Annotated in this window: 268 protein-coding genes and 3 pseudogenes; 139 read left to right on the top strand and 132 right to left on the bottom strand. The window is 73.6% G+C overall.

Annotated elements, in window-relative coordinates:
* Positions 1–446: 446 nt before the first annotated feature.
* A complete protein-coding gene (locus ACZ47G_RS16495) occupies positions 447–929 on the bottom strand; it encodes a protein-tyrosine phosphatase family protein (protein WP_465743154.1) in 483 nt (160 codons plus the stop codon).
* A 1,203-nt stretch (positions 930–2,132) separates the two neighbouring features.
* Between ACZ47G_RS16495 and ACZ47G_RS16490 the strand changes: the two genes are divergently transcribed.
* Positions 2,133–3,179 carry a GNAT family N-acetyltransferase gene (locus ACZ47G_RS16490; protein WP_465743152.1) on the top strand — a complete coding sequence of 349 codons (1,047 nt, stop codon included), beginning with the start codon at positions 2,133–2,135 and terminating at the stop codon, positions 3,177–3,179.
* A gap of 48 nt (positions 3,180–3,227) precedes the next feature.
* Positions 3,228–3,728: a thiol peroxidase gene (gene tpx, locus ACZ47G_RS16485; RefSeq protein WP_465743150.1), complete on the top strand. Its 501-nt coding sequence runs from the start codon at positions 3,228–3,230 to the stop codon at positions 3,726–3,728.
* Positions 3,729–3,974: 246 nt separating this feature from the next.
* On the opposite strand, the gene ACZ47G_RS16480 is transcribed toward tpx, so the two are convergent.
* Complete coding sequence (locus tag ACZ47G_RS16480; RefSeq protein ID WP_465743148.1) at positions 3,975–5,000, bottom strand: ArsR/SmtB family transcription factor; 1,026 nt, start codon at positions 4,998–5,000, stop codon at positions 3,975–3,977.
* Positions 5,001–5,218: 218 nt separating this feature from the next.
* On the opposite strand from ACZ47G_RS16480, the gene ACZ47G_RS16475 reads away from it, so the two are divergent.
* Positions 5,219–5,602 (top strand): peptidoglycan-binding domain-containing protein, encoded by a 384-nt coding sequence (locus ACZ47G_RS16475; RefSeq protein ID WP_465743146.1) that lies wholly within the window; start codon positions 5,219–5,221, stop codon positions 5,600–5,602.
* A 184-nt stretch (positions 5,603–5,786) separates the two neighbouring features.
* Here the strand turns inward: ACZ47G_RS16475 and ACZ47G_RS16470 are convergent, their stop codons facing one another.
* Positions 5,787–6,713 carry an NmrA family NAD(P)-binding protein gene (locus ACZ47G_RS16470; protein WP_465743144.1) on the bottom strand — a complete coding sequence of 309 codons (927 nt, stop codon included), beginning with the start codon at positions 6,711–6,713 and terminating at the stop codon, positions 5,787–5,789.
* Positions 6,710–7,549, bottom strand: a complete 840-nt coding sequence (locus tag ACZ47G_RS16465; RefSeq protein ID WP_465743142.1) for a polysaccharide deacetylase family protein — start codon at positions 7,547–7,549, stop codon at positions 6,710–6,712. The genes ACZ47G_RS16470 and ACZ47G_RS16465 overlap by 4 nt, the downstream gene beginning before the upstream one ends.
* A gap of 89 nt (positions 7,550–7,638) precedes the next feature.
* Between ACZ47G_RS16465 and ACZ47G_RS16460 the strand changes: the two genes are divergently transcribed.
* Entirely contained in the window at positions 7,639–7,992 is a 354-nt protein-coding gene (locus tag ACZ47G_RS16460; protein ID WP_465743140.1) for a winged helix-turn-helix transcriptional regulator, read from the top strand.
* Here ACZ47G_RS16460 and ACZ47G_RS16455 read toward each other — a convergent pair.
* Positions 7,938–8,327: a hypothetical protein gene (locus tag ACZ47G_RS16455; RefSeq protein WP_465743138.1), complete on the bottom strand. Its 390-nt coding sequence runs from the start codon at positions 8,325–8,327 to the stop codon at positions 7,938–7,940. The genes ACZ47G_RS16460 and ACZ47G_RS16455 overlap by 55 nt on opposite strands.
* A 955-nt stretch (positions 8,328–9,282) precedes the next feature.
* Entirely contained in the window at positions 9,283–10,539 is a 1,257-nt protein-coding gene (locus tag ACZ47G_RS16450; RefSeq protein WP_465743136.1) for a HEAT repeat domain-containing protein, read from the bottom strand.
* 299 nt (positions 10,540–10,838) lie between these two features.
* Here ACZ47G_RS16450 and ACZ47G_RS16445 point away from each other — a divergent pair, with 299 nt between their 5' ends.
* Positions 10,839–11,903, top strand: a complete 1,065-nt coding sequence (locus ACZ47G_RS16445; RefSeq protein WP_465743134.1) for a hypothetical protein — start codon at positions 10,839–10,841, stop codon at positions 11,901–11,903.
* 202 nt (positions 11,904–12,105) lie between these two features.
* Here ACZ47G_RS16445 and ACZ47G_RS16440 read toward each other — a convergent pair whose 3' ends face one another.
* A complete protein-coding gene (locus ACZ47G_RS16440; protein ID WP_465743132.1) occupies positions 12,106–12,471 on the bottom strand; it encodes a hypothetical protein in 366 nt (121 codons plus the stop codon).
* A gap of 311 nt (positions 12,472–12,782) precedes the next feature.
* Between ACZ47G_RS16440 and ACZ47G_RS16435 the strand changes: the two genes are divergently transcribed.
* Positions 12,783–14,576, top strand: a complete 1,794-nt coding sequence (locus tag ACZ47G_RS16435) for a hydroxysqualene dehydroxylase (protein WP_465743130.1) — start codon at positions 12,783–12,785, stop codon at positions 14,574–14,576.
* 68 nt (positions 14,577–14,644) lie between these two features.
* On the opposite strand, the gene ACZ47G_RS16430 is transcribed toward ACZ47G_RS16435, so the two are convergent.
* Both ACZ47G_RS16430 and ACZ47G_RS16425 read right to left on the bottom strand, forming a co-directional pair.
* Positions 14,645–16,873, bottom strand: a complete 2,229-nt coding sequence (locus tag ACZ47G_RS16430; RefSeq protein WP_465743128.1) for an ArnT family glycosyltransferase — start codon at positions 16,871–16,873, stop codon at positions 14,645–14,647.
* Positions 16,874–17,083: 210 nt separating this feature from the next.
* Positions 17,084–17,341 carry a hypothetical protein gene (locus ACZ47G_RS16425; protein ID WP_465743126.1) on the bottom strand — a complete coding sequence of 86 codons (258 nt, stop codon included), beginning with the start codon at positions 17,339–17,341 and terminating at the stop codon, positions 17,084–17,086.
* Between the two features lie 108 nt (positions 17,342–17,449).
* Between ACZ47G_RS16425 and ACZ47G_RS16420 the strand changes: the two genes are divergently transcribed.
* Entirely contained in the window at positions 17,450–17,923 is a 474-nt protein-coding gene (locus ACZ47G_RS16420; protein ID WP_465743124.1) for a DIP1984 family protein, read from the top strand.
* A 337-nt stretch (positions 17,924–18,260) separates the two neighbouring features.
* On the opposite strand, the gene ACZ47G_RS16415 is transcribed toward ACZ47G_RS16420, so the two are convergent.
* The 5 genes from ACZ47G_RS16415 to ACZ47G_RS16395 are packed head-to-tail and all read right to left on the bottom strand — an operon-like array spanning position 18,261 to position 24,112.
* Complete coding sequence (locus ACZ47G_RS16415; protein WP_229928387.1) at positions 18,261–19,037, bottom strand: 3-oxoacyl-ACP reductase; 777 nt, start codon at positions 19,035–19,037, stop codon at positions 18,261–18,263.
* Positions 19,034–20,407: an aldehyde dehydrogenase family protein gene (locus ACZ47G_RS16410; protein ID WP_465743121.1), complete on the bottom strand. Its 1,374-nt coding sequence runs from the start codon at positions 20,405–20,407 to the stop codon at positions 19,034–19,036. The genes ACZ47G_RS16415 and ACZ47G_RS16410 overlap by 4 nt, the downstream gene beginning before the upstream one ends.
* A complete protein-coding gene (locus tag ACZ47G_RS16405; RefSeq protein ID WP_465743119.1) occupies positions 20,404–21,195 on the bottom strand; it encodes a gamma-glutamyl-gamma-aminobutyrate hydrolase family protein in 792 nt (263 codons plus the stop codon). The genes ACZ47G_RS16410 and ACZ47G_RS16405 overlap by 4 nt, the downstream gene beginning before the upstream one ends.
* Positions 21,192–22,550, bottom strand: a complete 1,359-nt coding sequence (locus tag ACZ47G_RS16400) for a glutamine synthetase family protein (protein ID WP_465743117.1) — start codon at positions 22,548–22,550, stop codon at positions 21,192–21,194. Before ACZ47G_RS16400 ends, ACZ47G_RS16405 begins: the two co-directional genes overlap by 4 nt.
* A complete protein-coding gene (locus tag ACZ47G_RS16395) occupies positions 22,547–24,112 on the bottom strand; it encodes an amino acid permease (protein WP_465743176.1) in 1,566 nt (521 codons plus the stop codon). Before ACZ47G_RS16395 ends, ACZ47G_RS16400 begins: the two co-directional genes overlap by 4 nt.
* 361 nt (positions 24,113–24,473) lie before the next feature.
* Between ACZ47G_RS16395 and ACZ47G_RS16390 the strand changes: the two genes are divergently transcribed.
* Positions 24,474–25,229: a FadR/GntR family transcriptional regulator gene (locus tag ACZ47G_RS16390; protein ID WP_465743115.1), complete on the top strand. Its 756-nt coding sequence runs from the start codon at positions 24,474–24,476 to the stop codon at positions 25,227–25,229.
* Positions 25,230–25,245: 16 nt separating this feature from the next.
* On the opposite strand, the gene ACZ47G_RS16385 is transcribed toward ACZ47G_RS16390, so the two are convergent.
* Positions 25,246–26,805 carry an alpha/beta hydrolase gene (locus tag ACZ47G_RS16385; protein ID WP_465743113.1) on the bottom strand — a complete coding sequence of 520 codons (1,560 nt, stop codon included), beginning with the start codon at positions 26,803–26,805 and terminating at the stop codon, positions 25,246–25,248.
* A 635-nt stretch (positions 26,806–27,440) separates the two neighbouring features.
* Positions 27,441–28,583 (bottom strand): GDSL-type esterase/lipase family protein, encoded by a 1,143-nt coding sequence (locus ACZ47G_RS16380; protein ID WP_465743111.1) that lies wholly within the window; start codon positions 28,581–28,583, stop codon positions 27,441–27,443.
* 273 nt (positions 28,584–28,856) lie between these two features.
* Between ACZ47G_RS16380 and ACZ47G_RS16375 the strand changes: the two genes are divergently transcribed.
* From ACZ47G_RS16375 to ACZ47G_RS16365, 3 genes are all read left to right on the top strand, one after another.
* Entirely contained in the window at positions 28,857–30,296 is a 1,440-nt protein-coding gene (locus ACZ47G_RS16375; RefSeq protein ID WP_465743109.1) for a hypothetical protein, read from the top strand.
* A 78-nt stretch (positions 30,297–30,374) separates the two neighbouring features.
* On the top strand, positions 30,375–31,667 hold the full coding sequence (locus ACZ47G_RS16370) for an AAA family ATPase (protein WP_465743174.1): 1,293 nt from the start codon (positions 30,375–30,377) through the stop codon (positions 31,665–31,667).
* Positions 31,664–33,013: a vWA domain-containing protein gene (locus ACZ47G_RS16365; RefSeq protein WP_465743107.1), complete on the top strand. Its 1,350-nt coding sequence runs from the start codon at positions 31,664–31,666 to the stop codon at positions 33,011–33,013. The genes ACZ47G_RS16370 and ACZ47G_RS16365 overlap by 4 nt, the downstream gene beginning before the upstream one ends.
* A 194-nt stretch (positions 33,014–33,207) precedes the next feature.
* Here the strand turns inward: ACZ47G_RS16365 and ACZ47G_RS16360 are convergent, their stop codons facing one another.
* The 8 genes from ACZ47G_RS16360 to ACZ47G_RS16325 form a co-directional block, all read right to left on the bottom strand.
* Positions 33,208–36,045, bottom strand: coding sequence for a condensation domain-containing protein (locus ACZ47G_RS16360; protein WP_465743105.1), 2,838 nt, complete (start codon positions 36,043–36,045; stop codon positions 33,208–33,210).
* The gene (locus tag ACZ47G_RS16355; RefSeq protein WP_465743103.1) at positions 36,042–37,826 is read right to left on the bottom strand and encodes a non-ribosomal peptide synthetase; all 1,785 of its coding nucleotides are present in this window, start codon (positions 37,824–37,826) and stop codon (positions 36,042–36,044) included. Before ACZ47G_RS16355 ends, ACZ47G_RS16360 begins: the two co-directional genes overlap by 4 nt.
* A gap of 208 nt (positions 37,827–38,034) precedes the next feature.
* Positions 38,035–39,843, bottom strand: a complete 1,809-nt coding sequence (locus ACZ47G_RS16350; RefSeq protein WP_465743101.1) for a non-ribosomal peptide synthetase — start codon at positions 39,841–39,843, stop codon at positions 38,035–38,037.
* Between the two features lie 29 nt (positions 39,844–39,872).
* On the bottom strand, positions 39,873–41,048 hold the full coding sequence (locus ACZ47G_RS16345) for an acyl-CoA dehydrogenase family protein (RefSeq protein WP_465743099.1): 1,176 nt from the start codon (positions 41,046–41,048) through the stop codon (positions 39,873–39,875).
* Between the two features lie 73 nt (positions 41,049–41,121).
* On the bottom strand, positions 41,122–44,208 hold the full coding sequence (locus ACZ47G_RS16340; RefSeq protein ID WP_465743097.1) for a non-ribosomal peptide synthetase: 3,087 nt from the start codon (positions 44,206–44,208) through the stop codon (positions 41,122–41,124).
* A gap of 261 nt (positions 44,209–44,469) precedes the next feature.
* Positions 44,470–45,729 (bottom strand): condensation domain-containing protein, encoded by a 1,260-nt coding sequence (locus ACZ47G_RS16335; protein ID WP_465743095.1) that lies wholly within the window; start codon positions 45,727–45,729, stop codon positions 44,470–44,472.
* Between the two features lie 41 nt (positions 45,730–45,770).
* Positions 45,771–47,174, bottom strand: a complete 1,404-nt coding sequence (locus ACZ47G_RS16330; RefSeq protein ID WP_465743093.1) for an MFS transporter — start codon at positions 47,172–47,174, stop codon at positions 45,771–45,773.
* Positions 47,175–47,649: 475 nt separating this feature from the next.
* Positions 47,650–48,750, bottom strand: coding sequence for a PP2C family protein-serine/threonine phosphatase (locus ACZ47G_RS16325; protein ID WP_465743091.1), 1,101 nt, complete (start codon positions 48,748–48,750; stop codon positions 47,650–47,652).
* Positions 48,751–49,068: 318 nt separating this feature from the next.
* Between ACZ47G_RS16325 and ACZ47G_RS16320 the strand changes: the two genes are divergently transcribed.
* Positions 49,069–49,191, top strand: a complete 123-nt coding sequence (locus ACZ47G_RS16320; protein WP_465743089.1) for a hypothetical protein — start codon at positions 49,069–49,071, stop codon at positions 49,189–49,191.
* A gap of 266 nt (positions 49,192–49,457) precedes the next feature.
* Here the strand turns inward: ACZ47G_RS16320 and ACZ47G_RS16315 are convergent, their stop codons facing one another.
* Positions 49,458–50,633, bottom strand: coding sequence for an erythromycin esterase family protein (locus ACZ47G_RS16315; RefSeq protein ID WP_465743087.1), 1,176 nt, complete (start codon positions 50,631–50,633; stop codon positions 49,458–49,460).
* 93 nt (positions 50,634–50,726) lie between these two features.
* Here ACZ47G_RS16315 and ACZ47G_RS16310 point away from each other — a divergent pair, with 93 nt between their 5' ends.
* Positions 50,727–51,452, top strand: a complete 726-nt coding sequence (locus ACZ47G_RS16310) for a TioE family transcriptional regulator (RefSeq protein WP_465743085.1) — start codon at positions 50,727–50,729, stop codon at positions 51,450–51,452.
* A 383-nt stretch (positions 51,453–51,835) separates the two neighbouring features.
* A complete protein-coding gene (locus ACZ47G_RS16305) occupies positions 51,836–52,480 on the top strand; it encodes a putative adhesin (protein ID WP_465743172.1) in 645 nt (214 codons plus the stop codon).
* A 157-nt stretch (positions 52,481–52,637) separates the two neighbouring features.
* Here the strand turns inward: ACZ47G_RS16305 and ACZ47G_RS16300 are convergent, their stop codons facing one another.
* The 8 genes from ACZ47G_RS16300 to ACZ47G_RS16265 all read right to left on the bottom strand — a co-directional run bounded on the left by ACZ47G_RS16300 (position 52,638) and on the right by ACZ47G_RS16265 (position 61,881).
* Entirely contained in the window at positions 52,638–55,247 is a 2,610-nt protein-coding gene (locus ACZ47G_RS16300) for a glycoside hydrolase family 95 protein (RefSeq protein ID WP_465743083.1), read from the bottom strand.
* Between the two features lies 1 nt (position 55,248).
* A complete protein-coding gene (gene larE / locus ACZ47G_RS16295) occupies positions 55,249–56,112 on the bottom strand; it encodes an ATP-dependent sacrificial sulfur transferase LarE (protein WP_465743081.1) in 864 nt (287 codons plus the stop codon).
* Complete coding sequence (larC, locus tag ACZ47G_RS16290) at positions 56,109–57,299, bottom strand: nickel pincer cofactor biosynthesis protein LarC (protein WP_465743079.1); 1,191 nt, start codon at positions 57,297–57,299, stop codon at positions 56,109–56,111. Before larC ends, larE begins: the two co-directional genes overlap by 4 nt.
* The gene (gene larB / locus ACZ47G_RS16285; RefSeq protein ID WP_465743077.1) at positions 57,296–57,976 is read right to left on the bottom strand and encodes a nickel pincer cofactor biosynthesis protein LarB; all 681 of its coding nucleotides are present in this window, start codon (positions 57,974–57,976) and stop codon (positions 57,296–57,298) included. Before larB ends, larC begins: the two co-directional genes overlap by 4 nt.
* A gap of 61 nt (positions 57,977–58,037) precedes the next feature.
* Positions 58,038–59,327 carry a nickel-dependent lactate racemase gene (gene larA, locus ACZ47G_RS16280; RefSeq protein ID WP_465743075.1) on the bottom strand — a complete coding sequence of 430 codons (1,290 nt, stop codon included), beginning with the start codon at positions 59,325–59,327 and terminating at the stop codon, positions 58,038–58,040.
* Complete coding sequence (locus ACZ47G_RS16275; RefSeq protein WP_465743073.1) at positions 59,324–60,202, bottom strand: amidohydrolase family protein; 879 nt, start codon at positions 60,200–60,202, stop codon at positions 59,324–59,326. Before ACZ47G_RS16275 ends, larA begins: the two co-directional genes overlap by 4 nt.
* Before the next feature lie 35 nt (positions 60,203–60,237).
* Entirely contained in the window at positions 60,238–60,972 is a 735-nt protein-coding gene (locus tag ACZ47G_RS16270; RefSeq protein ID WP_465743071.1) for a FadR/GntR family transcriptional regulator, read from the bottom strand.
* 348 nt (positions 60,973–61,320) lie between these two features.
* The gene (locus ACZ47G_RS16265) at positions 61,321–61,881 is read right to left on the bottom strand and encodes a hypothetical protein (RefSeq protein ID WP_465743069.1); all 561 of its coding nucleotides are present in this window, start codon (positions 61,879–61,881) and stop codon (positions 61,321–61,323) included.
* Positions 61,882–62,130: 249 nt separating this feature from the next.
* Here ACZ47G_RS16265 and ACZ47G_RS16260 point away from each other — a divergent pair, with 249 nt between their 5' ends.
* Positions 62,131–63,084 (top strand): extracellular catalytic domain type 1 short-chain-length polyhydroxyalkanoate depolymerase, encoded by a 954-nt coding sequence (locus ACZ47G_RS16260; RefSeq protein WP_465743067.1) that lies wholly within the window; start codon positions 62,131–62,133, stop codon positions 63,082–63,084.
* Between the two features lie 67 nt (positions 63,085–63,151).
* Here the strand turns inward: ACZ47G_RS16260 and ACZ47G_RS16255 are convergent, their stop codons facing one another.
* From ACZ47G_RS16255 to ACZ47G_RS16240, 4 genes are read right to left on the bottom strand one after another with little or no spacing between them, the layout of a single operon-like run.
* Positions 63,152–65,626, bottom strand: a complete 2,475-nt coding sequence (locus ACZ47G_RS16255) for a beta-xylosidase/alpha-l-arabinosidase (protein WP_465743065.1) — start codon at positions 65,624–65,626, stop codon at positions 63,152–63,154.
* A complete protein-coding gene (locus tag ACZ47G_RS16250; protein ID WP_465743063.1) occupies positions 65,623–66,441 on the bottom strand; it encodes a carbohydrate ABC transporter permease in 819 nt (272 codons plus the stop codon). The genes ACZ47G_RS16255 and ACZ47G_RS16250 overlap by 4 nt, the downstream gene beginning before the upstream one ends.
* Entirely contained in the window at positions 66,441–67,337 is an 897-nt protein-coding gene (locus ACZ47G_RS16245; RefSeq protein ID WP_465743061.1) for a carbohydrate ABC transporter permease, read from the bottom strand. The genes ACZ47G_RS16250 and ACZ47G_RS16245 overlap by 1 nt, the downstream gene beginning before the upstream one ends.
* 32 nt (positions 67,338–67,369) lie before the next feature.
* A complete protein-coding gene (locus ACZ47G_RS16240) occupies positions 67,370–68,659 on the bottom strand; it encodes an ABC transporter substrate-binding protein (protein WP_465743059.1) in 1,290 nt (429 codons plus the stop codon).
* Between the two features lie 192 nt (positions 68,660–68,851).
* Between ACZ47G_RS16240 and ACZ47G_RS16235 the strand changes: the two genes are divergently transcribed.
* Complete coding sequence (locus ACZ47G_RS16235; RefSeq protein WP_465743057.1) at positions 68,852–69,898, top strand: LacI family DNA-binding transcriptional regulator; 1,047 nt, start codon at positions 68,852–68,854, stop codon at positions 69,896–69,898.
* An 81-nt stretch (positions 69,899–69,979) separates the two neighbouring features.
* On the opposite strand, the gene ACZ47G_RS16230 is transcribed toward ACZ47G_RS16235, so the two are convergent.
* Positions 69,980–71,461, bottom strand: a complete 1,482-nt coding sequence (locus ACZ47G_RS16230) for an endo-1,4-beta-xylanase (RefSeq protein ID WP_465743055.1) — start codon at positions 71,459–71,461, stop codon at positions 69,980–69,982.
* 444 nt (positions 71,462–71,905) lie between these two features.
* Between ACZ47G_RS16230 and ACZ47G_RS16225 the strand changes: the two genes are divergently transcribed.
* The 7 genes from ACZ47G_RS16225 (at position 71,906) to ACZ47G_RS16195 (ending at position 84,300) form a co-directional block, all read left to right on the top strand.
* On the top strand, positions 71,906–73,048 hold the full coding sequence (locus ACZ47G_RS16225; RefSeq protein ID WP_465743053.1) for a radical SAM protein: 1,143 nt from the start codon (positions 71,906–71,908) through the stop codon (positions 73,046–73,048).
* Between the two features lie 49 nt (positions 73,049–73,097).
* Entirely contained in the window at positions 73,098–74,759 is a 1,662-nt protein-coding gene (locus tag ACZ47G_RS16220) for an NAD(P)-binding domain-containing protein (RefSeq protein WP_465743051.1), read from the top strand.
* On the top strand, positions 74,756–76,033 hold the full coding sequence (locus ACZ47G_RS16215; protein ID WP_465743049.1) for a sugar efflux transporter: 1,278 nt from the start codon (positions 74,756–74,758) through the stop codon (positions 76,031–76,033). The genes ACZ47G_RS16220 and ACZ47G_RS16215 overlap by 4 nt, the downstream gene beginning before the upstream one ends.
* Positions 76,030–77,838 carry a PIG-L family deacetylase gene (locus ACZ47G_RS16210; protein ID WP_465743047.1) on the top strand — a complete coding sequence of 603 codons (1,809 nt, stop codon included), beginning with the start codon at positions 76,030–76,032 and terminating at the stop codon, positions 77,836–77,838. Before ACZ47G_RS16215 ends, ACZ47G_RS16210 begins: the two co-directional genes overlap by 4 nt.
* A 4-nt stretch (positions 77,839–77,842) precedes the next feature.
* Positions 77,843–80,443 carry a glycoside hydrolase family 3 protein gene (locus tag ACZ47G_RS16205; RefSeq protein WP_465743045.1) on the top strand — a complete coding sequence of 867 codons (2,601 nt, stop codon included), beginning with the start codon at positions 77,843–77,845 and terminating at the stop codon, positions 80,441–80,443.
* A gap of 240 nt (positions 80,444–80,683) precedes the next feature.
* Entirely contained in the window at positions 80,684–82,699 is a 2,016-nt protein-coding gene (locus tag ACZ47G_RS16200; protein WP_465743043.1) for a glycoside hydrolase family 6 protein, read from the top strand.
* Positions 82,700–82,758: 59 nt separating this feature from the next.
* Positions 82,759–84,300, top strand: coding sequence for a cellulase family glycosylhydrolase (locus tag ACZ47G_RS16195; protein ID WP_465743041.1), 1,542 nt, complete (start codon positions 82,759–82,761; stop codon positions 84,298–84,300).
* 43 nt (positions 84,301–84,343) lie between these two features.
* Here ACZ47G_RS16195 and ACZ47G_RS16190 read toward each other — a convergent pair whose 3' ends face one another.
* Positions 84,344–85,378, bottom strand: coding sequence for a LacI family DNA-binding transcriptional regulator (locus ACZ47G_RS16190; protein ID WP_465743039.1), 1,035 nt, complete (start codon positions 85,376–85,378; stop codon positions 84,344–84,346).
* Between the two features lie 242 nt (positions 85,379–85,620).
* On the opposite strand from ACZ47G_RS16190, the gene ACZ47G_RS16185 reads away from it, so the two are divergent.
* The 8 genes and pseudogenes from ACZ47G_RS16185 (at position 85,621) to ACZ47G_RS16150 (ending at position 94,617) form a co-directional block, all read left to right on the top strand.
* Positions 85,621–86,982, top strand: a complete 1,362-nt coding sequence (locus ACZ47G_RS16185; RefSeq protein WP_465743037.1) for an ABC transporter substrate-binding protein — start codon at positions 85,621–85,623, stop codon at positions 86,980–86,982.
* Positions 86,983–87,015: 33 nt separating this feature from the next.
* Positions 87,016–87,999, top strand: coding sequence for a carbohydrate ABC transporter permease (locus tag ACZ47G_RS16180; RefSeq protein WP_465743035.1), 984 nt, complete (start codon positions 87,016–87,018; stop codon positions 87,997–87,999).
* Positions 88,000–88,005: 6 nt separating this feature from the next.
* On the top strand, positions 88,006–88,863 hold the full coding sequence (locus ACZ47G_RS16175; RefSeq protein ID WP_465743033.1) for a carbohydrate ABC transporter permease: 858 nt from the start codon (positions 88,006–88,008) through the stop codon (positions 88,861–88,863).
* Between the two features lie 40 nt (positions 88,864–88,903).
* Positions 88,904–90,367: a glycoside hydrolase family 1 protein gene (locus tag ACZ47G_RS16170; RefSeq protein WP_465743031.1), complete on the top strand. Its 1,464-nt coding sequence runs from the start codon at positions 88,904–88,906 to the stop codon at positions 90,365–90,367.
* A 120-nt stretch (positions 90,368–90,487) separates the two neighbouring features.
* On the top strand, positions 90,488–91,492 hold the full coding sequence (locus ACZ47G_RS16165; protein ID WP_465743029.1) for a LacI family DNA-binding transcriptional regulator: 1,005 nt from the start codon (positions 90,488–90,490) through the stop codon (positions 91,490–91,492).
* 108 nt (positions 91,493–91,600) lie between these two features.
* A pseudogene (locus ACZ47G_RS16160) lies at positions 91,601–91,867 on the top strand (MFS transporter); the annotation flags it as partial.
* 467 nt (positions 91,868–92,334) lie between these two features.
* Positions 92,335–93,045: pseudogene (locus tag ACZ47G_RS16155) on the top strand (glycoside hydrolase family 11 protein); the annotation flags it as partial.
* A 129-nt stretch (positions 93,046–93,174) separates the two neighbouring features.
* Entirely contained in the window at positions 93,175–94,617 is a 1,443-nt protein-coding gene (locus ACZ47G_RS16150) for a non-reducing end alpha-L-arabinofuranosidase family hydrolase (RefSeq protein WP_465743027.1), read from the top strand.
* Positions 94,618–94,703: 86 nt separating this feature from the next.
* Here ACZ47G_RS16150 and ACZ47G_RS16145 read toward each other — a convergent pair whose 3' ends face one another.
* The 5 genes from ACZ47G_RS16145 to ACZ47G_RS16125 all read right to left on the bottom strand — a co-directional run bounded on the left by ACZ47G_RS16145 (position 94,704) and on the right by ACZ47G_RS16125 (position 101,032).
* Positions 94,704–94,919, bottom strand: a complete 216-nt coding sequence (locus tag ACZ47G_RS16145; protein ID WP_465743025.1) for a hypothetical protein — start codon at positions 94,917–94,919, stop codon at positions 94,704–94,706.
* Positions 94,920–95,021: 102 nt separating this feature from the next.
* A complete protein-coding gene (locus ACZ47G_RS16140; protein WP_465743023.1) occupies positions 95,022–96,950 on the bottom strand; it encodes a phosphatase PAP2 family protein in 1,929 nt (642 codons plus the stop codon).
* 179 nt (positions 96,951–97,129) lie between these two features.
* The gene (locus ACZ47G_RS16135) at positions 97,130–98,545 is read right to left on the bottom strand and encodes a jacalin-like lectin (RefSeq protein WP_465743021.1); all 1,416 of its coding nucleotides are present in this window, start codon (positions 98,543–98,545) and stop codon (positions 97,130–97,132) included.
* A gap of 203 nt (positions 98,546–98,748) precedes the next feature.
* On the bottom strand, positions 98,749–100,032 hold the full coding sequence (locus ACZ47G_RS16130; RefSeq protein ID WP_465743019.1) for a glycoside hydrolase family 6 protein: 1,284 nt from the start codon (positions 100,030–100,032) through the stop codon (positions 98,749–98,751).
* Between the two features lie 28 nt (positions 100,033–100,060).
* Positions 100,061–101,032 carry a glycoside hydrolase family 6 protein gene (locus ACZ47G_RS16125; protein ID WP_465743017.1) on the bottom strand — a complete coding sequence of 324 codons (972 nt, stop codon included), beginning with the start codon at positions 101,030–101,032 and terminating at the stop codon, positions 100,061–100,063.
* Positions 101,033–101,339: 307 nt separating this feature from the next.
* On the opposite strand from ACZ47G_RS16125, the gene ACZ47G_RS16120 reads away from it, so the two are divergent.
* The 14 genes from ACZ47G_RS16120 to ACZ47G_RS16055 all read left to right on the top strand — a co-directional run bounded on the left by ACZ47G_RS16120 (position 101,340) and on the right by ACZ47G_RS16055 (position 117,434).
* A complete protein-coding gene (locus ACZ47G_RS16120) occupies positions 101,340–102,356 on the top strand; it encodes a LacI family DNA-binding transcriptional regulator (protein WP_465743015.1) in 1,017 nt (338 codons plus the stop codon).
* 432 nt (positions 102,357–102,788) lie between these two features.
* Positions 102,789–104,090 (top strand): ABC transporter substrate-binding protein, encoded by a 1,302-nt coding sequence (locus ACZ47G_RS16115; RefSeq protein WP_380453578.1) that lies wholly within the window; start codon positions 102,789–102,791, stop codon positions 104,088–104,090.
* A gap of 143 nt (positions 104,091–104,233) precedes the next feature.
* The gene (locus tag ACZ47G_RS16110) at positions 104,234–105,238 is read left to right on the top strand and encodes a carbohydrate ABC transporter permease (protein ID WP_465743012.1); all 1,005 of its coding nucleotides are present in this window, start codon (positions 104,234–104,236) and stop codon (positions 105,236–105,238) included.
* 17 nt (positions 105,239–105,255) lie between these two features.
* The gene (locus tag ACZ47G_RS16105) at positions 105,256–106,167 is read left to right on the top strand and encodes a carbohydrate ABC transporter permease (protein ID WP_465743010.1); all 912 of its coding nucleotides are present in this window, start codon (positions 105,256–105,258) and stop codon (positions 106,165–106,167) included.
* 59 nt (positions 106,168–106,226) lie between these two features.
* Entirely contained in the window at positions 106,227–107,678 is a 1,452-nt protein-coding gene (locus tag ACZ47G_RS16100) for a GH1 family beta-glucosidase (RefSeq protein ID WP_465743008.1), read from the top strand.
* Positions 107,679–108,094: 416 nt separating this feature from the next.
* Positions 108,095–109,015, top strand: a complete 921-nt coding sequence (locus ACZ47G_RS16095) for an NADP-dependent oxidoreductase (RefSeq protein ID WP_465743006.1) — start codon at positions 108,095–108,097, stop codon at positions 109,013–109,015.
* 108 nt (positions 109,016–109,123) lie between these two features.
* Positions 109,124–111,571, top strand: coding sequence for a SpoIIE family protein phosphatase (locus ACZ47G_RS16090; RefSeq protein ID WP_465743004.1), 2,448 nt, complete (start codon positions 109,124–109,126; stop codon positions 111,569–111,571).
* 218 nt (positions 111,572–111,789) lie between these two features.
* Positions 111,790–112,185: a serine hydrolase gene (locus ACZ47G_RS16085; RefSeq protein ID WP_465743002.1), complete on the top strand. Its 396-nt coding sequence runs from the start codon at positions 111,790–111,792 to the stop codon at positions 112,183–112,185.
* Positions 112,186–112,362: 177 nt separating this feature from the next.
* On the top strand, positions 112,363–113,214 hold the full coding sequence (locus tag ACZ47G_RS16080) for a fumarylacetoacetate hydrolase family protein (protein WP_465743000.1): 852 nt from the start codon (positions 112,363–112,365) through the stop codon (positions 113,212–113,214).
* 11 nt (positions 113,215–113,225) lie between these two features.
* Positions 113,226–114,563 (top strand): L-fuconate dehydratase, encoded by a 1,338-nt coding sequence (locus ACZ47G_RS16075; protein WP_465742998.1) that lies wholly within the window; start codon positions 113,226–113,228, stop codon positions 114,561–114,563.
* Positions 114,560–115,324 (top strand): SDR family NAD(P)-dependent oxidoreductase, encoded by a 765-nt coding sequence (locus ACZ47G_RS16070; protein ID WP_465742996.1) that lies wholly within the window; start codon positions 114,560–114,562, stop codon positions 115,322–115,324. Before ACZ47G_RS16075 ends, ACZ47G_RS16070 begins: the two co-directional genes overlap by 4 nt.
* Positions 115,321–116,328 carry an aldo/keto reductase gene (locus ACZ47G_RS16065; protein WP_465742994.1) on the top strand — a complete coding sequence of 336 codons (1,008 nt, stop codon included), beginning with the start codon at positions 115,321–115,323 and terminating at the stop codon, positions 116,326–116,328. Before ACZ47G_RS16070 ends, ACZ47G_RS16065 begins: the two co-directional genes overlap by 4 nt.
* Complete coding sequence (locus ACZ47G_RS16060; RefSeq protein WP_465742992.1) at positions 116,325–116,636, top strand: L-rhamnose mutarotase; 312 nt, start codon at positions 116,325–116,327, stop codon at positions 116,634–116,636. Before ACZ47G_RS16065 ends, ACZ47G_RS16060 begins: the two co-directional genes overlap by 4 nt.
* Positions 116,637–116,738: 102 nt before the next feature.
* Positions 116,739–117,434, top strand: a complete 696-nt coding sequence (locus ACZ47G_RS16055) for a FadR/GntR family transcriptional regulator (protein ID WP_465742990.1) — start codon at positions 116,739–116,741, stop codon at positions 117,432–117,434.
* A gap of 120 nt (positions 117,435–117,554) precedes the next feature.
* On the opposite strand, the gene ACZ47G_RS16050 is transcribed toward ACZ47G_RS16055, so the two are convergent.
* A complete protein-coding gene (locus tag ACZ47G_RS16050) occupies positions 117,555–119,531 on the bottom strand; it encodes an alpha-L-fucosidase (RefSeq protein ID WP_465742988.1) in 1,977 nt (658 codons plus the stop codon).
* 388 nt (positions 119,532–119,919) lie between these two features.
* Between ACZ47G_RS16050 and ACZ47G_RS16045 the strand changes: the two genes are divergently transcribed.
* Positions 119,920–121,923, top strand: a complete 2,004-nt coding sequence (locus tag ACZ47G_RS16045) for an alpha-amylase family protein (RefSeq protein ID WP_465742986.1) — start codon at positions 119,920–119,922, stop codon at positions 121,921–121,923.
* A gap of 33 nt (positions 121,924–121,956) precedes the next feature.
* Here ACZ47G_RS16045 and ACZ47G_RS16040 read toward each other — a convergent pair whose 3' ends face one another.
* Positions 121,957–123,114, bottom strand: coding sequence for an ROK family transcriptional regulator (locus tag ACZ47G_RS16040; RefSeq protein ID WP_465742984.1), 1,158 nt, complete (start codon positions 123,112–123,114; stop codon positions 121,957–121,959).
* 72 nt (positions 123,115–123,186) lie between these two features.
* Positions 123,187–124,617: a xylulokinase gene (gene xylB / locus ACZ47G_RS16035; protein WP_465742982.1), complete on the bottom strand. Its 1,431-nt coding sequence runs from the start codon at positions 124,615–124,617 to the stop codon at positions 123,187–123,189.
* A 94-nt stretch (positions 124,618–124,711) separates the two neighbouring features.
* Between xylB and xylA the strand changes: the two genes are divergently transcribed.
* Complete coding sequence (xylA, locus tag ACZ47G_RS16030) at positions 124,712–125,884, top strand: xylose isomerase (RefSeq protein WP_465742980.1); 1,173 nt, start codon at positions 124,712–124,714, stop codon at positions 125,882–125,884.
* 93 nt (positions 125,885–125,977) lie between these two features.
* On the opposite strand, the gene ACZ47G_RS16025 is transcribed toward xylA, so the two are convergent.
* From ACZ47G_RS16025 to ACZ47G_RS16000, 6 genes are all read right to left on the bottom strand, one after another.
* The gene (locus ACZ47G_RS16025; protein WP_465742978.1) at positions 125,978–128,116 is read right to left on the bottom strand and encodes an alpha-galactosidase; all 2,139 of its coding nucleotides are present in this window, start codon (positions 128,114–128,116) and stop codon (positions 125,978–125,980) included.
* Positions 128,117–128,292: 176 nt separating this feature from the next.
* Positions 128,293–130,275: a glycoside hydrolase family 31 protein gene (locus tag ACZ47G_RS16020; protein WP_465742976.1), complete on the bottom strand. Its 1,983-nt coding sequence runs from the start codon at positions 130,273–130,275 to the stop codon at positions 128,293–128,295.
* 126 nt (positions 130,276–130,401) lie between these two features.
* On the bottom strand, positions 130,402–132,690 hold the full coding sequence (gene yicI / locus ACZ47G_RS16015) for an alpha-xylosidase (protein WP_465742974.1): 2,289 nt from the start codon (positions 132,688–132,690) through the stop codon (positions 130,402–130,404).
* On the bottom strand, positions 132,687–134,087 hold the full coding sequence (locus tag ACZ47G_RS16010; RefSeq protein WP_465742972.1) for a GH1 family beta-glucosidase: 1,401 nt from the start codon (positions 134,085–134,087) through the stop codon (positions 132,687–132,689). The genes yicI and ACZ47G_RS16010 overlap by 4 nt, the downstream gene beginning before the upstream one ends.
* 43 nt (positions 134,088–134,130) lie before the next feature.
* Positions 134,131–135,114: an acetylxylan esterase gene (locus ACZ47G_RS16005; protein ID WP_465742970.1), complete on the bottom strand. Its 984-nt coding sequence runs from the start codon at positions 135,112–135,114 to the stop codon at positions 134,131–134,133.
* A 171-nt stretch (positions 135,115–135,285) separates the two neighbouring features.
* Positions 135,286–138,150 carry a glycoside hydrolase family 3 C-terminal domain-containing protein gene (locus ACZ47G_RS16000; RefSeq protein WP_465742968.1) on the bottom strand — a complete coding sequence of 955 codons (2,865 nt, stop codon included), beginning with the start codon at positions 138,148–138,150 and terminating at the stop codon, positions 135,286–135,288.
* A gap of 242 nt (positions 138,151–138,392) precedes the next feature.
* Here ACZ47G_RS16000 and ACZ47G_RS15995 point away from each other — a divergent pair, with 242 nt between their 5' ends.
* The 11 genes from ACZ47G_RS15995 to ACZ47G_RS15945 all read left to right on the top strand — a co-directional run bounded on the left by ACZ47G_RS15995 (position 138,393) and on the right by ACZ47G_RS15945 (position 156,667).
* The gene (locus ACZ47G_RS15995; RefSeq protein WP_465742966.1) at positions 138,393–140,063 is read left to right on the top strand and encodes an ABC transporter substrate-binding protein; all 1,671 of its coding nucleotides are present in this window, start codon (positions 138,393–138,395) and stop codon (positions 140,061–140,063) included.
* On the top strand, positions 140,018–141,007 hold the full coding sequence (locus ACZ47G_RS15990; protein WP_465742964.1) for an ABC transporter permease: 990 nt from the start codon (positions 140,018–140,020) through the stop codon (positions 141,005–141,007). Before ACZ47G_RS15995 ends, ACZ47G_RS15990 begins: the two co-directional genes overlap by 46 nt.
* Entirely contained in the window at positions 141,004–141,981 is a 978-nt protein-coding gene (locus ACZ47G_RS15985; RefSeq protein WP_465742962.1) for a carbohydrate ABC transporter permease, read from the top strand. Before ACZ47G_RS15990 ends, ACZ47G_RS15985 begins: the two co-directional genes overlap by 4 nt.
* Before the next feature lie 102 nt (positions 141,982–142,083).
* Complete coding sequence (locus ACZ47G_RS15980; RefSeq protein ID WP_465742960.1) at positions 142,084–143,112, top strand: LacI family DNA-binding transcriptional regulator; 1,029 nt, start codon at positions 142,084–142,086, stop codon at positions 143,110–143,112.
* A 27-nt stretch (positions 143,113–143,139) separates the two neighbouring features.
* Complete coding sequence (locus ACZ47G_RS15975) at positions 143,140–145,134, top strand: beta-galactosidase (RefSeq protein ID WP_465742958.1); 1,995 nt, start codon at positions 143,140–143,142, stop codon at positions 145,132–145,134.
* A 50-nt stretch (positions 145,135–145,184) separates the two neighbouring features.
* A complete protein-coding gene (locus ACZ47G_RS15970; RefSeq protein ID WP_465742956.1) occupies positions 145,185–147,326 on the top strand; it encodes a glycoside hydrolase family 36 protein in 2,142 nt (713 codons plus the stop codon).
* 212 nt (positions 147,327–147,538) lie between these two features.
* The gene (locus tag ACZ47G_RS15965; RefSeq protein WP_465742954.1) at positions 147,539–149,260 is read left to right on the top strand and encodes a cellulose binding domain-containing protein; all 1,722 of its coding nucleotides are present in this window, start codon (positions 147,539–147,541) and stop codon (positions 149,258–149,260) included.
* 61 nt (positions 149,261–149,321) lie between these two features.
* Entirely contained in the window at positions 149,322–150,860 is a 1,539-nt protein-coding gene (locus ACZ47G_RS15960; RefSeq protein ID WP_465742952.1) for a glycoside hydrolase family 43 protein, read from the top strand.
* Between the two features lie 41 nt (positions 150,861–150,901).
* On the top strand, positions 150,902–152,650 hold the full coding sequence (locus ACZ47G_RS15955) for a cellulase family glycosylhydrolase (RefSeq protein ID WP_465742950.1): 1,749 nt from the start codon (positions 150,902–150,904) through the stop codon (positions 152,648–152,650).
* 81 nt (positions 152,651–152,731) lie between these two features.
* On the top strand, positions 152,732–154,483 hold the full coding sequence (locus ACZ47G_RS15950) for a cellulase family glycosylhydrolase (protein WP_465742948.1): 1,752 nt from the start codon (positions 152,732–152,734) through the stop codon (positions 154,481–154,483).
* 66 nt (positions 154,484–154,549) lie between these two features.
* The gene (locus ACZ47G_RS15945; RefSeq protein WP_465742946.1) at positions 154,550–156,667 is read left to right on the top strand and encodes a beta-galactosidase; all 2,118 of its coding nucleotides are present in this window, start codon (positions 154,550–154,552) and stop codon (positions 156,665–156,667) included.
* Positions 156,668–156,751: 84 nt separating this feature from the next.
* Here ACZ47G_RS15945 and ACZ47G_RS15940 read toward each other — a convergent pair whose 3' ends face one another.
* The 6 genes from ACZ47G_RS15940 to ACZ47G_RS15915 all read right to left on the bottom strand — a co-directional run bounded on the left by ACZ47G_RS15940 (position 156,752) and on the right by ACZ47G_RS15915 (position 166,805).
* On the bottom strand, positions 156,752–157,840 hold the full coding sequence (locus ACZ47G_RS15940) for an aldose epimerase family protein (protein WP_465742944.1): 1,089 nt from the start codon (positions 157,838–157,840) through the stop codon (positions 156,752–156,754).
* A 171-nt stretch (positions 157,841–158,011) separates the two neighbouring features.
* The gene (araA, locus tag ACZ47G_RS15935) at positions 158,012–159,520 is read right to left on the bottom strand and encodes an L-arabinose isomerase (protein ID WP_465742942.1); all 1,509 of its coding nucleotides are present in this window, start codon (positions 159,518–159,520) and stop codon (positions 158,012–158,014) included.
* 11 nt (positions 159,521–159,531) lie between these two features.
* On the bottom strand, positions 159,532–160,200 hold the full coding sequence (locus ACZ47G_RS15930; RefSeq protein WP_465742940.1) for an L-ribulose-5-phosphate 4-epimerase: 669 nt from the start codon (positions 160,198–160,200) through the stop codon (positions 159,532–159,534).
* Positions 160,197–161,900: a ribulokinase gene (locus ACZ47G_RS15925; protein ID WP_465743170.1), complete on the bottom strand. Its 1,704-nt coding sequence runs from the start codon at positions 161,898–161,900 to the stop codon at positions 160,197–160,199. The genes ACZ47G_RS15930 and ACZ47G_RS15925 overlap by 4 nt, the downstream gene beginning before the upstream one ends.
* Positions 161,901–162,297: 397 nt before the next feature.
* Positions 162,298–163,329, bottom strand: coding sequence for a LacI family DNA-binding transcriptional regulator (locus ACZ47G_RS15920; protein WP_465742938.1), 1,032 nt, complete (start codon positions 163,327–163,329; stop codon positions 162,298–162,300).
* A 446-nt stretch (positions 163,330–163,775) separates the two neighbouring features.
* Complete coding sequence (locus tag ACZ47G_RS15915; protein ID WP_465742936.1) at positions 163,776–166,805, bottom strand: glycoside hydrolase family 2 TIM barrel-domain containing protein; 3,030 nt, start codon at positions 166,803–166,805, stop codon at positions 163,776–163,778.
* A gap of 68 nt (positions 166,806–166,873) precedes the next feature.
* On the opposite strand from ACZ47G_RS15915, the pseudogene ACZ47G_RS15910 reads away from it, so the two are divergent.
* Positions 166,874–166,987: pseudogene (locus ACZ47G_RS15910) on the top strand (LLM class F420-dependent oxidoreductase); the annotation flags it as partial.
* An 82-nt stretch (positions 166,988–167,069) separates the two neighbouring features.
* Here the strand turns inward: ACZ47G_RS15910 and ACZ47G_RS15905 are convergent.
* Positions 167,070–168,554, bottom strand: a complete 1,485-nt coding sequence (locus ACZ47G_RS15905; protein WP_465742935.1) for an arabinofuranosidase catalytic domain-containing protein — start codon at positions 168,552–168,554, stop codon at positions 167,070–167,072.
* A 346-nt stretch (positions 168,555–168,900) separates the two neighbouring features.
* On the opposite strand from ACZ47G_RS15905, the gene ACZ47G_RS15900 reads away from it, so the two are divergent.
* The 6 genes from ACZ47G_RS15900 (at position 168,901) to mmsB (ending at position 177,165) form a co-directional block, all read left to right on the top strand.
* Complete coding sequence (locus ACZ47G_RS15900; protein WP_465742933.1) at positions 168,901–170,043, top strand: substrate-binding domain-containing protein; 1,143 nt, start codon at positions 168,901–168,903, stop codon at positions 170,041–170,043.
* On the top strand, positions 170,040–171,644 hold the full coding sequence (locus tag ACZ47G_RS15895; RefSeq protein ID WP_465742931.1) for a sugar ABC transporter ATP-binding protein: 1,605 nt from the start codon (positions 170,040–170,042) through the stop codon (positions 171,642–171,644). Before ACZ47G_RS15900 ends, ACZ47G_RS15895 begins: the two co-directional genes overlap by 4 nt.
* Entirely contained in the window at positions 171,641–172,684 is a 1,044-nt protein-coding gene (locus ACZ47G_RS15890; protein WP_465742929.1) for an ABC transporter permease, read from the top strand. The genes ACZ47G_RS15895 and ACZ47G_RS15890 overlap by 4 nt, the downstream gene beginning before the upstream one ends.
* A gap of 463 nt (positions 172,685–173,147) precedes the next feature.
* Positions 173,148–174,242 carry a multiple monosaccharide ABC transporter substrate-binding protein gene (chvE, locus tag ACZ47G_RS15885; RefSeq protein WP_465742927.1) on the top strand — a complete coding sequence of 365 codons (1,095 nt, stop codon included), beginning with the start codon at positions 173,148–173,150 and terminating at the stop codon, positions 174,240–174,242.
* A gap of 118 nt (positions 174,243–174,360) precedes the next feature.
* The gene (gene mmsA / locus ACZ47G_RS15880) at positions 174,361–175,926 is read left to right on the top strand and encodes a multiple monosaccharide ABC transporter ATP-binding protein (protein ID WP_465742925.1); all 1,566 of its coding nucleotides are present in this window, start codon (positions 174,361–174,363) and stop codon (positions 175,924–175,926) included.
* 3 nt (positions 175,927–175,929) lie between these two features.
* Positions 175,930–177,165, top strand: a complete 1,236-nt coding sequence (gene mmsB / locus ACZ47G_RS15875) for a multiple monosaccharide ABC transporter permease (RefSeq protein WP_465742923.1) — start codon at positions 175,930–175,932, stop codon at positions 177,163–177,165.
* Between the two features lie 172 nt (positions 177,166–177,337).
* Here the strand turns inward: mmsB and ACZ47G_RS15870 are convergent, their stop codons facing one another.
* Entirely contained in the window at positions 177,338–177,700 is a 363-nt protein-coding gene (locus ACZ47G_RS15870; protein ID WP_465742921.1) for a DUF1304 domain-containing protein, read from the bottom strand.
* Between the two features lie 286 nt (positions 177,701–177,986).
* Between ACZ47G_RS15870 and ACZ47G_RS15865 the strand changes: the two genes are divergently transcribed.
* The 3 genes from ACZ47G_RS15865 (at position 177,987) to ACZ47G_RS15855 (ending at position 182,105) form a co-directional block, all read left to right on the top strand.
* Complete coding sequence (locus ACZ47G_RS15865; protein ID WP_465742919.1) at positions 177,987–180,638, top strand: RICIN domain-containing protein; 2,652 nt, start codon at positions 177,987–177,989, stop codon at positions 180,636–180,638.
* A gap of 160 nt (positions 180,639–180,798) precedes the next feature.
* Positions 180,799–181,329 carry a SigE family RNA polymerase sigma factor gene (locus ACZ47G_RS15860; protein ID WP_465742917.1) on the top strand — a complete coding sequence of 177 codons (531 nt, stop codon included), beginning with the start codon at positions 180,799–180,801 and terminating at the stop codon, positions 181,327–181,329.
* Complete coding sequence (locus ACZ47G_RS15855; RefSeq protein ID WP_465742915.1) at positions 181,326–182,105, top strand: hypothetical protein; 780 nt, start codon at positions 181,326–181,328, stop codon at positions 182,103–182,105. The genes ACZ47G_RS15860 and ACZ47G_RS15855 overlap by 4 nt, the downstream gene beginning before the upstream one ends.
* Before the next feature lie 166 nt (positions 182,106–182,271).
* On the opposite strand, the gene ACZ47G_RS15850 is transcribed toward ACZ47G_RS15855, so the two are convergent.
* The 3 genes from ACZ47G_RS15850 to ACZ47G_RS15840 form a co-directional block, all read right to left on the bottom strand.
* Entirely contained in the window at positions 182,272–184,395 is a 2,124-nt protein-coding gene (locus ACZ47G_RS15850; protein WP_465742913.1) for a PTS fructose transporter subunit IIABC, read from the bottom strand.
* Between the two features lie 105 nt (positions 184,396–184,500).
* Positions 184,501–185,460: a 1-phosphofructokinase gene (pfkB, locus tag ACZ47G_RS15845; protein WP_465742911.1), complete on the bottom strand. Its 960-nt coding sequence runs from the start codon at positions 185,458–185,460 to the stop codon at positions 184,501–184,503.
* Positions 185,457–186,218, bottom strand: a complete 762-nt coding sequence (locus ACZ47G_RS15840; RefSeq protein WP_465742909.1) for a DeoR/GlpR family DNA-binding transcription regulator — start codon at positions 186,216–186,218, stop codon at positions 185,457–185,459. Before ACZ47G_RS15840 ends, pfkB begins: the two co-directional genes overlap by 4 nt.
* 360 nt (positions 186,219–186,578) lie before the next feature.
* Here ACZ47G_RS15840 and ACZ47G_RS15835 point away from each other — a divergent pair, with 360 nt between their 5' ends.
* From ACZ47G_RS15835 to ACZ47G_RS15820, 4 genes are all read left to right on the top strand, one after another.
* On the top strand, positions 186,579–186,851 hold the full coding sequence (locus ACZ47G_RS15835) for an HPr family phosphocarrier protein (protein WP_465742907.1): 273 nt from the start codon (positions 186,579–186,581) through the stop codon (positions 186,849–186,851).
* A 461-nt stretch (positions 186,852–187,312) separates the two neighbouring features.
* Positions 187,313–187,660, top strand: a complete 348-nt coding sequence (locus ACZ47G_RS15830; RefSeq protein WP_465742905.1) for a hypothetical protein — start codon at positions 187,313–187,315, stop codon at positions 187,658–187,660.
* Positions 187,661–187,872: 212 nt separating this feature from the next.
* Positions 187,873–188,463: a carbonic anhydrase gene (locus ACZ47G_RS15825; protein ID WP_465742903.1), complete on the top strand. Its 591-nt coding sequence runs from the start codon at positions 187,873–187,875 to the stop codon at positions 188,461–188,463.
* A gap of 44 nt (positions 188,464–188,507) precedes the next feature.
* Positions 188,508–189,986, top strand: a complete 1,479-nt coding sequence (locus ACZ47G_RS15820; protein ID WP_465742901.1) for a SulP family inorganic anion transporter — start codon at positions 188,508–188,510, stop codon at positions 189,984–189,986.
* A 143-nt stretch (positions 189,987–190,129) separates the two neighbouring features.
* Here the strand turns inward: ACZ47G_RS15820 and ACZ47G_RS15815 are convergent, their stop codons facing one another.
* From ACZ47G_RS15815 to ACZ47G_RS15795, 5 genes are all read right to left on the bottom strand, one after another.
* Positions 190,130–191,146 carry an asparaginase gene (locus tag ACZ47G_RS15815; RefSeq protein ID WP_465742899.1) on the bottom strand — a complete coding sequence of 339 codons (1,017 nt, stop codon included), beginning with the start codon at positions 191,144–191,146 and terminating at the stop codon, positions 190,130–190,132.
* A gap of 88 nt (positions 191,147–191,234) precedes the next feature.
* A complete protein-coding gene (locus tag ACZ47G_RS15810; RefSeq protein ID WP_465743168.1) occupies positions 191,235–192,704 on the bottom strand; it encodes an amino acid permease in 1,470 nt (489 codons plus the stop codon).
* A 59-nt stretch (positions 192,705–192,763) separates the two neighbouring features.
* Positions 192,764–193,441, bottom strand: a complete 678-nt coding sequence (locus ACZ47G_RS15805) for a FadR/GntR family transcriptional regulator (RefSeq protein WP_465743166.1) — start codon at positions 193,439–193,441, stop codon at positions 192,764–192,766.
* A gap of 203 nt (positions 193,442–193,644) precedes the next feature.
* Complete coding sequence (locus tag ACZ47G_RS15800; RefSeq protein ID WP_465742898.1) at positions 193,645–194,727, bottom strand: lactonase family protein; 1,083 nt, start codon at positions 194,725–194,727, stop codon at positions 193,645–193,647.
* 376 nt (positions 194,728–195,103) lie between these two features.
* Positions 195,104–196,021 (bottom strand): S41 family peptidase, encoded by a 918-nt coding sequence (locus ACZ47G_RS15795; RefSeq protein WP_465742896.1) that lies wholly within the window; start codon positions 196,019–196,021, stop codon positions 195,104–195,106.
* Positions 196,022–196,078: 57 nt separating this feature from the next.
* On the opposite strand from ACZ47G_RS15795, the gene ACZ47G_RS15790 reads away from it, so the two are divergent.
* On the top strand, positions 196,079–196,585 hold the full coding sequence (locus tag ACZ47G_RS15790; protein WP_465742894.1) for an ArsR/SmtB family transcription factor: 507 nt from the start codon (positions 196,079–196,081) through the stop codon (positions 196,583–196,585).
* 372 nt (positions 196,586–196,957) lie between these two features.
* Here ACZ47G_RS15790 and ACZ47G_RS15785 read toward each other — a convergent pair whose 3' ends face one another.
* Positions 196,958–198,373 (bottom strand): MFS transporter, encoded by a 1,416-nt coding sequence (locus tag ACZ47G_RS15785; protein ID WP_465742892.1) that lies wholly within the window; start codon positions 198,371–198,373, stop codon positions 196,958–196,960.
* Positions 198,374–198,447: 74 nt separating this feature from the next.
* Entirely contained in the window at positions 198,448–198,990 is a 543-nt protein-coding gene (locus tag ACZ47G_RS15780) for a MarR family winged helix-turn-helix transcriptional regulator (RefSeq protein ID WP_465742890.1), read from the bottom strand.
* 82 nt (positions 198,991–199,072) lie between these two features.
* Between ACZ47G_RS15780 and ACZ47G_RS15775 the strand changes: the two genes are divergently transcribed.
* Positions 199,073–199,738 (top strand): response regulator, encoded by a 666-nt coding sequence (locus ACZ47G_RS15775; protein WP_465742888.1) that lies wholly within the window; start codon positions 199,073–199,075, stop codon positions 199,736–199,738.
* A gap of 132 nt (positions 199,739–199,870) precedes the next feature.
* On the opposite strand, the gene ACZ47G_RS15770 is transcribed toward ACZ47G_RS15775, so the two are convergent.
* From ACZ47G_RS15770 to ACZ47G_RS15755, 4 genes are all read right to left on the bottom strand, one after another.
* Positions 199,871–201,115 carry a sensor histidine kinase gene (locus ACZ47G_RS15770; RefSeq protein ID WP_465742886.1) on the bottom strand — a complete coding sequence of 415 codons (1,245 nt, stop codon included), beginning with the start codon at positions 201,113–201,115 and terminating at the stop codon, positions 199,871–199,873.
* 210 nt (positions 201,116–201,325) lie between these two features.
* Entirely contained in the window at positions 201,326–202,717 is a 1,392-nt protein-coding gene (locus ACZ47G_RS15765; protein ID WP_465742884.1) for an FtsX-like permease family protein, read from the bottom strand.
* Between the two features lie 5 nt (positions 202,718–202,722).
* Positions 202,723–203,496 carry an ABC transporter ATP-binding protein gene (locus tag ACZ47G_RS15760; RefSeq protein ID WP_465742882.1) on the bottom strand — a complete coding sequence of 258 codons (774 nt, stop codon included), beginning with the start codon at positions 203,494–203,496 and terminating at the stop codon, positions 202,723–202,725.
* A gap of 111 nt (positions 203,497–203,607) precedes the next feature.
* A complete protein-coding gene (locus ACZ47G_RS15755; RefSeq protein ID WP_465742880.1) occupies positions 203,608–204,318 on the bottom strand; it encodes a HEAT repeat domain-containing protein in 711 nt (236 codons plus the stop codon).
* A 566-nt stretch (positions 204,319–204,884) separates the two neighbouring features.
* Here ACZ47G_RS15755 and ACZ47G_RS15750 point away from each other — a divergent pair.
* From ACZ47G_RS15750 to ACZ47G_RS15735, 4 genes are all read left to right on the top strand, one after another.
* Positions 204,885–205,403 carry a hypothetical protein gene (locus ACZ47G_RS15750; protein ID WP_465742878.1) on the top strand — a complete coding sequence of 173 codons (519 nt, stop codon included), beginning with the start codon at positions 204,885–204,887 and terminating at the stop codon, positions 205,401–205,403.
* 26 nt (positions 205,404–205,429) lie between these two features.
* On the top strand, positions 205,430–206,176 hold the full coding sequence (locus ACZ47G_RS15745; protein WP_465742876.1) for a hypothetical protein: 747 nt from the start codon (positions 205,430–205,432) through the stop codon (positions 206,174–206,176).
* Positions 206,177–206,286: 110 nt separating this feature from the next.
* Positions 206,287–207,159: a ketopantoate reductase family protein gene (locus tag ACZ47G_RS15740; RefSeq protein ID WP_465742874.1), complete on the top strand. Its 873-nt coding sequence runs from the start codon at positions 206,287–206,289 to the stop codon at positions 207,157–207,159.
* Between the two features lie 885 nt (positions 207,160–208,044).
* The gene (locus ACZ47G_RS15735; protein WP_465742872.1) at positions 208,045–208,410 is read left to right on the top strand and encodes a hypothetical protein; all 366 of its coding nucleotides are present in this window, start codon (positions 208,045–208,047) and stop codon (positions 208,408–208,410) included.
* Here ACZ47G_RS15735 and ACZ47G_RS15730 read toward each other — a convergent pair.
* Positions 208,402–209,331: an NAD(P)H-binding protein gene (locus tag ACZ47G_RS15730; RefSeq protein ID WP_465742870.1), complete on the bottom strand. Its 930-nt coding sequence runs from the start codon at positions 209,329–209,331 to the stop codon at positions 208,402–208,404. The genes ACZ47G_RS15735 and ACZ47G_RS15730 overlap by 9 nt on opposite strands.
* A gap of 301 nt (positions 209,332–209,632) precedes the next feature.
* Between ACZ47G_RS15730 and ACZ47G_RS15725 the strand changes: the two genes are divergently transcribed.
* The 3 genes from ACZ47G_RS15725 (at position 209,633) to ACZ47G_RS15715 (ending at position 211,553) form a co-directional block, all read left to right on the top strand.
* Positions 209,633–210,205 carry a DUF6817 domain-containing protein gene (locus ACZ47G_RS15725; protein ID WP_465742868.1) on the top strand — a complete coding sequence of 191 codons (573 nt, stop codon included), beginning with the start codon at positions 209,633–209,635 and terminating at the stop codon, positions 210,203–210,205.
* Between the two features lie 138 nt (positions 210,206–210,343).
* Entirely contained in the window at positions 210,344–210,742 is a 399-nt protein-coding gene (locus ACZ47G_RS15720; protein ID WP_465742866.1) for a hypothetical protein, read from the top strand.
* Positions 210,743–210,905: 163 nt separating this feature from the next.
* A complete protein-coding gene (locus tag ACZ47G_RS15715) occupies positions 210,906–211,553 on the top strand; it encodes a thiaminase II/PqqC family protein (protein ID WP_465742864.1) in 648 nt (215 codons plus the stop codon).
* 8 nt (positions 211,554–211,561) lie between these two features.
* Here ACZ47G_RS15715 and ACZ47G_RS15710 read toward each other — a convergent pair whose 3' ends face one another.
* On the bottom strand, positions 211,562–212,104 hold the full coding sequence (locus tag ACZ47G_RS15710; protein WP_465742862.1) for a hypothetical protein: 543 nt from the start codon (positions 212,102–212,104) through the stop codon (positions 211,562–211,564).
* 321 nt (positions 212,105–212,425) lie between these two features.
* On the opposite strand from ACZ47G_RS15710, the gene ACZ47G_RS15705 reads away from it, so the two are divergent.
* Complete coding sequence (locus ACZ47G_RS15705; RefSeq protein WP_465742860.1) at positions 212,426–213,616, top strand: S1 family peptidase; 1,191 nt, start codon at positions 212,426–212,428, stop codon at positions 213,614–213,616.
* Between the two features lie 190 nt (positions 213,617–213,806).
* On the opposite strand, the gene ACZ47G_RS15700 is transcribed toward ACZ47G_RS15705, so the two are convergent.
* Both ACZ47G_RS15700 and ACZ47G_RS15695 read right to left on the bottom strand, forming a co-directional pair.
* The gene (locus ACZ47G_RS15700) at positions 213,807–215,027 is read right to left on the bottom strand and encodes an ROK family protein (protein ID WP_465742858.1); all 1,221 of its coding nucleotides are present in this window, start codon (positions 215,025–215,027) and stop codon (positions 213,807–213,809) included.
* 300 nt (positions 215,028–215,327) lie between these two features.
* The gene (locus tag ACZ47G_RS15695; protein ID WP_465742856.1) at positions 215,328–216,200 is read right to left on the bottom strand and encodes an SDR family NAD(P)-dependent oxidoreductase; all 873 of its coding nucleotides are present in this window, start codon (positions 216,198–216,200) and stop codon (positions 215,328–215,330) included.
* Positions 216,201–216,383: 183 nt separating this feature from the next.
* Between ACZ47G_RS15695 and ACZ47G_RS15690 the strand changes: the two genes are divergently transcribed.
* On the top strand, positions 216,384–218,210 hold the full coding sequence (locus ACZ47G_RS15690) for a PP2C family protein-serine/threonine phosphatase (protein ID WP_465742854.1): 1,827 nt from the start codon (positions 216,384–216,386) through the stop codon (positions 218,208–218,210).
* A gap of 28 nt (positions 218,211–218,238) precedes the next feature.
* On the opposite strand, the gene ACZ47G_RS15685 is transcribed toward ACZ47G_RS15690, so the two are convergent.
* The 3 genes from ACZ47G_RS15685 to ACZ47G_RS15675 form a co-directional block, all read right to left on the bottom strand.
* Positions 218,239–218,868 (bottom strand): hypothetical protein, encoded by a 630-nt coding sequence (locus ACZ47G_RS15685; RefSeq protein WP_465742852.1) that lies wholly within the window; start codon positions 218,866–218,868, stop codon positions 218,239–218,241.
* A gap of 71 nt (positions 218,869–218,939) precedes the next feature.
* Positions 218,940–220,142 carry a trans-sulfuration enzyme family protein gene (locus tag ACZ47G_RS15680; RefSeq protein ID WP_465742850.1) on the bottom strand — a complete coding sequence of 401 codons (1,203 nt, stop codon included), beginning with the start codon at positions 220,140–220,142 and terminating at the stop codon, positions 218,940–218,942.
* A gap of 194 nt (positions 220,143–220,336) precedes the next feature.
* Positions 220,337–220,723 carry a hypothetical protein gene (locus tag ACZ47G_RS15675; RefSeq protein WP_465742848.1) on the bottom strand — a complete coding sequence of 129 codons (387 nt, stop codon included), beginning with the start codon at positions 220,721–220,723 and terminating at the stop codon, positions 220,337–220,339.
* Between the two features lie 220 nt (positions 220,724–220,943).
* On the opposite strand from ACZ47G_RS15675, the gene ACZ47G_RS15670 reads away from it, so the two are divergent.
* A complete protein-coding gene (locus ACZ47G_RS15670; RefSeq protein WP_465742846.1) occupies positions 220,944–222,593 on the top strand; it encodes an LCP family protein in 1,650 nt (549 codons plus the stop codon).
* 115 nt (positions 222,594–222,708) lie between these two features.
* Here ACZ47G_RS15670 and ACZ47G_RS15665 read toward each other — a convergent pair whose 3' ends face one another.
* The 6 genes from ACZ47G_RS15665 to ACZ47G_RS15640 all read right to left on the bottom strand — a co-directional run bounded on the left by ACZ47G_RS15665 (position 222,709) and on the right by ACZ47G_RS15640 (position 228,777).
* Complete coding sequence (locus tag ACZ47G_RS15665; RefSeq protein ID WP_465742844.1) at positions 222,709–223,368, bottom strand: double zinc ribbon domain-containing protein; 660 nt, start codon at positions 223,366–223,368, stop codon at positions 222,709–222,711.
* A gap of 97 nt (positions 223,369–223,465) precedes the next feature.
* Positions 223,466–223,708 (bottom strand): hypothetical protein, encoded by a 243-nt coding sequence (locus ACZ47G_RS15660; protein WP_465742842.1) that lies wholly within the window; start codon positions 223,706–223,708, stop codon positions 223,466–223,468.
* Positions 223,709–223,934: 226 nt separating this feature from the next.
* The gene (lepB, locus tag ACZ47G_RS15655; RefSeq protein ID WP_465742840.1) at positions 223,935–224,834 is read right to left on the bottom strand and encodes a signal peptidase I; all 900 of its coding nucleotides are present in this window, start codon (positions 224,832–224,834) and stop codon (positions 223,935–223,937) included.
* A gap of 66 nt (positions 224,835–224,900) precedes the next feature.
* Positions 224,901–225,497, bottom strand: a complete 597-nt coding sequence (locus ACZ47G_RS15650; protein WP_380463949.1) for a helix-turn-helix domain-containing protein — start codon at positions 225,495–225,497, stop codon at positions 224,901–224,903.
* A gap of 308 nt (positions 225,498–225,805) precedes the next feature.
* Positions 225,806–227,353 carry a hypothetical protein gene (locus ACZ47G_RS15645; RefSeq protein WP_465742837.1) on the bottom strand — a complete coding sequence of 516 codons (1,548 nt, stop codon included), beginning with the start codon at positions 227,351–227,353 and terminating at the stop codon, positions 225,806–225,808.
* Between the two features lie 254 nt (positions 227,354–227,607).
* The gene (locus tag ACZ47G_RS15640; RefSeq protein ID WP_465742835.1) at positions 227,608–228,777 is read right to left on the bottom strand and encodes a magnesium and cobalt transport protein CorA; all 1,170 of its coding nucleotides are present in this window, start codon (positions 228,775–228,777) and stop codon (positions 227,608–227,610) included.
* A 500-nt stretch (positions 228,778–229,277) separates the two neighbouring features.
* Between ACZ47G_RS15640 and ACZ47G_RS15635 the strand changes: the two genes are divergently transcribed.
* Together ACZ47G_RS15635 and ACZ47G_RS15630 are read left to right on the top strand one after the other, a co-directional pair.
* The gene (locus tag ACZ47G_RS15635; protein WP_465742833.1) at positions 229,278–230,696 is read left to right on the top strand and encodes an NAD(P)/FAD-dependent oxidoreductase; all 1,419 of its coding nucleotides are present in this window, start codon (positions 229,278–229,280) and stop codon (positions 230,694–230,696) included.
* A gap of 270 nt (positions 230,697–230,966) precedes the next feature.
* The gene (locus tag ACZ47G_RS15630; protein ID WP_465742831.1) at positions 230,967–232,568 is read left to right on the top strand and encodes an ABC-F family ATP-binding cassette domain-containing protein; all 1,602 of its coding nucleotides are present in this window, start codon (positions 230,967–230,969) and stop codon (positions 232,566–232,568) included.
* A 128-nt stretch (positions 232,569–232,696) separates the two neighbouring features.
* Here the strand turns inward: ACZ47G_RS15630 and ACZ47G_RS15625 are convergent, their stop codons facing one another.
* The 3 genes from ACZ47G_RS15625 to ACZ47G_RS15615 are packed head-to-tail and all read right to left on the bottom strand — an operon-like array spanning position 232,697 to position 234,574.
* Positions 232,697–233,458, bottom strand: a complete 762-nt coding sequence (locus ACZ47G_RS15625) for a class I SAM-dependent methyltransferase (protein ID WP_465742829.1) — start codon at positions 233,456–233,458, stop codon at positions 232,697–232,699.
* Positions 233,459–233,465: 7 nt separating this feature from the next.
* On the bottom strand, positions 233,466–233,846 hold the full coding sequence (locus tag ACZ47G_RS15620) for a hypothetical protein (RefSeq protein ID WP_465742827.1): 381 nt from the start codon (positions 233,844–233,846) through the stop codon (positions 233,466–233,468).
* Entirely contained in the window at positions 233,843–234,574 is a 732-nt protein-coding gene (locus ACZ47G_RS15615) for a hypothetical protein (protein WP_465742825.1), read from the bottom strand. The genes ACZ47G_RS15620 and ACZ47G_RS15615 overlap by 4 nt, the downstream gene beginning before the upstream one ends.
* Positions 234,575–234,657: 83 nt before the next feature.
* Between ACZ47G_RS15615 and ACZ47G_RS15610 the strand changes: the two genes are divergently transcribed.
* The 4 genes from ACZ47G_RS15610 to ACZ47G_RS15595 all read left to right on the top strand — a co-directional run bounded on the left by ACZ47G_RS15610 (position 234,658) and on the right by ACZ47G_RS15595 (position 237,290).
* Positions 234,658–235,203: a hypothetical protein gene (locus ACZ47G_RS15610; RefSeq protein WP_465742823.1), complete on the top strand. Its 546-nt coding sequence runs from the start codon at positions 234,658–234,660 to the stop codon at positions 235,201–235,203.
* Positions 235,204–235,243: 40 nt separating this feature from the next.
* Positions 235,244–236,026, top strand: coding sequence for a class I SAM-dependent methyltransferase (locus ACZ47G_RS15605; protein ID WP_465742821.1), 783 nt, complete (start codon positions 235,244–235,246; stop codon positions 236,024–236,026).
* A 278-nt stretch (positions 236,027–236,304) separates the two neighbouring features.
* Positions 236,305–236,655: a TetR family transcriptional regulator C-terminal domain-containing protein gene (locus ACZ47G_RS15600; RefSeq protein ID WP_465742819.1), complete on the top strand. Its 351-nt coding sequence runs from the start codon at positions 236,305–236,307 to the stop codon at positions 236,653–236,655.
* Positions 236,652–237,290: a VC0807 family protein gene (locus ACZ47G_RS15595; protein WP_465742817.1), complete on the top strand. Its 639-nt coding sequence runs from the start codon at positions 236,652–236,654 to the stop codon at positions 237,288–237,290. The genes ACZ47G_RS15600 and ACZ47G_RS15595 overlap by 4 nt, the downstream gene beginning before the upstream one ends.
* Before the next feature lie 221 nt (positions 237,291–237,511).
* On the opposite strand, the gene ACZ47G_RS15590 is transcribed toward ACZ47G_RS15595, so the two are convergent.
* The 4 genes from ACZ47G_RS15590 to ACZ47G_RS15575 form a co-directional block, all read right to left on the bottom strand.
* Complete coding sequence (locus tag ACZ47G_RS15590) at positions 237,512–238,759, bottom strand: glycosyltransferase (protein WP_465742815.1); 1,248 nt, start codon at positions 238,757–238,759, stop codon at positions 237,512–237,514.
* The gene (locus tag ACZ47G_RS15585; RefSeq protein WP_465742813.1) at positions 238,756–239,553 is read right to left on the bottom strand and encodes a MerR family transcriptional regulator; all 798 of its coding nucleotides are present in this window, start codon (positions 239,551–239,553) and stop codon (positions 238,756–238,758) included. The genes ACZ47G_RS15590 and ACZ47G_RS15585 overlap by 4 nt, the downstream gene beginning before the upstream one ends.
* Positions 239,554–239,704: 151 nt before the next feature.
* On the bottom strand, positions 239,705–240,814 hold the full coding sequence (locus ACZ47G_RS15580; protein WP_465742811.1) for a DUF6745 domain-containing protein: 1,110 nt from the start codon (positions 240,812–240,814) through the stop codon (positions 239,705–239,707).
* Positions 240,815–240,959: 145 nt separating this feature from the next.
* Entirely contained in the window at positions 240,960–241,286 is a 327-nt protein-coding gene (locus ACZ47G_RS15575) for a hypothetical protein (protein ID WP_465743164.1), read from the bottom strand.
* Positions 241,287–241,487: 201 nt separating this feature from the next.
* On the opposite strand from ACZ47G_RS15575, the gene ACZ47G_RS15570 reads away from it, so the two are divergent.
* The 7 genes from ACZ47G_RS15570 (at position 241,488) to ACZ47G_RS15540 (ending at position 248,475) form a co-directional block, all read left to right on the top strand.
* Entirely contained in the window at positions 241,488–242,453 is a 966-nt protein-coding gene (locus ACZ47G_RS15570) for an STM4015 family protein (protein ID WP_465742810.1), read from the top strand.
* A 50-nt stretch (positions 242,454–242,503) separates the two neighbouring features.
* The gene (locus ACZ47G_RS15565; RefSeq protein WP_465742808.1) at positions 242,504–243,436 is read left to right on the top strand and encodes an STM4015 family protein; all 933 of its coding nucleotides are present in this window, start codon (positions 242,504–242,506) and stop codon (positions 243,434–243,436) included.
* 14 nt (positions 243,437–243,450) lie between these two features.
* Positions 243,451–244,593, top strand: coding sequence for an STM4014 family protein (locus ACZ47G_RS15560; protein WP_465742806.1), 1,143 nt, complete (start codon positions 243,451–243,453; stop codon positions 244,591–244,593).
* A 53-nt stretch (positions 244,594–244,646) separates the two neighbouring features.
* Entirely contained in the window at positions 244,647–245,537 is an 891-nt protein-coding gene (locus tag ACZ47G_RS15555; RefSeq protein WP_465743162.1) for an STM4013/SEN3800 family hydrolase, read from the top strand.
* The gene (locus ACZ47G_RS15550; RefSeq protein ID WP_465742804.1) at positions 245,534–246,865 is read left to right on the top strand and encodes an STM4012 family radical SAM protein; all 1,332 of its coding nucleotides are present in this window, start codon (positions 245,534–245,536) and stop codon (positions 246,863–246,865) included. The genes ACZ47G_RS15555 and ACZ47G_RS15550 overlap by 4 nt, the downstream gene beginning before the upstream one ends.
* 11 nt (positions 246,866–246,876) lie before the next feature.
* Entirely contained in the window at positions 246,877–247,800 is a 924-nt protein-coding gene (locus tag ACZ47G_RS15545) for an STM4011 family radical SAM protein (RefSeq protein WP_465743160.1), read from the top strand.
* A 294-nt stretch (positions 247,801–248,094) separates the two neighbouring features.
* On the top strand, positions 248,095–248,475 hold the full coding sequence (locus tag ACZ47G_RS15540; protein ID WP_465742802.1) for a VOC family protein: 381 nt from the start codon (positions 248,095–248,097) through the stop codon (positions 248,473–248,475).
* A 160-nt stretch (positions 248,476–248,635) separates the two neighbouring features.
* On the opposite strand, the gene ACZ47G_RS15535 is transcribed toward ACZ47G_RS15540, so the two are convergent.
* Together ACZ47G_RS15535 and ACZ47G_RS15530 are read right to left on the bottom strand one after the other, a co-directional pair.
* On the bottom strand, positions 248,636–251,383 hold the full coding sequence (locus tag ACZ47G_RS15535; protein WP_465742800.1) for a glycosyl hydrolase: 2,748 nt from the start codon (positions 251,381–251,383) through the stop codon (positions 248,636–248,638).
* A gap of 243 nt (positions 251,384–251,626) precedes the next feature.
* Positions 251,627–252,349, bottom strand: coding sequence for a rhomboid-like protein (locus tag ACZ47G_RS15530; RefSeq protein ID WP_465742798.1), 723 nt, complete (start codon positions 252,347–252,349; stop codon positions 251,627–251,629).
* A gap of 328 nt (positions 252,350–252,677) precedes the next feature.
* Here ACZ47G_RS15530 and ACZ47G_RS15525 point away from each other — a divergent pair, with 328 nt between their 5' ends.
* From ACZ47G_RS15525 to ACZ47G_RS15510, 4 genes are all read left to right on the top strand, one after another.
* Positions 252,678–253,397, top strand: coding sequence for a rhomboid-like protein (locus ACZ47G_RS15525; protein WP_465742796.1), 720 nt, complete (start codon positions 252,678–252,680; stop codon positions 253,395–253,397).
* A 97-nt stretch (positions 253,398–253,494) separates the two neighbouring features.
* A complete protein-coding gene (locus ACZ47G_RS15520) occupies positions 253,495–254,328 on the top strand; it encodes an SAM-dependent methyltransferase (protein ID WP_465742794.1) in 834 nt (277 codons plus the stop codon).
* Between the two features lie 365 nt (positions 254,329–254,693).
* On the top strand, positions 254,694–256,106 hold the full coding sequence (argG, locus tag ACZ47G_RS15515) for an argininosuccinate synthase (protein WP_465742792.1): 1,413 nt from the start codon (positions 254,694–254,696) through the stop codon (positions 256,104–256,106).
* 266 nt (positions 256,107–256,372) lie between these two features.
* Positions 256,373–257,041 carry a GAP family protein gene (locus ACZ47G_RS15510; protein ID WP_465742790.1) on the top strand — a complete coding sequence of 223 codons (669 nt, stop codon included), beginning with the start codon at positions 256,373–256,375 and terminating at the stop codon, positions 257,039–257,041.
* A 143-nt stretch (positions 257,042–257,184) separates the two neighbouring features.
* Here the strand turns inward: ACZ47G_RS15510 and ACZ47G_RS15505 are convergent, their stop codons facing one another.
* From ACZ47G_RS15505 to ACZ47G_RS15495, 3 genes are all read right to left on the bottom strand, one after another.
* Positions 257,185–257,880, bottom strand: a complete 696-nt coding sequence (locus tag ACZ47G_RS15505; protein ID WP_465742788.1) for a hypothetical protein — start codon at positions 257,878–257,880, stop codon at positions 257,185–257,187.
* Positions 257,877–258,446: an RNA polymerase sigma factor gene (locus tag ACZ47G_RS15500; protein ID WP_465742786.1), complete on the bottom strand. Its 570-nt coding sequence runs from the start codon at positions 258,444–258,446 to the stop codon at positions 257,877–257,879. The genes ACZ47G_RS15505 and ACZ47G_RS15500 overlap by 4 nt, the downstream gene beginning before the upstream one ends.
* A gap of 317 nt (positions 258,447–258,763) precedes the next feature.
* Complete coding sequence (locus ACZ47G_RS15495; protein ID WP_465742784.1) at positions 258,764–259,237, bottom strand: MarR family winged helix-turn-helix transcriptional regulator; 474 nt, start codon at positions 259,235–259,237, stop codon at positions 258,764–258,766.
* 186 nt (positions 259,238–259,423) lie between these two features.
* On the opposite strand from ACZ47G_RS15495, the gene ACZ47G_RS15490 reads away from it, so the two are divergent.
* A complete protein-coding gene (locus ACZ47G_RS15490) occupies positions 259,424–259,834 on the top strand; it encodes an organic hydroperoxide resistance protein (RefSeq protein ID WP_380452391.1) in 411 nt (136 codons plus the stop codon).
* Between the two features lie 145 nt (positions 259,835–259,979).
* Here ACZ47G_RS15490 and ACZ47G_RS15485 read toward each other — a convergent pair whose 3' ends face one another.
* Positions 259,980–260,357, bottom strand: coding sequence for an SHOCT domain-containing protein (locus tag ACZ47G_RS15485; protein WP_465742782.1), 378 nt, complete (start codon positions 260,355–260,357; stop codon positions 259,980–259,982).
* Between the two features lie 210 nt (positions 260,358–260,567).
* On the opposite strand from ACZ47G_RS15485, the gene ACZ47G_RS15480 reads away from it, so the two are divergent.
* Positions 260,568–260,939 (top strand): hypothetical protein, encoded by a 372-nt coding sequence (locus ACZ47G_RS15480; protein ID WP_465742780.1) that lies wholly within the window; start codon positions 260,568–260,570, stop codon positions 260,937–260,939.
* Positions 260,940–261,189: 250 nt separating this feature from the next.
* On the opposite strand, the gene ACZ47G_RS15475 is transcribed toward ACZ47G_RS15480, so the two are convergent.
* Positions 261,190–261,840: a LamG domain-containing protein gene (locus ACZ47G_RS15475; RefSeq protein ID WP_465742778.1), complete on the bottom strand. Its 651-nt coding sequence runs from the start codon at positions 261,838–261,840 to the stop codon at positions 261,190–261,192.
* Between the two features lie 240 nt (positions 261,841–262,080).
* The gene (locus ACZ47G_RS15470; protein ID WP_380452381.1) at positions 262,081–262,710 is read right to left on the bottom strand and encodes a CBS domain-containing protein; all 630 of its coding nucleotides are present in this window, start codon (positions 262,708–262,710) and stop codon (positions 262,081–262,083) included.
* A 421-nt stretch (positions 262,711–263,131) separates the two neighbouring features.
* Here ACZ47G_RS15470 and ACZ47G_RS15465 point away from each other — a divergent pair, with 421 nt between their 5' ends.
* A complete protein-coding gene (locus tag ACZ47G_RS15465; protein ID WP_465742776.1) occupies positions 263,132–264,991 on the top strand; it encodes a hypothetical protein in 1,860 nt (619 codons plus the stop codon).
* On the opposite strand, the gene ACZ47G_RS15460 is transcribed toward ACZ47G_RS15465, so the two are convergent.
* Positions 264,975–266,195, bottom strand: a complete 1,221-nt coding sequence (locus tag ACZ47G_RS15460; protein WP_465742774.1) for an FAD-dependent monooxygenase — start codon at positions 266,193–266,195, stop codon at positions 264,975–264,977. The genes ACZ47G_RS15465 and ACZ47G_RS15460 overlap by 17 nt on opposite strands.
* 111 nt (positions 266,196–266,306) lie before the next feature.
* Here ACZ47G_RS15460 and ACZ47G_RS15455 point away from each other — a divergent pair, with 111 nt between their 5' ends.
* From ACZ47G_RS15455 to ACZ47G_RS15445, 3 genes are all read left to right on the top strand, one after another.
* Positions 266,307–267,026 carry a TetR/AcrR family transcriptional regulator gene (locus ACZ47G_RS15455; protein ID WP_465742772.1) on the top strand — a complete coding sequence of 240 codons (720 nt, stop codon included), beginning with the start codon at positions 266,307–266,309 and terminating at the stop codon, positions 267,024–267,026.
* A 125-nt stretch (positions 267,027–267,151) separates the two neighbouring features.
* Complete coding sequence (locus ACZ47G_RS15450; RefSeq protein WP_465742770.1) at positions 267,152–267,952, top strand: HEAT repeat domain-containing protein; 801 nt, start codon at positions 267,152–267,154, stop codon at positions 267,950–267,952.
* 192 nt (positions 267,953–268,144) lie between these two features.
* Complete coding sequence (locus ACZ47G_RS15445) at positions 268,145–268,414, top strand: GlsB/YeaQ/YmgE family stress response membrane protein (protein ID WP_465742768.1); 270 nt, start codon at positions 268,145–268,147, stop codon at positions 268,412–268,414.
* Positions 268,415–268,473: 59 nt separating this feature from the next.
* On the opposite strand, the gene ACZ47G_RS15440 is transcribed toward ACZ47G_RS15445, so the two are convergent.
* Positions 268,474–270,354 carry an APC family permease gene (locus ACZ47G_RS15440; protein WP_465742766.1) on the bottom strand — a complete coding sequence of 627 codons (1,881 nt, stop codon included), beginning with the start codon at positions 270,352–270,354 and terminating at the stop codon, positions 268,474–268,476.
* Positions 270,355–270,752: 398 nt separating this feature from the next.
* Between ACZ47G_RS15440 and ACZ47G_RS15435 the strand changes: the two genes are divergently transcribed.
* The 3 genes from ACZ47G_RS15435 (at position 270,753) to ACZ47G_RS15425 (ending at position 274,596) form a co-directional block, all read left to right on the top strand.
* Positions 270,753–272,330, top strand: a complete 1,578-nt coding sequence (locus ACZ47G_RS15435) for a N,N-dimethylformamidase beta subunit family domain-containing protein (RefSeq protein ID WP_465742764.1) — start codon at positions 270,753–270,755, stop codon at positions 272,328–272,330.
* Between the two features lie 203 nt (positions 272,331–272,533).
* Positions 272,534–273,268 (top strand): polyprenol monophosphomannose synthase, encoded by a 735-nt coding sequence (locus ACZ47G_RS15430; protein ID WP_465742762.1) that lies wholly within the window; start codon positions 272,534–272,536, stop codon positions 273,266–273,268.
* An 80-nt stretch (positions 273,269–273,348) separates the two neighbouring features.
* Positions 273,349–274,596, top strand: coding sequence for an FUSC family protein (locus ACZ47G_RS15425; protein ID WP_465742760.1), 1,248 nt, complete (start codon positions 273,349–273,351; stop codon positions 274,594–274,596).
* A gap of 17 nt (positions 274,597–274,613) precedes the next feature.
* Here the strand turns inward: ACZ47G_RS15425 and ACZ47G_RS15420 are convergent, their stop codons facing one another.
* The 6 genes from ACZ47G_RS15420 to ACZ47G_RS15395 all read right to left on the bottom strand — a co-directional run bounded on the left by ACZ47G_RS15420 (position 274,614) and on the right by ACZ47G_RS15395 (position 280,164).
* Positions 274,614–275,063 (bottom strand): SRPBCC family protein, encoded by a 450-nt coding sequence (locus ACZ47G_RS15420; RefSeq protein WP_465742758.1) that lies wholly within the window; start codon positions 275,061–275,063, stop codon positions 274,614–274,616.
* 4 nt (positions 275,064–275,067) lie between these two features.
* Entirely contained in the window at positions 275,068–275,541 is a 474-nt protein-coding gene (locus ACZ47G_RS15415; RefSeq protein ID WP_380452361.1) for a VOC family protein, read from the bottom strand.
* Between the two features lie 90 nt (positions 275,542–275,631).
* Positions 275,632–277,623: a phosphocholine-specific phospholipase C gene (locus tag ACZ47G_RS15410; RefSeq protein WP_465742755.1), complete on the bottom strand. Its 1,992-nt coding sequence runs from the start codon at positions 277,621–277,623 to the stop codon at positions 275,632–275,634.
* Between the two features lie 14 nt (positions 277,624–277,637).
* The gene (locus ACZ47G_RS15405; RefSeq protein WP_465742753.1) at positions 277,638–279,074 is read right to left on the bottom strand and encodes an endonuclease/exonuclease/phosphatase family protein; all 1,437 of its coding nucleotides are present in this window, start codon (positions 279,072–279,074) and stop codon (positions 277,638–277,640) included.
* 299 nt (positions 279,075–279,373) lie between these two features.
* Positions 279,374–279,640, bottom strand: a complete 267-nt coding sequence (locus ACZ47G_RS15400; RefSeq protein ID WP_380452355.1) for a metal-sensitive transcriptional regulator — start codon at positions 279,638–279,640, stop codon at positions 279,374–279,376.
* 176 nt (positions 279,641–279,816) lie between these two features.
* Positions 279,817–280,164 (bottom strand): PRC-barrel domain-containing protein, encoded by a 348-nt coding sequence (locus ACZ47G_RS15395; RefSeq protein WP_465742751.1) that lies wholly within the window; start codon positions 280,162–280,164, stop codon positions 279,817–279,819.
* A gap of 259 nt (positions 280,165–280,423) precedes the next feature.
* On the opposite strand from ACZ47G_RS15395, the gene ACZ47G_RS15390 reads away from it, so the two are divergent.
* Both ACZ47G_RS15390 and ACZ47G_RS15385 read left to right on the top strand, forming a co-directional pair.
* Positions 280,424–281,239, top strand: coding sequence for an SAM-dependent methyltransferase (locus ACZ47G_RS15390; protein WP_465743158.1), 816 nt, complete (start codon positions 280,424–280,426; stop codon positions 281,237–281,239).
* A 258-nt stretch (positions 281,240–281,497) separates the two neighbouring features.
* On the top strand, positions 281,498–282,268 hold the full coding sequence (locus ACZ47G_RS15385; protein WP_465742749.1) for a DUF4097 family beta strand repeat-containing protein: 771 nt from the start codon (positions 281,498–281,500) through the stop codon (positions 282,266–282,268).
* 167 nt (positions 282,269–282,435) lie between these two features.
* Here ACZ47G_RS15385 and ACZ47G_RS15380 read toward each other — a convergent pair whose 3' ends face one another.
* From ACZ47G_RS15380 to ACZ47G_RS15365, 4 genes are all read right to left on the bottom strand, one after another.
* The gene (locus ACZ47G_RS15380) at positions 282,436–283,089 is read right to left on the bottom strand and encodes a hypothetical protein (protein WP_465742747.1); all 654 of its coding nucleotides are present in this window, start codon (positions 283,087–283,089) and stop codon (positions 282,436–282,438) included.
* 185 nt (positions 283,090–283,274) lie between these two features.
* On the bottom strand, positions 283,275–283,949 hold the full coding sequence (locus tag ACZ47G_RS15375; RefSeq protein WP_380452347.1) for a response regulator transcription factor: 675 nt from the start codon (positions 283,947–283,949) through the stop codon (positions 283,275–283,277).
* The gene (locus ACZ47G_RS15370; protein WP_465742745.1) at positions 283,946–285,463 is read right to left on the bottom strand and encodes a sensor histidine kinase; all 1,518 of its coding nucleotides are present in this window, start codon (positions 285,461–285,463) and stop codon (positions 283,946–283,948) included. Before ACZ47G_RS15370 ends, ACZ47G_RS15375 begins: the two co-directional genes overlap by 4 nt.
* Positions 285,464–285,783: 320 nt before the next feature.
* Positions 285,784–287,988: an MMPL family transporter gene (locus ACZ47G_RS15365; RefSeq protein ID WP_465742743.1), complete on the bottom strand. Its 2,205-nt coding sequence runs from the start codon at positions 287,986–287,988 to the stop codon at positions 285,784–285,786.
* Positions 287,989–288,377: 389 nt separating this feature from the next.
* Between ACZ47G_RS15365 and ACZ47G_RS15360 the strand changes: the two genes are divergently transcribed.
* The 3 genes from ACZ47G_RS15360 to ACZ47G_RS15350 are packed head-to-tail and all read left to right on the top strand — an operon-like array spanning position 288,378 to position 291,576.
* Positions 288,378–289,502 carry a DegT/DnrJ/EryC1/StrS family aminotransferase gene (locus ACZ47G_RS15360; RefSeq protein WP_465742741.1) on the top strand — a complete coding sequence of 375 codons (1,125 nt, stop codon included), beginning with the start codon at positions 288,378–288,380 and terminating at the stop codon, positions 289,500–289,502.
* Positions 289,503–289,542: 40 nt separating this feature from the next.
* Entirely contained in the window at positions 289,543–290,484 is a 942-nt protein-coding gene (locus ACZ47G_RS15355) for an NAD-dependent epimerase/dehydratase family protein (RefSeq protein ID WP_465742739.1), read from the top strand.
* A gap of 12 nt (positions 290,485–290,496) precedes the next feature.
* A complete protein-coding gene (locus ACZ47G_RS15350) occupies positions 290,497–291,576 on the top strand; it encodes an MGDG synthase family glycosyltransferase (protein WP_465742737.1) in 1,080 nt (359 codons plus the stop codon).
* A 179-nt stretch (positions 291,577–291,755) separates the two neighbouring features.
* On the opposite strand, the gene ACZ47G_RS15345 is transcribed toward ACZ47G_RS15350, so the two are convergent.
* The 5 genes from ACZ47G_RS15345 to ACZ47G_RS15325 all read right to left on the bottom strand — a co-directional run bounded on the left by ACZ47G_RS15345 (position 291,756) and on the right by ACZ47G_RS15325 (position 295,960).
* A complete protein-coding gene (locus ACZ47G_RS15345) occupies positions 291,756–292,496 on the bottom strand; it encodes a polysaccharide deacetylase family protein (RefSeq protein ID WP_465742735.1) in 741 nt (246 codons plus the stop codon).
* Positions 292,493–293,401, bottom strand: coding sequence for an SDR family NAD(P)-dependent oxidoreductase (locus ACZ47G_RS15340; protein ID WP_465742733.1), 909 nt, complete (start codon positions 293,399–293,401; stop codon positions 292,493–292,495). Before ACZ47G_RS15340 ends, ACZ47G_RS15345 begins: the two co-directional genes overlap by 4 nt.
* The gene (locus ACZ47G_RS15335) at positions 293,394–294,365 is read right to left on the bottom strand and encodes a hypothetical protein (RefSeq protein ID WP_465742731.1); all 972 of its coding nucleotides are present in this window, start codon (positions 294,363–294,365) and stop codon (positions 293,394–293,396) included. The genes ACZ47G_RS15340 and ACZ47G_RS15335 overlap by 8 nt, the downstream gene beginning before the upstream one ends.
* Before the next feature lie 128 nt (positions 294,366–294,493).
* Entirely contained in the window at positions 294,494–294,919 is a 426-nt protein-coding gene (locus ACZ47G_RS15330; protein WP_465742729.1) for a DUF2690 domain-containing protein, read from the bottom strand.
* Between the two features lie 237 nt (positions 294,920–295,156).
* Positions 295,157–295,960, bottom strand: a complete 804-nt coding sequence (locus ACZ47G_RS15325) for an SAM-dependent methyltransferase (protein ID WP_465742727.1) — start codon at positions 295,958–295,960, stop codon at positions 295,157–295,159.
* Between the two features lie 224 nt (positions 295,961–296,184).
* Between ACZ47G_RS15325 and ACZ47G_RS15320 the strand changes: the two genes are divergently transcribed.
* Positions 296,185–296,823, top strand: a complete 639-nt coding sequence (locus ACZ47G_RS15320) for an RNA polymerase sigma factor (protein ID WP_465742725.1) — start codon at positions 296,185–296,187, stop codon at positions 296,821–296,823.
* Positions 296,824–296,963: 140 nt separating this feature from the next.
* Positions 296,964–297,641, top strand: coding sequence for a hypothetical protein (locus ACZ47G_RS15315; RefSeq protein ID WP_465742723.1), 678 nt, complete (start codon positions 296,964–296,966; stop codon positions 297,639–297,641).
* A gap of 30 nt (positions 297,642–297,671) precedes the next feature.
* On the opposite strand, the gene ACZ47G_RS15310 is transcribed toward ACZ47G_RS15315, so the two are convergent.
* The 5 genes from ACZ47G_RS15310 to ACZ47G_RS15290 form a co-directional block, all read right to left on the bottom strand.
* The gene (locus tag ACZ47G_RS15310) at positions 297,672–299,528 is read right to left on the bottom strand and encodes a condensation domain-containing protein (protein ID WP_465742721.1); all 1,857 of its coding nucleotides are present in this window, start codon (positions 299,526–299,528) and stop codon (positions 297,672–297,674) included.
* Between the two features lie 100 nt (positions 299,529–299,628).
* Positions 299,629–300,306 carry a 4'-phosphopantetheinyl transferase family protein gene (locus ACZ47G_RS15305; protein WP_465742719.1) on the bottom strand — a complete coding sequence of 226 codons (678 nt, stop codon included), beginning with the start codon at positions 300,304–300,306 and terminating at the stop codon, positions 299,629–299,631.
* Positions 300,303–301,091 (bottom strand): hypothetical protein, encoded by a 789-nt coding sequence (locus tag ACZ47G_RS15300; RefSeq protein WP_465742717.1) that lies wholly within the window; start codon positions 301,089–301,091, stop codon positions 300,303–300,305. The genes ACZ47G_RS15305 and ACZ47G_RS15300 overlap by 4 nt, the downstream gene beginning before the upstream one ends.
* Positions 301,092–301,095: 4 nt before the next feature.
* Complete coding sequence (locus ACZ47G_RS15295) at positions 301,096–301,386, bottom strand: phosphopantetheine-binding protein (protein WP_465742715.1); 291 nt, start codon at positions 301,384–301,386, stop codon at positions 301,096–301,098.
* 92 nt (positions 301,387–301,478) lie between these two features.
* Positions 301,479–302,411, bottom strand: a complete 933-nt coding sequence (locus ACZ47G_RS15290; RefSeq protein WP_465742713.1) for a 3-oxoacyl-[acyl-carrier-protein] synthase III C-terminal domain-containing protein — start codon at positions 302,409–302,411, stop codon at positions 301,479–301,481.
* 220 nt (positions 302,412–302,631) lie between these two features.
* On the opposite strand from ACZ47G_RS15290, the gene ACZ47G_RS15285 reads away from it, so the two are divergent.
* The 4 genes from ACZ47G_RS15285 to ACZ47G_RS15270 all read left to right on the top strand — a co-directional run bounded on the left by ACZ47G_RS15285 (position 302,632) and on the right by ACZ47G_RS15270 (position 305,997).
* Positions 302,632–302,895: a hypothetical protein gene (locus tag ACZ47G_RS15285; protein WP_465742711.1), complete on the top strand. Its 264-nt coding sequence runs from the start codon at positions 302,632–302,634 to the stop codon at positions 302,893–302,895.
* Positions 302,892–304,040 carry a glycosyltransferase gene (locus ACZ47G_RS15280; protein ID WP_465742709.1) on the top strand — a complete coding sequence of 383 codons (1,149 nt, stop codon included), beginning with the start codon at positions 302,892–302,894 and terminating at the stop codon, positions 304,038–304,040. The genes ACZ47G_RS15285 and ACZ47G_RS15280 overlap by 4 nt, the downstream gene beginning before the upstream one ends.
* A gap of 175 nt (positions 304,041–304,215) precedes the next feature.
* Positions 304,216–305,190: an ATP-binding cassette domain-containing protein gene (locus tag ACZ47G_RS15275; protein ID WP_465742707.1), complete on the top strand. Its 975-nt coding sequence runs from the start codon at positions 304,216–304,218 to the stop codon at positions 305,188–305,190.
* Positions 305,191–305,232: 42 nt separating this feature from the next.
* A complete protein-coding gene (locus ACZ47G_RS15270) occupies positions 305,233–305,997 on the top strand; it encodes an ABC transporter permease (RefSeq protein ID WP_465742705.1) in 765 nt (254 codons plus the stop codon).
* A gap of 84 nt (positions 305,998–306,081) precedes the next feature.
* Here ACZ47G_RS15270 and ACZ47G_RS15265 read toward each other — a convergent pair whose 3' ends face one another.
* From ACZ47G_RS15265 to ACZ47G_RS15250, 4 genes are all read right to left on the bottom strand, one after another.
* The gene (locus ACZ47G_RS15265) at positions 306,082–307,368 is read right to left on the bottom strand and encodes an aminotransferase-like domain-containing protein (RefSeq protein ID WP_465742703.1); all 1,287 of its coding nucleotides are present in this window, start codon (positions 307,366–307,368) and stop codon (positions 306,082–306,084) included.
* On the bottom strand, positions 307,365–308,300 hold the full coding sequence (locus ACZ47G_RS15260) for an alpha/beta hydrolase (RefSeq protein WP_465742701.1): 936 nt from the start codon (positions 308,298–308,300) through the stop codon (positions 307,365–307,367). The genes ACZ47G_RS15265 and ACZ47G_RS15260 overlap by 4 nt, the downstream gene beginning before the upstream one ends.
* 103 nt (positions 308,301–308,403) lie before the next feature.
* Positions 308,404–309,198, bottom strand: a complete 795-nt coding sequence (locus ACZ47G_RS15255; protein WP_465742700.1) for a class I SAM-dependent methyltransferase — start codon at positions 309,196–309,198, stop codon at positions 308,404–308,406.
* 42 nt (positions 309,199–309,240) lie between these two features.
* On the bottom strand, positions 309,241–310,341 hold the full coding sequence (locus ACZ47G_RS15250; RefSeq protein WP_465742699.1) for an alpha-hydroxy acid oxidase: 1,101 nt from the start codon (positions 310,339–310,341) through the stop codon (positions 309,241–309,243).
* A gap of 185 nt (positions 310,342–310,526) precedes the next feature.
* Between ACZ47G_RS15250 and ACZ47G_RS15245 the strand changes: the two genes are divergently transcribed.
* From ACZ47G_RS15245 to ACZ47G_RS15190, 12 genes are all read left to right on the top strand, one after another.
* Entirely contained in the window at positions 310,527–311,963 is a 1,437-nt protein-coding gene (locus ACZ47G_RS15245; protein ID WP_465742698.1) for a class I adenylate-forming enzyme family protein, read from the top strand.
* 118 nt (positions 311,964–312,081) lie between these two features.
* Positions 312,082–312,357, top strand: coding sequence for an acyl carrier protein (locus ACZ47G_RS15240; protein WP_360243150.1), 276 nt, complete (start codon positions 312,082–312,084; stop codon positions 312,355–312,357).
* Complete coding sequence (locus tag ACZ47G_RS15235; RefSeq protein WP_465742697.1) at positions 312,354–312,635, top strand: acyl carrier protein; 282 nt, start codon at positions 312,354–312,356, stop codon at positions 312,633–312,635. The genes ACZ47G_RS15240 and ACZ47G_RS15235 overlap by 4 nt, the downstream gene beginning before the upstream one ends.
* Entirely contained in the window at positions 312,632–313,828 is a 1,197-nt protein-coding gene (locus ACZ47G_RS15230) for a beta-ketoacyl synthase N-terminal-like domain-containing protein (protein WP_465742696.1), read from the top strand. Before ACZ47G_RS15235 ends, ACZ47G_RS15230 begins: the two co-directional genes overlap by 4 nt.
* A gap of 16 nt (positions 313,829–313,844) precedes the next feature.
* Positions 313,845–314,438: a beta-ketoacyl synthase N-terminal-like domain-containing protein gene (locus tag ACZ47G_RS15225; RefSeq protein WP_465742694.1), complete on the top strand. Its 594-nt coding sequence runs from the start codon at positions 313,845–313,847 to the stop codon at positions 314,436–314,438.
* Positions 314,439–314,640: 202 nt separating this feature from the next.
* The gene (locus ACZ47G_RS15220) at positions 314,641–316,272 is read left to right on the top strand and encodes a class I adenylate-forming enzyme family protein (RefSeq protein ID WP_465742692.1); all 1,632 of its coding nucleotides are present in this window, start codon (positions 314,641–314,643) and stop codon (positions 316,270–316,272) included.
* Positions 316,269–317,603 carry a beta-ketoacyl-[acyl-carrier-protein] synthase family protein gene (locus ACZ47G_RS15215; RefSeq protein ID WP_465742690.1) on the top strand — a complete coding sequence of 445 codons (1,335 nt, stop codon included), beginning with the start codon at positions 316,269–316,271 and terminating at the stop codon, positions 317,601–317,603. The genes ACZ47G_RS15220 and ACZ47G_RS15215 overlap by 4 nt, the downstream gene beginning before the upstream one ends.
* Before the next feature lie 110 nt (positions 317,604–317,713).
* A complete protein-coding gene (gene hppD, locus ACZ47G_RS15210) occupies positions 317,714–318,733 on the top strand; it encodes a 4-hydroxyphenylpyruvate dioxygenase (protein WP_465742688.1) in 1,020 nt (339 codons plus the stop codon).
* Positions 318,734–318,758: 25 nt separating this feature from the next.
* A complete protein-coding gene (locus ACZ47G_RS15205; protein WP_465742686.1) occupies positions 318,759–319,673 on the top strand; it encodes a phytanoyl-CoA dioxygenase family protein in 915 nt (304 codons plus the stop codon).
* Positions 319,670–320,692 (top strand): thiamine pyrophosphate-dependent dehydrogenase E1 component subunit alpha, encoded by a 1,023-nt coding sequence (locus ACZ47G_RS15200; RefSeq protein WP_465742684.1) that lies wholly within the window; start codon positions 319,670–319,672, stop codon positions 320,690–320,692. Before ACZ47G_RS15205 ends, ACZ47G_RS15200 begins: the two co-directional genes overlap by 4 nt.
* On the top strand, positions 320,689–321,657 hold the full coding sequence (locus ACZ47G_RS15195; protein WP_465742682.1) for an alpha-ketoacid dehydrogenase subunit beta: 969 nt from the start codon (positions 320,689–320,691) through the stop codon (positions 321,655–321,657). The genes ACZ47G_RS15200 and ACZ47G_RS15195 overlap by 4 nt, the downstream gene beginning before the upstream one ends.
* A gap of 31 nt (positions 321,658–321,688) precedes the next feature.
* Entirely contained in the window at positions 321,689–322,474 is a 786-nt protein-coding gene (locus ACZ47G_RS15190; protein ID WP_465742680.1) for a DUF3050 domain-containing protein, read from the top strand.
* 23 nt (positions 322,475–322,497) lie between these two features.
* On the opposite strand, the gene ACZ47G_RS15185 is transcribed toward ACZ47G_RS15190, so the two are convergent.
* Entirely contained in the window at positions 322,498–323,847 is a 1,350-nt protein-coding gene (locus ACZ47G_RS15185; protein WP_465742678.1) for an acyltransferase, read from the bottom strand.
* A 124-nt stretch (positions 323,848–323,971) separates the two neighbouring features.
* On the opposite strand from ACZ47G_RS15185, the gene ACZ47G_RS15180 reads away from it, so the two are divergent.
* The 4 genes from ACZ47G_RS15180 (at position 323,972) to ACZ47G_RS15165 (ending at position 328,550) form a co-directional block, all read left to right on the top strand.
* On the top strand, positions 323,972–326,350 hold the full coding sequence (locus ACZ47G_RS15180) for an ABC transporter ATP-binding protein/permease (RefSeq protein WP_465742676.1): 2,379 nt from the start codon (positions 323,972–323,974) through the stop codon (positions 326,348–326,350).
* A 106-nt stretch (positions 326,351–326,456) separates the two neighbouring features.
* Entirely contained in the window at positions 326,457–327,128 is a 672-nt protein-coding gene (locus ACZ47G_RS15175; RefSeq protein WP_465742674.1) for a hypothetical protein, read from the top strand.
* Positions 327,128–328,162 (top strand): serine/threonine-protein kinase, encoded by a 1,035-nt coding sequence (locus tag ACZ47G_RS15170; protein WP_465743156.1) that lies wholly within the window; start codon positions 327,128–327,130, stop codon positions 328,160–328,162. The genes ACZ47G_RS15175 and ACZ47G_RS15170 overlap by 1 nt, the downstream gene beginning before the upstream one ends.
* A 13-nt stretch (positions 328,163–328,175) precedes the next feature.
* Positions 328,176–328,550 carry a DUF1304 domain-containing protein gene (locus tag ACZ47G_RS15165; RefSeq protein ID WP_465742672.1) on the top strand — a complete coding sequence of 125 codons (375 nt, stop codon included), beginning with the start codon at positions 328,176–328,178 and terminating at the stop codon, positions 328,548–328,550.
* Between the two features lie 91 nt (positions 328,551–328,641).
* Here the strand turns inward: ACZ47G_RS15165 and ACZ47G_RS15160 are convergent, their stop codons facing one another.
* Complete coding sequence (locus tag ACZ47G_RS15160; protein WP_465742670.1) at positions 328,642–330,024, bottom strand: streptophobe family protein; 1,383 nt, start codon at positions 330,022–330,024, stop codon at positions 328,642–328,644.
* A 415-nt stretch (positions 330,025–330,439) separates the two neighbouring features.
* Between ACZ47G_RS15160 and ACZ47G_RS15155 the strand changes: the two genes are divergently transcribed.
* Positions 330,440–331,687 (top strand): DUF6777 domain-containing protein, encoded by a 1,248-nt coding sequence (locus tag ACZ47G_RS15155; protein WP_465742668.1) that lies wholly within the window; start codon positions 330,440–330,442, stop codon positions 331,685–331,687.
* 70 nt (positions 331,688–331,757) lie between these two features.
* On the opposite strand, the gene ACZ47G_RS15150 is transcribed toward ACZ47G_RS15155, so the two are convergent.
* Positions 331,758–332,201, bottom strand: coding sequence for a winged helix-turn-helix transcriptional regulator (locus ACZ47G_RS15150; protein WP_465742666.1), 444 nt, complete (start codon positions 332,199–332,201; stop codon positions 331,758–331,760).
* Between the two features lie 129 nt (positions 332,202–332,330).
* Between ACZ47G_RS15150 and ACZ47G_RS15145 the strand changes: the two genes are divergently transcribed.
* On the top strand, positions 332,331–333,542 hold the full coding sequence (locus ACZ47G_RS15145; protein WP_465742664.1) for an MFS transporter: 1,212 nt from the start codon (positions 332,331–332,333) through the stop codon (positions 333,540–333,542).
* Positions 333,543–333,742: the final 200 nt, after the last annotated feature.

Below are 333,742 nucleotides of genomic sequence, written 5' to 3'. Positions count from 1 at the left end.
CCAACCACCACCAACCACCACCACCCGCCACCACCCGCCACCCGCCACCACCACCGGCGGCACACAGAACCGGACCCGCCGACTACCCACACCCCACCAGGCCCCACCACACACACCCTGCAGAGAGGAACGCAACGGGCAGGGACAGGAACGCGGCGGGCCGCCAGCGCACGGAAGCCGCCGCTACCGCGTCCCGCCCGGGCCTTCGACGCGCTCATCCACGAGCACCACGGCGAAGACCCCGACAGCTGGACCGAGCACATCAGACAGCACGATCCGCCCACCCCGCGGCAGTTCACCGACGGACTCCTCCACGACCGGGACACGATCGTCGCCGCCCGTCGAACCCCGATGAACTCCAGTCCGGCCGAAGGCCGGGCGACCAGGCGACCTGGCGACCTGGCGACCTGGGTCATGCTGTGGAATCTGATTTGTCAACATCATGCCTATTTGCGCAGTCCCATCGTCCATTCTCGCTGCTCGACGGTGTCTGGGACGGCGAGCCCGCGAGCTCGTTCGATCTGGTTCCAGGCGGCGTCGGGATCGACGCCGTTGAGGATGAGGAGTGCGGCCGCGAGCAGGGATGAGCGTCCGATCCCGGCTCGACAGTGGGCGACGACGTGTGCGCCGTCGCGTAGCTGTTCGGCAAGTCTGTGCAGGGTGGGCAGGATCGTGGTGAGGTCGGGGACGGTACGGTCGGGGATGGGTATGGCGACGAACCGCAGCCCGGCCGTGACGGCTGTCCGGGGTTCGTCTGCGAGGCCGAGTTCGTCGAGTTCGGGGCCGGTGAGCGCGCAGACCAGGACGTCGACGCCGCAGTTCTTCAGCGCGGCCATCTCGTCTTCGAGCCAGTCATTGCCACGGGGTCTGGCCATGGTGCTCAGTCGTCCCGGGCCGGGGAAGTCGATGGTGAAGAGGTCGGGTCGCATGTCAGCAGCGCTTTCGGTCGATGGAGTCAGGTGGTGATCGGACGGTCAGTGGCAGGGGCCGGCCCGGTTCGGCGCGGAGCTCGTTCGGGGTCGGGCCGGCTGGGGTGGCCACCTCGGCGAGGCGCTGGAGAAGGCGGTCGAGGGCGGCGTTCTGGCCGTCGTCGAGGCGGCGCGTTCCTCTTCGGTGAGCGGAATGCTCACGAGCGTGCGCTGCAAGTCGGCCTTGGCTTCGACGAGTTGGGCTTTCGTCGATTCCTTGGGCGCGTAGAAGTCACAGCGGGCGCAGGCCATCCGGCGCTGGCACTGTTCGAAGAACGAGGAGGAGCACAGCCCGTGACCGAGATCGTAGTACGGCCAGGTTCACCGGTGGCCGCGGCCCCGGAGGTGATGGCGTCGCCGTCGAGCAGGACCTCGACCGTGCGGACGTTGCGGCAGCGAAATCAACTCCCTTGCACAGAGGGCCATACGCGCGGTTCGCGGTGACCGGGTCGACGCTCTCCCCTTCGCGCACCAGCAGGTACGCGGCCGGCCCGCGGACACGGGCATCGGTCGTTCGGGGCGCACACCCGAGATCCGTCCAGATCGCCGCCGGGCCGCCGCCCGCTCGTGCCGGCCGAGCACCGGCCACATCCCCACCAGCACCGTCATACCGCTCAACACATCTCCCACATCCGTGGCTGCGCCACAGAGACATGATCACCCCGGCAGATCCCACATAACCTTCAAGCTCCACAAACGCGCCGGCCACGGCAGGGCCGAACGCGACCTCCTCCGCACCCGCCTCCTTCCCAGGCCCGAGGAATACCCACCCACGAGCCCACACCTCCGGCCCCAGCCCCGCCTCCGGCCCCAGCCCCGCCTCCGGCCCCGGCCCCGGCTCCGGCTCCGGCTCCGGCTCCGGCTCCGATCCCGAGCCGAACAGAATCAGCTGGCCGCAGACCGACGGCGAACGGGAAACCGCCGCCATGCGCTTTCCTCGTTCCTCGGACCCCGACCTGCTCGACGTCATCCGTGCCCGGTGCCGGAGCGGGGCCCGAGGCCAGGTCAGCGAGTGGACCGAGGCAGCGGCCCCGGACGGCCTCCAGGACACCCCCGGGGCCGAGCGGGCGGAAAAGCGCGTGCGGCCTCCGGGACACCCCCGGGCCCGGGCGGGCGGGAAAACGGGGTGCGGGGCGGGCATCGCGGGTGCTACGACAGCACGTCATGGACGACCTGGCCACCCGACGCCTCATCCTCCACCCGCTGACCCCGCCCCAGGCCCGGCGCCTCCAGCAGGCCGCGCCCCACCACGCCGGACACCCGACCCCCGGCCACCCCGACGACCGCGACCGTGCCAGCCACTGGGCCCCCGGCTACCCCGACGACCGCGCCCGCGACCGTGCCAGCCACTGGGCCCCCGGCTACCCCGACGACCGCGCCCGCGACCGTGCCAGCCGCTACCTGCGGGTGTACGAGAACGACGGCGACCCCCAACCCTTCGGCGCCTACGAGATCCGCCTGCGCGAAGACGGGCGCGCGATCGGCGGCGCCGGCTTCCACGCCGCCCCCGACCCCCACGGCACCGTCACCATCGGCTACGGACTGATCCCCACCGCCCGCGGCCACGGCTACGCCTCCGAAGCCCTACGCGCCCTGCTCACCCACGCCCACACCCACGGCACGGCGCGCGTGATCGGCGACACCCACCTCCACAACACCACCTCCCAACACGCCATGACCACCGCCGGCATGCACCCCACCCACCACGACACCCACCACGCCCACTACGAAAGCACCTCCCCTCCCACCCCCACCCCACCCACCACGACACCCACCACGCCCACTACGAAAGCACCTCCCCTCCCACCCCCACCCCACCCACCACCCCCACCAGCTAGCACCCCACCGGCACCACGGCCCCTGACCCACCGACACAGCACCCACCCGGCCAAGGACCCGCCGAACCAGGCCCGGACCTCAGAACAACGACACCACGCCAGCACCGGGACCGGGGGCCGGGACCGGGAAACCGGGGCCGGGAGACCGGGGCCGGGAAGCCGGGGCCGGGAAGCCGGGAGGCCGGGAAGCCGGGAGACCGGGGCCGGGAGGCCGGGACCGGGAAGCCGGGACCGGGGAAGCCGGGAGGCCGGGAGGCCGGGAGGCCGGGAGGCCGGGAGGCCGGGAGGCCGGGAGGCCGGGAGGCCGGGGGGCCGGGGCCGGGGGTGTCCGCTCCTCGGTCACCGGCAGTGCGTCGCAGTGGGCGGGCAGTAGGATCAGCGGCGTTGTCACCCGTCGTACACCGCTGGTAGGAGGCTTTACATGACCCAGGTCACGCTGAAGGGAAACCCGGTCGAGATCGGCGGCACACTGCCCGCCACCGGCAGCCAGGCCCCGGCGTTCACACTGGTCGGCGAGGGCCTCACGGACACCTCCCTCAAGGACTTCACCGGACAGCGCAAGGTCCTCAACATCTTCCCGAGCATCGACACCCCCACCTGCGCCACCTCGGTACGCACCTTCAACACGAAGGCCAGCACCCTGGAGAACACCGTGGTGCTGTGCATCTCCGCCGACCTGCCCTTCGCACAAGCACGGTTCTGCGGCGCCGAAGGCCTGGACAACGTCAAAACCCTCTCCACCCTACGCGGACGCGACTTCCACGACACCTACGGCGTATCGATCACCAACGGCCCCCTCGCCGGACTGACCGCCCGCGCCGTGATCGTCCTCGACGAGAACGACACCGTCCTACACACCGAACTCGTCACCGAAATCGCCGACGAACCGAACTACGAAACCGCCCTCGCCTCCCTGAACTAACCCACCCCGAACCCCACACCATCCTCCCCGTAGCCCCACACCGACCCGCCCCGCCCCCGACAGCCCCGACAGGACAGGCGGGGCGGGCAGCGCCGCCAAGGGCGGAGGCGAGCGCGGCAGGACGACGCCGCAGGCACGACACCGGAACCCCGCCACCCGTGCGGCGCCCCTGGAACATGCCCGGCGCCCACTCGGGCCGGCGGGCGGACGACGGTAGCCGGCGGGCTGGCGGGCGCCGTTGGAGTGTCAGGGCGTCCTGCGCGGCGGCCGGATGTCGGGCCCCGCGCCGCGGGGTGGTGCAGGTGGGGGGTCGGCGCAGGTGAGCAGCTGCAGCCCCAGGCTGCTGCAGGTGTGGAACACCGCCTTGCCCGCCCTGCGGGAGGTGATCAGCCGTGCGTGCCGCAGTGCTCTGGCGTGTTCGGAAGCGGAGGCCTTGCTGATGGCGAGGGCGCGGGCGATCTCCGTGGTGGTCCGGTGAGCGGTCAGCAGTTGCAGGACCGCGGAGCGCGTGCTGCCGAGCAGCGTCCCCAACGGGTCGTCGGGCTGGTCCTCCTCGGTGAACGGCAGGGGCGCCGCCGTCATCGGATAGATCAGAACGCTGGGCTCGTCGCCGTGGTGGGCGATCACCGGCCGGCCCCGCCAGAGAGCCGATGGCAGCAGGCGCAATCCGTGGCCGGCCAGCAGGACGTCGAGGTCGCCCACGCGATCGTACACCAGAGTCGTGTTGCTCTCCCAACGGCCGCCGGGCACGAGCCCGGCGAGGGTGGCGTACAGGCCCTGCTGCGCCAGGATGCGTGTGCGCCAGGCGAGTTCCGCATCGTGGGCGGCCTCGATCCGCGGCCACTGATGGGCGAGCAGGGCCGTCCAGGTCGTGCGCAGGGCGTTCTCCAGCAGGTGCAGACCCTCACTGTCGCGGCGGACCAGGGCGCGGGTGAAGGGCGTCACCGGGCGGGACGCGGGACACACGGGGTTCAGGTCGGTTCGGATCGTGGCGGCCGGTGTGTGCAGGACCAGGTCGAGCCCGGAGTCGAAGTCGTAGCTGACCGGGTCGAGGAACATCGGTCCTTTGCCGGAGGGGGGCACCAGATCCAGCAGGGGCCGCCCTGCCGAGGGGAAGGCCCGACGTGTCGCCTTCTGCCACCGCCCCGCGTCGGACGGGTGCGGCGGTTGCTGCAACTGTGCTACCGCCAGCGCGAGTTCCATCATCGGCGCGGGAGCGGGAACGAAGGTGACCCGGAGGAGATCGTCGGCGGAGAAGTGTAATCGCAGCATGGCGGTCCTTTCCCGGTGACGTGGATCGGCCGCGTCGTTCGGCCCAGGCCGAACGGATGGCCGATCGCGGATGCCTGTCACGAGTATGGCAACGCCGACGACGCCAGGACACGGGTGGTCAGGACAAACACCGTAGGCGAAGGCCGGCAGCGAGCAGGGGTGGCGTCCACTCGACACCGCTGAGGCATCTGTCCGAACACTGCGATGGAGGAACTCTCATGGGACTCGACCGTATCGGCAAGCGCGCGGCCGCACTGGTGGTCACGGGGTTGCTGGCCGCGGGGGTGTGCGCCGCGCCGGCGCAGGCGTCCCCGAGCGCGGGATACATCGGGAACGGCTACGGCAACAACACCCACGGCGTGTGGTGCGTGCAGCACCTGGTCAACGATGTGGCTGCCGCTCACGGCAAGAAGCGGCCGCTCGCGGAGGACGGTCTGTGGGGGCCCGCCACCAGGAGCTGGGTCCAGTGGTACCAGGGCGTCGACGGAAGGAGTCAGGACGGCATCGTCGGCAAGGACACCGGCGGCGACCTCCTCCTCGACGGCGACCAGTACTACGGGGGTAGGAACTACTGCTACACGTACGTACCCTCGCACTTCTGACCCGGCACTGTGGTGGGGCTCGGCCGGCGCCGGCCGAGCCCCACCGGCCGAGCCCCACCACCCGCGGCGCGTACGCCGAGTCCCGCACGACCCGCCCGCCGGCCGCCCCACGGCGTCCGCGCCCCCGCGTTCGGACGTGACGTCGGTGGGTGGTCACCCGTGGTCACCCGTGGTCACCCCGTGGTCACCCCGTCCATCCGGTGTGCCGCAGCCAGTCCTCGAAGGTCATCAACTCGGGGTGCAGGCCGCGCAGGAGGTTGATGTCCCGGTCCCGGGTGTAGAGGTCGCGGTCGGCGAAGAACCGGAACATCGCCGCGTAGTCGTGGCTGAAGTCGGGGACGGCAGCGTGCAGTTCGGCGTGCGGCATCGGCACGTAGGTGCTGGGAACGCCGGTGACCCGCGCGAAGGTGGCGGCGATCTCGGCGCCGGTGAGGCTGTCGCCGATCACCGCGAGGTCGCGGGCGCCCCAGGACTGCCAGTCGTCGAACACGTGGCAGGCGAACCAGGCGATGTCGTCGAGGGCGACGAGCGGGTAGCGGGCGGCGCCGAGCGGGAGCCGGAAGGTCAGGCCGCCCCGGCCGTCCGGTCGGGGGGTGAGCCGGTCCCGCAGGTTCTCGAAGTACGGCGCCGTGGTCAGCACCGAGACGTGGTCCGTGTACCAGCCGCCGGTCTCCTTGCGGAGCATCTCCTCCGACCGCAGCAGACCGATGTGGGCGGTGACCGCGGCCTTGCTGTCGAAGTGCGGGACGGGGTGGCCGGTCAGGGACACCGCGCTGTCCAACGAGGACCAGATGAAACGTTCCACGCCGGCTCGCTGCGCGGCGGCCAGCAGGTGCAGCCCCTGCCGGTACTCGCCCACGGCACTGCCCGTCGCGAAGAAGTCGGTGTTGGCGAACACCCGGTCGACCTCCCCGATCACGGCCTCCAGGGTCGCCCGGTCGGAGCGGACCAGTCGCACGCGGCCGGGCGCGGTGGCGGCGAGCGCGGTGGCGTGGGCGGACTCCGGGTGGCGGGTGGGGACGGTGACGGTGGCGTCGGTGGTGGCCAACAGGCGGTGGATCACGCGACGGCCCATGGCCCCGGTGCCGCCGACGACGAGGACGTGGGTCATGGCGTTCCCCCCTGGTGCGTCAGGACGTGTTCGGCCAGCTGGGCGTGGGTGGCGACCCAGACGTCGCCGGACTCACGGAGGTGGTCGAGGATCCGGCCGACCATGCCGGCCAGGAGCGGCCGGCCTCCGACGTGGGCGTGGACGGTCATGCGGAAGACGCCCGGGCCGGGGGCGGCGAGCAGCTGGTCCAGCAGCTCACGGTGCAGGTCGCGGTAGGCGTACGGGCCGCCCGCGGCGTCGCGGACGTCTGAGTGGTCGCTGTGCATGAGGGAGACCAGCGGACCGTGGGCGGTGGACCGGACCTGCGGGAGGTCGTGGTCGCCGTGGTCGCCGGTCCAGCGGTAGCCGGCCTCGGCGAGCAGGTCGTCCGTGTGCCGGGAACCGGTCGCCCGTGGGCTCATCCACCCCGTCGGGCGAACGCCGGTGACCCGGCGGAGGGCGTCGGTGCAGCGACGGATGTTGGCCCGCTCGGCATCGATGTCGAGCAGCGCGGGCACCACGTCCTGGGCCCAGGAGTGTGCGGCGATCTCGTGGCCCGCCTCGTGCACGGCCATGACGGTCTCGGGGTGCCGCTCGGCCACCAGCCCGTTGACGCCGACGGTGGCGGGCAGGTCACCGAGCACGTCGAGCAGCCGCCAGATGCCGGTGGTCACGCCGTACTCCGCCCAGGAGGTGCTGTGCGTGTCGTCGACGCCGGCCGCCAGCGGCCACGCCGCTGCCATCGGCGCGTACGCGGGCCAGTGCCCCGGTGACCACAGCTCCAACGCGACGGTGACCAGCGCGGCGACCTTCCGCCCGCCCGGCCAGTGGGTCTCGCCCTTCGTGCCGTCCTTCATGCCGTCCCCCTTTCCCGGTAGCTTCCGCCGTCGACGCTAGTGAGGCGGTAGGTACCTCCGGGTTCCTGACCGTGGGCTACCGTCGGGGCATGCGTGAGTACCCCGGCAGCGTCCTCCTCGCCGACTGCCCGGCTCGGCTGGCGATCGAGATCATCGCCGACAAGTGGGCGGTGGTCGTGCTGTTCGCCCTGAGCCGGAAGCCGTGCAGGCACGGCGAGTTGGTCGACCTGATCGGCGGAGTCTCGCGGAAGGTCCTGACCCAGACGCTGCGACGGTTGCAGGGGTACGGCCTGGTCGACCGCCACGCCGGGGCCGGGAGGGTCGAGTACACGCTGACGGACCTCGGCCGGACGCTGGTGAAGCCGATCGCCGTGCTGACCGAGTGGGCTCACGAGCACGGCGCGGCCGTGGTGGAGTTCCAAGAGCCCGGAGCGGACTGCTGAACTCGGACTCGTGAGTTCAGCCTGGCGGAGCCGGAGCGGTGGGGCCCAGCTCCGGCGGCGGCGACGTCCTCGACGGCCGCCGTACGTGCCGTCGGGCCGACCGTGTAGAGCACCAGGAACGGAAGGCGTGTGTTCAGCACCGTGTTCTGCAGGACGTTCAGCTCGACCGGCTCACCGACCTCGTTGGTGTAGGTCGCAATCGTGTCGCGCGGTCGCAGCACGGCCAGGTCCAGTGCGAGGTTCGCGCCGAGCGCCACCTCGGCGATGACGTCGACGCCGTCCGGGGCGATCTCGCGGATCTCGGTGACCGGGTCGCCTTCGCGGTCGTCGATCACGCCAGCCAAAGCGGCCGGGACGACGCCGCGCAGGACGGGCAACCGAGCCGGACCCCGCGTCAGGGGCCGGACCAGCGAAGCCGGGACGACACCGGCCCGGGCGCCCACGGCCCCGGCCCCCACCCGCCACGCAGCGGGCAGGCGCAGCGAACCCTCACCGCCACCACCCCACCCGGCCACCATCCGCAAAGCCACGGACAGGAAGGGCGGTGAGTTCCACCTTGACGGCCGACATTGTCACGGACCTCGGCGCGGGACGGGGTGGTGCGGCCGGTGCCGGTGACGGGGGGACGCCCGAAGGCTGAGTGACCGTCGGGGTCCGAGCCACAAGGCGTTCCGGGCCGCTTCCGCCGGGCGGTGTGTCCGAACGGGCGGTCATTCTGACGCCGTGCCAACCGCCGAGAACCCCCACCAACCCCCTTCCCACGAGCCGGAGCCAACGGCGCCGGGCCCGACACCCGACCCCGTTCGGGGGACTCGTCCTGGACGCAGGACGGCAACCTCGTCGCCTACTTCCTGGAGGCGTTCACCCACGCGCTGCAGTCGATCATCAAGGCCATCCCGAGCGTCCAGTGGAAGACCCGCACAGGACACCAGCGCCTCCTCCCGCACAATTGCGTCGTGTCGGGAGGCCGGGTCATCCCCTGTAACTGACCGGCCCGCGCACGATCCGGAAGAGTCCGTCCGGTCCGTGCGGCACCGGAGGCCGTCGTCCCACACCGGGGATGCTGTTGATTGATCCGGGCCCAGTTGCTTCGCCCCGTCGCAATGCGGCGGGGCGAAGTGCTGCCAGAGGGTCGGTTCGGGTTCGCCCATGTCACACTCGCCGCCGGCGGAGCGTCCCCAGCTCCTCGTCGGACTCCGTCATCAGCACCTGTTGAACAAGTTCTTTGCCTTCTCGAGGACTTCCTCGTAGCCGTAGCCGTAGCCCTGTTCAGTGACTGCGGATTCCAACTCACTTTCCTCCGCCTTCGACAGCTGCCGACCGAGTCGCCTCTGGATCTCCTGCACAGCGCGCCTGGACCCCTTGTCCGGCTTCACACGGTTTGCGGGCACGGAGCTGGTAGTGGAGGTCGTCGAGGCGGCCCGCGCCGCGGCTGCTGCGGTTCTTGATGCCGCGGCGGATCTCGTCGAGGACCGGCGTGCCGCGTTCGTCGCCGCGCAGGGCCAGGGCGGCGGCGGCTTCGAGGCGGGCGTCGAAGTGGGGGTCGGTGAGGTGGGCCGCCAACACGCCGCGCAGAGCAGGGGTGTCGACGGGGGAACGGGTGAGGGCGTGGAGCGCGCTGGTCCGGGTCACGGGAGCGGGGTCGTCAGCCAGGCGCAGGAGGGCGGCGAGGGCGTCGGGGCGGTCGGCCAGGAGGCCGGGGAAGGCCAGGGCGACGACGTGGCGGACGCCCGGATCGGGGTGGTCGGCGTGGGCCAGGACGGCCGGGAGCTCCTCGCGGGAGCAGTAGCCGGTGAAGGCCGCGACGACGGTGCGCAGGGCGTACGGGTCCTGCTCGGAGTCCAGCCGGGGCCGGAGGAACTCGGCGGCTTCCCGGGTGAACGGCGGCTCGTCGTCGCCGTTGTCGGGGTTGAGGCCGAAGCCGAGGAAGTTGATCGCGTCGAACGCGAAGCGCTGACGGTCGAGCGAGCCGGCCTCCCCGGTGCCTTCGACCACCGCACGCGCCCAGTCGAACCTCTCCTGGCTCTCCGGCTCGGCGATCCGGAACAGCGACGCGAACCAGTCGTCGTGCTCGGGGTCGGCATGGACCAGGGCGCGGGCCATCAGCTCGTCCGGCGTGCGGTGGACGCCGAGCTCCGCCTCCAGGTCGGTGATGACCGCCCGGTGGGCCGGTGGCGGCCCGGACCCGGACCCGGCACCGGCCCCGGGCTCCAGGGCTGCCCGGGCCACCCGCAGCGCGCGGCGGTGCGGGCTGTCGGCGCGCAGCGGGTCACGGTCGGGGGACAGCAGCGCGTTCAGAACCCGGTAGGCACCGTTCTCGGCGGCCCAGGTGACCGGGTCGACGCCGCCGGCCCAGGGGCTGATCGGGTCGACGTCCCACACGACCAGGCGGTCGACGACTTCGTGGCGCCCGGCGTACGCGGCGGCGGCCAGCAGGGCGATGCCGTCGTCACCGGTGAGTTCGTCGTTCGCCACCTCCTCCAGGAACTCGAAGGCCGTGGTGTCGTCGCCGCGCTCGATGGCGGCCAGCAGGGGAGACAGATCCACCGACCGATCATGCCCGCCACCCGGACGCCGGGGCGAACGGTTTTCCGCCCACCCCACAACCTCAAGGCCCCTGACCCCCACATCCTCGCGTTCCGACCGGGTCCGTCCGGCCGGGGCCGGGTTGAGCGAGGAGCAGTCGGCTGGGTCCGCCCGTTTCGTCGCCCTGATCCGCTGTCGGCCTACCGCCTGCGACCGTGTCCGCGCGGTCTGGTATGACTTCGCCTGGGCAATCGATGCCCCACGAGACCAGGGGGGAACCTGTGCAGAGAAGCAGGCGTACATTCCGTGCCGTATCAGCGATGGCCACGTCCGCCGCGATTGCCGTGCTGGCCACCGCGCTGACCGTCGCACCGGCGGGCGCGGCCGAATCATCTACGGCCACCACCGCCCAGACCACGGATTCGGTGTCCGGGCTCAACCTGCTCCTACGAGCGGACCCCTGGAAGACCGTCCAGACCCGGCGGGCGCCGGACGGGTCCTGGGACCGGGCCCAGGAAATCCCCCAGTTCGCCGGCCTCTGGTACTGGAGCCTGGCCGTCGACGGTGGTCGGCTCCGGATGTTCGGGGCCCAGATGGCCGGGCAGGGGTTCCACTACGTCCAGTCGGCCCAGAACCCCGACGGCACGTGGGCCCCGCTCTCCGAGATGACGGGCCTCACCGACCTTCCGCACGACCCGCAGTACGGCTGGATGGGCCGGATCACCGCGACCGAGGTCGCCGGCCGGCTTCAGGTCGCGGCGGTCGACGGCACCGGCCGGGTCGTCCACACCATGGAGCACCCGGACGGCACCTGGCAGCCGTGGGGGACGGTGAGCGCGTCCTCGGGCCTGGGCTCGGGCCAGTTCTCCAGCCTGTCCACGGCGGAGGTGAACGGTGAACTCCAGATGGTCGGCACCACGTCGGCGGGCGAAGTGCTGCACACCATCCGCCATGCCGACGGCACCTGGAGCAACTGGGGCAATGTGATGGGCGCGACCGGTACGCCCTCGCCGTGGGGCCTGCCGACGGACGTCGTCGCGGCGAGCTTCAACGGCGCCCTGCAGGTCGTGGTCACGGACAACAGCCAGGCCGGCTTCTACCACACGATCCGCAACGCCGACGGCACCTGGAACCGATGGGGGGACATCGGCTCCCAGGTCCACTTCGATCGGGCCGGCTTCCGCGGCTTCATGATGGGCAGTGTCGAAGGCGCGAATGTGGGCGGTGAGCTGCAGTTGGTCTTCGAGTCCTCCGACAACTCCGGCTCGCTCTACCACACGATCCGTCACGCCGACGGAAGTTGGGCGCAGGCCGGACTGGTCCAGCAGGCCGTTGACCTCTCGGCCTGGCGTCCGGTCCACACCGGGGCAGCCGCCGCGGGGTGACCCCGCCCCGCACCCACACCCCACCCGAATCACAGCCGCATCACAGTCGCGAACGCGACGGCACCCCGGCCCCGTCCAGGGCCGGGGTGCCGCCCGGGGGGCGGGGCGCGCACGGCAGCCGCCTCCGCCGGGAGCCGTGCCCGGCACCGGTCCCGCTGTGGTCCCCCTGCGGGCCGGACCAGGGCGGGACCGGCCGCGTCCGTCAGTACGAGGCGCTGGTGGCGCAGCGGCCGGTGTCGCCGTTGCACACGACGACGAAGGAGGTGATTCCGGCGTCCAGGAGGGTGTCGGTCCAGGCCGTGTCGCGGGGAATGTTGGTCCAGTTGCTGGAGCTCCCGCCGTTCGACTGATGGAGGACCACACTGCAGGCGGCGCCGCCGGGGGAGGTCGCGTAGCCCTGCACGTGGTCGTGCCCGCTGTAGTACGTGACCACCATGCCGCCGGCACAACCGGGGACGTTGGCCGGGTAGGTGGCGTCGGCCGAGGCCAGGCCGGTGCTGAGGCCCAGGCCGAGGGTGGTGACGGCGGCGAGGGCGCCGAGGCGGACGGCGGTGCGCTTCCTGATCATCGGATTCTCCTGGTGTTCGGTGGCTGACGATGTTCGGTGGCTGACGGTCTTCGGTGGCTGATCGGTGCGACCCATTGCCCTCGGGTCCCGTGGGGCCCGCTTCCGGGGGCGGACACCTACTCGTGGGCTACTCCGGGAAAGGGCCGCTCCCCCTCGTTCGCCCGCACAACAGGGTGCCGGTGGGCCGGCACGTTGGAGAAGGACGTTCGCCGGACGCTTCCCTGACACTTCGCCCGGCTGCGGACGCGCCCCGGGTGCCGGCTCCCCGGCCCCGGCCGTGCCCACCGCCCGCGCGGGCTCGTTGACGGAGCATGCGAACGATCACATCGGCCGCCCCCACCCGGCGCGGCCTGCTCACCACGGCGGCCGGGGCCGCCACCGGCCTCGCGCTCACCGCGACCGGACCGGCGCGGGCGGTGGAACGGCCCGACGGGCGGCCGGGACGGCGGGTCGCTGTGCTCGGCGGCGGGGTCGCCGGCCTGAGTGCGGCGCAGGAACTGGCCGAGCGCGGCTACCTGGTGACGGTCTACGAGCGCAACGAGGTGCTGGGCGGCAAGGCCCGCAGCATGGACGTGCCCGGCACCGCCCGGGGCGGCCGGCGACCGCTGCCCGGGGAACACGGCTTCCGCTTCTTCCCCGGCTTCTACCGCAACCTGCCCGACACCCTGCGCCGGATCCCCCTGCCCGCCGGTCCGGTGGGCCGCACCGTCCACGACAACCTGGTGAACGCCACCGAGGAGCTCTTCCCCCGGACCGCCGGACGACCGGCGCTGCGGCTGCCGTTCCGTACCGTGACCACTCCCCCGCTGCTCGGCGAGCTGCTGCCCGACGCGCTGCTCCAGACGCTGACGGGCCTGCTGGACACCGCCCTGCACCTGCCGGCCGGCGAGGTGGCGTACTTCGCCAACCGGCTGCTGGTCCACTTCACCAGTTGCGAACGGCGCCGCTACGAGCAATGGGAGCGCGTCCCGTGGTGGCGGTTCATCCGGGCCGGCGAGATGTCGTACGACTACCAGCGGCTGCTCGGCGTCGGCATCACCCGCAACATCGTCGCGACCAAGGCCGAGGAGGCCAGCACCCGCACCGTCGCCCGGGTCCTCCAGGCGTTCGTCTACAACGTCCTGGGTCAGGGCAGCGACGGCGAGCCGGACCGCGTCCTCAACGCCCCGACCAGCGAGGCCTGGATCGGCCCCTGGGAGGCCCGACTGCGCTCCCTCGGCGTACGGTTCGAACTCGGGGCCGAGGTCGAGGAGTTGCTGTACCGGGACGGCCGGATCACCGGCGTGCGACTGCGGCACGCGGACGCCCCCGTCGTCGCCGACCACTACCTCAGCGCGATGCCGGTCGAACACGCCCGCGCCACCTGGGGCCCCGGGCTGCGCGCCGCCGACCCGCAACTCGCGCGCTGCGACCGGCTGCGGACCGACTGGATGGTCGGCGTGCAGTTCTACCTGCGCCGTCGCACCCCGATCGTGCACGGCCACGTCGACCTGGTCGACTCGCCCTGGTCCGTCACCTGCGTCGGCCAGGCCCAGTTCTGGCCCGGCCGGGACTTCCGCCGGGACTACGGCGACGGGCAGGTGGCCGACTGCCTCTCGGCGATCGTCTCGCAGTGGGACGCCCCGGGGATCGTCTACGGCAAGCCCGCGCTCAAGTGCTCCCGCGAGGAGGTGGTGCGCGAGACCTGGGCCCAGCTCAAGGACTCCCTCAACAGCGGCGGCCGGCGCGTGCTGGACGACGCGGACCTGGTCACCTGGTTCATCGACCCGGCCGTCACCGGTCTCGGCGGTCCGGCCCCGGCCAATCGCGAGCAGTTGCTGGTCCACCCGGCGGGCACGCTGTACAACCGTCCGTCCGCCGCGACCGCCGTGCCCAATCTCTTCCTGGCCGGCGACTACGTCGCCACCGACATCGACCTGGCCACCATGGAGGGCGCCAACGAATCCGCCCGCCGAGCGGTCAACTCCCTGCTCGACGCCGACGGTTCACCGGCCCCGCGCTGCACGGTGTGGCCGCTGTACCGGCCGCCGGAGCTGGCCGCCCTCCAGCAGCAGGACGAGGACCGCTACCGCCGGGGCCTGCCGAACGCCCTCGACCTGGGCTGACGGGGCCTCGGACGCGTCCGACGCGTCCGACGCCCCGTGCACGGCCGGCCGCCCGGGCGACAGGTTTCTCAGCCCGCGTGCGTGCAGAGGTAGAGCTGTTGGCCGTCCGTCGGCACCATGCCGGGCACGTCGGTGGTCGGCACCTGGGCGCAGGCGCTCCGCACCCAGGACTGGACCTGCGCCGTCGTCGTCGCTCCCGTCGTCGCTCCCGTCGTCGTCACTCCCGCTGTCGTCGCTCCCGCCGGCTCGCCGCCACCGCCGCGCCGGTCGGCCCCGAACAGGACGTAGCGCAACTCGCCCTTGCCGACGAGCTGTTGGAACTCGGCCAGGCTCGGCGAGGGCGCCGAGCCGGTGAAGCCGCCCATCGGCAGGACCTCCTCGCCCGTCGCCAGGATGAACGGTGAGGCGACGCTCCAGCTGGAGGCGGCGAACAGGTACCGGGCGCCGTCCCGGTGGGCCTGGAGGTAGTCGAACAGGGCCTGCGCGGGCGCCGTCAGGTGCTCCGAGGAGCCGCCGAACCCGCCACCGCCACCGCCACCGCCACCGCCACCGCCACCGCCACCGCCACCGCCACCGCGGAACTGTGCGCGCAGCGCGGCCGTCGCGGCGGTGGCCCCCTTCGGCGCCGCGTGCCGTCCGCCTCCGGAGGGGCCTACGGTGCCCATGCCCGAGTTGCCGTACGCCGGGCTCAGCACCGACGTCGCCCAGGCGCCCGGCGCGAGCAGCATCGCCGCGACGCCGGCCAGCAGCGCTGCCAGTGCGAACCCCCGCCCGGTGGCACGCTGGAGCGCGACCGCCGCGAGCAGCGCCAGCGCGACGACGCCCAGACCGATCACGGTCGGCGCCAGCCACGGCAGGAAGGTCGGGAACTCCCGGGCCAGATAGGCCGACCAGGCGACCGTCCCGGCGATCGCGGCGGGAAGCGCCCACGCCCGGGCACCGCCCTCGCGGAAGCCCCGCCACAACAGGACCGTCCCCGCGCCGCCCAGGACCGCGAGGGGAGCGGCGATCACCCCCATGTAGTAGCTGTGGCCGCCGACACTGCCCGCGCTGAAGGCCAGGAAGAACGCGCCCAGCCAGGCGCCCCACAGGAGGTAGCCGGCCCGCAGCACGTCGGTGCGCGGCTCGCGCCGCCGCCAGGCCAGCCCGCACACCAGCGCGACGGCGGCGAGCGGGTAGAGCCAGCCGGTCTGCGGGGCGAACTGCGGGCCGAACATCTTCATCCAGCCGCCGTCGTTCGCGCCGCCGCCCTGACCGCCCCGACCGCCGGACCCCTGGCCCTGTCCCTGGCCCTGGGACGGACCCTGCGTGGGCGAACCCTGAGAAGTCTGATCAGCTGATGATCCCTTACCGGTCCCGGCCCCGGCCCCCGCCCCCGCACCCGCACCGGCGCCCCGGACCGCCTGCACGCTGCCCGTCTGCGCCGCGCTCATCCCCAGCGAGGCGAACCGGTTCAGGAAGTTGTAGCCGACCACCATGCTGAACGCCGAGTTGTCCGTCGTGCCGTCCACGTACGGGCGGTCCTGCGCCGGGGTCACCGTGACCGCCAGCATCCACGAGGCCGACACCGCCACCGTCACCAGCCCGGCCAGCGCGACGTGCCCGACCCGCCGCCGCAGACCGGTCGGCGCCGCGAGCAGGTACACCGCGGCGAGCGCGGGCAGCACCGTCCACGCCTCCAGCATCTTGGTCTGGAAGGCCAGCCCCACCCACACCCCGGCCAGCAGCAGCGGTCGCAGCCGCGCCGTGTGGGCGGCCCGCTGCGTCGCGTCCGCCGCGAGCAGGAGCAGCAGGGTGAAGGCGGCGTCCTCGACGGCGGTGCGGAACAGCCCCGCGGCCACCGGTGTCAGGGTGAAGGCCGCGGCCGCGAGGAGTCCCGCGTCGGCGCCCGCCCACCGCCGCACCACCCGGTACAGCACCAGGACGGACAGCACACCCTCGACCACCTGCGGCAGGGCCAGCGCCCACGGGTGGAACCCGAAGACGCGCGCCGACAGCGCCTGCGGCCACAGGAAGCCGGGCAGCTTGTCCAGCGTGATCGTGCCCGCCGGATCGAACGACCCGAACACGAACGCCTTCCAACTCTCCGTCATGCTGCGCACGGCGTCGGCGTAGAAGGTGTGGTACTGGCTGTGGTTGATGTTCCACGCGTACAGCACAGCGGCGACGGCCGCGATGGCGAGCAGCGCGGGCCGCGCGTAACCCGGCTGTCCGTCGGGCGACGTCCACGGGGTTCGGCGGCCGCGCGGCGGGGAGGACGGGGTCTCCCCGGGGGCGGTGAGGACATTGATGACCATGGTCGGCACCTTCGGACGCGACCATGAGAGATTCCTCGGGAAGCGCCCCGATTTGGGCATTTCTATACCCACGGCACACCGATCGGCCCACCCCGTCCCCTATCGTCGCCTCTCGTCCTCCCGGGGCGCACGGCGATGTCGGTGTCCGGCTCGGTCGAGTCGATGCCGGAGGGGGCGGTGGCGGCGAACCGGACGGAGACGGTGTGTTCGTCAGCTCTTGTCGGCCGTTGCGGCCTTCCGGGCCTGGGACCTGGCCACCGCGATGTAGGCCACGGCGGCGGCGACCGCCACCGGCAGGGCTGCCGTACCGATCCACGGCTTGTGGAGCAGGAGCGCCGCGTAGCCGGCGACCGCGATCGCGGTACTGCACAGATGCCGAGCGGCTTCGAGCCAGCACCGTTTGCCGGCCTGGTACGCGGTCAGGCCCAGACCGAGGATCAGAAAGCCGATCATCAACCCTATGAGCATGACCGGATCATAGGCCCGGATCCCGGCCGGCCCCACCCCCCACCGTGTTGTCGGGCACCGACGTGCATACTTACCGGACGATCAGTAGGACATAGAGGTGATGACGCGGTGAAACTGGCTGAAGCGCTCGCCCAGCGCGCGGCTGCGACGCGGCGGGTGGAGCAGTTGCGGGCGCGCGTCGTCGGCAGCGCCCGCTACCAGGAGGGCGAGGAACCGGCCGAGAACGCGGCGGAGGTCCTGGCCCAGGCCGGAGAGGTGCTGGACGAGCTGGAGCGGCTGATCCGTCGGATCAACCGGACCAACTCGACCGCCGTCATCGAGGGTGGCGGCACCCTGACCGACGCCCTCGCCCGTCGCGACGTCCTGCGGCTGCGCCACTCGGTGACCACCGCGGCGGCCGACGCCGCCTCCGGACGCGACCAGCGCGGAGCCGTACGGCAGCTGCGGTCCGAACTCAGGATCCTCTCCGCCCTGCCGGTCGCCGAGCTCCACGCCCAGGCGGACGCCCTGGCCAAGGAGATCCGCGAGGTGGACACCCTGATCCAGCGCACCAACTGGGAGATCGACCTGATCGAGGACTGACCCCACAGGCTGGGTGTGGGAAGCAGGTAGTCGCCACGGAGGCGTGCACACACCGCGGGCCGGCGGTTTATCCGGTCCTTGGTGCGCGAAGAGCAGCGCAGGGGTTCGATTCCTCACCGACACTGCAGCTCAGCACCGCGTACAAGTGACGGTGCACACCGCACAGTTCATCACCATGTGCAGATCCGGGCGGCGAGGGCGGGAACGGGGCGCCCCGCACCCGGAGCGAGGGCCGTGCACACCAGCACGGCCCTCGCTCCTTCTCCCCCGGGAGGCCCCGGGAGCCTCCGGGAGCCCCGGGAGCGCCCGGAGCGCCCGGAGGCCGCGGCTACGGGTGCTACTGCGGGGTCACGTAGGCGCCGGAGATGCCGCCGTCGACGAGGAAGGTGTTGGCGGTCATGAAGGAGGAGTCGTCGGAGGCGAGGAAGGCCACCGCGGCGGCGATCTCCTCGGGCTCGGCGAAGCGGCCCAGCGGGATGTGGACCAGGCGGCGGGCGGCCCGCTCCGGGTCCTTGGCGAAGAGCTCCTGGAGCAGCGGGGTGTTCACCGGGCCGGGGCAGAGGGCGTTGACGCGGATGCCCTCGCGGGCGAACTGCACGCCCAGTTCGCGGGACATCGCCAGCACGCCGCCCTTGGAGGCGCTGTAGGAGATCTGCGAGGTGGCCGCGCCCATCACGGCGACGAACGACGCGGTGTTGATGATCGAGCCCTTGCCCTGGCGCTGCATGTGCGGGATCGCGTACTTGCAGCACAGGTAGACGCTGGTGAGGTTGACCTCCTGGACGCGCTTCCAGGCGTCCAGGCCGGTGGTGAGGATGGAGTCGTCGTCCGGCGGGGAGATGCCCGCGTTGTTGAAGGTGATGTCGAGGCGGCCGTACTCGTCGACGGCGCGCTGGAAGAGGTCGCGCACCGCGGCCTCGTCGGTGACGTCGGCCTGGATGAACAGGCCGCCGACCTCGTTCGCGGCCTTGGCGCCGGTCTCCGGGTCGAGGTCGACGCAGACCACCTTCGCGCCCTCGGCGGCGAAGCGGCGGGCGGTCGCCAGGCCGATGCCGCTGCCGGCGCCGGTGATGACGGCCACGCGGCCGTCGAGTCGCTGGGTCATGCTGATCATTCCTCCGTGGAGATGAAGACGTTCTTGGTCTGGGTGAAGGCGTCGAGGGCGTCCGGGCCGAGCTCGCGGCCGAGTCCGGACTGCTTGAAGCCGCCGAACGGCGTGGTGTAGCGCACCGAGGAGTGCGAGTTGACGGAGAGGTTGCCGGCCTCGACGCCGCGCGAGACCCGCAGCGCGCGGCCGAGGTCCCTGGTCCAGATGGAGCCGGACAGGCCGTACTCGGTGGCGTTGGCGATGCGCACGGCGTCGTCCTCGTCGCGGAACGGGACGACGGCGACGACCGGGCCGAAGATCTCCTCGGTGTAGGCGCGGTCGTCGTGGCGCACCGGTGCGAGGACGGTCGGCGGGTACCAGAAGCCGGGCCCGTCCGGGGCGCTGCCGCGGAAGGCCGCGGCCGAGGCGTCCGGGACGTACGAGGAGACCCGCGCGCGGTGGGCGGCCGAGATCAGCGGGCCCATCTCGGTCTTCTCGTCGGCCGGGTCGCCGACCCGCACGCCGCGCACGGCCGGCTCCAGGAGCGCCATGAAGTCGTCGAACACGGAGGCCTCGACGAGGATCCGGGAGCGGGCGCAGCAGTCCTGGCCGGCGTTGTCGAAGACGGCGTAGGGCGCGGTCGCGGCGGCCTTGGCGAGGTCGGCGTCGGCGAAGACGATGTTGGCGCTCTTGCCGCCGAGTTCGAGGGTGACCGGCTTCACCTGGGCGGCGCAGCCCGCCATGATCTCCTTGCCGACCCGGGTCGAGCCGGTGAAGACCACCTTGCGCACGTCGGGGTGGGTGACGAAGCGCTGTCCGACGACCGGGCCGCGGCCGGGCAGGACCTGGAGCACGCCCTCGGGAATCCCGGCCGCCAGGGCGAGTTCGGCCAGGCGCAGCGCGGTGAGCGGGGTGAGTTCGGCCGGTTTGACGATGACGGTGTTGCCGGCGGCGAGCGCCGGGGCGAGGGCCCAGGCGGCGATCGGCATGGGGAAGTTCCAGGGCACGATGACCCCGACGACGCCGATCGGTTCCTGGAAGGTGACGTCGATGCCGCCGGCGACGGGGATCTGGCGGCCGAACAGGCGCTCGGGGGCGGCGGCGTAGTACTCGATGACGTCCCGCGCGTTGCCCGCCTCCCAGCGGGCGTTGCCGATGGTGTGCCCGGCGTTGGCGACCTCCAGGGCGGCGAGGTGCTCGCGGTCGGCGTCGACGGCGGCGGCGAAGGCGCGCAGCAGCCGGGCACGGTCGGCGGGGGCCACCCGGCGCCAGGTGTCGAAGGCGGCGCGGGCCCGGGCGACGGCGGCGTCGGTCTCGGCGAGGCCGGCCAGTTCGACGGTGGTGATCACCTCCTCGGTGGCGGGGTTGACGACCTCGAAGAGGTCCGGTTCGGTCATCGGGCGGTCTCCCTCTGGCTGACGTACTGGTCGGCGGACTGGCTGACGGAGTGGCTGACGTACTGGCTGGCGGTGACGGACTGGTCGGCGGTGATGAGCGCGGCGGCGATGAGCGCGTGGAACAGGCGCAGGTCGTCGGGGTCGGTCTCCGGGTGCCACTGGACGCCCAGGGCGAAGCGGTGGCCGGCCAGTTCGAGCGCCTCGACGGTGCCGTCGGCGCTGTGCGCGGTGGCCCGCAGGCCGGTGCCGATCCGGTCGACGGCCTGGTGGTGGTAGCAGGAGACCTCGGTGGCGGGCCCCAGGACGGCGGCGAGCCGGCTGCCGTCCGCCACGGCGACCCGGTGTCGGACGTAGCGGGCGGGGGCGATCTGGTGGCTGTCGTCGGGCAGGTGCTGGAGGAGGGTCCCGCCGAGTTCGACGTTGAGCAGCTGCATACCGCGGCAGACGCCGAGCAGCGGGAGGTCCCGGGCGAGGGCGGCGCCGAGCAGCCGGCTCTCCCAGTCGTCGCGGGCGTGGTGGGGCGGGCCGGTGCGCGGGTGGGGGGCCGCCGCGTAGCGGGCCGGGTCGACGTCCGGTCCGCCGGCGAGGACGAGACCGTCCAGGGCGTCGAGCAGGTGGCCGGCCGCGCCGGGCTGGGGCGGCAGCAGCACCGGGGTGCCGCCCGCGCGGACGACGGCGTCGACGTACGTCTGGGGCACGAGGGAGGCGCGCTGGTTCCAGACGGACCAGGCGGCGTCGTCCTGGTAGCTGCTGATGCCGATCAGCGGTCGGCGATCCTCGCGGGTCACAGCCGCTCGAATCCGCGGCGCCGCTCCCAGTCGGTCACCGCCCTTTGGTAGGAGGCGAGTTCGGTGCGTCCGGCGTGGGTGTAGTGCCGGACGACGTCCTTGCCGAAGGCCTCGGTGGCGACGGCGCTGCGTTCGAAGGCGTCGACCGCGTCGCGCAGGGTGGCGGGCACCCGGGGCGCGTCGGAGGCGTAGGCGTTGCCGGTGAACTCCGGCTGGAGTTCGAGCTGTTGCTCGACGCCGTGCAGTCCGGCGGCGATCAGGGCGGCGACCGCGAGGTAGGGGTTGACGTCGCCACCGGGGACGCGGTTCTCGAAGCGCAGCGACGGGCCGTGGCCGACCACGCGCAGGGCGCAGGTGCGGTTGTCGCGGCCCCAGGCGATGGCGGTGGGAGCGAAGCTGCCGGGGACGTAGCGCTTGTAGGAGTTGACGGTAGGGGCGAACAGCAGGGCGAAGTCGGCGAGGCAGGCGAGCTGGCCGGCGAGGAAGTGCTCCATGGTGCGGGAGAAGCCGTGCGGGCGGTCGCCGGCGAACACCGGGGCGCCCTGTTCGTCGCGCAGGCTCAGGTGGATGTGGCAGGAGTTGCCCTCGCGTTCGTCGTACTTCGCCATGAACGTGAGGCTGCAGCCCTCCTGGACGGCGATCTCCTTGGCGCCGGTCTTGTAGACGGCGTGGTTGTCGCAGGTGGTGAGGGCGTCGGCGTACTTGAAGGCGATCTCGTGCTGGCCGAGGTTGCACTCGCCCTTGGCGGACTCCACGGTCAGGCCGGCGCCGGCCATGCCGTTGCGCAGGCGGCGCAGCAGCGGCTCGATGCGCCCGGTGCCGAGGATGGAGTAGTCGACGTTGTACTGGTTGGCCGGGGTGAGCCGGGCGTAGTCCTTGTCCCAGGCCTGTTCGTAGCTGTCCCGGAAGACGATGAACTCCAGCTCGGTGGCGGCCTGGGCCTGCCACCCGTAGCCGGCCAGACGGTCGAGCTGGCGCTGGAGGACCTGGCGCGGGGAGACGGCGACCGGGGTGCCGTCGTGGTGGACGACGTCGCACTGGACCATGACGGTGGCGGGGTGCCAGGGGATGGACCGCAGGGTGGCGAGGTCGGGGCGCAGCGTCAGGTCGCCGTAGCCGTTCTCCCAGGAGGAGACCTCGTACCCGTCGACGGTGTTCATGTCGACGTCGACGGCCAGCAGGTAGCCGCAGCCCTCGGCGGCGCCGGGCACGACGTCGTCGAGGAAGTACTCGGCGGCGACGCGTTTGCCCTGGAGGCGCCCCTGCATGTCGGTCATGGCGAGCACGACGGTGTCGACGGACCCGTCGGCGACGCGGGTGCGCAGTTCGTCGAGGGTGAGCCGGGGGGTGGTCATCGGGTCTCCGGTTCGGTGTCTGGCGCGGACGGTACGGGCGGTACGGGCGTCGCGGGCGACGCGGGCGACGCGGGCGGTACGAGCAGTACGGGGGGTACGGGCGGTACGGACGGCGCGGACAGCTCGGCGCCGAGGTGGGGCTCGGCGCCGAGGTGGGACTCGCCGCCGAGGTGCGGCCCCGTGAACCAGTGCCGGGCGGAGGCCAGCCACCACACGCCGGCGAAGCCGACGACCACGGCCACGGCGACCGGGGTGTAGTTGAAGCTCTCGGCGGTGATCGGGCTGGCGGTGGGCAGCATGAACAGAACGGTGATCACCGCCGTCCAGCCGACGGCGACGACGCCGATCGGCCGGCTCCAGCGGCCCAGGTGCCAGGGGCCGCGCGGGAAGTCCTCGCCCTGGCGCAGCCGCAGGTACACCGGGATGACGTAGGAGATGTAGAGGCCGATGACGGAGATCGAGGTCACGGCCGTGTAGGCGGTGTTGTTCCAGAGCGCGGGCAGTCCGAGCAGCAGGGCGCCACCGGTGGCCAGCCAGACCGCGTTGGTCGGCGTCCGGGTGCGCGGGGAGATGCGGTGCCAGAGGCGGGAGCCGGGCAGCGCGCCGTCGCGGGAGAAGGCGTAGATCATGCGCGAGTTGGCGGTGACGGAGGCCATGCCGCAGAAGAACTGGGCGCCGATGACGATGAGCAGCAGGAACTGGGCGCCGCCGGAGCCGATCGCGTCGATGAAGATCTGCGCGGGCGGGACCTGGGTGTCGCTGTTGAGCGCGCCGTCGTAGTCGCGGATCGCGAAGGTGATGCCGAGCAGCAGGATCCAGCCCGCCACCAGGGAGACGGTGATGGCGTTGACGATGCCGCGCGGACCGGAGCGGGCGGCGTCCTGGGTCTCCTCGGTCATGTGCGCGGAGGCGTCGTAGCCGGTGAGGGTGTACTGGGCCATCAGCAGGCCGAGCATCGCGACGTAGAACTGGCTGTGGAAGCCCGTCCGGTTGACGAACTCGGTGAGGACGAAGGAGACGGAGGCGTGCCGCTCGGGGAGCAGCGCGAGCGCGCCGACGATGATCGCGACGCCGATCAGGTGCCACCACACGGACACGCTGTTGAGGACGGCGACCAGCCGCACCCCGAAGGTGTTGAGCAGGCCGTGCACCAGCAGGATGGCCGCGAAGATCTCCATGGTGTGCGCGGGGGTGGCCGCGACGCCGAAGCGCAGCTCCAGGAACGCGTTGGTGAAGAAGGCGGCGCCGTAGTCGACGCTGGCGGTCACCGCGACCTGGCCCAGGAAGTTGAACCAGCCGGTGAACCAGCTCCAGGCCGGGCCGCGGCTACGACTGCGGGTGAGCTTGGCGGACCAGTAGTAGAGCCCGCCGGCCGTCGGGTAGCTGGAGCAGATCTCGGCCATCGCGAGGCCGACGCAGAGCGTCAGCAGGCCCACCACCGGCCAGCCCCAGATGATCAGGGCCGGGCCGCCGGTCTTCATCCCCGTCCCGTAGAGGGTCAGGCAGCCGGACAGGATCGAGACGATGGAGAACGAGACGGCGAAGTTGGAGAAGCCCGACATCGAGCGGGCCAGCTCCTGGGTGTAGCCCAGCTCGCGGAGGCGTTGTTCGTCGGCGGAAACCGGGGAGGAGTCCACCGGAAACACGACGGAGCCAGGGTGGTCGGGTGAGCGTGCGTCGGTCATGGGCACCCCTGGGGGTTGAGGGTGTGCCGGGGTGCGCGCGGTCACGGCGGCGTGGCGCACCCGCCCCGGCGGGTTCGACGGTCGAACGGCTCTTCGGAACAGCTCTTCGGACAGCTCTTCAATGGTCTAAAGTCAGACCATTGGGTGGGTGAGCAGCATCGTTCCGGCTGGACGGTGGCCACGTCAAGGGCAGGACGGGAATGAGTGCGGGATATCCGTTCACAGGTACGATTCCGGCGTGGACGTGGACGTGGACGTAGCACGTGAGCAGGCACGGCTCGACTGGGAGGCCGGGGCGATCTTCCGCCCGATCCGGACCGGCAACGCCTTCGAGGAGACCGTCGAGCGGCTGCTCCAGGCGATCAAGCTCGGCGTCTTCGGCCCCGGCGACCGGCTGCCCGCCGAACGCGACCTCGCCGCCCGGCTCGGCGTCAGCCGCGAGACCCTGCGCGAGGCGCTCCGAACCCTCCAGCAGGCCGACTGCGTCGAGCCCCGCCGCGGCCGCTACGGCGGCACCTTCGTCACCTACCGGATGCCCGAACCGGACGTCGCCGATCTTCGCCGCGCCGCCCGCGACCTCGGCGGCGCACTGGAGGACGCGCTGACCTACCGGCAGGTCCTGGAGGTCGGCGCCGCCGAGGCCGCCGCCCGACGCCCCCTCTCCCCCGAACAGCGCGCCCACCTGCAGGACCGGCTGACCGAACTGGACGGGGCCCCGGCGGAGCAGTACCGCCAACTGGACTCGCGCTTCCACCTCGCCATCGGCGAACTCACCGGCTCCCCCGCCCTCGCCGCGGCCATCGCCGAGGCCAGGATGCGCCTCAACGACCTGCTGAACGCGATCCCCATGCTGGACCGCAACATCGAGCACGCCGCCGAACAGCACCGCGCCATGGTCCGGGCGATCCTCGCCCGCGACGGCGACGCCGCCCGCCGCGCCACCGAGGAACACCTCGCCGCCACGGCCTCCCTACTGCGCGGCTTCCTGGCCTGACACCCCCAGAAGCGCGTTACTGGCCGCAGGTCAGGTCCCTGGCGGGCAGTCGGCCCGTGGTCAGGTACCGCGTGACGGCCGCGTCCGCGCAGGACGGGCCGTTCACCACCACGCCGTGGCCCTCACCGCCGGCCACCGTGACCATCCGCGAACCGTGCAGCGCCCGGCGCATGCCCTGCGCCATGGCCAGTGGCGTCCGCGGGTCCCACTGGTTCTGCACGATCAGCGCGTCGACGTCGTTGTTCACCACGGTGGCCGGTTCGCCGGCCGACGACTTCCAGAACGCGCACGGCTGGACGTTGGCCCCCAGGTCGCCGGCCAGCGGGTACGTGGCCCGGTCCCGGATCGCGTCCCGGCGGTACTGCTCGGGATCGCGCGGCCAGCTGCGGGCGTCGCCGCAGGAGACGGCCCACGCGACGGCGACCGGATTGTCCGCCGGAACGTCCGCGGTGAACGCCCCGGCCGCCGTGCCGGCGCCGGACACCGCGGGTCCGGCCGATCCGGCCGTCCCGGGCGCTGACGGTGCCGATGTCGCAGCGGTCGCCGTGGCCGGGGCGGGCGCTCCGCCCGCGGCCGCCGCCTTCAGCGCGACGATCCACGGGGTCACGGTCTCGACGTGGACGAACTCGGCGTACTCGGAACGGATCGCGCCGCCGTCGAGCGCCCCGCCCTCCACCGGGACGGGAGTGCGGTCCGCGCGGGCGATGAGCTCCCAGTACGTCCTGCGGACCTGCGCCGGAGTCGGGCCCAGCCCGTACGTGGCGTCGCGCGCGGCGGCCCACTCGGTCCACCGGGTGAAGGCGAGTTCGGCCCCCACCGCCCACCCCCGGAAGGATCCTCGCCACGCGAGCGCGGGGTCGAGCGCGCTGTCGAGCACGAACCGGTCCGAGCGCTGGGGGAACATCTGCGTGTAGACGGCGCCCAGATAGGTGCCGTACGAGTGCCCGAAGTAGGAGATCCTCCGCTCCCCGAGTGCCGCCCGCAGGACGTCCATGTCCCGTGCCGTGTTGCGGGTGGTGATGTGCGGCAGCAGGTCCCCCGCCTTGGCCCAGCACTTGTCGGCCACCGACCGGGCCCGGGCCACGTCCTTCGCGAAGGTCCGCGCGCTGTAGGGGTGGAGGACGGTCTGCTCGTCGCCCGTCAGGTCGCAGCCGATCGGCGAGCTCTGCCCGACTCCGCGCGGGTCGAAGCCGATCAGGTCGAATCGTTCGCGCACCTGCGCCGGGAGCAGCGGCTCCATCTCCACGGGCATGGTCAGTCCCGGACCGCCCGGCCCCCCGGGGTTCATCAGCAGCACGCCGTGCCGCTCCTTCGGGTTGCTCGCCGCGACCCGCGACACCGCGAGGTCGATCGTGCGGCCCCCGGGGTCGCCGTAGTCCAGCGGCACCTTGACCTTCGCGCACTCGAACGCGGCCGGCCGGCCCGCGTCGCAGCGCTCCCAGCGGAGTTCCTGCTGCGCGTACCGCTGGAGCGGATCCCCCGCCGCGAACGCCGTCGCGGGGGTGAGCGCCGCCATCACGCTGGTCAGCGCGCCGACCGTCAGCGCGGAGATCGTTCGTCCGTCTCGCAGAACCATGCCAGTCCTCTGTGCATCAAGGGTCTCGGATTGCCTCCAGTCTCCGTATCGCCACCTCCGTCCCTCGTCCGACGCCGGGATGGGCTCCCGGTCCGACCGGAGGTTGAGGCCGACGCGCCGACCTGCGACCTGACTCCTATGCCCGGCCGTTCACCGCTCAGGGTCGACGACCGATCAGCTGACCGCCGACGACCGCGTCGTGGGCACCCCGACCTGCGGCGCGGCAACGGCGCGCACCGCGCGGGCCCGTCGGAGCACTCGGCTCGGCGCCCCCGCTCTCCCGGGTTCACCGGACGGACGGGCGACTTCCCCGACCCCTAGGGGTCGGGGGGCGAAACCCGGTGATCGCCCTGAGCCGCGTCGGGCGCGCGGGCAGCGAGATCGCCCGCCCCGCACACCGGAGCGCCGGGCCGTCCACGCGGCATGGGCCTTTCGGTGCGCGGTCATACACGCGGTGATGCCTGCACCCCGGGGGGGCCGTGCGGGTCAGCACCGTCTCCGGCGTGCGGTGCGTCGGCCCGCCGGGATGCCGGGCCGGCACGCGGGCGGCTGGTCCGGGCATGCCGACGGGTTCGGGACCGCCGGCCTTCTCTGGCACCGCAGTTGACGGGACGGGCAGCCTGCGGCCGCTGCCGTCAGAGCGCCAGGGGGCCGTCCGGGCCGAGGGCGAGGTGGGTGAAGCGGGTGGCGATGAGGCGGTGGGCTTCCGGGGAGGGGTGGAGGGCGTCGGGGAGGGGGTGGGTGTCGTGGTCGGTCTCGCCGTAGAGGGTGAGGCCGTCGAGGTAGTGGAGGTTGGGGTCGCCGTCGGCGGTGCGGGCTTCGACGATGCGGGCGAGTTCGGCGCGGATCACCGTGAGGGTGAGGCGGCCGGGGGCGGGGTCGCCGGTGGCTCGGAAGCGGAGGGTGCCGCTGGTGAAGTCGGGGGCGAGGGGGCCGGGGGTGTGTTCCTGGATGGGGCAGAGGAGGGGGGAGACGACCAGAAGCGGGGTGGTGGGGTGGCCGTCGCGGATGGTGTCGAGGAAGCCGTGGACGGCCGGGGTGAAGGCGCGCAGGCGCATCAGGTCGGCGTTGACGAGGTTGATGCCGAGCTTGAGGCTGATCAGGTCGGCGGGGGTGTCGCGGATGGCGCGGGCGGTGAAGGGGTCGAGCAGGGCGCCGCCGCCGAAGCCGAGGTTGGTGAGGTCGAGGCCGGCGGCGAGGGCCGCGAGGGCGGGCCAGGTGCCGGTGGGGTGGGTGGCGTTGGAGCCGTGGCTGATCGAACTGCCGTGGTGCAGCCAGCGGTTGCGGGTGGCGGCGGGTACGGGGGTGAGGGGCGCGTCGGAGTCGACGGCGATGAGTTGGGTCGTCTCGGTGTGCGGGAGCCAGATCTCGACGGTCTTGTCGTGCGCGGGCAGGCCGGTGAAGTGGGCGGTGCCGGGCGGGCCTTCGGTGAGGGTGGTGCGGCCGGTGGTGAGGTCGACGGTACGCAGGTTGCCGCCGGGGACGGTGGCCTGGGCCTGCGGTCGGCCGTCGACGAGGAGGTCGTAGACGCCGTCGGGCAGGCTGGGCACGCCCGGATAGGCGCGCTTGGTGGGGACGGTGTGGAGGGCCAGCGTGGTGGCGCGGGTGCGGAAGGCCAGGCGGACGCCGGAGGGCTGCGACTGGGCCATCGCCAGCTGTTCGTCGGGGATCTGGCGGCGGGCGCGGGCGGGCAGCCGGTGCGGGAGCAGGCCGCGGCCGGTGTGCTCGACGTCCAGGTGGCCGTGCAGGAGGGACTCGGTGACGGGCGTGGTGATCACGGTGCCTCTTCGTTCGGTGGTACGGAGGCGCGAAGCGCAGAGGTGGGGAGTGCGGAGGCATGGAATGGCCACCTCCTCCCTTTTTCCTAGTATAACTATGAGGTTGCCTAGATACTTTAGGCAAATAGTTGAGATGCATAGGGAGCGCTCAGGCCGCCAGGCAGGTCGGCGAAAGGGTGTGGCGCGGCGGCGACGGCAGGCGCTATGCTCCCCGGCGATGAAGACTTTCGCTGCTCTCGGATCGGAGGTCCCGTTCGCCCAAGGTGAGTGCTGATGCTCACTCACACCGCGAACGAGGACGACTCCCGCTTCTCCTTCTGGCGGCGCGTACGCGAGTACGCCGTGCCGCCCTCCATGATCGAAACCGCCACCGCGCGCCGACTGGCCGGCGACTGGGCCGGGGCCTGCGCCGCCGCCAACGTCGAGGTGGACTTCCGGCTGCGGGACGTCTCGCGCACCCATGGCCGGCAACTGGCCGACCGGGTACGCGAGGACCTGCGCCGCCTGGCACCGGACCTGCTGCGCTGGCACCTGCCCAGAACCGCACCCGACGGACTGCTGCGCGCCGGGCTGACCGTGCCGCTGGCCCGCTACCCGGGCGAGCGACCGGTGCACCTGGTGGTCCGCACGCCGCCCGCCTGGGCGGAGTACGGACAGCGGATCAGCCTGGCACTGTGGGACGGCTCGGACCCGAGCTCCGACCCGAACTCCGGGCCTGGCCCCGGTTCCGGCCCCGGCCTCGGCTCCGCCCCGCACCCCCATCCGCGCCCCAGCCGCCGCTACCGGCTCGACCTGCACCGGCACCTGTGGGACGCGGATCGCAGCGGTGAGTTGGCACCGCGGTCCACGGCCGATCCGCTGACCGGCCTGCCGGACTCCGCAGCCGATCCGCCAACCGGCCTGCCGGTCACGGGAGTCGGCCCACGCGGCCTGCGCCCCGCCGTCGACCGCTGGGCCGCCGAGGCCGAACTGCTGCTGCACGCCGAGGGACTCCCCCCGGGGCCCGTCGCGGTACGGCTCGGGCGGCACCGACGGCTGGTGCTCGGGCCCGGCACCGGCGTCGAGGACGCCACCGGGGACGTCCGGGCGCTGCCGCTGCTGCCGGACGCCGCGACCTGGGTGCCGCCCGACGTCGACCTGCTGCGCAGCGGGGCGATCACGCCGGACCGGCTGCATCCGCTGGTCGCGGCCGCGCTGGCGCCCGGGCACCGGGCCGAACCACAGCCCCAACCACCGCCCGGGCACCGGATGGTGGAGTGTCGCGGCGCCCGGCACCGGATCGCGGTGATCGACGGGGTGCTCACCGCGATCGACCACGACCCGGCCCAACTGCGCCGCGAGGAGCTGCTGGTCGCGCTGTCCGGCACCCCGTTGCCCTGTCTGCGCGCGATCGACCAGGCGCACCGCGAGCCGGCCGAACTGGCCGGTGTGCGGGAGCGGTTGAACCACGGCGACACCGCCGGGGCGCTGGCCGTGCTGGAGGGCCTGCTCGGCCCGCGTGCGGCGCTGCGCGACGGCCCGCTGCGGGACGAGCTCGCGGCGGCGGCGGAACGCCGGGTCGCCTACGGCCTCTACCGGTCCGGCCTGACCCTCGACCGGCGGGCCAAGGCCGTGGAGGCCATGACCTCCTACGAGCTCTACCGGTTCGGCCGGTCCCGGTACCAGCGCCGCGGCTACCCGTTCCCGCGGCCGCCCCGCACCGCCACCCGCTGAAGCGCGCGAAGACCCGCGCGGAACCCACTGACTTCCTCCGACCTCCCAAGGTGATCACCCATGCCCACGACCATGCCCATGCTCACGTCCGCACCCACGTCCGCACCCACGTCCGCCCCCACATCGGCACCCACGTCCGCACCGATGCCCACGCCCACCCACGCCCGGCTCGACGTCGCCCGCCAACTGCTCGACCTGCTCGGCGACACCCGCACCGAGCCCCGCGCCGACGACCAACTGGAGGCGCTCACCCTCGCCGTGGCCGCCGACCTGCCGGTGCTGCTCTGGGGCGAGCCCGGCATCGGCAAGACCGCCGCCCTCAACCAGCTCGCCGAGGCCCTGGAGCTGCCGTTGACCACCGTCATCGCCAGCGTCCACGAGCCCTCGGACTTCTCCGGCCTGCCCATCGTCGGCGACGACCCGGCGCAGCAGGGCGTCCCGCTGGCCCCGCCGGACTGGGCGGTGCGGCTGGTCCGGGCCGGCCGCGGGCTGCTGTTCCTGGACGAGTTGTCCACCGCGCCGCCCGCCGTCCAGGCCGCGCTGCTCCGGCTGGTCCTGGAGCGGCGCATCGGCGCGCTCCAACTGCCGCCGGGCGTACGGATCGTGGCCGCGGCGAACCCGCGCTCCTCGGCGGCCGACGGGTGGGAGCTGAGCCCGCCGCTGGCGAACCGGTTCGTCCATCTGCAGTGGGTGCACGACCACGAGGTGGTGGTGCGCGGGCTCGGCGGGGTGTGGCCGGTCGCCACCCTGCCGCGGCTCGATCCGGCGGAGCTGACCGCCGCGGTCGCGCTCGCCCGCCGGGCGGTCTGCGAACTGCTGACCGTTCGACCGGAGTTGGTGCACCGGATGCCCACCACCGAGACCAAGCGGGGCGGGGCCTGGCCGTCTCCGCGCAGCTGGGACATGACGCTGCGGCTGATCGCCTTCGCCACCGCGGCCGGCTCCTCCCGGGAGGTGCTGTCGCTGCTGGTCCGGGGCACGGTCGGGGACGGTCCCGGGCTGGAGCTGATGGCGAGCATGGACCGGATGGACCTGCCGGACCCAGAGCAGCTGCTCGCCGACCCTGCGGACGCGGTGCTGCCCGAGCGCGGGGACCTGCGCCAGGTGGTGCTGGACGGGGTGGTGGCCGCGGTGCGCAACCGGCCGGAGCGGGCGCGCTGGGACGCGGCCTGGGCGCTGCTGGTGCGGGCGATGGCGACCGGCGCACCGGATGTGCTGGTCGTCCCGGCCACCACGCTGGCCTCGCTGCGCCGGGAGGACTGGGAGGTCCCGGCGGCGATCGAGCACCTGGCCTCGACGGTGGCGCTGTCCCGGCGGGCCGACCGCGCCGCGGTGCGCGTCGCCGCCCGGACCGACGTGACGGTCCGATGAGCGCGGGCAGCACGCCGCCGGACACCGGCTGGAGCGCCCGGCCCGCCCCCACCCCGCTGGACGTCGGCAGGCGTGGCAGAGCACTCACCGCCAGCCGACCGGCCGAACCGACCGCCGCCCCACCGGACGCCCGCCCACTGGACCTCGGCAAGCTGTACGCCGCCCGGCTGCAGGCCGTCCGGGCCCGCCCCTACCTGGCGACGGCCCTGTTCGCGCTGCACCTGGTGGAGTCCCGGCAGGTGCCGACGATGGCCGTGGACCGCCACTGGCGCTGCTACGCCTCGCCCGGCTTCGTCGAGCGCACCCCGGTGGAGGACCTCGCCTCGGTCTGGGTGCACGAGGTCTCGCACCTGCTGCGCGACCACCACGGCCGCAGCGACCGGCTGGCCCGCGAACTCGGGCTGACGGGCTCCGCGGACCGGCTGCGGATGAACATCGCCGCCGACTGCGAGATCAACGACGACGCCTTCGGGGACGGCCTGGTCACGCCGGCCGGCGCGCTGACGCCGGCGCTCCTCGACCTGCCGGCGGGCGAGCTGATGGAGGACTACGTCCGCGGTTTCGGCTTCGACCTGCGCCGCCTGAACCTGGCCTGGCTGGACTGCGGCAGCGGCGCCGACGGCGTGGACCGCCCCTGGGAGCTGGGCCCGGACGGCGCCCACGGGCTGACCGCCCAGGAGCAGGACGCCGTGCGCTTCCGGGTCGCCGAGGGCATCCGGGGCCGCCCGGGGAACGCCCCGGCGGGCTGGCGGCGCTGGGCCGAGGAGGTGTTCCACCCGCCGCAGCCGTGGCGGCAGTTGCTGGGTGCGGCGATGCGCTCGGCGGTGTCCGGGCCGGGCGCGGGCGGCGACTACAGCTACGGCCGCCCGGCCCGCCGCTCGGTCGGGCTCCCCGGTGTGGTGCTGCCGAGCCTGCGGCGGCGTCCGCCCCGGGTCTCGGTGGTGATCGACACCTCGGGGTCCGTCTCCGACCAGGAGCTGGGCAGCGCGCTGCTGGAGGTCGCGGCGATCGGGCGGGCGGTCGGCGGGCGGCACGACCTGGTCACCGTGCTGTCCTGCGACGCGGCCCTCCAGACGGCCACCGCGCTCTGCCGGGCGGCCGGCATCCCGCTGGTCGGCGGCGGGGGCACCGACCTGCGGACGGGCTTCGCGGCGGCGCTGCGGACCAGGCCGCAGCCGGACGTCGTGGTGGTGCTGACCGACGGGCAGACGCCATGGCCGGCCGTCCCGCCGTCCTGCCGCACGGTGGTGGGGCTGTTCCGACGGCCGGCCCGGTACAACGAGAACAACGGCGAGTACCGGCCCGACACGCCGCCGGACTGGGCCCGGGTGGTCCACCTCGGCTGAGGCCGGGGACCGCGCCCGGAGGCCTGCGCCTGGACCTGGGCGCGCCGGCCGCGCGCGGGCGGCTCGTGGAACAACCGCCGGACGCACCCGGGCCGACTCTCCCGGCGGGACCGGGCGGAGGAGCACCGAGCACCTCCGCCCGTCGTCAGGAGCCGTCAGCCGTCCAGCCGTCCAGCCGTCCAGCCGTCCAGCCGTCAGCCCACCATGGCCGCCAGCACGCTGCGCCAGTCCTCCCCCGGCTCCGGCCGCAGCGCGGCGGCCAGGGTCTCGGCCCGGTAGTGCCACGGGCGCCGCAGCTCCGGGTCGGCGTCGGGGCGCTGCTCCACCGTGCCGGCCGTGCCGAGCAGCCGGATCAACTCGGTGCCGAACTCCGCCCAGGAGACGTGCCCGGTGATCGCGTTGACGATCCGGCCGGCGGCGGGGCCGTCGGGCAGGGCGCAGGCGGCGAGGGCGCGGGCCAGGGCGGCCGAGTGCACCCAGGCGGCGCCGTTCCACTCGCCCTGGTCGCCGGCGGGCAGGACGATCGGCCGGCCGGCCAGCGCGGCCTGGTAGAGGTCGCCGGTGGAGCCCCAGCGCAGCTGGTCGCGCAGGCGGTGGTGCGGTCCCCAGACGATCGGGGCGCGCACCACGGTGGCCGGGCCGTGGCCGGTGGCTTCGGCGGTCTCGAACAGCATCCGCTCGCAGTCGAGCTTGGCCTGCCCGTACGGGGAGACCGGTGCGCCGCTGGGGCCGCCCTCGGCGACCTCGGTGCCGGGCGGGCGCCCGTAGGCGTCGATGCTGCTGACGAAGACGAACGGGCCGCCGGACCAGCCGTCCAGCAGGGCGCGCATCGCGGCGACGTCGGTCTCGTGCTCGGTGAAGGTGCAGGCGGCGTGGATGACGGCGTCCACGCCCTTGACGGCGCGCTGGAGGCTGTCCAGGTCGCCGAGGTCGCCCTCGGCGATCTCGGCGCCGTGCAGGGCCGGCAGGTGGGCCGACTCCGGGCGGACCAGGACGCGCACCGGCCGGCCCTGGGCCATCAGCTCCTGCAGGACGGCGGCGCCGACGCCGCCGGTGGCGCCGGTGAGCAGCACGGTGCCGGTGCGGGGCTCGCCGCTCGGCCGGGCGCCGGTGCGGGTGAGGGCGGCGCGGCGCTCCTCCTCGCGGGCGCCGAGCAGGGCGGCGAGGGCGCGCGGCGTGCGGTGTTCCAGGACGTCGAGGCCGGTGAGCGGCACTCCGACCCGGGTGCGCAGGCGTTCGGCGAGCTGGACGGCCACCAGCGAGTGGCCGCCGAGGGCGAAGAAGTCGCCGTCGGCGGGCGGGACGCTGCCGAGCAGGTCGCCGAAGGTGGCGCGGACCAGTTCGAGCGGGCCGGGCCGGTCGTCGGTGGTGGTGGGCGCCGGGGCGGGAGCGGCTCCGGGCAGCCGGTCGCGGTCGACGGCGCCGTCCGCGCCGCGCGGGATCCGGTCCAACAGGGTGACGGCCAGCGGCAGTTCGGCTGCCGAGACGGAGCGCCGGAGCAGCGAGCGCAGGTCGGTGCCGCTGGGGGCGACCGGGCCGCGCACCACCGCGTAGGCGAGCGGCGGGCCGTCGGCGGTCTCGACCACGGCCGCGTCGGCCACACCGGGGGCGGCCGACAGCGCCGCCAGCACCGGGTGCCGGACGGCGGAGACCAGGAGGTCGCCGGGCAGTTCGGCGAGCGGGCGGTCCTCGCCCTCGCCCTCGGCCACGGCCCGGAGCACGGCGGCGAAGGCCTCGGCCAGCCGGGCGGCGGTGGCCTCGTCCAGTGCCGCCTGGTCGTGCTGGATCAGGCAGCGCGGCCGCGGGCCCTCCTCCAGCACCAGGGTGAGGTCGAACTTGGCGAGTTCCAGGTCGAGTTCGACGTTCTCGGCGTCGAGGCCGGGCAGCGTCAGCGGGGCGGCGGGCTGGACCAGGTCGCAGCTGACCGAGAGCAGCGGGGTGCCGTCGGCGCCGCGGGCCGCCGCGCCGAGCCGCTCGACCACCAGGTCGAAGGGCACCTGGTGGTGCTGCTGGGCCTCCAGCAGGGCGCCGCGCACCTGGGCGAGCGCCTCGGCGAAGGACTCCTCCCCGGCCAGTTCGGCCCGCACCGCGAGGGTGTTGACGCCCAGGCCGACGGTGCGGCGCAGCTCGGGCCGGGCGCGGTGGCCGCTGGCGCAGCCGAGGGTGAGGTCGTCCTGCCCGGCGGCGGTGCGCAGGGTGGCGAAGGCGGCGGCGAGGACGACGGCGAACAGGGTGGCGCCGTGCCGGGCGCCGAGCTGCCGCAGGCCTTCGACGGTGGCGGCGTCGAGCGGTACGGCGTGCAGCCCGGCGCGGCGGTCGCGGGCGCCGGGGGCGACGGGCCGCAGCAGCGGCAGCGGCCGGGCGCCGGCCAGCTGGGCGGCGAGGGCGTCGGCGGCGGCGGTGAGTTCGGCCCCCCGGGCGCGCTCCTGGCGGGCGTACTCGGCGTACGGCAGGCCGGGCTGCGGCAGTCGGGGCTCGACGCCGTCGCGGGCGGCGGCGTACAGCTCGGCGAGGTCGGCGGCGAGGACGGGCAACGAGCCGCCGTCGACGGCGATGTGATGGATCGTCAGCAGCAGGGTGTGGTCCTCGGGCGCGTGCCGCAGCAGCAGGGCGCGCAGCACCGGCCCTTCGGTGAGGTCGAAGGGGCGGGCGGCCTCGGCCGCCAGCTGCTCCGTGCCGTCGGCGGAGGCGTCCACGACGGCCAGCGGCACCGGTCCGGCCGGCTCGATGTGCTGGTAGGGCTGCTCGCCCCGGCGCGGGTAGCGGGTGCGCAGCACGGCGTGCCGCTCGGTGAGGCCGGTGAGCGCGGTGGCCAGGGCCTCCCGGTCGAGCGCTCCGCGCAGCCGGGTGGCGATCGGGACGTTGTAGAGGGCGCCGCCCTGGCCGAGGTGGTCCATCAGCCACATCCGCTGCTGGGCGTGGGAGAGCGGGGCCGGGCCGGTGTCGGCGGCCGTCGGGCGCTCCGGTGTGGCGGCGGTGGTGGTGCGGCGGTTGCGGGCGCGGCGGAGCAGGTCGTTCTGGTCGCTGGTCATCGCTGGGGTGCTCCCGGGGTGTCGTCGGCGGCCCGCAGGGCGCGCTCTAGCAGTTCGGCCTGGCCGGCCACGGTGGGGTGGCCGAGGAAGTCGGCCAGGGACAGATCGATGCCGAACTCCCCGGCCAGGTCGTCGACGACCCACATGGCGAGCAGCGAGTGGCCGCCCTCGGCGAGGAAGTCGGCGGCCGGGTCGGTGATCGGGCGTTCCAGGGCGCGGCTCCAGGCCTCGGCGACGACCTTCTGGATCGGGGTGAGTTCGGCCTCGGTCGTCGCGCGGTCCGCCGTGGGGTCCGGGGCGGTGGCGAGCGCCCGCCGGTCGACCTTGCCGCTGCCGGTGAGCGGCAGCTCGGCGAGGACGGCCCAGGCGGTGGGCACCAGGTGGGCGGGCAGCCGTTCGCCGAGTCGGGTGCGCAGGGTCTCGACGGCCACCCCGGCGCCCTCGGCGAGGACGACGCAGGCGGTGAGCGCGGCGTCGGGCTGTCCGGCCCGGCGGACCACCACGGCCGCCTCGGCGACCTCGGCGAACCGCAGCAGTGCCTGCTCGACCTCGCCGGGCTCGATCCGGAAGCCCCGGACCTTGACCTGGTCGTCGGTGCGGCCGTGGAACTCCAGTGCGCCGTCGGCGCGTTGGCGCACCAGGTCGCCGCTGCGGTAGGCGCGGCCGCTGCCCGGGAGGTCGCGGAAGCGCTCGGCGGTCAGCTCGGGCCGGTTCAGGTAGCCCTGGGCGAGCCGCCCGCCGCCGATCCAGAGTTCGCCGACGGTGCCGGGCTCGACCGGCGCGAGCCGCTCGTCCAGGACGAGGGCGCGGGCGCCGCCGAAGGGCCGCCCGATCGGGACGGGGCCGCCCTCGCAGTCGGCCGGGGCGATCCGGTGCGCGGTGGTGAAGGTGGTGGCCTCGGTGGGCCCGTAGACGTTGTACAGCTCCAGCCAGGGGAAGGCCCGCAGCACCGCCCCGGCGTACTCGGGGGCGAGCGCCTCGCCGCCGACGGCCAGGGTGCGCAGCACGCCGAAGATCCGGGACTGCTTGGCGGCCAGGTGGTGGAAGAGCGCGGTGGTGATGAAGGCGGTGGTGGCGCCGAACCGCTCGATGTCGCGGACGAGTTCCTCGGCGCTGGGCCGCTCGGCCGGGGAGACGGCGGCGGCCGCGCCGCGGGCGAGCGGGGCCCAGAGTTCGAAGGTGGCGGCGTCGAAGGAGGGGGTGGAGTGGAAGAGCACCCGGTCGCGCGGGCCGAGGGTGAGGCCGTCGGTGGCGGTGACCAGTTCGGCGACGGCGCGGTGCGGGACGAGCACGCCCTTGGGGCGGCCGGTGGAGCCGGAGGTGTAGTAGAGCAGCGCGGGCGCGTCCGGCTCGGCGGCGTCGGGCGCCGCCGCCCCGGTCTCCTCGGTGCCGCGCTCGGTGAGCACCAGGGTGCGTTCGGCGGGCAGTCCGGCGTCGGCGAGCAGCGCCTTGTCGCCGAGGACGAGCCGTACGTCCGCGTCCTCGGTCATCTCGGCGATGCGCGGGCGCGGGTAGGCCGGGTCGAGCGGGACGACGAGGGCGCCGGCCCGCCAGACGGCGAGTTGGGCCACGGCGAACCTGGCGGAGCGGGCGCACAGCAGGCCGACGGCGCTGCCGGGGCCGATCCCGCGGGCGGCCAGGACGGCGGCCAACCGGCCGGAGGCGTCGAGGAGTTCGCGGTAGGTGAGGTAGGTGTCGCCGTCGGTCAGGGCGAGCGCGGTCGGGTGCTGCTCGGCCTGCCGGGCGACCAGGGCGGGGAGGGTGGGGCGGGCGGGCGTCATGACGGGTTCCCTTCCGGGCGCCCCGGCGGTGAGGCCGGGGCGCCGCTGTTCAGGACAGGAGGTTCGGCGGGGGCGGGGCCGGGCGGGTCGACGGAGCCCTCTGCTGCGGTGCACGGCGGCATCGCCCGGGCCCCGCCGGGGGCGGCCCGTACCGGGGGTGCGGGCCGTACCCGGGGTGCGGGCCGCCCCGCACACGGAGTACGAGCCGCTACGCGAGGGACGCGCTGGGCATCCGCTCCTCCACCAGCCGCGCGACCGCCCGCAGGTCGGGCTGGCGCAGCAGCAGGGGGGCGCGCAGCCGCACGCCGTACTCCCCCTCCAGGGACTCCAGCAGTCGGGCGGCGGCGAGCGAGTTGCCGCCCGCGGCGAGGAAGTTGTCGCCCGGGCCGAGGTCGGCGCGGCCGATCAGCTCCCGGCAGAGCTTCAGCACGGTGCGCTCGACCGGGGTCTCACCCTCCTCGCCGACGGCGACCGGGGCGGGCGGCTCGGCGGCGAGCAGCGCCGCGCGGTCCACCTTGCCGTTGGCGTCCAGCGGGAAGGTGTCGACCAGCCGGACCGCCGAGGGCACGGCCTGCTCGGGCAGCCAGGGCCGGACGGCCTCCAGCAGGCTGCCGGGCTCGGTGTCCGTCCCGGTCTGCACGAAGGCGAGCAGCCGGACGCCGGTCTCCGCCGTCTCGGCGGCGACCACGGCGCGGCGCACCCGGGGGTCGCGCTCGAAGGCGGCCTCGACCTCGGCGGGTTCGATCCGCACCCCGCTGACCTTGACCTGGTCGTCCAGGCGCCCGTGGAACTCCAGCACGCCGTCGGCGCGCATCACCACCCGGTCGCCGGTGCGGTAGACCCGGTCGGTGCCGTCCACGCCGGGCGGCACCTCGACGAACCGGCGGGCGGTCAGCTCGGGGTCGAGGTACCCGGCGGCCAGGCCCCGGCCGCCGATCCGCAGCTCGCCGGCCGTGCCTCTGGGCACCGGGCGGCCCTGCTCGTCGGTGACCAGCAGGACGGCGCCGGGGATCGGCAGGCCGATCGGCGGCGCGCCGGCGCCGTGGTCGCCGCCGGGCGCCATGGTGTGCACGGTGGTGGCGACGGTGGCCTCGGCGGGACCGTAGGCGTTGTGGACGGTCGCGGTGACCTCCGGTCCGGGGGCACGGCGCAGCCGGTCGCCGCCGATCACCACGTGGCGCAGGGCCGCCAGCCCGGCCGGCCAGGGCCGGTTGAGGATCGGCTCGGCCAGCGGGGTGGGCAGCAGGGTGGCGGTGATGCCGGCCTCGCCCAGCCAGTCGGTGAGCGCGCCGGAGTCCCAGCGGACGGCCTCGGGGGCGATCACCAGCGCGGCGCCGGAGGTCAGGGTGGCCCACAGCTCCATGACGTGCGGGTCGAAGGCCACCCCGATCAGCAGGCTGTGCCGCTCGCCGGGGCCGAGGCCGGTCAGCTCCCGGTACCAGTGCAGCAGCGCGCCGAGGGCCGGCTCGGTGACGGCGACGGCCTTGGGGGTGCCGGTGGAGCCGGAGGTGAGGACGGCGTAGTGGGTGCCGACGGGCACGCTGACCTGCCCGCCGGGCGTCAGGGCGGCGACCACGCCGGCGCCGGGCTGGTCCCCGGTGGGCTGGTCAGCGGTGGGCAGGTCCAGGGCCAGCCGCTCGCCGCCGGGCGGCAGCACGGCGGCCTCGCCGACCAGGCAGACCGGGCGCAGCTGCTCGGCGACGGCCTGCAGGCGCTTCTCGCCGGGGCGCGGGCCGAGCGGCAGGTGGACGGCGCCCAGCTTGGCTATGCCGAGGGTGACGGCGACCAGCGCCGCCGAGTGGCCCAGGCAGACGCCGACCAGGTCGCCGGGGCCGACCTTGCCGCGCAGCGCGGCGGCCACGGTGTCGGCGAGGCGGTCGAGTCCGGCGTAGTCGTAGGTGTGCGCGCCGTCGATCAGGGCGGGCGCCTGCGGGGTGCGGTGCGCCTGGCCGGTGAACAGGTCGAGGACCGCGCCGTCCTGGTGGGGACGGCCGTAGCCGATGCTCAGGGATTCCATCATCGTCTCCAAGTACGTACGAGAAACCGTCAGTTCAGGCCCATGGAACGGGCGATGATCACCTTCTGGACCTCGGAGGTCCCCTCGATGATCGTGGTCATCCGGACGTAGCGGTACAGGAATTCCAGCGGGTGGCCGCGCACCCAGCCGGTGGCGCCGTGGACCTGGAGCGAGCGGTCCACCGCGCGCACGGCGGTCTCGGAGGCGGTCAGCTTGGCGAGCGCCGCGTTCTCGGGCGACTCGGTGCCCTCGTCGACCAGCCGGGCGCAGGCGAGGGTGAGCAGCTTGGAGCACTCCACCTCGGCGCGGGTGGCCACCAGGTGCTCCTGGATGTGCTGGTACTCGCCGATGACCTTGCCGAAGGCGCGCCGCTCCCGGGCGTACTCCACGCCGGCCCGCAGCGCGTACTCGGCGATGCCGTTGCACATCGCGGCGACCACCAGGCGGCCGCGGGAGAGGCTGTCCATGGCCAGGGCGGTGGCCGCGGCGATGCCCTCCTCGCCGCCGATGACGGCCTCCGGGCCGACGGTGACCTGGTCGAGCAGCAGCTCGAACAGCGGCTCGCCGGACATCCCCTCGTAGCGCTGGCCGATCCGCAGACCGGGCTGGTCCATCGGCAGCACGAAGGCGGTGGCCCCGGCGCTCGGGCCCTTGCCGTCACCGAGGTCGGTGGCGGCGACCACCAGGGCGATCCCGGCGTGTTCGGCGTTGCTGACGAAGGTCTTGCGCCCGTTCAGCACCCAGCCGTCGCCGGTGCGCACGGCGGTGGTGGTGAGGTGGAAGGCGTCCGAGCCGGCCTGCGGCTCGGTGAGCGCCAGGCAGCGGGTCTGCTCGCCGCGCACCAACGGGACGAGGTGCCGCTCGACCTGCTCGGGCGTGCCGTGCCGCAGCAGCGGGCTGGGCCCGTCGGAGCCGGCCAGCGCGTACGGGGCGAGCACGCAGCCGCTGCGCCCGGCGGCGTGGTGCAGCAGCACGACGGCGGTGAACGGCATGTCGGAGCCGCCGAGTTCCTCCGGGTAGTCGCCGGCGTAGAAGCCGAGCGCGGCGGAGCGCTTGCGGACGTAGGCCCGCAGGTCGGTCGGGACCTGGTCGGCGGTCTCGGGCAACTCGGCGGCGAGCGGCACGAGTTCGCGGCGGATGAAGCTCTCGAAGGCCTCGACGATCTCCCGGTGGCCGTCCTCCAGGACGGCGGAGGGGGCACTCATGCGCCCACCTCGCTGCGCTCGGCAGGGGCACTCGCCCACGCACGCCTCTTCATGGTTCGCTCGCTGCGCTCGCTCACTTCGCCTCACCCGTGAGGACGCGGGCCTGGTCGGCCAGCACCGCGTGGCGGAACAGGGTGCGCAGCGGCGGGCGGCTGCCCAGGTGCGGCTCCAGGAAGGCGGCCAGCTGGGCGGCGAGCAGCGAGTGGCCGCCGACCTCGAAGAAGTGCGAGTCCGCGCCGAAGCGGTCGTGGCCGAGGACTTCGCGCCAGGCGGCGGCGATCAGCTCCTGGCCGGGGTCGTCGAAGGTGCTGGGCGCGCTCTCCGGCTCCTCCGGGGCCTCCTGGACCAGCCGGGCCAGGGCGGCGCGGTCGGGCTTGCCGCCGGGCAGGGTGGGCATCGCCTCGACGGCCGTCCAACTCGCCGGGACGAGTCCGCCGGGCAGCCGGCGGGCGAGCGCGGCGTGCAGCGCGGTCTGGTCGGGGCGCTCGGCGCCCTCCAGGAAGCCGACCAGGCGGGGGCCGGTCTGCGGGTCGGTGTGCAGCACCACCGCGCAGGAGCGGCCGCCGAGTTCGGCGGAGGCGGCGGCCTCGATCTCCTCCAGCTCGATCCGGTGGCCGCGCAGCTTGACCTGGTTGTCGGCCCGGCCGAGGAAGCACAGCCTGCCCTCGGTGTCGCGGTAGCCGCGGTCGCCGGTGCGGTAGACCCGGGCGCCGCCGAGCGCGGGGACGGTGACGAACCGGGCCGCGGTGGGCTCCGGCAGGCCGATGTAACCCTCCGCCAACAGGCCGCCGCTGACGGCGAGTTCGCCGACGCAGCCGTACGGGAGCGGGCGCAGGGTCTCGTCCAGCACGTGCAGGCGCACGCCGTCGAGTTCGGCGCCGAGCGGGATCTCGCCGTCCGCGGCGACATCGGCCTCGGTGACCTGGTGGACGGTGGAGGTGACGGTGGCCTCGGTGACGCCGTAGGCGTTGAGCACCGTGGTGGCCTCGGTCAGTCCGGCCAGCGCCCGGGCGGGCAGCCGCTCGCCGCCGAGGACGAGCAGTCGCGGCGACCAGCGGCCGTCGCGCAGCGCCTCGCGCAGGTCCTCGCGGACGGCGAGCAGGTAGCTGGTGGGCAGGTTGGCGACGGTGACGCCGCGGGCGGCGAGCACGGCGACCAGCTCGGGCCCGGTGGGCACCTCGCGTTGCGGCACCACCAGCGCGGCGCCGACCGCGAGGGCGGGCAGCACCTCCTCCAGCGACACGTCGAAGGACGGCCGGGCGAACAGCAGCACCCGGTCGGCGGCGGTGAGTTCGTAGCGGGCGGCGATCGCGGCGACGTACCCGGCGAGCGCCTCGCGGCCGACCAGGACGGGCTTGGGCACACCGGTGGAGCCGGAGGTGTGGATGATGTACGCACCGCCCTCCAGGGCGGCGGCGGGCTCGGCCTTCGGGAAGGCGGGGCCGTCCAGCAGCGCCGGGGTGACGCCCTCGGCGGGCAGCGCGAGCGCGCTCTGCCGGGTGGCGAGGACGAGCGCCGGGGCGAGCCGCTCCAGCAGCAGGCCGAGCCGGGCGGCCGGGTCCTCGGTGGACAGCGGCGCGTGCACGGCGCCGAGGCGCAGGCAGGCCAGCAGGGCGACCACGCTGTCGGTGCCGCGCGGCAGCACGGCGGCCACCGGCTGACCGGCGGTGACCCCGGCGGCGCGCATCCGGTCGACCAACTCGCCGACGCGCCGGTCGAGTTCGCCGTAGGTGATGCGTTCGGTGCCGGCCAGCAGGGCGAGCGCGGTCGGGTCGTGGGCGGCGGCCGGGTCGAGCCCGACCGGGGCGATGGGGGCGGCCGGCTCGGCCTCCGGCGCGGGGGCCAGCTCGGCGAGCACCGTCCCGGGGCTGTCCAGGTAGCGGCGCAGCAGCTCCAGCAGGCGCTCGGAGAGCAGCACCGCCCTGGTCTCGCCGAACAGGTCGGCGTCGTAGTCCCAGATCAGGGTCATCCCGGCGGCGCCGTGCTTCTCGCCGACCACCCGGCGGTCGTCCGGCAGCAGCACCAGGTCGAGGTCGAAGCGGGTGGTGCCGGTGTTGAAGCCCTCGTACAGCGAGACGTCGAGGCCGGGCGCCTGGACGTCGGGCAGCGCGGCGTCGTGGGCGCTGAACATCACGTTGAACAGCGGGTTGTCGGCGCCGCCGGTGTGCAGCCCGAGGCGGCGGGTGAGCTCCTGGACCGGCAGGTCCTGGTACGGCAGGGCGCGCATCAGGACGTCGGTCACCTCGTCCACCGCGTCGGTGCCGGAGGCGGACGGGTCCAGCCGCAGGCGCAGCGGCACGGTGTTGACGAACATGCCGACGGTGCCCTCGAAGCCCTCCGGGCGGTTGCCGACGGCGGTGCCGACGGTCACCTCGTGGTGGCCGCTGTGCCGGCGCAGCAGTTCGGCGAACAGGGCGAGCAGGGTGCTGAACGGGGTGTGGCCGTCGGCCTTGCTGCGCTCGCGCAGCCGCTCGGCGAGGTCGGCGCCGATCGCCTGGCGCAGCTGTCCGCCGCGGTGGCGGCGCTCGACGCCCGGCCGGGCCAGTCCGGGCAGGGTGACCTCGCGCGGGGCGTCGGCCAGCTCCTTGGTCCAGAAGGCGAGGGCGCGCTCGCGGGCCTGCGGGTCGGCCTCGGTGCGGGCGTGCTGCTCGTACGAGGGGGCGGTGCCCAGCTCGTAGGGCTGGTCGAGGACGTGGGCGCGGTAGACGGTGAACAGGTCGCGCAGGAAGATCGCGAAGGAGTGGCCGTCGTGGACGAGGTGGTGCTCGACGTGGATCAGCCGGTGGTGGTCGTCGGCGAGCTTGACCAGGTGCCAGCGCAGCAGCGGCGCCCGCTCGGTGTCCAGCGGCTCCTCGGCCTCGGCGGCGAGCAGCGTGCGGAACGCGGCCTCCGGGTCGGCCTCGGCGGAGTAGTCGCTGTGCCGCAGCTCCGGCGGGCAGTCCTCGGCGACCCGCTGGCCGGGCAGGCCCTCCGGTCGGGGCACCAACTCCAGCCGCAGGCCCGGGTGCTGGGCCAGGGTGGCGGCGAGCCCGGCGTGCAGGGCGTCCCGGTCCAGGGTGCCCCACAGGTCGAGGACGCCGGTGAAGTTGTAGGCGCGGCTGCCCGGCTGCATCTGCTCGTGCAGCCAGACGATCTCCTGCGACGGAGAGAGTGCGAACATGGATGATTCCCTTGTGTGGTGGGCGTGTCGGCACTTCGGTGGCCGGTTGCGGGCGTGGGGTGGTCCCGGGTGCGGCCGGTGGGGGCGGGCGGCACCGGGGTGAGGGTGCGGCCCGGGGCTTCGGGGAGCGGAACCGTCGGGGGACGGTGGTCTCGGGCGGCCGGAGCCGGAGCGGGGCCGGAGGCCGCGGGGCTTGGAGGACACGGGCCTGGAGGACGCGGGCTTGGAGGACGCGGGCTTGGAGGACTGGGAGGATCGGGCCTAAAAGAGGTGGCGGCGCAGGACGGCGAGCAGGTCGGCGAAGGAGGCCTCGGCGTCGGCGGCCGGGAAGCGCTCGCTGTCCCAGGCCAGGCGCACCGTCAGCTCGTCGCCGTGGGAGGCGGAGACGGCCATCGGCGCGGCGAGCGGGCGTCCGGCGAGGTGGACCTCCCGGCCGGGCACCCCGCCGAGCACCAGCGCCGGGCGGCGCTGGAGGTCCTCGAAGGTGAGCATCGCGTCCAGCGCGCCCGACCAGGGGGACCCTGCGATGCGGGCGGCCCGGACCACCTCGTCGAACGGCGTGCCGGCGTGGTCCAGGTCGTCCCACCAGTCGTCGCAGAGCGCCTCCAGGTCGGTGGCGGGCTGCGTCGGCACGGCGTGCACCAGGGTGTTGAGGAAGCATCCGAGCACGGCGGGCGCCCCGGGCGGGCGGCCGCCCCACGGGTAGCCGAGCGCGAGCGGGCCGTCCGCGCGGTGCAGCCGACGGGCGGCGGCGCCGACGGCGTCCAGCAGGGCGGGGAAGACGGCGCTGCGGGCGGCCGCCTCGACGGCGGGCAGCCGCTCGGTGAGCATGCCGGTGACCGTCGCGGCGCCGCCGCCCGCCCCGACCATGCCGCCGAGCCGGCGCCCCCAGTGGGCCTGGGCGGCGGGCCCGGCGGCGGACTCCTCGGCGGCCAGCTGGAGCTCCACGGCCTCCCGGAAGTCGGCGACGGCCTGCGCGGCGGGACCGGGCGCGGGCTCCTCGTCGCGCCGGTACGCCTCGGTGAGCTCGCCGACCAGCACCCCGAGCGACTGCTCGTCGCAGGCCGCGTGATCCAGCGCGAGGGCGAGCAACTCCTCGCCGCCGTCCGGCTCCCGGGCCACCAGCAGGCGCAGCGCGGGCCCGTCGACGGGCCAGTCCAGCAGCGCCTCGCGCAGCGCCGTGTGGGTGCTGCCGCCGGGGGCGACGGGGATCCGGGCGACCTCGACCGAGGGGCCACCGGTGCGCAGGACGGGCGTGCCGCGCACGATCGCGAAGGCGCCGCACAGCGCCGGGTGACCGGCCGCGACGGAGGCGGCGGCCCGGCCCAGCCGAGCCAGGTCGAGGGTGCCGCCCGGGTAGGCGAAGAACAGTGGGGCGACGTCGGAGCGGGTCAGCGGCGCGAGTCGGCGGGTGATCAGGAACCGCCGCTGGGCGCCGGTCAGCGGGAGCAGCTCCACCGGGGAGTCGGCGGCGGCGGAGCGGTACCGGGCGAGGTAGGCGGCGGTGATGCTGGCGTGCACGGAACGGTCTCCGGTTTCCGGTGTCGGCGCGGGTCGGGGGGTCAGGGGGCGGTGGGGCTCGCGGCGGGGTGCCGGGCGGCTTCCTCGTCCTGGGCGTCGTGGGTGTCCTGGGCGTCGCGGGTGTCCTGGGCGTCCTGGGAGTCCTCGGCGCCGGCGGCGTCCTGGGTGTCCTCGCCGTCCACGGCCCGGGGTTCGGCCGGCGCCGTGGGCAGGTCGCGCATCCGGCGCAGCGGCGAGAGCAGCAGCGGCACCGGCACCAGCAGGAAGCCCACCGCGCACAGCCACAGCGCGGCGCGCGGGCCGGCCCAGTCGGCGACGAGCCCGCCGCCGAGGGCGCCGATCGGCATCGTGCCCCACACCAGGAAGCGCATGGTGGCGTTCATCCGCCCGAGCAGTTCGGGCGGGCACACGCTCTGCCGGAAGCTCACCTGGGCGACGTTGTAGGCCACCGCGCCGAACAGCACCACGCCGGAGGCGAGGCCGAACAGCAGGGCGCCCGAGCCGCCGGCGGCGAGCGGCCACAGCAGCGCGAACGGTGCGCTCACCACGGTGGCCAGCCAGATCAGCCGGGCCTGCCCGACCCAGCGGGACAGCTGCCCGGCGCACAGCGCACCGGCCAGCCCGCCGACGGCGGAGGCCGACAGCAGCGCGCCGATGGCCCCGGGCGACAGGTCGAGCACCCGCACCCAGAACACCGTCTGGACGGCCATCAGCACGGCGGCGAACAGGTTGGACGTCGCGGTGGCGGCGGCGATCGCCCGCAGCAGCGGGTGTCCGAGTACGAAGCGCACGCCTTCGGCCACCTCGGCGCGCAGCGAACGCCCGGGCTCCGGCTCGGGCCGGGGCTCCTCGACCTTGATCCGGGCGAGCAGCAGGGCGGAGGCGAGGTAGCCGCAGGCGTCGGCCACGATGGCCAGCGGCGCGCCGAGCAGCTGGACCAGCCCGCCGCCCAGGCCCGGCCCGGCGATCTGCGCCGAGGACCGTACGGTCTCCAGCGCACCGTTGCCGGCCACCAGTCGCTCACGCGGCAGGACGGCGGGCAGGAAGGACTGGTGGGCCACGTCGAAGAACACCGTGGCCACCCCGGTGATCAGCGCGACCAGGTAGAGCTGCGGCATGGTCAGCACGCCGAACGCCGCCGCCGGCGGGATCGAGCCCACCGCGAGGCAGCGCACCACGTCCGCGCGGATCAGCACCGGGAGCTTGCGCATCCGGTCCAGCCAGGCACCGGCCGGCAGGCCGACCAGCAGGAAGGCGGCGGTCTCGGCCGCGGTCAGCAGGCCGACCTCGAACGGGGTGGCGTCGAGCACCACCACCGCCACCAGCGGCAGGGCTACCAGCGTGACCTGACTGCCCGTCTGGGCCGCCGCGGCTCCGGTCAGCAGGAGCCGAAAGTCGCGGTGGCCGAACAGACGGGCCTGGCGGGGGTGAGGCTTCTCGTTCATCGATGCGACTCTCGGTCACACATTCGACACAGGGCAAGCACCTGGTCCGTTTCCGGACGAACCTGGGGTCGGCCGGATCCCGCCACGGCCGGAACGGCCCCTTGCACCTCGCTTACGGGCCCTTATGCCCCGGCGTCGATCCGGCCCGCGCCCGCCCCGGCCCGTCCGCCAAGGCATCACGGCCCACCGGGACGTCCGGCCGGGCCCATGACCAGGGAGTCCATTTCACCGTCCGCTATCCGGACGCCCGTTTTCCGGCCACCGGAGCCGACCGCTCAACTTGGCCGGAATCCATGAGGTACCTGCCTTCCGTAACCCCATCGTGATATCGGCGTGACCGTTCGGAGCCGCTAACGGGCCCTGCGGGCTGCTTCTCGGTGGCCGGTCGACCACTCACCGCAACCGGCCCGGCGGGGGTTCCTCACGCCCCTCGTCGCTCCCGCACGCCCGGTCCGGGGTCGCCCTCACGCCCCCCTCACGCCCCCTCGTCGCCCCCGCGCCGGGTCACCGCGAGCACCGCCATGTCGTCGTCCCGTGGGCCGCCCGTCCACCGGGCCACGTCCGCCACCAGCGCCTCCACCGCCGCCCGCGCCCCGGCGAACGGCCCGAGCGGGGCCAGCCCGCGCACCGGGTCGTAGAACTCCCCCGCGGCGTCCCGCGCCTCCGTCACCCCGTCGGTCACCAGCAGCAGCGTGCACCCCGGCGGGAACGGCCTGGTCTCCACCGCCGGGCGCGGCATCCCCAGCCCGCCCATCCCCAGCGGCAGCCCCGGATCGGCCGCGTCCCACCGGCACACCGCCGGCCCGCCGTCGCCCAGCAGGTACGGCCCGGGGTGACCGCAGTCCAGGGTCCGGGCCACCGCCTCCCCCGGCGGGAACTCCACCAGCAGCGCCGTGATGAACCCCTCCAGCCGCAGTTCCTCGCTCAGCTGCGCGCTCTCCCGGGCCAGCGTGCGCTCCAACGCGTCCGCCAGCGCACCGAGGTCCGGCTCCCGGTGCGCGTCCTCCCGGAACGCCCCCAGCAGCACCGACACCGCCCCCACCGCGTGCAGCCCCTTGCCCCGCACGTCCGCGATCAGCACCCGCACCCCGTACCGCGTGGCCTGCAGCGCGTACGCGTCACCGCCGATCAGCGCCTCGTCCTGGGCCGCCCGGTAGCAGGCCGCCACCTCCAGCCCGGCCACCAGCCCCGGCGGCTCCGGCAGCACCGCCCGCTGCGCCGCCTCCGCCACCGACCGCACCCGCGCCAGCCGCCGCCCCTGCCGGGCCACCACCCGGTTCACCCCGATCCCGAGCAGGGCGGCGAAGGCGGTGTTCACCAGCTCCAGGTAGCCGTCCTGGGTCCCGATCGACCCGTCCCGCACCGAGAGCACCAGGATCCCGGTCACGTTCGCCAGCGCCACCGCCACGGTGTCCCGCAACGTCAGCAGCGCACCCGACAGCACGGCGGCCGCCGCCAGCATCGGATCGCCCCAGTAGTCGGTCGGATCCAGCGAGTTCCACACCAGCCCGCCGACGATCAGCAACCACGGCGCGACCCGCACGTACGGCGGCCACTGCACGGACCTCGGGGCCATCGGCTACCTGGCTTCCGTCTCGCCCCCGCTCTCTCCCCCCGCTCTGCACCGATCGTAGGCACGGGCGGCAGCGGGGCGCGCGAGATGGCGGGAACGGCGGTCCCGCCGGGCGGCCAGGGATGCACCGCGGCCACCGGGGGACGGCTCGTCCGGCACGGCGCGGGCGGCGGCCCGGCCCCGAAGCCCCGGCGATCGGCCGGCGGAGCCGAGGCCCCGGCCGTCCGCGTCGTTCGATCCGTACGCACCCGCCGCCGCCCGCATGGTTATCATGTCCATGCGGATCAACCCGCGACGCGGGTACCGCAGAAGGGGGCACTCATGCGACCGAACGCACTCGTGAAGACGCACGCCACCGCCAGGGCCGTGGTCGGACTCGCCGTCGGAGGCCTGGCCGGCGCCGCGACCGAGGCCGCGTTCGCGCGGTACTGCGACCCCCTCTGACCACCGGCCACCGACCTTCGACTCCCCACCCCCGGCCCCTCACCTCCGGTCTCCGGCCGCGCACCGGGATCGGACGGGCACCCCTGACGGCGCCGAGGGCGCGGGAGTCGAGGACCCGGGACCGGATCGGCCGGCGCCAACGGCCGGTCCGGTCCCGCGCCGCTCCCACCGCCGATCGTCGCTCCCCGGTCCCCCTACCGCCGCCGGAACCGCCGCCCTGGTCGCCCACCTGCGGGCCGCCTACCCGGGGCCGTGACGGACAGGCCCTACACCACGGCCGCGCCGTCGGCGATGTGCAGCACTGCGGCCGCTCCGTCGGCGATGTGCAGCACTGCGGCCGCGCCGTCGAGGGTCTCCGGGTCGAGCGGGAAGTAGCCCTGGCGCGGGGTGGTGTCGGTGCGGGTCTCGGCTGTGCCCGAGACCGGTGGGGTCGTCAACCGCCAGTCGCAGGAAGGGGATTGCAGCGGTGCCTCGTACGTTCCCGGGGCCGGCTCGCCCAGCCCGAGCGCCGTGCTGCGCCCGAGGCTCCCGGCGATGAACACGTAGCGCTCCGCCAGCAGCGAGCCGGCGATGTGGCCGGCGCCGTTCCAGCCGCAGTCCAGCTCCCCCTGCGACCAGGCGCTCGGGTTCCGCTGGAGGTGCCGGTTGTGGGCGAACACCAGGGTCGGGCCGCGCCGGGCCTCCATCTCGCGGATGTCGAGCAGGTTCTGCGCCATCAGGGCGTCCCGCATCCTGATCAGGCCGGAGATCCGGGCGCTCGTCCCGAGGCCCTGGACCGCCGACTGCGCGTGGTAGCGCAGCAGTCCGAGTCCGGCCTGCAGCCGGGTCCGGGCCCGGAGCCACTCGGTGTGCGAGCCGGCCGCGATCAAGTCCGGTGCCCGGACGTAGAGTTGGTTGAGAAGGTCGTCGGCGGTGCGGCGCAGCCGTTCGGCCTCCGGGGTGGCCCCGGGTGAGGCGGCGGCGTCCAGGATCGCCTCCTCGCGCTCCCAGCGCTCGTCCTCCCCCGTCAACGCGGCGATGTCGAGGTCGAGTCGCAGGTAGTCACGGGCGTGTTCGAGGTAGCGGCGCGGGCTGGGGGCCGTGGTGTTCTCGGTCGGGATGTCGAAGCCGTGGAAGGCGAGTTGCTCACCGGCTTCCCGGTCGCGGTTGAACTCCCGCATCCAGGTGAGGAGTCGGCGGTTTCCCGGTTGGGCGCCGAATCCGTGGGTGAAGCCTTCGGCCAGTGCCGCGTCGAGGGTGCCCGCGCCGTGCCGGACGTAGTCGTCCACGGCGAGCGCGGCCACCCGGTCGGTCTCCAGGGCGATCGAGCGGAAGCCCTGTGCCACGAGTTGGGCGAACAGCCGGTTGCGGACCAGCCCGAAGGCCGGTTCCTGGTGCGTCGGCTCGCCGAGCGCCAGCAGTTCGCAGGAGGGGGTGTGGAAGTCTCGGATGTCCTGACTCATGGACCTCAAGCGTATCCTTGAAAGAACGGTTGAGACTTTCGGCGTCTCAGCCCGGCGATTCCGCCGAGAAGTCTCAAACCGGAGGTCACCGCCGTGCGCCCCGCCGACCTCGCCCGCGAGCACGGGATCTCGACCCAGGCCGTACGCAACTACGAGCGCGACGGCTTCCTCCCGCCCGCCGAGCGCACCCCCAGCGGGTACCGGGTCTACACCGAGCGGCACGCCGCCGCCCTGCGCGCCTTCCTCGCCCTCGTCCCGGCCTTCGGACACCCGACCGCGGGCCTGGTGATGGCCGCCGTGCACGCCGACCGGCCGGACGAGGCGCTGACCGCCGTCGACCGGGGCCACGCCCAGCTGCTGCGCGACCGGGAGACGCTCGCCGCCGTCCACCGGGCCGTCGACCACCTCACGGCCGAGCGGCGACCGGCCGCGCCCACCGCGCCCGACCCGCTCAGCATCGGCGAACTCGCCCACCGGCTCGGCCTCACCCCCGCCACCCTGCGCAGCTGGGAGGCCGCCGGCGTCCTCGCCCCGGCCCGCGACCGCGCCACCGGCCACCGCTCCTACCGCCCGGACGACACCCGCGACGCCGAACTCGCCCACCTGCTGCGGCGCGGCGGCTACCCGCTGGCCCACATCGCCACCGTGGTCCGGCAGGTCCGCACGGCGGGCGGCACGGACTCGCTCGCCGAGGCCCTCGACGGCTGGCAGCGGCACCTCACCGCCCGGGGCCGGGCCATGCTCACCGCGGCCGCCCGGCTCGACGCCTACCTGTCGGTCCACTGCGGTCCACGCAACGGCGGCCAGTCGCAGCTCTGACGGACGGCGGAGCCCCACGCGGTCCCACCCGCTGCGCGGGAGGTCGGCGGTCCGACGTCCCGCCCGAACACTGCCCGGTCGGTCGCCCCGGTCGCCCCGGTCGCCCCGGCGGCCGGGGCGACCGGGGCTCCGGGGGCAGACCCGCTTGTCCCCGGTTATGGCCGCCGCGCCCTGTCCATCGCCGCGCTCGGGGCCTATCGTCGCCCCCTGACCGTGTCCCGAGTGCATCCCGGACCGAGGAGAGCGACCCCATGCACGCGCAGCAAGGCCGTCCGAGCCGTAGAACGCCGCGGCCCGCGACATCCCCGGCATCCGCGGCACCGTCGCGGTCCACTCCCCTGTCGATCCTTCAGGGGTCGATCGGGAACGCCGCCGTGGGCCGGATGCTCGCCACCCGGGCGCCGGCCGTCCAGCGGATGCCCGGCACGGACGAACAGCAGGGGCAGGCCTCGACCGTGATCAGTGGACACGGGCGGTTCGGCGACAACCAGCGCCTGCCCAAGAACCCCGACAACCCGCGCAGCCGGGCGCTCAAGGCCACCTTCACGGTGCCTGCGGGCGTCGAACTCGTCGTCTACGCCCCGCCCGGCGCGTGGCTGGAGAACGAGGTGGCCAATCTCGTCGAGTCCGGCACCCCGCCGACCACGGACGACCTCGAACTGGTCGGGAACAACAACAAGCGCAAGCCCATGCCGCCCGACTACCCCAAGACCTTCCGCGCGGGCGAGGAGGTCATCAACTACAAACTGATGCCCCTCGACGCCAAGCACCTGGCCGATGGCGCGGTCTCGGTCGATGCCGGCACGCTGCGGGACAAGGTGCAGGAACTCCTCGAAGCCCGCGAGGACCAGAGCGAGGACGCCCCGCCGCTGACGATCCACTACGCCTGCTGCGGTGTGGGCTCCTCCAGCGTCTCGGAGATCGACCGGCTCTTCGTCCACCGCAACTACACGGTGATGATGCGCACCACACCCAGGACCCCGAGCCCGGAACCGGAGGAACCGCCCAAACGCCGCAGGAAGAAGTAGCGACCGCGCGGCAGCAGGTCAGGCCCGCGGGGACGGCGCGGCGGCGACCGGCGTGACGGCCTCCGCCCCCACCGCACCACTAGGTCCTGTCCAGCCGATCTTGGCGGATCAGCGCGGGCCCGGCAAGATCGGCCGGACAGGGCCTGGCACCGGGCGGTCAGTGCCCGACGTCCGGCCCCGGGTAGGAGAGCCGGTGGCAGCCGCCCGCCGGGAGGCGCAGCCGCAGCCGCCGGGTGTCCCCCGGGACCGCGGCCGCCTCGGCCAGGTTGCCCGCCTCGTCGGTGAGGACGGGGATGCCCCCGCGCTCGGGCAGGTGGAGGTCGAACGTCACGTCCCGGGTGGCGCGCAGCTCGGCTCCGGTCAGCAGACCGTGGCGCCAGCTCAGGCCGACGGTGAGCCCGCCCCGCGCGCGCAGCCCGCGGACGTCGCCGTCCGGCCAGGACGGCGGCAGGGCGGGCAGCAGCCGCAGGACGCCGTTGTGGCTCTGCAGCAGCGTCTCGGCGATGGCGGCGGTGATGCCGAGGTTGCCGTCGATCTGGAACAGCCGGGGCGGGTGCAGGTCGAGGAGGTTGGGCGCGATCGAGGTGGCGAGCAGACGCTCGACGGCGTGCCCGGCGAGGGCACCGTCGCCCAGGCGGGCGGCGAGCGCGGCAACCCAGGCGAGGCTCCAGCCGGTCCCGCCCCCGCCGTGTTCCAGCCGGCGGTGCAGGGCGCGGCGGGCCGGGTCGAGCAGGGTGTCGTCGCCTAGGCCGAGCGGGTCGACGGCGGTGCCCGGGTAGAGGCCGTAGAGGTGGGACAGGTGGCGGTGGCCCGGGTCCTCCTCGGGGAGGTCGTCCCGCCACTCCAGCAGCCGCCCGTCGGCGGCGAGGGCGGGGGGCCGCAGCCGGGCCCGGACGGCGGCCAGTTCCTCCGCCAGGCCGTGGTCGACGCCCAGTTCGCGGGCGGCCGTGACGGTGTTGTCGAGCAGTTCGGCGGCCAGCCAGTGGTCCATGGCGCAGCCGGCGTCGACGGCCGCCAGGGTGCCGTCGGGGAGCCGGAAGTGGTGCTCGGGCGAGGTGGACGGGCAGGTCACCAGCGTGCCGTCGGCGTCCTCGACCAGCAGGTGGGTGAGGAAGCGGGCCGCCTCGCGCAGCACCGGGTAGGCGCGGTCGGCGAGGAAGGCCCGGTCCCCGTGGAAGAGGTGGTGGTCCCACAGGTGGGCGGCCAGCCACGGGCCCGCCATCGGCCAGTGGGCCCAGACCGGGTCCCCCGACACGGGGTTGGTGGCACGCCAGAGGTCGACGTTGTGGTGGCAGCACCAGCCCGGCGCGCCGTAGTAGGCCCGCGCGGTGGAGCGCCCGGCTTCGGCGAGGTCGGCGACGAGGTCGAACAGCGGCTCGTGGCACTCGGCGAGGCCGGTGGTCTCGGCGGGCCAGTAGTTCATCTGGAGGTTGATGTTCGACGTCCAGGCGGAGTTCCAGGGCGGGGTGAGGTGCTCGTTCCAGATGCCCTGGAGGTTGGCGGGCTGGGTGCCGGGCCGCGAGGAGGCGATCAGCAGGTAGCGGCCGTAGGCGAACAGCAGGGCCGCGAGTCCTGGGTCCGCGGCGCCGGCGTTCGCGGCGGCGAGGCGTTCGTCGGTCGGCCGTGCCGCCGCCTCCGCGTCCGGGTCCGTGTCCGCGTCAGCCGTCGCGTTCGCCCGGTCGTGGAGCCGGAGTGCGGCCGCGTCGTAGAGCCGCCGGTGGTCGGCCGCGTGGTCGGCGCGCAGCCGGTCGTAGTGCTGTCCGTCGGTGAGGTCGAGGCGGCGGCGTGCCTCGGCGAGCGCGGTCCCGGGGCCGTCGGGGCGCCGCCGCCAGTCGCGGTACCCGGTGCCGACGGCGACCAGGAGCACCGCCTCGTCGGCGGCGGTCACGTCGATCGTGCCCTCGCCGGTGCTCACCTGCCCGGTCGCCGTGCGCACCCGTACCGCGGCGGCGAAGCCCGTGCCCTCGTCCGCCCGGTACTCGGCGGGTTCGTCCTGACCGGGCGTGAGGCGCACCGGGGCGCGCCCGTGGACCGACAGGGTGGCGGTGCCGGGTTCGACGGCCGGGCCGGGGGCAGGGTGGGGCGTGGCCAGGCCCACCCGGAACGAGAGGGCGCCGGGGGTGTCCGTGCTGAGGCGGACGACCAGCACGCCCGCCGGGGCGGAGACGAAGCCCTCCCGCCGGTAGCGGACGCCTCCGGCGGTGAACGACACCGTGTGCACGGCCTCGGCGAGGTCCAGCTCCCGCCGGTAGTCGGCGGGGTCGCCCTGGCCGTCCTGGCCGTCCTGGCCGTTCTGGCCGGAGGAGGGGAAGCCCAGCAGCAGGGTGGCCAGCGGCTGGTACGCCTCGGTGTCCGGCCCGGTGAAGTGGGTGGCGGCGATCGCGTGGGCGCCCGCGAGGTCGCGGTCGCGCAGCACCGCCGCCCGCAGCGCGGGGAGGAGCTCGGCGGCGCCCGCCCGGTCGCGCGGGCCCGGTCCGCCGGACCACAGGGTGTCCGCGTTGAGCTCGATCCGCTCGGTGCGCACGCCTCCGTACGTCATGGCGCCGAGCCGGCCGTTGCCGAGCGGCAGCGCCGTCAGGAAGTCGTCGGCGGGGCGCCGGTACCAGAGGGTTTCCGCGGTGGGCTGCTGGTCGTCCGTCAACACGGGGTCCATCCGATCGTCGGCCTGGCGGGACTCGTCGTGGGGGTGGTCGGGCCGGAAGAAGGGGGTCAGCGGGCGGTAGCGGCGCTGTCGCGGCGGTCGCCGCCCGGAAGGGTGGGTTCGCACGTCAGGGCTCCTCGGTCGCGGGAGGCCGCTCGTGGTTGAGCCGGCCGGAGACGAAGCCGTCGATGACGGCGGGCGTCGCGCCGAAGCCCGCCTCGGCCACGGCCTCCGGGATCGAGGCCAGTTCCGCGGCCGCGGCGGCCACCTCGGTGGTGAGTTCGACGCGGACCGTGTCGCCGAGGTCGCGCACCCGCAGCTGCTCGGATCGCAGCCCGGCCCGGTGGAGTGCCCGGCGCACCGCCGCCTCGGCGCGGTCGACGCGGGCCAGCCGGTGCCGGGTGACGGGGATGCCGTAGCGGATGCGGCTGGCCAGGCAGGGCGTGGCGGGTTTGTCCCAGGTCGGCAGGGACCACAGCCGGCTGACGGCCCGTACGTCCGCCTTGGTCAGGCCCGCGTCCAGCAGCGGGGTGCGGATGCCGCGCTCGTGGCCGGCCCGGATGCCCGGTCGGAAGGGGTCGGCCGCGTCGTCGGCGTTGGTCCCGGTGGCGACCGTGCCGAAGCCGTGCTCCCCAGCCACGGCCGCGATGGTGTCGAGGACCTCGGACTTGCAGAAGTAGCAGCGGTCCGGGCCGTTGGCCCGGTACCCGGGGCGGTTCAACTCCCCGGTGCGGGGCGTCAGGTGGGCCACGCCGAGGTCCCCGGCCAGGGCGCGGGCGGCGCCGAGTTCGCCGGCGGCCAGGCTCTCCGAGACGGCCGTCACGGCGAGCACGCCGTCCGGTCCCAGCGCCCGTACGCCGGCCGCGAGCACGAGGGCGGAGTCGGCGCCGCCGGAGTAGGCGACGGCCAGCGGACCGATCGCGCAGACGGTCGACAGGAGGGCGGCGGCCTTCTCCCCCGCCGTGCCGTCGTATCCCGATTCGCCCTTCACGGCGTTCCGCCCTTCTCCGTCGAACCGTCGGGGTGCTCCTGCTCGGCCAGCCGACGGGCCCGGTCGGCGACGACGCGCAGTGGCAGGCCGGTGCGCCGGGCCGCGGCCGCCGCGTCGTCGTGCTCCGCCTTGGAGCCGAAGGGGCCCTGCTTGACCCGTACCGGCACGCCGTCGATCTCGACGCCGCGCGTCGTTCGGTGCACCGCGACGCGGGTCTGGACGGTCTGCCGCACGCCGAGCGTGCCGGTCTCGGCGAGCACCACCTCGCGGAGCCGCTCGGCGCTCTCCGGTCGGACGAGGAGGTGCAGCACCTGGGCGGGCCGGCCCTTCTTCATCACGGCCGGGGTCGTCCAGGCGTCGAGCGCGCCTTCGTCCAGGGCTCGCGCGATGGTGTGGGCGAGGGTCTCGCCGGTGACGTCGTCGAGGTTGGTCTCCAGGGTGACCACGGCCTCGACTCCCGAGCCCCCGACCGTCGGGGGAAGGCGGCCCAGGGTGACGGCCACCACGTTCGGGCGGTCGGCCAGGACGCGCGTGCCGGCGCCGTAGCCGGTCGTCACCGGCGTCATCGTCGGCGGCGGGCCGTAGCGGGCGCCGGTGGCGCGCAGCAGCGCGGCACCGGTCGGGGTGACGGTCTCCCCGCACAGGTCGGTGCCGGTCACCGTGGCCCCGGACAGCAGTTCCAGGGTGGCGGGCGCCGGGCAGGGCAGCAGCCCGTGTGCGGCGCGGACCCGGCCGGTGCCGAGCGGCAGTGGCGCGCAGACCACCTCGGTGACACCGAGGGCGTGCAGCGCGGCGGCGACGCCGACGATGTCCACCAGGGCGTCGTGGCCGCCGAGTTCGTGCAGGTGGACCTCGGCGGGGTCGACGCCGTGCAGTCGGCCCTCGGCGCGGGCGATCGCGGTGAGCGCCGCGGTGCTCAGCGCGGCCACCGGCGCGGGGCGGGCCGCGGCGGCCAGCTCCATTAGCTCGGCGGCCCGCCGCTCGGTGGCGGTGTCGGTCACCCGGACCCGGGCGCTGGTCGCGGTGAGGCCGTGGACGGTCACCCGCTCGGCGTCGAGCTCCCATCCGGTGAGGCCGGTCGTGCCGATCGAGGCCCGGACCTGTTCCAGCGGGGCGCCGGCGTCGAGCAGCGCGCCGAGGAGCATGTCGCCGGCGAGGCCGGTGAACGGGTTGATCCAGCAGATCACGAGCGCCGGCTCCTCGCCCAGGCGAGCCGGTGCGCGGCCATCGCCGCGCCGAAGCCCGAGTCGATGTTGACCACCGTGAGCCCGGCCGCGCAGGAGGCGTGCATGGCCAGCAGCGCGGTGACCCCCTCCAGGGAGGCGCCGTACCCGGTCGAGACCGGCACGGCGATCACCGGGCAGCCGACCAGCCCGCCGACGACGCTGGCCAGGGCGCCCTCCATCCCGGCCACGACGACGACGGCGTCGCTCTCGCGCAGCTGCTCCTGGACCCGGAGCACGCGCTGCAGGCCGGCCACGCCCACGTCGTGCACGGTGCTGACGGCCAGTCCCACGGCCTCGGCCACGGCGGCCGCCTCGATGGCCACCGGCCAGTCGGAGGTGCCGCCGGAGACCACGGTCAGGGTGAAGCCGTTCGGCGCGGCCGGGCGCCACACCAGCAGGCCCGCCAGGAGGTCGTAGGAGCCTCCTGGCACGTGGCCGAGGACGTCGGCGGCGGTCTCGGCGTCCACCCGCGTGACCAGGACCGGCCCGGTGTTGCCGCGCAGCAGTGCGGTGACGATGGCGCAGATCTGGGCGGGTGTCTTGCCCGGCCCGTAGACGACCTCGGGCAGTCCCTGGCGCTGCTCGCGGCCGAGGTCCACCTGGGCGAAGTCGAGGTCGTGGACGCGGGTGGGGTGCATGGGGCGCTGCTCCTCGCGGGGCTGTGGTTCGGGGACGGCGGGGCGGGCTCGGGCGCGCGCGTCAGGGCGTCGCCGCTGCGGCCGGTCGCAGGTACGGGATCGTCATCGGCCCTTCCGGCAGGACGCACACCCGGGCGTCCGGGCCGGCGGCGGCGAGCGCCTCGGCCACGGTCGCCGAGATGTCGGCGGTCTGCTCCAGGTGGGCGGTCGCCAGCTCGGCGTCGCTGAGGTGGGAGGTGTGCATCACCACCCGGCAGGAGGACTGGATCCGGGCCTGGACCTGCACCTGCCACTGGTCGGGCACGGTCCGCGGCCTGGCCTCGATCTCCGCGAGCAGGGCCTGCGGGGAGGGCGCGGAGGCCAGCACCTCGCGGTAGGAGCCGTGGTCGGGGAAGCCGTCGCGGCACTCGGCCGCGCAGACGATCAGCCCGCCGGGCCGGACCACCGTGTGGGCGGCCGACATGCCCTTGACCGACTGGTACAGGTTCTGGTCGAGCGGGTGGCCCGCGTTGGTGGCGACCACCACGTCGAAGCGTCGCTCGACCGGGCGCATCGCGATCCGGCGGGCGGCGGCGGTGGCCGCGGCGTGCATGGGCAGCAGGTCGCCGCCGAAGGCCTCGACGATGCGGTGGTCCCGGTTGAGGACTACGTCGAGGGCGAAGTCGACTCCGGTGCCCGCCGCGATGGCGCGGACGTCGTCGTGGACGGGGTTGCCGTGCGTGGTGCCCCAGGTCGCGCGGGGGTCGCCGATCCGCTTGGCGTCGTGCAGGACGAGCACGGTCTCCAGGGCGGCCAGCCCGGGGGCCACCAGTTTGGGGCCGCCGGAGAAGCCGGCGAAGAAGTGCGGTTCGACGAAGCCGGTGGTGATCCGGACGTCCGCCTCCACCCACTCCCGGTTGAGCCGGACCGGGACGTCGTCGCCCCAACGGCCCACCCAGGCCAGCTGGTCGTCGTCGCGGGCGTCATGGTTGACGATCCGGATCCGGTCGACCACCTCGTCACCGAACATCCGCCGCAGTTCGTGCGGGTCGTTGCCCCGGTGGGTGCCGGTGGCCACCAGGATCACCACGTCCTCCGGCCGGACGATCCCCTCCAGCTCGGCCAGGACGGCCGGGATCATCAGGTGGCGCGGCTGGGGCCGGGTGCCGTCGCAGGCGGAGATGGCCACCGTCTGGCCCGGCTCGACCCGTTCCCGCAGCGGCGGACCGGCCACCGGCCGGCGCAGTGCCTCCCGGAGCGCGGCCGTCCCGTCGGGGGCGCCCGGGTGGTGCAGCGGCTCCACGACGGTGGTGACGGCCGGGTCGACGTCGATGTCGAGCCCGGTCTCCCCGTAGGCGAGTCGCACCCTCATATCGGTTCCTTCCCGGCACCGGGCGACGTCGGCTCGCGCAGCCCGTAGGCGCGCACCGCGGTGCCACCGAAGACCTCGGCGCGCTCGTGCGACCGCAGTCCGTTCGTCAACTCGGCGGCAGCGTCGACGACTTGTTCGTAGGAAGCGGCCAGCAGGCAGACCGGCCAGTCGGAGCCGAACATGACCCGGTCGGGCCCGAAGGCCTCCAGGGCGGTCTCGGCGTAGGGGCGGAGACCGGCGACGCTCCAGGCATCCCGGCGGGCTTCCGTCACCAGGCCGGAGAGCTTGCAGAAGACGTTGGGCTCACCGGCCAGTTCGCGCAGTCGGCCCGCCCACGGCTCCCGCTCGCCGCGCGCGATCGGCGGCTTGGCGAGGTGGTCGAGGACGAACGGCTGGTCCGGGAGGGCGCGCACGGCCTCGATGGCGCACGGGAGTTGGTGGGGCAGGACGAGCAGGTCGTAGCAGAGGCCGGCGGCGCCGACGGCGCGCAGTCCGCGCCGGACGTCCGGGCGGCCGAGCCAGCCCGGGTCGGCCTCGCCCTGGACGAGGTGCCGGATGCCGACCAGGTGCTCGCCTCCCGGCCCCTGCCGCAGGTCGGCCAGGGTGTCGGCGAGGTCGGGCGCGGTGAGGTCCGCCCAGCCGACGACGCCGGCGACCAACGGCTCGACGGCGGCCAGGGCGAGGAACTCCCGGGTCTCCGCCAGGTCCGGCAGGACCTGCACCAGAACGGTGCGTTCGATGTCGGCCGCCCGGACGTGGGGGGCGAGGTCGGCCATCCCGAAATCACGCCGGATGGCCGCCGACCCCGGTTCGTCGAGCCAGGTCTGCGGGCGCCGGCCCAGGTCCCAGACGTGGTGGTGCGCGTCGACTCTCACCCGCGATCGCTCCTCGGTCAGTGGTGGACGACTGGTCAGGTGGAGCGCGGGTGATCCGACCGCGGGCGCGGGGCGGCGGGGACCGGCTCCCCCTCGGCCAGGTGGTCGCGCAGCCAGCGTTCGGTGGTGTTGACGTGCATCAGGGCGGCGGCCCGGGCGAGGTCCGGGTCTCGGGCGACGAGGGCCCGGTGGATCGCCTCGTGCTCGGCGATGGTCCGCCCGGCCGCGTCCGCGTCGGCCAGCCCCCGCCACGCCCGGGCGCTGAGGGTTCGTCCGGAGATGTGCTCCAGCAGCGTGGCCAGGGTCTCGTTGCGGGTGGCGCGGATCACCGCCCGGTGGAACGCCGCGTCGTGCCGGAGCAGGAGTTCCGTGTCGTCCCGGGCGTCCCGCATGGCCGACAGGTGCCGTTCCACCTCGGCGAGGTCCTCGTCGGTGATGCGGGTGGCGGCCAGCGCGGTGGCGACCGGCTCGAAGAGCCTGCGCACCTCGGTGAGCTCCAGGACGGTGTCCCCCTGGAGCAGTTCGACCGCGCCGCCGAGTCCTTCCAGCAGCAGGGCGGGCGCCAGGCTGGTCACGTAGGTGCCGTCGCCGCGCCGGATCTCCAGGACCCGGGCGACGACGAGCGACTTCACCGCCTCGCGCATCAGGTTCCGGGACAGGCCGAGCTCGGCCGCGAGCTGCTGCTCCGGGGGCAGCTTCGACCCCGGGGGCAGCTCGCCGTCGCGGATCATCCGGCGGATGCGGGCGATGGCTTTGTCGGTCAGGGACACGGCGCCAACCTAGCAGGTGATCCCATGTCTTGGAAGGGATCCGATCACCGTCTCCAGTCAATTGACGCATGACACCGCGGATTTCTGCACTCCTCGATCTCACGTCATGAGGTGAGAGCTGGGGACGCCCGCTGATACATCCTATGTATCGAGTCGGAGGACGGCCGCGGGACGCGGCTCAGGACTCGGCGTAGGCCGTCGCTCCGGGTGGTCGAGCCCGCGTACACGAACCACACGTGATCTCCGCAGAAGCCCCGCACCGGGCGGCTGTCGCGGGCGGAGCGGATCCGCGTACGATCCGCAGACCACCCGCCGCGGCATGCGGGCACCCATGGAAGATCGAATGAGTTACTGCACGCTCTGCCAACGGCATCTCAACGGCGCACTCTCCTGCCCGGGCTGCGGGCGGCCGGGAGAGGCGCTCCCGGCACAGGAGCCCGAACGCCCGGTCGTGGACCCACCCACCGCGATCCCGGCGCCCCGGGGGGCCCGTCGGCGACCGCGCCGGCGGCGCGGCGCCGCGCTCACCCTTGCCGCTCTCGGCGTGGTGGCGGGCGGGCTGGCCACCGCGGTGGTGGCCTTCGGCCAGGACGACGGCGCGGCGGCCCCGCTCCCGTCGGACAGTGCGACGGCGGCCACGTCGGCCGCCGCACCGTCCGCCCCGCGCTCCGCGAGCGTTCCCGCGACGGCGACGGCCGCACCGGGCACCGCGAGCCCCCTGGCCCAGCCGTCGGCCACCGGCGCCCGCCCCAGTGCGTCGAGGACGACCGCCGCCCCATCCCGCCCGGCCGCCCCGACCGCGTCGTCCGCTCCCCCGCCCACGACGTCCACCACGGCGCCGCCCGCGCAGCACTCGCCCAGCCCGGCCACCCCCACGGCAACGGCGACGCCGACCTGCAAGCCGTTCATCTTCTGGTGCGCCTGACCCCGTGCGACCGGTGGCCGCACCGGGCCTGCCGAGGGCATGAAACTTTCACCCCGGGGATCGCCCCGATCGGCCGTATCACTGGGATGTCCGGGAGGAGTCCAGCCCCTCCTTGACAGCTTGCGGTCACTGATGCAGCGTCAGCAGTCCGTAACGGGTCCGAAACCAGAGCGGGCGCAGACCGGAGGCGCGGGTCGCCGATGTGAGCGCTCACATCTCAGGAAAGAGGTTCCATGCCGCGCTCCCGGTACCTGAAGTCCCGCCTGCTCGCCGTAGCCCTGGCCGTCGGCGCCGTGCTGGGCGCGAGCCTGACCGTCGCGCCCCAGGCCGGCGCCGCCTCGTTGACCCGGATCACGGACTTCGGCGACAACCCGACCGGCCTGCAGATGTACGTGTACGTGCCGAACGGCGTCAAGGCCGCCCCGCCCGTCCTGCTGGCGCTGCACGGCTGCCAGGGCTCGGGGCCCTACCTGTACTCCAGCACCGATTTCGCGGCGCTGGCCGACCGGTACGGGTTCGTCGTCATCTACCCCTCGACCAGCCCGGCCGGCAGTTGCTGGGACGTCTCGTCCGACCAGGCGCTGCGGCGGGGCGGCGGCAGCGACCCGGTCGGGCTGATGTCGATGGTCACCTACGCCGAACGCCGCTACGGCGCGAACCGCGACGCCGTGTACGTCACCGGCGAGTCGTCGGGCGGGATGATGACGAACGTCATGCTCGCCGACTACCCGGACGTGTTCAAGGCGGGTTCGGCGTTCATGGGCGTGCCCTACCACTGCTTCTACACGGGCACCGTGCGCGGCTGGAACGGCCCCTGCGCCGGGGGCCAGGTCTCCCTGACCGCGCAGCAGTGGGGCGACCTGGTGCGCCGTGCCGATCCCGGCTACACCGGGCCGCGCCCCCGGGTGCAGCTGTGGCACGGCACCGCCGACCCCATCCTGAACCACCGGGATCTCGGCGAGGAGACCAAGCAGTGGACGAACGTCCTCGGGGTGAGCCAGACCCCGTCGTCCGGTGACACCCCCGCGGCCGACTGGAACCGGGCCCGGTACGCCAACGGCTCCGGCAGGACGCAGGTCGAGACGTACAGCATCGCCGGCGCCGGGCACCAACTGCCGGTCAAGGGGACGCAGATGGCCGCCTACGCCATTCACTTCATGGGGCTGGACGGCAGCCCGCGCGGCTGAGCGGGCCTTCGGGGCCGGTCCCGCGACTGCGGCGGAGACCGGCCCCGTCACCGACGGTGGCGTCGGTTCAGCCGTTAGGCCCTGTCGGGCCCGGTGGCAGGCCGTGCACGGTGATGGTCGGGTGCAGCCGGCGGGTGTGGTCGAGCGGGCGGGCCGAGCCGGTGAGGCGCAGCGGCACGGTGAGGCGGGCGTCGGTGCTGGAGGCGGAGATCCGCAGCTCCAGGGCTCCGGGTTCGACGATCCGCCGGCCGTCGCGGCCGGTGAAGGAGGCCAGGTCGGCGGGGAGGGTCAGCTCCACCCGGCAGTCCGCTCCGGCCTCCAGCGGGATCCGGCGGTAGCCGATCAGCCGCTGCACCGGTTGGACGACGGAAGCCACCGGGTCGTGGAGGTACAGCTGCACGACCTCGGTGCCCGCCCGGGCGCCGGAGTTGCGGAGCCGGAAGGCGAGCCGGAACGCGCCGTCGGTGCCGGTCTCGGCCGTCCCCACCTCCAGGCCGGACCAGCTGAACTCGCTGTAGCCGAGCCCGTGTCCGAAGCCGAAGGCGGGCGTCGGGTCGGTGCTGGAGACCTCGCCGGCCTGGGCGAGCCGCGCGGCCAGGTAGCTGGAGGGCTGGATCCCGGGGTGGGCGGGGACGGAGACCGGCAGCCGCCCGGACGGGTTGACCCGCCCGCTGAGCACGCCCGCGAGCGCCGGTGTCCCGGCCTCGCCGGGGAAGAAGCACTGGACGATCGCGGCCGCCTCGGTGACGGCCCGCCCGAGCGCGTACGGCCGCCCGGCCAGCAGGGTCACCACCACGGGCGTCCCGGTGTCGAGCATCGCCTCCAGCAACTGGCGCTGTCTGCCGGGCAGTTCGAGCGAGGTGGCATCGCAGCCCTCCCCGCTGGTGCCGCGCCCGAACAGCCCGGCCCGGTCGCCGAGGGCCAGCACCACCACCTCGGCCCACCGGGCGGCCCGCACGGCCTCGGCGATACCGGCGGCGTCCTCGGCAGCGGTGCCCTCGCCGTCGACCGTCACGCCGCGCACCGTGCGCAGCTCGCTGCCGGCCAGCTCGGCACTGGTCAGCTCGGCCGCCAACGCCTCGCGCAGGGTGGGGAGTTCGATGCCGAGCGGGACCTCGGGGTGCTGTCCGCCGACGTGCACCGGGAAGGAGTAGCAGCCGAGCACCGCGGTGGGTTCGTCGGCGTTCGGTCCGATCAGCGCGATCCGGGCCGACTCGCGCAGCGGCAGCAGGCCGTCGTTGCGCAGCAGCACCACGGCCTGCTCGGCGAGGGCGGCGGCGAGCGCGCGGTTGGCGGGCCGGTCCAGGTCGACCAGGCCGCGCAGCGCCGCCGGCTCGCTCGGGTCGGCGTCGGCGAGGGCGGCCGGGACCGGGCTCCAGTCGGGGTCCAGCAGCCCGAGTTCGGCCTTCTGGACCAGCACGCGGCGCAGCGCCCGGTCGATCAGCCACTCCGGGACGGCACCCGTGACGACCGCGTCGAACAGTGGCTGTCCGAAGGCGTTCACGGTCGGCAGCTCGACGTCGACCCCGGCGGTCAGGGCCAGCGCGGCGGCGGCGGACCGGTCCTCGGCCACGCCGTGCAGGCTCTCCAGGAAGGCGATGCCGAAGTAGTCGGCGACGACCGTGCCGGTGAACCCCCAGGTGTCCCGCAGCAGTTCGGTGAGCAGGGCCTGGTCGGCGGCGGAGGGGAGGCCGTCCGTGTCGGTGTAGGCGGGCATGACCGAGCGGGGCCGGCCTTCCCGAACGGCCATCTCGAAGGGCGGCAGGATGACGTCGGCGCGCTCGCGCGGGCCCATCGAGACGGGGGCGAGGTTGCGTCCGGCGCGGGAGGCGGAGTACCCGGCGAAGTGCTTGAGGGTGGCCACGATCCCGGCCGACTCCAGGCCCTGGACGTAGGCGGTGGCGATGGTGCCGACCAGGTACGGGTCCTCGCCGATGGTCTCCTCGACCCGCCCCCAGCGGGCGTCGCGGACCACGTCGAGCACCGGCGCCAGCCCCTGGTGCACCCCGACGGACCGCAGGTCGCGGCCGATGGCCGCGGCCATCGCCTTGACCAGCTCCGGGTCGAAGGCGGCGCCCCAGGACAGCGGGACGGGGTACGCGGTGGCGCCCCAGGCGGCGAAGCCGGCCAGGCACTCCTCGTGGGCGAGGGCCGGGATGCCGAAGCGGTTGGCGGCGGCGATCCGCTGCTGGGTGCGCAGCAGGGAGAGCGCGCCGAGCGCCGGGTCGACCGGGGCGGTGCCGAACGGCCGGGTCAGCTGGCCGAGCCCGTACGGCAGCAGGGTGTCGAGGTCGGGTGGCGGCTCCATCTCGTGCTGGTGCGGGGCGACTTCGGCACCGTCGGCGTCGGCGCCGACCCAGACGCCGACCAGTTGGGCGGTCTTCTCCCGCACGGTCATCGCGGCGATCAGGGCGTCGGCCCTGGCCTCCGGGGTGAGCGTGGTGTCCCGCCACGCGGGAGCGGTCTCGGGCACGGGTGCGGGTGCGGGCTCGGGCACGCGCTCGGGCTCGGGCTCGGGTTCGAGGGTCCGGTGGCGGTTCATTTTCCTCCCATCCCCGTCAGGCCCTGGACCAGGGCGCGGCGGGCGAACAGGTAGACGACGAAGACGGGGAGCATGGACAGCACCACGGCGCTGAGCAGTCCGGGCACGTCCACGCCGTGCTCGGTCTGGAACTCGTACAGGCCGAGGGTGATGACCTTGGTGGAGTCGGACTGGGTGAGGATCAGCGGGAAGAGGAAGCCGTTCCAGGCCTGGAGGGCGGCGAAGACCGTGATCGAGGACAGTCCGCCCTTGGCCAGCGGGAGCACCAGCTGCCGGAACACCCGGGCCGGGGAGGCGCCGTCCATCGCCATCGCCTCGTACAGCTCGGGGCTGATGTCGCGCATCGCACCGGTCAGCACCAGGGTGCAGACCGGCAGGCAGAAGGCGGCGGTCGGGAGGATGACGCCGATCAGGTGGTCGTACAGGCCGGTCTTGCTGATGACGTAGAACATCGGCACGATCACCGCCTGGGCGGGGATCGCCAGCCCGAGTAGGAACAGCCGGAACACCCAGCCGGTCGCCCGGCCGCGGGCGCGCACGATGGCGTAGGCGAGCGGCGGGACGACCAGCAGCACGATGGCGACCACACCGGCGGTGACGGTCAGGGTGTTGAGGAAGTCCCGGCCGAAGCCGGTCGAGAGGTCGGTCAGGTAGTTCTGCAGGGTCCACTGCGCGGGCGGCGTCAGCGGGCCCTCGGTGGAGTAGTCGGCGCGGGTGCGGAAGGTGGCGATCAGCAGCACGTACAGCGGCAGTCCGACCAGCACCAGCCATACCAGGGAGCCGAAGCCGGCCAGGACGTTGGGGCGTCGGCGCATCACAGGCCCTCCGTCGTGCCGCGCATCCGGTCGTAGCCGGATATCCGGACCACCGCGAGCGAGATCAGGGTGGCGACCACCACGAGGACCAGCGCGATCGCCGACCCGGCGCCGAAGTCGAAGCCCTTGAAGGCCTTCTGGTACATGTAGTAGGCGGTGACGGTGGTGTCGGTGCCGGGGCCGCCCTGGGTGAGGATCAGCACCGTGTCGAAGGTGGTCAGGCCGCCGACCACCATCAGGATCACCGAGGTGATGACGGTGTTGCGCAGCTGCGGCAGGGTGATGTGGAAGAACTGCCGCACCCTGCCCGCCCCGTCGACGGCCGCGGCCTGGTAGAGCACCTGGGGGATGGCCCGGGCGCCGCCCTGGTAGATCAGCGCGTGCAGCGGGGTGAACTGCCAGACGCCGACGAAGGTCAGCACCCCGATCGCACCGGTCCTGGTGCCGAGCAGGTTGCCGTCGCCGAACAGCCGGGTGAGCTGGGCCGGTACGCCGAAGTTGGGGTCGAGGACGGCCCGCCACACCACCGAGACGGCGGTCGCCGAGAGCAGCAGCGGCACGAAGTAGATCGCCGAGAGCACGGCCCGGTTGCGCTGCTGCCCGGCTGCCCAGACGCCGAGCAGGATGCTGATCGGCGTCTGGGTCACCACACCGAGGGCGGTGAGCAGCAGGGTGGTCCAGACGGACTGGAGCATCACCGGGTCGCGGAGCAGGGCGCTCCAGTTGTCCAGGCCGTTGAAGCGCGGTGCGCCGATGCCGTCCCAGCTGGTGAAGGAGAGCACGACGACCAGCAGCAGCGGTGTGAGCGCGAACAACAGGAAGAACACCGCCGCGGGGAGGGCCCAGACGAACCCCGGGCGAGTCGCCTCCGCGCCGGGCCGCGCACGCCGGGTCATGAGGCCGGTCATCCGGCCGGTCATCCGGCCGGTCATGAGGCGGGCAAGGCCTGCATGGCCTTGATGAAGCCGTCTGCGTCGATCCTGCCGTCGAGGAACTGCTGGACGGCGGTGTGCATCGGGGTCATGGCGCTCGGCGGGTAGGCCTGGTCCCAGGAGAGCTGGAACGAGGGGGCCGCCTTGACCAGCTGGTACTGGTCCTTGGAGTAGGCGGGGCTGGCGGAGAGGTCGAGGAGGTTCGCGGTGCCGGTGGTGGTCGGCAGGTTGCCGATGGCCAGCTGCGCCTTCACGAACTCGTCGGAGTACATCAGCTTGAGGAAGGCCGCGGCGGCCTCCGGGTGCTTGGTCTTCTTCAGCACGGAGTAGAAGTTGTTGGTGTTGCCGACGACGTCGGCCGGGTCGCCCTTGCCACCGCTCAGGGCCGGGAAGCCGGCGTAGCCGAGGCCGGACTTGGCGAAGTCCGGGTTGGCGTCCTGCTGGGTGGCGTAGTACCAGGAGCCCATCAGCTCGAAGGCGGCCTTGCCCTTGGCGACCAGGGCCGGGGAGCCGCCGTCGGTGAACTTGACGGAGTCGAAGTTGCTCCCGAAGGCCCCCGCGTCGACCAGTTGCTTGAGGGCGGCCAGTGCCTTGCGGCTGTCCTCGCTCGCCCAGGCCTCCTTGTCGCCGCCGATCGCCCGCTGGAACAGGCCGGGGCCGGCGATCCGGTCGTAGAGGTACTCGAACCACATCAGGGTGGGCCACTGGTCGCCGCCGCCGAGCGCGATCGGGGTGATGCCCTTGTCCTTCAGGGTTTTGACGGCGGCGAGGAGGTCGTCCCAGGTCTTCGGCGGGGTGAGCCCGGCGTCCGCCAGCACCTTCTTGTTGTGGAACAGCAGCACCGGCTGGGTGCCGCGCATCGGCACGCCGTACGGCTTGCCGTCGATCACCGCCGAGTTGAAGACCGAGGGCAGGAAGTTGTCCTTCAGGCCCGGGTCCTTGGCGATGAAGTCGTCCAGTGGCAGCAGCAGGCCCGCCTTGACGAACGGCTGGATGGAGCCGCCGCCCCAGTTGAAGAAGACGTCGGGGGCCCGTGGGGTGTTGATCACGGTCTGCAGCTTCTGCTGGTAGTCCGCGCCGGGGACGGTGTCGAGCACCGCCTTGACCTTGGAGGTCCGGTTGAAGGTGTCGATGATCTGCTTCTCGACCTTGTTGCCGGAGTCTCCGTAGACCAGTACGTGGATCGTCCCGTCTCCGCCGTCGGAGGAGGCGCCGGAGCCGCAGGCGGCGGACGTGCCCAGGACGAGTGCGGTGACCGCGGTGATCGCGGCGATTCTCGATCGCATACCCTGCCCTCTGTTCGAATGTTTCGATCAAGTTGCCGAATGTTGTGGGAAACCTAGAACCGACCTGACCGCCCGTCAAGGGTGCGGACGGGATCGGCCCCGGTCCGTCGGGCGGGCTAGCATCCGTGCGGTACGGACCGCCCGCGGCCGTGCCCGACACCCACCCACGACGGAGTTCGCCCAGCAGGGGCAGTGCAGGAGGAACCCGTGAACAGAGCGGCCACGCTCGCCGAGATCGCGCAGGAGGCCGGAGTCTCCGCGCCGACTGTTTCGAAAGTCCTGAACGGGCGCGCCGACGTCGCCCCCGCCACCCGGGAGCGGGTGGAGGAACTGCTCCAACGGCACGGCTACCGGCGGCGCCGCGGCAACCGGCAGACCAGCCCGCTGCTGGAGCTGGTCTTCCACGAGCTGGAGAGCGCCTGGGCGGTGGAGGTGATCCGCGGCGTCGAGAACGTGGTCCGCGCGGAGGGCCTGAGCATCGTGCTCTCCGAGTCCGCCGAACGGCACGGTCCCACCCAGTCCTGGGTGGACGGGGTGCTCGCCCGCCGGCCCACCGGCGTGGTGCTGGTGCTGTCCGACCTGGACCGCGCGCTGCGCGAGCAACTGGCCCGCCGGGACATCCCCTTCGTGGTGATGGACCCGGCCGGCGACCCCGGCCAGGAGGTGCCCGCCGTCGGCACCACCAACTGGGACGGCGGCCTCGCCGCCACCCGGCACCTGCTCGACCTCGGCCACCGCCGGATCGGCCTGATCGGCGGCCCGGCCCGGATGATGTGCAGCCGGGCCCGGGCCGACGGCTACCGGGCCGCGCTCGACATGGCGGGCATCCCGTACGACCCGGCCCTGGTCCGGGAGGGCGACTTCCACCACGAGTCCGGACGCCGGCTCGGCCTGGAACTCATCCGCCTGCCGGACCGGCCCACCGCCGTGTTCGCCGGGAACGACCTCCAGGCGCTCGGACTGTACGAGGCCGCCCGCGAGGTGGGGCTGCGCATCCCGGAGGACCTCAGCGTGGTCGGCTTCGACGACCTGCCGCTGGCCCGCTGGGTGGGCCCGCCGCTGACCACCGTGCGCCAGCCGCTGACCGAGATGGCCGAGACGGCCGCCCACCTGGTGATCGACCTGGCCCGTGGCACGCGGCCCGGCACCCTGCGGGTGGACCTGGCCACCAGCCTGGTCGAACGCAGCAGCACCGCCCCGCCGCGCACGGCCGACCCCGGTCCGACCGAAGGGAACTGACGGGACGTCAGGTCACCACAACGCGGTGTGGCCGGATGGTGCCGGGGCCCCGGCACCATCCGGCCACACCGTCGCGTGCTGTCAGCCGAGGGTCCACTTCTGGTTGCCGCCGCCGCTGCAGGTCCAGAGTTGGGCCAGGGCGCCGTCGGCGGTGGAGGCGCCGGAGACGTCCAGGCACAGACCGGACTGGACGCCGGTGACGGTGCCGTCGGCATTGAGGTGCCACTGCTGGTTGGCCTGGCCGTTGCACGGCCAGACGTCCACCTTGGTGCCCGGGACGGTGCCCTGGCCGGAGGCGTCCAGGCACAGCCGGCTGCTGTCGCCGTAGACGGTCAGCTGGTCGCCCTCGGTGTGGGTCCAGACCTGGTTGGCGCCGCCCCAGCAGCTGTAGATCTGCACCTGGGTGCCCGCCGTGGTCGAGGCGTTCGGCACGTCCAGGCACTTGCCGGCCCCGACCGCGTGCAACGCGCCCGTCGTCCCGCCGCCGCCACCACCGCCGGAGCTCGAACCGCCGAAGGCGGAGAGCGCCGCGTAGTAGGCGGGCTTGGGCTGGTCGTTGCCGTCGTACATGGTGGCGGCGCCGGTTCCGGGGAAGGTGCCGGGGATCCAGGAGTGCGCGTCGTCCACGCCCCACTGGCTCACGCCCACGCAGCGGGAGACGGCCCGGCAGTCCCGCACCACGGCGGCGTAGTCGGCGGCCTGTTGCTGGAGCGCGGAGCCGGAGGCGGGCAGTTGGATCCGGTCGTCCAGTTCGGTGACGGCCACGTCCAGCCCCAGGTCCGCGAACCGCTGGAGGTTGGCCTTCATGTCGGCGGGGACCTGGCCGAGGATGAAGTGGCTCTCGAACCCGATGCCGCCCAGCGGCACCCCCTGGGCGAGCAGCGACCGGGCCAGGCTGTAGAGCGCATCGCTCTTGGCGTTCCCGCCCTCGATGCCGTAGTCGTTGATGTAGAGCCTGGCACCCGGGTCGGCGGCGTGCGCGGTGCGCAGCGCGTCGGCGAAGTAGTCGGCCCCCATCGCCCGGTAGAAGACGTCCGGGACGAAGGAACCGTCGCCGTTGAAGGGCTCGTTGATCACGTCCCAGGCGTAGACCTGGCCCTTGTAGTGGGTGGTCTCGGCGGTGATGTGCGACTCCATCGCGGAGCGCACCTGGTTCAGCGGCAGGTTCGCCGCCCAGGAGGGGAGCTGGTTCTGCCACACCAGGTTGTGACCGCGCACCCGCATGCCGTGCGACCGGGCGAACTGGACGAGTTGGTCGCCCGGCCCGAAGTTGAACGAGCCGCGGGAGGGCTCGATCGTGTCCCACTTCATCTCGTTGGCCGGGGTCAGCATGTCGAACTGCGCCCCGGCGACGGCGGTTTCACCGCCGACGCCGAGGTCGCCGCGCTCCAGCGCGGTGCCGAAGTAGCGGCCGTCCGCTTCCGCCGCCGCCCGCAGCGTGCTGCCGGCCGCCGCGGCCGGGGCCGTCGCGGCCAGCGCGCCGGTCGCGGTCACCAGGGCCAGGACCATCGTGGCGGCCCAGGCGTGGTGAAGTCTGGTCAGGGTCTTTCCGAGAGGCGTCAAGGTCTTTCCGAGAGGCATGGTCGCCCTCCAGGGTCGCTCCAGGGGGAGGTGCACACCCGCGCGGGGTCGGCGGGATCGTGGCGCACGAGCGATGACGGCGGTGGCGCCGTCGGGTTCGGGGGAACGGGAGCACGGCGGCGGCCGTCCGGTGGACGGTGCCCGAGGGGTGGGGTCGTGCTCCCTGCGGCTAGGAAACTCGGGGTGTACGGGACCCGTCAATACGCGGTTAAATGTTTCGGCGAAGTTTCGGAAATCTCCCGAAACCGAATCGCATCCGCATCCGGCGGAGCCGAGCGGAACGCCGCTGGCCGAAATTCGTTGACGGCGCGCCGCAGGCCGGGCTAGCTTCATGGAACCGCTTCCACTTTCTTCACAGGCCCTTTTCACGGGCCTGAATGGGAGCGCTCCCACCTCTACGGCTCCGGACAGGAGATCGAAGTCCCCATGGATGAGCCACGTACTCAGCTGGGTGACACCGTCGGCACCCGTTTCGTCGGGCGCAGCCTCGACCTCGTCGGCAAGCTCTACCAGCGTTCCGTCCATCCCGCCGCCCTCGACGTCGCGCGAGGGCACCGGCTGGCCTCCCCACTCGTGGTCGACCTCGACCCGACCACCGTCTGCGACCTGGCCTGCCCGGAATGCATCTCCTCCCAGGTGCTGCACCACGGGCAGATCGGCCAGGACCGCATCCTCCGCCTCGCCCACGAACTCGCGGACTCCAAGGTCCTCGCCGTGATCCTGATCGGCGGGGGCGAGCCGCTGATGCACCGCTCCGTGGGCCGGATCATCGAGGTGCTCCACGAGGCGGGAATCAAGCTCGGCCTGGTGACCAACGGCACCCAGATCCACCGCTACCTCGACCAGCTCGCCGGCATGCTCTCCTGGGTGCGGGTGTCGATCGACGCCGGCACCGCCGACACCTACGCCTCGTTCCGCCCCAGCCGGGGCAAGCGCAGCGCGTTCCCGCAGGTCATCGAGAACATGCGGACGCTGGCCGGCCGGAAGACCGGCCGGCTCGGCTACTCGTTCCTGCTGATGCAGCGCTTCGACGCGGACGGCCGGGTCACCGACTCCAACTACGCCGAGGTGTACCAGGCCGGCGTCCTCGCCAAGGAGATCGGCTGCGACTACTTCGAGGTCAAGGCCATGCTCGACGAGGACCACTACACGGTCAACCAGAGCCCCGAGGACATCACGGCCGTCGAGGAGCAGATCGCCCGGCTGCGGGAGCTGGAGGACGACGGCTTCCGCATCCTGTACTCCTCCAACTGGCAGGCCGTGCGCAGCGGATCCGACACCGTCCAGGAGAAGGACTACCACCGGTGCGCCGTCGCCGAACTGCGCACCACCGTCACCCCGACCGGCGTCTACATCTGCCCCTACCACCGGGGCAACCCCAAGGGCCGGATCGGCGACATCGGGCAGTCGACCTTCGCCGAGATGTGGGCGGCCGCCGACACCGGCGTCATCGACCCCAGCGAGGACTGCCGGTTCGTCTGTGCGCGCCACCCCTCGAACCAGGAGATCGCCACCCTGACCACCGGACCGGAGGCGCAGCTGTGCGACGACTTCGACCCCTTCATATGACGAAGCGTCAGCTCTGCTTCCGGAGTGCGCCCATGAGACCGGAGGCGCCATGCGAACAGTCGTGATCGGAGCCGGCCCGGCAGGGCTCACCTGCGTACGGCAGGCCCGCTCCGCCGGCCTCGACGTCGTCTGCCACGAGAAGCGCGAGGACCTCGGCGGCATCTGGAACCCGTCGGGCGGCGGCGCCTACGCGGGTGTGCGGATGCAGAGCTCGCGCATGAGCATGCCGTTCAGCGACCACCCGCCCGCCTTCACCACCGACTTCCCCACCCAGCACGAGGTCCAGGAGTACCTCCGCTCGTACGCCACCCGGTTCGGGCTCCTCGACGCCGTCTCCTTCGGCAGCGAGGTCGTCCGGGTCGCGAAGGCGGACGGCGCCTGGCAGGTCACCACCCGCACGGCGGACGGCCGGGAGCGCACCGAGCGGGCCGACGCCGTCCTGGTCGCCAACGGCGAACTCTGGCAGCCCCGGCTGCCCGACCCCCTGCCGGCCCCCGCGGCGCCCGTACGCGTCCTGACCGCACCCGAGTACCGCGGGCCGGAGGGCTTCGCCGGCCAACGGGTGCTGGTGGTCGGCGGCGGCGTGAGCGGCGCGGACATCGCCGCCGACCTCGGCGCCACCGCCGCGCGCGTCGACTGGTCGGTGCGCCGCCACCAGCTCTTCCTCCCGCGCCTGATCGGGAGCGCCTACAACGACGCGCTCTTCTCGTACGCGGGACGCGTCGCCGTCGAGGAGGTGCCGTACCCGGTCTACCTCGACTGGATGGCCGAGCACCTTCCCGCGTACATGACGATGTACCGGGCCACCGGCCTGCTACCGGAGGCGGGCTTCCACGGCGCGGTCCACGTCAACGACCGGATCGTCCCGGCGGTCTACGCCGGGGACGTCCACCCGGTGCCGGCCTTCGCGCGGTTCGCCGAGGACGGCACGGTGGAGTTCGCGGACGGCTCCCGCCGCTCGTACGACGCCGTGGTGCTGTGCCTGGGCTACCAGATGCCCGACTACGGCTTCATCGAGGGCCTGCGCCGCGAGGACCTGTACGAGCACCACTTCTGGCGCCACGACCCGACCCTGGCCGTGGTCAACACCCCGGTGGACACCGAGGCGTTCGGCACGGCGTGCCCGTACTTCGAGGCGGTGGCCGGCTGGGTGACCGCCGTCCTGACCGGCAAGGCGACGCTGCCCGACGCCCGCGCCCGCGCCGACTGGTGCGAGCGCCACATGGGCGCGCTGCAGGACCGCCGCTACCTCGACTGCTGGCTGGAGACCGTCCGCCTGGGCCTGCTCAGCGGGAACCTGCCGGACCCGGCCGTCGACTTCGCCGCGTACTGGACGGTGGTCTCCAGCCAAGTCGCCCCCGGCAACCTGCAGCCCGGACGGGCGACGGCGATCCCGGCCGTCCTCGACGGGCGACTGGGCCTCGCCGACGTGCGGCACCGCGTGCTGGCCGCCCTGCCGGCGCACACCCGCACCCGCCTGCTCGCCGAGGGGCAGGTCGACGCGGACGACCTGGCCGCCGCCGAGCGCGTCCCGGCCGGCCGTGAGCTGGCCCCCTGGCTGCCGTACCGGCAGCGGGAGAACGAGCCACGGGAGCACGAGTCGTGCGAGAACGAGTCGTGGGAGAACGAGCCGTGCGAGAACGAGCCGTGCGAGAACGAGCCGTGCGAGAACGAGCCGTGCGAGAACGAGCCTCGGGAGGCGACGCCATGACCGCGGAACCCGTCGAGGGCCCCGCGCCCGTCGCCCCGGCCCACGGCGGCGGCCGGTGGCGCCTGCTCACCGACCGGGCCGTCCAGAGCCTGATCGCCGCCAACGGCGTGGTCGGGCTGGCCGGCGCCTTCGTGGTCCCGACCGTCAGCCTCTTCCTGGCGGACGCCGTCCAGACCACCCCGCTGATGATCGGCCTGTTCTTCGCCGTCCGGGCGATCGGGGAGATCGGCACCGACCTGGCCATGGGCGTCGTCTCCGACCGGCTGCGCGACCGCCGTACGGTGCTGGTGCTGACCGCGCTGTGCAACGCGGCCGGGGCGCTGTGCTACTCCGTCCTGCGGGACTACTACCTGCTGCTGCCGGCCGGCCTGGTCTGCTTCGGCCTCGGCGGCGCCTGCTTCGGGCAACTCTTCGCCTACACCAGGGAGTTGGCCGAGGAGAGAAAGGTCGACGCGCCGTTCTTCAACGGCTTCCAGCGCTCGGTCACCTCACTCGCCTGGGTGGTCGGCCCGCCCGTCGCCTTCTGGCTGGTCGCCCAGTGGTCCTTCACGGTCCTGTACGCGGCCGCGGCCGGCCTGTCGCTGCTCGCCGCCGCGATCTGCCGCTGGGGCCTGCCCGCGATCCCGCGCCCGGCGCAGGACGAGCGCTCCGGCGACGCCGCTCCCGGACTGCGCGGGCTGCTCGCCGGACTCGGCCGGCGCACCGGGCTGCTGCTGGTGGCGATCGTGCTGCTGCTGAGCGCCAACATGATGTACCAGATCGACCTCTCCCTGCGGGTCACCACCGAACTCCACCTGAGCACCGCCTTCGCCGGTCTGCTGCTCGGGCTGAGCGCGGTGCTGGAGATCCCGCTGATGATCGGGGTCGGCGTCTGGGCCGACCGGATCGGCAAGGCCAGGCTGCTGCTGATGGCCACCGTCTGCGCCACGCTGTTCTTCGCGGCCCTGCCGCTGGTCCACAGCCGTACGCTCCTGCTGCTGCTCCAACTGCCCAACGCCTTCTGGACCTCGGTGGTGATGAGCATCCCCGTCGTGATGCTCCAGGACTCCCTGCCCGGGCGCCCCGGCACCGCCTCCTCGCTCTACGCCAGTGCGTTCAAGACCGGCATGTTCCTCGGCGGCCTGGTGGTCGGAACGGTCGCGACCTGGACGGGCTACGGGCAGGTCTTCTGGGTGTGTGCCGGCCTCACCGCCCTCGCCGGGCTGCTCGTCGTCCTGCCCGGGATCCCGGGCGCCTCCGAATCCACCAGCGCCCCGGAAGGAAGTGCCGCATGACCGCGCCGCCCGACTGCACGGTGATCGTGCCCACCTACAACCGCTCCCGGCTGCTGCGGCACACACTCGACTCACTGGCCCGCCAACGCCTCGCCCCGGGCGAGACGTTCGAGGTGATCGTCGTCGACGACGGCTCCACCGACGACACCGCCGAGGTCGTGGCCGGCTACCGCGACCGGCTCGACCTGCGCTACTCCTTCCAGGAGGACCAGGGCTACCGGGTGGCCGCGGCCCGCAACGTCGGCATCACCGGCGCACGCGGCGGGATCTGCGCCTTCGTGGACTCCGGCGTCGTCCTGCACTCCGGTGCGCTCGCCGCGCACCTCGCCGCCCACCGCGAGGCCGAGGGCCCGGTCGCCGTCCTGGGCTACGTCCACTGCTTCAACGAGGACGACGAGGACGGCGAGCAGATCCTCCGGGAGATCGACTTCGCCGACCCGGACGCCTCCCTCCACCGGTTCACCGAGTCGCGGCGCTGGCCGGACCTGCGGGAGAGCTACTACGACCGCTACGGCGAGGACCTCGGCGCGCTCACCGCGCCCTGGCTCATGTGGTGGACGTGCCATGTGAGCGCCGACACGGCCCAGCTGCGGCTGGTCGGCGGGTTCGACGAGGCGTACCGCTCCTGGGGAGCCGAGGACGTCGATCTCGGCTACCGGCTGCACCAGGCCGGCGCCCGGTTCGTCCTGCGGCGCGACGCCGCTTCGCTGCACGTGCCCCACCCCAAGAGCTACCGGGACAACATGGCCGCGGCCGCCGCGAACTACCGCTACTTCGCCGGGAAGTTCGACACTCCGGTGGCCCGGCTCGTCCCTGACCACCACTTCGAGGAGATCGAGGACATCCTGCGCTCCCGCGGGCTCGCCCCGGGGGCCGTGACCGACCGCTTCGGAACGGTCACCCGCACGGTCGACCAGACCACCGATCAGACCGCCGACGGGACCGCCGACCAGACCGTCGACCAGACCACCGACCGGACCACCGACCGGACCGTCTCCGAGGGGGAACAGCCGATGGCTCCGCCACTGCTCGGCACCTGGACCGAGTGGCACCTGCGCGCCCGGCGTTCCGAGCGCCCCGTGCTGGTCTTCGCGCCGCACCCCGACGACGAGGTGATCGCCTGCGGCGGCACCATCGCCCGGATGGTGTCCGAGGGCATCCGCGTGCACGTGGTCTTCGCCACCGACGGCGCCATGTCGCACTCCGCGGTGCTCGGCATCCACACCGATCCCGCCCCCGCCGAACTGCGGCTGATCCGCCGCGGGGAGGCGCTGGCGGCCGCGCGGGCCCTGGGACTGCCGGACGGCGCCGTGCGGTTCCTCGACTTCCCGGACACCCGGCTCGCCGACCACCTGGCGGCGTTCCGCGCCAGGGTCCTGGAGGTGCTCGCCGCCCATCCGGCGGTGGCCGGGGTCTACCTGCCGCACGACGTACGGGAACTCAACGCCGACCACCGGCTGACCGGCGAGACGGTGCTCGCCTGTCTGGCGGAACGGGGGCTCTCTCCGACCGTCTACCGCTACGTGGTCTGGGACGAGCGGACGGAGCGGGAGTTCGCCTTCGTCAACCGCAACCCGCCCGCCGGCCGCAGCGGTGCGGCCGAGCGGCTGATCACCGTCGACATCAGCGAGCAGCTGGCGCGCAAGCAGGCCGCGCTGCGCGCACACCGCACCCAGGTCGAGCTGTTCGCCCCGGGTCAGACCCGGCCGGTCGTACCGGTGCCGTTCCAGGAGCGCGTGCTGGCCGCCCGGGTCGAGGAGTTCTGGATCAGCGAGCCGGCGCCCGCCCGGCCGGAAACGGAGTGACACCGTGCCAGACACCGCACCGCAGGCGGCGCCGCCCACCGGGCGCATTCCCCTGCCCGCGCTCTCACCGCTGACGGCCTGGCCCCGGCTGACGTCCGCGATCGCCCCCGACCCGCTGATCGAGCTCCAGGTCGTCTCGATGGTCGCGCAGATGACGCTGGAGGAGAAGATCGGGCAGCTGGTCCAGCCCGAGCTCGCCGAGCTCACCGCCGAGGACATCCGCGAGTACCGGATCGGATCGGCCCTCAACGGAGCCGGGATCTGGCCGCACGGCCGCCGGCACGCCACCGTCCGGGACTGGGTCGACCTGGTCGACCACTTCTGGACCGAAGCCGAACGGACCTGGCAGGACCGGCCGTTCCGGATCCCGTTCATGTGGGCCACCGACGCCGTCCACGGGCACAACAACGTCCACGGCGCCACCGTCTTCCCGCACAACATCGGCCTCGGCGCGGCGGGCGACCCGGACCTGGTCCGCCGGATCGGCACCGCCACGGCCCGCGAGGTCGCCGCCACCGGGATGGACTGGATCTTCGCCCCCACCGTGACCAATCCGCGCGACCGCCGCTGGGGCCGCTACTACGAGGGCTACGGCGAGGATCCGGCGCTCGGCCACGCGTACGGCCGGGCCATGGTCGAGGGTCTCCAGGGTGATGTGGCCGCGCTGCGCACCGACCACCGGGTGCTGGCGACGCTCAAGCACTGGATCGCCGACGGCGGCACGGCGGACGGCCGCGACCGGGGCACGGCGCGCTGCTCGGAGCAGGTCCTGCGCGACATCCACGCCCAGGGGTTCGTGGGCGGCATCCGGGCCGGGGCGCAGAGCGTGATGGTCTCCTTCAGCAGCTGGGAGGACCCGGCCAACTACGACCACGCACCGGGCGGCGGTGAGCCCTACAACCACAAGGTGCACGGCAGCCGGTACCTGATCACCGACGTGCTCAAGGACGCCCTGGGCTTCGACGGCATCGTGATCAGCGACTGGGACGCGCACGCCGAGGTCGCGCGCTGCTCGGCCGGGGACGCCGGGTACGCGATCAACGCCGGCCTGGACGTCCTCATGGTGGCCGGCCGTGAGGCCTGGCAGAGCGTCCACCGCACGGCCGTGGCCCAGGTCCGGGCCGGCGTCATCCCGCAGGAGCGGATCGACGACGCCGTCTCCCGCGTCCTGCGGGTCAAACTACGCGCCGGCCTGTGGGACAAGCCCCGGCCCGCCGAACGGTCGCTGACCCGCCCGGGCGCCCCGGCGGTGATCGGCTCACCGGACCACCGTGCGCTGGCCCGCGAGGCGGCCCGGAAGTCCCTGGTGCTGCTCAAGCACACCCCGGGGCTGCTGCCCCTGCCCCGGACCGGCCGGGTGCTCGTCACCGGCAGTGCGGCCGACGACCTGAGCAAACAGTGCGGCGGCTGGACCCTCACCTGGCAGGGCGACGACCTGGACCGCACCGACCTGCCCGGCAGCGCCACCATGGCCGACGCCGTCCGCTCGGTCGTCGGCGCGGACGCCTGCACGGTGGATCCGACGCCCGACCTGACCGGGCCCCGGCCGTACGACGTCGCGATCGTCTGCATCGGCGAGGACGCCTACGCGGAGATGCGCGGCACCGTCCGGCCCTGGCGCTCACTCGGGTACGCCGACCTCAAGCAGAGCTACGCGCGGGACCTGGAGCTGCTGCGCCGCCTCCGCGCGGCCGGTACGCCCACCGTCACCGTCCTGTTCACCGGCCGGCCGCTCTACTGCACGGAGGAGATCAACCTCTCGGACGCCTTCGTGGTCGCCTGGCTGCCGGGCCCGTACGCCCAGGGGGTGACGGACGTGCTGTTCGCGGCGGAAGGCGGTGCGCCCGCCCACGACTTCCAGGGCCGGCTGCCCTCCTCCTGGCCGAGGACGCGCGACTCCGCCGCCGTCAACGCCGTCCCCGCGCACCTGCCGGACTACCGGGTGCCGGCCGAGGAGAGCGCGCCGGAGGGTGACCGCACCCCGCTGTTCCCGTTGGGCTACGGCCTGTCGGCGCACGACCCGGCGCCGCCCGGCGGGCCGCTCCCCCTGCACACTCCGGCGCCCGCTCCCCCGGCTCCGGGGGTGGACGGCCCGCTGCGCGTCCTCGACGCACGGGGAACCGCCTACCGCCTGCGGGTCGGCGGGCACAACACCTGGTCCCGGGAGTCCATCGGCCTCGACGAGCCGATGGAGTGCCTGATCGTCCGGGCGACGCCGTTCCCCACTCCGGACGGGACGGCGCTGCGGCTGCGGTTCAAGGGCAACCCGGCCTTCGTGTACGCCGAATCCCCGTCCGGGCTCCCCGCCGACCTGCGCGGGTACCTGGCGGCCGGGGCGCAGGTGCGGTTCGCCGTGCGCGTGCTCCAGCAGCCCTCCGCCCCGCTCTACCTGGCCTGCCACGACGACTTCCCGGCCCAGCCCGGCGTCGACCTGGCGGAGCGGCTGCGCTCGGTCGGTCCGACGGAGTGGACCACCGTCTCCGTCCCGGTCGCCGAGCTGGCGGCGGTCGGGACGGACCTGCTCCACGTCGACGTGCCGTTCATGCTCTACACGGACGGCACCGCGGAGCTGGAGATCGCCGACATCTCCTGGTGCCTGCCCTAGCGAACGTGCGACGGCCCCGGTCCCGCGGAAGCGGGGCCGGGGCCGTCGCCGTGGGGCGGGCCGCCCGGCTCGGCGGCGTGTAAGTTACAGCGGCCAATGGGAGCGCTCCCGCGCCTATTGACGGGGTTTCTCATGCCCTGGCTTGATGTATTGAGGATCGCCGCAGCCCCAAGTGGGCGCGTTCCCACCCGAGTTCTGCGATCCCGTCAGGATCTCCCACCCATCCGAAAGGACCCGGACGTGTCCCGAACCGTCCTGCGTCGCCTGCGCACGGCAGCGGCCGCCACGCTGCTCGGCGCCACCGGCCTGCTGCCGAACATCGGAGCCGCCACCCCCGCGCACGCCACGCCCGCGCCCGCCCCCGCGGCCGCCGTCCACGTCGCCAACCCGTTCGCCGGCGCGACCGGCTACCTCAACCCCGACTTCACGGCCGAGGTCAAGGCCCAGGCGTCCGCCGACGGCGGCGCCCTGGGCGCACTCGAAACCCAGGTCGCCGCCAACCCCACCGCCGTCTGGATGGACCACATCGGTGCGATCGCCGGGGACGGCGGCCGCCTCGGCCTCCAGGCCCACCTGGACCACGCGCTCGCCCAGCAGCAGCAGAGCGGCACGCCGGTCGTCTTCCAGGTCGTCGTCTACGACCTGCCGGGCCGGGACTGCGCCGCCATCGCCTCCAACGGCGAACTCCCTGCCACGGCGGCGGGATTGACCACGTACGAGACCCAGTACATCGACCCGATCACGGCCGTCCTCGCCAACCCGAAGTACGCCGGGCTGCGGATCGCGGCCATCATCGAGCCGGACTCCCTGCCCAACGCGGTGACCAACCAGTCCAAGCCGGCCTGCGCCACCGCCACGCCGTACTACGAGTCGGGCATCGCGTACGCGCTCGACAAGCTGCACGCGATCCCCAACGTGTACGACTACCTGGACATCGGCCACGCGGGGTGGCTCGGCTGGTCCAACAACATGGTCCCGGCGGGCAAGGAGTACGCCAAGGTCGCCCAGGCCACCACCGCCGGGTTCGCGAGCGTCGACGGCTTCGTCAGCGACACCGCCAACACCACGCCGGTGAGCGAGCCGTTCCTCACCGACCCGGACCTCACCGTCGGCGGCCAGCCGCTCAAGTCGGCCAACTTCTACCAGTACAACCCGGCGTTCGACGAGTACCACTACAACACCGCGATGTACTCGACGCTGGTGTCCAACGGGTTCCCGAGCAGCATCGGCATGCTGATCGACACCTCGCGCAACGGCTGGGGCGGGCCCGCCCGGCCCACCGCGCTCAACACCGGCCCCACCACGGTGGACGCGTACGTCACCGCCAACCGGATCGACCGCAAGCCGTTCCGCGGCGACTGGTGCAACATCAACGGTGCGGGCATCGGCGCCCGTCCGCAGACCCTGCCGTACGGCGCCGGCAGCCCGATCATCGCGTTCCTGTGGGTCAAGCCGCCGGGCGAGTCCGACGGCGACTACCCCTCCGCGACCCACCCCCACGGCGACCCGCACTGCGACCCGAACGGCACCCAGACCGACGGGAACGGCAACACCTACCCCACCGACTCCATGCCCGACGCCAACGTTCCGGCGGGCCAGTGGTACGCGGCCCAGTTCCGGCAGCTGGTGCAGAACGCCTACCCGGCGTTCGGCAGCACCGGCGGCAGCACCGGCCCCACCGCGCCGGGCACGCCGACCGTCACCGGCACCACCAGCGGCAGCGTGTCGCTCAGCTGGACGGCGGCCACCGACCCGGCCGGCGTCACCGGCTACGCGGTGTACCGGAACGGGACCAAGGTCGCGACCGTGACCGGCACGAGCTACACCGACACCGGGCTCTCCCCCGCCACCGCCTACCAGTACACCGTCACCGCGCAGGACGCGGCCGGGAACGTCTCCCCCGCCTCCGCCGCGGTGACCGCCACCACGGCGACGGCCCCGGGCGGCGGCAGCAGCGGCTGCTCCGCCACCTACACCGTCGGCAATGACTGGGGCAGCGGCTTCACGGCCGGTGTCACGGTCGCCAACACCGGCAGCACGGCGACCAAGTCCTGGACGGTCACCTGGAGTTGGGGCGGCAACCAGCAGCTCACCAACAGCTGGAACGCCACCGCGGCCCAGAGCGGCAGCACGGTGACGGTCGCCAGCCAGTCCTACAACGGCGCGCTGGCGCCGAACGCCACCACCAGCTTCGGCTTCCAGGCGACCTACTCGGGCGGCAACACCGCTCCGTCGCTGACCTGCACCGCGAGCTGACCTCACCCCGGCCGGGGCCGCACCGGCGGCCCCGGCCCCCAGCCCCCGAGGAGCTCGGCATGCCCCGCACCGGCCCCGCCCGCAGCATCTCCGCCCGCACCGCCCGCACCCGCGCCCGCACCGCCGCGCTCGCGGCCGCCACCGCCGCGTGCGCCGCCCTGGCGGTGCTCCCCCTCACCGCCTCGGCGGCGCCCAGCGCCGGCCCGTCCTGCGACGTGAGTTACGCCGTCAACGACTGGGGCGGCGGCTTCACCGCCAACCTCACCATCACCGACACCGGCACCACCCCCATCAACGGCTGGACCCTCGGCTACAGCTACCCCGGCAGCCAGACCCTCCAGAACGGCTGGAACGGCACCTGGACCCAGACCGGACACACCCTCACCGTCACCAACCCCGGCTACGCCCCCACCATCAACCCCGGGGCCACCTACACCACCAGCGCCAACTTCTCCTACACCGGCACCAACACCGCCCCCACCACCTTCACCCTCAACGGCACCCCCTGCGGTCCGCAGCCGAGCCCGTCGCCGAGCCCCACCCCCTCCGGCACCCCCACTCCCTCCACCACCCCCACGCCGCCGCCGAGCGGACCGGCCCCGGCCGTGCACGTCGCGGGCAGCACGCTGGCGAAGGCCGACGGCACCCCGATCACCCTGCACGGGGTCAACCGCTCCGGGGCCGAGTTCATGTGCGTCCAGGGCCACGGCATCTTCGACGGCCCGGCCGACCAGGCCTCCGTCACCGCGATGAAGGCCTGGCGCGTCAACGCCGTCCGCGTGCCGCTCAACGAGGACTGCTGGCTCGGCCACTCCAACGTCGACCCCGCCTACGCCGGTGCGGCCTACATCGACGCGGTGCGCGGCTACGTCGACCTGCTGCACCGCAACGGCCTGGTGGCGATCCTGGACCTGCACTGGACCGACGGGGCCTACACCGGCCCGTCCGCCGGCTGCGCGGACGCCTACGCCACCTGCCAGAAGCCCATGCCGGACGCCGCCGGCGCGCTCCCGTTCTGGACTTCGGTGGCACGGACCTTCAAGGGCGACGACGCGACCGTCTTCGACCTGTTCAACGAGCCGTACCCGTCCCGCGCCACCGGGAGCGAGGCCAGTGGCTGGGCCTGCTGGCGGGACGGCGGCAACTGTCCGGGAATCGGTTTCCCGGTCGCCGGCATGCAGGCGATGGTCGACGCGGTGCGCTCCACCGGCGCGGACAACGTACTGATGCTGGGCGGCCAGGAGTACGCCAACGACCTCACCCAGTGGGCCGCGTACCAACCGGCCGATCCCCTGCACAACCTGGCCGCGTCCTGGCACTCGTACAACTTCAACGCGTGCGCCACCGCCTCCTGCTGGGACGCGCAGCTCGGACCGCTGGCCGCCCGGGTGCCCGTGGTGACCGGGGAACTGGGCGAGAACGACTGCGCGCACGGCTACCTGGACACCCTGCTGCCCTGGCTGGACCAGCACGGCGTCTCCTACCTCGCCTGGGCCTGGAACACCTGGGACTGCGGCAGCGGACCGGCCCTGATCAGCTCCTACGACGGCACGCCGACGGCCTTCGGCGCCGGCTACCGCGCCCACCTGGCCGGCAGTTAGGGTCTGCCGGACCGGCCTCGGTCCGGCTTCGGCCCGGCCTCCGTCAGGCCGACTCCCGCACCACCAGTTCCGTCGGCAGCACCGTCTGCCGGCGGAACCGGCCCGGTTCGGCGATCTCCTGGAGCAGTAGCTGGACCATCAACCTCCCCATCTCCTCGGTGGGTTGACGCACGCTGGTGAGCGGCGGCTCGGTGTGCCGGGCCACCACGGAGTCGTCGAAGCCGATCACCGCGACGTCCTGCGGCACCCGCCGGCCCGCCTCGCGCAGCGCCTGCAGCGCTCCGGCCGCCGTGAGGTCCGAGGCGCAGAACACCGCGTCCAGGCCTGGCCGGCGGGCGAGCAGCTCCCGCATGCCCTCGCGTCCGCCGCGCTCGGTGAAGTCCCCGTGGGCGACGAGCCCTTCGTCGGCCGGCACCGCGGCCTCGGCGAGCGCCCGCCGGTAACCGGCCAGGCGGGCCGCGGCGCCCTCCATGTCGAGCGGCCCGGTGACGGTCCCGATGACCGTCCGGCCCCGGGCGAGCAGGTGCCGGACGGCCGCCCGGGCGCCGCCGGCGTTGTCGGCGTGCACATAGCTCAGCGGCTCCTGCGCCGAGCGGCGACCGCCCAGCACGGCGGGCAGTTCCAGCCGCTCCAGCAACTCGGGGAGCGGATCGTCCTCGTGCACCGAGACCAGCAGGACGCCGTCCACCCGGCGGGCCGTGAGGTAGCGGGTCAGCCGTTCCCGCTCGCGTTCGTCGCGCACCAGCACCAGCAGCAACTGGAGGTCGCACTCGGCGAGTTCGGCCGACACCCCGGTGATGATGTCGGAGAAGTAGGGCTCGGAGCTCAACTTCGCGACGCTCTCCGGGATGACCAGCGCGACCGCGTCGGTCCGGGAGGTGACCAGGGAGCGGGCCGCCTGGTTGGGGACGTAGCCGAGTTCCGCGATGGCCTGCTCGACCGCCGCGCGGGCCTTGGCGCTCACCTTGGGCGAGCCGTTGACGACCCTGGACACGGTGCCCCGGCCCACTCCCGCCCGCGCTGCCACGGCCTCCAAGGTGGGGCGGGCAGCGGGCGGCTGCTGCGCGGCTCGGCTCATGATCGTTCTCCCGATGGACGGCGGACGGCGGTGGCTGCGGCGGCCGCGCCGAGGTGGGTCCGACGAAACGGTCCGGTAACGGAGCCGGTGCACGCCCTTGACACGCCTCGCGCGGCGAAGCAATCTTCCCACATCGCAGTGGGAGCGCTCCCACTCACGCTCCACCCAGTTCCGAGCACCCGTCGGCCGCCCTTCGCGCGCCGCCGCACCCACGGACCAGTCTGGACAAGGAGATTTCGGCCATGCGGAACCCCGGTACCACCCACGGCGGCAGAGCCGCCGCCGCCCTTCCCGTACGCCACCCGCGCAGGCCCCGCAGGCCGCTGCCGATCATCGCCACCGCGGGCCTGTGCGCCCTGCTGGTGGCCGGCTGCGACAGCGCCGGCTCGACCACCGGCGCGGCCCCCGACGGCAAGATCACCCTGACCGTCGGCGACTACGGCACCTTCGGCTTCAAACAGGCCGGCCTCTACGACGCGTACATGCGCGAGCACCCCGGCATCACCATCGTGGAACACAGCGTCGAGCAGGAGACCGACTACTACCCGGCCCTGCAGACCCACCTCGCCTCCGGCAGCGGTCTGGACGACGTCCAGGCGGTCGAGGTGGGCCGGATCGCCCAGGTGGTGAAGAAGCAGGCGGACAAGTTCGTCGACCTCGGCAAGGCCGAAGGAGTCGACAAGAACGCCTTCCTGCCCTGGAAGTCCCAGCAGGCCACCACCTCGGACGGCCGCGTCGTCGGCCTGGGCACCGACATCGGCCCGATGGCGATCTGCTACCGCAAGGACCTGTTCCAGCAGGCCGGGCTGCCCACCGACCGGGCCGAGGTGGCCAAGCTCTGGCAGGGCGACTGGGCGAAGTTCGTCGAGACCGGCAAGCAGTACCAGGCCAAGGCACCCGCCGGCACCTTCTTCACCGACTCCGCCGGCGGCCTGTTCAACGCCGTGGTGTCCTCCAGCACCACGCAGTACGACAACAGCGGCGGCCAGCTGGACTACAAGAACAGCCCCAGCGTCAAGAGCGCCTGGGACCTCTCCACCGGCGCGATCCAGGCCGGGATCAGCGCCGGCCTCAAGCAGTTCGACACCCCCTGGTACCAGGCGTTCGCCAACTCCCGGTTCGCCACCGTCGCCTGCCCGTCCTGGATGACGGCCATCGTCGCCGACAAGTCCGGGAGCGCCAACAAGGGCGAGTGGGACATCGCCACCGCCCCGGCCGCCGGCAACTGGGGCGGCTCCTTCCTCGCCGTGCCGAAGGCCGGCAAGCACCAGAAGGAGGCCGCGGCGCTCGTCGCCTGGCTCACCGCGCCCGAGCAACAGGCCAAGGTCTTCACCACGGTCGGCAACCTGCCCTCCAACCTCACGGCGCTGAGCCGGCCCGAGGTGCAGAACGCCAAGCTCGACTTCTTCGGCGACACGCCCACCGGCCAGATCTACGCCGCCACCGCGCAGTCCATCCGGCCGACCGTGATCGGCGAGTGGGACGGCCTGGTCAAGGACACCCTCACCAACGGCGCCCTGCTCAGCATCGAGCAGCACCAGAGCGATCCCGCCAAGGCCTGGAGCAACGCGGTCAAGGAGATCGACGACAACGTCAGCGACTGACGACCGGTCCCGTTCTCCAGAGAGGCCACCACCATGCTCGACGAGGCCGTCCCGGCCACCGCCCCAGGCCCACCCCGGGCCGCTCCCCCGTCTCCCCTCCCCTGGCGCACCCGGCTCTACCGGTGGGACCTCAAGGCCTCGCCGTACCTGTACGTCGCACCGTTCTTCGTCTGCTTCCTGGCGTTCGGCCTGTTCCCGCTGCTCTACACCGGCTGGGTGTCCCTGCACAGCGTCGACCTCCAGACGCCCGACCAGATGCAGTGGCGCGGGCTCGACAACTACACCCGGCTGCTGCACGACGACCTCTTCCTCAACGCCCTGCGCAACACCGTCCTCATCGGCCTGTTGTCCACCGTGCCCCAGCTGCTGATGGCCCTCGGTCTGGCCCACCTGCTCAACTACCGCCTGCGCGGCCGGGGCTTCTTCCGGATCGCGATGCTCGCCCCCTACGCGACCTCGATCGCGGCGGCGACCCTGGTGTTCACGCTGCTGTTCGGGCGGGACTACGGGATGGTCAACTGGCTGCTCGGCCAGCTGGGCCTGGGCCACGTCGACTGGGAGGGCGGCACCTGGAGCTCCCGGATCGCCGTCTCCACGATCGTCACCTGGCGCTGGACCGGCTACAACGCCCTGATCTACCTCGCCGCCATGCAGGCCGTCCCGCACGACCTGTACGAGGCGGCGGCGCTGGACGGCGCCAACCGGTGGCGGCAGTTCCGGCACGTCACCGTGCCGTCCATCCGGCCCACCATCCTGTTCACCGTCGTGGTCTCCAGCATCGGAGCCACCCAGCTCTTCGGCGAGCCGCTGCTGTTCGGCGGCGGAGCGACCGGCCACAGCGGCGGCTCGGCCCACCAGTACCAGACCCTCGGGCTGTACCTGTACGACCAGGGCTGGTACGCCTTCCACCTCGGCCGGGCCGCCGCCGTGGCCTGGACGATGCTGCTGATCCTGCTGGCCATCGGCGCGCTCAACCTCGCCCTGGTCCGCATCCGCCGCGCCCGGAACGGGGGTTGAGCACCGATGGCCGTCAAACCGGGACGACGTGCGGGAGCACGCGGCCTCACCGGGGCCGGACCGTTCACCTACGCGGTACTGGTCGTCGTCGCCGTCCTGTCCCTCTTCCCGCTGTACTGGACCCTGGTCGGCGCGTCGACCTCCGGCAGCCGGATCGCGCGGACCCCGCCTCCGCTGCTGCCCGGCGGGAGCCTGTGGCACAACCTCGACATCGCCTGGAACCAGGTCCACATGGGCCGGGCGCTGCTCAACTCGGTGGTGGTGGCGGGCTGCGTCACCGCCAGCACGGTGCTGTTCGCGACCCTGGCCGGCTTCGCCTTCGCCAAACTGCGGTTCCGGGGCCGCAACGCCCTGCTGAGCCTGGTGGTGGCGACCATGACGGTGCCCGCCCAGCTGAGCGTCATCCCGCTCTACCAGATCATGGCGCAGCTGCACTGGACCGACCGGCTGCAGTCGGTGATCCTGCCCAATCTGGTGGCCGCGTTCGGGGTGTTCTTCATGCGGCAGTACCTGTCCGAGGCGCTGCCGATCGAGCTGGTCGAGGCGGCCCGGATGGACGGCGCCGGCAGCCTGCGGATCCTGTGGAACGTGGTGCTGCCGATCGCCCGGCCCGGGATGGCCGTGCTCGGCATGCTGGTGTTCGTACAGTCCTGGAACGACTTCTTCTGGCCGCTGATCGCGCTGAGCCAGAGCAATCCCACCGTCCAGGTCGCGTTGGCCGGCCTCGGCGGCGGCTCCTACGACTCCGACCAGGCCGTCATCCTGACCGGCGCACTGCTCGGGACCGCACCGCTGCTGCTGGTGTTCGCCCTGCTGGGCCGGCAGGTCGTCGGCGGCATCACGGCCGGTGCCGTCAAGAGCTGACGACGCGTCAATTCGACCACTGGAAGAGGAGAAGACAGCCATGACGTCCACACGGCCCGGGTCGAGCCCGGCCGACACCTCCGCACCCCACTTCCCGCCCGACTTCCTCTGGGGAGCCGCGACGGCCGCCTACCAGGTCGAGGGGGCCGTCGACGCGGACGGCCGGACGCCCTCGATCTGGGACACCTTCAGCCGGACCCCGGGGCGTACGGCCGGCGGCGACACCGGCGACCACGCCACCGAGCACTACCGGCGCTACCGGCAGGACGTCCGGCTGATGAGCGAACTGGGCCTGGGCGCCTACCGGTTCTCGGTCTCCTGGCCCCGGGTGCAGCCGACCGGACGCGGGCCGGCCGTCGAACGGGGCCTGGACTTCTACCGGCGCCTGGTGGACGAGTTGCTGGAACGCGGCATCGAGCCCGCGGTGACGCTCTACCACTGGGACCTGCCACAGGAGTTGGAGGACTTCGGCGGCTGGCCGACCCGCTCCACGGCCGAGCGGTTCGCGGACTACGCCACGCTGGTGGCGGACGCGCTCGGCGACCGGGTGGGCATCTGGACCACGCTCAACGAGCCCTGGTGCTCGGCCTTCCTCGGCTACGGCTCCGGGGTGCACGCCCCGGGCCGGGCCGACTGGACGGCCGCCCTGCGCGCGGCCCACCACCTCAACCTCGGCCACGGCCTCGCCGTCGAGGCGCTGCGCGCGGCACTGCCCCGGGAGGCGCGGATCGCCGTGTCGCTCAACCTGCACGAGGTGCGGCCGCTCACCGGGTCCGCCGAGGACCGCGAGGCCGCCCGCCGGATCGACGCGGTGGGCAACCGGGTCTTCACCGGCCCGATGCTGGACGGGAGTTACCCCAAGGACCTGCTCGCCGACACGGAACACCTGGTCGACTGGCCGGAGTTGATCCACGACGGCGACCTGGCCGCGATCGCCCGGCCGATCGACCTGCTGGGCGTCAACTACTACAACCCCACCGTGGTGTCGGCCCTGCCGGAGGGAACGGACCCGGGCTCCGCCACCGCCACCGACGCCGGCCACGGCGACGGCGCCCAGTCCCCCTTCCCCGGCTGTGCCGACGTGCTCTTCCACCGGGCGCCCGGCCGGCGCACCGCGATGGGCTGGCCGATCGACCCGACCGGCCTGACCGACCTGCTGCTGCGCCTCCACCGCGACCACCCCGGGCTGCCGTTGATGGTCACCGAGAACGGCGCCGCCTTCGACGACCGGCTGACCCCGGAGGGCGCGGTGCACGATCCGCAGCGGATCGACTACCTGCATGGACACCTCGCCGCCGTGCGGCGGGCGATCGCCGCCGGCGTGGACGTGCGGGGCTACTTCCTCTGGTCGCTGATGGACAACTTCGAGTGGGCGTACGGCTACGGCAAACGGTTCGGCCTGTACTACGTGGACTACGCCACCCAGGCCCGGATCGCCAAGGACAGCGCCCGCTGGTACGCGGAGGTGATCCGCCGCGGCGCGCTGCCTGACCTGGCCGGCTGAGCGCGTCGACTCCCTTGACGCCGACCGTTCGACCGATGAAGCTGGCAGCGGTGGGTGGGCCGCCGCGCGATGGGTTCGGGGTGCGGTTCCCGTGTCGAGGATCGATCCAGGACGGCCCCCATGTCCCTGCCCTTCCCCAGCACCGACCCCGCTCCGACCCTGGCCGAGGTCGCCCGTCGGGCCGGTGTTTCCATCGCGACCGCCTCCCGCGTGCTGAACCGTTCCGCCCGGGTCTCCGCCGAGGTGGCGGCCCGGGTGGAACGGGCGGCCCGCGAGTTGGCGTACGTCCGCCGCCGGGCGCCCAGCGCCCGGGAGACCGGCGTGGTGGCCGTCGTGGTCTTCGCCGATCCGCTGCAGTACCACGCCGACGCCTTCCCGGTGCGGCTGCTGGCCGGGCTGCGGCGCTCCCTGCCGGGCGCGGAGCGGGAGTTGGCCGTCTTCACGGTGCCCCGGCGCTCCCGACGGCCGCCCCTGGTGCGCTACCTGTGCGGCGGCCACGTCGACGGCGTGCTGCTGGTCGGCCCCTGGGGCGACACCGCGCTCATCCGGCTGCTGCACGCGGCCAGGGTCCCCGTGGTGTCGCTGGGCCGGCCGCCGGAGCCGGGCACGGTGGCGTTCGTGGACGCGGACAACCTGGCCGGCGCCAGGGCGGCGGTGCGGCGGCTGTGCGCGTCCGGGCGCCGCTCGGTGGCCACCATCGCCGGGCCACCGGACACCGCCGCCGGCGCGGACCGACTGGCCGGCTACCACCAGGCGATGGCCGCGGTGCTCGCCTGCCGCCCCGCCGTGGCGTACGGCGACTTCAGCAGCGCCTCCGGTGAGCACGCGATGCAGTGGCTGCTGGACCAGCGCCCCGAGCTGAACGCGGTGTTCGCCGCCTCCGACCAGATGGCCGCGGGAGCCCTCCGGGCCCTGCGGCGGCGCGGCCTGCGGGTGCCCGAGGACGTGGCCCTGATCGGCTTCGACGACGCCCCCGTCGCGGCGCGGTGCCGCCCGGGGCTGACCACGGTCCGCCAACCGGTGGAGGAACTCGGCTCCCGTGCCCTGGAGTTGCTGCTGCGCAACCCGGCGCACGGCGAATCGGTGGTGCTCCCCACCCGGTTGGTCGTCCGGGCCTCGGGCTGACCGCGCCACCGCCCGTCCCGCCCCGCTCGCGCCGTTCGTACCCCCTTCGTTATTCCCTTGCCTCACCGGCGACGACGATGAGAGCGTCAACAGGCCCGCTGAGGGCACGCCATCCTCGGCCCCGCGCTCGTGGGCGCGGTCGGCGCCGAGCACTACCCCGCGCTCTTCCTGGTCCTCGCGGCGGCCGACCTGCCGCTGCTGCTGTGCCTGCGCGGCGTGCGGGACGGGGCCGGCCCGCCGGCCCCCGGCGGCAGCGGCCCGGCCGAGGCCACCGGGAGCGCCCTCGGCCGGAGCCTGGGGACGGTGCTGGCCGTCTTCGTCGCCCTGTACGTCCTGCGCGTCGGCATCGAGGCGGGGGTCGGCGGCTGGGAGCCCATGTAGCCCGAGCACCTCCGCTCCCGCCGCCGGGCGACCGGGCCAGCGAGGGTCGATGACGGTCCGAAACTTTCGAAGTGCCTGTGAAAGTTACAGCCCCATCCCGAGGAGGATTCGGCGGGGATCCGCAGCCGCATCCGCAGCCAGGCGCTTGACCAGGTACTTCCTGAGGGCTGGTGAAGCCGGGGACGGCCGACACTTTCGCTCACCCTGTCGAAAGCATTGACAGCTTGTCGAGTGCAGACCAACACTGTCGCCGTCGACAAGTCCGACGGCCTCGGATCCGGACCCGGATCCCGGGTCGCGCGTCACGCACCGCCGACTCGCCCCGGGCGGAGCGACGGTGACGACGCGCCGTTCCCTGCGCCGCCGTGCGGCGTCGTCCCGGCCCACCCATCCGTTCGTGGCCACCGGTGGCGCAGGGTCGCACCCCGTCCCCCACTCATCAGCAGAACGGATCACCCCCCGTGAACCCTCCCCCCAAGAGCCGCAAGACCGGCCGCCTCCGGCGGTTCGCCGGCAAGGCACCCGTCCTCGTTCCGGCCCTCGCGACCGTCCTGCTCCTGCCCGGCACCGCCGACGCCGCCACCGTGACCACCAACCAGACCGGCACCGACGGCGGGTACTTCTACTCGTTCTGGACCGAGGGCACCGGCGCGGTCTCGATGTCGCTGAACGGCGGCGGTCACTACGGCACCTCCTGGAACAACGCCGGCAACTTCGTCGCGGGCAAGGGCTGGGGCACCGGCTCGCGCAACCCGGTGACGTACTCGGGCACGTGGAGCACCAACGGCAACGCCTATCTGTCGCTCTACGGCTGGAGCACCAACCCGCTCGTCGAGTACTACATCGTCGACAACTACGGCTCCTACAAGCCCACCGGCGCGTACAAGGGCACCGTCACCAGTGACGGCGGCACCTACGACATCTACGAGACGACGCGCTACAACGCCCCCTCGATCGAGGGCATCAGGACCTTCAACCAGTACTGGAGCGTCCGTCGGGACCGGCGCACCGGTGGGACCATCACCGTCGGGAACCACTTCGACGCGTGGGCCAGGAGCGGCATGAACCTCGGCACCATGAACTACGAGATCCTGGCCACCGAGGGCTACCGGAGCAGCGGCAGCTCCGACCTCACCGTGGGCTCCTCCCCCCGCGGAGGCAGCGGCGGCGGCGCCAACCAGCACCGGAAGCTCGGTTGAGCCGGACGGCGGGGCACCCGGCACTTTCGCGCGGGTCCCTTGTGAGCGCTCACAACGCCGTCTTGACGGCTCCCCCCGGTCTCTGCTCCGAAGGAGTTCCCCATGCGTGACCGAACGTCCGGCCGCAAGCGGCTGTCCACGGCGCTCACCGCCCTGGTCGCAACCGTGGCGGCCCTGGCGGCCATGCTCGGCGCCACCACGGCTCAGGCCGCCGACCCGGCCCTGACGGCCACCAGCGGCGCCCTGCGCGGTGTGGGTTCCGGCCGCTGCCTCGATGTCCAGAACGCCGACCAGGCCGACGGAACGCCCCTCCAGATCTACGACTGCTCGAACGGGACCAACCAGCTCTGGACGTCGACGGACGCCAACCAGCTGACGGTGTACGGCGACAAGTGCCTGGACGTCCCGGGCCACGCCACCACGGCCGGCACCCGGGTGCAGATCTGGAGCTGCAGCGGCGGCGCGAACCAGCAGTGGCGGGTGAACTCCGACGGCACGGTGGTCGGCGTGGAATCCGGGATGTGCCTGGACGTCACGGGCGCCGCCACCGCCAACGGCACGGCGGTGGAGATCTGGCCGTGCACCGGCGGCAGCAATCAGAACTGGACCGGGCTGTCGGCGTCGGCCCCGCCGAGCGGCGGCGGCTGCGCCCTGCCGTCGACGTACCGGTGGTCCTCGACGGGCGCGCTGGCGCAGCCGGCGAACGGCTGGACCGCGCTGAAGGACTTCACCGACGTGGTGTACAACGGCAAGCACCTGGTCTACGCGTCGAACGTGTCGGGCTCGTCCTACGGCTCGATGATGTTCAGCCCCTTCACGAACTGGTCCGACATGGCCTCGACCGGCCAGATCGGCATGGGCCAGGCCGCGGTGGCGCCCACCCTGTTCTACTTCGCGCCCAAGAACATCTGGGTGCTGGCGTACCAGTGGGGTCAATGGCCGTTCATCTACCGCACGTCCAGCGACCCGACCAACCCCAACGGCTGGTCCGCGCCGCAGCCGCTGTTCACCGGCTCCATCCCCGGCGCCGCGCCGATCGACCAGACCCTGATCGCCGACGACCGGAACATGTACCTGTTCTTCGCCGGTGACAACGGCAGCATCTACCGGGCGAGCATGCCGATGGGGAACTTCCCCGGCAACTTCGGCTCCTCCTACACCACCGTCATGACCGACACGGTGAAGAACCTCTTCGAGGCCCCGCAGGTCTACAAGGTCCAGGGCCAGAACCAGTACCTCATGATCGTCGAGGCCCGCGGTGCCAACGAGCAGCGCTACTTCCGCTCCTTCACCGCCACCAGCCTGAACGGCTCCTGGACCCCGCAGGCCACCAGCGAGAACAGCCCCTTCGCGGGCAAGGCCAACAGCGGCGCCGGCTGGACCGACGACATCAGCCACGGCGACCTGGTCCGCGACAACCCCGACCAGACCATGACCATCGACCCCTGCCACCTGCGACTCCTCTACCAGGGCAAGTCCCCCAACGCGAGCGGCCCGTACGACCAACTGCCCTGGCGCCCGGGCCTGCTGACCCTCCAGCGCTGACCGGCGCCGCCCCCGGGGCGGGTCCGACCCACCCCGGGGAACCCCGGCCGACTCCTCGGCCGGGGTTCCCCGCCGCTGCGGGCCGATCAGCGGCCGGCGCGGTGGGCCCGCAGGGCGGCGGAGAGTGCCGGGCCGATCGGGACGAGCAGATCGACGTTCCGGTCCCGGACGGTGCCCGCCGAGTCCGCACCGCCGACCCGGGTCGGCTCGTTGGCGCTCAGCTCCCGGTGGGCGGCGGCCAGGTCCCACAGGCCGAGGCCGGGGCTGATGTTCCCGGCCCAGTTGGTCGCGGCCACGGTCATGGGGTGTCCCCTCCTCGGGTCTGGCGTCGAACCCACTCCGCCCGCCCGCACCGAGGGCGGGGGTCCGGTGACGGCCCCCGCCTCGTCGGCGCGGCGGCGCGGTCAGCAGCGGGTCAGCCGCACGGCCACGCCGTCCTGGGTGTGGAGCGGGGTGGCCCGGTACCCGGCCGCGTCCACCGTGACGCTGTCGAAGCCGCCCTGCGGCGTGCGCCCACCGATCACCGGCAGCACCACGTCGTCGCCCAGTGCGCTGGTGTCCGGCACCCGCAGGGCGAGTCGGCTGCCGCGGCCGAGCGTGATCCGGCCCGCGACCGTCAGGGCCGGGGCGTGGCAGTGGTGGAGCGTCAGTTCCAGGAGCGTTCCGGCCGACTGGAGGTAGTCGCCGTGCAGCCGGACGGCTCCCCGCTCGGCGTCCACCCGCAGGGTGCCGCCGCGGACCTGGAGGTCGCCGCGGCCGAGCGCGTCGCGGGCGGCGGCCACCAGGACCCCGTCCGCCACCACGGTGGCGCCCGTGTAGCGGTTGGTGCCGGTCAGGGTCAGCGTCCCGGTGCCGCGCTTGGTGAGGCCGCCCGGGCCGGCGATGTCGTTGCGCCAGGCGTCGGCCGCGTGGAACCCGCCGTCGGCGGCGTTCAGCTCCACCGTCACGTCCCGCTCGAACGAGCCGTAGCCGTCGGCCGCGGCGAACAGGTTGAGCCGGCCCCACATCTCCGGGCCGTCCAGCAGGACGTAGCCGGCGGGCAGCGCGGTGGTGCGCAGCACCTCGCGGCGCTGGGCGGCGTCGAGGTAGGGCAGCCGGGTCTCCAGCAGGACCTCGGCGCTCTTGGGCACGGTCATCGGAACATCCCGGCCGCTGCGGCGCAGGACGTACGTCAGCCGCGGCGTGACCTGCGCCGCGTTGGCCGCGCGGTCGGCGTACGGGTCCTCGGTCGGCGTGGCCCGGTGGGCGAAGGCGTACAGGCTGTCGGCCGTACTGCCGGTCCTGGAGCGGAAGTAGGCGGCCGCCTGGTTCCGGGCGGCCGCCTTGAGGGCGGCGTTGCGCGGATCGGCGAGGGTGGCGGCGGCGAGCGCGGTGGCGAGCGTGCGGCCGCCGATGACGTCGAGCGGGGAGTGCATGCCCGAGGTGATCCGGGTGTGGCTGAGCTCGAAGGCCCGGGCGATCAGCTCCTGGAACCGCTCGGGCACCGCGTAGGCGAGGGCCAGCGCGGACAGGTGGAAGGCGTTGGTGTGACCGCTCACGAAGCCGCCGTCGTCGGCCGGGGAGGTGCTGCGCTGGCGCAGCAGCTGCGGGGCGACGACGACGTCCGAGGCGTAGACCGGGTAGCCGAGGGCGTCGGTGGCGCCGGTGGCGACCACCGCGCTGTCCTCGGTCAGCCGCCAGGGGCGCGGGTAGCGGTAGGCGTACTTGGCCGGGTTGCCCGAGGCGTACGGTCCGCGCAGCGTGTTGACCAGGGTGACCACCTGCCCCAGCTCCGAGTCGACGGCCCCGGGGCCGATCACGGAGCCGGCGGGCGCGTCGGCCGGGACGGCGTCGTCGACCTTCGCGGGCGGGGTGGAGTCGGGTGCGGTGGTGATCGAGGTGACGGCCCGGGCGCCCGTCCGGTACAGGCCGGCGAGCGGGCCGAGACCGGCGATGACGGCGTAACCCTGGTGCTGGCGGTCGTAGACGAAGGCCTCCCGGGCCTGCGCCGCGGTGCGCCGGGTGGTGACCTCCACGCAGTAGCGCACGTTGGCGCGCAGCACGTCGGCCCGCAGCGGCGAGCCGTTGTCCCAGTCCGTGCCGGTGTGCCAGATCCGGCTCATCCCGCTGAGGATGCGCACGGCCGCGTTGCCCTCCGGGGTGAGGTCGGCCATCGTGTTGGTCGCGTAGGAGTCCACGAAGGCGGCGCCCCGGACGGGCCCGGCGGGCGCCGCGGCGGCTCGCTGCGGGGCGGCCAGCAGGCCCAGGGCCGTGGGCCCGGCGAGGATGGCGACCGAGGTGGCTGCGGAGTGGCGCAGCAAGCGGCGGCGGGTCAGGGCGGGCTGGTCGTTCATGGTGGTCTTCCTGCGGTGGTGCGCCTGGGGAGGGCGGAGCGGGTGCGGGAGGGCGGAGCGGGGAGCGAGCAGCGGAGCGGGGTGGCAAGGGGAATCCCCGGCCCGGGTGGCGGCCCGGGTCGGGGAGGTGCGGGAAGGCCGGCGGCGAGGGCTCGGCGGCGCGGCTCGGCGGCGGGGGCTCAGCGGCGGGTGAACAGGAAGCCGAGCTTGTCGACCTCGTCGCCGGCGCGTCCCTGGAAGCCGGCGATCTGCCAGCCGTCGGGCGCGGTGCGGGTCACGCAGTCGGCGGTGGTGGTGCCGCCGGCCAGGGTGCGGCCCAGGTTGGTGCCGAACGAGGTGTAGAAGATGCGGGTGTGCCCGTTGAACGAACCCTGGCAGAGGGTGGCCGAGTTGACGTACTCGCCGCTGCCCAGGATGAGCGAGGAGGCGGTGCCGCCGGTGCCGCCGTGGGTGAGGGAGGTGCCGTCGGCGAGGGTCAGTCCGACCTGGTCGACCCGGCTGCCGGCCCGCAGGCTGACCGTGGTGGCCCGGGCACCGGCCGCGACCCGGTCGATGTCGTCGTAGAAGTCGCCGTGCGGGCCGCCGAACTGCTCGCTCGCCAGGTAGGCCTGGTTCCGGCTCCAGCTGAAGCCCACGGCGACCGGGTCGTGGTCGGAGAGCATCTTGCCGGAGCCGTCCAGGAAGTCGGCGTGCTTGTTGGCGTACGAGGTCGCGGTCAGCGACACCAGCGCGCTGCTGCGGTACAGGACCTTGTCGACGATCTCGCAGGTGTCGGTGGGCGCGTTCTGGTCGCACAGCAGCGGGTCCGCGCCGCGGGTCGGCGCCACGCCGCCGCGCTCCAGCTGCACCCAGGCGTCGGTCAGCTTGTTGTCGGCGGCGAAGGCGCCGATGGTGTCGTCGGCGCGGGTGTAGCGGGTGTTGGTGTCCCCCATCACCACGACGGCGTTCCCGGCCGAGTGGGTCTTGATGTAGCCGGTGAGCTGGGCCAGGTTGGCGGCGCGGGCGGTCTCGTCGCCGGGGTTGGTGCCCGCGTTCGCGTGGAGGTTGTAGAAGTCGACGTACACGCCCTCGGCGAGCCTGGTCCGCATGAAGGTGAAGCCCTTGGGGGTGAGGCAGTCACCGGAGTCCAGCTGGCAGTCGTTCCACTTGACCCGCTCGAAGTCGTCGCCGTCGTAGCCGAGACCGGACAGGGTGTTGAGGCCGCTGCCGATGCCCGCCCCGCCGCTGGTCGCGGTGCGGAACGGGTGGGAGTCGGCGGCGTACAGGAAGGCGTGGTAGTTGAAGTCCTCCTGGACGTGCACGATGTCGTACGGCGCGAGCCGGCCGCCGATGGCGGTGGTGCTGCTCTGCCGCTCGGTGGAGGAGCTGTTCACCACCTGCGGCAGGCCGGCGACGTTGTAGGTCAGCGCGGAGAAGGTCCCGCCCCCGACGGCGGATGGCGCGGACGGCCCGGACGGCGCAACCGGCGCAACCGGCGCGCCGGCCGAGGCCTGCGCGGACGGCGCGCCGAGCAGGCCGCCCAGCGCGGTGGCCGCCGTGAGCGCGCCCACCAGGGTGGCACGGGCGAAGGGCTGTCGGGGGCGGGGCTTGGACATCAGTGCTCCGATCGGAGTACGGCCACGGGATCCGGTGCCCGGAGCGTATGGGCGAACCATGAGCGCGTCAACACCGCTGATGGGCTCTCACATGGCCTCTGAGCTGCGTCTTTATGAGGCCATGCCAGATTCTCCGCAAAGGTTTTGTTAGCGTTAACAGATTGTTCTCCCAGCACCTCCCCGAGGCGGAGCGAGTCGCGAGGTCAGCCCCAGCCGTTGAAGGTCAGCGCCGGCTCGGCGTTCCGCACCAGGGTGCGGGCCTGCTCGGGCCACCAGGTGCCGGCCGGTGGATCGACGGAGCCGTACTCCGGGTCCGCCGTTCCACCGGGAATGCCACGGTTGCACTGTCCGTCGGACTGGCCGACCGTCTTGATCCACAGGTAGGCGTCCGCGAGCGGGGTGCCGGTGTCGGCCGTGGGGCGGTTGCCGATGCCGCGCCCGGGCGGGTTGCACCAGACCTGCGGGTCACCGGCGTACTTGCCCGCCGGCGGCGTCCAGTCGCCCTTCCCGTTGCGGCTGGTGTCGACGACGAAGTGGGTGAGCTCATCCGCGGGCCGCGAGCCGACGTTCTGCTGGAACCACAGGTCGGTCCAGTGCCAGGTGGCGGGGTCCTCCACGTTGACGGAGTCGCCCGCCCCGCCGTCGTTGGGAGCGGCCGGGGAGTAGAACTGGCTCGCGCACTGCTCGGCGTGCCCCCGGGCCGCCGCCGGGCCCTTGGTGGCGTACCAGAGGCAGTCGGACACCCACGTGCCGTAGCGGTCGGACCGGTCGGTGGAGAAGAAGTTGGAGACGTTCAGGGAGAATCCCTGGGCGCGCTCGACCCCCGCGTCCATCAGGCGCTGCGTCATCGCGCCCACGCTCTGCCAGTGGCTGTTGCCCGCGTCCAGGTAGACGGTGGTGTTGGGCTGCTTCTCCAGGACGTCGATCGCGTACCGGAGATCGGCGATGCGGCCCGCGGTGAGGGCACCCGTCGGGTCGGTGGTCGGGGAACAGTCCCGGGGCAGGTTGGCCAGGGCGTCGGGTTCGAGGACGATCACCGCCTTGTCGCGCCCGATGCCCTTGGCCAGCCCGGCGATCCAGGCCCGGTAGTCCGCGTCCGACTGGGCGCCGCCGCTGGAGTACTGGGAGCAGTCCCGCCCCGGGACGTTGTAGGCGACCAGGACCGGGACGGTTCCGGTGCGGGCCGCCCGGCGGACCAGGGTGTGCGTCTGGCGCCGCACCTCGTCCGGGGTGCCGTCGGTGTACCAGTGGGCTCCGGGCCAACTGGCGAGCTTCGCCATGGCGGTGGCGCCGGCGAGGTCGCCGTTCAGCAGGTCGGTGGCGACCTGCTGCTCGGCGTCGCGGTCCGGTTCCACGTAGAAGCGGGTGTCGGCCGCCAGCGCGTGGCCCGTGGCCTGGTGGCCCTGGGCTTGAGCCGGAGCGGCGATCCCCGTCAGCAGCGCGGCCACGCCGACGGGGATCAGCGCACGGGGAATGCGTGGTCTCACAGGTGGGTCCTCCGGTCGGGTTCTCGGCTCAGTAGCCGAAGATCATGTTGTAGGCGACCTGCGGCAGGAACTGCCCCGCCGTCGATCCGGCGCCCACACCGCAGTTGCCGTCGGACTCGCCGGGCGCCTTGATCCACAGCAGCATCTCGGCGCCGCCGCCGTACTGCGTGGGGGTGCCGATCCTGCGCCCGGACGCGTTGCACCAGGCGCCGTTCGATCCGTTGCCGTTGCGGCTGCTGTCGACGACGTACGGCTTGGTGAAGCCGTTGGACGACTGAAGGGCGGCGTTGACGGCGTTGCCGTAGGCCGTGTTCTGCCCGGTGTCGATGTAGTTCGACACGTTCAGCGAGAACCCGTGCGCGCCGCTCACCCCGGCCGCGGCCAGGTGCTGGGCCATGGTCTGGGCGCTCATCCAGGCGGGGTTCCCGGCGTCCAGGTAGAGGTTGGTGTTGGGAGCCTTGGCGTTGAACTGCGCGATGGCGTTGCGCAGCATCGCGTTGCGTTCGGTGATCTGACTCGTGCTCATGCAGCTCTGGTCGCCGAGCGCGTCGGGTTCGAGGATGACGACCGCCGGCCGGTTGCCGATGCCACTGGCGAAGGCGGCGATCCAGGTGGCGTACTCGGCGGCCGACCCGGCGCCGCCACCGGACTGGCCGGCGCAGATGTCCCGGTTGGGGATGTTGTAGGCGACCAGGATCGGCAGCCGGCCCTGGGCGGCGGCGGCGCCGACGTAGGCGCCGGTCGCCGTCCCGATGGTGCCGCTCCAGTTGCCGAACCAGCGCGCCGTCGGCACGGCGGCGATCGACGACCGGATGGCGGCGGCGCGGCCGTCGCCGGGGTTGGCGTTGAGCCACTGCTGGGCGCTGGAGTCGGGGTCGACGTAGAAGCCGCTGGTCAGGGTGGTGGGGGTGGCGTGGGCGGCTCCGGGGTCGACCGCGACCAGCAGCGCGGTCAGGGCGGGGGCCAGGAGCAGGGACAGCCTGCGAAGCGAGCGGCGCATGGGCTTCCTCCACTGGGTGGGGGTGGGTGGAAGTGAGATCTGGAAGCGCTTCCAGATGCGAGGATGATTGGGCCCGGCCGAACCCGGTGTCAAGACGTCTGCGGCAAGTTCGTTCAATTCTCAATATCCAGCGGGAACCGCCGGAGTCGCCGCTCTCCCAGCACAACCGACCCGCCTGGCCGTAGAGTGTGGAAGCGCTTCCGACCAGCGGAGGCATTGCGTTGGTCGGTCGCCCTGGCGGCACGGGATGTCCGTGGAACCATGGTCCGGACAACGTCCGTCGGCAACAGGAGGATCAACGATCGCGATGGAGACGTCTCCACGACGCCAGCCGACGCTGGACGAGGTCGCCGCCCGGGCGGGCGTCTCACGCACGGCGGCTTCCCGCGTCATCAACAACGTGCCGCACGTGAGCGCGGCCAAGCGCGCCGCGGTGGAACGGGCGGTCCGCGAGCTCGGCTACGTGCCGAACCCGACCGCGCGAGCACTGGCGACGCGGCGCGCGGGCACGGTCGTACTGGCGGTGTCCAGCGACGAACCCGGCCTGTTCGCCGACCCGTTCTTCGCCGAGGTGACGGTGGGCGTCAGCTCCTTCCTCGACCAGACGGATCTCGAGCTGGTCCTGCTGCTGGCCAACACGCCCCGCGGCAAGGAGCGCCTGCGGCGCATCCTGAGCTCCCAGCGGGCGGACGGCGTGATGCTGATGGCGGTGCGCGGCGACGACCCCCTGGGCCGGCTGGCCGAGCGGACGGACCTGCCCGTGGTCTTCGGCGGCCTGCCGCTCACCGGCACCCCGCCCCGGTGGTACGTGGACCCGGACAACCGGGGCGGCGCGCGCCTGGCCGTCGAGCACCTGATCGGCAGCGGACGCCGGAACATCGCGATGATCACCGGGCAGGTCGACCTCCAGGCCGCCGTCGCCCGTGAACAGGGCTTCCGCGAGGCACTCGTCCTGGCCGGCCTGTCCCCCGCCGGCCTGGTCCCGGGCGACTTCACCCAGGCCGGCGGCGAGGCCGCGATGGAGCGGCTGCTCGCGGACCGCCCGGACCTCGACGCGGTGTTCGCGGCCAATGACGGCATGGCCCTGGGAGCGCTGCGCGCCCTGCGCCGACACGGCCGACGCGTCCCCGGGGACGTCGCGGTCGTCGGCTTCGACGACCTCGCCGGCGCCCTGTACGCCGACCCGCCGCTGACGACCGTGCACCAGCCGGTGCGCGCGCTCGGGCTGGAGATGGCCCGGATGCTCGTGGCGGCCGTCGAGGGCCAGGACCCGGGCCCGCTCGTCCTGCCGACCCGCCTGACGATCCGGGAATCCGCCCCCTGACGAGCGGCTGACTCCCCGGCACACCGGGGCCGCCCTGGACGCGCTTCCGAGCCCCAGGGCGGCCCCAAAGGTGCTTCCGGGCCGCCCTGCCCCGCTCCCCGCCCGCCGGGCCGCCTCACCTCCGACCTGCCGACGACCTGCCGATGACCTGCCGACGACCGGACACTGACCGGCCACCGACCGGCGAACCGGCTCGAACGGCCGCCGGCGGAACACCTCTTGACATCTTCCCGTCCGAGGCAGCAGGGTTTGCTGAACTGGAAGCGCTTCCAGTCCACGGAGGCGCTCCTGGGGCCGAACCCGCCCCGCCCCTCCCACACCGCGTCCCACGCCCTCGTCGCGACCGCCCCGGCCCCGTCCCCGGCACCGCGAGAGCGCCGCGCCCGCGCGCGTCCACCCGCGCACCCCGCTACCGCCTCCCTGGAGAACCTCATGTTCCTGCGCCGTCGTTCCCGCAGAGCCGCCGCCCTCCTGTCGGCCGCCGTCGCCACCGCGACCCTGGCCACCGGATGCGCCTCGGGAGGGGCCGGCTCGGACGACCCGAACGCGAAGATCACGCTGACCGTCGGCGACTTCGGCACCTTCGGCTACAAGGAGGCCGGGCTCTTCGACGAGTACACGAAGGCGCACCCGAACATCACGATCAAGGAGAACACCACCACCCAGGAGGGCGACTACTGGACCGCGCTGCAGACCCGGCTCTCGGGCGGCGGGCTCGACGACGTCCAGGCGCTGGAGGTCAGCCGGATCGCGCTGGCCACCTCCGACCAGCTCAGCGGCGCCTTCACCGACCTGTCGAAGGTCCAGGGCGTCGACAAGGACGCCTACCTGCCCTGGAAGTGGAAGCAGGCGACCAACGCCCAGGGCAAGACCGTCGGCCTCGGCACCGACGTCGGCCCGATGGCGATCTGCTACCGCCAGGACCTCTTCCAGGCCGCCGGCCTGCCCGGCGACCCCGCCGCCGTCAGTGCCCTGTGGGCGGGTGACTGGGCGAAGTACGTCGAGGTCGGCCGCCAGTACCAGGCCAAGGCCCCCAAGGGCACCTTCTTCATGGACACCGCCACCGGCCTCTACAACGGCGTGGTCTCCTCCAACGCCGAGCAGTACTACAAAAACGGCAAGATGAACTACCAGGACTCCGCGGGCGTGAAGAACGGCTGGAAGCTGGCCTCCGACGCGGTCCAGGGCGGCATGACCCAGGGACTCAAGGAGTTCGACACCCCCTGGCAGACGGCCTTCTCCAACTCCACGTTCGCCACCACCGTCTGCCCGTCCTGGCAGCAGGCCAACATCGAGAAGTTCTCCGGCCCGGACAACGCCGGCAAGTGGAACGTCGCGCAGGCCCCCACCGCGGGCAACTGGGGCGGCTCGTTCCTGGCCGTACCGGCCTCCGGCAAGCACGTGGCCGCGGCCCAGGCGCTGGTCGTCTGGCTCACCGCCCCCGAACAGCAGGCCAAGGTCTTCCAGAAGGTCGGCACCATCCCGGCCAACCAGAAGGCGTACGCGCTCCCGGGCGTCATGGACTTCAAGAACCCGTACATCGGCCCGAACGCCCCCACCGGGCAGATCTTCTCCACCGCGGCCAAGGCCATCCAGCCAGCCGAGACCGGCCCGCACCACGGTGACCTGCACGGGGCGTTCAGCAACGGCGTGCTGCTGATGGAGCAGAACCACGAGAGCTCCGAGGCCGCCTGGGCCGACACCACCAAGCAGATCGCGAGCACCATCCAGTAGCCGCGGGCCACGCCGTACGGACCGCGCGGCAGCTCCTTCCCCCGCGCGGTCCGTACCGGCGTCCGGCAGCCGAGACCGAACCCAAGTCCAGTCCAGAGCGACCCGACGGCCCGCCCGGCCGTCGCCCCGGCACGGAGGAACCTGTGGCCACCTCGACCCGCACCCACCGAAGCGACCCGGCCGAACCGCCACCCGGCGCGAGCCCGCCGAAGCGCGCCGGAGAGCCGACGGGCCCGCGCAGCCGACTGCACCGCTGGGACCACAAGGTCTCGCCCTACGTGTTCGTCTCGCCCTTCTTCCTCGTGTTCGCGGTCTTCGGGCTCTTCCCGCTGGTCTACACGGGCTGGCTGTCCCTGCACCAGGTCAGCCTCTACAACGTGGACCAGGCGGACTGGGTCGGTCTCCAGAACTACGCCGACCTGCTGTTCGGGCCGCCGAGCGAACTCTTCTGGCACGCCCTGCGCAACACGATCACCCTCGGGCTGCTGTCCACCGTCCCGCAGCTGCTGATCGCGCTCGGCCTCGCCCACCTGCTCAACTACCGCCTCCCGGCCCGCGGTTTCTTCCGCACCGCGCTGCTGGCGCCGTACGCGACCTCGGTGGCGGCCGCCACGCTCGTCTTCGCCCTGATCTTCAGCCCCGAGGGCGGCATGGCCAACTGGCTGCTGGGGCTGGTGGGCATCGGGCCGGTCAGCTGGGAATCCGGCACCTGGAGCTCCCAGCTCGCCATCTCGGTGATCGTTATCTGGCGCTGGACCGGTTACAACGCGCTGATCTACCTCGCCGCGATGCAGGCCATCCCCCGCGAGCTGTACGAGGCCGCCGCGATCGACGGCGCCAACCGCTGGCAGCAGTTCCGCAACGTCACGATCCCCGAACTGCGGCCCACCATCCTGTTCACCGTCGTCGTCTCGTTCATCGGAGCGACCCAACTCTTCGGCGAGCCCTACCTGTTCGGAGGTCAGAGCGGCCACCAGGGCGGTACCCAGCACCAGTACGAGACGCTCGGGGTCTTCATGTACGACCAGGGCTTCCACTACAGCATGCTCGGCCGCGCCTCAGCCGTCGCCTGGCTGATGTTCGTCCTGCTCCTGCTGGTCGGCCTGGCCAACACGCTGATCGCCCGCCGCCTGCGTTCCGCCAAGTGACCGAGAAGGACGACGACATGACCACCATCCCCGCCCCCGACTCCCCCGCCCCGCGCGCCATCGCGCGCCGGAGCCGGCTGCGCTCCCCGGGCGCGGGCGACCAGCACCGGGCCGGGCCGCTCGCGCTGACGACGCTGACCCTGGTCGCCCTCGCCTCGCTGTTCCCGCTGTACTGGACCCTCGTGGCGGCGTCCACCGACGGCCACCGGGTGGTCGCCACACCCCCGCCGCTGGTGCCCGGGTCGAACCTGTTCCACAACATCGGCTACGCGTGGGACAACGCCGGGGCACGCGGCATGGGCGTCGCGCTGCTCAACTCGACCCTGGTCGCCGGCGCCGTCGCGGTCAGCACGGTGGCGTTCGCCGTCCTGGCCGGCTTCGCGTTCGCCAAGCTGCGCTTCCGCGGCCGGGGCGCCATGCTCGCCCTCGTCGTCGCCACCATGGCCGTGCCCGCCCAGGTCAGCGTGGTGCCGCTGTTCATCCTGATGCGGCACCTGGGACTCGGCAACCAGCTCGGCGCCCTCATCCTGCCCTCCCTGGTGACGGCCTTCGGCGTCTTCTTCATGCGCCAGTACCTCACCCAGGCCCTGCCCACCGAACTCCTGGAGGCGGCCAGGGTCGACGGCGCCAACTCGCTGCGCGTCATCTGGCACGTCGTCCTGCCGATCGCCCGGCCCGCGATGGCCGTCCTGGGCATGCTCACCTTCGTCCAGTCGTGGAACGACTTCCTGTGGCCCGTCATCGCGATGAACGGCGCCATCAACCCCACGGTCCAGGTCGCCCTCGCCGGACTCGGCACCGGCTGGTCGACCGACTGGTCCGTCATCACCGCCGGCGCGCTCATCGGCACCGTACCGCTGCTCCTGGTCTTCACCGTCTTCGGACGGCAGATCGTCGGCGGCATCACCCAGGGCGCGCTGAAGGGTTGACGGCACCTCAGGCCGTCGCCCGTTGTTCACCACACCCCATTCATTGGAGCACTGCTGTCATGACCGTGGTCTCACCGGACAACCACCGCACCCGACGCGCGTTCCCGCCGGGCTTCGCCTGGGGCACCGCCACCGCCGCCTACCAGATCGAGGGCGCCGTCGCGGAGGACGGTCGCGCCCCCTCGATCTGGGACACCTTCAGCCACACCCCCGGCAAGGTCGCCAACGGCGACACCGGCGACACCGCGCTGGACCACTACCACCGCTTCCGCGAGGACGTCCGGATCATGGCCGACCTCGGCCTCACCTCCTACCGCTTCTCCGTCTCCTGGCCCCGCGTCCAGCCCGGCGGCCGCGGCCCGGCGAACCAGCGCGGCCTGGACTTCTACCGGCAGCTGGTCGACGAGCTGCTCACCCACGGCATCACCCCCGTGGCCACGCTCTACCACTGGGACCTCCCGCAGGCGTTGGAGACCCCGTCGACCAACGGCTCCGCCGCGGGCGGCGGCTGGCCCGCCCGGGAGACCGCGTACCGGTTCGCCGAGTACACGGGACTCGTCGCCGAGGCGCTCGGCGACCGGGTGTCCACCTGGACCACCCTCAACGAGCCCTGGTGCAGCGCCTTCCTCGGCTACGGCGCCGGCGTCCACGCCCCCGGCCGCACCGACCCGGCCGACGCGCTGCGCGCCGCCCACCACCTCAACCTCGGCCACGGCCTGGCCGTCGGCGCCCTGCGCGCCGCGCTGCCCGCCCCCGCCCAGATCGCCGTCTCGCTCAACCTGCACGCCGTGCGACCGCTCAGCGACCGCCCGGAGGACCAGGAGGCCGCCCGCCGGATCGACGCCGTCGGCAACCGGATCTGGACCAGCCCGATGTTCCGGGGCCGCTACGACGAGGACCTCCTCGAGGACACCGCGCACGTGGTCGACTGGGACACCCTGGTCCACGACGGCGACCTCGCCGAGATCTCCCGCCCCATCGACCTGCTCGGCCTCAACTACTACAACCCGACCGTCGTCTCCGCCCCCGCCGACGGCACCCGCCGGCCGCGCGACGACGGGCACGGCGGCGGCTCGTCCTCGCCCTGGCCGGGCGCCGAGGGCGTCGCCTTCCACCTCGCGAACGACGACGTCACCGCCATGGGCTGGCCGATCGACCCGAGCGGCCTGTCCGACACCCTGCTCGCCCTGCACCGCGAGTTCGGCCTGCCGCTGCTCGTCACCGAGAACGGCGCCGCCTTCGAGGACACGGTCGCCCCCGACGGCACCGTCCACGACCCCGAGCGGACCGCCTACCTGCGCGGCCACCTCGACGCCGTCGCCGACGCGATCGCCGCCGGCGCGGATGTGCGCGGCTACTTCCTCTGGTCGCTGATGGACAACTTCGAGTGGGCGTACGGCTACGACAAGCGCTTCGGCATCGTCCACGTCGACTACGACACCATGGTCCGCACCCCGAAGAGCAGCGCCCACTGGTACGCCGAGGTGATCCGCCGCGGCGGTCTGGACTGACCCGTCCGGCTCGCCGGCGCCACCGCCGGCCGAGGCGTGCGGCTGCTCGAAAAAACATCGGCGACGGCGGCGACCCTTTCGAGGGCGGCCACCAACGGGTGCAACGACACCAGCGGGAGCCGCGGCGAGCGGCACCCGCCCCCCGCATCCGCGCATTCCGATGGGAAGCCCACGTGCCTTCTGACGACCCGGTCACCACCGAGCAGCCGACGCCCCGGGGCCGTACGCAGCACCGGGGCCGAGGGTCCGCCGACTCCCCGGCGGGCTCCCCGGCCTCCGTGCCGGCCCGGCCCCGGCCCCTCCTACGGCGGTGCGGGGGTGCCGGGCGACCACCCCCGGCATAGCCTGGCCGACGACGCCCGCCCTCCCGGTGGCGGTGCGCGAAGCGGCAACACCCTTTCCTCGGAGGACAGTTCATGCGCGCTGTGACCTACGATTCGTACGCCCCGGACAACTCCCGACTGAAGTACGGCGAGGTGCCCGACCCGAAGGTCGGCCCCGGCCAGGTGCTGATCGAGGTCCGGGCGGCCTCCGTCAACCCGGTCGACTGGAAGGTCATGGCGGGCGGGCTGGACGGCATGATGGACACCGTCTTCCCGGTCGTCCCCGGTTGGGACGTGGCCGGCGTGGTCACCCGTACCGGCCCCGACACGCCCGAGTTCTCCCCCGGTGACGAGGTGATGGCCTACGCCCGCAAGGACGTGGTGCAGGCCGGCACGTTCGCCGAGTACGTCGCGGTCGCCGCACCGGCGGTGGCACGCAAGCCCACCGCCCTCGACTGGGCGCAGGCGGCCGGGCTGCCGCTGGCCGGACTCACCGCGCAGCGCAGCCTCGACCGGCTCGACGTCGGCCCCGACGACGTGCTCCTGGTGCACGGCGCCGCCGGTGGCGTGGGCAGCCTCGCGGTTCAGCTCGGCCGCGACCGCGGGGCCCGGGTGATCGGCACCGCCTCGGAGCGCAACCACGACTTCGTCCGCGAGCTCGGCGCCGAGCCGGTGACGTACGGGGACGGCCTGGCCGAGCGGGTGCGGGCGCTGGCGCCCGGCGGCGTGTCGGCCGTGGCGGACTTCGTCGGCGGTCAGCTGGAGACGACGCTGGCCGTGCTCGCCGACGGCGGGCGGCACGTCTCCGTCGCCGACCCGGAGGTGTCGCAGCACGGCGGCCACTGGATCTGGGTCCGCCCGGACGGCGCAAAGCTCGCCGAACTGGCAGCCGCCGTCGACCGCGGCGCACTGACCGTGGAGGTCGCCCGGACCTTCCCCCTGGACCGGACGGGCGAGGCCTTCGACGCCAGCCGCACCGGCCACACCCGCGGAAAGCTGGTCGTCCTGCCGTGACCTCCCCCGTCCTCCGCCCGCAGGCGGGAGTTCGAAGACACGTCCTAGGCTGGAGCCAGGCGCCGGAACCACCCTCCGGCGTGCACGGCTGCCCGGACGGAGGCGCGTGTGGAGACGACCGGCGAACAGGACGCGCCCACCGCCGTTGTCACGGTCGGCCCGGACGGGGTCGTGACCGGCTGGAGCGAGGACGGACCGCTCCTGCTGGGCTGGACCGCGGCGGAGACCGTCGGCCGACCGATGACCGACCTGCTGGTCGATCCCCCGCCCGCCTTCCTCGGGGATGACAGCCGCGGGGCTGACAGCCCCGGGGAGGACGGCCCCGGGCCCGCGGGCCTGATCACCCTGCGCCACCGGAACGGCTCCACCGTGGACGCCGTGGTGACGGCCCAGGCCCTGCGCGACGCCGACGGCAGGGCCCTGGGCCGGGTGGTGACGCTCCAGCGCTGGGACCGCCGTCCGGTGATCGCCGACCGGGCCTTCGAGCAGTGCCCCTTCGCCCTCGGCGTCTACGACCCCGATCTGCGCTTCCTGTGGGTGAACGCCGCCGCGTGCCGGGTGATGGCGCACTCGGAGGAGCAGGTCCTCGGCGAGAAGTACCGCGAGCTGTTCCCCGAACTGGACGACGCGGCGTACACCAACAAGCTGTCCGAGGTGGGCAGGACGGGCGAGCCCGCGCGTCTGATCACGATCTTCCGCCCGCTGGGCAGCGCCTACGCCAACGCCTGGGCGACCAGCATGTGGCCGGTCCGGGACGCCGGGGGCACCGTGCGCGCCGTCGCCAACTGGGGCTTCGACATGAGCGCCGAGTACTGGGCCCGCCAGCGCCTGCTCCTGCTCAACGAGGCCACCAAGGGCATCGGCCGGACCCTGGACGTGATCAGCACCGCCCGGGAGCTGGCCGAGACCTCGGTGCCGGCCTTCGCCGACCTCGTCACCGTCGACCTCTTCGACGAGGTGCTGCGTGGAGAGGAACCGCCCGCCTTCGCCGCCGTCACCACCAGCGGCACCATCACGCTCGGCCGCGCGGCCCGGCACAGCGCGAAGGAGGCCCCCGACCCGCCGGCCGGCGCGGCGGCGTCGGTCGGCTACGCGCCCGGTTCGGTCGCCGCCCGCTGCATGTCCACCGGCAGGTCCATGGTGCAGCTCGCCGCCGAGCCCAACCAGGGCGGCGAGTGGGCCTTCGGCCCCGGTCTCGCCGCCGACCCCGCCCACTGGCCGCCGGGCACCCCGCTGATCGACCAGACCCTCGCCGCTCAGGGGTTGACCGGCCGGATCACCGTGCCGCTGCTGGCCCGCGGCGCCGTGCTCGGCGTCGTCGCCTTCGCCCGCCGCGACCGGCCGGAGGCCTTCACCGCCGACGACCTGATCCTCGCCGAGGAACTGGCCGCCAAGGCCGCCGTCGCCATCGACAACGCCCGCCGGTACACCCGCGAGCACGCCCTCGCGCTGACCCTGCAACGCAGTCTGCTGCCGCAGCGGCTGCCCGAGCACGGGGCGATCGAGGTGGCCTCCGGCTACCTTCCCGCCGGGGCGGGCGCCGGCGTGGGCGGTGACTGGTTCGACGTCATCGCGCTGTCCGGCGCGCGGGTCGCCCTGGTCGTCGGCGACGTCGTCGGCCACGGCGTGCACGCCTCGGCCAGCATGGGCCGGCTCCGCACGGCGGTCCGCACCCTGGCCGACGTGGACCTTCCGCCGGACGAGTTGCTCACCCACCTGGACGACCTGGTCCTCCACCTCCCCGACGACGACCGGCCCGAAGGCGGTTTCGAGCCGACCGGCGAGACCGGCGCCACCTGCCTGTACGCCGTGTACGACCCGGTCTCCCGGCGCTGCGCCCTGGCGAGCGCGGGCCATCCGCTGCCGCTGGTCATCTCGCCCGACGGCACCGGCACCCCGATCGAAGCGCAGCCGGGTCCGCCGCTCGGCGTCGGCGGGCTGCCGTTCGAGGTGACCGAGATCGAGGTGCCCGAAGGCAGTCTGCTCGCGCTCTACACCGACGGACTGGTGCAGAACCGCGAGCGCGACGGCGGGCAGGGGGCCGGCGACCTGCTCCGGGTCCTGAGCGAGCCGGCCGCCTCGCTGGAGGCGCTCTGCGACACGGCGATGAAGGCCATGCTGCCGGAGCACCGCACCGACGACGCGGCCCTGCTGCTCGCCCGCACCCGCGCGCTGGACCCCGACCACGTCGCCGACTGGGACATCGAGCCCGACCCCACGCAGGTGGCGCGCGCCCGGCGGCTGGCCGCCGACCAACTGGCCGCCTGGGGCCTGGAGGAGACGGCGTTCGTCACCGAACTGGTCGTCAGCGAGCTGGTCACCAACGCGATCAAGTACGGTCAACCACCCATCAGGCTGCGGCTGATCCGCGACACCTCACTGATCTGCGAGGTCTCCGACGGCAGCGCCACCGCCCCGCACCTTCGCCGGGCGCGCATCTTCGACGAGGGCGGCCGAGGCCTGATGCTCGTCGCCCAGCTCACCCAGGGCTGGGGCACCCGGCACACCACCAACGGCAAGACGATCTGGTGCGCCCAGACCCTCGGCCCGTGGTGACGCCCTTCCGGCCCGGCGCGGTTCGCGTACCCCGGCACCCGCCGGACGGCTGACGGCCCACGGCTGACAGCTGACGGCGCGACCACCTCCGCCGGATGACGGGCCCGGTCCGGCGGCGGACTACTCCGCACGGCGGCCCGCCGTCCGTCGGAGGATGCAGGGCGGAGCCCGTCCACGGCATGACGCCCGACGGTGCCTCCCGGTGCGAGTCTGGCGACATGACCCCCGTGTGCTCCCGCCGGCCCGGTCTGCGGCTCGCCGCCACCGCGCTCGCCGCCGCCGTCGTCACCGCGCTCGCGCCCGCCGCGGTGGCCGCTCCGACCGCCGGGGCCGAACTCCCCGCCGACGCACCGCCCGAGCTGGCCGCCCTGGTCGAGCAGGGCGGCAGCACCGCCGCGCTCGCGGAGGTCCGCGACCACGGACGGGTCGTCTGGCGGGGCGCGGCGGGCGTCCGGGACCTGGTCACCGGTCTACCGGCGCGCGCCGACGGGAGGTTCAGGATCGGCAGCGTCACCAAGATCCGGCAGAAGACATCGGATGGCTTGTGGTGCGGAGGACTCTACGAGCGGGGCATCCCACTGACAAGAGGAACCTCCGGATATTCCCCACCGTGATGCGCGGCCATCCGCAGCGATCCGATGGAACCTCCAACGATCTTTCTGAACTGCTCAGTTGGTCCATCCGATCGGCGGTCAGCGGGCAGACATCGGAGGAATCCTTGCGAGGCCCGATGAGGCCTCGTATGGTCATGGCACCACGGATACATCCGATGTGTTGATGGGAGCCACCACATGAAGCTGCTGCGACTCGGCGACCCCGGAGCGGAGACTCCGGCCGTCCGCGACGAGCACGGCGCGACCTTCACCCTCACGGGCCTGACCGGCGACATCGACGGCTCCTTCCTCGCCTCCGGCGGGATCGACCGGGTCCGGGCCGCCCTGGCCGAGGGTTCGCTGCCCGCCGTGGATCCGACCGGTCTGCGGATCGGGGCGCCCGTCGCCCGCCCGGGCAAGGTGGTCTGCATCGGCCTCAACTACCGCGATCACGCCGAGGAGACCGGGGCGGCCGTCCCCGAGCGGCCGGTGGTCTTCATGAAGGATCCGTCCACCGTCGTCGGCCCCCTCGACCCCGTGCTGATCCCGCGCGGCTCGGTGAAGACCGACTGGGAGGTGGAACTCGCCGTCGTCATCGGCCGGGAGGCCCGCTACCTCACCGACCCCGCGCAGGCGGCGGGGTGCATCGCGGGGTACGCGATCAGCAACGACGTCTCCGAGCGGGAGTTCCAGCTGGAGTTCTCCACCCAGTGGGACCTCGGCAAGTCCTGCGAGAGCTTCAACCCGCTCGGCCCCTGGCTGGTGACCCCGGACGACGTCGCCGACCCGCGGGACCTCGGGCTGCGCCTGAGCGTCAACGGTGAGCCGCGCCAGGACGGCAGCACCAAGAACATGGTCTTCGACGTCCACTACCTGGTCTGGTACCTGAGCCAGTACCTGGTGCTGCGCCCCGGCGACGTCATCAACACCGGCACCCCGGCCGGTGTGGCCCTGGGCCTGCCCGGCACCCCCTACCTGCGCGCGGGCGACACCGTCGAGCTGACCATCGACGGCCTCGGCACCCAGCGCCAGACCTTCCGCAACGCGTGAAAGGCGTCCCCTTGTCCGCAACCACCGCGCGGATCACCGCCGTCGACACCTATGACGTCCGCTTCCCCACCTCGCGGGAGCTGGACGGCTCCGACGCGATGAATCCGGACCCGGACTACTCCGCCGCCTACGTCGTCCTGCGGACCTCCGGGGGCGGCCACGAGGGCCACGGCTTCACCTTCACCATCGGTCGCGGCAACGACATCCAGGTGGCCGCCATCGACGCGCTCCGCCCGCACGTCATCGGACGCCCGGTCGCCGAACTGCGCGCCGACCCCGGCTCGCTGTACCGCGACCTGATCGGCGACAGCCAACTGCGGTGGCTGGGCCCGGAGAAGGGCGTGATGCACATGGCCATCGGGGCCGTCGTCAACGCCGTCTGGGACCTCGCCGCCAAGCACGAGGGCAAGCCGCTCTGGCAGCTGCTCGCCGACGCCGACCCCGCCTGGCTGGTCTCCCAGATCGACTTCCGCTACATCGCCGACGCCCTCACCCCGGCCGAGGCACTGGAGCTGCTGCGGCGCGGGAAGCAGGGGGCGGACGAGCGCGCCGCGACGCTGCTCCGCCGGGGCTACCCCGCCTACACCACCTCCCCCGGCTGGCTGGGCTACGACGACGAGAAGCTCACCCGCCTCGCACTCGCCGCCGTGTCGGACGGCTTCCGGCAGATCAAACTGAAGGTCGGCGCCGACCTGGCGGACGACATCCGCCGCTGCCGGGCCGCCCGCGCGGCCGTCGGGCCGGACGTCCGGATGGCCATCGACGCCAACCAGCGCTGGAACGTGGCCGAGGCCGTCGAATGGACCAGGGCGCTCGCGGAGTTCGACCCGTACTGGATCGAGGAGCCCACCAGCCCCGACGACGTCCTGGGGCACGCCACGATCCGGCGGCAGGTCAGCCCGGTGAAGGTCGCCACCGGCGAACACGTGCAGAACCGCATCGTCTTCAAGCAGTTGCTCCAGGCCGGCGCCATCGACATCCTCCAACTGGACTCGGCCCGGGTCGGCGGCGTCAACGAGAACCTCGCCATCCTGCTGCTCGCCGCCAAGTTCGGCGTACCGGTCTGCCCGCACGCCGGCGGCGTCGGCCTGTGCGAACTCGTCCAGCACCTGTCCATGTTCGACTACGTGGCGCTCACCGGCACCACCGAGGACCGGGTCATCGAGTTCGTCGACCACCTCCACGAGCACTTCCTCGACCCGGTGGTCATCACCGACGGCCACTACCGGGCCCCCACCGCGCCGGGATTCTCGGCGGCCATGCACCGGACCTCGCTCGACACCTACCACTACCCCCACGGCTCCTTCTGGGCCGAGGAGGCGGCGCGACACCAGGAGGCGACCGCATGACGACCCCGGAACTCCACGGACTGACCGCCGTCGTCACCGGCGGCGCCTCCGGGATCGGCCTGGCCACCGCCACCCTGCTCGCCGAACGCGGCGCGCGGGTGGCCGTCCTGGACCTCGCCCCGGAGACGGTGCGGGAGCCGCTGCTCGGCTTCGCGGCCGACGTCTCCGACGACGCCTCGGTGACCGGCGCCGTCCAGGCCGCGGCCGAGGCGCTGGGCGGGATCGACATCCTGGTCAACAACGCGGGCATCGGCGCGGTCGGGACCGTCGCGGACAACCCGGACGAGCAGTGGCACCGCGTCCTCGACGTCAACCTGCTCGGCGTCGTCCGCACCACCCGGGCGGCCCTGCCGCACCTGCGCCGCTCCGCCCGGGCCGCGGTGGTCAACACCTGCTCCATCGCCGCCACCGCCGGCCTGCCGCAGCGCGCGCTCTACTCCGCCAGCAAGGGCGCCGTCCTGTCGCTCACCCTGGCCATGGCGGCCGACCACGTCCGCGAGGGCATCCGGGTCAACTGCGTCAACCCCGGCACCGTGGACACCCCCTGGGTGGGCCGGCTGCTGGACGCCGCCGACGATCCGGCCGCCGAACGGGCGCGGCTGAACGGCCGTCAGCCGCACGGGCGGCTGGTCAGCGCCGAGGAGGTCGCGGCCGCCATCGCCTACCTGGCCTCCCCGGCCGCCGGCAGCACCACCGGCACGGCCCTGCAGGTCGACGGCGGGATGGCGGGCCTGCGGCTGCGGCCGGAGGCCGGGTCGTGACCTCGCGCCGTCGGCCCCTGGGGCACAGCTCGGTGGAGGTCGGCGAACTCGCCTTCGGCGCGGCGGGCATCGGCAACCTGTTCACCCCGGTGACCGACGCCGACGCCGAAGCGGCCGTCGCCGCCGCCTGGGAGTCGGGCGTGCGGTACTTCGACACCGCCCCGCACTACGGCCTGGGCCTGTCCGAGCGGCGGCTCGGCCGGGCCCTGCGCGGCCGCCCCAGGGACGAGTACGTCCTCTCCACCAAGGTCGGCCGGCTGCTGCGCCCGGCCCCGGCGCCCCACGGCGACGACCTCGCCCACGGCTTCGCCGTCCCCGCCGCCCAGCGCCGGATCTGGGACTTCAGCGCCGTGGGCGTCCGCCGCTCGATCGAGGACAGCCTGGAACGGCTGGGACTGGACCGGATCGACGTCGTCTACCTCCACGACCCCGACGACCACGCGGAGCAGGCGCTCACCGAGGCGTACCCGGAGCTGGCGCGGCTGCGCGCCGAGGGACTGGTCGGCGCGATCGGCGTCGGCATGAACCAGGCGGAGCTCCTCACCCGCTTCATCCGCGAGACCGACCTCGACGCCGTGCTGCTCGCCGGCCGCTACAGCCTGCTCGACCAGCGCGGACTCACCGAGCTGCTGCCGCTGGCCGCCGAACGCGGCGTCGGCGTCGTCATCGGCGGCGTCTTCAACTCCGGTCTGCTCGCCGACCCCCGCCCCGGTGCCACCTTCGACTACGCCTCCGCGCCCGAGGAGTTGCTCGCCCGCGCCCTGGACCTCGAGGCCGTCTGCGAGCGGCACGGCGTGCCGCTGCGCGCCGCCGCGCTGCGCTTCCCGTTCGGGCACCCCGCCGTGACCAGCGTCCTGGTCGGCACCCGCGACGCCGCGGAGGCGAGGGACGCCGCCGCCATGCTCCGGCACCGCGTCCCGGACGGGCTGTGGGCGGAGCTGAAGGACCGCGCGCTGCTGCCGGCGGACGTCCCGACCCCGCACGAGACCACGGAGCAGTCATGAGGATCGCCCTGCACACCCGCGTCCGCGCGGACCGGATCGAGGAGTACGAGGCCGCGCACCGCGAGGTGCCGGCCGAACTCACCGACGCCATCAGGGCCGCCGGGGTGACCTCCTGGACCATCTGGCGCAGCGGGTCCGAGCTGTTCCACCTGCTGGAGTGCGAGGACTACGCCCGGTTGCTCGCCGAGTTGGAGCACCTTCCGGTCAACATCGCCTGGCAGGCCCGGATGGCCGGACTCCTCGACGTCGTCCACGACTACTCGGCGGACGGTGCCGCGGCCGGGCTGCCCGTGGTGTGGGAGCTGTAGCCGTTCCGGCCGCCCGGCCCGGCCCCGGTGTCCGGAAGCACCGCGGCCGGGCCGGGCGGAACCTCTATGCTGCGAAGATCAGATGACCAGGAAGGGCGAGGCGTGCCAGTCACCGACGAGGCGATCGAGAAGATCAAGGCCATGATCGTGAGCGGTGAGCTCCGCCCCGGCGCGAAGCTCCCGAAGGAGGCGGACCTCGCGGACCGGCTCGGCCTCTCCCGCAACTCCCTGCGGGAGGCGGTCAAGGCGCTGTCGCTGATCCGGGTGCTCGATGTGCGTCAGGGCGACGGCACGTACGTGACCAGCCTGGAGCCCGACATCCTCCTGGACGCGCTGGGTTTCGTGGTCGACTTCCACCAGGACAACACGGTGCTGGAGTTCCTGGAGGTCCGCCGCATCCTGGAGCCCGCCGCTGCCGCGATGGCCGCCCGGGTGATGTCCGAGGAGGACGTCGCCGGCCTGGCCGAGGTGCTGGACGGCCTGGCCGAGGTCGCCACGCTGGAGGAACTCATCGCCAACGACCTGGAGTTCCACCGCAGGATCGCGGCCGGGTCGGGCAACACCGTGCTCTGCTCGCTGATCGACGGCCTGTCCGGACCCACGACGCGCGCGCGGGTCTGGCGCGGGCTGACCGAGGAGGGGGCGACGGAGCGCACCCGCCAGCAGCACCGCGCGATCCTCGACGCCATCGCCGGCCGGCGCCCGGAACTCGCCCACGCCTGGGCGACCGTGCACGTCGCCGGCGTCGAGCAGTGGCTCCGCGACACCCTCGGCGAACCGGGGTCGGCCCTCGGCTGACGGGGCGGTGGGTGACGCCCGGTGCGGGCGTCACCCACCGGTGGAAGGGAACCTGCGACCGGCTCCGTGGGTCGGTCGGAGCGCGAGGAGCCGCCGGTCCTGGTCGGCGCCGGTGGTGGCCTACTGGACGACGGTGCCGCCGTCGGGGGTCGAGCCGCCGGAGGTGGAGCCGCCGCCGGCGTCCGGTACCTTGCCGCTGTCGCGGTTGACCGGCCCGAAGGTGCCCGGGTCCGCGCCGAAGGGCCGGTCGTAGACCTCCAGGTTGCGGATGGACGCCCAGGCACCGGCCGGCAGCCCGGTGACCGTGACCCGCACGTACCGCGCCCGGGCGCGGAACCGGGCGACCTGCACCTGGCTGGTGCCGGTCGTCGCGGTGAGGTCGGCCAGCGTGGTCCACGTGCCGGCGTCGGTGGAACCCTCGATCTTGTAGCGGTAGTTGGTGTTGTCCAGCTCCCAGGCGATCCGGGTGCCGGTCAGCGCGCGGGTCGAGCCGAGGTCGACCGCCAGCCAGTGGCCGGTGCCGCCGTCGTTCGCGCACCAGCGGGTGGCGGTGGCCCCGTCGACCGCGTTGGCCGCGGTGTTGCCCTTGGCACGCTCCTCGCTGTCGGCGGTCGCCGCCCTGCCGACGGCGGTGTCGCCCGGCTGCACGCTCCGGTCGAGGACGACACCGATGACGCTGTCCTGGGGGTGGGTGGTGCGGTCGATGCCGGTGACGGTGAGCCGGCCGTCGGCACCGACGGTGTGGGCGAGGTTGCCGCCGGACCGTACGTCGAACACCCGGGTGACCTGCGCGTCGCCGATCGCCGGGGTCGTGAAGGTGGTCCCGCTGTAGCCGGACAGCAGGTGGACGTAGAAGGTGTCGTCCTTGTAGGTGAAGCCGTACTGGCCGTCGACCGGGTTCCACGGGCCGCCGCGGGTGCCGTAGACGGACTGGCCGCAGGCGGTCATGAAGGCGCCGACCTGCCGCAGCAGGCCGGCCTGCCCGTCGGAGACGGTGCCGTGCCGGTCCGGGCCCACGTTGACCATCACGGTCATGTTCCGCACCCAGCAGTTGACCAGGACGTCCATCACGCTGCCGTAGCCCATGACCGGGCTGTCGGAGTAGCCCCAGGTGCCGATGACGCTGAAGACCTTCTCGACGAGCCGGCCCGTGCGGATCGGCCCGGTCGGGACGGACGGGCCCTCGTCGCTGTCGTAGTCGCCCTTCCAGCCGGAGCGCGAGGTGGCGACGATGTCGGGCTGGTGCTTGCGGACCATGCCCATCAGCCCCAGCGGCCTGCCGCCGTCGTCCGTCTCGCCGTACGCGGCGTCCACCGGCCACTGGTTGGCGGGGTCGCGGTACCGGCCGGGCTCCCAGAAGAACGCGCCGGCCGCGTCGGTGCCCTGCTCGGCGATCCACCCGCCGTCCCACCACAGGTCGTCGATCACGCCGTACTGGGTGACCAGCTCCTTGACCGACTCGTACACCTCGGTCTTCATGATCCGCGCGTTCTCCTTGTGCGCGGGATCGGTGGTGTAGTTCCAGGGGTTCGGCGCGCAGTTGGTGCCGGTCACGTCGAAGTAGCCGGGGTAGCGCCAGTCGATCGGCGAGTAGTAGAGCCCGACCTTCAGTCCGGCCGCGCGCACCGCCGCGACGTACTCCTTGACGAAGTCGCGGTGGAGCGGCGCCTGCCCGGAGCTCCAGGCGCCGGGGTGGTTCAGCGGCCACAGTGCGAAGCCGTCGTGGTGGCGGGTGGTGAGCGTCGTGTACTTCGCCCCGAAGTCCTTCGCCAACCGGGCCCAGGCGGCCGGGTCGTAGGCGTCGGCCGTGAACTGCTGGCCGGTCACGTCGGTGAGGTACTTCCGGTAGTTCTCCGGGGTGATCGCGGCGCTGTGCATGTACCACTCGCCGTTGGCCGGGCCCGCGTACACGCCCCAGTGGATGAACATGCCCAGCTTGGCGTCCATCAGCCACTGGAGCTTGGAGTCCGGCTGCTGTTCGAGGCCCAGGTCGATCTGCGGGATCCGCAGGGGAGGCAGCGGCAGCGGGTCGGCGGCGGCCGCGGCGGACGCGGGCGTCGAGGTGGCGACGGAGCCGATCGTGGTGGCGACCGTCATGGCCGCCATTCCGGCGAGAACCGATCGGCGCGAGAGGAAATCCGGCACGGTACGCCCTTCTGTTCGTTTCAGATGGTGGATTCCGTGGAGGCGTCCCAGGTCCTCGGACAGGGCCCAGCCCAGCCCCGTCCGGCACGCCCGGCGCTGCGGCGAACGACGTGCGGAGCCGCGCGGCGCTCCATCTGGAGCGGCCATGACATGGGATGGATTAAGACGCATAGGTCGGGTGCTTGTCCAGAGTCCTGACAGCTTCTGGCGATGAACTGCCGGGAAAAGGAGGATTTGACCGGCCAAAGGGCGGCAAACATTGGATGTATCGCTGCCGCCAGATCGGACTCATCCGGCGAACCTCTGGACGTCGCGGGCAGGTCTTCGATAAACCCATCCCATGACTCACAGCGATGTGAACGCTCACAGGCCCGCTCGCTTCCCCCGGCGCACCGTCCACCTCGACTTCCACACCGGGCCCGACATCCCCGATGTCGGGCGGGACTTCGACCCCGTGACCTTCGCTCAGACCTTCCGGGACGCCCGCGTCGACAGCGTCACCGTGTTCGCCAAGTGCCACCACGGCCACCTCTACTACGGAACCGACCGGCCGGAGCGCCACCCCGGCCTCGCCCCCGACCTCGACCTGCTCGCCGAGCAGGTCGAAGCCCTGCACGCCGTGGGCATCCGCGCGCCGATCTACCTGTCCCTCCAGGTGGACGAGTACGCCGCCCGGGAGCACCCCGAGTGGATCGCGCACGGCGAGGACCTGAAGCTCGCCCGCTGGAGCACCTCCGCCTTCGACGCGGCCTGGAACATCCTCGACATGTCCAGCCCCTACGCCGACTACTTCGCCGACCAGTTGGACGAGGTGCTGCGCCGCTTCGCCCCGGTCGACGGGATCTTCGTCGACATGTGCTGGAACCAGCCCAGCGCGAGCCGCTGGGCGATCGACGGGATGCGCCGCGAGGGCCTGGACCCGGCCGACGCGGACCACCGGAACCGCTACGCCGACCTCGTGGCCAAGCGCTACATGGCCCGCTACTCCGCGATGGTGGAGAAGGCCCTCCCCCCGGACGCCGTCCAGGGCGTCTGGTACAACGGCCGACCGAAGACCGGGCTGCCCGGGGAGCGGCAGTTCGTGCGGCACGTCGAGATCGAGGGGCTGCCCACCGGCGGCTGGGGCTACGCCTTCCTCCCGTACGTCGCCCGCTTCGTCCGCCCGCTGGGGATACCGACGCTCAGTCACACCGGGCGCTTCCACGAGAGCTGGGGGGACAACGCCGCCCTCAAGCCCCGGGCGGCGCTGCTGTACGAGAACAGCCAGATGCTGAGCCAGGGCCTGACCGGCGGCGTCGGTGACGTGCTGCACCCGCGCGGAGTGCCCTCGCGGGCGGTGTACGAGCTGATCGGCTCGGTCTACGGGCACATCGCGGCGTGCGAGCCGTTCGTCGAGGGCGGACGGGTCGTCAGCGAGGTCGCGGTGGTCGTCGACCCCGCCCTCGGCGACAACCCCGGCGCGAGCAACATCGGTGCCGTGAGGGCGCTGCAGCAGCTCCGCGCGCAGTTCGACATGGTCCCGCCGACCACCGACCTGGGCGGGTACCGGGCCGTCGTGGTGCCGGAGAGCACCCCCGTCGACGACGACCTGGCCGAGCGGCTGAGCGCGTACCGCCGGGCCGGTGGCGCCGTGCTGCTGGTCGGGCCCGCGCTGCTCAGGAACGGCACGGAGCCGGCCCTGCCCGATCTCCCGGTCGAGGGCCTGGCGCCCGCCCCGGCCGGCGAGGCCTTCCTCGCCTGCCAGGACGTTCCCGGCGTCCCGGAGGACTTCCCGTTCATCAGCCACGGCTCCCGGCTGACCGCCCGGGCGCTGCCCGGCGCCGAGGTCCTGGCCCGGGTGGTGGCGCCCTACTTCCCGCGGTCCTGGGACCGCTTCTGCGGCCACTCCTACACTCCCCCGGCCGACCCGACCGACGAGGCGGCCGTGGTCGTCGGCGACGGGGTGGCCGTGGTGACCGTGCCGCTGCTGGAGGCCTTCCACGAGCACGGCCTGGAGGCGTACCGCCGACTGCTCGGCGCCGCCCTGGACCGGCTGCTGCCGGACCCTCTGGTCCGCGCCGGCGGGCCGGTCCACCTGGAGACCAGCGTGGTCCGGACCGCCACGAGCACCGTGGTGCACCTGATCAGCTTCGTGCCGGCCCGGGAGACCTCGGGGCTGGACCTGGTGCACGACGCCTTCCCGCTGGTCGACGTCCCCGTCTCGGTGCGCAGCGCCACCGCGCCGCGCTCGGTGCGGCTCCAGCCCGCCGGGCAGGAGCTGACGTGGGAGCACGACGGCGAGTACGTCCACGTGCGGGTCACCACCACGGACGGCCACGCGATGGTCGTCGTCGAGCACGACTGACGCGACGCCCGTCGGCTGAGGGCCGTGGGGCCCTCAGCCGACGGGCAGCAGGGTCGGATCCGCCATGATCCGGCGCACCGTCGTCAGCGCCGCGCCCAGCAGCGGGCCGCGCCGGCCCAGGGCGGACGCGCGCAGCGCCTCCGGTGCCCAGGGGCGGACGGTGACCCGGGCGGCCAACTCGGCGCGTACGGACGGCAGCAGCCAGTCGGCGAGGTCCGCGTAGCCGCCGCCGAGGACGAGGCCGTCCGGGTCGATGAGGTCGACGGCCGACGTGAGGGCGAGGCCCAGGGCGCTCCCCGCGCGCTCCAGTGCCGCCAGGGTCGCCGGGTGCCCGGCGCTCGCGCGTTCGGCCAGCAGGGCGACCGCGTCGCCGGGCCCGTGCTGCCCGAGACCGGCCTCGCGCAGTACGGCCGCCTCGCCCGCGTACTGCTCCAGGCAGCCGCGGGCGCCGCAGGCGCAGCCGGGGCCGTCCGGGTGGACGGGGAGGTGGCCGAGTTCGCCGGCGAAGCCCCGGGCGCCCCGGAACAGCCGTCCGTCGATGACCAGGGCGGCGCCGATCCCGGTCTCGGCGGAGACGTGCACGAAGGTCTCCAGGGGTTGCCCGGTGGTCCAGCACTCGGCCAGTGCCCCGAGGTTGGCCTCGTTCTCCGGTTCGGGCACGGTGTCGGCGTCCGGCCAGTGGTCGCGGAGCCGGACGCCGCGCCAGCCCAGGTTGGGCGCGCGCTCGACCAGTCCGCCGGGTCGGTTCGGCACCACCCCGGGCACGGCCAGGATCCGGCCCTCGACGCGCAGCCCGAGGGTGGCGGCCTCGGCCTCCGCCGCGCCGGCCAGCGCGGCGAGCTCCGCCAGCACCTCCCCGGCCGGCCGCCCCGCGTTGGCCCGTTCCTCCCGGCGCCACACGCGCGGCTCGCCCCGCAGGTCCACCACGCAGGCGCCCAGGTGGCCGACGCCGATCTCCAGGCCGAGGCCCGCCGGGCCCTCGACGCTCACGGCCAGCGCCCGGCCGGGCCGGCCGGGGCGCCCGTTGGCGGTGGCCGCCGCCTCGGTGAGCGCGCCGCGCCCGATCAGCTCGTCGACGAGTGAGGAGACGGCCGCCCTGGTCAGCCCGACGCGTCCGGCGACGTCCGCGCGGGAGAGCGGGCTGTGCGCGACGACGGCGCCGAGGACCACCGCGAGGTTCTGCCGGCGCATGTCCTGTTGCGACGCGGGCCCGATCGAAGCACTCCCGTTCGCCCTGCCGACCACCGTCACGCGCCGCTCCTCCTACCGGTCCTGGGCCGGAGCGCCCTGCAAGGCTCCGGCCCGACGCAGGGTATCGCCGATCCGCAGCAGCGTGTCCTCGTCCTTCTTCACCGGGTCCAGCACCGGGCCGCGGGCCGTCCGCCAGCGGCGGGCCACCGCGTCGGCCGGCTCACCGGTGAGCAGTGCGGCCGCCTGGGCGGCGGCGCCGAGCGCGACCAGTTCCCGCGCGTCGGGCACCTGGACCGCCCGGCCGGAGAGCCGCAGCACGGTCCGCTGCCAGGCCCGGCCGCGGGCGCCGCCGCCGATCAGCAGCAGCGGTTCGTCGCCCTCCGGGTCGGCGCCGCCCGCGCGCAGCACGCCGTCCAGCGCGGCGAGCAGGGCGTGGGCGGCGCCGTCGTAGGCGGCCTGGAGCAGTTGCCCCGGGGTGGTGCCGTGGCGCAGCCCGTGGACCAGGCCGGAGGCGCCCGGGAGGTCCGGGGTGCGCTCGCCGTCGAGGTAGGGCAGGACGACGGCGGTGCCGCCCTCCTCGACCTCGTCGCGGCCGCGGCCGAGCAGCACCGCGAAGCGGTCGACGGCGAGGGTGCAGTTGAGCGTGCAGGCGAGCGGCAGCCAGCCGCCGAGCGCGTCGGCGAAACCCGCGACGGTGCCGGTCGGGTCGGCGGGCCTGGCGCCGCCGACGGCGTAGACGGTGCCGGAGGTGCCGAGGCTCAACACCGGCTGCCCGGGGAGCAGGCCGAGCCCGAGGGCGGCGGCCATGTTGTCGCCGGTGCCGGTGGCCACCGGCGTCCCTTCCCGCAGCGGCGTCCCCGGGCGGACGGTGCCGGCCTGCGCGCCCGGGGCGAGGACCTTCGGCAGCAGGGCCGGGTCGAGGCCGATCCGGGCGAGGACGTCCTGGTCGTAGCCGTCCGGTCCCCACCAGCCGGTTCCCGAGGCGTCGCCCCGGTCGGTGACGGCCGCTCCGGTGAGCCGCTCGGTCAGGAAGTCGTGCGGGAGGCGGACGGCGGCGACGCGCTCGGCGGCGGCGGGTTCCTCGGCCCGCAGCCAGGCCCACTTGGGCGCGGTGAAGGCGGCGGTGGGGACGCTGCCGGTGCGGCGGGCGAGTTCCGCCGCACCGATGGCGGTCCGGAGCCCGGCGGCCTGCGGCGCGGACCGGACGTCGTTCCAGAGCAGTGCCGGGCGGACCGGCGCCCCGGACGCGTCGAGAGTGACCAGGCCGTGCTGCTGGCCGCCGACCGAGACGGCGGCCGCGCGGTCCGCCCAGCCCGTCGCCGCCGCGGCCTCGCCGAGCGCCCGCCACCACTGCTCGGGGTCGCTCTCCCGGCCGGCGTCGGTGCTGACGGTGTGCGGGGCACGGCCCTGGCCCAGGACGGCGCCGGTGTCGAGGTCGACGGCGAGGGCCTTGGTGGACTGCGTCGAGCTGTCGAAGCCGATCACGACACGCTGCTCAGCCATGCGTTCCTCCGGAGGGGTTCCTTCTGACGTTCGGGCATACTAATTTGTTGAGAGCCCTGACAAACACCCCTGGATCCGAATCCGGAGCCGCTCCATGCCCAGCGACCAGCTCACCCCCACCCCCGCGCACAAGTTCACCTTCGGCCTGTGGACCGTCGGCTGGCAGGGGCGCGACCCGTTCGGCGACGCCACCCGCCCCGCCCTCGACCCGGTCGAGACCGTGCAGCGACTGGCCGCACTCGGCGCCTACGGCGTCACCTTCCACGACGACGACCTGATCCCCTTCGGCTCGGGCGACGCCGCCCGCGAGGAGACCGTCAAGCGGTTCCGCGCCGCACTGGACGCCGCCGGGCTGAAGGTCCCGATGGCGACCACCAACCTGTTCACCCACCCGGTCTTCAAGGACGGCGCCTTCACCGCCAACGACCGCGACGTACGCCGCTACGCGCTGCGCAAGACCATCCGCAACATCGACCTGGCCGCCGAACTCGGCGCCTCGGTCTACGTCGCTTGGGGCGGGCGCGAGGGCGCCGAGTCCGGCGCGGCCAAGGACGTGCGCACCGCGCTGGACCGGCTCAAGGAGGCCTTCGACCTGCTCGGCGAGTACGTCGAGCAGCAGGGCTACGACCTGCGCTTCGCGATCGAGCCCAAGCCCAACGAGCCGCGCGGCGACATCCTGCTCCCCACCGTCGGCCACGCCCTGGCGTTCATCAACGAGTTGGAGCGCCCCGACCGGGTCGGCGTCAACCCGGAGGTCGGCCACGAGCAGATGGCCGGGCTCAACTTCCCGCACGGCATCGCCCAGGCCCTGTGGCACGACAAGCTGTTCCACATCGACCTCAACGGCCAGTCCGGCATCAAGTACGACCAGGACCTGCGCTTCGGCGCGGGCGACCTGCGGCAGGCCTTCTGGCTGGTGGACCTGCTGGAGTCGGCCGGCTACGACGGCCCCCGGCACTTCGACTTCAAGCCGCCGCGCACCGAGGACTTCGACGGCGTCTGGGCCTCGGCGGCCGGCTGCATGCGCAACTACCTGCTGCTGGCCGAGCGTTCCCGCGCCTTCCGGGCCGACCCGGAGGTGCGGGACGCGCTCGCCGCCTCCCGGCTGCCCGAACTGGCCCTGCCCACCGCCGGGGACGGCCTGGCCGGGCTGCTGGCGGACCGCTCCGCCTTCGAGGAGTTCGACGTCGACGCCGCCGCCCGGCGCGGCATGGCCTTCGAGCAGCTGGACCAGCTCGCCCTGGAACACCTCCTCGGCGCCCGCTGACCACGCCGGCCGCCGCATCCGCGACCGAGCCGGGCCGTGCCACCCGCACGGCCCGGCTCGGTCCGTCGTGGCAGCCGGCGCGACGGGTGGGGTTCAGCCCTGCGAGGCGGGTGGCTGCGCCTGTGCTTCGATCACCAGCGCGTGGCCGGGCCGGTTGGTCAGGCCCGGGGCGGCCAGGCCGACTTGGGCGAGGTACCGGCCGGTCAGGGTGAGCGCGGTGGAACGCCGCGCCCAGGCGGGCCAGGTGTGCTCGGGGCAGGAGAGTTCGGGGCGCACCCGCAGGGCGTAGCGGGTCGTGGGCTCCAGGCCCGGCAGGCGTACGGGCGCGGCGTTCTCGGCGACCGAGGTGTCCAACTGGACGTAGGTGAACACGGCGTGGGCCCGGTCCCGGGAGACGACGCCGTGGACCCAGGCGGCCGGGTCGGGGTGGTCGGTGCGGACGACGTCGCCGCCGTGGAGCAGCGGCCGCAGCTGCTTGTAGGCGCCGACCCACGAGGTGAGCGCGTCGAGGTCGTCCTTCGACCAGGTCGAGATGTCGGACTCGATGCCGGCGTGTCCGAACAGCGCGGTGGCGCAGCGGAAGGCGAGCGTGGTGTCCCGGGCGCTGATGTGGGCGGGAGCCGAGCCGACGTGGGAGCCGATCAGCTCGTAGGGCAGGAGGAGACCGGTCCAGCGCTGGATGGCCTGGCGTTCGATCGGGTCGATGTTGTCCGATCCCCAGATCCGGTCCGTGCGCTCCAGGATGCCGAGGTCCGCGCGGGCCCCGCCGGACGAGCAGGACTCGATCTCCAACCCGGGGTGGCGGTCGCGCAGTTCGTCCAGCAGCCGGTAGACCGCCGTCGTCTGCGCGTGCACACCGGGTCGGCCGTCGTGGACGGCGTCGGCCAGGTCGCGGTTGTGGTCCCACTTGAGGTAGTCGATGCCCACCTCCCCGACCAGGGTGCTGATCCGCTCCAGCAGGTAGGCGTGGGCGTCGGGGTTCGCGACGTCCAGGACGTGCTGGCTGCGCTGCTCGAACGGGAGGCGTTCGGGATCGGCGAGGAACCAGTCGGGGTGGGCGCGGGCCAGGTCGGAGTCGGGGTTGACCATCTCGGGCTCGAACCAGAGACCGAACTGCATGCCGAGCCCGTGGACGTGCTCGGCCAGCGGGCCGAGCCCGTCCGGCCACACCTTCTCGTCGACGTACCAGTCGCCGAGGCCGGCCCGGTCGTGGCGGCGGTGCCGGAACCAGCCGTCGTCCACCACGAACCGCTCCACGCCGACCGCCGCGGCGGTGTGCGCGAGGGCGCGCACCCGCTCGGGGTCGTGGTCGAAGTAGACCGCCTCCCAGATGTTCATGGTGACCGGCCGGGCGGTGTTCGGGTGCCCGGGCCGGTCCCGGAGCATGTCGTGGAATCCGTGGCTGATTCCGTCCAGACCCGCGCCGGAGGTCGCGAAGTACACCCACGGGGTCCGGTAGGACCCGCCCTCCGCCAGCCGGATCTCACCCGCGTCCAGCAGTTCGCCGCCGCCGAGGACGGTCGTCCCGTCGGCCAGCCGCTCCGCGTACTGGACGTGGTTGCCGCTCCAGGCGGCGTGCACGCCCCAGACCTGGCCCTGCCGGAAGCCGAAGCCCGGGGTGCCGGCGAGCAGTAGTCCGGCGTCGAAGCCGGTCCGGCCGCGCCGGCTCTCCCTCGACCACACGCCCTGCCGCAGCGGGGCGCGCTGCGGGGAGCGCTCACGGGCCCAGCGGCCCGCGAAGTCCAGCAGTTCCACGGCGTGGGCGGGGACCGGGAGCACGCACGTCAGTGCTTCGAGGGTGTAGGCGTCGGTCGCCGTGTTGGTCAGGGTGTGGCGCAGCCGCACCACGCCGTGCTCCGTCATCTCCAGCTCGGTGTCCAGGGCGAGCCCCGCGCCACGGTCCAGGGCCCGCACCTGGACGACACCGCCCCGGCCGTCCCGGGCGCGCGCGACGACCGGTTCGGCGAGCTCGAAACGCGGGGGGCGGACCCGGCCGTCGCGGTGCCCGGCCAGGGTCGGCCGGCCGAACCAGCCCTGCCCCTGGGAGGGCATCAGGCTTCCGGCGCCGTGCCCCGGGGTCCGGCCCATGGCGTCGAGCACCTGCGCGGCGTCGCCGGCCCGGAAGCCGGGATCGGCACCCCAGTGGAGCACCCGGGGCACCCGGGGCCCGGCGAGGTCGAGCGCGAGGGCCGCATCACCGGCCGACAGCACGACGACGTTCGATTCAGTCATTTCGTCCTCGTTCAAGTTCGTCCTCGTTCACGTTCGTCCTCGTTCAAGGGGGTCCTGGAGTGGTGCGCCGCGGCGGATGCGCGGACGGGGTGATCATCCCCGTTGTCGCGGACCGGAACTGACCCTGACCATGGTCGCCGCCCAGCGCGGGGGCTACTGGGTCCTGTCCGGCGGAGTCAGCCGAGCCGGCCGGCGACGTCGGAGCCCTCCCGCGCGAAGACCGGGATGCGGTCCAGCGGGGCCTGCGCGTCGAGCGTCGTTCCGCCCTCCAGCACGCGTCCGGTGACCGGGTCGAGCCAGCGGGCACCGGACGGCAGGTACACCCGGCGGGCCCGGGCGCCCGCCTCGTACACGGGTGCCACCAGCACATCGGGACCGAGCAGGAACTGGTCGTCCACGTCCCAGGCGCGCTCGTCCTCGGGGAAGTCGAAGAACAGCGGGCGCATCGGCGGGGCACCGGTGCGGTGGGCGTCCTCGGACAGCGTCCTCAGGTACGGGCGCAGGCGCTCGCGCAGCTCCAGGTGGTCGCGCAGGATGCCGTACGCCTCCTCCCCGTAGGACCAGACCTCGTTCGGCCCGCCGGTCATGTCGGCGGAGAAGGCGGGGAAGTTGGGCGCGCGGTCGCCGTGCAGCCGCATGACGGGGCTGAACGTGCCGTACTGGAACCACCGGACCAGCAGTTCGCGGTAGGCCGGGTCGTCCGGGTCGCCGCCGAAGAATCCGCCGATGTCGGTGTTCCACCAGGGGATGCCGCTCATCCCGACGTTCAGCCCGGCCCTGATCTGGCGCGCGAGGGAGTCGAAGGTGGTGGGGATGTCGCCGGACCACAGCAGGGCCCCGTGCCGCTGGCTGCCCGCCCACGCGGAGCGGACCAGCGAGAGCGGCCGGTCCTCACCCGCCGCGCGCAGGCCGTCAGCCACCGCGCGGGCGTGTTCCAGGGGGTAGAGGTTCGCGACCTCGGCCGCCGGCCCGGCCGCGTAGACGGCGCGTTCGGCGCGGTCCCGCGGCAGGTCCGGCTCGCAGGCGTCCAGCCAGAAGCACGCCACGCCCGCCGAGCGGTAGTTGTCGTCCAGCCGCCGCCACAGCGCGGCGCGCGCTCCGGGGTGGGTGGCGTCGTAGTACGCCATCGGACGGATCAGCGCGTCCCCGGCGTACCGGGACGGCCACGGGTAGGTGAGCAGGCCGCCGCCGGCGTCCCGGACGAGGTGTCCGGCCGCGCGCAGCTGGTCGTACGCGTCGCTGTCGGGCTCGACGGTGGGCCACACCGAGACGGCGAGTCTCACCCCGAGGTCCGACAACTCCTTCACCATGGCGGCGGGGTCGGGCCACTCGCTCTCCTCGAAGCGCCAGTCGCCCATCCTCGGCCAGTGGAAGAAGTCGCAGACGATCACCGACAGCGGGAGCCCACGTTCCTTGTACTGCCGGGCCACCGCCAGGAGTTCGTCCTGGGTGCGGTAGCGGAGCTTCGACTGCCAGAAGCCCGAGGCCCAGTCGGGGAGCAGGGGCGGGCGACCGGTGGCCCGGGTGTAGGAGTCCAGGACCTGGGCCGGGGTGTCGCCGGCGGTGATCCAGTAGTCGATGCGCCCGCCGCCGTCAGCCGTCCACCGCGTGGTGTCGGCGCCCAGTTCGACGCGGCCGGTGGCGGGGTTGTTCCACAGCAGTCCGTAGCCCCGCGAGGAGTGCAGGAAGGGGACGGCCGCCACGGTGTTGGCCTGGACGAGGTCGATCACGCAGCCCTTCTGGTCCAGGCGTCCGTGCAGGTGCTGCCCCAGGCCGTGCAGCCGTTCACCGTGATAGGCCTCGAAGGACTGCTCCGTCCGGCCGCCCGCCGCGTGGACGCGAGGGCCGGCGTGGTGCGCGTACGGGCCCTTGTCGGCGAGGAGTTCGCGGCCCGAGACGGCGTGGCGGAACCTCAGCCGGCCGTCCGCCGAGGCCTCGACGGTGAGACGGCCGTTGACCAGACGGGCACAACCGTCGTCCGATACGGACAGTTCGGCCTGCGGGCGGGGTGGGGGGCTCTCCAGCGCGCCGGGAGCGGCGGGGTCGATGGTCCCGGACGAGGCCCGCACCCGGACGGCGTCCGGTCCCCAGGCCTCGACGCGGAGGACCTCGTAGCCGGTGTGCCGTTCCAGCGCGCCCGCGCGGATGCGGTAGGACAAGGTGATCCATCCTCACTTCTGCGATGTCGGCCCGGTGTGAAGGCGGCTGCCCGGATCCGTCGGGGGGCGGGGCCCCGCACGCCCATGCGGTGGCGTGCGGGGCCCCGCGTCGTCCGGGGGCCGGCCTCAGGCCTGGGCCGGGTAGGGAAGTTCGGCCTCGGGGGTGCCGGCCGGGCTGACGTGCAGGGCGCCGTCCGGGCCGCCGATCCGCAGCTGCCAGGGGTGCGGGCTGTCGGTGGTCACCCGGAGGCGGTCGCCGGTGCGGCGCAGGTGGAAGCGGGCGGTCTCGCCGGGGCCGTCGGAGCGCGGGATCACCACGGTGCGCTCGGCGCCGTCGGCGAAGGCGTGCACCCGCAGTTCGACGCCCTCGGCCCAGGCCGAGACCGGGCGTTGGTCGTCCGCGCCGAGCGGGATGACGGAGTCGGGGCGGGCGAGCAGCGGCAGGGTGTGGAAGCCGTGCCGTTCGCGCACCCAGCGCGGGCCGGTGACCTGGTCGCCGGTCAGGAAGTTGGTCCACGTCCCCTCCGGCACGTAGTACTCGACCGTGCCGTCCTCGGTGAAGACCGGGGCGACGAGCAGGTCGTCGCCGAGCAGGTACTGCCGGTCGAGCACGGCGGCGGCCGGGTCGTCCGGGAACTCCAGCACCATCGCGCGCATCACCGGCACGCCGGTGGTGTGCGCCTGCTGGGCCGCGTGCTGGAGGTAGGGCGCGAGGCGGTGCTTGAGCAGGGTGAACTCGCGGGTGACCTCGACGGCCTCCTCACCGAACTCCCACGGCACCCGGTAGGACTTGCTGCCGTGCAGCCGGCTGTGCGAGGAGAGCAGGCCGAACTGGGTCCAGCGCTTGAAGACGGCGGGGGTGGGGGTGCCCTCGAAGCCGCCGATGTCATGGCTCCAGAAGCCGAAGCCGGACAGCCCGAGGGACAGTCCCCCGCGCAGCGACTCCGCCATGGCGTTGAAGTGCGACTCGCAGTCGCCGCCCCAGTGCACCGGGTACTGCTGGCCGCCCACGGTGGCGGAGCGGGCGAACAGCATCGCCTCCCCCTCGCCGCGCTCCTCGCGGAGCAGCTCGAACACCGTCCGGTTGTACAGCTGGGTGTAGTAGTTGTGCATCCGCTCGGGGTCGGAACCGTCGTGCCAGACCACGTCGGTGGGGATGCGCTCGCCGAAGTCGGTCTTGAAGCAGTCCACGCCGACGTCCAGCAGGGTGCGCAGCTTGCCCGTGTACCAGGCGCGGGCGGCGGGGTTGGTGAAGTCCACCAGGGCCATGCCGGGCTGCCAGAGGTCCCACTGCCAGACGCTGCCGTCCGGGCGGCGCACCAGGAAGCCCTCGCGCACGCCCTCGGCGAAGAGCTCCGACTTCTGCGCGATGTACGGGTTGATCCACAGGCAGATGCGCAGCCCCTGCTCCTTGAGCCTGGCGAGCATGCCCGCCGGGTCCGGGAAGGTGTCCGGGTCCCAGCGGAAGTCGCTCCACTGGTACCCGCGCATCCAGAAGCAGTCGAAGTGGAAGACGCTCAGCGGGATGCCGCGCTCCGCCATGCCGCCGACGAAGCGGTTGACGGTGGCCTCGTCGTAGTCGGTGGTGAAGGAGGTGGTCAGCCACAGGCCCAGCGCCCACGCCGGGGGTAGCGCGGGGCGGCCGGTGAGCGCGGTGTACCGCTCCAGGATCTGCTTGGGGGTCGGGCCGTGGACGACGAAGTACTCCAGCGACTGGTCCTCGACGCTGAACTGGACCTGGCCGACGGACTCGGAGCCGATCTCGTAGCTGACCTTGCCCGGGTGGTTGACGAAGACGCCGTAGCCCCGGTTGGTCAGGTGGAACGGGACGTTCTTGTAGGCCTGTTCGCTGTTGGTGCCGCCGTCGGCCTGCCAGATGTCCACCACCTGGCCGTTGCGGACGAACGGGGTGAACCGCTCCCCCAGTCCGTAGACCAGTTCGCCGACGCCGAGCGAGAGCTGCCCGAGCATGTGGTGCCGGCCGTCGGCGTCGGTGACGAAGCCGGTGCCGCGCTCCCCCACGGTCGTCAGCGCCCGGCCGCCCGCGCCGAACTCCAGCCGCCACGGCTCGGTGGTGTCCACCCGCAGCGTCAGTTCGCCGGCGCAGAGCTCCACCACGTCGCCCTCGCGGCGCACCTTGCCGGCTCCCTGCTCCGCGCCGGGCAGCGCGAACTCGGGACCGGGCTTGACCGATCCGGCGTGGTGGGTGGTGCGCACGCCGATCACGCCCTCGGCCGGGGACCAGCACTCGACGGTCAGCAGTGGGCTGTTGAGCGTGTCACCGCGGCCGCGCACGTGTTTGACGGGCGCGTAGAGGGTCATCCGGTCCTCGCCGGCTCGGACGTCGGCGACCTCGGTGGCGTAGCGCGCGGTGACGCCCTGGCGCATCAGCCAGTAGCCGTCGGTGAACTTCATCGGGCAGGTTCCTCCGTCCGCGCACGGTGCGCGGTGATCAGGCCCCGGTACCAGTGGTAGCTGTCCTTGGGGGTTCGGGTCAGGGTGTCGTAGTCGACGCGGACCAGGCCGAAGCGCTGCTCGTAGCCGCGGGCCCACTCGAAGTTGTCCAGCAGCGACCAGACGTAGTAGCCGCGCACGTCGACCCCGGCCGCGATGGCGTCGGCGACGGCGGCGAGGTGGCCGGCCAGGTAGTCGATCCGCTCGGCGTCGTGGATCCGGCCGTCGGGGGTGACGCTGTCGGCCTCGGCGGAGCCGTTCTCGGTGATCCAGACCGGCGGGAGCCGCGGGTAGCGGTGGTCGAGGTCGCGGAGCAGTTCGGTGAACGCGGACGGGACGACGGGCCAGCCCATGGTGGTGAGCCGGGTGCCGTACCGGTTCGGCTCGGCGACGCCGATGTCCATGGCGGTGCGCAGTTCCAGGTCGGCCTCGCGGTGCGGGGCGGCCTCGACGGTGATCGGCCGGTAGAAGTTGATGCCGACGAAGTCCAGCGGCGTGCCGATCAGTTGCAGGTCTCCCGGTCGGCGCCAAGGACCGTCGGCCAGGCCCTCCCAGGTCTCGGCCTCGTGCTCGGGGTAGCGGCCGGCGAACAGCGGCTCGGTCCAGACCTCGTTGTGCAGCACCTCGGCCCGGCGCAGGGCGGCGAGGTCCTCGGGCCGGTCGGAGGCGGCGTGCAGGCGGTCGAGGTTGAGCGTGATGCCGATCTCCCGGGCGCCGGCGGCGCGCAGCTCCCGGACGGCCAGACCATGGCCGACCAGGAGGTGGTGGGCTGCGGCCAGCGCCCCGCGGCCCTCCCGGGCGCCGGGTGCGTGCCGGCCCTCGGCGTAGCCGACGAAGGCGGAGCAGAACGGCTCGTTGAGGGTGATCCAGCGCTCGACCCGGTCGCCGTAGCGGTCGGCGGCGACGTTCGCGAACTCCGCGAAGGCCTCGGCGGTCTCCCGCACCCGCCAGCCGCCCCGGTCTTCGAGGACCTGCGGCAGGTCCCAGTGGTAGAGGGTGGCAGCCGGCGCGATGCCGGCGGCCAGCAGCCCGTCGATCAGCCGGTCGTAGAAGTCCAGGCCCTTCGGGTTGACCGGGCCGGTGCCCTCCGGCAGCAGGCGCGGCCAGGAGATCGAGAAGCGGTAGTCGTCGACGCCGAGCCCGCGGAGCAGGGCGATGTCCTCGGGGTAGCGGTGGTAGTGGTCGCAGGCGGTGTCACCGGTGGCGCCGCCGAGGGTGCGGCCCGGGGTGTGGCTGTAGGTGTCCCAGATGGACGGGCCCCGGCCGTCCTGGTCGTGGGCGCCCTCGATCTGGTAGGCCGCGGTGGCCGCGCCGAAGCGGAACCCGGGGGGCAGTTCCGGAAAGGCCAGGGTGCTCATGCGGCATGCCTCACGGGGTTGTCTCGGTCAGCGGGCACGGCGGTCACAGCTGCGGCGCCAGCCCGCGGTCGCGCAGCCAGGACAGCTGGACGGGCGGGTTGGAGCCGCAGCCGCCGGCGTGGTCGGCGAAGGGCCAGACGGTCATGGTGCGGTCCTCGCCCGCGTAGTGGTTGAAGGCGGCGTAGACGGTGCGGGGCGGGCAGACCGGGTCCATCAGGCCGACGCTGAACAGGGCCGGCGCGGTGGCCCGCTGGGCGAAGTGGACGCCGTCGAAGTAGTCGAGGGTGGCGAAGGCGGGCTGCACGCGGTGCCGGCTGTGCCAGCGCAGGTAGTTGACGAGTTCCTGGTACGGCCCGTCCAGGGCGAGCTTCGCACCCTCGCGGTAGTGGCACAGGAACGGGACGTCGGGCATCACCGCGGCCACCCGGTCGCCGGTGAGTCCGGCGGCGGCGAGGGCCAGGCCGCCGCCCTGGCTGCCGCCGGCCAGCACGATCCGGTCGGCGTCCAGCCCGGGCAGCTCCGCGACGGCGTCGACGGCGCGCACGCAGTCGGTCATCAGCCGCCGGTAGTAGTAGTTCTCCGGGGAGTCGATGCCGCGGGTCATGAAACCGCCGACCCACTGGGTGCCGCCGCCCGTGCCGAGGTCCGGGGTGTCGTGGCCCTGCCCCCGGCTGTCCACGACGAGCTGGGCGTAGCCGGCGGCGGACCAGAACAGGTGCTCGGTGGGCAGTCCCCGGCCGCCGGAGTAGCCGATGTAGGTGACGACGACCGGCAGCGGGCCCGCCACGCCGCGCGGGCGCAGCAGCCAGGCGGCCACCGGCTCGCCGTTCCAGCCGGGGAACCGTACGTCGTCGACCTCGACGGTGCGCAGGCCGTACTGGGAGGTGACGCGTTCGGCCTTGACCGCCCCGCCGTGCGAGCGAGCCTCGGCGAGGGTGCGCTGCCAGAACTCGTCGAAGTCCTGCGGCATGGTCGACTCGGGCTGGTAGTCGTCGAGTTCGTCGACTCCGAAATCGGTGAACGGCACGGGGGCTACCTCCGGGTGGAGCGAGGGCGGGGTGGTGTGACGGGGCGTGAGCGGCGACCGAGGGTCTGTCCGGCGGGGGCGGCACCCGGGCGGTTCGCGGCCCGGGTGCCGAGTGGGAAAGGGGGCGGCCCGTCCCCCCACGAGCGGGCCGCCGGTCTGGGACGACGGGCCTCAGCGGGCGGTGCCGGCCGCGCCGAAGCGGAAAGCGGTGAGCCGGAAGTCGCCGTGCAGGGTCAGGCCCAGGTCGAGCACGCCGTCGAGCGGGGCGGAGAGCTCGGCGGTGCTGCTCGTCCAGGTGTAGCGGTCGCCGGTCACCGGCACGTCGAGGTCGGCCAGCACCCGGCCGCCCGCCCGGACTTCGAGCCGCGCCGGGCCGGTGCCGACGCCCTCGCGGGCGGTCTCGACCTCGATCCGGACGGCGCCGGAGAGGTCGACGTCGCGGAAGAGCAGCGTCGCGGGCTGCCCGGGGTCGGTGGGCGTGACGGCGTCGCCGTCGGTGCGGGTGGCGTCGACGATGGTGGCGTCCTCGTAGTCGTCGAAGTCGACGGCCGGGATCCGGTGTCCGACGCCCGCCCGGGGCGGGGCGGGCACCCCGGTCACGGTGAGCGGCGCGGTGAGCACGGGGTGGTCGGCGCTGTGGGCCACGATCACCTCGTAGCCGCCGGGGTCGACGGTGAAGGCACCGGTGGCGACGGACCAGTGGGCGAGTTGCCCGGCCGACAGCCGGAACGTCAGTTCGCGGCTCTCCCCCGGCTCCAGCCGGACCTTGCGGAAGTCGGCCAGGCGCAGCCGGGGCGCCTCGAACCGGGCCTCCAGGGCGCGGACGTAGATCTGGACCACTTCACTACCGGGCCGCGCTCCGCTGTTCTCCAGGGTCACGGTGAGCTCGACCGAGTCGTCCTGGCCGATCGACGGCTGTGACAGGCGCAGGTCCCGGTGGGTGAAGTCGGTGTAGGAGAGCCCGTGGCCGAAGGAGTAGAGCGGGACGGAACGGTGGTACTGGTAGGTCCAGCCGGCCTTGATGACGTCGTAGTCGAGCGGGGCGGGCAGTGGGTCGTCGCCCCGGTACCAGGTCTGCGGCAGCCGGCCGGCGGGCTCGGCCTCGCCGAGCAGCACGGCGGCCAGCGCGTGTCCTGTTTCCTGCCCGCCGTGGGAGGTCCACACCACGGCGGGCAGGTGCTCGTCGGCCCAGTCGAGGGCGTAGGGATAGCTGCTCATCACGACCAGGGCGGTGTCCGGGCAGACGGCCGCGACGGCGCGCAGCAGGGTCTCCTGCCCCTCGGGCAGGTCGATGTCCGCGCGGTCCTCGGTCTCCCGGCCGTTGATCATCGGGTGGTTGCCGAGGACGACCACGGCGGCGTCCGCCGTCGCGGCGGCCTCGCGTGCCTCGGCGGCGCCGTCGCGCAGCAGCTCGCGCTGCCAGTGCTCGGCCTCCTGCGCGGTCTCGGCGGTGACGCTCACCCGGCCGTCGGTCGGATCGACGGCGGCGTAGCGTCCGGTGAACACGGAGCGCAGCAGGACGGTGTCCGGGCCGGCCGGTTCGAGCCGGAAGGTCTCCTTGACGAACCAGCTCTTGATGACGTCCTGGTCGGCGGCCAGGGCATCGTCGTCCTGGAGGCTCAGGTAGCGACCGGTGTCGGCGTCGCGCAGGGTGGAGGCACCGCCCCCCCAGTCGGTCACATCGAAGGCGGACTTGCCGAGCAGTTCGCCCGAGGTCGGCGAACGCAGGGTGATCCGGTCCGAGCCCTCCACCTGAACGATCTCGCCGCCGTGGGCGCCGAGGGCCGCGGCCAGTCCGGCGGCGATGCTCACCCGGTACGGCATGGTGCCGCTGTACCAGTCCTCGAAGAGGGAGTCGGCGAGCGGGCCGATGACGGCGATCCGCGGCGTGCGGGCCGGGTCGAGCGGCAGCAGGCCGTCGTTCTTGAGCAGGACGGTCGACTCGATCGCCGCTTGCCGGGCCAGGGCGCGGTGCTCGGGGCTGTCGATCACGTCGGGGCCGATGCCCGCGTACGGGTCCAGCTCGGGGTCGAACTCGCCCAGGCGGAAGCGTACTTCCAGCTGGCGCCGGACGGCCCGGTTCACGTCGGACTCGTCGATCAGGCCGCGCTCCAGCGCCGCACGCAGTCGGCCGACCGGGGTCTCGGTGTCCTCGCCGTGGTCGGTGAAGCTGTCGATGCCGGCCTTGAGCGCGGCGGCGTGGGACTCGGCGTGGTCGTCGAAGTAGTGCTCCGGGTCGACCAGGTTGGAGGGGGCCTCGGCGTCGCTGACCACGAACAGCTCGTGGCCGGTCGGCCGGGCCCAGCGGCGCAGCTCCGCCTCGATCAGCGGACTGACGTGGCAGGGACGGCCGTTGACCAGGTTGTAGGCGGCCATCGCACCGGTCGCGGCGCCGGAGGCGACGACGGGGCGGAAGGCGGCCAGGTCGTACTCCTGGAGGACGCGCGGGCGCAGTCCGGAGGAGGTGGTGCAGCGGTCGTCCTCGTTGTTGTAGGCGAGGAAGTGCTTGAGCACCGGGGCGGTCCGCAGGTAGTCCGGGTGGTCGCCGGAGAGGCCGCGGCAGAACGCCTCGCCGACCCGCGCGGTGTGCACCGGGTCCTCGGAGTAGCCCTCTTCGTTGCGCCCCCAGCGCGGGTCGCGCAGGAGGTTGAGCACCGGGGCCCAGGCCTGCAGCGAGTTGGGCCCGCGATCGGAGGCGCCGACGGCCGCCGGGCGGTGGTAGTGGAAGGCCCGCAACTCGGTCGAGACCGCCTCGGCGACCGTGCGCACCAGGTCCTCGTCCCAGCTGGCGCCGAGGCCGACGGCCTGCGGGAAGACCGTCGCCTCGCCGAGCCAGGAGACGCCGTGCAGGCCCTCGCTGCCGGTGCGGAAGGCAGCGACGCCCAGGCGCGGGACGGCCGGCGCGTACTGGTGCAGCATCGCGAGCCGCTCGTCGAGCGTGAGCCGGTGGAGCAGGTCGTCGACACGCTTGCGCAGGGGAAGCGTGGGATTGCGGAAGCCGGGCAGGCCGGCTGCGGACGCGGGTACGGAACTCACGTGGAATACCCCTCGGGCGGGCTGGGCTCGGTGGTGGTGAATCGAAGCGCTTCGACGCTGGCACGCTCCGGTGTGACTGTCAACTCCCCAGGACACAAACGATTTTGGGTTTGTTCACCCTCTTGCTCAACTGGTAACGCGTCGTTAGTCTCGCCGAAACATCCAAGCGCTTCGACGCTTCGGCGCTTCGGCGCTCGGACCGCGCTTCGACGGAGAGGGGCCACGCCACCATGAGATCCGGCATGAATCGCAGGAGCTTCCTGAGTACCGCCGCCACCGTCGCGGGAGCCGCCGCCATGGCGCCCCTGCTGTCCGCCTGCGGCGGCGGTTCGACCAAGAAGGCCGGGGCGAACACCAAGGAGGGCCTGAAGGCGGCCCTGCCCGCCTACGTGCCGAACGCCAACGCGGTCAAGCCGGACATAGCCTCCGTCCAGGGCGGCGCCGGTGCCGCGACCGACCCGGCCTACCTCTCCTACCCGGCTACCCCGCCCACCAGCGTCTCCGGCGTTCCGGGCAAGGGCGGCAGCTACACGGCGGTCACTCCGCTGTGGGGCACCGCCCCGCCGGTCGGCAACTCCTTCTACCAGGCGATGAGCAAGGCGCTCGGGGTCGAGCTGACCATGAAGCCGGCGGACGGGATCAACTACAACACCATCGTCCCGACGATGACCGCCGCCAAGAAGCTACCGGACTGGATCAACCTGCCGGCCTGGTGGAACTCCAACTTCAACACCGGCGGGCTGGCCGGCACCCAGCTCGCCGACCTGACCCCGTACCTGTCCGGCGACAACATCAAGAAGTACCCCAACCTGGCAGCCCTGCCCACCGGCGCCTGGCAGACCGGGATCTGGGACGACAAGCTCTACGGGATCCCCTGCTTCTCCAGCAGCTTCGGCATGCCCGGTGCCACCTTCTACCGCCGGGACGTCCTCGAAGCCCGGGGCATCAGCGGCGACCAGGTGAAGTCCGCCGACGACCTGATGAACCTCGGCAAGGAACTGACCGACCCCAAGCGGGGCGTGTGGGCCTTCGACGACGTGTGGACCTACCTCCAGTTCTCCTGGAACGTCCCGATGAACTGGCGGATCGACAACGGCAAGCTGGTCCACCCGTTCGAGACCCAGGAGTTCCTGGAGGCCCTCGACTGGCACTACCGCCTGGCCACCTCCGGCTACATGCACCCGGACGCGCTGGCCGGCGACGTCTCCAACGGGGCCACCCGCTTCTACAGCGGCAAGGTGCTCATCCAAGGCGGCGGACTGGGCGCCTGGAACCTGTCCGACCACCAGTCCGGCGTCGCCGCGGACCCGAACTACCGGCGCGGCGCGTTCAACGCCATCGCCGCCGACGGCAAGGGCACGCCGGTGGCCTACATGGGCCCCGGCGCCAGCGTGATCAGCTACCTCAACGCCGATCTGAAACCGGCGCAGATCGAGGAACTGCTCGCCGTCGCGAACTACCTCGCCGCCCCCTACGGCACGGCCGAGTACACCCTGGTCAACTTCGGGGTCGAGGGCGTCCACCACACCCGCGTGAACGGCGCGCCGACCTTCACGGAGGAGGGCAAGAAGGACGTCCAGGCGACGACGTACCCGTTCCTGGCCGCCTCCTCCTCCGTGATCAGCAACCCGGGCGGCGAACAGATCACCAAGGACTACGCCGGCTGGTCGGCCGCCAACGTCCAGTACCTCCGGAAGCCGCCCTTCTGGGCCATGAACCTCAGCATGCCGCCGGCCCTGGCGGCGGCCGCGGCCGCCGCCGGCGTCAACGACACCCTCAAGGACTGCTACCACGGCAAGAAGAAGGTCTCCGACGTGCAGGACGCCATCGCCAGCTGGCGTTCCGGCCCCGGGGAGCGGCTCAAGCAGTGGATGACCGACAACGTCCTCGACAAGTACGGCTCCGGCCAGTGAGCACCGCGGCACCGAAGCGCCCCGCCAAGCCGGCGCGGCTCGGCTGGCGGATCAGGCTGCGGCGCGACAAGTCGCTCCTGCTGATGACGATCCCCGCGATCGTCCTGCTCCTGGTGTTCAACTACGTGCCGCTGTTCGGCATCGTCACCGCCTTCCAGGAGTACGACCCGCTGGTCGGGGTCTGGCACAGCGAATGGGTCGGCTTCGACCAGTTCCAGCAGCTGTTCGGCGACCCGGCCTTCTGGGCCTCGATGCAGAACACGCTGTACCTCAGCTTCGTCCAGCTGATCCTGTTCTTCCCGATCCCCATCGCCCTGGCCCTGCTGCTCAATTCGGTGATCAGCGAGCGGATCCGCAACTTCTTCCAGTCCGTGGTCTACCTGCCGCACTTCTTCTCCTGGGTGCTGGCGATCACGATCTTCCAGCAGATGCTGGGCGGCGCCGGCGTGCTCAACCAGTTCCTGCGCCAGCACGACATCGCCACCTGGGACATCATGACCGACCCGCACACCTTCGCACTGCTGGTCACCTCGCAGGCGGTCTGGAAGGAGGCGGGCTGGGGGATCATCGTCTTCCTCGCGGCGCTGAGCGCGATCAACAGCGAGCTGTACGAGGCCGCAGCCGCGGACGGCGCGGGCCGGCTCCGGCGGATGTGGCACATCACGCTGCCGGGCCTGCGCGGCGTGATCGTGCTGATGCTGGTCCTGCGGCTCGGCAACGCCCTGTCCGTCGGCTTCGAGCAGTTCCTGATCCAACGCGACGCCGTCGGCCACGAGGCCGCGGACGTCCTGGACACCTTCTCCTTCTACTACGGCATCGCCACCGGCGGCTACAGCTACGGCGCGGCGGCCGGGCTCTTCAAGAGCGTGGTCTCCCTGCTGCTGATCTGGGGCGCCAACAAGCTGGCGCACGCCTTCGGCGAGGACGGGCTGTATCGCAAATGACCAACGCACTCACCACCCTGAGCTCGCGGAGCGAGAAGCGCCGCACCACGCCGGCGGCCGCCCGACGCCGGGCACGCTCCACCCGCCCGCCCTGGGAGGAACCGCCCACCGCGGTCGGCCAGGCGGCCAAGGGCCTCACGCTCGGCGGGACGCTCGCCGTCATCCTGGTCCCGCTCTGGATCATCGTGGTGACCAGCTTCTCCACCCCCGGTGCCATCAACCGGGCCGGTGGCCTGGTGATCTGGCCGGACGGCCTGACCACCGAGACGTACCGCCAGATGCTCGGCGACCCGACGGTCGTCACCGCCCTGCTGGTGAGCCTCGGCATCACCGTGGTCGGCACCGCGATCTCCATGGCCGTCTCGATCCTGTGCGCCTACGGCCTCTCCCGGCCCCGGTCGCTCGGGCACCGCTTCCTCCTGATGCTGCTGATCATCACGATGTTCGTCAGCGGCGGCCTGATCCCCAGCTTCCTGGTCGTCACCGGCCTCGGCGGCTACGGCCAGTGGTGGGCGCTGATCCTGCCGAGCGCGGTCTCCGTCTTCAACATCCTGGTGCTGCGCGCCTTCTACCAGGACACCTCCTCCGAACTGATCGACGCGGCCCGGATGGACGGCGCCGGGGACTGGCGGATCCTGTGGTCCGTCGTGCTGCCCACCTCACGCGCCGTCACCGCCGTCACCGCGCTGTTCTACGCCGTCGGGTACTGGAACTCCTTCTTCAACGTCATGCTCTACATGCCGACGGACAGTCAGAAGTGGCCGCTCCAGTACGTGTTGCTCACCTACGTCAACCGGGCCAACGGGCTGCCCGGTTCCGTCAACTCGGGCTTCGGGAGCACCCACGCGCAGACCGCCCCGCTGTCGCTGCAGATGGCGGTCGTGGTCCTCACCCTGGTACCACTGGTGATCGTGTACCCGTTCGTACAGAAGCACCTGCGTACCGGTGTCCTCACCGGCGCGATCAAGGGCTGAGCCGAACCGGGCACCCCAGACCGGGAGCGGCCCCACGCGTGGAGCCCCGCGCCGCGCGACCGGGCCGCCCCCGACCGGAACCGACACGAAGGAAGCAGAGCGATGGTGACACTCGCCGATGTGGCCAGGCACGCCGGCGTCTCGTCCAGCACGGTCAGCTACGCCCTCAGCGGCAAGCGCCCGATCTCCGACGAGACCAGGGTCCGCGTCGAGCGGGCCATCACGGACCTCGGCTACCACCCCAACGCGGGTGCCCGGGCCCTGGCCGGCAAGCGCTCGCACATCATCGCCCTGGTGGTACCGCTCCACCCCGAGGTGCACGTGCCCACCATGATGGAGATCGCCATCGCCGTCACCGTGGCCGCCCGCGAACACGGCTACGACGTCCTGCTGCTCACCAACGACGAAGGGCCCGAAGGCGTCCGCCGGGTCGCCGCCACCGGGCTCGCCGACGGCGTCATCCTGATGGACGTCCGGCTCGACGACGACCGCATTCCGATCCTGCGGGCCGAGGAGATCCCGGCCGCGCTCATCGGCCTGCCCGACGACCCGGCCGGACTCTCCTGCGTCGACCACGACTTCGCCACCGCCGGCGCCCTGTGCGCCGACCACCTGGCCGACCTCGGCCACCGCGACATCGCCTTCATCGGCTACAGCAGCGGCGTCTACCGGCGGCACGCCGGCTACGCCGAGCGCACCCTGAACGGCTTCCGCGCCCGCGCCGAACGGCGTGACCTGCGCTTCCTCCACCGGCCGTGCGAGGGCACCTACGAGAGCACGGCGGGCACCCTGGCCCGGATCCTCGCGGACCGCCCGGACACCACGGGGTTCGTCGTGCAGAACGAGGCCGCGATCGGCCCGCTGCTCACCCTGCTGCGGGCCACCGGGCGGACGGTGCCGGAGGACGCCTCCGTCATCGCCATCTGCCCCGACGGCTTGGCCGAGCAGCACTCGCCCCGGCTCACCTCCGTGACCAGCCCCAGGAAGGACCTCGGGCAGGTCGCCGTCGAACAGGTCATGGCAAGGATCGCCGCGACCGCCGCCGGCCACGAGCCGGCGGATCAACTCCTCCTGATGCCACCGGAACTGGTGGTCCGCGAAAGCACCGCCCAGGCACCACAGCGCAGTTGACACCACGTGTGGAAGGACGGTTCCCAGATGGACATCCGCCGGCTCACCGACCACCTCGGCGGCCTCGCCTTCGGCGGGGACTACAACCCCGAGCAGTGGGACGCCGAGGTCTGGAAGCAGGACGACGAGCTGATGCGCCGGGCGCGCGTCAACCTCGCCACCCTCGGCGTCTTCTCCTGGGCGCTGCTGGAACCCGAGGAGGGCCGCTACGACTTCGACTGGCTCGACGGCCACCTCGACCGGCTGCACGCGGCCGGCGTCGCGGTCGACCTGGCCACCCCCACCGCCTCCCCGCCGCCCTGGTTCACCCTGGCCCACCCGGACGCCCTGCCCGTCGGCCCCGACGGCACCCGGCTGACCCACGGCAGCCGGGACACCTACTGCCTCACCGCCCCCGCCTACCGACAGGCCGCCCGCCGCATCGCGGGTGCCCTCGCCGAGCGCTACGGCGACCATCCGGCGCTCGCCCTGTGGCACGTCCACAACGAGTACGTGACCCTCTGCACCTGCGACCACACCGCCGCCGCCTTCCGGGTCTGGCTGCGCGCCCGCCACGGCTCCCTGGACGCCCTCAACGAGGCCTGGGGCACGGCCTTCTGGAGCCAGCGCTACGCCTCCTGGGAGCAGATCCTGCCGCCCCGGGCCACCCAGTGGCACCGCAACCCCGGCCAGACCCTGGACTACAGCCGGTTCTGGTCCGACGAGACCCTCGCCGCCTACCGCGAGCAGCGCGACGCCATCCGCGCGCACAGCGACCGGCCGGTCACCACCAACCTCATGCTGCCCGGCTACCAGAACCTCGACCTGTGGGCCTTCGGCCGCGAGGTCGACGTGGTCTCCGTCAACCACTACCCCAGCGCGCCCGGCGTCGACGCCGCCGCCCAGGCCGCCTTCGACGCCGACCGGGCCCGGTCGATCGCCGGCGGCGCCCCCTGGCTGCTGATGGAATCGGGCACCAACACCGTCTACGCCGGCGGCCGCGTCCTCGGCAAGGAGCCGGGGGACATCCTGCGCCACTCCCTCGCCCACATCGCCCGCGGCTCGGAGGGCGCGCTGTTCTTCCAGTGGCGCCAGTCGCGGGCCGGCGCCGAAACCTGGCACTCGGCGATGGTCCCGCACGCCGGGCCGGACAGCCGCGTCTTCCGCGAGGTCACGGCGGCCGGAGAGGCCATCGCCCGGCTCGGCGAACTCGCCGGTTCCACCGTCCGGGCCGAGGTCGCCGTCCTGCACGACTCCGACGCCTGGTGGGCGATGAACGCCGACGGGCTCCCGTCCTCCGAGCTCGACTACTTCACCACCCTGCGCCGCGCCCACCGGGCGCTGTGGGACGCCGGCCGGACGGTCGACTTCGCCCACCCCGAGCACGATCTGAGCCGCTACCGGCTGGTCCTCGCCCCGGCCCTGTTCCTGCTCACCGACGCGGGCGCCGAGAACCTGCGCCGCTACGTCGCCTCCGGCGGCACCCTGCTCGTCCAGCACTTCAGCGGCCTGGTCGACGAAGACCTCCGCGCCCGGCTCGGCGGCTACCCGGCCGCACCGCTGCGCGAGGCGCTCGGCATCCGGGTCGAGGAGCACCGCCCGCTGCGGCAGGGCGAGGAGGTCGCGCTCTCCGACGGCTCGACGGCCACCGCCTGGAGCGAGTCGCTGCGCACCGAGGGCGCCGAGACGCTCGCCGCCTACACCCACGGCATGCTGGCCGGCAGCCCGGCGCTCACCCGCCACGGCTTCGGCTCCGGCCACGGCTGGTACCTCTCCACCCGGCTCGACGACACCGGCTACGCCGCCCTGGTCGGCCGGCTGCTCTCGGAGGCCGGCGCCGCCCCGGAGCCGCCGGAGCTGCCGGGCCTGCCCTCCGGCGTCGAGGCCGTCACCCGGCACGCCGCGGACGGCCGGCGCTGGCACGTCCTGATCAACCACCGCGCCGAAGCCGTACCGCTGCCGCAGGCGGCCCACGACCTGCTCACGGACGCCACCCTGAGCCGGCTGCCCGCCGGCGGCTGCGCCGTCCTGCGCCCGTTGTGAACGCTCACTATTTTGTGAACGCTCACTAGGCCCCACCGAGGAAGGCCACCATGAGCGACCCGCACGAGACGATCCGCTGGGGCCACGGCGCCCTGGAGCTGGAGATCGCCCTGGGCGAGAACGGCACTCCCCGCCTGGTCCGCGTCGGCGCCCCCGGCGAGAAGACCACCGCCCCGCGCCCCGCCGCACCGCTGCCGCTGGTGGAGGTGACGACCGCCGGCCTCGGCCGCCACTGGTCGGGGCGGCACCTCGTCAACAGCGCCCTCGGCGGACGGCTGCGCCACCGCTCCCACCGCTCGGCCCGGGACGGCGACTGGCACGTGCTCACCGTCGAACTCCACGAGCCGGAGACCGGTCTGACCGCCGAAGTGTTCTACCGCTCCCCCGATGGCCTGCCGGTGCTGCGCAGCGAGGTGCTGCTGCGCAACGACGGACCGCGGACGCTGCACCTGGAGTCGGTCGCCTCGCTCGTGTCCGGCTGCCTCACCGGGGGCGACCCGGTGGAGCTGGACCACGCCGACCTGCTGTGGGCGGAGAACGACTGGTTCGCCGAATGCCGCTGGCAGCGCCAGCCGTTGCGGGTGTCCTCGGCCGAGCGGGGCGGCCGGTTCCCCACCACCTCCGGCCGCCACACCCGGGTGGTGGCCGGGCAGGGCGTCTGGTCCAGCTGCGGCCACCTGCCGATGGGCGGCCTGACGGACCGCGGGTCCGGACGCACCTGGCTGTGGCAGATCGAGCACAACGGCGGCGGCTGGCGCTGGGAGTGCGGGGTGCGCGACGACACCGCGTACGCGGCGCTGTACGGGCCGAACGACATCGACCACGGCTGGCGGCTCCCCCTGGAACCCGGCGCCGAGTTCCGCACCGTACCCGTGGCCCTCGCGCTCGCCCCGGACGGCGGCCCGGACGGCGCCTTCGCCGCCCTCACCCGCTACCGCCGGGCCACCCGGCGCCCGCACGCCGACCACCACCGCCTGCCGGTCGTCTTCAACGACTACATGAACTGCCTGATGGGCGACCCCACCACGGCCAAACTGCTGCCGCTGGTCGACGCCGCCGCCGAGGCCGGCGCGGAGTACTTCGTCATCGACGCCGGCTGGTACGACGACGGCGCCAACTGGTGGAGTTCCGTCGGGGCCTGGGAGCCGTCGGCCTCCCGCTTCCCCGGGCCGAAGGGCATCCACGAGGTCCTGGACCGCATCCGGGAGCGGGGCATGGTCCCCGGCCTGTGGCTGGAGCCGGAGGCGGTCGGGGTGAACAGCCCGATGGCCGGGTCCCTCCCGGAGGAGGCGTTCTTCCGCCGCGACGGACACCGCGTGGAGGAGGGCGGGGGCCGGTACCACCTGGACCTGCGCCACCCGGCCGCCCGCGCCCACCTGGACACGGTGGTGGACCGCCTGGTCGGGGAGTGGGGCGTCGGCTACCTCAAGCTCGACCACAACACCGACCCGGGCTCCGGCACCAGCGGCCACCCGGGCGAGGCCCCGGCGGCCGGCCTGCTGGGCCACAACCGGGCCCAACTCGCCTGGCTGGACGGCATCCTGGACCGGCACCCGGAGCTGGTGATCGAGAACTGCGCCTCCGGCGGCATGCGGATGGACCACGCCCTGCTCTCCAGGCTCCAGCTCCAGTCCACCAGTGACCAGCAGGACCTGCTGCGCTACCCGCCCATCGCGGCGGCGGCCCCCACCGCCGTCACACCCGAACAGGGCGCCGTCTGGGCCTACCCGCTGCCCGGGGACTCCCCGGACGAGGTCGCTCTGACCATGGCCAACGCACTCCTCGGCCGCATCCACCTCTCCGGTCGGATCACCGAACTCTCTTCGGAGGCCAGGGACTTGGTCCGCGAGGCGGTCGCGGTCCACAAGTCGATCCGCGCCGACCTGCCGCAGGCGCTGCCCGCCTGGCCGCTCGGGCTCCCGGGCTGGGAGGACCCGTGGATCGCCCTGGCACTGCACACCCCGGCCACCACCTACGTCACGGCCTGGCGCCGCCACGGAACGGACTCCGTCCGGGAGCTCGACCTGCCCCATCTGGCCGGCGCCGCCGTTCGCGTCGAGGTGCTCTACCCGGCTTCCAGCCTGGCGGCCACGGCCTGGAACCCGGACACCGCCGAACTCACCCTGACCTTGCCGACGGCCCCGTCCGCCGTCCTGCTGCGCCTCACCGAGGAGCCGTCCGAAGGGAGTTGACGATGCAGACCGCGACCGCGCGCGCTCCACCGCGCCGGCCCGCATCCGTACGGAACACGCTTCGCGTCCGGGCCCGATCCCTTGCAGCCGCACCGGGCCCTACCGTCCAGAACGCGGGAGTTCGATCCCCACATCCGAACCCCACGCACCCCCACCCCTGGAGGGACGAAGTGAAATCACCCGTCCAGTCCTGTCGTGAACGCGCCATAGCCGTGGCAGCGGCCCTGTCGCTCGCACTCACCGGCGCGATCGCCGCCGTCGCGCCGGCCGCCCAAGCCGCGAGCTCCGTGTCGGTGTCGGTCGACGCCGCCCTGCAGCTCGCCACCGTCCCCGACACCGGCGTCGGCGTCAACATCCCGGTCTACGACGTCAACATGAACGCCGCCGCCACCGCCGGCCTGCTCAGCACGGCCGGCATCAACACCGTCCGCTACCCCGGCGGCAGCCACTCCGACGTCTACCACTGGCAGACCGGCACGGCCGACGCCGGTGCCTACGTCGCCCCCAACACCGGCTTCGACGCCTTCATGGGCACCGTGCGCGCCGCCGGAGCGCAGCCGATCATCACCGCCAACTACGGCTCCGGCACCCCCCAGGAGGCCGCCGCCTGGGTCCAGTACGCCAACGTCACCAAGGGCTACGGCATCAAGTACTGGGAGGTCGGCAACGAGGTCTACGGCAACGGGGAGTACGGCGCCAGCTGGGAGTACGACACCCACAGCAGCAAGAGCGCCACGACCTACGCGAACAACCTGCTCCAGTACATCGCGGCGATGAAGGCGGCCGATCCGAACATCAAGATCGGCGCCGTGCTGGCCACCCCCGGCTACTGGCCGGACGGCATCGTCGGCCCGGGCGACACCATGGACTGGAACCACACCGTGATGTCGATCGCCGGCTCGAAGATCGACTTCGCCATCGTGCACGCGTACCCCAGCAGCACCAGCCCGGCCGACCTGCTCACCAAGCCGCAGGCCCAGAACCCGAACATCACCGGCGCCGTGCGCTCGCTGATCAACCAGTACGCCGGGTCCAACGCCCCCAACGTCGGCATCGCGGTGACCGAGGCGAACGCCCAGGCCTACCTGGACACCTCCCCCAACGGTCTGTTCGCCCCGGACAACTACCTCACCTGGCTGGAGAACGGCGCGTTCAACGTCGACTGGTGGGACCTGCGCAACGGCACCGACTGCTCGAAGGTGACCACCGTCGAGGGCGCCACCGACTACAACGACGGCGGCATGGTCTCCGCCGGCGCCTCCTGCGAGCCGTCCGTCAACACGCCCTTCCCCGCCTACTACGGCACCCAGATGATCGGCAGGCTGGGCGCGCCCGGTGACACGCTGGTCAAGGCCGCCAGCTCGTCCTCACTGCTCTCCGCGCACGCCGTCCGCCGCGCCAACGGCGACGTGGACGTCATGCTGATCAACAAGGACCCGAACAACGACGCCACGGTGAACCTCTCCTACTCCGGGTTCACCCCCTCCTCCGCCACCCCGACCGTCCACTCCTACCTCAAGAACGCCCACGGGATCGGCACGGCCCAGAGCGGCAGCCCGACCACCCAGACCGTGCCGGCCTACGGGATCACGGTCGTCCAGATGCACCCGACCGACGCGGCCTGCCGGGTCGTCTACAACAAGAACGAGTGGTCGGGCGTCACGGTCGGCGACCTCACCGTCGTCAACAACGGTCTGGGCCAGGTCAACGGCTGGAACCTCGGCTTCACCTTCCCCGGCGACAACAGCATCACCAACAGCTGGAACGCCTCGGTGTCGCAGAGCGGCCCGAACGTCACCGCCAGGAACGTGTCCTACAACGCCACCGTCCCGCAGGGCGGCAGCGTCCAGTGGGGCTTCAAGTCCACCTGGTCCAGCAGCGACGCCAACCCCTCCGCCTTCTGGTTCAACGGCGCCTCCTGCGCGATCGGCTGAACCCGATGAGCCGGTGGTGCCCCGGGCTCCCCAGGGCCCGGGGCACCACCCCCCTCCCGCGATGAAGCACCGAAAGGAACCGACCCACGTGTCAGAGCAGTCCCGGACCGGCAGCACCGTCCCCAACCCGGTGATCCCCGGATTCCACCCCGACCCCAGCGTCTGCCGTGTGGGCGACGACTACTACCTCGTGTGCTCCAGCTTCGAGTACTTCCCCGGCATCCCGGTCTTCCACAGCCGTGACCTGGTGAACTGGGCCCAGATCGGCAACGCCCTGGACCGGCCGAGCCAGCTCCGACTCCCGCTCGACAGCCCGTCCTCCGGCGGGATCTACGCCCCCACCCTGCGCCACCACGACGGCCGGTTCTGGCTGATCGTCACCAACGTCAGCGGCGACGGCAACCTGCTCTTCACCGCCACCGACCCGGCCGGCCCGTGGTCCGACCCGGTCCGGCTGCCCGGGGTGCACGGCATCGACCCGGACCTCGCCTGGGACGAGGACGGCACCTGCTGGTGCACCGTCGCCGGGGTCTCCCAGGTCCGCCTCGACCCGACGACCGGCGAGACCATCGGCGAGCCGTACCGGATCTGGTCCGGCGCCCCCGGCGCCATGGCCCCCGAGGCGCCGCACCTGTACCGGATCGGCGAGTACTGGTACCTGATGATCGCCGAGGGCGGCACCGAGCGCGGCCACGCCGTCTCCATCGCCCGCGGCCCGTCACCCTCCGGCCCGTTCGAACCGTGCCCGGCCAACCCGGTGCTGACCCACCGCGGCACCGACAGTCCCATCCAGAACACCGGGCACGCCGACCTCGTCCAGGCGCCCGACGGCTCCTGGTGGATGGTGCTGCTCGCCGTCCGGCCGCGCGGCGGCACCCCCGCCTGGTACGTGCTCGGCCGGGAGACCTTCCTCGCCCCGGTCGAGTGGGTGGACGGCTGGCCGGTGGTCGGCCAGGTCACCCCCGAACTGCCCACCCCCTCCTGGCCGCTGCACCCCGTCCCCGCCGTACCGGCCCGGGACGACTTCGACCAGGCCGAGCTGCACCCCCGGTGGATCTCGGTGCGCGAGCGCCCGGAACACCTGTGCACCACGAAGGAACGTTCCGGCTGGCTGACCCTGCGCGCCGCCGGCGCCTCGCTGGACGACAACGACGTGGTGTTCGTCGGCCGGCGCCAGCAGCACCTCGCCTGCCGGGCCCGCACCCTGATCGACCCCACCGACGGCCGCGGCGGCCTCGCCATCCGCATGGACGAGGAGCACCACTACGAGATCGAGGCGGGCCCCGGCGAGGTGAAGGTCTTCGCCCGGATCGGCTCGCTGCGCACCGAGGTCGCCTCCCGTCCGGTGCCCGCCGGAGCCGTGGTGCTCGGTGTCGACGTCGTCCCGCGGCCGCCGCGCGGCCCGCGCACCGGCCCTGACGACGTCGTCCTCGGCGTCGAGGAGCCCGACGGCACCTTCACCGTGCTCGCCGCGCTCGACGGCCGCTACCTCTCCACCGAGGTGGCCGGCGGCTTCACCGGCCGGGTCATCGGCATGTACGCCGCCGAAGGCACCGTCCACTTCGACCGGTTCGACTACGAGCCGCTCCCGCTTCTCTGACCATCCGTCAGGGGCTCCCCCACCCACCCGAGAGGACACACGTGAACGACGCACAGCAGACCGCCCGCCCGCGCAGCCGCCGCCTCCACCGCACGGCCGGCCTCGTGGTGGCCCTGGTCACCACCGGCGCCCTGTGCGCCGGCACGGCCGTCGCCGCCCCCGCCGACCAGCCCCAGGCGGCAGCCGAGGCCGCCGGGGCCAGGGTCCCGCACGATCCGATGGCCGCCGTGGCCCGGATGCAGCCCAGCTGGAACCTCGGCAACTCCCTCGACGCGATCCCCGACGAGACCTCCTGGGGCAACCCGCTCACCACCAAGGCGCTGTTCGACCGTCTCCGGTCCGAGGGCTACCGCAGCATCCGGATCCCGGTCACCTGGTCCCCACACCAGTCCGCCACCGCCCCGTACACCATCGACCCGGTGTGGATGAAGCGGGTCAAGCAGGTGGTCGACCTCGCCCTGGCGGACGGCCTCTACGTCGAGATCAACGTCCACCACGACTCGTGGCAGTGGATCAAGTACATGTCCACCGACCACGACGCCATCGTGGCGCGGTTCAACTCCACCTGGCAGCAGATCGCCAGCGCCTTCAAGGACGAGCCGCGCACCCTGCTCATGGAGAGCATCAACGAACCGCAGTTCGACAACGCCACCGACGCCCAGAAGACCCAGTACCTGCGCGAGCTCAACACCTCGTTCCACAGCATCGTGCGCAACTCCGGCGGCAAGAACAAGGACCGGCTGCTCGTCCTGCCCTCGGAAGAGACCAACAACGCCCAGCACTGGCTGGACGACCTGTCCACCACCATGAGCTCGCTCAACGACCGCAACCTGGTCGCCACCGTGCACTACTACAGCTGGTACCCGTTCAGCGTGAACATCGCCAACGGCACGACCTACGACGCCACCAGCCAGAAGGACCTCACCGAAGGCTTCGCCCGGGTGCACGACACCTTCGTCGCCAAGGGCATCCCCGTCTACCTCGGCGAATACGGCCTGCTGAGCGAGCCCAACTCGGGCACCGTCGAGCGCGGCGAGATGCTCAAGTACTACGAGCACGTCAACTACGTGGCCCGGGCCAACGGATTCACCACCGCGCTCTGGGACGACGCCAACTACCTGAACCGCGCCACCCTCCAGTGGCGTGACCCGGCCCTGATGGACCTGATCAGGACGTCCTGGACCACCCGTTCGGGCACCGCCTCCACCGACAACGTCTTCCTGCCGAAGTCCGGCCCCATCGCCGCGCAGACCATCACCCTCAACCGCAACGGCCAATGGTTCGCCGGCCTCTGGCAGGGTGACCGCCCGCTGATCCCCTTCCTCGACTACACCCTCGACGGCGACCAGCTCACCCTGACCGCCCACGCCCTCACCCGCCTCGCCGGGGACCGCGCCGCCGGGATCAACGCCACCCTCGAAGTCCGGTACTCCGACGGCGTCCCCTGGCAGCTCAACATCCGTTCCTACGACAAGCCCGCCATGTCCGACGCCACCGGAAGCACCGACGCGCTGGTCATCCCCACCAGGTTCAACGGCTCCCTGATGGCCAACGTGCAGTCCACCTACGCCGACGACACCGCCGCCGACCCGGCCTCCTGGACCACCTACCAGACGTTCGGCGACTTCGGCCCCGACTACGCCGCCGACACCACCACCGTGAAGGCCGACTTCCTCAAGTCCCTCAAGGACGGCGCCCCCGCGACGCTCACCTTCCGCTTCTGGACCGGCGACACCGTCACCTACACCGTCACCAAGTCCGGCGACACCGTCACCGGCACCGCCTCCTGAACCCAGCGCTCCCCCTTCTCGGCCGCCGGCCCACCGGCGGCCGGGCTCCCCCCACCTGTTCCACCAGAAAGGACACACTCCGTGAACGACGCACAGCGCACCGCCCGCCCGTTGGCCCGCCGCCTCCACCGCACGGCCGGCCTCGTGGTGGCCCTGGTCACCACCGGCGCCCTCTGCGGCGGCACGGCGATCGCCGCCCCCGCCGACCAGGCCCCGTCCGCGGCCGAGGCCGCCGGGGTCCGGGTCCCGCAGGACCCGATGGCCGCCGTGGCCCAGATGCAGCCCAGCTGGAACCTCGGCAACACCCTCGACGCGATCCCCGACGAGACCTCCTGGGGCAACCCGCTCACCACCAAGGCCACGTTCGACGGCCTCAAGGCCCAAGGCTTCCGCAGCGTCCGCATCCCCGTCACCTGGTACACCCACCAGTCCGCTACCGCGCCCTACACCATCGACCCGGTGTGGATGAAGCGGGTCAAGCAGGTGGTCGACCTCGCCCTGGCGGACGGCCTCTACGTCGAGATCAACGTCCACCACGACTCGTGGCAGTGGATCAAGTACATGTCCACCGACCACGACGCCATCATGGCGCGGTTCAACTCCACCTGGCAGCAGATCGCCACCACCTTCAAGGACGAGCCGCGCACGCTGCTCATGGAGAGCATCAACGAACCGCAGTTCGACAACGCCACCGACGCCCAGAAGACCCAGTACCTGCGGGAACTCAACACCTCCTTCCACAGCGTCGTCCGCAACTCCGGCAGCAAGAACAAGGACCGGCTGCTCGTCCTGCCCTCGGAGCAGACCGGCAACGCTCAGAACTTGCTGGACGACCTGTCCACCACCATGAGCTCGCTGAACGACCGCAACCTGGTCGCCACCGTGCACTACTACAGCTGGTACCCGTTCAGCGTGAACATCGCCAACGGCCCGACGTACGACGCCAAGGCCCAGTCGGACCTCACCGAAGGCTTCGCCCGGGTGCACGACACCTTCGTCGCCAAGGGCATCCCCGTCTACCTCGGCGAGTACGGCCTGCTCACCTCCCCGTACTCCGGCGTGGTCGAGCGCGGCGAGATGCTCAAGTACTTCGAGCACGTCAACTACGAGGCGCGCCGCAACGGCATGACCTCCGCCGTCTGGGACGCCGCCAACGACTTCCTGAACCGCTCCACCATGCAGTGGATGGTCCCCGAGATGAAGGACCTGATCCAGACCTCCTGGCGGACCCGCTCCGGCACCGCCTCCACCGACAACGTCTTCCTGCCGAAGTCCGGCCCCATCGCGGCCCAGACCATCACGCTCAACCGCAACGGCCTCTGGTTCGCCGGCCTCTGGCAGGGCGACCGCCCGCTGATCCCCTTCCTCGACTACACCCTCGACGGCGACAAGCTCACCCTGACCGCCGACGCCCTCACCCACCTCGCCGGTGACCGCGCCGCCGGGATCAACGCCACCCTCGAGGTCCGGTACTCCGACGGCGTCCCGTGGAAGCTCTTCGTGCGCTCCTACGACAAGCCGACCATGGCCGACGCCACCGGGACGCTCGACGGGCTCACCATCCCCACCGGGTTCAACGGCGCCCTGATGGCCAACGTCCAGTCCACCTACGCCGACGGCACCGCCGCCGGCCCGGCCTCCTGGACCACCTACCAGTCGTTCGACAACCTCCGCGCCGACTACGGCGCCAACACCACCACCCTCAAGCCCGGCTACGTCAAGTCCCTGAAGGACGGCGTGCCGGCGACGTTCACCTTCCGCTTCTGGACCGGCGACACCGTCACCTACACCGTCACCAAGTCCGGCAACACCGTGACCGGCACCGCCTCCTGACCCAGCGCTCCCCCGTCCCGGCCGCCGCTCCCGGCGGCCGGGGCTCCCACACGTTCCGAGGTGCCCATGTCCCCGCTTCCCCCGCGCGTGCTGTTCGGCGCCGCCTACTACCACGAGTACCAGCCGTACGAGCGGCTCAAGGAAGACCTCGACCTGATGGCCGGGGCGAAGTTCACCGTCATCCGGGTCGGCGAGTCCGTCTGGTCCACCTGGGAGCCCGAGAACGGCCGGTTCGAGCTGGACTGGCTGACCCCCGTCCTCGACGGCGCCCACGACCGCGGCATCTCCGTCGTCCTGGGCACGCCCACCTACGCGGTACCACCGTGGCTGTCCCGGCAGTACCCGGAGATCGTCACCGACCACGCGACGGGCCGACCGATGGGCTGGGGCGCCCGCCAGGAGGCGGACTTCTCCCACCCGGCCTTCCGCTACCACGCCGAACGCGTCACCCGGGCGATCCTCGACCGCCACGCCGCGCACCCGGCCGTCATCGGCTTCCAGGTCGACAACGAGCCCGGCCTGCGCCTGCCGCACAACCACGGCGTCTTCCAGCGGTTCGTCGACCACCTGCGCCACACCTACGGCGACGTGGAGACCCTCAACCGGGAGTGGGGCCTGGTCTACTGGTCGCACCGGCTCTCCACCTGGGCCGACCTGTGGCAGCCCGACAACAACCAGCAGCCGCAGTACGACGTCGCCTGGCGGGCGTTCCAGGCCCGCCAGACCACCGAGTTCGTCGCCTGGCAGGCCGACATCGCGCGCGAGTACGCCCGCCCCGACCAGTTCGTCACCACCTGCCTCGCCTACGAGCACCCGGCGATGGAGGACGACGAACTGACCGACGCCCTGGACGTCACCGCCGGCAACCCGTACTACGACATGCAGGACACCCTCGCGCTGCCCGACCCCACGCCGGACGACCAGGACCAGTGGTGGAAGGCCACCGGCGTGTGGGCGCTGTACCGGAGCGCCGACCGGATCTTCTCCTCCCGCCAGGAGCCGTTCCTCGTCACCGAGACCAACGCCCAGGCCATCAGCGGCACTTCGGAGAACCGGCCGGCCTTCGACGGCCAGTGGCGGCAGGCCGCCTGGGCGCTCGTCTCGCGCGGCGCGCGGATGATCGAGTACTGGCACTGGCACACCCTGCACTTCGGCACCGAGACGTACTGGGGCGGGATCCTGCCGCACAGCGGCAAGCCCGGCCGGGTCTACGCCGAACTCGCCCACCTGGGAGCCGAGTTCGAGACGGCCGGGTCGCTGGTCGCCGGGATCGAGCCCGATGCCGACATTGCGATGGTCTACTCGATGCCCAGCAAGTGGCTGATGCAGAAGTACCCGCCGCTGGCGAGGCCGAACGGCGAACCGGACTCGACGTCCTACCACCGCCTCTTCGACCCCTTCTACCGCGGCGCGTTCGAGGCCGGCCGGCAGGTGCGCATCCTGCACACCCGCCAGCTGCACGACGCCCGGGGTGAGCGCGTGGGCCTCGCACCCGAGGAGGCCGTGCGGCGCCACCCGGTGCTGGTCGTCCCCGGGCTCTACCTCGCCGAGGACTCCCTGCTCGACTGGCTCGCGGCCTACGCCGAGGCCGGCGGCCACCTCGTCCTCGGCCCCCGCACCGGCTACGCCGACCACGAGGCCCGGGCCCGCCACGAGACCGCCCCGCCACGCCTGACCGTCGCCGCGGGCGTCCGGTACGACGAGTTCAGCAACCTGCCCGCGGACCTCCCGCTGCGCACCGCCCCCGACAGCCCGCTGGAGCTGCCGGCGGGAGCGACCGCGACCCGCTGGGTCGAGGGCCTCACGGCCACCGACGCCACCGTGCTGGCCGGCTACGACCACCCGCACTTCGGCCGCTGGCCCGCCGTCACCACCCGCGCCCACGGGGCGGGCCGGGTGACCTGTGTCGGCACCGTGCCCGGACGCGACCTGGGCCGGGCGCTCGCCGCCTGGCTGGCCCCCTCCCCCGTCGGCGGCTGGCGCGACCTGCCCGAGTCCGTCACCGCGACCACCGGGACGGCCCCGGACGGGCGCCGCGTCCACGTGGTGCACAACTGGAGCTGGCAGCCCGTCGACGTGCCGGCGCCGGTGGCGCTCGTCGACGTCCTGGCCGGCACCCCGGTGGCCGCCGGCGAGCCGCTCGCCCTCGGCGCCTGGGACGTGCGGGTCTTCGTCACGGACTGAGCACGAAGGGGGCGGTGGGCCCCGCCGGGCCCGCCGCCCCCCGCTCTTCTGCGCTCTCCGCTCGGTGACTGCTCCGCCGGGCCGTTACGCCGCCGAGAAGCAGTACACCGTCATCGAGCGGAACTCCTCCCCCGGGCGCAGGACGGTGGAGGGGTACTCGGGGTGGTTGGGCGAGTCCGGGAAGTGCTGGGTCTCCAGCGCGACGCCCGCGTACCGGTGGTACCGGCGGCCGGAAGGACCGCTCAGCGTGCCGTCGAAGTGGTTGCCGGTGTAGACCTGCAGCCCCGGCTCCGTCGTCAGGCACTCGACCTGCCGGCCGCTGGCCGGGTGGCTCAGGACGGCGGCCCGTCGGAACCCGCTCCCGTCCAGCACCCAGTTGTGGTCGAAGCCGGCTCCGGCCCGGCGGATCTGCTGGTCCCCGTCGGCGACGCGGTCCCCGATCCGCCGGGCCTCACGCAGGTCGAAGGGGGTGCCCGGGACGCGCGTGGTGGGTCCGATCGGGATCAGCTCGGCGTCCACCGGGAGGTAGCCGCGGGCCTCGACGCGCAGCAGGTGGTCGAGCACGGTGCCGTTGCCCTCACCGGCCAGGTTGAAGTACGTGTGGTTGGTGAGGTTGACGACCGTCGGCGCGTCCGTGGTCGCCCGGTAGCCGATCCACAGCTGGCCGGCCGGGTCGAGCAGGTACACCACCTCGACGGTGAGCGCCCCCGGGAACCCCTGGTCGCCGTCGGGGCTGTGCAGGCGAAGGCGCACTCCGGTCCGTCGGCCCTCCCGGACGGGCACTCCCTCCCAGAGCCGGGTGGCGAAGCCGTCCCGTCCGCCGTGCAGGGTGTGGCCGGGCGGCTGGGTGGTGAGCCGGTGCACGGTGCCGTCGAGCGGCAGGACGCCGTCGGCGATCCGGTTGGCGTAGCGGCCGACCGTCGCACCGAAGTACGCGCCTTCTCCGAGCAGGTCCCCGACGCGCTCGCAGCCGAGGACGACGTTCGCCCGCCGCCCGTCCCGGTCCGGCAGGTGCAGGGCCTGGAGCCGGGCGCCCAGGCTGAGCACCTCCGCCCGCACGCCGGACGGCGAGTCGATGGTCCAGCGGATGACGGGCCGCCCGTCCGGCAGGGTCGCGGCGACTCCCTGGGAGACCGTCAGTTCGCCCGGGGACACGAGTGCGTCTTTCGGCACGGGGGTATTGCTCCGTTTCTTCCGGGGACCACCGGAAAGCGGCGACGCCCGCCCGTGCGGGCGGGCGTCGGACGTCCGGGCTGTGCTGGTGGTACGAGCTGTGCTGGTGGTACGAGCTGTACGGGCTCTGCGAGCTGTACGGACCGGGCGCGTCGTCCGGACCGTGCGGGCTCAGAGCCCCTGGGCCAGGCGGTGGTAGGCCTGGTTCCAGCGCAGCTCCTTGGTGAACCGGCGGATGTTCGTGTCGTCGTCGATCATCAGCAGCTCCACGGCGAGCATCTCGGCGAGGTCCTCCAGCTCCTCGGCGCCGATCGCGCCGGAGAGCACGGTGTGGTGCGGCCCGCCGGCCGTCAGCCAGGCCTCGGTGGAGGTGTGCAGGTCCGGGCGCGGCTTCCAGACCGCGCGGGCCACCGGCAGGTGCGGCAGCGGCTCCGGCGGTACGACCACGTCCACCTCGTTGGCGACCAGCCGGAACCGGTCGCCGAGGTCCGCGAGGCCGACCACGACCGCCGGGCCGGGCTCGGCGTCGAAGACCAGGCGGACCGGGTCCTCCCGCCCGCCGATGGACAGCGGGTGGATCTCGCAGGAGGGGGTGCCGGCCGCGATGCTCGGGCAGACCTCCAGCATGTGCGCACCGAGGATCAGCTCGCGGCCGAACTCCAGGTGGTAGGTGTAGTCCTCCATGAAGGAGGTGCCGCCGGCCAGTCCGCCGGCCGTCACCTTGAGGGTGCGCAGCAGGGTGGCGGTCTTCCAGTCGCCCTCGCCGCCGAAGCCGTAGCCGTCGGCCATCAGCCGCTGCACCGCGAGCCCGGGCAGCTGGCGGAGCCCGCCGAGGTCCTCGAAGTTGGTGGTGAAGGCCTTGAAGCCGCCCTCCTCCAGGAAGCCCCGCAGGCCGAGCTCGATGCGGGCCGCGTAGCGCAGCGAATCGTGGCGCTCCCCGCCGCTGCGCAGCTCGGGCGCGAGGCGGTAGCCGTCCTCGTACTCCTTGACCAGCGCGGTCACGTCGCCCTCGTCCGTCGCGTCCACGGCGGCGACCAGGTCGTTGACGCCGTAGGTGTTGACGGAGACGCCGAAGCGGCGCTGGGCCTCGACCTTGTCGCCCTCGGTGACGGCGACGTCGCGCATGTTGTCGCCGAACCGGGCCAGCTTGAGGCTGCGGAGTTCGGCGCGGCCGGCGGCGGCGCGGGCCCAGGTGGCGACCCTGGCGGAGACGGCGGGGTCGGAGACGTGCCCGGCGACGGTCTTGCGCGGCACGCCGAGGCGGGACTGGATGTAGCCGAACTCGCGGTCGCCGTGGGCGGCCTGGTTCAGGTTCATGAAGTCCATGTCGATGGAGTGCCAGGGCAGTTCGACGTTGGCCTGGGTGTGCAGGTGGAGCAGCGGCTTCTGCAGCGCGTCGAGTCCGGCGATCCACATCTTCGCCGGGGAGAAGGTGTGCATCCAGGCGATCAGGCCGATGCAGTCGTCGTCGGAGTTGGCTTCCAGGCAGATCCGGCGGATCGCGGCGGCGTCGGTGAGGACGGGCTTCCAGACGACCTCGACGGGCAGGTGGGCGTCCTCGCCCAGGGCGGCGGCGATCCGCTGGGACTGCTCCGCGACCTGGCGCAGCGTCTCCTCGCCGTAGAGCCCTTGGCTGCCGGTCAGGAACCAGACCTGGCGTCCGTTCGATGGCTTCTTCACGGGGTGGCTCCTTACCGGGCCTGGGGCTGGCCGTAGACGTTCTGGTAGCGGTGGTTGAGGCTGTCGATGTCCGCCTGGGCGATCGGCAGCGGCTCGCCGAGCTGGCGGGAGAGGTGGACGGTGCGGGCCACGTCCTCGCACATCACGGCGGCCTTGACCGCCGCCTTGGCGTCCTTGCCGATGGTGAAGACGCCGTGGTTCTGCATCAGGACGGCGGGCGAGCGGTGGCCCTTGAGGGTGTCCACGATGCCGCGGCCGATCGAGTCGTCGCCGATCAGGGCGAACGGGCCGACCGGGATCTCCGCGCCGAACTCGTCGGCCATCGCGGTGAGGACGCAGGGGACGGCCTCGCCGCGGGCCGCCCAGGCGCAGGCGTAGGTGGAGTGGGTGTGGACCACGCCGCCGACCTCGGGCAGGTGGCGGTAGACGTAGGCGTGCGCGGCGGTGTCGGAGGAGGGTGCGTGCTCGCCCTCGACCACCTCGCCGTCCAGGTCGCAGAGGATCATGTTCTCGGGCGACAGCTCGTCGTAGGAGACGCCGCTGGGCTTGATGACGAGCAGGTCCTCGCCGGGGACCCGGGCCGAGACGTTGCCGGCGGTCCAGACCACCAGGTTGTAGCGGACCAGTTCCCGGTGGAGGTCGCTGACCTGGCGGCGGATGAGGTCGATGGTCGCGTTCACAGGGCCTCGCTCGGTGTGGTGAGGGCGGCGTTGCGGATGTCGCGCAGGCGGTGCAGCAGCTTGTCGGCGCCGAGGCCGAAGTGGTCGTGCAGGGCGCGGTATTCGGCGAAGAGACGGTCGTAGGTGTCGGCGGCGGCCGGGTCGGGCCGGTAGGCGCCCTGCTGCACCCGGCCCATGGCGGCGGACGCGGTCCGGACGTCCGGGTACGCTCCGGCGGCGACGGCGGCGTGGATCGCCGAGCCGAGCGCCGGGCCCTGCTCCGAGTCGGCGACCGAGACCGGGCGGCGCAGCACGTCGGCGTAGATCTGCATCAGCAGGGCGTTCTTCTTGAGGCCGCCGGTGACGATGAACTCGGTGACCGGGACGCCACCCCGCTCCAGGGCCTCGACGATGACGCGGGTGCCGAAGGCGGTGGCCTCCAGCAGCGCCCGGTAGACCTCCTCGGGGCGGGTGGCGAGGGTGAGTCCGACGATCACACCGGAGAGGTGGTGGTCGACCAGGGTGGAACGGTTGCCGTTCATCCAGTCGAGCGCCACCAGGCCGTGCCCGCCGACGGGTTGGGCGGCGGCCTTCCGGGTGAGCAGCCGGTGCAGGTCCTCGCCGTTCGCCTCGGCCTCGGCCAGGTAGTCGGCGGGCACTCCCTGGCGCAGCCACCAGGCGAAGATGTCGCCGACGGCGCTCTGGCCGGCCTCGTAGCCGTAGGAGCCGGTGACGATCCCGTCCTCGACCACGCCGCAGATGCCGGGGACGTCGGCGAGGGTGGCGCCGTTGACCACGTGGCAGGTGGAGGTGCCCATGATGGCGAGGAGTTGGCCGTCGTCGACGGCCCGGGCGGCCGGGGCGGCCACGTGGGCGTCGACGTTGCCGGCGGCGACGGCGGTGCCGGCCGGCAGGCCGGTCCACGCCGCGGCCTGCGCGGTGAGGCCGCCGACCCGGGTGCCCAGCGGGGAGAGCGGGTGCTCCAGTCGAGTGCGGGCGAAGTCGGCGAACTCCGGGTGGAGCGCGGCCAGGTAGTCCTCGCTCGGGTAGCCGCCGTCCTGGTGGATGCCCTTGTAGCCGGCCGTGCAGGTGTTGCGGCTCTCGGCACCGGTGAGCTGCCAGACGATCCAGTCGGCGGCCTCGATCCAGCGCTCGCAGGCGCCGTAGACGGCCGGGTCCTCCTCCAGCACCTGCAGCGCCTTGGCGTACTGCCACTCGGCCGAGATCCGGCCGCCGTACCGGGAGATCCACTTCTCGCCGCGGGCGTGGGCCAGTTCGTTGATCCGGTCCGCCTGGGGCTGCGCGGCGTGGTGCTTCCAGAGCTTGGGCCAGGCGTGCGGGCGGGGGGCCCAGTCGGGCGTCTCGGCCAGTGGGGTGCCGTCGGCGAGCACGGGCAGGACGGTGCAGGCGGTGAAGTCGGTGGCGATGCCGATGACCCGGGCGGGGTCGACGCCGGCGGCGGCGAGCGCGGCCGGGACGGCGGTGCGCAGCACCTCGCGCCAGTCCGCCGGGTGCTGCAGCGCCCAGTCGGGCGGGAGCGGTCGGCCGGTGCCGGGCAGCTCGTGCTCGATCACGGCGTGCGGGTAGTCGTGGACGGCGGTGCCCACCTCCTCGCCGTCCCGGACCCGGACCACCACCGCGCGGCCGGAGAGGGTGCCGAAGTCGACGCCGACGACGTACCGGTCGGGCCGGTCGGCGTCGTGGGCGGCAGGGGTCACGATCACGTGCTCATCCTTCGTACGGGAGTCATGCGTTGGTCGTCTGTCGCCGGTGCGGTGTTCGACCGGGGCAGGGCGCACCGCACCGGCGACAGGCTTCATTCCGCTACCCCACCCTCGAGAGGCAGCGGAACGGGGAGCCGTCGGCCGGGCCCACGGAAGCGGGATGCGGTGGCCCGGCCGGCGGAGAGGAAGGAGCGCCGTTGTTAACGCTCACGAGGATTGTTAGCGCTAACAAACTACGTGTCAAGGGAAGCTGCCGGGCCGAATCCGGGAAGCCGGGTGGGGGCTCGAAGCACTCGGGGTGCTCGGGACGCGCGGGGTGCTCGGCGGCACTGCCCCGCGCCGCCCGTGGCCCGCCCCCGGCCCACCCCTGCCCTGCCTCTGCCCCACCACCGGCTCAACGCCGGCTGGACGGCCCCGCGCTGCGCCGCAGCACCAACTCCGGGGAGATCTGCACCTGGGTCGCCGAGTGCGTGGCGCCCTCCAGTTCCCCGACGAGCAGTTCCAGGGCCCGCCTGCCGAGTTCGCCGAAGTCCTGCCGCACCGTGGTCAGCGGCGGGGTGAAGTACGCGGCCTCCGGAATGTCGTCGAAGCCGATCACACTGATCTCCTCCGGAACCGCCCGACCGGCCTCGTGGAGGGCGCGCAGCAGGCCGAGGGCCATGTGGTCGTTGGCGCAGAAGACGGCGGTGACGTCGGGCAGCCGGGCGATCCGCAGCCCGGCCTGGTAGCCCGAGCGGGCGCTCCAGTCACCCCGTTCCACCTCCGGCACCGGGGCACCGGCCGCGTCCAGCGTGAGGCGCCACCCGTGTTCCCGGTCCTGGCTCTCCACCCAGTTGGCCGGTCCTGCCAGGTGGTGCACGGTGCGGTGCCCCAGGTCCAGCAGGTGCCCGGTGGCCTCGCCGGCACCGTAGCGGTTGCCCACCGAGACCATGGGCACCCGGGTCTGGTTGCCCGAACCCACCGCGACGAGCGGCACGGAACTGGAGAGCCGGGACACCGCGTTGACGGCCGAGGTCTGCGGCGCGATCACCACCACGCCCTCCACCCCCTGGTCACGCAGCCGGTCGACGGCTTCCTGGACCGAACGGCCGTCCAGGGAGCGCAGACTGGTGACGCTCACGAAGTACCCGGCGCTGCGCGCGGCCCGCTCGATGCCGTCCAGCATCGAGGCCGGACCGTAGAGGGTCGAGTCGAAGCTGACCACCCCGAGGGTCTGCGACCGGCGGGTGACCAGGGCCCGGGCCGCCGAGTTGGGCCGGTAGTCCAGTTCCCGTATCGCGGCCAGCACCCGGTCCCGGGTGTCGGGCCGGACGTGCGGGGCTCCGTTGAGCACCCGGGACACCGTCTGGTGGGACACACCCGCCAGTTTCGCCACGTCCGCCATCACGGGCTGGCGCTGTTCCGCCCCGGCGTTATCGGTTCCCACTCGTAGTCCCCTCCTCGACTGTGGACCACAGTACGCGACCAGGTCCAGGCCAATCCGTCACCCTCGGTTCAGCAGGCGGCCCCCCTTCATACCAGTCCGCCAGCACGCCGACATCTGCCAAAACCGCCAAGTCGGCCTCCGTGTTTCGGTTGCGTCGGCTGTTCCGGGGCGATCCGTGTTCCGGAGGTCGCCGAGGTGACGCCCGGGCGTCGGGCCTGCCGAGAGCCCGGCGCGACGGCCGGGTGGTGCTGGATCCTCGGGGCGAGTCCGCTGGGTCGGGCCCGCGAAGCCGCCCCGCCCTGCCTCCTCGTCCTCGCTCCACCACCCGGACGGGCCTCGACGACGGCGCTGGCCTCGGCCGGACAGGGCCTGGGTGTCCGGCGGAGGACGGAGCGGCCCGCCTCCGCACCGGGAACTCCGGTGCGGCGGCGGGCCGCTCGGTGGTCTCAGCCCTGCTGCAGGGGGGTCAGGAGGAACGCGAAGTCCGCCGGCCCGAGTTCGAGCCGGTACTGGGGCAGGACACCGGGCCCCACGGCGGCGGTGCCGAGGCCCTGGACGGCATGGTCGGTGTGGAGGTGGATCACCGGACCGGGGACGAGGTCGCTGTGGTGCCGTGCGCCGTCGAGCTGTCGGTCGGTCCAGCGGCGTGCGGCGAAGTGGAACGGCTCCTCGCCCACGACGCGCAGTCCGTTCCCGGCCCCGTCGGTGAAGGTGGCCCAGCGGGTGTCCGCACGGTTGCCGTTCTCCTGGGGGCGGACGTACGGGGTCTGCAACTCGTCCACGGTCGCGCGGAAACGTCCGACGCGCACCGCCTGGCACGAGTCGGGGTAGGCCTCGCCCGGGCCCGTGCCGAACCACTCCACCCGGGAGCGGTCGGCGGGGAGCTCCCAGTCGAGTCCGATGCGGGCCAGTGAGCGGGACCGGTTCCTGCGGACCAGCTCCTGGTACTCCTCCGGCGGGAGGGCCGGATCCACCATGGTGTCCTGGAAGTCGTCGCCCCGCTCCGGCCAGTGGCCGACGGGCTCGGCGTGCACCCGCAGGCGCAGGCTGTCACCGTCGCTGTCCCAGCGGTAGGTGGTGAGGTAGCCGGAGTCTCCCGCCGCGGCGGCGCTGCGGACGACGACGGTCATGCCCTGGGCGCCGGGGGTGACGGAGACGGTGCGGTACCGCGGCCGGTCCAGGCCGCGGTCCTTCCAGTAGGCGGCGTCGCGCTGGTGCCAGCCGCGGTCGTTGTCGGTGGGGGCGCGCCACAGGTTCAGTCGTGGTCCGCGCAGGGGGAGCCGGCCGATGGCGAGCAGGGTTCCGGTGGTCCGGTCGAAGCGGCCGGGGCCGAGCAGGACGTGCTCGCCCTCGCTGCGGGCCGCCCCGGGCGGGCCGGTCCGCCGGCGGTGGCCCGTGGCGGGGAGCCGGACCTGTCCCCAGGCGACCACGTGGCCTTCGGGGGCCCAGTCGGTGGGCTTGGCCAGCTCGGCCTGGACGGTGAGCCAGAGCTCGCCCGTGCCGCTTCCACCGCCCGGCGGGTCCAGGCGTGGCAGCGGCAACCGGCCGGCCTCCCCCGCCGCGAGCTCCGGGGTGGGCAGTACGCCGTGGGCCAGCTCGACCCCTTCGCGGGCCAGCGACCAGGTGAACCGCAGATGGGACAGGTCCAGCACCTCGTAGCGGTTCTCCACCGTGAGGGTGCCCGCCTCCGGGCCGGCGTCGATCCGGACGGGGGCGATCACCTTCGCGTACTCGAGCAGGCCCGGGGAGGGGGTGCGGTCGGGGAGGACCAGGCCGTCGCAGATGAAGTTGCCGTCGTGCAGGTCCTCGCCGAAGTCGCCGCCGTAGCCGAAGAACTCGCGCCCCTGGGCGTCGCGGGTGCGCAGTCCCTGGTCCATCCACTCCCAGACGTAGCCGCCCTGGAACCGCGGGTACTCGCCGCACAGCCGCAGGTATTCGGCGAGCCCGCCGGGCCCGTTGCCCATGGCGTGGGCGAACTCGGTGAGCAGGAAGGGCTTGCGGTTGCGCGGGTCGTCCGCCGGGTCGCCGGAGCCGGCGCGGGCCGGGTAGGAGACCTCGCCCGGCAGCAGCTGCCCCCGGCCGATCCGGGCGACGGCGGCCGGCGGCCGGTACATCTCGCTGAAGACGTCGGTGTACTCGCTGAGCCGGTCGCCCTCGTAGTGGATCGGACGGGACGGATCGCGCTCCCGGACCCACGCGGACATGGCCCGGAGGTTGCGGCCGTCCCCGGCCTCGTTGCCGAGCGACCACAGGATGACGCTGGGGTGGTTCTTGTCCCGCTCCACGGTCCGCTCGATGCGGTCCAGGTAGGCCGCGTGCCAGCGGGGGTCGTCGGAGGGGTTGCGCTGCCAGCGCTCCGGGTCCGCGTGCTCGAAGCCGTGGGTCTCCAGGTCGCATTCGACCATGACCCACAGGCCGAGCTCGTCGCACAGGTCGAGGAACGCCGGGTGCGGCGGGTAGTGCGCGGTGCGCACCGCGTTGATGTTGTGCCGCTTCATCAACTCCACGTCGCGGCGCATGGTTTCGAGCGAGAGCGCCCGACCGTGATCGGGGTCGAACTCGTGCCGGTTCACGCCGCGCAGCACCACCCGGCGGCCGTTGACCCGGAGCACCCCGGTCTCGTCGACGGCCACGCTCCGGAACCCGACCCGGATCCGGACCCGCTCGCTGCCGGTGGCCAGGTACGCCTCGTAGAGCTGTGGATCCTCCGCGCTCCAGGGCCGTACCGCCGCGAAGGCGAACTCGGCCGTGGTCGGCTGGTCGTGGATCCCGAGGGCCGGGAGGTCGAGCCTCACCGGAGCGTCCGCGTCGGCCTCCACCCGGAGCCGGCCCCCGCCGGTCCGCGCGTCGTACTCCGCGTGCACGAAGACGTCCCGGATGCCGCCCGCCGGGCGGGCCAGCAGGGACACGTCGCGGAAGATGCCGGACAGGCGCCAGGTGTCCTGGTCCTCGAGGTAGGTGCCGGCGGAGAACTGGTGCACCCGGACGGCCAGCACGTTGCGGCCGGGGCGCAGCAGCCCGGTCACGTCGAACTCGGTCGGCAGGCGGCTGCCGTAGGTGACGCCCAGCTCGCGGCCGTTGAGCCAGGCCCGGGCGCAGGAGTCCACGCCCTCGAAGCGCAGCACGGCCGGCGTGCCCGTCCAGGTGGCGGGCAGGTCGAAGGTGCGGCGGTAGTCGCCGGTCTCGTTCTCGTCCGGGACGAAGGGCGGGTCCAGCGGTACCGGGTAGGCGAGGTTGACGTAGATGGGCCGACCGTAGCCGTGCAGCTGCCAGTGCGAGGGGACGCGAAGGGCGTCCCAGGAGCCGTCGTCGAAGTCCGGGGCTTCGAACCCGTCCGGTTCCGGCCGCAGGGTCGGCGAGAACCGGAACGCCCATTCCCCGTTGAGGTCGATCCTGGGGGCGTCGGAGTCCAGGGCCGCCCGCGGCGCGGCCCTGCCGTGGCCGGGTGCGTAGTCCTCGAAGTAGCGCGTGGACATGGGAGTCCTCCGACGGTCGTGGGTGATGCGCGCGACCGTACTATCGAAGGCGTCTTGCGGGAAGGGACGCCATCGCCGGGTTCGGGGAGGTGGCCCTGGTCCAGGTCGGCGGCGACAGCCAGCCCGCCTACCTCGACTGGGCTCGGGACACCCTGCTGCCGGCGCTGCGCGAGGGGTTCTGACCTCTGGCGGGCCCGGTCGCACCGACCTTCGGTGCCCGGGCCCGCCCGGCAGGGTGGTGCACCCCGGCGCCCGGCCGGAGCGCTATCCCAGGGTCCACCTCTGGTTCCCGCCGCCCCAACAGGTCCACAGCTGGACGGGCGTGGTGTCCACGACGGCCGCCCCGGCGACGTCCAGGCAGCGGCCGGACTGCGCACCGGTGACGCTGCCGTCGGAGTTGACCTGCCACTGCTGGTTGGCGCCGCCGTTGCAGGGCCAGGTCACCACCTTGGTGCCGTCGGCCGTCCCGCCGCCGTACGCGTCCAGGCACAGCGTGGTGCCGGAGATGTCCGCCGTGAGCCGTCCGTCGGCGGTGTGGGTCCAGGTCTGGTTCGCCGCTCCGGAGCAGCCGTAGATCTGTGCCTGTACCCCGGGCGTGGTGGAGGCGTTGGGGACGTCCAGGCACTTGCCCGAACCGGCGCCCCGCAGTGCTCCCGTGGCGGTCGCCGGGGAGGTGGCGTAGCCGGCCGCGACGATGTCGGCCTGGACGGCGTTCTCGGTGGCCTCCGACGGGTAGCCGGAGGTCATCACGCCCTCGTAGAAGGTGCCCGCCGAGCCCTTGCTGTTGTCCCCGCCGATGCCGAGGATGATCGCGCCCTCCTTGTGCATCGGGTCGTAGCCCGAGGCGTTCGGGCGCGGCCCGGAGTAGAACGTCGACAGCCCGCCGGACTGCGCGTCGCCGGCGCGGATCGCCCACTGGTTCGGCGCGCCCTTGACCATGGCCGTCAGGTAGCGGTGGTTCACCGTCGGGTCGTTGGCGTTGTAGCCCGTGTTGGCCCCGGAGAAGAGGCCGTTCTCCAGGTCGGCCATCACCCAGGGGCCGGGGCCGCTGCCGTAGCCCCAGACCTTGATGTTGCCGAAGTAGATCGCCTCCATGTGGCCGTTGCCGGTGTCGTTGCTGCTCGTCTCGGCGTTGCCGTAGTCGAAGCAGCAGCCGCCGTTGTAGTGGGTGCCGTCGAGGATGGCGTACATGCCCTCGGGCTGGTCGCCGGTGGCGACGCCCGAGGTGTGGTTGTTGCGGTAGCCGGTGCCCGGCGCGACGTAGACGCCGTAGGCCCGGTGGCCGTTCAGCGTGGTGGGTGCCAGGGTCGCGTCCGCCAGGTTGTCGGGGCCGCCCGCGGCTCCGCCCCCGGGCGCCTGGGTGAGGTGGTTGCCCCGCCCGCTCTGGTCGTAGATCTCGGTGATCACGCAGGTGGTGCCGGCGCAGAAGGCGTCCTGTGCGGCGGCGTCGGCGTAGCCTCCGGCGGTCAGGGCGCCGATGTTCCGCAGCGCCTGGTCCGACGCACGCCGGACCTGGTAGAGCGGGCCGCCGTACCCGCCGTAGAGGGCGCGGGTGGTGCTGTGCGCGGCCACGCAGGGTGTGCCGCCGGCGGCGTAGAGGTCGCACGGTCGCTGGGTGGCCGCCTGGGCCACGCCGCTGGTCGCGGTGGCGCCGGCCAGGGCGCCGACGAGGACGGCCAGTGCCGCCCCGGCCCGGGCGAGGCGGCGCAGCGCGCCGCGTCCCCGGGTCGTCCCGTCGTTGTCACTCATGGTGTCTCCCTGCTCATCGTTGAGCGCGGCTGGGGAATGTGAGCGCTAACAATCCGGCCCTGGGCGACGGACTTCGGCCCGGGGCGGGAGGTGGAGGTTCCTGGACCGGTGACAGTGCCCGCCCCAACCGTGTCCCGTCAAGACTTTCGACACATCACCCGAAGGAAAGCGCCGTTCGGGACCGGGCGACCGGCTGGCCGTCATTTTCCTTCCACTGCACAGTGGTTGACGCTGAGCGATGTGAGCGCTCACACTCCACACCGGCGCACCTGAGCGCAGGTGCCGGTCCGCCGCATCCTTCACCTGCTCCCCCACTCACCGGCAGTGATCGAGAGGAAAGCACCACATGCACGCACTCTTCCGCCGGCGCCCCCGAGCCGCCCGCGTCGCGTCCACCGCGATCGTCGTGCTGGCCCTGGCCGTCGGCTGCAGCAAGCAGGGCGCCGGCGACCCCGGCACCTCCGGCGGCGGATCCTCGGCCGCCGCGCCCGCGATCCAGGGCGACATCGCCTTCAACGACGACAACCTGACCCGCCTCGACGCCGCGCTCAAGACGGCGCTCCAGGGCAAGGACCTCTCCCAGCTGGACCTGGCCATGGTGGTCAACGTCGCCGTGGACTACTGGAACGCCGGGAAGGCCGGCTTCACGAAGGGCCTTGCCGACCTCGGGGTCAAGGGCACCTTCCAGGCCCCGGCCAACGGCCGGCTGGACCAGCAGCTGTCCATCCTCCAGACCCTGCGCGGTCAGTCCATCTCCGCCTTCTCGCTCTCCGCGATCGATCCGACGGCCGTCAAGTCGCCGATCCAGTCCGCCGGTTCGGCCGGCATCCCGGTCCTGGCGATCGACTCGCCCCTGCCCGCCGAGGACGGCGCCGCGCTCTACCTCGGCACGCCCAACTACCAGGCCGGCAAGCGGGCGGGCGAGGCGATGAAGGCCGCGCTGGGCGGCCGGGGCAAGGTCGTGGTGCTGGTCGGGTCGCTGACCGCCCCCAACGCCGTCGAACGCATCCAGGGCTTCGAGGACGCGCTCAAGGGCACCGGCGTCACGGTGTCCAACAAGCTCGCCGACAACATGGACGCGGCCAAGGCCCTGTCCAACGCGCAGACCGCCATCCAGACCGACCCGGGCGTGACCGGCCTGTACGGCGTCTACTCCTACGACGGCCCCTCCGCCGCGCAGGCGGTGCAGGCCGCGGGCAGGACCGGAAAGGTCAAGGTGGTCTCGGACGACAGCGACGCCCAGACCCTGACGTTCATCCAGCAGGGCGTCATCCAGGCGACCGTCGTCCAGTCGCCGTACCAGCAGGGCTACACCGGCGCCTACCTGCTGGCAGCGCTCAAGGTGCTCGGCAAGGACGCCACCATGGCCATCGTGAAGCCGTTCCTGGAGTCCGACGGCAGCACCCTGAGCTCCGGCGTGGGCGTCGTGACGCCGGACAACCTCGCCGACTTCCGGGCCAAGCAGACCCAGCTCGGCATCACCGGATGACTCGGCATCACCGGACGCCTCCGCACCACCGGACGTCCGGCGCAGGCGCCCCCGCGAGCGGCCGGCCCGCCGCGGCCCTGCGCGGGGTGCGCAAGAGCTACGGGCCGGTCACCGTGCTGGACATACCGGAACTCGACCTGATCGGCGGTCAGATCACCTGTGTGGTCGGGGAGAACGGCGCCGGGAAGTCGACCCTGATGGGCGTGCTGTCCGGCACCGTCTCCCCCAGCGCCGGGGAGGTCCTGGTCGCCGACCGCCTCCTCCAGCCGGGGCGGCCCGACCACGCGAAGGCGCTCGGCGTCAGCCTGGTGGCGCAGGAGTTCCCGCTGGTGGGCCGGATGAGCGTGGCCGAGAACCTGCTGCTCGGCCGGCGCACCCGGGCCGCCCTCGGAGCGGGGAGGCTGCGCCGGGCCCTGTTCGACCGCGCCGGCACCCGGCGCGAGGCGCGCGAACTGCTGGCGGACATCGGCGTCGAGGGCGTCGACGTGGACCGGCCGGTGGAGCGACTGCCGGTCCCGCTGCGGCAGATGATCGAGATCGCCAAGGCCTGGGGCAACCGGCCGCTGGTGCTGATCCTGGACGAGCCGACCTCCTCGCTCGGACCGGTCGAGGCCGGGAAGGTCCTCGCCCTCGCCCGGCGGCACGCCGCGGAGGGCGGCGCGGTGCTCTTCATCGGCCACCGGCTGGACGAGGTGCGGGACCTCGCCGACCGGGTGGTGGTGCTGCGCGGCGGCCGGCTGGTCGCGGACCTCGGCCCGGTCGAGGCCACCGAGGCGCGGATGATCCGGGAGATGGTCGGCGGCGAACTCGACCGCGAGACCGCCGTGCGCCCCGTCCCGGCGACGGCCCGCACCGTCCTGACCGCCCGGGGGCTGAGCGCCGACGGCCTCGGCCCGGTCGACCTGGACCTGCGGGCCGGTGAGATCGTCGGCGTGGCCGGCCTGATGGGCTCGGGCCGCAGCCGGCTCCTCCACACCCTGATGGGCGCGCAACCCCGCACCCGCGGCGAGGTCGAACTGGGCGGGCGCCGCTTCCGCCCGCGCCACCCGGCCGACGCGGTCGCCGCGGGCATCGGCCTGGTGCCGGAGGACCGCAAGGAGCAGTCCCTGCTGCCGGCGCACCCGGTGCGGTGGAACGCGACCCTGGCCACCCTGCGGCGCGACTCCCGGCACGGGGTGCTCACTCCCAGGGGCGACCGTGAACGCTCCCAACGGATCGTCGACGACCTGGGCGTGCGGCTGCACAGCCAGGAGCAGCCGATCGGCGACCTGTCCGGCGGCAACCAGCAGAAGGTGGTGTTCGGGCGGTGGCTGCACGCCGACCCCGACGTGCTGCTGCTCGACGAACCCACCCGCGGCGTCGACGTGGGCGCCAAGGCCGAGATCTACCGGCTCATCGACCGGGCCGCGGCGGACGGGCTCGCCGTCCTGGTCGCCTCGTCCGAACTGGAGGAACTGCTGTGGATCTGCCACCGGATCCTGGTGATGGCCCACGGGCGGATCGTCGCCGACCTGCCGCGGGAGCGCTTCGGCAAGGAACGGATCATGACAGCGGCCACCAGTCGGCCGGTGCCGGCGGCGAGCACGGAGGGTCCCGCATGACGACCGAGCCCGTTCCCGGCCGCGAGGCCGGTCCCAGCCGCGAGACCGGTCCCGGCCGCGAGTCCATCGCGGCACCGGCGCGGAGCCGGCTGCGCGTGCTGCTCGACACCCCCGAGGTGGGCGTCGTCCTCGCCTGCGTCACCGTGTTCGCGGCGCTCGCGCTGGCCCGGGACACCTTCGCGAGCGCGGTCAACCTCCAGGGCATGGGCGCCGACCTGGCCCAGTACGGGCTGATCGCGGTCGGCGAGTCGCTGGTGATCCTGACCGGCGGCATCGACCTGTCGGTGGGCGCCCTGCTGGGCACCAGCGTGATCCTGATGTCCTGGTTCAACGTCCGGGCCGGCCTGCCGGCGGGTCTGGCCGTCCTGGCCACCATGGCCGTCGCCGGACTGGTCGGCCTGGTCCACGGACTGGCCGTCACCCGGCTGCGGATGCCGCCGTTCGTCGTCACGCTGGTCACCTACACCGTGGCGCAGGGCGTGACCCTGGCGATCACCTCCGGCACCTCGATCGTCGGCATCTCCCCGTTCTTCGGCGACGTCGGCCAGAGCTACCTGGCCCAAGTCCCGGTGCCGCTCGTGCTGTTCGGGCTGGTCGCGGTGGCCGCGTGGTTCTTCCTGGAGCGCACCTACGCCGGGCGGCAGGTCTACGCGGTCGGCGGCAATCCCGAGGCGGCCAGGCTGGCCGGCATCCGCGGCGACCGGCGGGTGGTGTCGATGTACGTGACCTCCTCGCTGGTGTCGGCCTTCGCCGGAATGCTCGTGCTGGGCCGGATGGGGGTCGGCTCCGCCAGCGGCGTCGGCGTCGGCTGGGAGCTCTCGGCGATCGCGGCCGCGGTGATCGGCGGGGTCAGTCTGACCGGAGGGCAGGGGCGCGTCCTGGGGATCGTCGCCGGTGCCGTCCTGCTGGAACTGATCAACAACGGACTGACCACCCTTCAGATCAACTCCAACTACACCGACATCGTGCTCGGTTGTGTCCTCGGACTGGCCATCACGGCCGACCGGCTGCGCGCCCGGCAGCTGGCCAGGCGGTCCTGAGCCCGCCCGTCGACCGCCTACCGGAGCCCTCGGTCGCCCCGGCCGCGCCCCCGCCCCGTTCCGGGCGGGGGCGCTTGCCGTACCCGCGAGCCCGCGGCGCAGGCGCCCGAAGCGACGACCCCGGACGCGACGGCTGGGCGGAGGCGGGCACCTCGCCTTGTCAGGCTCAATGTTCAACCGTCGTTCGCCGGATGCTCATCCACGGCCCTCCCGGAGCACCTGTCCTCCGGTGCCCGCGCACCCCGGACGACCGGCCGACGGAACATCGCGATCCAACGGTGATCCCAAGGCCCTTGACGCCGCACTTGTTAGCGTTAACACTTCATGTCACGCCAGGCCAGAGCTACCGCCACCCCGACGTTCCACAGCGCGAGGGACTGCTCCGGCCGGCCCCGCTCGACCGCTCCCAGTCGCCCAGTCAGGGTGTGCTGTCCCGGTCGCGGAACATCATCATGGAGGAACTGTGCGGAAGCTTTCAGCGGGCCTCGTCGCGGTGGGCCTGACGCTCTCGTTGGCGGCCTGCGGCCAGAGCTCCAACGGAGTCGGCGACGGGGCGGCCAAGGGCGACGCCAAGGGTGGACTCGTCGGCATCGCGATGCCGACCAAGTCGTCGGCGCGTTGGATCGACGACGGCAACAACATGGTCAAGGAATTCCAGGCCAAGGGCTACAAGACCGACCTGCAGTACGGCGACAACGTGGTGGAGAACCAGGTCTCCCAGGTGGAGAACATGATCACCAAGGGTGCCAAGCTGCTGGTGATCGCGGCCATCGACGGCTCCTCCCTCACCAACGTGCTGCAGAAGGCAGCCGATGCGCACATTCCGGTCATCTCGTACGACCGGCTGATCCGAGGCACCCAGAACGTCGACTACTACGCGACCTTCGACAACTACAAGGTCGGCGTCCTCCAGGGCGGGTACATCGCCGACAAGCTCGGCCTCAAGGACGGCAAGGGGCCGTTCAACGTCGAGCTGTTCGCGGGCTCGCCGGACGACAACAACGCGACCTTCTTCTTCAACGGCGCGATGAGCGTGCTCAAGCCGTACATCGACCAGAAGAAGCTGGTCGTGCAGAGCGGCCAGACCGACTTCAACCAGGTCGCCACGCTGCGCTGGGACGGCGGTGTCGCCCAGTCCCGGATGGACAACCTGCTGAGCAAGGCCTACACCGGCGCCCATGTCGACGCCGTGCTCTCGCCGTACGACGGCATCTCGATCGGCATCCTCTCCTCGCTCAAGGGCGTCGGCTACGGCACCGCCAAGTCCCTGCCGATCGTGACGGGCCAGGACGCCGAGCTGGCCTCGGTGAAGTCGATCATCGCGGGCGAGCAGACCCAGACCGTCTACAAGGACACCCGGCAACTCGCCAAGGTCGCCGTGCAGATGGGCGACGCGCTGCTGACCGGCGGCAAGCCCGAGGTCAACGACACCACCCAGTACAACAACGGCGCGAAGGTCGTTCCGGCCGAGTTGCTCCAGCCGGTCAGCGTCGACAAGGACAACTACCAGAAGATCCTGGTCGACAGCGGCCAGTACACCGCGGACCAGCTCAAGTAGCCCGTGGGGCCCGCTCGACGGGCCCCCGCCGAACCGGCGGTGCGGCGGGGCGCCCGGGCTCCCCGGGCGCCCGATGGGTCCCCCACCGCACCGCCCCGAACGATACGGACGCACAACCATGGCTGGACCCGTTCTCGAAATGCGGTCGATCAGCAAGTCGTTCCCCGGTGTCAAGGCGCTCTCCGAAGTCAACCTGAGCGTCGCCGCCGGCGAGGTGCACGCCATCTGCGGTGAGAACGGCGCCGGCAAGTCCACCCTGATGAAGGTCCTCAGCGGGGTCTACCCGCACGGCGGTTACGAAGGCGAGATCCTCTTCGAGGGCGAGCCCTGCCGGTTCAAGGACATCCGGGCCAGTGAGCAGCGCGGCATCGTCATCATCCACCAGGAACTCGCCCTGGTGCCGTACCTGTCCATCGCCGAGAACATCTTCCTGGGAAACGAGCACGCCACCCGGGGCATCATCAGCTGGCACCGGACGCTCACCCACGCCGCCGACCTGCTCCGCCAGGTCGGCCTCGAGGAGAGCCCGCACACCAGGGTCGCCGACCTCGGCGTGGGCAAGCAGCAACTGGTCGAGATCGCCAAGGCGCTGGCCAAGAAGGTCAAACTGCTCATCCTGGACGAGCCGACCGCCGCGCTGAACGACGAGGACAGCCGCAAGCTCCTCGACCTGATCCTGGAACTCAAGGCGCAGGGCATCTCCTGCATCATCATCTCGCACAAGCTGAACGAGATCGCCCGGGTCGCCGACGCCGTCACCATCCTGCGCGACGGGCGGACCATCGAGACCATCGCGATCGGCCCGGAGGGCATCTCCGAGGACCGGATCATCCGCGGCATGGTCGGCCGGGACCTGGAGCACCGCTACCCCGAGCGACAGCCCTATGCGGAGGACGGGGCGGAGACCGGCGAGGTCGTCTTCGAGGTCGAGGACTGGACCGTCCGGCACCCGATCGACCAGCAGCGCACCGTGGTGGACGGCGCCTCGCTGAACGTGCGGCGCGGCGAGATCGTCGGCGTCGCCGGCCTGATGGGGGCCGGCCGCACGGAGCTCGCGATGAGCGTCTTCGGCCGCTCGTACGGACGTTGGAGCGGCGGACGGGTGCTGCTGCACGGCCGGGAGATCCGTACCCGGACGGTGCCCGAGGCGATCGGGCACGGCATCGCGTACGTCACCGAGGACCGCAAGCACTTCGGTCTCAACCTGATCGACGACATCAGCCGGAACATCTCGCTGAGCGCGCTCGGCAAGGTCGCCCGGTACGGCCGGGTCGACCGCCACGAGGAGAGCAGGGTCGCCGAGTCGTTCCGGCGCACCATGAACATCAAGGCCCCGACGGTGTTCACCCGGACCGGCACGCTCAGCGGCGGCAACCAGCAGAAGGTCGTCCTCAGCAAGTGGATCTTCGCCGAGCCGGAGGTGCTGATCCTCGACGAGCCCACCCGGGGCATCGACATCGGCGCCAAGGCGGAGATCTACACCGTCATCGCCGAGTTGGCCGCCCAGGGCAAGGCGGTGCTCGTCATCTCCTCCGAACTCCCCGAACTCCTGGGTCTGTGCGACCGGATCTACACGATGGCCGAAGGCCGGATCACCGGCGAGGTCGCCCGCGCCGACGCCACCCAGGAATCCCTCATGCGGCTCATGACCATGAGCGCCGCATCCAGCAACGAGCAGGTGTGAGGCATGGCCCAGACCGAGATCATCCCGGACTCCTCCCAGCAGGGGCCCGAGCCCGCCCCGAGCCCGTCCGTGGGCTCCGCACTGGCCCGCGCGCTGCGCGGCAACGTCCGCCAGTACGGCATGCTGGTCGCCCTCGCGCTGATCGTGCTGCTGTTCCAGATCTGGACGGACGGCATCCTCCTCCAGCCGCTCAACATCACCAACCTGATCCAGCAGAACGGTTACATCCTCATCCTGGCGATCGGGATGATGATCGTCATCATCGCCGGGCACATCGACCTCTCGGTCGGCTCACTGGCCGCCTTCGTCGGGGCCGCCGCCGCGGTGATGATGGTCGAGCACCACGTGGCGTGGCCCGTGGCGATGCTGGTCGCGCTGGTGATCGGCGCCCTCGCCGGCGCCTGGCAGGGCTTCTGGATCGCCTACCTGGGGATCCCCTCCTTCATCGTCACCCTGGCGGGCATGCTGCTGTTCCGCGGCGGCACCCAGATCCTGCTGCAGGGCCAGTCGGTGGCACCGTTCCCCAAGGGCTTCCAGAGCATCAGCAGCGGCTTCCTCCCCGAGGTCGGCCCGCACACCAACTACCACAACCTCACCCTGCTGCTCGGACTCGCGGTGCTGGTCGTCGCCGTCCTCCAGGAGCTGCGCGGCCGGCGGCAGACCGCCTCGTACGGGCTCGAGGTGCTCCCGCTCGGGCTGTTCCTGGCCAAGCTCGCCGTGATCACGGCGGCCGTGCTGGTGTTCACGCTGCTGCTGGCCAGCTACCACGGCGTGCCGATCGTCCTGCTGATCCTCGGCGCCCTGCTGGTCGGCTTCGGCTACCTGATGCGCAACTCGATCATCGGCCGGCACACCTACGCCGTCGGCGGCAACGAGCCGGCGGCCAAGCTGTCCGGGGTGAAGAGCAAGCGGGTCGTCTTCCTCGCCTTCACCAACATGGGCGTGCTCGCCGCACTGGCCGGGCTGGTCTTCGCCGCACGGCTCAACGCCGGCACCCCGCAGGCGGGCATCAACTTCGAGCTGGAGGCGATCGCCGCCGCCTTCATCGGCGGCGCCTCCGCCAGCGGCGGCGTCGGCACCGTCATGGGCGCGATCATCGGTGGTCTGGTGCTCGGTGTGCTGAACAACGGCATGTCGCTGGTCGGTGTCGGCACCGACTACCAGCAGGTGATCAAGGGCCTGGTGCTGCTCGCGGCGGTCGGCTTCGACGTCTACAACAAGCGCCGGGCCGGTTCCTGACCCGGACGGGCGCGGACACGGGGCAGGACGGGCACGGTGCGGTGACACCGAGCCCGTCCTGCCCCGTTTCCGTCCCCGGTGCGGGCTGGTTCCGGAACTGACACCCGGTCGTGAGAGAAGCAGGAGGGGTGCCTCTCGGGAGAGAGGCACCCCTCGGCGGGCGGTTCCGGGTTCAGTGGGCCAGCAGCACCAGGACGAGCACGACCAGGGCCGGCACGGTCTGCACGAAGAGGATCTTCCGGGAGGAGGTCACGGCGCCGAACACACCGGCGACGGCGACGCAGGAGGCGAAGAAGACCCGCACCTGGAACCCGACCGGGTCGGCGGCGAACGCGCCCCAGAACAGGCCGGCCGCCAGGAAGCCGTTGTACAGGCCCTGGTTGGCGGCCATCGCCTTGGTCGAGACCGCGAACTCCTGGGACGTGCCGAAGGCGGCCCGGGCCCGCGGGGTGGTCCACAGGAACATCTCCAGGACCAGGATGTAGACGTGCAGGAGGGCGAGCGCGACAACCGCAATCACGGCAACTGTGGACATGGCGGGCATGTTACGCGTCGACGGGGGTCCGAACCGAGCGGCACCCGAGCGCCCGCGGTGCGTGAACCGGCATTTTGTTCAGGCCCTTGTCCAACCGTCAAGTCCGGCCCCGCTCACCCCGGCCGAAATTCTTCCGAGCGCGCGGCAACCCTTCCGCCGGCGGCGGCAACTGACGGATGACACCGAGGGCGACGTGCCCACGGGTCGTCCGATCCGCCGACCGCCGTCGCGCACCGCCTGACCGAGGCGGGTACGTGAGGGCGGGGCCAGAGCAAGGAGCAGTCCCATGAACGAGACGGATCCCACGGCGAACGGCCGCGGCCGGCGTGCACGCCCGGCCGCCGGTGGTGCGCGGCGTCCCCGTGGGCGTCACCGTCGGCGCTGGACCACGCTGGGCCTGGCCCTCGGCGTGCCCGGTGTGCTCGGCCCCTACCTGCTCTTCGTGCAGGCCGACTCGAAGGCCGCGTCGGTGGACCCCGACGCCTACTACACGCTGGTGTCCGTCCGCAGCGACAAGGCGCTGGACATCCCCGGTGCGGACACGTCCGACGGCGCCCGGGCCCGGCAGATGGACCGCGCGGCCGGCGCCGTGAGCCAGCAGTGGCGGCTGCGCCTGGTGGGGGACGGCTACTACGAACTGGAGAACCACGGCACCCACAAGGTCCTCGGGGTGCACGGTGGTTCATCGCAGTCCGCCGCCGCCGTCGAGCAGCAGAGCGACCACGCCTCCGCCGCCCAGCAGTGGCGGATGCAGGACGTCGGCGACGGCACGGTGACCTTCGTCTCCCGCGCCAGCGGCATGGTGCTGGACGTCTGGGGCGGTGGCAAGGAGGAGGGCGTACCGCTCATCCAGTACGGCGACATCGGCAGCACCAACCAGCAGTGGCGGCTGGTGAAGGCGTCCGGCACCGGTGGGTACACCTGGCACAACGCGCAGATCGTCGGCGGCGGGTTCGTCACCGGACTGGTCTTCAACCCCTCCCGCAGGGACCTGCTGTACGCCCGGACGGACATCGGCGGCGCGTACCGCTGGGACGCGGCCGCCGGTCGGTGGAGCTCGCTGACCGACTGGATCGGCGGCGCCGACTGGAACCTGCTCGGGATCGAGAGCCTGGCGACCGACCCGGTCGACCCCAACCGGCTGTACCTGGCCAGCGGCACCTACACCAACGACTGGGCGGGCAACGGCGCGATCCTGCGCTCCACCGACCAGGGGCGGACGTTCCAGCGCACCGACCTGCCGTTCAAGCTCGGCGGCAACGAGGACGGCCGGTCGATGGGCGAGCGGCTGGTGGTGGATCCCTCCGACAACCGCACGCTCTACCTGGGCACCCGCAAGAACGGCCTGTGGCGCAGCACCGACTACGGCGTGACCTGGAGCCAGGTCGGCGGCTTCCCCGTCAAGGACGGCGCGAGCAGCGGGGTCGGCCTGTCCTTCGTGACCTTCGGCCCGTCCGGCAGCAGGACGATCTACGTCGGGGTGGCCGACAAGTCGACGTCGCTGTACCGCTCCACCGACGGCGGCGCCACCTGGCAGGCCGTGCCGGGTCAGCCGACCGGGCAGCTGCCGCAGCACGGCGTGCTGTCCGGTGACGGCTCGCTCTACCTGACGTACACCAACGCGCCCGGACCGAACGGGGTGACGGCCGGTTCGGTGTGGAAGTACACGCCGTCCACCGGGGCCTGGAAGAACGTCTCGCCGTCCAGCGGCGGTTACGGCTTCGCCGGGCTCGCGGTGGATCCGCAGCACCCGGCCACGGTGATGGTCACCACGCTGGACCGCTGGTGGCCCTCGGACGAGCTGTACCGCTCGACCGACGGCGGAGCCTCCTGGAAGGCACTGGGTGCGAGCTCGCAGCGGGACGACTCCGCGGCGCCGTACGTGGGCACCGGCATCGGGCACTGGATGGGCACGCTGGCGATCGACCCGTTCGACTCCGGGCACGTGCTGTACGGCACCGGCTCGGGCATGTGGGGCAGCGGTGACGTGACGGCGGCGGACAGCGGACGCCCGACGCACTGGAGCGTCCCGGCGAAGGGCCTGGAGGAGACGGCGGCGCTGGGACTGGTCAAGCCGCCCGGCCAGCCGCTGATCAGCGCGCTCGGCGACGTCGGCGGGTTCCGGCACGAGGACCTGACCAAGGTCCCCGCCAAGGCGCTGAGCGGGCCGCTGTTCACCAACACCACCGGCCTCGACTTCGCCCAGGGCAAGCCGGAGTTCGTGGTGCGGGTCGGCCTCGGCGGCGCGCAGCACGGCGCCTACTCGACCGACGGCGGAGCGAACTGGGCGCCGTTCGCGACGGCGCCGGTGGGCGACGCGGGCGGCGGGTCGGCGGCCGTCTCGGCGGACGGGGGCACCGTGGTGTGGACCCCGGCGGGTCAGGTGCCGTTCCTGTCGGCCGACCGCGGCGCGTCCTGGTCCGCGGTCCCCGGCCTGCCCAAGGACGCGGCGGTGGTGGCCGACCGTTCCGCGGCGAACACCTTCTACGCCCTCGCCGGCGGCACCCTGTACGCCTCCACCGACGGCGGGAGGCACTTCGCCGCCCGGGCCACCGGGCTGGGCGGCGGGCAGCTCAAGGCCCTCCCGGGCGTCGCCGGGGACCTGTGGCTCGCCGGCGGGGGCGACGGGCTCCGGCACTCCACCGACGGCGGGGCGAGCTTCCGCAAGCTCGACGGCGTGGAGCAGGCGGTCGGCGTCGGCTTCGGCAAGGCGGCGCCCGGCGCCGGCTACCAGGCCGTCTACCTGAGCGGGCGGGTCAAGGGCGTCACCGGGCTGTTCCGCTCCACCGACGGCGGCTCGACCTGGGCCCGGATCAACGACGACCAGCACCAGTTCGGCGGGAGCGTCATCAACATCGTCTCCGGCGACCCGGACGTCTACGGCCGGGTGTACCTCGGCGGCTACGGCCGCGGCGTGGTCTACGGCGACCCGTCCTGACCCGTCCGGACCAGTTCGCCCCGCATTGACCGCGCCGCTCGCCCCGCGATCGAGGGTGGCCGCCCACCGGGGCGACCACCCGCCGGCCCCGGAGGAGGGCACTGCTAGGCTCATGCCGATTGTTAACGTTCACATTGCAGGGAGAGGGCGACCGGGGAACATGCCCCTCGACGACGCGTCCGCGGAGTTCCACGACTTCTTCGAACGCCACCACGCCGAACTCGCCCGTCTCGCCCACCTCCTGACCGGCGAGACGGACGCGGCCGACGACCTCGCCGCGGACGCCCTGATCGCCCTGTGGCAACGCTGGGACCGGCTCCGCGCGGCGGACCACCCGCTCGCCTACGCCCGCGGAGTGGTCGCCAACATGGCCCGGGCGAGGATCCGCAGCGCGATCCGCGAGCGGCGCCGCGTCCTGCTGTTCTGGTCCCGCACCCCGGAGAAGACCTCGGGCCCCGACGTCGCGGCCGTGCTCGACGTCCGCGCGGCGCTCGCCCGACTGCCGTTCCGCAAGCGGGCGTGCGTCGTACTGCGCCATGCCTTCGACCTGTCGGAGAAGGACACCGCGGCGGCACTCGGCATATCGGTCGGTACGGTGAAGAGCCAGACCTCGAAGGCGATGGCCGAGCTGGAACGCGCACTCGGCGCGCGAGCGGTCGGCGAACTGACGACAGGAAGGAGGAACCGGTGAACGAGCACATCACCCAGCGGCTGCGCGAGGCCGCCGAGGCCCACCAGCCCGACCGGGCGAGGATGCTGGCGCGCGTACAGCGCGGCGCGGCCGGTCCCGCCGTCCGCCACCGCACGCGCTCGGGCCTGAGGTCCTGGCCCAAGGCCGCGATGGCCGCGCTGGCCACCGCCGGCATCCTGGCCACCGGCGGTCTCGCCGTGGCGGGAATCGTCCAGAATCCGGCACCGGGGCCCAGCACCGCTCCGGCCGCCCCTTCCCCCACGGTCACGCCGACGCCGACCCCGTCGGCGCCCCCGGCCACCACCGTCCCGGCACCGGCACCCGCTCCGGCCACCGCCACCCCGACCAGCCCCCGGCCGACCCCGTCGGCCACCGGCCGGGCCCAGAACGGGCCGCTGTGGTCGGAGGGATCGGTCGACCCGCACAGCACCGTCTACTGGGGCCAGGACAACCTCCTCCTCAAGACCACCCAGCCGCTCTCCGCGCTCACCGTGGAGCTGCGCGTCGCCCAGACCGGCGACGTACGGGATACCGGCAACTGGCGGACCCTGCCGGCCGACGACTTCACCGTCACCGTCCAGGAGTCCGGCGGCGTACTGGTCTACCGCTGGGTCCTCAAGCCGGGCCGCACGGTACCGGCGGGACAGCACGAGTTCGCCGGCCAGTTCAACCACGCCACCGGCGTGCGGGCCACCGGCGGCGACGGCTACCGCGTCGACGCCCAGTCGGCGGGCGGCAGCGCGTCCGTCTCGGGAGGATTCACGCCGACCCGGTAGGGATCCCCGGCGCGGGGTCGCCCAGCCCGGAGGTGCGGCGCCGGCCGGAGGCCCTCCCCGCCCGGCCGGGCCGTCTCCGGTGGACGACGGACGAACTCGGCGGCCGGTGCCGGCTCACCCAGGAGTGAGCCGGCACCGGCCGCCGATCCGTCGGCCTGTCCTCGGATCAGACGCGGACCAGTCCGGCCTCGACGGCGGGGGCTTCCGGAGCCGCCACGGCGGCGTCCTTGCGCAGCCCCTTGAGCAGGACGACCACCGCCGTGGTGACCACCGTGCCGGCCACCACCGCGAGCAGGTACAGGAACGGGCTGCCGATCAGCGGGAGCACCCAGATCCCGCCGTGCGGCGCGCGCAGGGTGGAGCCGAAGGCCATCACCAGTCCGCCCGCCGTCATGCTGCCGACGATGCTCGCCGGGATGACCCGCAGCGGGTCCGCCGCCGCGAACGGGATGGCGCCCTCGGTGATGAAGGAGGCGCCGAGCACCCAGGCCGCCTTGCCGTTCTCCCGCTCCTCGGGGGTGAACAGCTTCCGCCGGAGGAGGGTCGCCAGGGCCATGCCCAGCGGCGGCGTCATGCCCGCGGCCATCACGGCGGCCATCACCTTGAGGCTGCCGGCGTCCGGGGTGGTGCCCGCCGTGGTGAGCGCACCGGCCGCGAAGGTGTAGGCGACCTTGTTGAGCGGCCCTCCCATGTCGAAGGCCATCATCGCGCCGAGCAGCACGCCGAGCAGGATCGCGTTGGAGCCGGAGAGGCCGTTCAGCCAGTCGGTCAGGCCGTTCATCGCCGAGGCGATCGGCGAGCCGACCACCACGAACATCAGGAAGCCGACCACGGCCACCGACAGCAGCGGGATCACCACCACCGGCATGATGCCCCTGATCGCGCGCGGCACGTTCCAGCGGATCATCCACAGCACCAGGAAGCCCGCGGCCAGACCGGACACGATGCCGCCGAGGAAGCCCGCCCCGACCGCCACCGAGACGGCGCCGCCCGCGACGCCGGCGGCCAGTGCCGCCCGGTCCGCGATCGCCCAGGCGATGTACCCGGAGAGGATCGGGACCAGGAAGCCGAAGGAGGCCTTGCCGGTCTGGAACAGCATCGCCGCCCAGCTGTGCGAGGAGGTCCAGTCGAAGTGGCCCAGCACGGACGGCGCGGAGGCGATCTGGTACCCGCCGATGGCGAAGGCCAGGGCGATCAGCAGACCGCCCGCCGCGACGAACGGGATCATGTAACTGACGCCCGTCATCAGGTACTTGCGCAACCGCTGGGCCCAGTGCTCGCCCGTCGGCGCGCTCGCCGCGGCCACGGGGCCGGTGGCGGTGGCGGTGGCTGGACGTGCTCCCGGAGCGGATTCGGCGACCAGTCCGGCGGCGCGGGCGATCAGGTCGTCGGCGTGGTTCACGCCGGCCTTCACCCCCACGTCCACGGTCGGCTTGCCCGCGAACCGGGCGCGGTCCCGGACCTCGACGTCATGGGCGAAGATCACCGCGTCGGCGGCCGCGATCACCTCGGGGGACAGCACCGTCGTCCCCGCCGATCCCTGGGTCTCGACCTGGATCCGCACCCCCGCCCGGGCGGCGGCCAGTTCGAGGGCCTTGGCGGCCATGTAGGTGTGGGCGATGCCGGTCGGGCAGGAGGTCACCGCCACCAGCCGCAGCCCGCCGTCGGCGCCGTCCGCCTCAGAAGCGCCGTCCGCCTCCGAAGCGCCGTCCGCGTCCGGAGCAGTGACCGACTCGGGAGCCGTGACCGACTCGGGAGCGGTGATCGACTCGGGAGCGGTGGCCGACTCCGGAGCGGTGGCCGTCTCGGGGGCGGTGGCCGGCACCTTGGCCGGCACCTCCTCCCCGTTGACCAGGGCCGCGACCGAGACCGGGCTCTCGGCATCGCGAAGGGCGCCGGTGAACGCCGGGTCCATCAGCCGCTGGGCCAGCCCGGCGAGGATCTGCAGGTGGGTGTCGTCCGCACCGGCCGGTGCCGCGATCATGAAGATCAGGTCGGCGGGCCGACCGTCCGGGGCGCCGAAGTCCACGCCCCTGGTGCTGCGGCCGAAGGCCAGGCTCGGCTCGGTGACGTGGGGTGATCTGCAGTGCGGGATGCCGATCCCGTCCCCCATCCCGGTCGGGGCCTGGGCCTCCCGGGCGGCGACGTCGGCGAGGAAGCCGTCGAGGTCGGTCACCCGGCCCTCGGCGACCAGCCGCTGGGCGAGGGAGCGGAGGGCTTCGCCCTTGTCCGCGGGGGCGAGGTGGAGATCAACGAGTGCGGGGGTGATCAGTCCGCTGGTTTCGCTCATCGTGTCGGTCCTTCAACTGGTGCCTGACAATGTCCCTTGCCCCCGGGATGGTTCGCCGTTCCGTCCCACACGGTCCGGCGTGCTGCCTCCGGCAGGAGGCGGTTCTCAACCGCCGAGCGGTCGTTCGAGCGGGATGTCCGCCGTCACGACCACGGCGGCCGGGTCCAGATCGGCCGGGGTGGGCATGACGCTCCCCGGCAGTTGTACGGCGGCGGCGCCGTGCGCCAGGGCCGCTGCCAGGGCCCCGGGGCCGGTGCCACCGGCGCCGAGGAATCCGGCGAGCGAGGCGTCGCCCGCTCCCACGTCGCTGCGGACGGCGGCGACCGGTGCGCTCCCGTACCAGCTGCCCTCCTCGGCGATCAGCAGCATCCCGTCCGCACCGAGGCTGGCCAGGACCTGCTGGGCGCCGCGCTTGCGCAGCTCCCCGGCCGCGTCCACGGCGTCGCCGACGGTCGCCACCGGGCGGCCCACGGCCTCGGCGAGCTCCTCCCGGTTGGGCTTGACCACGTCGGGACGGGCCGAGAGCGCGGCGAGCAGTGCGGCGCCGGAGGTGTCCAGGGCGATCCGGGCGCCACCGGAGTGCACCTGGGCCACCAACTCGGCGTACCACTCGGGCTCCAGGCCGCGCGGCAGACTGCCGCAACAGGCCAGCCAGTCGACGCCGTTCCCGGTGCCCCGCCCGGTCTCCTGGGTGTCCCGGACGAGGGCCAGCAGCGCGGCCGACTCGGCGGCGCTGAGCTCCGGACCCATCGCGTTGATCTTCGTCAGGCTGCCGCCGTCCTCGGCGATCGAGACGTTGATCCGGGTGTCACCCGCGATGGTGAGTGCCGCGACGTCGATGCCCTGGCGGCGCAGCAGATCGGAGAGCAGCCCGCCGGAGAGGCCGCCCAGCGGCAGGACGGCGGTGGTGCGGTGGCCGGCGGCGGTGAGCGCCCGGGAGACGTTGACGCCCTTGCCGCCGGGGTCGAGCCGGTCGTGCCCGGCGCGGTTGACCTCGCCCGGGGTGAGCGTTCCCAGTTCGTAGGTGCGATCGAGGCTGGGATTGGGGGTGATGGTGACGATCATGCGCGGATGACTTCCGGTCCGTGGTTCTCGATCTCGGTGGCCTGCTCGTCGGTCAGTCCAGTGTCCGTGACCAGGACGTCGACCTGGTCCAGCGAGCCGAAGCGGGCGAAGTGGCGGGCGCCGTACTTGGAGGAGTCGGCCACCAGGACCACTCGGCGCGCCCCGGCGAGCATGGCCCGCTTGACGGCGGCCTCGGCGAGGTCCGGCGTCGACAGGCCGCCCTCCGGGGAGAAGCCGTTGGTCGCGACCACCGCGACGTCCGCGTGGACGTCGGCCAGGTCGCGCAGCGCCCAGGCGTCGACGGCCGCCTGGGTGCGGTGGCGCAGCCGTCCGCCGATCAGGTGCAGGGCCAGCGCGGGGTGGTCGGCCAGCCGGGCCGCGACCGGGAGGGCGTTGGTGACGACGGTGAGCGCGCAGTCCAGGGGCAGCAGTCCGGCCAGCCGGGAGACGGTCGTCCCGGCGTCCAGGATCACGCTGCCCTCGTCGGGCAGCAGGGCCAGGGCCGCCCTGGCGATGCGCTCCTTCTCCGCCGCGGCCGTGGAGTCCCGTTCGGCCAGGCCGGGTTCCAGGTGGAGTGCGCCGACGGGGAGCGCGCCGCCGTGCACCCGGTGCAGCAGGCCCGCCTTGTCCAAGGCGCTCAGGTCACGCCGGATGGTCTCCTGGGTGACGCCGAAGTCCTCGGCCAAGGTCGGCACGTCCACCCGGCCCCGCTCCTGGGCGAGGTGGAGGATCTGTTGCTGCCGCTCGGGTGCGTACATGTGGGATTGGGTCCGTTTCATGTCCGTTTACGCCTGGTGAAGGCAGACCATACGCCCTTCGGACGGAAAAGCAAGTGTTCACTCCGCCTCCGGCCCACTCCCGGAGATGCGTCCGAATGTGTTGACATCCGCTGACAACCGGGCGTAGAACCAACCGAAACAACACGTCAACGGGCGTGAAACCACAGGCTGCCTGGTCCCCGCGACCGCCCCCGTACTGCCAGGACCAGGCGCCGACCACGGCGGTCCGCGCTTCACCCTCCGCGCGGGCCGCCGTGCCCCCGCTCTCCCGCCGACCCGGATCCCACCCGGGCCGGCGACCGCCTCCCTCCATCTCCTCCGCCTCCTCCAAGGACTCCCATGCACTCGATCCAGGTCACCGTCGGCTCCAGCAGCGGTCTGCACGCCCGCCCGGCATCACGGTTCGTCCAGGCCGCCGCCCGGCAGCCGGTCAAGGTCACCGTCGGCCGTCCGGGTCAGGCGCCGGTCGACGCCCGCAGCCTGCTGTCCGTCCTCGCCCTGGCCGCCCGCTGCGGCGAGGCCCTGGAGCTCACCGCCTCCGGCGACGGGGCCGAGGACGCCCTCAAGACGCTCGCCGAGCTGCTCGCCTCCGACCTCGACGCCGCGGCATGACCGACCTGATGCGCGGGATCGGCGTCCGCACCGACAGCGCGGCAGGCCCGGTCGCCTGAACGGCCCCCGTGCCATCGCCGCCCGCACCGAGGGCGGTCGCCGATGCCGCGGCCGAGGCTGCCACGGTCCGCGCCGCCCTCCTGGCGAGGGTGTCGGGAATCTGAGCCGGATCCGCCCGGCGCCGGTGGGAACGCTCCGGCGCCGGGCGGACGGCCGGCCCGCCGACGTCCGGGCGATGCATCTGACGGGCCGCCAAATAGCGCTGGAACCGAACAAGTTAACGTTCACATCGCAAGGGATTCACCGGTCGCCCGCATTCCGCCCTGCCAGTTCATGGATCATCACCGGTCGGCCGAAGTGATTCACGGACCGTTCACGGCACACCGGAACTCACCCCTGCCTGCAGCCGTCAGAATGGGTGACGGTTCAACAAATCCCCCCAGGCAGGGAAAGGAACGGCAATGTCCTTGGTCAGGAGGGTGATCGGCGCCACGGCCGTGGCCCTCGTGGCCGTGCTGGGCCTGTTGGTGCTGTCCCAGACCGCGTCCGCCCTCACCCGGGAGGAGCGCTGCCCGCGGATCGTCGCGGAGGCGAAGCTCGCCGAGGAGGCGGCGCTCCCCAAGTGCGCGCCCGGCCTCGGCTGGACCCGGAACCGGAGCATCGAAGTCCCCCGGTACCAGCGGGAGTTGCACCCGTCCCTGATCGACGACACCGCCGCCGCCGACCCGTCGCCGGCCGGCGTCCCCGCCCCGCCGCACGGGGCGCGCAGACTACCCGGAGCCGCGGTCCTCCAGGTGTTCCGCTGCTGATCGGCGCCGACCGCGCCCGCACGCTCCCCGACCACGGCGACACCCCGGACGGGTGCGCCCGCCGCCCCACATCCCGGCAGCTCACGACGGCCCACAGCAGTGCTCGCGCCTGCCACCGCCGCCGCGCTTCGCGCTGCCACCGCACCGAGCGAGCAGGCACGGTCCCGAAGTCACCGCTCCCATCCGACTTCCGAAGGGCCCGAGGCACCGACATGCAAGGATTCATCGACCACGCCCGCACCTTCCGCCGGCACGCCGCCCAGAAGGCCGCCGCCTTCGGGCGGCTGGCCGAAGGCCAGAGCCCGCAGGCACTGTTCATCACCTGCTCCGACTCCCGCATCATCCCCTCCGCCATCACCGGCGCCCGGCCCGGGGACCTCTTCGAGATGCGGACCGCGGGCAACATCGTCCCGCCGCACCGCCCCTCCGCGCCTTCGGCCGAGGCCGCGACCATCGAGTACGCGGTCGAGGTCCTCGGGGTCGCCGACATCGTGGTCTGCGGCCACTCCCACTGCGGCGCCGTGGGCGCCGTCGTCCGGGGCGACGACCTCACCGGTGTGCCCTCGGTGCGCGACTGGCTCGCCGACGGCACCGCGCTGACGCCCGCCGGGGAGCCGAGCCACGACCTGGCCGCGCCGGCCCAGCGCCACGTGCTGGACCAACTGGAGAAGCTGCGCACCCACCCGAGCGTCGCGCGCCGGGTCGACGGGGGCCTGCTCGGCCTGCACGGCTGGTTCTACGAGGTGCACACCGGCGCCGTCCTCACCCACCGCCCCGGCACCGACGTCTTCCTGCCGCTGTGACCCCGCGGCCCACCACCCCCGAACTCCCCCGGATGAGGGCTCCCATGCGCTTTCGCACCCCCAGTCTTCCCACGCTCACCCACGACCTGACCGCGTCGGTCGTGGTCTTCCTCGTCGCCCTCCCGCTGTGCGTCGGAGTCGCTGTCGCCTCGGGCGTACCCGCCGAACTCGGCCTGATCACGGGCATCGTCGGCGGCCTGGTCACCGGCCTGCTCCCCGGCAGCAGCCTCCAGGTCAGCGGCCCGGCGGCCGGGTTGACCGTCCTGGTCGCCGAAACCGTCCAACGGTTCGGCCTGCCGGCCCTCGGCCTGGTGGTCGCCGCCACCGGCCTGCTCCAACTGCTGCTCGGCGCGCTGCGCTGGGGCCGGTGGTTCCGCGCGATCTCCGTCGCCGTGGTCGAGGGCATGCTGGCCGGCATCGGCCTGGTCATCATCGCCGGCCAGCTCTACGCGATGGCCGGCCGGTCGGCGCCCGCCGGCGGGATCGACAAGCTGCTGGGCCTTCCCGGCCTGCTGGCCGGGCTCCTCTCCTCCCCCGCGGCCGGCTACTCCTTCCTGATCGGTGCCGGCACCATCGCGGTGATCGTGCTCTGGCAGCGGCTGCCCGCCAGGGTGCGCGCCGTCCCGGGCGCGCTGATGGCCGTGCTGCTCGCCACCGTCGCCGTCTGGCTGCTGCACCGCCCCGTGAAGAAGGTCGAGGTCAAGGGCCTCCTGGACAGCGTCCACCCGCCGGGCAGCGGGGTGTTCGAGCAGCTCACCCCGGCGCTGCTCGTGACGGTCGTGGCCTTCACGCTGGTGGCCTCGGCCGAGAGCCTGTTCAGCGCGGCAGCCGTCGACCGGCTCCACGACGGACCGCGGACCGACTACGACAAGGAGCTGATGGCCCAGGGCGCGGGCAACGCGCTCTGCGGCGCCCTCGGCGCCCTGCCGATGACCGCGGTCATCGTCCGCAGCGCCGCCAACGTCCAGGCCGGCGCTCGGACCAAGGCGTCCCGCGTGCTGCACGGCGTGTGGCTGCTGCTCTTCGCCGCGCTGCTCCCGGCGGCCCTCGGCGTCATCCCGGTCGCGGCGCTCGCCGGGGTGCTGGTGCACGCCGGGTTCAAGCTCCTGCCGTTCAAGCAGTTCGGGCCGCTGTGGCGCGAGCACCGGGCGGAGGCGCTCGTCCTCGCGGCCACCGCCGTGGCCATCGTCACGGTCAACATGTTCGAGGGCGTCCTGATCGGCCTGGGCCTCTCGGTCGTCAAGTCGGCCTGGGAGACGTCCCGCCTGCACGTGGACACCGAGGAGCAGCCCGGCGGCGCGGTCCGGGTCCGGCTGACCGGCAACGCCACCTTCCTCCGGCTGCCCAAGCTCCTGGACACCCTCGAAGCACTGCCGGCCGACCGCGTGGTGGAGCTGGACCTCTCCCGGCTCCGGCACCTGGACCACGCCTGCCAGTCCGCGCTGACCACCTGGACCGAACGTCACAACACCCGGGCCCCCGAGGCCGTGCGGCTGATCCCGGCACTGGCCGGTCCGGCCTGATCCGAGCACCCGGGACGCGCCGCCGCACCACAACCCCGGTGCGGCGGCGCGCCGTTCGGGCGGGCGCTCTTCCTTCGTGCTCCTTCGTGCTCCTTCGTGTTCCTTGGCGCTCGTTCGTGTTCTTCGTGGACCGGTGGGTCCGGTCAGGCGGGGGCGAGCAGGGCCGACGGGTCGAGCGCCGCCACCGGCCGGACGCCGCCGACCGGCCGGCCACCGCCGGTCGCCGGCTCCCCCGCGAACCCGGTGAGCAGCCGCGGATCGACTCCAGCCAGGGCCAGCACGGCCGCGGCCACCGGGACGCGCGCCCGGTTCGCCCCGTCGGCGATCTTCACGGCCACGGCGCGGCCGTCCGGCAGCGCGGCGACCTGCACGCCCTCGAAGCCGTCCTTGGCCAGCAGCCCGGGTACCGCGCGCATCAGCGCGGCCACGTCCCGGCCTGCGCCGGAGGCCATCTCCGGGTGCCCGCGCAGCGCGTCCGCCACCCGGAACTCGGGCGTCCCGGGCGCGCCGGTGGCGATGCGGGCGGCGGCGCGGGCGAGGCCGTGCAGTGAGACGGCGAACAACGGGGTGCCGCAGCCGTCGACGCTGACCCGCGCGATGCGTTGACCGGTCAGTTCCTCGACGACCCCGGCGATCACCCGCTGGAGCGGGTGGGTGGCGTCGTCGTAGTCCACCAGTGGCCAGCCGTTGAGCCTGCAGAGGTAGAGCATCGCGGCGTGCTTGCCCGAGCAGTTCTGGGCGAGCCGGGAGGGCGGGCGGCCCTCCCGGACCCAGGTGTCGCGGACCGCCGGGTCGTACGGCAGGTCCGGGACGTTGCGCAGGTCGTCCTCGGAGAGGCCGGCGAGTTCCAGGATCCGCCGGGCTCCGGCGAGGTGGCGCTCCTCACCGGAGTGGCTGCCCATCGCGAGCGAGAGCAGTTCGCCGTCGAGCGGCAGCCCCGCCCGGACCATGGCGACGGCCTGGACCGGCTTGAGGGCCGAGCGCGGGTAGCAGGCGGCCTCGATGTCGCCGAGCCGGAAGCGGACTTCGCCGTCGCCGCCGAGGACGACGACGGAGCCGTAGTGGATGCCCTCGATCACTCCGCCGCGGGTGACGTGGGCGACGGGCGCGTGGCGGGGCTCGCGGATCGCGGGTGCGTCCGCCTGGGGACTGCTGAACATGACTGCCTCGATCGGTGGTGGATGTGCCGGAGACCTCGAGGGGAGGAGGCCGGGGCGGATGTGCAGGTTCCCCCGGTCCGCCCGCGGATCAGCCGTCGGCCCCGGCCGCGGCGCGCGCGATCCGTCCGCGGATCGCGTACCAGCCCGCGACCAACGCCCCGACGATCAGCGGCAGGCACAGCACGGTGGTGCGCCCGGCGCCGCCGTCGGCGTACATGAGGACCAGCACGGTGGCCAGGAAGGCCAGCGTCACCAGCTCGGTCCAGGGCGAGCCGGGCAGCCGGTAGCCGGGACGGGTCAGTTCGCCGGCCCGGGTCTTCCGCCAGAAGAGGAGGTGGCAGACCATGATCATGCCCCAGGTGGCGAGGATGCCGATCGCCGCGAAGTTCAGCACGATCTCGAACGCGTCGGCGGGGACGACGAAGTTGAGGCCGACACCGAGGACGCACATGCCGCTGGTCAGCAGGATGCCGCCGTACGGCACCTGGGTGCGGCTCATCCGGGCGGTGAACCGGGGGGCCGAGCCGCTGACGGCCATCGAGCGCAGGATGCGGCCGGTGGAGTAGAGGCCGGAGTTGAGCGAGGACATGGCCGCGGTGAGGACGACCAGGTTCATCACGCCGCCCGCCGCCGGGACGCCGATGTGGGAGAGCACGGTCACGAAGGGGCTCTGGCCGGAGCCGTACCTGTTCCAGGGCAGCAGCATCGACAGCAGGAGGACCGAGCCGACGTAGAACACGCCCACCCGCCACATGATCGAGTTGATCGCCTTCGGCATGATCTTCTCGGGGTTCTCGGTCTCCCCGGCCGTGACGCCGACGAGCTCCACCGAGGCGTAGGCGAAGACCACGCCCTGGATGATCAGCAGCATCGGCATCAGGCCGTTGGGGAAGATCCCGCCGTTGTCGGTGATCAGGGACGGGCCGGGGACGGCGCCGTCGACCGGGTGTCGGGTGACCAGCAGGAAGATCGCGATGCCCATGAAGACCAGCAGTGCGCCGACCTTGACGATGGCGAACCAGAACTCCAGTTCACCGAAGATCCGCACCGAGATGAGGTTCACGGTCAGCACCACGGCCAGGGCGGTGAGCGCGATCACCCACTGCGGGATGTCGGAGAACAGGTGCCAGTAGTGCGCGTAGGTGGCGACGGCGGTGATGTCGGCGATACCGGTGGTCGCCCAGTTGAGGAAGTACATCCAGCCGGCGGTGTACGCGCCCCTCTCCCCTAGGAACTCCCGGGCGTAGGACACGAAGGCGCCGGAGGACGGGCGGTACAGGACGAGTTCGCCGAGCGCGCGGACGACGAGGAAGGCGAAGACTCCGCAGACGGCGTACGCGATGAACAGGGAGGGCCCGGCGTCGGCGAGCCGCCCGCCCGCGCCGAGGAACAGGCCGGTGCCGATGGCACCGCCGATGGCGATCATGTTGACGTGACGCGGCTTCAAGGACTTGCTGTAGCCGGCGTCACCGGCGTCGACGTGGCGGGCGGTGGGCGTGGTGGGGGTGGTGGTGGCGCTCGCGGGGGCCGTGGGGCTTGCGGGGGCCGTGCGGGTTATGGGGTTCGCGGGGGTCGTAGGGGTCGTGGGGCGCTTCTCGTCATCGAGGAACTGCTCGCTCACGCCTCGGCACTGCCTTCCGTGGGGGTGTCCGTGCGCCTGGGACGCACGATGTCGGTGAGGGTCGCCTCGACGCGGTGGAGGTGGTGCGACATCGCCGCGACCGCGTCGGGCTCGGAACCGTCGACCAGCGCCTCGACGATCGCTCGGTGCTCGCAGTTGGACTGCTCGCGCCGACCGCCGAGTTCGTTGAGGAAGGTCGACTGACGCGCCAGTGCGTCACGGATCTCCTCGATGACCCGGCGGAAGACCGGGTTGCGGGAGGCCTCGGCCACCGCCAGGTGGAAGACGGTGTCCAGCGCGACCCAGGCGGTGGTGTCGGTCTCCCGCTCCATCCGGTCGAGCAGGTGGGTCAGGTGGTCCAGGTCCTCCGGGGTGCGGCGCAGCGCCGCGTACCCGGCGACCGGGATCTCGACGTGCCGGCGCACCTCCAGGAGGTCGCTGGCGGCGTAGTCGCCGAAGGTGGGGTCCTCGACCGTGTTGGCCACGACGAAGGTGCCCTTGCCGGTCTTGGAGACGGTCAGGCCCATGGCCTGGAGGGCCCGGAGCGCCTCGCGCAGCACGGGCCGGCTGACCTCCAGGGTGCGGCACAGCTCCGCTTCGGAGGGCAGTTTGTCCCCCACGACGTACTCGCCGCGCTCGATGGCGCTGCGCAGGTGGCCGAACACCGCTTCCATCGCGCTCACGCGCCGGGGCGCCGGCCCTGCTGTCTGGCTGTCTGACAGGTTCACAGGGGCGATCCTGGGGCTGACAGCCGGACGGTGTCAAGACCTTGGTAACGCTCACATGACTCGCGCGGCGCATTCGCACGGCTCAGAGGTGAACGCTCACAGTCCGTCGGTGCCCGGCGGCTCACCCGCCGGGCAGCCCGTGCCCGCGCTCAGCGGGCGATCGGCAGGACGGAGGTGGGCTCGGTGATCGTCAAGGGTTCGCCGGCCGGGCTCAAGTGGCCGGTGGCCAGGTCGCGGTGGAACGCCGTGATGGTGTCGGAGCGCTGATTGGCGCAGAAGAGCAGCCGGCCGTCCGGGGTGAGGGCGATGTCGCGCGGCCAACTCCCGCCGCAGGGAACGGCGGTGAGCAGGTCCACGGACCCGCCGTCGTCGTGGACGGCGTGGACTGCGATCGCGTCGTCACCGCGGTTGGTCGTGTAGAGGAAACGACCGTCCCCGGACAACGCGATCGCGGCGGCGGAGTTGGCGTTCGACGCGTCCGGATCCCGTCGGGTCTCGATCTCGGCGACCGGTTCGAGGCGGCCGGAGAGCGCGTCCCAGGTGCAGACGGTCAGGGTGGACGAGAGTTCGTTCAGGACGTAGGCGTACCGGGCCGACGGGTGGAACGCCAGGTGCCGCGGGCCCCTGCCCGGCGGCAGTTGGGTCGTCCGGTGGGCGCTGAGCGGACCGCTGTCCGGGTCGAAGGCGTAGACGTACACGCGATCGGTGCCGAGATCGGTGCAGAGCAGGAACCGCCCGTCCGGCGAGGGGGCCGCCATGTGGGCGTGCGGGGACGTGAGCAGGCCGCCGGAGGCCTCCCGGCCCGGGTGCCGGATGGTCTGCACCGGCTCGGCGGTCGCGACCGTGCCGTCCGCGCCGATGGGGACGGCCGAGAGGACGCCGTCGCCGTAGTGGGCCGCGAAGACGTACGAACCGCTGGGGTGGACCGCGAGGTGACAGGGGCCCGCACCACCACTGGCAGCGGCGACGGGCCGCCCCTGGAACCCGCTTCCGGCATCCACTCGGAGGGAGACGACCCCTCCGGCCTCCCGTTCCAGGACGGCGTGGACGACCGCGCGCGTGGGGTCGACGGCGGCGTAGGAGGGGTGGTCCAGCGGCACTGTCCCGAGGAGACTCATGGCACCGGTGCCGTCGTAGCCGGCCGTACAGAGCCCCGCCCCGGGAACGTCGGCCGGAGCGGCGCTGCCGATGACCAGCAGACCGCCGAACGACGCGGTCGGGGGATTGTTCACGTAGGTCTCACTCTCTGCTCTCCGGGTGGCGCACGGCCTGGCGGGCCCGGGGTGCCGTGGGGCGAGGCGGGAGGTTCCGAGCTCCAGGAGTTTCCGGAGTCTATCCGGAGGCCGAGCGCGGGAGCGAACGCGCCGAGCGGGCCGCTTCAGTACGGCAACAGCGGTTCGTGGTAGGCCACTTGACGGCCGAGCGCGACGGGGCGGGCAGGCAGGCAGGCAGGCAACGGCCCGGTTGCCACTTCGAGCCCGTGGCGCTTCGAGATCACGGCAGTTCGAGATCACGGCACTTCGAGATCACGGCACTTCGGGTCCGTGCCGCCCGAACCGGAGGAGCCGGCCGGCGCAGTGGTGCCGTCGCTCGTGCCGGTCGGGACGACTACCCGCTGGTCAGGCGCGCCACGGCCAGGGCCTGCGCGCGGCCGAGTGCCGTCTCGGCGTCGCACGGCACGTCGGGCTGGACGCCGGTGCCCTCCCAGTTGGTGCCCGAGACCGGGTTGACCGCGCGGGCGATGGGGACGCTGAGCTCCAGGTGCGGGTGCACCGTCCAGCCGTCGCGCGGGTGCGCGCCGCCCCGGGTGGCTTCCCCGATGACCTCGGCGCGCCCGAGCTGCTGGAGGTCGTAGGCGAGTTCCTCGCCCGCGGAGAAGGTGTTCGCGCTCGTCAGCACGTAGAGCGGCTTGTCGGCGCCGAAGCGGACACCGGGTACGAACGGGGGCGTCCAGGACTGATTGGCCACCTCTCCCTGCCGCCAGAGCATGGTGTTGAGGTGGGTGCGGCCGTCCAGCAGGTAGCCGCAGACGAAGGCGACCGTGTCCGGGTCGCCGCCGGTGTTGCGGCGCAGGTCCAGGATGAGGGCGCGGGCGGGGGCCACCAGGGAGAGCGCGGCGGCCAGCGGCTGCGCCGCCCAGTCCAGCGGGAACATCTTGGAGGCGATCTCCAGGACCGCGACGCCGCCGTCGAGGAGTTCCACCCGCGGGACACCGCCCAGGGAGGCGTCGAACTCCCGGCGCATCGCGGCGAGTACCGCCGCGCCCTGCTCCGGCGGCACCGGCACGTCGTGGTACTTGAGGGCCAGGTGCAGGTCACCGTTGACGGACCGCAGGTCCGTGGTGACGGCTTCGGCCAACTCCTGGGCGGATTCGGTCCGGTAGGAGCCCTCGGCACTGCGGCTCCGCAGCAGGGCGGCAAGTTGCCGGGCGGCGTCGGGGAAGACGTAGTTCTCGCGGACCAGGTCGGCGATCGACTCGACGACGGCGAGAGCGTCCAGCGCGGGTGGCGATGTGGTGGAGGTCATGGCAGGGAGTACACCAGCGACTTGCCAAAGCGTCAACCGTACTTAACGCTTGATGGGGTGAGCCACCAACCAGACGAAGACGTCCAGCCGATCAGCACGCCACTGCAGCACACCGCGCTCGCCCACCCCCTGCGCCAGCGCCTGCTCTTCGCCCTCGGCAGCCGGCCGTCGACGATCAGCCGGCTCGCCGCGCAGCTCGGGGTGAACAAGGGCAGCGTCTCCCACCACCTCCGGGTGCTCTGCGAAGCGGGACTGGTCCAGGACGCCGGAACACGACGGGTGCGCGGCGGCACCGAGAAGTACTACCGGCGGAGCGCCGAACGCCTCCTCGTCGCCGAACCACAGGCCGAGGGCACGGCCGCGCTCCTCGGCGCCGTCGCCCAGGAGCTGGACCGCTCACCCACCGACCACCTCCTGACACTGCGCCACCTGCGCCTCAGCCCGGCCAAGGCGGCACGACTCGCCGAGACGCTGGCCGCACTGGTCGACGAGACGGAGGAGGACCCGGAGGGCGAGCCGGTGCACGGCCTCCTGGTCACGCTCTACCGGCAGGCCGGGGCGTAGGGCGCGCCTTCGGGCCGGTGTGCACCGATGGACCCACCCCTGCCGCTGTCCTGCCGCTCCCCTGTCGTGCCCCCTGTCGTGCCCCTGTCCTGCCCCTGTCCTGCCCCAGCCGCCGGCCGTCAGCCGACCCGGGCCCCGCAACGGCGGCCGCAGCGTACGGGCACGGATCCTCGGACGCCACGCACCGGGCTCCGGCGCGCTGGCTGGACGAGCAGCGCACCAGGCTCAAGCCCGTCCGGGACGCCCACCCCGTCGAGGCCGTCAAGGCCGTCGAGGCCGTCGAGATCGCCCCCGGCGTCCACGCCTGGCCCGGCCGTCCCTCCGGCGACGACCGGCCGGCCTGATCCGGCTGCCAATCCATCTGTCTGGCCGTCAACTTCGCTCCGGGGAAGTACCTCCCAGCCGACCGAGCGAGCGGTCCGGGAGGACCAGGAAGAAGAGCAGGGCCGCGCCACCGAGCATGAACAGCGCGAGGTGGTGCAGCCCTCCCGTGGTGGCGCCGCGTGGGAAGAAGGCCGCGTTCGCGGCCGAGGCCGCCATCGCCCCGCAGTACATGAAGGTGCGCAGCAGCCCGGCCGCGGCGGCGATGCCGGCCGGGTCGGCCTGGTGGTAGAGCGCGGTCTGGTTGGCCAGCCCGATCAGCCCCTGCGGGATGCCCGCGAGCACCCCGACCCCGATCAGCAGCACGACCGGACTCGCCGACCCCGCCGCCAACAGGGCGGCGCAGGCGGCCATTTGGACCGCCGCACCGACCAGCAACTTGCCGCGCACCGCCGGACTGCGACCGGTCACGCCGGAGACCGTGAGCGCGGTGAGCGACAGCGGGAGCAGCACCAGCCCGGCGGAGGCGGCGCTCAGCCCGCGCCCCTCCTCCAGCCACTGGGTGTAGCCGTAGAGGAAGGCGTAGGCGGCGGTGTAGCCGAGCACCTGGCGCAGATAGGTGGCGACCAGCGGACGGTTGCGGGCGAGCGCCCGCAGGTCGATGAAGGGACTGCGGGCCCTGCCCTCCCGGACCGCGAACCCGGCACCGGCCAGCACGGCGATCACCGGCAGGTACCAGCGCCCGGAGCCGGGCTTCATCACGAACAGCAGCAGCGCCAGCAGGAAGACCGCGAACAGCGCGATCCCCGCGTGGTCCAGCCGTTCCCCCTCCTTCCGGCGCGGTACCGAGGCGGGCAGCCGGGCGGCCCCGAGCACCAGGCAGGCCAGCGACAGCGGGACGTTGACGGCGAAGATCGACCGCCAGCCGCCCAGCCCGATCAGCAGACCACCGAGCGTGGGCCCGACCACGGCGATGGTCTGGTTGGCCACCGCGAGCACGGTCAGCACCCCGGTCGGACTGCTCCGGCCGGTCCGCTCGGCCTCGCTGCGGGTGAGGTGCATCGCCGCCGGGTACGCCGCCGAGGTGCCGATCCCGAGCAGCACCCGGGCGACGATCAGCAGCCCGAACGTGGGCGCGAGCGCGCCGACCAGCCCGGCCAGGCCGACCAGGGCCGTCCCGGCCAGATAGAGCCGGCGCGGACCGTGGCTGTCCACCAGCCGCCCGATCACCGGTTGGCCGACGGCGGTGGCGAGGTAGAGCGCGCTCACCAGCCAGGCGGTCTCGGCGGGCGGCGCCCCGAAGGCGGTGCCGACGGGCACCAGGGCCACCGCGATCATCGAGGAGTTGATCGGGTTCAGCACCGAGCCCAGCACCATCGGGGCGAGCAGCCGACGGTTGAAGCCGTCCTCGGCCGGGCCGCCCCCGTCGGCCCCGGTCTGTCCGTCCGCCCCGGTCCGGCTGTCCACCCCGTCAGCCTCGGTCGGGCCGGGCGGGTCCTGGCGGCGGGATCGCAACCGTGCCAGCAGCGTCGACGGGCCGGTCATCGCCGGTTCAGCCGGTCCATCAGGGGCAACGCCGCCAGCACGGTGGCGCGCTCGGCCTCGGTGAGCTCCTCCCTCAGCGCCCGGGCCAGCCACTCCTCCCGGGCCCGACGACTGTCCGCGATCCACGCCAGCCCGGCGGCGCTCAGGTCGACCAGTTGCCGACGCCCGTCCTCCGGATCGGGGCGGCGATCGACCAGCCCGTGCCCCTCCAGTGCGGCCAGCGTGGCGGCCATCGACTGCGGACGGACCCGCTCCGCGGCGGCCAGCGCACTCGCGGAGGCGGCCCCGTCGACGATCAGCCGGTTGAGCACCGCGGTCTGGGAGGGGGTGAGGTCGCTGGACCCCTGCCCCTTCTCCCGGAGGGTCCGGCGCAGCCGGCTGAAGACGGCACGGAGCTCCCGGGCGGCCAACGCTGCGGAGTCGGCCGGGTTGGCGGAGCCGACGGAATCGACCGGGCCGACCGGGCCGACCGGGCCGCCCGGGCCGGCGGTTTCGGCCGGGCCGTCGGGGATCGCTGGGGCGGTTCGCTTCTCGGTCACCACTCCACGGTAATTTCATCAGTCCAGACTGTCCAGCCTTGCTGTACATCTGCCCTCCTCCGCCCACCCCGATAATGGCGACATGATCGACAAGCAGCTCCGCGTCGTCCTCGCCGAGGACTCGGTGATCCTCCGCGAGGGGATGGTCGAACTCCTGACCGCCCGCGGGTGCGCGGTGGTCGCCACCGCCGGTACGGGCCCCGAGCTGGTCGCCGCCGTCCGCGAGCACCGGCCCGATGTCGCCGTGGTGGACATCCGGATGCCTCCCACCCACACCGACGAGGGCATCCGGGCCGCGGTCGAGATCCGGGCCGCCACGCCGGAGGTCGGGATCCTGGTCTTCTCCCAGCACGTGGAGACCGCCTGGACGGCCCGACTGCTGGCCGGCGGCGCCGCCGGCATCGGCTACCTGCTCAAGGAACGGGTGGCCCGCACCTCCGAGTTCGTGGACGCCCTGCACCGGGTCGCCGCGGGCGGCACCGCGCTCGACCCGGAGATCGTCAACGGCCTGCTGCACGGCGGCCGGCGCAGCCGCGTGGACTCCCTCACCGCCCGCGAGCGCGAGGTCCTGGAGCTGATGGCCCAGGGCCACTCCAACCGCTCGATCGCCGGACTGCTGGTGGTCTCGGAGCGGGCAGTGGAGAAGCACGTGGCTGCCGTCTTCGGCAAGTTCGACCTGCCCGCGACCGACGTCGACAACCGCCGGGTCAAGGCCGTCCTGACCTACCTCGCGGAGACCGGCTCCTGACGGCCCCGCGCCCCGGCCGCCGGCCTGCCCGGCACACCGTCCTCAGCCTCAGCCCCGACCCCAGCTCCAGCCCCGTCCCCAGCCTCAGCCCCGACCCCAGCTCCGGCCCCGTCCCCCGTCCTCCTTCCCCCGTCACAAGCTGCTCGGCAGCTCCGCGGTGACGACCGTCGGCCCGCCACGCGGACTGTCCACCCGCAGCACCCCGTCCACCGCCGCGAGCCGCTCGGCCAGCCCCGCCAAGCCCGTACCCGCGCCGATCGCGGCGCCGCCGTGCCCGTCGTCACGGACCGTCAGCCGGACCCTCCCGTCGACCGCGCTCGCGGTCAGCCCGGCGGACCGTGCGCCGCTGTGCTTGGCCACGTTGGTGAGCAGTTCGGCCGCGCAGAAGTACACGGCCCGCTCGATCACCTCCGCGGGCCGCTCCCGCAGGTCCAGCCGGAGCGCCACCGGCACCGGTGAGGTGGCGGTCAGCCCGGGCAGCGCCTCGGCCAACCCGGCGTCCAGCGCCACCGGGTGGATGCCCCGGGTCAGGCGGCGCAGCCCGGTGATGGTTTCGTCGGTCTGCCCGCGCGCCCGGTCGACCAGGGTCCGCAGCCGCCCGAGGTCGGGGCCGGCGTCCGTCCCGGGGGCCGCCGGGCCGCCGAGGGCGTCGTCCGCCAGCGACAGGGTGATGGCGAGCGCGACCAGCTGCGCCTGGGTGCCGTCGTGCAGGTCGCGTTCGAGGCGCCGCAGCCGGTCCGTGCCCTCGGCCAGCAGCGTGACGCGGGCGGCCTCCAGCTCGCGCACCCGCTGCTGCGAGCGCACCGGCCCCAGCAGCGCTCGGGCCAGCGCCCGGTTGGCGCGGCTCAGGGCGCGCAGCGCGGCCGGTACGGCGGCCAGCACCGCGAGGCCGACCGGGATCCCGGCGACGTCCAGCCAGTCGATCGGCCGCGGGCCCGGCTCCAACAGCCGTACCCAGAGCGGGAAGCCCATCAGCCACACCGAGCTGAGCGGCAGCCCGACCGCGGCCAGGAAGCCGAGCGCTCCGAGCGGCAGCCGGAGGAGGAGGTAGAGCAGCGACCGCCAGGCGACCGGGTCGGTCAGTACCGCCCGACCCCGCGCCAGCAGCCCCGAGGGGCGCGCCAACGGCGCTGGTACGGGGACCTGTTCGCCGAGCAGTCGCCCGACCAGCCCCCGGTGCAGTCCACCGATCCCCCGGGCCCCGGCCAGGGCGGCGACGACGAAGGGCAACCCCAGGACGGTGAGCGAGAGCAGCGCCCCCGCGTAGAGCACGGCCACGGCGTAGATCCCGCCGAGCACTCCGAGCGGCAGCCCGAGGACGGCGAACGCCACCTCGCCGCCCCGCACCGACAGCCCTTGCCACCGCCGACGACTCACCACACGCCTCACCATCCACCGATCAACCGGCCCCCAGCATCCCCCAGTCACCACCGGAACGGCCGCACGCCCGAACCACCCGGCACCATTACCGCCTCACCCCCGCTCTCCCGCAACCTCCTCCACCCCACACCGCCTTCGGCGGCACCGGCGCCACCGACCCGATGACGGCCCGGCGAACCACTCCGGCCCCCGTGCCCACCGCCCGTCTCACCCCCACTCCCCCGCCACCTCCTCCACCGCACGCCCTCCGACCGCCCAGAGCCCCGTCCCCACGATCCCCGGCACCGTCAGCACCGCCGCCCCCGCGACCACCCAGCCGCAGGCCGCCCACGGCACCACCGGCACCACCGAGCCGGTGACGGCCCGGCTGAACGCCCCGGTCGCCGCGCCCGCCACCGCTGAGCCGAGCAGCACGCCCACGGCCGTGGTCAGCGCGGCCTCGACGGTGAGCATCCGCAGCAGCTGCCGCCGCGTCGCCCCGACCAGCCGCAGCAGGGCGAACTCGCGGCGCCGATCGGCGGTCAGCGCGACCAGGGTGTTGACGGTGGAGACCGCCGCGAAGCAGACCAGCAGGCCGAGTTCCGCCTGTCGCAGCCAGACGTCGCTCGCCTTGGTGACGCTGGTCGTGGCCCCGCTCGCCCGGGCCGCCTGCTCCGCCGTACCGGTGAGGACCAGCATGGTGGTGGCGAGACCGACCAGCAGGGCGACCGGGACCACCGCCGAGGAGAGCCGGACCGCGTAGCCGCGCAGGTTGGCGTCCGCCAGCCAGCCGACCCTGGGCAGCAGCACCCGGGCCGGGGCGCCGAGCAGCGTCGCCAGCAGCCGGGCCGCCACCGGCCCCAGCAGCGCGACCGCGACCATCAGCACCAGCGAACCGAGCAGGGCCGCCTGCCCTGCCTTGTCCAGTTCCCCGGCCGGTCGGCCGGCGGCCAGCCGCAGCAGCAGCACGCCGCCCGCGAGCACCGCCACACCGGCCAGCAGCCGCACCACGCCCGTCCGGGCCTGACCGGCCGCGCTGTCGGTCAGCGCGGCCGCCGGGGCGGGCCGGGTGATCCGCCGGACGGTGAACGCGGTGGCCGCCAGGCCGACCAGCAGCGCCACCGCGAGCGCTGTCAGCACCGGCACCGGCGTCGCCGGTATCCGGAGGCCGGGCGCGGCCATCCCGCGCCGTTGCAGCGCGTCGAGGAAGGCCCGGGCGGCCAGCAGGCCCGCCGCACCGCCGGGGACGGCCGCCAGCAGGACGGTCGCCGTGACCTGGAGGCGCACCAGTCGCCGTATCTGACGGGGCGTCGCCGCGACCGTCCGCAGCAGGGCGAGGTCGCGGTGCTGCTGCCGGAGCGTGAAGCCGAGCGCGTTGACCACGACGAACAGCGCGACCAGGACGGCGATCTCACCGAACGCCCCCGCGATCACCATCAGCCCCGGCCCGGCCACCACCGCCCTCGTCACCGCGGCCGGGGCCGTGAGCTCGGCGGCGACCAGGGAGCCGAACAGGGTCACCGCCCCCACCGCCAGGAACAGCGCCGTTGCGAGCCCGGCGAAGGCCGTCGGTCGGCGCCTGATCTGACCGGCCGCCAGGGCCGGCACGGAGCCACGCATCGCCCTCACCCGCCCAGCCGGCTCAGCCGCTCGCCGACCTGCGCGGCCGTCGGCCGGACCAGTTCGTCGACCAGCGTGCCGTCGGCCAGCAGCAGCACCCGGTCCGCGTAGCCGGCGGCCACCGGATCGTGAGTGACCATCACGCACGTCCGCCCGTCCTCGTCCACGCCCGCGCGCAGCAGGTCGAGGATGTCGTGCCCGGTCGCCCGGTCGAGGGCGCCGGTGGGCTCGTCGGCGAACAGCACCTCCGGCCGGGCGGCCAGGGCGCGGGCGATCGCCACCCGCTGCTGCTGGCCACCGGAGAGCCGGCCCGGCCGTTCGTGCTCCCGTCCGGCCAGCCCGACGCGGGCGAGCGCCTCCCGCACCCGGGCCCGCTCCGGTGGGTGCCCCGCGAGCCGCCCCGGCAGTTCGACGTTCTGCGCGACCGTCATCGCGGGCATCAGATTGAAGGCCTGGAAGACAAACCCCACCCTGGTGCGCCGCAGCTCGGCCAGTCGCCGTTCGGGCAGGCCGGACACCTCCGTACCGCCCCAGCGGACGGTGCCCCGGGTGGGGCGGTCCATCCCGGCCAGGCAGTGCAGCAGGGTGGTCTTGCCCGAGCCCGAGGGCCCCATCACCGCCGTGAAGGTGCCCGGCGCGAAGGCCACCGAGACCCCGCGCAGCGCCCGGACCGCGGTCGTGCCGCGCCCGTACTCGCGGTGCAGCCCCTCGCCGCTGAGCGCCGCACCCGTCACTCCCTCGTGCGCCGCCCCGACGGCGGCTGTGGTCATCCCGTTCATGCCCCCAATCCTGGACATCCGGGACCGCCCGGTCGATTGTGCTGGCACCCCAATCCGGGGTTCGGAAAACCGAACCCCGCAGGTGGGGCTAGGCCCCGCCGCCCACTGGCCCTACGCCCCCTCGGACCGGTTCCGCGCTTCCCAGCTCCGGATCGCGTACGCCCAGGAGTCGTACTGGTACTCCGCCCAGGGGAGCGGTCCGACCCGCTGGACCGCCGCCGCCGTCCCCGGGTCGTCCCGCCGGGCGAGCCCGTACGCGCCCACCAGCCGGATCCGCTGCTCCACCTCGTCCAGCAGCCCGGCGAGGGCGGCGGTGACCTCGGCCGTCCGGTCCTCCGACCGTGCCAGGACGGCCCCGGCCGCGAGCCGCACCCGGGAGTCCTCGTCCCGGACGAGCTCGAGCATGACGGTCCTGAACTCCGCCGGCAGCGGACGGTACTCGAAGACCTGGGCCACGGCGGCCCGGACCAGCGGCCACCGGTCTCGAGCGAGCCGCAGCAGGCCGCCGGCGGCCTCCGCCGACAGCGGCACACCGATCGGCTCGACGCACCGCGGCACCATCCCGCGAACCCACCGGTCCGGGTGGCCGGGGTGGGGCAGCGCCGCGGCCTCCCGGCCCGGGTGGTCGCGCTCCGAGAGCGCCTGGAGCACCTCCACCTGCACCTCGGCCTCCGGCTCCTCCCCCGCCCAGGCCACCAGCAGCTCGTTCTCCTCCGCTTCGAGCGACGGGTCCGGCGGGTCCACCACCCCGAGCCGGTCGGTCTGCAGGAAGGAGGCGACGAACCGGCGGTGGTCCGGGTCCGGGTGCCGCCGGTACGCCATCAGCGCCTCCCAGGTCCCCGGCCGGGCCGCCGCCCGAGGACGCTGCGGCAGGCCGACTGCCCGCGGGATCCTTGCCGAGGACGGCCCCGAAGACCGCGGGCGAGCCGAGGTCGACGGCCCGCAGCAGCGGTGTCGTCCCGTACGGCAGCGGGAGGTCCGGATCGGCGGCCCCGCCCGACCAGGGCGTGGGCCACCGCGTGGTCGAACCCGGCCACCGCCGCGCACAGCACCGGCAGCACGTCCCCGCCCCACGCGTCGGGGTCCGGCCCCGCGCCCAGCGCCGCCCGCACCGCTTCCTCGCCCCGGGCCCGACCGCCGCCACCAGCCGGGCGTCCACCGGAACCTGATCCCCCACCATCCGCTCCCCCGCCAGCGGAACCGCCAACGGAACCGCCCCGCGCAGACGGTCCCGCCACCTACGGCCGGACCCCAACCCGGCCACCCCGAGCCCGACAGCCCCCAACCGCCCCCGCCCCGACAGGCCCCCGGCAGCCCCGCCCGGGCCCGTGATCCCCGCCACAGAAAACCGGCTCCCATCCGGGCCGCCGAGGAGGAATCATGATCAGGTGACCATCGACCTGCTCCCCGGCCAGGGCGTCCGCCTGCCGGCCCCGCTGCCCGAACTGCGCTTCGGCCTCGCCGAGGCAGCGGTGCTCGCGCTGCTGGCCCCGCACGGCGAGCTGCTGCCGGGTGGGGTGCACCCGACCTTCGTCTGCGGCACCCGCTGGGCCCTGAGCTTCCGGCTCCCCGGTGTGAACGTCACGCTCTCCGCGCACCAGGACGACGCTCTGGCGGGCGTCTGGGTGAACCGGAACCCGCGCGACGAGCGGCCCGCCTGCCCCGTCGGCTACTTCGGGATCGACGTGTTCGGTTGGCCGGCCCGGGAGTTGGCCGAGGCCCTGCGCGCCCAGGGCCTGCCCGTGCCCGACCCGGACCACGGCAACCTGCGCCACGGCCCGCTCCACCTCCGCGCGGACGCCGGTCGCCCACCCCGGCCGGAGCCCGGCCGCAAGCCGCGCCACGAGGCGCCCTACCACTTCGACTTCGTCTCCCTCCACGGCACCGCTCCCGAGGCCACCCGATGACCCCGCCGGACGCATCCCCGTCCCCGATGACCCCGCCGGACCCGTCCCCGTACCCGACCGGCACCGCCACCGGCCCGCACGACGCCGCCTTCCTCCCCCGACTGGAGCTGTCCGCGCGCCCGGCCGAGCGGCCGATCACCGCGCCGGTCCCCAAACTCGGCGGCGAGCCCTGCTGGCTGGCCGAGCCCACTTGGCCGCTCACCCCCGGCACCGGCGAGCCCCTGGTGTTCATCGGCCAGTTCCCGGTCCCCGGCGAGGAGTTGCGGCTGGCGTACCTCTTCCTGGCCGAGGTCGAGCAGATCATGGGCGGCATGGCCCCGGAGGCCGGGGACGGCGTGCTGCTCGTCCAGCCGGGCGGCCGGATCCCGTCCTTCGCCGTGATCGGCCCGCCCGGCACCCGGGGTCGCACGCTCTGGCGCCACGAGCCCGGGAGCGATGTGACGACGCCGGTCGAGTTCCACCTCGACCTGCTGCCGCTGTCCGCCGAACTGGACCGCTCGATGGACGAACGGGCCGCGTTCCAGCGGTACTTGCGCCACGAGGGCCCCGAGGTCCGGTTCCCCGACGGCGGCCACGTCTTCGACCACCTCGGCGGCCTCCCGTCCTTCCCCAACGGTGAGGCCCGGGTGCCCGCGCCCTGGCAGTACCTCTTCTCCCTGTCCGACGCCCCGGACGACGACGACCCGTACTTCCTCAACTTCGGTTACGGCGTCGGCACCGGCTTCCTCAGCCCGGACGGCCTGGAGGGCCGCTTCTGCTGGGAGATCCCTTAGGCCTGTCCGGCCGGACAGGACCTAGCGGCACCGACCCGCGCCCACCGACCCCCTCCTCTCCGATCCCTTCCGACACCTCTCCACCCCTCCCGACCCCACAAGGAGTTCGCATGACCACCACCCCCCTCACCGTCGCCGTCCTCGGCCCGGGCGGCGTCGGCGGCCTGATCGCCGGCCTGCTCGCGCGGGACGGCCACCGCGTCATCTGCCTGGCCGGCGAGCAGACCGCGGCCGTACTCGCCCGGGACGGACTGCACGTGCGCAGCACCCAGTTCGGCGAGTTCACCGCCCGGGTGGAGGCCGCGACCGAGCTGCGCGAGCCGGTGGACGCCGCCTTCGTGACCGTCAAGGAGACGGCCCTGGCCGCCGCGCTCGACCGGATGCCGCCGCAGGCCCTCGGCACCGGCATCGTGGTGCCGCTGCTCAACGGCCTGGACCACATGGCTCTGCTGCACGAGCGCTACCCGGCCGGGCGGGTGGTGGCCGGGACCATCCGGGTCGAGGCCACCCGGACCGCACCCGGCCGGATCGAGCACGCCAGCCCGTTCGCGGCGATCGAACTCGCCGCGCCCGTAGAGGAGTTCACCGATCAGCTGCGGCACGCCGGGCTGGACGTCACGCTCCGCGAGGACGAGACGGCGGTGCTCTGGAGCAAGCTCTCCTTCCTCGCACCCTTCGCCCTGCTGACCACCCGGCACGCCGACGAGATCGGCGTCGTACGCACCGAGCACCGGGACGAACTCCTCGCCGTCCTGGCCGAGATCACCGCCGTCACCGCAGCGGTCGGCGCCCCGGCCGACCTGCCGACGCTGCTCGCCGCCTTCGACCGGATCCCGGGGGCGATGAGGTCCTCGATGCAGCGCGACGTCGAAGCGGGCCGGCCGACCGAACTCGACGCCATCGGCGGCGCGGTCCTGCGGGCCGCCGAGGCCCACTCCGTCCCCACCCCGACCATCGCCCGGCTGGTGCGGGAACTCTCCTGACGAGCCGGCGGCTCGAAGCTGCGTGAGCAGTACCGGCAGACAGGCCGTGCGCTGTCGTGCCCGTAGCCGAGACCCCGAGGCTCCGGCCCCCGCCGTACCTACGACGGCACTACCTCTCCCGGTTCGGAACGGTGGAGCGGTCGGCGCCGGAGCCCGGGGGCCTGGCCGCAGTCCCCGGGCGGCGCGCGAGCGGGACGCCGTCAGCAGCACCCGCGCGGGGTCAGCCGCTGTTCGTTCTCCACGAACATCTGACTACCTGGCAGCGTCCGGGATGTCAGTAGCGGCAGTCCGTCGGCAATGGTTACTCGGTCTGCCGCTGACCGATCGTTCTCGGGGCGTCATGATGGCCTTGAGAACGATCAGTCGGCCCCGCCGGGTGAGTTGGCCAGACGAGGGTCCAACGAGCCACGGACAAGCGGTCAGAGGCGCCGTCGGCATCAGTGAAGCCACGAGCCGTCACGGGACTGGGAACGGGGTGAGCACCGGGCATCCTCGTCGACGATGCAGGCATGACCGCCACCACCTCGGCAGTCTGTTGCGTCTCACCCGTCGAGCGAGCGTTGACCGGTGTGTGCCGGAGCCCGGTAACGTCGGTTCGAGACCGCCTGACATCCTGGCCGCATGGACGCTGACGCCCTGACTCCGGTGCACCCGACGCCGTGCTGGACGGGTTGGCGGTGAATCCCGCCCTGCCGGCACACCGATGATCCGGCGGCTGTCCGCTCGGCGGCACGGCCGGTCCGCACCACGCCGGCGAGGCACTGGACACAAGCACCGGAAGCGGTCCGCCGGATCCTGCTGGTCGATCCCGCGGCCACGGTCCGTGCCGCGGGATGTTCCACCTACGTCGCGTGTTGGCCGTATCCGATACCGCCCTCGGACCTGGTGCCGGCGCTGTTGGCGGACCCTGTGACTCGGGCGGACGCGGTGATTCACGCCGTTCTCGACGCGGACACTCTCCAGAGGCTCGCCGAGGATCCGGACAGCCATGTGCGCGCCGAGCTGGCCCGGCATCCCGACGTACCGCCGTCGGTCTGCGAGGCCCTTGCCGTCGATCCGTCCTTGAGCGTCCGGGTGACGGTCTTCGCCCGGTCAGACACGCCGGAGCGCTTGCGGGCACAGATCCACACCTCGGTCCACGAGATGTCGCGTTCGCTGCCCGAACCGGACCTCAATGCCGACAACGAAGCCCTCGGCTTCCCAGCCCCCTCAAGATCGGAACGGCAGCGGCTCAGCCGGAGATCAGGTTGACGGGGTCGGGCCCTGCTCGAACGCGCCCGCGTGGTCGGCGGCCCACTGCCGAAATGACCTCGGCGGCACTCCGAGGACGTCGGACACCGCGGAGGTGACGAAGGCGGGCCTTCCGATCGTTGCGCCCCATGCGGCGAGCAGCATGTCGACGACCGGACGCGGCGCCTTTCCCGCCATCTCGCTGCGGAACTCGTCCGGCGACAGCTCCTCGAACCTGGTCGGTCGCCCGAGGACGTTCCCGATGATGTCCACCTGTGCCGCCTGACTCAGCGGCTCGGGCCCGGTGAGGACGTAGTCGCCGCCGGCGTGTCCGTCCTGGTACAGCGTGCGCGCCGCGACGGCCGAGATGTCACGGTCGTCGACGGGTGCGGTCTCGGCGGCGCCGTAGGGCCACCGGACGACCTTGCCGGCGCGGATGGCAGGTGCCCACCAGGCCACGGAGTTCGATGCGAACATCCCCGGCCGGATGATCGTCGACTCGATTCCGGTGGCCGCGATGAGTCGCTCGATCTCGGCGTGGAGCACCGCCATGGGATTCGGCTGCTGGAAGAAGGGGTGGGGTGTCCGGTGCGGTGAGGAGAGAAGGACCACGCGCCGAGTGTGGGCCGCCAAACGCTCGACGACGGCCGCAGCGGTCGCCGGCGGCGCGGTCCAGAGGAGGAAGACGGCGCCGACGCCTCGCAACGCCCGGTCGAGAGATGTGGGCACGGTGAGGTCACCGGTGACGACTTCGATGCCGGTCGGCAGCGTCGCCGCCGCTTCGGCACGACGTGTGAGGGCGCGGACCGGTACACCCGCGCTGACGAGTTGGTCGATGACTCCGCGGCCGATCCGGCCGGTGGCCCCGGTGACGAGCACCGGCGGCGTGTGGGTTGGGTTCATGAGTGCCTCGATGGTGTCCTGGGCAGGCGCGCGGAGCACACCGTGCCGTCCGTTGAGCGGTGAAGCGGGGTCATCGGCTGCGAGCGCCAGGACGATGCCCGCGTCGGGAATGTCTGCCTGAAGCCCCTCCCCATCAAATCGTTACCTGGTTAAAAGTGCAACCTGGTTAATCTTTCTTGGGTGCCTCGGGCGCCCGAGCCGACGGGCTGCGCGTCCGCAGGAAGGCGCGGACCCGTGAGGCCGCGCCCGTCGCGCGCAACCGCCCACGTTCGAGGACGGTCCCGGCCGAGCGGCCGGGCACGGTTGCGGGGCGGTCGGTCGCAGGAGTAGAACTCCTCGGGTGACGTCAGTCGACCAGTACAACGCTCCCGCGTGGAGCCATGTCGAGGAGTTCCTGCGCACCCACGAGGCCGACCGGATCCCCCATCCGGGCGGCACCCTGCTGGAGCACCTGTCCCGGGTGGCGGCCCTGTTGGCGGAGTGGGGCGCGGACTCCGCCGTCCAGGTCGCCGGGCTCTGCCACGCCGCGTACGGGACCGACGGGTTCGACGGGGCGCTGCTGGCGCTGGACGAGCGGGGCGCCCTGGCCGCGGTCATCGGCGAGCGCGCCGAGGCGCTCGTCTACCTGTACGCGAGCTGCGGGCGGGCCGCCGTCTACCCGCGCCTGGGGCGGGACGACGAGCCGGTGTTCCACGACCGGTTCACCGGCGAGGACCATTCCCCGCCGGAGGAGGACCTCCGGGCCTTCCTCGCCATCACCGCCGCCAACGAACTCGACGTGCTCCGCCACAACGCCGAACTGGCCACTCGCTACGGGCCAAGCCTGTACGAACTGTTCTCCCGCACCCGGGAGTTGCTGCCGATCGCCGGCTGGCACGTCTGGCAGTCCTGGCAGTCCTGGCCGAGTCGATGAACACGACGCCTATGAGCAGAGGAAGTTGACTATTCGTCAACTACTGACCGGCAGAACAGCATTTGGCGGCCGTTCACCTGTCATGCCGGAACCACCGCACGAGTACCGAGCGTTCTCGAAGGCGGGAGGGATACAGACATGACAACCAAGCCGTACCGCCTGGCCGCCGCCACGATCGCACTGCTCGTGGCGGCGCCCTTGTTCACCGCGTGCAAGAACGCCGATCAGGCCCTCGACTGCGGAAAGCGGGCGATCAGCCTCACCGGCGATGTCCAGGACCTCGCCGACTCGGCGCTCAACGTCGGCCAGATCACCGACGAGAGCCGGCGCAAACACACCGTCGCGGCCCTGAACAAGATCCGCGACGACATCAAGCAGATCCGCAAGGACGGTGACGGCAAGGTCGACGCTGCCGCCGACAAGCTGTCCAAGGCCGTCGACAACGCCCAGACCGCCGTGTCCAAGGGCAAGTCACCCGACTTCGGACCGATCGGCGACGCGGCCGGCGAGCTGACCAAGGCCTGCGCCGGAGCCTGACACCCGGGCACCTCCGGCACCCTGACACGTCGGCACCCTGTCACCACCGCGCCACACGGCCCGGGAGCGCCGGCCGATCCGGCGCTCCCGGCCTGTCGCCACCGCCCCGCCGCCCCCAGGCGATAGGAATGGGCACCGGACCGAACCCACCCCGGAGGCACCGGTGAACCACTCGATCGTCGACCAGATCCAGCGGCTGCGCGCCGAGTTGGCCCCCGGCGACGCCGCCCCCGGGCTGGTTAACGCGCTCGCCGAGGGCGCCGCCCCGCTCAGCGCGGTGGCCGAACTCGCCGCCCAGCAGCGCCGGATCATCACCTCCGACCGGCGCAGCCTGCTGCTGCTCGCCACCCGCTGCGCCGACCGGCCGCTCGGCGCCTGGTTCGTCACCCTCGCCGACGGCGAGAGCGCCGCGCTGCGCACCCTGCCGGCCCTGGCCGCCGCCTGCGGGCTGGACAGCCGGGCGGTGGCCGCGCGGGCACCGCTGGCCGGCTGCCAGGCCTACCCGGCCTACCTCGCCTGGCTGGCACTGAACAGTCCGCCGCCCGCCGCGGCCGCCGCCCTGGTGGCCAACTTCGCGGCCTGGGGCCGCTATTGCGCCACCGTCGGCCGGGCGCTGCGCCGCCACCACGGCTTCTCGGACGAGGCCTGCGCGTTCTTCGACTTCTTCGCCCAGCCGGCGACCGGTCTGGAGCAGCAGGCCGCCGACGCCCTCGGGCCGGACCCGCTGGACGACCACACCCTGGCCACCGCCCGGGAGTACGGTCTGCTGCTCCAGGCCTACGAGCACCTGTTCTGGGACACCCTGGGCTGAGCCCGGCCTCAGGCCTGCCAGTGCGGCTTTCCGCTGACCATCCGGCAGTAGATCACCCGTCCGCCGGCGTCGTGGGTGCTCCGGCCCAGGTCGGCGTCGCGGCAGAACTGCCCGGCCGCGTAGCAGTTGCCCGCGTTGGAGCGGATCTCGCAGCCCGAGCCGTCGGCCGCCGCCTGGGTGTGCTGCGGTTCGGGGTCGGTCGGCGGCTGCGCGGTGGTCACCTTGGGCTGCGGCTTGGCGGCCGCCGTCTGCGGGTGCCCGGTGGTCGGCGCGGACGGCGGGGCGGCGGACGGCGGCGCGGACTCCGTCGGGGCGACCGGCGGCGGCGCGGACTGCGTCGGGGCGACCGGCGGCGGCGCGACCGGCGAGGACGGTGCCGAGGAGACGGCGACGGTCGGCGTGGCGGACACGGCGGCGGTGGGCGAGGCCGTCGCCTTGCCGTCCGCCGCCGACGGGTCGCAACCGGTCAGCGCCAGGCCGACGGTGAGGACGAGTCCGGCGAATCCGGCCAGGCCGGCCGCCCGGCGACGCCCGGGTATCGGTGAAGCCATGAGGGAAGAACGCTCCGTTCCGTATGGGTGAGGCGTGCGATTCAAGCAGAGCCCGCACACGCGGCGACCACGGTTTCCCCACTCGTTGGCAGATCGAGATCTTCCGACCACCGAACGTGACGACCAGCAGCGACGACTGACACGCGGCGGCCGAACGCGGCAGCCGAACGTGACGGCCACGAACCCGACGGCTGCGGGCGGGCGGCCACGGCCTGTCGGCAGGGGGTATAGCGCCGGAGCGCGGGGCGTTATGACATGTTCCCGCCAGCACAAGCGGATCGCTACGGTTCCGGCAACCCCCACACCGTACGAGGAGACCCCATGCTCCGATTCCGTGCGCTCGCCGTCGCCGCCGCCTTCGCGACCGTCGCGCTCACCGCAGCCCCGGCCGTCAGCGCCCCCGCTGACGACCCGTCCATAGCCGCCGCCCTGGCCGCCCCCGCCCCAGCCCCCGCCTCCGCCCGCGCCGCCGCCGTACCGCCCGCCCTGCTGCACGCGATGCAGCGCGACCTCGGGCTGTCCCCGCAGGCCGCCGCCGACCGGCTCACCCGGGAGGGCCGGGCCGCCGCCGTCCGCAGCGCCCTCACCCGGGCGCTCGGCGACCGCTGGGCCGGCGCCTGGGTCGACGGGCCGCGGGCCGAGCTGGTGGTCGCCACCACGGACGCCTCCGCCGCCCGGACCATCACCGCCGACGGCGGCCGGGCCGCCGTCGTCCAGCACTCGCTGAAGTCCCTGAACCGGGCCAAGGAGGCGCTCGACCGGGCCGCCACGGCCGCCGCACCGGACGCCACCCCGGTCTGGTACGTGGACGTCCGCGCCAACACCGTCGTGGTGCGGTCCGCCGACGACGCGCGCACCGCCGCCTTCCTGGACCGGTCGGGCGTGGACCGCTCGCTGGTCCGGATCGAGCGGGCCACCGAAGCGCCCCGGCCGCTCGCCGACCTGCACGGCGGGGACGCCTACTACATCGACAACGCCGCCCGCTGTTCGATCGGCTTCCCGGTCACCCAGAACGGCCAGCCCGGCTTCGTCAGCGCCGGCCACTGCGGCCAGCCCGGCTCCAACGCGGCCGCCTCCGACGGCAGTTCGATCGGCACCTTCCAGGGCTCGACCTTCCCCGGCAACGACTGGTCCTGGGTGGCGGCCGGCTCCGACTGGACGGCCCAGCCGCAGGTGAACGACTACCAAGGCGGCGCGGTGACGGTGGCCGGCTCCAACGAGCAGTCGGTCGGCGGCTCGGTCTGCCGCTCCGGCTCCACCACCGGCTGGCACTGCGGCACCGTCGAGGAGCAGAACGCCACCGTCAACTACCAGGAGGGCAGTGTCTACGGCGTCACCCGCACCAACGTGTGCGCCGAACCGGGCGACTCCGGCGGCTCGTTCATCTCCGGCGACCAGGCCCAAGGCGTGACCTCGGGCGGCTCCGGCGACTGCACCTCGGGCGGTGAGACCTACTTCCAGCCGGTCAACCCGATCCTCAGCACCTACGGTCTGACCCTGGCCACGGGCTGACCGGGCAACCGGGCGACCGGTCCGGGGCCGGTGGATCCCCCGGAGCCCACCGGCCCCGGAACCCGCCGGCCCCGGAACTCACCGGCCCCGGAACCCGCCAAGGCCCCGGCCTCACAGCCCGGCCGACCCCGGCGTCACAGCCCCACAGCTCCACAGCCCCACAGCCCCACAGCTCCACCGGCCCTTGGCCTCACAGCCCGGCCGTCCGACGCTCGAACACCTCGGGGCGGGCGGTCTCCAGCGCCGTGGAGACCGCGCCGAGGAGCACCGCCTCCTCCCCCAGCAGGCTCGGTGCGAGCGTCGGACGCATCGGGGCGAAGCGGCCCAGGGCCCGCTCCAGCGGTTCCAGCAGCAGGTCGGAGCTGCTGCCGATGCCTCCCCCGAGCACCAGGAGGTCCGGGTCCAGCACGGCGGAGAGCACCGCGACCGCGTAGGCGAGCCGGTCCGCTTCCCACTCCACCGCCCGCAGTGCCGCGTCGTCCCCGGCCCGGGCCCGCTCGAAGACCTGCTTGGCGGTCAGCCGCCGGCCGCCCCTGCCTTCCAGCCCGAACTCCCGTGCGGCCCGCACCACCGCGTCCGCCGCGGCCTCCTGCTCCAGGGTCGCGCCGGCGGGCTCGCCCGGTCGGGCGGGCAGCGGCACCAGGCCGATCTCGCCCAGCGCGCCGTGGGCGCCGACCAGCAGCTCGCCGTCCTTGACCACGCCCACCCCGAGCCCGGTGCCGACCAGCAGGTAGGCGAACATCCGGCTGCCCCGCCCGGCGCCCAGGGTGTACTCGCCGAGCGCGGCGAGGTTGGCGTCGTTGGCCACGGTCACGGCCGCGCCCAGCCCCTCGCCGATCCGGTCGAACAGTCCCGGCCGGCCCCAGTCGGGCAGGCTGGTGGCGTAGCGCACCCCGCGCCGCTCCTCGTCCCACACCCCGGGCGTGCCGATCACCGCGTGCACGATGTCGTCGGGCACCAGGCCCGCCTCGGCGGTGGCCTCGTGGGCGGCGGCGACCACGGCGTCCGCGACGGCGTCCGCCGTCCGGCCCCGGTTGGGCACGTCCCGCCGGGCGACCACGGTGCCGGCCAGGTCCGCCACCGCGACCCGCAGCCGGGCCCGGCCGACGTCCACGCCGAGCACGTGCCCGGCCGTCGGGTCGACCTCGTAGAGGACGGCGGTGCGTCCCCGCTCGGGGGCCACCCGCCCGGCCTCGCGGACCAGCCCGGCCTGCTCCAGTTCGGCCAGGGCGGCGGACACGGTGGGCTTGGACAGGCCGGTGTCCCGGGCCAGTTGGGCGCGCGAGGTGCCCCCGCCGGTGCGCAGCAGCTCCAGCAGCAGCCACTCGTTGTTGCTGCGCAGCCGCTGCCGGTTCCACGGCACCCCTGGGGCCCCGGCCGCCGGGCGACTGGTCGGCTGGTGGGGGCTCATCGGTTCCTCCGGTCTGGGCTGCTGACGCGCCGCTCCTGGCGGCCCGTCGCCGACGCACCGCTCCTGGCGGTCCGTTGCTGCGAGCGGCGCCGTGGCACCGCCGGCGGCATCCGGTGTCTGACGCCGCCGCCCAAGTATGACCGGTGATCACCCGACGCCCGAGCCCGGCGGATGACCGGCGCTCACCCGACGCCCGACGCCCGACGGACGACCGGTGACCACCCGACGCCCGACGGACGACGGACGACCGGTGACCACCCGACGCCCGTCGAGCGAACCCGCCCGGCCGCCGTCCCGGGGTCAGGCCTCTACGGAGCCGACCCAGCCGCCCGTCATCGTCCGCACCGCCGAGCCGTCCAGGTCCGCCAGCTTGACCCCGGCGAAGGCCCGGGCCGCCTCGGAGGTCTGCACCCGCAGCGGCGGATTGTCGGCGGTCAGCACCTCGACGATCGGCGCGGCCGCCTCCTCCGGGGTCTGGGCGGTTCCGAAGGCCTTCAGCGTGCGGTCGACGTACGCCTGCAGCGCCGGTCCGTACGGGCCGGCGGCGGCGACCAGCGCGGGCACGTCCAGGCCCTGGTTTCCGATGAACTCGCTGGCCACCGCGCCGGGTTCGACCACGGTGACGGCCACGCCGACGGTGGCGGCGACCGGCGCCAGCGACTCCATGAAGCCCTCGACGGCGAACTTGGCCGCGCAGTAGGCCTCGTTGAAGGGCTGCCCGACCACCCCGCCGACGCTGGTCACGGTGACCACCCGGCCGCCGGCGGCCCGCAGGTGCGGCAGCGCGGCCCGGGTCACCTCGACCACGCCGAAGTAGTTGATCTCCATCGCGGCGCGCACCGGCGCCAGGCCGTCCTGCTCGATGGTGCCGACGAAGCCCGCGCCCGCGTTGTTGACCACCGCGTCCAGCCGCCCGTGCCGCTCGAGGACGACGTCCAGGCAGTCCGCGACGGAGGCCGGGTCGGTCACGTCCAGTCGCTCGATCTCGATCAGCTCGGCGACGCCGGCCTGCTCCGCCGCACGGAGGAGGTCCCCGGCCCGGCCGGTGTCGCGCATGGTGGCGACCACTCGCCAGCCGGCGCCGGCGGCGGCCACGGCAGCGGCCAGGCCGATCCCGGAGGAGGTGCCGGTGATCAGGACGATCCGGGTGCCGTTCATCGGGGTGACTGCCATGGGGCCCTCCTCCCGGCCTCCGGGCCGAGCCCGAGAGCCGAAGACTGTGTGCGTGTGCACGCACCCTACAAGTGTGTGTGCGTGCACGCAACCGGCCGCCGTTTCGCTGCGACAACGTCTCCGGGCAGTCAAGGTTTCATCCGGTCATGGGCGTGCCGCGCCCCGACGCGTGATCATGGACCTATGCACTTCCGGCACGGCAACCGAGCAGAGGGCACCCCGCCCCCGGACGCCCGCTCCCTGGCGGCGACCGCGGCGGCCCTCGCCGCGCGCCTCGGCTCGATCACCGGCGACGACCGCCCCGGAGGCGACCACCCCAGTGGTGACCGTCCCGGAGGCGACCAACCCAGTGGTGACCGTCCCGGTGGTGGTCCCGGCGGCGACCACCCCGGCGCCGACCCGGACCTGCTCCGCGACGTCCTCGCGGCCGCCCCGATCGGCGTCGCCCTGCTCGACGAACACCTGCGCTGGCGCTACCTCAACCCCGCCTTCACCGCCGTCACCGGACTGCGCCGCGCCGACCTGCTCGGCCGCGCCGCCGAGACCACCGCCTTCGCCGGCGCCCTCGCCACCCTGCGCCGCGTCCTCGCCGACGGCCACGACCGCGAACACGTCACCGGCGGGCCCGACGGCGCCGGCTCCCCCGTCCCGCCCGGCCTCCGAGTGCGCTACCGCCCGCTGCGGCACGCCGGACGGACCACCGGCCTCGTCGTCGCCGTCCTGGACGACCCGGCCCCGGCCCGCGAGCAGCGGCACGAACTCGAACAGGCCCGCGCCCGGCTCGCCCTGCTGGACGCCGCCGCCGAACGGATCGGCACCACCCTCGACGTCGACACCACCAGCGCCGAACTCGCCGCCTTCGCCGTCCCCGGCCTCGCCGACCTGGCCACCGTCGACGTGCTGCCGCCCGAGTCCGAACCCACCCGCCCCGGCCGCGGCGGCGCGCAACGGCTGCACCGCGCCGCCGTCCGGGCCGTACCCGAACTGACCGCCGCCCTCGCCGAACTGGCCCGCCCCGGCGAGTCCGTCCGCCACCGCGAGGGCACCGCCGCCGCCCGCAGCCTGGCCACCGGCGTCGCCGTGCTCAGTGAACCGGGCCCCGCCGACGCCTGCCCGGCCGGCACCGCCTCCCTCCTCGTCCTGCCGCTCGCCGCCCGCGGGCGGCTGGTCGGGCTGCTCACCCTCGGCCGCACCGCCGCCACCCCGGCCTTCACCCCCGACGAGGCCGCCCTGCTCGGCGACCTCGCCGCCCGGGCCGCCACCGGCATCGACAACGCCCGCAGCTACACCCGCTCCCAGGGCATCGCACTGGAACTCCAGCGGGCCCTGCTGCGCGAGCCCGGCAGCCCGCACCAGAACCTCTCCCTCGCCTCCCGCTACCTGCCCTCCGGCAGCAGCTCGGTGGTCGGCGGCGACTGGTACGAGACCGTCCGGCTGCCCTTCGGCCGCACCCTGCTGGCCATGGGCGACGTCATGGGACACGGCGTGGAGGCCGCCGTCGACATGAGCCACTACCGTTCGGCGCTGCGCGACATCGCCGGCATGGACCTGCCCCCGCACCGCATCCTGCGCCAGCTCGACCACGTCATCTCCGCCGACGACACCGCCCGGCCCGCCACCTGCCTGCTGGTCCTCGCCGACCCGGGCCGCGCCCGCTGGACGCTCTCCAGCGCCGGCCACCTTCCGCCCGCACTGATCACCCCGGACCACCCCACCGAACTACTGCGGGTCCCCACCGGCCCACCACTGGGCACCGGACTCGGCGGCTACGAGCAGTCCACCCACCCGCTCGTCCCCCGGCAGACGCTGCTCCTCTACACGGACGGCCTGGTCGAGCGCCGCCACGAGGACATCGACACCTCACTGGAGCGCCTCGCCGCCCTCCGACTCCCCGCCACCGGCGACCTCGACGACCTCCTCGACGCCGTCCTGCACTCCCTCGTCCCACCCCCGGCCCCCGCCGCCGAGGACGACATCGCCCTCCTCGCCGCCCGCCCCAAGGCCCGCTGACGGGCCCCGGCCGCGCTACTCCTCGAAGCTACTCCTCGAACCAGACCATCAGCCGGACGTGCTCCTCCCCGTGCACCTCCGCCGGGGCCCGCACCACCGTCCAGACCGGCTGCCACGGCCCGTCCGCCGGCACGGCGTCGCGGCGCCGGTCGCGCTCGGCCCGGAAGACCAGCGGGCCGGCGTCCCACTCGGTGCCCTCGGCCCACCGCTCGCCGAGGCGGCCGAAGTCGACGGTACGGCTGTCGATCCCGGCGGCCCGGGCGAAGGTCCGGCTCCAGTCCTCCCGGCGCACCGGTTCCAGGGAGCCGTCGGGCAGCCGCCGGTACCGGGCGATCCTGATCGCCGGGGGCAGGGCCGGCTCGTCCCGGTCCACCGCGAGCACCTCGGCCCAGCCCAGCCAGGTGGCGCCGAACGCCGCCGCGCCCCAGGAGGCGTGCCCGGCACGGGCGGTGTCCGAGACGTCCTCCGGCAGGCTGCGGGCGTCGACGACTGGCCGCCAGTGGTCGCCGAGGCCCCGGACGCCGAACAGGCAGGCGAAGCCGGCGTAGTCCCTGATCATGCCCAGCAGCTCCAGGTCGGTCGCCGCTTGCCAGCGCGTCCCGCCGCCGTCGGCCGCCCAGGCGCGGCGTTCCACGAAGCCCCGGATGTCCGTTCCCACGGCCCGTATCGTGCCCGGGCCACGGGTACCGGCGCACCCGGATAACGCCCGGGCGGCCGGGCGGCCGGGCGTCACGCCTTCGCGAGGGCCTGCTCGATGTCCGCCCAGAGGTCTTCCGGGTGCTCGATGCCCACCGACACCCGCACCGTCCCCGGCCCGATCCCCGCCGCCGCCAGCTCCGCGTCCGACAGCTGCCGGTGGGAGGTGCTGGCCGGGTGGACCACCAGGGTGTGGACGCCGCCCAGCGAGGGTGCCAGCGCGGCCAGCCGCACGGACTCGGTGAAGGCCCGGGCCGCCTCGCGTCCGCCCGCCAGGTCGAAGGCGAGGACGCCGCCGTGGCCCTGCGGCAGCAGCCGGCGGGCGAGGTCGTGGTCGGGGTGCCCGGGCAGGCCCGGGTAGTGGACGGCGGCGGCGGCCGGGTGGGCGGCCAGCCGAGTGGCCAGGTCGAGTGCGCTGTCGCAGTGGCGACGGACCCGCAGGGCGAGGGTCTGCAGGCCGCGCAAGGTCAGCCAGGCGGCGAAGGGGTCGGCGCTGGCGCCGAGTTCGGTCCCGTACTGCCACACCCTCCGGTGCAGTCCGGGGTCGGCGAAGACGGCGATCCCGGCGAGGACGTCCGAGTGGCCGCCCAGGTACTTGGTGGCCGAGTGCACCACCACGTCCGCGCCGTGCTCGATCGGCCGGCACAGCAGCGGGGTGGCGAAGGTGTTGTCGACGATGCTCAGCACCCCGGCCCGCTTGGCGACCGCGATCAGCCCGGGCAGGTCGGTGACCCGGGTGGTCGGGTTGGAGACGGTCTCCAGGTGCAGCAGCCGGGTGGTGGGCCGCAGCGCCGCGGCCACCTCGTCCGGGTCGGTGCCCGAGACGTGCGTCACCTCGACGCCCCAGCGCTCCGCGAGGTCGGCCAGCAGCGCGAACGTCCCGCCGTACAGGCTCCGTTGGGCGATCAGGTGGTCGCCGGAGCGCAGCAGGGCGAGCAGGACGGTGCTGATCGCCCCCATGCCGGAGGCGGTGGCGAGCGCGCCGGTGCCGCCTTCGAGGTCGGCGACGGCGTCCTCCAGGGAGCGGACGGTCGGGTTGCCGTAGCGGTTGTAGACGAAGCCGGCGTCGGGCCCGGCGAAGGCGGCCGTGAGCGCGTCGCTGCTCTCGAAGGCGAACAGGTGGCTCTGGTGCAGCGGGATGCCGATCGGCCGGCCGCCGCCGAGCCCGGCCGACGGCGGGTGGACGATCCGGCTCTCGGGGCGCAGCGCGTCGGAATTCGGGGTGAGGTCGCTCATGCCGCCCATGCTGGGGCGCCCGGCCCGGCCGGGACAGGGCCAATCGCGGCCAAGTGGCCTGCCCCGGCGCTGCTTCGGCTCCCGGGGCGGGCCACAACGGCTCGGCGACTCAGCGACTCAGCCGCTCAGCGACACAGCGACTCAGCGACACAGCGACTCAGCCGCCCAATTGCTCAGCGAGCCAGCGCCTTGCCTCAGCGGCGCCGGAACATCTTCCGCACCAGGTGAACGATCCCCCAGATCACCAGGATGATGAACAGGATGATCAGAATGACGACGACCAGCAGGAACTTGCCGAGCTTGGCGAAGAAGCCGGACTTCTTCTTCTCCTGCTTGGCCGCGAGCTGCTGGACCGCGCCGTCCTTCACCGCGGCCTGCCGCACCCCGGCGGGGGCGCCGACGGCGAGGCCGGCGGCCGGGGCCCCGACGGCTTGCGCCCCGCCGGTCGGGGCGGCGGCCGCGGTCGCGACGGTCCGGGGTGCGGCCACCGCCGTCGCGCTCGACGCTGCGGCGCTGAGGCCGACGGCGGCCAGCAGTGCCACCAGGGCGCCGGCTATCGAACGTGCGATCCGGTGAGTCATCGTGCTCCTCGTGCGAGTACGGAGCGACGGAGATGAGACCAGGTCGACCATCTCTCATGGTCTGACCAGTATTTTTCTCATCTGCGCCTAGTATGCTCCTCTGAAAGTTCTACAGCGGTGTAAAAGTTTAGCGACGGGCCGACCCGGATCGAATCCAACCCAGGACCACGCAAGCCACCGCTCCAACGGGGGTTCCGTGGCAACTGTGGAGGATGACGCCGTGTCGGGTCGCAGGGGTTCCACCGAGACCGAGGATTCGTCGCGCCGGGCCGGTGGACGCCGAGCGGCGAACCGCGGATCCGGTGCGGACAAGGGCCGTTCGGGCAAGGACATATCGGACGCCCGGCCGACCGGCCGGGCCAAGCCGAAGCCCAAGCGCAGCACCAAGCAGAAGGTGCTCTGGGTGACGGCGGGCTGCACCGCCCTGCTGGTGCTCGCCGGCGGCGCCGTCTACTACCGGCTGAACAGCAACATCACCACCTTCGACGGCGACGCCCTCAGCAAGGACCGCCCCGAGGCGGCCGCACCGGACGCCCAGGGCCGCACCCCGGTGAACGTCCTGCTGATCGGCTCGGACAGCCGCGGCAACGGCAACAGCGACCTGGGCGGCGGCGGGGACGCCGGCGCCCGCTCGGACACCGCGATCCTGCTGCACATCTACGCCGACCACAAGCACGCCGTCGGCATCTCGATCCCCCGCGACTCCCTGGTCGACATCCCGCCGTGCAAGCTCCCCAACGGCAAGTGGACCAAGGAGCAGACCAATGTGATGTTCAACAGCGCCTTCTCGGTCGGCAACACCGACCAGGGCAACCCGGCCTGCACCCAGAACGCCGTCGAGAAGCTCACCAACCTGCGCGTCGACCACACCATCGTGGTGGACTTCAGCGGCTTCGCCGCGATGACCTCGGCGGTCGGCGGCGTCGAGGTCTGCCTGCCGAACAACGTCTACGAGGGGGACCTCAACCCCAACCTCGGCCACAAGGGCAAGCTGATCTTCGCCAAGGGCAAGCAGAAGGTCGAGGGCCAGTCCGCGCTGGACTACGTCCGGGTCCGGCACGGCATCGGCGACGGCTCCGACATCGGCCGCACCAAGCGCCAGCAGGCCTTCCTGTCCTCCCTCATCAAGGAGGTCAAGTCCCGCGGCATGGACCCGACCGCCCTGCTGCCGCTCGCCGACGCCGCGACCAAGTCGCTGACCGTCGACCCCGACCTCGGCTCGGCCGCCAAGCTGATGTCCTTCGCCATGTCGGTCAAGGACGTCAACCTGCACGACGTCAAGTTCCTGACCGCGCCCTGGCGTTACGAGGGCCCCCGGGTCGCCCTGGTGCACCCCGACGTGGACCAGCTCTGGGCCGCGCTCAAGGCCGACCGCACCATCGACGGCCAGGACGCCAGCGCCCCGAGCCCGGCCGCCACCGACTCCGCCGCGCCCAGCTCCCCGCCCGCCGCCGAGGCCACGCCCTCCCCCACCGCGGCCGCCAAGAACGACATCAAGGTCGCCGTGCTCAACGGCACCGGCGAGGGCGGTGTGGGCAGCAAGGCGGCCGAGGCCGTCAAGGGCGCCGGCTACACCGTCACCACCATCGGCAACGCGGCCGGAAAGGCCCGCAGCACCACCGTGGTCGAGTACGGTACCGGTGAGCGCACCGCCGCCGAGGCGCTCGCCAAGCTCTTCCCGGGGGCGACCGTCGAGCCCGGCGGCAGGGGCCTGAGCGTGGTCGTCGGCCGGGACTTCGCCGCCGCTCCGGCCTCCGGCGCCACCGCGGCCCCCGGCGCCCCGAGCGCCCCGGCGCCGCTGCCGACCAGCGTCAGCGGCACCGCCCGCTCGGCGGACGACGACCCGTGTGCCAACGTGTCGTACGGCTGAGCCGGCCACCGGGGGAACGGACGAACGGGCGGGGCGCCCGCGGACGAGGTGTCCGCGGGCGCCCCGCCCGTCGCCGCCACCGGCTACCGGGTGGTGGCCACCGACTACCGGCCGCTCAGCGCCTCGTCCCGCAGGACGGGCAGAACGCGGCCCCCTCCGGCACGTCCTGGTGGCACTGACCGCACTGGACGGGCTGGGCCAGCTTGAAGCCGCAGCCGGGGCAGAACGGCGTGCCGTGGGTCTCCGTCCGGCACTGCGGGCAGACCAGTTGGCGCGGCGTGCGGACGTCGTACTCCGCACCGGACTGCTGACCGACCTGGTAGGCCCGGTCCGTCACCATGTCGTTGAGGCCGCGCCGCTGCGCCGCCACCGCCTCGGCCGCGGTGTCCGGGGCGCAGCCGAAGCACAGGCCCTGCTCCGGGTTGAAGCAGCGGCCGCAGACGTAGTGGGTGCACCGGGCGCAACGGCTGAAGTGCGGCCGGGCGTTGTCGATCGCGCGCTGGAAGGCGGCGTCCCGCGCGGTGCCCCAGGTCTGGCCGGCCAGGCCGTCCGCCGCGTTGCTGATGGTGTTGGCGTTGCCGCCGATGAGGTTCCAGGCCGCGCTGACGCCCTTGCCTATCCAGCCGGCCACCTGCCCCGTGGTGAACCGCTCGAACGGCGAGCGCCAGGTGTCGGAGCAGCGGTAGCAGGAGAACTCGAACTGGAAGCCCGCTCCGGTGCCGTGCTGTTCGCACAGGTCGCGGTAGTTGTTGCTGAAGTTGATCTCGGAACTCACGTCGTCCCCGGTTGCTGAAGAGTGGCCTCGTCGGCGTTCGCTCCCAGGGACGACACGGGCCCTCGAACGGTTCCGCCAAGAAGTTCTGACACTCTCTTCACAACCCGGAGGCCGGTAGCAGCCGTACCCGCTCGGGGTCGAACGGCCGCCAGTCGGCGGGCAGTCCGCCGCGGCAGACCCGCAGTCGGCACCAGCTCCGCCCGGCCGGGTCCTGCCACCAGCCGCTGATCCGGCCGGGCGCCCAGGCGCCGTCACCGAGGTCGACCTCGACCGGCTGGTACACCCACCGGACCTCGGAGTCGGCCGGATCCACCGACGGGCCGCCCGGACTGTCCACCACGGCTCCGCCTCCTGCCCCGACCACACGGACCGACCACACGGACCGACCAGCCCGACCTCACGGACCGACCAGACGGACCGACCGCGCGGGCCGATTGCCCGGACCAACCGCTCGGACCTCGGACCTCGGACCGACCGGCACGGCCGCGCCCGGCGCCACGGCCCGTCACCGGAACTCTACAGCCGTGTAGAACACGGCCGCCGGAGTTCCGGCGAAGCCGTCCGGCTCAGCCCGCCGCGCGCCGCGAGCGACGGCGCCGCCACAGCGCGATCGGCACGACCCCCGCGAAGGCGAGCGCCGCCGGTGCCGGAGGCGTCTCCAGCGGGGTGCCCGCGGCCCTGGAGGGCACCTTGTCGAAGGTGTCCGGGACGGGCAGGGTCGACCAGTCTGAGATCGGCCAGGCCACCACGAAGGCCCGGCCGACCACGTCGTCCACCGGTACGAAGCCGTCCCCGGTGAGCAGGTGGTGCGGGCGGGAGTCCCGGGAGTTGTTGCGGTGGTCGCCCATCACCCAGAGCTTGCCCTTCGGCACGGTGACGGTGCCCACCGGGTCGTTGTCGCAGGGCGCCGCCCCGGGGAACACGTACGGCTCGTCCAGCGCCACGCCGTTGACCTTCACCGGGCTGCCCGCGTTGCACTCGACGGTGTCTCCGCCGACCGCGATCACCCGCTTGATCAGGTCCTTCTCGTCCGCCGAGGGCATCAGGCCGACGGTGCTCAGGGCCTTCTGGACGGTGTTCATGAAGCCGCCGGAGCTGGTCGTCGGACCGCTCTCCAGCCAGCCGCCCGGATCATGGAAGACCACCACCTCGCCGCGCTCCGGCTCGGCGCCGAACCACGGGGTGAGCTTGTCGACCAACACCCGGTCGCCGATCTGCAGGGTGTTCTCCATCGAACCGGAGGGGATCGAGAAGGCCTGCACGAAGAACGTCTTGATGCCGAGCGAGAGCAGCAGGGCGATCACCAGCAGGATCGGCAGCTCCTGCCAGAACGGGCGCTTCTTGCGCGCCGGCTTCGCGGGCGCCCCGGGCTCCGCACCGGCCTCCGCCGCCGCCTCCGGCCCGGCCGTCGGCCCTTCCTCGGTTCCGTCGCTCTCGCCGGACTCCGTGCTCTGCTGCACACTCATGTGATCGGCCCCTCCCGATGGCCTGGGGTGGGAGCCCGAAGCGGAGACCCCCTGTCGGGAACGAACCTACCGAACAGAGGTTCCCGGGCGCGCCCTGATGTGGATCCGCTCGCCCTGCGGGCCGAACAGGCTGAGGAACTCCACCGGCTGCGGACCGGCGTTGCCGAAGGCGTGCGGGGTCCGGGTGTCGAACTCGGCGGCCTCACCGGCCGTCAGCTCCAGGTCGTGCGGGCCGAGCACCAGGCGCAGCCGGCCGGACAGCACGTACAGCCACTCGTAGCCCTCGTGGACCTTCAACTCCAGTTCGGGCCCGCTGTTCCGGCCGGGCGGCACGATGTGCTTGTACGCGTGCAGACCGCCCAGGTGACGGGTGAGCGGCACGATGGTCTGACCGTTCCTGGTCACCGGGCGCGGGTGGATCCGCGGGTCGCCGGTGGCCGGTGCGCCGACCAGTTCGTCCAGCGGCACCCGGTACTCCCGGGCCAGCGGCAGCAGCAGTTCCAGGGTCGGCTTGCGCTGCCCGGACTCCAGCCGGGACAGCGTGCTGAGTGAAATGCCCGTCGCGGCGGCCAGTTTGGCGAGCGTGGTGCCACGCTCCCGGCGCAGGGCCCGCAGCCGGGGGCCCACCGTGGTGAGGACGTTCTCGAACTCTTCGTCGGCCATGCCTGCTATTCGCCGGGACGGCAAGGGTGTTTGTCAATCCGGCACACCGGTGACGGCTCGTCCCGGGCCCCTCGCCGGGGAGGCGCACGGCAGGGAGGCGCACGGCGGGGAGGCGCACGGCGGGGGCCCGGTGACGATCCGCCGATCGCCACCGGGCCCCCGTCTCCGGCTTCCCGGATTCCGCTCTTCCAGTCACGGTCCCGGCACTCCCCCGGCCACCCCCGCCGGGTACTCGCCCGGCCGTCCCCGCCGAGTACCCCCCGGCCCGCCGCCAGGCCGGTCAGCGGCCTGCCCGGGCCCTGACCGCGCTAGCGGTACTCCCGCAGCCGGGGCCGCACCCCCAGCGCGGTCAGGCCCAGCGCCGCCAGCAGGACGGCCCCGCCCAGCGCCGCCGTGGTGCCGTCGAGGTCGCCGTCGGTCGCCGCGATTGCCGAGTCCATCGCCTTCTGGTTGACCGTGATGGTGTCCCCCATGGCGGCGCTCAACTGCCCGAACTGGTAGTTGGACTGGCCCTTGGCCAGCCCGGTGTTGAGCGTGATCGCGTCCTTGAGCGCCCCCGTGGCGCGCAGGTCGCGCATCCGGTGGTCGATCACCTGGTACTCCTCGAAGGCGCCCAGGACCCGCTCGGCGGCGTCCTGTTCGCCGGGGAAGGTGATGTTGTGCAGCTCGCTGCCGAGGAAGCCGCCGAAGGGCACGACCGAACGGTCCGCGCGGTGCCGGTCGGCCTCACCCTGCAGCTGGGTGCGGTAGCTCGACAGGGTCGCGCCGTCGAGGTGGGCGATCGCCTGGCTCTGCTCCAGGTAGGCCTGCTCCCAGACGGCCGCACGGCCCGGGTCGATCAGGTAGCGGCTCTCGTCGGCGTTCATGTCGTACGCGACGGCGCGGGCCCGGCTGAGCGCTATCACCGAGTCGTAGGCGTTGCTCTTGGCGGTGACCAGGTGGTCCTCGGTGCGGCCGACCAGGGCCAGCCCGGTCACCAGCACCACGCCGGTCAGCAGGGTGACGGCCACCAGCGCCGGGTTGATGACCCGGCGGTAGCGCACGGCCAGTGCGCGCTGGAGCCCGAGCAGCGCCGCGAGGGCCAGCAGACCGACCACGAACAGCCACCACCAGCCGCTACCCAGGGCGTCGCGCTGCTGGGCGTAGACGTGGTCGACGGTGGCCTCGTTGGCGGCGGTGACCTGGTCGGCGGCCGGCAGCAGCTGGCTGCGCAGCAGGTCGGAGGCCTGCCGGTAGGCGTCCAGGGCGGCGGGCGAGGGCTGGCCGGCCGGCGCCTTGGCCTGCTCCTCCAGCAGCTGGGCGCGGGCCACCAGGGCCTCGTAGCTGCCGAGCCGGCCGAGCACCAGCTGGACGGCGCGCTGCCCGGCCGGGTCGTCGCCGGCGGACTGCGCGGCCTGCTGGAGGTCGTCGTCGGCCTGGTTGCGGCGCTGCTCGTAGGTGTCCAGGGTCTGCTTGCGCAGCGTGGCGTAGTCCTGGTCGTCGCCGACCAGCAGCAGGTTGGCGGCCTGGGCGTCCATGTCGCTGAGCGCGAAGTAGAGGTCGGCGGCGCGGGTGGCCTGCGGGGCGGCCTGGTGGCCGATGGTGTCGGTGCCGTCGCGGGCGCCGCCGAGCACCGCGGTGGCGGTGGCGCCGAGGCCGATCAGCGTGGCCAGGCTCAGCGCGGTGAGGCCGCGGACCAGGCGCGGGGTGGTCCAGTAGGAGCGGCTGCCGACCGTCCGCAGGCCCCGGCCGAACCGGGCCAGGGGGCCGGCTGGAACGCCCGGTCCGGCCGGCCCGGGACCGTCGTCCCCGCCGTCGTCCCCGCCGTCGGCCTCCTCCTCCGAGGTGGTCGCCCTGCCCGCTGTCGAGGTGGTCATGACCGCACGTCCTTTCCCCCGTGACACGGTCCGCCGGGGTTCCCGGTGGGAACCGAACGCAGAACCGTTTCTCTCCGCCGCGCGACGCTAGTGCCGCGCCACCGGCGAGGAGACGCTTCCTGACGCCTCCTTGACGCCGCCCGGCGGGGTTCTTGACGCTTCCTTAGCGCGGGGGGCGCCGGGGGCCGTCGGGGGGTCGCCGGGAGCCCTCGGGTGGGGGTCGCCGGGAGCCCTCGGGGGCCGTCGGGGAGCGGTCAGAGCCAGTTGCGGCGCTTGAAGGCCAGGTACAACCCGGTGCAGACCAGCGCCATCAGACCGATCGCGAACGGATAACCGAACGCCCACTTGAGCTCCGGCATGATCTCGAAGTTCATCCCGTAGACCGTGCCGATCAGGGTCGGCGCGAACAGGATGGCCGCCCAGGAGGAGATCTTCTTGATCTCGTCGTTCTGCGCGTGGCCCGCCTCGGCGAGCTGCTTCATCTCCTCGTTCTGCCGCTGCGAGACCAGGGTGGCGTTGACCGTGAGGATGTTCTGCAGCATCTGCCGGAAGCCGTCCACCCGCTCGGCCGCGTACGTGGCGTGGTCGGCGACGTCCCGCAGGTTGCGCTGGAGCTCGTCGTCGGTGCCGTACTTGCCGAAGCCCGCCTCCAGGCTGCGCATGATCTCCAGCAGCGGCCGGGTCGCCCGCTGCAGTTCGATCACCTCGCGGGACAGCTCGTAGATCCGGCGGGAGACCTGCGGGTCCCCGCCGAAGACCTCGGTCTCGATCTCGTCGATGTCGTGCTGCAGCCCGGCGATGACCGGCGCGTAGCCGTCCACCACGGCGTCCAGCACCGCGTACAGCACGGCCTCCGGGCCGAGCGCCAGCAGCTCCGGGTCGCCCTCCAGCCGGCGGCGCACCGCGGACAGGTCCGGGGCCTGCGAGTGGCGGACGGTGATGACGAAGTCGGGCCCGACGAACAGGTGGATCTCGCCGAAGTCCACCTCCTCCGCCTCGTCCAGGTAGCGGGCGGCGCGCAGCACCACGAACAGGGTGTCACCGTAGCGCTCCAGCTTCGGCCGCTGGTGGGCCACGATGGCGTCCTCGACGGCCAGTTCGTGCAGGTTGAACCGGTCCGCGGCCTCCAGCAGCTGCGCCTCGGCCGGGCGGAACAGCCCGATCCAGGCCATCACGCCCGGCTGGTCCGGCAGTTCGCGGTAGATGTCGGCGAGGTCGGCCCGCGCGGCGGTCCGGCGGCCGTCCCGGTACACCGCCGCGTCGACCACGGAACGTTCCAGCGCCACCGGCTCGACGGCCTGCTCGGGCCTCGGGTCCATCGAGTGCTCGGGCGCCGACCGGGGGTCGACGGGCCGCCGCGGGGCCGCCGGACGGGAGAACGGACGCTTGCTCGCGCGCACGGCGCGCACACGCCAGTCGGACATGGCGGGGAACCTCCACGGTGGGTGCCCGGCCCGCGCCGCACACGGCACGGCGGGCCGGTGGCGCCCGGCCGGCCGCCACCCGCACGGCGCGACCGGCAGCACCCCGCCCGACGGCGGGATCAGAGCTGCGCGGGAGCCGTACCGGAGGAGGAATGCCGGGGGCCGCGAATCCTGCGGGACAACCGGGGGCGGGGCCGACTTCGGCCCGTACTACTGCACTCCACGGCTCTCACCTCCTCGATCCCGCGCGCCGGGGACGCCGACGCGACCCGGCCGATTTTAGTACCCGCACGACCGACCCTTCACACCGGGGCTCCCGGCGGCCTCCGGCGGCTCGACCGCTGCCGACCGCTGCGCCCCCTTGCCGCCCCCAGCGGCCCCCTGCCGCCCCCTGCGGCTCGGCGTGGGACCCGAGGCGGCGTCAACGGGCGCTCCCCGGCTGCGGGTTCGTCCAGCAGGACCGATTACGGACCGGCGCCGCCACCACTACGCTACGTCGCATGACTTCTTCGGAGACGGCCCCCGGGCGGGGCACGGCGGTGGTGATCGGCGGCGGGCTGGCCGGCGTGGTGGCGGCCTGGGCACTGCGGGGCTTCGCCGAGCGGATCGTCGTGGTGGAGCGGGACCGCTACCCGGAGGAGCCGGCGTTCCGGCCCGGGGTGCCGCAGGGGCGGCACGCGCACTTGGTGCTGGAGGCGGGCCACCGGGCGCTGGAGGAGCTGATGCCCGGCATCAACCAGGAGTTGACGGCCGCGGGGGCGCGCCGGGTGTCCGCCTCGGGTGACCTCAGGTGGCTCAGCTCGGCCGGGTGGATGGTCGACTACCCGGCCCGGGTGTCCTTCCTCTCCTGCACCCGGCCGGTGCTGGACAAGCTGGTGCTGGACCGGGTCCGAACCGAGCCGTCGATCGAGTTCCTGGAGGGCACCGACGTGGTCGGGCTGCTCGGCTCGGGACGGGCGGTGACCGGGGTGAAGGTCCGCGAGCGCGGCTCGGGGCGTGGGTCTGAGCGCGGCTCGGAGCATGGGTCTGAGCGCGGCCCGGAGCGTGGGTCCGAGCGCGGCCCGGAGCGCTCTGAGCGCGGCGAAGTCCGGGACATCCCGGCCGAGTTGGTGATCGACGCCTCCGGCCGCTCGACCTCCGTACCCAAGTGGCTCGCCGAACTGGGCTGCCCCGCGGTGCCCGAGGAGCGGGTGGACGCCGGCGTCGCCTACGCCTCCCGGTTGTTCCACCGCCCGCCCGGCGTCGACCTCGGCTACCAGGCGATCTACCTCCAGACCAAGGCCCCGGACAAGCCGCGGATGGGCGTCCTGCTGCCCGTGGAGGGCGACCGCTGGATCGTCAGTCTGGCCGGGATGCGCGGCGCCGAACCCGAGCCCGGCGCCGAGGGCTTCACGAAGCACCTGTCGCAACTGCGCGACCCGGCCCTCCAGGAGATGCTGCGGGAGGCCGAACCGGCGGGCGAGGTACGCGGCTTCGTCCCCGGCCCGGGCGTGCGGCGGCACTACGGACGCAGCGCCCCCGACGGCCTGGTGGCGGTCGGCGACGCGGCGAGCACCTTCAACCCGGTGTACGGCCAGGGCGTGACCGTCTCGCTGTTCTGCGCCCAGGTGCTGCGCCGCACCGCCGCGCGGCACGGCGGCGTCGGACACGCCACGGCCCGCGACGCCCGGCGGGAGGTCGCGACGGTGTCCAAGACGGCGTGGATGGTGTCCAGCGCCGAGGACGTCCGCTTCACCGCCACCACCGGCGGCCCCTCCGGCGCCCTGGTCCGGCTGCAGCACCGCTACCTGGACAAGGTGCTGCAGGGCGCCACCCACAACCCCGAGGTCACGGCGGCCTTCCACGAGGTGATGTCCCTGGTGGCGCCGCCGACCCGACTGTTCCACCCCTCGGTGGTGGCCGCGGTACTGCGCGGCTGACGGCCGTCGCGGACGTACCCGTACGTGCCTGCCCCGCCGGGTCGCGCACGGGTACGTCCGGGCACGTCCGGGCATGTCCAGGGGCGTCCCGGTATCTCCGGGTGCGCCCCTGAGCGCATCCGGGCGCATCCGGGCGCATCCGTTAATTCGGATGCGTCCGTTCCGACCGGTCGCTAGCCTGGCCGACATGTCTACGCCCCGAATCTCCTAGCTGACGGACACGCCTCCACGCCACCCGTGTGTCCGTCAGTCGTTTCGGAGCGCTATCCCATGATCACCACCCGTGGTGTCGACCTGCGCGTCGGCGCCCGCCTGCTGCTGTCCGACGTCACCCTGCACATCGCCCCCGGCGACCGGATCGGCCTGGTCGGCCGCAACGGCGCCGGCAAGACCACCCTGCTCGCCACCCTCGCCGGGCAGCTGCCGCCCGCCGCCGGCACCGTCACCCGGACCGGCCCCGTCGGCTACCTCCCGCAGGACTCCCGCGCCGCCGACCCGGCCGTCACCGTCACCGACCGCATCCTGTCCGCCCGCGGCCTGGACGCCGCCGTACGCGCGCTGCGCGCGGCCGAGCAGGCCATGGCGCTGGCCGGCTCGCCCGCCGGGGAACGCCGGGCGATGGACGCCTACGCGCGCGCCGACGCCGAGTTCCAGGCCCGCGGCGGCTATGCGGCCGAGGCCGAGGCCGCCCGGGTCGCGGCCGGGCTCGGGCTGCCCGCCCGGGTGATGGACTCCGCCGTCGGCACGCTCTCCGGTGGTCAGCGGCGTCGGGTCGAGCTGGCCCGCATCCTGTTCGCCGACCACGGCACCCTGCTGCTGGACGAGCCCACCAACCACCTGGACGCCGACTCGGTCGCCTGGCTGCGCGGCTTCCTCGCCGCCCACCAGGGCGGGCTGGTGCTGATCAGCCACGATCTCGGCCTGCTGGCGGAGACCGTCAACCGGGTCTTCCACCTGGACCCGCAGCGCGCCGCGATCGACGTCCACAACACCGGCTGGCAGGCCTACCTGGACCAGCGCGCGGCCGACGAACGTCGCCGCACCCGGGAACGGGCCAACGCCGAACGCAAGGCCGCCGCGCTGCACGCCCAGGCTGACCGGATGCGGTCCAACGTGGCCACCGCGACCACCGCCCGCAGCATGGCCCGCCGCGCCGATCGGATGCTCGCCGAACTGGACCCCGTCCGGCAGGCCGAGCGCACCGCCCGGATCCGGCTGCCCGAGCCCGCACCCTGCGGCCGGATGCCGCTCGGCGCGGTCAGCCTCGCCAAGGCCTACGGCGACCGGACCGTGCTGACCGGCCTGGACCTCGCCGTCGACCGGGGCGCCCGGCTGGTCGTGCTCGGCCTCAACGGCGCCGGCAAGACCACCCTGCTGCGCGTCCTGGCCGGCCGGGAGCGACCGGACTCCGGCCGGGTCGTCCCCGGCACCGGCCTGCGGATCGGCTACTTCGCCCAGGAGCACGACACCCTGGACCCCGCGCTCAGCGTCCGGGACAACCTGGCCGCGGCCGCGCCCGACCTGACCGACGGCGAGCTGCGGACCGTCCTCGGCGCGTTCCTGTTCCGCGGCGACGACGCCGACAAGCCGGCCGGCGTGCTGTCCGGCGGCGAGAAGACCCGGCTGGCGCTGGCCGGCCTGGTCCACTCCGGCGCCAACGTGCTGCTGCTGGACGAGCCGACCAACAACCTCGACCCGGCGTCCCGGGCGGAGGTGCTGGCCGCGGTGGGCACCTACCCGGGCGCGATCGTGATGGTCACCCACGACCCGGGCGCCATCGAGGCCCTGCGCCCGGACCGCGTGCTGCTCCTGCCGGACGGCGACGAGGACCTCTGGCACGACGCCTACCTGGACCTGGTCACCCAGGCCTGAGCCCGGGGCCGGGCGGGCTCCTCGGCCCGCCCGGCCTGCTACGGCCTGCCCGCCCGGCCCACTACGGCCTGCAGACCCCGCCCCGCCACGGCTTGCTACGGCTTGCGCGCCCCGCCCGCTACGGCTTGCTACGGCTTGCGCGCCTCGATCAGGAAGCGCGCCGAATGCGCGACGAACGGCCCCTCGGCCCGGATCAGGGCGTCCAGCTCGCGCAGCCGGTCCAGGTGGGCCCCCACGGTGAAGCCGGGGACCATCCAGATCACCTTCCGCAGGAAGTACACCACCGCGCCGATGTCGCGGAACTCCATCCGCAGCCGCTCGGAACGCAGGTCCACGACCTCCAGCCCGGCCGCCCGGGCCTCCGCGCTCTCCACCTCGGGGCGGCGGCCCTCGCGGGCCTCCGGCTGCGGCCCCAGGAAGTACTCGACCAGCTCGAAGACCGAGGCGGGGCCCACGTGCTGGGCGAAGTACGCGCCGCCGGGCCGCAGCACCCGGGCGATCTCCGCCCACCAGGCCTTCACCGGGTGCCGGCTGCTGACCAGGTCGAAGGCCTCGTCCGCGAACGGCAGCGGCGGCTCGTCCGGGTCGGAGACCACCACCGCGCCCAGCGGGTGGAGCAGCCGGGTGGCCTGGGCCAGGTTCGGCGGCCAGGACTCGGTGGCCGCCAGCACGGGCGGGCGGCCACCCTGCCGCAGGGCGCCGGCCAGCACCTCGCCGCCGCCGGTCTGGATGTCCAGGGCCGCCGTCGCCGTGCCCAGCCGCCCGGCCAGCAGCCGCTGGTAGCCCCAGGAGGGGCGTTCCTCGGTGGCCCGGCCGTCGAGCCAGGAGAAGTCCCAGCCGTCCACCGGGACGGACTCGGCCTCGGCGATCAGCTCTTCGAAGGTGCGCATCGTTGCATCATCGCGGCCCCGGCGCCGCCCTGCCATCGGATTCGGGGCCGCTGCGGTGCCGCAGCACCAGCCCGGGCCGCACCTCCACGCCGCCGGCGGCGATCAGCCCGGTCACCGGCTCGGCTCCGCCGCCATCCGCCTCGAAAGCGAGCAGCACGCCCGGCTGTTCGCCGCACTGCCGCTCGACCAGCCGACGCTCCTCGGGGGTCGGCTCGCGGAACACCGGGTCCTGGAAGGACGCCGGGCAGCGGACGTACAGCGGGTCGGTGAGGACCAGCTCCAGGCCGTGGTGGTAGCCGAGGTCGTACCCGGCGGCCAGCCGCAGCTCGCCCGGACGCCAGGAGTACACATCCCAGTCCCACCAGGACCCCTCCGGCAGCTCGATCACCCCGGCCACCGGGCCGCGCCGTCCGCCACCGCGGCGATGGCCGGGTGGCGGACGGCCTCCAGTTCGGCGTCGGCGAGCAGGTCGGCGATCAGGGCGGGCGGGCCGAAGACCTCGGTCGCGCTGAGGTCGCAGTTGGTGAGGACGAACCAGGAACGGTCCGCGGGCCACCAGTGCGCGGGGAACCGACCACCCTCCGGCCAGGCGTCGTAGTGGGCCACCGCCTCGTCAAGCCGGCCCCGGTGGGCCGTCACCGGTCGCAGCAGGTCCTCGATCGCGGCCGAGGCGAACCGGCAGTCCGTGGCCGGACCGTCGGCGCTGTGCCGGGCCAGCACCTCCACCAACCGGGCGAGGCAGGCACGGTCCGGCTCCCCGATCCGCGGCTGCTCGACCTCGCCCGAGAACGCCCCCGACCCGTCGAGCACCAGGTGCGACAGGGTGAACGCCCAGTCGGCGAGGCGCAGCCCCGCGCCGGCCAGCGCGTCGGCCCAGCGCACCCGCCGTCCGTCCACCCGCAGCGTGTGCAGCACCCAGCAGCGGTCGGCGAAGCCGTGCCCGTTGTTGCTGCTGTTACTGCCGTTGCTGTTGCCGCTTTCGCTGCCGCTTCCGCTTCCGCTTCCGCTTCCGCTTCCGGGCCAGGAGTCGCCCGGCTCGTAGCCGAGGACCGCCTCCCCCGACTCCAGCAGCGGGCGCAGCCCGTCCAACTCGTCCTCGTCCGGCATCCGTTCCACGGACCGCTCCCTCCCCCGCTTCCGAAAGCGCGGCACGGAAAACCGGTGCTCCGTGCCAGTACGTCTGGGCGAGGATAGCCGCCATGACGAACGAACAGACCGGCGAGCCGCTCGGCTCCGGGGTCGTCGCCAACGTCGCCCGGGAGACGGCGCACGGCGAGGGCGGGTTGGAGATCCACCAGGGCCTCAAGCACTTCGGCCCGGGTGCCAAGCTGTGGATCGCCCCGCCGCGCTGGCACCCGTTCGACGACGTGGTGGTGGTAGGACGCCACCGGGGCAACGGCCGCCGCTACGTCACGCTCGTCACCAAGATCCGCTTCCTGGAGAACTTCCGGGTCCGTGGCGTCTACAGCCCTGCCCTCCTGCGCGCCCTGTCCCGCCCGGAACCGGGCTTCGAGCAGCACGGCGGGCTCTGGACCGCGGAACGGGCCGAGGAGTACGCCGAGTTCCACAACACCCACCGGCTGGAGGTACGGACCGACGGACCCGACCGGGTCCAGCTGCTGGTGTCCGACCCACCGCCGATGGAACTCGTCCACCAGGGCACCACGTACCGCCTCGCCCACTTCAACGCCTACTACGCCCGCTACTCCACCCAACCACCGCCCGTGGAGACCCCGACACCATGAACCCCAACGCCATCACCCCCATCGCCATGACCCCGACACCATGACCCCGACGCCCGCGTCCGCCCTCGGCCGCTTCTACGACGACTTCGCCGAGGACTACCACCTGCTCTACGCCGACTGGGACGCCTCAGTCGCCCGCCAGGGCGCCGCGCTGGACGCGCTGATCCGCGCGCACCTCGGCGAGGGCCCCGCCGAGGTGCTGGACTGCGCCTGCGGCATCGGTACCCAGGCGATCGGCCTGGCCGCGCTCGGCCACCCGGTCACCGGCACCGACCTCAGCCCGGTCGCCGTCACCCGGGCCACCGCCGAGGCCGCCGCCCGCGGGCTCCGACTGCCCACGGCGGCCGCCGACATGCGCGCACTCCCCTTCCCGGACGGACGGTTCGACGTCGTGGTGTGCGCGGACAACGCCCTGCCCCACCTGCTCACGGCCGGGGACGTCCACACCGCCCTGACCGAGCTGCGCCGGGTCCTGCGCCCGGGCGGCCTGCTGCTGCTCTCCACCCGCCCGTACGACGAACTGCGCCGGAACCACCCGGCCTCCACCCCACCACAGACCACCGAACGGGACGGCCGGCGCTCGGTCCACTTCCAGCTCTGGCAGTGGCACGAGGACGGCGAGCGCTACGACCTCGAACTCTTCCAGCTGCTGCCGGACGACACCGGCCAGTGGCGGGTCACGGTCCGTCGCGCCAGCTACTGGGCCCTCACCCAGGCCCAGTTGAGCACCTTCGCCACCGCGGCAGGCCTCACCGAGACCACCTGGCAGCAGCCCGCCGCCACCGGCTTCTTCCAACCCCTGCTGATCGCCCGGGCACCCTGATTCCTACGTCACTGCCTCACCACCTCACAGCCCCCCGAACAGCCCCGCCACCTCCCTTGCCGGAGGCGGCGGGGCTGTTCCGCTCTCCCTTGCTCCCCTGGTTCACGTCCCTGGTTTTGCCGACCCGTGTTACTTCTTACTCATACGAGTAAATCCTCAGGACGCGGCCGCTCCGGAGAGCGGCCGGAGCTTCGTTCCAGGCACTGGTCGACACCGTCCAGGAACAGGCGCGGGTCGCCATCCAGCCGCGGATCCGGGCCCACCGGGAACCGGCCGCGATGCTGGCCGCCTACATCGAGGCGAACCTCGACTTCCTCGCCGACCACCCCGTCGAGGTGCGGGCGCTGGTGGACGTCTTCGCCAACGCCCGCCGGGAGGACGGCAGTCCGCTGGTCAGCTCGGCCGGCTTCGACACCCCCGTCGCCCTGCTGGTGCACCACCTCCGGGACGGCCAGCGCGCTGGCGCCTTCCGCCCCTTCGACGCCGAGGCGATGGCCACCGCGATCCGCGCCTCGATCGACGCGGCCGCCAACCGACTCTCCGCCGGGGACGACTTCGACCCACGCGCCTACGGGCGCGAACTGGTCACCCTGTTCGACCTCGCCACCAGGAACGGGGCCGCGTCATGACCGTCCACGCCGCTCCCCGCCGAACCACCGCCCTCTTACCGCTGATGCTCGACTTCGCCCTGCCGCTCGGCGTCTACTACGGACTGCGCCTCGCGGGCGTGGACCAGTGGTGGTCCCTGCTCTGGTCGGCCGCGGCACCGGCGGCCGCCATCGCCGTCCGGCTGCTCCGCACCCGGCGGCTCGACTTCCTCGCCCTCCTGATCCTCAGCATGATCGGGTTCGGGCTCGCCCTCTCGGCGCTCACCGGTGATCCCCGTGCCCTGCTGATCCGCGAGGCCTGGACCGGCATGCTCGGCGGACTGATCGGCGTCTGGCTGCTCGCCTCCATCGGATACGGACGCCCGGCCATGATGCTCCTCTTCCGCTCGTTCGTGCAGGTCAAGGCGGGCGAGGCCGGGCTTCGAGCCTGGGAGGGACGGTGGGACCAGGACGCCGCCTTCCGCCACGGCCTCCGGGTGGTCACCGCGGTCTGGGGCGCGGCCAGCCTGCTCAACGCCCTCGCCCAGCTCGCCTTCGCCTACCTGCTGCCGGTCGACGCCGCGCCCGCCGCCATGCAGGCCTGCTGGCCCGTCATCGCCGTACCGATGCTCGCCTTCCACCTCCTCTACACCAAGCGCCATGGTCTGCGGGCCTGACCGGAGCGAACTCTCCCTTGCGTACGGACACCACCGGCACCTGAAACCCCCGACCGCTTAAGGCTGTTCGCCGACCCCAACCTCGACCTCCAGACCCGCGCCGCGCTCGGCGCCGCCGCCAACTTGCTCCCAGCCGGGACCCGGTCCCCTTCTGATCATCCGCCCCCTGCCCCTCACCGCCCCACCGTCATGCCCCCAGGACCCCGGGCACCCGACCGCCGTCAGGCGGACCGCAGGCCCGAACACCGCCGCAACGACAGCTCCGCCACCGCCTCCGCGACCCGCGCCGCGCCGTCCTCCCCCGCCATCCGGCCGGCCGCCGCCTCCGCCCGGTCCCGGTACGACCGGTCCTCGACGGCCTGCCGGATGGCCTCTCCCAGCCCGGCTGCGGTCAGGTCGGCGAACGGTATCGGTCCGGTGGCCGCGCCGAGTCGGGTGAGCCGTCCGGCCCAGAACGGTTGATCAGCCGTCACCGGGACCGGGACGCTCGGCACCCCCGCGCGCAGCGCCGCGGCCGCCGTACCGGCGCCCGCATGGTGGACGACGGCCGCCGTCCGCGGGAACAGGAGGGAGTGCGGCAGCTCGCCGACGGTCAGCACGTCGTCCCCGTTCGCGCCGAGCCCCGCCCAACCGGACTGCAGCACGCCCCGAACCCCCGCGCGCCTCAGCGCCTCGACGGCGAGGCCGCTGAGCCGCTCGCCCTGGCCGCCCGCCATGCTGCCGAAGCCGATGAACACCGGCGGCGGCCCGGCCTGCAGGAAGTCCTCGACCTCTGCCGGGAGCCGCTGGTCGGCCGCAACGTGCGGCCACCAGTTGCCGACCACCGTCAGCCCCTCCCGCCAGTCGGCCGGGCGCGGGACGAGCGTCGGGCTGAACCCGTGCAGGACCGGCCAGTTCGCCCGTTCCACCGCCCGTCGGCGCGCCGTCTGGGAGCAGGCGGGCAGCCCCAGCCGCGTCCGCAGTCGCCGCGCCGCCCCCGCGTGCAGTCGGTCCACCACCCGCTGGCCGAGCGCACCCGTCGCCCGGTTGCCCCAGCGGCCGAGCGACCGGCCCGGGCCGACCACCGGCGGGAACTCCCCTGTCGGCAGTGTGGGTTGGAGGTAGACCCCGAGACTCGGCACCTCCATCGCCTCGGCCAGGTGCCAGCCGAGCGGTGCCGTCGTCGTGGCGAGCAGCAGCAGGTCTGCCCCGGGAGCGGCCGCATCCGCGAGCCCGTCACCGAGCCGCTCCACGAAGGCGGCGGCCCGTGCCATGAGCGAGGAACCGCCCTCCTGCTCCCCCGCGGTCGCCCCGCCCCGCGGGTCGACCTGCAGCGAACGGAACTCGAGGCCGCTGCCGCTCACCAGTTCGCGGAAGGTCTCCGGCGCGGCGAGGGCGACCTCGTGCCCCTCGCTCCGGAGCCGGACCCCGAGGCCGGTGTACGGGGCGACGTCGCCGTACGAGCCCGCCGCCATGACCAGGATCCTCATCGGGTCACCTCCGGGCGGCCCGGCGCGGCCTGCCGCTCCGCGTTGGCGCCGATGGCGCTCCGGAGGTAGCCGGCCAGGCCCGGGCGCTGCTCGGCCGGCGGCACGACGAGCGCGAAGGCCCTGGCGTCCGCCTCGTAGTCGTCGGCGATCCGGCAGTGCGTCTCGGGAGGGCAGGGCGTGAACCAGCGGATGATGTGCTGGCGGTGCTCCTCCGCGAGCTCCAGCACCTGCTGATGGTCGACGGGCAGGTCCTGGTCGAACGCGGCGAGCAGTCGCCCGCGCCAGTCGGCGGCCTCCGCCATCAGGCGTCGCCAGTCCTCCTTGGTGTGGGTGGCGGCGCGGGCCAGGGCCTCCTGATGGCCTTCCCCGTCGCCCCACTTGAGGTGGGCGTCGGCGGCGTAGCTGAGGTCGAAGACGACGTCGCCGAAGACCTCGAACCGTTCCTCCGGGGTGAGTTCGATCCCGGTGCGCTGGACCTCGATCGCCCGCTCCGCGACATCAACCAGCTTCTGCAGCCGCGCGATCTGCTCGGTGAGCGCATCGCGCCGGGCCTGCAGGTGGTCCAGCGCGTTGGCGAGCGGATCGGCCAGGATGGTGGCGATCTCCTCGAGCGGGAATCCGAGTTCCCGGTAGAAGAGGATCTGCTGGAGCCTGGCGAGGTCCTCCGCGTTGTAGAGGCGGTAGCCGGCCAGGCTGCGTTCGCTGGGCGACAGCAGCCCGGACCGGTCGTAGTGGTGCAGGGTCCGCACCGTGACTCCGGCGAATCCGGAGACCTGTCCGACCGACCAGCTCATGGTTCCTCCCGGTGATCCTGTGGTCCGCGTCCGTGTGTTCGTGCCTCGGGCAGCTGGGTGCTGCGCCGTCCCCCACCGTGAAGCCTGACGTGGGGTAAGGGTCAACACGCGCAGCCCGTCGGCCTGCGCCGGGCGCCGGAGGCCGGGCCGGTCAGGTCTCGCGCTGCGGGTGGTAGGCCGTCTCCGGTATGCCGAAGGTCCAGGCGACCCCGGCCCGGGCGGTGCGGGTGCTCGGCGGGACGCGCAGCCAGTAGGTCCGGAAGGTGCCGTCGGGCTCGGGGGTGGAGTTGATCACCTCGACCATCACCACCGGTTCGTCGTCCGGCAGCACGATCCGCCACAGCACCCCGGTCTCGTCGCGGTGGACGGGCTCGGCGCCGGAGTCCGCCAGGTAGCGCTCGTAGCCGTAGTGCTCCAGCAGGACGCGGCGCAGCTCGGCGTTCTCCTCGGTGCGGATCCGCTCGACCGTCACCTCGCCGAGGCCCGCCAGGAACTCCGCGGGGACGGGCATGCCGCGCCAGGCGTGCAGGGCGAAACCGTCGGCGTACTCCAGGGCGGGGCCGTCCGCCCGGTCGAGCCGGCCGGCCTCGTCCCGGTGCAGGGCGACCGGCCGCTCCGAGACCAGCGCCACGTCCCGGTACGGCCACCACCAGCCCGCCTCCCGCGCCACCTCGGCGAGCGGTGCGACGGTCTCGGCGCCCGCTCCGGCAGCCTCGAAGGCGGCGAACCAGGGCGCGTCGTGCTGGCCGCGCACGGCGTCCAGCAGGGCCAGGCGGACGGTGGTGCGGCGGGCCCGGGCGGCGGCGGCCGCCTCGCCGGAGTCCCTGTCGCGGTCGGCCTCGGGTGCGAGCCGGTCGAGCACGGCGTTGCGCACCCGGTCGGCCAGCGGTGTGGTGACCGGGCCGAGTTCGCCGCCGGTGAGCGCCCAGTGCGCTGCCCAGCCGGCCGCGCCGACCTGCTCGACGGCCTGCCGCCGGGCCGACTCCCAGGGCCGGGTGCGGACCGCCTCGCGCACGCTCACCGCGCCGTCGGCCCGCAGCTCCAGCGCCGCCTCGGCCGCCGCGAGCGGCGAACCGAACCAGCGCACGGCGGTGGGTTCGGGCAGCCCGGCCCCCCGGTAGGCGGCCCGGACCGCGCGTTCGACCGCCGTCCGGTCGGCCGGCCCGGTGGCCGCCGAGGCCGTCCGCCAACGCGCCGTCGCCCCGCCGGTGCCGTCCACCGGCGCCGCGTCCGTCGGGTTGTCGCGGGTCACCGTCTCCATCGTCTGCTCCGTTCCCCGGCCGGGCTCCCAGCCGACCGTCCGTTCTGCTTCCTGTTCCGCGGTCCACGCCCACCGGCCACTAGCCGACCGGTCACATGCACCGGTGACCGCCCCTCCGCCCGCACCGGCGACAGCGGACCGGAGGTCAGTCCGCGACCACCCGCACCGCGCCCGGGACGTACTCGCGCTGGCGGATCACCCGGTACCACCCCTTGGGCAGCGGTATCGCCGCGTGCTCCTCGTGCACCACCCGGCCGCCCTCGGGCAGGTGCAGCCAGGCCTCGCCGAACGGCCCCGCCTCCCGCCGCAGTTCGCCGGGGCCGACCACGGCGTGCGCGTGGCCGGTGACCTCGCCGAGCGCGAGCACCATCCGCCCCCGCGCGTCCCGGGGCTGCACGGCCAGCCCGGGCACCCGAAGCGGCACCACGGTCTCCGCGACCGGCACGATCAACACGTCGCCCTGGCGGTACATCAGTCCTCCCTCGCCGTACGGCCGGACCCGGCGGGCGCCGGAGCCCATGGCTCCGCCGTACCGGACACGGTCACGCTCCGGAGCCATGACCTGAACGTAGAGCAAGGGTCTGACAACGCGCGCCGGCCGCCACCCGGCCGCCGGGTTGTCGGTCCCGACTGGTAGACAGTTGCTCGGTCCGAACCCCCGGAGGAGCAGCGCATGACCGTCAACCACCACCTCGAGCAGTTCCACGGTCTCCCGGTCTTCGACTTCGTCCAGGCCCTGGAGGAGGCGGGGGCGGCCGACGTCCAGCTGCCGGACGCGGCGGCGGCCGCCTGGCGGATCCGGCTCGACTACGAGTCCGAGCGGTCCTGGGCCGAGCGCTGGCAGCAGTTCCTCGACGCTGTCGACACCGAGCGGGTCACCGCCCTGGTGATCGGCCAGTGGGCGCCGGACGAGCCGGACTCCTTCCAGGAGCCGCTGGACGCACTCGTCGCCGCCGCGCCCCGGCTGCCGGCCCTGCGCGCCCTGTTCGCCGGGGACATCACCTACGAGGAGTGCGAGATCTCCTGGATCCAGCAGTGCGACGTGACGCCGCTGCTGACGGCGTTCCCGGCGCTGACCGAACTGGTGGTGCGCGGTGCCTCGGAGGACTGGGAGGGCCACGGCGGCCTCGCCCTGGAGCCGCTGCGGCACGAGGCGCTGAAGGCCCTGCGCTTCGAGGCGGGCGGGCTGCCGGCCTCCGTGGTCCGCTCGGTGGCCGCCTGCGAGTTCCCCGTCCTGGAGCGGCTGGAGCTCTGGCTGGGGGTGGACAACTACGGTGGCGACGCCACGATCGGCGACCTCACGCCCTTCCTGGACGGCACCGGTCTGCCCGCGCTGCGCCACCTGGGCCTGCAGAACAGCGAGTTCCAGGACGAGATCGCCGCCGCCCTGGCCCACGCACCCGTGGTCGCCCGGCTGGAGTCGCTCAGCCTGTCCATGGGCGTGCTGACGGACCAGGGCGCGACCGCCCTCCTGGAGGGCCAGCCGCTCACCCACCTGCGCTCGCTCGACCTGCACCACCACTACCTCACCGACGAGCTCCAGCAGCGCCTGCGCCAGGCCCTGCCCGGGGTCGAACTCGACCTCTCCGAGCCGGGCAAGCCCGACGACCAGTGGCGCTACGTCGCCGTCGCCGAGTAGCCCCCGGCCCCGCCCCCTCATCCGCCCGAACGCACCTGCCAGGATCCGACATGACGGTCTCGCACCACCTCGAACGCTTCCACGAGCTGCCGATCCACGAGTTCGCCCCCGACGACGCCCGGCCGCGGCCCGCCGCCGGCGAGGTCGCCTGGCGGCTCGCCCTCGAATACGACGCCAAGCACGGCTTCGCCGAGCTCTGGCAGTCCTTCCTCCGGGCCGTCGACCCGGCCGGGATCCGCGCCGTGGTGATCGGCCCCTGGTGGCAGGGCGGCTACTCCTCCGTGCGGGCCGTGGTCGAGGCGATGGCCGCCGAGGCCGACCGGCTGCCCGCCCTGGAGGCGCTGTTCCTCGGTGACGTCACCTTCGACGAGTGCGAGATCTCCTGGCTGGAGATGGGCGACGTCACCCCGCTGCTGACCGCCTTCCCCGGGCTGACCTCGCTGGCCGTGCGCGGCAGCATGGACCTCTGCCTGCTGCCGGTGCGACACGAGCGGCTGACGTCCCTGCGCTTCGAGTCCGGCGGCCTGCCGGCCACCGTGGTGCGCGCGGTGGCCGGCTCCGAACTGCCCGCCCTGCGGCGGCTGGAGCTGTGGCTCGGGGTGGACGAGTACGGCGGCGACGCCACGCTCGACGACCTCGGCCCCTTCCTGAACGGCTCGCGCCTGCCGGAGCTGCGCCACCTGGGCCTGCAGAACAGCGAGTTCCAGGACGAGATCGCCGCCGCCGTGGCCCACGCACCCGTGGTCGCCCGGCTGGAGTCGCTCAACCTGTCCATGGGCATTCTCTCCGACGAGGGCGCGGCCGCCCTGCTGGAGGGCCAGCCGCTCACCCACCTGCGCTCGCTCGACCTGCACCACCACTACCTCTCGGAGGAGATGCAGCAGCGTCTGCGGGAGTCCCTGCCCGGGGTCGAGCTCGACCTCACCGAGGCGGAGGACGCCGGCGAGGACGACGAGGACCGCTACGTCGCGGTCGCCGAGTAGGCGGTGGCGGCGCGATGACACGGCGGTTGACCGTCCTCGGAAACCCGGGGCACCGGCGGGTGACGCTGTTCGCCGCCGCGGCCCGGGCCGCCGGCCTGCCCGAGCCCGCGGTCCTGCCCTGGCTGGACGTGCTGCGCGGCGGGTACCGGCTGCCCGAGGGCACCCTGCTGCGCATCGAGTCCCCGGGCGAGGAGCCCCTGGTCGACGAGTTGCTGCGCGGTCCGGCGCTCGGCTCCGGCTACGCGCCGACCAGGGTCGAGGGCACGGCCGCCTGGTACGCGGGGGTGCTGGCCGCCCTGCGCGGGCTGGCCGCGCACCCGGGCGTGCGGCTGCTCGGCGATCCGGAGGAGATCGCCGTGATGTTCGACAAGGGCCGGGCGCACGCGCTGCTGGCCGCGGCCGGGGTGCCGGTGCCCCGGGCGCTCGGCGGCGAGGTCCGCGACTGGGAGCAGTTGTGCGGGCGGCTCGCCGGAGCCGGTCTGCGCAGGGTCTTCGTCAAGCCCGCGCACGGATCCTCCGCCTCCGGGGTGATCGCGCTGGAATTCGGCCCGCGCGGGCAACTGCTGGCCACCACCTCGGTCGAGCTGGCCGACGGCCGGCTGCACAACTCGCTGCGGGTGCGCCGCTACCGCGACGAGCGCGAGGTGGCCGCGATCGTCGACCGCCTGGCGCCGGACGGGCTGCACGTCGAGCAGTGGATCCCCAAGTCCTCGCAGTCCGGCCGCTCGGCGGACCTCCGCGTCGTGGTGGTCGCGGGCCGGGCCACCCACGCGGTGGTGCGCACCAGCGCCCAGCCGATGACCAACCTGCACCTCGGCGGCGCCCGGGGCAGTCTCGACCAGGCCCGGGAGGCGGCCGGCCCGGCCTGGCCGGCCCTGCTGGAGACGGCCGAGCGGGCGGCGGCCTGCTTCCCCGGCTCGCCGATGGTCGGCGTGGACGTCCTGCCCACGGCCGGCTGGCGCCGCGCCCTGGTCGGCGAGGTGAACGCCTTCGGCGACCTGCTGCCCAACCTCACCGGCCTGCCCGGCGGCCCGGCCGAGGGCCTCGACACCTACGGCGCCCAACTCGCCGCCCTCAACCGGCACACCGACCTCGCCGACCAGGCCGACCTCTCCCCTGTCCCGACGCACCACCAGATCCTGGAACCCACCCGATGAGCCACCAGCCCACGCCCGAACCGGCCGCCCCCGAGCCCGACCCGAACCCCGACATGAACGCGGTGGTGGGCAGCCACGACCTGCTGCTCGTCACCCTCGACACGCTGCGCTTCGACGTCGCCGAGGAGTTGGCCTCGGCCGGCCGCATCCCGCACCTGGCCGCCTTCCTCCCCGGCGGCCGCTGGGAGCGCCGGCACGCGCCCGGCAGCTTCACCTACGCCTCCCACCAGGCGATCATGGCCGGTTTCCTGCCCACCCCGGCCTCGCCCGGCGGCCCCCACCCCCGGTTGTTCGCGGCCCGCTTCGCCGGCTCGGAGAGCACGGCCACCCGCACCTGGGTCTTCGACGCGCCCGACCTGCCGACCGCCCTGGGCGCGGCCGGGTACCGAACGGTCTGCATCGGAGGCGTCGGCTTCTTCAACAAGCAGGGCCCGCTCGGCTCCGTGCTGCCCGGCCTGTTCCAGGAGAGCCACTGGGCACCGGAGCTGGGTGTGGCCTCCCCGACCTCCTTCGAGGAGCAGGTCGCCCGGGCCGAGCGGGTCGCCGCCGAACAGCCCGCCGACCAGCCGCTGTTCCTGTTCCTGAACGTCTCGGCGCTGCACCAGCCCAACTGGTTCCACCTGCCCGGCGCCACCCGTGAGCACGGCGACTCCCGGGCCAGCCACGCCGCCGCGCTGGAGTACGTGGACGCCCACATCGGCCGCCTGTTCGCGGCGATGAGCGCCCGCCGCCCCTGCTTCGCCATCGTCTGCTCCGACCACGGCACGGCGTACGGCGAGGACGGCTACACCGGGCACCGGATCGGCCACGAGGTGGTCTGGACGGTCCCGTACGCCCACTTCACCATCCCCGCCCGGCCCGCTGACACCGTCGGCACTGCCCCTGCCACCACTGCCGCCGCTGCCACCGCCACCGCCACTGCCGTCGCTGAGGAGCGTCGATGACCGCCGCACCCCCGCTCCCCGACTCGCCGTACCAGTCGTACGTCTACGCCTACCCGCACAAGACGGCCTACCGCCCGCTGCCCGAGCGCCCGCCGCTGAGCGAGCTGTGGAGCGGGGAGCCCCAGCACGCCCTCTCGCTCTACCTGCACATCCCGTTCTGCGAGGTCCGCTGCGGCTTCTGCAACCTGTTCACCCGGATCGGCAGCCCCGAGGGCCTGACCACCGCCTACCTGGACGCCCTGGAGCGCCAGGCCGTCGCCGTGCGTTCGGCGCTGGACGAGGGCGCCCGGTTCGCGCTGGCCGCGTTCGGCGGCGGCACCCCCACCTACCTGACGGCCGCCGAGCTGGAGCGGCTGTGCGACATCGCCGAGCAGCGGATGGGTGTCGACCTCCGGGCGGTGCCGCTGTCGGTTGAGGCCTCGCCCGCCACCGCGACCGCCGACCGGCTGGAGGTGCTGGCCGCCCGGGGCACCACCCGGCTGAGCATGGGCGTGCAGTCCTTCGACGACACCGAGGCCCGCTCGGCCGTCCGCCCGCAGAAGCGGGCCGAGGCGGAGGCCGCCCTGGGCCGGATCCGCGCCGCCGGCATCCCGGTGCTGAACATCGACCTCATCTACGGCATAGCCGGCCAGACCGAGGCGAGTTGGCTGCGCTCGCTGGACGCCGCCCTGCACTGGCAGCCCGAGGAGCTGTACCTCTACCCGCTGTACGTCCGCCCGCTGACCGGCCTGGCCCGCCTCGGCGAGCAGGAGAGCGCCGCCGCCTGGGACGCCCGCCGGCTCGCGCTCTACCGCGCCGGCCGGGACCACCTGCTGGCCAACGGCTACGAGCAGGTCTCGATGCGGATGTTCCGCCGCACGGCCTCCCCACAGGCCGGCGCGAGCGAGTACGCCTGCCAGACCGACGGCATGGTCGGCCTGGGTTGCGGCGCCCGCTCCTACACCTCGCGGCTGCACTACTCCTTCGACTACGCGGTGAACGCCTCCGAGGTGCGCGGCATCATCGACGACTACGTCGCCACCGAGGACTTCCAGCGCGCCGAGGTCGGCCACTGGATGGGTGGTGCGGAGCCGCGCCGCCGCCACCTGGTGCAGTCGCTGCTGCAGGCCGAGGGCATGCCGCTGGCCGACTACCGCGCCCGCTTCGGCGGCTCGCCGGGCGAGGACTTCGGGGCGGAGCTGGCCGGGTTCGCCGAGCGCGGCTGGCTCGCCGACGATCCGGAGCGCCTGAGGCTCACCCCGGAGGGGCTGGCGCACTCGGACGCGGTGGGCCCGTTGCTGTTCTCGCCCGAGGTCCGGGCCCTGATGGCGGCCTACGAGGCGAAATGACCTTCCTCGGCATGCCCTCGGCCGCACCCACCGCCGGGGGCGACGACGACGGCGACGGTGCCCAGCCCCGGGACCTCACCCTGCTCTACCGCGGCCCGCTCTCCTCCTGCGACTACGACTGCCCCTACTGCCCGTTCGCCAAGCGCCGCGACACCCCCGATCAACTGCGGGCCGACCGGGCGGCGCTGGAGCGCCTCACCGCCTGGGCCGCTGCCCGCGCGGGCAGCGGCGACACCCTTTCACTGCTGTTCACCCCCTGGGGTGAGGGCCTGGTGCGCTCCTGGTACCGCCGCGCGCTGGTCGAGCTGAGCCGGCTCCCGCACGTGCGCCGGGTCGCGATCCAGACCAACCTCAGCTGCCGCACCGAGTGGCTCGCCGAGGCCGACCGCACGGCCCTCGCCCTCTGGGTCACCTACCACCCGGGCCAGGTCCGGCACGACCGCTTCCTCGCCAAGTGCCGCGAGCTGGACGCGCTCGGGGTGCGCTACAGCGTGGGCGTGGTCGGGCAGCCGGAGCACTTCGCCGAGGCCCGGCGGCTGCGCGCGGAGCTCGCGCCCGAGGTGTACCTGTGGGTCAACGCGGCCGAGGGGCGCAGCTACACCGACGCGGAGGCCGACCAGTGGACGTCCCTGGACCCGCACTTCGGCTACAGCCGACACGCCCACCCGAGCGCCGGGCTGCCCTGCCGCACGGGCGAGTCGGTGCTGTCGGTGGACGGCGACGGCACGGTGCGCCGCTGCCACTTCGTCCGGGACGTCCTCGGCAACCTCTACGACGGCAGCTACCGGGCTCGACTGCGGCCACGCGCCTGCCCGTCGTCGGTGTGCGACTGCCACATCGGCTACGTTCACCTGGAGACCCTGCCGCTGTACGAGCTGTTCGGCGCCGGCGTCCTGGAGCGGGTCCCGGAGGCCTGGCCGGCGGGAGGGCGATAAATCGGTTGCGAACCGAACACGCCGCGTGACAGCGTACGAACCGCTCCGCAGCACAAGGACGTTCAGGAAGGAGGCCCGACATGACGGACGGTATACGACCCGCGGCCTGCCGGGCCCCGCGCCGGCCGGCCGCCTACTGACCGCTCCTTGACAACTGCATCGTGTCCCTGCGTGAACTCCTCGGTGTGAACTCCTCGGCGTGATCGGCCGCCCACGGCCCGGAGCGGTCCCCCGCCCGCCGAGCGACGGGCTCCGTACCTCCCTAGCCTGGTAACCGAGAGGAGGCGAAACACCATGCTTGGAGACGGACCGCTGCAAGCGGTCATCCCCGCCACCGATCTCGCCCGCGCCAAGGCCTTCTACACCGACACCCTCGGCCTCAAGCTCGTCGAGGAGGGTGAGGAGGAACTGACCTGCGAATGCGGCGCGACCCAGTTCACCGTCTACCGCACCCCCAGTGGTGGACAGGCCGCCCACACCCTCGCCAGTTTCAAGGTCGCCGACCTCGACGGCGAGATGTCCGCCCTGGGTGAGCGCGGCATCACCTTCGAGGAGTACGACTTCCCCGGCCTCAAGACGGTCAACGGCGTGGCCGAGGGCGAGGGGATGCGCGCTGCCTGGTTCAAGGACAGCGAGGGCAACATCCTCTGCCTGGCCCAGCGCGTCGGCCAATAGCCCGGCCTCACCGCGCGCTCACCTACCGCCCATCCACCTACCGGATCCGTCCATCGCATCCGTCCACTGCGCCCACCCGCGGCACCGGACGCGGGCCGGACGCGCCGGTGCCCGGCCCGCTCGTGCTGAGCGGGCCGGGCACCGGAGACGAAGCGGACGATCAGCCCTGGTTGTCGTCACCCTGGCTGTCGTCACCCTGGCTGTCGTCACCCTGGCTGTCCTGGCTGTTGTTGTCCTGGGACAGCGCGTGCGGGTCGATCGACCAGATGCCGCGCCCGAAGGTGGCGGCGTAGAGGCGGCCGTCGGGGCCGGTCTTGAGCTGCTGCACCGCGGTGGTGGGCAGGTTGCGGCCGAGCACCGAGAACCGGCTCTCGCCCGGCGCGCGGTAGAAGGCGGCGAGATCGGTGCCGAGGGCGAGGCCGCCGCCGGGCAGGATCTTCACCGAGGTCGCCGGGACGTCGGGCAGGTTCGCCGAGACATCGGTCCAGGTCGCGCCGCCGTCACGGGTCTCGAAGAGGTGGCCGATGCCCGCACCGGGGCCCTCGGTCCAGGTCCGGGAGAACCCGTTGAAGGCGACGAGGACGTGCCGGGCGTCCTTCTCGTCCACCGCGAAGGAGGAGATGTAGCGGTTCGGCAGGGCGCCGTCGACGGGCAGGCTCAGCTGGTGCCAGCCGGTGCCGTCGATGTTGCCGACCGCGATGCCGCGGCTGAACCCCTGGTTGTTGCACGGGCCGCACCAACCCGCGTACACCGTGCCATTGACGGTGGCGACGGCCGTGGCGACGTGCCCGGCGCCCAGGTCGTACGCACTGGTCCACTCGCTGCCGCTGCGGATCGCGTACCCCTTGTGCTGCACCCAGACGTGCTGACCGCCCGCGATCCAGGTGTTGCTGTCCTTGGGGTCACTGGTGAGCGGCGCGATGAAGCGGGCGGCGCTGGTGTCCTTGTCCGGCGGGGCGATCTCGAAGGACGTGGCCTTGCTCGGGTCCTTCGTCCAGCTGCCGTCGTTCACCGCGCAGTTCTGGGTGACCCACATGTCCAGGTAGACGTACTCCTGGGCGATGTTGCAGCCGTTGGCCGGGTCGACCAGGGTGTCCGCGCCGTCGCCGCCGAAGTTGGAGCCCATCACCTTGTCGTGGGCGCGCAGGATCGACTGGCCGTTGTCCTGGAGGCCCCCGGTGACGATGACGCCCTTGCCGGAGCGGTCCGCCGGGTCCTTGCCGACGCCGACCGAGTAGTACTGGAGGGTGTCGATGGTGCCGTCGTTGAGCGGCGTCCAGTCCTTGCCGTGGCCCCAGGCGTCCAACTGCCCGTTGTCGGGGCGCCGGTAGATGCCGCCGTCGTTGCCGACGTAGACGTTCACCTTGCCCTGGTAGCTGCCGAAGGCGACGGCGTGCTGGTCGGAGTGGGTGGTGGGCGAGCAGTCACCGGTCTGCTTGCTCGGGTCGATGCTCCAGCACGGGAAGCCGTTGTTCCAGTACGGCCCGACGGTCGCCCAGTTGCTGCCGCCGTCGGTGGTCTCGAAGACCTCCTCCAGACCCGCGTAGACGTGGTCGGGGTTGGCCGGGTCGACCTGGAGGGACTGGTTGTACCAGGCCTGGATGCCGGGCTGGTATCCCGCGTCCTGGAGCGCGGAGCCCGATCCCTTCAGCTTGTCCTTGTCCGCGATGAGCGTCCACGGGCCGTACGGGGAGCCGGACTTGGAGACGTAGATGCCCTTGAGGCCGGTGTCCGGATTGTGCGCCATGACGTCCGGGGACTGGTCGATCGCGTAGTAGCGCGAACCGTCGGCCGAGCGCGCGAAGGTCACGTTGCCGACGTTCGCAGCGTCCGCCGGGAGGTCGCCCATCGAGGAGACGCGCTGCCAACTGCCGTCGGCGGCCTTGCTGTAGAAGCCGTTGTAGGTGTCACCGCCGCGCCAGCCGACCGCCAGGATGACCTTGGACGGGTCCTTGGGGTCGATGGCGATGTCATTGGCGATGTTCTTGTACGGCGCGCTCGGGTCCTTGGCCATGGAACCGCCCGGCAGGTAGTCCGGGTTGGGCGCGAACTCCAGCGTCCACGGGCCGGACAGGTCGGAGGTCGAGTGGCTCCACACACCCCGGCTGGTGGCCGCCCAGACCTTGCCGCCGCCGAAGCGCAGCGCGTGGATGATGGTCGACTCCAGCTCCGCCCCGCCCACCCGGTTGCCGGGCTGGAACTTCCCGTGCTGCGGGTCGGACAGCACGTACACGCCCGTGCCCACATAGGAGGTGGCCCCGGTGTTGGACTCACCGGTGGCGTACCAGAGCCGGCCGCCCTCGTCCAGGTTCAGCGTGCCCGTGGACAGGGTCGGCAGCTTGTCCGCGATCGGCTCCCACCGGCCGCCGCCGGTGCGGGAGCGGAACACCCCGCCGTCGGCGCCGCCCGCGTACACATAGCCGTTGCTGTCGGCCGCGATGCCGGTGATCCGGCCGGTCACCAGGCCGGCGCCGCCGCTGGAGTTGGAGTTGACGTCCCGGTAGCGCGGGTCGTCGGAGTTGTACGGCTTGTCGGTGACGTGCTTCCAGTTGCCGTCGGTGTGCGGCATCGACTGCAGCTGCGCCCAGGCCGCGCTGTACGCACCCGGCGCCACGACACCGGGGGCGGTACGTGCCTCGGTGTACTGGGCGACGCCCTCGGCGGAGTTCTCCGCCTCGTCGCCGCCGTCCCCGGCCTCCGAGTCGGCCTTGGGGCTGAAGGTCGAGAGGGCGGTGGCCTTCTTGGTCTTCGCGGCGTGCTGCTTCCCGATGTCCACCTGGTGCCGCACCTGCCAGGGCTGCGCCGTGGGCGACGTCGACGGCGCGGCGAGTGCCTGGGTGGTGGTCAGTCCGAGGGCGGTGAGCGTGACGGCGCTGAGCAGCAGCCGTCGATGTTGCCTGATGGGCACGAGTGCGGTCCTCCCCTGAGGCCGGCCGCGCGGTCGCGCGGTCCCGGCGAAGCAGGGGGTAAGCCTGGTGGGTGTGCCCGGTGGAAGGAAGGCCCGTACGGTAAAGAACTGTTAAGAGCCTTACACTGTCGAACAGTTGGCATTCAGCGAATGCCCGGGGCCGCCACACCGTGCCGGCCGAGCGCCGAGCACGGCGCACCGATCACCATTCGCCCTCACCACCCGCCCCTCACCACCCGCCCCTCACCGCTCGCGCAGCCACCCGCGCAACCGCCGCCCGACCGACCGCACGAAGGCGACCGGGTCGAAGGAGCCCGGTCGGTCCCGGGCGATCGGGTAGCAGGCGAGCCCGATCAGCGCCGCGCTGAGGTGGCCGATGCTGGTGTAGTCCCGGCTGTGATGGACGCCGTAGACGTACACGGCCAGCACCCCCACCAGGTACAGGTACCGCCAGGGCCGCACGATCAGGTAGGTGAGCACCCCGACCACCCCGGCGAGCGCGTAGCTCACGCCGTAGTCCAGCGTGTAGACGGCCTTCGGCGCGGCGATGCCGCGGTGGATCGCCCAGCCGAGGACGCCCTCGCTGAGGTACGTCGCGCCGACGTGCGCCAGCACCGCGACCGAGAGCCAGCGCAGTGTGCCCAGCCAGCGCTCGGCGGGCACGTGGAACAGGTTGTACAGCACGAAGTAGCCGAGCCAGCCGCCGCCGGCGATCCACAGCGCGCTGGTCGCCAGCACCCGGACCGGCGAGACCTGCAGATGGTGGAGGTTGGTGGAGCGCCGCTCCAGGATCCGGTCCGCGGTCACCGGGTCGACGTGCCGGATCACCTGGGTGGTGACCAGCAGGATCGCCAGCCAGATGTAGGTGCCGGGAGCGCGCCGGATGTACCGCCACACCGCCCGGGCCGCGCGCGCCCACCAGGGCCCCCGGCGCGCCTGCTGCACCCCGGTGGAGCTGCCGGTCATCGACGCCTCCTCGACGGTCCCCCTCACCCTCGCCCGGCCGGGCCCCCTCCCGCCGCCGCGACGGCCCGTTCGGGTGATCCCGCCCGAGGACCGCCCACAGACCGCCGCCCGCAGGCCGCCGCGCGCAGGCCGCCTGCGAGCCGCCTGCCGCCCGCTCGGGCTCCACGGGCCCCACGGGCTCTACTGGCCCCTGGCGTCATGGCCGTCACCGCCGTCACCCGTCCGAGAACCGTCGGCGGGCGGGCACCCCCGACTGCCGTAGGCTGGCTCTCCGGCTGCCCGTGGAGCCGCCGGCACCGGATACCGCACAGCAAGGGCGCCAGGCACGATGACGGACCGCCTCGGGACGACGAAACCGACCGACCCCGCCACCACCCCGCGAGCGACGTCCAGAACGGCCACCCTCCGCTCGACTGCCCGCAGAACCGCCCTCCGGCTGCGCCTCACCTCCGTCTACGTCGTCCTGCTGACCCTCACCGCCTCCTGGCTCGCCAACGAGAGCCATGCCGCGCGGGCCCGGTTCGTCCGGCACAACAGCAGCAATGTCCACCACATGGAGGTGGGCAAGTGGTGGACGCTGTTCACCAGCGGCCTTGTGGTCGACGGCGTCCCCGCGTGGGCCGGCATCGCGGCCGTCGCCGTCGCCCTGGGCCTGGCCGAGTGGCGCTGGGGCCCGGCCCGCGCGGGCGCGGTGTTCGTCCTCGGCCACCTCGGCGCCACCCTGGTCACCGAGGGGGCGATGTGGGTGATGCTGATCGCCCGCATCCCGGGCGCGCTCTCGCGCGCGAGGGACGTGGGGATCAGCTACGGGCTGGTCGCCACCGTCGGCTGCCTGCTCGCCCTGGGCCCGCGCGCGCTGCGCCGGTACGGCCTGCCGGCCCTGGCCCTCGCACTGGCCGGCGCCTGGGCGTCGGACCAGCAACTGGCCGACGCCGGACACCTGGTGGCCCTCGGCCTCGGCGTCCTCGCCGCCCGGACACCCTGGCTGCGCGCCCGGGCCTCCGCCGACACCGGTGGCCCCCGAGGTGAACCCGACCCGGGGCGCTGATCGTCCTTCCAAGTGGGCCGGGTACGATGCAGAACCGATCAACCGGCTGGCTGCCAGCTTCTGATGACAGTTGATCAGGCCAAACGGAGGGGACCCGATGCCCGAGTTCGACAACGCCACGAACACTACGGACGTGACCGACCCGGCGGGTTTCGTGGACCCGGTGATGCTGCAGACCCACCGCCCCCACCCGGCCCGGATCTACGACTACTGGCTGGGCGGCAAGGACAACTTCCCGCCGGACCGGGCGGCCGCCGAGCACGCGATCGCCGCCGCGCCCGACATCCCGCAGGCCGCCCGCGAGAACCGCGCCTTCCTGCGCCGGGCCGTCCGGCTCTGCGTCGAGGCCGGCGTCCGCCAGTTCATCGACATCGGCTCCGGCCTGCCCGCCCGGGGCAATGTGCACGAGGTGGCGCAGGAGCTGGCCCCGGACTCCCGGGTGGTCTACATCGACAACGACCCGATCGTGCTCGCCCACGGCCGGGCGCTGCTCGCGAGCAACGACTCCACCACCGTGCTGACCGGCGATCTGCGCGATCTCGACGAACTGCTCGACCGGCCCGCGCTGCGCGAGCTGATCGACCTCTCCCAGCCGGTCGCCGTCATGCTGGTGGCCGTCCTGCACTTCGTCGACGACGCCCAGGCCGCCGCAGCCGTCCAGGCGGTCCACCGTCGGCTCGCCCCGGGCAGTTTCCTGCTGCTCTCGCACAGCACCGCCGAGGGCAACCCGCAGCGGGCCGCCGAGGTCGTGAAGACCTGGGACGACACCGATTCGCGCATCCGGCTCCGCGACCGCTCCGAGGTGGAGGCCTTCCTCACGGGCTGGGAGCTGCTGGAACCGGGTGTGGACTTCGTCCCGCTCTGGCGCCCGGACGGCCCGACCGCGGGCTCCACCCGCTGGATGTACGCGGGCGTCGGCCGCAAGGCCTGACCTCGCACCCCCGCCACCACTGCAGGGCCGGACTCCCCTCGGGAGCCCGGCCCGTCGTTTTCTCTGCCACTCCCCGCAGCTCCCCGCCAGTCCCCGGCCCGCGCGGGCCCGACCGACCCGCGCGGCCCGACCGACCCGACAAACCCGTCAAGGCCGCCAAACACCCTCCCATCCAACGGAGTTGATGCCCGGAGCGGCCACCGGGAGCCAACCCCAGGGGCAGCCACCCCGACCGACGCGTCCGTATGCTCTTGCGGTACTCTGCAAATCTATGCCAGAGTGCGGGCATCGGATCAACCAGGCCGAATCCCCTCACACGTCGCTAAATCAGGAGCCCGCACCGCGGGTGGGTCAAGGGTGCATGCATGTCGAAGGTCTTGAGCAAGCTGCCGGTCGGTGAACGGATCGGCATCGCATTCTCGGGTGGGTTGGACACCTCCGTCGCGGTCGCGTGGATGCGCGAGCACGGTGCCGTCCCCTACGCCTACACGGCCGACATCGGCCAGTACGACGAGCCGAACCTCGCCGACGTCCCGGCCCGTGGCCGTGCCTACGGCGCCGAGCAGGCCCGCCTGATCGACTGCCGGGCCCCGCTGGTCGAGGAGGGCCTGGCCGCCCTGGCCTGCGGTGCCTTCCACATCCGCTCCGCCGGGCAGACCTACTTCAACACCACCCCGCTCGGCCGCGCCGTGACCGGCACGCTGCTGGTCCGGGCCATGCAGGAGGACGGCGTCTCCATCTGGGGCGACGGTTCCACCTACAAGGGCAACGACATCGAGCGGTTCTACCGCTACGGCCTGCTCGCCAACCCCAACCTGCGGATCTACAAGCCGTGGCTGGACCAGGACTTCGTCGACCAGCTCGGCGGCCGCAAGGAGATGTCCGAGTGGCTGGCCGAGCGCGACCTGCCCTACCGGGACTCCGCCGAGAAGGCCTACTCCACCGACGCCAACATCTGGGGCGCCACCCACGAGGCCAAGCGGCTGGAGTACCTGGACACCTCGATGGAGATCGTCGCCCCGATCATGGGCGTCGCCTTCTGGGACCCGTCCGTCGAGATCCAGACCGAGGACGTCACCGTCGACTTCGAGTTCGGCCGTCCGGTCCGGATCAACGGCCGTGAGTTCGACACCGCGGTGGAGCTGGTGCACGAGGCCAACCAGATCGGCGGCCGGCACGGTCTGGGCATGTCGGACCAGATCGAGAACCGGATCATCGAGGCCAAGAGCCGCGGCATCTACGAGGCCCCGGGCATGGCGCTGCTGCACATCGCCTACGAGCGCCTCCTGAACGCGATCCACAACGAGGACACCATCGCCACGTACCACACCCAGGGTCGGCGCCTCGGCCGCCTGATGTACGAGGGCCGCTGGTTCGACCCGCAAGCGCTGATGCTCCGCGACAGCCTGCAGAAGTGGGTCGGCCAGGCCGTCACCGGCAGCGTGACCCTGCGGCTGCGGCGTGGCCAGGACTACTCGGTGATCGACACCCAGGGTCCGAACTTCAGCTACCACCCGGAGAAGCTGTCGATGGAGCGCAGCGTCGACGCCGCCTTCGTCCCGGACGACCGGATCGGCCAGCTGACCATGCGCAACCTGGACATCGCCGACTCCCGCAGCAAGCTGGAGCAGTACGCGGGTCACGGCCAGCTGGCGCAGTGGAGCGGCCTGATCGGCGAGCTCGCCCCGGGCGGCGCGGCGCCGATCGCCGCCGGCACCGGCGACGAGAACCGGTCGACCCCGCTCGACCACGCGGCGATCGAGTCCGGCACCGACTGACCGGGCACCGACTGACCGGGCGCCGACTGACCGGTTACGCCCGGCCGGGTCACCGCCCAGCCGGGTCACCGGCCGGCCCGGTCCGTCGCGGGGGCCGTCGCACCACACCGGTGCGGCGGCCCCGGCCGTTCCCGCCGGACATAGCCCCGCCACCGGCTCGACCTCACCCGAACGGCCGTACCGGCCGTGCGCCCCGCCGCCGGCGGTAGCTGAATGGCGGACGGCGCCCGGCGACGGGAAGGCAGGTCCGCGGATGGGTGAGGCCGATGGGTGAGGCGATCGGTCCGATGCTGGTCTCGGCGGTGGCGGTCGGGCTCAGTCCGCTGCCGCTGATCGCCGTGCTGCTGATCCTCGCCTCACCGCGCGGTCGGGCCAACGGGTCGGCGTTCGCGGCCGGCTGGGTGCTCGGCCTGGCGGCGGTCGTGGCGCTCGTAGTGATGGTCGGCGGCGTGTTGGGCCCGGACGGCGGCAGACCGACGTGGTCGTCCTGGCTGAAGCTCGCCCTGGGCATCGCCCTGCTCGTCCTCGCGGCCCGGCAGTGGCGCGATCGCCCGCGGCCCGGGCACGTCACCGCGCCACCGACCTGGCTGCTGGGGATCGACCGGCTCACCCCGGCTCGGTCCGCCGCCCTCGCCGCGGCCCTGGTCTGGTCCCGCCCCACCACGCTGATCCCGGCCGTCGGTGGCGCCGCCTCGATCGCCGCCGCCCCCTCCGGTGCCGGCGCCAGGGCGGTGGCCGCCGCCCTGCTGGTACTGATCGGCTCGCTGGGCACCCTCGTCCCGCTCACCGTCCAGTTCCGCGGTGCCGACCGCTCGGTCCACGCCCTCGGCGAGTGGCGCGCCTGGATGGCGGCGCACCACGCGGCGATCATGACCGCCGTCCCGATCGTGCTCGGCGCCGACTACCTCGGCAGCGCCGTCTCCGGACTCAGCTGACCCGCACCCGCCGATCCGCCTGCCCCAGAGCACCCGCCCCGTCACCGGATCCGCCCGGTCACCGCACCCTGCCCACAGCCGCACCCGCCACGTCACCGCACCAAACCCACCGCCACACCCACCCCACCGCCACACCCACCCCATCACCGGATCCGCACCACCCCCCGCCCCCGCACCGCGCGCACGCCCAGCCGCCCCCCGTCCGCCGCCGGCGGTGCCGCCACGGCGCCCCGCAGGGTCAGCAGGATCTCGCCGTCGTAGCGCTCCGCCAGCAGTCGGGCCAGCTCGGCGGCGCAGCCCGGCCGGGCCTCCGGGGCGAGTTGCGGCAGCCGCCCCGGGTCGCTGAGGTCCTCGGCCTCGGCGGCCCAGCGGGCCGCGTCACGCCGTTCGCCCTCGGCGGCGTAGTGGACCGCCAGGCAGTGGACGGCCAGCTGGTCGCCGTACTGGGCGGCGATCCGCCACCAGAAGACCCCGTCCGCGGTGCGGCCCATGCCGTAGAGCAGGCAGCCGAGGGTCCGGAACGCGGCCTTCTCGGCGAGTTCGAGGTCCAGGGCCAGCTCCCCCGGTTCCACCGCGCCCGCCACCCCGGCGCACAGGTGGCGCAGGTCGCGCCGCAGTTCGGACCGCCCGGCGGTGCCGGGATGGTCCCAGGCCGCCGGGGCGTGCGGCGGCCGGGCGACGGCGGGCGGGCGGGCGGGTCGCTCGCGCCCGGTGGGGGCGGCCCGGCGGGCGGCGGCCAGCCGTTCGGCCAGCCGGCGGGTGAAGGCCGCCGGGTCGTGGTCACGGAACTCCTGGTCCAGCTCGGCGGCGTGGGCGCGCAGCAGCTCGGTGACCTTCATGTCGCCTGCCCGTCGTCCGGGTGCTCCAGCAGGTACTCCAGGTGCCGCCGCCCCAGGCTGTAGTACGTGCGGGCGGTGGTGTGCGCGATGCCGAGCGAGTGGCCGATGTCGTGGTAGGACAGGCCCCCCTGACGCAGCCGGACGACATCGGCCTGGACCGGCGCGGCGCGCGCGAGTTCCTCCATCGCCCAGTCCAGGGCGTCCAGTTCGGCGAGTTCCTCCAGCTCGTCCTGGCTGGTGTCGGGCCGGCGCTGGGCGATCACCCGCAGCCGTTTGCGTTCGGCACGCCGGCGCTCGCGCAGGACGTCGACCACCGCGTCCTTGACGATCTTGAAGGCGAAGGCCTGCGGGTCCTCGCTGGCCAGGGCCCGGCGCCAGTTCTTGTAGAGGGTGGTGCCGGCGTTCTGCACGGCGTCCTGGGCGTCCTCGCGGTGGCGCAGGCGCTGCTGGGCGTAGCGGAGGTAGCCGGTGTTCTCGCGGGTGAAGAACGCCTCGAAGTCGTTCGGCAGGTCGTCGAGCGGGTCCGCCCGCAGGCTCCGCTCCCCGCCCGGCCCGGGAGTGTTCACACGCGCCCCCTTCCTGAGTCAGCTGGCCGGCCCACCGGGGTGGCACGCCGACGGCCCCTTGGGGGGCTCGTGCTGTAACCGTTCGGGAGGCGCGGGTTGTCGACCGGATCGGGCGGACATTTGGGAACGTTTCCGTTCATTTTCGAACAGCGCCGCTGACCTGCTCGTTTGGGCACGCGGAACACCGCCCACCAGCCCGGACGTGACCCAGATCACACTCGACGCGGGCGTCGGCTTGACAAGCCGGCCGATGCCTTCGCCAGGGTCGACGCCAGCCCCCGCGACTCCCGCGCCACGACCGCGCCAGCCCCCAGGGGCTACGGCGCCGGCTCCACCTCCGCCGAGTCCAGCGCGACGGTCACCCGCTCCAGCAGGACCTGCAGCGCGGCCAGGTCCTCGACCGGCAGTCCGGTCGCCGTGAGCAGCCGGCGCGGCACCTGACCGGCCCGCTCGCGCAGCGCCGACCCCTCGGCGGTGAGGCTGACGGTGACCGACCGCTCGTCCTCGGGGCTGCGCTCACGGTGCACCAATCCGGCCGCCTCCAGCCGCTTGAGCAGCGGGGACAGGGTGCCGGAGTCGAGCCGCAGCCGCTCGCCGATCCGCTTGACGGGCAGTTCGCCGTCCTCCCAGAGCACCAGCATCACCAGGTACTGCGGGTAGGTGAGCCCGAGCTCCCGGAGCAGGACCCGGTAGACGCCACCGAAGGCGCGCGAGGCCGCGTTGAGCGAGAAGCAGATCTGCTGGTCGAGGCGGAGCAGTTCCTCGTCCGCCATGCCGGGGAGCGTGGTCATGACCCCATGGTACCGACCATGGCCGCACGATTCAGTTGTGCCCAATTAAATGGTGTGCTCTAATGATGGAGCGGTCACCGGCCGAGCCCTCCGCAAAGGGCCCGGCCACGGCTGACGCAGCACGACCCCCACATGCCTCCGCGCACCTCCACGCACCACGGACCGCGCATCACGAAGGGACCCACCATGGACGCGCTCTACACCGCCGCCGCCACCGCCAACGGCCGTGAGGGCCGCGCCGTCAGCTCCGACGGCCAGCTGGACCTCGCCCTCGCGATGCCGCCCGCGCTCGGCGGCAGCGGTCAGGGCACCAACCCCGAGCAGCTGTTCGCGGCCGGCTACGCCGCCTGCTTCGCCAGCGCCCTCGGCCTGGTCGGCCGGCAGGCCCGGGTGGACACCGGCGAGGCCTCGGTGACCGCCGAGGTCTCCATCGGCAAGGACGGCGCCGGCTTCGGCCTGTCCGTCGTGCTGCGGGTCGAGCTGCCCGAGTCGCTCGCGGGCGAGACCGGCGAGCTGCTGGTCAAGCAGGCCCACGAGGTCTGCCCGTACTCCCGCGCCACCCGGGGCAACATCTCGGTCGAGCTGATCGTCGAGTAGGTCCCCGTCAGGGTCCGTCCGGCGGATCCTGCCGTGCAGACCCCGATCCCCGCTCCGGCGGCCCCGGCAGCAGGGAGGCCCGCCGCACCCCGTGTGCGGCGGGCCTCACCCGTTCCCCCGCCCCTCCATCCCCGGATCCCCCCGGTCAGCCGCCGCCGGGACCGTCCGGACCGCCCGCCCCACTCGGGCCACCCGGACCGTCCTGCCCGCCCGGCGAGCGCAAGGTCTCCAACCGGTGCCGGTACTCCTCCGCGTCGATCTCGCCCCGCGCGAACCGATCCGCGAGCACCTGCTCCGGGGTCGGGCCGTGCGACCCCCACCCGTGCGGCCCGCCACCCGCCACCCCGGCGGCGCCCGGTCCGTACGGGATCGGCTGCCGCGAGCGGGAGACGTACCGGAACAGGGCGACGGCCAGGAGCACCAGCACCACCAGGACGAGCAGCGAGATGATCGCCATCACGGCGATGCCCCAGCCGCCCGGTCCGTGGCCGGGCCCGTAGCCGTGCCAATGCCAGTGCCTCATCAGGTCCTCCTCCTCCGGCCCAGCGGGCCCGCCGAGGTGAGCGGCGCCGTGGCGACCCACTCGCCACGAGGCCCGAGCTGCCGCGCCGCCCGGGGGTGACCAGCGCCTTACCACCATCGTGCGCCCGCACCCGGTCAAAGCGCCGTGAAGAAAGCCTGAGAAAACGTTCCTGCCGAAGCGGCCCCGCCCACCGGAGTAGCGTTTCCGCCCATGAACCACCACCCGCCCGACGGCCACCGCTCCCCCGAGCAGTTCGTCGCGGCCGGCCTGCTCCGCCGCCACACCGACCACCGGCCCCACCCCGCGCTCCGCCACACCCCGATCGCCTACCTCTCCACCGCGCTCTGGAGCGAGCTCGCCGCCCTCGCCATCGCCCCCAGCGCCGCCGAGGCCACCGTCACCGCCCTGCTGCGCGAACTCGCCGACCAGGCCGTGGACGCCGCGCTGGCCCCCGGCAACGAGCGCGCCCCGCGCGACGACCTGTACGTCACCGACCCCGCGCACATCGGCCCGCACCGCCGGGCGGTCTGGTTCCAGCGCTCCGGCCCGGGCGGCCCGATCACCGCCGCGTTCGCGCCCTAGGGTCTGCCCGGCACACCCCCCGCGAAATGGCGTTGGACCGACGGCCGGGCCGTCGGCCAGACTGCCCCCGTGCTCCCCCGACGCTTCGTGACCCTCGACCAGGACGGCCCGCCCGACGGCCGCCCCGGACTGCTGGTGTGGTCCAACTCGGACTGAGCCCGGACCGAAAGCGCAATGTCGAACCGAACGGACCGAACGGACCGGACGCGGAGCGACAGCGGACCGACAGCGGCGACCCCGCCCCGCCGGGTCAGCGCTCGACCGTCAGGCTCTGGCACACCCAGCTCAGCCGGTCCGGCCCGTCGAACGCCGGCCGGTCGTGGTACGTCCCGTCCGCCACCGAGAGGTTGACGATCAGATAGGCGTGCCAGCCGGTCCCGACCCCGTGCAGGTCCGCGTAGACCAGCTCGTCCTCGACGTACCAGTCCACCGAGTGAGCGCCGAGCGCCACCCGCAGGCTGACGCTCGCGCCGGGGGCGACCCCGACGCCGCCGCCGTGCCAGTACCGGAAGCCGCCGCGGACGTGGTTGGAGATCTCCAGGAGGTCCGGGTTGTCCGGGTGGTACTCGAAGACGTCCACCTCGTTGCCGCCGTCCCGCCAGGTCCAGATCGCCGGCCAGGCACCCAGCCCGGTGGGCAGCGTGACCTGGGCCGACAGCACGTCCCCGGTGCGGACCTGGAAGGCCTCCGGACTGCCCTCGGTGGTCAGCAGGTTGCAGGTCCAGAGGCCGCCGGTGCGCCGCCGGACCGCGCTGAACACCCCGCCCGGGCAGTACTCGTGGCTCAGGTAGTCGAGCTTGTGGTCGCTCCGGTTGGTCGGCCCCATCCGGGGGTACGCGCTGCTACGCCCGGCGATCCACTGCCTGGTCGAAGTGAAGTCCGCGTCGAACACGACTGCCACGGCCGCCTCCCCAAAGCTCCGGCGCCCCGGCAGTCCGAACCGCCAGGCACACAGGGTGAGTTACCCGATACGCTCCGCAGTATGCGAACCGGGCCGACACGACCACGACAATCCTGAGCCGACGCCGGATCCGACACCCGACACCTGACACCCGACGCCGACACAACGCCGACACCGGATCCGACGCCGACACCGGACCGTGAGCCGACCGGCGACCGGCGACCGGCGACCGGCGACCGCTCAGCCGACCGAGGCCGTGGCACCCCCGGCCCGGAGCCGGTCGGTCACCGAGACCACCCCGTCCACCGAGCGGCACAGGTTCAGCACGATCGGCACCAGGTGCGCCTCGGGCACGGTGCCGCTGAGCACGACCCGGCCCTGGTCGACCTCCACCCCGATCTCCGCCGGGCTCACCCCGTCGATCCGGCCGAGCACCTCCTCGACGATCTCCCGCCGGATCACCCGGTCCTCGCGCAGGAACACCCGCAGCAGGTCCCCGCGGCTCACCATGCCGACGACCCGCCCCTCCTCGTCCAGCACCGGCAGCCGCTTCAGCCCGTGCCGGCTCATCAGCCGGGCCGCCGCGACCACGCTGCTGTCGGGCGTGGTGCAGACCGGCTGGGCCGTCATCAGGTCCGCCGCCGTGATCTCGCCGCCCTGCCCGGCCCGCGCCGACTCGGGCGGGGGCAGCAGACTGCCGAGGTCCTCCTGTGCGGCCAGGGTGCGCAGCAGGTCCGCCTCCGACACCAGTCCGAGCGGCCGCCCGTCCGGGTCCACCACCGGTACCCCGGTGATGTCGTACTCGGTCAGCAGCGCGACGATCTCCCGGAATCCGGTCTCGGGCGCGATCCGGACCACGGGGCTGGTCATCACAGTTTCGACGGTGGCATGCGGCACGCCGGTTCACCTCGTCCAACGATGTTGGTCCGACCGGATGCGGATCGTCCCGGCCGGTACCGGCAGCATGGCGCCCGGCCGCGCGGATCGCCAGGGGCCAAGGGGCCGAATGGGTGAGACCAAGGGCCCTGACCTGCGAACATCCCTCCGACGAACGACTTCGGCGGGCACTCGCACCACCGCGCTCCGGAGCAGCGGTACGGAGCACCGGTACGGAGCGGGGACGCGGACCGCCCGCCGCTGCCGCACCGGCTTCCACCCCGGACGGCGCAACCATCACATGATCGACTCGTTGGACCGTCCACCACGACAGCACGCACGGCACCGGGAGGGCTCGTTGGCAGGACGGACGGCGGGGAAGCCACCGGCGGGCCGGGGTGCGTGGGCGCGCCCGGTGGCGGAGGCCGAGGCCGCGCTGGTGCACCACTACCGCAGGCTGGTGCGGCTCGCCTACCTCGCCCTGCCGGCCGACCGGGACCGGCACAGCCGGGTGCTCGCCGCCCATGCCGCCGTCCAGCGCGCCCTGCCCTTCCGCTGGACCCGCCACCCCGATCCCCCGGCGGCCGACCCCACAGCCGCCCGGCCCGCCCCGACCGAGCCCGCAACCACCGAGCCCACCACCGACCCGGTGTACGCGGCCCTGCGCCGCCGGGTGCTGCACGCCGCAGTGCGGCCCCGGCCCGGCGCCCGGCTGCTGGCGCCCCGGGTCTGGGGCCTGCGGCTGTTCACCCCGCACGGCGGCGAGCGGGACGCCGCGCTGGACCACGCGCTCGGCGCACTCGACGCCCCGGCCCGGGCCGCGTTCGCGCTCCTGGCGGTGGAGGAGCTGACCGGGCCGCAGGCGGTGGAGGTGCTGCGGGAGGCCGGCGTGGCCCGGCCGGAGGAGGCGGTCGCGGCCGCCGCCGAGGTCCCGGCCGGGCCGGAGGCCGAACCGCCCGCCTTCGACCCGTGCGCCGTCCGGGTGCAGCCCACCGACCTGCTGCGCCGCCGCCGTACGCTCACCGCCGCGCTGGTGGTCGGGGTGCTCGGGCTGACCACGACGGCGGCGGTGCTGGGCGGCGGTTCCACTCCGGCGGGCAGCACCGTGGCGCCGGACGGCGGCCGGCCCGGCCCGACCGACCCGGCCCGGCTGGTCCGGGTGGCGCCGGACGCCTGGCAGCACACCGCGCGGGTCGACTTCACCGCCTGGCCCGCGCGCGGCGACCGGCGCGAGGACGGCGCCCTGCTCGGCCGCGCCCTGGCCGCCTGGGCGCAACCGGGCCCGCGGACCCATGCCGAGCCGGGCACCGACACCGCCCCGCCCGGCACCCCACCGCAGTTGCTGTTCGCCGGGACGGTGGACGGCACGGGCGTGGCGGTGCTGTACGACGGCCGCCGGATCGCCCGGTTCGCCGACGGGCCCGGCGGCGGGCTGGACCTCGCCCGGGCCGACGCCTCGGATCCGACCACGGCGGGCGCGGTGGTGCTGAGCCGTCAGGGCACCGCCCTGCGCTACCTGCTGGCGCCCTGGGTGGACACCGCCGAGACCCGCCGGATCGACCAGCCCGACGCCGCCGCCCGCCCGCTGGACCACCCCGGCGGGGTCACCGCGGCCGCGCCGGGCGGCGGCCCGGCGGACTGCCGCGGCGCCACCGTGCTCCAACTGCACTCCTCCCCGGTGATCGCCGAGAAGCACGCCTTCCTGCTGGCCGACGTCGGCGGCCTCCTCCCGGCGCACCTGAGCTACACCCCGCCGCCGGACCGCGGCCAGCCCGCCCGCGAGCCGCGCGAGGTGGTCGCCCCCGAGGCGTTGCAGGCCTGGGCCCGGGCCGGCTGCGCGGTGCCGGACGGCACACCGGGCGTCAAGCAGCTCAACCTGTGGGCGTTCGCGGTGCAGTCGCTGCCGCAGAACGGGGGCTCGGCCGCCTGGTTCTGCCTGCGCGCCGACCGCTGGACGGGCGAGGGCAGCGCGGCCACCGCCGTACTGCTGCCGACCGCCCGGGGGCCCCAGCGCACCGGCGGCGGCCCGGGCCGCTCGTGCAGCCACTTCGAGCAGGACACCGTGGCCTGGACGTGGTGGCACTCCCCGCAGGGCGCGGACTACCTGCTCGCGGCGGGCAGTCAGCGGGTCACCCGGCTGTCCGTCAAGGGCTCGGACTGGTCCGCCGACCGCCCCGCCCCGGACCGCACCCTGGCGATCGAGCGGCCCGCTCGGGGGGTCGTCCAGGTCGAGGCCGTGCTCGACAACGGCAACCGGATCAGCCCGCCGCACTGACCTCATCGCCCGCCAGGAGCGCCGCGTAGTCCGGCAGTTCGACGCTGGAGACCTGCTTGCCGAGCTCCAGCATCCGGTCCAGCACCCACCGCCGGTTGAGCAGCCCGTTGCGCAGCCGCAGTCCGGCCCCGGTGCGCGGTGCCAGGAAGGGGCCGGTGCGGTCGCCGCCCTTCTGGCAGCCCCGGGCGTAGCCGCGCAGCAGCCGCTCGTACCGGGTGAAGGCGGCCCGGTGGTCGCCGCGGGCCAGCGCCAGCTCACCGGCGAGGACGTAGGCGGCCACCACGGCCGTGCCGGTGCCCATCCCGCCGATGGTGGCGCCGCAGGCGGCGTCGCCGAGCAGGGCGATCCGGCCGGTGGACCAGCTGGGGACGTCGGCGCGGCTGATCGAGTCGAAGTACAGCTCGGGCGCGGCGTCCAGGCTCCGGAGCAGCTGCGGAACGAGCCAGCCGAGGCCGGCGAAGGCGTCCCGGACCAGCGCCTTCTGCTGCCCGGTGTCATGGCGGTCGTAGCGCAGTTCGGGCGAGGCGAAGAGGCAGAAGGCCCCCGCCCGGGCCGGGTCGCGCGGGTCGGCGCCGACGGACATCAGCCGGCCGGGGACGTTCAGGCCGGCTCCGCCCTCCGGCAGGCCGCCGTCGTTCGGCAGCTGCCAGGTGGCGGCGTAGTAGCCGAGGTGGCGGACGAACCGCTGCTCGGGGCCGAAGGCCAGCCGCCGCACGGTGGAGTGCAGCCCGTCGGCGCCGATCACCAGGTCGAACTCGCGCGGTGCGCCGTGTCGGAAGGCGACCCGTACTCCGCCGGCCGTCTCCTCCAGGGATTCGACGGTGTCGCCGAAGACGTACTCGGCACGGGGGGCGCTGTGCCGGTAGAGCACCTGGGCCAGTTCTCCGCGCGGGATCTCCAGCTCGCCGCCCGCGAACTCGGCGGGCAGGTGCAGCAGTCGGCGGCCGCGCCGGTCCACGAAGGTGATCGGGCTGCCGCCGGTGTCGAGGGCGCGCAGTTCGTCCAGCACGCCCATCCGCTCCAGCACGGTGCGGTGGGTGCGCCCCCGGAAGTCGACGTTCTGCCCACCGCCGCGCAGTGCGGGCGCGAGTTCGACCACGGTGACCTCGAAGCCGTACCGGCCCAGCCAGTGCGCCAGTGCGGGGCCGGCGATGCTCGCGCCCGAGACCAGCACCCTGGTGCGGGTGCGCGCGGAAGCGCTCATGGGAACCACTCCGTCCGAGGATCGTAAACTGTGTCCGACGGACACTGTTTGTTGCTGTGTACGGTAGACACAGTTGGCGGGCACGGGCAACCCCCGGGACGGGAGCGGATGATGGGCGAGACGGCGAACGACACGGTGCGACTGCTCTGGGAGCAGCCCGCCCGGCCGACCCGCGGGCCCAAGCCGGCCCTCAGCCTGGAGCGGATCGCCGCCGCCGGCGTCGAGGTGGCGGACGCGGAGGGGCTGGGCGCGGTCTCCATGCAGAAGGTCGCCGGGGTGCTCGACTTCACCAAGATGTCGCTCTACCGGTACGTCCCCGGCAAGGCCGAACTCCTCGCACTGATGGTCGAGTCGGCCCTCGGCGAGCCCACCACGGCTACGGACGGACCCGGCTGGCGGGAGCAACTCACCGCCTGGGCACACCAGTTGTCCGCCGCCTTCGCCCGCCACCCCTGGTTGCTGGACGCCACCCTCGGCCCCCGGGTGCCCGGCCCGAGGGAACTCGCCTGGCTGGAGCGGGTGGTGGCCGCCCTCGACGGCCACGGGCTGAGCGGCGCCGAACGGATGGACGCCGCCGTGCTGCTCTCCGGGCACGTGCGCAGCATCGCCGAACAGGCCCGCGCGGTCGGCCCGGACGGCTCCCCCGAGGCCGAACTCCTCGCCGCTCTCGGCACCGTGGTGCACCGGCACGCCGACCGCTACCCCGCCGTGGCCGCCGCGATGGCCGAACCGGACGGGCGCGACCAGGCCCTGGACTTCGGCCTGGCCCGCATCCTGGACGGCCTGGCCGCCCTGATCGACCGCCGCACCGGCCCGGAGCGCCCGGCGTAGCCACCCGAAAGCCCGTTGAACCGTCAGCCCGTTGCCCCGTTGACCCGTTGACCCGTCAGCCCGACAGCCCGTTGACCATTGACCCGTCGAGCCGCGCCCACCCGGACCGGCTACCATCCGCTCCCATGGCGATGTTCGTGCACCTGACGTCCACGGCGAACACGCCGCGCATCCGCCGCGCCGGGATCCGGGCCGACAGCCGAGGCCAGGGCGGGGTGCGCGGGGTGTACTGCTTCCCCGTGCTGCCCTCGTACACCCTCACCCACCAGTGGCTGCGCGAGCTGGCCCGGTTCGGCCCGAAGGGTTCGCTGGCCGCCGTGCACGTCCGGCTGGACGACGCCCAGCAGGTGCTGGTCGGGCACTACCGGGACCGCGCCAAGGAGGCCCAGCGGTGGCTGACCGCCGCCGAGGCGGTCGCCCGGATCGCCGCCCTGCCGGACCCGCGCGGCTGGGAGGTCGTCGTACCGCGCGCGGTGGACGCCCGCGAGGTGCACCGGGTCCGCGCGGTGCCGCAGGTCGCGGGCTGGCGCTACCTCCCGGGTGCCCACGGCACCCGGCCGTGCACCTGCTTCGGCTGCCGGATCCGCGGCGAGTACGGCGGCCGGCGGCTGCGCGAGCGCCATCCGCACCCACTGGACGGCCCGCCGCCGCCCGTGCCCGTGCTGCTCGCCCGGATCGAGGCGGCGGGCGACCCCGGCGACCCGGACGCACTGCGCTCCGCCCTGCACTGGTTCGGCCTGCGCCGCCGCGGCCCGGTGGAGCGCCTCGCCCGGCTGGCCGCCCACCCCGACCCGGGCGTCCGCCAGGAGCTGGTCCGGGCGGTCCAGGGCTGGTCCACACCGGGCGTCACCGAACTGCTGGACGGCCTCGCCGAGGATCCGGACCCGGACGTCCGCGAGGCCGTCGCGGACGTCCGGGAGCTCTGACCCCGCCGGGCAGCCCGGCTCAGGAGAAGCGCTCGAGCTGCCAGGAGTTCTTCTCCGGGCTCGGCACGGCGGAGTGCGGCGCCCCTCCCCCGACGTGCCCGTTCGGCCGAACCGGGTGATCATGGGACGAACCGTGTCTTCGGCGATTCGGCGCACCGGCACCCTCCGGCCGCGCCGGGAAGGTGGACCGCGATGTTCCAGCTCCTCTGGATTCTGCTCATCGGCTTCGTGCTCGGCGTCCTCGCCAAGCTGATCCTGCGCGGGCCGCAGTCGATCCCGTGGTGGCTGACCATGCTGCTCGGCGCCGCCGGGGCCTGGCTGGGCAACGCCGTCTCCGGCTGGATCGGTGTCCGCCACACCTCCGGCATCGACTGGATCCGTCACATCCTCCAACTCGGCTTCGCCGTGGCCCTGGTGGCCATCGTCGCACCGGCCTGGAGCAAGAACCGCAACCCCCGCTGATCACACCCCCTGCTCCCGGGTGGTCCGACCCTGGGTCCGGACCACCCGGGACGGAGCAGCTAGCCCACGTGCACCGCGGGCCGGCGCGCCCGGTCGTGTTCGGCCTCGCGGAGCACCTCGCGGGTGACCGGCGCGATCTCGCCCTGCCCGAACAGGAAGAACCGCAGGAACTGGGCGAAGGGGTTGCCCTCGGTCCACTCGAAGTAGATGTGCGGCTGCTGCCCGGTGAGGTCGCGCACCCGCAGCAGCAGCGCGGCCAGCGCGTTGGGCACGCTGGAGCTCTGCAGCGAGAGCACCCGGTAGCGCTCGTGCAGCACCTCGCCGCGCACTGTCAGTTCGGCCTCGAAGTCGGACGGGTCGAGCACGGTGACCTCGACGAAGACCAGGTCGTCCTCCGCCGGGATGTCGTTGTCCCTGCGGATCTGATGGATCTTGTCCCGGTACTCGGCGATGTCCCGGCTGTTGGGCTCGTTGGCGATCAGGCGCAGCGGTCGGTGGGTGTAGTCCCGGACGAAGCGCTCCGCGACCTCGTCCAGGACCACGTCGGTGACGCGCAGTTCGAAGGCGCGCTTGAGCCGGGAGAGGAAGGAGACCAGCATGATGCCCGCGATGAAGCAGGCGCCGATCTTGACGCCGTCCGGCCGTTCGGCGATGTTCACGGCGGTGGTGTAGAGGAACACGGCGGCGATCACCGCGAAGGTGATGGTCCAGCGCCGTTCCCCGGCCTTGCGGGCGGCGATGGTGACGGCGACCGCGGCGGAGCTGATCAGCACCAGCACACCGGTCGCGTACGCGCCGCCCTGGGCGTCGACGTTGGCGTCGAACAGCCAGGTGACCAGGAAGGCGATCAGGGTCAGCACGATCACCGTCGGCCGCACCGCCCGGGCCCAGTGCGGGGCCATGCCGTAGCGGGGCAGGTAGCGGGGCATCAGGTTGAGCAGTCCCGCCATGGCGGAGGCCCCTGCGAACCAGAGGATGGCGATGGTCGACAGGTCGTAGACGCTGCCGAAGGCGCTGCCCAGGTTCTCGTGGGCGAGGTAGGCGAGGGCGCGGCCGTTGGCCGGGCCGCCGGTCTTGAACGCGTCCTTGGGGATCAGCAGGGTCGTGATGAGGCTGGTGGCGATCAGGAAGACGCTCATGATCACGGCGGCGGTGGTGAGCAGGTGGCGGGCGCCGCGGATGCGGCCGGTGGGCTTCTCCTCGGTGTCGTCCGGGTCGCCCTCGATGTGGGGCATCACGGCGACGCCGGTCTCGAAGCCGGAGAGGCCCAGCGCGAGTTTGGGGAAGACGATCAGCGCCACGCCGATCATCGCGAACGCGTTGCCGTGCTCGGCGGTGAGCCCGTCCGTCCAGTCGCCGAACACATGGGGTTCCTTGAGGACGTGCCAGATGCCGTTGGCCACCACGACCACGTTGAGCGTGAGGTAGACCGCGACCAGGCCGACGGCCAGGCCGATGGCCTCGCTGAAGCCCTTCAGGAACACGGCGCCGAGCAGCGCCACGAGGATGAGGGTGAGCATCACCTGCTTGCCGGACAGGGCGCTGTGCAGGTGCGGGTTCTCGATCAGGTGGGCGGTCGCGTCGGCGGCCGACAGGGTGATGGTGATCATGAAGTCGGTGGCGGCGAAGCCGAGCAGGGTCAGCACGAAGAGCTTGCCCTGCCAGAACGACAGCAGCCGCTCCAGCATGGCGATCGAGCCCTGGCCGTGCGGGCTCTCGATGGCCACCCGCCGGTAGACCGGCAGCGCGCCGCACAGCGTGACCAGCACCAGGACGACCGTGGCGATCGGCGACAGCAGACCGGCCGCGAGGGCGGCGATGCCGGGCTGGTAGCCGAGCGTCGAGAAGTAGTCGAGGCCGGTCAGGCACATGACCCGCCACCAGTGCGCGCCCTTCTCGGCGGGCGCCTCGGCGTGCGGGCCGGGGTGCTGCTTCGCCATGTCCGAGAGGCCTTCGAGCAGCCACGCCCGGAACCTGGCGCCGCGCGTGGACGAAGCCGAAGGGGCTGCTCCCGGTGCGGCCGAACCCGACGAGACCACGTACACCCCTGTCCATGACTTCGGCCGGCCGCCGCACGGTTCCGGACCCCCAAGGCCGCCGGACGGCGGGCCTGGTCAGGCTAGGGGACCGGGCCGGGGCGGTCCGGCAGCCTCGCGGGCCAACACGCCGGGATGCGCCCGTCCGGCCCTCCGGGGTGGCGCCGGCCGCCCGACGGTGGTCGGCGGCCCCGGCGCGGCGGTGTACCCGCCCCACCCGTAAGGGGTATAGATGTCCGCGCGCATTGACTCACCAGGTTGACGCGCCCATGGGATCGGCGGCGGACGGCAGGGAGACAGCGGTGGCGGAACCGAGTCGGCGGGGGATCCTGGGCCTGGGCCTGATGGCGGCCGCCGTCACCTCCTGCGGCGCCCAGCAACCGGGCGCCGCCCAGCACCCCACGCCGGACCCCCAGGGCGCCCCCGGCTCGGCCGCACCCACCGCCGCCCAGCACGCCGGGCCGAAGGGCGACCCGCCGAACGAGCAGTCCCTACCCGGCAACCCGGACTGGGAGATCACCGACCCCGGCCGGGCCGGCGCCGTCGAGGGCTTCGCCGACCGGGTCAGCGTGCTGCCCGGCGAGTCCTTCGGCCTGCACGTCTCCACCCCCGCCGCCTCCTTCACCGTCTCCGCCTACCGGATGGGCTGGTACGGCGGCGCCCGGGCCCGGCTGGTCTGGCGCCGCGAGCACGTCCCCGGCGCCGGGCAGGCCGCCCCGCACGTGGACCAGGTCACCCGCACCGTGCTGACCGGCTGGCAGCGCACCCTCGCCGTGGACACCACCGGCTGGCCCGAGGGCGCCTACCTGCTGCGCCTGGACGCCGAGGACGGCTCCGGCCGCAGCTACGTCCCGCTCACCGTCCGCTCCGCGAGCACCGCCGGGAAGACCGTGGTGATGAGCGCCCCGGCGACCTGGCAGGCCTACAACGAGTGGGGTGGCTACAGCCTCTACAACGGCCCGACCGGCGGCCTGGCCACCCGTTCGCTGCGGGTCGTCTTCGACCGGCCGTACGACTACGACCACGGCGCCGGGCTGTTCCTGGTCTACGAGGCACCGCTGATCGCCCTGGCCGAGCGACTCGGGCTGCCGCTCGCCTACACCACCGGGATCGACGTGGCCCGCGAACCGGGGCTGCTGCGCGGCGCGAGCGCCGTCCTCTCGCTCGGCCACGACGAGTACTGGTCCCCCGAGCAGCGCGCCAACGTGGTGGCGGCCCGGGACGCCGGGACGAACCTGGCGATCCTCGGCGCCAACTGCTGCTTCCGGCGGATCCGCTTCGAGCCCACCGCGCTCGGACCGGACCGCACGGTGGTCTGCTACAAGGCCGCCTGGGCGCAGGACCCCGGCTACCAGGCGGGCTCCCCGGCGACCACGGACTTCCGGGCCGGCCCCGGCGCCGACCCGGAGAGCTCGATGCTCGGCGTGATCTACGACGGCTACCCGGTGGACGCCCCGTACGTGGTCACCTCGCCGGGGCACTGGGCCTTCGAGGGCACCGGCGTGGCGGCCGGGGCCTCCTTCCCGCACCTGGTCGGCGTCGAGTACGACCGGGTCGACACCGGCTTCCCCACCCCGCGCCCGATCGAGGTGATCGCCCACTCCCCGGTGGTCTGCGAGGGCCGGCGCTCCCACTCCGACACCGCCTACTACACCGTGCCCAGCGGCGCCGGGGTCTTCGCCAGCGGGACGATGCGCTGGGTGGAGGCCCTGGACGCGCGCGGCCCCGGCGGCGGCAAGGCCGACCACGGCATCGACTCCCACGCCGGGGACGTGGTCCGCAAGGTCACCGAGAACGTCCTGCGCGCCTTCGCCGCCGGTCCGGCCGCACGCACCCACCCCGCCCAGGACAACCTGGCCGCCGTCTACGGCACGGCCTAGCGGTCCATCGCGGTCCCTCGCGGTCCATCGCGGTCGAACCGGCCTTCCCGGCCCCGGCCGAGCCCTGCCCCGTCCGCCCCGGGGCCGGAAGGGCCCGTTGATCCGGCTACACTCGCACGGTCTAACAGCAGCGCAGGTCGTCACAGGACAACCGACCGGTGTGGCCCTGGTGCCGGCCGGCGAGGGCACGAGGGAAACAGAACATGGTCGAGGCCTCCCCGAAGGTCGTTGTCGTCGTCCCCACGTACAACGAGCGGGAGAACCTTCCGGTCCTCGCCGGGCTCCTCGCGGACCTCGCGGTGCCCGAGCTGCACCTGCTGGTGGTCGACGACAACTCCCCCGACGGCACCGGCGAGATCGCCGACAAGCTCGCCGCCGACTCCGGGGGCACCGTCGGTGTGCTGCACCGCACCGAGAAGGACGGCCTCGGCCGCGCCTACCTGGCCGGCATGGCCCGGGCCCTGGACGAGGGCGCCGACGTGGTGATCCAGATGGACGCCGACCTCTCGCACCCGGCCTCGGCGATACCCGCGATGGTCGCCACCCTGCTGGCCGAGCAGGACACCGCCGTGGTGCTCGGCTCCCGCTACGTGCCCGGCGGGTCGACCGCCGAGGAGTGGCCGTGGCACCGCAAGGCGCTCTCCACCTGGGCCAACTTCTACGTCAACGCCATTCTCGGCCTGGGCGTCCGGGACGCCACCGCGGGCTTCAAGGCCTGGCGGGCGAGCGCCCTGCGGGCCATCGACCTGCCGACCGTGCAGAGCAACGGCTACTCGTTCCAGGTCGAGATGAACTACCGGGTGGTCCAGCGCGGGCTGACCATCCGCGAGGTGCCGATCCGCTTCGAGGAGCGGATCGAGGGCGCCTCCAAGATGAGCATCGGGGTGCAGATGGAGTCCGCCCTCGCCCCCTGGAAGCTGCGCTTCAACCGCGAGTAGCCACGCAAGAGCGGGTCTGGACGAGTAGTCCCTGCGGCAACGGGCTGTGTGAGCCGCTGTCGCGGGGAAAGAAGGGCGTCATGGCCCTTCTCCCGGAGTCCCTGCCGACGCTGGTCCGCCGCGCCGCCCGAGACCCGTTCGCCGTCCAGACGCTGCGCGCCACCGTGGCCGCCACCCTGTCGTACGCGGTGGCCACCCGGCTCAGCAGCGAGCCCGCACCGCTGACCGCGCCGCTCACCGCGCTGCTGGTGGTGCAGGTCACCGTCTACTCGACGCTCAAGACCAGCGTCCGCCGGGTCGTCTCGGTGGTGGTCGGGGTGCTGATCGCGATCGGCTTCAGCGCCGTGGTCGGGCTCTCCTGGTGGAGCCTGGGGCTGATCATCCTGGCCTCGCTGGTGATCGGGCGGTTCGTCCGGGTCGAGGAGTTCGTCCAGGAGGTCGCGATCAGCGCGATGCTGATCCTGGGCGTCTCCAAACTGACCTCCCAGGCCTGGGACCGGGTGCTGGAGACCCTGATCGGCGCGGCCGTCGGCCTGCTGTTCAACCTGCTGTTCGCCCCACCGGTCTGGGTGGACACCGCCGGGGAGTCGATCGAGGACCTCGCCCGGCGGGCCCGTCAGCTGCTGCTCGACATCTCCGAGCAGCTGGGCCGGCCGACCCCGGTCGCGCGGGCCGCCGAGCGGCTGCACGAGGCCCGCCGGCTGGACCAGGCGATCGCGGACGTGGACGCGGCGCTGCGCCAGGCCGAGGACAGCCTGCGGTTCAACCCCCGGATCAGCGAGGGGCTGCTCTCCCGGCTGGTGCTGCGCACCGGGTTGGACACCCTGGAGATCTGCGTGGTGGTGATCCGGGTGCTGGCCCGCTCGCTGACCGACCTGGCCAAGCGGCGCGGGCCCGAGGAGCGGCTGTTCCCGCCGGAGGTCGCGGTCGTGCTGGAGGAGCTGCTGGCGCACGTCGGCGGGGCGATGGTCAGCTTCGCCGTGCTGGTCACCACCCAGGTGAGCCGCAACGCCGAGGAGGCCGAGGAGCGGCTGACCGCCGAGCTGGCGGCGGCCTGGACCTGCCGGGAGAACGTCGCCGAGGTGCTGCTGCGCAAGGTCCAGGAGCATCCGGAGGCCTGGCAGCTGCACGGCTCGATGCTGGCCGAGGTCGACCGGATCCTGGACGAGCTGGACCTCGAGCACCGCAGCCGGCGACTGATGGAGGAGCTGGACCGGGCCTCGCTGGCGAGCCGGGAGCGGTTCTCCCCGCTGGCCCGGCTGCGCCGCGCGGTGCGGGAGCGGCAGCGGGACGAACGGGAGCGCCCGGCGGCGGGGGCCGGGCGCTGAGCCTCGCCGTCAGGAGGTCAGGGCATCAGCCAGGGCTGCTGCGGCAGCGGGTGGCCGGTCTCCAGGTAGGTCTTGAGGTTGGACAGCACAGCCGACCAGCCCCGTTCGGCGTCCGCCCGCTCGGTCTCGTCGGCGAGGTTCTCGTGGGTGACGGTGAGCCGGGTCAGGTCCTGCCAGTGCCGGAGGTCGAAGGTGACCCTCGAGGGCCCGCCGGGGCGCCGCCCCTCCGGCCCCGCCCAGGTGGTGACCAGCCGGTGCGGGCGGTCGGACACCTCGACGGTGCCGATCACGTCGGCGATCCCGGAGTCGTCGGCGCGCTGGTGCTCCCAGGGCGCGCCGGGCAGCCAGGTGGAGACGTTGCGGTGGCCCCAGTAGAGGCCGGACTCGTCGGCGTTGGTGAGCGCGTGCCAGACCCGCTCCGGGGTGGCGCGCAGGTAGACGATGCCGCGGTGGCTGAAGGCGGTCACCGGCTCAGCCCCTGGCCGCGTCGAGCAGCGGCTGGATCTCGATCTTGCCCATCCGCAGCATGACCGCCATCACGCGGTCGGCCTTGGCCCGGTCCTCGTCGCCGACCAGGTCGAGCAGGACGCGCGGGGTGATCTGCCAGGACAGGCCGTAGCGGTCCTTGAGCCAGCCGCACGGGCCCTCCTGTCCGCCGTCGGCGGTGAGCTTGGCCCAGAGTTCGTCGACCTCCCGCTGGTCGTCGCACTCGACCTGGAGCGAGATCGCCTCGGTGAAGTGGAACTCGGGGCCGCCGTTGAGCGCCGTGTAGGGCCGGCCGGCGAGTTCGAACTCGACGGTCATCACCGAGCCGGCCTGGACGGGGGCGCCCTCGCCGTAGTGGGTGACCCTGGTGATCCGGGAGTCGGGGAACAGCGAGGTGTAGAAGGCGGCGGCCGCTTCGGCCTGGTCGTCGAACCAGAGGAAGGTGGTGATCTTCTGCATGCGCCCGACGGTAACGGCGGGCCCGCGTGCGGCGGCCGAGCCACGGCCGGGGGTCACCGGATCGGCGCCCCCGGCCGTCGGGTCAGTGGGTCAGTGCACCCAGCCCGCGTAACGCTGCACGAAGCGCCGGCCGGTGTGGGCGGTGACCACGACGTCGTAGCGGCCCTGCTTGTCCAGCGGCCAGGAGAGGTTGACCTGCTTGCCGGGCTTGACCCAGACGGTCTGGGCGCTGCCCGCGAAGTCGTTGGGCTCGGCGGTGAAGGCCACGTCCGTCAGACCGTCGTTGGCCACCTGGAGGGTGAGCTTGAGGCTGCCGTGCAGGTCGGCGGTGACGATCGGCACGCCGATGTCGTTCTGGCCGTCCTGTCCGTCCCGGACGACCGTCCCGGCGAAGCGGCGCACGAAGCCGTCCGGGCCGTGGACGGTGAAGTCGTAGCGGCCGTCGGTGGCGGCGGCGTCCCAGACGTAGGTCGCGTTCGCGCCGGGGGCGACGGTGTACGGGGTGCCCGCGAACGGGAGCAGGATGTTCGGGTAGACGGTATACGGGAAGGCCACCGAGCCGTCGTTGCTCATGGTGCAGGTGACCTTGCCGGTCCGGCGGTCCACCTCGACGTCGGCCCACGGCTGGTACGGCAGCGGGCGGTGCGGGCGGTCGCCGCGCTCCTGGACCGGCATCGCCTGGGCGCCGGTCGCCGGGAGGGCGACGCCGGGCAGCTTGGTGCCCGCGTCGGCCCGGGCCATCAGGGCGTTGGTGTCGGGCAGTCGGGGGATCGAGGTGTCCGGGGCGGCGAAGTCGAAGCAGCTGGTGAGGTCGCCGCAGACGGCCCGGCGCCAGGCGGAGATGTTGGGCTCGGCCACGCCGGTCACCCGCTCCATCAGGCGCAGCACCGAAGTGTGGTCGAAGACCTGGGAGTTGACCCAGCCGCCGCGCGACCAGGGGGACGCCACCCAGAGCGGGACGCGGTTGCCGAGGCCGATGGCGCGCCCCTGGGTGAACTCCTCGGGGGTGCCGGGCTCGGGGGTGGGCGGGACCATGTGGTCGAAGTAGCCGTCGTTCTCGTCGTACATGACCAGGAAGACGGTGTGCTGCCAGACGTCCGGGTTGGACATCAGCGACTGCAGCGCCTGGTTGACCCAGTGGGCGCCGTAGGCGGGGCCGGCCTCCGGGTGCTCGGAGAACAGGTAGGGCGCGACCAGCCACGAGATGGTCGGCAGGGTGCCGTCCTTGCAGTGGCGGTCGAAGTCGGTGGGGTCGAACTTGGTCATCGCGTTGAGGTAACGCGGGTCGTCCTTCGGGAAGTTGTGGAACTGCTTGAAGTAGGAGAGCGCGTTGTCGTCGTAGTCGCCGGTGCGGTCGTCCTTGCTGGGGTTGTGGTAGACCCGCCAGCTGACGCCGGCCGCCTGGAGGCGCTCGGCGTAGGTGGTCCAGTCGGCGACCGGGTTGTCGGTGACCGGGGTGTTGTCGATCCAGGGGCCGGTGGTGCCGTCCCGGCCGGGGCCGGAGGTACCGGTCCACAGGTAGAGCCGGTTGGGGTCGGTGGGGCCGGCCAGCGAGGTGAAGTAGGCGTCGCAGAGGGTGAACGCGTCGGCCAGGGCGTACTGGTAGGGGATGTCGTCCCGGGTGAAGTAGCCCATGGTGCGCTCGCCCTTGGCGGCGATCCACTTGTTCATCGCACCGTTGTTGATGGCCTGGTGGCCGGTCGCCCAGTCGTGGGCCAGGCCGCCGGCGTTCTGCGCGTTGTACTTCGAGGTGTCCATCCGGTACGGCAGCATCACCCCGCCGTCGCTGCGGCGGGCGTCGGGCTGGCGGAACACGTCGGTGCCGTCCGGGAACCGGAGCGCCTGCTTGTCGCCGAAGCCGCGCACGCCGTTCAGGGTGCCGAAGTAGTGGTCGAAGCTGCGGTTCTCCTGCATCAGGACGACGACGTGCTTGACGTCCTTGATGGTGCCGGTGAGGGCGGTGGCGGTCGCGGCGTCAGGGGCGGGGGCGGCGTCCGCCCGGGTGGCGGACAGGCCGGTCAGGGCGGTGGCGCCGACGGCCGCGGAGGCGCCGACGAAGGTGCGGCGGGAGAGCTCGGGCATCACGGACTGGCCTCTCAGAGCTGGAAGATGGCGACGGCGGCGGCGGTGTCGGAGGGCCACTCGTTGGCGGCGGTGTTCGGCTCCGGCTGGGGCCAGTCCGCGACCAGGGTGTGCGCCTCGACCAGCTTCAGCGCTCCGGCGTACTGGACGGAGTCGATCCGGTCCTGCGGCTCGGGGCGGTCGCCGCGCCGCTTGCGGGTGGGCGACCAGGTGACGCCCGGGGCCTTGGCCGGGTCGCGGTTCTCCTCGCGGAAGGTGTCGGTCAGTCCGGCGGCCTGCAGCTCCGTGGTGACCGGCCAGGCGAGCGGGCCGACGCCCTGGTGGGCGGCGGCGGTGGCGGCCGTCCAGTCCAGGTGGGAGGGCGAGGAGAGCGCACCGGCCAGCACCACCGGGACGCGCCGGGCGAGGTCCGCGCGCACCGCGGCGGCCAGCGCCTTGGCCTGCTTGACGCGCGGTGAGGCGGTCTCGGCGGCCAGCACCTGGGCGGCGGTGCCGCCGTCCTGGACGGCGTACGGGCCGTAGCCCGCCTCGTCGAGGTGCGCGGCCCAGAACCGGACGCTGCGGCCGCCGGGCAGCTGGACGGTGGCCGCGACGGCGGGCAGCTCGGCGGTGGCCTGGGTCGGCTCGGTGAGCGGGTAGCGGCTGAGGATGCCGACGCTGCCCGGGCTCTGGTGGGCGTACCAGCCGAGGGCGTCGGCCAGGGTCTGGGCCCGCTCACCGGCCGTCTCCTGCAGGGCGAGCACGTCCAGGCCCTGGGCGAGGACGACGCGCAGCTGCTTCTCCAGCGCGTCGGTGTAGCCGGAGCCCGCCTGGTGCAGGTTCCAGCTGGCGGCCTTGAGCCGGGGCGCGGCGGTCGGGGCCACCACGGGGACGAGCACGGTGACGGTGTCGGTGGGCCCGGCGCTGTCCTTGACGCCGACCACCACCAGCTCGGGGTTGCGGCCGGGGGTGGCGGGCGCCGTACCGGTGAGCGTGCCGTCGGCGGCGACCGAGGCCCAGGCCGCGCCGCCGAGCTTGCGGTAGGCGGCCGAGCCGGCAGGGTTGCCGGCCGGGCGGGACCAGAGGCCGCCGAGCTTGATCTTCACGGCGGCGCCGGGGGCCACCGGGGTGGCGGTGAAGGAGTCGACGGCGGCGTGCGGGGGAACGACCGCGGGCTTGGGCCGGAAGCTGAACGGGGCGGTCTGGGCGAGGACGCCGTAGCCGTCCTTGGCGAGCAGGTAGGCGGTGTACGGGCCGCCGGTCAGCGCGGAGGTGTCGAGCTGGACGTCGCCGGAGCTGCCGGGGGTGTACTTCCACACCAGCGAGGAGCCGGTACCGGGCCGGCGGCTGCCGTCGTAGATGCCGACCCAGTTCTTGGCGTCGGGGGCGTCGGTGGTCCAGTGGAAGGTGAGCCGGTCGCCTTCGGCGGGGCTGCTGGAGGAGGTCAGGGTCAGGGCGCTGCCTGCGGCCACGGTTGTCCTGTCCGCCGCCGCGGGTCCGGTCCGCCGGGGGACGGTGCCGGGGCCGCGCGCGGCTGGTCACGGAGGCTGGGAGGGAGAACGCCCACAGTTGGCTGTACAACTGTGGGCGGGCTCATTCACCCGAAGGCCAGCGACCGGAACGTGAACGGCGCGTGACGGAGCATCGGGCGGTTCGGGAACTCCATGACGGAACCGGTGCCGGACAGGCGCGGAGGGCCGCGACGGACGATCCGTCGCGGCCCTCGGGGGGGTGTATCGGGGGATATCGGGGGGGTATGGGGTGGCAGCGCTCAGGCCAGGGCGAGGAACAGCTTCTCCAGCTCGGCCTCGGTCATCGGTGCCGCGTCCTCGTCGGCGGCGGCCATGCACTGGCGCATCCCGCTCGCGACGATCTTGAATCCGGCCCGGTCCAGGGCGCGCGAGACGGCGGCGAGCTGAGTGACCACGTCCTTGCAGTCCCGGCCCGCCTCGATCATCGCGATCACCCCGGCCAACTGGCCCTGGGCCCGGCGCAGCCGGTTCAGGACCGCGCCGACCGACTCCTCGTCCACCTGCATGTCAGGGCCGCCTTTCACATCGACTGTCGATGGACAAGTGTACCCCGCGGGGTATTCATTCCCGGCTGGCGGAGATCGTCGCGGAAGGCCCGTCGAACAGTGATGGGCCGACCGGTCAGCAACGGGCCGGCCGGCCAGCGAGCGGAGCGCCGGCCGGTCGGCGGAGGGCCCGTCGGTCAGCGGCGGGCCAGCCGACGCTCGCCCCCGGCGCCGGTCGCGTACGGCAGCTCGTAGTAGGCGAACACCTCGGGCTCGTCGGTGGCCGGCAGGATGTCGTCGGTGCCGATCGCCGGAGCGTCCTTGACCTTGCTCCGCGGGTACGCCACCCGCAGGTACGCCGGGCCGGCCACCGCCCCCTCCAGCGGGACGAAGACCAGGCGGCGCTTGGCGATCACGCCGATCGTGACGGTGGCGAAGAAGGGCTCGTCGGTGGACGTCTCGACGTAGACCGACTCCAGCGTGCCGATCCGCTTGCCCTTGTCGTCGACCACGTCCTGGCCCCGCCACTCGCGGATGTCTGCCATAGCGATCTCCATGGCCTCCGACCTCCCGTGTCGCACCCTGCCACTGGTCCCCCGCCCACTTTCGACCCCCGGAGTTCCCATCCTGCGCCGGGACGGGCGCCGGGGCGCGACGAAAGGGACATACGGGGGTGAGCCGGCGAACCACCACCAGGGCGCTGACCTGGGCTTTAGGCTGTCCGCCAACGTTCGGGAACAGCTCGCCCGGGGAGCGGCCCCGGGCGGGACGGCCAGAGGGGCGGCAGCCGTGGGGTACGAGAGCATGTGGGAGTCCGGTCATCCGGAGATCGCGGCCGATCTGCGGCCCGAGGTCCCCCACCCGGCCCGGATGTACGACTACTACCTGGGCGGCAAGGACAACTTCCCGGCCGACCGCGCCGCCGCCGAGAAGGCGCTCGCCGCCAACCCCGAGTTCCGCGCCACGGCCCGGGCCAACCGGGGCTTCCTGACCCGGGCGGTGCGCTGCGTCGCCGGGCTGGGCGTCGACCAGTACCTCGACATCGGCACCGGGATCCCCACCGCCGGCAACACCCACGAGATCGCCCGGGCCGTCGACCCGGCCGCCCGGGTCGTCTACGTCGACAACGACCCGATCGTGCTCAGCCACGCCCGCGCCCTGATGGCCGGCGCGGGGCCCGGGCGGACCACCGTGCTGCAGGCCGACCTGCGGGACCCGTCGGCGGTGCTGGACGCCGTCCGGGCCGAGGGGGTGCTGGACTTCTCCCGGCCGGTCGGGCTGGTACTGGCGGCCGTGCTGCACTTCCTGCGCGACGAGGACGAGCCGTACCGGGCGGTGGCCACCCTGCTGGCCGCGCTGCCCTCCGGCAGCCACCTGGTGCTCTCGCACGGCACGGCCGACTTCATCCCGGCCGCCGTGCGCGACCGGGTCACCGGTGTCTACGACAAGGCCACCGCGCCGCTGGTCGGCCGGAGCCGGGAGCAGGTGCGGGCGTTCTTCGACGGGCTGGAGCTGCTCCGGCCCGGGGTGGTCACCGTCCCGCTCTGGCGCCCGGAGGAGGCGCCGGCGCCGGGTGCGGAGCGGGTGAGCATGTACGGGGCGGTCGCGCGCAAGCCCTGACGGCGGCGTGGTGGGGGCGCCCTGTGGCGGGCGCTCGCGGCGGGCCCGGCCGTGGGCAGTTACGACGGGCTCTTACGACGGGCTCTTTCGGCAGGGCTTTTCGGCGGGGCTTTTCGGCGGTCCGGGGTAGTGCTGGCGGGACCTCGGATTGGGGGGTTTTTACCACCGACCCGGGCCCGCACCCCCGGCTACTGTCGACGGGACGGCTCCGGAGCGGGGCGGTCAACACGGGGTCAGCACGCCATGAACGCGCATGACATGGGGGGAACCACCATGCTCCACTACCGCCGAAACGCCCACCGCCGAAACGCCCACCGCCACGTCGCCGGGGCCGTCGCGGTCGCCGGACTCGCCGTCGGGGTGCTCAGCGCCTGCGACCCGGTCGGAACGTCCGTCAGCGACGACGCGACCGTCTCGGACAAGGTCACCGCCGTCAAACTCGACAACTCCTCCGGGGACGTCACCGTCCACGGCAAGTCCGGCGCCGGGGGCGCCTCCGTCCACCGGAAGATCACCTATCACAGTGGAAAGCCCGGCACGACCACCCGGGTCGAGGGCGGGGTCCTGGTGCTCGGCGGCTGCGGGCACAACTGCTCGGTGGACTACACCGTCGAGCTGCCCGCCGGGCTGCCGATCAGTGGCAGCACCTCGGCCGGCGGGATCCACCTCACCCAGGTCGGCGAGGTGTCGGTGCACACCGACTCCGGTGACATCTCGGTCGACCAGGCCTCCGGCTCGGTCGACGTGCGCACCAACAACGGTGAGATCAAGGGCACTTCACTCAAGGGCGACAAGATCCAGGCCAAGACGGACAACGGCGAGATCAACCTCACCCCCGGCAAGGCCCAGGACATCAAGGCCACCACCTCCAACGGCGAGATCCACGTCACCGTGCCGACCGGCTCCTACCACGTCAGCGCCGGGACGGACATCGGCGAGAAGCACATCGGCGTCCAGAACGACCCCAACGGCAAGTTCAAGCTCGACCTGGGGACGGACATCGGCGACATCACCGTCAAGACCGGCTGATCGGGCCCGCTTCGGCGGACCGGCTGGGCGGTCACTCGGCTGCTCGGCGGACCGGTTGCCCGGCTGCTCGGTCGCTCGGCCGGGAGATCGGCGCGCGGCGGCCGACGGCAACTGCCGCTCCGGGCACGCACCTTGACGGGCGCACCCGGAGCGGGCGGGCCCGGCGGTCAGAGGCCGGTCTGGATCTCGGCGCGATGGCGGATGTACTCGTCGGGGTGCGACCGGGCGATGGTGACGGCCGCCTCCACCAGGGCGTGCAGCTCCGCCGGGTAGGCGCGCGGCACCAGCGGCAGGCCCGGCAGGATGCAGCGGCGGACGTCCAGGTCCTCGTTGCCGACGAACTCCCGCAGCGCGGCCTCGTTCCAGCTGTCGCGGACGGTCGCGCCCTCGTCGGCCGTCGCGTTCCGGCCGCCGCCGACCGTGAGCGCCGTCCAGTACCAGGCCCGGGCCGCACCGGCCCGCTCCGGATTGGTGCCGGTCCGCAGGTAGCCCAGCAGGGCCAGCCGGACCCGGCGCTGCCCGAAGGCGACCAGGGCGGGCTCGACGAAGCGGCGGTTGAAGCTCGGGTTGGGGTCGTGGACCGCCGCCTCCAGCAGCGGCTCGAAGTACTCCTCGGGCAGCTCGGACCGTCCGGCGAGCGCCTTGTGGACCTCCCAGCGGGCCGCGCTCGGATAGTCCGCCCCCGACGCGACCTCGATCCCGAGCACCCGGAGCAGACGTGAAAGCCGCAGCTCGAACGCCTGCGATCCGTCCCCGGTGCGCTCGGGCAACGGCTGGAGAATCCGCACCTCGCCGGCCGTGTCCTTGGTTTCCACGAACATCCTCCTCATTCTGAGTCATCGGCAGACTACTCGCTGATACACCCGTTCGGAGTCGGTTTTCGGCCAGGACCGGATCATGAACGACTTCCGGGGCGGGGGTTTGACGCCCCTTCAGTCCGCCGTCGGGTCAGCCCCTGCAGTGCGGAATGGCTCGGTTCGGTCGTTCGGTGCGGGGTGACCGCCCGTCAGGAGGGACGACCGGGTGGGACGAGGCCGGACTGGTAGGCGATCGCGACCAGTTGGGCCCGGTCCCGGGCGTCCAGCTTGGACATCGCCCGGTGCACATGGGTGCGGACGGTGAACGGGCTGACGAACATCCGCTCGGCTATCTCCTCGTTGGTGAGCCCGGTGGCGGCCATCGACATCACCTCGCGCTCACGGGCGGTGAGGACGGCGAGCCGCTCGGCGGGCGCGGCGGCGGCCGGACCGGGCTGGGCGAGGAACTGCTCGATCACGGCCCGGGTGGCGGCCGGTGAGAGCAGGGCGTCGCCGGCCGCCACGGTGCGCACGGCGGCGAGGAGTTCCTTGGGGTCGGCGCCCTTGCCGAGGAAGCCCCCGGCGCCCGCGCGCAGCGCCTGGGCGACGTACTCGTCGATCTCGAAGGTGGTGAGGATGAGCACCCGGGTGCCGGACAGTTCCTCGTCCGCGCAGATCTCGGCGGTGGCGCCGAGGCCGTCGGCGCCGGGCATCCGGATGTCCATCAGCACGATGTCGGGCTTGGTGGCGCGGGCGAGCTCCACCGCCTCCCGGCCGTCGGCGGCCTCGCCGACCACCTCCATGTCCTCCTCGGCGTCGATCAGCATCCGGAAGGCGCCGCGCAGCAGGGCCTGGTCGTCGGCGAGCAGCACGCGGATGGTCATGCGTGGTCCTTGTCCTTTCGGATGGCGCGATCTTGTCGGGTGGCGTCGGGAGAGGTGACGTCCGGAGAGGTGGCGTCGCGAGAGGTGACGTCGCGAGAGGTGGCGGAGTCGGCGGGGCGGACGGGCCGGACAGGCCGGACGGTGCAGTCGCGCCAGAAGGCGTGGGCGCGCCGGTCCCTGGCGACGGGCCCGGCCGGGGTGCCCGGCTCGTGGCCGCCCTCGGTGCGGGCGGCACCCTGGGGGCGGGCGGTGTCCTCGGGCCGGGCGGCGTCCCCGGGGCGGGCGGTGTCCTCCACCCGTGGCGCGACGTCCTCCCGGGCGCCGGTGCGCAGCGGGAGTTCGGCGGTGACCAGGAAGCCGCCGTCGGGCCGCCGGTCGGCGGTGAGGCGGCCGCCGACCGCGCCGGCCCGTTCGCGCATGCCGATCAGCCCGAAGCCGCTCTCGCCCGCGGCGGGCGGGGGCAGCAGGGCGGTGCGGGGGCGGCCGGGGCTGGTCGGGTGGCCGTTGGCGACGCTGATCGCGACCCGGCTGCCGGTGTAGGAGAGGGTGACCTCGGCGTCGGCGCCGTGGGCGTGCTTGGCGACGTTGGTCAGCGACTCCTGGACGATCCGGAAGGCGGTGAGGTCGACGCCTGGCGACAGCGGGCGGGACTCGCCCTCGACGGTGAGCCGGACCGGCAGACCGGCCCGTTCGAAGGTGTTGATCAGCTCGGGCAGCCGGTCCAGTCCGGGGGCGGGTTCCAGCGGGGCCGGCTCCTCCGCGCGGCGCAGCAGGCCGACGGTGGCCCGCAGCTCCTGGAGCGCGGAGCCGGTGGCGTCGGTGATGTGGCTGAGCACCTCGCGGGCCTGCACCGGGTGGTTGTCCATGAGGTGGACGGCGATGCCGGCCTGGGCGTTGGCCAGGGCGATGTGGTGGGCGACCACGTCGTGGAGGTCGCGGGCGATCCTGATCCGCTCGTCGGCGACCCGGCGGCGGGCCTCCTCCTCGCGGGTGCGCTCGGCGCGTTCGGCGCGTTCCTCGATCGCGGCCAGGTGGGCGCGGCGGTTGCGGATGGAGTCGCCGAGGGCGCCGGGCAGCAGGGCCCAGGCCAGGACGCCGATCCGCTCGCCGATCGGGCCGCCTGGGCCGAAGACCAGCGCGATCCCGGTGAGCAGGACGGCGGTGACGATCGAGGCGCGCAGCGCGGTGGAGCGGTCGGTGCGCACCGCGAGGAAGTAGAGGGCGAGCAGCAGCGGGGTGGCCAGCATGGGGGTGAGCCGGGGGCTGGTCCAGGTGAGCAGCATGGTGCAGAGCAGGGTGACGACGACCACGGCGCGGGGGTGCCGGCGGTGGAAGAACACGACCACGGCGGCGATCAGGGCGAGGACGCCGGTGGCCGGGTCGACCGGAGCGAAGCGTCCCGTGGTCTGGTCGATCATGGCGCCGAGGGCGGTGACCCCGATCAGGGCCGCGCCGCCGGCGACGTCGAGCAACCGGGGGTGCTCGCGGCGCAGGCGCTGCCAGGTGTCGCTCATCGTCCTGTTCTCCGGGTCGGGGTGCCCTGGCCGCGCCCTCGCCGGGTTCTGCCAGTCGGTGTCGCTCCGCCGCCCCCGGTGGGGTGCGGAGCGCCGGGTGGGGGCCTCCGCGCGGGCGGCGGCCCCGACAGCAACGGTAACGGTTGGGGCTCGAACCGGTGTCCGAGCCGACCGGTGCCGGACCGGGCCGCCTGGGTGGGCGGCCCGGTCCGGGTGGTTCCGGGCCCGGCCCGAGGGGTGCTCGGGCCGGGCCGGTCGGTACCGGGGCCGATGGCCGTCGGGCGGCACCAGGTGGTGCCGGACCCAGGCCCTCTCCGGCCCTAGACGGTGACCGACTCCTTGACCGGGGCCGGTTCGGGGGCGGCGGTGTGCAGCTTGCTGCCCTCGACGTCGACGTCGGGTATCAGGCGGTCGAGCCAGCCCGGCAGCCACCAGGCGCGGCGGCCGAGCAGGGCGAGGACGGCCGGGACGATCGTCATCCGGACCACGAAGGCGTCGAAGGCGACGGCGGCGGCGAGGCCCAGACCCATCATCTTGATCATCGGCTCGCTCATCCCGATGAAGCCCGCGAAGACGGCGATCATGATGAAGGCGGCCGCGGTGACCACCCGGGCGTTGTGCCGGAAGCCGGTGACGATGGCCTCGCCCGGCTCCTCGCCGTGGACGTAGGCCTCACGGATCCGGGTGACCAGGAACACCTCGTAGTCCATGGCGAGGCCGAAGACCACGCCGATCATGAAGATCGGCATCATGCTCATCACCGGGCCGGTCTGCTCCACGCCGATCAGGTCGGCCAGCCAGCCCCACTGGAACACCGCGACGACCGCGCCCAGCGCGGCGGCCACCGAGAGCAGGAAGCCGAGCGCCGCCTTGACCGGGACGAGGACGGAGCGGAAGACCACCAGCAGCAGCAGGACGGCGAGGCCGACGACCACCGCGAGGTAGGGCACCAGCGCGTCGCTGAGCTTCTGCGAGACGTCGATGTTCATCGCCGTCGTACCGCTGACCAGCACCGTCGCCCCGGTGGAGGCCTTGAGCCCGGCCGCCTGGCCGCGGATGGTGTGGACCAGGTCCTTGGTCGCGGCCTCGGCCGGACCGGTCGCCGGGATGGCGTTGACCAGGGCGGTGTCCCCCGCCTTGTTGAACATCGGCGGCGTCACGGTGACCACTCCGGGCACGCCGGAGACGGCCTTGGCGACCTCACCGGCGGCGGCCTTCGGGTCCGCGGTGCCCTTGACGTCCACCAGGACGGTCAGCGGGCCGTTGAAGCCGGGGCCGAAGCCCTCGGACAGCAGGTCGTAGGCCCGGCGCTGGGTGGTGGAGGTGGGCTTGGCCTCGTCGCCGGGCAGGCCGAGCCGCAGGTCGAGCGCGGGGGCGGCGAGCACGCCGAGGCCGACCACGCCGAGCAGCAGCACCCCGAGCGGGCGGCGCACGATGAACCGGGCCCAGCGGGCGCCGCCGTTCTCCTTCGCGCCGGCCGGCTGCGGCGTGCCCTGGGCCTTGCGGACCTTGCGGGGCAGGGCCCGGCGGCCGATGAAGCCGAGCAGCGCGGGCACCAGGGTGAGCGCGACCAGCACGGCGATGACGACCGTCCCGGCGGCGGCCATGCCCATCTTGGCCAGGATCGGGATGCCGACCACGGAGAGCCCGGCGAGGGCGATCACCACGGTGAGGCCGGCGAAGACCACCGCGGATCCGGCGGTGCCGATGGCCCGGCCGGCCGCCTCCTGCGGGGTGCGGCCCTCGGCGAGCTCGGCCCGGTAGCGGGAGACGATGAACAGGGCGTAGTCGATGCCGACCGCGAGGCCGAGCATCATGGCGAGCGTGCCGGTGGTCGAGGAGAGTCCGAGCGCGCTGCCGAACGCGGTGATCAGCGACATGCCGAGGCCGACGCCGATCACGGCGGTGAGCAACGGCAGGCCGGCGGCGACCAGTGAACCGAAGGTGATCACCAGGACGACCGCGGACAGCGCCATGCCGATCGCCTCGCTGCTGCCGCCCGCGTCGGGCTTGGCCATCAGCGCGTTGCCGCCGATCTCGACCTTGAGCCCGGCGTCCCGGCCGTGCTGGGCGGCCTGCTGGAGCGCGTCCGTGGCGCCCTTGGAGACCTCGCCCGCCTTGGCGGAGTAGTTGACCGTCGCGTAGGCCGTCGAGCCGTCCTTGGAGACGGCGCCCGGCATCTTGAACGGGTCCACCGCGCCGGTGACCTGCTCACCGTGGGCGAGCTCGGCGACCGTCTTCTCGACGGCCTGCTGGCTCGGCCCGGCGGTGATCTTCTGGCCGGAGGGCGCGACGAACACCAGACGGGCCGAGGCGCCGTCGGCGTGGCCGCCGGGGAAGCGCTCGTTCATCAGGTCGAAGGCCTTCTGCGCCTCCGTGCCGGGCATCGAGAATCCGTCGTCGGGTGCGGCGGGCGCCTTGGCCGCCAGGACTCCGGCGAGCGCCAGCACGGCGACCCACAGCAGGGTCACCAGCCGGCGCCGGACGAAGGCCCATCGGCCCAGGCGGTAGAGGAACGTGGCCACGGGAGAGCGGACTCCTTCGGATTCGGAAGCAGATGCGGGCGGGGACGGGTGCGGGTCACGGATGCCCGGAGGCGGTCCGCTCGCAGCATGGCCAATCCTTGATCACCGCCCCCTCCTCCGTCGTCATCTCTGCGCAGGCCGTTTGCGTACTGCGGACGCAGTACGTCCCTCCCCCGTACGGCGGAGCGCGCGGCCTCCCCCGGGAGCAGCCGGGGGCGGCCGGTGGCCTGCGGCGGGAGCAGTCGCGGGTCACCCGTGCGGGCGGTGACGGCGGGCCGCGGCCGTCCGGTCGAAGTAGCGTGATGGGCCACTGGCCTGACCGTTTCCATCCGGTCCGGGCCGACCCGTCCCGATCGGTGCTGATGACAGCCCGCCGCCGGAGGTGCCCCATGGGTGTGCCAGCCGCCCGCATCGTGTTCGACGAGAACGACCGCGCGGCCGTCGCCGACGCCGTGAGCGAGATGCTCACCACCGGCGCCCTGACCCTCGGCCCGTGGACCGAGCGCTTCGAGCAGGCCTTCGCGGCCGAGCACGGCGCCTCCCACGCCGTCGCGGTGAGCAGCGGCACGGCGGCGCTGGAGATCATCCTGCGCACCGTCGACGTCCGCGGCCGCGACGTGGTCGTCCCCGCCGTCACCTTCTACGCCACGGCCGGCGCGGTGGTCCACGCGGGCGGCCGCCCGGTGATCGCCGACGTCGACCCGGCCACCCTCGCGCTCTCCCCCGAGACCCTCGCGGCGGCCCTCACCCCGGATACCGCAGCCGTCGTACTCGTCCACATCGGCGGACTGGTCACCCCGGAGGTGGACGCGCTGCGAGCGCTCTGCGACCGGCACGGCGTCCCGCTCGTCGAGGACGCGGCGCACGCCCACGGCAGCAGCCTGGGCGGCCGCGCCGCCGGGACCTTCGGCCTGGCCGGGGCCTTCTCCTTCTACCCGACCAAGGTCACCACCAGCGGCGAGGGCGGCATGATCCTCACCGAGTCGCCGGAGCTGCGCGACGAGGCGCACATCTTCCGCGACCAGGGCAAGGGCTCCTTCGGCACCAACCACCACGTCCGGCTCGGCTACTCCTGGCGGATGAGCGAACTGCACGCCGCCGTCGGCGCGGTGCACCTGCGCCGGCTCAAGGAGTTCATCGAGACCCGCCGGGCCGTCGCCCGCCGCTACGACGACGCCCTGGCCGGCGTCGACGGGCTGCGACCGGTGCTCGAACCGCCCGGCAGCCGCGGCAACTACTACAAGTACGTGGCGCTGCTGGCGCCCGGCGTCGACCGCGCGGCCTTCAAGCGGGCGGTGGCCGAGGAGTACGGGGTGCGGCTGTCCGGCGAGGTGTACGACCTGCCGCTGCACCTGCAGCCGGTGCTCGCCCCCTACCGGGGCGGGCCGCTGCCGGTGGCCGAGGACGTCTGCGCCCGGCAGGTCTGCCTGCCGGTGCACTCCGACATGACCGAGGACGAGACGGAGCTGGTGATCGAGGCCGTCTCGACCGTGCACCGGCGGATGGCCGGGTAGCGGGAGCGAGCCGGGTAGCCGGCGCGAAAGGAGCAAGACCGTGCGGATAGCCGTCACCGGTGGCTGCGGGTTCATCGGCTCACACGTCGTGGACCACCTGATCGCGGCCGGGCACGAAGTCCTCGCCGTGGACACCACCGACAAGTACCTCAACCCCGACGCCGAACACGCCCGGATCGACGTCCTCGACCTGCCCGCGCTGACCTCCGCGCTGGCCGGCAGCGAAGTGGTCTACCACCTCGCCGCGATGGCCGACGTCGAACAGGTCTCCGCGGACCCCGTCCGGGCGGTGCGGACCAACATCGACGGCACCGAGGCGGTGCTGGAGGCCGCCCGGCGCAGCGGGCTCAGCCGCACCGTCCTGGCGAGCACCGTGTGGGTCTACGGCGCCGCCCTCACCGACGATCAACTCGACGGTGGGGAACAGGAGTTGGACGAACACGTACCGATCGAGCTGGAGCACAGCGGGCACCTGTACGTGGCCACCAAGCTCGCCGCCGAGATGCTCGTGCACAGCTACCGCGAGCTGTACGGACAGCACTTCACCATCCTGCGCTACGGCATCCCGTACGGTCCGCGGATGCGCGACGAACTGGTCGTCGCCCGGTTCGTCCAGGCGGCGCTGGCCGGACGGCCGATCACCATCGCCGGCGACGGCCGGCAGAGCCGCAACTTCGTCTACGTCGAGGACCTCGCCGACGCCCACGTCCGGGCCCTCTCCCCCAGTGCCGAGGACCAGACCTTCGCCCTGGAGGGCTCCACAGCCGTCTCGGTGCGCGACATCGCCGACACCGTCGACCGGCTGCTCGGCCCGGTCACCATCGAGCACATCGACGGCCGCAAGGCCGACTACACCGGGCGGCGGATCTCCTCCGCCCAGGCCAAGCGGCTGCTCGGCTGGTCGCCGAGGACCAACTTCGCCGACGGCGTGCACCGCTACGCCGACTGGTACCGGTCAGCCACCGCACCCGCCGCCGGCTGACCGGGCCGCCCGATGCCGCACGCCCTGCTGGTCTCCGGCTCGCTCGGCCAGGGCCACGACGTGATGGCCCAGGCCTGCGCGGACACCCTGCGCGAACGCGGCTGGACCACCGGCACCGTGGACGCCATGGCCCTGCTCGGCCAGCGGTCGGGCGCCGCCGGGGAGGCCGTCTTCCGGCGGCTGCTCGACCTTCCCGGGGTCTACGACGCCTTCCACTTCGCCGCGCTGCGCCCGGGCGCCCGGCTCGCGCTGCTCGCCGACGCGGCCGCGCGCAGCCGGCTCGTCCCGGCGCTGGGCGAACTGATCGCGGCGCAGCGCCCCGAGCTGGTGATCTCGGTGTTCGCCACCGCCAGCTCGGCGGTCAACCGGCTGCCGCGCCGGGACTTCCGGCACTTCGTGTTCTGCACGGACGTCACCCCGCACCGGCTCTGGGTGCAGGAGGGCACCGACCTGTTCCTGGTCACCTCGGAGGTGGCCGCCTGCGCCGTGCGCCGCTACCGGCCCGACGCCCCGGTGTGCGTCGTCCCCGCGCCGCTGCGGCGGCCGTTCTACCGGCCGCCTGGCCGGGCGGCGGCCCGCGCCGAGTTCGGCGTGCCGGCGGACGGCCGGTGCGTGCTGCTGATGTCCGGCTCCTGGGGGCTCGGACCGATCGCCCGCACCGCCGCCTCGCTGGCCGCCGCCGGACCGCACGTGCTCGCCGTGGCCGGGCGCAACCGGGAACTCGAACAGCGGCTGCGGGCGGCCGCCCGCCACCAGCCGGGACTGCACGCCTTCGGCTACACCGACCGGATCCCGGCCCTGATGGCCGCCGCCGACCTGGTCGTCACCAGCTCCGGCGACACCTGTAGCGAGGCCCGGGCGATCGGGCGCCGGCTGCTGCTGCTCGACGTCGTCCAGGGCCACGGGCGGGACAACCTCCAGCACGAACTGGAGCTCGGCCACGCCGACGTCGCCACCGCCCGCCCGGCCGAGGTGGTCCGCAACGCCCTCGCGGCGCTGGGCCGGCCGGAGCCCGACCCCTCGCCGGGCGCCACCCCGGAGGCCTGGCAGAAGGGGTTCGGGGCGGCGCTGGAGCGGGTCGGGCTGGGGTAGCCCGCGCCGGGGCCGCCCACCGCCCGGTCGGCGCCGGGCCCCGTCCGGCCGATCCTGCCGGACAGGGCCCGGGGGATGGCGGTCGGGAAGTACGACGGCTCCGGGTGCCCGGTGCGGCGGCGAGGTGGCGCGAGCCCGTTCCCGGGACGGTGGTGGGCGCGGCCCGTCGATCGTCCCAACTACCGTGCGGCGCGGGCAAGATGCGGGACGGCGTGGTCGCGGAGCGGGCCGATGGTGAGGGTGCGGCGGCGGCAGTGGGCGGCGATCAGTGGGAGGGCGGCCAGGGTGGCGCGCCAGGAGTCGGGCGCGGAGGTGCAGTCGGAGTCGTGCAGCAGGAGGGTGGCACCGGTGGTGAGGCCGGGGCGGGCGGTCGCGTAGACGGAGTCGCCGGTGGCCGCGGCCGTCCAGTCGCGGCCCCAGGCGGTCCAGAGCACGCTGCGCAGGCCCAGGCGGCGGGCGGCCAGTGCCGGACCGGCCGTCAGCACACCGTACGGCGGGCGGTACCAGAGCGGGCGGGCGCCGCACAGGTCGGTCACCGCCTCGGTGGCGCGGCGCAGTTCGCGCAGGTCGCGGGCCGGGGCCGGGTACCACTGCGGCCGGTGGTGCCAGCCGTGCACGGCCACCTCGTGGCCGCGCAGCACAAGTTCACGGCCGAGCGCGGGGGCGCGTTCCAGCATCGAACCGAGCAGGAAGAAGGTGGCGCGGGCGCCGAGTTCGTCCAGGGCGTCGAGGACGTACGGGGTGCTGCGCGGGTCGGGGCCGTCGTCGAAGGTGAGGGCGAGGTGGCCCGGGGCGGTGCCGTAGCCGGCGGTGCGGCGGGCCAGGGTGCGGCGCACCGGCGGCAGGCGGACCGCCGCCGGGGCGAGGTGCAGCAACTCGACGGCGGCCGCCGCGAACAGCGCCCTGGCTCCGGGGCTCACCCGAAGCGGGCGGCCATCCGGCGGAACACGCCGGGGGCGACCCCGTGGATCCGGGCCGGGAAGCCGAGCCAGTGCGGGACGAAGAGGCGGTCCCGTTCGGTGGTGATGGTCGCGACCACGGTGGCCGCGACCCGCTCCGCCGAGACCGGGCGGGGGCGTTCGCGCTGGTAGGGGGTGCCGCGCCGGTCGAAGAACGGGGTGTCCACCGCGCCGGGCAGGACGAGGCGGACGCCGACGCCGGTGCCGCGCAGCTCGTACCAGAGGCTCTCGGCGAACATCGCCAGCCCGCCCTTGGTCGCCGAGTAGCCGGACTCGTCGCGCACGCCGACCTGCCCGGCGATCGAGCCCAGCAGCACGATCCGGCCGCGGCGGCGCTCCAGCATGCCCGGCAGCAGCAAGCGGACCAGGCGCAGCGGGGCGGCGAGGTTGACCTCGATCATCCGGTCGAGGATGTCGGAGGGGGTGTCGGCGAACGAGCCGCGCCAGCCCAGGCCGGCGCTGGCGACCAGGGCGTCCACCCGGCCGGCGGTGGCCAGCGCGGCCTCGGCGAGGCGGGCCGGGCCGTCCGGTTTGCTCAGGTCCTCGGGCAGGGCGTGTCCGCCGGTGCGCTCGGCGAGGGCGTCGAGGCGGACGCGGTCGGTGCCGGAGAGCAGGGTCTGCCAGCCGGCGTCGGCCAGCCGGGTGGCGGTGGCCAGGCCGATGCCCGAGGAGGCGCCGGTGATCAGCGCGACGGGGCGGGCGGTCGGGTCCGACCGGCCGGGCCGGGCCCGGACTTGCTCCGTGGCGCCTTGCTCCGTGGTGGCTTGCTCCGTGGTGGCTTGCTCCGTGGTGGCTTGCTCCGTGGTGGCTTGCTCCGTGGTGGCTTGCTCCGTGGTGGCTTGCTCCGTGGTGGCTTCCTCAGCCATCGCGCACCTGCCGCTCCCTGGGCGTCCTGCCGTCCGTTTTGTCCGGCACGTCACCTTCGCACGGCAGAGCCGTCCGGGCTACCGGGGCGGGACGGCGGGCACGGCCTCCGTCCGGGTGCGGGGCCGCCAGTTCGGCGGACTCGCCCTCCAGTTCACCGAAGCGGGACAGCAGGAACGTTCCGCCGACCGCGATCGCGAAGCCGGTCAGGGCGCACCAGGCGAAACCCGGGCGCGCGGAGTCCCCCAGCGACACCACCCCCACCAGGGCCGGGCCGAAGGTCTCGGCGACCGTTCCGGCGGCGGTCGCGGCCGTCACCGTGCCGCGCTGCAGGGCGAGGGCGTACGCCAGGTAGCCGCCCAGGCCTCCGAGCGCCAGGGCGTAGGCGGCCGGGTCGGTGAGCACGGCGGTGAGGCCGGACGCGTCCAGGATGCGCACCGCGAGGCTGGTGATCCCGAAGCCGACGCCGGCGAGCAGGCCCAGGCCGGCGGCAGCGGCGGTGCCCTCCCGGCGCACCAGCACCAGGGTGGCCGGCAGCATCACGACGGTGGTCGCCAGCAGCGCCCAGTGGAAGGCCGCCGGGGCGTACTCCCGGCCCTCCTCGCCTGAGCCCAGCGCCAGCAGACTGAGGCCGACGACCACCGCGAGGATGCCCCCGAGGTCGCCCGGGCGCAGCCGCGCGCCCAGCAGCCAGACGGCGGCCAGGGCGGTGACGGCCAGGCTGGCATTGGTGACGGCCTGGACGAGGAACAGCGGCAGGCTGCGCAGGGCCACGATGCTCAGCACGAAGCCGAGGATGTCCAGGACCGTCCCGAGGATGAACTGCCAGGACCGCAGCAGCGCGGCCAGCAGCCCCGCCCGCACCCGGTCCGCGCGCGGCGCCGACCGCGCCCCGCGCGCCTGGAACACCGCCCCGAAGCCGAAGCAGACGGTGGCGACCAGCGCGGTGGTGAGTCCCAGCAGCATGCGTCTCCCTCGCGGGGCGGCGGCGGTTCACCACCCAGTCTGGGGCCGCGGCGGCGCGGGCGCACGGGTGGGCCGCCGGGGCCGTCAGGCCGGCGCTTGCGGGGCCGCCGTGACGGCCCGCGGGCCGGTCAGTACCACTCCGAGTACCCCCAGTTGTTGTCGTACTGGAAGTAGGCCCGGGACTGGATGTCCTTGTCGTTGACCATCCGGGTGTAGATCGTGCCGTTGCCGTTGTACACGGCGCTGTACGACGCGCCCTTGTTGTTCTCGACCCGGATCGTGATCTGGGTGCCGCCGTAGCTGCCACCGGTCGCGCGCGCCCAGGCGGCACGGCAGGTCGGGCTGTAGCGCAGTTCCGCGTCACCGTCGGGAGCCGTGTAGGCGACGGTCCGCGCGTCGTTCTGGCAGATGGTGTTGGCCGGGTCGAGGCCCGTGCAGCTGTCGGCGTAGCAGGAGGTGGCGGCCGAGGCCGAACCCGAGGCGAACAGCAGGCCCGAGGCGACGAGCGCCAGGGTGGAGGCCGCGGACACGGCGTTCCGCAGGGAGAGCTTCATGGTGGTCCCCGAGTGGGTGAAGGGTGTGGCGTGCGCCCCGTCGGCGCCGCCCGCTCACACCCTGACACCGGTGAAGTCCGTCCCTCTCCGTCCCCGGTCGTCCCGGGCCGATCCCGGGACGACCGGGAAAGACCGGGGACGGCGGGGCAGGCGGGGCAGGCGGTGGCCGCTCGGACGGTTCGCCGCTCGGACGGTTCGCCGCTCGGGCGGTTCGCCGGCCGGGCGGGAAGCCCGTGCTCAGGGCCGGAGTGCCACGCCCGCGTAGGCGGAGGCGTCGGAGGCCGAAACGGCCGGATCGTCGGGGCGGGGCCGCCAGTGCGGGGTGGGGACGACGCCGGGCGGCAGGAGGGTCCAGCCGTCGAAGAAGCGGGTGAACTCGGCGCGGGTGCGGGCCTGGGCGGCGGTGCCGGCGGCCTGGTAGATACCGACGATCCGGCGGATCTCCTCGGGGGCGAAGTCGGGCGTGACGTGGGTCATCACCAGGGCGCTGCCGGGCGCGAGCACGGACTTGAGGTGTTCGACCAGTTCGTGGGCGCCGCGGGCGTCGGGGACGAAGTGGAACAGCGCGTTGAGGGAGAGCGCGACCGGGCGGCTCAGGTCGATGGTCTCGCGCAGGCCGGGTGCGGCGAGCAGCCCGTCCAGGTCGGTGACGTCGGCCTCGACGTAGGCGGTGCGGCCCTCGGGCGTGCCGGTGAGCAGGGCCTGGGCGTGGGTGAGGACGATGGGGTCGTTGTCGGCGTAGACGACCCGGGCGCCGGGCCGGACGCTCTGGGCGACCTCGTGGAGGTTGGGCGAGGTGGGGATGCCGGTGCCGATGTCCAGGAACTGGTCGATGCCGGCCCGGGCGAGGGTGCGGGTGGAGCGGTGCACGAAGGAGCGGTTGGCGCGGGCGGCCTCGCGCAGCCAGGGGGCGACGGCGAGGACGTGGCCGGCGGCCTCGCGGTCGGCGGCGAAGTTGGTGAAGCCGCCGAGGTAGTAGTCGTACATCCGGGCCGAGTGCGGCACGTTCAGCCGCAGGTCGACCCCGTCGTAGAGGCTCATCGCGCTCCCCCTCGGCATCGCGGTTACGGTCCGATTGCTGCCCACCGTACCGGGGGGCCAATCGTCGCCCCGGTGGCCTGATCCAGCCCCTGGATCGGATGGGATGACAATCTGTATTCGCTTTGCAGCATGGAGTGACCGGCCTGGTGGAATGAGGATGGGCGCGGACAGCCCGACCCTCGAGTGGCCCGGTGAGCAGCCGGCGGCCACGGAAAGCAGGCTCGATGACGATCGACAGGGGTGCCCCGGCGCGCGGGTACCGCGGAGGGACGGCGGTTGAGCAGGCCGGCGCGGCCGTGGCGGAGCGGGCGGCGGTGGTGATGATGGAGGCGGGCCTGCGCCTGGACCTCACCTACGCCGCGTTCTGCGAGACCCATGAACCCGCGTGGCACGCCCTCGCGTTGACCAGGATAGGCAGCCAGGCCGACGCGATGCTGGTGGTCGAGGCGGTCAAAGCCGATCTGGCCCGCTGCTGGCCGCAGGTGCTGCGGTTCGAGGAACCGGCCGCGTACGCCTGGCGGTTGGCGAACCGGCACGTCGGGGACTGGGTGTCGGCCGAGGAGCCGGTCGAGGTGGAGGCCGTCACCTTCGCGGCCGTGATCGGGGCGTTCAAGCAGGTCGCCGACGGACTGCTGCACAGCGAGGCGGACGAGGTGCGGCTGTACGCGGCGATCCTCGAACTGCCGGACCGGCAGCGGGACGTGGTGATCCTGCGCTACCTGCTGGGCCTGCACACCAAGGTGATCGCGGCGTACCTGGGCCGGCCGGTGGCGACGGTGCACTCCAACCTCCGGCACGCCCGGGAGCGGTTGGCGCGCCGGCTCGGGGTGGGCGAACTGCCGGACCAGGGCGGCGAAGCATGACCGCGGACCGGCGGGCCGGGCCGGCGGACGGGGCGGGCGCGGCGAACAGGGCTGACGGGGCGGACGCGGCGAGTGGGGCGGGCGCGGCGAACAGGCCGAGCGGGGCGGGCGCGGCGAACGGGGGGCGCACGGTGTTCCGCGTGCCCCGGCCCGAACGCGCCCACGCCGAGCGGATCGCGGCCGTGCGTCAGGCCCGACTGACCGCCGCCCCGGCCCACCTGCCCTCCGAGCACGAGCAGGCCGCCTTCGAACTCGGCCTGGTGGTCGCCCTGGTGCTGGGCGCGCCGTGCGCCTCCCGGGGGCTCGACCTGCTGGTCAACGCGCGCCGGATCCAGCCGGAGGGAGCGGAGGTGTTCGGCGCCCTGCTGTACGCCACCGGCAAGGAGGAGGGCGCCGAGTTCTGGTGGCGCTTCGCGGCCGGCTCCGGCAGCGGGACGGCCGCCTACTGCCTCCATCTGCACCACCTGAAGCTCGGCGAGACGGACGACGCCGACTACTGGCGAGCCTGGTCCGAACAGCTGTCCACGGCCGAACGGCCGCCCGGGCCACGGACGTTGCGAATGAGCCGACCGCTGCTGCCGGAGGACGTGCGGCGCGACATCCTGTCCCGGGTGCACCGGGGGCTGGCACCCCAACTGCCGCCCGCACTGGTCGCGGTGATCGACCGGCTGCCGTTGCAGGACGGGGACGAGCAGGAGGCACAGGAGGTGCCGAACCCGTGGGGGCTCACCTCCGGGGCCACCGCGGCGTGTTCCTGGGAGCCGCCGTGGGGGTTCGGCGAGGCCGGCCGGGAGGGCGGGGCGGACCCGTGGGGGTGAGGGCGGCCCGGCGGCCCCTCCGTCCCACGTTCAGGTGAGTGCGGCGAACCGGGCGACGACCTCCGGATCGCGGCCGCTGCCGGCGTCGAGCCGCTCGCCGTCCGGGCCCCGGTAGCGGATCCGGTAGTGCTGCGGCGCGATCGCGGTGTCCCGGCCGGGCAGTGCGGCGACCACCGCGCGGTGTACCTCGGCGGGGGTCAGCCGGGGGTCGGTGGTGGTCAGGTCGACGGTCAACCGTCCTTCCTCGACGGTGATCCGCCGCGCCTCGGCCGGGTCCAGGGCTGTGGCCAGGGCTGTGTCCAGGGCTGTGTCCAGGGCGGCGTCCAGCAGGGTGCGGACGGCCGTCAGGTCGACCCGGGAACCGTCGACGAGCTGCCAGTCGCCCTCCCGGCCGCCGTCCCGTCCGGACGCCGGCGGGCCGGGCGCCCCGGGCAGCGCGGTGAGCGGGACGGGCCCCTCGGCGGCCGCCGCGAGGAGGGCGAGCAGGGCCTGGGCGAAAGCCTCGGTCTCCTCGGCGTCGAGCACCTGGGGGCAGGCGATCAGGGCGAAGTCCAGGCTGCCGCTGATCCGCAGGATGGTGAACATCAGTCGGACCGGCAGCGGCGGGGCGGGCAGCGCGGAGAGCTCCGGGTCCGCGCTCGGCACCGGCTGGGCGTCGGCGACGGCGGCGGGGATGGTGAGGCTCAGGTCGTTGACCACCACCTGGCGGGCGAACCGGGAGCCGCGCACGTGGGCGGCGTCCTCCACCAGTTGCCAGATCTGCTCGGCGTCCAGGACGCTGTGCCAGTAGGCGCTCAGCGAGGCGGACTTGGCGCGCCCGATCAGCTGGTCGAGGTCCTCGGCGCCGGTGTCCAGCAGGATCAGGGCGTCCTGGGCGAGGGTGCCGACGTGGTCGAGCAGGGCGGCGCGCTGCCGATTGGCGGAGAGCGCCGCGATGGCCAGCTCGGTGCGGTCGGCCCGGTGGGCGACCAGCGCGGAGAAGGCGGCGAGCAGGACGACGGAGGGGCTGGCGCCGGTGCGGCGGCAGACCGCGGCGAGGTCGGCGGCCGCGCCGCGGGCGCGGACCAGCAGGGCCCCGTGCCCGTCCGGCGGGCCGGTGATCCGGGAGTCGGCGAAGACCACCTGCGGGCCGGAGCCCAGCACCTTCGCCCAGTGCCGCAGCGCGCCGCCGGCCCGGCGCCGGCCCTGCGGGCTCTGCTCGGCGGCGGCGATCTGGATCGGGGTCGGGGCGGTGACCGGCGGGAGTTCCTTCCCGGCGGCCAGGGCGTACCAGTCCTGGATCAGCAGGGCGGTGGCGGCGCCGTCGGCGCCGGCGTGGCACACCACGGCGATCAGCCGGAGCAGTCGCGGCCCCTCGCTCACCAAGGTGAAGCGGATCCTCGGAACGGCGGTCAGTGCCAGCGGGACGGCGACGTCATCCTGCCCCAACCGCGCTGCCAGGGTGTCGAGTTCATGGCCGGCCAGGCCCTCGGTCTCGACCACGGTGACGGTGAACCGGCCGTCCCCGTGCACCACCTGGCTCTCCGGGAAGGCGTCCGGGCCGGAGCCGGGCGGGAAGGACGTCCGCAGCGACTCGTGCCGTTCGACCAGCAGTCGCAGGGCGTTCAGCCCGGCGGCGGGCGAGGTGCCGGGCGGGACGGGCCAGACCGACTCCTTGTTGATCTGCTCGGGGGCGTCGCGCCGGATGCACCGGATCATGTTGTCCTGGCCGCGGGTGAGCGGGCCCGAGCCGCCGCTGGTCGCGGCGAAGCGGACGGTGACCAGCCGGCCGCCCCGGGGCAGATCCGGCAGCGCCGCAGTCGGCGGTGTCCGGTCGAGCGGTGCCTCTTCGTGCGGTGCCTCGTCGTGCGGTGCCGCGGCATGCGGTGCATCGTGGTGCGCAGTCACGTCGTACGTGCCTCTCGGCTCGCCGGAAGGGTCTCAGCGGGGGATACGGCCGGACGCTACCAGCGCTCGCCGGTGATCGTCCAGGCGAACTGATCGGTAGTCAATTTGGTTGCCACACAGTGGAGTTGATGTAATCCGGACAGCCGCCGACGGTGGCCACGGCGGCCCGGAACGGCTCCGGGACGAGCACGTCGCACAGCCCCACCGGGCCGGCCCCGAGCGGACCCGGATCGGCCAGCAGCAGCGGGGAGCCGCCCGCCACCGACACCCCGAACGCCTGCGTCAGCCGGCCGCCGTACGCCTTCACACACGCCTCCCGGCGGCACCACAGCGCGGCGAACCGCGCCGCCCGCTCCGCGGGTTCGGCGGGCTCCGCGACGAAGCGCGCCTCCTCGAAGGGGAACCAGCGGGCGGCCATCCGCTCGGCCGACCGGGCCTCCCCCAGCCGCTCCACGTCGACGCCGACCGCCCGGCCCTCGGTGAGGGCCAGCACGGCCAGGGAGTCCGCGGTCGACCAGTTCACCCGCAGCCCGCCCGCGCCCACGGGCTCCGGCTTGCCCTGCGGCCCCCGCCGCCAGACCACCTCGGCCGGGCGGACGCCCAGCCGTTCGGCGACCAGCTGTCGGACGGCGCCGCGCACCACCGTGAAGCGGCCGCGGCGCAGCGCGTCCGCCCGTACTGCGCGAGCCTGTTCCTCGGCGTCCAGGGTCCGCCACAGCCGGGCGACCACGTCCGGCGGCTGGTCGGTGGGGATCAGCCGGAGTTCGAGCCCGGTCACGGCTGCACCAGCACGCTGAGCACCCCGAGCCGGCGGTCCAGCCCGGCCAGCAGCAGTGGCCGCTGCTGCTCCCGCCACTCGGGCAACCGCTCGGCGAGCTGCGCCCAGAGGCCGGTGAAGGGCTGGGCGGGCGGGCCGCACCCGGCCCCGGTCGCGTCCAGTACGGCCGCCTCGGGGCCCAGCTCCGCCACCCGGGCCAGGACCACGGGTTCCGGCCGGTCGGTGCCGGGCAGTTGCCGCACCGTGAACCCGGCGCCCGGCGCCTCCTCGCAGACCAGCACCACCGCGGCGTGCCGCTGCGGCAGCGCCACCGGTTCGGCCGGCTCGTAGTGCAGCGCGGTCTGCTCGGCCAGCACCACCACGGCCCGGCGGCAGGCTCCGGTGCGGTGGTAGTCGGCCGCCAGCCGCAGCGCGGTGAAGGCCGCGGCGCCGCCCTGGTCGCAGACCGCGAAGGCCAGCGGTTCGCCCGGGACGGAGCGGCTGAGCGCGAGCGAGGACGGTGCGCCGGGGCGCACGTCCGGGGTGTCGAAGGCGAGGATCAGCAGGTCCACCGGCTCGTCCTCGGCCACTGCCTCGCCCAGCAGGCCGGCGGCCAGCTCCTCGTAGGAGTGGCCGACGCCCTCGCTCAGCAGGTCCTCGCGCAGCGCCAGGCCGTACGGGCGGACCAGGTCGGAGACGAAGACCCGCAGGTCGGGGTCGAGCGAGGTCTCCGAGCGGCCGTCGAAGCACCGGGCCAGGGCCCGGGTGATCCGCAGACCGGGAGGAGCGGGGGAACCGGCGGCCACCCGGTCAGTCCTCGGCGATGAGGTGCCCGGCGACGTAGTCGGCCAGCTTGGTGACCGACCGCAGGTCGTCCTCGGTGATCTGCTCGACGTCGACCTGGATGTCGAGCGTCTCCTCGAGTTCCAGGATGAGTTCGATGGTGCCGGCCGAGGTGAGGCCGAGGTCGTCGAACAGGCAGGCGTCTGCCGGGATCTCGGGCAGTTCGCGCTTGAGCACGCGCGGCAGCAGTTCGCCGATGCCGTGCAGGATGCGCTCGCGCAGTTCGGGGTCAGTGGTCTGGACCACGGGTTCTGACATGGGTGTCCCGTCCCGTCGTACGTGGAAGTGTGCTCTGGTGTTCACTACGGGGGAAGCGCGCTCGGGGGTTCGAGTCTCGGACTGACGGATCGTCAGTACCGCATCACCATCGCGGAGAAGGTGGCCCCGACGCCGGCGGCGGCGATCAGGTAGTGGTCGCCGCGGCGGATCAGCCCCCGCGTGGTGGCGGTGTGAAGATTGATGAGGCTGTCTGCAGCGAAACTGTGCCCGACCGACAGCACGTTGTCCAGCACCACCTTCTCCAGCGGATAGCCGATCCGGCGCGCTATCATCCGCCAGGATGCCTGGTTGACGTTGTGCGGGAGCACCGCGGCCAGCTGGGAGAGGTCCAGACCGGCTTCGTCGAGTGCGGCCTCGATGGCCTCCACCATGACGTTCGGGTACTCGCGCTGGTAGCGGGCGAGCAGCTCGGCGTCCCCGGCCAACCGGCCGTCGAACTCCGGGCGCTGGCGCACCGCGAAGGAGCGCACCCGGTGCCGCGGCCCGTCCGCGCTGACCAGGCAGGCGGCGGCCCCCTCGGCGAAGATTCCGGTCTCCGGCACCACCTGGGCGTCCTTGGTGAAGGTCTTCTCCCCCGCCAGCACCAGCGCGACCGCCCGCGGATCGGGGTCGCCGGCCAGCAGCCGGCCGGCCAGGTCGATGGCCAACAGGCCCACCGCGCAGGCGTGGTGGGTGACGGTGAAGGCGTTCGCGTGCGCCAGTCCGCGCTCGGCGAGCAACTGGTGCAAGGGGTTGAGCGGGTAGGGCACGGCCACCGGCATGCTGCGGGCGTGGATCACGAAGCGGACGTGCCGCTCGCGTCCGCGCAGCTCCGGCAGGGCGTCGAGGGTTGCGTCGAGCAGGTCGGGCAGCCTCCCGGTCGGATCCAGTCGCAGCTGGTCCAAGCCGTGGAAGCGGCGAAAGAGACGGAGTTGACGTGGGGTCAGGCCGATGCGCTCGCCCACCGCCTCGATGGGAACGGCGGTCGGGGGGAGGTGAACGGCCACTGCCTCCAGTGCGGTCACCCGGGCTAGTATTCCGACGCCCGCCTGGTCGCACAAGTGATCTCGGGCCCTTCTCCTTCGCGCCCGCCCCAGCCGTCACGGTCCCGGCCCCCTCGGCCGGGCGCTCGAGCGGCCGCCCCCTCCGGGGCACCGGGGCCACCGCGCCCCACCATCGTGCACCGTCGACCGGACGGGAGAAACTCCCTTGCCAGATCGTGAACCGCCCCGCACAGCCGCCCCGTTGAATCCGACGTTGGCCGCCCTGCTGGCCGAGGTGGCCACCGCGCCGCCCGGCTGGGAGCACCGGCTGACCCCGGACGCCCGACTGGACGGCGACCTGCTGCTGGACGAGTGCGAACTCGCCGAGCTGGCCGCCCGGCTGCCCGAACGCTTCGGCCCGGCCGCCGACCTGGCCGGCCTGCGCGCCCGGCTGGACCTCGCCGCCCTCGAAGCGCTCACCGTGGCCGACCTCCAGGCCCTGCTCCCCGAGGAGGACGGACGATGAGCCGGTTCCTGCTGGTGATGCCCCCGCTCACCGGGCACGTCAACCCGGCGGCGGGCATCGCCGCCGAACTGACCGCGCGCGGCCACCACGTCGCCTGGACCGGCACGGAGTCGGTGCTGCGGCCGCTGCTCGGCCCGGACGCGCAGGTGCTCGGCACCGGCACCCGGGCCTTCCGCGCCCAGGGCGGGCACGGCCTGGCGGCGCTGCGCTCGCTCTGGGAGGGCTTCATCGTCCCGTACGCGCGGTTCACCGCGAAGCCGCTGGACACCATCGTGCGGGAGTACCGGCCGGACGTCCTGCTGGTCGACCAGCACACCCCGGCGGGCGCGCTGGTGGCCCACCGGCACGGCGTGCCGTGGGCCGGCTTCGCGCCCGGGGCGATGGAACTGGGCCGCCCCTACCGGGCGTTGCCGCAGGTCGAGGCGTGGATGACCGGGCTGCTGCGCGGACTGTGGGAGCGGGCCCGGCTGCCCGCCGAGGAGTACCTGGACCCGCGCTTCTCCCCCGCCCTGGTGCTGGCCACCACCGGGCCGGCGCTGACCGGGAGCACCCCGCCGCCGCAGCACGCGCTGGTCGGCCCGGTGCTCTCGGCGCGCCCGCACGACCCGGACTTCCCCTGGCAGCGGCTGCTGCCCGGGCGGCGGCGGGTGCTGGTCACCATGGGCACGCTGGCGGGCGAGTTGGGGGCGGACTTCCTCGCCCGGGCCGCCCGGGCGCTGGAGCTGTGCGGCCCGCAGGTGCAGCCGGTGTTCGCCGCGCCGCGCGAGCTGCTGCCCGAACTGCCGCCGCACTCCGTGGCGGTGGACCGGGCGCCGATGCTGGAGCTGCTGGCGCGCGGCGAGTTGGACGCGGTGCTCTGCCACGGCGGGATGAACACCGTGGGCGAGGCGCTGGCGCACGGGGTGCCGCTGGTGACCGCGCCGATCCGGCACGACCAGCCGTTCGTCGCCGCGCAGGTGGCGGCGGCCGGGGCGGGCCTGCGGGTGCCGTTCGCCCGGGTGACGCCCGAGCGGCTGGCGGCGGCGCTGACCGCCGTACTCGGAGCAACGGACTACCGGGCCAGGGCGGTTCAGGTCGGTCGCGAACTGCTGGCGGGCGGCGGGGCGGCCGTCGCGGCGGACCGGCTGGCGGCGCTGGCGCCGTGAACCCCCCTTGGGTGAACCCCTTTAGCAGAAGAGCGGATCACACGTCCATTGGTCTAGGCCATTGTCTCCGGGTGGGGTCCGCCCCTAGGGTGTCGCAGCAACACCGCCTGCACAGGCGCCGAGCCGGCCCGGTCCCCGGGTGCCGTGGCAGCCCATCCCCGTACGGGAGTTCCGGTTGATCGAGACCGCGGGACTGCGCAAGTCCTACCGCAAGAAGACCTCCCGCCGCAGCGGCGAGGACCCCACCGTCGACGCCGTCCGCGGCATCGACCTGTCCGTCGCCGCCGGCGAGATCTACGGCTTCCTCGGCCCCAACGGCGCCGGGAAGACCACCACCCTGCGCATGCTGGCCACCCTGATCCGCCCGGACGGCGGCCGGGCCACCATCGCCGGGGCCGACCTGGTCAAGGACCCGGCCGGGGTCCGCCGCCGGATCGGCTACGTCGCCCAGGGCGGCGGCACCACCGACAACGTCAGCGCCCGCGAGGAACTGGTGCTCCAGGCCCGGCTGTACGGCTCCGCCAAGGCACCGGCCGTCCAGGCCGCCGCGGACGCCCTCAAGGCCTTCGACCTGGGCGACTTCGGCGACCGCCCGTGCGCCACCTACTCCGGCGGCCAGCGCCGCCGGGTGGACATCGCCCTCGGGGTGATCCACCAGCCGCAGGTGCTGTTCCTGGACGAGCCCACCGTCGGGCTGGACCCGGCCAGCCGGGCCCACCTCTGGGAGGAGATCCGCCGGCTGCGCACCGAGGGCATGACCGTGGTCGTCACCACCCACTACCTGGACGAGGCCGACGCGCTCTGCGACCGGGTCGCCATCGTCGACCACGGCCAGGTGGTGGCCGAGGGCACGCCCACGGCGCTCAAGCGCGAGATCTCCGGCGACGTGGTGCTGCTCGGGCTCGCCCCCGGCGAGGACGTCGCCGAGCGCGCGGCCGAGGTGCTGCGCCCCCAGCCGTACCTGCACCGGCTGGAGACCAACGGCGAGGAGGGGCTGCGGCTGTACCTGGAGGACGGCGCGGCCGCCATCCCGCGGCTGCTGCGCGCCCTGGAGGCGGCGGGGGTCACGCCCGGTACCGTCCAGCTCCAACGGCCCAGCCTGGACGACGTGTTCCTGGCCCGCACCGGCCGCTCGCTGCAGCAGTCCTGACCCAGCCCGACCGCCCTGCCGGCCCGACCCCTTGGGGAGACCGTGAAGCTCGCCCGCGACACCTGGCTGGTCCTCCAGCGCCAGCTGCTGCTCATGATCCGCACCCCGATCTGGATCGCCGTCGGCATCATCCAGCCGGTGTTCTACCTGCTCCTGTTCGCCCCGCTGCTGAAGAAGGTGCTCGCCCCGCAGGGCGCGAGCAGCTACGCCGACGCCTACCAGGTGTACGTGCCGGGCCTGTTGGCGGTGCTCTGCATCTTCGGCGGGCTGTTCACCGGCTTCAGCCTGCTGGGCGAGCTCAAGGCCGGGATCATCGAGCGCTCCCGGGTCACCCCGGTCAGCCGGCTGGCGCTCCTGCTCGGCCGGGCGCTGCGGGAGATGGTGGCGCTGCTGGTGCAGGCCGTCCTGATCACCCTGATCGCGCTGCCGTTCGGCCTGCGGGTCAGCCCGCTGAACCTGCTGCTCGCCTACCTGCTGCTGGGCCTGCTGGCCCTGATGACCTCGGCGATCTCCTTCGGCATCGCGCTGATGGTGCCCACCGACGCCGCGATGTCGCCGGTGGTGAACACCATCGCCCAGCCGATCGCGCTGCTCTCCGGGGTGCTGCTGCCGCTCACCCTGGCACCGCAGTGGCTGCAGCAGCTCGCCAGGTGGAACCCCTTCTACTGGGCGGTGGAGGGCATGCGCGCGCTGTTCTCCGGGCACGCCGGGGACGCCGCGGTCTGGCAGGGGCTGCTGGTGGTCGTGCTGATGACCGCGGTGGCGGTGTACTGGTCCGCGCGGCTGTTCTCCACCCGGGTGCGCTGACGGCCAGGGCCTGTCCGTCCCCGGACAGGCCCTGGCAGCAGGGGCCCGGCTCGTGACGGCGAGCCGGGCCCCTGCGGACGCTTTTCAAGCCGTCATGAACGACGCCAACTTGCCGACACCTTCGATGATCTGAGCCTGCGTCAGTGAACTGATGGAGAGCCGCAGCCGGTGCTCCCCGCCGCCCGCCGGGTAGAACGGCGCCATCGGCGTCCACAGCACCCCGTACTCGCGGGCGCAGCGCTCCATGGCCGCGTCGTCGGCCCGGAACGGCACCGTCAGCACCGCGAAGAAGCCGCCCTCCGGCCGGTTCCAGGAGACGCCCAGTCGGCGCTGCTCGGAGGCCGGGAAGTGCCGCTCAAGCTCCCGGAGCAGAGTGTCCATGCCGGCCGCGTAGTGGGCCGTGGCGCGGGCGTTGGCGGACCGCAGGCTGCAGTCGTGGGCGAGCAGCATGCCGCCGATGACGGCCTGGCTGAGCGCCGGGGTGTTGACCGTCGTCATGCTCTTCAGCTTGGCCAGTTCGTCCGCCAGCAGGCTGCGCCGACCGCCCGGCCCGGCCACCTCCTGGTCCGCGACGACGTAGCCGACCCGGGCGCCGGGGAAGCAGGTCTTGGCGAAGGAGCCCAGGTAGAGGACCTGGCGGCGGCGGTCCAGCGCCTTCAGGGTGGGCCGCAGGCCCGGGGTGCGGGCGAAGAAGCCGTACGGGTTGTCCTCGATGACCAGCAGGTCCTCCTCGGCGGCCGCGTCCAGCAGTCGGCCGCGGGCCTCGACCGGCATGCTGGTGCCGGAGGGGTTGGCGAAGTCCGGGACGACGTACAGGGCGCGCGGACGCCTACCCCCGGCCCGGACGGACCGGGCGGCGGCGCGGACGGCCTCCGGGTCGGGGCCGCCGCCGGGGCCCTCCGGGACGGGCAGGGTGGTCAGGTCGAGCAGCCGGGCGGCGCCGGTGACGCCGACGTAGCAGGGCGAGCTGACCAGCAGCACGTCCTCGGGGCCGGCACACAGCGCGCGCAGGGCGAGCAGCATGCCCTCCTGGGCGCCGACGGTGAGTACCAGGGCCTCGGGAGCCACCGTGAGGCCCTCGTCGTTGGTGAGGGTGCGGGCGACCAGCTCGGCGATGATGCCCTTGGTGGGGCCGTACTGGAACAGCGCGGTGCGCACGGCGTCCCGGTCGAGGCCGCGGTCGGCCAGGTGGTCGAGGAAGGCGTCCAGGTAGGCGGGGACGTCCTCGGGTTCGAAGAAGCCCTCGTAGGGGCGGCCGGGGGCGAAGGATACGGCCTCCGGGTAGCGGGTGGTGACCTCGTTGAGGAAGGTCATCGCGTCCAGCAGCGGGTCGGCGAGCGAGCCGTGCAGGTCTTCCAGGCGCAGGGTCACCGCAGGGCCTCCCGCAGTCGGGTGGCGGCGTGGGCCTGGGCCTCGGCGGCGGCGTCCAGGGTGCCGGTCATGGCGAAGAAGCCGTGCGGCACGCCCGGGTAGCGGCGCAGTTCCACCGGGACGCCGGCCGCGCGCAGCGCCTCGGCGTACCGCTCGCCCTCGTCGCGCAGCGGGTCGTACTCGGCGGTGAGGACCGTCGCGGGCGGCAGGCCGGAGAGGTCGGCGGCGCGCAGCGGGGAGGCGTACGGGGCGGCGCCGTCGGCCGGGTCGGCCAGGTAGTGGCCCCAGTACCAGGCCACTGAGCGGCGGTTGAACAGCAGCGGGTCGTCGTGTTCGCGCAGCGAGGGGGTGTCGGCGGCGTGGTCGGTGTTGGGGTAGACCAGCAGCTGGTGGCGCAGCGCCGGGCCGCCCTCGGCGCGCAGCAGCAGGGTGAGGGCGGCGGTGAGGTTGCCGCCGGCGCTGTCCCCGCCGACCGCGATCCGGTCCGGGTCGATGCCGAACTCCGCTGAACGGTCCACGAGTCGGTGGAGCGCGGCACGGCAGTCGTGCAGGGCGGCGGGGAAGGGGTGTTCGGGGGCCAGCCGGTAGCCGACGGAGGCGGTGACGCAGCCGACGGCGTTGGTCAGCCGGCGGCAGATCGCATCGCTGGTGTCGACCGAGCCGAGGGTCCAGCCGCCGCCGAACAGGTAGAGCAGGGCGGGCAACGGGCGGCCGGGCGGCTCGGGCCGGTAGAGCCGCAGGGCGAGTTCGCCGCCGGGGCCGGGGATGCGGTGCTCCTCGACGGCGGCGACCGGTTCGGGGGCGCCGGCCGCGGCCCGGATGTCGGCGAGGTCGGCGGCGCGGGCCTCGGCGAGGGTGAGGGTGTAGAGCGGCGGGGCGCCGCTGCGCGCGCGGTGGGCGCGCACGGCCTCGGCCTGGGGGTGCAGGGGCATGGGTGGTGGTCCGTTCGGCGGCGGTTCGGCGGGCTTCGGCGGCGGTTCGGCGGCGGTCGGGCGGGGGTTCGGCGGGCTTCGGCGGCGGTCGGGCGGACAGGCCCTACCGGTCGGCCTCAACGTAGACGGTCTCGTCGGTGCGGAAGGCCGTGTCGAGGTCGGCGACGTCCGAACGGAGGCCCTGGCGGTAGGCGCAGTGCCGGATCCGCTCGGGGCCGAACCCGGCCAGGGTGAGCACGTGGCGCAGCTCGTCCAGGTCGTAGATCCACTGGTGGCCGTAGTGGCGGAAGATCTGGTTGACCAGGAACGCCGGGCGGGCGGGCATCGGCGGGCCGAAGCCGAGGGTGGTGAGGCGGCGGCGGTGCTTGGCGAGGAAGCCGTCCCCGGTGGCGTAGCCGACCAGGTAGCGGGCGAGGTCGGGGGTGGTCAGGCGCAGCACGCCGCCGGGGCGCAGGATCCGGCGGGCCTCGCGCAGCCAGCCGACCGCGACCGGCAGGGTGACGTGCTCGATCAGGTGCTCGGCGTAGACCCAGTCGACGCTGGCGTCGGCGAAGGGCAGCGGCCGGGCGATGTCGAGCTGGGTGAACCAGCGGTCGCCGTCGACCCGGTAGAGGGTGCCCGGTTCGGTGGCGCCGGCGGGCCCGGTGTCGGTGGCGTGGCTGCGCAGGGTGGCCAGGTCGGTGCCGAGCCCTTCCGGGTGGGCGGTCCGGAAGGCGGCGAACTCGATCCCGGTGATGCCGAGTTCGCGCAGCTCGGCGTGGTCGTGCGGCAGGGCGCCGGGGCGGGCTTCGAGCTTCTCGCAGGTGGCGACCTGGGCGCTGAACGCGTCCAGGCGGGTGTCCAGTCCTTCCGGGTCGTCCCAGTCCCAGCCGGGGAAGCGGTCGTTCGGTGCGGTCATCGGTGCTCCTCTGGAGGGAACGTGGCGCGGGTGCGGCGGGGTTCAGCCGGTCGTTCGGGGCCAGCGGGCGAGGGCGTCGCGGCCCAGGTCGGCGAGCCGGGGCCGGCCCAACAGGGCCATGGTGTGGTCGAGTTCCTCGTGCAGCAGCCGGAGCACCCGGTGCACCCCGGCCTCGCCGTCGGCGGCCAGGCCCCAGAGGGCGGGCCGGCCGATCAGCACGGCTCGGGCACCGAGGGCGAGGGCGATCGCGATGTCCGTGCCGGTCCGCACCCCGCCGTCGAGCAGCACCGGGAGGTCGGCGGGCACCGCGTCGACCACCTCGGGCAGGGCGGACAGCGCCGGTAGCGCGCCGTCGAGTTGGCGGCCGCCGTGGTTGGAGACCAGGAGGGCGTCCACGCCGTGGTCGACGGCCAGCCGGGCGTCCTCGGCGGTGAGGACGCCCTTGAGGACCAGCGGCAGCCGGGTGCGGGCGCGCAGCCAGGCCAGGTCGGCCCAGGTCAGGGTGGGGTCGAACTGCTCGCGGGCGTGTTCGGCGATGCCCGAACTGCCGTCGGCGGCGCGGTGGCTGGCGGACATCAGGCGGTCGTCCAGGTTGACCGCGCGGACGGTGGGCGGGATGGCGAAGCCGTTGCGCCGGTCGCGCAGCCGGCGGCCGATCCTGGGCGCGTCCACGGTCAGCACCAGGGCCCGGAAGCCGGCCGCCTCGGCGCGTTCGACCAGGTCGGCCAGGGCGGCACGGTGGCGCAGCCAGTAGAGCTGGAGCCAGAGCGGGCCGGTGGCGGCCTCGGCGATCTCCTCCAGGGTGCGGCTGGCGAACATGGCGGCGACCAGCAGGGCGCCGGCCCGGCCGGCGGCGCGCGCGGTGGCGGTCTCGCCCTCCGGGTCGACCAGCCGGTGGTAGGCCATCGGGGCGATGCCGAGCGGGAGTCGCAGCGGTGCGCCGAGCAGGGTCAGCGCGGGGTCGCAGGCGGAGACGTCGACCAGGGTGCGCGGGCGCAGTGCATGGTGCCCGAACACCTCCCGGTTCGCCGTCAGGGTGCGTTCCGCGTCGGCGCCGCCTTCGATGAAATCCCATATTTCCGAGGGGAGTCGGTCGCGTGCCGCGTTCTCGATCCCGGTCAGCGTGAGTGCTCCCACGGGCATCCTCGTTTCCCGGACGGCCTCGCGCGGGCCAGTCCCGGTTCGGCAGCGTAGGAGCAACGACCACATTGGTATAGACCTTGATTTGACCAAACGTCTGTGCCATGGTCTGGCAACGGAATTGACCGTATTGGTTGCGAACGACGCCCATTGCGTCCATGTCAAATCCCCTCACCCGTTGTGGAGCCGTGTTGACCGGCTTTTCCTCCTTTTCACTTCCGCTTTCCGCACCGCCGCACGCCGATGCCCCGCCGGACTGGGTCGAGCGGTCGCTGCTGGCCGGCCCGGGCCGCGAGGAGTGCCTGCACCTCGGCGCTCCGCTCGACCGGGACGCCCTGCGCGCCCTGGTCGACGAGCAGTCCGAACGGCTGGCCGCCGCCGGGCTCGGCCCGGGCGGCACCGCCGCGCTGCGGCTGCCGCCCTCGGTCGCGTTCGTCGCCGTACTGCTGGCCTGCTGGCGGCTCGGCGCCCAAGTCACGCTGCTCGACCACCGGTTGACCGACCACGAGGTGGACGCGGCGCTGGCCCGGCTCGCCCCGCAGGTGCTGGTAGGCTCCGCTCACCGGCCCGCCGCGGCGCTGCGCGGCTTCTCCGAGGTCGAGCCGGTAGCCGTCCCGCTGGCGGGCGGACTCCCGGCCCGCACCGGGCACGCGCTGGTCCAGCTCAGCTCCGGGTCCACCGGACCGGCCAAGGTCATCGCCCGCACCACCTCCGACCTGCTGCGCGAACTGGACTGCTACCGAAGGCTGGTGGAGTTCCCCGGCGAGGGCGAGCGGGTGGTGCTGCTGTCCTCGGTGGTGCACGTGCTCGGACTGGTCGGCGGGCTGCTCAACGGCCTGCACGCCCGGGCCGCGCTCACCGTGCCGGAACGGATGACGGCCGCCGGGATCCTCGCCGCGGTCGCCGCGGACCAGCGGCCGACCACCGTCATCGGAGTGCCCTTCCACGCCGAACTCCTGGCGGGGACGGTCGCTCCCCCGCCACTGCCGCAGCTGCGGCGGATGATCGTGGCGGGCGAACTCGTCCGCCCGGGACTGCCCGCGCTGTTCACCCGGCGGTACGGCGTCCCGCTCGGCACCATGTACGGGATGACCGAGACCGGGGTCATCGCCACCGACCTCGACGGTGCGCTGCACCCGGCCAAGCGTCCCGTCCACGGCATGGAGATGCGGCTGGTCGCGGGCGAGTTGCAACTCGGCGCGGCGTCCTCCCCGTACCCGGGACTGGACGATCCCGCGCGCTGGGCGGACGGCTGGCTGCACACCCGGGACGCCGCCGCGCTGGACGGGGCGACCGGCCTGGTCACCGTGCTCGGCCGACTCGACTCGCAGGTCTCGATCGGCGGGCTGAAGGTCGACCTCACCGAGGTCGAGCAGACCCTCAGCGCACTGCCCGAGGTCCGCGAGGCCGTCGTGGTCTTCGACGGCGAGGCGGTCGAGGCCTACCTGGCCCTCGAAGCCGGCGCCGACCCGGCCCTCGTTCAGGACGGGCTCGCCCGCCGGCTCGCCGCCTACAAACGGCCGCGCCGACTGGCCGTCCTGCCCGCCCTCCCCCGCACCGCCACCGGAAAGCTGCTACGCGACCCGGCCGCCCTGCGCGACACCGCCGCGGCCGCCGTGCGCTGACCGCCCTGCGCGACACCGCCGCGGCCGCCGTGCGCCGACCGCCCGCACCACCCGCCGGACGACCCCACCCGCCGGACGACCCCGCCCGCCGGACAACCCCGACAAGGAGCCCACCACCATGCAGGACCGCATCCGCGCGTTCGTTCTGGCCGCCCTCACCGAGATGCAGTACGACGTCTCCGAGGTCACCGGGGACACCGACCTCGGCCCGGCCGGGCTGGACCTCGAATCGCTCGCGCTGGCCGAGCTCTCGGTGCAGGTCGAGGACGAGTTCGGGATCAAGTTCGACCTGGACGAGATGGAGACCACCGCGATGATGACGCTGGACGAGTTCACCGCCGACGTCGTCAAGCGGATCGACGCCCTCCCCGCCGCCACCGGCAGCGCGGCATGACCGGCTCCGCCCTCCCCCCGGCTCCGCGCCCCGGCGCCCTCCCCGACCGGGCCGAGGTCCTGACCATGCTGGCGGCGTTCGGGCAGCGCGCCGTCGACACCGTGCCCGAGGACCTCGGCTCACTCGAACTCACCTGGCTGATCGCCGAGTTCGAGCAGCGCTACGACATCCAACTGGACCTCGACGACGACCGCTTCGGCGCGGTGCGGACCGTCGACGACGCCACCGAGCTGCTGCGCTCGGCGGTGCTGGCCGAACGCGCCGGGGCCCGACCGTGACCGGCTCCGGACCGACCACCGCCGCTGCGGCTGCTACCGCTGCCGCCGCCGCTGTCACCACTGACGGCGCCCGGCGCGCCCTACCGGCGGTCGTCACCGGCGTCGGCGTGCTCAGCGCCGCCGGGCGCGGACTCGCCGCGCTGACCGAGGCCACCGCCCACGGCAAGACCGCGTTCGGCGAGGTGACCCGCTTCGACGTGAGCGGCCGCCGCACCACCCGGGCCGCCCTGCTGCCCGAGGACGTCCCGCTGGCCAGTACCTTCCCGCTCGCCCGGGCCGTGCTCGACGCCGTCGGCCAGGCCTGCCGCCAGGCCGGACTGACCGCCGACGAAGGCGCCGCGATGCCCGTCCTGCTCGCCCTGCACAGCGACGAGCGCACCCGCGCCACCGCCGACGCGGTGGCCGCCGGGGTGCGCGCCCACTGGGGCGCGCCGGGCGTCACCCGGGTGTACACCGGCGCCTGTGTGGCGGCCGCGACGGCCGTCGCCGACGCCGCCGCGCTGGTCGCCGCCGGACGGCACCAGCGCGTCCTGGTCGCGGCCGGCCACCTGGTCGAACCCGGGGTGTTCGCCGTCTTCGACGCCGGACGCGCCCTGGCCCGGGACGGCGAACTACGCCCGTTCAGTGCCGGACGCACCGGCACCCTGCTCGGCGACGCGACCGCGGCCGTCCTGGTCGAGGCCGCCCCGGCCGCCGAACGGCGCGGCGCCCCCGCGCTCGCCCGGCTGGCCGGCTGGGGCCGGGCCGGGGACGCCCACCACGTCTGCCGCCCGGAACCGGAGGGCACCGGCGTGGCCCGGGCGATCGAGGCCGCGCTGAACCGGGCCGGCGTCGCCCCCGCCGAGGTCGGCTACGTCAACGCCAACGGCACCGGCTCCGACCTCGCCGACCAGGCCGAAGCCACCGCCCTGCACCGGGTGTTCGGCCCGCACACCGCCGAACTCCCGGTCAGCTCCAGCAAGTCCGTGCACGGCCACGCCCTGGAGGCCTCCGCACTGCTCGAACTCGCCGTCACCATCGGCGCGTTGGACACCGGACTGGTCCCGGTCAACGCCGGCTGGCTCGGCCCCGACCCGGCCGTCCGGCTGGACCTCGTCCTGGACGGCCCGCACGCCGCCCGGCCCCGCTACGCGCTCAGCCTCAACTCCGCCTTCGGCGGCGCCAACACCGCCCTGCTACTGGCCGCCGCCTGACCCCGACACCCACACCATGACCTCCCCTGCCACCACCCCGCTCAGCGTCCTCGCCGAGGCCCGCCGCCCCGGCCCGGACCTCCACGGCCCCCCGCCGCCGCTGCCCGGCTTCGCCGCCACCGGCCTGGGACCCCTGATCGCCGACACCGCCGACCACTGCCTGCGCGCCCACCACGGCCCGCCACCCGCCCCCGGGCGGACCGCCCTGCTGCTCGTCAGCGCGAGCGGCGACCGCGCCACCGCGCGGGCCATCGACCGCAGCGCCGAGCCCGGGCGTCGCCCGGCCCCACTGCTGTTCTTCCAGTCCAACCCCAACGCCGTCCTCGGCCACATCGCCGCCCGCTGGGGCCTGACCGGCCCCGTGGTCGCGATCGGCGCGGCCGAGGCCGCACCCGGCACCGTCCCCGCCGACGCGTACGAGCTGGCCTGGCTGCTGCTCACCGACGGCGACGCCGACCGGGTACTAGTCATCGCCGCCGAGCAGAGCGCCGACGGCGACCACGCGGTGGCCGTCCTGCTCACCCACCCGGCCGATGAACCCGGCCGGCCGATGAACCCAGGCGGCTCGACCCGGGCCACTGAACCCGGGCGGCTCAACCCGGCCCACTGAACCCGGGCTGCTGAACCCGCGCGGCACCGCCGCCCGTAGCCAACAGCGAGGCCCGCCGTCTGACGCAGCCGCACCCGGCACACCAGCGACCGCCCGGCCCTCCGTCACTCCCACCACCCGCCGCCGTCCGCGCGCCGGGAGCACCCTGCCACCCCGATCAGCCGCCCGGGCCGCCCCGGCCCCGAGGGAGGGATCCACCCCCGTGACCATCCGCAGTCTCCGCACCCAGCTCGCGGACGACCCCGACGTGGGCGCCGGCAACGTGCTGACCGCCCGGATCGCCCTCGGCCAGGGCCTGGACGAGCCGCTGCTCACCTTCGACACCCCGGTGGACCACCACCCCGCCTGGCAGCCGCTCACCCTGCGCGAGCTGGACCGCGCCGTCCGGGCCCGCGCCGCCGCCCTGCACGGCCTCGGCATCACCCCGCGCGACCCGGTCGTGGTCTACGCGAGCGACGCCGCCGACCACGTGCTCGCCTTCCTCGCCCTGGCCCGGCTCGGCGCCGTCCCCGCACTGCTCAACCCCAACCTGGACGCCGAGCGTGCCGCCCGCTACATCGCCCGGATCCGCGCGGCCGGGGTGCTCGCCGACCCGGCCCATCTGACCGCCCTGGCCGGCCACGACCCGGGCGCCCCGCTACTGCCCGAGATCTCCACCCTCGGCGCCGGCGACCCGGCCGCCGCCCCGGAGCCGTACCGGCACTGGTCCGACGACCCGGTGGCGATCACCCACTCCTCCGGCACCACCGGCCTGCCGAAGGCCGTCGTCCACTCCCACGCCGGCCTGTACGCGGCGATCCGCCACCGGCTGCGGCTGCCCCGCCCGCAGGGCCAAGACCGGATGCTCAGCGCCCTGCCCGCCCCGCACGCCGCGACCCTGATCGCGCTCAACCTCGCGCTCAGCTCGCACACCGAACTCGCCTGCCTCTCCGGCCAGTCCGGCGCCGGGGTGCTGGACGCGATCGAGCACTGGCGCCCCACCGGGGTGATCGGCTTCGCCGCCACCTGGGCCGACCTCGCCCACCACGACCTCGCCGCACGAGACTTGAACTCCGTCGCACTCTGGTGGAACACCGGCGACTGCGCCCACGAGGTGCACATCCGCCGGCTGATCGCCACCGGCAGCCGGGCGGGCGTCACCCGCGAGGGCCGCACCCGGCTGCCGGGCTCGCTGTTCGTGGACGGCCTGGGCTCCACCGAGATGGGCCACTCCCACTTCTTCATCACCCACGGCCCCGGCACCGAGCGCTACGGGCGCTGCGTCGGCCGCCCGCACGCCTTCGTCGACTGCGTCGTGGTCGGCCCGGACGGCGAGCCGCTCGGCCCCGGCGAGGTCGGCGAACTCGCCACCGCCTCACCGACCCTGGCGCTCGGCTACTGGAACGACTCGGCCACCACCTTCCGCACCCGGCTGCGCGGGCGCTTCCTCACCGGGGACCTGATGTACCGGGACGAGGAGGGCTACTACTACCACGTCGACCGGGCCGTGGACTCGCTCGAACTCGACGACGGCAAGCGGCTGTTCACCGCGATGTCGGAGGAGCGGGTGCTGGCCGCCCGCCCGGACGTGCTGGACTGCACGGTGGTCGCGGTCCGGGACGGCGAGCAGGTGGTCACCGACGTGCTGCTGCTCCTCACCGCGGACGCCGACCGGGGCGACGGCCCGGACGCCGACCGCGCCAAGGCAGTGGTCGCCGCCCTCGACGAGGCCACCGCCGCGACCGTCCGCAGGGTCCTGGTGGTCACCGGGGACGACATCCCGCTCGGCCCGACCGGCAAGGTCCGCAAGGTGCTGCTGCGCCGGCGCCATCTGGCGGCGGTGAACGCCCGGTGAGCGAGCGGAGCGAGCCCACCATCAAGAGGCGCGCCCGGGCGAACGCCCCTGCCGAGCGCAACGAGGCGGGCGCATTCGCCCGCGAAACAGCCGTCATCACCGGCATCGGCCTGGTCTCGCCACTCGGCCGCAAGCCCGCCGAGGTGTTCGACGCCCTGGCCGCCGGCCGCTCCGGCCTGCGCGCCGTCCCCGAGGGCCACCCCGCGCACGGCTGGCTGCCCGCCGCCGGGATCGCCCCCGCCGTGGACGGCCGCGAGGTGCTGCCACCCACCGAGACCCGCTGCGTGGACCGGTTCGTGCTGCTCGCCCTGGCCGCCGCCGACGACGCGCTCGCCGACGCCGCCCTGGAGGTCGGCCGGGACGCCGACCCGCACCGCACCGCCGTGGTGCTGGCCACCGGGGGCGGCGGCCTGGAGACCTTCGAGCAGCAGTCACACCGGCGGCTGGACCGCGGCCGCCCCGGCGTCAGCCCGTACCTGCTGCCGGGCATGCTGTCCAACATGGCCGCCGCCCGGATCGCCATCAAGCACGGGATCCGCGGCTACAGTTCGGCCGTGGTGACGGCCTGCGCGGCCGGCGCCCAGGCGATCGCCGAGGGGCTACGACTCATCCGCGCGGGCGACGCCGATGTGGTGGTGTGCGGCGGCACCGAGTCCTCGCTGCACCCGACCATCGCCGCCGCCTTCACCAACGCCCGTGCCCTGGCCCAGGGTTGGGAAGATCCGGAACAGTCCAGCCGGCCCTTCGACGCCCGCCGCAACGGCTTCGTGCTCGGCGAGGGCAGCGCCGTCCTCGTCCTGGAGAGCGCCACCCACGCCGCCGCGCGCGGCGCCACCGGGTACGCCGACGTGCTCGGCTGGGGCGCCTCCACCGACGCCCACCACCCGACCATGCCCCGCCCGGACGGCACCGGCGCCGCCGACGCGATGCGCGGCGCCCTCGCCAACGCGGGGCTCACCCCGGGCGGCATCGACTACGTGAACGCCCACGGCACCGGCACCAGGCTCGGTGACGTGGCGGAGACCGCCGCCCTGCGCGCCGTCTTCGGCGGGCACCGGCCGGCGGTCAGCTCCACCAAGGGCGCCACCGGCCATCTCCTGGGCGCCGCAGGCGCGTTGGAGGCGGCGGTGACGGCCCTGGCGGTGGCGAGGGGGACGCTGCCGCCGACGCTCAACCTCACCGACCCCGACCCGGCCTGCGACCTGGACCACGTCCGGGGCGCCGCCCGGTCCGGCCCGGTGCGCGCCGCGCTGAGCAACGCCTTCGCCTTCGGCGGCCACAACCTGAGCCTGATCCTCGGCCCGGCCTCCGTCCGGCCGACCGGCCGGTGACCAGGCCGGGGCCGAGCCGGTGAGCAGCCCCGGCGCCGAGCCGGTGAACAACCGCTGACCGGCCGAACCACCACGCGCTCGACCCGACATCCCTCCGGGGGGAGAACCCGTTGTCCATCCAGACCATCGCCCGCGTCGAGTTCCACTGCGCGGACGCCGACAAGACCGCCGCCGCCCTGCACGCCGACTACGACTTCACCACCGGCCCCCCGAACACCTCGGCGGACGGCACCCGCAGCATCGATCTGCGCCAGGGCTCGATCCGGCTGCGGCTGACCTCCGCCGCCGACCCCGGCCACCCGGTGTCCGCCTACGTCGCCCGGCACGGGGACGGCGTGGCCGCCCTCGCCCTCGGCTGCGCCGACCCGCGGGCCGCCCTGGAACGGGCCGAACGGCACGGCGCCCGGGTGCTGGACCGGGAGGCCTGCCTGATCGCCGGCTTCGGCGACACCGCCCTGCGCTTCACCTCGATGCACGACACCGATGCCGCGGAACCCGCCGAACCCGCCGAACCCGCGGAACCCGCCGAACCGGGCCTGCTGGAGGCCCTCGACCACGTCGCGATCTGCCTGCCCGGCGGTGAACTCGCCGACGCCGTACGGTTCTGCGAGGCCGCGCTCGGCTTCCACGCGATCTTCGAGGAGTACATCGAGGTCGGCGAACAGGCGATGGACTCCACCGTGGTGCAGAGCGCCTCCGGCCTGGTCACCTTCACCCTGATCGAGCCCGACACCGCCCGCCGCCCCGGCCAGATCGACGAGTTCCTGGCCGCCCACGGCGGCGCCGGGGTGCAGCACCTGGCCTTCAGCACCCGGGACATCGCCACCGCCGTCCGGACGATCCGCTCCCGCGGGGTGGAGTTCCTGACCACCCCGGGCACCTACTTCGACGCCCTCACCGAGCGGCTCGGCGGCACCGCCATCCCGGTGGAGACCCTGCGCGACCTGCACGTCCTGGTCGACCAGGACCACGGCGGCCAGCTGTTCCAGATCTTCGCCCGCTCGACCCACCCCCGGCGCACCTCCTTCCTGGAGCTGATCGAGCGCCAGGGCGCGGGCACGTTCGGCACCGCGAACATCAAGGCGCTGTACGAGGCGGTCGAGCGCCAGACCTCCGTCACCGCCGGCTGACCGCCCCAGAAGGGAAGCACCACCGATGACCACCGCCACCGAGTTCCGCCTCACCGCCGCCGAACACGCCCTGCTGCCCACCCCCGAGGAGGTGGCGCACTACCGCGAACACGGCTGGTACCTCTCCCGCCGGCTGTTCGGCGACGAGGAGCTGGACGCCCTCCAGGCCGCCACCGAGCTGTACTACGCGGGCCACCGGGACCGCCGACTGCCCGTCCGCCCGCCCCGGTTGGCCGCCTGGGAGCCCTCGCACGGGCCGGTCCAGCGGCACAACGACTACGTCCACCACGAGAGCGACGCGATCGGCGCGATCCTGCGCAAGCCGCTGGTCGGGGCGGTGGCCGCGCTGCTGGCCGGGGCGGAGGAGATCCGGATCTTCCAGTCCACCCTGATCTACAAGCCGCCGGTGCCCGGGGAGCCCAGTAACCGGGTGCCGTGGCACTTCGACAAGCACTACTGGCAGACCTCGACTTCGGACGATATGCTCACCGCCTTCATCCCGTTCCACGACTGCCGCGTGGAGAACGGCACCATCACCATGGTCGACGGCAGTCACCGCTGGCGGGAGCTGCCCTCCGGCGAGGACTCCACCCGGCACTTCGCCGACCGCGACAACTCCGAGCTGGACGCCATCCTGGACGCCAACGCCGCGTTCAACGGGCAGGAGGCGCGCAAGGTCCCGATGCTGATCCCGCGCGGCCACCTGTCCTTCCACCACTGCCGCACCTACCACGGCAGTGGGCCCAACCTGGCGGCCTTCCCCCGCCGGGCCGTGTCGCTGCACCTCCAGGACGGCGCCAACGAGTACCGCCGCCGCGTTCGCCCGGACGGCGGCCCGGTGGTGTACAACCACGATGTGCTGGTGCGCCGCACGGCCGACGACCGGCCGGACTACGCCGACCCGGACTACTGCCCGACGATCTGGCGGGGAGCGCTGTGACCCTACCCTCGACCGCATCCCCGCCCACACCCCTGCCCGCCTCCCTGGCCACCCCCGCCGAGCGCTACCGGATGCTGCGGCTGATCCGCGGCTTCGAGGAGCTGGCGCTCGGCCTGGTGAAGTCCGGCGCGATCCCCGGCGGCATCCACCCGTACATCGGGCAGGAGGCCGTCGCGGTCGGCGTCTGCTCGGCGCTCGGCCCGGCCGACCGGCTCACCAGCACCCACCGCGGCCACGGCCATGTGCTCGCCCGGGGCGCCGCCCCGCACCGGCTGCTCGCCGAACTCATGGGCCGCGTCGACGGGTTGAACGGCGGCCGGGGCGGCTCGATGCACGCCGCCGACCTCTCGCTGGGCATCCTCGGCGCCAACGGCATCGTCGGCGCCGGGGCCCCGATCGCGGTCGGCGCCGCCTGGGCCGCGCAGCATGCCGGGACCGCGGACGACTCGGTGGCGGTGGCCTTCTTCGGTGACGGCGCGCTCAACCAGGGCGTGCTGCTGGAGTCGCTCAACCTGGCGGCGATGTGGCGGCTGCCGGTGGTCTTCGTCTGCGAGAACAACGGCTACGCCACCACCCTGCCCGCCGCCACCGCCGTCGCGGGCAGCGCCACCGGCCGGGCCGCGGCCTTCGGCATCCCCGCCGAGCAGGTGGACGGCATGGACACCGAGGCCGTGCGCGCCGCCGCCCTGCGCGCGGTGGAACGGGCCCGCTCGGGCGGCGGCCCGGGCTTCCTGGAATGCCGCACCTACCGCTACGAGGGCCACCACACCATGGAGCGCCGGATGAAGCTGCGCTACCGCGCCCCCGAGGAGGTCGCGGCCTGGCGCGAGCGGGACCCACTGCCACGGGCCGCCGCCCCGCTCGCCGTCGCGACGGTCGCCGAGCTGGACCGCTCGGTGGCCGAACAGCTCGCCGCCGCCGAGGAGTTCGCGCTCGCCTCGGCCCATCCGGACCCGGCCGGCGCCCTGGACCACCTGTACGCCGACGGCCTGCGACCCCGGGCGGGGGTGTCGGCGTGACCAGGCTCTCGTACACCAAGGCGCTCAACCGGGCGCTGGCCGACGAACTCGCCGAGGACCCGGCGGTCTGCGTGTTCGGCGAGGACATCGGCGCGGGCATGGCCGGCCCGACCCTGGGCCTGCTGGACCGCTTCGGGCCCGGGCGGATCGTGGACACCCCGCTGTCCGAACAGGCCTTCACCGCGATGGCGATGGGCGCGGCGCTGGCCGGGCGGCGGCCGGTACTGGAGTTCCAGATCCCCTCGCTGCTGTTCCTGGTCTTCGAGCAACTCGTCAACCAGGCCCACAAGTTCTCGCTGATGACCGGGGGTCAGGCGGCCGTCCCGCTGACCTGTCTGGTGCCCGGCTCGGGCTCCCGGGACGGCTGGGCCGGGCAGCACTCCGACCACCCGTACAGCCTGTTCGCCCATGCCGGGGTGAAGACCGTGGTGCCCGCCACCCCGACCGACGCCTACGGGCTGCTGCGCTCGGCGATCCGCGATCCGGACCCGGTGGTGGTGTTCGCCCCGGCCGCGGCCCTGCCGGTGCGCGAGACCGTCACCTGGGAGCTGGCGCCCGTCCCGCTCGGGCGGGCCCGGATCCACCGCCCGGGCACGGATGTCACCGTGGTCGCCCTCGGGCACCTGGTGCACGACGCCCTGGCCGTCGCCGAGGAGCTGGCCCCGGAGCTCTCGGTGGAGGTCCTCGACCCGCGCACCGTCCACCCCTTCGACTGGCCGGCCCTCGCCGAGTCGCTGGAGCGCACCGGCCGGCTGGTCGTCGTGGACGACTCCAACCGCAGCTGCGGCTTCGGCGCCGAGGTACTGGCCACCGCCGCCGAGGAGATGCGCCTGCTCGCCCCACCGCGCCGGATCACCCGCCCGGACGGCGCGGTGCTCCCCTTCGCCCCCGCCCTGGACCGGGCCGTCCAGCCGAGCCGCGAGCAGCTGCGGCACGCGCTGCGGTCCGTCATGAAGGCCCACTGACCTCCGGAACACCCCCGAGACAGGAGCACCGATGACCACCAACCGCTACCACTGGGACCGCTCCCACCCCGGCCTGACCAGCCTCCAGCAAGCCATCGACCCGCTGCGCCGCGAGGTCGTCGAGCACTCGGTGTACCGCTCGCTCACCAGCATCGAGCGGGTCCGCACCTTCCTGGACAGCCACGTCTTCGCCGTCTGGGACTTCATGTCGCTGCTCAAGAGCCTGCAGCGCGACCTCACCTGCGTGGACGTGCCGTGGGTCCCGAGCGGACCGACCGCCAGCCGCCGGCTGATCAACGAGATCGTCCTGGTGGAGGAGAGCGACGAGCTGGGCGAGGGCTTCACCAGCCACTTCGAGCTGTACGTCGAGGGCATGCGGCAGGCCGGCGCCGACCCCCGCCCGGTGACGGACTTCCTGGCCCTGCTGGGCTCCGGCCGGTCCGTGCCGGAGGCCCTCAAAGCGGCCGGAGTGCCGGGGCCCGCTGTCGAGTTCACCTCCGTCACCTGGTCGATCGTGGAGAACGCGCCGGTGCACTGCCGGGCCGCCGCCTTCGCCTTCGGCCGCGAGGACCTCATCCCGGACATGTTCACCCAGGTGGTCGGCATCGACGACCCCGAGGGGGTGCTCACCGTGTTCAAGGACTACCTGGCCCGCCACATCGAGGTGGACGGTGAGCAGCACACCCCGATGGCGATGCAGATGCTGATCGACCTGTGCGGCGACGACCAGGCCGTCTGGGACTCCTGCGCCGAGACCGTACGGGCGGCGCTGGAGGCCCGGCTGCGGCTGTGGACCGCGATCGAGCAGTCCTTCTGAGCGAACCCGCGCGGGCCGTGCTGTCACAGCACCTTCGGCAGCACCGCCGCCGAGGCGGGCGGCTCGTCGGCCGCCGACCGGAACCGGTGCAGCGCCGCCCGGCCGTCCGCCCCGCGCAGCCGGGCGGCGAGCCGGGCGGGCAGCACCACGGTGCTCAGCCAGCCCTCGCCGCGGTACCCCTCGATCGTCCAACTGACCCAGGGCAGCGGGTAGTTGGCGGCCGGGCTGAAGAACACCGGCGGACCGCCCCGGAAGCTCAGCCGGTAGGCGCCGAAGCGGCTCCAGTTGGAGAAGCTGAACCGGCGCTCCTTCGGGTCGAAGCCCAGCGGCACGCACTCGCCCAGCCGGGAACGGCCCAGCCCGGCCAGGAAGTCCAGGTTGGCACGGAGGTTGAGGTGGGCGGCCGGGAACTCCTCGACCGCCGCCCGCAGTTGGCCCGCCAACACCGCCGGGCCGTCCTTCGGCCGGTGCGGCACGTGCACCTCGCTCAGCAGGTTGCCCACCAGGGCGGGCGAGAGTCCCAGCCAGCGGCGGGCGTTGACCGGCACGGTGAGCATCCGCTCGGCCTGGTCGCCGTCCACCTCCCGCAGGGTGGCGAGGACATGGGCGCAGAGCACGTCCCCGGCGGACAGCCGGCGCCCGGCGGCCGCGCCGAACTCCTCGCGCATCCGGGCGACTTCGGCATCCGTGAAGGCGATCTGGACGGTCCGGTTGGCGCGCGGGCCGGCCGCCACCTCGCGGGCCAGCTGCTCCGCCTCCGCCGCCGACGGCACCCGGAATCCGGGGCGTCCGCAGTCCTCGGCCGGCAACACCGCGTCCAGCAACGCGTCCTGGTCGGCGACGAGTTCGGCCTCCGGCAGCGGTTCGCCCTCGACCGCCGCCGACCAGATCCGCAGCAGCAGCATGAAGCTGTGGAGGTCCCCGATCGCGTGGTGCCAGGAGCAGCCGAGCACCGTGCCGCCGTCGGCGGTGCGGGTGATCCGTACGGTGAGCAGCGGGGCGTCGCCGGTGCGTGCGGCCACCGCGTCCACCGGGTCGACCAGTCCGGAGCCGGCCGCCGGCACCCGGCCCATCGCCTCGGCGAGGGTGCCGTCCACGGTGCAGGCCTCCAGCGGTACGCCCGAGTCGTCGCAGACCGCCCGCAGGGCGCCGCCGTCGGTGCGCAGCCGTCCGGCGAACACCGGCACCCGGTCCAGGGCGAGGGCGAGCCCGGCGGCGAGCCGGTCCTCGTCCAGCGGCCGGTCGAAGCAGAGCACCACCGAGACGGCGAGGTCCGCGAGCATGGTGTCCATCAGGCCCAGGCGCAGCACCCGGCCGTCGGCCCGGCCGGCTCGGACGGTCCGGGAGCTGCGCGGCTGCGGCCAGATCGTCATGGTTCCCATCCGGTGGTTCGGCCTGCGGGCACGCCGAACGATAGTGCCGCGCCGAGGCAGTGGTCCAGTCCAATGTCAGGATCCGGAAAGGCCGTTCACGGGCGCCGACGATAGAATGCCGAGCATGGGACAGCGCCCCGGCGCGCCCACCGCGCCGCCCCTCGTCCTGGTCACCGACCACGAGTCCCGGCTGATCGACCCGACCCGGGCCTACCACCTGGGCCGCGACCCGACCAGCGAGATCGTGCTGGACGACCCCCGGGTCTCCTGGCACCACGCGGTGCTGCACGCCGACGACGGCCACTGGCTGCTGGAGGACGTCGGCAGCACCAACGGCACCTTCGACCAGGGCCGCCGGGTCGACCACGAGGACGTCGGCCCGGGCACCCGGCTGCGCTTCGGCGACCCGGCCACCGGTCCGGCCGCGACGTTCTCCGGGCTGCCGGCCCCCGCCCCAGGCGAACGCACCGCCCTGGCCGCCCCGCAGAGCTCCGGCACCTTCCGCAGCCCGAGCGCCGTACTGGAGCTGCCCGGCCGCACCGTGCGGATCGGCCGCTCGCCGGACAACGACCTCGTCCTGGACGACCTGGTGGTCTCCCGGCACCACGCCGAACTTCGCGAACTGCCGGGCGGCGGGCACGAGATCGTCGACCTGGACAGCCACAACGGCAGCTACCTCAACGGCCGCCCGGTCCGGCGCGCCCCGGTCGGCCCGGCCGACATCGTCGGCATCGGCCACTTCGCGCTCTGCCTGGCCGACGGCCGGCTGGTCGAGTACACCGACACCGGCGAGATCTCCCTGGACGTCCAGCACCTGGTCGTCCGGGTCGGTCCGGACCACCGGGTGCTGCTGGACGACGTCGGCTTCCCGCTCGCCGAGAAGACCCTGCTGGCGGTGGCCGGCCCGAGCGGCGCCGGCAAGTCGACCCTGCTGAACGCGCTCACCGGGCTGCGCCCCGCCGACCAGGGCACCGTGCTGTACGACGGGCGCGACCTGTACCGCGACTACGCCGAGCTGCGGCGCCGGATCGGCCTCGTCCCCCAAGACGACATCCTGCACACCCAGCTCACCGTCCGCCGCGCGCTGTCCTTCGCCGCCGAGCTGCGCTTCCCCGGGGACACCGCCCGGGACGAGCGGGAGACCAGGGTCTCCGAGGTGATCCGCGAACTGGGCCTGGACGGCCGGGAGCAGCAGGTGATCGCCAGCCTCTCCGGCGGCCAGCGCAAGCGGGTCAGCATCGCGCTGGAGCTGCTCACCAAGCCCTCGCTGCTGTTCCTCGACGAGCCGACCTCCGGCCTGGACCCGGGCATGGAGCGCTCGGTGATGCGCCTGCTGCGCGAACTGGCCGACGACGGGCGGACGGTGGTCGTGGTGACGCACAGCGTGCTGAGCCTCAACGTCTGCGACCGGCTGCTGGTGCTCGCCCCCGGCGGCCGGACCGCCTACTACGGCCCGCCCACCGAGGCGCTGGCGTACTTCGGGCAGGACGAGTGGCCGGAGGCCTTCGAGGAGTTCGAGAACGACACCGAGGGCCGCAGCCGGCAGCGCTTCCTGGCCTCGCCGGAGTACCGGCGGTACGTGACGGCCGAGGCGGCGCACCCGCTGCCCGCCCCGGCCGCGTCCGCCGCGGCGCCGCCGCCCGCCATCGGCCGGGAGAAGCCGCAGGGCTGGTTCGCCCAGCTGAGCACCCTGGTGCGCCGGTACGCCGCGGTGCTCGCCGCCGACCGGTTGTTCCTCACCGTCATGCTGGTGCTGCCGTTCGTCATCGGCGTGATGTGCCGGGCGATGGCCGGCTCGCGGCTCACCGACGAGAACGCCATCAACTGCCTGCTCACGCTCTGCCTCGGCGGGGTGCTCACCGGCTCGGCCAACGCGGTGCGCGAGGTGGTCAAGGAGCGCGCGATCTACCGGCGGGAGCGGGTGGTCGGGCTGTCCAGATCGGCCTACCTGGTGTCCAAGGTGGTGGTGCTCGGCGCGGTCACGGTGGTCCAGGCCGCGCTGCTGACCGTGGTCGGCCTGGCCGGGGTGACGCTCTCCGCGCCGGCCCGGCCGAACGCCCCGCCGCCGGTGACGACGGGCGTGCTGCTGCCGCAGCTGCCGGAGCTGATCATCGCGGTCGCGCTGCTCGCGTTCACCTCGATGGTGCTCGGCCTGGTGGTCTCCGCCGCCGTCGGCAAGGAGGAGACCACGATGCCGCTGCTGGTGCTGCTGGCGATCGTCCAGGTGGTGTTCAGCGGTCTGATGCTGAAGCTGCACGGCGTGCCGGGGCTGGAGCAGTTCGCCTGGTTCGTCCCGTCCCGGTGGGGCCTGTCGGCCATGGCCCGCACCGTCGACCTGGGCCGGCTCACGGTGCCGTCCCCGATCACCGCGGACCCGGCGTTCCGCCCCGAACGGGCCGGCTGGGTGATCAGCATGGCCGCGCTGGCCGCCCTCGCGGCGGCGTACGGGCTGGCCGTGCTCGCCCTGCTGCGGCGGCACGAACCGGTGGTCATGCGCAGGTAGCCGCCCCGGCGCCCGCCGGTAGAGTGGAATCGAACTGCGGTTCCGATGCCGCGCGCCGCCCCTGCCGCCGGCTCCGGCTCGCGCGCAGGAGGGAAGCCGGCCGCCGATGGACGAGTTCGCGTTCCGCCCCACCCACGTCGCCCCGCCGGACGGCATGGCGACCTGGACGGCCCCGGACCCGGCACGGCCCGCCGCCCGGCTGGACCCGCTCCTCCCGGTCCGGCTGATCGCCCGGCAGGGCGACTGGGCCCAGGTGCTCTGCTCCAACGGCTGGACCGCCTGGGTGGACGCCCGGCTGCTGGTCGTCCTCCCCCAGCCGCCACCGGGCGCGGACGGCCCGCCCACCCGCACCGCCGACCCGCGCCCCGCGCTCGCCGAGGCCGAGGCCGCGCTCTCCCGCCACCGCGCCCTGCTGGAGGACCTCGCCGCGGGCACCCTGGACCTCGAGTCCTTCCGGGAACGGACCCGAGGCCTGCGGATCGGCCTGGTGGCGGACGGCGAGACGCTCTGGCTGTTCGACCCGGTGCACGACCGCTGGTGCTACTGCGACGGGCTGCAGCTACAGGCGTACGCGGCCACCGACCGGCCGCCGGAACAGCTGCCCGCGCCGACAGCCGTACCGGGGGTCGCACCGGCAGCCGCACCGGAGGCCGACCCGTCGGCGCACGAGCCGCGGCAGCCCGACCCTCGGCAACCCGACCCCCAGCAACCCGCCCCTCGCCGGCCCGACCCGCAGCAACCCGACCCGTACTCGCCGACCCGGACCGGCGCGCCGTGATCCCCGCCGATCCGACACCGACGCCGACACCGGCGTCCGCCCCCAGCCTGCCGGCCGGCCTGGTCGGGCGGCAGGTGGCCGACTACCGCCTGGAGCAGGAGATCGGGCGCGGTGGGATGGCCGTGGTCTACCGGGCCAAGGACCTCCGGCTCGGCCGGACCGTCGCGGTCAAGCTGCTGGCCCCCGAACTGGCCCGCAACGAGGTGTTCCGCCTGCGCTTCATGCACGAGTCCGAGGCCGCCGCCGGGATCGACCACCCGCACATCGTCCCGGTGTTCGGGGCCGGCGAGCACGACGGCATCCTCTACCTGGCGATGCGCTACGTCGAGGGCGGCGACCTGCGTGCCCTGATCAACCGGGACGCCCCGCTCCCGGTCGAGCGCACCGCCCGGCTGGCACTGCAGGTCGCCTCCGCGCTGGACGCGGCCCACCGCCGCGGGCTGGTGCACCGGGACGTCAAGCCGGGCAACGTCCTGGTCGCCGCCGGCACCGACAACGAGCACCCCGAGCACCTCTACCTGGCGGACTTCGGCCTCACCAAGAAGTCGCTGTCGCTGAGCGGGCTGACCAGCGTCGGCCAGATCGTCGGAACGCTCGACTACGCCGCGCCCGAGCAGATCTCCGGCCGGCCGCTGGACGGGCGTTGCGACCAGTACAGCCTCGGCTGCGTGGTCTTCGAGATGCTCGCGGGCGCCCCGCCGTTCCGCCGGGAGAGCGACCTCGCACTGCTCTGGGCCCACCTCAACGACCCGCCGCCCGACCTGCACCGGCACCGGCCGGACCTCCCGGAGGCGGTCGGGGAGGTGGTCGCCCGGGCGCTCGCCAAGGCCCCTGAGGACCGCTACCCGGACTGCCTGCGGTTCGTGGCCGAGCTGCGGGCGGCCGGCGCCCCCACCCCGTGGTCGGGGTGGACCGGGGACGGGCCGCCCACCCGGGTCGTCCCGGCGGTCGCCCGGGCCCCCGGCCCCGCCCACGTGCCGGAGCCGCCCGCCTGGGCCGCCCCGGTCGTCCACCCTCCGCCCCGGGAGCGTTAGGAAGTCTTCGACCATGAACGCCGTCAGCCAGGTCTTCGCCATGCTCGCCGCCGCGATCCACCTGGTGGTGTGGCCGCTGGAGAGCTACCTGTACGGGCACCCGCGGGTGCGCTACCTGCTCACCGGCAGCACCGCGGACGCCCCGGAGGTCCGGTTGTGGCGGTTCAACGTCGGCTTCTACAACCTGTTCCTGGCCCTCGGCCTGGTCACCGGCCTGGTCCTGCTGCACACCGGGCACTCCGGGTCGGGGCGGCCACTGATCCTCTACATCGCCGCCTTCATGGTGGCCGGCGGGACGACCCTGTTCGTCTCCGAGCCGAAGCTGTGGCGCGGCGCCCTCGGCCAGGCCGTCCCGGCGGCGGTGGTCCTGATCGCCGAGCTGGTCTGAACCCGGGACGGACGGCTCCGAAGCCGGGACGGACAGCCGCGCACCCGGGACGGCCGGCTCCGAAGCCGGGACGGGCGCCCCGCGGCCGGGCTCAGCCGCCGGTCGTCCCCTCGGTGGCCTCCGGCCCCTCCGGCACAGCCGTCCCCTCGGTGACCTCCCCACGCCGCCGCACCCGCGAGGCGAGCAGCGCCCCGAGCAGCCCGGTCAGCAGTCCCCAGCCCGCCGCCAGCGGCACCGCCGTCCACAGGGCCGGGCGCAGCGTCAGGCTGCCGCTGCCCAGCGCCGCCACCGGATCGCTGCCGCCGAGGACGGAGCTGAGCAGGTCTCCCAAGCCGCCCTGGCCCAGGCCGACGCCCAGCACGGACAGCCCGTAGTCGGCGTCCATCCGGGTCCACAGGCCCACCAGCAGCACGGTGACGGCGGTGGCCAGGGCGAAACGGACGGCGTGCTGCCACAGCCGCACGGTGCGCGGGGAGCGGCGGGCGGCGAGGAAGGCCGCGGCGACCAGCAGCACGGCGGCCAGCGGCAGCAGCCACCAGCTGCGCGCGTCGTGCTCCGCCAGGGTGCCGAGGTCGATGGTCGCCTCCTGCCCGCCGGGGGCGCGCAGCACCGCGCTGAGCGGCTTGGGGACGGGCAGGCCCAGCGCGCCGACCAGCCGGCCGTGCCAGACCGCGCCGAGGCCGAGACCGAAGGCGAGCCAGACCAGGTCGGGCAGGGCGAGCAGCAGCACGGCCATCGTCCGCCGGGCGTCGCCGTGCACGATGGCGGTGACGATCCCGGCCGCCGCGCCGATCGCCACGTACCCCAGCAGCACCATCCAGAGCGCGAACGCGGCCGGGCGGACGGCGAGTTGGTAGCGCAGCAGGCCGCGCGGCAGCGGCGCCCGGCGGGACACCGCGAAGACCGCCGCGAGTACCAGCAGCAGCCAGGCCAGCCCGATGCCGATCGTGGTGGCGCCCTCCGCGTGGAAGCCGACCTCCGGGGTGAGCCCGAGCACGCCGCCGATGGTCTGCACCAGGCTGCCGCCGAGTTCGATCACGAAGGTGTGCTTGGCGGTGACGGTGATCAGCACCAGCGCGAGCAGCCAGAGCACCACCGTCCGGGCGACCCGGCCGAGCAGTTCACCGCCCCTGGCCACCGCCCGGAAGCGCAGTTGGCGAAGGAACACCTCGGCCATCACGACCGCGCCCACCAGCGAGACGCTCAGCGGCATCGCGTTCACCCCGGCGTCCACCGCGGCGAAGCTGCCCGCGCCGCCGTCGAGCTGGACCGAACCGCCGACGGCCAGCGCCAGCGTCGCGGCCAGCACGGGCGGGAAGCCGCCCTCCGGGAGGTCGCCGGCGCCGGCCAGCCAGAGGCCCAGCGCGGCCACCGCCGCCATCGCGACGAGCCCGGCCAGCACCACGGCGAGCGCGTCCAGCCAGCCGCGGACGACTCCGGGCGGGCCGGCGACCCCGGTGGTGGGCTGCTGCATGCCGCCTCCCTCTGCTCGAACGGTGCTGGTCCGTTCCCAGGGTGACCGACTGCCGCGGGGCACGCTCGGCGACGACGGGGCCACCTGCTGTTGCGGCGAGCGGGGCACCGGGGGAGAAAGGAAACTCCAGTGGCAGGAGCTTCCTGTGCCGGCCGTTCCCGCCGGCCGCCTGCGAAACGGAGCCTCGATGAGTTCCCAACCGCCTCCCTCCGGCCCGCCCAGCGAGCCGCCCACCGGCCCCCCGTCCGGCCCGCTGGCCGGACCACCGTCGGGTGGCGGCACGGGCGGATCGCCGTCCGTACCACCGCCGCCCTCCGGGCCGGGCGGGTCGTCCGCCGCCGGTGCGGGCGGCGGTGGGTCGGGCCGCGGGCGCGGGCCGCGCACACCGTGGTGGCGCTCCGGGAAGGGCCTGTCGGTGGCGGCGGGCGTGCTGGTGGCGGCCGTGGTGGCCACCGTGCTGGTCGTCACCAACCAGGGCGGCAAGCACGAGGCCATCCCGACCGCCAACGAGGTCGCCCTCCAGACCCCGGCCGACCCCGGACCGGCGCCGTTCACCCCATCGGTGGAAACCCAGGGCGTGAGCGCCCCGGCTCCCGCGCCCACCAGCGCGGCGCCGCAACCGGGCGGCACCTCCAGAACCAGCTCCGCGGCCGTCCTGCACAGCGTGCAGGGCAGCTCGGCCGGGCTGTACGGCGGGACGATGGGCCGACCCAGCTGCGACACCGAGCGACTGATCGGCATGGTGTCCAGCGGTGACGGCGGACGGGCCTGGGCCTCGGCGGCGGGCATCGAACAGTCCGCGATCCCGTCCTACCTGCGCTCGCTGACCTCGGCGTACCTGCGGGTGGACACCCGGGTGACCAATCACGGCTACAAGAGCGGCGCGGTGGTCGAGTACCAGTCCGTGCTGCAGGCGGGCACGGCCGTCCTGGTGGACTCCCAGGGCGTGCCCCGGGTGCGCTGTGCCTGCGGCAACCCGTTGAAGCCGGCGGTCCTGGTGAGCAACGCCAAGTACACCGGGAAGGCCTGGACGGGCTTCGAGCCGACCACGCTGATCGTGGTGGCGCCGGCTCCGAAGCCGGTGACCGAGATCATCCTGGTGAACATCGAGACCGGCGGCTGGTTCTCCCGGCTGACCGGGCGGATCGACATCGTGGACAAGCACGTCGGACCGCCGCAGGGGCCGCTGGTGCCGGGCATCCCGCCGCCGGTGCCGTGGAAGCCGACCGCTCCGACGGCGACGGCCTCGACGTCCGGGGCGACGTCCTCGGGGGCCACGTCGTCGGGGGCCACCTCGTCGGGGGCGACGTCCTCCGGCGCCACATCCTCCGGCGCCACCTCCTCGGGCGCGACCTCCTCCGGGGCGACCTCGTCCTCCGGTACGCCGTCCGGCACCTCATCGACGACAGCTACCTCCGGCCCCTCCACCCAGACCGAGACCGCGGGCCCAACCACCAAGGGCCCCAGCGAAACGGCCACGACGATCACCAAGAGCCCCAGCGGAACGAGCTCAACGACCGGAACGACCGGAACGACGACGACCGGCACGGGCACCACCTCGGGCAGGACGACCGGCACCACGACGCCGCCGCCCACCTGCAAGCCGCCCGGCGAGGCCGGCTCGCTGCCGCCCTGCCCGCCGGCCACGAGCGCGACCCCCTGATCGCTCCCGCTCCCGCTCCCGCTCCCCTCGCCGCCACCGGCCGTCCCGACGCCGGTGGCGGCGGCGCTTCTCAGGGCAGCAGCACCTTCGCGTCGTCCGGCCCGAGCAGCCGCCCGTCCGCCGAGCGCACCTCCACCGGGGCGACCGGTGCGCCCGAGACGCGGTCGACCAGCCGGGCCCGGGGCTCGCCCTCGGCGAAGAACCACTGGTCGCCCCACTGCCGCAGTGCGGTGATCACCGGGAACAGCGCACGCCCCTTCTCGGTGAGCAGGTACTCCTGGTAGGGGCTGCCGTCGGCGGCGGGGGCGAGTTCGAAGACTCCGGTGGCGACGAGGTTGGTGAGCCGGGCCGAGAGGATGTTCTTGGCCAGCCCCAGGTTCTTCTGGAACTGCCCGAAGCGGCGCAGCCCGTCGAAGGCGTCACGGACGATCAGCAGGGTCCAGCCGTCGCCGACCACGTCGAGCGGCCGGGCGACCGGGCAGGCCGACTCCTCGTGCGTGGTGCGCTTCGGCACTTCTCCCACCTCTCAGCCGGTCGGCGCCCAGCGTACCGCCGGACCTGCGGTTGCTTATTGAAACCAGGATATGCCAAGGTGATGCGGTAGCACTTTGAAACCACTGCTGCCCTTCGAGGGGACCCGTCCATGACCTCTCCCGCCGCCGCCCGTGCGGGCACTCCGACGCGCGGCCTGTCACCGGCCGTCACCTGGCTGCTCTCCGTCACCTGCGGCCTGGCCGTCGCCAACGTCTACTACTCCCAGCCGCTGCTGGACCTGATCGCCCGTGACTTCGGCATCGACCCGGCCGCCATCGGCCTGGTCGGCACTCTCACCCAGACGGGGTACGCGATCGGCCTGCTGCTGATCGTCCCGCTCGGCGACCGCGTCGACCGCCGCGCCCTGACCACCGTCCAGCTCGGGCTCTCCGTCCTCGCCCTCGCCGCCGTCGCCCTCGCTCCCTCCGCTCCGCTGCTGCTCGCCGCGATGGCCGCCGTGGGCGCGCTCGCGGTCGTCGCCCAGGTCGTCGTCGCCCACGCCGCCTCGCTCGCCGCCCCCGGCGACCAGGGCCGGGTGGTCGGCACCGTCACCGGCGGCATCGTGGTCGGCATCCTGCTCGCCCGCACCGTCGCCGGCACGATCGGCGACCTGGCCGGCTGGCGCGCCGTCTACCTGGTCTCCGCCGTCGCAACCGGCGCCATGGCCGTCGCCGTTGCCACCGCCCTGCCCGCCGAGCCGCCCCGCACCGCCGGACGGACCAGCGGCCGAATCGGCTACCTGCGGCTGGTCGGCTCGGTGTTCACGCTCTTCGCCGAGGAGCGCGTGCTGCGCGTCCGCGCCGTGCTCGCCCTGCTCGCCTTCACCTCCGTCACCGTGCTGCTCACCCCGATGGTGCTGCCGCTCGCCGCACCGCCCTTCGAACTCAGCCACACCCAGATCGGCCTGTTCGGGCTGGCCGGCGCCGCCGGGGCGCTCGGCGCCGGGCACGCCGGCCGCCAGGCCGACCGCGGCCGCGCCGAACGCACCGCCGGCATCGGCCTGTCGGCCATGCTCGTCGGCTGGCTGCCCGCCGCGCTGCTGCCGCACTCGGTGTGGTGGCTGGTGCTCGCCGTGGTGGTGATCGACTACGGCCTGCAGTCCGTGCACGTGGTCAACCAGCACCTCCTCTACCAAGTCCGCCCCGAGGCCCGGAGCCGACTGACGGCCGGCTACATGCTGCTCTACTCCGCCGGCTGCGGAGCGGGCGCGATCGCCTCCACCCTCGTGTACGACCAGGGCGGCTGGACGGCCGTCTGCCTGCTCGGGGCCGCCACCAGCCTTGCCGCGCTGCTCTACTGGCTCACCGCGCGGCGGGTATGACGGCTGGTCGAAGCCCGCTCGGCCAGGCCGGCTCCAGGACGTCGCGCAGGGCGCGCACCCCCTGCCGCCACGCCTGGCCGGACTCCGTCTCGTCCCACGACTCGGCTAGGGCGCGTATTCGGTCGTGATCAAGGTGTGGTCCGGGTGAGGTCTTTGATCCAGATCATCGCGCCGCAGAGGTGGAGGCCGGCGAGGTAGCT

The organism is Kitasatospora sp. NPDC030952, from assembly GCF_055571335.1.
Note: the sequence above shows the minus strand (reverse complement) of the source record. Positions and strands in the feature narration are given on the sequence as shown.

Excerpts from the sequence above, each read along its gene's own strand:
- ACZ47G_RS16495 (WP_465743154.1), bottom strand. The coding sequence starts at position 929 with ATGCGACCCGACCTCTTCACCATCGACTTCCCCGGCCCGGGACGACTG.
- ACZ47G_RS16490 (WP_465743152.1), top strand. The coding sequence starts at position 2,133 with ATGGACGACCTGGCCACCCGACGCCTCATCCTCCACCCGCTGACCCCG.
- tpx (WP_465743150.1), top strand. The coding sequence starts at position 3,228 with ATGACCCAGGTCACGCTGAAGGGAAACCCGGTCGAGATCGGCGGCACA.
- ACZ47G_RS16480 (WP_465743148.1), bottom strand. The coding sequence starts at position 5,000 with ATGCTGCGATTACACTTCTCCGCCGACGATCTCCTCCGGGTCACCTTC.
- ACZ47G_RS16475 (WP_465743146.1), top strand. The coding sequence starts at position 5,219 with ATGGGACTCGACCGTATCGGCAAGCGCGCGGCCGCACTGGTGGTCACG.
- ACZ47G_RS16470 (WP_465743144.1), bottom strand. The coding sequence starts at position 6,713 with ATGACCCACGTCCTCGTCGTCGGCGGCACCGGGGCCATGGGCCGTCGC.
- ACZ47G_RS16465 (WP_465743142.1), bottom strand. The coding sequence starts at position 7,549 with ATGAAGGACGGCACGAAGGGCGAGACCCACTGGCCGGGCGGGCGGAAG.
- ACZ47G_RS16460 (WP_465743140.1), top strand. The coding sequence starts at position 7,639 with ATGCGTGAGTACCCCGGCAGCGTCCTCCTCGCCGACTGCCCGGCTCGG.
- ACZ47G_RS16445 (WP_465743134.1), top strand. The coding sequence starts at position 10,839 with ATGGCCACGTCCGCCGCGATTGCCGTGCTGGCCACCGCGCTGACCGTC.
- ACZ47G_RS16440 (WP_465743132.1), bottom strand. The coding sequence starts at position 12,471 with ATGATCAGGAAGCGCACCGCCGTCCGCCTCGGCGCCCTCGCCGCCGTC.
- ACZ47G_RS16435 (WP_465743130.1), top strand. The coding sequence starts at position 12,783 with ATGCGAACGATCACATCGGCCGCCCCCACCCGGCGCGGCCTGCTCACC.
- ACZ47G_RS16430 (WP_465743128.1), bottom strand. The coding sequence starts at position 16,873 with ATGGTCATCAATGTCCTCACCGCCCCCGGGGAGACCCCGTCCTCCCCG.
- ACZ47G_RS16425 (WP_465743126.1), bottom strand. The coding sequence starts at position 17,341 with ATGCTCATAGGGTTGATGATCGGCTTTCTGATCCTCGGTCTGGGCCTG.
- ACZ47G_RS16415 (WP_229928387.1), bottom strand. The coding sequence starts at position 19,037 with ATGATCAGCATGACCCAGCGACTCGACGGCCGCGTGGCCGTCATCACC.
- ACZ47G_RS16410 (WP_465743121.1), bottom strand. The coding sequence starts at position 20,407 with ATGACCGAACCGGACCTCTTCGAGGTCGTCAACCCCGCCACCGAGGAG.
- ACZ47G_RS16400 (WP_465743117.1), bottom strand. The coding sequence starts at position 22,550 with ATGACCACCCCCCGGCTCACCCTCGACGAACTGCGCACCCGCGTCGCC.
- ACZ47G_RS16395 (WP_465743176.1), bottom strand. The coding sequence starts at position 24,112 with ATGTCGGGCTTCTCCAACTTCGCCGTCTCGTTCTCCATCGTCTCGATC.
- ACZ47G_RS16385 (WP_465743113.1), bottom strand. The coding sequence starts at position 26,805 with ATGGTTCTGCGAGACGGACGAACGATCTCCGCGCTGACGGTCGGCGCG.
- ACZ47G_RS16375 (WP_465743109.1), top strand. The coding sequence starts at position 28,857 with ATGCTCACTCACACCGCGAACGAGGACGACTCCCGCTTCTCCTTCTGG.
- ACZ47G_RS16370 (WP_465743174.1), top strand. The coding sequence starts at position 30,375 with ATGCTCACGTCCGCACCCACGTCCGCACCCACGTCCGCCCCCACATCG.
- ACZ47G_RS16365 (WP_465743107.1), top strand. The coding sequence starts at position 31,664 with ATGAGCGCGGGCAGCACGCCGCCGGACACCGGCTGGAGCGCCCGGCCC.
- ACZ47G_RS16360 (WP_465743105.1), bottom strand. The coding sequence starts at position 36,045 with ATGACCAGCGACCAGAACGACCTGCTCCGCCGCGCCCGCAACCGCCGC.
- ACZ47G_RS16355 (WP_465743103.1), bottom strand. The coding sequence starts at position 37,826 with ATGACGCCCGCCCGCCCCACCCTCCCCGCCCTGGTCGCCCGGCAGGCC.
- ACZ47G_RS16350 (WP_465743101.1), bottom strand. The coding sequence starts at position 39,843 with ATGGAATCCCTGAGCATCGGCTACGGCCGTCCCCACCAGGACGGCGCG.
- ACZ47G_RS16345 (WP_465743099.1), bottom strand. The coding sequence starts at position 41,048 with ATGAGTGCCCCCTCCGCCGTCCTGGAGGACGGCCACCGGGAGATCGTC.
- ACZ47G_RS16340 (WP_465743097.1), bottom strand. The coding sequence starts at position 44,208 with ATGTTCGCACTCTCTCCGTCGCAGGAGATCGTCTGGCTGCACGAGCAG.
- ACZ47G_RS16330 (WP_465743093.1), bottom strand. The coding sequence starts at position 47,174 with ATGAACGAGAAGCCTCACCCCCGCCAGGCCCGTCTGTTCGGCCACCGC.
- ACZ47G_RS16325 (WP_465743091.1), bottom strand. The coding sequence starts at position 48,750 with ATGGCCCCGAGGTCCGTGCAGTGGCCGCCGTACGTGCGGGTCGCGCCG.
- ACZ47G_RS16320 (WP_465743089.1), top strand. The coding sequence starts at position 49,069 with ATGCGACCGAACGCACTCGTGAAGACGCACGCCACCGCCAGGGCCGTG.
- ACZ47G_RS16315 (WP_465743087.1), bottom strand. The coding sequence starts at position 50,633 with ATGAGTCAGGACATCCGAGACTTCCACACCCCCTCCTGCGAACTGCTG.
- ACZ47G_RS16305 (WP_465743172.1), top strand. The coding sequence starts at position 51,836 with ATGCTCGCCACCCGGGCGCCGGCCGTCCAGCGGATGCCCGGCACGGAC.
- larB (WP_465743077.1), bottom strand. The coding sequence starts at position 57,976 with ATGCACCCCACCCGCGTCCACGACCTCGACTTCGCCCAGGTGGACCTC.
- larA (WP_465743075.1), bottom strand. The coding sequence starts at position 59,327 with ATGAGGGTGCGACTCGCCTACGGGGAGACCGGGCTCGACATCGACGTC.
- ACZ47G_RS16265 (WP_465743069.1), bottom strand. The coding sequence starts at position 61,881 with ATGAACGGCTTGCAGGTCGGCGTCGCCGTTGCCGTGGGGGTGGCCGGG.
- ACZ47G_RS16260 (WP_465743067.1), top strand. The coding sequence starts at position 62,131 with ATGCCGCGCTCCCGGTACCTGAAGTCCCGCCTGCTCGCCGTAGCCCTG.
- ACZ47G_RS16255 (WP_465743065.1), bottom strand. The coding sequence starts at position 65,626 with ATGAACCGCCACCGGACCCTCGAACCCGAGCCCGAGCCCGAGCGCGTG.
- ACZ47G_RS16250 (WP_465743063.1), bottom strand. The coding sequence starts at position 66,441 with ATGCGCCGACGCCCCAACGTCCTGGCCGGCTTCGGCTCCCTGGTATGG.
- ACZ47G_RS16245 (WP_465743061.1), bottom strand. The coding sequence starts at position 67,337 with ATGACCCGGCGTGCGCGGCCCGGCGCGGAGGCGACTCGCCCGGGGTTC.
- ACZ47G_RS16240 (WP_465743059.1), bottom strand. The coding sequence starts at position 68,659 with ATGCGATCGAGAATCGCCGCGATCACCGCGGTCACCGCACTCGTCCTG.
- ACZ47G_RS16225 (WP_465743053.1), top strand. The coding sequence starts at position 71,906 with ATGGATGAGCCACGTACTCAGCTGGGTGACACCGTCGGCACCCGTTTC.
- ACZ47G_RS16220 (WP_465743051.1), top strand. The coding sequence starts at position 73,098 with ATGCGAACAGTCGTGATCGGAGCCGGCCCGGCAGGGCTCACCTGCGTA.
- ACZ47G_RS16215 (WP_465743049.1), top strand. The coding sequence starts at position 74,756 with ATGACCGCGGAACCCGTCGAGGGCCCCGCGCCCGTCGCCCCGGCCCAC.
- ACZ47G_RS16210 (WP_465743047.1), top strand. The coding sequence starts at position 76,030 with ATGACCGCGCCGCCCGACTGCACGGTGATCGTGCCCACCTACAACCGC.
- ACZ47G_RS16195 (WP_465743041.1), top strand. The coding sequence starts at position 82,759 with ATGCCCCGCACCGGCCCCGCCCGCAGCATCTCCGCCCGCACCGCCCGC.
- ACZ47G_RS16190 (WP_465743039.1), bottom strand. The coding sequence starts at position 85,378 with ATGAGCCGAGCCGCGCAGCAGCCGCCCGCTGCCCGCCCCACCTTGGAG.
- ACZ47G_RS16185 (WP_465743037.1), top strand. The coding sequence starts at position 85,621 with ATGCGGAACCCCGGTACCACCCACGGCGGCAGAGCCGCCGCCGCCCTT.
- ACZ47G_RS16180 (WP_465743035.1), top strand. The coding sequence starts at position 87,016 with ATGCTCGACGAGGCCGTCCCGGCCACCGCCCCAGGCCCACCCCGGGCC.
- ACZ47G_RS16175 (WP_465743033.1), top strand. The coding sequence starts at position 88,006 with ATGGCCGTCAAACCGGGACGACGTGCGGGAGCACGCGGCCTCACCGGG.
- ACZ47G_RS16170 (WP_465743031.1), top strand. The coding sequence starts at position 88,904 with ATGACGTCCACACGGCCCGGGTCGAGCCCGGCCGACACCTCCGCACCC.
- ACZ47G_RS16165 (WP_465743029.1), top strand. The coding sequence starts at position 90,488 with ATGTCCCTGCCCTTCCCCAGCACCGACCCCGCTCCGACCCTGGCCGAG.
- ACZ47G_RS16150 (WP_465743027.1), top strand. The coding sequence starts at position 93,175 with ATGCGTGACCGAACGTCCGGCCGCAAGCGGCTGTCCACGGCGCTCACC.
- ACZ47G_RS16145 (WP_465743025.1), bottom strand. The coding sequence starts at position 94,919 with ATGACCGTGGCCGCGACCAACTGGGCCGGGAACATCAGCCCCGGCCTC.
- ACZ47G_RS16140 (WP_465743023.1), bottom strand. The coding sequence starts at position 96,950 with ATGAACGACCAGCCCGCCCTGACCCGCCGCCGCTTGCTGCGCCACTCC.
- ACZ47G_RS16135 (WP_465743021.1), bottom strand. The coding sequence starts at position 98,545 with ATGTCCAAGCCCCGCCCCCGACAGCCCTTCGCCCGTGCCACCCTGGTG.
- ACZ47G_RS16125 (WP_465743017.1), bottom strand. The coding sequence starts at position 101,032 with ATGCGCCGCTCGCTTCGCAGGCTGTCCCTGCTCCTGGCCCCCGCCCTG.
- ACZ47G_RS16120 (WP_465743015.1), top strand. The coding sequence starts at position 101,340 with ATGGAGACGTCTCCACGACGCCAGCCGACGCTGGACGAGGTCGCCGCC.
- ACZ47G_RS16115 (WP_380453578.1), top strand. The coding sequence starts at position 102,789 with ATGTTCCTGCGCCGTCGTTCCCGCAGAGCCGCCGCCCTCCTGTCGGCC.
- ACZ47G_RS16105 (WP_465743010.1), top strand. The coding sequence starts at position 105,256 with ATGACCACCATCCCCGCCCCCGACTCCCCCGCCCCGCGCGCCATCGCG.
- ACZ47G_RS16100 (WP_465743008.1), top strand. The coding sequence starts at position 106,227 with ATGACCGTGGTCTCACCGGACAACCACCGCACCCGACGCGCGTTCCCG.
- ACZ47G_RS16095 (WP_465743006.1), top strand. The coding sequence starts at position 108,095 with ATGCGCGCTGTGACCTACGATTCGTACGCCCCGGACAACTCCCGACTG.
- ACZ47G_RS16085 (WP_465743002.1), top strand. The coding sequence starts at position 111,790 with ATGACCCCCGTGTGCTCCCGCCGGCCCGGTCTGCGGCTCGCCGCCACC.
- ACZ47G_RS16080 (WP_465743000.1), top strand. The coding sequence starts at position 112,363 with ATGAAGCTGCTGCGACTCGGCGACCCCGGAGCGGAGACTCCGGCCGTC.
- ACZ47G_RS16070 (WP_465742996.1), top strand. The coding sequence starts at position 114,560 with ATGACGACCCCGGAACTCCACGGACTGACCGCCGTCGTCACCGGCGGC.
- ACZ47G_RS16060 (WP_465742992.1), top strand. The coding sequence starts at position 116,325 with ATGAGGATCGCCCTGCACACCCGCGTCCGCGCGGACCGGATCGAGGAG.
- ACZ47G_RS16050 (WP_465742988.1), bottom strand. The coding sequence starts at position 119,531 with ATGACGGTCGCCACCACGATCGGCTCCGTCGCCACCTCGACGCCCGCG.
- ACZ47G_RS16045 (WP_465742986.1), top strand. The coding sequence starts at position 119,920 with ATGACTCACAGCGATGTGAACGCTCACAGGCCCGCTCGCTTCCCCCGG.
- ACZ47G_RS16040 (WP_465742984.1), bottom strand. The coding sequence starts at position 123,114 with ATGCGCCGGCAGAACCTCGCGGTGGTCCTCGGCGCCGTCGTCGCGCAC.
- xylB (WP_465742982.1), bottom strand. The coding sequence starts at position 124,617 with ATGGCTGAGCAGCGTGTCGTGATCGGCTTCGACAGCTCGACGCAGTCC.
- xylA (WP_465742980.1), top strand. The coding sequence starts at position 124,712 with ATGCCCAGCGACCAGCTCACCCCCACCCCCGCGCACAAGTTCACCTTC.
- ACZ47G_RS16025 (WP_465742978.1), bottom strand. The coding sequence starts at position 128,116 with ATGACTGAATCGAACGTCGTCGTGCTGTCGGCCGGTGATGCGGCCCTC.
- yicI (WP_465742974.1), bottom strand. The coding sequence starts at position 132,690 with ATGAAGTTCACCGACGGCTACTGGCTGATGCGCCAGGGCGTCACCGCG.
- ACZ47G_RS16010 (WP_465742972.1), bottom strand. The coding sequence starts at position 134,087 with ATGAGCACCCTGGCCTTTCCGGAACTGCCCCCCGGGTTCCGCTTCGGC.
- ACZ47G_RS15995 (WP_465742966.1), top strand. The coding sequence starts at position 138,393 with ATGAATCGCAGGAGCTTCCTGAGTACCGCCGCCACCGTCGCGGGAGCC.
- ACZ47G_RS15985 (WP_465742962.1), top strand. The coding sequence starts at position 141,004 with ATGACCAACGCACTCACCACCCTGAGCTCGCGGAGCGAGAAGCGCCGC.
- ACZ47G_RS15980 (WP_465742960.1), top strand. The coding sequence starts at position 142,084 with ATGGTGACACTCGCCGATGTGGCCAGGCACGCCGGCGTCTCGTCCAGC.
- ACZ47G_RS15975 (WP_465742958.1), top strand. The coding sequence starts at position 143,140 with ATGGACATCCGCCGGCTCACCGACCACCTCGGCGGCCTCGCCTTCGGC.
- ACZ47G_RS15970 (WP_465742956.1), top strand. The coding sequence starts at position 145,185 with ATGAGCGACCCGCACGAGACGATCCGCTGGGGCCACGGCGCCCTGGAG.
- ACZ47G_RS15960 (WP_465742952.1), top strand. The coding sequence starts at position 149,322 with ATGAAGCACCGAAAGGAACCGACCCACGTGTCAGAGCAGTCCCGGACC.
- ACZ47G_RS15945 (WP_465742946.1), top strand. The coding sequence starts at position 154,550 with ATGTCCCCGCTTCCCCCGCGCGTGCTGTTCGGCGCCGCCTACTACCAC.
- ACZ47G_RS15915 (WP_465742936.1), bottom strand. The coding sequence starts at position 166,805 with ATGTCCACGCGCTACTTCGAGGACTACGCACCCGGCCACGGCAGGGCC.
- ACZ47G_RS15905 (WP_465742935.1), bottom strand. The coding sequence starts at position 168,554 with ATGAGTGACAACGACGGGACGACCCGGGGACGCGGCGCGCTGCGCCGC.
- ACZ47G_RS15900 (WP_465742933.1), top strand. The coding sequence starts at position 168,901 with ATGCACGCACTCTTCCGCCGGCGCCCCCGAGCCGCCCGCGTCGCGTCC.
- ACZ47G_RS15895 (WP_465742931.1), top strand. The coding sequence starts at position 170,040 with ATGACTCGGCATCACCGGACGCCTCCGCACCACCGGACGTCCGGCGCA.
- ACZ47G_RS15890 (WP_465742929.1), top strand. The coding sequence starts at position 171,641 with ATGACGACCGAGCCCGTTCCCGGCCGCGAGGCCGGTCCCAGCCGCGAG.
- mmsA (WP_465742925.1), top strand. The coding sequence starts at position 174,361 with ATGGCTGGACCCGTTCTCGAAATGCGGTCGATCAGCAAGTCGTTCCCC.
- mmsB (WP_465742923.1), top strand. The coding sequence starts at position 175,930 with ATGGCCCAGACCGAGATCATCCCGGACTCCTCCCAGCAGGGGCCCGAG.
- ACZ47G_RS15870 (WP_465742921.1), bottom strand. The coding sequence starts at position 177,700 with ATGTCCACAGTTGCCGTGATTGCGGTTGTCGCGCTCGCCCTCCTGCAC.
- ACZ47G_RS15865 (WP_465742919.1), top strand. The coding sequence starts at position 177,987 with ATGAACGAGACGGATCCCACGGCGAACGGCCGCGGCCGGCGTGCACGC.
- ACZ47G_RS15860 (WP_465742917.1), top strand. The coding sequence starts at position 180,799 with ATGCCCCTCGACGACGCGTCCGCGGAGTTCCACGACTTCTTCGAACGC.
- ACZ47G_RS15850 (WP_465742913.1), bottom strand. The coding sequence starts at position 184,395 with ATGAGCGAAACCAGCGGACTGATCACCCCCGCACTCGTTGATCTCCAC.
- pfkB (WP_465742911.1), bottom strand. The coding sequence starts at position 185,460 with ATGATCGTCACCATCACCCCCAATCCCAGCCTCGATCGCACCTACGAA.
- ACZ47G_RS15840 (WP_465742909.1), bottom strand. The coding sequence starts at position 186,218 with ATGTACGCACCCGAGCGGCAGCAACAGATCCTCCACCTCGCCCAGGAG.
- ACZ47G_RS15835 (WP_465742907.1), top strand. The coding sequence starts at position 186,579 with ATGCACTCGATCCAGGTCACCGTCGGCTCCAGCAGCGGTCTGCACGCC.
- ACZ47G_RS15830 (WP_465742905.1), top strand. The coding sequence starts at position 187,313 with ATGTCCTTGGTCAGGAGGGTGATCGGCGCCACGGCCGTGGCCCTCGTG.
- ACZ47G_RS15825 (WP_465742903.1), top strand. The coding sequence starts at position 187,873 with ATGCAAGGATTCATCGACCACGCCCGCACCTTCCGCCGGCACGCCGCC.
- ACZ47G_RS15820 (WP_465742901.1), top strand. The coding sequence starts at position 188,508 with ATGCGCTTTCGCACCCCCAGTCTTCCCACGCTCACCCACGACCTGACC.
- ACZ47G_RS15815 (WP_465742899.1), bottom strand. The coding sequence starts at position 191,146 with ATGTTCAGCAGTCCCCAGGCGGACGCACCCGCGATCCGCGAGCCCCGC.
- ACZ47G_RS15805 (WP_465743166.1), bottom strand. The coding sequence starts at position 193,441 with ATGGAAGCGGTGTTCGGCCACCTGCGCAGCGCCATCGAGCGCGGCGAG.
- ACZ47G_RS15795 (WP_465742896.1), bottom strand. The coding sequence starts at position 196,021 with ATGACCTCCACCACATCGCCACCCGCGCTGGACGCTCTCGCCGTCGTC.
- ACZ47G_RS15775 (WP_465742888.1), top strand. The coding sequence starts at position 199,073 with ATGATCGACAAGCAGCTCCGCGTCGTCCTCGCCGAGGACTCGGTGATC.
- ACZ47G_RS15765 (WP_465742884.1), bottom strand. The coding sequence starts at position 202,717 with ATGCGTGGCTCCGTGCCGGCCCTGGCGGCCGGTCAGATCAGGCGCCGA.
- ACZ47G_RS15760 (WP_465742882.1), bottom strand. The coding sequence starts at position 203,496 with ATGAACGGGATGACCACAGCCGCCGTCGGGGCGGCGCACGAGGGAGTG.
- ACZ47G_RS15755 (WP_465742880.1), bottom strand. The coding sequence starts at position 204,318 with ATGGCGTACCGGCGGCACCCGGACCCGGACCACCGCCGGTTCGTCGCC.
- ACZ47G_RS15745 (WP_465742876.1), top strand. The coding sequence starts at position 205,430 with ATGACCCCGCCGGACCCGTCCCCGTACCCGACCGGCACCGCCACCGGC.
- ACZ47G_RS15740 (WP_465742874.1), top strand. The coding sequence starts at position 206,287 with ATGACCACCACCCCCCTCACCGTCGCCGTCCTCGGCCCGGGCGGCGTC.
- ACZ47G_RS15720 (WP_465742866.1), top strand. The coding sequence starts at position 210,344 with ATGACAACCAAGCCGTACCGCCTGGCCGCCGCCACGATCGCACTGCTC.
- ACZ47G_RS15710 (WP_465742862.1), bottom strand. The coding sequence starts at position 212,104 with ATGGCTTCACCGATACCCGGGCGTCGCCGGGCGGCCGGCCTGGCCGGA.
- ACZ47G_RS15705 (WP_465742860.1), top strand. The coding sequence starts at position 212,426 with ATGCTCCGATTCCGTGCGCTCGCCGTCGCCGCCGCCTTCGCGACCGTC.
- ACZ47G_RS15700 (WP_465742858.1), bottom strand. The coding sequence starts at position 215,027 with ATGAGCCCCCACCAGCCGACCAGTCGCCCGGCGGCCGGGGCCCCAGGG.
- ACZ47G_RS15695 (WP_465742856.1), bottom strand. The coding sequence starts at position 216,200 with ATGGCAGTCACCCCGATGAACGGCACCCGGATCGTCCTGATCACCGGC.
- ACZ47G_RS15690 (WP_465742854.1), top strand. The coding sequence starts at position 216,384 with ATGCACTTCCGGCACGGCAACCGAGCAGAGGGCACCCCGCCCCCGGAC.
- ACZ47G_RS15680 (WP_465742850.1), bottom strand. The coding sequence starts at position 220,142 with ATGAGCGACCTCACCCCGAATTCCGACGCGCTGCGCCCCGAGAGCCGG.
- ACZ47G_RS15675 (WP_465742848.1), bottom strand. The coding sequence starts at position 220,723 with ATGACTCACCGGATCGCACGTTCGATAGCCGGCGCCCTGGTGGCACTG.
- lepB (WP_465742840.1), bottom strand. The coding sequence starts at position 224,834 with ATGAGTGTGCAGCAGAGCACGGAGTCCGGCGAGAGCGACGGAACCGAG.
- ACZ47G_RS15650 (WP_380463949.1), bottom strand. The coding sequence starts at position 225,497 with ATGGCCGACGAAGAGTTCGAGAACGTCCTCACCACGGTGGGCCCCCGG.
- ACZ47G_RS15645 (WP_465742837.1), bottom strand. The coding sequence starts at position 227,353 with ATGACCACCTCGACAGCGGGCAGGGCGACCACCTCGGAGGAGGAGGCC.
- ACZ47G_RS15640 (WP_465742835.1), bottom strand. The coding sequence starts at position 228,777 with ATGTCCGACTGGCGTGTGCGCGCCGTGCGCGCGAGCAAGCGTCCGTTC.
- ACZ47G_RS15635 (WP_465742833.1), top strand. The coding sequence starts at position 229,278 with ATGACTTCTTCGGAGACGGCCCCCGGGCGGGGCACGGCGGTGGTGATC.
- ACZ47G_RS15630 (WP_465742831.1), top strand. The coding sequence starts at position 230,967 with ATGATCACCACCCGTGGTGTCGACCTGCGCGTCGGCGCCCGCCTGCTG.
- ACZ47G_RS15625 (WP_465742829.1), bottom strand. The coding sequence starts at position 233,458 with ATGCGCACCTTCGAAGAGCTGATCGCCGAGGCCGAGTCCGTCCCGGTG.
- ACZ47G_RS15610 (WP_465742823.1), top strand. The coding sequence starts at position 234,658 with ATGACGAACGAACAGACCGGCGAGCCGCTCGGCTCCGGGGTCGTCGCC.
- ACZ47G_RS15605 (WP_465742821.1), top strand. The coding sequence starts at position 235,244 with ATGACCCCGACGCCCGCGTCCGCCCTCGGCCGCTTCTACGACGACTTC.
- ACZ47G_RS15600 (WP_465742819.1), top strand. The coding sequence starts at position 236,305 with ATGCTGGCCGCCTACATCGAGGCGAACCTCGACTTCCTCGCCGACCAC.
- ACZ47G_RS15595 (WP_465742817.1), top strand. The coding sequence starts at position 236,652 with ATGACCGTCCACGCCGCTCCCCGCCGAACCACCGCCCTCTTACCGCTG.
- ACZ47G_RS15590 (WP_465742815.1), bottom strand. The coding sequence starts at position 238,759 with ATGAGGATCCTGGTCATGGCGGCGGGCTCGTACGGCGACGTCGCCCCG.
- ACZ47G_RS15585 (WP_465742813.1), bottom strand. The coding sequence starts at position 239,553 with ATGAGCTGGTCGGTCGGACAGGTCTCCGGATTCGCCGGAGTCACGGTG.
- ACZ47G_RS15580 (WP_465742811.1), bottom strand. The coding sequence starts at position 240,814 with ATGGAGACGGTGACCCGCGACAACCCGACGGACGCGGCGCCGGTGGAC.
- ACZ47G_RS15575 (WP_465743164.1), bottom strand. The coding sequence starts at position 241,286 with ATGTACCGCCAGGGCGACGTGTTGATCGTGCCGGTCGCGGAGACCGTG.
- ACZ47G_RS15570 (WP_465742810.1), top strand. The coding sequence starts at position 241,488 with ATGACCGTCAACCACCACCTCGAGCAGTTCCACGGTCTCCCGGTCTTC.
- ACZ47G_RS15565 (WP_465742808.1), top strand. The coding sequence starts at position 242,504 with ATGACGGTCTCGCACCACCTCGAACGCTTCCACGAGCTGCCGATCCAC.
- ACZ47G_RS15560 (WP_465742806.1), top strand. The coding sequence starts at position 243,451 with ATGACACGGCGGTTGACCGTCCTCGGAAACCCGGGGCACCGGCGGGTG.
- ACZ47G_RS15555 (WP_465743162.1), top strand. The coding sequence starts at position 244,647 with ATGAACGCGGTGGTGGGCAGCCACGACCTGCTGCTCGTCACCCTCGAC.
- ACZ47G_RS15550 (WP_465742804.1), top strand. The coding sequence starts at position 245,534 with ATGACCGCCGCACCCCCGCTCCCCGACTCGCCGTACCAGTCGTACGTC.
- ACZ47G_RS15545 (WP_465743160.1), top strand. The coding sequence starts at position 246,877 with ATGCCCTCGGCCGCACCCACCGCCGGGGGCGACGACGACGGCGACGGT.
- ACZ47G_RS15540 (WP_465742802.1), top strand. The coding sequence starts at position 248,095 with ATGCTTGGAGACGGACCGCTGCAAGCGGTCATCCCCGCCACCGATCTC.
- ACZ47G_RS15530 (WP_465742798.1), bottom strand. The coding sequence starts at position 252,349 with ATGACCGGCAGCTCCACCGGGGTGCAGCAGGCGCGCCGGGGGCCCTGG.
- ACZ47G_RS15525 (WP_465742796.1), top strand. The coding sequence starts at position 252,678 with ATGACGGACCGCCTCGGGACGACGAAACCGACCGACCCCGCCACCACC.
- ACZ47G_RS15520 (WP_465742794.1), top strand. The coding sequence starts at position 253,495 with ATGCCCGAGTTCGACAACGCCACGAACACTACGGACGTGACCGACCCG.
- argG (WP_465742792.1), top strand. The coding sequence starts at position 254,694 with ATGTCGAAGGTCTTGAGCAAGCTGCCGGTCGGTGAACGGATCGGCATC.
- ACZ47G_RS15510 (WP_465742790.1), top strand. The coding sequence starts at position 256,373 with ATGGGTGAGGCGATCGGTCCGATGCTGGTCTCGGCGGTGGCGGTCGGG.
- ACZ47G_RS15505 (WP_465742788.1), bottom strand. The coding sequence starts at position 257,880 with ATGAAGGTCACCGAGCTGCTGCGCGCCCACGCCGCCGAGCTGGACCAG.
- ACZ47G_RS15495 (WP_465742784.1), bottom strand. The coding sequence starts at position 259,237 with ATGACCACGCTCCCCGGCATGGCGGACGAGGAACTGCTCCGCCTCGAC.
- ACZ47G_RS15490 (WP_380452391.1), top strand. The coding sequence starts at position 259,424 with ATGGACGCGCTCTACACCGCCGCCGCCACCGCCAACGGCCGTGAGGGC.
- ACZ47G_RS15485 (WP_465742782.1), bottom strand. The coding sequence starts at position 260,357 with ATGAGGCACTGGCATTGGCACGGCTACGGGCCCGGCCACGGACCGGGC.
- ACZ47G_RS15480 (WP_465742780.1), top strand. The coding sequence starts at position 260,568 with ATGAACCACCACCCGCCCGACGGCCACCGCTCCCCCGAGCAGTTCGTC.
- ACZ47G_RS15470 (WP_380452381.1), bottom strand. The coding sequence starts at position 262,710 with ATGACCAGCCCCGTGGTCCGGATCGCGCCCGAGACCGGATTCCGGGAG.
- ACZ47G_RS15460 (WP_465742774.1), bottom strand. The coding sequence starts at position 266,195 with ATGAGCGCTTCCGCGCGCACCCGCACCAGGGTGCTGGTCTCGGGCGCG.
- ACZ47G_RS15455 (WP_465742772.1), top strand. The coding sequence starts at position 266,307 with ATGGGCGAGACGGCGAACGACACGGTGCGACTGCTCTGGGAGCAGCCC.
- ACZ47G_RS15450 (WP_465742770.1), top strand. The coding sequence starts at position 267,152 with ATGGCGATGTTCGTGCACCTGACGTCCACGGCGAACACGCCGCGCATC.
- ACZ47G_RS15445 (WP_465742768.1), top strand. The coding sequence starts at position 268,145 with ATGTTCCAGCTCCTCTGGATTCTGCTCATCGGCTTCGTGCTCGGCGTC.
- ACZ47G_RS15440 (WP_465742766.1), bottom strand. The coding sequence starts at position 270,354 with ATGGCGAAGCAGCACCCCGGCCCGCACGCCGAGGCGCCCGCCGAGAAG.
- ACZ47G_RS15430 (WP_465742762.1), top strand. The coding sequence starts at position 272,534 with ATGGTCGAGGCCTCCCCGAAGGTCGTTGTCGTCGTCCCCACGTACAAC.
- ACZ47G_RS15425 (WP_465742760.1), top strand. The coding sequence starts at position 273,349 with ATGGCCCTTCTCCCGGAGTCCCTGCCGACGCTGGTCCGCCGCGCCGCC.
- ACZ47G_RS15415 (WP_380452361.1), bottom strand. The coding sequence starts at position 275,541 with ATGCAGAAGATCACCACCTTCCTCTGGTTCGACGACCAGGCCGAAGCG.
- ACZ47G_RS15410 (WP_465742755.1), bottom strand. The coding sequence starts at position 277,623 with ATGCCCGAGCTCTCCCGCCGCACCTTCGTCGGCGCCTCCGCGGCCGTC.
- ACZ47G_RS15400 (WP_380452355.1), bottom strand. The coding sequence starts at position 279,640 with ATGCAGGTGGACGAGGAGTCGGTCGGCGCGGTCCTGAACCGGCTGCGC.
- ACZ47G_RS15395 (WP_465742751.1), bottom strand. The coding sequence starts at position 280,164 with ATGGCAGACATCCGCGAGTGGCGGGGCCAGGACGTGGTCGACGACAAG.
- ACZ47G_RS15390 (WP_465743158.1), top strand. The coding sequence starts at position 280,424 with ATGTGGGAGTCCGGTCATCCGGAGATCGCGGCCGATCTGCGGCCCGAG.
- ACZ47G_RS15385 (WP_465742749.1), top strand. The coding sequence starts at position 281,498 with ATGGGGGGAACCACCATGCTCCACTACCGCCGAAACGCCCACCGCCGA.
- ACZ47G_RS15380 (WP_465742747.1), bottom strand. The coding sequence starts at position 283,089 with ATGTTCGTGGAAACCAAGGACACGGCCGGCGAGGTGCGGATTCTCCAG.
- ACZ47G_RS15375 (WP_380452347.1), bottom strand. The coding sequence starts at position 283,949 with ATGACCATCCGCGTGCTGCTCGCCGACGACCAGGCCCTGCTGCGCGGC.
- ACZ47G_RS15370 (WP_465742745.1), bottom strand. The coding sequence starts at position 285,463 with ATGAGCGACACCTGGCAGCGCCTGCGCCGCGAGCACCCCCGGTTGCTC.
- ACZ47G_RS15360 (WP_465742741.1), top strand. The coding sequence starts at position 288,378 with ATGGGTGTGCCAGCCGCCCGCATCGTGTTCGACGAGAACGACCGCGCG.
- ACZ47G_RS15350 (WP_465742737.1), top strand. The coding sequence starts at position 290,497 with ATGCCGCACGCCCTGCTGGTCTCCGGCTCGCTCGGCCAGGGCCACGAC.
- ACZ47G_RS15340 (WP_465742733.1), bottom strand. The coding sequence starts at position 293,401 with ATGGCTGAGGAAGCCACCACGGAGCAAGCCACCACGGAGCAAGCCACC.
- ACZ47G_RS15335 (WP_465742731.1), bottom strand. The coding sequence starts at position 294,365 with ATGCTGCTGGGACTCACCACCGCGCTGGTCGCCACCGTCTGCTTCGGC.
- ACZ47G_RS15330 (WP_465742729.1), bottom strand. The coding sequence starts at position 294,919 with ATGAAGCTCTCCCTGCGGAACGCCGTGTCCGCGGCCTCCACCCTGGCG.
- ACZ47G_RS15325 (WP_465742727.1), bottom strand. The coding sequence starts at position 295,960 with ATGAGCCTCTACGACGGGGTCGACCTGCGGCTGAACGTGCCGCACTCG.
- ACZ47G_RS15320 (WP_465742725.1), top strand. The coding sequence starts at position 296,185 with ATGACGATCGACAGGGGTGCCCCGGCGCGCGGGTACCGCGGAGGGACG.
- ACZ47G_RS15295 (WP_465742715.1), bottom strand. The coding sequence starts at position 301,386 with ATGTCAGAACCCGTGGTCCAGACCACTGACCCCGAACTGCGCGAGCGC.
- ACZ47G_RS15280 (WP_465742709.1), top strand. The coding sequence starts at position 302,892 with ATGAGCCGGTTCCTGCTGGTGATGCCCCCGCTCACCGGGCACGTCAAC.
- ACZ47G_RS15260 (WP_465742701.1), bottom strand. The coding sequence starts at position 308,300 with ATGCCCCTGCACCCCCAGGCCGAGGCCGTGCGCGCCCACCGCGCGCGC.
- ACZ47G_RS15255 (WP_465742700.1), bottom strand. The coding sequence starts at position 309,198 with ATGACCGCACCGAACGACCGCTTCCCCGGCTGGGACTGGGACGACCCG.
- ACZ47G_RS15250 (WP_465742699.1), bottom strand. The coding sequence starts at position 310,341 with ATGCCCGTGGGAGCACTCACGCTGACCGGGATCGAGAACGCGGCACGC.
- ACZ47G_RS15240 (WP_360243150.1), top strand. The coding sequence starts at position 312,082 with ATGCAGGACCGCATCCGCGCGTTCGTTCTGGCCGCCCTCACCGAGATG.
- ACZ47G_RS15235 (WP_465742697.1), top strand. The coding sequence starts at position 312,354 with ATGACCGGCTCCGCCCTCCCCCCGGCTCCGCGCCCCGGCGCCCTCCCC.
- ACZ47G_RS15225 (WP_465742694.1), top strand. The coding sequence starts at position 313,845 with ATGACCTCCCCTGCCACCACCCCGCTCAGCGTCCTCGCCGAGGCCCGC.
- ACZ47G_RS15205 (WP_465742686.1), top strand. The coding sequence starts at position 318,759 with ATGACCACCGCCACCGAGTTCCGCCTCACCGCCGCCGAACACGCCCTG.
- ACZ47G_RS15190 (WP_465742680.1), top strand. The coding sequence starts at position 321,689 with ATGACCACCAACCGCTACCACTGGGACCGCTCCCACCCCGGCCTGACC.
- ACZ47G_RS15185 (WP_465742678.1), bottom strand. The coding sequence starts at position 323,847 with ATGACGATCTGGCCGCAGCCGCGCAGCTCCCGGACCGTCCGAGCCGGC.
- ACZ47G_RS15180 (WP_465742676.1), top strand. The coding sequence starts at position 323,972 with ATGGGACAGCGCCCCGGCGCGCCCACCGCGCCGCCCCTCGTCCTGGTC.
- ACZ47G_RS15175 (WP_465742674.1), top strand. The coding sequence starts at position 326,457 with ATGGACGAGTTCGCGTTCCGCCCCACCCACGTCGCCCCGCCGGACGGC.
- ACZ47G_RS15165 (WP_465742672.1), top strand. The coding sequence starts at position 328,176 with ATGAACGCCGTCAGCCAGGTCTTCGCCATGCTCGCCGCCGCGATCCAC.
- ACZ47G_RS15160 (WP_465742670.1), bottom strand. The coding sequence starts at position 330,024 with ATGCAGCAGCCCACCACCGGGGTCGCCGGCCCGCCCGGAGTCGTCCGC.
- ACZ47G_RS15145 (WP_465742664.1), top strand. The coding sequence starts at position 332,331 with ATGACCTCTCCCGCCGCCGCCCGTGCGGGCACTCCGACGCGCGGCCTG.